The following is a 325625-nucleotide window of genomic DNA, read 5'->3' on the forward strand; positions in this document are numbered from 1 at the left end:
ATAGACTTCGGTCTTGCCACTGCCGGTGACGCCGGCCAGCAGGAACGCGTGGAAACTGTCGAAACCGGCGCGAATCGCCTCATACGCGGCGCGTTGCTCGGGGTTGAGCGGCAACTCCGGCTGGGCCAGCCAATGTTCGTGGCGCGGGTCCGGGGCGTGCTTGCGGATTTCCACCTGCACCAGGCCTTTGGCCAGCAGCAGGTCGAGGCTGTCTTTGCTCAGCATCAGCTTGCTTAATAGCTGGTGGGCCACGCCGTGGGGATGCTGCGCCAAGGTGGCCAGGGCCTCACGCTGGCGCGGGGCGCGAGCGATGCGCGGGTCTTCGAGGCGTGCGCCGGGCGCCATCGACCAGAAACGCTCCTGACGCGCTTCGGCCAGTTCGCCCTGGCGCAGCAGCACCGGCAGCGCCCAGCTCAAGGTATCGCCCAGGCTGTGTTGGTAATACTGCGCGGTCCACAGGCACAGCTTGAACAGCGCGGGCGGCAGCGGCGGTGTGGCGTCGAGCAGGGCAATAGCCGGCTTGAGCTTTTCGGCAGGCACTTCGCTGTGGTCGGTAACTTCCACCAGAATGCCGATCATTTCCCTGCGCCCGAACGGCACGCGCACGCGCATGCCTGGCTGCAACTGCGCACGCGACACGCCGGGCGGGGCCCGGTAATCGAACAGGCGGCGCAGGGGCGAGGGCAGGGCTAGGCGCAAAATGGCGTCGGGCACGCGAGGAGTCTCATCTATTAAGGCAGCGGTGGCGCAGGGGCGGGAGCCTAGCAGACCGGGGTTGTCACGTCTCCAGTACTGGAACCGGATCTCCAGGACGGCTCAGCCTTCTGTGGGAGCTGGCTTGCCTGCGAAAGCGCTGGTGCAGTAACAAATGCAGTGACTGACACACCGCCTTCGCGGGTAAGCCCGGCTCCCACATTGACGGCGCAGTGCCAGGAATTTCTGATGAAAGGGAGTTTTCGGCCATCACCGTCGCTTGCGCGATTAAAAAGGTCTGGTAGAATCCGCGGCCTAATTACGTGCGGTATTCGACAATAGTGTCGAGTGGCGGCACGCTAGCCTGAGGAAGTGCCATGAAAGCCGATATCCATCCAGCGTACGAAACCATCGTAGTTACCTGCAGCTGCGGCAACAAGTTCGAAACTCGTTCGAACCTGTGCAAGCCACTGGGTACTGACGTATGCAACGAGTGCCACCCGTTCTACACCGGTAAGCAGAAAACTCTGGACACCGGCGGCCGCGTACAGCGCTTCGCAGATCGCTTTGGTGCTTTCGGCAAGAAGCCTGCTACTCCAGCAGAGTAAGGTTCAAGAGCCTTATGGGCTTTTACCCGCTGTTGAAAAAGGCGTCCCTTGTGGGCGCCTTTTTTGTGCCTGGGATTTGGTTGGCGACCGCCCAGGCCCAAGCATTCTGCCCCGCCCCGGCGGCCATCGCCCGGGTCGAGGTGCAGCGTGTGGTGGATGGCGACACGGTGCGGCTCAAGGATGGTCGCAGCGTACGCATGATCGGCCTCAACGCGCCGGAAACCGGCAAGAAGGGCCGCCCTGATGAGCCATTTGCCGTCGCCGCGCGCCAGCGTCTGCAGGCGTTGGTCAAGGCCAGTGATGGGCGCGTCGGCCTGGTGCCGGGGCGCGAAGGCAAAGACCATTATGGGCGCACCCTGGCTCACCTCTACGGCGCCAATGGCGAGAACCTGGAGGCGCAACTGCTGGCCGAGGGCCTGGGGTACCAAGTGGGCGTCGCGCCGAATGTCGACCTGGTGGCCTGCCAGCAGGCAGCCGAAAACAGCGCCCGCCAGGCACGACTCGGCCTGTGGCGCCAATCGACGGTGCAAAACGTGGCCAATCTCAAGCGCTCCGGGTTTGCCCTGGTGGCTGGTCGGGTCAGCAAGGTTGAGCGCAATCGCGGCGGAATCTGGATTGAACTGCAGGGTTCACTGTTATTACGCATTGCGCCCGAGTTGATCAGCCAATTCGATACGGCCATGCTCAATGGTCTGCAAGGCCGCACCCTGGAGGCGCGTGGCTGGGTGCAGGATCGCGCCCGCCGTGGCAGCCTGAAAAAAGGCCAAGCACGCTGGCTGTTGCCAATAACCGACCCTGGCATGCTGAAATCGGCGCTTTGAATAAAAAATTGTAGACATTTTTTATTTCGATTGTGAACAGTTGAGCCCTTGTATCCCGTGGCTCTTGGCCAAAAGTCGTAGCCCAGGGCCCTTGACACCTGTGACTGCCCAGTCTTGTAGGGACTTTACGACACGCGTATCCTCGGCGGTCCGTCGACCAACAGTAAAAGCGGAATGCCGATATGTCTGATTTGAAAACTGCCGCTCTCGAATACCATGCCAATCCTCGTCCAGGAAAGCTGAGTGTAGAGCTCACCAAAGCCACTGCCACAGCCCGCGACCTGTCGCTGGCCTACAGCCCTGGTGTTGCCGAACCCGTACGTGAAATCGCCCGTGACCCAGAGCTGGCGTACAAGTACACCGGCAAAGGCAACCTGGTTGCAGTGATTTCCGATGGCACCGCGATTCTTGGCCTGGGTAACCTCGGCCCATTGGCTTCCAAGCCAGTCATGGAAGGTAAGGGCGTGCTGTTCAAGCGCTTTGCCGGCATCGACGTTTTCGACATCGAAGTCGATTCCGAAAGCCCGCAGGCGTTCATCGACACCGTCAAGCGCATTTCCATCACGTTCGGTGGCATCAACCTGGAAGACATCAAGGCACCTGAGTGCTTCGAGATTGAAAAGGCCCTGATCGAGCAGTGCGACATTCCGGTATTCCACGATGACCAGCACGGCACCGCGATCGTTACCGCAGCCGGCATGATCAACGCCCTGGAAATCGCTGGCAAAACCCTGGGCGAGGCGAAAATCGTCTGCCTGGGCGCCGGTGCCGCAGCCATTTCCTGCATGAAGCTGATCATCAGCATGGGCGCCAAGCTGGAAAACATCTACATGGTCGACAGCAAGGGCGTGATCCAGTCCGAGCGTACCGACCTGAACCAGTACAAGGCGATGTTCGCCCACCCGTCCTCCAAGCGCACCCTGGCTGACGCCCTCGACGGTGCCGACGTGTTCGTTGGTCTGTCCGGCCCGAACCTGCTGAGCGCTGAAGGCCTCAAATCCATGGCGCCGAACCCTATCGTGTTCGCCTGCTCCAACCCGGATCCGGAAATCGCTCCTGAGCTGGCCCACGCCACCCGCAGCGACGTGATCATGGCCACCGGCCGTTCGGACTACCCGAACCAGGTCAACAACGTATTGGGCTTCCCGTTCATCTTCCGTGGTGCCCTGGACGTTCGCGCCAAGCGCATCAACGAAGAAATGAAAGTGGCTGCTGCCAACGCCCTGCGTGAGCTGGCCAAGCTGCCGGTACCTCAGGACGTGTGCGACGCCTACGGTGGCGCCAAGCTGGAATTCGGTCGTGAGTACATCATTCCCAAACCAATGGACAAGCGCCTGATCACCCTGATCTCCGATGCCGTGGCCAAGGCCGCGATCGAGACTGGTGTGGCTACCCTGCCGTATCCAAAGAACTACCCGCTGCAGAGCGTGGATGATGTGTTCAACGGCTAAGCCGTTATAGCGCACCCACAAAAAAGCCCCGGCTGAGTGATCAGTCGGGGCTTTTTTGTGGGTAGCGAGCGCCTATGGCTGATCGTTCCCACGCTCTGCGTGGGAATGCCCACCTGGACGCTCCGCGTCGGCTTTTAAGGTCGTGACGCAGAGCGTCACAGGATGCATTCCCACGCGGAGCGTGGGAACGATCGGCCGATCAGCGTGATCAGGTCAGAACAAATCGATCGGCGCGCCTTCATCCGCCGGCAGCGGGCTGCCCGGCACCACACCGTTGCCCAGTTCGTTGACCGACGGCGGCGTGTCTTCGCTCTTGAACAGTTCGAAGTAGGCATTCGGCGTGCTCGGCGAAGCCGCACGGCCACTGATCGGGTCGATGCGCAGGCTGAGGATGCCTTCGGGCTCCGGTTGGGTGTGCAGCGGCTTGTCCTTGAGGGCTGCGCCCATGTAGCTCATCCAGATCGGCAGGGCGACAGTGCCACCGAATTCGCGGCGGCCCAGGCTTTCCGGTTGGTCATAGCCGGTCCACACGGTGGTCACGTAGTCGCCGTTGTAACCGGAGAACCAGGCGTCCTTGGATTCGTTGGTAGTACCGGTCTTGCCGGCGATATCCGCACGGCCCAGGGCCAGTGCGCGGCGGCCGGTGCCCTTCTTGATCACGTCTTGCAGGATGCTGTTGAGGATATAAGTGGTACGGCCATCCACGATGCGCTCGGCAACTGCTGGCGCTTGCGGTTCAGCGGGTGCGCCGGCGTTTGCGGCCGCTGGCGTGCCTGGCGTCGGCTCGATGGTGATACCGCCGTTGCTCGGTGCTGCGAGCCCGTCGGTGGCGGCCACGCCATTGACCACATCGCCGGGTACCCGTGGCGGGTTGGCGGTGAACAGGGTGTCGCCATTGCGGCTTTCGATCTTATCGATCAGGTACGGCGCGATCTTGTAGCCGCCGTTGGCAAAGGTGCTCCAGCCGGTGGCGATTTCCATTGGCGTGAGGGTTGCGGTACCCAGGGCCAGGGACAGGTTCGGCGGCAGGTCAGACTTGGCGAAGCCAAAGCGCGTCATGTAGTCGATGGTCTTGCCTACGCCCATCGCCTGCAGCAGGCGGATCGACACCAGGTTGCGCGACTTGTACAACGCCTCGCGGATGCGGATCGGGCCGAGGAAGGTGTTGGTGTCGTTCTTCGGGCGCCAGACCTTGTCCAGGTATTCATCGACAAACACGATTGGTGCGTCGTTGACCAGGCTGGCGGCGGTGTAGCCGTTGTCCAGCGCGGCACTGTAGACAAACGGCTTGAAGCTGGAGCCTGGCTGGCGCTTGGCCTGGGTGGCGCGGTTGTAGTTGCTCTGCTCGAAGGCAAAACCGCCGACCAGCGCGCGGATTGCACCGTTCTGCGGGTCCAGGGACACCAGAGCGCCCTGGGCGAGCGGCACCTGGCTGAATTTGAGGCTGTCATCCTTCTGGCGTTGCACGCGGATCAAATCGCCCACCTGGGCCACGTCGGAGGGCTGCTTGGGCATCGGGCCCATGCTGTTGGTGTTCAGGAACGGGCGTGCCCACTTCATGCTGTCCCAGGCTACATGGGCTTCGCCAGAGCGGGTCAGCACTTGGATACCGTCTTTCGATACCTGGGTAACGATGGCCGGGTCCAGGCCGCTGATCGAACGCTGTTTGCCCAATTCGGTGGTCCAGGCACTCAGGGTCTTGCCCGGCAGGCGCGACTCGGGGCCGCGGTAGCCGTGACGCTGGTCATAAGTGATCAGGCCTTCATGTACCGAATGGTTGGCGATTTCCTGCAAATTGCTCGGCACCGTCGTGGTCACGCGGAAACCTTCGGTGTAGGCCTCGCTGCCATAACGGCCGACCATCTCGGCGCGGGCCATTTCAGCGATATAGGGTGCATTCACTTCCGGCGTCGGCACGTGATAGCTGGCATTCAGCGGTTCGGCCACGGCGCTTTCATAAGCGGCCTGGTCGATCTTGCCCAGCTTGTACATGCGGCCCAGGATCCAGTCGCGGCGTTCTTTACTGCGCGCCGGGTTGGCCAGCGGGTTGAAGCGCGACGGCGCCTTGGGCAGGCCAGCAATCATTGCCATTTGCGCCAGGCTGGCGTCACGAATTGACTTGCCGTAGTAGACCTGCGACGCGGCCTCAATGCCGTAGGCGCGGTTGCCCAGGTAAATCTTGTTGACGTACAGCTCGAGGATTTCATCCTTGGTCAGCTGGCGTTCGATCTGCAGCGCCAGCAGGATTTCGGTGGCCTTGCGGGAAAAGCTGCGCTCGCTGGTAAGGAAGAAGTTCTTCGCCACCTGCATGGTGATGGTGCTGCCGCCGGATTGAATGTGTCCGCTTTTTACCAATTGCGTGGCTGCGCGCACCAGGCTGCTGGGATCTACGCCGTAGTGGTTGGCGAAATTATCGTCTTCGGCGGACAGCAATGCGCTGATGAAATTGGGCGGAATGTCGGCAAAACGGATCGGTGTGCGGCGCATTTCGCCGAACTCCGCGATCAGTTTTTCATCGCTGCTGTAGACCCGCAAAGGAATCTGCAACTGGATACTTCTGAGGGCCTCTACGGAGGGCAAACCCGGACTAAGGTAGAGGTAGGCCCCGCTGAATACGAGCAGCAGCCCGCAGACGATGGCGACAATGGAGTACCCGAAAAACTTCAGCAGACGAATCAAGGCTTTTGGATTTCCAGAGAAAAGAAAGAGTTACGCGTCGGGGCATGCATGGCAAACGATGGATCGACCCGGGCAGCAGATAAAAAGCGGGAAAAAACGCTGGGCATTAAAGCATTTTTCGGCTTGGGGCGTCATTCGCGAGCCTTGAACAAGCCGACCGAATGCAAGGTGCCTGGCAGCAATCAGGCAAGATGACAGCCGGTATGACAGGGAAAGTTTTGGGGAGTTTTATGGGAAAGGGATATTTCAGGCGAAAAGTCGACACGGTGTTGGGGGTCGATATCGATGACAGCGGTATCAAGTTGATCGAACTGGGCCGTTCATCCGGCGGTTTCAGCGTCCAGGGCTACGTCACGCAAGTTTTGCCGCCCCACGCGGTGGTCGATGGCACCCTGCTGGACCTTGAAACCGTGGGGCGGGTGCTGCAACAGGCGCGGTCGAGATTGGGGTCGTCGGCCCGATACGCTGCCGTGGCGGTTGCAGGCCCGTCGGTGATTACCCGGCTGATTGACATGGACGCCGGCCTCAGCGACGAGGAAATGGCCTGGAAGATCCAGATGGAAGCCGACCAGTTCATCCCTTATCCATTGGATGAAGTGGCCATCGACTTTCAGGTTCAAGGGCCATCGGCTCAAGGCCCGCAATGGGTAGAGGTGATGCTGGCGGCGTGCCTGCGCGAGCAGGTCGAAGCGCGCGAGGCGGTTTTGGCCCTGGCGGGGCTGGTGCCGCGAGTGGTCGATGTAGAAGGGTTTGCATTGCAGCGCGCTTGCCTTCAGGATTTTGCCAGCTTCACGCCGGGTCATAGAGTCGATGGTGCACAATGGGCCTTGGATGCCCAAGGGATGGGAGTGGCTTGCGGGCTGGCCCTGAGGAGTTTCGCTGGATGACACGAATCAATCTTTTGCCTTGGCGCCAGGCCCTGGCGCAGCGCAGGCGCAAATACCTGTTGGTGCTATTGCTGGCGTTTGCCTGCGTGGCGCTCGCGGCATTGTGGTTGGCTGATCAAGTGATCGACCAGGCGATAGACCGGCAGGTAAGCCGCAACAGCCGCCTGGAAGAGCACATCGCCACCCAGGACTCGCGCATCAAGACCATCGACGATCTTCAGGAGCGAAGCCAGCAACTGGCCGAACGCATGAAGGTGGTGCAGGACCTGCATGATGCCCGCTCTTCCGGGGCTCGATTGTTCGAGCAATTGGCTCGTGCGGTGCCTGAAGGTGTCCATCTGCATGAGGTGGTCGCAAACGGCGACACCATCAGCATTCGCGGCACAGCTGAAAGCAACCAGGATATCGCCCGTTTGATGCAGCAGCTCAAGCCAGCCCAGGGCTCCAGTTCGACCCGCCTGCAGCGCGTGCAGGCCGAAGGTGCGCGCGGTGAAAGTGAATTCCAGCTGATGGTGCGCCAGGGGGAATCCAGCGAGGCGCAACCATGAGCCTGCCCAGGCTCGATTTTTCCATGCTCTCTGACAACGCTGCTAAATGGTCCCTGCCGGGCAAGGTGCTGCTCGGCTGTGCGCTGGCCGGCGTGGTGCTGGCGATAGGTGAAGTTTCGCATGGGGGGCCGCAGCGGGAGCGATTGCACGGGCTTGAGGCGCGGGAGCAGGCGCTGCAGCAGCAACTCACAGAAAAGACCGGCTTGGCCGCCAGCCTTGAACTGCGCACCCAGCAGGTGCGGAGCATGGAAGACAATGTTGCCAGCCTTCTCGGGCAATTGCCCGGCGAGCCCGAGGTGCCAGCCGTGCTGGAAGACCTCGCCCGGCTGGCGGCTGCCCATGGGGTGTGGGTTGAAGGCATCAGTGTGCTGGATGAAATACCTCGGCAGCTTTATATCGAACAACCCATGCAGATAAGCGCCTCCGGGGCTTACCACGACCTGGCGACGTTTGTCGGTGCCTTGGGTGGGTTGCCTCGGGTAGTTACCGTGCAGGACGTTACGCTTGGGCATCAGGGCGCCTTGCTGCGTCTGAACATGCTCGCCAAGACCTATCGTGGCACCCTGCAAAACGGCAAGGCCCGTCAGGTACTCGATCCCGGGCCGCCATTTGTCTACGCCCCGTCGTCCCTGCGCGACCCGTTCAAGCCGCCTGCCTTGCAAGCAGTCCATGTGCCTGGCCGGCCCGCTCTTGCACCGGATTTCACCCGGCCACGGGGGCTGTTGGAGGGTATGCGCCTGGAACAGTTCGAAATGGTCGGCACGCTGTCCAGGGGTATGCAGGCTTTCGCCTTGCTGCGCGCTGGAGCCAGGGTGTATCGACTGGCGGTGGGTGATTACCTGGGGCCGGATCATGGCCAGGTCACGGCCATCCAGGACGCGGCTGTCGAGCTGGTGGAGCTGTTTCCCGATGGACAGGGCGCTTGGTTGCAACGCCCGCGAACCCTCGTGCTGAACGTCAACTCATAACGGAATCAAACAATGAAAAGGACCTTCTCGTCCTTCGGTGTGGCGCTATGGATAGCGTTCACGGCACCGATGGCTGCTGCTGTGCCCAATCGCCTGGACCTGATCCAACTGCCGCCGCCCGACAGTGCCTCGTCGGTCAGCTATACAGGCGCCAAACTGACTCTGAACTTCCAGGAAATCGACCTGCGCGCGGTATTGCAGCAAATCGCCGATGTCGCCGGGCTCAACCTGGTGACCAGCGATGAGGTGCAGGGCTCGATCACCTTGCGGCTCAAGGATGTGCCCTGGGACCAGGCGCTGGACCTGGTGCTGCAAACCAAGGGCTTGGACAAGCGGGTCAAGGCGGGCGTGCTGCTGGTGGCGCCCGCCGATGAATTGGCCGCTCGCGAGCTGTTGATGCTGGAGTCGCGCAAGCAGATGGCCGAACTGGCGCCCTTGCGGCGGGAGCTGCTGCAGGTCAATTACGCCAAGGCCGCCGACCTGGCCAAGCTGTTTCAGTCGGTGACCGGCTTTGAGGGCGCCACCGATGAGCGCGGTTCGGTGGCGGTGGATGACCGCACCAACAACATCATTGCCTACCAGACTGGCGAGCGGCTCGAAGAACTGCGGCGCATCGTGGCGCAGTTGGATATCCCGGTACGCCAGGTCATGATCGAGGCGCGAATTGTGGAGGCCAATGTCGACTACGACAAAAGCCTGGGTGTGCGCTGGGGTGGGCGGCTCACACGCGGCCACGGCGGCGTTGGGGGTATTGCCAAGCCGCAGGCAGACGGCGCCGAGCCGCCGCAAAACCCGCCCAGTTCACCCTTTGTCGACTTGGGGGCGCTGGCCGGAACCTCGGGCCTGGGGATCGCCTATATCACCGACAACCTGTTGCTGGACCTTGAGCTGACTGCCATGGAGAAAACCGGCAACGGTGAGATCGTCTCGCAGCCCAAGGTCGTCACGTCCGACAAAGAGACTGCACGCATCCTCAAGGGCACCGAGATTCCTTACCAGGAATCCACCTCCCAGGGCGCCACCTCGGTGTCGTTCAAAGAGGCTTCGCTGTCGCTTGAAGTCACGCCGCAAATCACCCCCGACGACCATGTGATCATGGCGGTCAAGGTCACCAAGGATGAGCCCGACTACCTGAACCGCCTCAATGACGTGCCGCCGATCAAGAAAAACGAGGTCAATGCCAAGGTTCTGGTCAGGGATGGCGAGACCATCGTCATTGGCGGGGTTTTCTCCAACACCCAAAGCAAAGTGGTAGATAAAGTGCCATTTTTGGGCGATGTGCCGTATCTTGGCCGCCTTTTCCGGCGCGATGTGCTGGCGGAGAAAAAATCCGAGCTGCTGGTATTCCTGACTCCGCGTATCATGAATAACCAGGCGATTGCTGTGAGTCGTTGATTCTGTGCGAAATTTGATTCTTGTAGGGCCGATGGGGGCTGGAAAAAGCACCATCGGCCGTTTGCTGGCCAAAGAGCTGCGCCTGCCATTCAAAGATTCCGACAAGGAAATTGAATTGCGCACGGGTGCCAATATCCCATGGATCTTCGATAAAGAAGGCGAGCTGGGCTTTCGTGACCGCGAGCAGGCGATGATTGCCGAGCTGTGCGGCTGCGATGGCGTGGTATTGGCGACCGGCGGTGGCGCTGTCATGCGCGATGAAAACCGTCGGGCGCTGCATGCCGGTGGTCGGGTGGTGTATTTGCACGCGTCCGTCGAGCAGCAGGTGGGCCGTACCGCCCGTGATCGCAATCGCCCGTTGCTGCGCACCGCCGACCCGGCCAAAACCCTGCGGGACCTGCTGGCGCTGCGCGATCCGCTGTATCGGGAAATCGCCGATCTGGTGGTAGAAACCGATGAGCGGCCACCTCGGATGGTCGTACTCGACATCCTTGAGCGCCTGCAACGGTTGCCACCCCGTTAAAGCCTGGCCCGAAATGCGCTATTCTCGGCGGCGCGCCATCACCTTGTAAGGTATGGCGTAGAGCCACCAAGCGGTGTCGAGATATCGACAGTGCCGGTCGTCACTCCATCTTCAACGCGGGGACACATGCAGACACTTAAGGTCGATCTAGGCGAGCGCAGCTACCCGATCCACATTGGCGCAGGTCTGTTGGACCAGCCCGAACTGCTTGCGCCGCATATTGCCGGCCGGCAGGTGGCGATCATCTCCAACGAAACGGTTGCGCCGCTGTATCTTGAGCGTTTGAGCCGCAGCCTGGCGGCGTACTCGGTGATCTCCGTGGTGTTGCCTGACGGCGAAGTCCACAAAAACTGGGAAACCCTGCAACTGATCTTTGATGGCCTGCTGACCGCGCGCCATGACCGTCGAACCACCGTGGTCGCCCTGGGCGGCGGTGTGATTGGCGATATGGCCGGTTTTGCTGCGGCCTGCTACCAGCGCGGCGTGGACTTTATCCAGGTGCCGACCACCTTGCTGTCCCAGGTCGACTCGTCGGTGGGCGGCAAGACCGGTATCAACCACCCGCTGGGCAAGAACATGGTCGGCGCGTTCTATCAGCCCCAAGCTGTGCTGATCGATACCGCTACCCTCAACACCTTGCCGCCGCGCGAGTTGTCGGCGGGCCTGGCGGAAGTCATCAAGTACGGGCTGATCTGCGATGAGCCGTTCCTGACCTGGCTGGAAGAGCACATGGACGCCTTGCGCGGCCTCGACCAGATGGCGCTCACCGAAGCGATTTCCCGCTCCTGCGCGGCCAAGGCGCTGGTGGTCAATGCCGACGAGCGCGAGTCCGGCGTGCGGGCCACGCTGAACCTGGGCCACACCTTCGGCCATGCGATCGAAACGCACATGGGCTATGGTGTGTGGTTGCATGGGGAAGCCGTAGCGGCTGGCACGGTGATGGCATTGGAGATGTCGCAGCGCCTGGGCTGGATCAGCGCCCAAGAGCGTGATCGCGGTATCCGCCTGTTCCAGCGCGCCGGTTTGCCGGTTGTTCCGCCTGCGGAGATGACCGAGGCGGATTTCCTTGAACATATGGCGATAGACAAGAAAGTGATCGACGGTCGACTTCGACTGGTACTGCTGCGCCACATGGGCGAAGCCGTGGTGACCGACGATTATCCAAAAGAGATTCTACAGGCCACGCTGGGAGCGGATTACCGCGCCCTGGCCCAGCTCAAAGGTTAATAAGACCCGATGACTAGTTTGCATGCCGACGAGGCGTTCCTCGGCCATTACCACTTGAGCCACGACCCCTTTGCTCCACGGGTGCCGGGTTTCAAATTCTTCCCCGCCCAGCGCAAACCGGTGCTTGGGCAGTTGCATCACCTCGCGCGCTACAGCCAGTTGCTGCTGGTGGTCACCGGCCCTCTGGGCAGCGGCAAGACCTTGCTGCGCCAGGCGCTGGTGGCCAGCACCAACAAACAATCGGTGCAGAGTGTGGTGGTATCGGCCCGCGGTGCCGGTGATGCGGCCGGCGTACTGCGCCAGGTGGCGCAGGCGTTGGACGTCTCCAATGCCGAGCCGAACGCGATTCTCAAGCAAGTGGTGCAGTTGGGCCTGACCGGCCAGGAAGTCTACCTGCTGGTAGACGATGCCGAGCAGCTCGACGAGTCCGCCCTCGAAGCGCTGCTGGCGCTGGCGGCGGGTACGCCGGAAGGTCGCCCGCATGTGTTCCTGTTCGGTGAGTCGTCGCTGATCGCCGATCTGGAGCAGATCAGTGGTGAGCAGGAGCTGTTCCACGTCATCGAGTTGCAGCCGTACGAAGAGGAAGAAACCCGCGAATACCTGGCACAGCGCCTTGAAGGCGCCGGGGCGGGTATCGAACTTTTCACCGCTGCGCAGATCTCTGATATTCACGAAAGCTCCGATGGCTGGCCTGGAAACATCAACCAGGTTGCCCGCGATGCCATGATCGAAGCCATGATTGCCAGCCGCTCTGCGGTCAAGCGTCCAAAGATGGGGTTCACTATGCCTAAGAAGCACGTATTGGCTATTTCCGCCGTTGTTGTGGTCGCTGTTGCCGCCGCCTGGTTGATCCCGGGCCGTAACAAAGCACCGACAACCACCGGCGCGCCAACCGAACAGGCGCAGTTGCCACTGGGCAAGCCCACGCCAAACGTCGAATTTGCCAACTCCGGCCAACCGACCAACCTGCCGATGGTCGGCCAACCTGTGATGCGCGGCCCGCTGGCCGAAGAAGCTGGCGGCATCTCCGAAGGCGACGACGGTGTGCCGGTGGAAGGCTCCAGCGCTACGCCGCCGACCGTGACCACCACCGCACCACCTGCAGGCGTACCGGCCGGTGTGCCAGCGACGCCGGTTGCTCCGGTCGCCAAGCCAGCTCCGACTCCGGCGCCGACCGTTGCCACCGCCAAGCCTGCTCCGGTGACCAAGCCTGTTGCACCGGCGCCAGCCGCCAAACCAGCCCCGGCTGCCAAGCCTGCGGAAAAACCAGCCGCCACCGTTGCCAAGGCCGGCGCTGCTGGCAGCAGCTGGTACAGCAGCCAGCCTACCGGCAACTTTGTGGTACAGATCCTCGGCACCAGCTCCGAAGCCAACGCTCAGGCGTTCGTCAAAGAGCAGGGCGGCCAGTACCGTTATTTCAAGAAAGTGCTCAACGGCAAGCCTCTCTACGTGATCACCTACGGCAGCTTCCCAAGCCGCGCCGCAGCCGATTCTGCCATCAAAGCCTTGCCAGCGAAGGTTCAGGCTGGTAAACCTTGGCCTCGCACTGTTGCCAGCGTTCAACAAGAACTGGCAGCAACTCGCTGAAGATCCGGCGGCCTTACCCAGGCCGCCCTCCCGGCACCTCAAAAAAATCCGCAAGTGCGTGCAGTCTCCCGAGACCGCGCGCTTTGTGGTGTCTGCGTCACAGTGGCTTTTGAGTCGTAGCGGTCAGAATTAAAAAAGTTTTGACTAGCACAGCATATCGCTTTAAACCTTTCATAAATGCGACATAGATTTGCGACATTTCGTCGCTAAATTTGTGAGCGTCTGTGTCGGTGTGTACAATGACCTCCCTTTTGCCCCCGCTAAGCCGGCGTACGTTCGGCGTGGAAGGTAACCGGTTGAATTGAAAAGAAATTTGCCTCGGTAAAAGAGGCAGCCTGGTGAGAAAGTGTCTATGAAAGCAGGTCTGTACCAACCCGATGAATTCAAGGATAACTGCGGTTTCGGCCTGATAGCCCACATGCAGGGCGAGCCCAGTCATACCCTTTTGCAAACGGCCATCGAGGCCCTGACCTGCATGACCCACCGCGGTGGGATCAACGCCGACGGCAAGACCGGTGACGGCTGTGGCTTGCTGATTCAAAAGCCCGACCAGTTCCTGCGCGCTGTCGCTAAAGAGCAATTTGCGGTTGAACTGCCCAAGCAGTACGCCGTGGGTATGGTGTTTTTCAACCAGGACCCGGTAAAAGCCGAAGCCGCTCGCGAGAACATGAACCGCGAGATCGCCGCCGCCGGCCTGCAGATCGTCGGCTGGCGCAAAGTGCCCATCGACACCAGCGTGCTCGGCCGCCTGGCCCTGGAGCGCCTGCCGCAGATCGAACAAGTGTTCATCGCAGGCGATGGCCTGAGCGACCAGGACATGGCGATCAAGCTGTTCACGTCCCGTCGTCGTTCGTCGGTGCTCAACGCCGCCGACACCGACCACTACATCTGCAGCTTTTCCCACAAGACCATCATTTATAAAGGCCTGATGATGCCGGCGGACCTCACCGCCTTCTATCCAGACCTGAGCGATGAGCGCCTGCAAACCGCGATCTGCGTGTTCCACCAGCGCTTCTCCACCAACACCTTGCCGAAATGGCCGCTGGCCCAGCCATTCCGCTTCCTCGCCCACAACGGCGAGATCAATACCATCACCGGCAACCGCAACTGGGCCCAGGCCCGGCGCACCAAGTTCGCCAACGACTTGATGGACCTCGAAGAGCTCGGCCCGCTGGTCAACCGCGTGGGTTCCGACTCCTCCAGCATGGACAACATGCTTGAGCTGATGGTTACCGGCGGCATCGACCTGTTCCGTGGCGTGCGCATGATCATTCCGCCTGCGTGGCAGAACGTCGAGACTATGGACCCGGACCTGCGTGCGTTCTACGAGTACAACTCGATGCACATGGAGCCGTGGGACGGCCCGGCCGGCGTGGTCATGACCGACGGCCGCTATGCGGTGTGCCTGCTCGACCGTAACGGCCTGCGCCCGGCGCGTTGGGTGACCACCACCAACGGTTTCATCACCCTCGCCTCGGAAATCGGCGTGTGGGACTACAAGCCGGAAGACGTGATCGCCAAAGGCCGTGTCGGCCCTGGCCAGATCCTGGCCGTGGACACCGAAACCGGGCAGATCCTCGACACCGACGCCATCGACAACCGTTTGAAGTCGCGTCACCCGTACAAGCAATGGCTGCGCAAGAACGCCCTGCGCATCCAGGCGACCATGGAAGACAACGACCACGGTTCGGCTTTCTATGACGTCGACCAGCTCAAGCAATACATGAAGATGTACCAGGTCACGTTCGAGGAGCGCGACCAGGTGCTGCGCCCCCTCGGTGAGCAAGGCTACGAAGCCGTCGGCTCCATGGGCGACGACACGCCAATGGCCGTGCTGTCCCAGCGCGTGCGCACGCCGTACGACTATTTCCGCCAGCAGTTCGCCCAGGTGACCAACCCACCGATCGACCCGCTGCGTGAAGCCATCGTGATGTCCCTGGAAGTGTGCCTCGGCGCCGAGCGCAACATCTTCCAGGAATCGCCTGAGCATGCCTCCCGCGTGATCCTCAGCTCGCCGGTCATTTCCCCGGCCAAGTGGCGTTCGCTGATGACCCTGGAGCGTCCAGGCTTCGACCGCCAGATCATCGACCTGAACTACGACGAGAGCCTGGGCCTTGAAGCCGCGGTGCGTAACGTTGCTGACCAGGCTGAAGAAGCTGTGCGTGCCGGTCGTACCCAGATCGTACTCACCGACCGCCACATCGCGCCGGGCAAGTTGCCGATCCATGCGTCCCTGGCGACCGGTGCGGTGCACCACCGCCTGACCGAAAAAGGCCTGCGCTGCGACTCCAACATCCTCGTGGAAACCGCCACCGCCCGCGACCCGCATCACTTTGCGGTGCTGATCGGTTTCGGCGCTTCGGCGGTGTATCCGTTCCTGGCGTACGAAGTGTTGGGTGACCTGATCCGTACCGGTGAAGTGCTGGGCGACCTCTACGAGGTGTTCAAGAACTACCGCAAGGGCATCACCAAGGGCCTGCTGAAGATCCTGTCGAAGATGGGCATCTCCACCGTCACCTCGTACCGCGGCGCGCAGTTGTTCGAAGCCATCGGCTTGTCCGAAGAAGTCTGCGAGCTGAGTTTCCGTGGCGTGCCGAGCCGCATCAAGGGCGCGCGTTTCGTCGACATCGAAGCCGAACAGAAAGCCCTGGCCGCCGAAGCCTGGAGCGCGCGCAAGCCAATTCAGCAAGGTGGCCTGCTCAAGTTCGTGCACGGTGGTGAATACCACGCCTACAACCCGGACGTGGTCAACACCCTGCAAGCCGCTGTGCAGCAGGGCGACTACGCCAAGTTCAAGGAATACACGAGCCTGGTGGATAACCGCCCGGTGTCGATGATCCGCGACCTGTTCAAGGTGAAGACCCTGGACACGCCGATGGACATCAGCCAGGTCGAGCCGCTGGAGTCGATCCTCAAGCGCTTTGACTCCGCTGGTATTTCCCTGGGTGCCTTGTCGCCGGAAGCTCACGAAGCCCTCGCCGAAGCCATGAACCGCCTGGGGGCGCGTTCCAACTCCGGCGAAGGCGGTGAAGACCCGGCGCGCTACGGCACGCTCAAAAGCTCGAAGATCAAGCAGGTGGCCACCGGCCGTTTCGGCGTGACCCCGGAATACCTGGTGAATGCCGAGGTGCTGCAGATCAAGGTGGCCCAAGGCGCCAAGCCGGGTGAGGGTGGTCAACTGCCAGGCGGCAAGGTCAACGGCCTGATCGCCAAGCTGCGTTACGCCGTACCGGGCGTGACCCTTATTTCGCCACCGCCGCACCACGACATCTACTCGATTGAAGACTTGTCGCAGCTGATCTTCGACCTCAAACAAGTCAACCCCCAGGCCCTGGTCTCGGTGAAACTGGTGGCAGAAGCCGGCGTCGGCACCATTGCCGCCGGTGTGGCCAAGGCCTATGCCGACCTGATCACCATCTCCGGCTACGATGGCGGCACCGGCGCTTCGCCGCTGACCTCGATCAAGTACGCTGGCGCACCCTGGGAACTCGGCCTGGCCGAAACCCACCAGACCCTGCGCGGCAACGATCTGCGCGGCAAGGTGCGAGTACAGACCGACGGCGGCCTGAAAACCGGCCTCGATGTGATCAAGGCCGCGATCCTCGGCGCCGAAAGCTTCGGCTTCGGCACTGCGCCCATGATCGCCCTGGGCTGCAAATACCTGCGTATCTGCCACCTGAACAACTGCGCTACCGGCGTAGCGACTCAGAACGAAAAACTGCGCAAGGATCACTACATCGGCACCGTCGACATGGTGGTGAATTTCTTCACCTACGTCGCCGAAGAAACCCGTGAGTGGCTGGCCAAGCTGGGCGTACGTTCGCTGGAAGAGCTGATCGGTCGCACTGACCTGTTGGACATCCTCGAAGGCCAGACCGCCAAGCAACAACATCTGGACCTCACGCCGCTGTTGGGCAGCGATCACATCCCGGCAGACAAGCCACAATTCTGCCAGGTGGACCGCAACCCACCGTTCGACAAAGGCCTGCTGGCCGAGAAAATGGTCGAAATGGCCGGCTCCTCGATCAACGACGCCAGCGGTGGCGAATTCGCGCTGGATATCTGCAACTGCGACCGTTCCATCGGCGCACGCATCTCCGGCGAAATCGCGCGCAAGCACGGCAACCAGGGCATGGCGAAAGCGCCGATTACCTTCCGCTTCAAGGGCACTGCGGGCCAGAGCTTCGGCGTGTGGAACGCCGGCGGCCTGCACATGTACCTGGAAGGCGACGCCAACGACTACGTGGGCAAGGGCATGACTGGCGGCAAACTGGTCATCGTTCCGCCGGCTGGCAGCGTGTACAAGACCCAGGACAGTGCCATCATCGGCAACACCTGCCTGTACGGCGCCACCGGTGGCAAGCTGTTTGCCGCAGGTACTGCTGGCGAGCGTTTCGCTGTGCGTAACTCCGGTGCCCACACCGTGGTGGAAGGCACTGGCGATCACTGCTGCGAGTACATGACCGGAGGCTTTGTCGCGGTACTGGGCAAGACCGGTTACAACTTCGGTTCGGGCATGACCGGCGGTTTCGCCTACGTGCTCGACCAGGACAACACCTTCGTCGACAAGGTCAACCACGAGTTGGTCGAGATCCAGCGCATCAGCGGCGAAGCCATGGAATCCTACCGGAACCACTTGCAGCACGTGCTGGACGAGTACGTCGAGGAAACCGGCAGCGAATGGGGTCGTAACCTCGCTGAAAACCTCGATGATTACCTGCGTCGTTTCTGGCTGGTCAAGCCCAAGGCGGCCAACCTGAAATCGTTGCTTTCCAGCATCCGTGCCAACCCGCAGTGATATGCGCCTGAACAGTTTGATGAGGTTTTAACATGGCTGAACGTCTGAATAACGACTTCCAGTTCATCGATGTCGGGCGCAAAGATCCGAAGAAGAAACTGTTGCGTCAACGCAAGAAAGAGTTCGTGGAAATCTACGAACCCTTCAAACCCCAGCACTCGGCCGACCAGGCCCACCGCTGCCTGGGGTGCGGTAACCCGTATTGCGAATGGAAGTGCCCGGTGCACAACTTCATTCCCAACTGGCTCAAACTGGTGGCCGAAGGCAACATCCTCGCCGCCGCCGAGCTGTCGCACCAGACCAACACCCTGCCGGAAGTCTGCGGCCGGGTGTGCCCGCAAGACCGTTTGTGTGAAGGGGCCTGTACCCTCAACGACGGCTTCGGCGCGGTAACCATCGGCTCGGTGGAGAAGTACATCACCGACACCGCGTTCGCCATGGGCTGGCGCCCGGACATGTCCAAGGTCAAGCCGACCGGCAAGCGCGTCGCGATCATCGGCGCGGGCCCGGCGGGCCTTGGGTGTGCCGACGTGCTGGTGCGTGGCGGCGTGACCCCGGTGGTGTTCGACAAGAACCCGGAAATCGGTGGCTTGCTGACCTTCGGTATTCCTGAGTTCAAGCTGGAAAAAACCGTACTGAGCCACCGTCGTGAAGTGTTCACCGGCATGGGTATCGAGTTCCGCCTCAATACCGAAATCGGCAAAGACATCACCATGGAGCAACTGCTCGCCGAATACGATGCGGTGTTCATGGGCATGGGCACCTACACCTACATGAAGGGCGGCTTTGCCGGTGAGGACTTGCCGGGCGTGTATGACGCGCTCGACTTCCTGATCGCCAACGTCAACCGCAACCTGGGCTTTGAAAAGTCGCCGGAAGACTTCGTCGACATGAAGGGCAAGAAGGTCGTGGTGCTGGGCGGTGGCGACACCGCGATGGACTGCAACCGCACCTCGATCCGCCAGGGCGCCAAGTCGGTGACCTGTGCTTATCGCCGTGACGAAGCCAACATGCCCGGCTCGCGCAAAGAGGTGAAGAACGCCAAGGAAGAAGGCGTGAAATTCCTCTACAACCGCCAGCCGATCGCTATTGTCGGTGAAGACCGTGTGGAAGGTGTGAAGGTGGTCGAGACCCGTCTCGGCGAACCGGATGCCCGTGGGCGTCGCAGCCCCGAGCCGATCCCGGGTTCCGAAGAGATCATCCCGGCCGACGCCGTGGTCATCGCCTTCGGCTTCCGCCCAAGCCCGGCGCCGTGGTTTGAGCAGTTCGAAATCCAGACCGACAGCCAGGGCCGCGTTGTAGCCCCGGAACAAGGCCAGTACAAGCACCAGACCAGCAACCCGAAAATCTTCGCCGGTGGCGACATGGTGCGCGGGTCTGACCTGGTGGTCACCGCGATCTTCGAAGGCCGTAACGCCGCCGAAGGCATCCTGGACTACCTGCAAGTCTGATGATCGTTCCCACGCTCCGCGTGGGAATGCCGCCAGGGACGCTCCGCGTCCCGAACAGCATGACGCGGAGCGTCACAGGAGGCGTTACCACGCGGAGCGTGGGAACGATCCTGCGGCGGCATTGCCGCGACAAATTGACCCGATAGACAAAAGGCACGGTGCATTCCGTGCCTTTTGCGTCGCGCTCTGAGAAAATGCCCGCACTTTTTTTGCGGATGCCGACATGACTGCCCTCAAGAACGACCGTTTCCTTCGTGCCCTGCTCAAGCAACCCGTAGACGTCACCCCGGTGTGGATGATGCGTCAAGCTGGTCGCTACCTGCCGGAATACCGCGCCAGTCGCGCCAATGCGGGCGATTTCATGAGCCTGTGCATGAACCCGGAGTTCGCCTGCGAAGTCACGATGCAGCCGCTGGACCGCTACCCACAACTGGATGCGGCCATCCTCTTCTCCGATATCCTCACCATCCCCGACGCCATGGGCCAAGGCCTGTACTTCGAAACCGGCGAAGGCCCGCGCTTCAAGAAAGTCGTCAGCACCCTGGCCGATATCGAAGCCCTGCCGATCCCTGATCCACACAAAGACCTGGGCTACGTGATGGACGCTGTCAGCACCATCCGCCGCGAGCTCAACGGCCGCGTGCCGCTGATCGGCTTTTCTGGCAGCCCATGGACCCTGGCCACCTACATGGTCGAAGGCGGCTCGTCGAAAGACTTCCGCAAGACCAAGGCCATGCTCTACGACAACCCGCAAGCCATGCACCTGTTGCTGGACAAGCTGGCGCAGTCGGTCACCTCCTACCTCAACGGCCAGATCATGGCGGGCGCCCAAGCGGTACAGATTTTCGACACCTGGGGCGGCAACCTGTCGGCGGCGGCGTACCAGGAATTCTCCCTGGCCTACATGCGCAAGATCGTCAGCGGCCTGATCCGTGAACACGAAGGCCGCAAGGTGCCGGTGATCATGTTCACCAAGGGCGGCGGCCTGTGGCTGGAAAGCATCGCCGACGCGGGCGCCGATGCACTGGGCCTGGACTGGACCTGTGACCTCGGCGAAGCGCGCCGTCGCGTCGGCAACCAGGTGGCCCTGCAAGGCAACATGGACCCGACCGTGCTGTACGCCAAGCCAGAAGCGATCCGCGCCGAAGTAGGGCGCATCCTGGCTAGCTACGGCAAAGGCAGTGGCCACGTGTTCAACCTTGGCCATGGCATCACCCCGGAAGTGAACCCGGAGCACGCGGGTGCGTTCTTGCGCGCAGTGCACGAACTGTCGGCGCAGTACCACGAGTAAAACGCAAAACAAACTGTGGGAGCTGGCTTGCCTGCGATGGCGGCGGCGAATTCAACACCGCCATCGCAGGCAAGCCAGCTCCCACATAAAGCCAATCGCGTCAGGTCTGCATATTCCCCAGTGGCGGCAACTTCGCCAGCTTCAACGCCACCAGCAACGCACCGATCAGTAGCGCGATAATGAATCCGCCAATCCCGTTCCACCCGGCAAAATGCCAGAAGAACCCTCCCGCCGTCCCGGCAATGCTCGACCCCACGTAGTAGCAGAACAAGTAGAGCGACGACGCCTGCCCCTTGGCTTTCACCGCACGGCGGCCGATCCAGCTGCTGGCGACCGAGTGGGCGCCGAAAAAGCCGAAGGTGAAGATCAGCATGCCCGGCACCACCAACCACAGCGGGGTGAACAGTGTCAGCGCCATGCCGGCGAGCATCAGCACGATGGTGCCCCACAGCACTCGGCGGCGGCCGAGGCGGTCGGCCAGGGAGCCGATCTTGGCCGAGCTGTAGATGCCCGACAGGTACACCACTGATAACAGGCCAACCACCGCCTGGCTCAGCTCATAGGGTGAGGCCAGCAGGCGATAGCCGATGTAGTTGAACATCGTCACGAAGGCGCCCATCAGCAGGAAGGCTTCAAGGAACAGCCACGGCAGGCCGGCGTCCTTGAAGTGCATGACGAAGCCGTCCACCAGGCTGCGCGGCTTGAGGCTGCTGGCGCGGAAGTTGCGCGATTCGGGGAGGATCTTCCAGAACACCGTGGCAGCGATCAACGCCAGGGCGCCGATGATCAGCATTGCGGTGTGCCAGCTGACAAAATCGATCAACACGCCGATGATCAGGCGCCCGCTCATGCCGCCAATCGCGTTGCCGCCGATGTATAGGCCCATGGCCAGGCCGATGTGCTGCGGGTGGATCTCTTCGCTGAGGTAGGTCATGGCCACGGCGGCCAGGCCGCTCAAGGACAGGCCCACCAGTGCGCGCATCAACAGGATGCCCTCCCAGCTCGGCATCAAGCCGCTGGCGATGGTGGCCAGCGCCGCACAGAACAACGCGGCAACCATCACCGGCTTGCGCCCCAGCCTGTCGGATATCGGCCCGGTGATCAGCAGGCCGCAGGCGAGCATCGCGGTGGCGACGGACAGAATCAGGCTGCTTTGCGCCGCATTGATGGAAAATTCATGGGACAGCGCCGGCATCATCGGCTGCACGCAATACAACAAGGCAAACGTGGCGAAGCCGCCGGAGAACAGCGCCAGCACCGTGCGCATGAACATCGGCGTGCCTTTTTCGATGTACGCGTCATTAAGCTGCGCCACCACCTCATCGAGGGCTGAGGGCGGGGTGTGTTGGGCAAGTGGAGCAACAGCAGGATTCACGGGGGACCTCGGGGAGGAAAGTCTGCCAGGACTGACAATGCAAAAAAGAATATAGCTGGCTAATGATTCTTTCCAATATATTGTTCGACCTGTTTGATAGTTTTTACGACCTAATGAGGCTTGCATGGAATTCCGCCATTTGCGCTACTTCATCGCCGTTGCCGAAGAACTGCACTTCGGCCGCGCCGCGCAGGTGCTGGGCATCTCGCAGCCACCCCTGAGCCAGCAGATCCAGGCGCTGGAACACGAGCTGGGCGCACGCTTGTTCGAGCGCACCAATCGTCGGGTCGAGCTGAGCGAGGCAGGGCGCTTGTTCTTGCAAGAGGCACGCTTGGTACTGGCCCAGGTCGACAAGGCGGCAGATGTGGCGCGGCGTGCGCAGTTGGGCGAGCTGGGTGAGTTGAAGATCGGCTTCACCTCGTCTGCGCCGTTCAACGCGAGCATTCCCCGGGCGATCTTTGCCTTCCGCCAGGCATTCCCGGCGGTGCATCTGAACTTGCAAGAAATGAGTAGCACCCAAGTGGCCGAGTCGCTGGTGGATGAGTCGATTCAGGTGGGGCTGATGCGGCCTTTGCCCTTGCCCGACTCACTGAGCGTGGTCGAGTTGATGCGCGAACCCTTGGTAGCGGTACTGAGCGCCGGCCACCCGTTGGCCCAAGGCAGCGAGCGCGGCTTGCACCTGGAGCAATTGGCCGAGGAGCCTTTTGTGTTCTTCCCGCGCAGTTACGGCAGCGGCTTGTACGCGCAGTTGCTCAACCTGGCCCGCGACGCCGGGTTCAGCCCGCACTTTGCCCAGGAAGCAGGGGAAGCAATGACCATCATCGGCCTGGTGGCGGCGGGGTTGGGGGTGTCGGTGTTGCCGGCGTCTTACCAGCGCATCCGCATTGACGGCGTGGTCTATCGCACCTTGCTCGACCCGCAGGCGGTGACGGCGGTGTGGCTGGTGCAGCGTAAGGGCGCGCAAACGCCGATGGCGAAAGGGTTTGTGGAGTTGTTGACGCGTAAGGCCGCTCAATAACCTGTGGCGAGGGAGCAAGCTCCCTCGCCACAGGGGGTCAGTTTTGGGGCGAAGTATTTGCTTCATTCACGCTGTAAGTACGCAGCCCCGCCAGAATATCCCGATCCAGCATGCTCACCCAACGGTTGTAGTTGCGATGGATCTTGCCGTCCTTGTAGCCCAGGTCGCGGCTGTCGCGGTAGGTGATGGCGTAGCTGTTGCGGGTGTAGCGGATGTCGATGGCGGCGTAGAACTGGCCGCGCACGGTGATCTCGGCCTGCACCAGTTGTGGGCTCAGGCGTTGTACCGTCCACTCGCGTTTTTGCAGAGCGGCGACGATCACTTGCTTCATTTTTTCTTCGCTGACCTGGCTTGTGGCCGGTAACTCGTGCTGGGTGTTGAGCACCGGTTTGCTGGTGCAGCCAGCCGTGGTCAGCAGGGCCAGGGTGATCAGGGTAGCGCGTAGCAGGGAAGACATTCCGTTTTCTCCAGTCGATTAAAAAGTCAGGCCCAGCGGCGGAAGATCAACGAGGTGTTGACGCCGCCGAAGGCAAAGTTGTTGTTCATCACGTAGTCGTTGTGCATCTGGCGAAAGCCACCTTGCAGGTAGTCCAGCTCGCCGCATTGCGGGTCGACCGCGTCCAGGTTGAAGGTGTGCACGTACTGGTCGCGGTTCATCATCTCGATGCTGAACCACGACTCCAACGCCCCGCACGCACCCAGGGTGTGCCCCAGGAAACTTTTCTGCGAACTGATCGGCATGCGGCTGCCAAACAGGCTGCTGGTGGCCAGGGTTTCGGCGATGTCGCCCTGATCGGTGGCCGTGCCGTGGCCGTTCACGTAGCCGATGGCGGACGGTTCAAGACCTGCGTCTTCCAGGGCCAGCTCCATGGCGCGGCGCATGGTTTTCTGTTCCGGGCGGGTGGTGTGCTGGCCGTCGGCGTTGCTGCCGAAGCCGACCAGCTCCGCATGAATATGCGCGCCTCGCGCGAGTGCGTGCTCCAACTCTTCGAGCACCAACATGCCGCCACCTTCACCGATCACCAGGCCGTCGCGGCCGCTGTCGTAGGGGCGCGGGCTGGTTTGCGGCGCATCGTTTTTCAGGCTGGTGGCGTACAACGCATCGAACACCATGGCTTCGGTGGGGCACAGTTCTTCCGCGCCGCCTGCGAGCATCAACGGCAGACGCCCGAACTTGATCGCCTCATAGGCGTAGCCAATGCCCTGGCTGCCGCTGGTGCAGGCGCTGGAGGTAGGAATCAGCCGGCCCGTGAGGCCAAAGAAGATGCTGATATTTGCCGCCGTGGTGTGCGGCATCATGCGCACATAGGAGTTGGCATTGAGCCCCTCGGCCACCGAGTTGAGCAGCATATTACCGAACGCCTTGATCTCATCGGTGCTGCCGGTGGACGAACCACAGGCCACGCCCATGCGCCCGTCCTTGATCGACTCGTCACCGAGCAAGCCGGCGTCCTGCAAGGCCTGCTCTGCTGCCCACACCGCCAGGCGCGAGACGCGGCCCATGCTGCGCAGCTGCTTGCGCGTCCAGTGCGCGGGCACGACGAAATCGTCGATAGGGCCGGCCAGACGCGTGTTCAACTCGGTGAAACGGTCCCACTCATCCATGCGCCGGATGCCGCTGCGGTTGGCGCGAAAGTTCGCGGCGATGGTGTCCCAGTCGCTGCCCAGGGAGGTCACGCCGGCCATGCCGGTGACGACAACGCGCTTCATCAGCACAGGCCCCCGTTCACGGCCAGCACCTGGCGCGTGATATAGCTGGCTTCGGCGGACATCAGGAAATTCACTGCGCCAGCGACTTCTTCCGGCGTGCCCATGCGTTGGGCCGGGATCATTTTCATCAGTTCTTCTACCGGTACGTTTTCATCCAGCATCGCGGTGTCGATCAGGCCCGGCGCCACGCAGTTGACGGTGATCTTGCGCTTGCCCAATTCGATGGCCAGCGCCTTGGCTGCGCCGATCAAGCCGGCTTTGGAGGCGCTGTAGTTGACCTGGCCGCGGTTGCCGATCAAGCCGGACACCGAGGTGATGCACACGATACGCCCGGCGGCGCGGCGCCGGATCATCGGCATCATCACCGGGTGCAGCACGTTGTAGAAACCATCCAGGTTGGTGCGCATCACCACATCCCAATCGTCTTCCGACAGGGCAGGAAAGGCGCCGTCGCGGGTCAGGCCGGCATTGAGCACCACACCGTAATAGGCGCCATGCTGCTCCACATCGGCCTCAAGGATCTCGTTGCACGCAGCGCGATCCGCCACGTCGAACTGCAGCACCCGTGCCTTGCGCCCCAGGGCTTGGACCTCGAGCTGTACCGCGTCGGCTTCGGCACGGCCGCTGCGGCAATGCAGCACGATGTCATGGCCGGCCTGGGCCAGGCGCAGGGCAATGGCGCGGCCGATGCCACGGCTGGAGCCGGTGACCAGTACGGATTCAGTCATGGCGTTTCGTCCTTCGATTCAGCTAAATAGTTGGCCGCCTGGGGCGGTCGAAATACGTTCAAGCGCGCGCTGGCCTGGATGCCGTCGCCGGTGAGGTGGCATTCGAACACACCCATGCCGTTGTCGTCTTCCAGGGAGCGCCGGCCGTGGATGTTCAGTTCGGCGCCGGCCGCAAAGTGCTCCACGTTGCACTCGAACTTACGTGTGCCCAACAGGAAGCCCAGCTCCACGGCCTTGCCTTGCTGGCGTGCATGGCAACCGGCATAGGCGGCGACGCTTTGCGCCATCAGCTCGATGCCGACCCAGGCCGGCAAGCTGCCGTCTGCACGATTGAACAGGCCGCCGGGCTTGACGGTGACGCGGGTGTGAATCTGCTCTTCATCGAACGACAGCACCTGGTCGATCAGGATCATGTCGCCCGCGTGGGGCAGCAGTTCGGCGAGTGGCCAATCGATCATGGGGCCTCTGCGATTATCAGGCTGACATTGTTACCGCCGAAGGCAAACGAGTTGCTCATCAGGCAGGGTTTTTTCAAGGTGTCGCCACTGCGCACCCATTGCAACGCGGGCATAGCCGGGTCGGGGTGGCCGTCCCATACATGCGGTGGCAGCAGGCGATGGGTCAGGCTCAGCCAGCAGAACGCGGCTTCCAGGGCCCCGGCCGCGCCGAGGGTGTGGCCGGTCATGGGCTTGGTCGACGAGCAGGCGACGCCGCCGGGAAACAGGCTGGCGACTGCCAGGCTTTCCATGGCGTCGTTATGTTGGGTCGCGGTGCCGTGCAGGTTCAGGTAGCCGATCTGCTCGGGCGAAAGTTTTGCACTGGCCAGGGCCTTGCGCATGGCCAGCAACGCGCCCTTGCCGTCGGGCTCGGGCGCGGAGATATGGTGCGCGTCGCAACTGGCACCGCTGCCCAGCAGGGCAACCGGTGCCGGCTCGCGGCTCATCAGGAACAGCACCGCCGCTTCACCGATATTGATGCCGTTGCGGTTCACCGAGAACGGATTACAGCGCTCGGCAGACACGGCTTCCAGCGCGGTAAACCCGTTCAGCGTCAGCTTGCACAGGCTGTCCACACCGCCGCAGATCACCGCATCGCACACCCCCAGGTCCAACAGGCGCTGGGCACTCATCAATGCACGGGCGCTGGAGGTGCAGGCGGTGGAAATCACATAGGCCGGGCCGCTCACGTTCAACCAGTCGGCGAGGAAGTTGGCCGGGGCGCTGAGTTCCTGTTGCTGGTAATCGTAGTCAGCGGGGAACTGCGTGTTTTGCAGGTAATGGGCAATGCCACGGCTGGCTTCGTCAATGCCCGAGGTGCTGGTGCCGAGCACAACCCCGACCCGGCCAGGGCCGTAGGTCTGGATGGCCTGACGAATCTCATCCTTGATCTGCAGCGCCGCTTCCAGCAGCAACTGGTTATTGCGGCTGCTTTGCTCGGCCAGCTCTGGGGGCAGGCTTGCCAGCTCGCCCTGTACGGCGGCCACCGGCACTACGCGCTCCGGCACCCAGCCGCTTTCGGCGCGCATGCCTGAGCAATCGCCGGCGAACAGGTTACGGCTGACCTCGGCCTGGCCACGGCCAAGGGCACAGATCACGCCAAGGGCATTGAGGTAGGCGGTCATCGGCTCACACCCAGCGGGGTGATGCGGTAACTCAGCGGCTGGCCGGCCATGTTCACGCTGAACACCTCGGAAGACTGATAGATGATTTGCCAGTGGCCCGGCAGCGTGCGCGTCAGGTCCATCGCCTGAGCGTGCGGATACAACACGGGCACATCACCAGCCGGGGTCAGGGCAAACAGCAGCGCGGCAAACAACTCCCGTGCCTGGGGATTGGGCGGCAGCAACCCGTCGGCCTGCCACTGCCCATCAAGCAGTTTTTGCCGGGCCTGGGGAATGCCCAGCGGGTCCATCATCGACCAGCGAATCGCGCGGCCTTCGCGCTGGATCACCAGCAGCCAGTCCTGGCTCTGGCCGTCCGCCAGGCGCTGCACATGCAATTGCATCGGCAAGGCCAGGGCCGGGATTTTTTCCGGCAACGGTGCCTGGCTGGCGCAGGCGCCGAGCAGCAGCAGGCAACTTATCAACAGCAGGCGCATCATGGGGCCGCATTCTCCACAGGTTTACGCGCTACGCAGTTGACCAGGGTTTCCTCGCGCTGGCCCACGGGTGGTGCCTTGCGCAGGCCCCAGCGTTCCAGCAGGCCGAAGTCACTGGAACGGCTCCACCACAAGTAAGGGTACGAAATGTTCTGTGCAGCGAACTCAAAGCCCTGCTCGCGCAGCATCTCCAAGTACTCTTCGGCGCTCTTTTGCACATGCATCGGGTGGCGGAACAGCCAGCGAATCACCCAGGTGTCGATGTAGGCTTCGGTGGATTCGGCAAACAGCAGATAGCCGCCCGGCTTGAGCACCCGATAGAACTCCTTGAGTGCGCGATGTTGTTCCACCAGATGATGGAAGGTCTGGTGGCAGAACAGGATATCGACGCTGGCATCCGGCACGTTGAGGGTCGCGCAGTCGCTGCCGATCAGTTCGACGTCCAGCCCCAGGCGCGCAGCTTCTTCGCGGCTCAGTGCCAGGCTGTGGGGGTCGGCATCCAGGCCGATCAGGCGCGAAGGTGCGAACACCTGATGCAGCAACTGGAAGGATTTGCCCTGGCCGCAACCAGCATCCAACAACACCGGCGCCACCGGTAGCGGCTCGCTGAACAGGCTGCGCAGGTCATTGATCGCCACGCGCAACACGTGATGCTGCCAGGTATGGCTGCGCAGGAACCAGAAACCGAACTTGGTTTCTTCGACGTAGTTTTGACTCAGGTAGTTTTTTTCAACGCCAGGGCTGCTCATACCGCTTCACTCGCACAAATATCCGACAACATCCGCAAGCGCCGCTTCGGCTCGCTGACAAACGGGTTGCGTTCATCCCAGGCGTAACCGGCCAGGATTGAGCTGATCATGCGGCGAATCTCCGGTGAACTGCCAGGATGGAAAATCACGTCCTGGAACGTGCCCGCATACCAGCCTTCGACGTAGCAACGGAAGGTATCGACACCGCGCTTGAGCGGCTCGGCAAACTCGGTTTGCCAGTCCACCGTTTCGCCGCTCAATTGGCGGTGCAGCACACCCGCGGCCATGCTCGCCGAACGCATGGCAATGGTCACGCCGGAAGAGAACACCGGGTCGAGGAATTCCGCCGCGTTGCCCAGCAGCGCAAAACCTGGGCCGTGCAGGGTTTTGACGTTGGCCGCGTAGCCGCCGATCGTGCGCGCCGGGGTGTCCCACACGGCATTTTGCAACACGCCGGACAGGCTTGGGGTTTGCTCGATAAAGCCATGCAGGCAGGCGTCGAGGTCGCTGCCCGCACCCTCGAAATGCTCCTTGGCCGCGACCACGCCTACCGAACAACGGCCGTTACTGAACGGGATGGTCCAGAACCAGATGTCGCGCTGGGTCGGGTGAGTGGTCACCAGGATTTTGCTGCGGTCAAAGCCTGGGTGTTCGATACGGTCTTCGACGTGGGTGAACACGGCCTGGCGCAACGGGAAATTCGACGGTGCTTCCAGGTCCAGCAGGCGTGGCAACACACGGCCATAGCCGCTGGCATCGAGCACGAACCTGGCCTTGAGGTGGTACTCACTGCCATTCTGGCGGCGCACATGCAAATACCGGCTCTCGGCAGAAAAATCCACGCCGACAATGGTTTGGCCATAGCGGATTTCCACGCCTTGCAGCGCCGCCTGGTCGGCCAGCAATTTGTCGAACTCGCCGCGCTGCACCTGGAAGGTGGTGGGCTTGCCGTTGCTGAAGGTGTCGCTGAAATCAAAGGCACTGTAGCGCTCGCCCCAAGCGAATGCGGCGCCGGTTTTTACCTGGAAGCCTGCCGCTTGCACAGCGTCGAGCATGCCGGCTTCTTCGATAAAGTCGATGCAGTGCGACAGCAGGCTTTCGCCAATCGAGAAGCGCGGGAAATGCTCGCGCTCGATGATCAATACATCATGCCCTTTGCGCTTTAACAGCGCGGCCGCGATGGCACCGGAAGGCCCGGCACCGATCACCACCACCTGGCGACGTTCCATTTCAACTGTGGGCACGAGGGCTCCTTGCCGCATGGGCGCTAATCACATTCATAAGGCGTGTTTCTGCCTGCCGGCCCAGGGCGCCAGCATAAAGCTGAACGCCAGGCCCAGGCTGACCGACAAGCCGAAATTGCTCACGGCCGGTGTACTGGAGACCGCCAGCAGGCCGAACGACAACCAGGTCGTCAGCGCCGCCAGCAGTGTTCCCAACAGGCTGACGGCAGGGCCGCCGATCTGCTCGCGCATCAAAATCGCATAGTCAACGCTGATGGCCGTGACCAGCAACAGGCCAAACAGACTGAACAGGGTCAGTGGCTGGCCCAGCCAACCGAGGCTGGCCAGGCTGCACAACGCGGCCAGCAGCGGCAGGGCGACGATACGCAAGGCGCCGCCAACGCCGAAGGGCGCAATCAGCAATAGCACGATCAGCACGCAAGACAGCAACTTCAATTCGGCAGCGCTGATCTGCGTGTCGGCAAACACCCGGTTCAAGTCACCCAGGCGATCCACCAGCTGCACGCCGGGCAAGTCCAGCGCCTGCACCCGTAGCAACGCCGGGTTGTTCAAGCCTTGCAGGCTGACCATGGCCGCCACGCCGCCGTTCACCGGGCCGAGCCACAGCGTCCGCCAGGGCTCGGCCAGCGGGCCTCGCAGTGCGGCGTCGATGTCTGCGGTGGGCAGCGCCTGCAACTGCGCCACTTCGGCTTGCAGGGCAGTGAGGGGCACGCCGAGGTCCAGTAGCGGTTGCCAGTATGGCGCCAGGTTGCTCAGCGCCTCGCGCAGCTGTTGTTGTTCGTCGGGGAGGCTGACCAGTTGATTGAGCGCCAGGTAGCCTTGGAGCTTGTCCATCTGCACCAATTGATCCAAGCGTTTGCCCAGGGCGGCCTGGCGTTCCAGCAACTGCTGCTGATTGTCCGCGCGCACCAGGAAAAACTGGCTGGTGGGCTGGAACCCGGTGATGCGCGCCACGGCCTGAGCTTCGTGCAGCAACTGCGGCGGCGCGCCGATCCATTGGCGGATATCGTTTTTCGTGTTCAGTTGCCACAGGCCCGCCGCGCAGAACAGCAGCACCCACACCAGCAGTACCGAACTGGGCACGCGTTTGAGCAGGGCCGTACGCATCTGCCACAGGCCTTGTGCAACACGCAGCGGCCATTGCGCCGGGCGCAGTTCCACGCCCTTGAGCAGCGCGGGCAACAGGCACACGGCGCACAGATAGGCACCGACCAGGCCGGCAGCCGAGAACACCGCAATCTGGGTCAGCGCCGGGAATGGCGTCCAGGCCAGCGCCAGGTAGCCGATAGCGCTGGTGGCCAGGCTCAGGCTCAGCCCTGGCAGGGTCAGGCGCAACGCCGGCCAACTGCGCCACGGTTGCAGGCTCCAGCTTTTGGACAGGTAATGCAGCGGGTAATCCACCGCCACGCCGATCAGGCTGGAACCCAGCACCAGAGTCATCACATGCATATGCCCAAACAACGCCACGCACGCCACCGCGCCAAACAGCATGCCCACCAGCACCGGCACGAACGCCAGCAACACCCGCCAGCGCCGGAACGCCAGCAACAGCAATAACAGAATGCCCAAGGTGGCGCCGCCGCCGACCCAGGTCATTTCCCGAGTGGCCTGTTGTTGCCCGTTGGCCGCATAGAGCAAACCGCTGGCAGCGAGCAGTTGCGCGCCGTGTGCGCCGGCTTGCTCGCGGCTGGCCTTCAGCAAGTCCGCCACTTGCAGTGGCAGTTTCATATCGAAGGCGTTGCCGGTAGTGCGCGCCCGCAGCAGCACCCAGCTTTTGCCGTCAGCATCGGCGATCAAGGCACCGCTGCCGATATCCATTTGCACCGCACCGTGTTGCGGTTGGCTGTTCTGGATGCGCCCTGTCAGGCCGAGCCAATCGTCCTGGCTGGGCACCAGGCTGAAACCTGTGAAGGGGTCGAACAGCGATTGCACGCGTTGCTGGATGAACGCCTCAGGCTGTTGGATCAGTTGCTCGCGGTCTTTGGCTGAGAGCATCGACAAGCGCCCGCGCAGCAGTTGTTCGCGCAACGCTGGCAAGTCGGCTTGCAGGTTCCACTGCACCTTTTCAAACAGGCCGCTGGCCTGCCAGCGCTCACCCAGTTGCTGCGCCACGGCCACCGCTTGCTGACGGTCGGCATGCCCCACCAGTACCAGCATTTCGCGGTTGAGCGGCTCTTGCATGCGTTGTTCGGCTTGCAGCTCCAGGGCGTCTGGCGTGCTGCCGGGCACCAGCTCCATCAGGTTGGCCGACAACGGCGCGCCATCACGCCACTGCCAGCCGGCCAGGGCCAGCACGGCCACCAGCAGGGTCAGGAACAGGCGCGGCAGCAGGCGTTCACTGGGCAAAGTCGTGTTGCTCCGCATCGCTCAACGGCTGGTCGGCGGTACTGTCCTGCATGCGCAGCAGCGTGCTGTCGCCTTGGGTTTCCAGCAGTTCAATGCTGTGCACCAGCGCGCCGCCGTCGATAGTGATCTGGGTGAACACTTGCTTGAGCAGCAGCGAGCGTGGGGTCAGCGTGAGCTTCCACTGTTGGGCCTCACCTTGCAGTAGCAGGTCGAAGTCGCGTTGCAGGCCACTGCTGTCACCCTGCAGTACCGCCAGGAACAAACGATTCTGTTCGGCGCCGGCACTCTTGTTTGGCAGCAGTTGCCAGCCATTGGCGTCGCGGCGGGCAATGCCTTGAGCTGTAATGCGGTAGTCCTGTTGCAGCGGGGTTTTCAACAGCCACAGCAGGCCGTGATCCTTGGCGAGCACGAAGGTGCCTTTGCTCACTAGCGGCTGGGGCAGGGCGCGCAGGTGTTTTTCCTGGGTGAAGTGGCCGTGGATCACGGAGGGTTTGGCAAGCTGATCGCTCAACTGCTGAAGGTCGAAGGCATTCGCCAAGTTGGGAATGCATAACAACAGGATGAGCAGGAACCCTGTGGGAGCGGGCTTACCCGCGAAGGACGTTAACGATAACGCGGGTTGCCTGACACTCAGCAGGGCTCTCAGGATCTTCGCGGGCAAGCCCGCTCCCACAGGGGTCAGCATTTCAGGGCCTTTTCTACGGCGTCGGTAAATATCTTGGGCGAGGCCAGCTGCATCTCGCGGCTGGCGATGTCCACCGCTACTTGCACGGTGCTGGCGCGGGTCAAGCGCTCGCCGCTGGCCCGGTCGGTAATCAGGTAGTTCACCTTCAAGCGGTTCTCCCATTCCACCAGGCTTGCGCGCACGTTGATCGTTTGACCGAAGGTCGCGCCGCGCACATAGCGTAGCTGCATGTCGATCACCGGCCACGCGTAGCCGGCTTCGAGCATCGCCGTGTAGTTATGGCCGATCTTGTCCAGCAACGCACAGCGCGCCACTTCCAGGTACTTCACGTAATGCCCGTGCCACACCACGTTCATGGTGTCGATGTCGAAAAACGGCACGAGGATTTCAGTGTCGCTGTGCAACACGCCCGGGCTACGCATGCAGCCTCCAGTGTTGCGCGGCGATGCGTTGCAGGCACAGGCGCAGTTCGCCTTCCAGGGCGCGGTCTTCGATGACCGGCGCAAAGTCTTGGGCCAGCTCTGCATGCATCGCGGCCAGCGCCGGCGGCAGTGGCCGGGCATCCCCGGCCTGGGCGCGCAGCCACACGCCCTGGTTGGCGGCGAGCAGGGTCGCGGCGGCGACCTGTTCGGTCAACTCCAGCACGCGGATCGCATCGCGGGCAGCGATGGTGCCCATGCTCACCTTGTCCTGGTTGTGGCACTCGGTAGAGCGTGAGAACACGCTGGCCGGCATGGTGTTTTTCAGTGCTTCGGCGGTCCAGGCGCTGGTGCCGATCTGCACGGCCTTGAAGCCATGGTTGATCATTGCACGATCAGCCGGGGCGCCCGACAGGTTGCTCGGCAGGCCATGGTTGTAGCGCACATCCACCAACAGTGCGAGCTGGCGGTCGAGCAGGTCGGCAACGTTGGCGACCAGGGTCTTGAGGCTGTCCATGGCGAAGGCGATATGCCCGCCGTAGAAGTGCCCGCCATGCAGCACGCGTTCTTCTTCGGCGTCGATGATCGGGTTGTCGTTGGCGCTGTTCAGTTCGATCTCGATGAACGAGCGCAGCCAGTTCAGGCTGTCCGCCAATACGCCGAGCACGTGGGGCGCGCAGCGCAACGAATAACGGTCTTGCAGGCGATGCAGGGGGGCGGTGGGCGCGTCGATGGCCAGATCCTTGCGCAGCCACGCGGCGACTTGCATCTGCCCAGGGTGTGGTTTGGCGGCGAACAGGCGCTCGTCGAAGTGTTCGGGGTTGCCTTGCAGGGCCACCACATTGAGCGCGGTGATGCGCGTGGCCAGTTGCAACAGGTAGTCGGCGCGGGCAAAGGCCAGGCAGGCCAGGCCAGTCATCACGGCGGTGCCGTTCATCAGTGCCAGGGCTTCCTTGGGCCGCAGTACCAGCGGCTCCCAGCCCAGTTCACGGTGTACGTCGGCTGCCGGGCGGCGTTCGCCGCGGAACAGCACTTCACGTTCGCCAGACAAGGTCGCGGCCACGTAGGACAGCGGCGTCAGATCACCGCTGGCGCCCACCGAGCCTTCTTCCGGGATCAGTGGCAATACATCGTTTTCGAGGAAGGCATGCAGGCGTTCCAGCAGCTCCACGCGAACACCCGACACGCCATGGCACAGCGACTGCAAACGCGCCGCCAACACGGCGCGGGTGGCTTGGGCGTCGAGCAACTTGCCCAGGCCGCAACCGTGAAAGGTGTACAGGTGACGCGGCAACGCTTCGACGTGCTCCAGCGGCACTGCCACCACACAGGAGTCGCCGTAGCCGGTGGTCACGCCGTAGATCACGCCCTCCTTGTCCAGCAGCGAGTCGAGGAACTGCGCGCCCTTGGCGATGCGCTGGCGGTACGCGGCATCGTCCTGCAGACGAGTGGGCACCTGGCGGTTGGCCAGGGCCAGCACGTCTTCGATGCGCAGGGGGCGTTCACCAAAGGTGATGGGCTCAAGAGGCGTGGTCATCGGTCTTCCAGAAAGGGTAAAAGTTGAACCATTGTTGGGGCGCTTGCAGGCAGAACTGGCCCAGGCGTGCGGCGTAGCGGGCGGTCCACAGGGCGATAACCTGCTCGCGGGTGCTGCGCTTCCATTCGATCAAATCGGCAAAGGGCTCGATGGTCAGGCGATAGCGACCCTGGTGCTTGAGGCACATCAGCAGATTGACCGGGCACTTGAGTAAGCCCGCCAGCAGCCATGGGCCTTGGGGGAATGCCGCCGTATGGCCGAGGAAGTCCACGCGCACCGTGCGCCCGCCGTGCAGCGGGATACGGTCGCCGGCAATCGCCAGCCACTCGCCATCGTCCAGGCGCTGGCTGAGCAGCAGCATAGTGGCCGGGTCCAGTTCGCTGACCTGGATCAGGCGTAAATGGGTCGCGCCAGCCTCGCCCAGCAGGCGGTTGAAACGCTCGGCGTGCTTGGTGTGCACCAGTACATTCATGGTGACCTGCTCACCAATCTCCGCCAGGGCGCGGCACACTTCCAGGTTGCCCAGGTGCGCACCCACCAGCATCTGCCCGCGCTCGCCGCGCAGTTGGCTGCGCAACTGCGCCGGGTCATTGATCTCGATTTGCTCCAGGCGCAGCTTGCCGTTCCACACGTCGAGCTTGTCCAGCAGCGAATCGGCAAAAGCCATGAACTGGGCAAAGACGGTGCGGTGGCTCGGCAGCAGGTCGTCGCGCCCGCTCCACTGCGCCAGGCGCTGCTGGTATTGCCAGGCGCTGTGGCGTGCGGTGCGGCCGAACAGGAAGAAGTAAAACACGATGCTGTAGAGCAACGGGCTCAACAGGCGACGGCCGAGGACTTTTACCGCGACCGCGGTGAACTTCATCAGCCAGAAGCTGCCGCGTTCTTCGCGGTCGGCCCAGTGCTTGGTGCTGTCGTTCATGCTTGCCACCGTCGCCACAGGATCATCGGCGCGCGCACGAGCATGCCGAAGAACAACCGCGTGTGCATGGCGCTGATGCGCAGGTTGTCGCGCAACAAGCGAAAGTGCGACAGGCCGTCGGCGGGGTAGTGCACCTGGGTGGGCAGCCAGCGCATGGGCTGGTTGCGCCAGGTCAGGCGCACCAGGATGTCCGAGTCGAAATCCATGTGCGTGCCGATGTAGGCCGAGTCCATCAGCGCCAGGGTCGGCGCCAGCGGGTACACGCGAAAGCCGCACATCGAGTCGCGAATCTCAAACGACAGGGTGTTGATCCACACCCACACGTGGGTCAGGTAACGTGCGTACAGGCGACCCTTGGGCACGCTGTCGTCGTATTCGGGGTAGCCGCAGATGACGGCGTCGGGGTGCTGGCGTGAGGTGTGGATAAAGGTCTCGACTTCGCGCAGGTCGTGCTGGCCATCGGCGTCCACTTGCAGGGCGTGGGTGTAGCCCAGGCGCGCTGCCTCGCGGAAACCGGCCATCACGGCGCCGCCCTTGCCCTGGTTGCTGGGCAGGGTCAGCAGGGTGACGTTGTCCAGCCTCGCCAACTGCGCCAGCACGGCTGCGCACGCGGCGCTGCTGCCATCGTCGACCAAGAGGCAGGGCAGGCCGCTTTTCAGCACACTGTGGACCACGGCTGGCACGGCGGCTTCGTGGTTGTACACCGGGATTAAAGCGCAGGGGTTATGCATGATGGGGGGCACCCGATACACCGGGCCGCCTGCATCGCAGGCAAGCCAGCTCCCACATTGGACTTGCTGTGCTCATGAGATTGTTGGCCGACACCGATCCAGTGTGGGAGCGGGCTTGCCCGCGATTGAGCACGAAGTGCTCACCCGGCTTATGCATGCGCGGCCTCCAGCACTATGCGCCCGCTTGAGCACGCCGCAACCCCATTGCGATAGGCGAAGTACAGCTTGCTACGCTCCCGATCAAAGCGCAGGTGCAGTTCGATGTGATCGCCCGGGCGCACCAGTTGCTGGAACTTGAGCACTTCCATGCCGGCGAACCGGGTTGGCAGGTCGAGCAATTGCTGGCCCAGGTTGAACGCCCATTCCACCTGCACCACCCCCGGCAAAACCGGGGTGACCGGGAAGTGCCCGCTGAAATACGCCAAGTCCGGTGGGATGCTCAGTTGCAAGGTCCATTCACCTTCGGTTTCGACTTGCGCCAACACCTCAGGCCCCTTGGGGCGAGGCTCCAGTAACAAGGCTTCGATATTGGCCTGGGGCAGCTTGCCCTGGCTGTTCAGCGGCAATTGGCGCAGCACACGCCAGCGGCGCGGCAAGGCCAGGGCTTCGCAATGTTGGCTCAAGTGCTGGCGCAGAGTTTGGGTGAGGGTGCGGCGCCCCTGGTTGCGCAGCGCATGCAGCCCCGCCTCGCTGAGCACCACCACGGCGCCCAGGGACGCGCGGTTTTCCTGCACCACGCCCAGGCGGGTGTCGGCGACCCATTCATGGGCGATCAGCGCCTGTTCCAGCATCGGCAGGGAGATGCGTTTTTCTTCCAGCTTGACGATACGGTCCAGGCGGCCCAGCAGTTCAAACCGGCCATCGGCATGGATGCGTGCGGCGTCGGCGGTTTGTTCGATATGCCCTGCGGGCAGGTATGGCGATGCGATGCGCAGTGCTCCTTCAGCATCCTGGCTCAGTTGCACATCGGCAAACGGCTGCCAGGGCTGCGCGCCCTGGCGCCAGGCGATGCCGCCGGTTTCCGAGCTGCCGAGGATTTCTGTCGGCCATTGCTGCAAGCGGTCATAGAGGCTGCCGGCCGCATCAATCGGCAGCGCGCCACCGGAGGAAAATACCCGTGCAACCTGGCTCAGTGCCGGCCAGTCAAGGTTGTCGCCCATGCGCTTGAGCAGCGCCGGGCTGGCAACCCAGGCAAATTGCGGGTGCTCACGGCTGGCGCGCTGCATGTCTTCGGGGAACGCCAGTTGCTTGCGCACGAAAGTGCGACCGGCGCACAGCGGCCACAACACGCGAAACAGCAAACCGTAGATGTGTTGGGTGGCGACGCTGCCGATGATGCACGCGCCTTTGAGGTCTGCGCCCCACAGCGCTTCCAAGGCCTCTACTTCATTGGCCAGCTGGCGCAGGGACTTGTCGATGCGCTTGGGCTCGCCGCTGGAGCCGGAGGTGCACAGGCTCAGTTGGCAGCTGTCCAGGTCGAGGGCGGCGGCGCTCAAGGGCGCTTGATACAGCGCGTCCAGGTCGCTGGCGTCCACCAGCCAGGCATCCACGGCAGCGGCCCAGCGTTGGCGGGTCTGGGGTTGCAGGTCGGCGGGCAGCAGCACGCTCGCACCGGCCCGCCAGGCGGCCAGCAGCGCAATCGCCAGCAGCCCGGCGTCTTCCAGGTGCACGGCCAGGCGCCGGATGCCCTGGGCCTGCAAGCCTGCGGCGAGGCTCAAGGAGCGCTCGCACAGTTGCGCGTGATTCATGGCGGGCTCGGTAGTCACCCCACGATCCCGCAGTGGCTCAAGCAGCAAATGCTCAAGTTTCAACCCTTTCATACGCGGCCTCGAACCCTTTGTCGTACCAGCCATTCCACGGCAAACAACAGCCCCATCAACCCGTAGGCGATCAGGCCGTTGTACAACGTCCACCAGCTCAGCGGCGCCCACAGGGTGAGCGCGGCGGCGAGCAGGCCATTACAGAGAAAAAACACACTCCACACCAGGGTGACCCGGCGGGTATACACCACCGCGTGGGGCGGCAGGTGCGGGTCGGTCATGCGCGCCAGGCGCTCGACCATCGGCGGGCCGTATTTCAGGCTCAGGCCGAACAGCGCCAGCATGAACCCGCTGACCAGGCTCGGGTACCAGCGCAGCCACTGCGGGTTATCGAACCAGGCCAGCGCCAGGCAAAACACGATCACCACCACCGCCATCCAACGGCTGCCCGGGCGCTGCGCAGCGGTGAGCGCGCGCAACAGCCACAGGCTGCCCAGCAATAAGCCGAACTGCCAGGGTGCAAAGTGCTCGGTGCCGTAATACACCGCGAAGGGGTACAGCAGCCCCGCCAATAACAGGCCAAGGCCGATCAGCCGGCTCATGCGGCGGGCTGGACCAGACGGTACACCGCCTCTACCACGTCGTTCACCGTGCGTACCGCCTTGAACTCTTCGGCGGCGATTTTCTTGCCGGTCTGGCGCTTGATGTGGTCGATCAGGTCCACGGCGTCGATGCTGTCGATTTCCAGGTCCTGGTACAGGTTGGCGTCGAGGGTGACGCGTTCCGGGGGCAGTTCAAACAGTTCCACCAAGGCGTCGCGCAGGGTGTTGAAGATATCGTCACGAGTTTGCATGGTACGGTCTCAAGCTGCCTGTCGGGCCGTGACGAATGCCGCAAGGCTGGCCACGTTGGTGAAGTGATTGCGGGTGTCCTTGGCGTCGGCATCGATTTTGATGCCGTATTTTTTCTGAATCGCCAGGCCCAATTCCAGGGCGTCGACCGAATCCAGGCCCAGGCCTTCGCCAAACAGCGTCTGCTCGCTGCCAATGTCGTCGACGCTGATGTCTTCCAGGCCCAGGGCCTCGATGATCAGCGTCTTTATGTCGTGCTCAAGGCGGTGTTGGTCGCTCATCTTCGGCGAGCTCCTTAATGAAATAGTGATGCAGGTGATCGTTGAGCTTGCGTGAAGCCTGGGGCGCGGCGCCGAGCGCGGCGAACGCCTGTGGTTCTATATCGGCCCCCACGCGCAAACTGAAGTGAAATCGACGGTGGGGAATGCGATACCAGGGTTCGGCCTTGGTCAGGGTGGTGGGGCTGACCTTGATCACCACTGGCGTGATGATTGTCGCACCGCGCAGCGCAATGGCCGCGCCGCCGCGATGAAAGGCCGGCGCCGCGCCGGGCGTGGTGCGGGTGCCTTCGGGAAAGATGATCAGCGTCTGGCCGGCGCGCAGGGCGTCGGCTGCGGCATCGAGCATGTCGGCGCTGCCGTCGTTGCTGATGTAGCCGGCATCGCGCACCGGGCTGCGGGTGAACGGGTTTTGGAACAGACTCTGCTTGACCACGCAGTTGGTCTGGCGCATCAGGCCGATCAGGAACACCACGTCGATCAGCGACGGGTGGTTGGCGACGATCATCTGGCCAGGGCGGCCAAGCTTTTCGGCACCCTCGACGCTGTACGTGAGAATGCCCAGGCCCTTCATCAAGCGAATAAAAAACCAGAACAGGCAACTGATGGTGTGGCGTGCACGCCGTTGGTGCTGGCTGGCGTCGCCCGGCAGGCAACTGAGCAGTGGAAACACCAGCAAGCGCAGGCACAGGCCGCCGATGCCAAACAGGCAAAAGCTGAGGGCCGTGGCGAACAGGCGCCAGTAATAGGCCTGCCGTGGCTTGTGGGTCAGGGCTTGCGTTGCCAGTTCCATACTCGGTTCTTCCAGGCATGTTGGCAGGCGCCCTGATCGGTCAGCAGGGTGCGCAGCAGGTTCAGGGCGTGGGGCCACTGGGTTTGAGTGAGTTGGACAGTGCCGGTGGTGAGTTCCAGTTGCCACTCGTCGCCCGGCGTGAGCAACAGGCCGAGGGCGTAGGGGAAGGGTACATCCGTGATCCAGCTGGCATAGGCTTGGGGCGGTTGTTCTTCGGTGATCACCAGCAACACGGCGGGTGCGCCTTCGTTGAGCAACGCGGCGGCTTCGAGCAGGCCGTGTTCGAGGCCATCGCCGGCGGCGGCGAGGGCGGTCATCTCGCTGGTTTCATTACGCAGGATCGACCACAGGCCGATCACCGCGTTATGCACCGACAGGCTGAACTGAGTGGGCGACAGCGGCTGCTCGTTGGCCAGGTCGCTGAGGATGTCCAGGGTGCGCGGGGTTTCGCCGTGGCGGGAAATGAACACCAGCGGCAGGTCTTCAAGGCCCTCGGCCAGCGGCCAGCTGACGCTGAACGCCATGCGCGCCAGCCGGCTCAAGCGGCGGCGCTGCATAGCTGGCAAAAATGACACATCGGGGGACGCTTCGCTGGCAGGCAGCAACACCGGGTCCCGGCACCAGGCGTGCCAGTCGTCCGCACTCTCAAGGCCAGGAGCCCAGGCGCGCCATTGGGCGATGTTGAAGTTGATCACTGAGAAGTTATCCCGCCCCTGCGGGCTTCCATGTGCGGCCAATGGCCCCGGATTCCGGGACAGGGAGCAATGGCCGAATGGCGCGCATTATCCCGGTGCCGTGGAGTTCTAGCAAATAGTGGTGAAAATTTGTTCACTATTGATCACAAATTAAGTTGGAAGAACTTACAGATTCTTGGTCATGGCTGATCGAGTGTGGAATAGGCGCACTCCTATTTGTTTGTTAGCCAGATGCGGCGCCCTGATGAACGAGGTAGCTAATGGGCGCTTTTGCGCTCTACACTCGGGCATTCATTGATACACGGAGGTTTTTCCATGCGGCGCGTGGTGTTCAATCAAAAAGGCGGTGTGGGCAAGTCCAGCATCGCCTGCAACCTGGCGGCGGTCAGCGCCAGCGAAGGTTATCGAACCCTGTTGGTGGACCTCGATGCACAGGCCAACTCCACTCAGTACCTCACCGGGCTGACGGGTGACGACATCCCTATGGGGATCGCGGATTTTTTCAAGCAAACTTTGTCTACGGGGCCGTTTTCGAAGAAGAACAGGGTGGATATCTACGAAACGCCCTTCGACAACCTGCATGTGATCACCGCCACCCCGGAACTGGCTGACCTGCAGCCCAAGCTTGAGGCCAAGCACAAGATCAACAAGCTGCGAAAGCTGCTGGATGAGTTGAGCGAGGATTACGACCGGATTTACCTGGATACGCCGCCAGCGCTGAATTTTTATGCGGTTTCGGCGCTGATTGCCGCTGATCGTGTGCTTATTCCATTCGATTGCGACAGCTTTTCGCGCCAGGCGTTGTATGGCCTGCTAGCAGAGATCGAAGAACTGAAGGACGACCATAACGAAGGCCTGGAAGTGGAAGGCATTGTGGTCAACCAATTTCAGGCTCGTGCGAGTTTGCCGCAGCAGATTCTCGATGAGTTGATTGCCGAAGGGCTGCCGGTACTGCCGGTGTACCTTGCAAGCTCTGTGCGTATGCGTGAGTCGCACCAGGAGAGCAAGCCGCTGATTCATCTGGACCCTCGGCATAAGCTGACGCAGCAGTTTGTGGAGCTGCATAACTTGCTGGAAAATGCCTGACCCCACAGGCAACATCGAACACTGTGGGAGCCGGGCTTGCCCGCGATGAGGGCGGCACATTGAGTCAATGTGTCGCCTGGAACACCGTTATCGCAGGCAAGCCAGCTCCCACAGTTTGGATTGCATTTCGGCAGGTGAGTTGGATTTGTCCCACAGGGTCTGTAGGAAGGGTCTGGCAATTGGGCTTGTGCCTTGTAACCTTGCCTACAGCTACGCCAGAATCCGCCGGCTTGTGCGTCTGGATGGGCGTCTCTAAGGTTTGCCGGTCGCTGAATGTTCAGTGATCGGGTTTAGTAGCCCGTGGTGAGACGTACGGCAAATCGTCGATCAGGATCTTCCTGGATTCGATGGTGGCTGTACGGAGGGCGCTTTCGAGCGCGCCGGTTGCGTCTCCCCGGTCTACTAACCTGCGTACAGCTGCCACCCTCCGTTTAGTAGCGGGCTGGTTGCGGCTCCCCAACCCGGAGACGATCCATGGCTAACCTCTATACCGTTTCACCCAACCTCCCCACCGAAACCCTCGTGCTCAACAGCTACGAAACCTTCTCTTCGGTGCGCACCTTGCTACTCAACCTGTCCAACGACCTCACCGGCGAACACCGCGACGTAGCGCTGGCAATCCACCAGTTAAGCGAATTGGGCGTCATGCTGGTCAGCCAGATGATGGACCGCGAAGCCCCGCTGACCTGAAGCTGAAATGCATTCAATGTGGGAGCTGGCTTGCCTGCGATGGCATCACCTCGGTGTACCAGGCAGACCGAGTCGCCTGCATCGCAGGCAAGCCAGCTCCCACATTGACCGAGTTGTTTGAGGGGGGCTGTTTACACCCCCTGGCTACGCAACCAGCTCATCAACTGCGGCAACGGGAATGCCCCACTCTGGCGCGCCACTTCGCGGCCGTTCTTGAACAGAATCAAACTGGGAATCGAGCGAATCCCCAACTGCGCCGACAGGTGCTGGTTAGCTTCACTGTCCAGCTTCGCCAGCCGGCACTTGCCTTCCAACTGCCCGGCGGCCTGTTCGAATACCGGCGCAAACGACTTGCACGGCCCGCACCAGTCGGCCCACACATCGACCAAAAGCGGCAGGTCGCCCTTGATCTGGCTGGCATAGTCACCCTGTTTCAAATCAAAGGGTTTGCTCAGCAACACCGGCTGCTTGCAACGCCCACACTTGGGCGCGTCACCCAGGCGTTCGCCGGGGATGCGGTTGAGGCCGTTGCAATGTGGGCAGGGGATTACAAGAGGTGCGGACATCGGAGACTCCTGGGTTTGGCCAGTTGGGTATTTGGTGTCGAGACAGAGGTTTATCAAGGATATAGATACTTATCCGCTCACATTTTCGTTCTCGCCAGCGTGAGCGGTGTGGCTAGGCTTTTTGTTGTGCGCCACCGGTCTGTTTGCGGCTATAGCAAATTGCGATAGCTCGAATTCAGGTTTAACCTCCATAGCAAGATGCGATAAGGACGTTGCATGCGAGTCATCAGTGAAAGCAGGATCTGGGAAGCAAAAGGAAAATGGCCGCGCTCTGCAACGGCTCTGGATCAGTGGTATCGCGTGATCAAGCGCAACGCCCCCAAGGACTTTGCCGCAATGAAAGCCATGTTTCCCGCCACCGACAAGGTAGGTGAATTTCATGTATTTGATATTGGCGGTAACAAGCTGAGGTTGATTGCGTCGGTGCAGTATCGAATGCAGCGCGTTTACATCAAACACCTGCTTGACCACCGTGATTATGAGAAAAACAAATGGAAGGAAAAAATCAGATGAGCGCACTTATGCGAGTGGCGGCAGAGCACTGGCAGTTCGTTTCGCCTGTGCTGCGCAAGCCGGAAAACGACGCAGACTACGACGCACTGGTGTGCGGCTTGGACGAGCTATTGAGTCTGGTGGGTGAAGACGAGGACAGCCCACTGATGAGCCTGGTCGACATTCTGAGCGACTGGATCGAAGCTTATGATCGTGAGCATCGCCCAATGCCAGTCGCCAGCGGGGTCGATGTGCTGCGCTACATGATGCGTGAGCACAACCTCACCCAGAGCGACCTCCCGGGCGTTGGGGCGCAATCAGTCGTCTCAGAGATATTGAGCGGAAAGCGCCAGCTCAACGTGCGCCAGATTCGTTGGCTGGCCGAGCGTTTCGGGGTGTCGGTGGAGACCTTTATCTAAGGGGTCACGACGAACAACTAATCTCCAAATGCTTGCCCCAATCCGGCGGCCGCTGCGCGTACTGCTCCATCCCCGCTTGCTCCTCAAACGGCCTAGTCAGCACTTCATGTAGCCTTCGCACTTCGCTGTAGTCGCCTGATTCGGCGGCGGCGATGGCGTTTTGGGCCAGGTAGTTGCGCAGGATGTACAGCGGGTTGACCGCGTGCATGCGCTCACGGCGCTGTTCCTGGGTGTAATCCCCGTCCCGCGCAACGCGGGCCTTGTATTGTTCGGCCCAGGCGTCGAACCCGGCCAGGTCGACAAAGTCATCACGCAGTCGCGTCACGGCCAGCGCCGCGGATTCATCGCCCAGGCGTCGGAAGAACAATGTGTAGTCCACGCCGCTGTTCTGCATCAGCTTGAGCAAGCGCTCCACCAACCGCTGGTCGTCGTCTTCAGCGATGGTCAGGCCCAGGCGGCGGCGCATCAGGTCCAGGTAGTGTGCCTGGTACAGCGGCAGGTACAGGCCGAGGGCTTCTTTCAGTGCGTCAACGCTGATGAACGGCGTGAGCGCCTGGGCCAAGGCGCTGAGGTTCCACTGCCCGATCGGCACCTGGTTGCTGAAGGAATAGCGCCCTTCATGGTCGGAATGGTTGCAGATGAAGTGCGCGTCAAAATCATCCAGAAACGCGAAGGGCCCGAAGTCGAAGGTAATGCCCAGGATCGACATGTTGTCGGTGTTCATCACGCCGTGGCAAAAACCATAAGCCTGCCATTTGGCGATCATTTCGGCGTTGCGCTCGACGATTTCACGGAACATCGCCAGGTAAGGTTCGGGCTGCTCGCGGCACTCGGGGTAATGCAGGTTCAGCACGTGTTCGGCCAGTTCGGCCTGCTGCTCGGGTTTCTTGGTGTAGTAGAAGTATTCGAAGTGCCCGAAGCGGATGTGGCTGTGGGCCAGGCGCAAAACCATTGCGCCGCGTTCCTGTTTCTCGCGCCATACCGGCGTGCTGGAGCCGATCACGCACAGGGCGCGGCTGGTGGGGATGCCCAGCGCATGCAGGGCTTCGGAGGCGAGGAATTCACGAATCGAAGAGCGCAACACCGCCCGCCCGTCGCCCATGCGCGAGTAAGGCGTCATCCCGGCGCCCTTGAGGTGTAAATCCCAATGCTCGCCGGCCTCGTTATAGACCTCGCCCAGCAGCAACCCGCGGCCATCGCCCAGTTGCGGCGTGTAGCCGCCGAACTGATGCCCGGAATACACCATCGCACGCGGCTCTGCCTCGGCCCACAGCTTGTGGCCGCCGAACAGCTCGGCAAACACCGGCGTTTGGGCCACGGCCGGGTCGAGGTCAAGCAGGGCCATGGCCGCCTTGCTCGCGACGACCAGGCGCGGCTCGTCGAGGGGCTCGGGCAATACGTGGGTCGAGAATGCGTCGCCCAGGCGTGCGAAGCGGTTGTCGAAGGTCAGTTCGTCGAGGGCTTTCACCGGCCATCTCCAGCAGAATGTCCGAGCATTCTGCTGGGGATAGGGCATTTAGTCGAGTTTGCTGGGTGGCGGCTCCGGCGCATCCGCCACTTTGCCTGCCGGAGGCTCCGGGGCGTCGGGCTTGTCGAGCGGCTCGGCAATGGTCTTGCGCTCGTCTTCGGCCGGCACCAATTTGTATTCCTGGCCGTGAAGGTTCTTCAGGTAGATCTCCATCTGCCGGAACGAGATGTTGATGTGCTGTTTCTTGAACTCACGATTGATGTAGCGGTTGACCTCGTCCAGCACCGGGTTACGGTCGCCCAGATCGCGAACATGCATGCGCAGTTCGTGGTCGAGGGTGCTTTCGCCGAAGTTGAGGAAGTACACGTGGGGTTCCGGCTCTTTGAGTACCCGTGGGTTTTCTCGCGCCGCCTTGAGTAGCAATTCCTTCACCAGGTCCAGGTCGGAGCCGTAGTCCACGCCCAGTTTCAGGGTGACGCGGGTGATGGTGTCGGTCAGCGACCAGTTGATCAGTTGCCCGGTGATGAAGGTTTTGTTGGGGACGATGATGTCCTTGTTATCGAAGTCGGTGATGGTGGTGGCGCGAATGCGGATCTTGCTCACCGTACCCGACAGGTTGCCGATGGTGATGGTGTCGCCAATGCGCACCGGGCGTTCGAACAAAATCATGATGCCGGAGATGAAGTTGGCGAAGATCTCCTGCATGCCGAAACCCAGGCCCACCGACAGCGCGGCAACCAGCCATTGCAGCTTGTCCCAGCTCACGCCGAGGGTGGAGAGCGTGGTGACAAAGCCCACGCCGGCAATGATGTAGGACAGCAAGGTAGTGGTGGCGTAGGCGCTGCCTTGGGCCAGGTCGAGCTTGGACAGCACCAGGACTTCGAGCAGGCCGGGCAAGTTGCGCGCCAGGGCGAAGGTGATGCCGATGATGATCGACGCGCCCAGCAGGTCGCCGATGCTGATGGGCACCATGCTGATATTCGTACCCGTGCCGCTGGTGTATTCGTACAGGGTGACGTTGTCCAGGTAGGAAAATACCGAGATCAGGTCCGACCACACCCAGTACAGCGCCGCGATAAAGCCGCCGAGCAGGGCCAGGCGGATCAGGCGCATGGACTGTTCGTTGACCTGCTCGATGTCCAGGGTCGGCTCTTCGATCACCGCTTCGCCGTCACCGGCCTCCTTGGCAGCCTGGCGTTTGGCCAGGGCGCGGGCGTAGGCCAGGCGCCGTGCGGCAACACCCAGGCCGCGTACAAAGGTGGCTTCGATCACCAGCCAGAACATCAGTAGGTACAGGGTGTTGATCAGCCGGTCGCTGAGTTTCAGTGCGGTGTAGTAATAGCCAAAGCACACGGCAATAAACAGCGCGATGGGCAAGGCGGTGAACACCACCCCGATAGCTTTGCGAAACAGCGAGGCCTTTTCGTGGGTTGGGCTGTTGAGCAGCAGGCGGCCCAGCAGCCAGGCCATCAGCCCGTAGCAGGTCAGTACCACGGCGATACCCAGCACGTCGTCGGCCAGCGCCGCCGGTTGGTGTTCGGCAATCGCGACCACGGCCACCAACGCCAGTACCACTAGGCCAAGTTTGCGTATCCAGCCTTGCAGGAATTCGACCTGGGGCCTTTCCCAGCGAAAGTGCAACTCCGCCACGCCGCCCGGGGCGAGGATGCGGTAGGCGGTGTAGAACACCAGCCAGGCCTGGGCGATCTGCAGCAAGGCCGCGCCCAGGTTGGCGTTTTGCCCGCGGGCGTCGATCTGCAACGCATAGCCGCACAGCGCCAGGCCCAGGGCCACGGGCATCGCCAGCAGGATGTTGATCAGGATGGCCTGCGGCGTATGCCACTGGCTGTCGCGCTTGAAGTGGCCGATGTCCTGGTGAACCTTTTTCAGGCGCACATACAGCGCATTGCGTCGCCACAGCAGCGCGCCGATCAGCAACAGCAACGGCAGGAACAGCAGCGGGCGTTGGGTCAGGCCGTCATACAGCTCGCTGACGCTGGACGCCCAGGGCAGGGTAGTGACCTGTTTGCTCAAGTGCGCCGGTACGGTTTCCAGCCATTCGGTGTCCAGCGGCTTGTTGCTGGGGATCCAGAACATTTGCTCGTCGAGCGTGGCGCGCAGGGTGCTGGCGGTGCTGAGCAGTTGTTTCTGGTTCAGTTGCAGGGTGATGGATTCGTTGAGCAGTGCGCTCAGTTCGCGGCTCAGGCGTTCCAGCAGGTCGCTGCGGGTGATCGCCACTTCCAGCAGGGTGCGGCGCAGTTGCGGGGTGACTTCATCTGGCGGCTGGTTGGCCAGCAGGTTGTCCACATAGGCGCTGGGAGAGGTGATCAGCTCACGCTGTTGGTTGACCTCGAACTGGTACAGGCGAATGTTGGCGATGTCGTCGGCCAGGTCTTTGTCCACGGTCAGACGCGGCAGGGCCTGCTTTTGTTTATAGAGAATCTTGGACAGCAGCAGGCTGCCCTTGAGCACGTTGATTTGCTCGTCCAGGGCCGAATCGCTTTGGGTCACGGTGTCCAGTTGCTGCTTGGTCTGCAGGTTTTTCTGGGTCAGGTCGTTGAGGCGGTCGGTGCTTTTGAGCAGGTAGTCGGACAGCTTGAGATTGTCTGCGCTTTCCTTGGCCAGGATGCTACTGCCGCCGGCTTTCTGCGCTTCGATGGACTGTTGGGTCACCGTCTGCTGGGACTGGGCCAGGCGTTTCTGGTTGATCAGGGTTTGCAGGTCCTGGATTTCTTGCTCCAGGCGTGCGGTTTTTTCCTGGATCAGGTCGTGCTGGCTGTTGCCCAGGTCTTGCAGCTGGCTGTTGCCGGCCAATTCCTGGCGGCGCAGGGGAATCAAGGCATTCAGGGCCGCCAGTTCGGCGTTGAGCTGGTTGCGCTGGTCGCTGCTGAGGGGCTTGCCGTTGTCTTTGCCGAGCTTGAGCGTCGCGTTGATTTGCTGGATGCGCGTCTGGCTGCTGCTGATTTCGGTCTGGGCGCGCTCGGGGCGGGTCTGGGCGGCGATGGTCAGGCTGTTGGCGTCGGCCAGCTCTTTTTGCAGGTCGCCTTGCTGGGTGCTGCGTTGCACCAATAACTGCTCAAGCTGCGGCACCGGCAGGCTGGCGTAGCGTTGGGCCACTGGGATAATTTTGGTGGCCTTGAGGCGCGCCAGCTCACGCTGGTTCTCATTGGTCTGGCGCGGGGCCTCCTCCAGCTGGCGCTTGAGGTCGGCCAGGCGCTGCTCGTAATCTTGCTGATTGCCCAGGTAGGTCAGGGTCTGTTGCAGGGTCGCCTGCAGCGCCTTCATGTCGGCGTCAGGCAGCTTGCGGTCGGGCAGTTTATCCAGGCTTTGCTGGACGGCTTCGGCGCTGGGCGGGTCGGCGGCGTATACGCTGCCAACACAAAGGGTCAGGCCCAGCAGGGCAGTGGCGAGAAAAGTACGCAGGGTTGGCATAGAGACCGGTCTTGCAAAGTGAAGAATCGGGGCGTCGTTGTCCCGCAGTTTAGAGGAAGAGTCCGGGGCCCGGGCGACTTCCTTCGGGGAATCTGACGCCGACTTTGCCAATCTTGTTCCCGTCCATGACGGCGACGGTCCAGATGGTGTTGTTCCATTCCACCTGGTCGCCGACTACCGGTGCACCGCCAACCTTTTGGGTAATGAAGCGGCTCAATGGCATGTCCGGGTCGATACCCTCAAGCTTGAGCCCGTACAAGGCGGAAACCGCGCCCAGCTGGGCGTCGCCTTCGAGTACGAAGTCGCCGAAGAAGCGCAAATCGAGGCCCCGTTGCGGTGCCTGGCTGAACAGTTTGCCCAGAGCCGGCAGGTTGTGTTCGTGGCCGATCACACAGAGCAGATCACCGACTTCCAGCACCGTACTACCCGACGGATGGAGCAGTTGCTGGCCACGAAACAGCGCGGCGATGCGGGTGCCTTCGGGCATTTTCAGCTCGCGCAGGGCCGCGCCGATGCACCATTTTTCCGCGCCCAGGCGGTAGACGAAGAGCTCCCACTCGCTGGTGACGTGCACTTCGAGGGCCGCCCGGGAGATCGGCGCCGGGTCTGGCGGTACGGTGACTTTGAGCAGCTTGGCCACCCACGGCAGGCTGGTGCCCTGCACCAACAACGAGACCAGCACGATAAAGAACGCCAGGTTGAAGTACAGCTGCGCATGGGGCAGGCCGGCCATCAGCGGGAACACCGCGAGGATGATCGGTACCGCGCCGCGCAGGCCGACCCAGGCGATGAAGGCCTTTTCGCGCCCGTGGAACGCCTTGAATGGCAGCAGGCCAACCATCACCGACAGTGGCCGGGCAAACAGGATCATCCACAGCGCCAGGCCCAGGGCGGGCACGGCGATGGGCAGCAGGTCATGGGGCGTGACCAGCAGGCCCAGCACCAAGAACATACCGATCTGCGCCAGCCAGGCCATGCCGTCGAGCATATGCAAAATGCCATGGCGGCTGCGCACCGGGCGGTTGCCGATCACCAGCCCGCACAGGTACACGGCGAGGAAGCCGCTGCCGTGCAGGGCGTTGGTCAGGGCGAATACGAACAGGCCACCGGCGATCACCAGGATCGGGTACAGGCCGTTGGCCAGGTTGATGCGGTTGACCAGTTGCAGCATCAGCCAGCCACCGCCCAGGCCTACCAGGCCGCCGATGCCGAATTCGCGGATCAGGTGGGTGAGCAGGCTCCAGTGCAGGCCGGTCTGGCCGCTGGCGAGCATGTCGATCAGGGTGACGGTGAGGAACACCGCCATCGGGTCGTTGCTGCCGGATTCGATTTCCAGGCTGGCGCTGACCCGCTCGTTGAGGCCCTTGCCGCCCAGCAGCGAGAACACCGCCGCGGCGTCCGTGGAGCCGACGATGGCGCCGATCAGCAAGCCTTGAATGATATTGAGGTTAAACAGCCAGGCCGCGGCCATGCCCGTGAGGCCGGTGGTAATCAACACACCCACCGTGGCCAGGGACAACGCCGGCCACAGCGCCACGCGGAAACTCGCCACCCGGGTGCGCAAACCGCCGTCGAGCAGGATCACGGCGAGGGCGAGGTTGCCCACCAGATAGGCGGTGGGGTAGTTATCGAAAATGATGCCACCGCCATCGACCCCGGCGGTCATGCCCACGGCCAGGATAATCACCAGGATGGGGATGCCCAGGCGTGAAGAAAGCGAACTCACCAGAATGCTCGCAGTCACCAGCAACGCGCCGATCAAGAACAGGCTGTTGATGGTCGTCGCATTCAAAGGCAGTACTCCAGGGCAGGGGGGGCAGGACGCAAACTGACCATGCAGTCTGCGTGCCAGGGATTCTAACCTGTTGAATTGCTGCGCTGTCAAAAAGCTTTTGTGGCTGCACATCGCTCAAATGTGGGAGCTGGCTTGCCTGCGATTGCGGTGTGCCAGGCGCCATGGGCGTTAGCTGACAGATTGCTATCGCAGGCAAGCCAGCTCCCACAAGGTATGCGGTGTGAGCAAAGGCTTATTTCAGAGGCGGAACCTTCCGACCATCCCATTCAAATCCACCGCTAACCGCGACAACTCACCGCTCGCCGCGCTGGTCTGGCTGGCACCGGTGGCCGATTGCACCGACAAGTCACGGATATTCACCAGGTTGCGGTCCACTTCCCGCGCCACCTGGGCCTGTTCTTCCGCCGCGCTGGCGATCACCAGGTTGCGCTCGTTGATCTCCACAATCGCCGTGTTGATGGTGTCCAGCGACAGGCCCGCGCCGCGGGCGATATTCAGTGTCGATTCGGCGCGCTCGGTGCTGTTGCGCATCGAGTCCACCGCGTGTTCGGTGCCTGTCTGGATGCTGCCGATCATGCGCTCGATTTCGCTGGTGGACTGCTGGGTGCGATGGGCCAACGCGCGCACTTCATCGGCCACCACGGCGAAACCACGTCCGGCTTCCCCGGCTCGGGCTGCTTCGATCGCCGCGTTCAGGGCCAGCAGGTTGGTCTGGTCGGCCAGGCCACGGATCACGTCCAGCACTTTGCCGATATCCCGCGACTCATTGGCCAGGTCGCCAATCAGGGACGCGGTGGCCTGCACGTCGGTACTCATGCGTTCGATGGCGCTGACGGTTTCCTGCACCAGGTCACGGCCGTCACCGGCAGAGGTGGTGGCGTTGCGCGAGGCTTCGGAGGTGCTCACTGCGTTGCGTGCGACTTCTTCCACCGCACTGGTCATCTCGTTGACGGCAGTGGCGGCCTGTTCGATTTCATTGTTTTGCTGGGTCAGGCCACGGGCGCTTTCGTCGGTGACCGCATTGAGCTCTTCAGCGGCAGACGCCAACTGGGTGGCGGAGCCGGCGATACGTTGCAGGGTGTCGCGCAGTTTGTGCTGCATCTTGGCCATGGCCGCCAGCAGGCGCCCGGCCTCATCGTTGCCGTCCACGGTGATCGGGCGCGTCAGGTTGCCTTCGGCCACTTCTTCCGCGGCTTCGAGCGCCTGGGCGATAGGCAGGGTGATACTGCGCGTCAGCAACCAGGCGAACAGCAAGGTCAGCGCCGTGGCAACCACCAGCAGGCCCACGACTAGGTCAAAGGCCATGTCGTATTGGTCTTTGGCGCGCTGGTTGGTGGCGTTGGCGTCGTTGTTATTGATGTCCAGCAAGCGGGTCAACACGGCGTTGACCTGCTCGGAGTTGTCCAGCAACTCGGTGTTGAGCAGGCTGCGCAGCTCGTTGACCTGATTGGCGCGAGACAGGCTCTTCATGCGCTCTTCAATCTGACGGTACTGGCCCAACAGGCGCACGTACTCGTTGTAGGCGTTGCGCTCTTCGGTGCTGGAGATCAGTTTTTCATAGATGCCCTGGGCTGTACGAATCTGCTGATTGCGCAGTTCAAAGGCTTCCAGGGTCTTTTGCTGTACGTCCGGCTCGCGGTTGGTCAGCAAGCGGTACGACAGCACGCGCAGGCGCAGGGTCAGTTGGGTGAATTCATCCAGGGCGCGAATGCTGGGCACGCTGGCCGAGGTGATGTCTTCGGTGGCCGCACGAATTTTGCTCATCTGGTTCAGCGCGAACACACCGAGCAACAACATCAAGGCGCCAATAAACGCGAAGCCGAGGAAGGCCCTCGGGGCGATATTCATATTACGAAGAGACATGCTGGAGTCCTGGGGGAGGCGCTATCCATGCGGCCATGAGACGAGGTGTGCCCGCCTTATCGGCCCTGCGACTAAAGTCTTAAGGGGGCGCGCGCTTTTGTCGCATCGGACCAGGGGTTGGGTGAGTTCAGGAACCAGATCGGGTAAATGCAGTCACTAAGGCTCGAAAGTGCGGCCCGGCCTTGCAACATCGGGCTGCGCGGCCAGGGATAACCCTGGCATCCGAGGTGAATTTTCTTTATCGTCACCGCCCTTTTTAAACGCCCGAGAAATCAAAATGTTAGAAGCATCCCTCAGCCAATTGGAACAACTGGTCAGCGACCTCGTACAGCAGAATCAAGAACTGCTGGGCAGCAACGAATCCCTCAAGGCCGAGCTGGCCCGCGCCAAAGACGAAAACGACAGCCTGCAACTGAACCTGATGGAACAGGAAGAAAAGCACGGCGCCACCGCCGCCCGCATCCAGGCGCTGGTTGAGCGTGTGAGTGCAGGGCCTGTCAGCGCATGAGTGAGGGCATAAAGGTCGTTTCGATTCTCGGAGAGGATTACTCGATCAAGGCACCGGCCGGCGAAGATCAGACCCTGATGCATGCCGTGACTATGCTCAAGGCCTCCCTGGCCGTTACCAAGAAAAAGTACCCGACCCTGATCGGTGACAAGCTATTGGTATTGGCCGCGCTGAACCTGTGCGCCGAGCAGATTGAAATGCAACAGGCTCACCAGCAGGAACTCGACCGTTACCAAGAGCAAGTCAGCGCCACGGTCGATGTGATCTCCAAGGTGATCGGTCAGCCCTGAGGGCTAGAACCACTCGTCTTGCATGCCCAGGCACGTATCGTCGCGTGCTTCCAGAATCGCCAGTTCATGATGGCAGCTCGGTACTTCCCAGGTCAGGAAGTACCGGGCGGCCTGGAGCTTGCCCTTATAAAAGGCCGCGTCAGCCGCTTCCCCCTTGGCCAGCCCTTCTTCGGCGCGGATCGCCTGTTCCAGCCAGCGCCAGCCAATCACCGTGTGCCCGAACACTTTCAAGTACAGCGCCGAGTTCGCCAGGCTGCTGTTGACCTTGCCTTGGGCGAGATCGGTCAGCAGGCCAATCGTGACGCTTTGCAGCCGGTTTACCAGTTGCTCCAGAGGCTCTCGCAGTGCCGTGAGTGAAGGGTGCTTTTGCGCCCGGGCTCCGGTTTCGGCGATCAGGCGAATCAACTGCTTTAAACCGGCGCCGCCGTTCTGCGCCAATTTGCGCCCGAGCAGGTCCAGGGACTGGATGCCGTGGGTGCCCTCATGGATGGGGTTCAGGCGGTTGTCGCGGTAGTACTGTTCCACCGGGTATTCGCGGGTGTAGCCGTGGCCGCCAAGAATCTGGATCGCCAGCTCGTTGGCCTTGAGGCAGAACTCCGACGGCCAGGATTTGACGATGGGGGTGAGCAGGTCGAGCAGTTCGTGGGCGTGCTTGCGCTCGGTGTCGGTGGCCAGGGTGGTGGTGTCGTCGAACAGCCGGGCTGCGTAGAGGCCCAGGTCAAAGGCGCCTTCTACATAGGCTTTCTGGGTCAGCAACATGCGCTTGATGTCGGCGTGCTGGATGATCGCCACCGGTGCGGTGCTCGGGTCTTTGCTATCAGGCAGGCGCCCCTGGGGCCGTTCGCGGGCGTAGTCCAGAGAGTAAAGGTAGCCGGCGTAACCGAGCATCACCGCGCCCATACCCACGCCGATGCGTGCCTCGTTCATCATCTGGAACATGCAGCTCAAGCCCTGGTGCGGTTTGCCCACCAGGTAGCCGACACAGTTGCCGTTATCGCCGAAGTTTAGTGCTGTGGACGTGGTGCCGCGCCAGCCCATCTTGTGGAACAGCCCCGCCAGTAGCACATCGTTGCGAGCGCCCAGGCTGCCGTCATCGTTGACCAGGAACTTGGGCACGATAAACAGCGAAATGCCCTTCACGCCTGCGGGAGCGTCCGGCAACTTGGCCAGCACCATGTGCACGATGTTTTCCGACAGCGAATGGTCGCCACCGGAGATAAAGATTTTGTTGCCCTTGAGCCGATAACTGCCGCCAGCCGCAGGTTCCGCACGGGTCCGAATGTCCGACAGGGAAGAACCGGCATGGGGCTCGGTCAGGGCCATGGTGCCGAAGAAGCGCCCGTCGATCATCGGCTGCAGGAAGCGCTGTTTCTGCTCCTCGGTGCCGAAGCTCTCAATGAGGTTGGCGGCACCCATGGTCAGGAACGGGTAGGACGTCGACGCGGCGTTGGCCGCTTGGAAATGCGCGAAACAGGCCTGGGACAACAGCGTCGGCAGTTGCATGCCACCTGCTTCAAAGCTGCGTGCTGCGTTGAGGAAGCCGGCTTCAAGGAAGGCGTCCACGGCGGGTTTGACCTCCGGGATCAGGATCGCCTGGCCGTTCTCATAGCGCGGTTCGTTTTCGTCGTTCTTGCGGTTGTGAGGGGCGAAGTACTTTTCTGCGATGTTGCGCGCCGTGCTGATCGCGGCATCGAAGGTTTCGCGGTTGTGTTCGGCAAACCGCTCGCGCTGGGTCAGGCCCTCGGCATCGAGGACTTCATACAGCTCGAAAGCCAGATTGCGGGAACTGAGCAGCGTCTCGGACATGGCGGCGTACCTTTGAAGGAATTGGCCTGAGTCTAAGTGCGCGAATGGAGGATGGGTAGCAAGATTGATCTAAGTGATAGAAGGGCAGAACGCTGGCGCAACGTGGAGCGCTATCAGTGTGGGAGCTGGCTTGCCTGCGATGAGGCCGTACCAGTTCGAGATCGTTCCCATGCTCTGCGTGGGAACGCCTCTTTTGACGCTCCGCGTCACGCTTCTGGACGCAGAGCGTCCTTAAGCTGCATTCCCACGCGGAGCGTGGGAATGATCAGCCGCGTTGTGTCAGTTAGCCGATGGTCATCAGGCTGGCGTTACCACCCGCTGCAGCGGTGTTAACGCTCAACGCACGCTCGATCACCAGACGCTCCAGCGCAATCGCCGTTTCGCCTTGCGACATACCATGTACCCCAACAATCGCCCCACCGCGCTGCGCCACTTGCTGGCACACCGCACGCAGTTGGTCGGAATCACCGTGATGCAGCACGGCGTCAAACACGACGTCGTCCTTGGTCCAGTCGGCCACGCGCTTGATCTTCGCCTGAATCTCTTTCGGCAGGCGTGGGAACAAGGCCTTGGTCAGCTCGGTTTCCGGCCATACCGCCGAACCACCGACGGCCAATACCGCAGCCAGTTGGGTCAGCAGGTCGCCTTCCACTTCGGCCAGGCACAGTACGTGCTCGCGCGGCAGGATGGCGTAGCTGTTGCGCTCGCCGGTCGGGCCGGCCAGTTGGCGGGTGATACCGCTTTGCGACTGGGCGGCGAACTGCGTGCACAGGGCGCTCAGTTCACTGAACTTATTGCTGTCGGCCCAGGTTTTCAGGGCGGTCAGCGATTGGCTCATGGCATCACGCAGGCGCACGTCCGGCGCGGCCAACTTGTCGCCTCGTACGAAGGATTGCTCGATTGCATCGGTAGGACGAGTCGACAGCAAACGGTACAGGTACAGCGGGCCTCCGGCTTTCGGGCCAGTACCCGACAGGCCTTCGCCGCCGAACGGTTGCACGCCGACCACGGCACCCACAATGTTGCGGTTGACGTAGACGTTACCGGCGTTGACGTTGTCGATCACCTTGGCGATGGTTTCGTCGATGCGGGTGTGCACGCCCAGGGTCAGGCCATAGCCGGAAGCGTTGATCTGGCCGATGAGCTGGTCGATCTCTTTACGCTTGTAGCGCACCACGTGCAGTACCGGGCCGAAGATCTCGCGTTGCAGTTCGTCGAAGCTTTCCAGCTCGATCAGGGTCGGCATCACGAAGGTGCCGCGCTTGATCTCTTCACCGTCGGCAATCGCCACTTGGTAAACGTTGCGGCCTTTGTCGCGCATGGCCTGGATGTGTTTCTCGATACCGGCCTTGGCTTCGGCGTCGATCACCGGGCCGATGTCGACCGACAGGCGTTCCGGGTTACCCAGGCGGCATTCAGCCATGGCGCCCTTGAGCATTTCGACTACACGGTCTGCCGAATCTTCCTGCAGGCACAGTACGCGCAGGGCCGAGCAACGTTGACCGGCGCTGTCGAAGGCCGACGACACGACGTCGATCACCACTTGTTCGGTCAGCGCCGAGGAGTCCACGATCATCGCGTTCTGGCCACCGGTTTCGGCGATCAGTGGAATCGGGCGACCCTGGGCATCCAGGCGACCGGCGACATTGCGTTGCAGCAGGCGCGCCACTTCGGTGGAGCCGGTGAACATCACACCTTTGACGCGATCATCACCCACCAGGCGGGCACCGACGCTTTCGCCCTGGCCTGGCAGCAATTGCAGCACACCTTCCGGAATGCCAGCTTCAAGCAGGATGCGTACGGCTTGGGCAGCCACCAGCGGCGTCTGCTCGGCAGGCTTGGCCAGCACCGGGTTACCGGCAGCCAGTGCAGCAGCCACCTGGCCGCTGAAGATGGCGAGTGGGAAGTTCCATGGGCTGATGCACACCACCGGGCCCAATGGGCGGTGGGCGTCATTGGTAAAGTCGTTGCGCGCCTGCACCGCGTAGTAACGCAGGAAGTCCACGGCTTCACGCACTTCGGCGATGGCGTTGGCGAAGGTCTTGCCGGCTTCACGGGCCAGTAAGCCCATCAGCGGCTGGATCTCGCCTTCCATCAGATCGGCGGCGCGTTCCAGAATGGCGGCGCGTTCGGCGGGCGGGGTGGCCTGCCAGATCGGCGCGGCGCTGATGGCGCACTGGATGGCGTTGTCGACGTCTTCGACGGTGGCTTCCTGTACCTGGCCGACCACGTCACGCAGGTCGGAAGGGTTCAGCACCGGTTGTGCCGCTTCATTGCTGGCGGCGCAACCGAGCATCGGCGCGGCCTTCCAGTTGTTGTGAGCGGTGGCCAGCAGGGCGCAGGACAGCGAGGCCAGGCGATGTTCGTTGGCCAGGTCGATACCGGCCGAGTTGGCGCGGTCGCTGCCGTATAGGTCACGCGGCAACGGAATGCGCGGGTGCGGCAGGCCGAAACCGCCTTCCTGGGTTGCCATTTGCTCGATGCTGGCTACCGGGTCGGCTACCAATTCCTGGATCGAGATGGCCTGGTCAGCGATACGGTTGACGAACGAGGTGTTGGCGCCGTTTTCCAGCAGGCGGCGTACCAGATAAGCCAACAGTGTTTCGTGGGTACCGACCGGCGCGTACACACGGCACGGACGGTTCAGCTTGCCTTCGGAAACCTTGCCTACAACCTGTTCGTACAGCGGTTCACCCATGCCGTGCAGGCACTGGAACTCGTACTGGCCGGGGTAATAGTTCTGACCGGCGATGTGGTAGATAGCCGACAGGGTGTGGGCGTTGTGTGTGGCGAACTGCGGGTAGATGACTTCCGGCACCGACAGCAGTTTGCGTGCGCAGGCAATGTAGGAAACGTCGGTGTACACCTTGCGGGTGTAGACCGGGTAGCCTTCCAGGCCTTCGACCTGGGCGCGCTTGATTTCGCTGTCCCAGTACGCGCCCTTTACCAGGCGGATCATCAGGCGATGGCGGCTGCGGCGGGCCAGGTCGATGACGTAGTCGATCACATACGGGCAACGCTTCTGGTACGCCTGGATCACAAAGCCGATGCCGTTCCAGCCGGTCAGTTGCGGCTCGAAGCACAGGCGCTCGAGCAGGTCCAGGGACAGCTCCAGGCGGTCGGCTTCTTCGGCGTCGATGTTCAGGCCGATGTCGTACTGCTTGGCCAGCAAGGTCAGCGACAGCAGGCGCGGGTACAGCTCGTCCATCACACGCTCGTACTGCGCACGGCTGTAGCGTGGGTGCAGGGCGGAGAGTTTGATGGAGATGCCCGGGCCTTCATAGATCCCACGGCCATGGGAGGCTTTGCCGATGGAATGAATGGCTTGTTCGTACGAGGCCAGGTACTTCTGGGCGTCGTGTTCGGTGAGCGCGGCTTCACCGAGCATGTCGTAGGAATAGCGGAAGCCCTTGGCTTCGAATTTGCTCGCATTGGCCAGGGCTTCGGCGATGGTTTCGCCGGTGACGAACTGCTCGCCCATCAGGCGCATGGCCATGTCGACGCCCTTGCGGATCATCGGCTCGCCGCTCTTGCCGATGATGCGGCTTAAGGACGAGGTCAGGCCTGCTTCGTTGTGGGTCGATACCAGCTTGCCAGTCAGCAGCAGGCCCCAGGTAGCGGCGTTGACGAACAGCGATGGGCTGTTGCCCAGGTGTGGCTGCCAGTTGCCGGTGCTGATCTTGTCGCGGATCAGCGCATCGCGGGTGCCTTTGTCCGGGATACGCAGCAGCGCTTCGGCCAGGCACATCAGCGCCACGCCTTCCTGGGACGACAGGGAGAATTCTTGCAGCAGGCCCTGAACAATACCGGCACGGCCGCCGGCACTCTTCTGATTGCGCAGTTTTTCGGCAATGCTCGCGGCCAGCTTGTTGGTGGCTTCGGCCATCGGTGCCGGCAGGCGCGCCTGTTCGATCAGCATCGGCACCACTTCCGGCTCGGGGCGGCGGTAAGCGGCGGTGATTGCGGCACGCAATACCGATTGCGGCAGGATGCTCTCGGCGAACTCAAGGAAGCACTGGTGGGCGTGGTCGGCCTGGACCTCGCCGGCATCATCGGCCTCCTTGCTGCTCAAGCCATTGAGCTCGGACAGGGTTGCACCACCCTCGAGTTTCTCCAGGTAATTGAAAATCGCCTGCTTGATCAGCCAGTGCGGCGTGCGATCAATGGAGGTCGCGGCGGCCTTCAGGCGTTCGCGGGTCGGGTCGTCGAGTTTGACCCCAAGGGTGGTCGTTGCCATTTTTTTATCCTCATGGGTGCCACTACCGAGTGGCATCTGCTGGCGGCAAGATTAGCTTTGCCCATCTCGAGGTGCAACCGGGTGCAACCCTTTTGTTGGTTAAATGTTCGACGCTTGATCGGAAAAAAATAAACACACGACGGAATCCGCTCCGCGCTGGTGCATTTGCTTCTGAGATCGGCTGTTCTTGCTCCGAAAGGGAGCAAAAAAAGCGCGTTTGTCCTAAAACATACTTGGGTGCAACTTAATCGGCAGAAACTGGTTGCACCTTATTTGCTTTGTTGAATAGCATTCGCGCACCAAGGTGCAACCAACCCTCAGGGTGGGTTCATCGGCTGGCGGCTTTCCTGGGGAAACGCCAGTCATAAATGCGCGGCATGCAGGTTCGTCTATCCGGTTATCCACGGGTGGCCGTCCCCATGACCGTCGCTACATAAAAACAAAGCCAGGGCGTCACTCCTATGAGCGTTAGTAATCCAACCCTGATCACGTTCGTGATCTACATCGCAGCAATGGTGCTGATCGGTCTGATGGCCTATCGCTCCACCAACAACCTTTCCGATTACATCCTGGGCGGCCGCAGCCTCGGTAGCGTGGTGACAGCTCTGTCTGCCGGTGCTTCCGACATGAGCGGCTGGCTGTTGATGGGCTTGCCTGGCGCGATCTACATGTCCGGTCTGTCGGAAAGCTGGATTGCCATCGGCCTGATCGTCGGTGCTTACCTCAACTGGTTGTTCGTGGCCGGCCGCCTGCGCGTGCAGACCGAACACAACGGCGACGCCCTGACCCTGCCGGATTACTTCTCCAGCCGCTTCGAAGATAAAAGCGGCCTGCTGCGGATCATCTCCGCCGTGGTGATCCTGGTGTTCTTCACCATCTACTGTGCTTCCGGCATCGTTGCCGGCGCCCGCCTGTTCGAAAGCACCTTCGGCATGTCCTACGAGACCGCGCTGTGGGCCGGTGCTGCGGCGACCATTGCCTACACCTTCATCGGTGGTTTCCTGGCAGTCAGCTGGACCGACACCGTACAAGCCACGCTGATGATCTTCGCGCTGATCCTCACGCCGATCATCGTGCTGCTGGCCACCGGCGGGGTAGACACCACCTTCCTGGCCATTGAAGCCAAGGACCCGACCAGCTTCGACATGCTGAAAAACACCACCTTCATCGGCATCATCTCGCTGATGGGCTGGGGTCTGGGCTACTTCGGCCAGCCGCACATCCTCGCGCGTTTCATGGCGGCGGACTCGGTGAAGTCGATCGCCAAGGCGCGTCGTATTTCCATGGCCTGGATGATCCTGTGCCTGGCCGGCACCGTGGCGGTGGGCTTCTTCGGTATCGCTTACTTCTCGGCGCACCCGGAAGTGGCAGGCCCGGTAACTGAAAACCCAGAACGCGTGTTTATCGAGCTGGCCAAAATCCTGTTCAACCCATGGGTTGCCGGTGTGTTGCTGTCGGCCATTCTGGCTGCTGTGATGAGTACCCTGAGCTGCCAATTGCTGGTGTGCTCCAGCGCCCTGACCGAAGACTTCTACAAGGCGTTCCTGCGCAAGGGCGCGTCCCAGCGTGAACTGGTATGGGTCGGTCGCCTGATGGTGCTGGTCGTGGCCTTGATCGCCATCGCCATGGCCGCCAACCCGGAAAACCGCGTACTGGGCCTGGTCAGCTACGCCTGGGCCGGTTTCGGTGCAGCCTTCGGCCCTGTGGTACTGATCTCGGTAATCTGGAAACACATGACCCGCAACGGCGCACTGGCCGGCATCCTGGTCGGCGCGATCACCGTAATCGTGTGGAAGCACTTCGAATTGCTGGGCCTGTACGAAATCATCCCAGGCTTCATCTTCGCCAGCCTGGCGATCTACTTCGTGAGCAAGATGGGCGCACCGACGGTGGGTATGGTCGAGCGTTTTGATGCTGCGGAAAAAGATTACAACCTGAACAAGTAATTCGTTGGGCGCTCAGCGCTTAGAGGATGAACAAAAGGCCCGCGTACTATGATCGCGGGCCTTTTTTACTTTACTGGATCAATAAAGGAGATGGCGACCATCCCTGACAAGCCGAGCGTGCAGAGAAGGAACGTTAGATGGAGCAGAAGCTTTGTTTGACGTGGAAAGGCCCGCGCCTGCTCCAGGTCAGCGACGCCTCGCCAAGCATTAAATCGGGGTAGCGCAATGACGCAATATACTGCGCAAAGCCTCGCTATCCTTTCCCTTGGTGAATTTCTCAAATAACTGCTGTGGACGGCGACCAGTCGACATTTGTCCAGGAGTGCTTCCATGGTCTCGAGTTTTCGGTAGCACAAAAAGAACATAAGTATGTTTGAGATGATTGCTGCAGATATTGAGCTAATGGCGACCAATATGATTGGAGGCCAATTCATGAACGCCTCAATACTCATACAAAAACTCACCTACCTTTTCGCCAGCCGTGCCGCCAAAATGCCCTCCTGCTGCGCCGCCGAGGCCCCCGGCAACTAACATACAGGCTAGAGCCCCTGGGCCAGTACTAGGAGCTAATAAAAAAATACACAGTGCTGTCCCGCCAAAACCACCCGCTAAGCCTCCACTAACTCCTGCGCTCAGTTTTCCCAGCTCTACATATCTGGCTTTCCTGCACTGCTCCTCTCTCCCGGTAGAACACGCCTCTTTTATCTCCAGTGCCGTCACCGTCGTACTCAATGCTATCCCCAACGGCGTCCCGTTTTTAAGAAGCTTCGCCGTCTTCGAAATCCGTGCGATGGTCTCTTGATACCGGCTTATGTCCCCCGTATGCAAATAGCTTCTGGTCGAGACACCTAGCATTTTCTTGATCGAGCCTTCATTGCGCAGCCCCGTGCCATAACGCGCAAAACCACGCAGTTGAGCGTCCAGCCTTGCAAACAGTGTTCGGCGTCGTGCGAGAAACTCCTCTCTGGCGGCACCACCGCCCCGGCGTAGTGACTGTTTGTGCAGGGCATCAATTTCTTCCAGGGTTTTTGCAATGTCTTGCAAATGCTTGCTCCAGGCATCACCTGCCGTGCCTATACCCAGCGAGGCATACCCCAGCAGCGTTTGCAGCAAATCATAGTTATGCAGTGCAAAGGCATCCCCGCCTTCGGCCATCACGCTATGGCGAATATCCCAGGCGGCTCGCATTAAGCGTGACTCTTCCAGGGTACAGGCTGCGGTGGTGTCGTCGCCGATAATGACGAGTTGCCCCGGTAGCACCACCACATTGCGAATGTGCGTGTTGAGCGCGTCGAACTTGGCTTCGGCGTGTTTGCCTAAGCGTGATTTGGCCTTGAGTTCCACGGAGGTTTGTTGCTGGTCATTGATGAAGGCGTAAGGCTGGGTCATTACACATTCCCCAGCAGTGACTGGCTCCAAGCGTGGCGATTACCTGCCATGAACACATTCCTTTTGAATGAACATGGCTGCGCAATTTAAACAGGTGATGGGACGGTGTCGTGGTTATGGGGGGGGGTTCGGGGTGGCGTTTTCACGTTTGGGAAACAGGCTACTGGGCTGCCGTAATATTCTGTCAGACGTGTGTTTTTTTACCGTAATGGGGCTTCAGCACGCGGCTACCCCCATCAAATGAAGGCGGCGGTAGGACCTTACTGATTTACCCGGTATGAGCCCAGGCCGGCCGTAAGCTGGTGCAGAATCGACCGCCCACCCTTCGCAGAGAAACACCGGATGTTCGCTCCTGCCAACCAACCTGCATTTACTTTGGCCCTGGACGGGGCGCCCAGTGACTTCAAGGTGTTCGCGTTCAGCGGCACCGAGGCCATCAGCCAGCCCTATCGTTTTGAACTTGAGCTGGTCAGCGAGCAGCCGGATGTCGATCTGGAGGCCTTGCTGCATCGGCAGGTGTACTTGGGCTTCGACGATCAGGGGCATGGCGTTCATGGCCTGGTGTATCGGGTTGCCCAGGGCGACTCGGGGCGGCGCTTGACGCGTTATCAGCTCAGTCTTGCGCCGCATCTGGCGTACCTGGCGCACAGCAGCCATCAGCGTATTTTTCAGCATAAGACGGTGCCGCAGATTGTTGCTCAGGTGTTGGCCGGGCAGGGGATTCACAGTGATCGCTTTGAGTTCCGGTTGAGCGGTGATTACCCGGAGCGTGAATATTGCGTGCAGTTCGGCGAGAGCGACCTGGCGTTCATTCAGCGCCTGTGTGCCGAACTGGGGATTCACTATCACTTCCAGCATTCCCCCGAAGGGCATCTGCTGGTGTTTGGCGATGACCAGACGGTGTTTGCCCAGATGGATCAGCCCACGCCTTACCGGCCAGGTTCGGGAATGGTGGCCGATACCCCCGCGATCAAGCGCTTCACCTTGCAATTGGCGACCCGGACCACGGCGCTGAACCTGCGCGATTACGACTTTCGAAAACCCCATGTCGAGTTGGAGGGCACGGCTGCCGACGAGTCATTGCCCAAGCTTGAAGCGCAGCACTACCCTGGCAACTTTTCCGACCGAGCCCAGGGCAGATGCCTAGCCCAGCGTGGCCTGGAGCGGCACCGCAGCGACTATCGCAGCGCCCATGGCCAGGGCGATGAGCCGGCGTTGGCCAGTGGCCGGTTTTTGCAGTTGCGTGAGCACCCCCGCGAGGACTGGAATGACTTGTGGCTGGTGACGCAGGTGCGCCATGAAGGCAAGCAGCCCCAGGTGCTGGAGGAGGCGGTCACCGAGGAGGACGGAGGGGAACTGCGCCAGGGCTATCGCAACGCATTTGTCGCCGCGCCATGGGATGCGGTGTTTCGTCCGCCCTTGCCGGAGCAGCCGCGCCCGACGGTATCGGGGTATCAAAGCGCGGTGGTCACCGGCCCGGTTGACAGTGAGGTCCACTGTGACGAGTACGGCCGGGTCAAGGTGCAACTGGCCTGGGATCGTGTCGGTGAGCACAACGACCATTCCAGCTGCTGGCTGCGGGTGGCCAGTGGTTGGGCCCATGACCGTTATGGTGTGGTGCTGATCCCCAGGGTCGGCATGGAAGTGCTGGTGGGGTTCGTCAATGGCGATATGGACATGCCGCTGGTAGTGGGGTGCCTGCCCAACACCGCCACGCCAGTGCCCCTCGACCTGCCGGCGGACAAGACCCGTAGCATCTGGCGTAGCCAGAGCAGCCCTGGCGGTGGCGGCTACAACGAACTGCGTATTGAGGACCGCAAGGGCGCCGAGGAAATCTACCTGCGCGCCCAGCGGGACTGGACCCAGCATGTGCTGCATGACCAACAGGTACAGGTCGATAACCAGCGTCGCGTGCAGGTGGGCGGCGAGTCGCGCCATGAGTTGCAGGGCCAGGAGCAGCGCATCACCCACGGCAACCGTTTGACCGAGCTCAAGCAGGATGACCATCTGGTGGTCGGCGGTTCCCAGCACATGCGGGCCGGGCAGACCATTGCGCTGGGCGCCGGGCAAAGCATCCTCATTGATGCGGGTGCCAGCGTGACGATCCAGGCGGGCGGGCAGTCGATCACGTTGTCAGCGGGCGGGATATTCAGCAGTGTGCCGATCCAGCTCGGCAGCGCGCCGGCCCCGATGCCGGCGCCGTTGATGCCTGGATTGAACGAGACTTTATTGGCGGTGGTGCCCGCGCCGTTAAGCCGTGCGCAAGTGGTCAGCCTCAAACGCAGCGCGCCGTTCTGTGAAGAATGCGAGCGCTGCAAGAACGGCCAGTGTGACATCGGCGCCCCTGTACGGAGTGCGTCCTGATGCCCGCGCCCTTGACGCCCATTGCCTGGCTGGCGCACTACCCGTTGCAGCCAGATGAACAGCTGTACGCCGTGCTGGGCAATGCCAGCGACGCCAAGCCGCTTGCCGCCTGGCAAGCCACGGCCGCTGCAAAGATGCCGCGACCGATCTGGGCGGGCACGGCCTACGCTGACTGGGATGAGGTCATGCCCTGCGTGGGCATCGTTGAGCCGGGCAGTGCCTTTCTCGATTGGATAGCCACCACCCAAGCGACGGATTGGGGCTGGCTGGCGGTCTCATCCAGCCCGCTGGAGGTGGTGATCGAGCATTTGCAGGGCTTGACCCAGGTGTACCTGCCGGAAAACCAGCCGGTGTTTTTGCGTTTCTGGGACGGCGCGCACCTTTTGCCGATGTTGCAGTCATTAGGCGACGAGGCGGCGCGCGTGTTGCCGGTGTTTCAGCGCTACCTGGTCAACGGCCAGCCGCTGTCCGTGGCGACCGGGTCAGTCGCTGCGGCCCCAGCCAGCCCCTGGTGGCAAGTTCCGGCGTCCTTGCTGACGCACATGGCCCAGCAGTCACCGCAGGTGCTTGTCGACAACCTGCTGCAATGGCTCCAGGAGCAGCGTCCTGACCTCTACACCGCGTTTACCCCAGCCACCTTGCAGCACAAGGTCGCCTACTTCACACGCAGGCCGCAAATCAGCCATGGCGCATTGGCTGATTACCTTGCCTCGCAACTCAGTTAAGCCCCTGGTGATAGCGTGACATCCGTGCCGCCTGCCGTGCGGCCCTGCACCTTTGCGTCGGTAGAAGGTAAACTTCGCCCCCTGCGCAGGAGCAACCATGAATTATCGTCACGCCTTTCACGCCGGCAACCATGCCGATGTCTTCAAACACCTGACCTTGACCCGCCTCATCGCCCTGATGTCGCGCAAGGAGCAGCCGTTCGCCTACCTCGACACTCACGCCGGCATTGGCTTGTACGACCTGCGGGGCGACCAGGCCAACCGCACCGGTGAATACCTGGAAGGCATCGCCCGCCTGTGGGGCGCAAGCGACCTGCCGCCGCTCACCGCCGACTACATGCGCGTGCTGCACGAGATGAACCCGGATGGCCAGTTGCGCTACTACCCCGGCTCGCCGGAACTGGCGCGCCGCCTCACGCGGCCCCAGGACCGCGTGCTGCTCAATGAGAAGCACCCGGAAGATGGCGTGCTGCTCAAGGACAACATGAAGGGTGATCGCCGCGTCAAAGTGCACCTGGGCGAAGGCTGGCATGTGCCACGGGCCTTGCTGCCGGTGCCGGAAAAGCGCGCGCTGATGCTGATCGACCCGCCGTTTGAAAAACTCGACGAAATGCAGCGTTGCGCGGCGTCCCTCAAGGAGGCGGTAAGCCGTATGCGCCAGACGGTGGCGGCGATCTGGTACCCGGTGAAAGACCAGCGCATGTTGCGCCGTTTCTACCAGGACCTGGCCGGCACTGGCGCGCCGAAGCTGCTGCGTGTGGAGTTACTGGTGCATCCGCTGGACACGCCCAATACCCTCACCGGCTCGGGCCTGGCGATTGCCAACCCGCCGTGGGGCTTGGAGGAGGAACTGCGTGAGTTGTTGCCGTGGCTGTCCAAGCAACTGGGCCAGACCCAGGGTGGCTGGCAGATGGATTGGCTCATCGCCGAATAACCGCCTTTCCGGCCAAACACAAACCAATGTGGGGGGCTTGCCCCCCGATAGCGGAGTATCAGCCATTACATCCGTAACTGACACTCCGCTATCGGGGCATAGGTATCTACACAATTTCGGGTACGACGCTGGACCTGTGGCGAGGGAGCTTGCTCGAGTGGCGGCCTGACGGCCGACGCATCTCTACCTGACACCCCAAGATCTAAATGTGGGAGCTGGCTTGCCTGCGAAGACGGCCTGACGGTCGACACAGTTGGATCGTGTACATATCCATTCCTGCGGTAACGGCCACTTAGGGTTCCGCCCTGACGGCGGCTCACTTTGCAAAAGCCGGGATGCCGGCCCAGGCCAAAGTAAGCAAAACGCTCCTGCCCCACCACTCGGCACCTCGCTCAGGCTCGGTGTGCCCGTAATCCGCCAGTGATTTGGGGGGCCGCCGCCCCGCGCCATCCATGGCGCGGGGCGGCTAAACCGGCATCCCTGCCGGTTTACCCCCCCAAATCACTGTCGAATTACGGCCAGCGTGGTTTAACGGGGCGCTTGAGATCAAAAGCAGATCAAGATCAAGAGCGGCTCGCTTCGCATCGTGGTTACCGTCGGCTAAGACAACCTACAAAATTGTGTAGATACCTATGGCTATCGGGGGCAAGCCCCCTCCCACATTTGGTTTTATGTTGACCTTAGATCGGGCAGGTCACGCCCGTACCGCCGATCCCGCAGTAACCCTGTGGATTCTTCGCCAGGTACTGCTGGTGATACGCCTCGGCGAAGTACACCGTCGGGGCCTCTTCGATTTCCGTGGTGATCTCACCCAGGCCGGCCTTGCTGAGCTCTTGTTGATAAGCCTGGGCACTGGCCTTGGCCGCCGCCAGTTGCTCAGGTGTGGTGGCGTAGATCACCGAACGGTACTGGCTGCCGATGTCGTTGCCCTGGCGCATGCCCTGGGTCGGGTTGTGCAGTTCCCAGAACATCTTCAGCAAGTCTTCGTATTTCACCTTGGCCTGGTCATACACCACCAGCACCACCTCGCTGTGGCCGGTGAGGCCAGAGCAGACTTCTTCATAAGTGGGGTTGGGCGTAAAGCCGCCGGCGTAGCCGACCACGGTGCTGACCACGCCGTCGCGCTGCCAGAACTTGCGTTCCGCGCCCCAGAAACAGCCCAGGCCGAAGATCGCAAAGCCGACGTCATCCAGGAACGGGCCCAGCAGTGGGTTGCCGTTGACGAAGTGCGTTTCGGGCAACTTCATCGGGGTTTCACGACCAGGCAGAGCTTGTTCTTGAGTAGGCAGCACGTTTTTGTTCACCAGAATTTCCGAGCGCAAGACCATGATCAGTCCTCTCGTCAGGTTGAGTAACAGTAAATTGTCAGACAGCCAGTGTGCCCGAGTGTTACAGCGCTGTCAGGCGATTGGCCCGCGCGGGTAGCGTTTAAGCCTGTGCAGCAGCTCGGCACCCGGGATCGGGCGGTCGAACAGATAGCCCTGGCCCACGTCGCAACGGTGCCGGCGCAGGAACGCCAACTGCTCAGCGGTCTCGATGCCTTCGGCCACCACCTTGAGCTTGAGGTTGTGGGCCATGGCGATCACCGCTGAGGTGATTTCCATGTCGTCCTGGTTGTCCGGGATTTCATGGATAAAGCTGCGATCAATCTTAATGATGTCGATGGGGAATTTTTTCAAGTAGCTCAGCGACGAGTAACCGGTGCCGAAGTCGTCCATCGCCAGGGTCAGGCCGAAGCTCTTGAGCTGGTCCAGTTGCAGGCGCGTGTCTTCGGTGGCTTCCAGCAGCAAGCCTTCGGTCAGCTCCAGCTCCAGCAGGTTGGCCGGCAGCTGTTCCTCCTTGAGGATGGTCGCAATCGACGCCACCAGGTCCGGGTCGGAGAATTGCTTGGGCGACAGGTTGATGGCCACCTGCAAGTTGCCTAGGCCTGCGGCGGTCAATTGCCGGCTCATGCGGCAAGCCTGGCGCGCGATCCATTTGCCGATGGGGATAATCAGCCCGGTTTCTTCGGCCACGCTGATGAACTGGTCGGGGCGGATCATGCCCTTTTCCGGATGGTTCCAGCGCAACAGCGCTTCCATGCCCAGCAAGCGGCCGCTGCGCAGGCACAGCTTGGGCTGGTAGAACACGTCCAGTTCGTTCTGGGTCAGGGCACGGCGCAGGTTATTTTCCACGAACAGCTTGTAGCTGGCTTCGGCATTCAGCGCTTCGGTGAACACTTGCACCTGGTGCTTGCCGTTGGCCTTGGCCTTGTGCAGGGCCAGGCCGGCGTTGCGCATCAGGGTTTGCGGGTCGCGGCCATGCAGCGGCGCGCAGGCCAGGCCCACGGAGCCGGTGACGCTGATCAGCTGGTTGTCGACGAACATCGGCTTGTCGAGGGTGGCCAGCAACTGGCTGGCCACCTGCTGGCCGGTCTCAAGGTCGGCGTCGTCCAACAGCACCGCGAATTCGTTACTGGCAAAACGCGCCAGGCTGCCGCCGCTGCTCAAGCTGTTGCGCAGGCGGCGCGCCAGGCTGATCAGCAACTTGTCGCCAGTCTGGTGGCCGAGGCTGTCGTTGATGCGCTTGAAGTTGTCGATGTCCACCAACAGCAGGCTGATCGGGCTGTCGCTGTCGCGGGCAAAGCGTTCGTCGAGGTTGCGAATGAACGCCGGTCGGTTGCCCAGGTTGGTCAGGTTGTCGGTGTAGGCCAGGCGTTCGATGCGCTGCTGCGCCAGCTTGGTCTGGGTAATGTCTTCGTAGATGCCGATGTAGTGGGTCAACTCGCGGTTGTCGCCATACACTTTGGAAATCGACAACTGGCCCCAGTAGGGTTCCAGGTTCTTGCGGCGGCTCTTGAACTCGCCTTGCCAGCTGTTGCTTTTGGCCAGGGCCGAGGGTGCGTCGAACAGCAACTCGCTGAGGTTTTCCAGGGCCGGCAGTTGGGCCAGGCGATGGCCGTGGACTTCTTCGGCGCTGTACTGGGTAATCGCGGTGAAGCTGGGGTTGACGTACTCCACCACGCCATCGCAATTGACCAGCAAGAACGCGTTGGCGCTTTGCTCTACCGCGCGCTGGAACAGGTGCAAGGCGCTGGTGGCGGTGCGGCGGTTGTGGTTGTTGATGACCTGGGCGAACTGGTCTGCCAGCTCGCCAGCGAACGCGATCTCATCGGACTGCCACGCGCGCGGGCTGCCGCCTTGTTCCAGGCACAGCACGCCGACGACCTGGCCATCGACACGGATGCTGGCATCGAGCATCGCGTGGACGTCCTTGGCGCGCAGGCTTTCGGCCATTTCCCGGGTACGTGGGTCGCGCAGCGCATGGGTGGCATCGATGGCGCGGCTCGAGTGCAGGGCTTCCAGGTAATCCGGGAAGCCACTGGCGTCGATGGCTTCGGGCAGGTGGTGTTGTTGATCGGCACGGTGGTAGGCCGAGATCGGTACCAGGTGATGGCCTTCGAGGTTCCAGATGCTGGCGCAGTCGATCTGGTAGATGTCGCAGGCGCTGCGCGTGATCAGCTCAGCGGCTTCTTGCAGGGAGTTGGGCGTGGTGTAGCGTTGGCGCGCCAGCAGCAGGATCAACTCCTGCTGGGCACGCACCCGCTCCAGGTGCTGCAACTGTTCCTGCTGCGCTCGCTGGTTGAGCTCCAGGGCGATTTGCAGGCGGCTGTTCTGGTTTTCCAGGTCGACGGTTGGGGCGGGCGTGCTGATCTCGCTGAACAGCCCCTCAACCACCATCAGGTAGCCGCGCACCAGGTGGCGGTTGTGTTGTTTGTAGGCTTCGCCCATCTCCAAAACGCTTAGCGGGCCGTCATGGGTGTGCAGGGTGTAGCGCACCAGATAATGGGGGCTCTGGGCCAGTTGTTGCTGGATCGCATCGTGCAACTGATAGCGCGCCTGGGGTTCCATCAGGCTGGCGTAGGGCGTGCCGATCAAGGCGCAGAGTTCAACCGCTGGCAGGCCAAACTGACGCTCGCAATTGGGGTCGAGGTAGAGCAGCGCCCAGCTTGCCTCATTAAGCCGCTCGAAACGCAGCATACCGAGGCGCGAAGGCACCGGTAATTGCGTCACTACCTCGGCCGCCATACGGGCGACATCGGGTTGGCTTTTCATGGGGAAACTCGCTTGGAAAAATGCGCACTGCGCTGGGCTCACGCCCTCTTGACTGTCGACTGCGGCAAGGTTGCATCATGCAGCACGCAGTGACAAGAGAGGATGAAGGCTAAGTGCTATAAGCCTGTTATCGGCCGCGCGAGGGTTTTCTGTAATTGGGGTGATCGATGGTTCACGCCTGTCCTCTGTAGGAGCGAGGGGGACGCCTAGTTCTTGCTCGCGAAAAACGCCAGGGCACCGCGTTTATCCAGAAGGTCCGCGTCATCGTTGACGATCTTCGCGAGCAAGCTCGCTCCTACAAAAAAAACAGGCAAAAAAAGCCCCGCCAAGTGGCGGGGTTGAGGTACGAGCGTGGCGCTCGGAAATCGGTGTGGCAAGGGCCTTCCCGGTAACAGGAAGGCCCTGTGACTTACAGCAGGATGGTGCGGATGTCGTTCAGCAACTGGCTCAGGCGCTGGGTGAAGCGCGCAGCCGCGGCGCCGTTGATCACGCGGTGATCGTAGGACAGCGACAGTGGCAGCATCAGCTTGGGTTGGAACGCTTTACCGTCCCACACAGGCTGGATGGTGGCCTTGGACACACCCAGGATCGCCACTTCCGGCGCGTTGACGATTGGCGTGAAGCCAGTGCCGCCAATGTGGCCGAGGCTGGAGATGGTGAAGCAGGCGCCCTGCATGTCGTCCGGGGTGAGCTTCTTGTCGCGGGCCTTGGCAGCCAGCGCAGCCGCTTCGCCAGCCAGTTGCAGCAGGCTCTTCTGGTCGACGTTCTTGATGACCGGTACCAGCAGGCCATCCGGGGTGTCGACCGCAAAGCCGATATGCACGTACTTCTTGCGAATGATCGCCTTGCCGCTTGGCGCCAGCGAGCTGTTGAAGTCCGGCAGTTCCTTGAGCAGGTGTGCACAGGCCTTGAGCAGCAGTGGCAGCACGGTCAGCTTCACGCCGGCCTTCTCGGCCACGGCTTTCTGCGCAACGCGGAACGCTTCCAGGTCGGTGATATCGGCCTGGTCGAACTGGGTCACGTGCGGGATGTTCAGCCAGCTGGCGTGCAGGCCTGCCGCGCCGATTTGCATCAGGCGGGTCATCGGCACTTCTTCGATTTCGCCGAAACGGCTGAAATCCACGGTACGGATCGGCGGAATGCCCGAACCACCGGTAGCGCCGCCGGCAGCCGGAGCTTCCTTGGCTTTTTGCATCATGGCTTTGACGTAAGCCTGCACGTCTTCCTTCAGCACACGGCCGTGAGGGCCGCTGGCTGCAACAGCGCTCAGCTCGACGCCGAATTCACGGGCCAGCTGACGCACGGCTGGGCCGGCGTGAACCTTGGCACCGCTTGGCGCAGGTGCGGCAGCCGCAGGGGCTGGCGCAGCTTCGGCTTTTGCGGCCGGCGCAGGAGCAGCAGCGGCAGGTGCCGCTTCAGCCTTGGCAGCCGGAGCAGCAGCCGGTGCTGGTGCGGCGGCTGGCGCAGCACCTTGTACTTTGAGCTTGAGGATGAAGTCACCGGTGCCGACTTCGTCTTCGAGCTTGACCGCAATGCTTTCCACCACGCCGGCAGCCGGCGATGGGATCTCCATGGAGGCCTTGTCGGACTCCAGGGTGATCAGCGACTGGTCGGCTTCGACGGTATCGCCGACCTTGACCAGCAGCTCGATGATCTTGGCCTTGCCCGACGAGCCGATGTCCGGGACGTGAATGTCCTGGACGGTCGCGGCGGCAGGTGCAGCGGCCGGGGCTGGAGCAGCCTCGGCAGCGGCAGGCTTTTCAGCGGCTGGTGCAGGTGCAGCAGCGGCCGGAGCCGCGGCCGCAGGGGCTGCATCGGCAGCGCCTTCGATTTCCAGCTCCAGCAGTTCGTCGCCTTCTTTCAGGCGGTCGCCCAGCTTCACTTTCAGGCTCTTGACCACGCCGGCCTTGGGAGCAGGGATTTCCATGCTCGCCTTGTCCGACTCCAGGGTCAGGATGCTCTGGTCGGCTTCGACGGTGTCGCCGACCTTCACAAACAGCTCGATTACTTCACCTTCACCGCTGCCGATGTCAGGTACGCGAATGAGTTCGCTCACAAAAAATCTCCTCAGCAGTCCAGTGGGTTGCGTTTTTCCGGGTTGATCCCGAACTTGACGATGGCGTCAGCCACCACCTTGGGTTCGATCTCACCACGGTCAGCCAAGGCTTCCAGGGCTGCCAACACCACGAAGTGACGGTCGACTTCGAAGAAGTGACGCAGCTTCTTGCGGCTGTCACTGCGGCCGAAACCATCGGTGCCCAGGACTTTGAATTCCTTGGACGGGACCCACTGGCGAATTTGTTCAGCAAACAGTTTCATGTAGTCGGTAGAGGCGATGACTGGGCCCTTACGGCCGGCCAGGCACTCTTCGACGTAGCTCTTGGCTGGCTTCTGGCCAGGGTGCAGACGGTTGCTGCGCTCCACGGCCAGGCCATCACGGCGCAGTTCGTTGAAGCTGGTGACGCTCCATACGTCGGCACCGACGTTGAACTCGTCACGCAGGATCTTCGCCGCTTCACGCACTTCGCGCAGGATGGTGCCAGAGCCCATCAGCTGTACGTGGTGCGCCGCTTCCTTGGTGTCTTCTTCGAGCAGGTACATGCCCTTGATGATGCCTTCTTCCACGCCGGCCGGCATGGCTGGCTGCTGGTAGGACTCGTTCATCACGGTGATGTAGTAGAAAACGTCCTGCTGCTCTTCGGTCATCTTCTTCATGCCGTCCTGGATGATCACCGCCAGCTCATAGCCGTAGGTTGGATCAAAGGTGCGGCAGTTCGGGATGGTGGCAGCCAGGATGTGGCTGTGACCGTCTTCGTGTTGCAGGCCTTCGCCGTTCAGCGTGGTACGGCCGGCGGTACCGCCGATCAGGAAACCACGGGTGCGGCTGTCGCCAGCGGCCCAGGCCAGGTCGCCGATACGCTGGAAGCCGAACATCGAGTAGAAGATGTAGAACGGCAGCATTGGCTGGTTATGGCTGGAGTACGAAGTACCGGCAGCGATGAAGGAGCTCATGGCGCCCGCTTCGTTGATGCCTTCTTCGAGGATCTGGCCCTTCTTGTCTTCCTTGTAGAACATCACCTGGTCTTTATCGACTGGCTCGTAGAGCTGGCCGACGGAGGAGTAGATGCCCAACTGACGGAACATGCCTTCCATACCGAAGGTACGGGCTTCGTCCGGGATGATCGGGACGATGCGCGGGCCGATGTCCTTGTCCTTGACCAGCTGCGCCAGAATACGCACGAAGGCCATGGTGGTGGAGATTTCACGGTCGCCCGAGCCGTCAAGGATAGCCTTGAGGGTGCTCAGGTCTGGCGTCGGTACGCTGAAGCTGTTGGCGCGGCGCTGTGGCACGAAACCGCCCAGTGCACTGCGACGCTCGCTCAGGTAGCGGGCTTCGGCGCTGTTTGGCTCTGGCTTGAAGAACGGCAGGTTCTCCAGCTCTTCGTCCTTGACCGGAATGTCGAAGCGGTCGCGGAACAACTTCAGGCTGTCGACATCGACTTTCTTGGTGTTGTGCGCGGTGTTCTTCGCTTCGCCGGCACCGGTGCCATAACCCTTGATGGTCTTGGCCAGGATGACGGTGGGTTGTTCTTTGTGGTTGACCGCTTCGTGGTACGCCGCGTAGACCTTGTACGGGTCGTGGCCGCCACGGTTGAGCTTCCAGATCTCGTCGTCGGACAGGTCGGCAACCATCGCCTTGAGTTCAGGCGTGTTGAAGAAGTGCTCACGGACGAACGCGCCGTCTTTGGCTTTGTAGTTCTGGTACTCGCCGTCGATGACTTCGTCCATGCGACGTTGCAGGATACCGTCGACGTCCTTGGCCAGCAGTGGGTCCCAGAAGCGGCCCCAGATGACTTTGGTCACGTTCCACTGAGCACCGCGGAACACGCCTTCGAGTTCCTGGATGATCTTGCCGTTGCCGCGAACCGGGCCGTCGAGGCGCTGCAGGTTGCAGTTGATGACGAAGATCAGGTTGTCGAGCTTCTCGCGGCCGGCCAGGGAAATGGCGCCCAGGGATTCCGGCTCGTCGCACTCGCCGTCGCCCAGGAAGCACCAGACTTTCTGCTTGCCTTCAGGGATGAAGCCACGGGCTTCCAGGTACTTCATGAAGCGTGCCTGGTAGATCGCCTGGATCGGGCCCAGACCCATGGAAACGGTCGGGAACTGCCAGAAATCAGGCATCAGCCAAGGGTGCGGGTAGGACGACAGGCCCTGACCGTCGACTTCCTGGCGGAAGTTGTTCATTTGTTCTTCGCTGATGCGACCTTCCATGAACGCACGGGCGTAGACGCCTGGCGAGGTGTGGCCCTGGAAGTAGATCAGGTCGCCGCCGTGTTCGTCGGTCGGGGCCTGGAAGAAGTAGTTGAAGCCGATGTCATACAGGGTTGCGCTGGAAGCGAAGCTGGAGATGTGACCGCCCAGGTCCGAATCTTTCAAGTTCGTGCGCATTACCATCGCCATGGCGTTCCAACGTACCAGCGAGCGAATGCGGCGTTCCATGAACAGGTCGCCAGGCATGCGTGCTTCGTGGGTAACGGGGATGGTGTTGCGGTATGGCGTAGTGATGGCGTAAGGCAGTTGCGAGCCGCTGCGGGTCGCGAGTTCGCCCATACGGGTCATCAGGTAGTGAGCACGGTCTTCGCCTTCTTTGTCGAGAACCGATTCCAGGGCGTCCAGCCATTCCTGGGTTTCGACGGGATCGAGGTCTTGCATGGCTTGCTCCAGGGCGGAAAGGCTACCAGAATCGGTTGCCTGAAGTTTGCGACTGGCCTTGTGGGCAGACGACATAAATTCTTGGATGGCCGAAGGTTGCTTCGGCGTCCTGTAGTTTTACTACAAATCGTCGGCCATTTCAGCCTTTCGAATGTATATACGAGTAGTAAAACTACACAAGACTGAGCGTATGGCTCGGTCTTGCTGGTGAGCATAATCGTTATTGTTGGTCTATTGCGAACAAGAAAAGGTGAAACTTTGATGTTGCCTGCCAAGATTAATTTAATTTCAGCTATTTCTAACCTTTGTTCGACAGTCCTTCACCGAGCATGGCTCTTGCCTTCACAGCTACACGCCATTTACACGCCGATCAAGGATAGACCATGAGCCTTCCAACGCTGGCCGAACTGCCGGCCATTCTGTTGCCTTACGCCAACCGGGCCGAGCAGTCATTTCGTGACGCAGTGGCCGCGCTGGATGGCGATCATGGCCTTTCTGCGTGGATGCCGCAACGGTGGGCCGACTTCGCCCGCGTGTGCGCCGCCAGTGATTTCGTCATTGAACAGAGTGTTCGTGACCCTTTGATGTTGCTTGAGCTAGCGGCCTGGGGCGAGCTGGACCGCGGCTTTGCGCCCGGCGAGCTGTGCAGCCAGATAGCCGGCGCCGTGCAACAGGCCGAAACAGAAGATGAGCTGGGCCGTGTGCTGCGCCGCCAACGCACGCGCCAGCAGGTGCGCATCATCTGGCGCGACCTCACACGCCAGGCCGATTTGGTGCAAACCTGTCGCGACCTGTCCGACATGGCCGACGCCTGCATCGACCAGGCCTATCAATGGCTGTACCAGCGCCACTGCGCCCAATTCGGCACGCCGACCGGCGCACGCAGCGGCGAGGCGCAGCACATGGTCATCCTCGGCATGGGCAAGCTCGGTGCGGTGGAGCTGAACCTGTCGTCGGATATCGATTTGATCTTCGCTTATCCAGAAGGCGGTGAAACGATGGGCGTGAAGCGCGCCCTGGATAATCAGGAGTTCTTTATCCGCCTGGGTCAAAAGCTGATCAAGGCCCTGGACCCGATGACCGTCGACGGTTTTGTCTTCCGCGTCGATATGCGCCTGCGTCCCTACGGTTCGGCCGGCGCCTTGGTGCTCAGCTTCAACGCGCTGGAGCAGTACTACCAGGATCAGGGCCGGGACTGGGAGCGCTACGCCATGATCAAGGCGCGGGTGGTGGCCGGCGACCAGGTGGCTGGCGCGCAACTGCTCGACATGCTGCGCCCGTTTGTCTATCGCCGTTATCTGGACTTTTCGGCCATTGAAGCGCTGCGCACCATGAAGCAATTGATCCAGCAGGAAGTGCGGCGCAAGGGCATGGCCGACAATATCAAGCTGGGCGCGGGCGGCATTCGTGAGGTGGAATTTATCGCCCAGGCATTCCAGCTGATCCATGGCGGCCGCGACCTCAGCCTGCAGCAACGCCCGCTGTTGAACGTGCTGGGCACCCTGGAAGGCCAGGGTTATTTGCCTGCGGCGGTGATCAGCGAGCTGCGCAGCGGTTACGAGTTTTTGCGTTACACCGAACATGCGATCCAGGCGATTGCCGACCGCCAGACGCAAATGCTGCCGGACAGCCCCGAAGACCAGGCGCGCATTGCCTTTATGCTGGGCTTCAGTGACTGGGCGGCGTTCCACGAGCGCCTGATGTACTGGCGCGGCCGTGTGGACTGGCACTTTCGCCAAGTGATTGCCGACCCTGATGAAGAAGAGGGTGAAGAAAGCGAATTGGTGGTCGGTGGTGAATGGTTGCCGCTGTGGGAGGAATCCCAGGATGACGACGCCGCGTGTCGCCAATTGAGTGAAGGCGGTTTCACCGATGCCCCCAAGGCCCTCAAGGCCTTGGCCAGCCTGCGCGCCAGCCCGCAGTTGCGCGCCATGCAGCGCCTTGGGCGCGAGCGCCTGGATGCGTTTATCCCGCGCCTGCTGGCCCAGGCCGTCGAACATGCCAACCCGGACCTGGTGCTGGAACGCGTGTTGCCGCTGGTGGAAGCCGTGGCCCGGCGTTCGGCCTACCTGGTGCTGCTCACCGAGAACCCCGACGCCCTGCGTCGCCTGTTGACCTTGTGCGCAGCCAGCCCGTGGATCGCCGAACAGATCACCCGTTTCCCGCTGTTGCTGGATGAATTGCTCAACGAAGGCCGCTTGTTCAAGCCGCCGCTGGCGCCGGAACTGGCTGCGGAGTTGCGCGAGCGCCTCACGCGTATTCCCGAAGATGACCTTGAGCAACAGATGGAAGCCTTGCGCCATTTCAAACTGGCGCACCGCCTGCGGGTGGCTGCCTCGGAAATCGCCGGCAGCCTGCCGTTGATGAAGGTCAGCGACTACCTCACCTGGCTGGCCGAAGCCATTCTTGAACAAGTGCTGGCCCTGGCCTGGCGCCAGACCGTCGCCCGTCACGGCTCGCCGCAGCGCCTGGACGGCACCCTGTGCGATCCTGGCTTCATCATTGTCGGTTATGGGAAAGTCGGCGGCATCGAACTGGGGCATGGTTCGGACCTGGACTTGGTGTTTATCCATGACGGCGACCCCCAGGCCGAGACGGACGGTGCCAAGCCGATCGATGGCGCGCAGTTCTTTACGCGCCTGGGCCAGCGCATCATTCACCTGCTGACCACCCAGACCAACTCCGGCCAGCTGTATGAAGTGGACATGCGCCTGCGACCTTCCGGCGCCTCCGGCTTGCTGGTGAGTTCCCTGGGGGCGTTTGACCGCTATCAACAAAATGAAGCCTGGACCTGGGAACATCAGGCCCTGATCCGTGCGCGGGTGCTGGTAGGCAGCCAGGATGTGGGCCAGGCGTTCGAGCAGGTACGGGCCAACGTGTTGGGGCGTGAACGGGACTTGGAGAAGCTGCGCCAGGAGGTGAGCGAGATGCGTGCCAAGATGCGTGACAACCTGGGCACCAAGGCCACGACGGCCGGCAGGGGCGCCAATGCCTTCGAGGCCACGGCGGTGTTCGACCTCAAGCAGGACGCCGGAGGTATCGTCGATATTGAATTTATGGTGCAATACGCGGCTTTGGCGTGGTCTGCGCAACATCCATCGTTGCTGCGCTACACCGACAATATCCGCATTTTGGAGGGCCTGGAGCAGGTCGGGCTGATGCCCGCCGCCGATGCCCATTTGCTGCGTGAGGTGTACAAGGCCTACCGCTCCGCCGCGCACCGCCAGGCTTTGCAGAACGAGGCCGGCACGGTCTCGGGGGACCAGTTCGCCGACGAGCGGCGACAGGTGATGCGAATCTGGCAAGCGCTGGGCTTAAATTGAAACTCGACTGATTGGCGACGCCAATTTTTATATGGGATGCGGATTAATGTGGGAGCCGGGCTTGCCCGCGATGCAGGCGCCTCGGTTTATCAGTGATACCGAGGTGATGCAATCGCAGGCAAGCCAGCTCCCACATAAAGATGCTCCCTGGCGCACCGCGATCTACAGTCATTATCGAGGCGGGGAGGCATAAGCCTCCCCGCATCGTTTGTGGAAACTACATGAATATTCTGATCGTTGGGCCCAGTTGGGTCGGTGACATGGTGATGGCACAGACACTGTTTCAGTGCCTGCGCCTGCGCTATCCAGACTGCCAGATCGACGTGCTCGCCCCTGAGTGGAGCCGGCCGATCCTTGAGCGTATGCCCCAGGTGCGCAAGGCCTTGAGCTTCCCGCTCGGCCACGGCGCCCTGGAGCTGGCGACCCGCCGCCGCATCGGCAAATCCATGGCCGGCCAGTACGACCAGGCGATCCTGCTGCCTAACTCGCTGAAGTCGGCGCTGGTGCCGTATTTTGCCGGTATCCCCAAGCGCACCGGCTGGCGCGGCGAGTTTCGCTATGTGCTGCTCAATGACGTACGCACCCTGGATAAAGGCCGCTACCCGTTGATGATCGAACGCTTTATGGCTTTGGCCTACGAGCCGGGCGCTGAACTGCCCAAGCCGTACCCGCGCCCCAGCTTGCAGATCGACCCGGTGACCCGCGACGCGGCGCTGGCCAAGTTTGGCCTGACCCTGGATCGGCCCGTATTGGCTCTGTGCCCTGGCGCCGAGTTTGGCGAGTCCAAGCGCTGGCCGTCGGAGCATTACGCCAGAGTTGCCGAGACGAAGATCCGCGAAGGCTGGCAGGTGTGGTTGTTCGGTTCCAAGAACGATCATTCGGTGGGTGAAGACATCCGCCAGCGCCTGATCCCCGGTCTGCGTGAAGAGGCGGTGAACCTCAGTGGCGACACGTCTCTGGCCGAGGCCATCGACCTGTTGTCGTGCGCCGACTCGGTGGTGTCCAACGACTCCGGCCTGATGCATGTGGCGGCGGCGCTGAACCGTCCGCTGGTGGCGGTGTACGGCTCCACATCCCCAGGCTTCACTCCGCCGTTGGCCGACAAGGTCGAAGTGGTGCGCCTGGGCCTGGATTGCAGCCCGTGCTTTGAGCGTACCTGCCGCTTCGGCCACTACAACTGCCTGCGCCAGTTGCTGCCCCAGCCGGTCACCGATGCCTTGCAGCGGTTGCAGGGCGACGTGGTCGAGGTTCGCTGAGTTGCGGGTTCTGGTAATCAAGACCTCATCCCTGGGCGACGTGATCCATGCCTTGCCGGCGCTCACCGACGCCGCGCGGGCGATCCCCGGCATTCGGTTCGATTGGGTGGTGGAAGAAGGCTTTGCCGAAATCCCCACCTGGCATCCGGCGGTCGACAAGGTGATCCCGGTGGCGATCCGCCGCTGGCGCAAAAACCTTTGGCAAACCGTCAAGAGTGGCGAATGGCGGCGCTTCAAGCAGGCGGTGCAGTCGACCAAATATGACTTGGTGATCGACGCCCAGGGCTTGCTCAAAAGCGCCTGGCTGACCCGCTATGTGCGGGCGCCCATCGCCGGCTTCGACAAAGATTCTGCGCGAGAACCTCTGGCTGCGCGCTTTTATTCCCGGCGCCTGGCCGTGGCCCGTGGGCAGCATGCGGTAGAACGCTTGCGCCAGCTGTTCGCCGTGGCGCTGGGCTACGACCTGCCTCAACGCCTGGGCGACTACGGCCTGAGCGTCGAAAAACTGCTCGGCCTGCCGCCGAAAAAACCGTTCGTATTGCTGCTGCACGGTACCACCTGGGACACCAAGCACTGGCCCGAAGCCTATTGGCGCGAGCTGGCCGAACGCATGGGCCGCCTGGGCGTGGACGTGAAACTGCCGTGGGGCAACGCCGCCGAAAAGGCGCGGGCCGAACGCTTGGCCCTGGGCCTGCCCAACGCTGAAGTGTTGCCCAAGCTCAATCTGGCGGGCGTGGCCCGTATATTGGCGAGCGCCCGTGCCTGCGTGGCCGTCGACACCGGCCTCGGCCACTTGGCGGCGGCATTGGACGTGCCGACCATTTCCCTGTTCGGCCCCACCAACCCAGGCCTTACCGGCGCCTATGGCAAAGGCCAGATCCATTTGGCCAGCGACTGGCCGTGTGCGCCTTGCCTGCAAAAACAGTGCACGTATCAACCCACTGCCGACGACCTGCGGCGGTTCGACATCGCGCGCGAGTCACCCCTGTGCTTCACGCGCCTGAATCCTGAGCGTGTCGCAAGCCGGCTGAGCACGTTGTTACTGGCCGAGGAGCAGCACTGATGCAACTGGCTTTTGTTCTGTACAAGTACTTCCCTTTCGGTGGCCTGCAACGCGACTTCATGCGCATCGCCCTGGAGTGTCAGCAGCGCGGCCACAGCATTCGGGTGTACACCCTGATCTGGGAAGGCGATATCCCGCCAGGCTTTGAAGTGCTGGTGGCGCCGGTCAAGGCCTTGGTCAACCACCGCCGCAACGAAAAGCTCTACGCCTGGATTCAGGCCGACCTGGCCAAGCGCCCGGTAGACCGCGTGGTGGGCTTCAACAAGATGCCGGGGCTGGACCTGTACTTTGCCGCCGACGGTGTGTTCGAGGACAAGGCCCAGACCCTGCGCAACCCGATGTATCGCTGGTTCGGGCGCTACAAGCACTTTGCCGAATACGAGCGCGCCGTGTTCGATAAGAACGCCAAGACGCAGATCATGGTGTTGTCCGAGCATCAGCAGCAGTTGTTCACCCAGTACTACGGCACCCAGGCTGAGCGTTTTCACCTGTTGCCACCGGGTATCGCCCGCGACCGCCGCGCGCCGCCGAACGCCGCCGAGATCCGTGCCGAGTTCCGCGCTGAATTTCGCTTGGCTGAAGATGATTTGCTGTTGGTGCAGATCGGTTCGGGGTTCAAGACCAAGGGCGTCGACCGCAGCCTCAAGGCGCTGGCCGCACTGCCTTCGCGCCTGAAGAAACGCACCCGGCTATTTGTAATCGGCCAGGACGACCCCAAAGTATTCCAATTGCAGAGCGCAGCGCTGGGCCTGGGCGACCAGGTGCAGTTCTTCAAGGGCCGCAATGATATTCCGCGCTTCCTGCTGGGGGCCGACCTGTTGATTCACCCCGCGTACAACGAGGCGGCCGGCATGGTGCTGGTCGAAGCGGTGGTCGCCGGCCTCCCGGTACTGGTGAGCCAGGTGTGCGGCTATGCGTTCTACATCGACAAGGCCCAGAGCGGCCGGGTGTTGGACGAGCCGTTCGAGCAAACCCAGCTCAACCAGTATCTGGTCGATATGCTCGACGACCCACAAGCGCGTGCGACCTGGAGTCGCAATGGTCTGGCCTTCGCTGAGACGGCCGACCTCTTTAGCATGCCGCAGTACGCTGCGGACCTGATTCTGGCGGAGCCAAACCGATGAAGTTGATTCTAGCCGAACCCTTCAAGACCCTCTGGGACGGGCGCGATGCGTTCGCCGAGGTCGAGAAGCTGGAAGGCCAGGTGTTCCGCGAGCTGGCCGCTCGCCGTACGTTACGTACGGTGGTCGAGGGCCAGCCTTATTTTGTGAAGATTCACCGTGGGATCGGCTGGGGCGAGATCCTCAAGAACCTGGTCACCGCCAAATTGCCAGTATTGGGCGCGGGCCAGGAGTGGGTGGCGATCCAGCGTTTGCAGGCGCTTGGCGTGCCGACCATGACCGCCGTGGCGTTCGGTGAAAAAGGCAGCAACCCGGCCGACCAGCATTCGTTCATCATCACCCAGGAACTGACCCCCATCATCAGCCTGGAAGACCTGACCCTGGACTGGGTCAAGCAACCGCCCGTGCCGGCCATCAAGCATGCCTTGACCCTTGAGCTGGCGCGTACCGTGGGCGCGATGCACCGTGGCGGCGTCAACCACCGTGATTGCTACCTGTGCCATTTCCTGCTGCACACCGACCGGCCCATCAGCGTCGACAACCTCAAGCTGTCGGTGATCGATCTGCACCGCGCCCAGGTGCGAGCGACGATCCCTGTGCGCTGGCGCAATAAAGACCTGGCCGGCCTGTATTACTCCGCGCTGGAGATCGGCTTGACCCAGCGCGACAAGCTGCGTTTTCTCAAGGCTTACTTCCAGCAGCCGCTGCGCCAGATCCTGTCGGAGCAAACCGCGCTGTTGTCTGCGCTGGAACGCATGGCAGCAAAGCTGTATGCGCGTAAACAACGATACGGGGATGCGATCTGATGGCGGGTTGGAATCTGGAACCTGCCTACGCCGCCCTGGCGGATGACTTTGGAAGCCTGGACGCGGTGTTCGCCCTGCAAGGCGAGCGGCTGACCCGCGACCCGTTGTCTGAAGTGATCCGGGTGGAGCGTGGCGGGGTCAATTATTACGTCAAACGCTACGTAGGTGCCGGCAAGGGCCTGCGTCGTTACCTGGGCCGGCCACGGGTGAAATCCGAATGGCAGAACCTCAAGCGTTTCGCCAAGTGGGGCATCCCCACCGCCGACGTGGTGGCCTGGGGCCTGGACCGCAAGGGCCTGGCCTATAACCGAGGTGCCATGATCACCCGTGAACTGCCCAAAACCGAAGATCTGTCGGTGCTGGCCGAGCGTCACGATGAGCGCCTCAAAGATCCCCGGTGGGTCGATGGCATCAGCCGCCAGCTCGCCGAATACACGCGCACCATGCACGATCACCGCTTCACCCATAACGACTTGAAGTGGCGCAACCTGCTGGTGGACGACCAGCGCACCCTGTACCTGATCGATTGCCCCAACGGCGATTTCTGGCGCGGCTTCTGGCTCAAGTACCGCATCACCAAAGACCTGGCCTGCCTGGACAAAGTCGCCAAGTATCACTTGTCGGCCACCCAGCGCCTGCGCTTCTACCTGCAATATCGCCAGCGCGCGCACTTGACCGCGTCGGACAAACAGCGAATTCGCCATGTGGTGAAGTTTTTCGAGGGACGCGAATGAGTGACTTCCTGGCGGCCGAAGACCGCGCTCTGCTTGAGCGCAACGGTCTGGCGACCTTCGACGCGTTGTGGGCCAAGCAACTGGATGCGGTGGACGAGCCGAACACCAGCGGCGACGGTTGGAGCAGCGTGTATCGCCTGGAGCTTGAGGGGCAGGGTTACTACCTCAAACGCCAGAGCAATTACCTCACGCGCACCTTGCACCGCCCGTTTGGCGAGCCGAGTTTTGCCCGCGAGTTTCGTAACATCAGCCTGTATCGAAAGCTCGGCATCCCGGCCCTGCAAGCGGCGTTCTTCGGTGAGCGCAAGGTCAAGGGCGAGCGCCGGGCGATGCTGCTCACCCGTGCGCTGGATGGCTGGAATGACCTGGACTCGTTGCTGGAGCAGTGGCCGCAATTGAGCGCGGCCCAGCACAGTGCGATCCTGTCGGCGTGCGGCAAGCTGGCGCGTCATCTGCACAGCGTCGGGCAGGTGCATGGCTGTTTTTACCCCAAGCATATTTTCCTGCAGCCTGCCGGTGAGGGTTACGCCGCGCAGTTGATCGACCTGGAGAAAACCCGCCCGCTGTTGTTTGGCTGGCGTGACCGGGTCAAGGACCTGGAACCGCTGCTGCGCCGCGCGCCGCAATGGTCGGATGCGCAGGTGCGCCAACTGCTGGCGGCGTACCTTGAGCAGCCCGAGGACAGTGCCTTGGTCGCCACTTGGCACCAGCGCCTGACCGCACGCCGCAGCCACAAGGAGAACCGCTGATGCGCTTATCCGAGCTGAAAACAGCTGGGCGTACCCCCAGCCTGCCGCTGACCCTCGACCTGGCGGATGCCGCCGGCCCTGGGCAATTGCAATTGCTGAGCCTGCTGCGGGTGTTGCCGGGGCAGCGCTACGTGGGGGCCGCCGTGTGGCGGGGTCGCCCGGTGTTGGCCAAGTTGTTGGTGGGCAGCAAGGCGGCGCGGCATTTTCAGCGTGAGCTCACAGGTGTACGCCTGTTGGCTGAGCAGGGCCTGACCACGCCGTTGCTGCTGGCCGATGGTTTGCAGGACGGCGAGGGTGGCTGGCTGCTGTTTGAATTTATCGAGGGCGCTCAAAGCCTGTCCGACGCTTGGCTCGCCGTCGAAAACCTGCCGCCGTTGGCGGACGAACAAACTGCCGTGCTCGCCGAAGCGCTGGGCGCGATTGCCCAGATGCATGCCAAGGGCCTGTGGCAGGAAGACCTGCATCTGGACAACCTGCTGCGCAAAGACGGCAAGCTGTACTTGATCGATGGCGCCGGCATTCGTGTCGAAGAGGCGGGCAAGCCGCTGTCACGCAATCGCGTGCTGGAAAACCTCGGTGTGTTCTTCGCCCAACTGCCCAAGAGCCTTGAGCCGTTTAACGAAGAGTTGCTGGTGTATTACCTGCTGGCCAACGGCGAACACGCCTTGCCAATGCAAGCCCTGGAAAAGCAGGTGCGTAAAGTCAGCGCTTGGCGTTTGAGAGACTACCTGGACAAGACCGGCCGCGAATGCACGCTGTTCAGTGTGGTGCGTGGCGCTTTTGGCCTGCGTGCGATCCGCCGCGAAGAAGAAGCCGCCATGGTGCCGGTGCTGGAGCAGGCCGATGCGTTGCTCGACCAGGGTCACCTGTACAAGACCGGTGGCGCGGCGAGCGTGGCCAAGGTTGACGTGGCCGGCCGACCGCTGGTGATCAAACGCTACAACATCAAGGGCTTTGCCCATTGGCTCAAGCGCTTCTGGCGCCCGAGCCGCGCCTGGCACTCCTGGCGCGAAGGCAACCGCCTGGCCTTCCTGGATTTTGCCACACCCAAGCCGCTGGCGGTACTGGAGAAACGGTTTCTGTGGTTGCGCAGCCGTGCTTACCTGGTCACCGAATACCTGCCTGGGCCAGACATCATCGAGCGCTTTGCGCCGTATGTGGAGAGCGGCGAGGCGCCGGAGAGCGAGTTGCAGGCACTGGACCAGTTGTTCGCCGAGTTGATCCGCGAGCGCATCAGCCATGGGGATTTCAAAGGCCATAACCTGTTCTGGAGCGACGGGCGCTGGGCGATGATCGACCTGGATGCCATGTGTCAGCACGGCTCGCTGTCCAGCTTCGCCCCTGCGTATGCCAAAGACCGTGCGCGATTTATGCGTAACTGGCCGCAGGGCAGTGCGCTGTACCAGGTGATTGACCAGCGCTTGCCCAAAGAGGCGGGTGTCGGCAGTTAAATCTATCGCGGGCAAGCCCGCTCCCACACTTGATCTGTGAACGCGGTCAAAATGTGGGAGCGGGCTTGCCTGCGATGGCGCCCGTCCAGGCGCTGCATTCAGAACTGGTACTGCGCCCCAGCCCCCGCATACCACGACCGCCCCGGCGCGGCTTCGTAATAGCGACCATTGCCGTCGCCCACAATTACCGACCCCACATACTGGCGATCCAGCAGGTTATCCAGGCGCAGGGTCTGGTGAAAGGTCCAGTGCTCTACCTTTTGCTCAAACCGCGCGCGCCAGTTGAAGACGCTGTAGGCCGGTGCGGCGCGTTGTTGGTTGGTGTCTTCTACGTAGACCTTGCTGCGGTACATGCCTTCGATGGCGGTGCTGACCCAGTCCCGTGGTTTCCAGTTCAGTTCGGCGAACAGAGTGGTTTGTGGCACGCCGGGGAGGTAGTTGCCTTTGTCGATGGTTTTCCCGTTATTGACGAAGTCGCTGTCGTATTGAGCTTGCAGGCGGGTATAGGCGAGGCTGGTGCTCCAGTGGTCGCTCAGTTGGCTTTCAACGCCCAGTTCGAAGCCGCGGCGCAATGTGCGACCGGCGTTCTGGTAGCTGGTACGGCCACCGATGGATTGCTGCACCACCAGTTCGTCCTCGGTGGTGATCTGGAAAACGGCGGCGTTGATCCGCGTGTTGTTCAGTTGCGCTTTCACACCCATTTCATATTGGGTACTTTCAGACGGCCTCAAGCCGAAGTTGAAGCCCTCGGTGTTGCCCGGCGCATAGGCCAGCTCGGCCTGGGTCGGGGTTTCAAAGCCTTTGCCTGCGCTGATGTAGCCATGCAGGTCGGGGGTGAACGCATACATCACGCTCATTGAAGGTGTGTTTTTCTGGTAGGTCTTGTTGCCGCTGGCGTCGCCATTGCTGAGGAACTGGTCGTCAACGTCCATCTGCATCGTGCTGTGGCGTACGCCGGCTTGCAGGGTCCAGCGGTCGAGGGCCCAGTTGGCTTGGATATACGGGTCGAGGCTGCGAGCCGTGTCGATTTCGTCGCGGCGTAGTTGGCCTTTCACGCCGAGGGTGTTGCCGCTGTAGTTCTGATAGCCATGGCGGCTGTCTTCGCTTTGGTCGAAGTCCAGGCCGGTGATGATCATCAGCTCGCCAGGCGCGCTTTCGATGGGCTGCATCCAGCGTACGCTGCCGCCGTAGAACTTACGGTCAAATTGCACCACGCCACCGCCGCGTTCGTTGGCGGGCGTGCCCTTGGGGATCGACAGGTACTGAATCACACTACGGCGCCCGGTATAAGCATTGACCTGCAAGGTCGCGCTACCGAAATACCGCTCGTAATTCATCCCCAATTGCTGATGATCGATACTTTTGCGCGTGTTGTAGTTCAGCGTATTGGCGCTCACCGAACGCGGGTCGGCCTTGTATGCCGCCCATGTCTGCCCCAGCGGATCCTGCGTACCGTTCTGCTCCAGGCTGCTATAGATCAGCGCCAGCTTGCTGTCGTCATCGGGCTCGAAATTGAGCTTGGCGAAAGTCTGGTCACGGCGCGCGCTGCTGTGATCGCGGTAGCCATTGGTGTCCATGCGCGAGGCGTCGAGCACAAACCCGGCGCCGTTTGCCGCACCCTCGGCGCTGAGGTGGTTCTTGTTCAGCCCGTCGCTGCCCACCAGGGTTTCGGCGCCGATACGCGGCGGGCCTTCGCCGTCGCGGGAGAACATCTGGATCACGCCGCCGGCGTTGCTGCCATACAGCGTCGCCGCCGGGCCGCGCAGCACTTCGATGCGTTCGGCGGTATCGAGGTTGAAGGTGGCGGCCTGGCCCTGGCCATCCGGGGTACTGGCGGGGATGCCGTCGGCGATCAGCTTGATGCCGCGCACGCCGAATGCTGAACGGGCGCCGAAGCCTCGGGAAGAAATTTGCAGGTCCTGCGCATAGTTCTGGCGGTTTTGCACCACCAGGCCGGGTACGCGGGACAGGGCTTCGGAGGCGTTGATGCCGAGTTGGCCGTCGTTGATCTGTTCGCGGTTGATGCCGTCCACTGAATACGGCAGGTCGAACGTCGGGCTGGCGCTGCGCGAGCCGGTGACCACGCTGGGGTCCAGGATCAGGGGGCGCATTGTCGGCCTGGGCGGTGTTACACAGGCCCAGCAGTAAGGCAAGGCAGGTTGGAGCAGAAGGAGTCATGAAAGGGCCGGTTGGTAGCGCGCAAATGAGGGGCGCAGGCGAAAATGTTACAAGTTTAACGACTCGTCCTCTGATTTGCCGAAATCCTTACCGCTGGGCGCAATGGGATGCTTCCTACGCCTAGCGTCGACTGCGTAAGCCTGAAGCCTTGGTTCTGTGGTGTTAGGTTCTCGGTCTTTTTAACAAACAAGAAGAATCAACTATGCGGACTCCTATTCTGAGGTTGCTGGTATTGCTGGGAATATCGTTGCTCATGGGCGGCTGCGGCACTACGACCACGGTGCTGCGTGGCGATGACGTCACTGTTCTGGACCTCAAGAGGAAGAATACCTACTGCAACTCTGTTCCGCGTGTTTATAGCGGCGTGGTTTATGACTTGTGTGTCTTGCATGGGCCGCCGAACTCTGCAAGTGATCTCTCGTTGAATGGTATTCCCTGGGTCATTCTTGATGTGCCCGTCTCTGCTGTCCTGGACACGCTCGTGCTGCCCTACACGATCTACCGCCAAAGCGCGGACGGCAGCATCGAGCTGCGCTAACAGCTTCCTACCGCTTTTAAGCTATAATCCCGCCCTTTAGCTGTTTCCCGCCCCGGCGGGAAACACACTTTTTTCAGGCGCGATGCGCCTGCATGCAGACTAAAAGAGGCTAGACCCTAGTGGCATTGACGATTCTTGGCCTGTCCGGCGCCCTTAGCCATGATCCTTCCGCAGCCCTGTATATCGACGGCAAGCTGATTGCGGCCGCCGAAGAAGAGCGCTTCGTACGCGACAAACATGCAAAGAACCGCATGCCCTACGAGTCGGCGAAGTTCTGCCTGGAACAGGCCGGCATCAAGCCTTCGGACGTTGACGTAGTGGCGATCCCGTTCGCCCCGATCAGCCTGTTCGGCGAGGCGCGCTGGCACTACGCCAAGCGTTACTGGTACGCCCCGGACCGCGCCCTCGACGCGATCCTGATGGGCAACCGTCGCTACAAGCGCTATCGCAACAAGATCGTCTGGTGCCTGGAGCAACTGGGCTTCGATCCGAAGAAAATCAAGATCGAACCGGTGGAACACCACCTGGCTCACGCATCCAGCGCCTACCACTGCTCGGGCTTCCAGGAAAAAACCGCGATCCTGGGCATTGACGGCAAGGGCGAGTACGCCACTACCTTCTTTGGCTACGGCGAAAACGGCAAGATCCACAAGATCAAGGAATTCTACGATCCGGACTCCCTCGGCGGCCTGTACGGCGCAATCACCGAGTTCCTCGGTTTCGAGATGCTCGACGGTGAGTTCAAGGTCATGGGCATGGCGCCGTACGGCGATGCCAGCAAATACGACTTCTCGCGCCTGGCCTCCTTTGAAAACGGCGAGCTGGTGATCAACACCGACTACGCCAACGTCATCGGCCTGCGCCGCTACAAAGAGAAGGGCAAGGGTTTCTACTTCTCGCCAAAACTGATCGAGTGGCTGGGCCCCAAGCGCGAAGGCGACATCGCCGACGAGCCGTATATCCACTACGCGGCCAGCATGCAGGCGCTGTTCGAGAAACTGGCCTTGCAGATGATCGACCATTACCTGGGCGACATTCTCAAGGACACCGGCAAGCTCGCCTTCGCTGGCGGCTGTGCGCTGAACGTCAAGCTGAACCAGAAAATCATTGCCCGTGACGACGTCAAAGAACTGTTCGTGCAACCGGCCTCCGGCGATGCCGGTACCGCTGTTGGCGCGGCTGCCTATGTGTCCCACGCTCGTGGCGTACCGGTTGAGAAGATGGAGCACGTCTACCTCGGCCCGTCCTACAGCAACGAAGACGTGATTGCCGCGTGCGCCAAGCACGAGAGCAAGCCGAACTGGCGCAAGATCGAGAACATGCCTAAGCGCATTGCCAAGATCATGGTCGACGGCAACCCGGTGGCCTGGTTCCAGGGCCGCATGGAGTTTGGCCCGCGTGCGTTGGGCGGTCGTTCGATCATTGGTTGCCCAAGTGCGACCGGCGTGGCGGATCGCATCAACCACCAGATCAAGTTCCGCGAGCGTTGGAGGCCTTTCTGCCCGTCGATGCTCGACACCGTGGCCCCGCAGATGATCAAGGTCGATCACCCGGCGCCGTTCATGACCTTCACCTTTGAAGTGTCGGAAGAATGGAAGACCCGTGTGCCGGAAGTAGTCCATGAAGATGGCACCTCCCGCGCCCAGGTGCTCAAGCGTGAATACAACCCGCGCTACTACGACATGATGAAAGAGCTGGAAGTGCTGACCGGCAACGGCGTGTCCCTGAACACCTCGCTCAACCGTCGTGGCGAAGCGATGATCTGCTCGCCGACCGACGCGCTGAACATGTTCTTCGGTTCGGACCTGCAGTACCTGATCATGGAAGACATCCTCGTGGTCAAGGACGGCGTAGACCCTTATGACGCCGTGGTTTAAATGCTGAACCGCTTCCAGGGCTGGCGTGAACGTGGCTGGGCGCCTGTCGAGGCCGAGGTTTACGCCCAGGCCTGGCAGCGTTATGGCGGCAGCGTGGCGACCCATCCCCAGGTGATCGAACGGCTGGCCGGCCTGGCGCAGATACCCGTGCGCTACCTGGGCTGGGAACAAGGTGGTGAACTCAAGGGGGCAATTGCCACCTGGGGACGCGACCTGGCGCTGTCCAAGGACGTGCTCAAGCGCAGCGGCAAGAAAGGCCTGTTTGACCTGGGCAACGCCGAGATCATTCTGCCGATTGCTGCCGATGCGCAGGTACCGTTGCGGCATCGTGCGCGCTACCTGTCGACTTTGAACGAGGGGCGCGTGAGCACCCTCAAACCCCAGGCCGAGCAGTTGGCCATGGCGCGTACTCCCGAAGACCTGTCGAAGAAGTTTCGCTACAACCAGCGGCGTGAACTGCGCCTGTTGGAAGAGGCGGGCGGCGTGGTACGGGCGGTCAGTGAGTTCTCGAGCGTAGAGCTGGCGGCGATTTATTGCGATCTGTTCCAGCGCCGTTGGGGCTTCCCGGCGGCGGGCGCGGCGCGTCTGGCCGAGGTGCTGGAGTTGCTCAAGGAATTCCTGTTCGGCTCGGTGCTGTTTCTGAACGACGCGCCGATTGCAGTGCAATTGGTGTATCAGGTGCAGTCCAACGAGTGGTTCAGCGCCGAGTATGTCAACGGCGGCGTGGACCCTGAAACCCGTGCATTCAGCCCCGGCAGCGTGCTGAGCTTTCTCAATACCCAAAGTGCCTGGGAACAGGCGCGGGCGGCGAACAAGTCACTGCGCTTTTCCTTCGGGCGTTCCGACCGTGAATACAAGGAGCGCTGGTGCAACCCGGTGCCGGTGTTCAGTGTATGAGCCGTAAACAGCAACTGCTCAAGCGCCATCGGCGTAACAAGCGTATTGCGCTATTGATCGGCGTGCTGGTGTTGGTCGCCACCGGCGTACTGGTGGCCTGGTGGTTGCCGCTGATCCTTGCGGTGCTGCTGTGGGCCGCCCATGAAGCCTGGTTTGCCGATCACCTGTTTTACTCGCCCAAAGACAGCTATGAGTATGCCTTCCCGGCCGGCAGCGAACAGCCCGGCTTGCACCTGGAGGCGGGCCGGCTGCTGCTGGATGCGCCGTTGGCGGCGGATGAAACCCTGATCGTCGGCGTTGAGTTGAAAAGTACCTGGCTGGGGCGTTTCTTCGACCCTGCGGTGGACCTGTTGGGCCTGGCAAGCCCGGACCGGCAAGCCTTCGAGCGCGGCGTCGCTGGGCGGCGTTATCTGAACCTGACCGGCGCCGCCGAAGCCTTGGCCGCGGGCAAGCTCAAATTGCGCGGGCGTTTTTGCCGGATCAAGGGCCAGCCGACGCTGTGGCGCTTTCGCCAGCCGGACTATCGCCAGCAACGTGTGATGGTGATCGCGCCCCATGCCGACGATGCCGAACTGGCTGCGTTCAGCCTTTACAGCCAGGCGACTGAAAGTTGGATCGTCACGCTGACGGCCGGTGAAATCGAGGCCGAGCATTATCAGCATATGGGCTTGCCCAAGGCTGAAGCTGCGCGCCTCAAGGGCCGTTTGCGGGCCTGGGACAGCGTCGCGGTGCCGCGCTGGGCGGGCGTACCCGAGGCGCAGTGCGTGCAGTTGGGCTACTTCTGCATGCAGTTGCAAGCCATGCAAGCCGCGCCGGATCAGCCGCAAGCCTCCCGCGAAGCGGATTTGGCCGATACGCGGCTGTTTCGCCAGTTCAATGGTTTTGCCCTGCCTGGCGATGCTGATGGCGCGCCGACCTGGCATAACCTGATCGCCGACCTGCGGGCGCTGCTGCTCAAGGCGCGGCCCCAGGTCATCGTGTTGCCCACGCCGTTGCTGGACCCCCACGCCGACCATATCTGCGCCCATGCGGCAGTGTTGGAAGCCTTGCAGGGCCTGGCGTGGCAGCCCGACACATTGCTCGGCTACGCCAATCACCTGCATGATAACGACCGTTGGCCCATGGGCGATTCCGGCGCTGGCGTGGCGTTGCCGCCGCGTTTCGATAGTGCTGTGGAGTTGGTGCCGTGCAGTTTCGCCCTCGCCTTGAGCCAGCAGCAGGACAAGGCCATGGCCCTGGGCATGATGCACGACCTGCAGCCGTCAGCGCCGTTCAAGCGTCGAGTGCGTAGGTGGTTGCAGCAACTGCTGGCGGGCCGTAGGCCGTCGCCCTATGGCGAGAACGAATTCTTTCGCAAGGCCGTGCGCCGTCACGAGCTGTTGTGGGTCCTGAAGCAGGACTGAGAGCCGATTGAAGGCAGGCCGGTATGCGCCTGTCGCCCTTTTTACCGGGCTGCGTGCCCGTAGCCAGATCGCTGCATGGAGAGTTATGAAGCCTCGTTTCAAGGTTTTGCAGTTACAGCCGGACTACAACGTCAAGACCCATGACTTCGCCGACTTGGGTGAGCAAATCGTCAAATCCCTGCCGGCTGAGCGCTTTGAGGTGACCTCCGGATTTCTCAGCGGGCGCCCGCTGCCTGGCCAGCCCCTGAGCGTGGCCGAACACTCCCACTATTTCGAGCTGCCAGAGAAGTCCCTCAAGGGCATTCGCTTTGGCGCCATGTGGCAGATCTACAAATACTGCCGCGAGCAGAAGTTCGACGTGGTCATCTGTAACCGCTTCAAGTCGGTGAACATGATGTTGTCGCTCAACCGCTGGTTGAAGATCCCGCTGTGCATCGGCATCTCCCACGGCTTTGGCGAGTACGCCCGTGGTTACCGTCGGCGTCAGACCCAACGCTGGGTCAGCCCGGCGTGGCGCTTTGTCGGTGTGTCCGAAGCGGTCAAGGACTACCTGGTAGACCTCAACTGCGGGTTCACCCGTGAGAACACCACCTACGTCACCAACGCTATCGACATTCCCCAGGCAGAGGCTTTGCAGTTGTCCCGTGAGGACGCGCGCAAGGCCCTGGGCCTGCCCATGGATGCGCGGATGGTCGGCGCCCTGGGGCGCCTGGTACCGATCAAAGGTCATACCCATCTGCTGCAAGCCTTCGCCACGCTCAAGGACAAATACCCTGAGGCGCAGGTTGGGATTATTGGTTCTGGCCGTGCCGAAGCCGACCTGCGTGCCGACATCGAGCGCCTGGGCCTGACCGGCCGTGCGCACTTGCTGGGCTTTCGCGAAGACGGCATGAAGTACGTGCGCGGCTTCGATATCTGGACCATGCCGTCGCTGTTCGAAGGCCTGGGCCTGGCCTTGCTGGAAGGCATGAGCGGCCATCTGCCAGTGATTGCCTCCAACGGCCCGGCGATGCTGCCGCTGGTGCAGGGCGCGGGCGGCTTGTCCCACGACCCGGGCAACGTCGAACAACTGGCTGCGGCCCTGGACACTTACCTGGCCTTGAGCGATGAACAATTACGTGCCAAGGGTGAAGAGGTGTTCCGCTATCTGGAGGCCAACCACACCCTCGACGAGTTCAAGCACAAGTACCTGACCCTGATTGAAACCGGTTTGCGTGAAGTAGGTAGAGCATGAATCAGCCACAACCCCTGGTCTCGGTGATCATCGCTTCCTACAACCATGGCCAGTACATCGAGCAAAGCATTCTTAGCGTGCTGGGGCAGACCTACCCCAATATCGAGCTGTTGGTGGTCGACGACGGCTCCAGGGATGACAGCGTCGAACGTATCCAGCGCTTGCAGGCCGAGCACGGCTTTGATTTTCAGGTGCAGCAGAACCAAGGGCTCAGCGCTACCTTGAACGGTGCGATTGCTCGCGCCAAGGGCAGCCTGATTGCGCCGTTCGGCTCGGATGACATCATGTTGCCGGACCGCATCGCCACCCAGGTGGCGTATATGGACGGCAAGCCGAAGGTGGGCATGTGTGCTGGCAATATCGAGCTGATCGACGGGGACGGCAACCTGCATCCAGAAAAGAAACAACGTCGCGACGTGCCATTTCGCCGTCTGGATTTCGACGACCTGTTCCTGGACCGCAAGCCGTTTCCACCGGCGCCGACCATGCTGATACGTCGCGAAGTGCTGGAGGAGGTCGGTGGTTTCGACCCACAGATTCCCCTGGAAGACTTGCTGATCCAACTGAAGATCACGGCGGCGGGCTATACCATCGACGCCCTTGACGTGGTGATGGCCAAGTATCGCCAGCACGCTAACAACACGTACAAGAACCACCGCTACATGATCCAGAACATCCTCAAGACCTACGCGAAGTTCAGCGAGCACCCGGCCTATGACGCGGTTCGCTACAACTTCCTGAACTCGATGTTCCTCAAGACCGCCGACCGCGACCGCCCGTTGGCGCGGGAGATTCTCAAGCAGATCCCGTTGAAGTTCTGGGGGCGCAAGACCTTGCGGGGGCTGGTGCGGTTGTATCTGGCACCGCTCAAAAACTGAACCGCCACCGCACCCTGTAGGAGCGAGCTTGCTCGCGAAGAACGTCAACGATAACGCGTGCTGCCTGAATAAACGCGGTGCCGGTGAGTTTTTCGCGAGCAAGCTCGCTCCTACAGAGGGGGTTTACAGGCTCTGGACCTGTTCGCGGATTTTCGCCGTGGCGGCTGGGCTTGCCACCGAGGCGTAACCTTTGACCAGTTGTTCGAAGTGCGTTTCGAACAGCCAGCTGCGGTCCTGGGGATAACGCTGCATGTGGCGCAGGTTACGTTGGCGCAATGCGTAACGCAGTGAAGACGGGTAGATACGCAGGTCGGCCACGTCGATCAGGGCGAATTCACCATCGTCCATCAACAACACGTTACCCAGATGCAGCGAGCGGAAGTACACGCCGCGCTCGTGCAGTTGCGCCATGAACCGGCCAAAGCGCTCCACCAGTGATTCACGCAGGCTGCTGTCCAGGCTTTGCAGCGCTTGGCGCAACGTCAGGCCGGGCAGAGGTGTGTAGGCCACCGCGCTGCTGGCATCGCTCAAGCGATAGAGCCCGAGGATTTGTGGCGTTGGAATGCCCAGGGTACGCAGTTGCTCGCTGTTGCTGGCAAAACGCTCGGAGTACGGGTTGAAACTGCCGGAGGTGTACCAGCGGCGTGGGCGGAACAGTTTGAGGAAACTGCCGTCCTCCAGGCGCAGGACTTTGGGCCCCAGGCCATCGGCTTCAATCACGTGGGCGTTGCTGCACAGCTGTTCAAACGCGGCGGGCTTGAGGTTCTGCACCTTCATGCGCAACAGGCTGCGGTGGCGTTGGGCGAGGCTCAGGCCAGTGATAATTGCCAGGGGAATCCACAGCAGGAACCAATGTTCCTTGGGCCGTGACAGGATCCCTCCGCCTTCGGTCAGGCCTGCTCCGATGCCATAGGCCAGCAGGGACGATGCCAGGATGAACAGCGGCTGGGCGCGCTCCTTCAAACCTTTGTATAGGCCCCAGCCGAGCATGAAGGCCCATGGGATGAAACCGATGATGCCGACGTAATACAGTACGCCGAGGGCAAAGCTGTGGGGTTCGCGCAGTTGATAACCGTCTGCCAAGGTCAGGAACAACTCGGAGTCGTAACTATGGCCGATCCACGGATGCTCGGCGATAAGCTGCAAAGACATGCTCCATAGTTCCAGGCGGAACGAGCTGCCACGCATAATGATTGATTCAGGGTAGAACAGGATCAGCCCGGCAACGCCCAACGCAGTGCCGGCGAGTAGTAGAATCGAGCGACGATTGCGGCTGACAAAGCTCATCCACAAGATAGCCAGCACCAACGCCACCAGCGGCGTGCGTGAGCCGGTCGCCAGCACCGCAGCGGTCATGATTGCCAGTGCCGGGACGCTGAACCACAGTACGTTGAGGCGCTGAGTGGTCATGCAGACGTATAGCCAGTACACCGTGAAAAAGCCAAACAGGTGCGAGCTGAGCAGCGGGTTGTCGAGGGCGCCCAGCCCGCCGATCATGCGCATGCCAGGTTGATAGCCTTTGGCGAACGCCACAAGGTTACCCAGGCTCACCACCAGCGCAATCACCGCAGCGCTGAAGAAGATCGGCTTGAACAATTCGTTGCGGTAATGAAGCAGTAATCCGCAGCCGCCAAACAGCATGAAGGTATTCAACGGCCGCTTGAACAGGTCGGTATCGGAACTGGGTTCAGGGCTCCAGAGCAGGCTGGTCAGAGCCCAGGCGGAGAACGCCAGGAACGCGATCGCCAGGGGCTCGCGCAGCAGGTCCTTGAACTCCCGAGGGCGCATGCACAACAGAAACAAGGTCGGTACGCTGAACAGGATGTAGACAATGCGGTGCAGTACATTGCGATTGCCGACAAAGAACAGTGCACTCAGGAGCAGCAGCAAGCCAACAGGCAAAATCCATAGGACCAGGAAGTCGAAAACGCGATTTGAGCCATAGGTAAGGCGCTTGGAGTGCATACAGTAAAGCCATTCCAGAAAGAGAAAGCCGACCATCTTAAGCTAGTGGCTAAGTAATGTCGCCGGTAGGATCCAACCGGGCCGCGGCTTACGCCGGGTGCAAGTACAACAGAGAAGCTGTGCTAAAGTCAGCCTCCTTTTTCAAAACGCCGCGTGATATGACCGACTCCAGTCCGAGCGCAAGCCCTTCGAGCTTGAAAATATACTTCCGCCTGCTCAGTTACGTTAAGCCCTATATGGGCTTGTTCGCGTTGAGTATCCTTGGATTTCTGATTTTCGCGTCGACCCAACCGATGCTGGGTTACATCCTCAAGTACTTTGTCGATGGTCTCTCCAATCCGGAAGCTGTGCTGTTCCCGACCGTGCCCTTTTTGCGCGACCTGCAATTGCTGCAGGCGGTGCCGCTGCTGATCATCCTGATCGCGGCCTGGCAAGGCCTGGGCTCGTTCCTGGGCAACTACCTGTTGGCCAAGGTCTCCCTGGGCCTGGTCCACGATTTGCGGGTGCAGTTGTTTAACAACCTGCTGACGCTGCCCAACCGCTACTTCGATAACCACAACTCCGGGCATCTGATTTCCCGCATCACCTTCAACGTGACCATGGTCACGGGTGCCGCGACCGATGCCATCAAGGTGGTGATTCGCGAAGGCATGACGGTGATCTTCCTGTTCGCCTCTTTGCTGTACATGAACTGGCGCCTCACGTTGGTGATGATCGCGATCCTGCCGTTGATTGCTGTGATGGTCAGTACCGCCAGCAAGAAATTCCGCAAGCAGAGCAAGAAGATCCAGGTGGCCATGGGCGACGTGACCCACGTGGCCTCGGAGACCATCCAGGGCTACCGCGTGGTGCGCAGCTTCGGCGGCGAAGTCTACGAACAAAAGCGCTTTTTCAAGGCCAGCCAGAGCAACACCAACAAGCAACTGCGCATGACCCGCACCGGGGCGATCTACACCCCGGCGCTGCAATTGGTGATCTACTCCGCCATGGCCGTGCTGATGTTCCTGGTGCTGTACCTGCGTGGCGACGCCTCGGCGGGCGACATGGTGGCCTACATCACCCTGGCCGGCTTGTTGCCTAAGCCAATTCGTCAACTCTCGGAGGTCAGCTCGACCATCCAGAAAGGTGTGGCGGGCGCCGAAAGCATCTTCGAGCAGTTGGACGAAGACGTTGAGGTCGACCACGGCACTGTTGAACGTGACAAGGTCAGCGGTCGCCTGGAAGTGCGTCACCTGAACTTCACCTACCCTGGTACCGATCGCCATGTGCTCAAGGACATCAGCTTTACCGCCGAGCCTGGGCAGATGATTGCGCTGGTGGGGCGTTCGGGCAGTGGCAAGTCGACCCTGGCCAGCCTGATCCCGCGTTTCTACCACCATGAAAGTGGTGAGATCCTGCTCGATGGCATCGAGATCGAGGACTACAAGCTGCTCAACCTGCGTAAGCACATTGCCCAGGTTACCCAGCATGTCACTCTGTTCAGCGATACCGTGACCAACAACATCGCCTACGGCGACCTGGCCGGTGCGCCTCGTGCCGACGTTGAAGCGGCGGCGGCGGATGCCAATGCCAAGGACTTCATCGATCAGTTGCCCAAGGGCTTTGATACTCAGGTGGGCGAGAACGGTGTGTTGTTGTCCGGTGGCCAGCGTCAGCGCTTGGCGATTGCCCGTGCGTTGCTCAAGAATGCGCCATTGCTGATCCTCGACGAGGCCACCTCGGCCCTCGATACCGAGTCCGAGCGGCATATTCAGGCGGCACTCGATAAGGTCATGCAAGGCCGCACGACTCTGGTGATCGCACACCGCCTGTCCACCATCGAGAAGGCTGACCTGATTCTGGTGATGGACGACGGGCGGATTGTCGAGCGTGGTACCCACGGCGAGTTGTTGGCGCAGAACGGTTACTACGCCCGCCTGCATGCCATGGGCCTGGATGCACCGGTGCAGGCGGATATCACCTGATCCACCCGGCATCACGGGGTAAATGAAATGTAGGAGCGAGCTTGCTCGCTCCTACAGAGAGCAAATCCCCTCCCACATTTGCCCTGCGGTGGTCGCAAGCCATCGCAAACCCTGTGCTAATATCGCGCCCCTGTTCATTTTGTATGTGGGTTGCTCCATGAAGTTGTCCATGCCGCGATTCAATCAAGCCGCTGTCTTGGTGGTCGGCGATGTCATGCTCGACCGTTACTGGCATGGTGGTACCTCACGGATTTCCCCTGAGGCTCCGGTACCGGTCGTCAAGGTCGAGCAAATCGAAGACCGCCCAGGTGGCGCTGCCAACGTCGCGCTCAATATTGCCGCGCTCGGCGCCCCGGCTTCCCTGGTAGGGGTGACCGGCGACGACGAAGCGGCCGAAAGTCTAGCCAACAGCCTGCAGGGTGCCGGTGTGCGTGCGTTGTTCCAGCGCATCGCCCATCAGCCAACGATCGTCAAGCTGCGGGTCATGAGCCGTCACCAGCAGTTGCTGCGTATCGATTTCGAAGAACCCTTCGCCACCGACGCCCTGGCCCTTGGCGACCAGGTCGACGCGCTGCTCGACGGTATCAAGGTGCTGGTGTTGTCCGACTACGGCAAAGGCGCCTTGCAGAATCACCAGGTGTTGATCCAGGCCGCCAAGGCCCGCAACATTCCGGTGCTCGCCGATCCCAAGGGCAAGGACTTCTCGGTCTACCGAGGCGCCAGCCTGCTCACGCCAAACCTCAGCGAGTTCGAGACCATCGTCGGCGGGTGTGCCGATGAGCACGAGCTGGTGAGCAAGGGCGCGGCGCTGATGGCCGATCTCGACTTGGGCGCCTTGCTGGTGACCCGTGGCGAGCACGGCATGACCCTGCTGCGTCCGGGCCACCCGGCCATGCACCTGCCGGCGCGTGCGCGTGAAGTGTTTGACGTCACCGGCGCCGGTGACACGGTGATTTCTACCCTGGCAGCCTCCATTGCCGCCGGTGAGGAGCTGCCCCATGCCGTGGCCCTGGCCAACCTGGCGGCGGGCATTGTGGTAGGCAAGCTGGGTACTGCCGCCATCAGCGCACCGGAATTGCGCCGCGCCATCCAGCGTTCCGAAGGCTCGGAGCGCGGGGTGCTGGGCCTGGAGCAATTGCTGCTGGCGATTGACGATGCCCGCGCCCACAACGAAAGCATTGTGTTCACCAACGGCTGTTTTGACATCCTGCACGCCGGGCACGTGACGTATCTGGAACAGGCAAGCGCTCAAGGTGACCGCCTGATCGTTGCGGTCAACGATGACGCTTCGGTCAGCCGCTTGAAAGGCCCTGGCCGTCCGATCAACAGCGTTGACCGGCGCATGGCGGTACTTGCGGGTCTGGGCGCGGTGGACTGGGTGATCAGCTTTTCCGAAGGCACCCCGGAAAACCTGCTGGCCCAGGTCAAGCCCGACGTGTTGGTCAAGGGCGGTGACTACAGTGTCGACCAAGTGGTGGGTGCGGACATCGTCAGCGCCTACGGTGGCACGGTCAAAGTGCTGGGGCTGGTTGAAAACAGCTCGACCACCGCGATTGTCGAGAAGATCCGCAACAACGAGTGATACCCCGTGGGGCGAGCCTGCTCGCCCCTAGCTTTTCTTCGGCACGATCTTGCGCAGCATCTGCCGCGCCTTGCCGGTCAAGCGCTTGAGTTTTGAGTCCTTTTCCGGCTCTGCCAGGCCCTGCTGCCTGAGCCAGTCCTTCCAGCGAATGCGCTCATCGCGCACCAGCCAGCCCTCTTGCTGGGCAAAACTTTCCGCCAGATACAGGCCGCGCGTGCTGGCCGGATACAGCTGGTCTTTCTTGACCGTGTACAACTCTGCCAGTGGCTCGCCATCTTTGAGCGGCATCAAGTACAGGTCCGGACGCTGGCGATCCAGGCGCGCCACCAACTGGTCACCCTCCAAACGCTCATCCACATGAAACAAACTGAGGGACTTGGCTTCCTTCGGCACTTCCAGGCGCAGGTCATAAATCAATTGCAGCGAGGCGGTCGGCAGGTGCACGTAGGCCCGTGGGCGCTCGATCAGTTGCATGGTGGCGCAGCGCACCGGGCGCGCGGCGCCGGACAGCGGGCTGAGACGAAACGGCAGGGCCTCGCGGTAATGCAGGGCAGCGGAGTAGGGCGCCGGCAGCCAAGTGTCGTTGAAGCGCCCGCCCAGCCAGCCTTCGGGGGTTTCGAGCAGGCACTCCTCGGCGATTTCCTGGATGGCGGTATGCAGTGGCAGGTTCAGTTCATGGGCCGGGACGTAGCCGGAGATCAGCTTGAGCACCACGTCGCCACGGTCCTGGCGGCGTTGGCGCACCAGCACCCAGTAGTCCTTGTTTTGCCAATGCAGGGTCAGGCGCACCGAGACGCCGAGGTTCGCCAGTTCCAGGGCGAAGCGTTCGGCATCTGGCACCTCGACCGGCTTGCGCCGTTGCAGGGTCTGGGCGAAGTTGAGCGGCATGCCGACGCTCTGGTAGCTCAGGCCTTCGGGGGTGGCTTCGACGTGCAGCGGCAGTGTCTTGAAGTTGCTGGGGTTCTTTCTTATGAGCGTACGCGGCATGTCGGCTCCTTCTTGCGACGGGGGTCGGCCGCGTGGGCGGCATCAGAGTTGACGAATGACCCGAGCAGCAGTTGCTACGTTATGGGCCAGGTGCAGCGGATTAATGGTCCCGACAATAGCACTGGCGACGCCCGTTTGCGCGAACAACAAGGTGAAACTGGCCTGAATTGGATCCATTCCCGGTTCCAGGCATACATGGCCGCTGGCCAGGGCCTTTTTCACCAGGATGCCCTTGCCGTGGGCGGCGGCATAGTCGATCACGGCCTTCTCAGCCTGTTCGTTGAGGTTGTAGGTGACCATCGCGCAGTCGCCCTGTTCCAGCGCTTTCACGCCGCCCTCGACGGTTTTGCCGGAGAAGCCGAAACCGCGGATCTTGCCGTCTTTCTTCAACTGCGCCAGGGTCTGGTAAACCTCGCAATCGTTGAGGATATGCAAGTCGTTGCCGTCCGAGTGCACCAGCACCAGGTCGATAAAATCAGTTTCAAGTCGTTTCAGGCTGCGTTCGATCGACATTCGCGTATGGGCCGCGCTGAAATCGTGATGGGACACGCCATTGGCAAACTCTTCGCCAACCTTGCTGACGATGACCCAGTCCTTGCGCTGGTCACGCAGCAGCGGCCCCAGCCGCTCTTCGCTCATGCCATAGGCCGGCGCGGTGTCGATCAGGTTGATGCCCAGCTCGCGGGCCTGGCGCAACAGCATGCGGGCCTCGTCGTCGCCAGGGATCTGAAAGCCGTTGGGGTATTTCACCCCTTGGTCGCGGCCCAACTTGACGGTGCCCAGGCCCAGGGGCGACACCAGCATGCCGGTGCTGCCCAGCGGGCGATACAGGTCGTGCAGGGTTGGCAGGCTCATGGCAACAGTTGCTCCCAGGCTGGTTGGCCGATTGCCGGTTTTGGCAACTCGGGCAGGGCGGCGCTGGCGCTTGGCTGGATGCCATCGCGCTCCAGGGCTTGGAGTACGCGGTCGGCGAAGTCCGGCGCCAGCGCCAGTTTGGTTGGCCAGCCGACCAGCAAGCGGCCGTCTTCGGCGAGGAAGGCGTTGTCGGGACGGCTCAGCCCCGATTGCAGCGGCTCGGCGCGATCCACCCGCAGGGTGGCCCACTGGGTCTGGCTCATGTCGATCCAGGGCAGCAGTTGCGCCAGCTCTTTCTGCGCGGTGGCGATCTGTTGTTCAGGCGTACGCGCCACGCCGTCAGCCTCGGCGATATCGCCGCCCATGTACCACACCCAGTTGCCGTCGGCGGCCGGGTGGGTGGTCACGGTGATCCGTGGCTTGGTGCCGCCGCCCAGGCAATGGGCGTACAGCGGCTTGAGGCCAGGGCCTTTGGCGATGATCATGTGCAGCGGGCGTTTTTGCATGGCCGGCTGGCTATGGCCCAGGGCTGCGAGCACATCCGCCGTGCCGCCGCCAGCGCTCAAGACGATGCGCTGGGCGCGGATCTCACGGCCATCGACTTTCAAGCCCACCAGGGTGTCACCGTCCAGCAACGGTTCGATGTGCTGACCGGCGAGCAGACCGTCGCCAGCCAATTGCGCCAGGCGGTTGATCAGGCTGGGCACGTCCACCACCAGCTCGGCCAGGCGATAGACCTTGCCTTTGAAGCGAGGGTTCTGCAGCGCCAGGGGCAGTTCGTCGCCCTTGACCTGATCGACGCGGCCACGCACGGCCTTGCTGGCGAAAAAGCTGGTGAGGTTGCCGGCAATCGTGCCGGGCGACCACAAGTAATGCGCCTGGGACAGCACGCGCACGCCGGACAGGTCCAGTTCGCCGTTGCCGGCCAGGGCTTCACGCCAGCGGCGCGGCATATCGGCAATGGCTTCGGAGGCGCCGGTGAGGGCGCCATGCAGGGCGTATTTCGCACCGCCGTGAATGATGCCCTGGGACTTCAGGCTTTGCCCGCCGCCCAGGGTGGCGCTTTCCACCAGTACCGTGGAAAACCCCTGGCCGCGCAGGCGCGCATTGAGCCATAGGCCGGCAACCCCGGCGCCGACAATCAGAACGTCGGTGGAAATAACGGATGGCATCGGCGACCTCAGTGTTCAAGACAAGAGGCGCAGTATACAGGCTGTTGAGTGGCGGTCAGTGCCCGGCGGTTTTCGAGAACAGCTGAATCACCACCACGCCTAGCACAATCAGGCCCATCCCCAGCATCGCCGGCACATCCAGCTTCTGCCCGTAGATGAACAGCGCCGCGATGCTGACCATCACGATGCCCATCCCGGCCCATACCGCGTACGCCACGCCGACCGGCACGGTGCGCACCACCAGGGTCAGCATCCAGAACGCCACGCCGTAACCGACGATCACCAGCAACAACGGAATAGGGGTGCTCCAGCCTTTGATGGCTTTCATGGAAACGGTGGCGATCACTTCCGAGCAGATGGCGATGGCCAAGTAATAGTAGGCGGCATTCATGGGGCAATCCTCGAGGTGATGCGCATTTGATAAGGTCGGCATTCTAGAGGTTCGCCAGATGGGGTAAAGTCATTACCTATCTAGAATTGAGATGGGTTGAGCCATGAGCGTGCAATGGGATCTGGAGCAGATGCGCCTGTTTGTCAGCGTCGCCGAGCAGCTTTCGTTTTCTGCCGTGGCCCGGGGGCAGCGAAAGGCGCAATCGGCGGTCAGCAATGGCATTGCCCTGCTGGAGGCTGACTTGGGCGTTGTGCTGTTCGAACGTAGCAGCGGCCGGCAACCGCGCCTGACCGAGGCCGGCAGTGTGTTGCTGGAGGAAGCGCGTGAGGTGCTGCGCCAGTGTGAGCGCCTCACGGGCCGGGCCTTATCGTTGACCCGCGGCGAGGAAGCCTGCCTGCGCCTGGCCCAGGATGAGGCGATGTTGTTCCAGCCTGTGCTCGACAGCCTGGAGGCGCTGGCCGTGCACTACCCGCTGCTGGAGGTGCAGTTGTCCAGCGCAGCCCAGGGCGATGTGGCGCGCAAGCTGGTGGAGCGCAAGGCGGACCTGGGGCTGCTGTTCTATCACGACCAGATTCCCGAAGCCCTGGAGCGACGGGTGGTGGGCAGTGTAGAAATGGTCACGGTGTGCGGAGTCAATCACCCGTTGGCCAAGGAGCAGTACGTGACGTGCCAACACCTGGCCCAGTTTCGGCAGTTGCTGATGTCGACCCAGACCAGCGTCTACCCCGGCAGCGAGGCGGCCAGCCCCCTGGTGTGGCGCGCCGACAGCTTCTACGTATTGGCCGAATGGCTGATGAGTGGCCTAGGCTGGGCCTGGCTGCCTCGGCATATCGTGCAATACCCGACCTACCAGCAACAGATGGTCGAATTGGCCAGCGAATGGACCCCGCCCGCCCTGGTGGTGGAACTGGTGTGGCGCCGCGACGAGCACCTTGGGCCCGCCGCGCGCTTCTTGGCCAAACGTTTTGCCGAGTGCTTGCAGGCGATCGACTGAAAAAGCCGATAAACTCCGCCGCCATGAATAGAACTCTCTACAGCTGTCTGTTTTACCTGGCGCTGCCGTTGGTGGCTTTACGCTTGTGGTTGCGTGCGCGCAAAGCGCCGGCCTATGCCAAGCGGGTGGGCGAGCGGTTTTCCTATGGCTTGCCGGTGATGCGGCCCGGCGGAATCTGGGTGCACGCGGTGTCGGTGGGCGAAAGCATTGCCGCCGCCCCGATGATTCGCGGGTTGATGGCGCGTTATCCACAGTTGCCGATCACCGTCACCTGCATGACGCCCACCGGTTCCGAGCGTATCCAGGCACTATTTGCCAATGAGCCGCGCATCCAGCACTGCTATTTGCCGTACGACTTGCCCTGTGCCGCCAAGCGTTTTCTCGACCGCGTGCAGCCCACGCTGGCGGTGATCATGGAAACCGAGCTGTGGCCCAACCATATCCATGCCTGCGCCCAGCGCGGTATCCCGGTGGCGCTGGCCAATGCGCGGTTGTCGGCGCGCTCGGCCAAGGGGTACGCGCGATTTGCCAAGCTGACGGCGCCGATGCTGGCAGACATGAGCCTGTTCGCCGTACAGACCGAGACCGAGGCCGAACGTTTCCGCAGCCTGGGCGCACGCCCTGAAACCGTGGAAGTGACCGGCTCGATCAAGTTCGACCTGAGCATCGACCCTCAGTTGACGGCCCGCGCCGCCGCCCTGCGTGAACAATGGGGCGCCAGCGAGCGTCCGGTCTGGATCGCCGCGAGTACCCACGAAGGTGAAGACGACGTGGTGCTGGCAGCTCATCGCCAGTTGCTGGCGAACTATCCCAATGCACTGCTGATTCTGGTGCCCCGTCATCAGGAGCGCTTTGGCCCCACGTTTGAGCGCTGTGTGCAGCAAGGGTTTGCCACCGTGCGTCGCTCCAGTGGTGAGCCGGTCACCGAGCAAACCTCGGTGCTGCTTGGCGACACCATGGGCGAATTGCTGTTTCTTTACGCCCTGGCCGACAGCGCATTCGTCGGCGGCAGCCTGGTGCCGACCGGCGGGCACAACCCGCTGGAACCGGCCGCGCTGGGTAAACCGGTGATCATGGGCCCGCATGTCTTCAACTTCCTCGACATCACCGCGATGATGCGCGACGCCGGGGCTTTGCGGGAGGTGGACGATGCCGATGGGCTGGCCGAAGCGGTGCGACAGTTGTTTGAGTTGCCCCAGGACGCACGCAAGATGGCGCAGGCGGGGCTCAAGGTGATGCAGGCCAACCAGGGCGCGTTAAAGCGTTTACTGGATGGCTTGGACAGACTGATCAAACACTGACAACACCAACCCAATGTGGGAGCTGGCTTGCCTGCGATAGCATCACCTCGGCGTACCTGATGTACCGAGGTGTCTGCATCGCAGGCAAGCCAGCTCCCACATCGGATTGGCGGTGCGCTTAATAGCCGGGGCGGGCCTTGAGCTGTTCGGCAGCGGCTTTGGCCAGGTCCGGCGGCAGGAAGTCCTTGTCCGGGTTGTAGTCGGCCTTGAGATAGCGCGCCAGATCCTGCAAGTCCCCTGGGTTGAGCGTGCCCGCCGCCTGCTTCAAGCGCAGGTTGTCGAGGATGTAATCGTAGCGGCTGTTGTTGTAGTTGCGCACCGACGCGTACAGCTGGCGCTGTGAGTCCAGCACGTCGACGATGTTGCGCGTACCCACCTGATAGCCGATTTCCGTGGCTTCCACCGCGCTCTGGTTGGAGATGATCGACTGGCGACGCGCTTGCACCTGCTCCACATCGGTGTTGACTGCACGGTGCAGGTTGCGGGTGTTTTCCACTACTTGGCGGCGCAGGCCCTCGCGTTGCTGCTCGGTCTGGTCGAGGCGCGAATAGGATTCGCGCACTTGCGAACTGGTGAGGCCGCCGCTGTAGATCGGGATGTTCAAGCGCAGGCCGACGGTGCGTTGCGACACATCGCCGCCGTACGGGATAGGCAACTGATTCGGGTTGCTGAAGCCCAGGGCGTCGTTGTCGCCTTTTTCGTATTGCGCAACCGCGTCGAGGGTCGGCAAGTGGCCGGCCTTGCGCTGCCGAAGGGTTTCTTCGGCGGCAGTTACCGCGTAATTGCTGGCGAGCAGGTTGAGGTTCTGGCGCCCGGCGGTTTCGACCCAGGCCTTGGCGTCGTTCGGCGCCGGCGGCAGCACCGGCAGCGTGTGGACGATGCCCTGGATCGAGTTGTACTGGCGGTTGGTCAGGGTGATCAGCGCTTCGAAGGCGTCGTCCACCTGGCGCTGGGCCAGGATGCGATTGGCTCGGGCAGTGTCGTAGCTGGCCTGGGATTGCAGCACATCGGTCTTGTCCGACAGGCCCACATCGAAGCGTTCGTTGGACTGGTCGAGCTGACGCTTGAAGGCGTTTTCTTCGGCCTTGGTCGACGCCAGGTTGTCCTGGGCACGCAGCACGGCGAAATAGCTTTCGGCGCTTTGCAAAATCAGGTTCTGCTCCGAGGCCGACAGTTGCAGCGAGGCTTGCTCGTTGACCGCGTGGGCGGCTTGCAGCTGGAACCAGCGGTCGGCGCGGAACAGTGGCTGGCTCAAGGTGGCCCGCCAGGAGTGGGCGTCACGGTTGGCCGTGGCGGCCGGCTGGTCGATCTGGGTGCGCACGTTGTTGCTATCGGCGCCGGCGGACAGGTTCGGCAGCAAGCCCGCGCGGGCCTGGGGCACCACTTCTTTTTGCGCGCCGTACTGGGCACGGGCAGCGGCCAGGTCGGCGTTGTTGTTCGCCGCTTCCTGATAGACGCTGACCAGGTCGGTGTTGGCGGACAAGGGCGCTTCAGCTGCCCAGACCAGTCCGTTGGTCGCACAAGACACGGCAACAGCCAGTGAGAGTTTGCGCAGCATGAGGCGATCCCTAGTATGAATATTACGGTGATAATTCAGCGCCCAAGGCTAAGGCTGGCCATGCCTGGCGTCAAGCCTTGAGGCCGTGCCCGAGTGTAGTGGCGGGGCCTGCGCACAACAATCCCACGATCACGCCATTCATCACGCTGAATAAACCGCTATTGGCAATTTGCCCACGCCATGGTCTAGACTGGCCGCGTTCTTGTCGGGGTGCCTTGTTGGAAGGCTGAGATCGGTAAATACCGGATCCCGTTGAACCTGATCAGGTTAGCGCCTGCGTAGGGAACAAGATTTCTCGTCACCCGGCGAGTCCTCTTGTGCTTCGTCCGGGATGTTGTTCGACAATCGAACAGCCCTCGTGCGCCAAGCACAGCACTGGTTCCAGTGCGTCCGTCCGTCACAGGTTCGCTCCGACAAAAATCCACCGCCTGGATAAGTTGGAGAGCCTGTGATGAGTACAAAACTAAAAAATACCGTGCACCTGAGTGAATCGGCCAAGGTCGACTCCGGCTCCGTGCAGCCGTTTACCCGCTCGCAAAAAATCTACGTGCAGGGCTCCCGCCCGGATATTCGCGTGCCGATGCGTGAAATCAGCCTGGACGTGACCCCCACCGATTTCGGCGGTGAAATCAACGCGCCGGTTACCGTCTACGATACCTCCGGCCCCTACACCGACCCGAATGTGATTATCGACGTGCGCAAAGGCCTGGCCGACGTGCGCTCGCCGTGGATCGAAGTACGCGACGACACCGAGCGCCTGCCCGGTCTCACCTCGCACTTCGGCCAGCAGCGCTTGAGCGATGCCGAGCTGACCGCCCTGCGTTTTGCCCATGTCAAGAACCCGCGCCGCGCCAGGGCCGGTGCCAACGTCACGCAGATGCATTACGCGCGCAAAGGCATCATCACGGCCGAGATGGAATATGTCGCCATCCGCGAAAACATGAAGCTTGAAGAAGCCCGTGCCAGTGGCTTGCTGGATCAGCAGCACGCCGGCCACAGCTTCGGCGCCAGCGTGCCGAAAATCATCACGCCTGAATTCGTACGCGAAGAAATCGCCCGGGGCCGCGCGATCATCCCGGCCAACATCAACCACACCGAGCTGGAACCGATGATCATCGGCCGTAACTTCCTGGTGAAGATCAACGGCAACATCGGCAACAGCGCCCTGGGTTCGTCCATCGAAGAGGAAGTGGCGAAGCTCACCTGGGGCATTCGCTGGGGCTCGGACACGGTGATGGACCTGTCCACCGGCAAGCACATCCACGAAACCCGCGAGTGGATCATCCGCAACTCGCCAGTGCCAATCGGTACTGTGCCGATCTACCAGGCCCTGGAAAAAGTCGGTGGCGCAGCCGAAGACCTGACCTGGGAGCTGTTCCGCGACACCTTGATCGAACAGGCCGAGCAGGGCGTCGACTACTTCACCATCCACGCTGGGGTATTGCTGCGGTATGTGCCGCTGACTGCCAAGCGCGTGACCGGCATCGTCTCCCGTGGGGGTTCGATCATGGCCAAGTGGTGCCTGGCCCACCACAAAGAGAATTTCACCTACACGCATTTCGACGAAATCTGCGAAATCATGAAGGCCTATGACGTCAGCTTCTCCCTTGGCGATGGCTTGCGCCCGGGTTCGATTGCCGACGCCAACGACGCCGCGCAGTTCGGCGAACTGGAAACCCTGGGCGAACTGACCAAAACCGCCTGGAAGCACGACGTGCAAACCATGATCGAAGGCCCCGGCCATGTGCCGATGCAGTTGATCAAGGAGAACATGGACAAGCAACTGGAGTGCTGCGACGAGGCGCCGTTCTACACCCTAGGCCCGCTGACCACCGACATTGCGCCCGGCTATGATCACATCACTTCGGGTATCGGCGCGGCGATGATCGGCTGGTTCGGTTGTGCCATGCTCTGCTACGTCACGCCCAAGGAGCACCTGGGCTTGCCGAACAAGGATGACGTGAAGACCGGGATCATTACCTACAAGATCGCGGCCCACGCGGCCGACCTTGCCAAAGGCCACCCCGGCGCGCAGATTCGCGATAACGCCTTGAGCAAGGCGCGCTTCGAGTTCCGCTGGGAAGACCAGTTCAACCTCGGCCTGGACCCGGATACCGCACGTTCATATCACGATGAAACCTTGCCGAAGGATTCGGCCAAGGTCGCGCATTTCTGCTCGATGTGCGGGCCTAAGTTCTGTTCGATGAAAATCACCCAGGAAGTGCGTGAGTACGCGGCCAACCAGCGCATCGATGCGGTGGATGTGGATGTGGCCAAGGGCTTGGCCGAGCAGGCTGAGCGGTTCAAGCAGGAAGGTAGCCAGCTCTACAAGAAGGTCTGATCCCTAGGCGGCGGTGTCTGCACCGCCGTCATCGCGGGCAAGCCCGGCTCCCACAGTTGGCCGAGTGGTACACAGATTTTGTGTTCACAAACGGTCCCCTGTGGGAGTCGGGCTTGCCCGCGATAACGATCCGACAAACACCCAATCTCCCTCTGCAATAACACCCTTGAACCGTCAACCGATCAACGGCGTGCCGGCACCAGTTCAGGCTTGATCACACCGGTGAGGCGCGTATAGGGCAGGGTGATTTCGATCAGCCCCTGTGCGTAAGGGGCGATGGTGCTGACGTTGTACTTGAGCACCACGCCGCCGCTGGTCAGGGCCACGTTCGGGGTTTTCTGAAACGGCCAGCTCTTCACGAATTCTGGGTCGCGGTCCATCTTGGTGCTGATCAACCAGCTGTTGTGGGCAACTTTAGCGGTATTCCAGAAGGCTTGCTCCTGGCCGGGCAACAGCATGTCGGCCAGGGTCAGTTCCTTATGCAGAATCCGTGAATAGTTGATAAACCCGCGGCCTGGCTCGCCGTGGGCGACACCTGTGTCCAGGTAGCTGGACACTTCAACGATCACCAGTCCGTCATGCTGGTCACGTACCTTGGCTTGCAAGTACATGCCGTGGCGGTCTGGCGACTCACGCAGGAAGGTGTTTCGATAGGCGTTCAGGCTCGCCGGCACGCTGGCGCCAGGCGTGGTGCGGGTCATTTGCAGCAGGCGCTGTTCCACCAGGCTGTCCAGTTGTGGCTCGGCAGGGAAATGCACGGTGTCGATGTTCACCAGCGGGCAGGCCGGGCTGTCGCAGCCGGGCTTGATCTGCTCCGACTTGTCGGTGGTAACGTCCAGCGGCTTGAGATAGGCGGGTTGGAACAGGCTCTGGCAAGCACCCAGGGTCAAAGCAATACAGGCCACGGAGGCGATTCTTAAAAGCGACATGTGTGTCCTTCGTAAATCGATGGAAAGCGAAAAGAGTAGCGCTTGGACTGCCAACGTGGCCGCCAGTTCGCCACTAAACTGATTGCAGTGAGTTTGACGTTCGCCGCCTCTCCCGGCAACCGCAAAGGGGCTGCATCAACGGGCGTCGGCGCGTTAGGATGGCGCCCATTGCACGAGCTTAACGAGGGACACCATGACCGACATCGCGAAGTCGACACCGAACAAGATCGAGATTGTTCAGCGTGACAATGCCTATAAAGGCTTCTACAAGCTCGATCGCGTGCAACTGCGCCATGAAAAATTCGACGGCGGCATGAGCCGGGTGATCAACCGCGAAGTGTTCGTGCGTCATGACGCCGTGTGCGTGCTGCCCTACGACCCGCAGCGCGATGAGGTGGTGCTGATCGAACAGTTCCGCGTCGGCGCCATGGGCCGTGCCGATAACCCCTGGCTGGTGGAGATGGTCGCCGGCCTGATTGACAAGGATGAGCAACCCGAGGAGGTTGCACACCGCGAGGCCGAAGAGGAAGCTGGGCTGACATTCTCCGCGCTGTGGCCGATCACCAAGTATTTCCCGTCGCCTGGCGGCAGTACCGAATTTGTCCACCTGTACCTGGGCCGTTGCGACAGCTCGGGCGCGGGTGGGGTCCATGGATTGGAAGAAGAAGCAGAAGATATCCGCGTCACCGCCTGGGCCTTCGAAGATGCCTTGCAGGCGGTGCGCGACGGCAAGATTTCCAACGCAGCCAGCATTATCGCCCTGCAATGGCTTGCGCTTAATCGCGCGGAAGTGAGGGGGTTATGGCAGTAAAGGCACGGGAACGTTATCGAGTTGACCTGATCGGGCTGCAAGCGGCCTGCGAGGCCAACTATGCGCGGCTGATGCGCCTGCTCCCGGACATGCGCCACGCCCCCCAGGCGCGGCGCATTGCTGTCACCCACGGCGACCAGATGCTCGGCGTGCTGACCCTGGAAGTCATTCTCACCTGCCCCTACACCACCACCCTGCGGGTACGCCAGGAGCACAGCCTGCCGTGGTTGCCGGTGCCGCAATTGGAAGTGCAGGTGTACCACGACGCGCGTATGGCCGAAGTGATCAGCGCCGAACATGCGCGACGCTTTCGCAGCATCTATCCTTACCCGAACGTGTTCATGCACCAGCCCGATGAGAAAGCACAGCTCAATGTGTTCCTCGGCGAATGGCTCAGCCACTGCCTGGCCTTGGGCCATGAGTTTGAAGTGGTGCGGTAGATGTGAACTGCGTCTGTTTCCTTGGGTTTCCTCTTTGTGTCCTGCCCCAGCATAATCGCGCCAATTATCCATTCCTGTAGTTGCCAGGGAGAGCGCCTTGCCGAGTGTATCCGCCGTGAATCCTGATGCCGTGTTGCTGGTGCAGTTGTCCGACAGCCATCTGTTTGCTGACGCTGACGCCACGCTGCTGGGCATGAACACCCGTGAAAGCCTGCAGCGGGTAGTCGAGCTGGTGCGCGCGCAACAGCCGGCCATCGACCTGATACTGGCGACCGGCGACCTGTCCCAGGATGGCACGCTGGCGTCCTACCAGCAGTTTCGCGATTTGACCGCGTCCCTTGGCGCTCCGGCGCGCTGGATTCCTGGCAACCACGACGAACCGCAGGTCATGGCCCAGGCTGCCATGCACAGTGATTTGCTCGAACCGGTGGTGGATATCGGCAACTGGCGTATCACTCTGTTGGATTCGGCGGTACCAGGGTCGGTGCCGGGCTACCTGCAAGACGCGCAACTGCAACTGCTGGCGCAGGCCTTGAGCGAGGCGCCGGGCCGCCATCACCTGGTGTGTTTCCACCACCATCCGGTGCCCATCGGCTGTGCGTGGATGGAACCGATCGGCCTGCGCAACCCCGAAGCGCTGTTTGCCGTGCTTGAGCGCTTTCCGCAGACCAAGGCATTGCTGTGGGGGCATGTGCATCAGGAGATCGACAGCGAGCGCAACGGTGTGCGACTGCTGGCTTCGCCGTCCACCTGTATCCAGTTCGCGCCGGGAAGTGAGGATTTCCAGGTCAGCGAGCAAGCGCCGGGGTATCGATGGTTGCGCTTGCATGGCGACGGACGCTTGGAAACGGGGGTGGAACGGGTCAAAGGCTTCGCTTTTACGGTCGATTACGGCAGCAACGGCTATTAAGGCCTGCAAACACTGATCAAAAGGTGGGAGCTGGCTTGCCTGCGATGACGGTGTACCTGGCGCTGACTCGTTGACTCAATCGCCGCCATCGCAGGCGAGCCAGCTCCCACATTGGGTCCGCTTCTGCCTGCATTCCCTGTAAACTGCGCCTCTTTGGCCTCAGCACGGAGAGCCCGGCATGTCCGCTTCGATCCTGTATATCCACGGTTTCAACAGTGCGCCGGCTTCCAACAAGGCCAGCCAGTTGACCACTGTGATGGATGCCCTTGGCCTGTCCGACCAGCTGCGTGTGCCGGCGCTGCATCACCACCCTCGTCAGGCAATTCTTCAATTGGAGCAAGCGATTGCGCAACTGGGCCGGCCACTGCTGGTCGGCAGCTCACTCGGCGGCTACTATGCAACCCATCTTGCCGAACGCCATGGCCTCAAGGCGCTGCTGGTCAACCCGGCGGTCAGCCCCCATCGGATGTTCGACGGTTACCTGGGCACCCAGAAGAACCTCTACACCGATGAGACCTGGGAATTGACACAGGACCACGTCACGGCGCTGGCCGAGCTGGAAGTACCGGGTCCCCAGGATGCCGCGCGTTATCAGGTGTGGTTGCAGGCCGGGGACGAAACCCTGGATTATCGCCTGGCCCAACAGTATTACCGGGCCTGCGCCTTGCGCATCCAGGCCGGTGGCGACCATGGTTACCAGGGGTTCGCCGAGCAATTGCCGGCACTGTTGTGCTTTGCCGGTATTGGCGCAGATCAGTTTCAATCCTTCGATTTTTCGTCACTGTAGAAAATCGCAGGTCACTTTTTAATCGAACGACTCACGACGAGACCCCATGGCCACTCCCAGCGCTAGCTCTTATAACGCCGACGCCATCGAAGTCCTCTCGGGCCTCGACCCGGTGCGCAAACGCCCCGGCATGTATACCGACACCAGTCGGCCGAACCACCTTGCCCAGGAAGTCATCGACAACAGCGTCGACGAAGCCTTGGCCGGGCACGCCAAGTCGGTGCAAGTCATCCTTCACGCCGACCATTCCCTGGAAGTGTCCGACGACGGTCGTGGCATGCCGGTGGACATTCACCCCGAAGAGGGTGTGCCGGGCGTCGAGCTGATCCTCACCAAGCTGCACGCCGGCGGCAAGTTCTCCAACAAGAACTACCAGTTCTCCGGCGGTTTGCACGGCGTGGGTATTTCGGTGGTCAACGCCCTGTCCACCCTGGTGCGGGTCAAGGTCAAGCGCGACGGTAACGAGTACCAGATGACCTTCGCCGATGGCTACAAGGCCACCGACCTGGAAGTGATCGGCACCGTGGGCAAGCGCAACACCGGCACCAGTGTGTACTTTGCGCCGGACCCCAAGTATTTCGATTCGCCAAAATTCTCCATCAGCCGCCTCAAGCACGTGCTCAAGGCCAAGGCTGTGCTGTGCCCGGGGCTGCTGGTCAGCTTTGAAGACAAAGGTACCGGCGAGAAGGTCGAGTGGCATTACGAAGACGGCCTGCGCTCTTACCTGGAAGATTCGGTCAGCGACTTCGAACGCCTGCCCAACGAGCCGTTCTGCGGCAGCCTGTCGGGTAATAAAGAAGCGGTGGACTGGGCGCTGCTGTGGTTGCCCGAAGGTGGCGACAGCGTGCAGGAAAGCTACGTCAACCTGATCCCCACGGCCCAGGGCGGCACCCACGTCAACGGTTTGCGCCAAGGCTTGCTGGATGCCATGCGTGAATTCTGCGAATACCGCAGCCTGTTGCCGCGCGGCGTCAAACTGGCGCCGGAAGACGTGTGGGAGCGCATCGCGTTCGTGCTGTCGATGAAGATGCAGGAACCGCAATTTTCCGGCCAGACCAAAGAGCGCCTGTCGTCCCGCGAGGCGGCGGCGTTTGTCTCTGGCGTGGTCAAGGACGCCTTCAGCCTGTGGCTCAACGAGCATCCGGAACTGGGCCTGGCCCTGGCGGAGCTGGCGATCAACAACGCCGGCCGGCGCTTGAAAGCCAGCAAGAAGGTCGAGCGCAAGCGCATCACCCAGGGCCCGGCACTGCCGGGCAAACTGGCCGATTGCGCCGGGCAAGACCCGATGCGTTCCGAGCTGTTCCTGGTGGAAGGTGACTCCGCCGGCGGTTCCGCCAAGCAAGCGCGGGACAAGGAGTTCCAGGCGATCCTGCCGTTGCGCGGCAAGATCCTCAACACCTGGGAAGTCGATGGCAGCGAAGTGCTGGCCAGCCAGGAAGTGCATAACATCGCGGTCGCCATCGGCGTCGATCCGGGCGCGGCAGACATGAGCCAGTTGCGCTACGGCAAGATCTGTATCCTCGCCGACGCCGACTCTGACGGCCTGCACATTGCTACCTTGCTGTGCGCGTTGTTCGTCCAGCATTTCCGCCCGTTGGTGGATGCCGGTCACGTCTACGTCGCCATGCCGCCGCTGTACCGCATCGACCTGGGCAAGGAAATTTTCTACGCCCTGGACGAAGCCGAGCGCGATGGCATCCTTGACCGCCTGGTGGCCGAGAAGAAACGCGGCAAGCCACAGGTCACGCGATTCAAGGGCCTGGGTGAAATGAACCCGCCGCAACTGCGCGAAACCACCATGGACCCGAACACCCGGCGCCTGGTGCAGTTGACCCTGGAAGACTTCGCCGCCACCTCGGAAATGATGGACATGCTGCTGGCGAAGAAACGCGCCGGCGACCGCAAGACCTGGCTTGAATCCAAAGGCAACCTGGCCGAGGTACTGGGCTGATGCGCACAGGCGTCGCCCTGGCGATCCTGATGTTGAGCGGGCTGGCGGTCACCCAGGTGGCTGCCGCGCCCATGGCAGAGCTCAAGCTGGTCTCGGAACACCCGGTGGACGGCATGCGCGGCGGGAACCTGTCGGGCCTGGCGTTATGTGACAACGAGCTGTGGACGGTTTCGGACCGCGATGATGACCAGATCTACCGCCTGGATACCCGTGCGCCGGCCTGGAGCGCGCAAGCGCTGAAGATCGACGTGCCGCCCGTGCCCGAGTCCGGCCTGCCTTGGGGCTTGCGTTCGCGCACCAAGGCCGCTTCGTTTATACGCGGCGGTGACCTGGACTTTGAAGGCATCAGCTGTGATGCCGCAGGCAACCGCTACATTGTCAGCGAAGCCCATGCCGCGGTGTTGCAGGTGCCGGCGGCGGGCGCGCCCGAGTGGTTGAAAATCGCGCCGGGCATGGTGCGTGAAGCCAGGGCCAGTGGCATGTTGCTGCACTTTAATGCCTTGTTCGAAGGCCTGGCGGTGAACCCTGAAGGCAATCAGATCTGGCTGGCTGCCGAGCGCGAACGCCGTGGCCTGGTCTCGATCAAGCGTGGGCAGAGCGTATGGGATTGCGATGGTCGTTGTGTATTGTTGAGCGAGGCCGGCCAGGAAGTGCAGCCGGCGCAGTTCCCCAACGCCAAGGCCGTGTCCAAGGACTTTGCCGACTTGTCGCTGTTCAACGGCAAGCTGTTTACCCTGGAGCGCAATGCGTTCCAGATCTGCCGGCGCGACCCGCTCACGGCCAAGGTTGAGCAGTGCTGGTCGTTTGCCGACGAAGCCCTGACGCCGCAGCGACGTTACCCCCAGTCGTATGGCCTGGCTGAAGCCCTGTTGGTGGATGCCGACGGTGCCTGGGTCGGGATCGACAACAATTTCGGCCCGCGTGCCGATGGTGAAAAACGTCCGATGGTCTATCGTTTCGCCGCCCCGGACGGCGGCTGGAGTGCCCAGCCATGAATCGAGATTTTTTTGAATTGAATCAGCGCAGCGGCAGTTCCGCTGCGCCTTACCCCATGATGAGGCCCGCATGAGTGACATCCTCGCAGACAGTTTAGATGGCGTAGAACGCCGGTCGCTGGCTGAATTCACCGAAAATGCCTACCTCAACTACTCCATGTACGTGATCATGGACCGTGCCTTGCCGCATATCGGCGACGGCCTGAAGCCCGTGCAACGGCGCATTATCTACGCCATGAGTGAGTTGGGCCTGGACGCTGATTCCAAGCACAAGAAATCGGCGCGTACTGTCGGTGACGTGCTGGGTAAATTCCACCCCCACGGCGATTCGGCGTGCTATGAAGCCATGGTGCTGATGGCCCAGCCGTTCAGCTACCGCTATACCCTGGTGGACGGCCAGGGTAACTGGGGTGCACCGGATGACCCCAAATCCTTCGCCGCCATGCGTTACACCGAGGCGCGGCTGTCGCGTTATTCCGAAGTGCTGCTCAGCGAGCTGGGCCAGGGCACGGCCGACTGGGGCCCGAACTTTGACGGCACCCTCGACGAACCTCTGGTTTTGCCGGCGCGTTTGCCGAATATCCTGCTCAATGGCACCACCGGTATTGCGGTCGGCATGGCCACCGACGTGCCGCCGCACAACCTGCGCGAAGTCGCCACCGCCTGCGTGCGCTTGCTGGATGAGCCCAAGGCTACGGTCGAGCAGCTGTGCGAGCATATCCAGGGCCCGGATTACCCGACCGAAGCAGAAATCATCACGCCGCGCGCCGACCTGCTGAAGATGTACGAAACCGGCAAGGGCTCGGTGCGTATGCGCGCCGTGTACCACATCGAAGACGGTGACATTATTGTGACCGCGCTGCCGCACCAGGTATCGGGTGCCAAGGTGCTGGAGCAAATCGCCGCGTTGATGCAGGCCAAGCCGTCGAAGTTGCCGCAAGTGACCGACCTGCGTGACGAGTCCGACCACGAGAACCCGTGCCGCATCGTGATCATCCCGACCAACAGCCGGGTGGATCATGAAGTGCTGATGCAGCACTTGTTTGCCAGCACCGACCTAGAGTCCAGCTACCGTGTCAACGTCAACATCATTGGCCTGGACGGCAAGCCGCAGTTGAAGAACCTGCGCAATCTGCTGGTGGAATGGCTGGAATTCCGCGTGCAGACCGTGCGTCGCCGCCTGCAATTTCGCCTCGACAAGGTCGAGCGCCGTCTGCACCTGTTGGACGGTTTGCTGATTGCCTACCTCAACCTGGATGAAGTGATTCATATCATCCGTACCGCCGAGCACCCGAAGGCCGAGCTGATCGCGCGTTTCGAGCTGAGCGAAATCCAGGCGGACTACATCCTCGACACCCGCTTGCGCCAGTTGGCACGTCTGGAAGAAATGAAGCTGCGCGACGAGCAGGATGCGCTGCTCAAGGAACAAGCCAAGCTGCAAGCCCTGCTGGGCAGCGAAGCCAAGCTCAAGAAGCTGGTGCGCAGCGAACTGATCAAAGACGCAGAAACCTATGGCGATGACCGTCGCTCGCCTATCGTCGAGCGCGCTGAAGCCAAGGCGCTGACCGAAACCGAGCTGTTGCCCAACGAGAAAATTACCGTCGTTTTGTCGGAAAAGGGTTGGGTTCGCTCCGCCAAAGGGCATGATATTGACGCCACCGGCCTTTCGTACAAAGCCGGTGATGGCTTCAAGACCGCTGCCGCGGGGCGCTCTAATCAGTTTGCGGTGTTTATCGATTCGACCGGGCGCAGTTATTCGGTGCCGGCCCACACCCTGCCGTCTGCACGGGGGCAGGGCGAGCCGTTGACCGGGCGCCTTACGCCGCCACCGGGGGCGAATTTCGAGTGCGTGCTGTTGCCGGATGACGATTCGCTGTATGTCATCGCCTCCGACGCCGGTTACGGCTTCGTGGTCAAGGGCGAAGACCTGCAGGCAAAAAACAAGGCGGGCAAGGCGCTGTTGAGCCTGCCGAACAACGCCAAGGTGATTCTGCCAAGGCCGGTGGAGGACCGTGAAAGCAACTGGCTGGCGTCGGTGACCACCGAAGGGCGCTTGCTGGTGTTCAAGATCAGCGACTTGCCGCAGCTGGGCAAGGGTAAAGGCAACAAGATTATCGGGATTCCCGGTGACCGGGTGGCCAGTCGCGAAGAGTATGTGACTGACATCGCCGTCATCCCGGAAGGCTCTACCCTGGTGCTCCAGGCTGGCAAGCGCACGTTGTCATTGCGCCCTGACGACCTAGAACACTACAAGGGTGAGCGTGGCCGGCGGGGTAACAAACTGCCACGAGGTTTCCAGCGAGTGGATGCCTTGCTGGTCGAAACGCCGGTTTAATCGGTACTAGAGGCCTCGATCTACGATTTAACGCGTAGATCGATGCTTTCGCGCTGGAGTCATGGCGCATATTCACGGATGATATGGCCTTTCCAGCGCCGGCGTGGCCGAGCGTGTTCAGGTTATTTTTAGTATTACATTGTGGTTCGCCTTGTGGCAGCCACTTGGATGGGATGATGACTGCTCCACGCCTTCCTCTATTTTTGATGCTCGCTGGCCTTTTGGGGTTGGCGGGTTGCAGCACACACCAACCCGTGTCGCTGTACCAGCTGGACAGCGGAAGTCCGGCTCAGCCAGCCCAAACCGCTGGCATGGCAGTATTGCTGGGGCCGGTGGTCGTTGCCGATTACCTGCAACGCGAAACCCTGCTTCAACGTCAGAACGACGGCAGCCTGCAAGGTTCCACAGATGGTCGTTGGGCCGGTAGCCTGTCGTCGGATATCAACCAGTTGATGTTGCGTCAGGTCGCCGGCCAGCTGGACAGCCAGCGTGTGGTCCTGGCACCGGGGCCCTCCGGGTTCACCCCGGATGTACAGGTGTTGCTGACCATTACGCGGCTGGATTCCGGCAAGTCGCAACCGGCGATCCTGGATGCGCAGTGGCGCCTGATCGACCGTCGCGGGCAGGTGCGGGACAACCGCATTGTGCACCTGCAGGAAGAACACGCCGGCACCACCGCGTCCCAGGTCCAGGCCCAGGGTGTGCTGTTGCAGCACCTGGCGCAGCAGTTGTCGGTGGCACTCAAGCCATTGGCCAACCAGCCACCAATTGCCGAAGTGCAACCGCGTAAACAGGCCCCGGCCCAGGCCAAGCCTGCGGCCCCGGAAAAACCGAAGATGCCGATGGCCACGCCGATTCGTACGGACTTGGAAGTGTTCAGGTTCTGATCTGAATCGCGCACAAACAAAAGGCCCGCTGAATAAGCGGGCCTTTTTATTGGGCTGCTCTGTAGGAGCGAGCTTGCTCGCGAAAAGCGTCAACGATAACGCGTGCTTTCTGAATAAACGCGGCGTCTGTGAGTTTTCGCGAGCAAGCTCGCTCCTACAAAAGGCCTTAGCCTCAGGGCTTACGGGTCTCGTGCATCCGCGCCAGTTGGCGCTCCAGCATCGACGGATACGGCTCCATCAATCGCTCCACACAGCTGGCCCCCTCAGGGCTGGCAATCGGGCGGATACGCGCGCGTTGGCGGATCAGTGTGTCTTCGCTGATCTTGCGCTCCACCAACAGCAGGTTGCGGCTGTGCTGGGACAGGGCCAGGGCATCCTGGGCGATTTCAGTGAGCAGCAGGTCGATCTGGCTCATGCCAAACAAGTCGTCACCCACGGTTAGGCCCAGCTGCAGTTGCAGGGTAATGCCGCTGTCGGCCACTTCGATCTGCAGGGCGTGGCCCAGGGCGCGCAACAGCTCGCCGCAGCAGATGGCATTGGTCAGGTAGTCTTCGCCGCTGTCTTCGCTGTGGAACAGCATCAACGTGCTGCCATCGTTCAGGGTATGCAGTTCGCTCTGGTAGAGCGAAGCGGCCTGGTCGAGGCAGTCGCGGTAGCGTTCGAGCAGTTCGGTCAGGCGGGCACGGGGCAGGCGGCGCAGTTGCTCCTGGGCACCCAGTTGCACGGCAAGTACGGCACTGTGCTGCGGCTCGGCGTTCTTGACCACAACCGGTTTCGGTGCGGCAAGCGGTGCTACTGCCGAGGTGTCGCGCAGGTCGGCGAACGGGTCTTCGTCGTCCAGCTCGTCTTCCTCGGCCTTGATCACATGGCGCGGTGCAGGCTTGAGGCCGGCCACCGGGGCGCTGTCATCGAAGCCTGGGTCGCGCAGGTCGCGCACTTCAAACTCAGGCTCGTCGTTGTAGTCCTCGGTGTCGTCGTACTCAGGCTCGGGCTCGACTTCAGGCGCTTTCGGCTCCGGGGCAAAGCTGGCGTGGAGCTGGCGCGCGAGGTCGCCGATTTCATCCTGGCGATCGGTAGCCGGGGTGTGTTCGTCGATATCCCGCAGCCAGATGCGCAGTTGCATCAACGGCGTGGAAATATGCCGACCCAGGCGCAGGCTCAAGGCCAGGGCCAAAGCCAGCAGGATCGCGCTCAGGATGCCCATGCTTTGCAGGCTGATGGTCATCGGCTGCTGGAACTGTTGCATATCAAGGCTGATACGCAGTTGGCCGGCCTTCACGTCCTGGAACGTAATATTGCTCTGGTACAGGCCTTCGGCCTCACCGAGCAGGCCGTTTTTCGGGCGCTGCCCGGCCTCGGCCATGATCCGGTTGTCCACGCTATAGATAGCGGCGTGGGCCACCAGCGGGTTCTTGGTCAGGTTGTTGAGCAACACGTTGAGGCTGAGGATGTCGTTGGACACCAGCAACTCAGTCGCCGAAGTGGCGGTCTGGGTTGTCAGGCTTGCGCCCAGGGCATCAGCCTGCTCGTGCATGGCCTGCTTGAACTGCAAACCCATCACGCAGGCGTAGATCACCAGGGCCAGAGCGACCAGGATCACGTTATGGCTGGCGATGCGCAATGCAATCGGTACACGGCGATGGCGCAGTGCCCGGAAGATCAGCAGGAAGAAGTTATCGGTTTTTACTGGCGTGGGCCGGTTCACTTGCGCTCGGCTCTTGGTCCGTGAAGTTGACGCGCAGTATAGCGACAGGCCCATGGCCGGCAAAGCGCTGGCTGTGCCCGATGGTCACTGAAAGTGGGTAGAATGCGGTTTTTTTCCAGCCTGGGGGTGCGCTTTGCGCGAAATTGTCCTGATCAACATCACGGGTGAAGACCGACCGGGTCTCACCGCAGCCATTACCGGCGTCCTGGCCCAGGGTGGTGTGAACATTCTCGACATCGGCCAGGCGGTGATCCACGACACCTTGTCGTTCGGCATCCTGGTGGAAATCCCCAGCACCGAACAGGCCTCCTCGGTACTCAAGGACATCCTGTTTACGGCGTATAAGCTCGATCAACAGGTGCGTTTCACCCCGGTGTCCGAAGCTGACTACCAGCACTGGGTCGAAGGTCAGGGCAAAAAGCGCCATATTGTCACGCTGTTGACCCGCAAGGTAACGGCTGAGCAGCTGCAGCGCGTCAGTTCCATTACCGCGCAGTACGGATTGAATATCGACCATATCGACCGTCTGTCGGGTCGCATGCCATTGGACACTCCGGCCGACAAAGGCAAGGGCTGCATCGAGTTCTCCGTACGCGGCGAACCGGCTGACGCGCAAGCGCTGCGCGCCGACTTCCTGAGCGTGGCCCAGGAGCTGAATGTCGATATCGCTTTCCAGGAAGACTCCCTGTTCCGTCGCAACCGCCGTCTGGCGGTGTTCGACATGGACTCCACCTTGATCGAAGCCGAAGTCATCGACGAGTTGGCCAAAGCGGCCGGTGTGGGCGAGCAAGTTTCTGAGATTACTGAGCGCGCGATGGCCGGCGAGCTGGATTTCCGTGCCAGCTTCAAGGAGCGTCTGGCGCTGCTCAAGGGCCTGGACGTGGGCGTGCTGGATTCGATCGGCGCGTCGCTGCGCCTGACTGAAGGCGCAGAAACCCTGTTCGCCGAACTCAAGCGCCTGGGCTACAAGACCGCCATCCTGTCCGGCGGCTTCACTTACTTCGCCAAGCAGTTGCAGGCCAAGCTGGGCATTGACTATGTATTCGCCAACGAGCTGGAAGTGGTGGATGGCAAAGTGACTGGCGTGGCGGTGGAGCCGATCGTCGACGCGCAACGCAAGGCCGACCTGCTCAAGGAATTGGCCCACAAGGAAGGCTTGCGTCTGGAGCAGACCATCGCGGTCGGCGACGGCGCCAATGACCTACCGATGCTGGCGATTGCCGGGTTGGGCGTGGCGTTCCGTGCCAAGCCGTTGGTCAAGCAATCGGCCAAGCAGGCGATTTCGACCTTGGGGTTGGATGGCGTGCTGTACCTGCTGGGCTTGCGTGACCGCGACGGTCAGCTATAAGCCGATCTCACTGTCACTGATCGTTCCCACGCTCCGCGTGGGAACGCCTCCAGTGACGCTCTGCGTCACGCTTTGGGCGCAGAGCGCCTCGGGCTGCATTCCCACGCGGAGCGTGGGAACGATCAACTGCAATATCAGGCTTTTGGCAGTGCGATACCCTGGCCCATCTGCACCGGCGTACCCGCTGCCAGCTCCTCAGCCCACTTCACCTGGTCCGGCCCGAACAGCACGATGGCGGTCGATCCCAGTTTGAAACGACCCAGTTCCGCACCTTTTTCCAGATGAATCGGCGCGCGGGCGGCTTCGTCGTAGCGAAAGGTTTTCAGCTCGCGCTTGGGCGGCGTCACCAAGCCTGCCCACACGGTTTCAATCGAAGCAACGATCATCGCACCCACCAACACCACGGCCATCGGGCCGCGTTCGGTGTCGAACAAGCAGACAGCACGCTCGTTACGGGCGAACAACTCCGGCACGTTTTCGGCGGTGGTCTGGTTGACCGAGAAAATCCGCCCTGGCACATACACCATCTCGCGCAGGGTACCGGCCAGTGGCATGTGCACCCGGTGATAGTCTTTTGGCGACAGGTAAATAGTCGCGAACTCGCCGCCCATGAACGGCGCAGCCATTGCCGCATCGCCACCGAGCAGTTCCAGCACGCTGAAGCTGTGGCCCTTGGCCTGGAAGATACGGCCATGTTCGATCGGGCCTAGCTGGCTGACCGCGCCGTCGGCAGGGCTCAGGACTGCGCCTGGGGTTGGATCCAACGGGCGGGCGCCGTCTTTCAGCGCGCGGGTGAAGAAGGCGTTGAAGTGCTCGTAGGCGCTCAGGTCTTCCACCAGGGCCTGGGACATGTCCACCTGGTAGCGCTTGGCGAACCAGGCAGTGAAGGCGTTCTTGAACCAGCGCACGCGGCACTCGGCGATACAGCCGGCCAGGCGCGACAGCAAGTGGTGCGGCAGCAAGTACTGGCTGAGGATAAACAACTGCTTTTTCATAACTGTCCTTAAACCTTAAATCTCAACGGGGGTGTCGGGGTGATTGCCCCATTCGCCCCAGGAACCGGCATAACCTTTGACTCGCGGATAACCGAGCGCCTTGGCCACCAGGTAGGTGAAGCCAGAGCGGTGGTGAGTCTGGCAGTGGGTGATGATTTCTTTGTCTTTGGTCAGCCCGAGGTCTTCGAGGATCTGCGGCATGTCACGGCGAATACGCAGGTTGCGCGCCTTGTCCATGCCGGCGGTCCATTCGAAGTTCACCGCACCGGGAATGTGGCCGCCCTTGGCTGCGAGCACTTTCTCGCCGGAATACTCCAGCGGGCCACGAGCGTCCCAGATCCCCAGGTCGGCCGCACCGAGACGGCTTTGCAGGTACTCACGGGTGGCGGTAGGGCCGTCGTGCAGCGTGAGGCTGACCGGGCCGCCGGCTGCCGGGGGCACATCGGTGGAAAGCGGGTGCCCTTCCTCCAGCCATGCCAGCAGGCCGCCGTCGAGGTAGTGATATTTCTGGTGGCCGATCACGTCGAGCATCCAGATAAAGCGCCCGGCCCAACCGCCGCCTTCGTCGTCATAGATCACATAGGTGGCGTCCGGGGTGTGGCCCAGTTCGCCGAACAGTTTTTCCAGGTCGGCCTTGCTCGGCAGCAGCCCGGGTGCGGGTGGCTGGCCCAGTTGGGTGCGCTTGGGGTCAACGAAATGCGCGCCGGGGATATGCCCTTCGGCGTAGCGGGCGGCACTGGTGAGGTCCACCAATATCAAGTGCTTGGAATCGAGGCGACTCAACAGGTCGGCGGATTCGATCACCAGCGGCAAGCCAGAGAAGTCAGGCATGTGAGGTCTCCTGGGCACAAATGTTGGCGATAAAGGCCGGTGATTGTAGCGCAAGCATCAGCCGCTGCGGTTGGTAAAGCTGTGCAGGGCTTTCTCGATGCATTGGGCGGTTTTGCCGAACGCCTGCACGGTGGTTTCCGAGAACGGCCCGCCGCCTTGGTCCGCCACGATCAGCATGACCACGCGGCCGTTGCAGCTCAGTGAGCGCAACAGCAGGTGCTCGCCGATAAACAAGCGACGCAGGATCGGTGGCAGCAAGGCGGAAAACTGCGCATGGTTGTCGGGGTTCAGGCGTACCTGGGCGGACTTTTCCAGCAGGCGTTGCAGCAACGTGCTGTTGACCACATCCAGGCTCAGGTGAACTGCGTCCTTGGGCAGGCCGTCGGCCTGGTGCACGCGCAAGGTGCTCAAGGCGCGATCGGCCATGAATATCAGTACCCGCTGCATGCCACTGGCAACCAGAGCTTCCTTGGCGCAAGTGGTCAAGTGCATAGCGTTGGCAAAGCGGCTCGGCTCCACCAGCAACTCGGTGCATCGCGTGCGCCACACGGCCAAGGCTTCGGCAGTCGGAGGCGGTGCAGGCAACAAGCCGCGATGGACCTTCTGCACATGCCACGGCCAGATCAGCGACAGCGCCGGGTGCCAGAGGTCGGGCATCAAGGTGGTACGAGCGCTGGTCACCGCTTGCTGGTGGGCTTGCTGTTGCACATCGCTCAATGGCGCTTGCAGGTACAGCGCCGTCAGGTATTGCCAGCGCTCGGTATGCGGGCAGGTCCAGGACTCCTGGGCCGACATCGCCAGGCCATTGGCCAGCAACACGGTGTTGGCCGGCTGGTTCAGCCAGCGCCGCAGGTTGGGCTCGGCATCGAGCAATTGCTGGTGGCGCAGGGCATCGTCTTGGCGGGCAATGTGCAGCGCCTTGACCAGCAGGCGTTGCTCGGCCAACAGCAACTTGTAGCCCTGTGAAACCCAGATCGGCAGGTGCCAGGCTTCGGTCAAGCCCAGGCACAGGTCAAGCAAACGCACGCCGAACAGCTGTTGCTCGACCTGACGCGCCGATTGGCCTTTATGGATCACCCGCAACTCCCACTCCTCCAGAAGCTTGGGGTAGGCGACGGCCATCGGCCACAGTGGCGACAAAAACAGCAGGCTGCCCCAGTGGATGTCCTGCCACAACCGCGCCAGGCGACTGCCGAACAAACCGTTGGCTTGCTGAGATGCGTGCTGGCTGATCAGCAGCAGTTGACGCAAGGCCACGGGGATTTCCCGGGCGGGTACCGAAGGCAGGCGCGCCAGCAGCTCCTCGGCACGTTTGAGGCCAAGACGGTTAAGCGCGACTTCAAGGTTTTCCGCAGGTTCGGCCAGGCTACCATGGGCTTGGCTGTTGGCTTCGCGCATCACGCTCAGCACGAGGGCCGGGCTGTCTTGCATCAGCTCCGCAATATCTCGCAATGAACTGCGGCTATCGCGAATAGCTTTGCACACGCGCTCATGACTGGCCTGGGGCACGGGCAGCAGCACGTCGTCCAGGCACTTGATCCAAGCGGCGAGGGTAGTGGGGCGGTTCGTTGGGACTGTCGTTTCAATTGCCATGATTGGGGCGCGATCATCACTTGCGTTCAACACGCCCGGAACGGGCCGAATTGGCTTTTCGCCTTAACGGGCTATAGTCTGGCGCAGTTTTGCCGATAAGTAGAACAAGAGTTTTCTGCTGCACCCAATATGTCCATGAACCCGACGGCGCAAGTACCCCTCTCCTATGGCTAAAATTATCGGCATCATTGTCGTCATCGCAAGTGTGCTCGGAGGGTACGTCCTCTCCCACGGTAAAATCGCCGCACTGATCCAGCCTTTTGAGGTGCTGATTATCGGCGGTGCCGCGTTCGGCGCATTTTTGCAGGCCAACCCAGGCTATATGACCATGCACGTGGTCAAGAAGTCCCTGGGCATGTTCAGCTCGCGCTTCTCCCACACGTTTTATCTGGAAGTGCTGGGGCTGATCTACGAGATCCTCAACAAGAGCCGCCGCGAAGGCATGATGGCGATCGAAGGCGATATCGAAGACGCCGCGGCCAGCCCGATTTTTGCCAAGTACCCGGCCGTGCTCAAAGACGAGCGCATGACCGCGTATATCTGTGATTACCTGCGCATCATGTCCTCCGGCAACATGGCGCCCCACGAGCTGGAAGGCCTGTTCGACATGGAGCTGTTCAGCCTCAAGGAAGAGCTGGAGCATCCGTCCCACGCCGTGACCGGCATCGCCGACGGCATGCCCGGTTTCGGTATTGTCGCGGCGGTACTGGGTATCGTGGTGACCATGGCGTCCCTGGGCGAGGGCGATCAGGCGGCCATCGGCATGCACGTAGGTGCGGCGCTGGTGGGGACCTTCTTCGGTATTCTTGCCGCCTACGGTTTCTTCGGCCCGCTCGCCACTTCCCTGGCCCACGATGCCAAGGAAGAGATCAACCTCTACGAAGCGATCAAGGCGTGCCTGGTGGCATCGGCGTCGGGCATGCCGCCGTCGCTGGCCGTGGAGTTTGGGCGCAAGGTGCTGTACCCGAAACATCGCCCGAGTTTCTCCGAGCTGGAACAAGCGGTTCGCGGTCGCTAAGCCATGGAAAACAACCAGCCGATCATCATCAAGCGCGTCAAGCGCTTCGCTGCGGGGCACCATGGCGGTGCCTGGAAAATCGCCTTCGCCGACTTTGCCACGGCGATGATGGCGTTCTTCCTGGTGCTGTGGCTGATGTCCACCGCTACGCCAGAACAGAAGATCGCCATCGCCGGCTACTTCAAAGACCCGATTGGCTTTTCGGAAAGCGGCACTCCGTTTGTCATTGACCTGGGCGGCTCGCCGGAACTGGCGCCCGAGCGCACCATCAACCCGGAAGTGCAAACGGAGTCGCCCCAGGAAAAAATTCCGATTGAGCGCGACACTGTCGAGTCCATGGCCGAACAGGTCGAACAGGAGCGTCTGGAACTGTTGCTGCAGGAATTGCAGAACAAGGTTGAAGAAAACCCACAGTTGCTGAAGTTCAAGGACCAGATTTCTTTCGAGATCACCCCCGAGGGGCTGCGCATCCAGATTACCGATGCGGCCAACCGGCCGATGTTCGACTCTGGCAGTGCGCGCTTGAAGCCGTACTTTGAAGACATCCTGCTGGCCATGGCTGACACCATCAAGGCGGTGCCGAACAAGATCAGCATCAGCGGGCATACCGACGCCAAGCCCTACGCGGGCCAGGGCGATTTCGGCAACTGGGAACTCTCGGCCAACCGCGCCAATGCCGCCCGGCGTGCGCTGGTAGCCGGCAGCTACCCGGACCCGCAAGTGGCGCGCGTGGTGGGCTTTGCCTCCTCGCAGCTGTTTGATCCCAAAGACCCGTTCAACCCGGTCAACCGCCGCATTGATATCGTGGTGCTGACCAAAAAAGCCCAGCGTGCGATTGAAGGCGATCAACCACCGCCACCGGCACCGACCCAGGGCGACGGTGCGCCAGGCGAAGTGCCGGCCGACCCCAACGCCCTGCCGCCGGAGCAGGAGCCGCTGCCGGCTCATGAGCTGCGCCAGAAGCTGAACCTGTTTGATGATGGGGGTATCAAGGACCCTACGGCGCCTGCCCCGGGGTCATAATTGATCTATGCGCTGGTAACGAAAACGCCCCGATCATTCGGGGCGTTTTCGTGTGTGTTCAAAGTGGGAGGTACGCTTTGACACCACTGACTACGCCTCGCATGTCGTCGGCGCACAGGCGCGGGACGAAGTACTCCCGACCTTTGGTGCGAGTCTTTCTATGCAACTTGTCGAGGCGCTCAAAGCTGACGGTATAAATCATGTCGCACTTCACCCATAGCTCTTTATAACCATCGGACTGAAGTGGATTGGTGCGTAGCAAATGGTGCCAGTCGTATTGGGTCGCTGGTGCAGTAGAGGAGATTGGCACCACGGTGCAGAGCTTGCGATTGTGGGTCGCGGTAGGCGATATCACGACAACCTTGCGGATCTTCAGCATTTCCGGTGCAACAAAACCTCGGGTGAAGTCACACAGCAAAACGTCGCCTTGTTTGGGGTGATAGTAGAGAGCCAAATGTTAATTCCCCACAAAAAGCAAAGCCGCCCGAAGGCGGCTTCATTCGACACGCAGCGGAGCTTGCTTCGCCCCTTCTGCGCCGCTGGATCAACCCCGAAAAGGATCCAGACTCCTGCCAGCTTTCGCTGGTGACGGAGCAATTATGAGCATCAGGAAATCCGAATACAAGCTGGCTTGTGCGTATCAGCCACCCAGTTGATCCGGATTCTTGATGCCCGCTCCTGTTAAATCAATGGGCTAGGGCGTTCAGCACCCTGGTTTATGTGTATCAAGAAATTGACCGTCAATAACTGCTCTCGGGCAAGCTCGCAATAATCGACCGATAGCTGTTCATCCGCTGCTGCTGCACGCGCCCATCTTCCAGTGCCTTGAGCAACGCACAACCCGGCTCGCGATCGTGTTTGCAGTCGCGGAAGCGGCAGGTGCCGATCAGGTCGTTGAATTCGATGAAGCCGGCCTCCACATCGCTGCGGCTGACGTGGCCCAGGCCGAACTCACGAATACCCGGCGAGTCGATCAACTCGCCGCCGCCCGGGAAGTGGAACAACCGCGCGGTGGTGGTGGTGTGGGTGCCCTGGCCGGACAGTTCAGACAGCGGGCCCACGCGGGTTTCGACTTCCGGCAACAGGCTGTTGACCAGCGACGACTTGCCCACGCCTGACTGGCCGACGAACACGCTGATCCGCCCGTCCAACTGCTGTTGCAGCTGTTCCATGCCGTTGCCGTGGTGAGCCGACACTTCCAGCACCGGGTAGCCCAGGGTGCGGTAGACCGCCAGCAACGCATTGAGCGCCGGGGCGTTCTGCTCGTCGATCAGGTCGAATTTGTTCAGCAGCAGCAACGGACGGATACCAGCATGCTCAGCCGCGACCAGGTAGCGGTCGATCAGGTTGGCATGGGGCTCGGGCAGCGGCGCGAACACGATCACGATCATGTCGACGTTGGCCGCCACCGGCTTGAGCTGCCCACGGCTGTCGGGGCGACGCAGTTCGGTGCTGCGCGGCAACTGGGCGACGATGACGCCGATGCCCTGGTTGCCGGCACGCCACACCACCTTGTCGCCGGTGACCAGCGCAGGCAGGTTGGCGCGCAAGTGGCAACGGAACACCTGGCCTGCGAGTTCGCCTTCGAGCGCCTCGACTTCGACCTGCACACCAAAGTGCGCGATCACCAGGCCCGTTTGTTCGGGGCCCAGGTCGCCGCCCTCGAGCGCTTCCACGGCGGAGGATTCACGTTTGGCGGCGCGGGCGGCGCGTTCACCTTGAATCTTTTCGATGCGCCAGTTTTGGCGACGGTTGAGCTGGCGTTTGGCCATTGGTGTTCCGTGTCGATAATGCAAAAGTTGGGTAAAACGGTCGCGAGTCTAGCACGCCCCCGCCTGCTAAACTGCCCGGCTACGCCAAGGTGCCAAGAGAATCAAGCCATGCAAAACCCACAGAACCTGATTTGGATCGATCTGGAAATGACCGGTCTGAACCCCGACACCGACGTCATCATCGAGATGGCGACGATTGTCACCGACAGCAACCTCAACACCTTGGCCGAAGGTCCGGTGATCGCCATCCACCACAGCGACGCTGTGCTCGCCACCATGGACGAGTGGAACACCCGCACCCACGGTAACTCCGGGCTGACCCAGCGCGTGCGCGACAGCCGCATCAGCATGGCCGAAGCCGAAGCCCAAACCATCGCCTTCCTGGAAAAGTGGGTGCCCAAAGGCAAATCGCCGATCTGCGGCAACAGCATCTGCCAGGACCGTCGCTTCCTTTATACACACATGAAGGGGCTGGAAAGTTACTTCCACTACCGCAACCTCGACGTGTCGACCTTGAAAGAACTGGCTGCGCGCTGGGCGCCGGAAGTCAAAGACAGCTTCCATAAAGGCAGCACGCACTTGGCGCTGGATGATATTCGCGAGTCGATTGCCGAGTTGCAGCATTACCGCAAGCATTTCATCAAGGCTTGATTCTGCGGCGCCTCCACAGGCGACGCGGTCTTTAGCCAAACGCCCCCTTTTGGTGCCCTCGGCAAATGATTAGACTGCCGGCCTCTCTGTCAGGATCGCCATCATGTTGCTGATGCTCTACCTCGTCGCCATCACCGCCGAAGCCATGACTGGCGCCCTGTCCGCGGGGCGGCGTGGCATGGACTGGTTTGGCGTGGTGCTGATCGCTTGCGTGACGGCCCTGGGCGGCGGTTCGGTGCGTGATGTGTTGCTCGGCCACTACCCGCTGACCTGGGTCAAACACCCGGAATACCTGGTGCTGACCTCCGTTGCCGCGTTGGTGACGATCTTTATCGCGCCCTTGATGCGCCGCCTGCGCTCGCTGTTTTTGGCGCTGGACGCCTTGGGGTTAGTGGCGTTTACCCTGATTGGCTGCATGACCGCCCTGGAAATGGGCCACGGCATGTTGGTGGCGTCCGTCAGCGGGGTCATCACCGGCGTATTCGGCGGCATCCTGCGGGACATCTTCTGTAACGACATTCCGCTGATCTTCCGCCGCGAGCTGTATGCCAGCGTGTCTTTCCTGGCAGCGTGGTTCTACTTGTTGTGCCTATACCTGGAGCTGCCCAGCGAGCAAGCGATTCTGCTGACGTTGTTCAGTGGCTTCCTGCTGCGCCTGCTGGCGATCCGTTTTCACTGGGAAATGCCCAAGTTCGTCTACAACGACGACGTCCACTAGCGCGCAGCGTGTTGCTCCAGCGCCCACTCCACGTGTTCGCGCACCAACTCCGAGGGGTAGTCCCGTCGCGCCTTCAAGGCTTCCAGCACTGGAATGCTGGAGGGCGCATTGCCCAGGCCCACCGCCAGATTGCGTAACCAGCGCTCATAACCGGCACGGCGCAGGGGCGAGCCCTCGGTGCTGCTGAGGAATTTATCCTCGTCCCACATAAACAATTCGGCCAGTTCAGCGTTATCCAGATTGTGCCGTGGCTTGAAATCGCTTTCGGCGGTGGGTCGGGCGAAACGATTCCACGGGCAAACGATCTGACAGTCATCGCAGCCAAACACCCGGTTGCCGATCAGTGGGCGCAAGTCCTCGGGGATGGCGCTTTTGAGTTCGATGGTCAGATAGGAAATGCAGCGGCGCGCGTCCAGCACGTAAGGGCCGACGAAGGCGTTGGTCGGGCAGATGTCCAGGCACGCTGTACAACGGCCACAGTGTTCGGTGGCGTGGGGTGGGTCCACCGGCAGGGGCAAATCGACAAACAGTTCGCTCAAGAAGAAGTAACTGCCGGCCTTGCGGTTGAGAATCAGGGTGTTTTTACCGATCCAGCCCAGGCCCGCTTGTTCAGCGATGGCTTTTTCCAGGACGGGCGCGCTGTCGACGAAAGCGCGAAAGCCAAACGGCCCGATCTGCGCCTGGATACGGTCGGCCAGTTGCTGCACGCGCTTGCGGATCAGCTTGTGGTAATCGCGGCCCAGGGCGTAGCGCGAGATGTAGGCTTTTTCTGGTTGGGCCAGCAATTGCGCCATGTGGGTATCGCCGGGCAGGTAGTCCATGCGCAGTGACACCACGCGCAAGGTACCGGGCACCAGCTCGTCGGGGTGGGAGCGTTTGCTGCCGTGGGCGCCCATGTATTCCATCTCGCCGTGGTAACCCGCGTCGAGCCAGCGTTGCAGGTGCTGTTCATGCTCAGCCAGGTCAAGGCCGCTGATGCCCACTTGTTGAAAGCCCAGCTCGCGACCCCAGTCTTTGATCGATTGGGCGAGGGCGGGCAGATCGGAGGTAATAGCAGGCATGAGACACGGGAAACCACAGGTTAGATGCGTATAATTCTGCCAGACATCGGAGCTTGAAGACGCATGCCTCAGACAAAACACCCAATTACCGACGTTCAGCTGTTGTTGCCTGGCCATTTGCCGCAACTGGCTGCGCGTTCCCCGGACGCCCATAAGGGCCAGTTCGGCCACCTGCTGGTCATCGGTGGTGACTGTGGCTTTGGCGGCGCGGCGCTGCTGAGCAGCGAAAGTGCCCTGCGCAGCGGCGCCGGCATGGTCTCGCTGGCGACGCGGCCGGAACATGTGCCGGCCGCTCTGGCTCGGCTGCCGGAGGTCATGGCCGTCGGCGTGAGCTCGGCCAACCAGTTGATGGGCCTGCTGGAAAAAATCTCGGTGATCGTCATTGGCCCAGGCCTGGGCGATGCCGCCTGGGGCAAAAGCCTCTTGTCGGTCGCGGCCAATGCCAACCTGCCGCAGGTATGGGATGCCGATGCGCTCAATCAGCTGGCCACTGGCAGCGTGGAGCTGCCGGCCCACTGTGTGATTACCCCTCATCCGGGCGAAGCTGCGCGTTTGTTGGGGCTATCGACAGCCGAGGTTCAGGCAGATCGCCTTAAGGTGGCGCGCGCGTTGAGCCAGAAATTCAATGCTGTGGCTATCCTCAAGGGTGCTGGCAGTTTGATTGCCAGCCCGGATGGGCGCGTGTCGCGGTGTGATCAAGGCCATCCGGCGATGGCAACAGCGGGGCTCGGCGATGTGCTGGCCGGCCTGGTCGGCGCACTATTGGCTCAGGCTATGCCCGCGTACGAAGCGAGCTGCCTGGCCGTGTGGTTGCACGCGACCGCCGGAGACCGCCAGGGCAGTTTTGGTCGCGGCTTGGCTGCCAGCGACCTGATCCCCGCCATTCGTCAATTGCTGGAGGAGCAGTCGCCGTGCCTGAAGTAATTCTTTTCCTGGCAAATGAAGAGGCCATGGTCGTGTTGGGTCAGCGTATTTCGCAGGTCACGCAAGGGGCCGGGTTGATCTTTCTCGAGGGCGACCTGGGCGCAGGTAAAACCACACTGTCCCGTGGGATTATTCGTGGCCTTGGCCATACCGGCGCGGTAAAAAGCCCGACCTTCACGTTGGTCGAGCCCTACGAGATCGGCGACGTGCGAGCCTTCCACTTCGACCTCTATCGCCTGGTCGATCCGGAAGAGCTGGAGTTCATGGGCATCCGTGATTACTTCGACGATGATGCGCTGTGCCTGATCGAGTGGCCAAATAAAGGCACAGGCTTTTTGCCAAAGCCGGACCTGACCATTACCATTACGCCGCATGAGCACGGACGTCAGCTGAAGTTGTTGCCCCAGAGCCCACGCGCTGAGTCGTGGTGTGCTGCTCTGGCATTGGAATTCAAATAATTGGTGGGGTTAGGTATGCGCTTTCGCGCGTTGGTTGCTGTCGTGGGGGTGTTGCTTGCGGCAATGACTGTCAATGCTCTGGCTGCTTCACAGGTGAAAAGTGTTCGCCTGTGGCGAGCGCCGGATAATACGCGACTGGTGTTCGACCTGTCTGGCCCGGTCCAGCACAGCGTCTTTACCTTGACGGCGCCTGATCGCCTGGTGATCGACATCAACGGTGCCAGCCTGGCCGCGCCGCTGAAAGTCTCCACCGCCAACACGCCCATTACCGCCATGCGCTCGGCCCAGCGTACGCCGACCGACCTGCGTGTGGTCATCGACCTGAAAAAGGCCGTGACCCCCAAAAGCTTCTCCCTGGCCCCCAACGCCCAGTACGGCAACCGCCTGGTGGTCGACCTGTTCGACAACCCCGCCGACGCCGCACCGCCGCCTGCGCCAACGCCGAGCGTGGCGACGGTGCCTGCGGTGCCGGTCAACCCTTCGCAACCCCAGGTCAAGCTGCCACCACCGCCGCCTGCCCCTGCAGGCAAGCGCGACATCATCGTGGTGATCGACGCCGGCCATGGTGGCGAAGACCCTGGGGCTTCCGGCTCCCGCGGCCAGCATGAGAAAGACGTGGTGCTCGCCATCGCCCGTGAACTGCAGCGCCAGGTCAACGGCATGAAAGGCTACCGCGCCGAGCTGACCCGTACCGGTGACTACTTCATTCCGTTGCGTGGCCGTACCGAAATTGCCCGTAAGAAGGGCGCTGACCTGTTCGTGTCCATTCACGCCGACGCCGCGCCTTCAACCGCTGCCTTTGGCGCCTCGGTATTTGCCCTGTCGGATCGCGGCGCTACCTCCGAGACCGCACGCTGGCTGGCCGACAGTGAAAACCGCTCCGACTTGATCGGCGGGGCCGGCAACGTGTCCCTTGATGACAAGGACAAGATGCTCGCAGGCGTACTGCTCGACCTGTCGATGACCGCCTCGTTGACCTCCAGCCTCAACGTGGGCCAGAAAGTCCTGAGCAATATCGGCCGTGTGACCTCGCTGCACAAACAGCGCGTGGAACAAGCCGGGTTCATGGTGTTGAAATCGCCGGATATCCCGTCGATCCTGGTGGAAACCGGGTTTATCTCCAACGCCAACGAAGCGTCGAAACTGGCCAGCGCCAGCCACCAGCAAGCGTTGGCGCGCTCGATCAGCGCCGGTGTGCGCCAGTTCTTCCAGCAGAACCCGCCGCCGGGCACTTATATCGCCTGGCTGCGCGACTCCGGCAAAATCGCCCAGGGCCCGCGTGACCATCGTGTGCAGCCCGGTGATACCGTTGCCATGCTGGCGGTACGTTTCCAGGTCACGCCTGCAGCCTTGCGCAGCGCCAATAACCTGAAAACCGATGAGTTGAAGATCGGCCAGGTGTTGACCATCCCCGGCACTTCATTGGCGGCGCAGTGATGAGCGAATCCACCTTGAACAGCGGCTCGCGCATTGAATTGCTCAGCCCGCGCCTTGCCAACCAGATCGCCGCGGGTGAGGTGGTTGAGCGCCCGGCGTCGGTGATCAAGGAGTTGCTGGAAAACAGCATCGACTCCGGTGCCAAACGCATCGATGTCGATGTGGAGCAGGGCGGCGTCAAGCTGCTGCGGGTACGTGACGATGGCAGCGGTATCTCTTCGGATGACCTGCCCCTGGCCCTGGCTCGTCACGCCACCAGCAAGATCCGCGACCTGGAAGACCTGGAGCGGGTCATGAGCCTGGGCTTTCGTGGTGAGGCCCTGGCCTCCATCAGCTCCGTGGCCCGCCTGACCCTGACCTCCCGCACCCGCAGCGCCGAGCAAGCCTGGCAAGTGGAAACCGAAGGCCGCGACATGGCGCCTCGGGTCCAGCCGGCGGCCCATCCGGTGGGCACCTCGGTGGAAGTGCGCGACCTGTTCTTCAATACCCCGGCGCGGCGCAAGTTCCTCAAGGCCGAGAAAACCGAATTCGATCACCTGCAAGAAGTCATCAAACGCCTGGCGTTGGCGCGTTTCGATGTGGCCTTTCACCTGCGCCACAATGGCAAGACCATCCTTAGCCTGCACGAAGCCAACGACGACGCCGCCCGTGCTCGGCGGGTGGCGGCGGTGTGTGGCAGCGGCTTCCTGGAGCAGGCGCTGCCGATTGAGATCGAGCGCAATGGCCTGAGGCTGTGGGGCTGGGTCGGGTTGCCGACGTTCTCCCGCAGCCAGGCCGACTTGCAGTATTTCTTTGTGAACGGCCGGGCAGTACGCGACAAACTGGTGGCCCACGCGGTACGCCAGGCTTATCGCGATGTGCTGTTCAACGGGCGCCACCCCACCTTTGTGCTGTTCTTTGAGGTTGACCCTTCGGTGGTCGACGTCAACGTGCACCCGACCAAACACGAGGTGCGCTTCCGTGACGGGCGCATGGTGCATGACTTCCTCTATGGCACGCTGCACCGCGCCCTGGGCGACGTGCGTCCGGATGATCAGTTGTCCGCGCCGATTGTCACAGCGGTGGTACGGCCAAGCGGTCCGGAAGCCGGCGAGTTCGGCCCCCAGGGTGAGATGAGCCTGGCGGCCAACCTGCTGCAATCGCCACAGGCGCAGCCAGCCTACACGGCGCCAAATTCGGGTGCCGGTGCGGGTTATCAGTATCAGTACACGCCGCGCCCGCAATCGACGGTGCCGGTGGCCGAAGCCCAGGCGGCGTACCGTGAGTTTTTTGCGCCGCTGCCGGGTGCCGAGCCGGGTGCTGCTGTGGCGTTGCCCGAAGGCGGTGGTGATATTCCGCCGCTGGGCTATGCGCTGGCGCAGCTCAAAGGCATTTATATCCTTGCCGAAAACGCCCATGGCCTGGTGCTGGTGGACATGCACGCCGCCCATGAGCGGATCATGTACGAGCGCCTGAAGATCGCCATGGCCAGCGAAGGCCTCAGCGGCCAGCCGCTGCTGGTGCCTGAATCCCTGGCGGTGAGCCAGCGTGAAGCCGACTGCGCAGAAGAACATCACAGCGTGTTCCAGAAACTGGGCTTCGAGCTGCAACGCCTGGGCCCGGAAACCCTGGCGATCCGCCAGATTCCCGCGCTGCTCAAGCAGGCCGAGGCCAACCGCCTGGTGGCCGACGTGCTGGCAGACCTGATGGAATACGGCACCAGCGACCGTATCCAGGCGCATATCAACGAATTGCTTGGCACCATGGCCTGCCACGGCGCCATTCGCGCCAATCGCCGCCTGGCACTGCCGGAAATGAATGGCCTGCTGCGCGACATGGAAAACACCGAGCGCAGTGGCCAATGCAACCATGGCCGACCGACCTGGACCCAGATGGGCCTGGACGATCTGGACAAACTGTTCTTGCGCGGCCGTTGATGAGCGCCTTGCCCCCCGCCATCTTCCTGATGGGCCCCACGGCCGCCGGCAAGACCGACCTGGCCATCGAGCTGACCAAGGTGCTGCCTTGCGAGCTGATCAGTGTCGACTCTGCCCTGGTTTACCGGGACATGGATATCGGCACCGCCAAGCCGTCGAAAGCGCTATTGGCCCAATATCCGCACCAGTTGATCGACATCATCGACCCGGCGCAGAGCTATTCGGCGGCGGATTTTCGCACCGACGCCCTGGCAGCCATGGCCGAGATCACCGCGCGCGGCAATATCCCGCTGCTGGTGGGGGGCACCATGCTCTATTACAAGGCGTTGCAGGAAGGCCTGGCCGATATGCCGCCTGCCGATGCCCAGGTGCGCGCCGAACTGGAAGAAGAGGCTGCGCGCCTTGGCTGGCAAGCCCTGCACGACCAGTTGGCGGCGGTAGACCCGGTGTCTGCGGCACGTATTCACCCCAATGACCCCCAGCGGCTCACCCGCGCGCTGGAAGTCTGGCGTGTCAGTGGCCAGACCATGACTGAACATCGGCTGAAACAAAGTGCGCAAAGTGCTGACGCAGGCGCATCTGGACAGTCACAATTGCCCTATACTGTGGCGAATCTGGCCATTGCTCCGGCAAACCGCCAGGTGTTGCATGAACGAATTGCACAAAGATTCACATTAATGTTGGAACAGGGGTTTGTGGACGAGGTCGTAGCATTGCGTTCAAGAGGTGACCTGCATGCAGGGCTGCCTTCGATACGTGCTGTAGGCTACCGCCAAGTCTGGGATCATCTGGATGGCAAGCTGACGTCAGCCGAAATGCAGGAGCGCGGCATTATTGCCACGCGGCAATTGGCGAAGCGCCAGTTCACCTGGCTGCGCAGCTGGAGCGATTTGCACTGGTTGGATAGCCTGGACAGCGACAATCTGTCACGCGCCTTGAAATACTTGGGAACGGTCTCCATATTGAGCTGAGTCCTTGCAATTGCCGTCTATCCTTGGGGGTGTGACGGCCATAAGCTATCTATTTTCCGATTTTTTATTATTGATCCTTAAAGGAGTGCGGCACATGTCAAAAGGGCATTCGCTACAAGACCCTTACTTGAATACTTTACGTAAAGAGAAAGTTGGGGTTTCCATCTATCTGGTCAACGGCATCAAACTGCAAGGTACGATCGAGTCGTTCGACCAATTCGTTATCCTGCTGAAAAACACCGTCAGCCAGATGGTTTACAAGCACGCTATCTCGACAGTCGTTCCAGTTCGTCCAATCCGTCTGCCTAGCGCAGCAGGTGATGAACAGGGTGACGCTGAGCCAGGTAACGCCTGATAGGAGTCTCCTTTGTTCTTTGAGCGCCACGGTGGTGGTGAGCGAGTAATCCTCGTTCACTTGGATGGACAGGACCCTGAGGCGCGCGAAGATCCGCAGGAGTTTCAGGAGTTGGCAAATTCGGCCGGCGCCGAGACCGTTGCGTTTTTTAACGTACCGCGTCATCGGCCAACCGCCAAATACCTGATTGGCAGCGGCAAGGTCGAGGAACTGCGCGACCTGGTTCATGCCGAAGAAGCCGATCTGGTGATCTTCAATCACACCCTCACGCCCAGTCAGGAACGTAACCTCGAACGTGTTTTCGAGTGTCGCGTGATCGACCGTACCGGCCTGATTCTCGATATTTTCGCCCAGCGCGCCCGCACCCATGAAGGCAAGCTCCAGGTTGAACTGGCCCAGCTTGACCACATGAGCACGCGCCTGGTTCGTGGCTGGACTCACCTTGAGCGTCAGGGTGGCGGTATCGGCATGCGTGGCCCGGGTGAAACCCAGTTGGAAACCGACCGGCGTCTGCTGCGGGTTCGCCTGCGCCAGATCAAGGGCCGCCTGGAAAAAGTACGCAGCCAGCGTGAACAGTCGCGACGTGGCCGCTCCCGTGCGGATATCCCTACGGTGTCGTTGGTGGGCTACACCAACGCCGGCAAATCCACGCTGTTCAATAACGTGACTAAATCGGACGTGTACGCGGCAGACCAACTGTTCGCCACCCTCGACCCAACCCTGCGGCGTCTGGACATCGACGACCTGGGGCCGATTGTGCTGGCCGATACCGTGGGTTTCATTCGTCACCTGCCCCACAAGCTGGTGGAGGCATTTCGGTCTACGCTCGAAGAGTCGAGCAATTCCGACCTGCTCTTGCACGTGATCGATGCGGCCGAACCGGATCGCATGTTGCAGATTGAACAGGTGATGGTGGTACTGGGCGAGATTGGTGCCCAGGACTTGCCGATCCTCGAGGTCTATAACAAACTCGATTTGCTTGAAGGCGTTGAGCCACAGATCCAGCGCGACGAGAATGGCAAGCCCCAGCGGGTCTGGCTGTCGGCGCGAGATGGCAGCGGTCTGGAGCTGTTGGAACAAGCCATTGCCGAATTGCTCGGCAGCGATTTGTTCGTCGGCACCTTGCGCTTGCCGCAGCGTTTTGCTCGACTGCGTGCACAGTTTTTCGAGCTGGGCGCGGTACAGAAAGAAGAGCACGACGAAGAAGGTGTCAGCTTGCTGGCTGTTCGATTGCCACGCTCGGAACTCAATCGGCTGGTCAGTCGAGAGGGTGTTGTACCGGCAGAGTTCATCGAACAACACACTTTGCAATAAAAGCCTGAGAAAGCGGTTGTGCCGCAGTAGCAGGCATTCTGTAGCATTGGTCGGCGCGCCGTGGGTGCGTCTTTGCTTTATCAGATGGAGAGCGCTATGGCTTGGAATGAGCCGGGTGGCAACTCGAATAATCAGGATCCTTGGGGTGGTAAGCGCCGCAATAATGGCGACCGCAAGGGGCCACCGGATCTCGACGAGGCCTTCCGAAAGCTGCAGGAAAGCCTGAATGGGTTGTTCGGTGGTGGGAAAAAACGTGGTGGTGACGACGGCGGTCGCACAAGCAAGGGCGGTGGCTATGGCCTGCTGGGCCTGGGTCTTGTCGTGCTGGCGGCCGTATGGCTCTACAGCGCCGTGTACGTGGTAGACGAGCAGGAGCAAGCCGTGGTGCTGCGCTTCGGCAAGTACTACGAGACTGTCGGCCCGGGCCTGAATATCTATTTCCCGCCGATCGACAAGAAGTACATGGAGAACGTGACGCGTGAGCGTGCGTACACCAAGCAGGGCCAGATGCTGACCGAAGACGAGAACATCGTCGAAGTGCCGCTGACCGTGCAGTACAAGATCAGCAACCTGCAAGACTTCGTGCTGAACGTTGATCAGCCGGAAATCAGCCTGCAACACGCAACCGAAAGTGCCCTGCGCCACGTGGTGGGCTCCACCGCCATGGACCAGGTGCTCACCGAAGGTCGTGAGTTGATGGCCAGTGAAATCAAGGAGCGTCTGCAACGCTTCCTCGACACTTACCGTACCGGTATCACCGTTACCCAGGTGAACGTACAAAGCGCAGCGGCACCGCGTGAAGTGCAGGAAGCCTTTGACGACGTGATCCGTGCCCGTGAAGACGAGCAGCGTTCGCGCAACCAGGCTGAAACCTATGCCAACGGCGTTGTGCCGGAAGCCCGTGGTCAGGCCCAGCGCATCCTTGAAGATGCCAACGGTTACCGTGACGAAGTGGTTTCCCGCGCCAAGGGTGAGGCAGATCGTTTCACCAAGCTGGTCGCCGAGTACCGCAAGGCACCTGAAGTGACCCGCGAGCGTCTGTACCTGGACACCATGCAGGAAGTCTTCAGCAACACCAGCAAGGTTCTCGTGACCGGCAGCAAAGGTGGGCAGAACAACCTGCTGTACCTGCCGCTGGACAAGATGATCGAAGGTGGTCGTAGCGGCGCCAGTGCACCGTCCACCGGTTCGAATGCCGCTGCCAACGAAGCGAGCGCCCGTGCGGCCGCTGACTTGCTGCAACAGCAAACACGTACCAGGGAGAGCCGTTGATGAGCAATAAATCGCTGACCGCCCTGATTGTGGGCGTCGTCGTGGTCATCGCTGCCTGGAACTGCTTCTACATCGTCGCTCAGACCGAGCGTGCGGTGCTGCTGCAATTCGGTCGCGTGGTCCAGGCGGATGTCCAGCCGGGCCTGCATGTGAAAGTCCCCTACGTCAACCAGGTGCGCAAGTTCGACGCCCGCCTGATGACCCTGGATGCACCGACACAGCGCTTCCTGACCCTGGAAAAGAAAGCCGTGATGGTTGACGCCTACGCCAAGTGGCGCGTCAAGGATGCCGAGCGCTTCTACACCGCGACTTCCGGCCTCAAGCAGATTGCCGACGAGCGTTTGTCCCGTCGTCTGGAATCGGGCCTGCGTGACCAGTTTGGTAAACGCACCCTGCACGAGGTGGTATCCGGTGAACGTGATGCGCTGATGGCAGATATCACTCGCTCGCTGAACACCATGGCGGAAAAAGAGCTGGGTATTGAAGTGGTCGACGTTCGCGTCAAGGCCATTGACCTGCCCAAGGAAGTGAACCGCAGCGTGTTCGAGCGTATGAGCACCGAGCGTGAGCGTGAAGCGCGTGAGCACCGCGCTAAGGGTAACGAGTTGGCTGAAGGTATCCGTGCCGATGCCGACCGTCAGCGTCGTGTACTGCTGGCAGAAGCCTACCGCGAGTCTGAAGAGGCGCGTGGTGATGGCGATGCTCAAGCCGCGGCGATCTACGCCAAGGCCTACGGCCAGGACCAGGAGTTCTACGCGTTCTACCGTAGCCTGCGCGCCTACCGTGAAAGCTTCGCGAACAAAACCGACGTACTGGTGCTGGACCCAAGCAGCGACTTCTTCCGCTACCTGGAAAAGTCCAAGTAACCAGCCCGTGATTCTGTAAGGCGCACTCCGTCGGGCGGCTAAAATGCCTGGCGGGGTGATCCTTTCAGAAAACGGGTGTATGATGCGGCAGCCGGGAAATTCCCGGCTTTTTTGCGTCTGCATGTTTGATTCGGCAGGCGTGACAGGTTTTTCGAGGAAAGTGCCCGACGAGGCCGTTTGCAGGCCGTTCGTCACGTCGCTCTTGCGCGTGGTTTATGCAAGAGCCGGGTATTTTCTGCTTCACTCAAGGCTCGGCCGAGGGCTGGCCGCCCGGATCAAAGGGGAATGGCGTAATGGCAACGGTAGACCGCTGGCTGCTGCCAGATGGCATCGAAGAAGTACTGCCACCAGAAGCTGCGCGCATTGAAGTAGCGCGTCGTCAGGTGTTGGATCTGTTCCAGAGCTGGGGTTACGAGTTTGTCGTGACTCCCCATATCGAGTACCTGGAATCCCTGCTGACTGGCGCGGGCCAGGACCTGGATCTGCGCACCTTCAAGGTCATCGACCCGCAATCGGGCCGGCAAATGGGGTTCCGTGCCGACATCACGCCGCAAGTGGCGCGCATCGATGCGCACACCCTGCGTCGCGAAGGCCCGAGCCGCCTGTGCTACGCCGGCAGCGTACTGCATGCCCAGCCACGTGCGTTGTCGTCTTCCCGTAGCCCGATCCAGTTGGGCGCCGAGTTGTACGGTGACGCCAGCCCGAGCAGCGATGTTGAAGTGATCAGCCTGATGTTGGCCATGCTGCAACTGGCGGATGTGCCGGATGTGCACATGGACCTGGGCCACGTCGGTATCTACCGTGGCCTGGCGCGCGCCGCCGGGTTGTCCGGTGAAGTGGAGCAACAGTTGTTCGATGCCCTGCAGCGCAAGGCGATCGATGAAGTGATCGCCCTCACCGAGGGTGTGCCTGCTGAGCTGGCTGGTATGCTGCGCGCGCTCGTAGACCTGTGCGGCGGCCGTGAAGTGCTGGTGGCTGCGCGTGAGCGACTGGCCAATGCGCCGGCGCCGGTATTGGCGGCGCTGGATGATGTGCTGGCGATTGCCGAGCGCTTGTCGGCACGGTTCCCGGAGCTGCCGCTGTATTTTGATCTGGGTGAATTGCGCGGCTATCACTACCACACCGGTGTGGTGTTCGCGGTGTTCGTTCCGGGTGTTGGCCAGGCCATCGCCCAAGGTGGTCGCTATGACGATATCGGCGCCGACTTCGGTCGTGCGCGTCCGGCCACTGGTTTTTCCACCGATTTGAAAACCCTGGTGACCCTGGGGCGTGCTGAGGTCGAGCTGCCGTCTGGTGGCATCTGGATGCCCGACAGTACGGACGCAGCGCTCTGGCAGCAGGTTTGCCAGTTACGCCGTGAGGGTCAGCGTGTAGTCCAGGCCTTGCCTGGGCAGCCATTGGCCGCCGCCCGTGAAGCGGACTGCGACCGGCAATTGATTCAGCAGAACGGGCTTTGGCAAGTATCGCCACTGGCTTCTTGAGTTTTCCTGCCGGCCATCGCCGGCACCAAGTTTGCGCGAATGAGGACAAGTGTTATGGGTAAGAATGTCGTAGTCCTGGGCACCCAATGGGGTGATGAGGGCAAAGGCAAGATCGTTGATCTGCTGACCGAACATGCTGCCGCCGTAGTGCGCTACCAAGGTGGCCACAATGCTGGCCACACCCTGGTCATCGATGGCGAAAAAACCGTCTTGCACCTGATCCCGTCGGGTGTCCTGCGCGAAGGCGTGCAGTGCCTGATCGGCAATGGCGTGGTGGTCGCACCTGACGCCCTGCTGCGCGAGATCACCAAGCTGGAAGAGAAAGGCGTACCGGTGCGCGAGCGCCTGCGTATCAGCCCGTCCTGCCCGCTGATCCTGTCCTTCCACGTTGCGCTGGACCAGGCCCGTGAAAAGGCGCGTGGCGAGCTGAAGATCGGCACCACCGGTCGCGGCATCGGCCCGGCCTACGAAGACAAGGTCGCACGTCGTGGCCTGCGTGTGGGCGACCTGCTCAACATGCCGCGCTTTGAAGACAAACTGCGTGAACTGGTGGATTACCACAACTTCATGCTGGTGGGTTACTACAAAGAGCCGGCCATCGAGTTTGAAAAGACCCTGGCCGAGTGCAAGGAATACGCTGAGCTGCTCAAGCCGCTGATGCTCGACGTGACGGCCGAGCTGCACGACCTGCGTCGCGCTGGCAAGGACATCATGTTCGAAGGTGCCCAGGGTTCGTTGCTGGACATCGACCACGGTACCTACCCGTACGTGACCAGCTCCAACACCACCGCTGGCGGCGTTGCGACCGGTTCTGGCGTTGGCCCGATGTTCCTGGATTACATCCTGGGCATCACCAAGGCCTACACCACTCGCGTAGGTTCGGGCCCGTTCCCGACTGAGCTGTTCGACGACGTCGGTGCGCACCTGGCCAAGCAAGGTCACGAATTCGGCGCCACCACTGGCCGTGCTCGTCGTTGCGGCTGGTTCGATGCCGTTATCCTGCGTCGCGCTATCGATGTGAACAGCATCTCGGGCATCTGCCTGACCAAGCTGGACGTACTCGACGGCCTGGAAACCATCAACATCTGCACCGGCTACAAAGATGCTGAAGGTAACGACGTTGCTCCGACCGACGCTGACAGCTACGTGGGCCTGCAGCCTGTGTACGAAGAAGTGCCGGGCTGGACTGAATCGACCGTGGGCGCCAAGACCCTGGAAGAGCTGCCAGCCAACGCTCGTGCTTACATCAAGCGCGTCGAAGCGCTGATTGGCGCACCGATCGACATTATTTCGACGGGCCCGGACCGCAACGAGACCATCGTTCTGCGTCACCCGTTCGCGTAATAAGCTGTTGATGTAACAGGCAAAGGGCTCCTTAGGGAGCCCTTTGTCGTTTCTGCCTGGCAAGCGGCACGACCCTTGCTGTGTTTCCCTCTTTCGAGGTGCTATCAAATTAGTGGCACCCGTGGTGGAGGGATTTCCAGTGTCTGCCGTTCTCTCGTTGTTACAAAGCCGTCTATTGCGGCCGGTGTTCGTTACCCTTGGTATCGCTCTTTTGGTGCAAGTGCTGGTGGCCGTCGCGCTGACGCGGAGCACGGTGACGGCGCTGGAAGCCGATTTGGGCAATCGCCTGGGCATTGATAGCCAGAAGTTGTCTGGCGAACTGGCCCAGGCCGGTAAGGAAGTTACGTCCAGCCTGGACAGCCTGTCCGCCAGCACGCGCCAGCGCCTGACAGCCGGGCTTTCCACGCGCTTGCAGGAAGAGCAAAAGCAATTGCGTGCGACGTTGGAAAAAGACCTGCAGGACTCTGCCAATGACATGGCGCAGCTGCTGGCCTCGGTCGCGCCCCGCGCCATGTGGGACAGCGATGTACCTACGCTGTCGGAGTTCGCGCGCAGGGCCCAGCGCAACCCCAATGTGCTGTTCGTGGTGTATGACGACGCCGCAGGCGAGCACCTGACCCGATACCTGAACCGCGAAAACCCGATCAACCAGGCCCTGCTGGCAAAGGGCGCAGGGGAGCGTGCCCTGGATAAGGTGCTGGACGCGGCCAAGACAGACCCGTCCGTGTATTACGTCGAAGCCTCTATCAGCCCCAACGGTGTGGAGATCGGCAAGGTGCGCATGGGCGTGTCGACCGCGACGGTTGAAGCCGATCTGCAAGCCTTGGATAAGCGCTTTGCCGCGTTGATCGCCAGCGGTGACCAACTGGTGGGCGATAGCCTCAAGGGCGCCGCAGCTGACAGTGCCAGCGCCATGGGCGCCCGGCTGCAATCGGCGCAAGCCACTGCCACGCAAATGACGGCGAACACCGCGGCCGCCGTGCAAGAAGCGGCGGGCACCCTGCGCTGGCGCATCGGCATGGGCCTGGCACTGGTGGGGCTTGGCGTATTGCTGCTGATCGCTATCGTGCTGGGCCGGCGCGTGGTCAATCGCCTGAAGCTGCTGATTGCCGCGATGGATGACCTGGCGGCAGGTGAGGGTGACCTCACCAAGCGCGTGCAGATCAACAGCAAGGACGAAATCGGCGATATGGCCTCGGCGGTCAATCGCTTTGTGGATAAGTTGCAGCCCATCGTGCGGGAGGCGGGCGACGTGGCCCAGCGTACCGGCGTGGAAATCGGCGCCATGACGCTGCGCAATGCCGGCGCCGATGCGGCGGCGGGTTTGCAGCGTGATGAAGTGGCCGAGAGTTTGCGCGCCTTGTCGCAAATGGCCGACGAGGCCCAGGCCGAGAGCCACGCCATGCAGGCGGCCTTGCAGCAAGTGGTGGATATTCGCCAGGCCACGGATGAAAACTCACGGACTTCAGCCGAAGTCGGCAGCTTGATCGAGGCGTTGGCAGGGCAGGTGCAGGCCGGCTCCCAGGTGATCGAACGGCTGGCGCAGCAAAGCGAACAGATCGAAGTGGTGTTGACCGTGATCCACGGCATCGCCGAGCAAACCAACCTGCTTGCCCTCAACGCGGCCATCGAGGCGGCACGGGCTGGCGAGACTGGGCGCGGCTTTGCGGTGGTGGCCGATGAAGTGCGTGCGCTGGCCAGCAAGACTCAAAGCTCTACGGGCGATATCCAGGCGCATATCGTCGCGTTGCAGCAGGGCGCGCGTGAGGCCGTGGAAACCATCGGCAAGGCGGGGCGTCAGGCCAATGAGGGCTTGCTGGTGCTGCGCGACAGCGTGCGTTTGCAGCAGACGGTACAGGCTTCGGTGGAGCAGGTGCATGCGGCGATTGGCCTGGCGACGCGTGCGGCCGAGCATCAAGCCCAGGGCGCGCATGCGGTGCGTGGGCGCGTCGAGGTAATCCACGCCCAGGCCGAACGTGCGGCGCAGGCGGTGGTGGAGACGACGGCCAGTGGCAAGGTGCTGGATGGGTTGGCGGCGCAGTTGAAGGCGAGTTTGGGGCAGTTCAGGGCTTGAGGTTGTCTGGACCGGCCTCATCGCAGGCAAGCCAGCTCCCACATTCAACTGCATTCCAACGTTGGAACTCGGTCACTGTGGGAGCTGGCTTGCCTGCGATAGCTGTTTCAGCGACTCAGATACATCCGAGTCGTGAGCAGATACACCGGCAACCCCGACACCAGAATTAACAACGCCGCATACGGCGCCGCCGCCGCAAATTCCACATTCGAGGTATGCGCCCAGACGGCCGTTGCCAAGGTATTCAACCCGGTCGGACTGAGCAGCAGCGTGGCCGTCAGTTCCTTCATCGCATCCAGGAACACCAACGCAAACGCCGCACCCAATGCCGGGAATATGATCGGCAGGGTGACTCTGCAAAACGCACTGAACGACGATGCGCCTAATGTGCGCGCAGCCTCTTCCAATTGCGGCGCCGCTTTGTTCAGCGCTGTACGAATCGGCGCCTGTGCCAACGGCAAAAACAGCAGCGCATAAGCAATCAGCAATAACGCCGAGGTCTGGTACAGCGCCGGCACGTAATGCAGGGCGAAATACACCAGGGTCAGCGCAATCACCAGGCCGGGCAGGGCATGCAGTAAGTACGGTAAACGTTCGGCCCAGATCGCCAGTTGCCCTTTGTAGCGCACCACCAGCAACCCAACCGGCACTGCCAGTACCAGGCACAGTGCGGCGCCGCCCAGGGAGAGCGCCAGGGATGACAGCAGCGCCTCACCGATCTCGGCCATCGGAAACGCTGCCGACGAACCGACTGCCAGCCAATACCCGAGCATGCCCAATGGGATACCACTGCCGATGATCGCCAGCGCCAGGCAATACACCTGGCCCAATGGCGCCCACTTGCCCAGCCGAACCTGCTCGGCGTGTCGCGCCGCGCCCTGGCCGATGCGCACGTGCCGGCCTTTGCCGCGTACGCGCAGCTCCAGCCACAGCAGCGTCAGGCACATCACCAGCAGCACTGCCGAGAGCATCGCCGCATTGGCATTGCTGAATTCCAGTTCGAACTGCTGATAGATCGCAGTGGTGAAGGTCTGCAAGCCGATGATCGACAGCGCGCCGAACTCAACCAGCATGTGCAGTGCGATCAATAGTGAGCCAGCCAGCAGCGATGGCCACAGCAGCGGGAGTGTGATGCGAAAGAACACGCCCCAGCGGTTGAGCCCCAGCGTGCGGGCCGACTCTTCCAGGGAAGGGTCAAGATTGCGCAGCGTTGCCGCCACCGGTAGAAACACCAGCGGGTATTTGGACAGGCTCATCACCAGGATCGCGCCGCCGAGCCCCTCAAACTGGGCGCTCAACGACACCCAGGTAAAACTGCTGACGAACGCCGGCACCGCAAACGGCAGGCACAGGATCACGCCCCAGATGCGTCGTCCTGGCAGGTTACTGCGTTCCAGCAGCCAGGCCAGGGACAGGCCGATCACGCCGCAGGCCAGAGTCACGCCGACCATCAGCGCCAGGGTGTTGCGCAGCAGCCCGAACACATAAGGCCGCCACAGTAGATGCACCGCCTCCGTCCAGCCCGCCTGCCAGGCTTTGAGCCCTACATAGGCGAGCGGCAACAGGCTCAGGCCAACCAGCAACAGCACGGGCAGCAGCAGCCAGATCGACGGGCGTTTGCGACGGGGGGTGAACCCCGCGACGGAAAGCGATGGGTTCATCAGTTCAGGCCAACGTCACGTTCCAGTTCCAGGGCTTCTTCGGCGTTGCCCAGGTCTGCGGGGGTGACCTTTGGTGGCTGCAACTCGCTAAATGGCTTGAGGCCGCGGTTCGATTCCATGCCCTTGCGCAGCGGGTACTCGGCCGACGTGTTGGTGATCACGCGCTGGCCTTCTTCGCTGGCCATGAATGCCAGCAGTTGCTGGGCTTCTTTGGGATGCTTGCTGGATTTGAGTGCGGCAGCGGAGGACACGGTGATCAGGCCGCCCGCATCACCATCGGTGAAGTAGTGCAGCTGGGAGTCCAGATTGGTTTTTTCCTTTTTCAGGGCAAACCAGTAGTAGTTGTTCACCAGTACGGTGGCCACTTCGCCGTTTTCCACGGCCTTGAGGGCGACCATATTGTTGCTGTACACCTTGCCGAAGGCGCGCAGGCCGGTCAGCCATTCTTCCGCGGCTTCGCGACCGTGCAGCTTGATGATCGCCACGGCTTGTTCCTGGAACGCGCCGCTGGTGGGCACGAAACCGACCTTGCCTTGCCATTCGGGGCCGGCGAAATCCAGTACCGACTTGGGCAAGTCTTTTTCCGCAATCAATTTGGGGTTGAAGGCTACGACGCGGGTGCGTGCGGTCACGCCCATCCAATCGCCGTTTTTGCCCACGTAATCCTTGGGCAGCACATCGAGGGTGCTGGCATCGATTTTTGCCAACAGGCCTTGCTCGCCGAGTTTATTCAGAGGCGGTGATTCTTCGGTGTAGATGACGTCGGCAGGGGAGCGCTCACCTTCTTCGACGACCTGGCTGGCCAGCTGGTTGCTGCTGCCTTTGCGCACGTTGACGTGGATGCCGGTCTTGGCTTCGAAGGCCTTGGCGAGTTCATCGCCGACTTCTTTGTGTTGGCCGTTGTACAGGGTCAGGGAGACCTTGTCGGCAGAATGGGCCGCGGGCGAGAGCAGGGTCAGGCTGAGTAGGGTGAGGGTCAGGCCGCGCAGAAGGGATGTCTTGAGTCGGTTGTCACGGATCATCATCCGAAGGGTTCCTCGCTTATATGCAACAAATCATTGCAAGGATAAACGATAAATCTTCTCAAGTGCGGATGAGGGGGAAATCATCGGGGATGTTTTCAAACCCCGGAAACGAAAAAACCCGCTTTCGCGGGTTTGATCTGAATTTGGTGCCCAGGAGAAGACTCGAACTTCCACGACCTTGCGATCACCAGCACCTGAAGCTGGCGTGTCTACCAATTTCACCACCTGGGCATTATCTAACAACGTTGCCGCTGTTGATGGGGCGAACTATACGGCGGGGCTTTTGATCTGTAAACCCCTGATTCGAAAAATATAAATCAATTTTTCCGTTAAAAATCAAAGGCCTGAAACGAAAAAACCCGCTTTCGCGGGTTTGATCTGAATTTGGTGCCCAGGAGAAGACTCGAACTTCCACGACCTTGCGATCACCAGCACCTGAAGCTGGCGTGTCTACCAATTTCACCACCTGGGCAGCATCAACAACGTTGCCGTCGTCGATGGCGCGCACTATACGGAGCGATATTTGAGCTGTAAACCCCTGCCATGAAAAAAGCCTGGAAAATTTCGCCAGTGGTCGTGCAAGGTGCGCGCCGGGGGTCGCAAAGAGCTTTTAAACGCTTGTTGATACCTGAAATTTCCCGTTTCAATACGCGTATGCCAAACTAACCCGCATATAGACAAGGTGAAAACTCTCTAATGGCCGATTGGCAGTCCCTCGATCCCGAGGCCGCTCGTGAAGCGGAAAAATATGAAAACCCTATTCCTAGCCGCGAACTGATCCTGGCGCACCTCGCCGATCGTGGTTCGCCTGCTAGCCGCGAGCAGCTGGTTGAAGAATTCGGTCTGACCACCGAAGACCAGCTCGAAGCCCTGCGCCGCCGTCTGCGTGCGATGGAGCGCGATGCTCAATTGATCTACACCCGTCGTGGCACTTACGCGCCGGTCGACAAGCTGGACCTGATCCTGGGTCGCATTGCCGGCCACCGTGATGGCTTCGGCTTCCTGATCCCGGACGACGGCAGCGACGACCTGTTCATGAGCCCGGCGCAAATGCGCCTGGTGTTCGATGGCGACCGTGCCCTGGCGCGGGTTTCTGGCCTGGACCGCCGTGGCCGCCGCGAAGGCGTGATCGTCGAAGTGGTGTCCCGTGCCCACGAATCTATCGTCGGCCGTTACTTCGAAGAAGGCGGCATCGGCTTCGTGGTGCCGGATAACCCGAAGGTGCAGCAGGAAGTGCTGATTACCCCGGGCCGTAATGGCGCGGCCAAGGTCGGCCAGTTCGTCGAGGTGAAAATCACCCACTGGCCTACTGCGCGCTTCCAACCCCAGGGCGATATCGTTGAAGTGGTCGGCAACTACATGGCGCCGGGCATGGAAATCGACGTGGCCTTGCGCACCTACGATATTCCTCACGTCTGGCCTGAGGCTGTGCTCAAAGAAGCGGCCAAGCTCAAGCCGGAAGTCGAAGAGAAAGACAAAGAAAAACGCATCGACCTGCGCCATCTGCCGTTCGTCACCATTGACGGCGAAGATGCCCGCGACTTCGACGATGCGGTCTACTGCGAAGCCAAGCCTGGCAAGCTGCGCCTGTTCTCCGGCGGCTGGAAGCTGTACGTGGCGATTGCCGACGTTTCCAGCTACGTGAAAATCGGTTCGGCCCTGGATAACGAAGCCCAGGTACGCGGCAACTCCGTGTACTTCCCTGAGCGCGTGATCCCGATGCTGCCCGAGCAGCTGTCCAACGGCCTGTGCTCCCTGAACCCGAAAGTCGACCGTTTGGCCATGGTGTGCGAGATGACCATCTCCAAAACCGGCGAAATGACCGACTACCAGTTCTACGAAGCAGTGATCCACTCCCAGGCACGCCTGACCTACAACAAGGTCAGCACCATCCTGGAAACGCCGAAGACCAGCGAGGCCAAGGCCCTGCGTACCGAGTACGCCGGCGTGGTGCCGCACCTCAAGCAGCTGTACTCGCTGTACAAGGTGTTGCTGGGTGCCCGTCATACCCGCGGCGCGATCGACTTTGAAACCCAGGAAACCCGCATTGTCTTCGGCTCCGAGCGCAAGATTGCGGCGATCACCCCGACCACCCGCAACGACGCGCACAAGCTGATCGAGGAGTGCATGCTGGCGGCCAACGTGGCCACTGCCGAGTTCCTCAAGAAGCACGAAATTCCTGCGTTGTACCGTGTGCACGACGGCCCGCCGCCGGAGCGCCTGGAAAAACTGCGCGCCTTCCTCGGCGAACTCGGCCTGTCCCTGCACAAAGGCAAGGACGGCCCGACGCCGAAGGATTACCAGGCCCTGCTGGCCAGCATCAAGGACCGTCCGGATTACCACGTGATCCAGACCGTGATGCTGCGCTCGCTGAGCCAGGCGGTGTACAGCGCCGATAACCAGGGCCACTTCGGCCTGAATTACGAGGCGTACACCCACTTCACTTCGCCGATTCGCCGTTACCCGGACTTGCTCACGCACCGGGCGATCCGCAGTGTGATCCATTCCAAGCAGAACACCCCGCACGTCAAGCGCGCCGGTGCCATGACCATTCCGAAAGCACGGATCTATCCGTACGACGAAGCGGCCCTGGAACAGCTGGGCGAGCAGTGCTCCATGAGCGAGCGCCGCGCTGACGAAGCCACCCGCGACGTGGTGAACTGGCTCAAGTGCGAGTTCATGAAGGATCGTGTGGGCGAGTCGTTCCCGGGTGTGATCACCGCCGTGACCGGTTTTGGCCTGTTCGTCGAGCTGACCGACATCTATGTCGAGGGCTTGGTGCACGTCACCGCTTTGCCGGGTGACTACTACCACTTCGACCCTGTGCATCACCGCCTGGCGGGCGAGCGCACCGGTCGCAGCTTCCGCTTGGGCGATACCGTTGAAGTACAGGTCATGCGCGTTGATCTGGACGAGCGCAAGATCGACTTCGGCATGCCTGACAAACCGGCTGAGCCAGCGGGTCGTAAAAAGCGTGGTGAAACCACAGCGCCTGCGTCCAAAGGCAAAACGGCCGCGGCGAAAACCACGGCCGAGCCAGCACCTGCCAAGGCCGGTCGTCGTTCTTCCGCCAAGGACAAGGCCCCTGAAGCCTACCGCCCAAGCGACGCCGCGGCGAAAAACGCCGAGCTGCGCAAGAGCCGCGAGTTGAAGCAGCAGTTGCTCAACGAAGCCAAAAGCGGTGGTAAAGCGGCGTCTGGGGGAAAGTCCCAAGGGGCGGAAAAACCGTCGAGCAAGCCAAGTAAACACCGTAAAGGCCCGCCAAAAGCGGGTTCGGCTCCCGCAAAAAGCGGCGGGTCGCGCAAACCTAAGGCCAAGTCATGAGTCTGGAAAAAATCTACGGCGTGCACGCCGTAGAAGCACTGCTGCGTCACCACCCCAAGCGCGTCAAACAGGTGTGGTTGGCCGAAGGTCGCAGCGAGCCGCGCGTACAGGCGCTGGTCGAGTTGGCCACCCAAAACAAGGTTGCCATCGGCCAGGCCGAACGTCGTGAAATGGACGTGTGGGTCGAAGGCGTTCACCAAGGCGTGGTGGCCGACGTCAGCCCGAGCCAGGTGTGGGGCGAGGCGATGCTCGACGAGTTGCTCGACCGTACCGAAGGCGCGCCGTTGCTCTTGGTGCTGGACGGCGTAACCGACCCGCACAACCTCGGCGCTTGCCTGCGCTCGGCGGATGCTGCCGGTGCGCTGGCCGTGATCGTGCCCAAGGACAAGTCCGCGACCCTGACGCCGGTGGTGCGTAAGGTCGCCTGCGGCGCGGCGGAAGTGATTCCGCTGGTGGCCGTGACCAACTTGGCGCGTACCCTGGAGAAGCTCCAGCAGCGCGGCCTGTGGGTCGTGGGCACGGCGGGGGAGGCGGAGGTCAGCATCTATGACCAGGACCTCACCGGCCCGACCATCCTGATCATGGGTGCCGAAGGCAAAGGCATGCGTCGCCTGACCCGTGAGCATTGCGATTACCTGGTGCACCTGCCGATGGCCGGTAGCGTCAGCAGCCTGAACGTGTCGGTGGCGACGGGTGTATGCCTGTTCGAGGCCCAGCGTCAGCGTGGTGCGAAAGCCAAGGCCAAGCCTAAGAAATGATCAAAATGTGGGAGCGGGCTTGCCCGCGATGACGGCGTGTCAGCTGGCAGAGATGTTGCCGGTGTCATGGTCATCGCAGGCAAGCCAGCTCCCACATTGGTTTTGTGGTGTTTATTTAAGATTGTTCAAATAATCACCAATCACCTTGCGCCCGTTCTCCCCCTTCTCTACAATTGCGCCCCTTGCCTTCCTGGCAGGCACCGATGTGCCTCCCCTGCGGCAAGATCCATAAGTGTCATTCACTCCTTGTCTGACCGTTTTTGAGCGGCAGGCTACAACCCGTAAGGAGCATTCATGCGTCATTACGAAATCATCTTTTTGGTCCACCCGGATCAAAGCGAGCAAGTCGGCGGCATGGTTGAGCGTTACACCAAGCTGATCGAAGAAGACGGCGGCAAAATCCACCGTCTGGAAGATTGGGGCCGTCGTCAACTGGCCTACGCAATCAACAATGTTCACAAGGCTCACTACGTGATGCTGAACGTTGAGTGCACTGGCAAGGCCCTGGCCGAGCTGGAAGACAACTTCCGTTACAACGATGCAGTGATCCGTAACCTGGTCATCCGTCGCGAAGAAGCCGTTACCGGCCAATCCGAGATGCTCAAGGCTGAAGAAAACCGCAGTGAGCGCCGTGAGCGTCGCGACCGTCCTGAAGAAGGCGCTGATGATAGCGTTGAAGACAGCGACAACAGCGATAACGCTGACGAGTAATCCACGGACCTTATTAAGGAGCCTATCAAATGGCACGTTTCTTCCGTCGTCGTAAATTCTGCCGTTTCACCGCTGAAGACGTGAAAGAGATCGATTACAAAGATCTCAACACTCTGAAAGCCTACGTATCCGAGACCGGCAAAATCGTTCCAAGCCGTATCACCGGTACCAAAGCACGTTATCAGCGTCAGCTGGCCACCGCTATCAAGCGCGCCCGCTTCCTGGCCCTGCTGGCCTACACCGACAGCCACGGCCGCTGAGACCGGGCAGTCGACAAGTAGTAAGGGATTGAATGCATGCGCGCCTTAGCTGAGTTCATCATGCGCGGTCGCGTGCAGGCCACTCTGGTAGTGGCTGGATGTGCGGCATTGCCGTTGCTTTATTGGTTGGGTGCTGCCGCAGGTTGCCTTGTGCTGCTGCGGCGCGGTTTGAAGGACGCCCTTGGCGTTCTTGCCCTGGGTTTGTTGCCGGCCTTGATCTGGTGGCTGCAAATGGGTGATCCACGGGTACTTCTGGTACTGCTGGGGTCATCGAGCCTTGCGTTGGTTTTGCGCGCAAGTGAGTCCTGGGTCCGTACGCTGCTGGTCAGCGTGGCATTGGGGTTGGTGTACTCAGTGATGCTTGGCGCGGCTTTCCGCCCGCAAATCGAGGCGCTGGCGCAGGAGATCGTCAAGATCCTGCCGTTGGCCCTCGGGGATCTCTACCAGCAGTTGTCGGTAGATGAGCGAGCGCGGTTTGCGTCACTGATTGCTCCGGTCCTGACCGGCCTGATTGCGGCTTTGTTGCAGGTCGTCAGCGTGCTGAGCCTGATTCTTGGGCGTTATTGGCAGGCGTTGTTGTACAACCCGGGTGGTTTTGGTCGCGAGTTTCGCAGTATCAGAATCCCAGCGGGGCCGGCGATGTTGCTGCTGGCGTGCATGGTTGTCGGGCCGAACTTCGGCCCACAGATGGCCTTGCTGGCGCCGATTTGCAGCGTACCGCTGGTGTTTGCCGGGCTGGCCCTGATTCATGGGCTTGCTGCGCAAAAGCGCCTGGCCAGGTTTTGGCTGGTGGGGTTGTACGTCACGCTGGTGCTGTTCATGCAACTGATCTATCCGTTACTCGTGGTCTTGGCCATTGTTGACAGCCTGATTGATTTTCGCGGTCGTCTGGCGTCGAAAGACGCCGATAACGCGAACGGTGAAGGTTAAAAGTTAGAGGATTTTCACATGCAACTGATCCTTCTGGAAAAAGTCGCCAACCTGGGCAACCTGGGCGACAAAGTGAACGTTAAGGCCGGCTACGGTCGTAACTACCTGCTGCCATACGGCAAAGCCACCGCTGCAACCGCTGCCAACCTGGCTGCGTTTGAAGAGCGTCGTGCTGAGCTGGAAAAAGCCGCAGCAGACAAAAAAGCGTCGGCCGAAACTCGCGCTGCCCAACTGGCTGAGCTGGAAGTGACTATCACTGCCACCGCTGGTGACGAAGGCAAGCTGTTCGGTTCGATCGGCACCCACGACATCGCTGATGCACTGACCGCCTCCGGCGTTGAAGTGCAGAAGAGCGAAGTTCGTCTGCCGAACGGCACCATCCGCAACGTAGGCGAATTCGACGTAGCCGTGCACCTGCACGCCGAAGTTGAAGCCACCGTACGCGTTGTCGTGGTAGCAGCTTAAGTCGCACCTAACTGACTGGCACCTCGCGTGCCAGGCGGTTAACATCGGGCACGATCCTGTTTACAGGTCGTGCCTTTTGTTTTTCTACACACCCCAAATTCCAAGTGGCCATGAACGAAATCTCCGCTCCTGAGCAATACGATCTACAAACCGCTGCCCTGAAGGTGCCACCGCATTCCATCGAGGCCGAACAGGCCGTGCTCGGTGGCTTGATGCTGGACAACAACGCCTGGGAACGCGTGCTGGATCAAGTCTCGGACGGTGATTTCTATCGCCATGACCACCGCCTGATCTTCCGCGCCATTGCCAAGCTGGCCGACCAGAACTCACCGATCGACGTGGTCACCCTGGCCGAGCAGTTGGACAAGGAAGGCCAGACCTCCCAAGTCGGCGGCCTGGGCTACCTCGGCGAGCTGGCAAAAAACACGCCGTCCGTCGCCAACATCAAGGCCTATGCCCAGATCGTCCGCGAGCGGGCCACGTTGCGCCAGTTGATCGGCATCAGCACCGAAATCGCCGACAGCGCCTTCAACCCCGAAGGCCGCACTGCCGCCGAGATCCTTGACGAAGCCGAGCGCCAGATCTTCCAGATCGCCGAGGCCCGGCCGAAAACCGGCGGCCCGGTCAGCGTCAACGACCTGCTGACCAAAGCCATCGACCGTATCGACACCCTGTTCAACACCGATGCGGCGATTACCGGTATTTCCACCGGTTACACCGACCTCGACGAAAAGACCAGCGGCCTGCAGCCGTCCGACTTGATCATCGTCGCCGGTCGTCCGTCCATGGGTAAGACCACCTTCGCGATGAACCTGGTGGAAAACGCCGTGTTGCGCAGCGACAAGGCGGTGCTGGTGTACTCCCTCGAGATGCCAGGCGAATCGTTGATCATGCGTATGCTCTCGTCGCTGGGGCGTATCGACCAGACCAAGGTGCGTTCCGGCCAGCTTGAAGACGACGACTGGCCGCGCCTGACCTCGGCGGTCAACCTGCTCAACGACCGCAAGCTGTTCATCGATGACACTGCCGGTATCAGCCCGTCCGAAATGCGCGCACGTACCCGTCGCCTGGTGCGTGAGCATGGCGACATCGCCCTGATCATGATCGACTACCTGCAGTTGATGCAGATCCCGGGTTCCAGCGGCGACAACCGTACCAACGAGATTTCTGAAATCTCCCGTTCCCTGAAGGCGCTGGCCAAGGAATTCAACTGTCCGGTGGTGGCGCTGTCTCAGCTCAACCGTTCCCTGGAACAACGTCCCAACAAGCGTCCGGTGAACTCCGACTTGCGGGAATCCGGAGCGATCGAGCAGGACGCCGACGTGATCATGTTCGTGTACCGCGACGAGGTGTACCACCCCGAGACGGAACACAAAGGCATTGCCGAAATCATCATCGGCAAGCAACGGAACGGCCCGATCGGGTTTATCCGGTTGGCGTTCATCGGCAAGTACACGCGTTTCGAGAACCTGGCGCCGGGCAGCTACAACTTCGACGACGACGAGTAGTTTCAAGCACCTGTAAGGGCTTCATCGCAGGCAAGCCAGCTCCCACCTTTGGGATGCATTCCCTTGTGGGAGCTGGCTTGCCTGCGATGGCGTCACCACAATTCCGACTACTGTCGTCGGAATTGGTCAAATTTTGTGCTATATTCCGCGCCCGCGATTTTTCATCTCCACACCGGTCACCGTCATGCAAACAGCCAAGCCGTTATTTGACTATCCCAAGTACTGGGCCGAATGTTTCGGTCCTGCGCCATTCCTGCCGATGAGCAGGGAGGAGATGGATCAGCTTGGCTGGGATTCGTGCGACATCATCATCGTCACCGGTGATGCCTATGTTGACCACCCCTCGTTCGGCATGGCGATCATCGGCCGGCTGCTGGAGTCCCAGGGCTTTCGCGTCGGGATCATCGCGCAACCGAACTGGCAGTCCAAAGACGACTTCATGAAGCTCGGCGAGCCGAACCTGTTCTTCGGCGTCGCGGCCGGCAACATGGACTCGATGATCAACCGCTACACCGCCGACAAGAAAATCCGCTCCGACGACGCCTACACCCCTGGCGGCATGGCCGGCAAACGCCCGGACCGTGCGAGCCTGGTGTACAGCCAGCGTTGCAAGGAAGCCTACAAGAACGTGCCGATCGTACTCGGCGGCATCGAAGCTTCCCTGCGCCGCATCGCCCACTACGACTACTGGCAAGACCGCGTGCGCAACTCGATCCTGATCGACGCCACCGCCGATATCCTGCTGTACGGTAACGCCGAGCGGGCCATCGTCGAGGTTGCCCAGCGCCTGTCGTGGGGCCACAAGATCGAAGATATCACCGATGTGCGCGGCACCGCGTTCATCCGCCGTGACACGCCGGCGGGCTGGTACGAAGTGGATTCCACGCGCATCGACCGTCCGGGCAAGATCGACAAGATCATCAACCCGTACGTGAATACCCAGGACACCCAGGCCTGCGCCATCGAGCAAGAAAAAGGCCCGGTGGATGACCCGGAAGAAGCCAAGGTTGTGCAGATCCTGGCCAGCCCGCGCATGACCCGTGACAAAACCGTGATCCGCCTGCCGTCGGTGGAAAAAGTCCGCGGTGACGCGGTGCTCTATGCCCACGCGAACCGCGTGTTGCACCTGGAAACCAACCCAGGCAACGCCCGCGCTCTGGTGCAGAAGCACGGTGAAGTGGACGTGTGGTTCAACCCGCCGCCCATTCCCATGACCACCGAAGAAATGGACTACGTGTTCGGCATGCCCTACGCCCGCGTACCGCACCCAGCGTATGGCAAGGAGAAGATCCCGGCCTACGACATGATCCGTTTCTCGGTGAACATCATGCGTGGCTGCTTCGGCGGCTGCACCTTCTGCTCGATCACCGAGCACGAAGGCCGCATCATCCAGAACCGTTCCGAAGAGTCGATCATTCGCGAGATCGAAGAGATCCGCGACAAAGTGCCGGGCTTCACCGGCGTGATCTCCGACCTCGGCGGCCCGACGGCGAACATGTACCGCATCGCCTGCAAGAGCCCGGAGATCGAATCCGCGTGCCGCAAGCCATCATGCGTGTTCCCTGGCATCTGCCCGAACCTGAACACCGACCACTCGTCGTTGATCCAGCTGTACCGCAGTGCCCGTGCGTTGCCGGGTGTGAAGAAGATCCTGATCGCTTCCGGCCTGCGCTACGACCTGGCCGTCGAATCGCCGGAGTACGTCAAAGAGCTGGTCACCCACCACGTCGGTGGCTACCTCAAGATCGCCCCGGAACATACCGAGGAAGGTCCGCTCAACCAGATGATGAAGCCGGGCATTGGCAGCTATGACAAGTTCAAGCGCATGTTCGAGAAGTACACCAAGGAAGCGGGCAAGGAGCAGTACCTGATCCCGTACTTCATCGCCGCCCACCCGGGCACCACCGATGAAGACATGATGAACCTGGCCCTGTGGCTCAAGGGCAATGGCTTTCGCGCCGACCAGGTGCAGGCGTTCTACCCGTCGCCTATGGCCACCGCCACCGCGATGTATCACTCGGGCAAGAACCCGCTGCGCAAGGTCACCTACAAGAGCGACGCGGTAACCATCGTCAAGAGCGAGGAGCAGCGCCGCCTGCACAAGGCGTTCCTGCGTTACCACGACCCGAAGGGCTGGCCGATGCTGCGTGAAGCATTGACCCGCATGGGCCGTGCCGACCTGATCGGGTCGGGCAAGGACCAGTTGATCCCGCTGCACCAGCCGTCCACCGACAGCTACCAGAGCGCCCGGCGCAAGAACTCGACGCCGGCGGGCAGCCATAAGGTCGCCAAGGAAACCACCACCAAGATCCTCACCCAGCATACCGGCCTGCCACCCCGTGGCAGCGACGGCAGCAACCCGTGGGACAAGCGCGAGCAAGCCAAGGCTGCGGCCCAGGCGCGCAACAAGCAGGCGGCCAAAGAGCGCAGCGATGCGGCCAAGGGCAAGGGCGGCAAGCCTACGCGCAAGCCGGTTGTGCCGCGTTGATCGACGCCTGAAATGCAAAACGCCAGCCTCGTGCTGGCGTTTTGCTTTCTGGTCGGTGCTGAGTCTGTTTGGTAAGGTGGCGCCCATTAGATTGCTATCGCAGGCAAGCCAGCTCCCACACTTGGAATGCATTCCCCTGTGGGAGCTGGCTTGCCTGCGATGAGGCCGGTCTGGGCACTCTCAATTTCAAGGAAGAACACTTATGGGCAACCCCTTGCTCAACATTGGCATGGACTCCAATCGCTCCCAATTCATGGCGCGCCAGCGCATTGAAAGCCAGATCAACCTGCCACGGCTGTTCGCCGTCATCGACGCCGACCCCAGCATCGTCGGTGCTGGTGTGGTGTACATCGACGCCGACTTCAACGTAATCACCCTGCGCGAATTCAAGCCCATCTGCAGCATCAAGCCCAAGCGCGTCATTTTGCGCGAGGCGCAGAAGTACATCTCGCCGGCGCAGTTTGTCGAGCAGGTGAAGACCGACCCCCGTGAAGGGCGCCTCCAGAAGGAAGCCTTTGATATGGGCCTTTCCTGTGGCGCAGCGGTGATCGGCTGGATCGTGGTGTTCAGTGGCAGCGTCGCCGTACCCTTCACCGCCGGCGCCAGTGCTTTTGTGGTGGGCATTGGCGTCACGGCCGCGCTGGCCAGCAGTGCTCAGTGCGGATTTGGCGTGGCCCGTACCTATAACGAGATCCTTGACCCGGATGCCAACGACCGCATGGACGACGCCCAGTGGTATGGCGCGGTGTCACCAATTCTCGATGCCGCGTCGCTGGTGGGTATTGGAACGGGCGCCTTCACCACATTAAGGCTGCTCAAGGCCAAAAAAGCCGCTGCGTTGGGCAAGAGCTGGTATGAGTTGCTCAAGGGCTTGAATCGCCAGGAGCGCAAGAAATTGACCCAGGAATTGCTCAGCCTCAAAGACCCGAGCCTGACCCCCAAGTTGCTCAAGTTGCAGCAGCGCGCCGGCACGTTGCCCAAGCGCTACAGCTCCACGGAAATCCGTCATGCCACGCTCACCCAGCTCAAGGACGCCTTGGGCGGCATGTTGGGTATCTGGGGCAGCTATCGGACCGGTCACGTCGGCTCGGCGTCGACGCTTGCCATTGGCCTGTATGAGGAACTGACAGAATGAAGGGGTTTCCCGATAGGCGTAGTTTCCTTGCGCGTTATTTTCCGGTGTTCATGGGCACCATCTTCATGGCGATTTTTTCCGGTTCAGTCGCCGTGTCCACCGCGGGCGTGACCTATTTGCGCGGGGTTGAGCCGGCGCTCAAAACCGATTACTCCGGGGCTGCAATCCTGGTGCTGGTGGCGGTGCTGGTGTTTGGCAATGTGATGATCGCACGCGGGTATCCCTGGGCAACCCGGCTGGTGGCGGGTTACCTGGTGTGTTGCCTGCTGTTTGTGTTGCCGATGATTCAATACGGCCTCAATACCCTGGTGTACGGCTCGGCGGTGTTGTTTCCGCTGCTGGGTTTGTTGCTGCTCAACAGCAAGCGCCATCGTGAAATGCGCCAGCGATTACTCGAAATACGTCACCTGCGTCGGGCGGCGATTGCGCAACGCAAGGCCCGTTGATTAGGTAGGTTTATTGGCGGTAGGTGGCCTGTTTGTTAGGGTGGCGCCCATCAGATTGCTATCGCAGGCAAGCCAGCTCCCACAGGGGAATGCATTTCAAGTGTGGGAGCTGGCTTGCCTGCGATGAGGCCGGTCTGGGCACTTTCAATGTCAAGGAAGAACACTTATGGGCAACTCCTTGTTCAACATCGGCATGGATTCCAACCGCTCTCAATTTATGGCGCGCCAGCGCATCGAGAGCCTGATCAACCTGCCACGGCTGTTCGCCGCCATCGATGCCGACCCCGCCATTGTCGGTGCAGGTGTTGTGTATATCGATGCCGATTTCAACGTTGTCACCCTGCGCGAATTTCAGCCCATCTGCAGCATCGCACCCAAGCGTTTGATCCTGCGTGAGGCGCAGAAGTACATCGCGCCAACGCAATTCGCTCAGCAGGTGCAAGACAATCCGCGTGAGTCCCGCTTGGTGGGCGAAGCGGTCAATACCACGCTATCGTGTGCCGGCGCGGTCATCGGTTGGATTGTGGTGCTCAGTGGTTCCGTCGCAGTTCCGTTTTCGGCGGGGGCCAGTTCGGTGGTCGTGGCGCTCGGCTATACGGCCGCGGCAGCCAGTTCTGTGCAGTGCTTTGCCAGCGGCTATCGCACCGTCAATGAGATCCGCAACCCCGCGCGAAATGATCAGCTCGACAGTGAGGAATGGTACCAATACACCATGATTGCCCTGGACGCGGCGTCGTTGGTTGGGGTGGGCTCATCGGCATTGGCAACGGTCAAGCTGGTGCGGTTGAATAAGGCCTCTACCGGGAAAAGTGTGAGAGAGGTGCTCAGGGGCCTGAATCGACAGGAGCGCGCCAAGTTGACCAAAGAGCTGCTGAGCATCAACGACCCACGCTTGACGTCCAAGATGATCAAGTTAAAGCAGTTGTCGGGCGAGTTGCCTAAGCGGTTCACGCCCACCGAGGTCAAGCATGCAACGGTCACGCAGATCAAGGACGCGTTGGGCGCAGCCATCGGTTTTACCGGTAGTGCGGTGTCAGGGAACGTGCGCACAATTGCCATAGGGCTGTATGAGGAGGCCGAGCAATGAACGAGCTGCCTAGCATTCGCAGTTTTCTGTCGACGTATTTCCCCGTCTTTGTGGGGGCGATATTTGTCTGCATTTTCACCCTCGTGTTTGCGGTTCCGGTGTTCTTCGATAGCTATATGCCAAGCCTGTCCATGGCAGATAACGCCAAGTACTCCTTCCTGGTGGGTATCGCACTCACGCTAGTCATTGTGCACTGCAATTTCATGATTGCACGCGGGCGTCCCCAATGGATGTGGCCGCTAGTGTTGCTGTTGGGGGGATGCTTTCTGGGTGTATTGCCAACACTCAATGATCAACCGAACGGGGTGGTATATGCCTTGAGCCTGGTGTTTCCATTACTTGGGCTGTTGCTGTTCAACAGCAAACGTCACCGTGAAATGCGCCAGAAACTGGTTGAAGTCCGCTGCCTGCGCCAGGCCATGATTGCCCAACACAAACACCATTGATTGGGTAGATTCACCACCTGCCCTCAGCCCGGCGCTACAAATGTGTGCAGCGCATGCACCATAGCCACAACGTTGGCGCCGTTTTGGTGCTGTACTGCACCGGGCCCGACGTTTTAGTGCAATGACTGCTGCTGTGGCATAAGTCTTGCGCGCGTTGTGCTTATGCCCTGGCTCGCAGGAGGCCGCCGTGTCGATTCATGTCGCGTTGCACCACGTTACGCATTACCGCTACGACCGTGCTGTTGAACTCGGCCCACAGATCGTTCGGCTACGCCCGGCGGCCCATAGCCGTACGCGGATTTTGTCCTACGCGCTGAAAGTGCTGCCGGAGCAGCATTTCATCAACTGGCAGCAAGACCCTCAGGGTAATTACCTGGCGCGCCTGGTATTCCCGGAAAAGACCGATGAGTTGCGCATTGAGGTCGACCTCGTCGCCGAAATGGCGGTATTCAACCCGTTCGATTTTTTCCTCGAACCCTACGCCGAAAAAATCCCCTTCAGCTACGCCGCCGATGAGCAGCGCGAGCTGGCGCCATACTTGGAAACCTTGCCGCTGACGCCAAAGTTTGCCGCCTATTTGGCCGGCATCGACCGCACGCCGCTGCCCGCTGTGGATTTCCTGGTAGGCCTCAATCAGCGCCTGGCCGCCGATATTGGGTACCTGATTCGCATGGAACCGGGCGTGCAAACCCCGGAATTCACGCTGGAAAATGCGTCCGGCTCCTGCCGCGACTCGGCCTGGTTACTGGTGCAATTGCTGCGCAACCTCGGGTTGGCGGCGCGATTTGTCTCCGGTTACCTGATCCAGCTCACCGCCGACGTCAAAGCCCTCGACGGCCCGTCCGGTACCGAGGTGGATTTCACCGACCTGCACGCCTGGTGTGAAGTGTATTTGCCCGGCGCTGGCTGGATTGGCCTGGATGCCACGTCCGGGTTGTTTGCCGGTGAAGGGCACATCCCTTTGGCCTGCAGTCCCGATCCATCGTCCGCCGCGCCGATCAGTGGGTTGGTGGAGCCGTGCGAGTGCGAATTCACCCACGAGATGTCGGTGGAGCGCATTTGGGAAGCGCCACGGGTGACCAAGCCCTATACCGAAGAACAATGGCTGGCGATCCAGGCCCTGGGCCGGCAGATTGATGGCGACCTGCTCAAGGACGACGTACGCCTGACCATGGGCGGCGAGCCAACCTTCGTCTCTATCGACGACCCCGACGGTGCCGAGTGGAACACCGCAGCCCTGGGCCCGGACAAACGTCGCCTGTCGGCCGAGCTGTTCCAGCGCCTGCGCCAGCACTATGCGCCCAAGGGCCTGGTGCATTTCGGCCAAGGCAAGTGGTACCCCGGCGAGCAACTGCCGCGCTGGTCGCTCAATTGCTACTGGCGCCGCGACGGCGTGCCGATCTGGCACAACAGTGCGCTGATTGCCGATGAGCAAGAGGACTATGGCGCCGATGGGGTGATGGCCGGGCGTTTCCTGGCCAGCGTCGCCGAGCGCCTCAAACTACCGGCGCGCTTTGTGTTCCCGGCGTTCGAAGACAATTTCTACTACCTATGGCGCGAAGGGGCGCTGCCCCAGAACGTCACTGCCCAGGACCCGCGCCTGAGCGACGACCTGGAGCGTGAGCGCCTGCGCAAAGTGTTCAGCCAGGGCCTGGATAAAGTCATCGGCCAGGTGCTGCCGCTGGCACGCACGGCGGCCAATGACCGCTGGCAGAGTGGGCGTTGGTACCTTCGCGACAACCATTGCCGCCTGGTGCCGGGGGATTCGCCGCTGGGCTATCGCCTGCCGCTCGCTTCGCAGCCCTGGGTGACGGCGGCGGAGTATCCGTTTGTGCATCCGACCGACCCTAACCAGGATCAGCCGGATCTGCCGACCAGCGCCCAGTTGCAAAACCATGGCGAGCCCGCGCCGGTTGATGAGCGTGTGCCCAAGATTGACGAATCCGCCGACTGGTTGACCCGTACCGCGCTGTGCGCCGAAGCACGGGAAGGGCGCCTGTACCTGTTTATGCCGCCGCTGGAGCGCGTCGAGGATTACCTGGAGTTGGTGACTGCCATTGAGGCCACCGCCGAAGAGCTGCATTGCCCGGTACTGCTGGAAGGCTACGAGCCGCCAGCGGATACGCGCCTGAGCAATTTCCGAGTGACGCCAGACCCTGGTGTCATCGAGGTCAACGTACAGCCGTCCGCCACCTGGGACGAGTTGGTAGAACGCACCGAATTCCTCTACGAAGAGGCCCGGCAAACCCGCCTGACCACCGAGAAGTTCATGATCGACGGGCGCCATACCGGCACCGGTGGCGGTAACCACTTCGTGCTGGGCGGTGCGACGCCCAAGGATTCGCCCTTCCTGCGCCGGCCGGACCTGCTACGCAGCCTGATCAGCTACTGGCACAACCACCCGTCGTTGTCCTATTTGTTCTCCGGCCTGTTTATCGGCCCCACCTCCCAGGCGCCCCGGGTAGATGAGGCGCGCAACGATGCGCTGTATGAACTGGAGATCGCCTTTGCGCAGATGCCGGAGCCAGGCGAGGAGTGCCCGCCGTGGCTGGTGGACCGCCTGTTGCGCAACCTGCTGATCGACGTGACGGGTAATACCCATCGCGCCGAATTCTGTATCGACAAACTTTACTCACCGGACGGCGCCACTGGCCGCCTGGGGCTGCTGGAACTGCGCGCCTTTGAAATGCCGCCCCATGCGCGCATGAGCCTGACCCAGCAGTTGTTGCTGCGGGCGCTGGTCGCGCGGTTCTGGCGCGAGCCCTATGCGCCGCCGAAGCTGGCGCGCTGGGGCACTGAACTGCATGACCGTTTCCTGTTGCCGCACTTTATCGAGCAGGACTTTGCCGACGTGATCGTCGAGCTGAACGCGGCCGGCTACCCACTGCGGGCCGAATGGTTCGCGGCGCATCTGGAGTTTCGTTTCCCCAAGGTGGGCGACTACGCCGTCAGCGGTATCGAACTGGAACTGCGCCAGGCCTTGGAGCCTTGGCATGTGCTGGGCGAGGAGGGGGCGGTGGGTGGCACGGTGCGCTATGTGGATTCGTCCCTGGAGCGCCTGCAAGTGAAGTTGAGCGGGTTGCCACCGCAACGCTACCTGCTGACCTGCAATGGCGTGCCGGTGCCGCTGCAAGCGACCGGCCGCGTCGGCGAGTTCGTGGCGGGCGTGCGTTACCGCGCCTGGCAGCCGGCCAACTGCCTGCAACCGACCATCCCCGTGCATGCGCCGCTGGTATTTGACCTGCTCGACACCTGGATGCAGCGTTCGTTGGGCGGCTGCCAATACCATGTGGCGCACCCGGGCGGGCGCAATTACGACAGCCTGCCGGTGAATGCCAATGAGGCGGAGAGCCGGCGCATGGCGCGGTTTTTCCGCTTGGGGCATAGCCCGGGCAAGCTGCCAGTGCCGACTGTAACGGTAAACGATGAATTGCCAATGACGCTGGATTTGCGGCGTTTCAAAAAAAATAAGGAATGAACATGATTTAAGTGTGGGAGCTGGCTTGCCTGCGATAGCGGTGGTTTAGTCGATAATTCTGGTGACTGATACACCGCTATCGCAGGCAAGCCAGCTCCCACATTGGATAGCAGTGAATTTGAGTTAACCTGACTTCCCTTGCCTCTGCCGAGCGTTCCATGTCCGACTTGCTCGACCGTTACCCGCTGACCGCGGGCACCTATCACGAACTGCTGGATGCCAGCGGCGCCGTGCGTGCCCATTGGCGACGCTTGTTCGATCACCTGCAACGCAGCACGCCCGCACAACTGGCCCAGCGCCAGGCGTTGCTGACGCGCCAGATCCAGGAAAACGGCGTGACTTACAACGTCTACGCCGACCCCAAGGGTGCCGATCGCCCCTGGGAGCTGGACCTGTTGCCCCATGTGCTGGCCGCCGAGGAATGGCAGCAACTGTCGGCCGGCATCGCCCAGCGTGCGCGCCTGCTCAATGCGGTGCTGGCCGACCTGTATGGCCCGCAGCGCCTGATCAAGGAAGGCTTGCTGCCGGCCGAACTGGTGTTCGGGCATAACAATTTTCTGTGGCCGTGCCAGGGTATCCAGCCGCCCGACGGTGCGTTCCTGCATCTGTACGCGGTCGACCTGGCGCGCACCCCGGATGGCCGCTGGTGGGTCACCGCCGACCGCACCCAAGCCCCGTCGGGCGCCGGCTACGCCCTGGAAAACCGCACCATCGTGTCCCGCGCCTTCCCGGACCTGTACCGGGATATGCAGGTGCAGCACCTCACCGGGTTCTTTCGCACGTTGCAGGAAACCCTGGCGCGCCAGGCCCCTGGCGATGACCAGCCGCCACTGATCGTGTTGCTCACGCCGGGGCGTTTCAACGAAAGCTATTTCGAACACCTGTACCTGGCGCGCCAGCTCGGCTACCCCTTGGTCGAGGGCGGCGACCTCACCGTGCGCGACAGCACCGTGTTCCTGAAAACCCTCAGCGGCCTGCGCCGGGTACACGCGATCATGCGTCGCCTTGATGATGATTTCTGCGACCCGCTGGAGCTGCGCACCGACTCGGCGCTCGGCGTGCCGGGCCTGCTCGACGCCGTGCGCCAAGGCAATGTGCTGGTGGCCAATGCCTTGGGCAGTGGTGTGCTGGAATCCCCAGGGTTACTGGGCTTTCTGCCCAAGATCAACGAATTTTTATTCGGTGAAGCCTTGATCCTGCCGTCGATTGCCACCTGGTGGTGCGGCGAAGCGCCGGTGCTTGCCGAAGCCCTGGAGAAGCTGCCGGAGCTGTTGATCAAGCCGGCATTCCCCTCGCAAAGTTTCGCGCCAGTGTTTGGTCGCGACCTTGATGATGAACAGCGTCAGGCCCTGGCCGAACGTATGCGTGCGCGGCCCTATGCCTATGTCGCCCAAGAGTTGGCGCAACTGTCTCAGGCGCCGGTCTGGCACACCGTGGATGACCACCTGCAACACCGCGCCATCGGCATGCGTGTCTACGCCGTGGCCAGTGATGACGGTTATCGGGTGCTGCCCGGCGGCCTGACCCGCGTGGCGGCCGACGCTGATGCCGAAGTGGTGTCGATGCAGCGCGGCGGGGCGAGCAAGGACACCTGGGTGCTCGGCGAACGCGCGCCGGGTGGCGAGCAGTGGCGCGCCCAACGCACCATTGGCGCCTATGACCTGGTGCGCCGCGATCCCTATCTGCCCTCGCGCGTGGTGGAAAACCTGTTCTGGTTCGGTCGTTACTGCGAGCGCTGCGACGACAGTGCGCGCTGGCTGCGTATCGTACTGGCGCGGTATGTCGATGGCGATGATCCGCTGGCGCTGCAGGCCGCCGTCGAACTCGGCGAAAGCCTGCGCCTGTTGCCGGAGGAGGGCGAGTTGCCGGAGCGTCTGCTCGCGGCCTTGCTGGGTGATGACTGGCCTTCAAGCCTGCGCGCCAATTTGCAGCGCTTGCAGTGGGCGGCGTCCCAGGTGCGCGGTAAGTTGTCCCGGGAAAACTGGCAGGCCCTGGTGGAGTTGCAACGCGAAGCCATTGAGCTGGAAAGCGACGCTGCGGACTTTGGCGAGCTGCTCGACTTTCTCAACCGCTTAGTGATGTCCCTGGCGGCGCTGTCGGGGTTTGCCCTGGACGACATGACCCGCGATGAAGGCTGGCGCTTCTTGATGATGGGCCGGCGTATCGAGCGTCTGCAATTTCTGAGCAGCAGCCTTGCGGCGTTCCTGCGCGGCGTGGCGGTATTCGATCAGGCCGGGCTGGAATGGTTGCTGGAGCTGGGCAACAGCAGCATCACCTACCGCTCGCGCTACCTGGCAGTGCCGCAGTTGATCCCGGTGCTCGACCTGCTGCTGCTCGACGAGCAGAACCCCCATGCGGTGCTGTTCCAGCTCAAGTTGGTGAGCCGCACCCTGCGCCGTCTCAATGATGATTTTGGCGTGCCCCGTGAAACCGGGCTGGCGCCTTTGGTCGAGCGCCTGGCGCGCTTTGACCTGGGCTGCCTGGAGAACGGCCTGTTTGGCGAAACCAGCGTGCGTGCCGCCGTGGACGGCCTGGCCGACTTGCTGCAAGCGGTGGCCGATGAAAGCGGGCAAGTGTCGGATCGCCTGGCGTTGCGCCATTTTGCCCACGTCGATGATGTCAGTCAGCAAACGGTGTCGGTGTAATGAGCGCGCGCTACCAGATTTTCCACGATACCCATTACCACTACGACAGCCCGGTGTCCCTGGCCCAGCAACTGGCGCACCTCTGGCCAAGGCCGTGCGCCTGGCAGAAGTGCACCTGGCAGCAGTTGGATATCAGCCCGGAACCCACCTCGCGCCGCGATGAGCTGGACGTGTTCGGCAACCCGATCACTCGCTTGGCGTTCGAACGGCCCCATGATGAATTGCTGGTGAACGCCGGGCTCACCGTGGAAGTACTGGCGCGGCCCGCTCTGGACTTCCAGCGCTCGCCGCCCTGGGACCACACCCGTGACAGCCTGACCTACAGCAGCCAGCCCCTGAGCGCCGAGCTGATCGAAGCCTGCCGCTATCGCTTCGAGTCGCCCTATGTGCATCTGAAGAAAACCTTCGTCGAGTTCTCCGAAAGCTGCTTCCCGCCCGGCGAGCCTTTACTGCTGGGCACGCAGGCATTGATGGAGAAGATCTTCAGCGAATTTACCTTCGATGCCGAAGCCACCCAGGTCGCCACACCGCTGGTGGAAGTGCTGGAGCGCCGTCGCGGCGTGTGCCAGGACTTCGCTCACCTGATGCTTGCCTGCCTGCGTTCCCGTGGCCTGGCGGCGCGCTATATCAGCGGCTACCTGCTCACCCAGCCACCGCCCGGCCAACCACGGCTGATTGGCGCGGATGCGTCCCATGCGTGGGTCTCGGTGTTTTGCCCGGTATCAGGCTGGGTGGATTTTGACCCGACCAACAATGTGCAGCCGGCGCTGGAGCACATCACCCTGGCCTGGGGCCGGGATTTCTCTGATGTGTCGCCGTTGCGGGGGGTGATTCTGGGGGGAGGCAGCCACGACCCGGAGGTGCGGGTGACGGTGATGCCGCTGGAATGAAAAACGATCATTCCCACGCTCTGCGTGGGAATGCCTGCTGTGACGCTCTGCGTCACCCTTGCGCTGGCTTCAAGCCTGGTGCGGGACGCGGAGCGTCCGGGGCTGCATTCCCACGCGGAGCGTGGGAACGATCATTCAGCTGGGTCTTTCGGGGTTTCGGTCTCGTCAGTTGCCGCTTCACCTTCGGCATCCGGGTTCAGCGCACCGGCTTCTTCGTCTGCAGCGGCTTTCTTGCGTTGCAGCTTTTCCTCTTTCTTCTGTTCCTTGGCCAAGTCTCTCTGACGTTTGGCGAAGGAGTAATTAGGTTTGGCCATGGGCGATCCTCTAGGGTCGAAGGTGAGGGTGGGCGGCGCGCAGCTGCCTCGGGTCGTCATGGTAGCAGCTTCAGGGTGCCCTTTGCTTTCACTTACCGCAGGCGTAGGCAGCCAGAAGCCCGTTGAACAGGTGATGAAGGTGCATAGCATGAACTCCCGTGAGTGATGGGCCGATCATAATCAGGGTGAGGCAGTTTGGCTGGTTGATTGTGTTGATGAAGCTGATAGCCTAAAGTTGTATACAATCTTTTGATTCAGATCATAAGAACTCAAGCCTGATTGAGGCACCTTTACCGCAATCCGCGTTTTTAAAACCCTGCCTTGGAGATTCACATGTTTGCCAAACTCGTTGCTGTTTCCCTGCTGACTCTGGCGAGCGGCCAGTTGCTTGCTGCAGAGTGCAAGGTCACTGTCGACTCCACTGACCAGATGTCTTTCAACACCAAAGAAATCACCATCGACAAGAGCTGCAAGCAGTTCACCGTCGAGCTGACGCACTCGGGTAACCTGCCCAAGAACGTGATGGGCCATAACTGGGTGCTGACCACCGAAGCCAATATGCAACCGGTGGCAACCGACGGCATGGCCGCGGGGATCGACAAGGATTACCTGAAAGCCGGTGATGAGCGCATCATCGCCCACACCAAGATCATCGGTGCTGGCGAGAAAGACTCGGTGACCTTCGACGTCTCCAAGCTGAAAGCTGATGAGAAGTACAGCTTCTTCTGCTCGTTCCCAGGCCACATCTCGATGATGAAAGGTGCTGTGGTTCTGAAGTAAGACCGCGTTATCGTTCATCGCAGGCAAGCCAGCTCCCACATTCGACCGCATTCCCATGTTGGAATCCGGTCAAGTGTGGGAGCTGGCTTGCCTGCGATGGCGATGTGACAATCAATGCAAAACGATCAGGTTCACCTCAAGGTGCAAACGGCATCACCCGCTTGTGCTCAGTCTTGCGATAGGTATCGCAGATAATCTTGAACGCCTCTTCACGCACCGGCTCACCCTGCAGGAACGCATCGATCTCGGCATAGGTCACCCCATGTGACGCTTCGTCCGGCTTGCCCGGCGACAGGTCTTCCAGGTCAGCGGTCGGCACCTTCTCCACCAGCGATTCCGGCGCGCCAAAGTGACGGGCGATGGCCCGCACCTGATGCTTCACCAGCCCGCTCAACGGCGCCAGGTCACAGGCCCCGTCACCGAACTTGGTGAAAAAGCCCATCACCGCTTCTGCCGCATGGTCGGTGCCGATCACCAGGCCGCCCGCCGCGCCGGCGATGGTGTACTGGGCCACCATGCGCATGCGCGCCTTGGTATTGCCCAGCACGAAGTCACGGGACGCCGCGGCCTTGCCTTCAAAGGCGGCCACTTCATTGGCCAGGGCTTTTACTGCCGGGCCGATGTTCACGGTGTGGCGTTCGTCCGGCTCGATAAAGTCCACGCAAGCCTGGGCGTCGTGTTCGTCGAACTGGGTTTCGTAGGGCAGGCGCACGGCGATAAAACGGTACGCCTCATCACCGGTGCTGGCGCGCAGTTCCTGCATCGCACGTTGGGCCAAGAGGCCTGCGGTCAGGGAATCGACACCGCCACTGATGCCGAGCACCAGGGTCTTGAGCCCGGAATTGCGCAGGCAGTCCTGGATAAAGGCCACGCGCCGGGCAACTTCGGCTTCGAGTGCGGCCTGGTCTTTGAACGGGGCTTGCACCTTGAGCTGTTGCGCAATCTCACGCTGTACGGCTTGCATGATTCACTCCTTGCTGGATAGGGCAGGTACTTTGAAAACGTGACGCAAATAGGCGACAAAATTCGGGTCGGTGCAATGGGTCTTGCCCGCTTCATCGGAGATCTTCGCGACGGGCTGGCCATTGCAGGCGGTCATTTTAAGCACGATGCTCATCGGTTCCACCCCTGGAATATCACAGGTCAGGTTGGTGCCGATGCCAAAGCTCACATTAATGCGACCACGCAATGCGCGGAATATTTCCAACGCCTTGGGCAATGTCAGACTGTCGGAGAACACCAGGGTCTTGCTCATCGGTTCGATGCCCAGCTTGTGGTAGTGAGCGATGGCTTTTTCCGCCCACTGGATTGGATCGCCGGAGTCATGGCGCAGGCCGTCGAACAGCTTGGCGAAGTACAAGTCGAAGTCGCCCAGGAACGCGTCGGTGGTGATGCAATCGGTGAGGGCGATACCCAGCAGGCCCCGGTACTCGCGCACCCAGCAATCAAGCGCGGCGATCTGACTGTCGATCAGGCGCGGGCCGAGTTGCTGGTGGGCCATGATCCATTCATGGGCCATGGTGCCCAGCGGCTTCATATCGAATTCGCGCGCCAAGTGCACGTTGCTGGTGCCGACAAAGCGCCCAGGGAAATCGTGCTTGAGCACGCTGACCACTTCCTCTTGCACCCGGTAGGAAAAGCGCCGGCGCGTGCCGAAATCCGCCACTTGCAGCTCCGACAGCTCGTCGCTGCTGGCATTGGCGGTCAGCCAGTCGAACTTGCGATACAGCTGCTCGCGGGCCTGTTCAAGGATCACGGTCTGGTAGCGGTAGCGGTTACGCACCTCGCTGACGATGGCCAGCATCGGCACTTCAAACAGGATCACATGCAGCCACGGTCCGCGCAGGCGGATAAACAACTCGCCGTTCTCGATACCGGTTTGCACATACCGCAGGTTGAAGCGAAACAGCCCGAGAAAGCGCAGAAAATCCGGCTTCATAAAGCTGATGCGTTCCAGGAACCCCAGTTGATCGGGGCTCAGGCTCAGCTCGGCGAGGCGCTCGATCTGGTAACGGATCTCCGCCAGGTAAGGACGCAGGTCTTCACTGTTACGGCAACGAAACTCCCATTCAACTTCCACGTTCGGGTAGTTGTGCAGCACCGCCTGCATCATGGTCAGCTTGTAGAAGTCGGTGTCGAGCAGGTTCTGCACGATGCGATCGGCAAACACACTCTCGCTCATAACGGGAATCTCCAGACGGGTCGGCGATGGAGGCCGGCCTTTACGCGCAATTGAGGAAGGGGGTTAGTGGCGCATAGACCTGTGGGGGATTGCCAGTGATTTTTTCAGTAAGGCCACTGGCGCCATCGCAGGCAAGCCAGCTCCCACCTTTGAAATGCGTTCCAAACGGTGGGAGCTGGCTTGCCTGCGATGGCGATTCTCCAGGCGCTAAAGCACCTGCTCCATCATCCACTTCACAAATTCGCGCACCTTGGGCACCTCCGCCGAATGCTCAGGATACGCCAGGTAATAAGCATCCTGGCTGGGCATCCCATGCTGCCAGGGAATCACCAGCTTGCCCTCGGCCAATTCCTCCTCCACCAGAAAGCGCGGCAACAGCGCCACGCCGCACCCCACCTGCGCCGCACGGATGCACATGTAGAACGTGTCGAACCGCGGCCCGTGGTAACTGTGCTCGGTATGAAAGCCCTGGCTGGCGAACCAGTCATGCCAGCCCTGAGGCCGCGAGGCGTTTTGCAGCAGCACCAGCTCGCTCAGTTGCGTGGGGTCGGTGAAGGGCTCGGCGGGGAGGCTGTCGGGCGAACACACCGGTACCAGCTCTTCACTGAACAGCTTCAGGCTCTCGGTGCCGGGACGTGCGCCCTGGCCGAAATAGAACGCCATGTCGGCCTTGCCTTGCAGCAATTCGTCCGGGGCCTGTTCATTGCACAGGTCCAAGTGGATCTGCGGGTGGCGCAAACGCCATCCCTTGAGGCGCGGCACCAGCCAGCGTGCGCCGAAGGTGTAGGGCGTGGACACACGCAGCACTTCGGTTTCGCCGCCGTAGGAGCGCAGGTAGTGGGTGGACATTTCCACCTGGGTGAGGATCTTGCGCACTTCCACCAGGTACAGGTCGCCCGCCGGGGTCATCTGCAAGCGCCGGCGCACGCGGCGAAACAGCAGGTGTTGCAACAGTTCTTCCAACTGAGCCACCTGTTTGCTCACCGCGCTTTGGGTGAGGTTCAGTTCCTCGGCGGCGCGGGTGAAGCTCAGGTGGCGGGTGGCCGCTTCGAAACACTGCAGGGCGGTGATCGAGGGCAAATGTCTTTTGTTCAGCACGGCATGCCTCTTTTTATTCTTTGCATGAATAAAGGGAATGATATCTCGCCTAATCGTCGTTTGTTGGCAAGTCTTGGGCCAGCTACAAATAGGGCCAGGATCGCCGTGCGTATTGCGGCGCGAATTTTTGTATGCAGATTTGAAGGAGTGACCCATGGTTGCCGCATTGCTTGATCGTCTCGGGGTAAACCCGGCGCTGTACCAGGCCGGGAAACAACCCGTGCATTCACCGATTGATGGCAGCCGTATCGGCAGTGTCCATTGGGAAGGCGCCGCCGAGGTGGAGCAACAGGTCAGTCGCGCCGAGCATGCATTCGAGGCCTGGCGCAAGGTGCCGGCACCGCGACGTGGCGAGCTGGTGCGCCAGTTCGGCGACGTATTGCGCGAATACAAGGCCGACCTGGGTGAACTCGTTTCCTGGGAGGCCGGCAAAATCACCCAGGAAGGCTTGGGTGAAGTGCAGGAAATGATCGACATCTGCGACTTCGCCGTGGGCCTGTCGCGTCAGCTGTACGGCTTGACCATCGCCTCCGAGCGCCCAGGCCACCATATGCGCGAAACCTGGCACCCGCTGGGCGTGGTCGGCGTGATCAGCGCCTTCAACTTCCCGGTGGCCGTGTGGGCGTGGAACACTGCGCTGGCCTTGGTGTGCGGCAACGCGGTGATCTGGAAACCGTCGGAAAAGACCCCGCTCACCGCACTGGCCTGCCAGGCCTTGTTCGAGCGCGTACTGAAAAAATTCGACGGTGCCCCTGAGTATCTCAGCCAAGTGATCATTGGCGGCCGCGACGCCGGCGCTGCGCTGGTGGATGACCCGCGCGTCGCCCTGATCAGCGCCACCGGCAGCACGCGCATGGGCCGTGAAGTGGCACCCAAAGTCGCCGCGCGTTTCGCCCGCAGCATTCTTGAGCTGGGCGGCAACAACGCGATGATCCTCGGCCCAAGCGCCGACCTGGACATGGCCGTACGCGCCATCCTGTTCAGCGCAGTGGGCACCGCCGGCCAACGCTGCACCACCCTGCGCCGGCTGATCGCCCATGAGTCGGTCAAGGAAGAAATCGTCACCCGCCTCAAGGCCGCCTATTCCAAGGTGCGCATCGGCCACCCGCTGGAAGGCAACCTGATCGGCCCGCTGATCGACAAGCACAGCTTCGACAACATGCAGGACGCCCTTGAGCAAGCCTTGAGCGAAGGCGGCAAGGTGTTCGGCGGCAAGCGCCAACTGCAAGACACATTCCCCAACGCCTATTACGTATCGCCGGCCATCGTGGAAATGCCCGAGCAAAGCGACGTGGTGTGCAGCGAAACCTTCGCGCCGATTCTTTACGTGGTCGGCTACACCGACTTCGCCGAAGCCCTGCGCCTGAACAACGCCGTGCCGCAAGGCTTGTCGTCCTGCATCTTCACCACCGACGTGCGTGAGGCCGAGCAGTTCATGTCGGCGGTGGGCAGCGACTGTGGCATCGCCAACGTCAACATCGGCCCGAGCGGCGCGGAGATCGGTGGCGCGTTCGGGGGTGAAAAAGAGACCGGCGGCGGGCGTGAATCGGGCTCGGATGCGTGGCGCGGGTATATGCGCAGGCAGACCAATACTGTGAACTACTCGCTGGAACTGCCGTTGGCCCAAGGCATCACGTTCGACTGACCAGACTGATCGTTCCCACGCTCTGCGTGGGAACGCATTCTGTGACGCTCCGCGTCACGACAATGCGGACGCGGAGCGTCCAAGGCTACATTCCCACGCAGAGCGTGGGAACGAGCGGTGGTGAATTCATCCCGGAGTCTGGCAATGGCACTGCGCGAAACATGTTTATGGGAACACCTCACCCCAGGCCGCCCGAACCGAGCCGCGCTCAAGGGCGCGGTCAAGGTGGATGTGTGCGTGATCGGCGCCGGCATCACCGGTTTGTCGGCGGCCATTCATTTGCTGGAACAGGGTAAAAGCGTCGCCGTACTGGAGGCCCATCGCACCGGCCACGGCGGTTCGGGGCGCAACGTCGGGCTGGTCAATGCCGGCCTGTGGATTCCACCGGACGAGATCGAGGCCGGTTTCGGTACGGCGGTGGGCAGCCAGCTCAACCGCATGTTGGGTGCGGCGCCGTCCCTGGTGTTCAGCCTGATCGACAAGTACAACATCGACTGCCAATTGCGCCGTGAAGGCACCTTGCACATGGCGCACAACGCCCGTGGCGAGGCGGACTTGCGCAGCCGTGAGCAGCAGTGGAAACGCCGTGGCGCGCCGGTTGAGTTACTCACCGGCCAGGCCTGCGAGCACGCCACCGGTACCCGCAAAATCGCCGCCGCATTGCTGGATCGGCGCGCCGGCACCTTGAACCCCATGGCCTATACCACGGGGTTGGCGAATGCCGCCGTGGGGCTGGGCGGGCAATTGTTCGATCATTCGCCGGTCACCCAGCTTGAGCGCCAAGGCGCCGATTGGTCGGTACAGACTGCCGAGGGCGCGGTGCAGGCCGCGCAGGTGGTGATCGCCTCCAATGCTTACACCGAGGGCGAATGGACCGAGCTGCGGCGTAACTTCTTCCCCGGCTATTACTACCAGGTGGCCTCGGCGCCGCTGACCGATGACGCGGCCAAGCAAATCCTCCCCGGCGGCCAAGGCTCATGGGACACCCGCCAGGTCCTGAGCAGTATTCGCCGCGATGCCGATGGCCGCCTGTTGCTCGGCAGCCTGGGCAATGGCAACCAGAAACCGGCATGGTTTCTCAAAGCGTGGGCCGATCGGGTGCAGCAACACTACTTCCCGTACCTCAAACCGGTGCAATGGGAATACACCTGGACCGGCTGCATCGCGTTCACCCCTGACCACTTGATGCGCCTGTTCGAACCGGCCCCTGGCCTGGTGGCGGTTACCGGTTATAACGGGCGCGGGGTGACCACCGGCAGCGTGGTGGGCAAGGCGTTTGCCGACTACCTGTGTCACCAGGATCCCCAAGCCTTGCCGATCCCCTTTGCCCGCATGCAGCCCCTGGCCGCCGTGGGCCTGCGCAGTTGCCTGTATGAAGCCGGTTTCTCGCTCTATCACGCCGGACAATGCCTGAGGATCGTGATCTGATCAGCGAAATACCCCTCAGAAGCCTGCATTTTCTTAGCAGGCTACCCATCTGTATTGGTGCAAGTCGTAGCAATCACGCACTGTAAATGTGCAGTTCCGTTACGCACGTTGTTACAGCTGTAGGAACTGTCGTTTATGCCTGTGGTTGCAGGTGCGACCTGCCAGGGTTGTACTTTTTTGCAGTGTTGGTTGCACCTGTAGACGCTAGACGGTTGCACGTCCTGGCAAAAGGCGTCGAAACGCCTGTAATAACAATGACACCGTGTCTTTTTGAAGAATAAAAACGTAATGGCACGCGGCTTGCTCTGAGCTTTCGGTGAAAAGTTTGAATGCAAGTTGTCGTGCCAAAAATCAAAAATATCGGAGCACCACTCATGTCCCAGACGTTTTACAAGAAAGGTTTTCTGGCCCTCGCCGTTGCTGCGGCGCTGGGTGTTTCTACGTTTGTTCAAGCTGATGTGAAAATTGGTGTGGCGGGCCCGATGACGGGTGCCAACGCCGCTTTCGGTGAGCAGTACATGAAGGGTGCCCAGGCGGCAGCCGACGTTATCAACAAGGCCGGCGGCATCAACGGCGAGCAGATCAAGCTGGTGGCGGGCGATGACGCCTGTGAACCCAAGCAGGCCGTGGCCGTGGCCAACCGCCTGGCCGACCAGGACAAAGTGATCGGTGTGGTCGGGCACTTCTGCTCATCCAACACCATCCCGGCGTCGGAGGTTTACGACGAAGCAGGCATCATCGCCATCACCCCAGGCTCCACCAACCCACAAGTGACCGAACGCGGCCTGGGCGCCATGTTCCGTATGTGCGGGCGTGACGACCAACAAGGCATCGTCGCCGGCGACTACATCGTCGACGTGCTCAAAGGCAAGAAAGTCGCGGTGATCAATGACAAGGACACCTACGGCAAAGGCCTGGCCGACGCCACCGCAGCCCAACTGACCAAGCGCGGCGTCAAGCCGGTGCTGGAAGAGGGCCTGACCCGTGGCGAGAAAGACTTCAGCGCCCTGGTCACCAAAATCCGTTCCCTGGGCGCCGACGTCGTGTACTTCGGCGGCCTGCATCCGGAAGCCGGCCCATTGGTACGCCAGATCCGTGAAGCGGGCCTCAAAGACGTCAAGTTCATGTCCGATGACGGCGTGGTCACCGACGAACTGGTGTCCACCGCAGGTGGTGCGCAGTACGTCGATGGCGTGTACATGACCTTCGGCGCCGACCCGCGCCTGCTGCCAGACAGCAAGACCGTGGTGGAAGAGTTCCGCAAGAACGGCACCGAGCCTGAAGGCTACACTCTGTACGCCTACGCCTCGATCCAGGCCCTGGCCGCCGGTTTCAACGGTGCCAAGTCCAACAAGGGCGAGGATGCTGCCAAGTGGTTGAAGGCTAACCCGGTTAAAACCGTCATGGGCGAAAAAGCCTGGGATGCCAAGGGCGATCTGAAAGTCTCTGACTACGTGGTTTACCAGTGGGACAAAGACGGCAAATACCATCAGTTGGAAAAGCAGAAGTAATAACGCGGCGGCTTGAACACCTCGATCTCTGTGGGAGCCGGGCTTGCCCGCGATGACGGCCTCAATACCAACACCTGTGTTGAATGTGAAACCGCTATCGCAGGCAAGCCAGCTCCCACAGAGGGCCAGGTTGCCTGCTCTATTGCAACAAACCTGTCTTTTCCTCCAGAAGCGCCGCACACCCCCAGGTGTGCAGGTGCTCACCGCGTGAGATTGCGTTATGGATGGTATTTTCCTGCAGCAACTGGTCAACGGCCTGACCCTAGGGTCGGTCTATGGCCTGATCGCCATCGGCTACACAATGGTCTATGGCATCATTGGCATGATCAACTTCGCCCACGGCGAGGTTTATATGATTTCCGCTTACCTCGCGGCGATCAGTCTGGCACTGCTGGCTTACTTCGGCATCGAATCCTTCCCGCTGCTCATTCTCGGTACCTTGATCTTCACCGTGGTCGTCACTGGCGTGTACGGTTGGGTGATTGAGCGTGTCGCCTACAAACCGTTGCGTAACTCCACCCGACTGGCTCCGCTGATCAGCGCCATCGGTATCTCGCTGATCCTGCAGAACTACGCGCAGATCGCCCAGGGCGCCAAGCAACAAGGCATTCCCACCCTGCTGGCCGGCGCCTGGCGCGTCGATATCGGCACCGGGTTTGTGCAACTGACCTACACCAAAGTGTTCATCCTGGTCGCCGCTTTTGCCGGCATGGCCTTGCTCACCTACATCATCAAATACACCAAGCTGGGCCGCATGTGCCGCGCTACCCAGCAAGACCGCAAGATGGCCTCGATCCTGGGCATCAACACCGACCGCGTGATCTCCTACGTGTTTGTCATCGGTGCCGCCATGGCCGCCCTGGCCGGCGTGCTCATCACCCTCAACTACGGCACTTTCGACTTCTATGCCGGCTTCATCATCGGCATCAAGGCGTTTACCGCAGCGGTACTCGGCGGCATCGGTTCCCTGCCTGGGGCGATGCTCGGCGGGATCATCCTCGGTATCTCCGAGTCGCTGTTCTCGGGGTTGATCAACTCTGACTACAAAGACGTGTTCAGTTTCTCCCTGCTGGTGGTGATTCTGATTTTCCGTCCCCAGGGCCTGCTTGGTCGCCCACTTGTGGCGAAGGTGTAAACATGTCTGCTGCCAAATCCATTGATATCAAGAAAAGCGTGGTCGATACGGTGCTCGCGGGGCTGATTTCGCTGATCGTGTTCGGCCCGATTGTCGGCGTGGTGCTCGACGGCTACAGCTTCAACCTGGAACCTGCGCGGGTTGCCGTGCTGGTCGCCATCGTCATGGCCGGGCGCTTTGCCTTGAGCCTGTTCCTGCAAACCCCCAAGGGCGTGAAGATCCTTCAAGGGTTCGAAAGCAGCGGCTCCGGCGTGCACGTGCTGCCACCGGACTACAAGTCGCGGCTGCGCTGGATCATCCCGGCGTTGATCGTGATCGCCATCGTGTTCCCGATCTTTGCCAACAAATACCTGCTCACCGTGGTGATCCTGGGGCTTATCTACGTGTTGCTCGGCCTGGGCCTGAACATCGTGGTGGGCCTGGCGGGCCTACTCGACCTGGGTTACGTGGCGTTCTATGCCATCGGTGCCTACGGCCTGGCGCTGGGTTATCAATACCTGGGCCTGGGCTTCTGGACCGTGCTGCCACTGGCGGCCATCGCGGCGGCGCTGGCGGGGTGCATACTCGGCTTCCCGGTGCTGCGAATGCACGGTGACTACCTGGCCATCGTGACCCTGGGTTTTGGCGAAATTATTCGCCTGGTGCTCAACAACTGGCTGTCGTTCACCGGTGGCCCGAACGGTATGCCCGTGCCGTCACCGACCTTCCTGGGCCTGGAGTTCGGCAAGCGTGCGAAGGATGGCGGCATTCCGTTTCACGAGTTTTTCGGCATCGATTACAACCCCAACATCAAGTTCATGTTCATCTACATCGTGCTGTTTCTGGTGGTGCTGGCCGTGCTGTACATCAAGCATCGCCTCACGCGTATGCCGGTCGGTCGCGCTTGGGAAGCCTTGCGTGAAGATGAAATCGCCTGTCGTTCCATGGGCCTGAACCATGTGCTGGTCAAACTCTCAGCCTTCACCATCGGCGCGTCCACCGCCGGTTTGGCCGGGGTGTTTTTTGCCAGCTACCAGGGCTTCGTCAACCCGTCGTCGTTTACCTTCTTCGAGTCGGCGTTGATCCTCGCCATCGTGGTGTTGGGCGGCATGGGCTCGACGGTCGGCGTGGTGATCGCCGCGTTTGTGCTGACCGTGGCGCCTGAATTACTGCGCAGCTTCTCTGAATACCGTGTGCTGCTGTTTGGCGTGTTGATGGTGGTGATGATGATCTGGAGGCCGCGTGGCTTGATTCGCATCAGCCGTACCGGTGTGACGCCACGCAAGGGGGTAGCGCCATGAGCAAAGAAGTCGTCCTCTCCGTGGAGCACCTGATGATGCACTTTGGGGGCATCAAGGCCCTCAGTGATGTGAGCCTGCAGGTCAAACGCAACTCGATCTTCGCCCTGATCGGCCCCAACGGCGCCGGCAAGACCACGGTGTTCAACTGCCTCACTGGCTTCTACAAAGCCAGCGGCGGCAAGATCGAGCTCAACGTGCGGGGCAAGCAAACCAACGTCATACAGTTGCTGGGGGAGCGCTTTGAGGCCACTGACTTTGTCTCGCCGAAAAGCTTCCTCAGTCGCGTGTACTACAAGATGTTCGGCGGCACCCACCTGGTGAACCGCGCCGGCCTTGCGCGCACCTTCCAGAACATTCGCCTGTTCAAGGAAATGTCGGTGCTGGAAAACCTGCTGGTGGCCCAACACATGTGGGTCAACCGCAACATGCTTGCCGGCATCCTCAATACCAAAGGCTACCGCAAGGCCGAAAGCGATGCGCTGGATTGCGCGTTCTACTGGCTGGAAGTGGTCGACCTGGTGGACTGCGCCAACCGCCTGGCCGGCGAGCTCTCCTACGGCCAGCAGCGCCGCCTGGAGATCGCCCGCGCCATGTGCACGCGGCCGCAGATCATCTGCCTGGACGAACCGGCAGCGGGCCTCAACCCTCAGGAAACCGAAGCCCTCAGCGCGATGATTCGCCTGCTGCGCGACGAACACGACCTGACGGTGGTGCTGATCGAACACGACATGGGCATGGTGATGAGTATTTCCGACCACATTGTGGTGCTGGACCACGGCAACGTGATCGCCGAAGGCGGCCCGGATGCGATCCGCAACGACCCCAAAGTGATCGCCGCCTACCTGGGCGCGGATGAAGAGGAACTGGTATGAGTGCACCTATCCTCGAAATGAAGGACCTGGACGTGTTCTACGGCCCGATCCAGGCTCTGAAAAAAGTCTCGCTGCACATCAACGAAGGCGAAACCGTCAGCCTGATCGGCTCCAATGGCGCGGGTAAATCAACGTTGCTGATGTCGATCTTCGGTCAGCCTCGGGCCGAGTCTGGGCAGATCCTCTACAACGGCGTCGACATTACTCACAAGTCGTCCCACTACATCGCCTCCAACGGCATTGCGCAGTCGCCGGAAGGGCGGCGGGTTTTCCCCGACATGACCGTCGAGGAAAACCTGCTGATGGGCACCATCCCTATTGGCGACAAGTTCGCCAGTGAAGACATGCAGCGCATGTTCGAGCTGTTCCCCAGGCTCAAGGAGCGGCGCAACCAGCGGGCGATGACCATGTCCGGTGGTGAGCAGCAAATGCTCGCCATCGCCCGTGCGCTGATGAGCCGGCCCAAGCTGTTGTTGCTCGATGAGCCAAGCCTGGGGTTGGCACCGATTGTGGTGAAGCAGATCTTCTCCACCCTGCGCGAGCTGGCGTCCACCGGTATGACCATCTTCCTGGTGGAACAGAACGCCAACCATGCGCTGCGCCTGTCGGACCGCGCGTATGTGATGGTCAATGGTGAGATTCGCCTGACCGGCACAGGCAAGGAGTTGCTGGTAAACGAGGATGTGCGTAACGCCTACCTGGGCGGTCACTAACCTAAGATCCAGGCGCATCAACCCTGTGGGAACCGGGCCTTATGTGGGAGCCGGGCTTGCCCGCGATAGCATCACCTCGGTTTAGCTGACATACCGAGGTGGCCGCATCGCAGGCAAGCCAGCTCCCACCCAAAGCCGGTTCCCACATTTGTTTTTGCGATGTCCACAAGCGCTCAACCAAATTGTGGAAAACAAATCCAGCCCACCTCAAAAGCGCGACATATAGCCGCCGCAAATCCCTGTTTTGTCACAGTTTTGACTTGTCCCCATCCACTGTGGAACCGGCTGTGGGTAACGTGGGAGTAGCTGGCTGGAAGCCTTTAACGACGTGGCTTGCAGCGTGCTGGTTGTTTTTTGATCAGCGTGTTTTTCACCAGCGCACCAGGGGTTTGTCAACCTGTTTAAAGACACAGGTATATGAACTAAATAAGTCATTGCAGCCTGTGGATAAGTCTGTGACTAAACTCTGGAAAGACGCGCGCAGGGGCCGGAATGACTGGCCTGGAGCCATCGTTGTGTTTTTCTGCATTTGTCGGCAGCTACATAGGTGCTCGCTCAGGTCAAGCAAAAAACTTTCTAAAACCGCCTGCAACCCTTGTGCACAGCGGCTTTGAGCCTTTTGCACTTGCCCCCAAAGACTGTGGGCGCAGTTGTGGATAACCTGCGCGCATATGGCTACAAGCCACGGTTTATAAGGATTTGATCGAATTGATCAAAAAATGATCAGCCAAGCAGGCGTGTGTATGCACAGCGGTTGCCGCAAAGGCGGCGTACGGGCATTCTGCTGGCTGTTTTTTTCCCGATGCCCGTAAGGAGAACACCATGTCCGACACGCTGTTTATCACTGGCGCCACTTCAGGTTTCGGCGAAGCCTGTGCCCGTCGTTTTGCCGAGGCCGGCTGGAAACTGGTGCTCACCGGTCGTCGTGCCGAGCGCTTGAATGCCTTGGTCGAAGAGCTTTCCAAGCAGACCGAAGTGCATGGCCTGGTGGTGGATGTGCGCGACCGCAAAGGCATGGAGGAGGCCATCGCCAACTTGCCGCCGTCGTTCGCCACGCTGCGTGGCCTGATCAACAACGCAGGTCTCGCCGTGGGCACTGACCCTGCACCCAAGTGCGACCTCGACGACTGGGAAACCATGGTCGATACCAACATCAAGGGCCTGCTGACCACCACCAACCTGCTGTTGCCGCGGCTGATTGCCCATGGCCGAGGCGCCGGGATTATCAACCTGGGCTCCATCGCTGGTAACTACCCGTACCCGGGCAGCCATGTGTATGGCGGTTCCAAGGCGTTCGTGAAGCAGTTCTCGCTGAACCTGCGCTGCGACCTGCAAGGCACGGGCGTACGGGTGACCAACATCGAGCCGGGCCTGTGTGAGAGCGAGTTCTCCCTGGTGCGCTTTGGCGGTGACCAGGCGCGTTATGACGCCACCTATGCCGGGGCCGAGCCGATCCAGCCGCAGGATATTGCCGATACGATTTTCTGGGTGATGAACACCCCGGCGCACGTGAACATCAACCGCCTGGAGCTGATGCCGGTGAGCCAGACCTGGGCTGGTTTTGCGATTGAGCGTGGGGCCAAGGGCTAAGCCGATCGTTTGATCGTTCCCACGCTCCGCGTGGGAATGCCGCTGGGGGCGCTCTGCGCCCCGCTTTCTGCTGGTGACGCAGAGCGTCACGCGATGCATTCCCACGCGGAGCGTGGGAACGATCAGTGGCGTCAAATCGGCCAAAATGCGGCATAAGGTACACTGCCCGCCTGAAAACCCCACCGCACCCAGCGGTTTAAAGGTTTTGACAGGAGGCAATGTGAGTAACCGAGGTGAGCAGGCACTGCTCAAACAATCGACCATCCTGATGTTCGCAGTCGCGATCGCCGGGATTGTCACGGGTGTAATATCCGGCGCCCAATCCATTCTGTTCGACGGCTTTTTCTCGCTGATCGCCACCGCCATCAAGGTGTTGATGCTGATCACGGCCAAGCTGATTGCCAAGAAAAGCAACGAGCGCTTCCAGTTCGGCTATTGGCACCTGGAGCCGATGGTGCTGTTGATAGAAGGCAGTTTCCTGCTGTTGATCGCCATCTACGCGTTCCTCAATGGCGTGTTCGGCATTATCAATGGCGGGCGCGAAATCGAGTTGGGGCTGGTGATCATTTATGCGGCGGTGTTTACCGTCGTGGAGTTCGCGTACTTCTTCTATGTGCGCTACCGCAATCGCACACTCAAGTCGTCATTGATCCAGTTCGACAACATCAGCTGGCTGGTGGACGCGATGCTGTCGGTGGGTTTGCTGATCAGCTTCCTGGCCGCGCTGTTGCTAAAGTCCCAGGGCTATGGCGAGTGGGCGGTCTACGTCGACCCGTTGATCCTGATCCTGCTGGCCCTGAGCATGCTGGCGCCGGCATTCAAGATTTTGCGCCCAGCGTTGCGCGAAGTATTGGGCATCGCGCCGGATCATTTGGACGACAAGGTCCGCGAAGTGATGGACGCGGCGCAGGCCAAGCATGGTTTCGGCGACTACGTGTCCTATGTGCAGAAGCACGGGCGCGCGCGGTTTATCGAGATTCATGTGGTGCTGCCGGCGGATTACCCGGTGGATAACGTCGCCACCCTTGATGGGCTGCGTGAAGAGATATCCACAGGGCTGGGGGCGGCGGATGCGGCGCGGTGGTTGACGATCAGTTTTACAGGCGACCGCAAGTGGATTGCCTAAAGTCTGTTAGACCGAGGTGAGGCTATCGCAGGCAAGCCAGCTCCCACAGTTGATAGTGTTCGCACATTAAAATGTGGGAGCTGGCTTGCCTGCGATGGGGCCTTGCAGGTCAGCCCAGATGCTGGACCAAGCCCTGATAGCAAGTCGCCAAATGATAAGGCGTAGTCGAAGGCATATCCCGCCGGCTCACCTTACCCTCGGCATCCAGGCATTCATGCCAACCCTTTGCATGCAAAAAGCGCTGTTGCAACGCCTGCAACTGACGCAACAGCACCGCTTCGCTGCCTGGCCGCAAGGTCAGTGCCCGCAGGTACTCGGCCTGCGCCCAGATCCGTTGGGTACCGTCGCGCACCGTGCCATCCAGCGCGAGCATGCCGCTGACCGCGCCGCTTAACTTATCCACACCCTTGTGCTCGGCATAGGCAAATGCCCGTGTCAGCGAGCCATGCAGCGCGGTGCCGCGCAGCACAGCTGAAGATTCGAGCAAAAAGAACCATTCGAACTGGTGCCCCGGCTCAAACCAGTTATCCACAGCGCCCAAAGGTTTTTCCATCATCACGCCGTGCTCGCGGTCGATGAAGCGTTGCTGCATGGCCGTCGCCAGTGCCAGCAGGGCCGCTTGTACCTGGGCGTCCTCACGTACCGCGAGGGTGGCCAGGAAACCTTCGGCCAGGTGCATCAACGGGTTTTGCAAGGGGCCTGCGTTGAGTGAGGCCCAGTTGCGCTCCAGTACTGCCTCGTACAACCCGTCGCCGGTGGCAAAGCGTTGAGCGACGACTTCCAGGGCGGCGTTGAGCACCGACTCTACCAGCGGCTCACGCACCTTGGCCCAGTAATGGGCGCAGGCAAAAATAATGAAGGCGTGGGTGTAGAGGTCTTTGCGCTCGTCCAGCGGTTGGCCGGCAGGGTCGATGCTGTAGAACCAGCCACCGTGTTCGGCATCATGGAAGTGCCGTTGCAGGGAGCGAAACAGCGCCGCTGCACGTTCTTCGGCGAACGCCGCGCCGGGCTCGCCGATCAGGCTGGCGAACAGGTACAACTGCCGGGCGCAGGCCATGGCGCGATAGCGCTGGGGGGGAAGTGGCTGGTGATCGGCATCCAGGGCCTCAAAGGGCAATGCCAGGTCGGCATTCCAGCCCGGGCCTTGCCAGAGCGGCACGATCAGGTCATGGAAGTGCGTGAGCACAGGCGTCAGGGAAGAGGGGGAAGCGATGGGCATTGGCTGGCGTCGTCACGGCAGGGGTGTAGGCGCGCATGGTAGCAGGCTGATCGTTCCCACGCTCTGCGTGGGAATGCATTTTATGACGCTCTGCGTCATGCTTTGGGACGCAGAGCGTCCTAGGCTGCATTCCCACGCGGAGCGTGGGAACGATCTTTTCCTCAGCCCGCCAGCAACCAAACCCCAGTCGCCGCCGAAGCCGCCCCGGCCACTCGCACCAGTGGCGCTGCAGCCGCCGGCAAAAAGCGCACCACCGCATAACCCGCAGCGTGCAACACGGCGGTCGCCCCTACAAACCCAGCCGCATACGCCCAAGGGCTGGTCATATCCGGCAGTTCCAGGCCATGGGCCACGCCGTGAAACAGTGCAAACAAGGCCGTGGCGCCTACCGCCACGAACAGCGGTGGCCGCACCGCCAATGCTACCGCCAGGCCCAAAGCCAGCACCGATGCAGCAATCCCGCTTTCCAGCGCGGGCAGTTGCAGCCCTTCAAAACCCAGCACGCCGCCGATCAGCATGGTGCCGACAAAGGTGCACGGCAGCGCCCAGCGCGCGGCGCCTTTTTGCTGGGCCGCCCAGAGGCCCACTGCAACCATGGCCAGTAAGTGATCGAGGCCGCCCAGGGGGTGGCTGATACCGGCTACCAGGCCATTGTCGCCATGGCCTGGATGGGCGAAGGCCAGGGCCGGGGCGAGCAGCAGCGCTGCGGCGGCGAAAAGTCTGTTGAGTCTCATGGACAGGTTCCTTATGGGTTGATCAGGCGGCGGTCAGCAGGCCCTGGCGTTCGATGAAGGCGACGATGTCGTCCAGGCCGACCCCGGTTTTCTGGTTGCTGAACACAAAGGGTTTGCCGTTGCGCATGCGCTGGGTGTCGCTGTTCATTAGCTCCAGCGAGGCACCCACCAGCGGGGCCAGGTCGATCTTGTTGATCACCAGCAGGTCGGATTTGCAAATACCGGGCCCGCCTTTGCGCGGCAGCTTGTCGCCCGCAGATACATCGATCACATAGATGGTCAGGTCCGACAGTTCCGGGCTGAAGGTGGCGGACAGGTTGTCGCCGCCGGACTCCACCAGAATCAGGTCCAGGCCGGGAAAACGGCGGTTGAGTTGGTCCACGGCCTCCAAGTTGATCGAGGCATCTTCGCGAATCGCCGTGTGCGGGCAGCCACCGGTTTCCACGCCGATGATGCGCTCCGGCGCCAGGGCCTGGTTGCGCACCAGGAAGTCGGCGTCTTCGCGGGTGTAGATGTCGTTGGTGACCACCGCCAGGTTATAGCGATCGCGCAGCGCCAGGCACAGGGCCAGGGTCAGGGCGGTCTTGCCCGAGCCTACCGGGCCGCCGATACCGACGCGCAGGGGTTGTGTGTTCATGGGCTTCTCCACAATCAGGAACGGAACAGGCGGCTGTACTGGCGCTCATGGGCCATGCACGCCAGGGACAGGCCAAAAGCGGCGCTGCCCAAATGGTTAGGGTTAATGCGTTCGGCATCCTGCTGGGCTTGTTGCAGCAGCGGCAGCAGTTCGCTGGTCAGGCGCTGGGCGGCTTGCTGGCCCAGTGGCAGGGTTTTCATCAGCACCGCCAATTGGTTTTCCAGCCAGCTCCATAGCCAGGCGGCAAGGGCATCGCCAGGGCTGATGTGCCAGGCGCGCGCGGCCAAGGCCCAGCCAAGGGCCAGGTGCGGTTCGTCGCGTTGAGCGAGAAAGTCACGGGCGCTGTCGTCCAGTTCCGGCAAGCCGTTGAGCAGTTGTTGCAAGGAGTAGCCCATCTGGCGGCTCTCCTGATACAGCTCGCGGGTCTCACGGCTGGCGCGGTGCTCGTCGCACAACTGCGCCAGTTGGGCCCAGTCCTGCTCAGCGGCGGCGCGGCAATGGGCGAGCAACAGCGGCGCTTCGAAACGCGCCAGGTTGAGCAGCAACTGGTCACTGATCCAGCGTCGGGCGCTCGCGGCATCCTGTACGCGGCCGTTGTCCACCGCCATTTCCAGGCCCTGGGAATAGCTGTAGCCGCCAATCGGCAATTGCGGACTGGCCAGGCGTAGCAGCGCCCAGGCTGGGTTCATAGACGCACGCCGAACTGATGCAGCTTGGGCGCGTAGTTGAAGTCTTCATCGCCATGGCGTGAGTGATGATGGCCACCGCCATAGGCGCCGTGCTCGGGTTGAAACGGCGCTTCTATGGTCTGCGCATCGGCGCCTAACTGTTCAAGCATGGCCTTGAGCACGTAGTCATCGAGCAGGCGCAGCCAGCCGTCACCGACTTGCAGGGCCACATGGCGGTTGCCCAGGTGATAAGCGGCGCGGGTCAGCTCAAAGGCATTGCGGCAGGTGACGTGCAGCAGTTGTTCAGGTCGGGCACACACCCGTACGACGCGTCCGTCTTCTGCCTGTAGGAATTCGCCATCGTGCAAGGGCGGCTGGCCCCGCTCCAAAAACAGGCCGACGTCTTCACCGTCGGCACTGAAACAGCGCAGACGGCTTTTGCTGCGGGCTTCGAAGTTGAGCAGCAACTCGGCGGCCCAGAGGGCTTGGGGGGCGATTCGGCGGTGTATCACCAGCATCAGAGAGCTTCCAGCTGTGAGCGATGAAAGACCTAGAGCAAGGGGCTTGCCAATCATGGAATTGAGTAGGAATTCCCTGTAGTCAGGCAGGCATGCTGCTCAATAGGGCGTCGGATAATTCGGTGCGTGTATCAATTTGGTGCGTGTCGATGTTTATAGCACCGGCGAAGGGCGTTTTGCGTTGATGGTGGCGCTCAGCTTGATGAAATTTCTTTCATCTTTTTCTCAGTAGGCGGTTTTTAGGATTTGTCCTACGAATCATGAGGATTTGGAGTTCATGAGATTACTTGAGGGTTCTTTAGGCTATGCGCCCTGTTTAATGCCACCGCGACGTTTATCATGCTTCGATCAATTTTCTGTATATGCCTGGTCAGCCTTACCTTCTTTATTTCATCGGCATCGGCCAACTTTCAGCCCCGCGCCACCTTCGGTTCGTCGCTGCAAAGCCTCAAGCCGGCCTCCATCGACGACGTGATCGACCGCGCCCATGAGTTGCTGGGCACGCCCTACAAGTGGGGCGGCACTTCTGCAGAGCAGGGCTTTGATTGCAGCAGCTTCCTGGTGTACCTGTTCAAGACCCAGGCCAATATCCAGATACCGCGCACCACCACGGCCATGCACCGCTCATCGGCGGCGACCATCAAGCGCAATGCGTTGAAGCCTGGGGATGCGGTGTTTTTCAAAGGCAACGGGCGCGGCCAGGTCAGCCATGTCGGCCTTTATATCGGCCAAGGCAAATTCATCCATTCGCCGCGCACCGGCAAAACCATTCGTATCGATTCATTGAGCAATAGCTACTGGAACAAGCACTACACCACTGCCAAACGATTCCACACGGCGGGTTGATTGCTTTATTCGGTGCTGCCCAGCCCTTGCCAATGCTTGAGGCCGATAAAGATAAAGCGCAGTTGTTGGGTGATCTTCGCCTGGGGCGTGAGGTGGGCCGGCAAGGCGTGGGCCGGTGGGTCGATGATATCGGGCAGGGTGGCGAACACGCTCTTGACGATCAGGTCGGCCATCACATGCAAACCTTCCGCATCCAGGTGCTGCAACTTGGGCATCAACGTCAGGTCGGCGGCCAAATCGCGGGTGATGTCTTCGCGCAGGGCGGCAATGGCTTGGCGCACGGCCAGACAGCCGCCGTACTGTTCGCGGGCCAGAAACAAAAATTGCGAACGGTTGGCCGAGACCACATCGAGAAAGATGCGCACCGAGGCATCGATGATGCCGCCCATCACGAATTCGTTGTGGCGCACCAGGCGGATCGTGGCGCGAAAGGTCTGGCCGACCTCGCTGACCAATACCAGCCCAAGTTGGTCCATGTCGGCGAAATGGCGATAGAAACCGGTGGGTACGATACCCGCGGTCTTGGCCACTTCGCGCAGGCTCAGGCTGCCAAACCCACGGCCACACTCCATCAGATGGCGGGCTGCGTCCATCAGGGCGAGGCGGGTCTGTTGCTTTTGTTCGGCGCGGGGCAGCATGAGCGGATGAGCTTTGTCGGCAAGTACAGCGACGCACTCTAGCAAAAGCGCTTTGCCGGCGTCGAACTTGGCAGGGGCGGGGCGTGACGCGGTCTATATAAAAGCAAAAGCCCGATCGGCAGATCGGGCTTTTTTCTGGGCCACCACAGGCTTAGCTCTGTGCTTGATGCAGTTCTTGCAGACGGTCGGCACCGCCTTCAGCAACGCCTTCGGTGTAGGCGCGTTTGTTGGCTTGTTCGGCACCGCCTTCGACCAAACCTTTCTCTTGCAGACGGTTGTAGCCATTTTCAGCTACGGCGCCTTTGGCGTAGTCACGGTTTTCGTCTTCTTGCGAACCGCTGCGAGCCACGGTTTGGCTGGTTTGCACGGCTTGAGCTTTGTTCTGTGGGGTGGCCTGTTCGGCGGCTGGCAGGGCAAAAGCGCTGGAAGCCAGGACAGATAACAGAACGGTAGCGAGTAATTGGCGTTTCATGATGGTTGCTCCTAGGGAGGGCGATAAAGTGGGTACAGGGCTAATGTTACCCTTGATAAGTCGATATAAAAGTTCATAAACACAATGGTAATAATCAACAGAATTGATTGTTCTCGCCGGAGGCTCTAGATCGAGCCTCTCAAGCCCGCGGGTTTGCACCGATGTGGGTATTTTCGACACGAACCTGGGTAACAATGGTGCGTCGCCGATGGGGAAAATGGTCTGGTTGATCAAGAAAATCGCTTTTTTCGGCTAAATCCGCCGTTGCGTTAAACCCCCCGGCACTTTGCCAGTCGTAGTCCTATAAGCTGTTTAAAAGGCTGTTGCCCAGCCAGTCGTATTCAGGAGTCCTGTGCAATGACGCGCACTCGTAAAATCGTCGCTTGGAGCTGCGCCAGCTTCGTTCTGTTAATGGCCATCGTGGTACTGGTGTTGGTGTTCTTCGACTGGAACCGCATCAAGCCGCCCCTCAACGCCAAGGTTTCCGAAGAACTGCATCGTCCGTTCGCCATTAACGGCAACCTCGCGGTGGTGTGGCAGCGTGAGCCCGATGAAGGTGGCTGGCGCGCCTGGGTGCCGTGGCCCCATGTGATTGCCGAAGACCTGACCCTGGGTAACCCTGATTGGTCGAAACAACCGCAGATGGTCACGCTCAAGAAGGTTGAGCTGCGCATTTCGCCCCTGGCCTTGCTGGTGCAGCGTGTGGTGATCCCGCGCATCGACCTCACCGAACCGAGTGCCCAGTTGCAGCGCCTGGCGGATGGCCGCGCTAACTGGACCTTCAAGTTCGACCCCAAGGACCCCGACGCCGAACCGTCCAACTGGGTGGTGGACATTGGCGCCATCGGCTTCGACAAAGGCCATGTGACCCTCGACGATCAAAGCCTCAAGACCCAGCTGGATGTGATCATCGACCCCCTGGGCAAGCCGATCCCCTTTGGCGAAATCGTCGGCGACGCCGATGCCAAGAAGGCCCTGGAAAAAGGCTCGGCGCCTCAGGACTATGCGTTCGGCCTCAAGGTCAAAGGCCAGTACCACGGGCAGAAGCTGGCGGGTACAGGCAAGATCGGTGGCTTGCTGGCCTTGCAGGACGCGGCCAAGCCGTTCCCGCTGCAAGCCCAGGTCAAGATCGCGGACACCAGCATCGCTCTGGCCGGCACCCTGACCGACCCGCTGAACCTCGGCGCCCTGGACCTGCGTCTGAAACTGTCGGGCAGCAGCCTGGGTAACCTGTACCCGCTGACCGGCGTGACCCTGCCGGACTCGCCGGCCTATTCCACCGACGGCCATCTGATCGCCAAACTGCATGAAGCCAGCGGCGCCTCCTTCCGCTACGAGAACTTCAACGGCAAGATCGGCAACAGCGACATCCACGGCGACCTGGCCTATGTCGCCAGCCAGCCACGGCCCAAGCTCAGCGGCGCGCTGGTGTCCAACCAGTTGCTGATGGATGACTTGGCGCCTTTGATCGGCGCGGACTCCAACGCCAAGCAAAAAGCCCGTGGCGGTGAAAGCAAACAGCCGGCGACCAAAGTGCTGCCGGTTGAAGAGTTCCGCACCGAGCGTTGGCGCGATATGGATGCCGACGTCGAGTTCACCGGCAAACGCATCGTCCACAGTGCCGACTTGCCTTTCACCGACCTCTACACGCACTTGGTGCTCAACGACGGCCAACTGAGCCTCGAACCCCTGCGTTTCGGCGTGGCCGGTGGCAAGCTCGATGCGCAGATTCGCTTGAACGGCCGCACCACCCCGATGGAAGGCCGCGCCAAACTCACGGCGCGTAACTTCAAGCTCAAGCAGTTGTTCCCCACCTTCGAGCCGATGAAAACCAGCTTTGGTGAACTCAACGGCGATGCCGATATTGCCGGGCGCGGTAACTCGGTGGCGGCACTGTTGGGCACGTCCAACGGTGACCTGAAGATGCTCATCAACGATGGCGCGATCAGCCGAAGTCTGATGGAAATCGCCGGGCTCAACGTGGGCAACTACGTGGTGGGCCGTCTGTTCGGCGACGAGGAAGTGAAGATCAACTGCGCGGCGGCGGACTTCGGCATCAAGACGGGCCTGGCGACCACACGGTTGTTTGTGTTCGATACCGAGAACGCGATCATCTACATCGACGGCACCGCGAATATGGCCACCGAGCAACTGGACCTGACCATCACGCCGGAATCCAAGGGTTTTCGCCTGTTCTCCCTGCGTTCACCGCTTTACGTCAATGGACCTTTCATCAAGCCCAATGCTGGCGTGAAAGCCATTCCGTTGGCGCTACGTGGTGCAGGCATGGTCGCCCTGGGCGTGATCGCCGGGCCGGCCGCCGGCTTGCTCGCCTTGGTGGCCCCAAGCGGTGGCGAGCCCAATGAGTGCGCACCGTTGCTGCAACAGATGAAGGAAGGCAAGGCGCCCAAGACCGTGAAGTAATTGTGGGAGCGGGCTTGCCCGCGATAGCGGGGTATCAGTCAATGATTTATCAACTGATCCAACGCTATCGCGAGCAAGCCCGCTCCCACAGGGGGATGTTGCGGTGTTAGTTATTACAGATCCTGCAGAATATCCGCCATATCGTCCGCGTGTTCTTCTTCCTGAGCCAGGATGTCTTCGAAGATGCGACGGGTAGTCGGGTCTTTGTCACCGATGTACTGGATGATCTCGCGGTAGCTGTCTACCGCGATCCGCTCGGCCACCAGGTCTTCGTAGACCATTTCCTTCAAGGTGTTGCCCGCCACGTATTGCGCATGGGAGTTCTTCGACAGCAGGTCGGGGTTGAATTCCGGCTCGCCGCCCAGCTGCACGATGCGCTCGGCCAGTTTGTCGGCGTGCTCGGCTTCCTGGGTCGCATGTTCCAGGAACTCATCGGCAGCCACGCTGGCCTTGAGGCCGTTGGCCATGAAGTAGTGACGCTTGTAGCGCAGCACGCAGACCAGTTCGGTGGCCAGCGACTCGTTGAGCAGGCGGATGATTTCTTCGCGGTCGGCGTCGTAGCCTTCGGTCACGGCGCCGTTTTCGACGTTCTGGCGGGCGCGGCTGCGCAGGGTCGCAACGTCAGTCAGTTGTGCTTGAGTCATTTCAATCTCCTGGGGCTAATCCGGTTGTACGCCACGCTCTGCCGGCGTGATCGCTATTGGTTGTGAGTCCCGGGCCAGGCGAAAAGTTTTATCGGATTTAACAGGATGTGTCCTGAGGGCGTCTGACCGGTGTGGTCCAGCGCTCCGACAGAATTACGCCACCCAGGGTCAGCAAGCCACCCACCAGGTGATACAGCGCCAGCTCTTCCTTGAGCACCAGCGCGGCAATCAGCGCGGTAATCAAGGGCAGCAGGTTGAAAAACAGCGTGGTACGGCTTGGCCCCAGGGTCTTGACCGAGTGCATCCACGCCAACGGCGCCAACATCGACGCCAGCAGGCAGGCGTACAGCACCAGCGGAATATTCGCCCAGCCCAAACCGGCCTTGGCCGAGAACAGATACAGCGGCAGCAGCACCACCACCGCGACCAGCACCTGCAAATACAGCAGCACCAACGGCGGCAGGCGCAGTTGCCATTTTTTCAGCAGGGTGCTGTAGACCGCATAAGCCAACGTTGCCACCAGCATCATGCCGTCGCCCAGGTTGACCCCATGTTGCAGCAACGCGCCCAAGCTGCCGGCCGACACCACCACTACCACGCCTGCGAACGACAACATCGCGCCGGTCAACGCACCGAAGGTCAGGCGTTGGCCAAGGCTGATGATCGCAGCGGTCAGCGCCATCAACGGCATCAGCGACAGGATGATGCCCATATTGGTGGCGCTGGTCAGCGTCGCGGCGTAATAGGCCAGGCTTTGATACACCGCCATGCCCAGCACGCCGAGGATAAAGATCTTGCCCAGGTTGGGACGGATCTGCGGCCAGTGGGCGACCACCGGTTTGAGCATGAACGGCGTGAACAGCAACGCAGCGAACAACCAGCGGTAAAAGCCGATTTCAGCCGGGAAGATCGAGCCCACGGCCAATTTGTTGACCACGGTGTTGCCGGCCCAGATAAAGATAGCCAGCAGCGGATAAGCGTATTGCATTGAAAAGAAACCCAGTGTGTTGACGAGGCAGGATTATCCTCTGTCTGGATCGAAGCCTATACTGCGATCCAGACAACTGAGCGTTGAATCCAGACAACATGTCCCGACACACCGTACGCCTGCCCGATTTCGCCCGCCTGCCAAGCCCTGTGTACTTTCGGTATTCCGATTTTGCCCCGGACACCGAATGCACCCCGCACCAGCACACCTGGGGCTCGCTGGATTACTCGGCCAGCGGTGTGATGCGCATGGAAGTGGCGGGCAATCGCTTCATGTCGCCACCGCAATACGCCGTGTGGGTGCCGCCGCTTACCGAGCACAGCTCCTACAATGCCGAGGCGATTGTCTACCACTCTGTGGGCCTGGCGCCGCAGCTGTGCGAGCAGTTGCCGCAGCAGCCTTGCACGTTGGCGATCAGCGATATTCTCAAGGCCATCCTCAAGGATTTCGCCCTGCGCGATGTCAATGCACCGCGCACCGATGTTGACATCCGCCTGGCCCAAGTGCTGGTGGACCAGCTCCGGCAGGCGCCGGTCCACGACTGCTTCCTGCCCTACGCCCGCCACCCTGGGTTGCTTGGGGTCTTGGAGGGCATGCAGGCCGAGCCGGGAGACAACCGCCCGCTGGCGCAATGGGCCGAGCAGGTGCATGTGAGCGAGCGCACCCTGGCGCGCCAGTTTGTGCGCGAGCTGGGCATGAGCTTCGGCGAATGGCGCCAGCGCTTGCGCTACCTGGCGGCCATCGAAGCGCTGGACAGCGACCGCAGCGTGCAACACGTGGCGTTTGATCTGGGCTACAGCACCGCCTCAGCGTTTATCGCCATGTTCCAACGCCACGCCGGCTGCACGCCGGAGCAATACCGGCGGGCGAATATTCGTGGCCGGTGAAGTTGTAACAGGTTTTGACTACACTGCGCTGTAGGCCGTGCCCGTCGGCACGGTAACAGGGAGAAAACTCCATGAAGATGCTGCGTATTCCGTTGTTGATGATGGGCCTGCTGATGTGTGCCCAGGGTTTTGCCGCCACTGCCCAGCAAAACAAAATGACCACCTGCAATGCCGAGGCCACCACCAAGACGCTCAAGGGCGATGACCGTAAGGCCTTCATGAAGACCTGCCTGTCGGCACCTGCCGCCAACGACGCCAAGACCCTGACCCCGCAGCAGCAGAAGATGAAAGACTGCAATGCGTCGGCGAAAACCCAAGCCTTGGCCGGTGATGCGCGCAAAACCTTCATGAGCACTTGCCTGAAGAAATAATAGCCCCGGGCCATAGAAGGCTGCGACACTCGCACACAGCCCCTTTGTAGGAGCGAGCAAGCTCGCTCCTACAACATCCTTCAACGCCGTTTGTTTTGAGGCTGTATGCCAACGTTTTCTCAGCGTCATGTGTTGTTGCTGTCCAGCTACATCATCATTTTCGGCGGGTTGCTGCTGGTACTGCCGCTGAAATTGCTGCCCAGCCTGCTGGCCGGCCTGTTGGTCTATGAGCTGGTCAACATGCTCACCCCTCAACTGCAACGCCTGATCGAAGGCCGGCGCGCGCGCTGGCTGGCGGTGGCCTTGCTGGGCACCCTGATCGTCAGCGTGCTGGCCTTGATTTTCGCCGGCGCCATCAGCTTCCTGCTCCACGAAGCGGAAAACCCCGGGGCGTCCCTGGATAAATTCATGGGGGTGGTCGACCGCGCGCGCGGGCAATTGCCGCCGTCCATCGACGCTTACCTGCCCGCCAGCGCCGCGGAGTTTCGCGTGGCTATTGGCGATTGGCTAAGCAAACACCTGAGCGAGCTGCAACTGGTCGGCAAAGACGCCGCCCACATGTTCGTCACCTTGCTGATCGGCATGGTGCTCGGTGCGATCATCGCCTTGCAGCGTGTGCCCGACTTGACTAAGCGCAAGCCCTTGGCCGCCGCGCTGTTCGACCGCCTGCACCTGCTGGTCCAGGCGTTTCGCAATATCGTCTTTGCCCAGATCAAGATCGCCGCGCTGAACACGGCCTTCACCGCGGTGTTCCTGGCGGTGGTGCTTCCGCTGTGTGGCATCCACCTGCCGTTGACCAAGACTCTGATCGTGCTGACCTTCCTGCTTGGCCTGCTGCCGGTGATCGGCAACCTGATCTCCAACACGTTGATCACCATCGTGGCGCTGTCACTGTCGATCTGGGTGGCGGTGGCGGCGCTGGGGTATTTGATCGTGATCCACAAGGTCGAGTACTTCCTCAACGCGCGTATCGTTGGCGGGCAGATCAGTGCCAAGTCGTGGGAGTTGCTGTTGGCGATGCTGGTGTTTGAGGCGGCGTTCGGCTTGCCGGGGGTGGTGGCGGGGCCGATTTACTATGCTTATCTGAAGAGCGAGCTGAAGCTCGGGGGGATGGTTTAGGCCTTGTGTCGCCTGGGCTGACGCCATCGCGGGCAAGCCCGCTCCCACATTGAAATGCGATCACCTGTGGGAGCTGGCTTGCCTGCGATGACGGCCTCACAGCCGGCCCCTATCTATCTGACGCCCCGCGATCAAAACTGTGGGAGCGGGCTTGCTCGCGAAGGCGGCCTGACAGTCGACACAGTTGGACCGAGTACATATCCATTTCTGCGGTAACGGCCACTTAGGGTTCCGCCCTGCGGCTCACTTTGCAAAAGCGGCAAAGTAAGCAAAACGCTCTTGCCCCACCACTCGGCACCTCGCTTAGGCTCGGTGTGCCCGTAATCCGCCAGTGATTTGGGGGGCCGCCGCCACGCGCCATCCATGGCGCGGGGCGGCTAAACCGGCATCCCTGCCGGTTTACCCCCCAAATCACTGTCGAATTCCGGCCAGCGTGGTTTAACGGGGCGCCTGAGATCAAAATCAAAAGCAGATCAAAAGCAGATCAAGAGCGGCTCGCTTCGCATCGTGGTTACCGTCAAGTGGGCGCGCCACGGTTTCAGCTGAAACTCAGCTGCCGTAGCGCTTGCTCGCCTCAATCGCCAAACCACTGCCAATACTGCCAAAGATATTGCCTTCCACATGCCGCGCATTCGGCAGCATTGCCGAGATGCTGTGACGTAGCGCCGGTATGCCGCTGGAGCCGCCGGTGAAGAACACCGTGTCCACTTGCGCCACGCTCACCGAGGCGTCGTTGAGCAACTGCGTGACGCTGCCGCGTACGCGTTCCAGCAGATTGTCGATGGACGACTCGAACAGCGCGCGGCTCAGGTCTACGCTCAGGCCGGCTTCGATGCGGTCCAGCGGCACGTGGCGGCTGTCTGCCTGGGTGAGCTGGATCTTGGTCTCTTCCACTTCCATGGCCAGCCAGTGCCCGGCGCGCTGTTCGATCAGCTTGAACAGGCGGTCGATGCCGCCGGTGTCTTCGATGTCGTAGCGCATGCTGCCCAGGGCCAGCTGGGATTTTTGTGAGTACACCGAGTTGATGGTATGCCAGGTGGCCAGGTTCATGTGGTGGCTGGTAGGCATGTAGGCGCCGCTTTTCATGCGGCTGCCGTAGCCGAACAGCGGCATCATGCCGGCTAGCGAGAGCTGTTTGTCGAAGTCGGTACCGCCGATGTGCACGCCGCCGGTGGCGAGGATGTCGCTCTGGCGGTTGTCGTTGTGACGACGCTCCGGCGACAGGCGCACCAGGGAGAAGTCGGAGGTACCACCGCCGATGTCGACGATCAGCACCAGCTCTTCTCTGGTGATGGTGGACTCGTAGTCGAAGGCAGCAGCAATCGGTTCGTACTGGAAGGAGATGTCCTTGAAGCCGATCTTGCGCGCCACGTCCACCAGGGTGTTTTCCGCTTCCTGGTCGGCCATCGGGTCGTCATCGACGAAGAACACCGGGCGGCCCAGCACCACTTCTTCGAACTCACGGCCGGCGTTGGCTTCGGCGCGGCTCTTGAGTTGGCCGATAAACAGGGCCAGCAGGTCGGTGAAGGGCATGGCAGTGCCGAGCACGCTGGTGTCGTGCTTGATCAGCTTGGAACCCAGCAGGCTCTTGAGCGAGCGCATCAGGCGGCCTTCGTAGTTCTCCAAGTATTCGTGCAGCGCCAGGCGACCGTACACCGGGCGGCGCTCCTCGAAGTTGAAAAAGACCACTGACGGCAATGTGATCTTGTCGTCCTCCAGCGCGATCAGCGTCTCCTCGCCGGGGCGGATCCAGCCGACGGTGGAGTTGGACGTGCCGAAGTCGATGCCGCAGGCACGGGCTGGGGATGCGTTTTTCATGTCTCACAGGTTCCGGGCAAAAAACGGCCGCGCAGTGTATGCCACTGGCGCGCGGATGCGTAGACCGGTGATCCGTAAATCCACCGGCATTCGTGTTACATAGCTACGTCTTGAGCCTGCCGGGGTTTGGCTAGGCTGCGGTTTTACCGCTCACGGATGAACCGCTATGCCTGATGCAACCTTCACCGCCGACCTGCGCGGCGTGCACTACGACTTCCTCAAACAACGCGTGCCAAGCTGGTTCCTGGAGGGCACGACCCAGCGCCAGGAAGAGCTGGGCCAGCACGAGATGGACATTCCTTCCTGGTACCTGGCCGCGACTCACCAGGACAAAACCGCCCTGGCCGCGCAGCACACACGTTTTCGCGAAACCCTCAATTCAATCGAAGCGCATCTCGGCCAGATCGACGACATCCTCGCGTTCGCCGAGCAGCCGCTCAAGGACGCACTCAAAAAGCAGTTCAACCTGGAGCTGGATGTACGCAATGTGTTCTTCGTGCGCAAATATGCCTACAAAGGTGCTCGCGATGATTTTTATGGCGCCTTCGTGTTTGACCAGCAAAACGATCCCTCCCTGACCCACACCTACCGAGGTGTCTCCCTGCTGGAAGCGGCCCTGGCCAATTTCGAGGCCGATGAAGAACAGCCATCGCCGTGCAACGATTGCCAACTCATTACCCGCTGGAACCCCGACAACCCCCATATCATCGCGACATTCGCGGCCGTCAGCGCCCACGCCGTGGCGATCAAGCCCCATGAGTTTGCCAAGCTGTGCCGCTCCCTGGACCTCGGCGCCCAGTATCACAAGCACATCAAGGAGGTGGTCGAACCCGACGCCGCCCAGGAGCGCGAGGCGCTGGAGCAAGTGCTTGAGGAGCATCAACGCCAGCAACTGGCGCTGAGCATCGAGATTGCCCGGTTGCAGTTAAACGGCGCGTTGAGTGCCGATGCCTATCAGATGCTCAAACAGGTGGTAGCCGGTTCCGGCACGCCGAAGCTTGCGGGTAAGCCGGTTACCTATGCCGCCCTCAAGGTACTGGACAGCGTGCTGGTGGGGCCGCTGCTGATCGGGCCAGACCGTGCACATTCGGACCGTACCGAGCGCCTGGTGGTGTACATACCCGGCGACCCGCAACAGCCGGTCAAGGAGTACGCCTCCAGTGGCGAGTTCATGGTCGACCTGCGCATGCGCTTGCACAGCGCGTCGTATCGACGCTTTTTCAGCCGCTTTGTACCGGTGCGCGAGCAAGGCGGATTTTTCGCTCGTTTCAACCGGTTGTACCAGCCCGCCGACAATGACAACGGCGGGACGGATTATCCGCTGCGTAAGGCGTTGGTGCATTTGCCCATGGACGAGTTCCTCCTCAGCGGTGATCTCTGGCAGCGCAGTCGCCAGGCGCATATCCGCAAGATCTTGAGTGATGCGCGGGCCGTGGCCGTACCCACCGAGGACGAGGACCGCAAGGCGCGGCTGGAGCGCCTGGAAAGTTTTTTCGATGCCGCTGTCAGCGTGTTCAACCTGGCGGCCTTCGTGGTGCCAGGGCTGGGGCCTATCATGCTGGCCGTGGGCGCGTCGCAGATGTGCTACGAGGTGTTTGAAGGGATAGAAGCCTATGGGCAAGGCGAGCCACGGCAAATGTGGGCGCATTTTGCGTCGGTGGCGTTGAACGTGGCGTTTATTGCCACCGGCGCCAAGGTGTTGCCCGCCATCAAATGGCAAAGCGCGGTGGACCACCTCAAGCCTGTGACGATGCCGTCCGGCAAGCAGGTGCTGTGGAACCCTGACCTCGCGCCCTACGCGTCGCCGGTCAAACCGGCGCCCGAGGCCAAGGCCAACGCGCTGGGCCTGTATAACCACGACGGTCAACAGTTGCTGGCATTCGAGGATGCGCATTATCAGGTCAGGCAAGACCCTCACACCGGCGATTACCGCATTCAGCACCCGACGCGGCTCGACGCTTATGCACCGGAGCTGGAGCACAACCACAACGGCGTTTGGACCCACGAGCTGGAAGAACCGCTGACTTGGGACGAATCAACCCTGCTCAAACGCTTGGGGCTTGCCGAGCAGGCCGACCCGCTGCGTATCAGCGGCGTCGACACCGACGTGTTGCGCCAGGCCGCGGTCCATCACGAGCCACTGCCGTTGCTGCTGGAAGACACGCTCAAGCGCTTCCAATTGCACCAACAGCTCACCACCTTTGTCGAGCAGATAAAAAGCAGCGACCCATTGGTGTACTCGAAAGCCGAACCGGCGCTGCAATTTGACCTGCTTCAGCGCCGTGGCCTGCTGCCCGACAACGTGGCGCTGAAAGTTATCGGCCCTCAGGGCGAGGTGCTCTGGGAGGCAGCTGATGCACCGGCGTCGGCCAGCAAGCGCGTCATGGTGGTGACCGAAAGCGCCATGGCCCAGGGCCGTTTGCTCCGGGAGTTGCTGTACACCTTGCAGGGTGTCGACCCGCTGCTCAAAGAGTTTCCAGGTAGCCCCGAGGAATCGCTGGAGGTGCGCGCGGGCAAGCTGCGCCATTATCTCGGCGATGCCGTTGACACCCTCAAGGGGCCGTTGCTGGAACAACGCTACCAAGTGCTGAACCCTACGACCGATGCCGATGTACAACGTTTGCTGGATACCTATCCTGCCTTGCCCACAGCGGTCGCCGAGCGTGTGTTGCAAGGGGCGACGACAGATCAACTGCAGGCCTTTCGCAACACGCGCCGCTTGCCCGAGCCCCTGGCCACGCAAGCCCGATGGTGTGCCCAGGAAACCCGGGTGGCCCGTGCCTATGAAGGGTTGCACCTGGACACCCTGACGCACCTCGACAGCCAGCGCCTGGCCTTGCGCACCCTGGAAACCCTGCCGGGCTGGCACCGCGGCTCGCGCATCGAGCTGCGTCAGTATTCGGCTGAAGGCACGGTGCTGGATGCCATCGGCTCCCCTGACTTTCCGCATAAACGCACGCTGGTATTGCTGGAACGCGGCGACTTCCAAGCCTCCATGCCCGGCGATTTTTACAGCGCTATATGGGAACAATTGCCGCTCGATGAACGCCAGCGCCTGGGTCTGAGCAGTGCCGCTGAACTGAAGCAGACGATTCAACGCAGCCCGTTACCGCGTGAACCGTTGCGCACGGTGCTGGAGGAGAACCCGTTGCGTAAGCCTGACTATGACCCGATGGCCAGGCTGTTGGGCGGCGCGCCTGGGGTGCGACAGTTGTTAAGGACGGCAGGGAGTGTGCTTCGCTCCCCGGCGGAGCGGGTACGGCGGTTGTTTCCAACCTTCAGCGACGAACAGGTCACAGCGTTCATTGAGTCGCTGGGCACAGACGTGCGGGGCGAGTTGGCCAGCCGTGAGTTGGAGTACCGAACTCTGAAAAAAACCTTGAAGGTCTGGGCACAAGCAAAGGGGCCGCGGGCCTTGGCCCCTTACAGCGAGGAGTGGCGTGTGAGCGAAGAGATCAAACGCTGCTGGCGCCGTGAGACCGGGAACCAACTGCACATTCGCCTGCCGAGGGACAGTCTCTATTGGGTGGATTTGCCCGGCATAAAAGGGGGCTTCGACCATGTCCGGGAGTTGGTGTTGTCGAATGTCAAATGGGGTGGGCATTCCAGTGCGTTGTTCCTCGAAAACTTTACCGAGTTGAACAGCCTGAGCATCACGGGGGCCGAAATGACCGAGCTGCCTGCGGTGATTGGCGACATGAAACAGCTCACGTCGCTGAAGCTGCACGCCAACGGCCTGCAGTTGACCGAACGCAGCGCGGGACTGTTAAGCGATCTCAATGCGCTGCAAGTGCTCGACCTGTCGAGTAACCCATTGGGGGTGACGCCAGACTTCAGTGGCATGCCCCATTTAAGAGAGCTGAATCTATTCTGGACGCGAATCGAGCGGTGGCCGTCGGGGTTGAGAGAGCAGGCCGGGCTGGAGCGCCTCGACCTGCGCCAGAACCGTCTGCAACAGGTACCGCAGGACAACCTGGTGCCGCCCGCGGATCAATTGGAAGCCGTGGCACGGATCAACAATGTCACCTTGCTTGAGGATAATCGCTTCCCGCCCGATTACTGGAAAACCTTCGATAAGTACTGGCAGGACCTGGCCCAGTCTCGACCCGACCTGTTGCAAGGGGCGCTTGAGGGCGCTTTCGACAGTAAAAATCCGCGCATCGAGAAGGTGGTGTACATGTACCCTGAGTACTCCGTGCAGAAGGCCAGGGCGCTTATCTGGTCCTGGGGTGAAGGGGCTGAGGCGCAGCTGAACCGCCTCTGGCAAGAGCATTCTGTGCTGCTCCGGCAGTTGAACGGATGGCTGTTTTCAGGCGGTGGTGAGCGCCAGCGCTATGTGCGTGTCGGCGAGCGTGCCAATGACGCAGGGTCTTTGCGTGACCGCCACCATGCCTGGGAGCGTATCTTGCGGTGCTGGAGGCAAGACACACCGCAACAGCTCACCAATGATGGCGAACCTTTCGGGCTTGAGTTGAACCTCAGTGATCTGAACCTGCCGAGCCTGCCTGACCTGGATGCGGATTTCAGCCATGTGGGTTCGCTCAAACTGAGCAATATGAACCTGCGAACCTCGCCGGAAGGGTTCCTCGCGCGTTTTCGCGGCGTGCGCTGGCTCGACTTGTCGAACAACCAGTTGCGTGAGTTACCGCCGGCGGTTGGGCAGATGCATGGCTTGACCCGCTTGTCCCTGCAAAACAACCGGATCCGCCTGACTGCCGATTCCGCGGCGATACTTTCCTCACGCATCACACTCAAGGCTCTGGTGCTCAATTCAAACCCTCTGAGCAGGGCGCCGGACTTCAGCCAAATGACCAATCTGCACTCGTTGGGCATGGGGGCCACCGGCCTCGATACGTGGCCTACCGGGTTGGACGAGCTCCCCCTGTTGGACATGGTGTACCTGCGAGGCAACAATATTTCCACCTTGCCCGATGCGCTGGTCGCACCGTCGGATGAGCAACTGGAACAGACACTGCGGGTCACCCGGGTCACCGACCTGGGCCTGAACCCGCTGTCCGCCGATACGCGTCAACGCATCAACGCCTACGGCGACCGGCTCACCGCCACAGAACGAGCAGCCAATCGATTGGTCGCCAGCGTGACGAGTGCGGTGGATGGCCCGGTGGAGCTGCATGGCGCGGATGCTCCGTTTCGGCGCTGGTCCACGGGCTTTTCCACTGAGCAATTGGCGCAGCGCCGGCTCCAGTGGTCCACCCTGCGTGCATTACCCGGTTCGGACGGCTTCTTTGAAGTGCTCCGGGACCTGGAAATAGCGCCCGCCGGTCTTGAGGACTTGCAGCGCCGCATCTGGGAGGTGATCGATGGCATCACGCAAAACAGCAATGAGTCCGAGCAGTTGCGCAAGGAGATGTTCGAGTGGGCGGGGCGGGCGGCCTGCTGTGACCGGGCGGCATTGACCTTCAGCAACCTGGAGATCCTGCTGATGACCCACAACGCCAAGGCGCTCGCTTTGGATTCGACCCAGGGTGCGGCCCTGCTGAAGCTGTCCAAGGGGCTGTTCCGTCTCGATGAGCTGGAAAAGATCGCCCTGGAGGATATCGACCAGCGCAGAGCCGCGATCACCGCACGCGAGGGCTTGACCCCCACCCAACGTGAGAGGGCCTTGAGGGCCGTGGAAGAGGTTGAGGTGCGCATGGCGTATCGCCATGAGCTCAAGGATCGCCTTGAATTGCCCGGTCAACCACAGCACGCCCGGTTTGCCCATTTCGGCAATGTGACCCAGGAAATGCTCGATGCGGCCTACCTACGGGTGCTCAGCCTGGATAACTCCGCCCAGGAGTTGCAAGCCATGCTCGCCAGAGACTTCTGGAAAGACTATGTGGCGAATAAATACCGTGCGCAGTTTGAAGCACAGAACGACCCCCATCACGATCAAATGGAAGCCTTGCAGCGCGATTTCGAGGCCGGGACACTGCCTCGCGCCAGCTACGACACCAAGGTCAAGGCATTGCAGGCGCAGTTCGAGATCGAAGAAGCGCAATTGATCGAACGCTTGAGTCGCGATGAAGTGGCGCAGGCGCTGGTTCCGACGGCAAGCCTTGAAGTCTTGGTAGAAAGCGCCGGCCCCGGGCTGCAACTGTCTCAGGCGCAAGCGATCGACTTTAATGGCAAGCGCTACTTCGTGGCGAGCATGCCCGATGCGGGCGATGGCGAGCACTACGTGTTATGGGTACAAGCGGCGGATAACCCCTTGCGTTTGACCAGCAGCGCAATCGTCGCCAAGCCTGATGTCAATGGAGTGTGGCGACGTAGAGGCCTGGCGGGCGGGATGGTGCAGCCGGGGTCCGACGATGAGTTTGTCGATGCTTCGGAATCCATGCCGGTGAAGCCCTATACCACGGCCGAACTCAGTTACATGCGCCGGGAAGTGCACTTCACGGCCAACCCTAATCCGGTCGGCAGTTACATCCGCGCCAACAATGGCAAGTACCCCCTCAGGGATTACCAGGGCAGGCCGATCCGTATCCGCTCCCTGGAAAGGCAAGTGACCTTGGACTCCGGCACCCAATACACCTCCGCGCAGGTCAAACCCTACATTCAGTTTGAAGGGTATGAGCACGTCGGCGCACGCTATGAAGCGCAACTGCAACTGCGCACATTCACGGCACAGGATGTGAAAGTGCCGGGCGAAAAGGCGTTGATCGGCCAGTCCATGGTGGTGGCCAACCGGCGTATTGCCAAAGGGGAAATCGTCGGTGTATACGGCGGTACCGTATTGCCGTCGGGTATCTTCGGCGAGGGCGGCCAGACCTACACCATGAAGGTGGGCAGCCAGAGGGTTGCCCAGGGCAATAGTCTGGTGGAGCTGCCGATCCATTTGTCGGGGGACAATATTCTGTCGCGGATAAACACCCACTTTGAGTACGACGACAACGGCAAGCCGCTGCGCCAGGCGCCAGGTGGCTATAACGTCGAGACGGTGGGGTTTGATGTCGAGGCCGATATGTGGCTGGGCGTGGGGCCAGGGGCGCAGGTAAAGCGCAAACCCTTCATCCTCAACGCTCTTTTCGCCACAGAAGCTATCGCCGCGGGCACCGAACTGCGCATGGACTACCAGTACACCGAGGGGATGATAAAAAAGCAGTTCGCCTGATCCTACCCGCATCGGTAATCGGTCCGTCGTCGTAAATAGCGCTATCCCATCTTGAAAGGCGGCGTTTTGCCCCAATCTTGTGGGCATATCCAGGCGGTACACAGCCATTGCATGACGTCTGTGTGCCGCCGCTTAACTTATGACGCGCCCTGACATCAATTCCCAGGCTGCCAGCCATGGCGTGCCGTGTGGCGGGCTGCGCGATATCGATAACGGATGGTGATGCCCCCATGGATTTCAAAGACTACTACAAGATTCTCGGTGTCGAGCCGACGGCTGACGACAAGGAGATCAAGTCGGCTTATCGCAAGCTGGCGCGTAAATATCACCCGGACGTCAGCAAGGAAAAGGATGCCGAATCCAAGTTCAAGGATGCGTCCGAGGCCTATGAAGCGCTGAAAAGTGCCGACAAACGCGCCGAATACGATGAACTGCGCAAATACGGCCAGCATGGCCAGCCGTTCCAGGGGCCACCGGGTTGGCAGAGCCGTGGAGGCTTTGGTGGCGGCCAGGACGCGGGCGATTTTTCGGACTTTTTCAGTTCGATCTTCGGTTCGCGCGGCGATGCCTTCGGTGGCGGCCAGCGCCGTCCTACCGGGCGCAAGGGCCAGGATGTGGAGATGCAGCTCATGGTTTCCCTGGAGGAAACCCTGTCCACCGAGTCCAAGCAGATCAGCTTCCAGGTGCCACAGTACGATGCTTCCGGTCGGCATGTGAGCAACACCACCAAAAGCCTGAACGTGAAGATCCCGGCCGGTGTGGCCGATGGCGAGCGCATTCGGCTCAAGGCCCAGGGCGCGCCGGGCATTGGTGGCGGGGCCAATGGTGATTTGTACCTGATCATCAAGTTCGCACCCCACCCCAAGTTCGAGGTGGACGGCGAAAACCTGATCATCAACCTGCCGCTGGCACCCTGGGAACTGGCGCTGGGCACGGAAGTGGCCGTGCCGACTCTCACCGGCAAGATCAACCTCAAGGTGCCTGCCGGCAGCCAGAACGGCCAGCGCATGCGCGCCAAGGGCCATGGCTTGCTGAACAAGGCCGGGCAACGCGGCTATCTGTTCATCCAGCTCAAGGCGGTGATGCCCAAGGCGGCGGATGATGAGGTCAAAGCGCTGTGGGAGGCCTTGGCACAAAAGGCCGCGTTCAATCCGCGCGAGCAGTTCTGAACGGGTCATTGATTTAGTTAGCGCCAGGCGCAAAACCGGCGTGCCTAGGATGACAACCTCTTCCAAGAAAAAGGTTGTCATCCTATGCCGGACTTTCAGGTCACCGACCCCGCCACTCCGCTTCCCGGTGAGCAGGGCCAACATTACGAGCTGATCAAACAGGCGATTCCCACTTGCCTGGTCAACAGTTCGCCCTCCCGCCGCAAGGCCCTCAAAGATACGCCGCCGGCCATTCCCCGCTGGTATGACGCCGCTTCCCAAGCCCGTAAAGATCAGCTCAAAGTGCTGCTGGATGCCCGTTGCGATTCGCTCAACGAGCTGGAGAAAACCTTCAGTCACATACGCTCGGAGCAAGCGTTTGCCCAACCCTTGCTGGAAGCCAAGCTAAAGGCTATCGGCCATGAGCTGGACGTCAATCAAACCTGGTTGCGCCTGTATGTACCGGTCGAAGATGCCTTTGGCGTAAAAACCGGTGGCTTCAGGGTCAAAACGTTCTCCCTGCTGCACGCTGCCCTCGGCAACTTTGAGCAACGGGAGACTCGAGAGGGCTATTTCAACAGCGCCTCAGGTTTCATTACCCAACCGGACGTGCGCGATCATTTCGAGCGCCACACCACGACCCTGAAGATTCATGCGTTCACCCAGCTGTGCCGAGACCTGGACCTGGGCAAGCAGTACCAGGCTCACCTCAAGGCACAGTTGAAACCTGACGACGCCAAATCCCAAGCCGAACTGCGCGAACGTTACGTCCGGCATCAGAAAGCCGCCTTCAAGGCGGCGGCGTACCTGGCGTTGCTCAAAGGCGACATTGGCGACAGCGACCACGCGCTGCTGATGCGGGTGGCGGCCGGGGAAAAACATATTCTCAGCGACGGTAAGCCCATCGGGTATCGCAGCCTGAGCCTGATGAACCTGCATGTGCACGATTGCCTGGTCATCGACACTTGCGCCAAGCCTGGCTACACCTGCTGGGTCATCGTCTATATTCCCGATGACCCCGACCATCCCATCAAGCGTTATGAAAGCTTCAATGACTTTCGCAATGATTTGACCGAGCGCCTGAGCGCGAAAACCACCCAGCAAGCTGACCGCTCCCAAGGCTGGAAGGCTACGCCGAACCAGCATTTTTTTGCCCGGTTCGTTGCCGACAAAGACCGCGCCTACTACTACAAACGACTGACCGAACTGGTGCTGGACGCACCTCCCCAGCCGTTTGGTGCACAGGCCTTGCGATCGGAGTGGGGGCGCTTGCTGACTTCTCCGTCCTTTGCCACGCCTTCGGCACTGGGCGAACCCCAGCCCTACGTGCGCGTGCATGCCACTGCCCCTGAATTCAACATTCGCGCCCACACCCTGACGGACCTATGGCAAGTTGCAGACCTGTGGACCTATCGCCTGGGCAGCCTGCGTACGCGGCTGTTCGAGAACGCCCGGCATCGTGCGGTGAGCACCGCCGATGTCGATGAGGCCTCGCGTTCACTGCGCGCTGCGCATTACCTGAGTATCGGCCTGTTCGGCCTGAACCTGGTGGCCATGGCGGTGCCGCCGCTGGGTGTGGTGATGGCCGTGGCGATGGCCGGGCAAATGCTCTACGAAGTCATCGAAGGTGTCATCGAGCTGAGCGAAGGCGACCGTGAAGCGGGCTGGGCGCACATTACCGATGTGGTGGAAAACCTGGCGACGCTGGCCGCACAGGCGGCGGTGTTTCATTTTACCGTCTCGCCGTTTATCGAGCAGCTCAAGGCTGTCACCTTGCCCAGTGGCAAGACCCGGCTGTGGAATCCCGACCTGTCGGCCTACGAGCACTCCTCTTCGTTACCAGCGGTGGCGGCGGATGAGCAGGGCCTGCACCGGCACAACGGCCAAACCGTGCTGCCATTGGAGGGTAAACGCTATGCCGTGCAACAAGACCCGCTGACCGAGCAATACCGCATCCTCCATCCCACACGCGCCGAGGCCTATCAACCGATATTGAAGAGCAACAGCGCTGGCCTGTGGAACCATGAAGTGGAACGCCCGCACACCTGGGAAGGCGCTACGTTGATGCGGCGATTGGGCCCGGTGACGGACGGCTTCAGCGATGCCGAGTTGGAGCAGGCGCGCAGCGTGGCGGCTGTGAGTGAGGACGTGCTGCGCCGCGTGCATGTGGAAGGCGAGCCGGTACCGGCGATCCTGCTCGACACCCTGCGCCAGTTCAGGGCGTATCGCGATGCGGTGAACGTCGCCGAGGGCATTCGCCAGGGCTCGCTCAGCAGCGCACTGTGCAGCTATGCCGCATCCCTGGCGGTGGAGTTGCCGGGATGGCCAGCGAGCAAGGCGATCGAGGCATTTGCCGGCACCGAGTTGAGCGGGCCGTCGATCAAATACGGTAATCAGCAGGCCGCGGCGGCGGACACCGTGCAGGTCCACCGCGCCGATTTGATGAGTGGCCAGTTGCCCATACGCATTATCGAAGCGCTCAGCGAACCTCAGCGCGATGCTCTGGTGGGCAGTTACACCGCCCGCACACCCGAGGCGAGAACCGAGGCCCTGAGATTGAAACTCGAACAAAGGGCCATCGAGGTGCGCGAGCGGTTGATGAAGAGTATCTACGTCGAGCAGCAGCCACCCTCCGACACCGCGATTATGCTGATCCAGCGCGACTTCAGTGGCGTGCCGACGATTTTGGCGCGCGAAGTGCTGGTGGACGCGACGCCGAGCGAGCGCGACACGATGAACCGCGCCAAGCGCATTCCCCTGCGCCTCGCTGAAAAGGCGCGCCGGGCGCAGCAGCAAATGCGCCTGACCCTCGCGTATGAAGGCTTGTACCTCGACGCGTTGGCCGGCCCAGACACCGAAACCCTGGCCCTCAACACACTGGCGGCGCTTCCCGGCTGGTCGGACAATCTGCGTCTGGAAGTTCGCGAAGGCCGGCTTGAAGGCCCTCTGCGCGCCAGCTTTGGCCCTCTGGAGGCGAGCAATCGCAAGGTGCTGGTGCGCGTGGAGGATGGGCGCTACCAAGCCTTTGATGAGCGCGGCCAGCACCTGCATGGGCTCAATGGTTTCTATGGTGCTTTGCAGCATGCGTTGACCGATGCCCATCGCAACGCGATTGGCGTGCCCCACGTCGGCCAGGGTGAGCAATTGAAGGGGTTGATCAAGCAGCATGCAATAGGCCGAGTACCGTTGCGCAAAGCCTTGGGCATGTCGCCGGAAAAACTGGCGTTTTTTCGACCGCCGAGCGTGTTGCCGGGTGAGCGTCGCGGCTATCCATTGAGCGGGCGGGGTGGCACTGATTGGGAGAGGATCACACGGGAACGGATTCGCAGCCTGTACCCGGAGATCACCCGGGACGAAATGCTCGCCATGATCAACGAGCGCGGCGCGCTGGATCTGAGCTGGCTGCGCGCGCTGGAGCAAGAGCACAAGACCCTGCAATCCACCTTGCATAAATGGCTGAGCACACAACCCGAGGGCATGGAGGCGTTTGGTGAACAGCATCGCAAGATGCTAAGGGCCAGGCGCAAGATTTATGCAGCGCTGGATGACGCCTGGCGAAAGGTTGGCCCACGGCACTACGACAGAAGTGGGCGGCTCTTGGGGCAGAAAATCGAATGGTTGGAAGAGGACCTGGCGCAGCAGTTACGGACCTTGCCCGCGCTGACCGCAGACTTCGACCATGTCAGTTACCTGGGCATTGTCGGAACCGCAGGCTCGGAGCTGGCGGATGCGGACGTGCAGCCATTGCTCGCGAACTTTCGCGGGCTGCGTCGATTGGGGATCGAGGCTGCTCAACTGACACGCCTGCCGTCCGCCATCGAACACATGCCGCATCTGCAGCGCTTGCATTTGGGCGGCAACGATATTGTCCTGACGCCTGAAGACGTCCTGCGCTTGAAAGATCGGGTGCATCTCAAGGAGTTGTTTTTGGACATGAACCCACTCGGCTTGCCACCCGATGTCGGGCGCATGCCGCGCTTACAGACCTTGCTGCTTAATGACACAAGCCTGGAGGAGTGGCCTGCCAGTGTGTTCCGTGTGCCCAGGCCGGAAAATTTCATTCTGGATATGCGGCAGAACCCAATAGCGCGGATTCCCGAGTTCGCGCCGGGCTCGGATAAGGCACTGATTGTGGCGAAAACCTTCCTCACCCGTGAAGAGCTGACGCCTGAGCTGCTTGCTCAATTCAAGCGGTACATCGAGGCCGCTGGCCGCGATCCGGATCGCCAGTTGCCCAAGAGAGGGGCGCTGGACAGCCAGCAGTGGAAAACCGGTTATTCGGCGCAGGAGTGGCCCTCCAGGCAAGTGTTGTGGGACATGTTGGAAGAGTCGTTTGGCTCCGAGGGTTTTTTCAATCTTCTTCGTGCCGTCAGGCGTTCGGGGGATGCGACAGCCGCTAGCGGTGTGTGGTTGCCAGAGCTGACAGCGAAGGTCTGGCGCATGCTCGAGGCCATGGGCGAGGATGCCCAGTTGCGCGAGCAACTGTTCCTGATGGCCAGGGACCCCGCAGCCTGCGTGGACGCCGGAGCCCAGATGTTCAATGCGATGGGCGTTGCCGTGCTGCATTGGTCGGCGTACTTCAGCGAGGATGTGGCCTCCGTGCGCAAGGCTGTCTTCAACCTGGCCAGGGGCAAGTGGCGGCTCGATGAGTTGGGCCGTATCGCCCATGAGCGCGTGTCCCAACTGCAGGCCGACGGCGTCAAGTTTCCGGAGTACGACGCGCAAGGCGCACGCGTCGATCATTACGATGCCCACGGCAATGTGATCGCCGATATCGACGAAGTCGAGATCTACCTGGCGTACACAACGCCACTGGCAACCCGCCTGGACCTGCCCTGGCAATCGCGGAGCATGATGTTCCGCGAGGATTATGTGACGGCGCCCATGGTCGAGACGGCATTCAACCGCGTACAACTGCTGGACCAAGGCGAACTGCTGCGTGGCAACCTGCTGGAGCAGCCGATGTGGACTGACTTCCTGCAGCGTGCGCATCAAACTGATTACGCGCCGATTGCCGAAAAATTCGACGCCCTGATCGACTATGAGGCCGCGCAGGCACAATGGGCCGCCGCTGCCCACCTCCCCGAGAGAGCGAGGCAGGCCCTGCGTCAAACCATCAGCCAGACGGCCCGGCGCCTGGGCCGATCGGCTTCGGAAAGTGAACCGGGGCAACTGATGCCCCAGCAAGACTACGATGACACCTTTGGCCGCATCAATGCCGAGCTGATCACCTTGAACCAGACACTGACCGATCAAGCGATCAGCGCCATCCTCTAGAACAGGAAGTACCGCTGGGCCATCGGCAACACCTCGGCCGGTTCGCACCACAGCAACTGACCGTCAGCCTTGACCTGATAGGTTTGCGGGTCAACCTCGATATCCGGCAGGTAATCGTTGTGGATCAGGTCGGTTTTCTGCACATCGCGGCAACCCTTGACCACCGCGATCTGCTTCTTCAGGCCCAGGGCCTCGGGCAGTCCGGCCGCCTGCGCGGCCTGGCTGATAAACGTCAGGCTGGTGGCGTGCAGGGAGCTGCCGAAGCTGGCGAACATGGGGCGGTAATGCACCGGCTGCGGCGTCGGGATCGAGGCGTTGGCGTCGCCCATCAGGCTCGAAGCAATGGCGCCGCCCTTGAGGATCAGCGTGGGCTTGATGCCGAAAAAAGCCGGGCGCCACAGCACCAGGTCGGCCCATTTGCCGACTTCGATGGAGCCGACGATATGGCTGATGCCGTGGGTGATCGCCGGGTTGATGGTGTATTTGGCGATGTAGCGCTTGGCGCGGAAATTGTCGTTGCCGGGGCCGTCGCCGGGCAGCGGGCCACGCTGTTTTTTCATCTTGTCGGCGGTCTGCCAGGTGCGTGTGATCACCTCGCCGACGCGGCCCATAGCCTGGCTGTCGGAACTGATCATCGAGAACGCGCCGAGGTCGTGCAGGATGTCTTCGGCGGCGATGGTTTCGCGGCGGATGCGGCTTTCGGCGAAGGCCACGTCTTCGGCAATGCTCGGGTCCAGATGGTGACACACCATCAACATGTCCAGGTGTTCGTCGATGGTGTTACGCGTGAACGGCCGCGTCGGGTTGGTGGAGCTGGGCAGCACATTGGGGAAACCGCAGGCCTTGATGATGTCCGGCGCATGCCCGCCACCGGCACCTTCGGTGTGGTAGGTGTGGATGGTGCGGCCCTTGAGCGCGGCGAGGGTGGTTTCGACAAAGCCCGACTCATTGAGGGTGTCGCTGTGGATCGCCACCTGCACGTCATATTGGTCAGCGACGCTCAGGCAGTTGTCGATGCTGGCGGGCGTGGTGCCCCAGTCTTCGTGCAGCTTCAAGCCGATCGCACCGGCCTTGACCTGCTCGATCAGCGGCTCGGGCAAACTGGCGTTGCCCTTGCCGGTAAAGCCAATGTTCATCGGGAACGAATCGCTGGCCTGCAGCATCCGCGCAAGGTGCCACGGGCCGGAGGTGCAGGTGGTGGCATTGGTGCCGGTGGCCGGCCCCGTGCCGCCGCCGATCATGGTGGTGACGCCGCTGGTCAGGGCCTCTTCGATCTGCTGTGGGCAAATGAAATGCACGTGGGAGTCGATGCCGCCGGCGGTGAGGATCATGCCTTCCCCGGCGATCACTTCGGTGCTGGCGCCGATGGCCATGGTCACGCCGGGCTGGATGTCCGGGTTACCGGCTTTGCCAATCGCGTGGATGCGGCCATTCTTCAAGCCAACGTCTGCCTTGACGATGCCCCAGTGGTCGATGATCAATGCGTTGGTGATCAGCGTGTCGACCACTTCATGGGCGAGCAATTGGCTCTGGCCCTGGCCGTCGCGGATTACCTTGCCGCCGCCGAATTTGACCTCTTCGCCGTAGATGGTGAAGTCCTGCTCGACTTCGACGAACAACTCGGTGTCGGCCAGGCGCACCTTGTCTCCGACGGTGGGGCCGTACATGTCGGCGTAGGCTTGGCGGGTGATTTTCATGTGTGTGCCCTGAACAATAGGTGTTGAATGTGAAATCGCTATCGCAGGCAAGCCAGCTCCCACAGGGGAATGCATTCCAACTGTGGGCGCTGGCTTGCCTGCGATGAGGCCCTAAAGGTCGCCCATGACCCGCCCTGCAAACCCAAATACCCGCCTTGCACCACTCAACTCCACCAACTCCACCTCCCGACGCTGCCCCGGCTCAAACCGCACCGCCGTGCCCGCCGGAATATTAAGGCGCATGCCACGGCTGGCCGCTCGGTCGAATTCCAGCGCGTCATTGGTCTCGAAAAAATGGTAATGCGAGCCCACCTGAATCGGCCGGTCGCCGCTGTTGGCTACGCCGAGGGTGAGGGTGCGGCGGCCGACATTCAGTTCGATCTCGCCAGGCTGGATCTGATATTCACCAGGAATCATGCAGGTTGCCCCAGGGTCTTGAAGTAGATGGCGGTCGGGCTGTAGCGCCCGTCCGGGCTTTGGCAATAGTCGGGCAGCTCACCGATCTTGGTGTAGCGCAGCGACTGGTAAAAGGCTTCGGCGCCGGAGCCGGCCTCGGTGTCCAGGTACAACAGGCCACGCTTGTGCTGGCGCGCGGCGAGTTCCAGGGTATTCATCAATTGCTGGCCCAGGCCATGGCGACGGGCGCTGCTGTGCACCAGCAACTTCTGCACCTCGGCGCGGTTCAGGCCGTTGGCTTTCTGGCACAGCGCCAATTGCACGCTGGCGATCACCTGCTCGTCGCGCACCACCACCCACAGCAGCAGGCTGCTGTCCTCGACACCGGCTTGCACGCTGCTCAGGTAGTCCCGGGCCTGGGCCTCATCGAAGTCGGCCATGAAGCCCACCGAAGCGCCATGCTGCACCGCGTCCAGCAAGAGCTCGATCAAGCCCCGGCGGTAATGGGCAAAGCTTTCCGCATTGACTCGACGCAGTTGTGCAGCGCTCATCGATGTCACTCCTTGGGCGGTTGTGCGCCCGGGTTCAAGGTCAGTTGCATAAAGGTCAGGTCGAGCCAGCGGCCAAACTTGATACCCACCTGGGGCATTTGCCCGGTGGTGATAAAACCCAGGCGTTCGTGCAGGCGGATCGAGGCCAGGTTGCCGCTTTCGATGGCCGCGACCATCACATGTTTGCCACAGGTGCGGGCGCGCTCGATCAACGCCGCCATCAGCCCTGGACCGAGGCCTTTGCCGCGCTGGTCGTTGCGCACATATACCGAGTGCTCGACGCTGTAGCGAAAGCCTTCGAAGGGGCGCCAGTCGCCGAACGAGGCGTAGCCGGTGACCTCGTCATTTTCCACGGCTACCAGGATCGGATAGCCCTGGGCCTGGCGCGCACTGAACCAGGCCTGGCGGTTAGCCAAGTCCACCGGTTGCTCGTTCCAGATCGCCGTGGTGTTCAACACCGCATCGTTGTAGATGGCGCGAATCGCCGGCAGGTCGTGTTCGGTTGCATCACGAATCATGGCCGCGCCTCAGGCAATGGGCTGGTGGACGGTGACCAGCTTGGTGCCGTCGGGGAATGTAGCTTCCACCTGGATATCCGGGATCATTTCCGGGATGCCTTCCATCACTTGTTCGCGGCTGAGCAGGGTGGTGCCGTAGTGCATCAGGTCGGCCACGGTGCGGCCATCGCGGGCGCCTTCCATCAGGGCGGCGGAGATATAGGCGATGGTCTCCGGGTAGTTGAGCTTCACCCCGCGCGCCAGGCGCCGCTCGGCGACCAGGCCTGCGGTGAAGATCAGCAGTTTGTCTTTTTCCCGTGGGGTCAGGTCCATGGTTCAGGGTCCTTCATAAAATTCATTCCTAAATGCAAAGAAGATCCCATGTGAAGCTGATTTATGTGGGAGCTGGCTTGCCTGCGATACAGGCGACTCGGTGTATCTGATGTACCGAGGTGATGCCATCGCAGGCAAGCTAGCTCCCACAGGGGGCAGGTTCCACAGTTTGATCTTCATGTGCTCCAGATTCGTGGTGATACGGCTTCGCGTCCAAGCATGGCGGGGCGCAATAGCCGCCATAAATCAATCAACCACCCCCGCGCCAGCAGCGCTTCACTGGCCAAACAACGCGCCACCAGTAAGCCAGGCAATTGGGTCAAATCCCCGCGCACCGCGTGGGGCAGTGAGCGGCATTGCTCAAGCAGTTCAGGGTCGATCTCGCCGGTCACCAGCAACGTGGCAAACACCGGCTGCCCATCCAGCCCGATAGGCGAATCCAACAACCCATCGGCGCCCACAATGCGCTGGCGCTCGTGCCAGAGCAACTGGCCGTCGCGGCGAATGTCCAGGTGCGATTGAAAGTGGCCCAGGTCGAACCGTTCGCCACTGGCCGGGCGGCCCAGGGCGACCACATCCCAGTAGAACAACCGCGCATCGCCCAGCAGCTCGATTCGCGTGGTGAGTTCGGCCTGGGCGGCGCTGAACACGATGGTTTCCTGGGGCAGCCATTCCAGGGTCGCGCCGGCTTCCACGGTCAGTTCCAGTTGTTGAAACGCCGGGCCGCTGGCGCGGTACCACTTGGCGGCGCCGGGGCTGGTCAGTTGGGCCCAGGCACCCGTGCCGACATGGGCGCTGATGTCCAGGCGATCGCCACCGGCAATCCCGCCGGGTGGGTGCACGATGATGTGCTGGCACACCTCGGGGCCTTCGGCGTACAGGTGCTTTTGCACCCGTAGCGGGCCCAGGTGGCGGCGCAGCACCGGGCGCGTGGTGGTGTCGACACGCGCGTAGCCTAGTTCCAGCGCGGCGTGCCAGCTGGGCGTGAACAGGGCAGGGGTAACGGGCAGGTTCATGGCGTGTGCTTATCGTTAGGAGGCTACAGATTAGATGGTTACCAGCCCACGCACACCCTCGCTTTCCATATTTTCACCACGGCCCTGCTGCACGATTTCGCCACGGGACATCACCAGGTACTGGTCAGCCAGTTCAGCGGCAAAGTCATAGAACTGCTCCACCAACAGGATCGCCATATCGCCTCGCTCCGCGAGCTTCTTGATCACCGCGCCGATTTCCTTGATCACCGACGGCTGGATGCCTTCGGTGGGCTCATCGAGGATCAACAAGCGCGGGCGGCTGGCCAGGGCGCGGCCAATCGCCAACTGTTGCTGCTGCCCGCCGGACAAGTCACCGCCGCGCCGATGCTTCATTTGCAGCAACACCGGGAACAGATCGTAGATGAAGGCCGGCACTTCCTTGGCTTCGGAACCGGGGAAGCGCGACAGGCCCATCAGCAGGTTTTCTTCCACGGTCAGCCGCCCGAATATCTCCCGGCCCTGGGGCACGTAGGCGATGCCGGCATGCACACGCTGGTGCGGCTTGAAGCCGGTGATGGCCTTGCCTTCCCAGTTCACTGCACCTTCCTTGGCCGGCAACAGGCCCATCAGGCACTTGAGCAGGGTGGTCTTGCCCACGCCGTTACGCCCGAGCAGGCAGGTGACTTCGCCGATCTTCACGTCGAAGGACAGCCCGCGCAGAATATGGCTACCGCCGTAATACTGGTGCAGCTTGGCGACTTGCAGCATTCTCAAAACCTCCTCAATGTGATCGTTCCCACGCTCTGCGTGGGAATGCATACCGTGACGCTCTGCGTCACCGTTGCGCAGCGGGACGCGGAGCGTCCAGCGTGGCATTCCCACGCGGAGCGTGGGAACGATCAGCCGTTCGTGTCAGCGTTAGCGGCCGAGGTAAACCTCGATCACCCGCTCGTTTTCCTGCACCTGTTCCAGCGACCCTTCGGCCAGCACGCTGCCCTGGTGCAACACGGTCACGTGGTCGGCAATCGAGCCGACAAACCCCATGTCGTGTTCCACCACCATCAACGAGTGCTTGCCGGCCAGGCGCTTGAACAGTTCGGCGGTGAACTCGGTCTCGGCGTCGGTCATGCCTGCCACCGGTTCATCGAGCAGCAACAGTTGCGGGTCTTGCATCAGCAGCATGCCGATTTCCAGGAACTGCTTCTGGCCGTGGGACAGCAAACCGGCGGGGCGATGCACGGAGGCGGTGAGGCGGATGGTGTCGAGCACTTCCTCGATGCGGTCTGTCTGTTCGCCACTCAGGCGCGCCCGCAGGCTGGCCCACACCGACTTGTCGGTCTTCTGCGCCAGCTCCAGGTTTTCGAACACGCTCAAGGCTTCGAACACCGTGGGCTTCTGGAACTTGCGCCCGACGCCGGCCTGGGCGATCTGCACTTCGCTCATGCGGGTCAGGTCCAGGGTTTCGCCAAACCAGGCCTTGCCGTGGCTGGGCCGGGTCTTGCCGGTGATCACGTCCATCAGCGTGGTCTTGCCCGCGCCGTTGGGGCCGATGATGCAGCGCAATTCGCCGACGCCGATGTACAGGTTCAGGTCGTTGAGGGCCTTGAAACCGTCGAAGCTGACGCTGATATCTTCCAGGGTCAGAATGGTGCCGTGGCGGGTGTTGAGCCCTTTGCCCGCGACCTGGCCGATGCCAATCGCATCGCGGCCGCTGCCTGCGTCGAAAATAGGTTCAAGCATGACGTTCCTCATTTCTTCAGCAGGCCGATAACGCCCTTGGGCAGGTACAGGGTGACGATGATGAACAGCGCCCCCAGGAAGAACAGCCAGTACTCGGGGAAGGCCACGGTGAACCAGCTCTTCATGCCATTGACCACACCGGCGCCGAGCAGCGGCCCGATCAAGGTGCCCCGCCCGCCCAGCGCTACCCACACGGCGGCTTCGATGGAGTTGGTCGGTGACATTTCGCTGGGGTTGATGATGCCCACCTGCGGCACATACAGCGCGCCGGCAAGGCCGCACAACACCGCGCTCAATACCCACACGAACAGCTTGAAACCGCGTGGGTCGTAACCGCAGAACATCAGGCGGTTCTCGGCATCGCGCAGGGCGGTGAGCACACGCCCGAACTTGCTCTTCGCCAGGCGCCAGCCGATGTAGAGGCTGGCCACCAGCAACAGCACCGTGGCGATAAACAACACCGCCCGCGTGCCCGGTTCAGTGATGCCAAAACCTAAGATGCTGCGGAAGTTGGTAAAGCCGTTGTTGCCGCCGAACCCGGTCTCGTTGCGAAAGAACAACAGCATCCCGGCGAATGTCAGGGCCTGGGTCATGATCGAGAAATACACACCCTTGATCCGCGAGCGGAAGGCGAAGAAACCGAACACCAAGGCCAGCACACCGGGGGCCAGTACCACCAGGCACAACGCCCACAGGAAATGGTCGGTGCCGGCCCAGTACCAGGGCAATTCGGTCCAGGACAAGAAGGTCATGAACGCCGGCAACTCATCCCCGGACGCCTGGCGCATCAAGTACATGCCCATGGCGTAGCCGCCCAGGGCGAAGAACAAACCGTGGCCCAGGGACAACATCCCGGCGTAACCCCACACCAGGTCCAGCGCCAGGGCGACGATGGCGTAGCAGAGAATCTTGCCCACCAGGGTCAAGGTGTAGGCCGACACATGCAGCGGGTTGTCCGCAGACAATAGCGAACACAGGGGCAACGCCAGCAGCAGGAGCAGGATGACGGCACCTACCGCCATCGTGACTTTGGGGCCGGCCTTTTGCGTGGCCGTAAGCATTAATGGCTGGTTCATCAGTCGATCACCCGTCCTTTCAGTGCGAAGAGTCCTTGCGGGCGTTTCTGGATAAACAGAATGATCAGCGCGAGGATCAGGATTTTGCCGAGCACGGCGCCGATCTGGGGTTCGAGGATCTTGTTGGCGATCCCCAGGCCAAAGGCGGCCATGACACTGCCGGCCAGCTGGCCCACGCCGCCGAGCACCACCACCAGGAACGAGTCGATGATGTAGCTCTGGCCCAGGTCCGGGCCGACGTTGCCGATCTGGCTCAGCGCCACGCCGCCAAGGCCCGCGATGCCGGAACCGAGGCCAAAGGCGAGCATGTCCACGCGCCCGGTGGGCACGCCGCAGCAGGCCGCCATGTTGCGGTTCTGGGTGACGGCGCGCACGTTCAGGCCCAGGCGCGTCTTGTTCAGCAGCAGCCAGGTGAGCACCACCACGAACAGCGCGAAGGCAATGATGACGATGCGGTTGTACGGCAGCACCAGGTTGGGCAGCACCTGGATGCCGCCGGACAGCCAGGCCGGGTTAGACACTTCGACGTTCTGCGCGCCGAACACCAGGCGCACCAGCTGGATCAGCATCAGGCTGATGCCCCAGGTGGCGAGCAGGGTTTCCAGTGGGCGGCCATACAAGTGACGGATGACTGTGCGTTCCAGGGCCATGCCGATGGCCGCAGTGACAAAGAACGCCACCGGCAACGCGATCAATGGGTAGAACTCGATGGCCTGGGGCACATAGCGCTGCATCATCAACTGCACCACATAGGTGGAGTAGGCGCCGAGCATCAGCATCTCGCCGTGGGCCATGTTGATCACGCCGAGCAGGCCGAAGGTGATCGCCAGGCCCAGGGCCGCCAGCAGCAGAATCGAGCCCAGGGACATGCCGCTGAACGCCTGGCCGAGGATTTCACCCATCATCAGTTTGCGTTTGACCTGGGCCAGGCTGGTTTCAGCGGCGGTGTGCACGGCGGCATCGGCTTCCACGCCTGGCGCCAGCAACGCTTCAAGGCGCGTGCGGGCCAGCGGGTCGCCGGTGCTGCCGAGCAAGCGCACGGCCGCCAGGCGCACCACCGGGTCGGGATCGACCAGTTGCAGGTTGGCCAGGGCCAGGCTGAGGGCGCTGTGCACCTGTTCATCCGTCTCGGCGGCGACCTGCTGGTCGAGGAATTTCAGTTGTGCAGGCACCGCGCTTTTTTGCAGGGTGCGCGCTGCGTCCAGGCGCACCTTGGGGTCGGCGGCGAGCAGTTGCAGGCTGGCTTGCACGTTATTGATCAAGCCGCGCAGGCGGTTGTTCAGACGCACGGTCTTGGTTTCGCCGTTGAGCGTGAGTTGGCCTTGCTCAAGGGCATCGACCAACTCGATACGCGCAGGGTCGGGGTTGGCGGCCCAGTCCTGCAGGAGTTTGGCTTGCTGCACCGGGTTGGCGGCAAGGAAGTCTTCGGCGTCGCTGGCGTGTGCGCCCAAGGGCAGCAACAGCAGCAGGGCGAGGATGAGGCGGTGGAGGGCAGTGGGCATATAAAAATGTCCTGGTCATGCGGGGACAGTGTGGGAGCAGGCTGTGTGGGAGCCAGCTCCCACAGTGACCATGTCCCACATTCGAGCTGTGGGGGCGTTAGTTGCTCTTCACGGCATAGTCCGGTTTTTTGTCATTGCCCGGAATGTAAGGGCTCCACGGCTGTGCACGAATCGGCGCTTCGGTCTGCCACACCACCGAGAACTGCCCGTCGGCCTGGATCTCACCGATCATCACCGGCTTGTGCAGGTGGTGGTTGGTCTTGTCCATGGTCAGGGTGAAGCCCGACGGCGCGGCGAAGGTCTGGCCGCCCAGGGCTTCACGCACTTTGTCGACATCGGTGGACTTGGCTTTTTCCGCCGCCTGCGCCCACATATGGATGCCCACATAGGTGGCTTCCATTGGGTCGTTGGTCACGGCTTTGTCGGCGCCCGGCAGGTTGTGTTTCTTGGCATAGGCTTTCCAGTCGGCCACGAACTTCTGGTTCACCGGGTTCTCCACCGACTGGAAGTAGTTCCAGGCCGCGAGGTTGCCCACCAACGGCTTGGTGTCGATGCCACGCAGTTCTTCTTCACCCACCGAGAACGCCACCACCGGTACCTCAGTGGCTTTCAGGCCCTGGTTGGCCAGTTCTTTGTAGAAGGGCACATTGGAGTCGCCATTGACGGTGGAGACCACAGCCGTCTTGCCACCGGCGGAGAACTTCTTGATGTTGGCGACGATGGTCTGGTAATCGGCGTGGCCGAACGGGGTGTACACCTCTTCGATGTCTTTATCCGCCACGCCTTTGGAATGCAGGAACGAGCGCAGGATCTTGTTGGTGGTGCGCGGGTACACGTAGTCGGTGCCGAGCAGGAAGAAGCGCTTGGCGCTGCCGCCTTCTTCGCTCATCAGGTATTCCACCGCCGGGATCGCCTGCTGGTTCGGCGCCGCACCGGTATAGAACACGTTCGGCGACATCTCTTCGCCTTCGTACTGCACCGGGTAGAACAGCAAGCCGTTGAGTTCTTCAAACACCGGCAATACCGATTTACGCGACACCGAGGTCCAGCAGCCGAACACCACGGCCACCTTGTCCTGGGTCAGCAGCTGCCGGCCTTTCTCGGCGAACAGCGGCCAGTTGGACGCCGGGTCCACCACCACCGGTTCGAGCATCTTGCCGTTCACCCCGCCTTTGGCGTTGATCTCGTCGATGGTCATCAGCGCCATGTCTTTGAGCGAGGTTTCGGAGATCGCCATGGTCCCGGACAACGAGTGCAGGATGCCGACCTTGATGGTCTCGGCGGCCTGGACGGTCCAGGTCAAACCCATGGCAGCAATGGATGCCGACAAAGTGAAAGCCTTGATCAAGCTGCGACGCTTCATGGTGCGATCTCCGTAAAACAATAGTTGTTATGGGGCAGATACACAGCGCTTTGCAAAGGCTGTGCCTGCGACCTGCCGCAACGGTTTTAACGGGGATTCAGGGCCAGGCAGCGGCGGTTATGCACCAGCCTGGCGCTGCAAGAGAGGACGCAGGCGTGACGCGCCTCAAAAAAGGGCGCCGGAGCAATATGCAGCGCAAGCTTGGCGCGCGGGTATCCCACGATGGTCACTTCTTTCGACTATCCAGGTGCTTTCATGGACGATTCTTCTGCGCGTGACAAACGCGCGGCACTGCCTCGCGGCCACGCCAAACTGGGGCAGCTCAGCCCCGCCTTTATCAGCACTGACGATGCCGCGCGTTATATTCACGAGCAAATCGGTAGCCAGCGTGAGGTGGAGTACGCCAGTGTCATTCTGCGGCGCCTGAGCGATAACCTGTACGTTGCCAGCGAACCGCGCGCGGGCAAGCCCACCACGTTCGACTGGAATCTGTTGCTGGACCGCGAACATACGGCCGGCGAGTTCGTGAACCCCGAGGGCTACCAGATTGTGGCGAGCCTGCACTCTCACCCCAGTTCTCTGGACTTTGTAAAACGTACTTACCTCAAGTGGACGCTGCAGCAGATGCAGGCGTTCATGAGTTTTTATTCCACGCCGGACATTTACTTCAATCACCAGGACCGTGCGCGTTTTACCCAGGCTTATCTCTCGGGGCCAGATGGCGCGCTGTTGCGCTACACACCCAGCAACTCCGCCGCCGAGACCGGGTTTGTGCACTGGCTGGACACCAATGGGCCATGGTCCTCGCCCCATGCCCATGACGGCACGCTGGAAGGCATCTACAAAAAGCTGGCTGCGGTGGGCCGGTTGACCTTTGTGCAATCCAGCGCTGCCTGGGGCAGTTCGACAGGGGATGTTCCCGCCGACTGGCAACCCTATCAGCCCTTCAGTGCGCCAGCGATGCCATTGCCCTGCGGGCCAGTGTTTATCAGCGCTGAGCAGGCGTTGTCGTATGCCTGGTCGCGCATTCAGCGCGCTCCCACCGCCCGGCAGCGGGTGCTGTTGCTCAAGCATGATCTGCAAGAGTTGTTTGTCGCGGCGCAGCCGGAACTCACCAGTACCGTCAGCGATCAGTTGCCCCTGTTGCCGACAGGGCTTCACCTGCTGGGTATCTACTTTCACTCCCGGCCCTTGCCCGGCCAATACCCTGACCTGGATACCTGGCTGTATAAGAACTTTGTCAGCCCGTTGGAGCTGGCCACGCATATCGCGCAATTTCGGCAGTATGCGCTGGGGGCCCAATCTACCCTGGGCGTGTCGTTGTACATCCGCATGCGCGACGAGGCGATCCTGCGCTATCGGTTTTCAGGCTCGGCGGCGGAGACTGCGTTGTTTACCCGCTCGAGCACGGGGGAAGTGGGTGACAACGGCACGCAGGCGGCCTTGCAAGCCGGTACGTTGTTGACCCGGGCGTTCGTCTTGCGGGTGGCGGCAGCGGGGGAATTGACCGTCGAGAAAACCAGTGCCCTGTGGGACCGTGCCGGCGTGGTCGACGCACAGTGGAAACCCTATTCCCTGGTGGCCCTGCCCAGCTTGAGCCGTGGCTTTCTCAGCGCCGATGATGCGGCCCGTCATGCCCACGAACGCATCGGCGCACGGCGTGATCGCGAGTATGGCGGGACGATCCTGCAACGCGCAGATGGTCGTTATGTGGCGACCGAGCCTGTGGCGACTGGGCCCTGGCCGTTCGCCTTTGCGGGGCTGTACCCGAAGGACCGGCAAGGCGCGCCGATCATTCTGCACGCCGGGTGCCGGTTGCAGGGGCTTTACGGCTCGCGCATCGCCCTGTCACTGGCCGACCCCGCCGAGGCGTTGACGCTCAAGTGGACGCGTCAGGATGCCGAGCTCAACGGGCAGATGTTCCGTGACCAGGACGTACACCCGATTTTGCAGGCCGGGGTAACCGCTTATCTGTCCGGCGCCGAGGACTGCCTGATCGCCTACCAGCCAGGGCACACGACAGCCGAGTGGGTGTTGCATTGGCAAGCCGAAGCCATCAGCGGTATCAGCCAGATAGCCAAGAACCTGGCCAATGGCACGATGAAACCCGCCGATGTGGTGCGCAAACTGGCCGAGGCCGGCACCTTGCGGGTGGTGATCGGCAATGCGTTGTGGGGGCCGAGTGGGTCCATCGAACTGGATTGGGGCCCGTACGTGCGCAGTATTGCCTGGCAGCGTCCCGAGCAGCCGAGCCATGGCGCGCTGTTTGAGAGCGCCGACGCGGCGGCCTTGGATGCGCTCGCTCGAGTACCTTACAACCCGGAGCAACACCGCTATTTTTTCTGTTTTATCCTTAAACACACGTCGCGCAATGACTACGTGGCCAGCGAGTGTGTGCCGATCACCCTGCAATCACCGATGCTGACGCTTGCCAGCCTGTACGCGAGTACCGGCCCTGATACTTATCAGCTGCCCGAGGGGTTTGAGTGTGAGGCGCTTTATTACACCAACCAATGGGCCGGCAATGGTGCCACGGCCTGGCTGGAGCGCTGCTTTATGTTGCCTGCGCACCTGGACATCGCCGTGTCCCAGGCACGCTTGATCACACGCGGGTCCGCTCTGGGCGCGGCGGTCTATATCGCGACACCCCAGGGGGCTTTGCTGTGCTATCGCTCGTCATCGCCCAAGTCCTTGTTTGACTCGCAAAGCGAGGGCGACAGCCTGGAGACGATCGAGGCCAAGTTGAAGGGCGGCACCCTTGAACCGCTGAAGTTTATTCGCAAGGTCGCCGAGGCGGGCGAGCTGCGTGTGGTGATGCAGAGTCCTTGTTGGGACCGCACTGGCGCGGTCAGCAGGTTATGGAACCCGTATGCGAACCTGTCACGCCGTCGCTTGAGCCCGGTCTTTGTGTCGATGGACGACGCTGCCCGCTACGTGCGACGGCGTGTTGCGGTGACGCAATTGCAGGCGTACGGCGGGCTTATCCTGCGTCGCGATGACGGCGGGTTCGTAGCCTCCGAGCCTTTGGTGATTGCCGATGAAGTCTTCGATCTCAAATGGATTTTCCCCGATGAGCTGGTGACGCGGGGGGACTACCCCATACGTACCACGGTGGTAGCCAGCTATCACTCGAGGCCCGCGTCCCAATGGCCGTTTTTGCTGACGGCGGCCGAAGCCTCTGTGTACAGCAATACGTTTTCCACCCGCTTGCTGGCTCATGCCTTGGCGGCTGGTGAGAAGCGCCTGTATCACTACCTGCTGGGGCCTGACGGTTCGCTGACCTGCCTATGGCCCGAGCCGCGGGGCAAGTACCCGCAAATTACCGAGCAACAACTGGTCACCCACCCCAAAAGCCGTCATGACTGGCTGACCGCGCCACTGGAACGCCAGATACGGGCAGGGGAACTGGCGCCGTCGGAGTACGTCAACCGTATTGCCCGCAGTTTTACCCTGAGTGTGGTGCAGGGCAGTGCGATGTGGGGGGAGCCGGGCGTCGTGTCCGGGTGGAGCGCTTTTGCGACGCCCGCCAAAAGTGACGGCCAGTATGCCCAGGCGCGCCATGAGCCCGCGTACAGCCCGATGTTCATCCAGGCCGACGATGCCGTGCGGCATGTCCACGGGCAGATGGCGCAGCGCTCGCAATTGATGTTCGGGTACGTCCTCAAGTCGATGGATAACGGTGGCTACGTGGCGACGTTGCCGGTGAGTGACGGCGGTTCGAAGCTGGCTCGCCGCCGGGTGTTCAGCAGTGCGGGCTATCCGTATCGCTACGGCTTGGCGGGCATGTATATCTGTGTGCCCGAACAGGCAGATTTTTACCCAGCGGGAGGTGTGCGCACGGGAGATGATGTCTACCGAGGGTTGTTCTCGCCCACCGAACTGCTCGGTGCGTTTCATCAGGTGCAAGCCACGACAGCTCGTTCGGTGCTGCCGATGTATTTTTCTTGTGCTGACGGCGCCTTGCTCAAGTTTGTCGCGCGCGATACGCGGGGTATCTCATACAGCGATGCGGTCAATCTGCGCCTGCGCTTGTTGAGCCCGACAGACTATATCCAACGTGTCGCGGCGGCGGGGGATCTGCGGGTGTTGCAGTCCAGTGCAAGCTGGCTGGGGGCGGGGGTAGTCGGGGCCCACTGGCAGCCGGGCCGCTCGCGTGCGGTCATTCCTGCGGGTGAGCGCCAGCTGGGATTGGGACCGTTGCACGCTCATCGCGATGATGCCGCGTGGTTCTCCCAGGCGTATGTCGGCGGCTACACGGACCAGCAGTACCTGAGTGCTCTGTTGACGGACCCTATGGGCAGCAGCCATCTTCCCGTATTGCCAATGCTGGACGACGGTTTTCCTTCCTCGCACGCTGAAGGTTTGTTTGATAGCCGCGGGTTGCCGGGCAAATACCGGATCACGGCAGCCCATCTGCTGTTCCACGCAGGCCTTGATCAGCCGGCGGATGTGGCGCAGAACGCTTTTCGTACTCACTTCGTGTCGTGGCGCGAGTTGGCGTATTACGTTCACGAGTTGAAGCGAAAGGGCTTGCCGATCGTCACGTTCTATCTGTCTGCACGGGATGGCGCACTACTCGCCTATGCCCCGCACTGGAGCACTGAGGAATACAACCTGCTTGCCACGCCCGACAAATGGTCGGCCCAGACAGGCTATACCGCGCAGGCTCCGACGCCTTCGCACTTCATCTCCGCACTCGCGCGAATCGGCCAGCTTCGCGTGGTGCGCAGCGGGGATTTCTGGACCGTGCGTGGGGTCCTGGGGGCTCAGTTGAAACTGTCGATCAGTCGTCCCCCCAAGGATGAATTGTGAACACCACTGCCTGCGTCAGGCGGAGCCTGAAGTGGGCTCTCTGTGGCCAAGAACACGCGACAGCACCAGGCGATCCAATGCCCACACGGCGATCAAGGAAGCCCCCACCAACGGGAAGATAATCGCCAGCCCGAGCATGATCGCCATCGCGGTTTTCCATTTGGGCAGGTCGTGGCGTAGCGGCGGTACACCCAGCCCACCCTGGGGCCGACGCTTCCACCAGATCACCACGCCGCTGACCGCGCTGAGCAGAATCATCAGGCAGATCACCAGCACGATCAGTTGGTTGACCCAGCCGAACATCTTGCCTTCGTGCAGCATCACACCCGTCTCGGTGGCGCGTGCGACCAGGTTGTAATGATCCCAACGCACATCGGCCAGGACCTTGCCAGTGTACTGGTCCACGTGCAGGGTGGCGTCGTTGCGCGGGTCGTCGGCGAACACCGCGACGGTGAACACACCGGTGGCGGTGGTGGGGAAGGTGATGCTGTAGCCGGGCTCGACCTTGCGCGCGTTGGCCAGGTCGACCACCTGTTGCAGGCGCACCGTGGGTGCGGCCGGGCCTGCGTGCATTGCGCCGTGATTCATGTGTTCGGCGTGGTCGCCTGACATCGGCATCGGCGTGTTTTCCAAGGCCCAGGGCACGGTTTGCTGGGTGGCCGTGTTGAGCACACGGGCCTGCTGGTCGGACTGCGGCACGTTGTTCCACATCGCTGCCGGGAAGGTGTTCCACAGGTCGGCGTATTGCTTGCCCCAGAAACCGGTCCAGGTCATACCGCTGAGCAGCATCACCAGCAGGAACGCCGCGCCCCAGAAACCGGCGACAGCGTGCAGGTCGCGCCAGAACAAGCGGCCACGGCTACCCAGGCGCGGCCACAACACCCCGGCCGAGGACTTGCCCCGCGGCCACCATAGGTACAGGCCGGACACCACCAGCATCACGCCCCAGCCAGCGGCGAGTTCAATCAGGCGGTCGCCGACGGTGCCGATCATCAGCTCGCCGTGCAGGACACGGGCGATGGCTTGCAGGTTGTTTTTTGCATCCTGCTCACCGAGGACGGTGCCGCGATACGGGTCGATGAACACTGTCACTTCGTGGGCACCGTTGCGCATCACGAATTGCGCGCTGCGAGTGGCGTCGGCAGGGGGCAGGTATTTACTGATCGCGGCGTGAGGGTAGGCGGCCTGGGCGCGCTGCAGTTGCTCGTCGGCGCTCAGCGCATGTTCGGCGGCGGGCACGGTGAGCAGGTGGCCGTACATCAGCGGGTCGAGCTGGGGTTTGAACAGGTAGATGATGCCGGTGAGGGCCAGCAGCAGCATGAAGGGGGCGACGAAGAGGCCGGCGTAGAAATGCCAGCGCCAGGCCAGGTTGTAGAAGGAGATCTTTTGCGTGGTCATCGGGTGCTCCGCACAAGGCTTTTGATTTTTCTTGGTCTGTTACATCGTCATCGCAGGCAAGCCAGCTCCCACAGGGGCCTGTAATCCATCTGTGGGAGCTGGCTTGCCTGCGATGCTTTTAGAAGCTCATGTCCACCTTGGTCCAGAGCGTACGCCCCGGCTCCTTGATGGCCTGCGGGTCGTTCGCCGGGTAACCGAAGCCTGCGTTACCGGCCAGGTTCAAGTGCTCGGCATAAGCCTTGCCGAACAAATTGTCGACCCCGGTGCTGACCTTGAAGTTCTTGTTGATGCGGTATGCCGCATTCAACGAGAACACGCCAAAGCCGCCACTTTTGTCGTAGTCCTTGCCAACCACGTTGCCCTTGTTCGAGTCGATGCGGTTTTGTGCAGCAACTAGCCGCCACAAGGCGCCGGCGCTCCAGTCGTCTTCGCTGTAAGTCAGGCCCAGGCGCGTGTCCAGTGGTGGCATTTGTGGCAGGGCCTTGCCGTCGCTGCTGTTCTTGCCCCAGGCATAGGCGAGGCTGGCGTCGGCTTTCCAGTGTTGGCTCAGCTTGTACGCCGCGCCCACTTCGCCGCCCATGATGCGTGCGTCCACATTGCGCGCCTGGGAGGTGATGCCCATCATGCCGGGCCTGTAGTCGAACAGGATGAAGTCGCGCACCTGGCCGACATAGCCCGAGGCCCAGGCTTCCAGGTCGGCGCTCTTGTACTGGGCGCCGAAGTCGAGCTGGGTGGTTTTCTCCGGTTTCACGCTGTCGAAGGCATTCACCGAGCCGCCCGCGCCGGTGTTGGGGGAAAACAGTTCCCAGTAATCCGGGAAACGTTGCGCGTGGCCCAGGCCGGCATACAGCGTGGTGGGGGTGTCCGCCAGGTCGTGCTCATAACGCACAAAGCCCGAGGGCAATGTATCGGCGCGGGTGTCGCCGGCAGTCGGGTTCGGGCGCGACATCATTCCCGAGCCGGTGCGTTGACGAAAATCCTTCGCCGAGGCGCGGTCCAGGCGTGCGCCGGTGATCAGGCGATCGTTGTCGGCGGCGTACCAGGTCAATTCGCCGAACACGCCGTAGTTGTGGAAATTGGCGTCCTTGTTGCGCGGCAAATCCTTGTAGGTGTCGATGCCCATACTGCTGCGCGCACGGTGTTCATTGGTCTGCGCATCCAGGCCGCTGATCAATTGCACATCCGCCCAGCGCCAGGTCGCCTTGATGCGTGCGCCAAGGGTGCGGCGGTCGACGTTAGACGCCATGGGCCCCGCCATCATGCCGGTGCCCGAAGGGACGCGCAGGCTGTAGTTGTCCATCACATGGTCGGCGTAGTTGTAGTAGACCTGGGCTTCGACCTTATCCAACACCTCGCCGAGATTGGATTTCTCGAAACGCAGCCCCAGGCTTTCGCGCAGGAACTGCGAGCCGTCCATGCCACGCCCGGCGTAGCGCGCCTCGCCGTCGCCACGCCCGGCGGTGAGTTCCAGCAGGGTGTCGGCGTCGGGCGTGAAGCCCACGGCCACGTCACCGTTCCACTTGTCATAGCGCGAGGCGACGGTGTCGTTGTTGCCGTCCTTGTAATCGTCGGCATGGGCCTGGTTGCCGATAAAGCGCATGTAGCCCAATGGGCCGCCAGCAGCGGCATCGATGACCTTGTCGAAACGCCCGTTGGAGCCGGCCAATACGCTGGCGTTGACCCGCGTGCCCAACTCGCCGAACTGCTCCGGCTCACGCTCGAACAGGATGGTGCCGGCAGACGCGCCTGGGCCCCATAGCACGGTTTGCGGGCCTTTGATTACGGTGAGCTTGTCGTAGGTTTCCGGCGAGATGTACGAGGTGGGGGCATCCATCCGCCCAGGGCACGCGCCGAGCATCATGCCGCCGTTGGTGAGGATATTCAGGCGCGAGCCGAACATGCCGCGCAGCACCGGGTCGCCATTGGTGCCGCCGTTGCGCACCAGGGCGAAGCCGGGGATGGTCTTGAGGTAGTCGCCGCCATCGCTGGCGGGCACCGGTTGGCGCGGGTCTTTGGGGTTGGTGACCACGGTCAGCGGTGAGCTGGGGGCGATAGCGGTGATGACCGTGGGGCTCAGCTCATGCTCGCCGGCGTGAGCGTGGGCAGCCAATAGTGCGCCGCATAACGCGGTGAGCAGGGCAGTACTTCCCAAACGGGTGTCAGCAGAAAACCTGGACATGACAAATTCCATCAATCAATCGTAAACAACACGGCCAGCAGCCTACGGCTGTCTGTCTAAAGTCGGCCGGGGTGAAGTAACGCGGTGAAGGGCTTACGAAGCGATGGGCGGCGCACGGCTACGGGCGCCGGGGAAGATGCTCTGCCGGGCATGGCCCAGGCGCGTGGCGGGGGTGAGGGCGTTGGCGGGCGGCGGGGTGCCGAGGGTTACGTAGGAGACGCTGCCGGGCAGGGCCGGGCAACTGAACAGCAGGTCGCAATAGCCGCACTTGGCCCAGAGTGCGTGGTGTTCGGCGGGGGCTTGGGTGTGATGGGGTTCGCCGTGGTCGCTCGGCATCTCCATGGGCATTTCCATGGACATACCGGCGTGATGATCCATCGGCATCGCCTGGGAAATCAGCGGACCGATAAAGATCATCAGCATGGCGAACAGGCTGATCCAACTGCCGCGCTTCACGCGGTAGTGGGGAGACAACCTGGCGCGAGGGGCGCCCATCGAGGTTGGCTTACTGGGCGTGCATATGCTCGTGGCCGGCCATCGGTGGCGCTTTGTGCACCGACACTTGCACCTGGACCTTGCCAGCTTTCTCGAAGGTCAGGGTCAGTGGGAATTGCTTGCCATCGGCCAGCAGGCTGCGGTCTTTGAGGCCCAGCAGCATGACGTGGTAAGCCATCGGCGCGAAGGTCAGCTCACCCTTGGCCGGTACGGCGACGCTGGGCACTTGTTGCATCTTCATCAGATCGCCTTGCATCACATGCTCATGCAACTCGGCTTTCTCTGCGACGCTGGTTTCAACGCCGAGCAGGCGATCCGGGGTAGCCCCGGTGTTATGAATCACAAAGTACGCCGCGACGGTGGGCGCATTCGGCGGCAATTCCTGGGACCAGGGATTGCTGACCTCCAAGTCGCCGGCCTTGTAGTCCTCGGCATTGGCAGCACTGAACACCGGCAGCAGCAACGCAGCCAGAAGCAGGGAAGATTTAAGCATGGCAGTTCTCCAGAACGGTTCTAAACGCAGTTCACTTGCGAAGAAAATCAGACCGTTGGAGAGGCGCGGGGGTTAAGGCTTGGCCATTGCTGGCGCGGGGTGGGATTGCGCAATAAGCGCGGCGGCAGGCTCTGCACCGCCTCGAAGCGTGTCACATACAACTGCGGCACATGCCCCGGCAACGCCACCAACGGCGCCGAACCCGAGCAACACCAGCAATGCTGCATAGCCGAGTGATCGTCCGGCGGTGCCGGGATTTCCAGCTTGCCCAGGGCAATCGCCTTAAGGCTGGCGCCATTGGACGAACAGAACCCGCCCCACATCAGACGCTTGATCGGGTCATCGGTCTGCTGCATCGCACTGGCCAACGGCATGGCAAACGCATTGAACAGCACTGCAAGGCAGGCGATCCAGGCAATTGCAAAGCGTTGACGGGCCATGGCGGATAATCCGTAGGGTTAAACGATCAGGCGGGTATTTAGCCTGATCGAGGGGGATAAGTAAAAAGGGCGGGTGTGGTTTGGTGTCGCAGTGGTGGGTTTGAGGATAGACGAGAACGGCCGCTTGCCAATTTTGTAGAAGGGACGCAGCGCACCAGGCGACGCTGAACACTGTGGGAGCTGGCTTGCCTGCGATAGCATCACCTCGTTCCAACTGGAAGACCGAGTCGCCTGCATCGCAGGCAAGCCAGCTCCCACCTGCCCAGCCCCCCGCTCAATCGTTTGCGCGTTCATTGATGTGCGCTTGGTAAGAGGGTGGTCAACGCGGTCAATCGCGGCCCATATCAACCAAAGTGAACGCTAAACCACATACGGTTTTATCGGATAAATATTGCACGGCTATCCTTGCGTTTGAGTGGGTTTCCAAGCTGAGTCGATAGGAATCCCATCCACCTGTAGCTCCAATCGGTAACGGTAATTTCACTGGCCCTTTGGACTCGTGTGGCATTCCAAGCGTTTTTCGGATGCTGTCTTGGTTCATTGAGAGGGTGAGGGGTACAGGCAGTTCACCGGAATACTTGGGCTCGCCTTGTGCCAGTGAAATCAGGCAAAAAACGATTCGCTCCAATCTCATGGTTTCGGCCCAAAACCAAAGCTCAACGCCTGGCTCTGGTTTATGAATGAAATGGGAGTTTTGACCGTTTTCAAATAATGGCTTTATTGACCCGGCACGAAGTAAGCCCTCGGCAACAAAATCATCGTAGGTGCGTCCCAAGCGTTTTACCAAGCGATCAATGTTTACTGCTTCCATCCTAGTACCACCCCTGGTTTTCGTTGACCTTATGCATTCGGGTGCGTGCCATCTCGAGATCAGTCTCAGCGAAGCCGTGATCCAGGAGGTATGGCTTGATAGCATCAAAATTGTTGTCTGCCGCCTGACGAAGATCGTCGGCATCTAACGTCTGCTTTTTCTCCGTGTTTCGCTAACCGTAAGTCTCACTAAACTTTTGATGGATGTAAGACGGAATAGCAATGCTCGCAGCATTATTTAACGCTTCCTTGAGCTGCTTCTCTGTAAAGCTTATTGCATAGCGTTCGAGATGACGTCTTATCGCTGCCTGCGAGGGTATGTGATCCACGTGCAACCCGTTGCGCAGTCGTCCACTGAACGCACCGTAAATATCAACTTCCAACGGCCTGACCGCCGGCTTGGCAAACACCAAATACAACGGCGCCACACCCGAATCAGCCGGAAACGAAATGATCGTATCCTGCCAGGTGATGTTTTCTGCATCCCGCCCTGGATAGTGACTGATCGCCGAATCTTGCCCCACCGCAATCGGATGAACAAACATGTTATCCAAGCGTTCCGGTGTTCCGGGATACGGGCTCGGCACGCTGACAACCGGGCCGAGGTTCGGCGTCCATGTGATGCTGATGCCATCCAGCACCGCGACCATCGCGCTGTGATCCTCATTCCACCGGGCTTGCGCAACGGGTACGCGGTCGGCGCCACTGCCAGGTTGGGTATGTAGGCCGTAAGCACGCAGTTCACCGGACTCATCCTGGCGAAACTGAAAACGCACTCGCGTGCTGGCCAAACGCATCCCTTCCAACTGCTCCGGGGTGTACAGCGTTGAGTCACCGATATCCCGTGGCCAGAAGGCCAGCAGCACGAGGTTGAGGGCGGAACCGGCGCCGGCCAACCCTCGTACGGCCCAGGCACCGAGGTCGCTGCCGAGTGTGCCGGCTACCCTGCCGACGGCGCCCGTGGTACCGGTTGAGGCCATAAGGGCAGTGGTGCCGAAGTTTTTGGCGTTTTCCGGGGCGGTGCCCGCAGCTGTAGAACCGGCCGGTACCGAAACGCAGGATTTGGCAAAAACGCAGGTATCAGCGGCACGATTCGACGCAACGGGCGCGGCATAATTCGCAGGGGGCGAGGCGGATGCAGTCGGCCTCATTACAATCGGGGTGACACGTTGAGGTTGGGGACCGAACTCCTGAGATTTGGAACTCTGATTGGCAATCAACTCCGGCGGCGGATCGCATTTGCAGATGCACAGATCACCCTCCAGTGCCGCTTGTTTGCCGTTCCACTCTTCGTGCAAATGAGGGCCGGTAAGCGCGATGAAGCCTTCAGTGCCGCATGCCGGACAAGCGACCCGGTCACCCTCCCTCGAGATCATTTCGCCGTTGAAACTGGTGCCCTCACAACCGCTGGTTACCTTGCCACCCACCGTGGTGGTTGAACCGGTGGTGATGTTGTAGCGCCTCACATCTGACTCTCCACGCGATAACCAGCCTTTAGAAGACCAGGAATACCCTCGCCGTCCGCGTACTCCACCACCTGAGCCAGGTTTTGCAGGCTGCTCGTCACGGTGTCGCCGTTGTCGGTAGCGCTGCCGACAATGGCGATGGGCAGACCTTTGTAGGTGGCTGCGAAACCTGCTCCCGAGACAATTTCGCTCTCTTTGCCATCGGGGTAGCGCACTCGGTCGCCGACGCATGCGATGCGCAAGTCATGGATCTCTAGGCTGGTGCTTGCAGTGATAATTTCTCCGCCCATACGCGTTCTCGAGCCGAGTGTCGCGTAGTCGTAGATGGCTTTGATTGGGCGAGTTGATGGTTGGATTTCGGTAGCGGTGTCTTTCATGTTTCGTCCTTTTTATTATCCGCACAGGAGGGCCCAAACACAGTCGTGGCACTGACTTATGCAAAGGGAATGGCGCGCAAATGGCGCAAGAAAGATGGTGCTGGCAGGCGCAAAGCCAAACAACTGTCCGTTCGGCTAGGTATTGGGAAAAACAGAAACGTCTTACACGGCTTTGAGGTTGCCCCTAGGACACTCCATATCTAGTCTCCTTACACCGCTGCAAACGAAGCGGTCGGGCGTCGCGGCCCGGATTGATTAAGCTCCCCTTGCGTTAAGGAGCTTCACAATGAACAAAAACACCCTCAATACCCCCATCCGGCTATTTACCGTGGCCGATGGAATCAGCACTGAAGATCTGTTGGTCAACCTCAGCGAAACACTCGCCTCGGCCAATGCGCTGAGTTGCGACCTGGCCTTTGACCTGGAAGGCCCTAAACGAGAGGAGTTGCTGGGTGTTGCACAGTTGATCGAGCTGGCGCAGTTGCTGGCTGATCGGATGCACAGTGGTGTCGGGCTGGGGACCGCCGCAAGCCGCTAGCAACACAGTACAAATGTGGGAGGGGGCTTGCTCCCGATAGCAGTGTGTCAGTTGCTGATTTGCTGGCTGCGCTACTGCAATCGGGAGCGAGCTCCCTCCCACATGAGATTGTGGCGTTTAAAGAATGCTGATTGCCTGTAGCACCGCTGACGTTGCTGTGCATTCATGCTGGTTGATATTGCAAATTATGCGGCGGGTACGCCGTGGACCTGCATATCGACACCCAGGGCTTTTCTAATCACGGCAAAAATCGCCGCAAGGTTATCCATGCTGGGGTTGCCGCTGGCCGAAAGCATTCGGTGCAGGCTTTTGCTAGGTTTGGCGGTTTGTTTGGCAAGGCCTTCAAAGCCTACTGTGGCGTTGACTAAATCACGCAGGATCACGCGAGATATTTCCGGCTCGCCATTGAGAAATAGCGTAGCGGCCTCGTCGAGAAGCGCCTGGGCGAATGCAGGGTCTCGCTGGGCACGTTCAGCGATGGTGTGTTTGTAGCTACGGGTAAGCGCCATGCTGGTCACCTCTTTTGTTTCAATTTCTTGTCACGCTGATACTCATTAATCAGCGACTTTACGACCTTGATATCGCGCTTTTGACTGGACTTATCACCACCACCGAACAGGATGATTAATCGATGTCCTTCTCGTATCAAATAGATTCGCAAGCCGGGTTCCCAGTCGATACGGTATTCGCCTAGCCCATCGAACCACTTGATGTTGCTGGTGTTGCCTGTTTCAAGCCGAACTAAAGCGGTTGAAACTCGAGTTGCCGCTGGGACACTCAAGGATGAAAACCACTCATCGAACGGACTGGAATCGTTGTCGCGTTGGTATTCTTCGATCTCAATCATTAGCCATCTTGAAGGTAACAAATAGGTTACTAATCAAGCAGGCGAGCGATCCTGACTCATCGAGTGAAGTTTGCCAACGCGCTGAGTGTTTCTTCAGACGACAGGAATTCCCTGTCTACTTGAGCCAACACCGGCCGCTTCAACACCAACACCGGCACCCCCTGCTCACGCGCCACTTCCAGCTTCGGCTCGGTGGCGGTGCTGCCGCTGTTCTTGCTGATCAGCACATCAATTCGCCGTTCTTCGAATAACGCCCGCTCGTCCTCGATGAGGAACGGCCCGCGTGCGCCGATCACTTCACAGCGCTTGTTGCCCGGATACACATCCAGCGCGCGCAAGGTCCAGAACTGCTCGGCGGGGATTTCGTCGAGGTGCTGCAAGGGTTCGCGACCCAAGGTGAACAGCGGGCGCTTGAAGGGTTTGAGCGCTTCGACCAGTTCGGCCCAGTCGGCGACCTCTCGCCAGTCATCCCCCGGCTGCGGCTGCCAGGCCGGGCGTCGCAATGCCCAGCAAGGTACGCCGCATGCCCTTGCAGCCTCGGCCGCGTTGCGGCTGATCTGCGCCGCATACGGGTGCGTAGCATCAAGGATCAGGCTGATGCGTTCGGCACGTACAAACTGCGCCAGGCCTTCACTACCGCCGTAGCCGCCGACCCGCACCTGGCAGGTGAGGTCGGTGGGTACGCGGCCCACGCCGGCCAGGCTGTAGACGTGTTCAGGCCCCAAGGTGCGGGCGATGGCCAGCGCTTCCGTGACGCCGCCCAGCAGCAGAATTCTTTTCATAGCGGCTTGATCACTTCCAGCAACGTGATCGGCAGCGCCTGGCGCCAGGTATCGAACTCGCCCAAGGGCTGCGCCTGGGCCACATGGATGCGGGTCAGTTCGCCGCCATGCTCGGCACGCCAGTTCATCAAGGTCATTTCGCTTTGCAGGGTCACGGCATTGGCAACCAGGCGGCCACCGGGGCGCAGGTGTTGCCAGCAGGTGTCGAGCACGCCGTCGCGGGTGACGCCGCCGCCGATGAAGATGGCGTCTGGTGTTTCCAGGCCGCTTAACGCCTCCGGCGCCTTGCCGCGAATCAGTTGCAGACCGGGCACCCCGAGGGCGTCGCGGTTGTGTTCGATCAGGCCTTGGCGGCCGGTGTTGGCTTCAATCGCCAAGGCGCGACAGCTGGGATGGGTGCGCATCCATTCAATACCGATGGAGCCGCTGCCCGCGCCCACGTCCCATAACAGTTCGCCCGGCATGGGGGCGAGGCGGGCGAGGGTCATGGCGCGCACATCGCGCTTGGTCAGTTGGCCGTCGTGTTGGAAGGCCGAGTCCGGCAAGCCGGCAAGACGCGACAGACGTGGTGCGTCGGCATCTGCCAGGCAGTCGATGGCGACCAGGTTCAAATCGGCAACCGCAGCCTGCTCCCACGCATGCGCGTGCCCGTCGATACGCCGCTCATCCGGGCCGCCCAGGTGTTCAAACACACGGATGCGGCTGGAGCCAAAACCACGTTCGACCAACAACGCGGCGATCAAGGCGGGGCTGCTGCCGTCATTGCTCAATACCAACAAGCGCACGCCACTGGCCAGGTGCGCGTTGATTGCCGCCAATGGCCGCGCCACTACCGACAATGTCACCACCTCCTGCAACGGCCAGCCCAAGCGCGCCGCCGCCAGGGATACCGACGAGGGCGCGGGCAAAATCGTCAACTCCTCAGCCGCCACTTGCCGGGCCAGGCTGGCGCCGACGCCATAGAACATCGGGTCGCCACTGGCCAACACGCACACCGGCGTACCTCGGCGCGACAACACCGGCTCCATGGAAAACGGGCTCGGCCACAGTTGGCGCTCGCCACCAATACACAGCGGCAGCAGGTCCAACTGGCGCTGAGCACCTATAATCCGCGTGGCGCGCAACAGGGCATGCCGGGCATTCCTGCCCAGGCCTTTGAAGCCGTCTTCACCGATGCCTACAACCGTCAGCCAGGGCGACATATCAATTCCTTGAACGACATCCGACGGGCAGGCTTTTCATGCCGCCGGACAAAGCAGGCATAATACCGCGCCTTTACCCGTCAACCGGTAGCCCCGTGAACTCAACGCCTGCTGTGAATACCTTGCGCCCCTCGGCTTGTCCGGGGTTGCTGCGTATTGTCCAGGCGTTGGACGGCGGCATTTGCCGGGTCAAATTGGCGGGCGGCGCGATCACTGCCGCCCAGGCCCACGCCGTGGCAGAGGCGGCCCAAGCGTATGCGGGCGGGGTGATCGAGGCGACCAACCGCGCCAACCTGCAGATTCGCGGCATCGGCGCCGAGCAGAAAGCGTTGATCGCCCGGCTGCTGGCGGCGGGCCTGGGCCCCAGCAACGCAGGCGGTGACGATGTGCGCAACCTGATGCTCAGCCCCAGCGCCGGCATCGACCCGCAGATGCTGTTCGACACCCGCCCGCTGGCCGCGCAGATTCTCGCCACCCTGGAGAACCATCCGAGTTTCCATCAACTGTCGGCCAAGTTCGCGGTGCAACTCGACGGCGGCGAAGACCTGGCGATGCTCGAGCATCACCACGACCTGTGGTTGTCGGCATTCGTACGCCATGGCGAAACCCTGCTCGCGTTCGGCCTGGCGGGTTGTCCGGGCCTGGATGCGCCCGTGGCGGCCGTGCCATTGCATCAGGGGCATGGGTTGGTGGTGGCCGTGCTCCAAGCGTTTCTGGACCTCGCCACCCCAGAGCAAACGCGCATGCGCCATTTGCCTGTGGATAACGTGCTGAGCCATTTGCGGGTGCCGTTGCTGCCCGTCGACGGCTTCACACGCCCGCCCAGCGACGCGTCGCTGCAGGTGGGCACTTATCCACAAGTGCAAAAGAATCAGTTCTACGTTGCCGCCCTCGCGCCCTTGGGCCGCCTGGACCCAACGATGCTCAAGGGCGCCGCACAACTGGCCAGTGACTATGGGGACGGCTCCTTGCGCTTCACCCCTTGGCAAGGCGTGCTGGTGCCCAACGTCGAAAAGCCTCACGCCGTGACCGAGCGCCTGGCGCAACTGGGCTTTATCTGCTCCCTCGGCCACCCGCTGGCGCGCATGATTGCCTGCACCGGCTCCAGCGGCTGCGCAAAAGGCCTGGCCGACACCAAGGCCGACGCCGTGCAACTGGCCGCTCTGCAATCGAGCGTTGAGGTGCATCTGTCCGGCTGCCCGCGCTCCTGCGCTGCCGCGCACACCGCGCCCGTCACCTTGCTGGCGGTGAGCCCCGGCCACTACGACCTCTATTTTCGCGACGCAGCCCACCCGGGTTTCGGTCGGCTGCACGCGCGCACTCTTTCCATTGAAGCGGCGGGCGCCCTGTTACGCGCTCGCCCACGGAGCAACACCGATGATTGATTACATCCGCGACGGTCAGGAGATCTATCGCAACTCCTTCGCCATTATTCGCGCGGAAGCCAACCTGGACCGCATCCCGGCCGACCTGGAAAAACTCGCGGTGCGGGTGATCCATGCGTGCGGCATGGTGGAGGCCATCGACGGTCTGCAGTTTTCCGAAGGTGCGGGCAAGGCCGGGCGCGATGCGCTGGCCGCTGGTGCGCCGATCCTGTGTGATGCGCGGATGGTCTCCGAGGGCGTGACCCGTGCGCGTCTGCCGGCCAATAACGAGGTGATCTGCACCTTGCGTGATGACAGCGTGCCCGAGCTGGCGCGCGAGTTGGGCAATACCCGCTCTGCCGCTGCACTGGAACTGTGGCGCCCGCATTTGGAAGGCAGTGTGGTGGTGATCGGCAATGCGCCGACCGCGTTGTTCTATCTGTTGGAAATGCTCGATGCCGGCGCGCCGAAACCGGCGTTGATCCTGGGTTTCCCGGTGGGCTTTGTCGGCGCCGCCGAATCCAAGGCGATGCTCGCCGCTGACAGCCGTGGGGTGCCGTTCGTGATCATGCAAGGCCGCCTGGGCGGCAGCGCCATGGCTGCCGCCGCCGTCAATGCCCTGGCCACGGAGGTCGAATAATGCAGGTGCGCGGACGTTTGATCGGCCTGGGCGTCGGCCCCGGTGACCCCGAACTGATTACCCTCAAAGCCCTGCGCCTGCTGCGTGAATCGCCGGTGGTGGCGTACTTCGTGGCCAAGGGCAAGAAGGGCAACGCCTTCGGCATCATCGAGGACCACCTGGTGCCGCAACAGACCCTGATGCCGCTGGTGTACCCGGTGACCACCGAAGTGCTGCCCGCGCCGCTGTCCTACGAGCAGGTGATCAGCGACTTCTACGACAACGCCAGCCTCGACGTGGCCGCGCACCTGGACGCAGGCCGCGATGTGGCGGTGATCTGCGAAGGGGACCCGTTCTTCTACGGTTCCTACATGTACCTGCATGACCGCCTGGCCGAGCGCTACGACGCCGAGGTGATTCCAGGCGTGTGTTCGATGCTCGGTGGCGCCTCGGTACTCGGTGCGCCGTTGGTGTATCGCAACCAGAGCTTGTCGGTGCTCTCCGGCGTATTGCCCCATGAGGACCTCAAGCGCCGCCTGGCGGATGCCGATGCCGCCGTGATCATGAAGCTGGGGCGCAACTTCCCGAAGGTGCGCCAAGTGTTGGAAGAGTTGGGCCTGGCCGAGCGGGCGTTGTATGTGGAGCGTGCGACCATGGCCAACCAGAAGATCGTGCCGCTGGACCAGGTGGAGCCGATGTCTTCGCCGTATTTCTCACTGATCATCGTGCCCGGTGAACGGTGGCAAGGTTGATGACCCCGGCGATTGTGATTCTGGGCCAGGGCAGCCTGGCGACTGCGCGCAAGCTCCAGCAGGTTTATCCCGGCGCGTTGATCCATGGCCTGGCCACACGGGTTGAAGGTGCAGACCGCACCTACAGCGAATTCGGCGCGACCTTGCGTCAGCTCTATCAGCAGGGCACGCCACTGATTGCCCTGTGCGCCGCGGGTATTGTTATCCGCACCCTGGCGCCGTTGCTGTTGGAAAAGGGCGAGGAACCCGCCGTGCTGGCGGTGGCCGAAGACGGCAGCGCCGTGGTGCCGTTGCTCGGTGGCCTGGGTGGCGTGAACCTGATGGCGCGCGACATTGCAGCGGCACTCGGTGTGTCCGCCGCCATCACTACCAGCGGCGAGCTGCGTTTTGGCACCTGCCTGCTCAACCCGCCGGCGGGCTATCAATTGGCCGATATCGAGTTGGGCAAACGCTTTGTCTCCGACCTTCTGGCCGGCGAAAGCGTGCGTATCGAAGGCACGGCGCCATGGCTGGAGGACGCTAACCTGCCTCAGGACCAACAAGCGCGCCTGGCGATTCATGTAGGCAGTGCCGAACGCACACCGGCAGCCAACGAGTTGCTGATTTACCCGCAGAATGTCTACGTCATCTGCCGGTCGGGTGCGCAGTTGGCCGAGCGTGTGCGCACGGCGCTGCAAGAGGCGGGTGTGGCCGTGCAATCCCTGGCCTGCCTGCTGGCCAGCGACTTGCAGATGGCTGACGCGTCGTTGCATGAAGCTGCGTCGGCCTTGGGCGTACCGCTGCGTTTTGCTGCGCTGACACCCGTTGCGGATATCAGCATTACCGTGGCCGAGCAGCCCTTGGACCTGTCACAGGTGGGGCGCCCGCGCGGGCGTCTGGCGGTGATCGGCCTGGGCCCCGGCGCCGCTGAACTGATGGTGCCGGCGGTGAAGGCGGAACTGGCGCGTTGCACCGATGTGCTGGGGTATGAAACCTACGTGCGCATGGCCGGGCCGTTCCGGGACGATCAAGTGCAACACTGCACTGACAACCGCGAAGAAATGCAGCGCGCTCGCCATGCTTTCGAGTTGGCCGCGCAGGGCCGCTCGGTGGTGGTGGTGTCGTCCGGCGACCCTGGCGTATTCGCCATGGCTGCGGCAGTGATCGAAGCGCTGCACGAGTCCAGCGAGCCGGCCTGGCATAAGGTCGACCTGGAAATCCTGCCGGGGGTTTCCGCTTCGCTGGCCACCGCTGCCCAGGCGGGCGCGCCGCTGGGGCATGACTTCTGTGTGATGTCGCTGTCGGATAACCTCAAGCCCTGGTCGATCATCGAAAAACGCCTGGACCTGGCTTCCCAGGCCGACCTGGCCTTGGCGTTCTACAACCCGATCTCGCGGTCGCGGCCTTGGCAACTGGGGCGCGCCCTGGAGATCGTCGCGCTGCATCGCACGCCACAGACGCCGGTGGTGCTGGGCCGTGACATCGGCCGCCCAGGCCAGACGCTGCGCGTCACCACCTTGGGGCAACTGACCCCCGAACAGGTGGACATGCGCACCATGGTGCTGATCGGTTCATCCACCACCTGTGTGTTCCCTCGCGCCGGTGGCGGCGAGTGGGTGTACACGCCACGTTGGTATGGCGACAAACCCAACTCCTGAAAACAGCCCCGTTGGCTGCCGGAAAGCTCCGAATAACCCAGGGATTGCTCTGGTGTTGTTCGGGGCTTTTTCTTTTTTCTGCGATGAAAACCAGAAGCCTGCCGCTCGCACCTTGTTATTGCTGGGCGCTGGTTTTGGGCGGGGCAGGCCAAGGGATGTTTGTCGCATGGAAACCCCGCTGCTCCCTGGACTAGTGTGGAAGCAAGCCCCATGTGGGGTGTTTGTGGAGAACAGAAAATGGAGCGACGTCACAGAAGGATCAACAGCAAAAAAAGGCGCAAGTTGATTGCCGCCTACAAGTTACCGGGCGCACCTGCCAGGCAGGCCACGGCAGTGTTGGATAGCGAGGATGATTGCAATGCGGCCGTGGTGAACAACGGCGTGATTTCGTTTGCCGAAGGCTTGTCGGCGTTGAACCGGGAATACGTGCGCAAAAGCTATCTGCTGGCCAGCAGTTATGTGAGCGATGTGCTGAAGGTCCAGCGGGGCAGCGAGGCGTGGTACGAGGAATTTATCAAGGTCATGGTCAGCCTGGGGTGGCTGCCGCTGCGCAGTCGCTTTGAGCGAGTCTCGCGAGCGGGCAAGGGCCTGACGGTGCAACTGGCGGCGCTGAATATCATCGCCTCGATGCTGACGTCGACCGCGCTGTCCGGGCCGTTGCTCAGCGCATTGCCAAAACTGGCCGCCGATGCGCTGGACGCATTGAAGCGTCAGCCAGCGTCTTTCGAGCTGTTCAAGCGCAATTGCGCGGTGCGTGAGGGCGGCGATTTCGGCCTGGCCTCCTGCGCTGAAACAGACGGCGAGTTGATCATGGTGCTGGTGACCTACAGCACCCATGGTGTGGATAAACAGGTGGGCCTGCCGTTCCTGGAGTGGGACAGCTCCTCGTTCGAGGCCTTCAGCGGGCAGACTTGCCTGGTGCTCAATACCTCGATGGTCAACGAGAAAACCATCCAACTGATGCGCGAAAGCGCCGGTGACAAAGTCGAAATGGCGATCGCCAAATACCGGATCTAGGGCACCAGGTAGCCGCGTACCCCGGTAAAAATGATTTGTGCGGCCAGGGCGCAGACGAACAGGCCCATCAACCGGCTGACAATCTGCAAGCCCTGGTCGCCGAGAATGCGTTCGATACGGTTGGACAGGTACAGCACCACGCCCACCGTCAGGCTGGCCAGGGCAATACTGAGGATGGCGGTGAGCTTGTCATCCCAGTGCGGTTGGCTGACCCCCATCACCAGCAAGGCGCCGATGGTGCCGGGGCCGACGGTGAGGGGGATGGTCAGCGGCACGATGGTCACGTCCTGCTGCACATTGTCGGTCTGCACCGCCGACTTGCCCTGGGCCATGCCCAGGGCGGAGATAAACAACACGCTGCCGGCGCCGATGCGGAACGCGTCGACGGTAATGCCGAACACACTGAAAATCACCCGGCCAAACAGGTAGAGCAGCACGCTTGATACCAGGGTGGCCAGTGCGACTTTCCACGCCAGGCGCCGACGCTCCTTGCTGGAATAGCCACGGGTCAGGCTGATAAAGCAGGACAGCACAAAGAACGGGCTGTAGAGCACCAGCATCTTCAGGTACACGCTGAATAACACATGGAGCATGGGGGTGGCTCGCGGGCGGGGGAAGTGGGGAGGAGTCTATCTGACAGCGATCCAAATGTGGGAGCTGGCTTGCCTGCGAAGGCATCGACTCGGTGTGCCTGAATCACCGAGTTGACTGGATCGCAGGCAAGCCAGCTCCCACAGGGGATGGTATTCAGGTCAGGATGGGGCGTGTTCCGGGCGCTGTTGGCGCTGCGCCACCCAGTAGTCCACTAGCTCGCGCAACTGCGACAGCTCCACCGGCTTGGCCATATGCCCGTCCATGCCCGCCTGGCGTGCGCGTTCTTTGTGTTCCGAGAGAATGTGCGCCGTGAGCGCCACCACCGGCGTACGCACGCGTTGGTGGCTCACTTCCCACGCCCGCAGTTGCTGCGTGGCCGAGAAACCATCGAGGATCGGCATCTCGCAGTCCATCAAGACCAGGTCATAGCGCTGGGCTTTCATCGCTTGCAACGCTTCTTCGCCGTTGCTGGCGGTGTCTGGGTTGAGGTTGAGCTTGCCGAGCATGCCGCGAATCACTTTGGTGGAAATGCTGTTGTCTTCGGCCACCAGGATGCGGAAATCGCTGGGCACGGTGATGGCGGCCGGTGCGCTGGGGGCCGGGCGTGCCACGAGGGCACCTTTGCTGCGCTGGGTCAGTTCATCGGCCAGGGTGGTCTTGAGGGTATAGCCCGCCACCGGTTTGGCGAGGATGCGCTTGATCCCGCAGTTGCGCGCAATGATCTTGCTCGGTGCGTTACTGATGCCGGTGAGCATGATCAGCAGGATGTCGTGGTTAAGGCTCGGGTCTTCCTTGATCTTCGCCGCCAGTTGCATGCCGGTCATGCCGGGCATGTTCTGGTCCAGCAGCACCACGTCAAAGTAATCACGCAGGTGCGCCTTGGTACGTAACAGCGCCAGGGCCTCCTTGCCCGAAGGCGCGGCGCTGACGTTCAGGCCCCAGGCCGTGCATTGCTGCACCAGCACTTTGCGGCAGGTGTCGTTGTCGTCCACCACCAGCACACGGGCGTCCTTGAGCGGGCCGTCGAGGTCGCTGGTCGGGTGCTCCAGGCGTTCCGGGTCCAGCGGCAGGGTCAGCCACAGGGTGCTGCCCTGGTGACTGCCGCTCTTGACGCCGAACTCGCCGTTCATCAACAGGATCAACTGGCGGGCGATGACCAGGCCCAGGTGGCCGCTCAAGCGCGTCGCCGACAGGAAGTTCTTGCTGTGCAGTTCGCTGTGCAGCAGGGCGTCGCGTTCGGCAGCTTCCATGGGTACGCCACTGTCTTGCACGGCAATGCGCAGGCGCGGCTTGGTGCTGCGCTCATCCAGGGCGACAACGATCAGCACTTCGCCTTCATCGGTTTTGTGCAGGGCGTTTTCCAGAAGGCTCAGTAAAGCCTGGCGCAGTCGCGTCGGGTCACCGCTGATCACCCGTGGCACCTGGGGCTGGATGAAGCTGATCAGCTCGACATTCTGTTGCTCGGCCTTGGCGCGGAAGATACTCATGCAGTCGTCGATCAAGGCATTGAGATCGAACTGCACATCATCGAGTTCGATCTGGCCGGATTCGAGCTTGGAAATGTCGAGAATCTCGTTGATCAGCGTGAGCAACTCATTACCGGCGCTGTGGATGGTCTGCACATAGTCGCGTTGCTTCACCGACAACGGCGTGCCCAGCAGCAACTCGGTCATGCCCAGCACGCCGTTCATGGGGGTGCGGATTTCGTGGCTGATCTTCGCCAGGAACTCGGCCTTGGCGGCGATTTCGGCGTTGCTGGCCGCCAGGTCGCGGCTGAGGCTGAAGCGGGTTTCGACAATGGCGCGCTGGCGCTCGCCGAGGGCCAGGCTCATCAGTAGGCCGCTGAGGCAGATAAAGCTCAGCAGGGTGACGATCAGGCCTTGTGGCGCCACCAGGGTGAGGCCGAGCAGGGCGGGCAGGATGATCAGCGTGCCGATGTTGAACACCACCATGGCCGCCACGAACAGGCGCGCCGGGCGGTAACCTTTTTGCCAGTGATAGGCCGAGACAAACAGCATGCTCAGGCCTGCCAGCGCGACCAGGGCATAGGTGATGATGTTCAACGGCAAAGTGTTGACGAACAACAGCAGCAGGCCGCACAGGACGATCAGCAGGATGTCGGCCATCAGCACTTTGTTCAGCGGGTGCGGGCCCAGGGGCATGAAGAAGCGGTAGGCAAACATCAGCCCGCAGGGTGCGGTCAGCAACAGGGCCAGGTAGGCGCCAGGGGTCTGGATCGCGTGCCAGTTCGGCAGCCACGGCCCCACCAGGTTGAGTAGCAGCGCCAGGCTAAGCATCAACAGGAACTCGCACGCGGCCAGCCACAGGCTACTGCGCGAGCGGTGGTAGGCGAAGCGCGTGAGGTTGTGCAGGATCAGCATCGACAGCACGCCGAACAGCAGGCCGTAGATCAGCGTCTGGTTCTGGTTGGCCGCGGCCAGCACTGCAGGTTCCAGGGTGATGTAAGGGCGCAGTTCGTGTTCCGAGACCAGCCGCAGGTACACCTCCAGAGGCTGTTGGCTCTGGGGCATCGGTAACATGAAGTCACTGCTGGGCAGCGGGCGCTCAGCCTGGGGTTGGCGAGTGCCGGTGATTTGTTGCTCCACCAGGGTGTCGCCGTCCAGCACGTACAGGCTGAGGCTGGACAGGTCCGGGGCGAACACCCGCAGCACTTGTTCGTGCTTGCCGGGCTGCAACCTGAAACGCACCCACAACGCACCGTCCGGCTGCGCGGCAGTGATGCGGTTCAGTTCGATGGGGCTGAATTGATTGGTATAGCGGGCGGAACGGATGTCGCTCAGTTGCAGGTCGGCCTGTTCATCAAGCAATACCGCCCAGCCACTGCCTTGCGCGGCGGCCTGGGCCGGTAGCAAGCAGAGCAAAGTCAGCAGACTGATTGTGAAACCTATGGCGATCCTGAGCCAGCGCACGGCGAAATCCCTTCGGTAGTTGGATGCACGGGTTAACTATGCGCGGGGCGACAGGGTACGGCAAGGGCCAAAGGCCCTTACCTAACCGAACGGATAGCTACTGCAAGTGTAGCTGCTCAGTTGTTCTCGCCGCGTTCGCGGGCAATGGCACGGTGGCCAATGTCGGTGCGGTAGAAGCAGCCCTTCCAGTCGATTTTCGCCGCCAGTTTGTACGCCTGTTGTTGCGCGGCATCGACACTGGCACCCATCGCGGTGGCGCACAATACGCGGCCACCGGCGGTTACAACTTTGCCGTCCTTGAGCGCGGTGCCCGCATGGAACACCTTGCCTTCCAGCGCAGCGGCAGCGTCGAGGCCTTCGATCGCATCGCCCTTGGCGTAGTCGGCAGGGTAGCCACCGGCCGCCAGTACGATGCCAACGCTCGGGCGTGGGTCCCATTGTGCTTCGACCTTGTCCAGGGCCTGGGCGAGGGCGGCTTCTACCAGCAGCACCAGGCTCGATTGCAGACGCAGCATCACCGGTTGGGTTTCCGGATCGCCGAAACGGCAGTTGAACTCGATGACTTTGGGGTTACCGGCTTTGTCGATCATCAGGCCGGCGTAGAGGAAACCGGTGTACACGTTGCCTTCATCGGCCATGCCACGCACGGTTGGCCAGATCACCAGGTCCATGACGCGCTGGTGCACGTCGGCGGTCACCACCGGCGCCGGGGAGTAGGCACCCATGCCGCCGGTGTTCGGGCCGCTGTCGCCGTTGCCGACGCGCTTGTGGTCCTGGCTGGTGGCCATCGGCAATACGTTCTTGCCGTCGACCATCACGATAAAGCTGGCTTCTTCGCCGTCGAGGAATTCCTCGATGACCACGCGCGAACCGGCGTCACCAAAAGCATTGCCGGCGAGCATGTCGCGCACGGCGTCTTCGGCTTCCTGCAGGGTCATGGCGACAATCACGCCTTTACCGGCAGCCAGGCCATCGGCCTTGATCACGATTGGTGCGCCTTTTTCACGCAGGTAAGCCAGGGCCGGCTCGATCTCGGTGAAGTTCTGGTAATCGGCCGTCGGGATCTTGTGGCGAGCCAGGAAGTCCTTGGTGAAGGCTTTCGAACCTTCCAGCTGGGCGGCGCCAGCGGTAGGGCCGAAGCAATCCAGGCCACGGCTGCGGAACAGATCGACGACGCCAGCCACCAGCGGCACTTCCGGGCCGACGATGGTCAGGGAAACATTCTTCTCGGCAAAATCTGCCAATTGCTCCAGGGCCAGCACGTCGATGGCGACGTTTTCGCACTTGGCTTCGATGGCGGTACCGGCGTTGCCGGGGGCCACGAAGACTTTCTGCACGCGTGGGTCCTGGGCTACTTTCCAGGCCAGGGCGTGTTCACGGCCACCGCTGCCAATGATCAAAACATTCATTTCAAAAACCTCGTTAGGATGATCGTTCCCACGCTCTGCGTGGGAATGCCTCTACGGACGCTCTGCGTCCGAGGGACGCGGAGCGTCCCTGGCTGCGTTCCCACGCGGAGCGTGGGAACGATCAATCAGTGGCGGAAGTGGCGCATGCCGGTGAAGACCATCGCAATGCCCGCTTCATCAGCGGCGGCGATGACTTCTGCATCACGCATCGAGCCGCCCGGTTGGATCACGGCGGTCACGCCTGCTTTCGCGGCGTTGTCCAGGCCGTCACGGAACGGGAAGAACGCATCGGATGCCATCACCGAACCCACCACCTGCAAACCGGCGTGTTCTGCCTTGATCGCTGCGATACGTGCCGAGTTCACACGGCTCATCTGGCCAGCGCCGACACCGATGGTCTGGCGGTTCTTGGCGTAGACGATGGCGTTGGACTTGACGTACTTGGCCACTTTCCAGGCGAAGATCAGGTCGTTGATCTCTTGCTCGGTCGGCGCGCGCTTGGTCACGACTTTCAAGTCGTCGCTGCCGATCATGCCGATGTCGCGGCTCTGTACCAGCAGGCCGCCATTGACGCGCTTGTAGTCCCAGGCGGCGGCGCGGTCTGCCGACCACTCGCCACAGGCCAGCAGGCGCACGTTGGCTTTAGCAGCGACGATGGCGCGGGCTTCTTCGCTGACGCTTGGGGCGATGATCACTTCGACGAACTGACGCTCGACGATGGCCTTGGCGGTCTCGGCATCCAGCTCGCGGTTGAAGGCGATGATGCCGCCGAATGCTGATTCAGTGTCGGTGGCGTAGGCCAGTTCGTACGCCTGGCGGATACCGCCTTCAGCGTCCGGGCTGACGGCCACGCCGCACGGGTTGGCGTGCTTGACGATCACGCAGGCCGGCTTGACGAAGCTCTTCACACATTCCAGCGCAGCGTCGGTATCGGCCACGTTGTTGTAGGAGAGTTCCTTGCCCTGCAGTTGAGTAGCGGTGGCGATGCCCACTTCGGCCGGCTTGGCTTCCACGTAGAATGCCGCGCTCTGGTGCGGGTTCTCGCCGTAGCGCATTTCCTGGGCCTTGATGAACTGGCTGTTGAAGGTGCGCGGGAACTGGCTGCGGCCTTCGGTGCTCAAGGTTGGCGCCGCCTGGTTCACGGTGCCCATGTAGTTGGCGATCATGCCGTCGTAGGCGGCGGTGTGTTCGAACGCCTTGAGCATCAGGTCAAAGCGCTGGGCGTAGGTCAGGCCACCGGCCTTGAGGTTTTCCAGGACGCTGGCGTAGTCGCTGGCGTTGACCACGATGGCCACGTCCTTATGGTTCTTGGCTGCCGAGCGCACCATGGTTGGGCCGCCGATATCGATGTTTTCGATGGCGGTCGGCAGGTCGCAACCTGGCTTGTTGATGGTGGCTTCGAATGGGTACAGGTTAACGGCCACCAGGTCGATCGGCTTGATACCGTGCTCGGTCATGATGGCGTCGTCGATACCGCGACGGCCGAGGATACCGCCGTGGATTTTCGGGTGCAGGGTCTTGACGCGACCGTCCATCATTTCTGCGAAACCGGTGTAGTCCGCGACTTCTACTGCGGCCACGCCGTTGTCCTGCAGCAGTTTGAAGGTCCCGCCCGTGGAGAGGATTTCCACACCCAGGGCTTCCAGCTCCCGGGCAAATTCGAGGATCCCGGTCTTGTCGGAAACACTGATCAAGGCACGGCGGATCGGCAGGCGGGTGGTCTGGTCGGTCATCTCAATTTCCATCAAAAGCAAAGGAAGTCAGCAAAAAAGGCGACCGGTTTTACGCGGGCGCCTTTCTGGTTTGATTGAATGCTTACAGCAAATCGTACTGCTTGAGCTTTTTGCGCAAGGTGCCACGGTTGAGGCCCAGCAGCTCACTGGCTTTGGTCTGGTTGCCCTTGACGTAGTTCATCACGCTTTCGAGCAAGGGCGCCTCGACTTCGGAGAGCACCAGGTTGTACACATCCGTGACGGAAGCGCCCTCAAGGTGGGCGAAATAATTGTGCAGCGCCTTCTCGACACTCCCGCGAAGGGTCTGGCCTTCTTCGCTCGGCGTGTTGAGGTGCTGTTTCAAATTGACGTTGTCGCTCACGGGTGTTGTTCCACTCACTAAAGTCTCGGTCATCATCGTCATGCGGCCACCCCTTCTCCATCCCCTGTTCCCAGGCTCTTGTCGCGTCCGGCGAAGAACTCACGAACGGTGGCGACCTGTGCCTGCGTTTCATCCAAACGATTGAACTGAGCGCGGAATTCCTTGGCGCCCGGCAAGGTGGCGAGATACCAGCCGACATGCTTGCGAGCAATGCGTACTCCCATCACGTCCCCATAGAAGGCGTGCAGGGCGGCCAGATGCTCTAGCAGAATACGTTCCACCTCGACCAACTCTGGTGCCGGCAAGACTTCACCGGTACGCAGGAAATGCTCGATTTCACGAAAAATCCACGGCCGCCCCTGGGCGGCCCGGCCAATCAACAAGCCATCGGCGCCGGTCGCGTGCAGCACGCGCCGGGCTTTCTCGGCACTGTCGATGTCGCCATTGGCAAAGACCGGCATCGACACGGCCTGCTTGATCGCGGCAATGGTGTCGTACTCGGCTTCACCGGTATAAAGGTCGGCACGGGTGCGGCCATGCACCGCCAGCGCTGCAATACCTGCCTGTTCAGCGATCTTCGCCACTGTCAGGCCATTCTTGTTGTCCCGGTCCCAACCGGTCCGAATCTTCAGGGTCACCGGCACATCCACTGCGCCGACAACGGCCTGCAGGATCTCGGCGACCAATTGCTCATCTTTCAACAGTGCGGAACCGGCGGCCTTGTTGCAGACCTTTTTGGCCGGGCAGCCCATGTTGATATCGATGATCTGTGCACCCAGCTCCACATTGGCCCGGGCTGCATCCGCCAGCATCTGCGCATCGCCACCGGCGATCTGCACCGAGCGTGGCTCGGGATCACCTTCGTGGATCATGCGCATCCGCGACTTGCGGGTGTTCCACAAACTCATGTCGCTGGTAACCATTTCAGAGACTACTAGACCCGCGCCCAAACGCTTGCACAGCTGACGAAAGGGCTGGTCGGTGACACCCGCCATCGGGGCGAGGATCAAGCCGTTTTGCAATGTGTATGGGCCGATGCGTACCGCCGACATAGGACTTCCCTGTTGTGGGGCCGGATCATTAGAGTTCGAAAAAGGGTTGGCATGATACCCGCTCTCGATGACGGGTTAAAGGCTGAATTGGATAAAATCTGAACAGTTACTTCTTTATCGCCATCGGTTTGGTCGACGGCGGCCAAGTCAATAATCCGCCGTCAAACCTCGGTGGGCACGCCGTTTCACTCGGGCGAATGGAAGCTCAGGCTGTAATTCACGGCTTTGTTGCCGGGGTCCAGGATGTCCAGGGAGATGTGGATCGGCGTCTGCGAGGGCATTTCGCTGACGCCGGCCAACTCGCCGCTCAGGTATTCGGCGGGCTTGAAGCGACGACTGGCAATCAGGCCGCCGTTCAGGTCCGCAAAGCGTAGCTCCAGCAGCGGGAAGGGCTGGGAGAAGGTCGCGCGGTTATAGAGGATGGCATCCACCACCAGCGCCCCGGCGAACTCGGGATGGCTGCGCACCACCAGGTTGCTGCTCTTGATATGGGTAATGTCGACCCGCGATGGCACGGTGCATCCCAGTTTCGGGCACAGCGCCTGGAACCACGGGCGGTAGGCATCCTGGCGGGCCAGGTCGTCGAATTGGTAGGCGATGTACTGGCCGGCCAGGCCTGCGGCAGCGAGCACTACCAGCACTATCCAGACCAGGCGGCGGCCCCAGCCTGACGGGCGCTTCTGTGCATACAGGTGCAGAGGGTCGTCTTCCAGGTCCTGGAGCAGCTCGTCGTGTGCGCCGGCCTCCGTTCTTGCGCGCTTGCGTCGCGCGAACGCGCGGTCTTCGGGTTCCGGCTCGTCGAGGGTGGGGGTCAGCGGCGGGTCGAGGTCGTCATCCACGGCGGTGGCGTGCAGAGCCGGTTCGTCATCGAGGTCGTCGGTGTGGGCCGACATGGACGGTTCGGTGCGCTGTTTGGACGCAGGAGCCTTGGCCGGCTCGGGCTCTTCTTCAGGTGCCTGGGTGCGCTCTTCGGGTGGCTCACTGAACAGGCTGGCCGCCCATTTTTCTTCCTCGGCCTTGACCGTATCGCGGCTGGCGCTGAAGGACTCTTCCTTTTGCCGACGGTCGGCACCTGGCTGGCGACGTTCTGCGCCCACGGCCTGGGTGTGCTGGATCTCGCGACGTTCCAGCCTGGCCAGTTCCTTGTCCAGGTTATCCAGGTCCAGCTCTTCGGCCGTCCACTGCTTCTGGCTGATGGCCCGCGGTGGCTCGGGAGGCGTTTCGACAGTCGGCTCGGTGGCCGGCTCGGCGGTGGTCGGCACTTCAGGCTCCGGCGCAGACGCCTGGGCCCGTTGCTCCAGCAACTGGCGAGCGGCGTTGAACACTTGCAGGCACGAGCCGCAACGCACCACGCCGCGGGCCACGCTCAATTGAGCGTGGTTGACGCGAAAGCGCGATTGGCAATGTGGGCACTGGGTGACGAAACTGTCGGTCATGCGGCCATCCGATTCAGGCAAGCGCTCATTCTAGCGCCGACGACCGCTGATGCGTACCCAGCCATCACGGTTGGCGATCGGGTCCAGCTCGAAGTTCTTGGCGTAGGCCGCCGCCACGTCTTCACCTTGCTCGGCCAGGATGCCCGACAGCGCCAGGCGCCCGCCCGGCTTGACCAGGCTCGACAGTTGCGGCGCCAGCGACACCAGTGGCCCGGCGAGAATATTGGCCACCAGTACGTCGGCCTGAACCTGGGGCAGGTCTTCAGGCAGGTAGAGTGGGAATTTGCCTTCGGCAATGTTATTGCGCCCGGCGTTATCGCGGGAGGCTTCCAGGGCCTGCACGTCGATATCGGTGCCCACGGCCTCCTTGGCGCCCAGCAGCAGGGCGGCGATTGCCAAAATCCCCGAGCCGCAGCCGAAGTCCAAAACGTTGCTGTCGGTCAGGTCCTGGCCGTCCAGCCATTCCAGGCACAAGGCGGTGGTCGGGTGGGTGCCGGTGCCGAACGCCAGGCCCGGGTCCAGCAGCAGGTTGACGGCGTCTGGCTCTGGAGCGGCGTGCCAGCTTGGCACGATCCACAGGCGCTGGCCGAAACGCATGGGCTGGAAGTTATCCATCCAGCTGCGTTCCCAGTCCTGGTCTTCGATGACTTCGCTGTGATGCTCGGGCAGCGGGCCGCCGGTGAGCAGTTCCATATGGGCCAGCACGGCGGCGGCGTCGGTGCCGTCTTCGAACAGGGCCAGCAAGTGGGTGTGGGACCACAGCGGCGTGGTATTGAGTTCCGGTTCGAAGATCGGCTGGTCTTCGGCGTCCATGAAGGTCACCGACACGGCGCCCACTTCGAGGAACGCGTCTTCGTAGGTTTCGGCTTGTTCTGGGCTGATGGCGAGACGGACTTGCAGCCAAGGCATGGCGGGCACCTTTGAATAAAATGAGTGTGCGGCGGGCTGGCCGCGAAAGCGCGCAAGTTTACGCGAGAGCAAGCCAGAAGACGACTGCGCCGACGATCGTTCCCACGCTCGGCGTGGGAATGCCGCCTCGGACGCTCCGCGTCCCGTTGTTAAGGCGTGGCGCGGAGCGCCACAAGAGGCGTTCCCACGCGGAGCGTGGGAACGATCAGGGGTCGGTGGCCCACAAACAACAAAACCGCCCGAAGGCGGCTTTGTTGGGTGGAGCACTTACTGGTTGGCCAGCTTGTGTTCCAGGTAGTGAATGTTCACACCACCTTCGCAGAAGCCTTCATCACGTACCAGGTCCCGGTGCAGTGGGATGTTGGTCTTGATGCCGTCGACCACGATTTCGTCCAGGGCGTTGCGCATACGGGCCATGGCCTCGTCGCGGGTCGCGCCCCAGGTGATCAGCTTGCCGATCAGTGAGTCGTAGTTGGACGGAACCTTGTAGCCGCTGTACAGGTGCGAATCCACACGTACGCCGTTGCCGCCTGGCGCGTGGAAATGCTTGACCAGGCCAGGGCTTGGGATAAAGGTTTTCGGGTCTTCGGCGTTGATGCGGCACTCCAGGGAGTGGCCGTGCATCTTCACGTCGTCCTGGGTGAAGGACAGCACGTTGCCAGCGGCGATGCTCAGCATCTCCTTGACGATGTCGATACCGGTGACCATCTCCGATACCGGGTGCTCTACCTGCACGCGAGTGTTCATCTCGATGAAGTAGAAGCGGCCGTTCTCGTAGAGGAACTCGAAAGTACCGGCGCCACGGTAGTTGATGTCGATGCACGCCTTGACGCAGCGTGCCAGGACTTCCTGGCGGGCTTTCTCGTCCAGGCCCGGTGCCGGGGCTTCTTCCAATACCTTCTGGTGACGACGTTGCAGCGAGCAATCGCGGTCGCCCAGGTGGATGGCGTGGCCCTGGCCGTCGGACAGTACCTGGACTTCCACGTGACGTGGGTTGGTCAGGTACTTCTCCAGGTAGACCATCGGGTTGCCGAACCAGGCGCCCGCTTCGGAGCGGGTCTGCTTGGCGGCTTCGATCAGCTCTTCTTCCTTGTGCACCACGCGCATGCCGCGACCACCACCGCCACCGGCGGCCTTGATGATCACCGGGTAGCCGACTTCGCGACCAATGCGCAGAGCGGTTTCCTCGTCTTCAGGCAGTGGGCCGTCGGAGCCTGGAACGGTTGGCACGCCGGCCGCGATCATGGCGTCCTTGGCCGAGACCTTGTCGCCCATCAGGCGAATGGTTTCGGCTTTGGGGCCGATGAAGGCAAACCCGGATTTTTCCACTTGTTCGGCAAAATCGGCGTTTTCCGCGAGGAAGCCGTAGCCTGGGTGGATGCCATCAGCGCCGGTCACTTCTGCCGCGGCGATGATGTTCGAGACTTTCAGGTACGAGTTCGTGGCCAGTGGCGGGCCGATGCAAATGCTTTCGTCCGCCAGCTTCACGTGCATCAATTCGGTATCGGCCGTCGAGTAAACAGCGACGGTCTTGATGCCCTCTTCCTTACAGGCGCGCAGGATACGCAGCGCGATCTCGCCGCGGTTAGCGATCAGGACTTTTTGCAGTTTCTTCGCAGGTTTCAACATCGAAGGCGCTCCGCGGTTCAAACGATGGTGAACAGCGGCTGGTCGTACTCAACCGGCTGACCGTTTTCTACCAGGATGGATTCAATGACGCCGGCTTTTTCCGCGGTGATGTGGTTCATCATTTTCATCGCTTCAACGATGCAGATGGTGTCGCCCACTTTCACGGTCTTGCCCACTTCAACGAAGGCTGGCGAGGTCGGTGCCGGGGTGCGGTAGAAAGTACCGACCATTGGCGACTTGACCACGAAGCCATTCAGCGCAGGCGCGGCTGGGGCGGCAGGTGCAGCGGCGGCAGCAGGCGCGGGAGCCGGAGCAGCAGCGGCTGGAGCCGGTGCTTGCATCTGTGGCGCGTAGAACTGTTGGGCCGGGGTCTTGCTGTGACGGCTGATCCGTACGGACTCTTCGCCTTCCTTGATTTCCAGCTCGTCGATACCGGATTCTTCCAGCAGTTCGATCAGTTTCTTAACTTTACGGATATCCATGAATCATCAACTCCCAAGGGTCGGTCAGGGGCGTTTAGCCTGTTCTTCAATGTGTTCCAGGGCGGCCTCCAGGGCCAGTCGGTAACCGCTGGCGCCAAGGCCGCAGATCACTCCTACCGCTACGTCGGAGAAGTAAGAGTGATGGCGGAAAGCTTCGCGTTTGTGCACGTTCGATAAATGCACTTCGATGAATGGGATGCTCACCGCCAGCAACGCGTCACGTAATGCAACGCTTGTATGCGTAAAAGCGGCGGGATTGATCAGAATAAAGTCCACGCCTTCGCCGCGCGCGGCATGGATGCGATCAATCAATTCATACTCGGCATTGCTTTGCAGGTAGAGCAAATGGTGGCCGGCTTCACGGGCCCTTTTTTCCAGGTCGAGGTTGATCTGGTCGAGGGTCACTGCCCCGTAGACGCCCGGTTCACGGGTGCCGAGCAGGTTCAGGTTGGGTCCGTGAAGAACCAGTAAGGTCGCCATTGGCTGTTCCTTGTTATTGGTGTGGGTGCGTCAGAACCCGGCGACTATGCCGCAAAGCCTTTGTGACTGTCCAGTTCTATGCAGTAGCCGGCACGATTAGCGAGGATTGCGCAAAATTTGTGACTGGGAGCCGGCATTTGGTCAGTGTGGGAGCTGATCGTGCCCACGCTCCGCGTGGGCACGCATCCAGTGATGCTCTGCGTCACGGCTTTAAAGCGGGACGCGGAGCGTCTGGGGCGACATTCCCACGCGGAGCGTGGAAACGATCAGCCAGCTCCCACATTGGAACGGGTCAGACGCGGAAGGCTTGCACGGCGGTAGTAAGCTGCCCGCCCAGCACCAGCAGGTGTTCGCCCTGGCTGCGACCCTGGCCAATACGCAGCAAATTATCCTCACCCAATTGATGAATCCGCTCACTGTTGTCGCGTATCTCGCTCACGGCGCCACTCTGTTGCGCGGTCACATCGGCAATGCGTACGGCGGTATCCGAGATGGTCTGGATCGCCCCGACGATCTCATCCAGCGCGCCATCCGCCGCCTGGGCTTGCTGGGCGGTGGCTTCGGCGTGTTCGACTTGGGCGCGCATGCCTTCTACCGACTGGTGCGCGGCGGTTTGCAGGCCGGCGATCAGGCCCTGGATTTCGGCGGTGGCGCCGGCGGTACGCTGTGCCAGGGAGCGCACCTCGTCGGCCACCACGGCGAAACCACGCCCTGCCTCACCGGCGCGGGCGGCTTCGATGGCGGCGTTGAGGGCCAGCAGGTTGGTCTGGTCGGCAATCGAGCGAATCACCGTGAGCACGCCGCCGATGGTGGCGGACTCTTGCGCGAGTTTTTCGATCATTTGCGCATTTTGCTGCACTTCACCCACCAAGGCATGCAACCCGGTGAGGCTCAGGCCGATCACGCGCTGCCCTTGCTCCACGGCTTGGCCCGCACTGCGGCTGGCTCCGGCTGCCTGGCTGGCATCCCCGGCAACTTGCTGGATGGTGGCTTCCAGCTCGCCCAGGGAATCACGGATTTGCGCGGTGTCGCCGGCCTGGCGTTCGGCGCTGTCGTGCAGGCCGCTGCTCAGTTCGGCCAGGGCGCGGCTGCTGCCCGCCACTTCTTCGGCATTGCCACGGATGGTGCCGACCAGGTCCACCAGGTAGGCGCGCAGGCGGTTAAGGGAGGCCTCGATATCGTGCAGCTCGCGGTTGGTCTTGCCTAAGTCAATCGGTTGGCTGAAGTCGCCTTCGGCCCAGGTCGACAAGGCCGGCGCCAGGTTGGTCAACACGCGCGCCAGGCGGCGTTGCAGGGTGTCGATCAGCAATGCGATCAGCAGGATCAGGCCAATCATCACACCCTGCATCACGCGTACTTCACCCTGAATCTTCGCGTGTTGCGCGCGCACCACGGGTTCGAGGCCGGCGATGGCGTGTTGCACGTTGGTGATTTTCAGATGGGTGCTGGCGGCGAGATCGGCGCGTTGCTGGATCTGTTCACGGGTGCGTTGCAGCTCGGCGGGGTAGCGGGTCAGCAGGCTGTTGAGTTCGCGCTTGAGGTCGACGCCAGTGTCCTGGGCTTCGGTTTTTTCGGTGTTTTCCAGGCCCATCAGCGCGGAAAAATCGTCGGTGTTGGATTCTGCGCTGGCCTTTATTCCCAATAAGGGCAGTTGCCCGAGCAGGTCGGCCTGGGTTCTCAGGTTGGTCACTTCGCGCTCGACATCCGCAGCCAACTCGGCGCGCCCGCTGCTGACCAGCTTGTCGCGGGCCAGAGACAGCTTGCCCAGGTGCTGTGAGGCGGCGAGCAATGGCGGCATATAGCGCGCAGCCTCCGCAGAATTGACGCCGCTGGCGTACTGGGTCAGTTGTTCCAGGTTCGCGCCCAGTTCTCGTTCGGCTTGCAGCAACAGGGCTTGCGGGTCGCCAGCCAATTTACCGGCGGCCAACAGGTCGGTCTTGCTGAAGGTCTCCAACTCCGCGAGGCTGGGCCGCAGGCTTTGCGCCAATTCGGGCGGCAGTTCGCCCAGTTGCAGCTGCAGGCTTTCCAGGCTCTGGGTGGCACTGCTCAGGCGCAGGGCATCGCCGCTGGCCAAGTAGTCCTCGATGTTACGAGCAGCCTGGTTTTGAAAGATCTGGGACAAGCCGAGGTAGCGCTCCATCAACAAGTACGGGCGCTCCAGCGCCCGTTGCGACCACCATAGTGTCGCCCCGAGGGCCAGGCACACAGCCACCAGCAGAAGGGTATTGAGATTGGTCAGCAGCTTCAGGCGCATGCGGGGTTTCAACCGACGGCAAGAGATAAGCGCCTGAATTTATTGCGTTTGTATTACAGCGTTATGACCGAATCGGTGGATTCTGGTGAAAAGATGGCACTTTGCTTTGATGTGCGAGCGGCTTGCACTCGATTGCGTCCGGCGTCCTTGGCGCGGTACAGCGCTTCGTCAGCCTGGGCGGCCATCATTAAGCTGTCGGAACCGTCGCACAGCTCCACCAGGCCGGCGCTGAAGGTGCACCACAAATCCTGCGGTTGGGCGGGGTAGTGGATTTCTGCAAAGCGCCGACGAATGTCGTCCAGCACCTTGCAGGCCGATTCCAGGTCGGTGTCGGGCATCACGATGGCGAACTCTTCACCGCCGTAGCGGCCGATGTAATCGGTCTTGCGCAAACGCTGCTTGAGAAACAGTGCCAGGCTCTTGATCACCCGGTCGCCCATAGGGTGGCCGTGGCTGTCATTGACGCGCTTGAAGTGGTCGATATCGAGCATGGCAAAGCTAAGAGGCTTGTTCTCGCGGCGGGCGCGGAAGCTGCAATCTTCGAGCAGTTGCAGGATATGTGTGTGGTTGTAAAGCCCGGTCAGGCTGTCGCGCACCATCCGTGCCTTCAGGTTGCGTGCACGCGACGCACGGTTGCGCACGGTGGTGATCAGGTGACGCGGCTTGATCGGTTTGGTGAGGAAATCGTCACCGCCCTCGCTCATCGCATCCAGCTGCTTATCCAGGTCGTCTTCAGCCGACAGGTAGATGATGGGCACGCTGACGTAGCGGTCGTTGTGGCGAATCACCTTGGCCAGTTCGGTGCCGGTACAGGCAGGCATGTACATGTCGAGGATGATCAGGTCGGGCTGGAAATCCGCCAGCTCGGCCATGGCCTGGATCGGTTCGATCAAGGTGCGGGTGACAATGCCGGCACTGTTGAGCAGGCGTTCGGTGTGCAGCGCCTGGGCCCGCGAATCGTCGATGATCAGCACTTTGTACGGTTCGTACTGGGCCGCGCAGGTCAGCACTTCGATCTTTTCCAGCAGGCTTGAGGCTTCCAAGGTGCCGGTCAGAAACTCTTCGCCACCGGCGCGCACGGCGGCCAGGCGCGTCGGGGTGTCGGTTTCGTGCAGGCTGAAAAACAACAGCGGCAGCTTGTGCTCCAGGCCTTCTTGGGCTTCTGCGGCGAGCTTCAGGCCCAGCCCCGTGCCGCAGAAGTCCACGTCCATCACGATCGCCGACGGCAATCGCTCGGTCATGGCCGCGCGAAAGGCGGCGACGCTGTCCAGAGCGTGGGCGCTCATGCCAAAGAATTCGAGCTGCTTGGCCAGGCGCTCGGCGCGGTCATGGTCGGCGAGCATCACGTAGATCGGCTTGCGCATCGGCGGCAGGAAGGTTTGCTCAAGCTGATCGCCCTGGCGCAGGCCGGTGCGGGACAGGCGTTGCATCAAACGGTTGAGCTCGGTGATCAGTTGGCTGCTCAGGCGGCCACGGTTCTCATCCACTGCTTGCAGGGATTCACTGATATGCCGTGCCAGTTGCGTGTGTTCGGGCTGTTCGAAGCGTTCGGCGAAGCGCTGCAGGCGCAGGTTGGCTTCGCTGAGTTCGGAAAAGTCGGCGTTCGACCACTCGCTGCGCTGCAGGCGCTGCCAGATCTCAAGAATTTGACGTGCCTGATGAATTACCCGCTGGGCAAAGTGCTGCTTGAGACGCTCGCGGCTGGGGTCTTCTGACTCGGTCATATCCTGACTACTGTGAGGGTGCATGCTGAGGTCGACTGATGGCGCTATGCTAGCACCTCTTTTCTGATAGATGAGTGTCATACGTCAATTAAGTCTGCATGCCTGAGATTCAGTTATTGACCGGCTGGTCGCCCAGCGTGAAAGGTGTGCATCCTTTATAGTCCAAGCGGCCCGGTGCGCCACTTTCGTGTAAAAGCCCCGCACCGACGGGCACGATGGGGTAGGGTTGTGGTCGGAGTGTCTGAACGCACCCGGACAATTGACGTGCATGAACTCAAGTGATTGAAAGGATATCGCCATGCTGGACTGGAAAAACCGTGAAGGCAGTGCCAAAGGCCCCGCCCCTGAGCCCAAGTCGGCCAACCGCAGCTATTTTCGCAACTTGCTGATGAGCCGGGCTTTGCTCAGCATCATCGGCCTGTACCTGCTGGTCACCGGTGGCCTGGGTTGGTACTGGAGCCAGGAGCCGGCGCTGTTTCCGGTGCAGCAAAATGCCCAGCTTGCCGCCGAGAAGGAAGGCAAGCAGATGGTGGTCGGCTATACCACCGTCGAAACCCTCAAGACCGTGGTCGGCACCTTGCTGAACAAACCGGGCGGTTATATTTCCAACGACCGTTTCCCGCCGGGCTTGTGGATGGACAACATGCCAAGCTGGGAATACGGCGTGCTGGTGCAGGTGCGTGACCTCACTCGTGCCCTGCGTAAAGACTTTGCTCGCTCCCAGTCGCAGTCGGCTGAAGACGCTGACTTGGCCAAGGCCGAGCCGCGCTTCAACTTCGATAACAAGAGCTGGGTGCTGCCTTCCAGTGAGTCGGAATACCAGGAAGGCATCAATTCCCTGAGCCGCTACGAAGCGCGCCTGTCTGACCCGAACCAGCGCGGCGCGCTGTTTTATGCGCGTGCCGACAACCTCAACAACTGGCTGGGCGATGTGGCCACCCGTTTGGGTTCGCTGTCCCAGCGCCTGTCGGCCAGTGTGGGCCGGGTCAAGCTGAACACTGCGCTGAAAACTGAGGCGCTGGCGCCGGGTGAAGTGCCCCAGGTCGATGAAGAAGTGGTGGAGACCCCATGGATGCAGATCGACAACGTGTTCTACGAAGCGCGCGGCCAGGCGTGGGCCCTGTCCCATCTGTTGCGTGCCATCGAAGTCGATTTTGCCGACGTACTGGCCAAGAAAAACGCCACCGTCAGCGTGCGCCAGATCATTCGTGAGCTGGAGGCCTCGCAGGAACCGGTATGGAGTCCTATGATTCTTAACGGCAGTGGCTTCGGTGTACTGGCGAACCATTCGCTGGTGATGGCCAACTACATTTCCCGGGCAAACGCTGCAGTGATCGACTTGCGTCAGCTCCTCAACCAGGGTTGATGATGGACGCTACTCAAAAGGAGGCCGCACACCGAGCGGCTTCCGATGCTGAACTGATCTGCTGGGTCGACGAGCAGGACCACCTGCTCGGCCACCTGGTCAGGTCTGACCTGCGCCAGCGCGGCTTGATCGGCCGTTGCACCTTTATCTTCCTGTTCAATTCCAGAGGCGAGCTGTGTGTGCACCGGCGCACGCTGAGCAAGGCGTTGTATCCAGGATATTGGGATACGGCGGCGGGTGGGATGGTGGCCAAAGGTGAGAGTTATGCCGTTTCGGCAGCCCGCGAGCTGGAAGAGGAGTTGGGCGTCAGCGGTGTGCCCTTGACCGAACATGACCATTTCTATTTTGAGGATGGCGACAGTCGGCTTTGGTGCAAATCCTACTCCGCCCTCTGGGACGGCCCCCTGCGCCTGCAGCCCGAGGAGGTCATGGAAGCGCGGTTTTTAAGCATCGAAATCATCCAGCAGGAGGCCGAACAAAAGCCCTACTGCCCGGACGCCCAGGAAGGGTTGCGGCGCTATCTGGCCTCGCGTCGCTAAAGTTGCAAAAAATGGCGCCATTTGGCTCTTAGCAAGTCGGCTTTTTGCCGTTACACTGCGCGCCTTTTCACCCGAACCACATTAGCGGTTCGGTAGCGCTGCCCCTGCCTGAGTGGGGCTTCGCGGTCGGTCACCGCCTTGTGTGGCGCCGATCAGTCTTCATCCTCCCAAGAGGATTGCCGGTGGCCAAAAAAGCCGCATCCTTCGCCGCCCTTGGTGGCCTGGTATTTTCCACCGACGCAGGTCGACACTGCCCGGACTGTCGTCAGCCCGTGGATTCGTGCACCTGCAAACAGACCCTGATCCCCGAAGGCGACGGTATTGCCCGCGTGCGTCGCGAGAGCAAAGGCCGTGGCGGCAAGACGGTGACCACCATCACCGGCGTGCCCCTGGCTGAAGAGGCCCTGAAGGAACTGGCCACCTCGCTGAAAAAGCGCTGTGGCACCGGTGGCGCGTTGAAAGACGGGGTCATCGAGATCCAGGGCGATCACGTCGAGTTGCTGTTGGCCGAGCTGATCAAGCTCGGGTACAAGGCCAAGAAGTCCGGCGGCTGAAAGCCTCTTCCCAACCTGTGGCTAAACTCTGTCCTGCCAGTGGGGTCTACTTCCCTTGCAGGCAAATCGTCATTTTCATTCTTTAGACTGCGCCAGCCTCGAACGAGAGGTGGCGCCTTCGCCTTCATTTATAGGGGACTTCGATGTCCGTACGACGCACACGCAAAGACGATGGCAGCCAATGGACAGTTGCGGACAGCCGCAGTGTTTACGGGATTCGCCATTGGGGGGCCGGGTATTTCGCGATCAATGAAGCCGGTCGCGTAGAAGTTCGTCCGAACGGCCCGAACAGCACGCCCGTCGACTTGTACGAGCAAGTCGACGAGTTGCGCAAAAGCGGCCTGTCGTTGCCGCTGCTGGTGCGCTTCCCCGATATCCTGCAAGACCGCGTGCGCCAATTGACTGGTGCCTTCGATGCCAACATCGAGCGCCTGGAATACCAGAGCAAGTACACCGCGCTGTACCCGATCAAGGTGAACCAGCAGGAAGCGGTGATCGAGAACATCATTGCCACCCAGAACGTCTCCATCGGCCTGGAAGCCGGCTCCAAGCCTGAGCTGCTGGCCGTGTTGGCCTTGGCGCCGAAGGGCGGCACCATCGTCTGCAACGGTTATAAAGATCGTGAGTTCATCCGCCTGGCGCTGATGGGCCAGAAGCTCGGCCACAACGTGTTCATCGTGATCGAGAAAGAGTCTGAGGTAGGGCTGGTGATCGAAGAGGCGGCGAGCCTCAAGGTCAAGCCGCAGGTGGGCCTGCGTGTGCGCCTGTCGTCCCTGGCATCGAGCAAGTGGGCAGACACCGGTGGCGAGAAATCCAAATTCGGTCTGTCGGCGGCGCAGTTGCTGTCGGTGGTCGAGCGCTTCCGCGCGGCCGGCCTGGACCAGGGCATCCGCTTGCTGCACTTTCACATGGGCTCGCAAATCGCCAACCTGGCTGACTACCAGCACGGGTTCAAGGAAGCCATTCGTTACTACGGCGAACTGCGCAACCTCGGCCTGCCGGTGGACCACATCGACGTCGGCGGTGGCCTGGGCGTGGACTACGACGGTACCCACTCGCGCAACGCCAGTTCGATCAACTACGACATGGACGACTACGCCGGCGTGGTGGTGGGCATGCTCAAGGAATTCTGCGACGCGCAGAGCCTGCCGCACCCGAACATCTTCTCCGAAAGCGGCCGCTCCCTGACCGCTCACCACGCCATGCTGGTGGTGCAGGTGACTGACGTCGAGAAGCACAACGACGAAATCCCGACCATCGAAAACAAGGAAAGCCTGCCCGAAACCGTGCAATGGCTGGTGGACCTGCTCGGCCCGACCGACATCGAGATGGTCACCGAAACCTACTGGCGCGCCACCCACTACATGAGCGACGTGGCGGCCCAGTACGCCGACGGCAAGCTGACCCTGGCGGAAAAAGCCCTGGCCGAACAGTGCTACTTCGCGGTGTGCCGTCGCCTGCACAACTCGTTGAAAGCCCGCCAGCGTTCGCACCGCCAGGTGCTGGACGAACTCAACGACAAGCTGGCCGACAAGTACATCTGCAACTTCTCGGTGTTCCAGAGCTTGCCGGATACCTGGGCCATCGGCCAGGTGCTGCCTATCCTGCCGCTGCACCGCCTCGACGAAGAGCCGCTGCGCCGCGCCGTGCTGCAAGACCTGACCTGCGACTCCGACGGCAAGATCAAGCAATACGTCGACGAGCAGAGCATCGAAACCAGCCTGCCGGTGCACGGCTTGAACGAAGGCGAGGACTACCTGCTGGGGATCTTCCTGGTCGGCGCGTATCAGGAAATCCTGGGTGACATGCACAACCTGTTCGGTGATACCGACTCGGTGAACATCTACCAGCGTGAAGACGGTTCGGTGTACAGCGCCGGGATCGAGACCCACGACACCATCGAAGACATGCTGCGCTATGTGCACTTGTCGCCGGAGGAGTTGATGACGCATTACCGTGACAAGTGCGCCAGTGCGAAGATCTCGGCCTCGGAGCGCACCCAGTTCCTGGATGCGTTGCGCCTGGGCCTGACGCGTTCTTCGTACCTGTCCTCGTAATAAAAATGTGGGAGCGGGCTTGCCCGCGATGGCGGAGTGTCAGGCAACCGTTAGGGGGCTGACCCACCGCCATCGCAGGCAAGCCAGCTCCCACATTTGGGTCTGCGTTCCTTCAGTTCCCGCCCAGCCACAGTCCTTGCCGATTCAGGCGCCAGGCTATCGCCCAGAGCGTCAGGCTGCGCACCGCCATGAACAGCAGGAAGGTGAACCACAACCCGTGGTTGCCCAGCCCCTGCAACGCCCAGGCAATCGGCAGTACCAGCAGCACCGTCAGCAACATCCCATTGCGCATCTCCCGCGCGCGCGTTGCACCGATAAACAAGCCATCAAGTAGATAACTCCACACTGCAATCAACGGCAATACCGCGAGGTAGGGCAGATAGATGTCGGCGGTTTCGCGCACGCTGGGGATATCGGTTTGCATGGCGATGAACAGATGGCCGCCAAAGGTGAACAGCAGGGCGAAACCCACGCTGGCGATCAGTGACCAACCGCAGGCCACCACCAATGAGCGACGCAACGCCTGTCGGTCGCGGGCGCCGATGGCGTGGCCGCACAGGGCTTCGACCGCGTGGGCCAAGCCATCCAATGCATGAGCCGTCAGTAACAGGCCGTTAAGCAGCAGCGCATTGGCTGCCACGGTGGCATCTCCCAACCGTGCGCCTTGCACCGTGATCATGAAAAACACCGACTGCAGTGCCAGGCTGCGGATGAAGATGTCGCGGTTGACCGCCAGTAACGGGCGCCAGCTTTGCCACCGTTTCAAGGCGGCCCAAGCAATATGCCCGGGGTAGGCACGTAGGGCTTTTTGCGTAAGCGCCAGGCCGAGTAGGGCGCCGGTCCACTCGGCGATTACCGAGGCGCGGGCGGAGCCGACCACACCCCAGTCCAGTCCGAGGACGAACCATAGGTTAAGCGCGATGTTGACCAGGTTGGTGGTCAGCAAAATCGCCAATGGCGCTCGGGCGTTCTGGGTGCCGAGGAACCAGCCGACCAGTGCATAGCTGGCGAGGGCGGCGGGCAGGCCGAACAGGCGGGTGTGGAAAAACTCGCGGGTCAGTTGGTTCAGTTCGGGCGAGGGCTGCATCCATTCCAGGGCCAGGTGGCTCAATGGAATGCCCACGGTGCCCAGCAGCATCGCCAGGCCCAGCGCCAGCAACAAGCCTTGCAACAGAATCTGCCGCAACGCCGCCCCGTCGTTGCGCCCGGCGGCTTGGGCGGCGAAGCCGGTGGAGCCCATGCGCAGGAAGCCCATGGCCCAGGCGAGGAAGGTATACAGGCTGGCACCGACAGCCACGGCGCCCAGTTGGTGGGCGTGGGGCAGGTGGCCGATGACCATGCTGTCCACCAGGGCCACCAACGGCACCGAGATATTCGACAGGATCATCGGCGCGGCCAGGGCCCAGACGCGGCGATGGGTGGGGCGGTGGCGCCAGTCGGTCAATAAGGTGGACATGCAGTCTCCTTCGGGGGAGCGGCATTGTACCCGGCCAATGTGGGAGCTGGCTTGCCTGCGAAGGCGGACTCCCAGCCGACGCCTATTTACTTGACACCCTTCGATCCTACTGTGGGAACGGGCTTGCTCGCGAAGGCGGCCTGGCAGGCGACACAGTTGGATTGGGTATATATCCATTGCTGCGGTAACGGCTACTTAGGGTTCCGCCCTGACGGCGGCTCACTTTCGAAAAGCGCGAAAGTAAGCAAAGCGCTCTTGCCCCACCACTCGGCACCTCGCTTGGGCTCGGTGTGCCCGTAATCCGCCAGTGATTTGGGGGGCCGCCGCCACGCGCCATCCATGGCGCGGGGCGGCTAAACCGGCATCCCTGCCGGTTTACCCCCCAAATCCCTGTCGAATTCCGGCCAGCGTGGTTTGACGGGGCGCTTAAGATCAAGATCAAAAGCAGATCAAGAGCAGATCAAGAGCGGCTCGCTTCGCATCGTGGTTACCGTCGGGTGCTACAGGCTGCAAAGTTGTGTGGATAGACAAGCCAGTTGCTCCCACATGTTGATCTTGATCGCCAATGGTTGTGGGATTTGGCTCGGCTTCATGCCTACCTAGAACCAACCGCCCCTCCGTCGGTCAATGTGACCGGCACCGCAGCGGCTTGGTCGGCGCTGATATATAGTTCACCCCTCGGTTCCCTCTGACTATGAGTGCCCCATGCTTAACAAAGGACTGTTCCTGGCCTGCGCGCTGGCCCTGCTGAGCGCTTGCGATTCTTCCGATAAACCCGCTGCACCGCCTGCGCCCCCTGTGGCGGCAGCGCCGAAGCCGGTGAAAGCTGCGGTGGACGTGGCAGCGTTGAAGCAACGCTATGCCGGGCGCGAGCTGAGCGTGGTGGACGTGTCCGAGGTGCAGTTGGACGGGGCCAGCACCTTGTCGGTGAGCTTTTCCATCCCCTTGGACCCCGATCAGAAATTCGCCGACAAGCTGCACTTGGTAGACAGCAAGTCCGGCAAGGTCGATGGCGCCTGGGAACTGTCCGATAACCTGATGGAATTGCGCCTGCGCCACCTTGAGCCGCAGCGCAAACTGGTGCTGACCGTGGACGCCGGGGTGAAGGCGGTCAACGGCAACACCCTCGCCGCCGAATACAGCGCCCGCCTGGAAACCCGCGACCTGCAAGCCACCGTCGGCTTCGCCAGCCGTGGCACCCTGTTGCCGACGCGCCTGGCCGAGGGCCTGCCGGTGATCGCGTTGAATGTCGACAAGGTCGACGTGGAATTCTTTCGGATCAAACCCGAATCCCTGCCGTCGTTCCTGGCGCAGTGGGGGCGTAATACCAGCCTGCAAAGCTATGAGTCCCGTGAACTGCTGCCAATGGCCGAACTGGTGTACGGCGGGCGTTTCGACCTGAACCCGGCGCGCAATACCCGCGAAACCCTGTTGCTACCGATTGCCGGCCTCAAGCAGTTGCAGCAGCCGGGCGTGTATCTGGCGGTGATGCGCGCTTCGGGCACCTACAACTATTCGCAACCGGCCACCCTGTTCACCTTGAGTGATATCGGCCTATCCGTGCACCGCTATGCCAATCGCCTGGATGTGTTTACCCAGGCCCTGGAAGGCGGCAAGGCACTGAACGGCGTCGAACTGGAAATCCTCGATGCCGAAGGCCGCGTGCTCGGCCAGGGCAAGACCGAAGACGGTGGCCACGCCGAGTTGCCGCTGCCGAAAAAAGCCCAGGTGTTACTGGCCAAGCAGGGCGAGCAAACCAGCCTGCTGCGCCTGGACAGCGCCGCGCTGGACCTGGCCGAGTTCGATATCGGCGGGCAACCGTCCCACCCATTGCAATTTTTTGTGTTCGGCCCACGTGACCTGTATCGCCCCGGCGAAACTGTGTTGCTCAACGCACTGTTGCGTGACAAGGATGGCAAGGCGGTGAAGCCTCAGCCAGTGAGCGTCGAAGTGCGGCGCCCGGATGAACAGGTAAGTCGCAAGTTCGTGTGGGAGGCCGACGCGTCGGGCCTGTATCAATACCCGTTGCAACTGGCTGGCGAAGCGCCGACCGGGCGTTGGCAGTTGGTGTTCGACCTCGGTGACGGCAAACCGCAACTCTATGAATTCCTCGTCGAAGACTTCCTGCCCGAGCGCCTGGCGCTGGAACTCAAGGGCAGTGACACGGCGTTGAGCCCGGCGGATAACCCGGTCATCCAGGTCAACGGCCGTTACCTCTACGGCGCGCCCGCATCCGGTAACCGCGTCAGTGGCCAGGTGTATGTGCGCCCGCTGCGTGAGGCGGTCAAATCCCTGCCGGGCTACCAGTTCGGTTCCGTCACCGAAGAAGAGTTGAGCCAGGATTTCGAACTGGACGAAAGCGTACTCGACGCCAATGGCGAGCAAGCGCTGACCCTGGAAAGCAAGTGGGCCGAGGCCAAGTCGCCGCTGCAATTGATCGTGCAAGCCAGCCTGCAGGAGTCCGGCGGGCGGCCGATCACCCGGCGCCTGGTGCAGCCTATCTGGCCGGCCGAGCAATTGCCGGGCCTGCGCGGGTTGTTTGACGGCAAGGAAACCAACGGCGATGGCCCGGTGGAATTCGAAGTGCTGGTGGCCAACCAGGACGGTCAGAAACTGGCCGCACAAGACCTCAAGGTGCGCCTGGTGCGTGAGCGCCGCGACTACTACTGGAACTACTCGGAGAATGACGGCTGGAGCTACCACTTCAACGAGAAATTCCTCAACCTCGATGAGCAGAGCCTGAACATCAAGGCGGGCGACACCGCCAAGGTCAGCTTCCAGGTGGAGTGGGGCCCTTACCGCGTGGAGGTCGAAGACCCGCAGACCGGGCTGGTCAGCAGCCTGCGCTTCTGGGCCGGCTACCAGGCCCAGGACAACACCGAAGGCGGCGCCGTGCGCCCCGACCAGGTCAAGCTAGCCTTGGACAAACCCGCCTATGGCGATGGCGACACCGCCAACGTCACCGTCACGCCACCGGCTGCCGGTAAAGGCTACCTGTTGGTGGAGTCTGCCGAAGGGCCGCTGTGGTGGCAGGAAATCGACGTGCCGGCCGAAGGCAAAAGCTTTGCGGTGAAGCTCGACCCGAAATGGTCGCGCCATGATCTGTATGTGAGCGCCCTGGTCATTCGCCCCGGCGAGCGCAAAGCCAACATCACGCCTAAACGCGCCGTGGGCTTGCTGCACCTGCCACTGGATCGCACCCAGCGCAAACTCGGCCTGACCCTCACCGCGCCAGAAAAAATGCGCCCCAAACAACCACTGACGGTGAAGATCGCCGCCAAAAACGCCGATGGCAGTGTGCCTCAACAGGTGCACGTACTGCTGGCGGCGGTGGACGTGGGCATCCTCAATATCACCGAATACCCAACGCCCGATCCCTACGCCAGCCTGTTCGGCCGCAAAGCCTATGGGGTCGACCAGTTCGACATCTATGGGCAACTGATCGAAGCCGGCCAGGGCCGTCTGGCCAGCCTGGCATTTGGTGGCGACGCGGCGTTGGCCAAAGGCGGCAAGCGTCCGGACACCAGCGTAACCATCGTCGCCCTGCAAAGCGCCCCGGTGACCTTGAACGAGAAAGGCGAGGGCGAAGTCAGCGTCAATATCCCCGACTTCAACGGCGAACTGCGCCTGATGGCCCAAGCCTGGAGCGAGGATCGCTACGGTATGGCCGAAGGCAAGACCGTGATTGCTGCCCCGCTGATTGCCGAATTGTCGGCACCGCGCTTTCTGGCGGGAGGCGACCAGACCACCTTGGCCCTGGACCTCTCCAACCTGTCGGGCAAGGCCCAGAAGCTCGATGTGCAATTGACCGCGCAAGGTCAGTTGCAGTTGGTCAACAGCGGCGCGCAGTCGGTTGAACTCAAGCAAGGCCAGCGCACCACGTTGCGTATTCCGGTACAAGCCTGGGGCGGGCTCGGCCAGGGCAAGGTCACGGTCACCGTCAACGGCCTGGACTTGCCGGGTGAAAACCTGCCGCCGTTCAGCCGCGAATGGACCTTGGGCGTACGCCCGGCGTACCCGGCCTTGCTCAAGCATTACCGTGCCGTGCTCAAGGATCAGCCGTGGAGCTTGCCGTCGGGTGCACTGGATCAATTCGATGCATCGGGACGTGAGGCGTTGTTGAGCCTGTCGAGCCGGCCGCCGTTGAACCTGGGCGCGCAGATCAGTGCACTCAAGGCGTACCCCTACGGTTGCCTGGAGCAAACCGCCAGTGGCTTGTACCCATCGCTGTACGCCGACGACGCGCTGCTCAAGCGCCTGAGCATCAAGGGCGAGCCGGATGCCGAGCGCAAGCGCAAGATCGAGTTGGGCATCGAGCGCCTGTTGGGCATGCAGCGCTACAACGGCAGCTTCGGTTTGTGGGGCGCCGATGGCGAGGAAGAATATTGGCTGACTGCCTATGTCACTGACTTCCTGCTGCGCGCCCGCGACCAGGGTTTTGCCGTCCCGCCTGAAGCCTTGAAGAAGGCCAGCGAGCGCCTGTTGCGGTATGTGCAGGAACGTAACCTGATCGAGGTGGATTACAGCGACAACGCTGAACACACCCGGTTTGCCGTGCAGGCGTATGCCGGCATGGTGTTGGCGCGCAGTCAGCAGGCGCCGTTGGGTGCGTTGCGCAGTCTTTTCGAACGGCGCAGCGATGCACGCTCCGGCTTGCCGCTGGTGCAGTTGGCCATTGCCCTGCAGAAAATGGGTGACCAGCCACGCGCGGATCAGGCGTTGGTGGCCGGCTTGGCGGCGCAGCGCAATGCCAATGAGTGGCTGGCCGACTACGGCAGCCCGTTGCGCGACCAGGCGATGATCCTGGCGTTGCTGGAGGAGAACGACTTGGCCAAGGGCCAGCGCGAGGAGCGTTTGTTCACCCTGTCTGACCAATTGGCCGCCAGCCCGTACCTGTCGACCCAGGAGCGTAATTCGCTGTTCCTGGCCGGGCGCCTCGGGTTCGCCAAGCCGGAAACGAACTGGCAAGTGTCGCTCACCGGCAGCGGCGGTGTGCGTGAGTTGAACAACCAGCAATCGACGTTGCAATTGGACGGCGCACTGCTCTCCAGCGACCTGGCCTTGAGCAATCAGGGTGAAGCGCCGGTGTACCAACAATTGACGGTTTCGGGTTATCCACAAGTGCCGCCAGCGGCCGGTGGCAACAACCTGAGTATCCGCCGCGAATACCTGGGCATGAACGGCCAGCCGTTGAACCTGCGTAACCTCAACAGCGGTGATCTGGTACTGGTGCACTTGGCGGTCAGCGCCAAGCAACGCGTACCGGATGCTCTGGTGGTTGACCTGTTGCCTGCCGGCCTGGAACTGGAAAACCAGAACCTGGCCCAAAGCGCGGCGAGCCTTGAGAACGCCAGCAGCCAAGTGAAAGAGTGGCGTGAGTCGATGCAGAATGCCTCGCTCAAGCACCAGGAGTTCAGGGACGATCGCTATGTGGCAGCGATGAATCTGGATGGCTATGGCACCACGCACTTGCTGTACCTGGCGCGTGCGGTGACACCGGGAACTTACCGCGTGCCGCCGCCGCAGGTGGAGTCGATGTATCGGCCGAACTGGCAGGCAGTGGGTGAGACGCCAGTGGATATGGTGATCAAGGGCCGCTGAAAGCCACTGTAGGAGCGAGCTTGCTCGCGAAAAACGTCAACGATAACGCGGGTTTCCTGGATTAACGCGGCGTCTGTGAGTTTTTCGCGAGCAAGCTCGCTCCTACAGAGGAGAATCGAGTGGTTGTAATGTCAGTGTACGACCCAGCTCAGCAACCACAGCCCCAGCATCAGCCAGATGATCCCGACGATAATCGAGGCCCGCATAAAGGCGCGTACCGCCGAGTAAAGGAACAGCAGGCCGACGATCAGGGTGATGATGCTGATGATCGACGTGTCCATGCCCAAGGTGCGTGACAAACCGTCGATAAAGTTGCCGCCGGCGTGGGTCAAGGCCCCGAACAAACCGCTGAGGCCGTCGACGATAAAGCGGATGACGGAGCCGAGCGCCTGGCCCAACCATTCGAAAAAGCTTTCTACCTGCATGTGCGTGTCCTGATGAGAAGGTGGGCGTAACTGTGCCTTTGGTTGTCGATAACGCAGGCGAGTTCCCTGCAAGCATAGAGGTTTGCCCGTTTGAGTTTTAGTTTAATCACCTGCGGATGTACTCAGTCCAATGTGGGAGCGGGCTTGCTCGCGAAGGCGGCGTGCCGGTGACATCTCTGCCAACTGACCCACCGCGTTCGCGAGCAAGCCCGCTCCCACAGTTATTGCGCTGGGCGTTGGGTTGTGTGGCGTTGGTAATACTGCTGCTGTGGGGCGCCGATCGCATTTGGCCCTTACCCCTGCCCCAGGACGACCTGGCCCGGGTGGTGCTGGCCGAAGATGGCACACCCCTGTGGCGATTTGCCGATGCCAATGGCGTATGGCGCTATCCGGTACACACTAGCGAAGTTTCGCCTTATTACCTCGACGCGCTGCTCACCTATGAAGACCGTTGGTTCTACCAGCACCCCGGCGTAAACCCGTTGGCGCTGGTGCGTGCGACCTGGCAAAACCTGAGCGGCGCGCGCGTGGTCTCCGGCGGCAGCACCTTGTCGATGCAAGTGGCGCGCCTGCTCGACCCGCACTCACGCACCCTGCACGGCAAGTTGCGCCAGCTGTGGCGTACCGCGCAGTTGGAGTGGCACCTGTCCAAGGACGAAATCCTCAACCTGTACCTGAACCGCGCGCCTTTCGGCGGCACGCTGCAGGGCGTGGCGGCGGCGAGTTGGGCCTACCTGGGCAAGTCGCCGTCACAGCTGACCCACGCCGAAGCCGCGTTGCTCGCGGTGTTGCCGCAGGCGCCGAGCCGTTTGCGCCCGGACCGTCATCCGCAGCGCGCCCAGGAGGCCCGCGACAAAGTGCTGCGCCGCTTGGCCGAGTTTCAGGTATGGCCGCAATCGGCGGTTGATGAAGCGCTGGAAGAGCCCCTGTTGCTCGCCCCACGTCTGGAGCCAAGCCTGGCGCCCTTGCTGGCACGCCGCCTGAACCGCCCCGACAGCCCGCCGCTGATCCGCACCACCCTGGATGCCACTCTGCAACGTCGTCTCGAAGACCTGCTGCTGGGCTGGCGCGCGCGCCTGCCGGAGCACACCTCGGCGGCCATCCTGGTGGTGGAAGAAGAAAGCATGGCGGTACGTGCCTACCTGGGGTCGGTGGATATCAACGACACCAAGCGCTTTGGCCATGTGGACATGATCAGCGCGCTGCGCTCGCCCGGTTCCACCTTGAAACCTTTTCTCTACGGCATGGCGTTGGATGACGGCCTGATCCACTCCGAATCGCTGTTACAGGACGTGCCTCGACGTTATGGCGATTACCGCCCAGGCAACTTTTCCATGGGCTTTACCGGGGCGGTGCCGGCGAGCACGGCGTTGTCCAGCTCGTTGAACCTGCCGGCGGTGCAATTGCTGGAAGCCTACGGGCCCAAGCGCTTTGCCGCACAGATGCGCATCGGTGGCATGCCGTTGGCGTTGCCGGCGTTGGCCGAGCCGAACCTGGCGCTGATCCTCGGCGGCGCGGGCAGTCGCCTGGAAGATCTGGTGAGCGGCTACAGCGCCCTGGCCCGCGATGGCAAGAGCGCCACCCTGCGGTTACAGCCGGACGATACGCTCAGGGAGCGGCCGTTGCTGTCGCCCGGCGCCGCATGGATTGTGCGGCGCATCCTCAGCGGCCAGGCGCGGCCCGACCGCGACCCGCGTGCCGAGCTTGTCCAACGCCCGGTGCTGGCGTGGAAAACCGGTACCAGCTATGGCTTCCGTGATGCCTGGGCGATTGGCGTGGGCCCGCGTTATCTGATCGGCGTCTGGATCGGCCGGCCCGATGGCACGCCGGTACCGGGGCAGTTCGGCCTGGCGTCGGCAGCGCCGTTGATGTTGCAGGTGCATGACGTGCTGACCAACCGCGACAGCCAGCGCGGCATCAGTGCGCCGGTCAAACCGGTGCCGGCCAATATCGGCGTGGCGGCGATCTGTTGGCCGCTGGGCCAGCCCATGAACCGCAGCGACCCCAACTGCCGCCGCCAGCGTTTTGCCTGGACCCTGGACAACACCACGCCGCCGACCTTGCAGGCATTGGATCAACCCTTGAGCGTGGGCTTGATGGAAAGTATCTGGGTTAACGCCAAAGGCTTGCGGGTCGATGCCCGTTGCCCTGGCGCAACCCCCCAAAACATCGCCCTGTGGCCGGCGCCGTTGGAGCCCTGGTTGCCAAGAATTGAACGCCGTGAAGCACGTATCCCGGCGGCTGACCCGGACTGCCCGCCACCGGCGCTGGCCGCGTCATCGCCGTTGTCCATCGTGGGGGTACGCGAGGGCGATCAATTGCGTCTGCCCGCTGCCAGTCAACAAGCCTTGCGCCTGAAAATCTCCGCTCTGGGCGGCAGTGGTCGGCGTTGGTGGTTTCTCAACGGCGCGCCGTTGGGCGACAGCGCCAATCAGGACAGCATCAATGCCAGTTTTGAACGGCTGGGCCGCTATCAGCTCAGTGTATTGGATGAAGCCGGTCAAACCGCCAGGCTCGAATTCAGCGTTGTCGACTGATCGCTGATCGTTCCCACGCTCTGTGTGGGAACGCCGCCTGGGACGCTCCGCGTCCCGACATCCACGCAGGCGACGCGAAGCGTGGGAATGATCGGGTAAGCTATACCCATTCAGGAGCCCCCGCATGAACCTCGAACACCTCACCGAACGCCTGCACCGCATCCGCGATACCAATGACTGGAAGCAGTTTCACAGCCCGAAAAACCTGGCCATGGCTGCCAGCGTGGAAATGGCCGAGCTGGTGGAAATCTTCCAATGGCTCACCGAAGACCAATCCCGCCAACTGCCCGCCGATAAACTCGCCCATGCGGGCCAGGAGGTCGGTGATATCGTTCTGTACCTGCTGTTGCTGTGCAGTGAGCTGGGCCTGGATATGAACGAAGTGGTGCGCGCCAAACTGGCCGATAGCGAACGGCGGTTTGCCCATGAGTGATCGTCATTTCGACCAGTTGGCCACGCGCTTTGCCGAAAAGATCTACGGCGGCGCCAAGGGCGCGATTCGCTTGGCGGTGCTCCAGGCCGACCTGGTAGAAGCCTTGCCGCAACGCCCATTGCGCGTGCTGGATATCGGTGCTGGCCTGGGGCATATGTCGCTGTGGCTGGCCGAGCAGGGCCACGAGGTGACCCTGGCCGAACCCGCCGCGCCGATGCTTGAAGGTGCGCGCCAGCGCTTCGCTGACGCGGGCCAAAGCGCGACCTTTATTCATGCACCGTGGCAGGACTTGCTCGGCCAGCTCACCGAGCCTTACGATCTGGTGCTGTGCCATGCCGTGCTGGAGTGGTTGGCCGAGCCCCACGCCATCCTGCCAGTGCTGCACCAACTGACGCTGCCGGGTGGCTGGTTGTCCCTGGCGTTCTACAACCGTGATGCGTTGATCTATCGCAACCTGCTCAAAGGCCACTTTCGCAAAATGCGCAAGAACGACATGGCCGGCGAAAAGCAGAGCCTGACGCCGCAACAACCCCTGGACCCACGGGAATTGGCGGCGCAACTTGAAGGGTTGTGGCAGGTCGAAAGCCAAAGTGGCGTACGGGTGTTCCACGACTATATGCCGGTGGAATTCCAGGCGCGCGCCAACCTGCAGGACTTGTTGGAGATGGAACTCGCTCACCGTCGTCACCCAAGCTTTGCCGGGCTTGGGCGATATTTGCACTGGATCTGCCGCCCGGTTTAAGCGGCCAGCGTGGGAGGTCGACATGCGTCGTCTCGGTTTAATTCTGTTGTCTCTAGGCCTTGGGGCGTGCTCGAGCCCCAACCCTTACGTGGCCAGTTCGGCGCCGATGCCGCCGGCGCCCGCCCAGGCGGCCACCACCTTTGATGCCAGCGCCTACCCTGCGCCGGTACGCGACTACGGCGCCTACCGCAGTTGGGGCTGGCTCAACGGCCAGTTGCCGGCGGGCACGGCCTGGGCCGATTCGGCGCAGATTGCCGAGGCGGTCAGCGGCGCTCTCGACCAGCGCGGCTTGCGCCCCTTGCATGACAAGCGCGCGCCCGACCTGCTGGTGAGCGCCGATGTACGCCTGGAAAAACGCCTGCGCCAGGTCCAGGACGATTATGGTTACGGATACGGCGGCTATAACCGTTATGGCAACGGCTATGGCATGTACAACAGCGTGCCGGTGGTGCGTACCTATGAAGTGACAGTGGCCGTGGCGCGTATCAGCCTGTTCGATGCGCGCACCCGCCAGCCGGTGTGGAGCACCAGCGCCGAAACCACCAGCCAGGGCAGCCTGAGCGAACGTGCCGATAGCTTGCGCAAGGCGATGCAGAAGGCAATGGCTGCCTATCCGCCCAGTTAGCAGCTATTCTCATTACAGGCCCACGTTGTTTTTGGAGAACACCATGCTTCGTCGCATCGCTGCACTTGCTGTTGTCATGTTGCTGGGCGGTTGCCAGAGCAACCAGGTCAACCATGATTTCGACGCCAGCCGAGACTTCGGCGCTTACCGCAATTGGGCCTGGAAAGACCCGGCGTTGCAGTACCGTCCCGATGACCCGCGGATCAAGAGCGACCTCACCGAGCAGCGCATCCGCCAGGCCGTGGGCGAACAGCTGGATCAACGCGGTTTGCGTCCTGCGGCGGCGGGCACCAAGGCTGACTTGAATGTACAGGCCTACCTGATCGTCGAAGACCGCCAGCAGCAAGTCACCACCAACTATGGCGGTGCCTGGGGCGGCCCGTGGAATGGTTACTGGGGCGCGCCGATGTACAACGAAACGCGCAACATCACCTACAAAGTGGCGACCATCCAGCTCGACCTGCTCGACGGCAAGGACGGCAAGCTGGTGTGGCGCGGCAGCGACGAACAAATGATGGCCAGCACGCCCAACCCCGAGGACCGTAACAAGGCCATCCGCAGCACCGTAACCAAGATCCTTTCCAACTACCCGCCGCGCTGATCACCCCCTGTCACTCCTGTGGGAGCGGGCTTGCTCGCGAAAGCGGTGTGTCAGTCACTGCTTCAGTGACTGACACACCGCTTTCGCAGGCAAGCCAGCTCCCACATTTGATCTTCAGTGTTTTGAGCATAGCGTTCGCTTAGCTGAGTTGTATTAGGGTGCCGACATTCAGGGCATCTCCGCCAGTCGCCAATGTGGCGAGTTGCCAGCAACCTGCCGAAGCCTTGTCTACACTCCAGTGCAACGGAGAGTTAGCGCAGGAGTGCTTCGATGTCTCCCCGATTCGGCTCCAGGCAGCGTGGTGCAATTGGCTTGATGGCGGCAGGCACCTTGGCCTTGGCTCTGGTGTTTACGTTGCTGGCGGTCGACAGCGGGCGCTTGTACCTGGAAAAGCGCAAGTTGCAGTCCGTTGCCGACACCTCGGCGTTGGAGGCGGCAGGTCTGGGTGGCCAGTGCGGTACCAACACCACGGCCAGCGCCTATGCCACGCAAAATGCGGCGCGCAACGGTTTTGTGGTCGGTAATGGCAACACCCTGGCGGTGACGTGCGGCACCCTGGCGACCAATGCCCTCAACACCCGCGTATTTAGCGCCGATGCCACCAAGAGCGACGCGATCCGCGTGGTGGCCTCGCGCACCGTCCTGACCAGCATCGCCAATGGCCTGTGGAACCTGTTCAGCGGCGCGCCGATCACCCCGCAAATCAACTTGAGCGCCACGGCCGTCGCGGCGACACCGCCGCCCGTGGCGCAGCTGTCGATCCGCAGCAGCCTGGCCAGCGTCGATTCAGGCAAATCCCCACTGCTCAACCTGGTCATCGGCAACCTGCTCGGCGGCAACCTGTCGCTCACGGCGGCGGGTTGGAACGGCTTGCTGCAGACCAACGTCAACCTGCTCAGTTACCTGGACCAACTGGCGATCAACCTGAACGTGAAGGCCGGTGACTACGATGCCTTGCTCAGTACCGCAGTCTCCGCGACTCAACTGATTGACGCTGCGGTGAAGGTCTTGCAGAAAAACGGCGCGGCAGCCACGGCGGTCATCAATGATGTGATTTCGATTCAAGCCATTGCGCCGAACAGCAAGCTGTTAACCGTGGGCGACCTGATCGACATCGCCACAGGCACGCCGACGGCGGCGCTGAACAGCAATGTGCAGTTGTTTCAACTGCTGGAAGCGGTGGCGCAGTTGTCCAGTAGTAAGAATGCGGTGAGTGCGGCGGCGCAACTGAACATTCCATTGGTAGGCAACGTTTCGATCCAGACTAAAGTAATTGAGCCGCCGCAGTTGTCGGCGATTGGCAATCCGTTGCTGGCCAAGGAGGGTTTGAAAAAAAGCCCGCCGACCGATCAGATTTTTGTACGTACTGCGCAAATGCGGACTTTAGTGTCTGTTCAACTGCCCGTGCTGAACGGTATCAATGGATTGACGTCTGCGGTCTCCGCCATAACGACGCCGGTGACCGGTGTCGTGAATAACTTGCTGCATTTGAATTTGGTGAGCCTGCTGGATCCACTCTTGTGCCTGATTGTGAAGCCTTGTGACCATACGGATGTTCAGCTGTTGAGCGGCCTGGATATCAACATCGAGGTGGCGAGCGCGAAGAGCTATGTCACGGATTTCAATTGTGCGAGCAATGCGGCGAAATCGCTGACCGTGCAGGTAGAGACTGCGCTTGCAGATGTATCGGTAGGGAAAGTGGATCCGGTACAGGCATTCTCCTCAGCAGTGGAAGCTGATGTGAAGCCAGTAGCACTGGTTGATATCGGTGTGCAGACTTGCAAGGGAATATTCGGCTGTGGGCCACGTAAGGCTGGTGTAGGTGGGAGCTTATCTTTATCGGTTGTTCACGCAAAGGTTGGCGGGGGGGAGCAAGCTCTAGTGTTTTCTCCGGTCAATGATATGAATCTGGTACCCACTTATAAGTCTGTTCCTCCCTCGACAGAAGTGGTCAAAGGATTGGTCAATACCTTAGGGGCTATTCAAGTGAATTATGTTCCCCCAACCGGGAGTTCTCCGAGTGGAATCCTGCCGGTGGTCTCGGGTTTACTCACCACTATCACCAATACGCTGGTCACTGCGATCAAAAGCGTATTGTCGCCAATACTAGACCCGATTGTGGATGGCGTGCTCAGCGCCTTGGGCATCAACCTGGGCAATGCCGAAGTCGGTGCCAACCTTACCTGCCATATGGGCCGGGCTTATCTGGTGATTTAGCTGACCTCCCGAGTTCAAAATGTGGGAGCTGGCTTGCCTGCGATGACGGCCTGCCAGCCGACGCCTATCTACCTGACACCCCGCGATCCTACTGTGCGGGCTTGCTCGCGAAGGCGGCCTGGCAGGCGACACAGTTGGATTGTGTACATATCCTGTGCCCGTAATCCGCCAGTGATTTGGGGGGGCGCTTAAGATCAAGATCAAAAGCAGATCAAGAGCAGATCAAGAGCAGCTCGCTTCGCATCGTGGTTAGCGTTGAATTAGTTCTGCGCGATGGGGAGTTCGATGCAGAATTTCGCGCCGGCCTCGCTGTTGGTAACGCTCAGGCGTCCGCCCATGTTTTCCACAATCCCATAGCTCACCGAGAGGCCCAGCCCGGTGCCCACGCCTATCGGTTTGGTGGTAAAGAACGGCTCGAAAATCCGCTCCAGCAAGCGCGGGTCTATCCCGCCGGCGTTGTCTTCGACCCAGATGCGTACATGGCGGCTGTCGTGCTCGCTGTGCAGGGCAATCCAGGGGCGCAGGGCGGGGTCTTTTTCTCGCTGGCTGAGCAGGGCGTCGCGGGCGTTGACCATCAGGTTGATCAGTACTTGTTCTAGTTGGTCGACATAGCCTTTGACCTGTACCGAGAAGTCGGTAGGGCTGATGCGCACGTCCACGCCTTTGCCGCGCAGGCCTTCGCTGAGCAGGGAGAGGGTGCCCTCCAGTGCCTGCGCGGGGTCGAAGGGTTGCTGCTCGATTTCCGAGCGGCGGCCGAAGACGCGCATGTGGTCGACCACTCGTGCGGCGCGTTGTACCTGGGCGTCGATACGTTGCAGTTTTTCCGTGAGGTAGTCGATTTGCACATCGCCATTGCCCAGGCGCTTGAGCACATTGGCGATGGCCATGCGCATCACGTTCAGCGGCTGGTTGATCTCATGGGCCAGGCCGGTGGCCATTTCGCCGAGGGTGGCCATTTTTGCGCTTTGGGTCAGTTGTTGCTGGGAGCGGCGCACTTCGGTGTTGTCGCGGCCCACGGCTTGCACTTCGATCAGGGCGCCTTGTTCATCGAAGACGCCGCGGTCCGACCACACCCACCAGGCATGTTCGCGCCCCGGCAGTTGCAGGCTGATTTCCGCGGTGCTCACCGGGAATTCCGGGGTCAGTTGCTGGATGCGCTGCACAAAGGCGGCGCGTTGTTCATCCGACAGCCACTGGCCCAGGTTGATGCCTGGCAATTGCTCGGGCCGGCATTCCAGGTAATTGGCCAGCGGCGTGTTGCCGAAGGTGAGGATCAGGTCGGGGCGGTAGCGGCAGATCATCGCGGGTGAGTCTTCCACCAGGATGCGGTAGCGCTCCTCGCTCTGGCGCACCTGCTCGGCGGCCAGGGTCGCCTCGGTGACGTCCAGCCACAGGCCTACGGCTTCCACCGGCAGGCCGAGGTCGTCGCGCAGCAGCTTGGCTTCGTCGAGCAGCCAATGGTAGTTGCCTTGTTTGTCGCGCAGGCGGTAGCGGCTGCGCACGTTGCCTTCGCGCAGCAGTTGGCGGGTGCGTTCGAAGTAGTGTTCACGGTCGTCGGGGTGGATCAGCGCTGCCAGGGTGTCGTGGTTGCAATCGGCCAAGGTCCAGCCCAGCAGCGGCAACAGGCTGGCGCTGAAAAACGCCGGGTGCAGCGCGCCGTTGACGTAGCGCTGCACGTAGATGACGGCCGGTGAGCTGGCGATCAGGTTGTCCAGGCGCGCATGGGCGGCGGCGGCTTGCAGTTGCTGGTTCTGGATGTCGCTGATGTCGAGCATGAAGCCGATCCAGCGTCGTTCATTGCCGGCGCCCAGTACTTGGCCCTGTATGCGGTACCACAGGGGCGACTGTTCAGCGTCGGTGCGTTGCAAGCGCACGCTGGTAAGCAGTGGCTTGCCCAGGGCTTGCAGGTCTTGCAGGCGGCTGTTGAGGGCCTGGCGGTCGGCGGGGTGGATGAGTTCGAGCCAAGTGCCGAGGGGCTGGCGGGTGGGGCCTTCGTCCAGGCTCAGGTTGCGCAATAGTTGCGGCGCCAGCTGGATCTCCTGGGTAGCGGGCAACAGTTCCCACCAGCCAGTGCCGAGCAGGCCTTGCAGGGCTTCTACCCGTTCCAGTTGCTGGTGGTGACGCTGTTCGCGCAGGCGGCCCAGCAGCGGCGCGGCGAGTGCTGCGCACAGGTTCAGCCAGTCACGCTCGCCGGTGTGGTATGCCTGGCCGTTATAGAAACCACACAGCAGCCACGCGGCGGCGCCATGGCTGTCGCGGTACGGCACCAGGAAACCGTCGGCATTGCCAAATACACTGTGCAAGCGCGGGTTGTCGCTGCGGCCCTGGGCAACGTCCAGGCTCAGTGGCGTGTTGCCGTTGATGCTGTCCAGGCTGGTGCCCAGGTGCTGCCCGGTTTGCCATAAGGCCGGGGCGTCGTGGGCGGTGTATTGGCTGTAGATGCGCCAGCCCTGGTCATCTTCGTCGAGCAGTGCCATGGCGACGCAGGGGATGCGCCAGCGCTGGGCCACGCTGCGCAGGTGTTCGCTGAACACCTGAGGCAAGCGGTTGAGGCTGCACACGCGCAGCTGTTCGCTCATCAGGGCGGCGAGTTGGTGGTTCTGTTCGCGTTGCTGCACCCGTGCCCGGTCAGCCAGCAGGTCAGTGATGTCCAGCAGGTGCAGGGCCCAGGCGTCGCCCTCTGGCTCGATCCAGCCGCGGGTATGCAGGACCTGGCCGGCGGCGCCCTGGAAGTCCAGATCCAGGCCGTGTCGTTGCCACTCCTGCGGTGTGCCCTCGACACTCAGCGCGCTGTCGGCACACAGCAAGGCCTGCAAGGGTGGGTTGGGCACGTTGGCAAGATGCTGGGCAAGCAAAGGCCTCAAGGCGCCCGTGATGCTCAGCACCCGGCCCAGGTTGTCCAGTTGCACTTGCAGGCCCGGCGCGGGCGTCGTTGGCGCGTCCAGAGCCAGGGCGCTGGTAAGCCCGCGCAGGCGTGCGAACAATTTATCCCCTGTCGTCAAAACTGAAGGCTCGAGGTGGCGGTGAGGTTGGTGGGCAGGTTGGGTACGGTACCCACCCCAGGCAACACCAGGGCCGGCAAGACCGCTTTGATATTGGCCGAGGGGTAGGTGATCTTCACTGTCAGCAAATTATTGGTGTAGGTGGCGGTGATATAGCCGGGCAAGAACTTCAATGAGCCGGGGATCCAGTTCAACTGGGCCTGGGCTGCATCCTTGGCGCGTTGCACAACCAGGGCCGAATAGCCGGCGGTGCTGGGGTCCAGGGACACACTGCGGCGTACCCCTTCGGCGGCCGCTTGGTGAAATGACTGCATCAACAGCAGCGGCAAGCTGTAGCTGAGCATGCCGTAGAACACCGCAAAGAAAATCACGAAGACCAAGGCAAACTCGATCGCCGCAGCACCTTTTTGCTTTCTCGGGAGGCTCGATTTCATGACTGCGTCTACCCTGAGGCGATTACTTGATATCAGCATAGAATCATTCAGCCAAAAGGGATGTTTTTTACGTGATCCAGACGCTAGTGATTGTGCTGTGGTTGGGCGTATGTGCCGTGCAGGATATTCGCCAGCGCCAAATTGCCAATACGCTGACCCTGGGCGTCGGGCTGTTGGCGTTGATCTACCTGCTGTGGGCGGGGTCGACGTGGCTGGGCGCGCCCCGCAGCGAGGGCGGCCTGGCCCTGGCTTTGGCGCTGGTGCTGACCTTGCCGGGCTATGCGTTGGGCCGCTTTGGCGCAGGGGATGTGAAGTTGCTCGCCGCCCTGGGGCTGGCCTCCAATATCGAGTACCTGCTGGGGTCGCTGATCGGTGCGGGCATCGCTATGGTGGCCTGGACACTTATGCATCAAGGGCTTAGCTCAAACCGCGTTAAGCGGGCAGGGCCCGCGTCAACAAAACAGCCTTTTGCGCCCTTCGTTTTGACAGGTTTTGCCGGCAGCTGGTTTTGGATCCATCAGTCGCGCGAGTTGATTAATGCTATGTACATAGTCGGAAAGTACGTCTACGTTTAATCAGGAGTTGTGTAGGAATTTTCGTCAGAAAGGATAGGTCATCATTTGGCTTGCCAGGCATGGAGTAGCGCGTGAACAAGCTTACGTCCGCAGTAAAAGTGCTCGTAGTCGACGATCAACCCTTAATCGTAGAGGAGCTCTGTGAATTTCTTGAAAGCAGCGGGTACCGTTGTGTCCCGTGTGAGTCCAGTGAGCAAGCTGTCCAGCGTTTCAAGGAAGACCTTCAGATCGGTTTAGTGCTGTGTGACCTGCATATGCCGGACATGGACGGCATCGAGCTGGTGCAGGCGCTGCAACGGATCGCCGGCAAGCATCGCGCGTTCGAAGCGATCATGCTTACCGGTCGCGCCGACAAGCAGGATGTGATCAAGGCCCTGCGTGCAGGTATCGCCGATTACTACCAGAAGCCGATCAACCTCGATGAATTGCTCGAGGGCCTCAAGCGCCAGGAAGCGGCATTGGAGGAGCGGCAGAAAGACCTGCAGTTGGGCACGCTCAACCAGAAGTTGCAGTACCTGTCCGAATCCATCAACGACTTGTATATGGACTTGGACAAGGTGCGCCGCAACCCGACGCCCCAGGACCATGACGGGGACCCATCGGCCGATGAAGCCGGGCCGGTGGAGATCCCGGCGATCTTCAATCAACTGTCACCGCGCCAATTGGATGTGGCCCGCCTGGTGGGCAAGGGTCAGACCAACTATCAGATTGCCTGTGAGCTGGGGATCACCGAGAACACGGTCAAGCTGTATGTGTCCCAGGTATTGCGCCTGACCCATATGCACAACCGCACGCAGTTGGCGCTGGCGTTGTCACCGAACAACTCGGCGATGCGCCAGCGGGTGACGGCGCACTAGCACCGCCCTACTGTAGGAGCGAGCTTGCTCGCGAAAAACACCTAGACAACGCGGTTACCCAAGATGCACGCGTTATCGTTGACGTTTTTCGCGAGCAAGCTCGCTCCTACAGGGAGGGGTTATTTGCTGCCCTGCGCAGTGCCGCCTACTTTCTGATCAAAAAACTCCGGAATCGGGTGCTTGTTGCTGTCCAGCCAGCGCTTGAGCGCCTGCTCGCGTTCTGCCGGCGTGGTTTTTTGCGGATTGGCCGAGGCGGCGCGCCCGCTCAGTTGCAGCGCCATCCAGTTTTCCGTTTCTGCCTGCCGGGGTGAAGAAGGCCCTGCTTCGATGGCCGAAGCGAGGAGCGGCAGGGCCAGGCAGGCAAGGCCGGCGAGGTGGTGGAATTTCATTATCGACTCCCTATTTCACAGAGGCCGGCAGCGTGTCGCTGACCGCCGCCACCTGATCTTTGACTGGACGCTGCGGTGCCGTGCCAGCGTCCTTGAGGTGTTGCGCCCGCGCCTGGGCCTGGGTCACCTGCTCGGGGCTCAAGCCGAGTTGGCCGACCACTTTCGCGGCTTGCTCCCAGTTGTCTTGGTAGATCAGCAAAGTCACCAGGTTCACCGCCGCCAGTTGATCGCTCTGCTTGAGCTCGATGGCGGTCATGAATTCAAAGCGTGCGTCTTCCAGGCGCCGTTGGTCGAGGTACACCACGCCCAGGTCATTGCGGATTTTTTCGTCGGTGGGCGCCAGCCGTGCCGCACGTTGCAGGTGAGCCATGGCCTGGCCGTTGTCGCCCTTGGCCGACGCAAGTTGCCCCAGGCCGTGCTCACCGTCGGCGGCCAGGCAGGTGCCCAGCAGGCTGCGGTACAACGGCTCGGCGTCTGGGCGGCCCAGCAAGCGATAGGCGCGGGCTTGGCGTTGACGAACCTGGGGCAGGGCGCTGGGCAGGTTCTGCAGGTTGGCGAGGCTGGCGTGCAGTTTGCCTTCGTTGGCCATGTCATCGGCCAGGTTCAACGACAGCTCCTGGTCGGCGCTGGGCTTGGGGCAACTGCCCGGTGCCAGCAACCCGGCCCACGGAACCTGGCCATTGCTGGCACAACCGCCCAGCATCAGCAGGCTCAAGGCGACGATCAGTGGTTTCATGGCAGGCTCCTCAAAAGTTATTCAAGGCTCGGGAGATGGCGATCATCGCCGGCCCCCCGAGCACGATCAGCAAGGCGGGAAACAGGAACACCATCATCACCACGGACATCTTCGCGGACATCTTCGAGATGTATTCCTGCAGGCGGGTCAGGCGGCGGTCGTCGAGCAACTGCTTGAGGGCCAGCAAGGATTTCATCGCGCCGCCGCCCTGGTGGATCAACTGCTGAAGGATGATGCAGGTGTCGGTGAATTCATCCACGGCCAGCAGGCGTGCGGTCTTGCCCAACTCTTCGGACAGCTCCAGGCCGGAGTCGACCCTTACCAGGATCAGGCGCAGTTCATGGGTCAGGTCGGTGAGCAAGCGCTGGGCTTCGGTGCTCAACACCCGCAGCGATTGTTCAACTGCCATGCCGGATTCGAACAGGATGCGCAGTAACGGAATGAACGTGGAAATTTCCCGCGCGATACGCTCCTGGCGGTATTTCGCGCTGAGGGCCAGGATGCGCTTGGGCAGCAGGTAACCGATGCCCAGGGCAATTGCCGGGGCAATCCAGGGCGAGCCGGCGTGAGGAAACAGCAGTTGCTGGCCGAGCAGGGTCAAGCCCAGCAGCAAGATGGGCACGCCGATCTGGAAGGCGGCGAACATGGAGCGCTGGTTGGCTTTGCGCCAGCCGACGCGGTTGAGCAGGGTCTGGGTTTCGTTGTCCAGGCTGACCGAGCGCTGGGCCACGGCGCTGGCGCCCAATTGGCGCATCAGGCTGCCGAGTTTGTCCTCGCGGGTCAGTTGGCCTTGCAGGCGTTGGCTGACCAGGCGTTGACGGCGCCGTTGCTCCAGCAGGTTGCCGACGATCAAGGCGACGGCGGCGAGCGACAACAGGATGCAGATCAGGATGGCCATCTCAAATACTCCGCAACATGCGCCACATGACGAAGGTGCCCGTGATGTCGAGCGCCGCCGCGGCCAGCAGCAGGTAGCGCCCGGTTCCGTCATTCCACATGCTCATCAGGTAGCCCGGGTTGACCATCAAAAAGTAGCCGACCATGGCGATGGGCAAGCCTGCCAAGACGTACGCGGTCATGCGCGTTTCGCCCGTCATGGCCTTGAGTTGGCGTGCACCCTGTTCGCGCTCGCGGATCATCTTGATCAGGTTTTCCAGCAGCTCGCTGGCGTTGCCGCCGTAGCGGTGGTTGACCTTCAGGCCCAGGGCAAACAGGCGGAACTCATCGCGCTCGTAAAACTCGGCAAAGTCGCTGACCGACTCCGGCAGGCTCACGCCCATTTGCACGTTACGCTGGATGCGGCTCATGGCCTGTTTGAGCGGCGCTTCGGTGCTGTCGATCGCACCCAGCACGGCGTCTGCCAGGGTGCGCCCGGACTTGAGGCTGCGCACGCTGTGGTCCAGTAGTTGGGGTAATTGTTCGATCATGCGCTGCACTCGCCGTTGGTAGCGCCAGGCGATAAACACACGCAGCAGCAGCGGCGGCATGATCAGCATCACCAACAGGCCCAGCCCGCCGGCCAGCAAGTAACCCAGCAACATGCCCACCGCCCAGCTACTCAGCCACAACCCCAGGCGATCGGTGGGCTTGCCCAGGCCGGCGCGCTGGAACATGCGCTCCAGCGCGACCCAGCTGCCGTTCGGCTCCTGGGCTACCGGCTGGCCATCGGAGAGGCGCTCCAACACCCGATCGGTACCGGCCTGGCGCAGCCCTCGCTGGAACAGCCAGACGGACAGGCTGATCAGCAGGATACAAATGAGCAGCAAGACAAGTCCGGTCATGAGCCCTCTCTACAACGGCAATGCCGATTCACGCCGCAGCTTGTCGCCGGCCGGGTTGAGCGCTTCGCGCAGGAAGCCAAAACCGGTACGGCGGTCGAGGCGGAACAGGGTGTTGGTGACATACACGTCGTCGCGCACGCCCACCACTTCCACCACCTCGCTGACGCAACGGCGCCCATCGGGCAGGCGCGTCAGTTGAATCACCACATCCAGTGCAGCGCAGATCATCTGCCGCAGGGTTTTCTCCGCCACCACACGGCCGGTCAGGCCCACCAGGGTTTCCAGGCGCAGCAGCGCGTCCTGGGCATTGTTGGCGTGCACGGTGCTCATGGAACCGTCATGGCCGGTGTTCATGGCGGTCATCACGTCGAGCACTTCGACGCCACGGATCTCGCCAAGGATGATGCGGTCCGGGCGCATCCGCAGGGCGTTGCGGATCAGGTCGCTGGCCTTGACCTCGCCATGCCCCTCGGCATTGGGCGGGCGGGTTTCCAGGCGCACCACATGGGGGTGGCCCAGTTGCAACTCGGCCACGTCTTCGATGGTGACCAGGCGTTCGTGGGGGTTGATCAATTGGCTGAGGATATTGAGCAGCGTGGTCTTGCCGGTGCCGGTGCCGCCACTGATGAGGATATTGCAGCGTTTGCCCACCGCCTCCTGGAAGAACTCGAAGATGTTGTGGTCGATGGTTTGCATCGCCACTAGGTCGCTGCTCTTGAGCATGTCCTTGCGAAACTTACGGATCGACAGGCAGGGGCCGTCCAAGGCAATTGGCGGGATGATCGCATTGACCCGGCTGCCATCGGGCAAGCGCGCATCGACCATCGGCGACGACTCATCCAGGCGCCTTCCGAGGGGCGCGAGAATGCGCTGCATTACACGTTCTACATGGTGCGCATCGATAAAACGCAGGTCGCTCTGGTGGAGCACCCCGTCACGCTCGATAAACACCCGGTGCGGGCCGTTGACCAGGATCTCGGTGATCGACACATCGCGCAGCAGCACTTCCAGCGGGCCGAAGCCGGTCAGCTCATCGACGATTTCCTCAGCCAGACGCTCCATCTCATAACGCGAGATCGCCAGGTGCATGCGCGTGATGTACTCGGCCACTTTGTCGATGACAAATTGCGCCAGGGATTGGCGCGAGCCTTCCAGCAGGTTCTGGCCGGATTCTTCGATGGCATCGATGATGTAACGATGCAGCACCAGTTTCAGGCCATCGTGGTCGTTGTGCGCGGCTGCCCCACGGGCCGGGGCGCCGAAGAGTTTTTCGCTGTTCATCGACTCGTCCCCAGCAGGCGTTCGAACCAGCGTGTCGAAGGTTTATCCAAGCCTTCGGTGCGTTTGGCCAGGCGTTCGCCCAGGTGGCGCAGGGCTTGGGTCAAAGCTTCGCGTGGGGCCAGGGTGAACAGGCTTTGCCCCTGGTTTTTGGCGTTCAGGCGCACTTCGGGGCTCAGGGGCAGCACGGCGATGCACTCCAGGCCGAAGCTTTTTTCCAGGGCTTCGGTGTCGGGGGCACAGCCTTTGATGTAGCGATCGACGAGCAGCTTGGCATGGTCGAGCTTCATGCCTTTTTCGCGCCACAGGTTCAGCACCGCCAGGTTACGCCGACAGTCGAGCACGCCCTGGTCGGTGCACCACAGCAACTTGTCGCAGTGGCTGACAAAGGTGCGCAGGGCTTCGCTGTCCGCTTGCCCGGTGAGGTTGACCACGATGTGCTGGAAGTGCTGGCGCAAGGCGCTGAGCAACATGTACAGCTCGGCGGCGCTGGTTATTTCCAGGGGCTCATCGCTGGCGGCGTAGGCGAGGATGCGCAGGCCATCGTCGGTGCTGGTGAACGCGCTGTTGATCAGGGTGGCGTCCAGGCGGCGCAGGTGGCGCAAGGCGTCGCCGAAATTGAAGGTGCTGTCCAGGCCCAGCAGCGCCAGGCTGTCGCCCCTGGGCAGGCCGAGGTCGAGCATCAGCGTCTGCTGGCCACTCTTTTGCACCACCATCGCCAGGTGGCTCGCCAGCAGGGCGCCATCGGTGTTGCCCTGGGCGCCGTAGAGCACGGTGAGGCCGCCGAGATGGGCGTTCGGCGCCGTGGGCGGCAAGCGCTTGCTCAGGCGTCGCACCAGCCCGGCCACTTCGCTGGAGCGCGAGCCATAGGCGACAAAATCCCGGGCGCCGGCACGCATGGCATTCAAGACAAGCTGGTTGTCCATGCCGTCGCCCAAGGCCACTACTGCCAACATCGGCTTGGCTTCCAGGGCGCCTTCGATCAAGGCACTCTGGGCCACCAGGTGTTCACGGTCCAGGCCTACGAACACCAGGTTGGCGAAGGTCACGTCCACCAGTGCCAGCAATTCATCGAGGCTGCCGCCGCCCACGCTGATCACTTGGCCAAGGGGCGCCAGCGCGCCCTGGAGCCATTCCAGGTCGGTGCTGTTGCGGGTGATTGCCAGGAAGGTCTGGCTCAGGCTATCGCTCATTGGGAAAGTCCACTGCGACGGTCGAAGTTGCCGTTTTCCAGGAAGAACAGGCGGAACCAATTCGGGTCGTAGGTGCGCAGTTTCTCGCCGGGCAGCGACGGCAACTGCGCATTGGCGGCCAGTGGCTGTACCAGATGCGGCGTGACGATCATCAGCAGTTCTTTTTCTTCGCTGTTTATAGTGGAGTCGCGGAAGAAAGCACCAATGATCGGGATGTCGCCCAGGCCTGGCAGCTTGGCGATCGTGGAGCGGTTGGTGCTGCTGATCAGGCCGCTGATCACGAAGCTTTCACCGTCGGCTAACGACACGCTGGTGTCGGTGCGCCTGACGGTCAGGGCAGGCACCTGGATGCCCTCAATCCGGATCGCGTTGTTGTAGTCCAGCTCGCTGACTTCCGGGGCGACCTTCAAGGCGATGCGGTTGTGGTCGATGACCGTGGGCGTGAGGGTCAGGCGAATGCCGAATTCCTTGTACTCGATGGTGATGGTATCGCTGCCGGCACTGGGCACCGGAATCGGCACTTCGCCGCCGGCCAGGAAGGTTGCGCTCTGGCCGCTCATGGCTACCAGGCTCGGGCGTGCGAGGGTGTAGGCGAAGCCACTGCTTTCCAGGGCGTTGATCAGCGCCTTGACCCGGCCACCGCCAAACCCGATGTTGAAGCTGTCAGCGCTCACCGGCAATTTGAAGATGCCCTCTGAAGGGGACAGCAAGCTTGGGCTGCCGAGGAAGAAATTGTTGCCCATGCCCAGGATCTTGGTGCTGGCTTCCTTGAGCTTGGTGCGGCTGACCTCGACGAAGCGAATATCGGTCTGCACCTGGCTGGGCAGCGTCGGGTCTTCGGAGGGCGACAGCGATTGGCTGGTCAGCGCCGAGGTGGCCTTGCCTTTGACGAACACCATGCTCTGGCGCGGGGTGGTCGAGCAGCCTGTCCACACCATCAGGCTGGTGGCACCGCTGCCGACACCGGTGAGCAGAAAGTGGCGGTCGCCGTTGACCCGCACGTCGGCGATTTTTGGGTCGCCGATGGCCAGGCGCGTAATCGCTACCGGCGATTGCAGCTCGGTTTGCAAGCCTTCGCCCACCTCGATCACGGCGGGCAACTGGCCCAGGGCGTTACAGCTGCCCGATGCGCCCATCGCCATGCCCAGGGGCAGGCACGGCAGCATCAAGGCCAAGGCCAATTGAGCGTAGCGTTGGCTCATTCAAGGCATCCTTGTTCAATCAGGGGGTAGGTTGTGCCGCCGCCGCGCCGCGAATCACTTCGACGCCCCGACGCTGGCCGGTGTCGGCCACCGCGGGGGTGATTTTTTTCGGCGGGCCGCTGAGGGCCAATTGGGTGAACTGGTAGAGGTCGCGGTTGGCGCTTTGCACCTTGTCTGGCGTGTCGCTTTCGCCGGCCCAGTAGCGGCTGAGCAATTGTTCGTCGGCACTGCGCACGGCCAAGCGCAGCGTACCGGCTTGGGAGGCGAGCATCAGTCGGCTCAGCAAGGGTTCGGGCACCGCCAGCACCACACTGCGCGCGGCGGTGCGGCGTTGCGCCGCCTGAGCGCGTTCTTCGGCGGTGGCGGGTGGCGGCACGGCCGGGGTGCCGTCGTTGGCCAAGCCCAGTTGGTCGCCGACGCTGAGCAGGCGAATCGCCGGGATGACCACCTGCGCCGACTGCTCGGCATTGGCATTGTCCTGGCGCAAGAACAGCAAGACGTCCACGTAATCGCCTGGGCTCAACTGGCCACCGGCACCGATGACCTCATCGACGGCGACGGCCAGCGCCCGTTCGTTTGTACGAATCATGCGGGCCAGCGGGCCGCCGGCGGTGAAGCTCTCATCATTGAGCCAGGTGCCGGCACCCAGGGCCCGCAAGGGCGTACGGCCGATGGCCTGGTCGACGCTGGTCAGGCTGCCAGCCGGCACGGTGCGCAGTTTTTCCACGGCGACATCGGCAGCGGTGAGGGGCACAAAAGGCGCCACCGCGTGCACCAGCACGACGACGGGCTGGCGGTTCTGGTCTTCCACGACCGCAACGGTTTTTTCAACGGAAATGACAGGTTCTGGCGAGGGCGCTACGGCGGGTGCCGGTGGACGACTCAGCACCAGGCCCCAATACCCTGCAAACAGGGCTCCGATAAGCAGCAAGCCAGCCAGGACCATGCTGATGCGACTGTTCATGACGGCGCTCCCTATCCTGTTGCACTGCTTTTATTCCCGTTTATCCAAACGAGTTAAATTCGCAACTGGGCTGTGATGAACAACTAACGATTTGGCTATTTGAAGGTAGCCCAGCTAGGACAAATTGCCATTACTGAATGAAAAATTTATCTGCGCGGTTAAAGCGAGGGCTGTAAATAACGGATTTGTGGGGCTGGCGCGGCGACTAATACTTTATGATTAATTCGTTCTTACAGTTGTGAGTGTTAAATTTGTTGACAATGCTCTAGTGGCACACGGCAATCATTGTGCGGGCCAGCTGTATCGGCGCTTTGTGGCGCATGAAGGAGATCTCATATGATCCTTGACCTGTTCTTGAAATTTTACATTCACGCTCAGTTATTCCTGCGCCGTAGAGACGGGGCGTCGGCCATTGAATATGTGATTATTGTGGCGATAGTTGCGTTGGTAATAGTGGGTGTTGGCAGTGGGCTTGGCGAGAAAATCGAAGGTGTCTTTGAAAAGGTTTCCGAGGCGCTGACGACTTAGCTGCTAGTGTTTTTGTTTGCTCTGCTAGTGATCTCCTTTGTCAGGTACCGCCCATGACCCACCTTTCGTCATCCCGCCAACAAATCCTATTGGTGGATGACGAGGAGGATGCGCTGGTCGAGTTGGCCGAATCCCTCGAAAACGAGGGATTCGTGTGTTTCACCGCGACCTCCGTCACCTTCGCTTTGCAAGAATTGACACTTAACCCCGATATCGCCCTGGTCATCACCGATCTGCGCATGCCTGAGGAAAGCGGTATCTCCTTGATCAAGCGCCTGCGCGAACATACATCACGCTCACATTTGCCTGTGATCGTGATGTCTGGCCATGCAGAAATGGATGATGTCAGCGATATGCTGCGTTTGCAGGTGCTGGACTTGTTTCGCAAGCCGATCTACCTGGCGCGCTTGCTCGATACGCTCAATAGCCTGTTTCCCCTCTCTACACCTGGTCGGTAACGGACCGGCACCGCTTATTAAATGTGGGAGCTGGCTTGCCTGCGATAGCGGTGGTTCAGTTAAAGATTCATTGACTGACACACCGCCTTCGCGAGCAAGCCCGCTCCCACATAAGCTCCCTCGCCACAGCTTCACAGTTGATAACTGAAACTCAGCGTATACCGCGGCCTGCGGTTGAAGCTGTCCAGGGCGATATCCGACATGGGCTTGGCTGCCTCCAGCGCGATGTTGTAGTACTTCTTGTCGCCAAAGCGTAGACCCACCGCCGCCGAGGACATGTCGTTGGCCTTGACTGGCAGGTCGTTGAACCAGGATTTGGCGCGGTCGACTACGACGTAGGGTTGCAGGATCTTCACCCAGTTGCCGGTGCGGTTGAAGCTGTAGTTGACCTCGTACGCCACCCCCCAGCCTTTGTCGCCCGAGCCTTGGTCGTCCGGGTAGCCACGGCCGAAATTCTGCCCGCCGAAGGTCACGCGTTCGCTGTCGGGCAGGGTGTTGTCGCTCCAGTACAGCGCACCGGAGAGCACGCCTTGCCAGTTGTCGAAGAACTTGTCGCTTTGCACGCCGGAAAGGCGCAGGCGGAAGAAGTCGAGGTCGGGTTTGGCCACGCCCAGGTCACTGCGGGCCTTGGCGCCCAGACCGTCGATGCCCTGGTACAGGCCACCACTGATGATGCGCAGGCGTTGCGCGTCGGCTTTGCGCCAATCGCCTTCGAAGGCCAGGGCGCGCAGGTTGGATTCGATGTCGAAACGCAGCGGGTAGCCCACCAGTTTATAGCGCGTGGTCTGGTCGACCGCGTACAGGCGCGTGCCCAGGGTGAGCGACTCGGTGGGGGAGGCGATGAACGGATGGCTCAGGCCAATGGAGTAGCGGTCGATGGACTGGTGCGGCTTGAGTTCGAAACCGCCATCCAGTTGCACGCTGCTGTTGGGGTCGGCGCGATAGCGTTCGGCGGCGAGCGCCAGTTGGGTGCCCTCGGCGTTGATGAACTGGTTGTAGTCCACACGGTAGTAGTGTTCTTTGTCCTCGCCGGGTGGGAACAGGCCGCTGACGCTGAGCTGCTCGCCCATGGACGTCTGGGAATTGCTGGTGGCGCTCAGCAACGCTTGCGTGCCGCCACGGCTTTTTTGCACCAGGCTCATGCTGGTGGTGAAAGGTTTGCGGCTGGCCTGGATCTGCATGTGCGTGGCGCCATCAGTGGTGCCCGGTGGCGGTACTTGCGCCTGTACGCTGAGGCCGGGGATGCGGCTCATCAGCGTGGTGTAGCGCTCGAAAGTCTTGCGGGTCAGCGGGCGCTCAGCCAGGAGCTTCTGCGCGAGTTTATCGACGTAGGCCGACACCGAACCGATGTCGCCGGTTTGTTGATAGTCCTTGATGTAGCCCTCCACCAGTACCACGCGGACCAGGCCGTTTTCGAAATTCTGTTGCGGCAGGAACGCGTAGGACAGCAGGTAGCCATCCTCCTGGTAACGGCGGGTGATCCCACGGGTCGCTTCAATCAGTTGGGCGAGGTTGGTTTCTCGTCCAATCAACGGCGCATACACCTGTGCCGTCTCGGCGAGCGGGTAGACCGTTCCGCCTTCGATCTGCAACTTTCGAATAGTGACCTTGGTGTCCATCAACAGCGGTTGGCCGGCAGTCGGCGGCGCTTCAGGTACCTGGGTTTTCGACGTGGGTGGTCGGTAGGCATCAGCGGGCAGGTTGGGCACCGGCAGGGTGCGGACAGTGTCGTTGCTGTTAAGAAAGCTGGGAAGGGTCTCGGCCTGGGCGTAGGCACTGAGGGTGAGCAATAACAACGGCGTCAACACGCGCATAGTACACTCCATGGTCAACTGCAGCAGCGCTTCGGGCCCGCCGGGTTCTGGGACTCGGTTCGGGAGGGCGGCGATTGATAAAACGTGTCGCCGCCCATAAAAAAGACGAGAGACTTATTAAAGGTCTCTCGTCTCAACCAAGCGTAGGCGCTGTAGGGGAGGCCGTCTAATCGGCCAGGTGCATTTCTATTTGCCGGTCAGTCCGTTCAACAAACCGCCCAGACCGCCGGTGGCCGTGGTGCCGCCCGTGGTTGTCGCAGTGCCTGTTGCTGTGGTGGTAGTGCCGATATTCAGGCCACCGAGCAAACCTCCGCTGGTGCCGCCAGTGGTGCCGCCGGTTACCAGGCCACCCACCGAGGCGACGGTGCCGCCGACTGCTGTGACGGTGGTGCCTACCGCGTTGGTGATCGGGTTGGCATTGGCTGCTGTCAGGTTGGTGCCCAAGCTGCTGACTGCGCCGCCGACTTGAGTCACCAGGCCATCGACCGGGGTACCGATACCGGTGGTGGTACCTACGTTCTGCGTCAGCGTAGTGACGCCGGTGGTCACAGGGTTCAAGGCTGCGCCGACAGCGGTGGATACAGTGGCGAGCGGTGCGGTGGCGCCAGTGTTGGCGACACCCGTGCCACCGAGAACGGTACCCACCGATGCAATGGTGCCGCCCAATGCGCCGCCGGTTACACCGGCTGCACTGACCGTGCCGTTGGTGCTGCCGGCATTCAAACCGGTGCCTACGTTGGCTACCACGCCGCCGATCAGCTCGGGTAGGCCGGCAGCTGCGGTACCGCCGGTTGGCGCGACATAACCGCCGGACGTATCGAGCGCACCACCGACGCCAGTCAGCACGCCGCCAACGACATTGGTCACAGGATTGCTTGCACCACCCGCGGTAGTGACTTGAGTGCCCAGGCTCGCGACGGTGGTGCCAACTTTATCCAGCACACCACTGACTGGCGTGCCCAGGCCGGTTGCCGTGCCGAGGTTGCCGGTGGTGTTTTCCACCAGCGACACTACAGGCACCAACACTTGGCCGCCCAGGGTGTTGGTCAATGAACCCAGCGGGCCGGTGGTGCTGGCTGTGCTGAGGGTATCGCCGAGCATGGTCACGGCGGTACCGACTTTATCCACGACGCCACCTACTGCCGTGCCTACACCGCCTGTGAGGCCGCCCACGACAGGGACACCGCCGAGGGTTGTCGACAACGATTGGCCGGTAGTCGACAGGCCGTCGCCCAAGTCAGCGACGCCGCCGCCGACACCAGCAACCGTAATGCCCAGCGAGTTGCTGTTAGTCCCCAAAGAACCCAAGCCTGCTGTGACGCCGGTGCCGACGGTGGTGACCGCGGTGCCGACCGAGGTGACCAGGCCGCCTGCTGTGGTGCCGACGATTGGAACAGGGGTCAGGGCGCCTCCGAGATCACCCACTGCTGCGCCTACATTGCCTACGGTGGTGCCGAGGGTGCCGGCGATCTGCCCAGTGATCAGCGGGGTAGTGGTCGAACCTGTTCCGCCACCAGTCCCGCCAGTGCCACCGCCGGTTCCGCCCGTGCCGCCGCCGGTCCCGCCCGTGCCACCGCCGGTCCCGCCCGTGCCGCCGCCGGTCCCGCCCGTGCCACCGCCGGTCCCGCCAGTGCCACCGCCGGTTCCGCCCGTGCCACCGCCAGTGCCGCCGTCCGTTCCGCCAGTGCCACCGTCAGTGCCGCCAGTGCCGCCACCAGTCCCGCCTGTGCCGCCGTCAGTGCCACCAGTGCCACCGCCGGTTCCGCCCGTGCCGCCGTCAGTGCCGCCAGTGCCACCACCAGTCCCACCCGTGCCGCCGCCCGTACCGCCATCACCGCTCCCGGCACCTGCACCCGCATCCGGCGATGACGCCGCCACGCTGGATTTATGCCCGCCACCACCGCTGCTGCAGCCGCCCAGGCTCATTGCCAGAACGAGGGCCAGCGCGGTACTTGCTTTCCAAAACACTACTTGAGTTTTCATGATTGAGTTCCTTGCACCTGGTACAACCTTGGTTGTTTCAAACCCTCGTTATTTCTTTGGATAACGATAGGTTTGTCCGTGTGGCTATCTCAGGCCAAGGCACTCTTTCACGCAATGCTCAACTTGGTATTAACGATTTATATACACCCGGCCACAGTCGGCTTAATGACTAATACCAAAGGTGTAATGGATGGATGTTGCAGGATATTTAGATGATTAAAATCAAAGTGTTGTAAATAAAGGCGGACCTCGTAAGGTCCGCTATAACTTAGGGTGTATATATACAATTAATCAGAGTTTCTCACGCAATCGGCTGCCACTTCCCCAGCATATGTTGTATATCCCCAGCGCCTTTGAGTTCCAACGCCCCGCTGGAACCGGCCACGCTGCTCATCAATATCACTTCACTGGGCAGTCGCACCGGCTTCATGAACTCGACGTCGATTTCAATATTCGCGGCCGGCAGCTGTTCTGCCAGCGCCGCGAGGGTGTGCGCCTTGTTCCACAACCCGTGGGCGATGGCCTGGGGAAAACCGAACAGTTTGGCAGTAGGCGCACTGAGGTGGATGGGGTTGTAGTCACCGGACACTCGGGCGTAGCGGCGGCCTATGTCAGTGGGCGCTTTCCAGCGCGTCAGTTCGGTGAGCGTGCCCTGAGTCTGCAATCCGCTGTCCGCAGCTTCGCCTTCAAGCTTCACGCCCCGACATAACATCTGGCTTTCGGCTTCCCACAGGAGCCCAAGGGCATCCTCTACAACGGTGACGATGTCAAAGGTGGCCCCCTTGGGATGGGGGCTGAGATTGCGTGCGTAAACGCCGACACTCACGTCACCCACTCCACCTAGAGGCCGATGAATACGGATGCGATTGCGCAGGTGGATCAACCCCAGCAGTGGAAACGGAAACGTCTTGTCCGTCAGCAATTGCAGTTGCAGGCCGAACGCGAGGATATGCGGATAAGTCGCCGGCAGCATCGGGCTGTCAGCAAAACCGCACACCTTGCGGTACGCCGCAACGGCGCCGGGATTGACATTCATCCGGCAGCGCAACCCACGTTCGGGCAATGTGCTGCCGGTGATCTTGCGCTTGAGCGCCGCACGCCAGTACAGCGGCAGTAGAGACGGGGTGCTGTCCAACGTTTGCCATTGCATGCTCACGCTCCCAGAAGACTTTGCCCACACACCCGCAGCGCCTGGCCGCTGACCGCACCGGAACCCGGTTGGCTCAGCCAGGCGACGGCTTCGGCCACATCCTGAGGCAAGCCACCTTGGCCCAGGGAGCTCATGCGGCGCCCGGCCTCGCGCAGGGCGAAGGGGATATGCGCGGTCATTTGGGTTTCGATAAAGCCGGGCGCAACGGCGTTGATGCTGATCCCACGTTCCTTCAACAGCGGCGCCCAGGCTTGAGCCAGGCCGATCAGCCCGGCCTTGCTCGCGGCATAGTTGGTTTGCCCACGATTGCCGGCGATGCCACTGATGGAGGCCAGCAACACTACCCGTGCGTTGTTTTGCAGGGTGCCGCTGTCGAGCAGGGCCTTGGTCAGCAGTTGCGGTGCCTTGAGGTTGACCGCCAGCACTGCGTCCCAGTATTCGGGCGTCATGTTGGCCAGGGTTTTGTCGCGGGTGATGCCGGCGTTGTGCACCAGGATGTCGAGCCCGTCTGGCAGGTGTTCAGCCAGTTGGCGGGCGGCGTCTTCGGCGCAGATATCCAGCACCACCGTGCGCGCATTCAGGCGTGCGGCCAGGGCTTCGAGGTCAGCCTTGGCCTGGGGCACATCGAGCAGAATGACCTCGGCGCCGTCGCGGGCCAGGGTTTCGGCGATGGAGGCACCGATGCCTCGAGCGGCGCCGGTAACCAATGCCTTGCGCCCGGCCAGCGGGCGCGTCCAGTCTTGCACCGGGGTATCGCAAGCTGCCAGGCGAATGACCTGGCCCGAGATGTAAGCGCTCTTGGGCGAGAGGAAAAACCGCAGCGCGCCTTCCAACTGGTCTTCAGCGCCGTCGCCCACGTAGAGCAACTGCAGCACGCCACCGCTGCGCAGCTCCTTGGCCAGGGAACGGCTGAACCCTTCCAGGGCGCGCTGGGCGCTGGCGGCGAACGGATCGCTGAGGCTTTCCGGCGCCCGGCCAAGGATCACCAAGTGGGCACTGTGGTCGAGGTTTTTAAGCAGTGGTTGGAAGAATTCGCGCAGCTGCTTGAGCTGGTCGGCTTGCTGCAAACTGCTGGCGTCGAACACCACCGCCTTGAGCTTGGGGCCGTGCCCTGGAATCCACGCGGGCGCTGTCGAGGCTTCGGCGCCGTAGCTGTAGACGGCGTCGGTGAGTCGGTTGGCAAACGCCAGCACCTGGGTCGCCAGTGCGCCACCGCCCAGCAGCAGTGCGCCTTCGACCGGGCGCAGGCGTCCGGCTTGCCAGCGTTCCAGGCGTACCGGTGACGGCAGGCCAATGGCGGCGACCAGGCGATGGCCGAGGCTTGAGTTGGCGAAGTCGATATAACGGTCAGACATGGAACGCTCTCCGAAGGCTGGGGTTCAAAGGTTGACCACCCTGGGGTGGCAGTCGTTCGATTGAGCCTAGGCTAGGCTTGATGATTCCACCCACTACCACAAGGGAGCTTTCCATGACTCAATTGCGCCGTGTAGCGATCATTGGCGGTAACCGCATTCCTTTCGCCCGTTCCAATGGCCCCTACGCCACGGCGAGTAACCAGGCGATGCTGACCGCCGCGCTGGAGGGCCTGATCGAGCGCTACAACCTGCACGGCCTGCGCATGGGCGAGGTGGCCGCCGGCGCGGTGCTCAAGCATTCCCGTGATTTCAACCTGACGCGTGAATGCGTGCTCGGCTCGCGCCTGTCACCGCAAACCCCTGCGTACGACATCCAGCAAGCCTGCGGCACGGGGCTTGAGGCGGCGCTGCTGGTGGCCAATAAAATTGCCCTGGGCCAGATCGAATGCGGCATTGCCGGCGGGGTGGACACCACCTCGGACGCGCCGATTGGTGTGGATGAAGGGCTGCGCAAGTTGCTGCTCAAAGCCAACCGCAGTAAATCCATGGCGGACAAATTAAAGGTTCTGTTACAACTTCGTCCCCAGCACCTCAAGCCGGAGCTGCCGCGCAACGGCGAACCGCGCACGGGTTTGTCCATGGGCCAGCACTGCGAGCTGATGGCCCAGACTTGGCAGATCCCCCGCGCCGAGCAGGACCAACTGGCGTTGGAGAGCCATCAGAAGATGGCGGCGGCCTACGCCGAAGGCTGGCACAACGATTTGCTTACGCCCTTTCTCGGCCTCACCCGCGACAACAACCTGCGCCCCGACCTGACCCTGGAAAAACTCGCCAGCCTCAAGCCGGCCTTCGAGCGCAGCGAAAAGGGCACGCTCACCGCGGGCAACTCCACACCGCTGACCGATGGTGCCTCTCTGGTGCTGCTGGGCAGCGAGGCGTGGGCCAAGGAGCGTGGGCTACCAATCCTGGCTTACCTGCGTGATGGCGAAGCAGCGGCGGTGGATTTTGTCCACGGCGCCGAGGGCCTGTTGATGGCGCCGGTTTATGCGGTGCCACGCTTGCTGGCGCGCAACGGCCTCACCTTGCAGGACTTTGATTACTATGAAATCCACGAAGCCTTCGCCGCCCAAGTGCTGTGCACGCTCAAGGCTTGGGAAGACGCCGACTATTGCAAGACCCGCCTGTGCCTGGACGCACCGCTGGGGTCGATCGACCGCAGCCGGCTCAACGTCAAGGGCAGTTCCCTGGCGGCGGGCCATCCGTTTGCCGCCACCGGTGGGCGGATCGTCGCCAACTTGGCTAAATTGTTGGATGCGGCGGGCAAGGGCCGTGGGCTGATTTCCATTTGTGCCGCCGGTGGTCAAGGCGTGACGGCGATAATCGAACGCTGATTGCCGATAAAATTGGCCCATTGAATGCATTCCCAAGGGGTCAGAGGTCAGTAGCCTCTCCCCCCGGCGAGCCGATTGCCGTATAACGAGTTCCACACGCGTGTTTGGTAATACAGGACCCACAATAAAAGCTGATGAAGACTCCTAAACGCATTGAACCCCTGATCGAAGACGGTCTGGTCGACGAAGTGCTGCGCCCTCTGATGAGTGGTAAAGAAGCAGCTGTTTATGTGGTGCGCTGCGGCAATGAATTGCGTTGCGCCAAGGTTTACAAGGAGGCGAATAAACGAAGTTTTCGTCAGGCATCCGAATACCAGGAAGGCCGTAAGGTCCGTAACAGCCGCCAGGCGCGAGCCATGGCCAAGGGCTCCAAGTTCGGCAAGAAAGAAACCGAAGATGCCTGGCAGAACGCTGAAGTGGCGGCGCTGTTCCGCCTGGCCGGTGCGGGCGTTCGCGTGCCCAAGCCGTACGACTTTCTTGAAGGCGTGCTGTTGATGGAACTGGTGGCCGACGAATACGGCGATGCGGCGCCGCGTCTGAATGACGTCGTGCTGGACCCGGACCAGGCGCGCGAATACCACGCCTTCCTGATCTCCCAGATCGTGCTGATGCTGTGCACCGGCCTGGTGCACGGTGACCTGTCCGAGTTCAACGTACTGCTCACGCCTACGGGCCCGGTGATCATCGACCTGCCCCAGGCGGTGGATGCGGCGGGCAACAACCACGCCTTCAACATGCTGGAGCGCGACGTCGGCAACATGGCTTCCTACTTCGGGCGTTTTGCCCCGGAGTTGAAGAAGACCAAGTACGCCAAGGAAATGTGGGCGCTGTATGAAGCCGGCACCTTGCACCCGGCCAGTGTGTTGACCGGTGAGTTCGACGAACCGGAAGAACTGGCGGATGTGGGCGGTGTGATCCGCGAAATCGAAGCGGCGCGGCTGGACGAAGAGCGTCGCCAGGCGATTCGCGCAGCGGATGATGCGCCACCGAGCAAAGTACCGGACGAGCCACCGCCACCGCCTTGGATGCAGTAACTTACAACGGCGCTGATCGTTCCCACGCTCTGCGTGGGAATGCATCCCTGGACGCTCTGCGTCCTAAAGCGTGACGCGGAGCGTCGAAAGCGGCATTCCCACGCGGAGCGTGGGAACGATCATTGTGCTGTCTGTCAGGCGCAGCAGTTACCCGCTGCTAATTCCTTGAGGATCGGGCAATCGGGCCGATGATCGCCCTGGCAGTGCTCCATCAGGTCCTGCAAGGTATCGCGCAGTTGCCCCAGCTCGCGAATCTTGTGATTGAGCTCGTCGATGTGCTGGCGCGCCAAGGCTTTTACGTCGGCGCTGGCTCGCTGGCGGTCTTCCCACAGGGTCAGCAACTTGCCGACTTCTTCCAGTGAAAACCCCAGGTCCCGCGAGCGCTTGATGAACGTCAGGGTGTGCAGGTCATCGTGGCCGTACACGCGGTAGCCGCTGTCGGTGCGGTGGGCGGTTTTCAGCAGGCCAATGGATTCGTAGTAGCGAATCATCTTCGCGCTTAGCCCGCTGGTGCGGGCGGCTTGGCCGATGTTCATGGGCGTTGATCCTCCAAGTCCTTGGGTTTCCAGGTTTTCAACAACAGGGCGTTACTCACCACGCTGACGCTGGATAAGGCCATGGCGGCGCCAGCCAGTACCGGGTTGAGCAGGCCGAAGGCGGCCAGGGGAATGCCGATCAAGTTATACACAAAGGCCCAGAACAGATTCTGTCGAATTTTCGCGTAGGTCTTGCGGCTGATCTCCAGGGCGGCCGGCACCAGGCGCGGGTCGCCACGCATCAAGGTAATGCCGGCGGCGTGCATGGCTACGTCGGTGCCGCCGCCCATGGCGATGCCGATATCGGCAGCGGCCAGGGCGGGCGCATCGTTGATACCGTCGCCGACCATGGCCACCACGCCGGTTTTTTTCAGCTCGGCCACGGCAGCGGCTTTATAGGCAGGCAGTACTTCGGCATGCACATCGTCGATGCCCAAGGCCTCGGCCACCACCCGTGCGCTGCCGTGGTTATCGCCGGTGATCAAGTGGCTGCTGATGTGCTGCGCCTTGAGTTGCTGCACGGCCTGCAACGCGCCGGGCTTGAGCGTGTCGCCAAAGGCAAACAGCCCCAGCACGCGGGGTTGCGCGCCTTGCTCGATCAGCCAGGACAAGGTGCGGCCTTCGGCTTCCCATTCCTTGGCACGCGGGCCTAAATCGCCTGCGTCCAGGCCGGTCTCTTCCAGCAAGCGGCGATTGCCCAGCGCCAATGGACGACCGTCGAGCGTACCTGCAATGCCGCGCCCGGTCAGGGATTGGCTGGCGCTCACATCGGCCACGTCCAAGCCTCGTTCGCGGCAAGCATCCAGCACTGCCTTGGCCAGTGGGTGCTCACTGCCGCGTTGCAAGGCGCCGGCCTGTTGCAACAACAGGGCTTCGTTGCCATCCACGGCCGCCAAGTGGGCAATGTTGGGCGCGCCGGAGGTGAGGGTGCCGGTTTTGTCGAACACCACGGCGCTCACGGCATGGGCGCGCTCCAGGGCTTCGGCGTCCTTGATCAGGATGCCGTGGCGTGCGGCGACGCCGGTGCCAGCCATGATCGCGGTCGGCGTGGCCAGGCCCAAGGCACAAGGGCAGGCGATCACCAATACGGCGACCGCATTGATGATGGCGGTTTCCAGGGAGGCACTGTACAGCCACCAGCCCACCACGGTGATCAGCGCCAATACCAGCACGGCCGGCACGAACACCTGGCTGACTTTATCCACCAGTTTCTGGATCGGCGCCTTGGCGGCCTGGGCGTCTTCGACCAGGCGGATGATGCGCGCCAGCACGCTTTCCGCGCCCAAGGCCAGGGTGCGCACCAGCAAACGGCCTTCACCGTTGATGGCGCCACCGGTGACCGCGTCGCCGGGCTGTTTCGGCACTGGCAGGCTTTCGCCGCTGATCAGCGCCTCATCGGCATGGCTCTGGCCTTCTACCACCTCACCGTCCACCGGGAAGCGTTCGCCGGGTTTGACCAGCACCAGGTCACCGTGCTTCAAGGCACTGATGGCGACGTCTTCTTCGCGGCCGTCCTGCACGCGGATCGCCCGTTCCGGACGCAAGGCTTCAAGGGCGCGGATGGCGCTGGCGGTCTGGCGCTTGGCGCGGCTTTCCAGGTATTTGCCCAGCAGCACCAGGGCGATCACCACCGCCGAGGCTTCGAAGTACAGGTGCGGCGTCACGCCTGGGGCGGCGGTGAGCCATTCATAGATACTCAGGCCGTAGCCGGCGCTGGTGCCGATCGCCACCAGCAGGTCCATATTGCCGGCGCCGGCGCGCACGGCTTTCCAGGCGGCGACATAGAAGCGCGCACCCAGGATGAATTGCACTGGCGTGGCCAGGGCAAACTGTATCCAGGCGGGGAGCATCCAGTGCAGGCCGAAGGGTTCTACCAGCATCGGCAGCACCAAGGGCAACGCCAGCAGAATGCCCGCCACCAGCGACCAGCGCTCGCGGCGCAGACGCCGGGCCTGATCGGCGTCGGTGGCGGTTTCGCTTTGGGGCAGGGTGGCGGTGTAGCCGGCCTTGTCGACGGCGGCGATCAGCACGCTGGGGTCCATCTGGCCCTGTACTTCGATGTGCGCGCGTTCATTGGCCAGGTTGACGCTGACACGTTGCACGCCCGGCACCTTGCCCAGCGCGCGCTCGACCCGCCCGGCACAGCTGGCACAGGTCATGCCGCCGATGGGCAGGTCAAAGGTGGTGGATCCATTCATGGGGCAGTCCTCCAAGAGAAGTTGCCACTAGGATCAACCTTAACCTGTGGGGAAGGTCAAGCCCGATCGTTCCCACGCTCTGCGATCGTCCCCACGCTCTGCGTGGGAATGCAGCCCGTGACGCTCCGCGTCACCCTGGCGTTGAAGTAGTGCCTTGTACCCGGAACGCGGAGCGTCCGATGAGGCGTTCCCACGCAGAGCGTGGGAACGATCGTGGGGTTACTCAGTATTCCAATGCCGCAGCTTTGAGGTACATGCCGTCCGGGCCCAGGGCAATGCGCAATTTGCGTACATCACCGGCTTTCAAAGTGATGTTCTGCGCGGCAGGTGCGAGCATGCCCGGCTGACAGCCTGGCGCTTGGCCCGGCAAAAGCTTCAGGCGCAGCGACGTATCGCCGGGGGGAAGATTGAATGAAGTGGCCTGTTCCTGGAACAGACGCCCGGCGAGTTGGTCCTGGATATACAGGCCGATCTCGCAGTAGGTCGGCACTTCCAGGCGTTCGCGGGAAATAATCAGCACTGCATAATCTTCAGCAGCGAGGGCCTGGGGCGCAGCGGCAGGCAAGCTCATCAGGCCGGCAAGGGCAAAAAACAACCAGCGCATGGCGAATGCTCCGTGGTTCACAGCTAGGAAGGTTGAAGCTTGGCCGACGTCGCCGCCGAATACCAGCCCGGCAGAAATACTGAGAACTTGACCTTGCCATCATGGCAAGCTCGACACTGGGCTCAACCTCATCAAAGGAGTCATGTCATGCAAATATTCAGCGTTGAAGGAATGACCTGCGGCCATTGTGTTAAAGCGGTGACCCAGGCGGTACAGAGCCAGGATCCGGCGGCGAGTGTGGAAGTCGATTTGAAGGCCAAAGAAGTGCGGGTGGCAAGCGGTCTGTCCTCGGACAAAGTGATCGACCTGATTACCGAGGAAGGCTACAGCGCCAAGCTGGCGTGATTTTTCTGATCGTTAGCCACCTAACGTAATGTTCATGGCACCCAAGCGCGGCTAGACTGTTGAGCTGCCGACTCACTTGGGTGTCTGATGAACCTTCGCATAATCCTGATTCTGGGCGCCTTGAGCGCCTTCGCGCCGTTGGCGATCGATTTTTACCTGCCGGGCTTTCCGGCAATGGCCACGGCCTTCGCCACTGACGAAAAACATATCCAGCTGACCCTGGCCGTGTATTTCGCCGGCCTGGCCATTGGTCAATTGATCTACGGGCCGTTGGCCGACCGCTTTGGCCGGCGTGTGCCGCTGCTCAGCGGCGTCACCCTGTTTACCCTCGCGTCTTTCGCTTGTGCGTATGCGCCGTCCCTGGAATGGCTGATTGGCGCGCGCTTCGTGCAGGCCCTTGGCGGGTGTGCGGGCATGGTGATTTCCCGGGCGGTGGTCAGTGACAAATGCGATGCCGTGGGCTCGGCCAAGGTGTATTCGCAACTGATGCTGGTGACCGGCCTGGCCCCGATCCTGGCGCCATTGGCCGGTGGCCTGATGGTCGGCGTGTGGGGCTGGCAGTCGATTTTCCTGGCGTTGTCGTTGTTCAGCGTGATGGCGGCCATCGCGGTGGCGGTCGGGTTGCCGGAAACCTTCCCTGCCGATCAGCCGCGCCAGCCGTTGTCGGGCTCGTTGCGCCGCTACGGCTCGCTACTGTCAGACCGGGTGTACCTGGGTTATGCCTTGACCGGCGGCATCTCGATTGCCGGGATGTTTGCCTACATCGCCGGCTCCCCCTTCGTGTTTATCAAGCTCTATGGCGTGCCGGCCGAGCATTACGGCTGGTTGTTCGGCTCCAACGCCGCGGGCTTTATCCTGGTGGCGCAACTGAACGCACGCTTGCTGGCCAAGCGCGGCCCGGCGTTTTTGCTGTCGCGCACTGTGTGGGTGTACGTGGCGGCGGCGTTGACGCTGTTGGGGATTGCCGCGTTGCGTACCGAGGCGCTATGGCCGTTGTTGGTGCCGCTGTTTATCTGTATCGCCAGCCTGGGCTGTATTTTGCCGAATACCTCGGCCTGTGCCATGAGCGGGCAGGGCGCTCGGGCCGGCAGCGCGTCGGCGTTGCTCGGTTGCATTCAGTTCGGTGTGGCGGCAGGCGCGGCGTCGTTGGTCGGCGTGTTGCACGACGGCACGGCGATGCCGATGGCCATGGTCATCAGCCTATGCGGTGTGCTGGCGGTGACCATTGCCATGGCGACTCAGCGCCTGCAACGGGCAAGGGCCGTACAGGCGCAGGTCTGAAGTTGGTCTCAGCCAGCGGAACGTTGCTGGTTGAGAGGGAAGCGATGGGGCGCCTGGATCCGGGCTTGCAGCGTGTCGGCAAAAGCGCGGGCCTCGGCCTCACTGCGAAAGTTGATGGCCTCGCCGTCGAGACGAACTTGCCATTGGCTGCCTGGGGATTTTGCTAACGCTTTTATCAGGATTTTCATTGCTGACTTCCTCACGTAAAAGAATCGTGGCAAAGGCGGCCAATATAAACCTGAACGGGCTCATAAAGATGACAAGGATCAACTCTCGGACTAATGGTGTAGTCCATTACCTACGTAGATAACGGACGACGCTGACAGCCGTTTTTTCAGAACCCTTCCAGCACGATCTTGCCCTTGGCCTTGCCGCTTTCCAGCAGGGCGTGGGCGCGGCGCAGGTTCGCCGCATTGATCACGCCGAAGTGCTCGCCTACCGTGGTTTTCAGGATGCCGGCGTCGATCAGTTCGGCCACGCGGTTGAGCAGGTTGTGCTGCTCGATCATGTCTGGCGTCTCGAACATCGAACGGGTGTACATGAACTCCCAGTGCAGCGACAGGCTCTTGCGCTTGAGCTTGCTCACATCCAGGGCCTTGGGATCGTCGATCAACGCCAGCTTGCCTTGGGGTTGCAGCGCTTCGACCAGTTGGTCCAGGTGATGCTCGGTCTGGGTCAGGCTGGCAACGTGGGTGACATGCCCGTGCCCGGCCTGTTTCAACGCTTCGCTCAGCGGCTGGCTGTGGTCGATCACCAGGTGTGCGCCCAGGGCCTTGGCCCATGCCTGGGTCTCGGGGCGTGAGGCGGTGCCGATGACCTTCAGCGCCGTGAGCTGGTTAGCCAGTTGAGTCAGGATCGACCCCACACCACCGGCAGCGCCGACGATCAGCAGGCTCTGGCCTTGATCGTCTTTGCCTTCAGCCACCTGCAAACGTTCGAACAACAGCTCCCACGCGGTGATGGCGGTCAGCGGCAATGCGGCCGCTTCGGCAAACCCCAGGCTCTTGGGCATATGGCCGACGATGCGTTCATCCACGGTGTGCAGTTCGCTGTTGCCGCCTGGGCGTACCAGGGAACCGGCGTAGTACACCTTGTCGCCGGCCTTGAACAACGTCACGTCACTGCCGACCGCCTTGACCACACCCGCCACGTCCCAACCCAGCACTTTGGCGGCGCCATTTTCCGGGGCGACGTTCTGGCGCACTTTGGTGTCCACCGGGTTGACCGAGATGGCTTTGACTTCCACCAACAGGTCACGGGGGCCGGCCTCGGGGGCTGGTAGTTCGATGTCTTGCAGGGATTTTGGATCGTTGATCGGCAGTGAGGCGTAGTAGGCGATGGCTTTCATGATGACTCCAAGTGAATACGGTCAAGGTAGGAGCGAGCTTGCTCGCGAAAAGCGTTAACGATGACGCGGTGTTTCTGGTTTAACGCGTCGGTCTTTAGGTTTTCGCGAGCAAGCTCGTTCCTACAGAAAAAAGGCGGGATCAGGCGAGAAATTTCAGGCGCTTGAGTTCGAAGTGTTCGATCACATCGGCGGCCTTGGCGCGAAAGCTCTGGATATGCGCGCTCTGGTCGTGGTCGGCCAGCGCCGCGTCATCGCTCCAGCGCTCGAGCATGTAGAAGGTCTCGGGGTGTTGCAGGTCCTGGTGCAGGTCGTACTGCTCGCAACCGGCTTCCAGGCGGGTCGGTTCCAGCAGGCCGCGCAGCAGGGTTTCCAGGGTGGCGTGCTGGCCGGGTTTGGCGATCAGCGTGGCGATGACATTAAAAGCGGTGGACATAGTCGACTCCTGGCACGGGCTAACGGGATGGGCAGATGATTGGCTATTTCCCACGCCGATAAAAGCGGCTAAAACAGCAGGCTGTTTCAACCAAATATTGATAATGGACAGGAATGCATGCTGCGTTTTGATGATTTACAGTTGTTTGTGCGGGCGGCGGACTTGGGCAGCCTGTCGGCCGCGGCGCGGGTCATGGACCTGTCGCCGGCGGTGGCCAGCGCCGCGCTCAAGCGGATCGAACAGCAACTGGGTACGCGCTTGCTGGCACGTTCCACCCGCAGCCTGCGCCTGACGGCCGAAGGCGAGGGCTTCCTGGAGTATGCGCGGGCGTCACTGAGCGCGCTGGATGAAGGGCGGCGCCTATTGGCCAGTGGCCAGGATCACGTCAGTGGTGTGCTGCAATTGTCCGCACCCTCGGATTTTGGTCGCAACCAACTGTTGCCGTGGCTGGATGCGTTCCAGCAGGAGCATCCGCAACTGAACGTGCGCCTGTTGCTTGGTGATCGCATCGCCGACCTGTTCCGCCAGCCCGTGGACATTGCCCTGCGCTACGGCGAACCCGAAGACTCCAGCCTGATTGCGCTGCCCATCGCCCCGGACAATATTCGCGTGCTCTGCGCTGCGCCCAGTTACCTCGCCCGGCATGGCGAGCCGCGGCATCTGGAACAATTGGCCCAGCACAATTGCCTGCTGTACATGCTCGGCAGCCGCGTCCACGACCACTGGGGTTTTTACGATGGCAAGCGCCACGTAAGCCTGACGGTCAGCGGCGATCGCTTCAGCGATGACGCTGATGTGGTGCGCCGCTGGGCGGTGGCGGGCATGGGCATCGCCTACAAGTCGTGGCTGGATGTGAGCACCGATGTGTTGGCCGGGCGCTTGCGTTTGATCCTGCCGGAACTGCAGGGCGAGCGCACCCCGCTCAACTTGCTGTGCGCCCACCGTGCGCAATTGAGTAAACCCATCAATCTGCTGCGGGACATGCTCGTGTCCCGTTGTGCGACATTGACCGCGCAGCGACCGGGGTGAATGGGTTCTCGGCAATAGCCTGCGCCACGCTCGGAAGTTTCACTCATATCCTGTCCTGATCTGCATTGTCAGACGCCGCGGAGCCTATGGCCTGCGCACCTATACTTGGGCGTCAACCGCAGCAGAAAAAATGGTTTAACAGGGAGTGAATACATGGGAGCAGCACCTTGCATCAGTCAGATCGCCAGCTTGCTCGCCGAGCCTAAACGCACGGCCATGCTCTGGGCCTTGATGGACGGTTCGGCGAAGTCTTCAGAAGAACTGGCGGCTCTGGCCGAGTTGTCGCCAGCGTCAGCCAATGCGCATTTGGCGCGGCTGACCGGCAGCGGCCTGTTGCGGATCGAAGCGCGGCGGGGCCAGCGCCTGTTTCGGGTAGCGGCCGCCGATGTCAGTGCCGCCATCGATGCGTTGGCCAGCACCACCATGGCCAGCGCGGCCCGCAGCACTCCGGATGTGTTGCCGCCGGCGCTGCGGGCACCGCCGTTGCTGCGCCGCGCCCGCTGGTGCCACGGCCACCTCGGCGGCGAGCTGGCGGCGCAGCTGTATCAACGGATGCTGGAGGCCGGATGGATCGAGCGCCATGAGCCGCGTACCGAAGTGACGCCCAAGGGTGTGCAGGCGTTGGCGGAACTGGGCATTTTCACTCAGGCACTGGCAACGCCGCTGGCCTGCGACTGCTTCGACTGGAGCCAGCAACAACCCCACCTGGGCGGTGCGTTGGGGGCGGGCTTGATGCAGCTGTTTTTGCAGGCGAACTGGATCAGCGTGATCAACGAATCTCGGGCCTTGTCTGTCACTGATGTAGGGCTTGAGCACATAACCCGCATCGCCAAACTGTAGGAGCGAGCGTGCTCGCGAAAAACGTGAGTGCGCCGTTTTATGCAGATGCCCCGCGTTATCGTTAACGATCTTCGCGAGCGAGCTCGCTCCTACAGGAGTTGGCGTCGTTCTCAGGTGTTGTCAGGTCGCATCCAGCAATAGCCGGCGCAAACGATGTCGCACACTCGTAAGGGGGATTTTTCATACGAGGGGTGCAGCATGGGTAGGCAGGGTTATAGCGCGGCGGAACGCCTGGAACGGTTGCCCATCAGCGGTTACCACCGAATCATTTTCATCATCATCGCCCTGGCGTTTTTTTTCGACTCCATGGACCTGGCGATGATGACCTTCCTGTTGGGCTCGATCAAAACCGAGTTTGGCCTGAGCACGGCCCAGGCCGGGTTGCTGGCCAGTTCGAGTTTTTTCGGCATGGTAGTGGGCGCTTCGCTGTCCGGGATGCTTGCTGATCGCTTTGGGCGTAAACCGGTGTTCCAGTGGAGCATCGTACTCTGGGGCCTGGCGAGCTACCTGTGTTCCACGGCGCAGACAGTGGACACGCTGACGTTGTTTCGGATTTTGCTGGGCATTGGCATGGGCATGGAGTTTCCCATTGCCCAGTCGATGCTGTCGGAGCTGATACCGGCCAAGCGACGTGGACGTTACATCGCCTTGATGGATGGTTTCTGGCCATTGGGTTTTGTGGCGGCGGGCGTGTTGTCTTACTTCTTGTTGCCGGTGATTGGCTGGCGCGACATCTTCCTGGTGTTGGCGATACCGGCGGTGTTTGTGCTGGCCATCCGTTTCTTTATCCCGGAGTCGCCGCGTTGGCTGGAACAGGCGGGGCGCCATGAGGCGGCGGACAAGGTCTTGCTGGGCATCGAGCAGAAAGTGCGCGATTCCCTGGGCCGCGCCGACTTGCCGGAGCCGATTGCCCTGCCACGGATCGAGAGTGCGCCGGGGACGTTTTTCTCCGCGTTCCAGCAACTGTGGTCGGCGCAGTACCGCCAACGCACGATGATGATCTGGAGTGTGTGGTTCTTCGCCCTGCTTGGGTTCTACGGGCTGACGTCGTGGTTGAGTGCGTTGTTGCAGCAATCGGGTTTTGCCGTGACCCAGTCGGTGTATTACACGGTGATCATTTCCCTGGGCGGGATCCCAGGCTTTTTGATGGCCGCGTGGTTGGTCGAACGCTGGGGGCGCAAGCCCGTGTGTGTAGTCACCTTATTGGGCGGCGGGGTGATGGCGTTTCTTTATGGGCAGAGCGCAGTGTTTGGCGGCAACGTGGGCCTGCTGATTACTTCGGGATTATTGATGCAGTTCTTCCTGTTTGGCATGTGGGCGGTGCTGTACACCTACACGCCGGAGTTGTATCCCACCTCGGCACGTGCGACCGGCTCGGGGTTTGCGTCGGCGATTGGGCGGGTTGGCTCGTTGCTGGGGCCGTTGGTGACCGGGTTGGTGTTCCCGATAACCGGGCAGGGCGGGGTATTTGCCTTGGGCGCGCTGTGCTTTGCGGTGGCGGCGCTGGTGGTGTGGCTGTTTGGGATGGAGACCAAGGGCAAGACCCTGGAAGAACTCACACAGGCTTGAAGCTGATGGGGTCAATGTGGGAGCCGGGCTTGCCCGCGATAGCGGTAGGTCAGGTAATAAGAGGCTGGCTGATACACCGCTATCGCAGGCAAGCCAGCTCCCACAGTTTGAGTCCAGGTCTATTCAGTTATGGCTTCACGAGCCGCGCATCCAGGCTGTTCTGTGCCAGGCGTTTGGCCTGGTCCTGGGTCATGCCCAGGCTGGTGTGCAGCGCATGGAAGTTCTCGGTGACGTAACCGCCGAAGTACGCCGGGTCATCCGAGTTCACTGTAACCTTCACGCCACGTTCGAGCATGTCGAGGATGTTGTGCTGGGCCATGTCGTCGAACACGCAGAGCTTGGTGTTGGACAGCGGGCACACGGTCAACGGGATCTGCTCGTCGATGATGCGCTGCATCAAGCGCTCATCTTCGATGGCGCGCACGCCATGGTCGATGCGCTGGATTTTCAGCAGGTCGATGGCTTCCCAGATGTACTCGGGCGGGCCTTCTTCACCGGCGTGGGCCACGGTCAAAAAGCCTTCGTGACGGGCACGGTCGAACACGCGCTGGAACTTGCTCGGTGGGTGGCCCATTTCCGAACTGTCCAGGCCCACGGCCACGAACGCGTCACGGAACGGCAGCGCCTGGTCGAGGGTTTTCTGCGCTTCGTCTTCGCTCAGGTGGCGCAGGAAACTGAGGATCAAACCGCTGGTGATGCCCAGTTGCTGCTCGCCGTCTTTGAGTGCAGCGGCGATGCCGTTGAGCACCACTTCGAACGGCACGCCACGGTCGGTGTGGGTTTGCGGGTCGAAGAAGGGTTCGGTGTGGATCACGTTCTGGGCTTTGCAGCGCAGCAGGTAGGCCCAGGTCAGGTCGTAGAAGTCCTGGGATGTGCGCAGTACATCGGCGCCCTTGTAATACAGGTCGAGAAACTCTTGCAGGTTGTTGAAGGCGTAGGCCTTGCGCAGGGTTTCGACGTCGTTCCATGGCAGCGCAATCTTGTTGCGCTCGGCCAGGGCGAACAGCAGCTCAGGCTCCAGCGAGCCTTCCAGGTGCAGGTGCAATTCAGCCTTGGGCAGGGCGTTGAGCCAATCGTACATTTTTAAAATCTCATCAGGTGCAATGGCGGCATTCTACAGGCCATGGCTGAAATAATCGGCAAAACCTGACCAGCAGGAGAGTATTTCTGTCACTCACGCAAGGGCGGCCTGAACTAAGGTGTAACGAAACGTTAGCGGCTCGGCGCAGTCTGTACCCCATCAAAGACTGATTTGTTGTACGAAAAGGCCCGGAATGCTCACATCCCTCAAGCAAGAAAAATTCATGCTGCTGGCGCTGATTGCCGCCATCGCCGCCTACCCGCTGGAACACTGGATGCTCCACAGCGGCCAACTGGTTGCGCTGCTGGCCGGCTTTGCGCTGATCGCGTTTATCGTGATGGCATCGATGCGCGTGGCCCATCACGCCGAGCAGTTGGCGGAAAAAGTCGGCGACCCCTACGGCACCATGATCCTGACCCTCGCCGCCGTATTGGTGGAAGTGGTGATCCTGGCGATCATGATGAGCAACGAGCCATCCCCCACTTTGGTGCGCGACACCATTTACTCGGCGGTGATGCTGGATATCAACGGCATCCTCGGCCTGGCTGCGCTGATGGGCGGTATCAAGCATGGCGAACAGTCCTACAACGATGACTCGGCGCGCACCTACAGCGTGATGATCCTTACCGCCATGGGTGTGTCGATGGTGGTGCCGGAATTTATCCCCGAAGCCGACTGGAAAATTTACTCGGCCTTCACCATTGGCGCGATGGTGGTGCTTTACACCTTGTTTTTGCGCATGCAGGTGGGGCCGCACAGTTATTTCTTCAGCTACAGCTACCCGGAAAAACGCCGCAAGAAACAGCCCGAAGACGAGCACGCGCCGTCTGTCAGCCTGACGTTTTCCATTGCGACCCTGGTGTTTGGGGTGATCGTGATTGGCGCGTTGGCCGAGGTGATGTCCAAGACCCTCGACCTGGGCCTGGAAGGCACAGGCGCACCGCCGGTGATTACCGCGATTGTGGTGGCGGCTATTTCGGCCGCGCCGGAAATCCTCACGGCACTGCGCGCCGCGTTGGCCAACCGCATGCAGTCGGTGGTCAACATCGCGCTGGGGGCTTCGTTGTCTACGGTGATTCTGACGGTGCCGGTGATGGAAGCCATGGCGCTCTATACCGGGCAGCCGTTCCAGATGGCGATGACGCCGGTGCAAACGGTGATGGTGTTTATCACCCTGATCGTCAGCGCGATCAACCTCAACGATGGTGAAACCAATGCGATAGAAGGGATGACGCATTTTGTGTTGTTTGCGACTTTTATCATGCTGTCGCTGTTGGGGCTTTAACCCGATTTGAAAGGTGCCGCAGTTCCAAGGTGGGAGCGGGCTTGCTCGCTCCCACATTTTTGATTGGTGCCTGGCTTAGGTTCCCGCGATCAACTGGCGCGCTGCCTGGCTGTGATCGGCGATCAAGCCCTTGAGGTCCAGGCCTTCGACTTGGCCGTCGATCACCCGCCACTTGCCACCAATCATCACCCGGTCTGCCCGATCCGCGCCGCACAGCAGCAGCGCGGAAATGGGGTCATGGCTGCCGGAGAAGCGCAGTTCATCGAGCTTGAACAGTGCCAGATCCGCCTGTTTGCCGACGGCCAACTCGCCAATGTCCGTGCGCCCCAGCAACTGTGCCGAGCCCTTGGTGGCCCAGCCCAATACGCCTTCGGGGGTGATCTTTTCCGCGCCATAACGCAGGCGCTGAATGTACAGGGCCTGACGCGCTTCAAGGATCATGTTCGAAGCGTCGTTGGAGGCCGAGCCGTCCACACCCAAGCCGATGGGGGCGCCGGCGGCAAGCAGGTCCAGGGTAGGGCAGATGCCGGAGGCCAGGCGCATATTCGAGCTTGGGCAATGGCAGATGCCGGTGCCGGCGGCGCCCAGGCGCTCGATTTCGTCCGGGTTGAAGTGAATGCCGTGGGCCAGCCAGGTGCGGGGGCCAAGCCAGCCGACGCTGTCGAGGTAATCCACGGTACGCAGCCCGAAGCGTTGCAGGCAGAAATCTTCCTCATCGAGGGTTTCCGCCAAGTGGGTGTGCAGGCGCACGTCCAACTGGTTGGCCAGCTCGGCACTGGCTTGCATGATTTCGGGGGTGACGGAAAACGGCGAGCACGGCGCCAGGGCGATCTGGATCTGCGCGCCGTCACCGCGCTGGTGATATTCGCGGATCAGGCGCTGGCTGTCGTCGAGGATCACTTGGCCTTGCTGCACGGTTTGCTGCGGCGGCAGGCCGCCATCGGCTTCGCCCAGGCTCATGGAACCGCGGGTGAGCATGGCGCGCATGCCCAGTTCGCGCACGGTCTCGACCTGCACATCAATGGCGTTTTCCAAACCATCGGGGAACAGGTAGTGGTGATCGGCCGCCGTGGTGCAGCCCGAGAGCAGCAGTTCAGCCAAGGCGACTTTGCTGGCCAGGGCGAGTTTTTCCGGCGTGAGCCGCGCCCATACCGGGTACAGGGTTTTCAGCCAGGGAAACAGCGGCTGGTTGACCACCGGGCCCCAGGCGCGGGTCAGGGTTTGATAGAAGTGGTGGTGTGTATTGATCAGCCCAGGCAGCACCACATGCTCGCGGGCATCGAACACCTGCGCGCAGGGTTGTGCAGGCGCTTGCCCTTGGGCCAGCACTTCGGTGATGACACCGTCTTGCAGCACCAGGCCGCCACGGGCATCGAGGCCATTGGCAGTGAAAATCGCGAGGGGGTTTTTTAACCAGATACGGGTCGCAGGCATTGGCCGGCTCCTCTGAATGATGGGTTCAGGTTTGCCAGCTCAGTGTTGCCCTGTCTGCTGATCCAGGGTCGCCGGGAAGGGCGAGGTGGGCAGTTTACCTCTGTGGGAGCGAGCTTGCTCGCGAAAATCGTCAACGATGACGCGGGCAGTCTGGTTTAACGCGTTGCCTGGGCGTTCTTCGCGAGCAAGCTCGCTCCTACAGTTTGGGGATTACCAGGCGATGGTGTCGCCTTTGTAGTCGACGAAGTGGTGGCCGCCTTTGCCGGTGTAGGCATTTACCTGGTCCACCAGGCCGCGCACGCTGGTCTCGACGTCGATGTGGGCGTTTTCGCCGCCCATGTCGGTCTTCACCCAGCCCGGATGCAGCGACAGCACCGTCGGCTTGGGCTCGCCCAGTTGCGTGATAAAGCTATTGGTCATCGAATTGAGCGCGGCTTTGCTGGCCTTGTACAGCGCCAGGTCCGAGCCGTCGGGAATGGTCACGCTGCCCAGTACCGAACTCATGAAGGCCAGCACGCCGGTGTCTTTGCGGATCTGCCCGACAAAACGCTGGGCCAGGTTGATCGGCGCCACGGCGTTGGTGAAGAACAACTGGCCGACTTCCGCCAGGGTCGCGTGGCCGGGTTCCTGGTTGGCCGGGCCCTTGACGCCGGCGTTGACGAACAGCAGGTCGAAGGTACGATCTTTCAGGCGTTGGGCCAGGGCGATCACGGCTTGCTGATCGTCCATATCCAACTTCTCGATCTGCACCGGCCCCACGGCTTTCAGGGCATCGGCCTTGTTCGGGTCGCGCACGGTCGCGGTCACGTCCCAGCCGTCCTGGAGCAGTTGCTTGACCAGGCCAAGGCCCAGCCCGCGCGAGGCGCCGATGATCAGTGCGGTTTTTGGCGTAGACATGAAAGGCTTCCTTTGAAATCGCGGTTCAGGGAGTTCAGCGCATAACAGTAGCAGTTTCAGCGTTCGAGCAGGATGCGCCCACGGCTCAGGTCGGCGAGCTGGGTTTGCAGGGTGTCGATGTGCGCCTCCCCCAGGGCGAGCTGCAGCTCTACGCCGTTGGCGGTGAAGGTTTCTTCCACCACAAGCCCGCCGAGTTCAGCGACACGCAGCTTCACCAGGTTCAGTTCAGAGAACCCGCAGGCGCAACGCAGGGGGACGCGGCTGATCAGCTCGATGCGTTCGGCATTCTGCAGGCATTTATTGGCCCCGCCGCCATAGGCCCGGGCCAATCCACCCGTGCCCAGTTGAATGCCGCCGTACCAGCGGATCACCAAGACGGTCACCTGATCAAAGCCCTGGGCCTCGATGGCCGCAAGAATCGGGCGCCCGGCGGTGCCTCCGGGTTCGCCGTCATCGCTGCTGCGGTATTGATCGCCCAGCTTCCAGGCCCAGCAGTTGTGCGTGGCGTTGAGGTCGCTGTGCTGCTCGAAAAACGCCTGGGCGTCTTGCGGGCTGGTAATCGGCGCCGCCAAGGTGATAAAGCGACTTTTGCGTATTTCTTCACGAAACTCGCAAAAGCCGGTGAGCGTAAAAGACATAAATTGCTTCGTTTATAGGGCTGGCTTGATGCCGCAGCCTTTGAGAATGATATGGATCAGGTTGGTGCCAGCATCTTCCATGTCCTGCTTGGTCAGCTTGGTGCGACCGGTAACACGGCAGATCTGGGTGGCGAAGTCAGCGTAGTGCTGGGTGCTGCCCCACAGCAGGAAGATCAGGTGCACGGGGTCGACGGGGTCCATTTTGCCAGCGTCGATCCAGGCCTGGAACACCGCGGCACGGCCACTGAACCAGGCCCGATAGTCCTGGCCGAAATATTCAGTGAGGCATTGGCCGCCGCTGATGATCTCCATGGCGAAGATCCGCGAGGCCTGGGGCTGGCGGCGCGAGAATTCCATCTTGGTGCGGATGTAACGAGCGAGCGCCACGGCCGGGTCATCTTCGGCGGTCAGCGCGTTGAAGGTGCTGTCCCACAGTTCGAGGATATTGCTCAGCACCGCGACGTACAGGCCCAGCTTGTTGGTGAAATAGTAGTGCAAGTTGGCCTTGGGCAGCCCGGCACTGGCAGCGATGGTGTTCATGCTGGTGCCTTTGTAGCCATGACGCGCGAATTCATCTTCAGCAGCCTGGAGAATCGCTTGTTCGTTCTTTTGCCGAATGCGGCTGGCGGGTTTACCGGCGTGGTTGCTGTGGGCAGGAACTTCGAGGCTCATGGAGGTTTCCGTGCTGATCGATAGAGACGACGTGTGCACAGATAACCCACCCTCAAGCCTCAGACAAGTCCTGATGCAATAAAACCGTCAAAGCGGTTCCAGGCTGTCGCGTTCCGGGTTGTGGTTTGCGGCGGCGGTACTTGCCTTGGCCTCCGGCAGTAACAGGCACAACACAATGGCGGTGATGCCGCCGCTGGTGATGGCGGAGTCGAACAGGTTCTGCACCAGAGTCGGCATCAGGTGCAGCAGGTTGGGTTGCGCGGCGATACCCAGGCCAACGCCGAACGAGGTGGCGATGATCAGCATGCTGCGTCGGTCCAGCGGCGCCTGGGCGAGGATGCGCACGCCTGCCGCGGCCACGCTGCCGAACATCACGAGGGTGGCGCCGCCCAGTACCGGCTTGGGGATCTGCTGCAGTACAGCGCCGATCAGCGGAAACAGGCCCAGACAGAACAGCAACACGCCGATGTATAAACCGACATAACGGCTGGCCACGCCGGTGAGTTGGATCACGCCATTGTTCTGGGCAAACGTGGTGTTGGGGAAGGCGCTGAAAGTGGCGGCGATCATGCAGCTCACCCCATCGCCGAGCACGCCGCCCTTGAGCCGGCTTATATAAGAAGGGCCGCTGATGGGCTGGCGGGCAATCATGCAATTGGCGGTGAGATCGCCGACGGTTTCGATGCTGCTGATCAGATAAATCAACGCAATCGGCAGGAAGGCGCTCCAGTCGAAGTTGAAACCAAAGCGGAATGGTGTAGGCAGGCTGACCAATGGCAAGTCAGGCAACGCCTGGGGAATCAGTTTGCCGCTGAACCACGCCGCCAGGCTGCCCAGGGCCAGGCCGATGATGATGGCCGACAAACGTACCCAGGGCGTGTTCGAGCGGTTGAGCAGGATGATCGTCAGTACCACGAACAGGCCCAGCGCCAGGTTGGCGGGGGCGCCGAAGTCCGGTGCATTGAAACCGCCGCCGAGGTCGGTGATGCCCACTTTGATCAGGCTGATGCCGATCAGCGTAATCACAATGCCGGTCACCAGCGGTGTGATCACGCGGCGCAGCTGGCCGATAAAGCGGCTCAATACGATCTGCACTGCCGCGCCGAAGAAGCACACGCCGAAGATCATCGCCAGAATGTCTTCCGGGCTGCCACCGCGTTGCTTGACCAGAAAGCCTGCTGACAACACCGCGCCGAGAAACGCAAAGCTGGTGCCTTGCAGGCAGATCATACCGGCACCGATGCCAAACGGCCTGCGTGCCTGGATAAAGGTGCCTACGCCGGAAACCATCAACGCCATGCTGATCAGGTAGGGCAGGTGAGCGGTGAGGCCGAGGGTGGAGCCAATAATCAGCGGCGGCGTAATGATGCCGACGAACGCCGCCAGTACATGTTGCAGCGCCGCGAGGAGAGCGGGCAGTGGTTTCGGCCGGTCGTTGAGGCCGTAGATCAGGTCGCTGGGGCTGGAGGATTCTGGAGGCATGGCGGGTTAACTCAAGGCGGACGGTTCAAGGTCCTTGAGCCCTTGCAAAAAGCTGTCCAGGTGCTCAGCTTTTTGTGTAGCGCCCGATTTAGCGGGTGGCGGCCAGGCTTTCGAGGAAACTTTCCAGCACCAAATGAGGGCGACGGCCCTTGCGCGTGACCGATGCCAGGCTCAAATCGTAAAAACGTGTAGCCGGTTTTAGCGCACGCAGTCGGCCTTGTTGTACCCACAGGCTGGCGTAATGATCGGGCAAGTAGCCGATATAGCGCCCGGTGAGAATCAGGAACGCCATGCCTTCACGGTCTGAGGCGCTGGCGGTGCAGTTGAGCGCCTGGTAATGGGCCTGGATCTCCGCGGGCAAGCGGAAGGTGGGGGCGATGGCGTCCTGGCTGTCAATGCGTTCGTCGTCGAGTTGCTTGTTGTCGGCGTAAAACAGCGGGTGGCCGACCGCGCAATAGAGCAAGGAGCGTTCGCTGTACAGCGGCTGGTATTCCAGGCCCGACAGTGCGCTGGCCTGGGGCACCACACCGACGTGCAGGCGACCGTCGAGTACGCCTTGCTCCACTTCATTGGGGGCGATCATGCGGATCTGGATCTGCACGTCCGGGCCGCGTTCCTTCAGCTGCGCCAATGCGTGGGTGATGCGCATATGGGGCAGGGTCACCAGGTTGTCGGTGAGGCCAATGATCAACTCTCCGCGCAAATGTTGGTGCAGGCCGTTGACTTCGGTGCGAAAACTTTCCAGGGCACTCAGCAGTTGCAGGGCAGATTGATAAACCTCGCGGCCTTCTTCTGTCAGAGAGAACCCGGCGCGGCCGCGTTGGCAGAGCCTCAGCCCGAGCCGTTGTTCAAGGTCGCTCATCTGCTGGCTGATGGCCGAGCGCCCGATGCCAAGGACGGTTTCCGCTGCCGAGAAGCCGCCGCACTCCACCACGCTGCGAAAGATGCGCAGCAGGCGAATATCGAAGTCACTGACTTGTGCCAAAGGGTCGGGACGACGGCTGCTCATAGTTTAGTGAAGTCCTGACTGAAGGTTAGAAGAGTTGGATTTCACCGACTTTATCCCCGTGGCAATTTAGCTGCAACAACGCTTTTTCAATCCCGACGCTGCCTTTTGCCCTGCGAGGTTTTGCTGATGAACATGCCCGAAAACGCCCCATCGTCCCTGGCCAGCCAATTGAAGCTGGATGCGCACTGGATGCCTTACACCGCCAACCGCAACTTCCAGCGTGATCCTCGCCTGATCGTGGCCGCTGAAGGTAGCTGGTTGACCGATGACAAGGGGCGCAAGGTCTATGATTCGTTGTCGGGCCTGTGGACCTGTGGCGCCGGGCATACGCGCAAGGAAATCCAGGAAGCGGTCGCCAAGCAATTGGGCACCTTGGACTACTCCCCAGGCTTTCAGTACGGTCATCCGTTGTCCTTCCAGTTGGCGGAAAAGATCACCGACCTGACCCCAGGCAACCTCAATCATGTGTTCTTTACCGATTCGGGCTCTGAATGCGCCGATACAGCGGTGAAAATGGTGCGGGCCTACTGGCGCCTGAAAGGCCAGGCCACCAAGACCAAGATGATTGGTCGCGCCCGGGGTTACCACGGCGTGAACATCGCCGGTACCAGCCTGGGCGGTGTGAACGGTAACCGTAAGCTGTTTGGCCAGGCGATGATGGATGTTGACCATCTGCCTCACACCTTGCTGGCCAGCAATGCCTTCTCCCGGGGTATGCCGGAGCAGGGTGGTATTGCCTTGGCCGATGAGTTGCTCAAGCTGATCGAGCTGCATGACGCGTCGAACATCGCCGCCGTGTTTGTCGAGCCGATGGCCGGTTCCGCTGGCGTATTGGTGCCACCTCAGGGTTATCTCAAGCGCCTGCGCGAAATTTGCGACCAGCACAATATCCTGTTGGTGTTTGACGAAGTGATCACCGGCTTTGGCCGCACCGGCTCGATGTTCGGTGCCGACAGCTTCGGCGTGACCCCGGACCTGATGTGCATCGCCAAGCAAGTCACCAACGGCGCTATCCCGATGGGCGCGGTGATTGCCAGCAGCGAGATCTACCAGACCTTCATGAACCAGGCGACGCCGGAATACGCCGTGGAATTCCCCCACGGCTACACCTACTCGGCGCACCCGGTGGCTTGCGCGGCGGGATTGGCGGCATTGGACCTGTTGCAGAAAGAAAACCTGGTGCAGAGCGTGGCTGAAGTCGCGCCGCACTTTGAGAATGCGCTGCACGGTTTGAAAGGCAGCAAGAATGTGATCGACATTCGCAACTACGGCCTGGCCGGTGCGATCCAGATTGCCCCGCGCGATGGGGATGCCATCGTGCGCCCATTCGAGGCCGGCATGGCGTTGTGGAAGGCCGGTTTCTATGTGCGTTTTGGCGGTGACACCCTGCAGTTCGGCCCAACCTTCAACAGCAAGCCGCAGGACCTGGACCGTCTGTTTGACGCGGTCGGCGAAGTGCTGAACAAGATCGACTGATTTCTCCTTCTATATAGAACAATTTTTCAGGAGCCCTGCATGAGCCTTATCCAGCATTTGATCAACGGTGAACTGGTCAACGACAGCGGTCGTAGTGCCGACGTCTATAACCCGTCTACCGGCCAGGTGATTCACCAGGTGCCGTTGGCCAGTCGTGAAACCATTCAACAGGCGATTGATTCGGCCAAGGCTGCGTTTCCGGCCTGGCGCAATACGCCGCCAGCCAAGCGTGCCCAAGTGATGTTCCGTTTCAAGCAATTGCTGGAGCAGAACGAAGCACGGATCTCGCAGTTGATCAGCGAAGAACATGGCAAGACCTTGGAAGACGCAGCGGGTGAGCTCAAGCGTGGGATCGAGAACGTGGAATACGCGTGCTCGGCACCGGAGATTCTCAAGGGTGAATACAGCCGCAACGTAGGGCCGAACATCGATGCGTGGTCGGACTTCCAGCCGTTGGGCGTGGTGGCGGGTATCACCCCGTTCAACTTCCCGGCGATGGTGCCGTTGTGGATGTACCCGCTGGCGATCGTCTGCGGTAACTGTTTCATCCTTAAACCTTCAGAGCGCGACCCGAGTTCGACGTTGTTGATCGCGCAGCTGTTGCAGGAAGCCGGGCTGCCTAAAGGCGTGCTCAGTGTGGTGCATGGCGACAAGGGCGCGGTGGATGCGCTGATCGAAGCGCCGGAAGTCAAAGCCTTGAGTTTTGTAGGCTCTACGCCGATTGCCGAGTACATCTATTCCGAAGCGACCAAACGTGGCAAGCGTGTGCAGGCGCTGGGCGGGGCGAAGAATCACGCGGTGCTGATGCCGGATGCAGACCTGGATAACGCGGTGAGTGCCCTGATGGGCGCAGCTTATGGTTCCTGCGGTGAGCGTTGCATGGCGATCTCGGTGGCGGTGTGCGTGGGCGATCAGGTGGCGGATGCGTTGATCGCCAAGCTGGTGCCGCAGGTCAAGGCGTTGAAGATTGGTGCGGGCACTTCTTGCGGGCTGGATATGGGCCCGTTGGTGACGGGGCAGGCGCGGGATAAAGTCAGTGGTTATATAGAAGACGGTGTGTCGGCGGGTGCCGAGTTGGTGGTTGATGGCCGTGGCTTGAGTGTTGCCGGGCATGAGCAAGGATTCTTCCTTGGCGGTAGCTTGTTTGACCGCGTCACCCCGCAGATGCGTATCTATAAAGAAGAGATCTTTGGGCCGGTGCTATGCGTAGTGCGGGTGGATAGCCTGGAAGCGGCGATGCAGCTGATCAACGAGCATGAATACGGCAACGGTACTTGCATCTTCACCCGTGACGGTGAAGCGGCGCGTCTGTTCTGTGATGAGATTGAAGTCGGCATGGTGGGCGTTAACGTGCCGCTGCCAGTGCCGGTTGCGTATCACAGCTTTGGCGGGTGGAAACGTTCGCTGTTTGGCGATTTGCATGCCTATGGTCCGGACGGGGTGCGTTTCTATACCCGTCGCAAGGCGATCACCCAGCGTTGGCCGCAACGGGCCAGCCATGAAGCGTCGCAATTCGCCTTTCCTAGTCTGTAAGGCTCGGTAGGTAGAAGGCCGGCCCCTTGGGGCCGGCCTTTGCGTCATTGGGGCTTTTTTGACCTATATGACAGAAATGTGAAAAAGAAGGTTGACGGCAGATTCTGGAAGCCTATAATTCGCCCCACTTCCGGCGCAGTCGAAACGGAAAACTCCTTGGTAAACAATGAGTTACGCGGTTCTCGACAGCAAGTTGCTTCAGTTCATCGAAGCCAAAAGGAAGTTGAAAAAGAGGTGTTGACAGCAGCGTGTAACGCTGTAGAATTCGCCTCCCGCTTACGAGAGATCGCAAGCGCAAGTGGTTGAAGTTGTTGAAGAAATCTTCGAAAACTTCTGAAAATAACCACTTGACAGCAAATGAGGCTGCTGTAGAATGCGCGCCT

Annotated in this window: 263 protein-coding genes, 2 tRNA genes, 3 pseudogenes and 1 riboswitch (1 of these 269 running past the window's edge); of the genes and pseudogenes, 133 read left to right on the forward strand and 135 right to left on the reverse strand. The window is 61.5% G+C overall.

The features are described 5' to 3' along the window. Nucleotides 1-714, reverse strand: the beginning of a protein-coding gene (locus tag TX24_RS01455) for a primosomal protein N' (RefSeq protein ID WP_057709579.1). Its footprint begins 1506 nt before the window's first position; only the first 714 of its 2220 coding nucleotides appear in the window; it begins with the start codon at nt 712-714; its stop codon lies beyond the left edge, outside the window. Nucleotides 715-1070: 356 nt separating this feature from the next. On the opposite strand from TX24_RS01455, the gene rpmE reads away from it, so the two are divergent. The 3 genes from rpmE (at nt 1071) to TX24_RS01470 (ending at nt 3573) form a co-directional block, all read left to right on the forward strand. Continuing rightward, complete coding sequence (rpmE, locus tag TX24_RS01460) at nt 1071-1301, forward strand: 50S ribosomal protein L31 (RefSeq protein ID WP_003187904.1); 231 nt, start codon at nt 1071-1073, stop codon at nt 1299-1301. 14 nt (nt 1302-1315) lie between these two features. Continuing rightward, a complete protein-coding gene (locus TX24_RS01465) occupies nt 1316-2122 on the forward strand; it encodes a thermonuclease family protein (RefSeq protein ID WP_057709580.1) in 807 nt (268 codons plus the stop codon). A 182-nt stretch (nt 2123-2304) separates the two neighbouring features. Then, nucleotides 2305-3573 carry a malic enzyme-like NAD(P)-binding protein gene (locus TX24_RS01470; protein WP_003187906.1) on the forward strand — a complete coding sequence of 423 codons (1269 nt, stop codon included), beginning with the start codon at nt 2305-2307 and terminating at the stop codon, nt 3571-3573. A 213-nt stretch (nt 3574-3786) separates the two neighbouring features. Here the strand turns inward: TX24_RS01470 and TX24_RS01475 are convergent, their stop codons facing one another. Next, a complete protein-coding gene (locus tag TX24_RS01475) occupies nt 3787-6249 on the reverse strand; it encodes a penicillin-binding protein 1A (RefSeq protein ID WP_410174405.1) in 2463 nt (820 codons plus the stop codon). A 233-nt stretch (nt 6250-6482) separates the two neighbouring features. On the opposite strand from TX24_RS01475, the gene pilM reads away from it, so the two are divergent. The 10 genes and pseudogenes from pilM to hemE all read left to right on the forward strand — a co-directional run bounded on the left by pilM (nt 6483) and on the right by hemE (nt 20927). Further along, entirely contained in the window at nt 6483-7139 is a 657-nt protein-coding gene (pilM, locus tag TX24_RS01480) for a type IV pilus assembly protein PilM (protein ID WP_057709661.1), read from the forward strand. Beyond that, on the forward strand, nt 7136-7687 hold the full coding sequence (locus TX24_RS01485) for a PilN domain-containing protein (protein ID WP_003187909.1): 552 nt from the start codon (nt 7136-7138) through the stop codon (nt 7685-7687). Before pilM ends, TX24_RS01485 begins: the two co-directional genes overlap by 4 nt. After that, nucleotides 7684-8655, forward strand: a complete 972-nt coding sequence (locus tag TX24_RS01490) for a pilus assembly protein PilP (RefSeq protein ID WP_034134709.1) — start codon at nt 7684-7686, stop codon at nt 8653-8655. Before TX24_RS01485 ends, TX24_RS01490 begins: the two co-directional genes overlap by 4 nt. Before the next feature lie 141 nt (nt 8656-8796). Next, nucleotides 8797-10050 (forward strand): annotated as a pseudogene (locus tag TX24_RS01495) (type IV pilus secretin PilQ); the annotation flags it as partial. 4 nt (nt 10051-10054) lie between these two features. Further along, complete coding sequence (aroK, locus tag TX24_RS01500; RefSeq protein WP_003187914.1) at nt 10055-10573, forward strand: shikimate kinase AroK; 519 nt, start codon at nt 10055-10057, stop codon at nt 10571-10573. A gap of 126 nt (nt 10574-10699) precedes the next feature. Beyond that, nucleotides 10700-11800 carry a 3-dehydroquinate synthase gene (gene aroB / locus TX24_RS01505; protein ID WP_057709581.1) on the forward strand — a complete coding sequence of 367 codons (1101 nt, stop codon included), beginning with the start codon at nt 10700-10702 and terminating at the stop codon, nt 11798-11800. 9 nt (nt 11801-11809) lie between these two features. Next, entirely contained in the window at nt 11810-13387 is a 1578-nt protein-coding gene (locus TX24_RS01510; RefSeq protein ID WP_057709582.1) for an SPOR domain-containing protein, read from the forward strand. Between the two features lie 352 nt (nt 13388-13739). After that, nucleotides 13740-18185, forward strand: a complete 4446-nt coding sequence (gltB, locus tag TX24_RS01515; RefSeq protein ID WP_057709583.1) for a glutamate synthase large subunit — start codon at nt 13740-13742, stop codon at nt 18183-18185. A 32-nt stretch (nt 18186-18217) separates the two neighbouring features. Then, entirely contained in the window at nt 18218-19636 is a 1419-nt protein-coding gene (locus TX24_RS01520) for an FAD-dependent oxidoreductase (RefSeq protein ID WP_003187920.1), read from the forward strand. A 223-nt stretch (nt 19637-19859) separates the two neighbouring features. Next, nucleotides 19860-20927 (forward strand): uroporphyrinogen decarboxylase, encoded by a 1068-nt coding sequence (gene hemE / locus TX24_RS01525; RefSeq protein WP_003187922.1) that lies wholly within the window; start codon nt 19860-19862, stop codon nt 20925-20927. A 100-nt stretch (nt 20928-21027) separates the two neighbouring features. Here the strand turns inward: hemE and TX24_RS01530 are convergent, their stop codons facing one another. Further along, the gene (locus TX24_RS01530; RefSeq protein WP_420865794.1) at nt 21028-22245 is read right to left on the reverse strand and encodes an MFS transporter; all 1218 of its coding nucleotides are present in this window, start codon (nt 22243-22245) and stop codon (nt 21028-21030) included. Between the two features lie 181 nt (nt 22246-22426). Between TX24_RS01530 and TX24_RS01535 the strand changes: the two genes are divergently transcribed. After that, on the forward strand, nt 22427-23320 hold the full coding sequence (locus tag TX24_RS01535) for a LysR family transcriptional regulator (RefSeq protein ID WP_034134713.1): 894 nt from the start codon (nt 22427-22429) through the stop codon (nt 23318-23320). 37 nt (nt 23321-23357) lie between these two features. Here TX24_RS01535 and TX24_RS01540 read toward each other — a convergent pair whose 3' ends face one another. From TX24_RS01540 to TX24_RS01635, 20 genes are all read right to left on the reverse strand, one after another. Then, nucleotides 23358-23777, reverse strand: a complete 420-nt coding sequence (locus tag TX24_RS01540; RefSeq protein ID WP_003187927.1) for a hypothetical protein — start codon at nt 23775-23777, stop codon at nt 23358-23360. Nucleotides 23778-23803: 26 nt separating this feature from the next. Continuing rightward, a complete protein-coding gene (locus tag TX24_RS01545) occupies nt 23804-25030 on the reverse strand; it encodes a beta-ketoacyl-ACP synthase (protein WP_003187928.1) in 1227 nt (408 codons plus the stop codon). Beyond that, nucleotides 25030-25758: a 3-oxoacyl-ACP reductase FabG gene (gene fabG, locus TX24_RS01550; RefSeq protein ID WP_057709584.1), complete on the reverse strand. Its 729-nt coding sequence runs from the start codon at nt 25756-25758 to the stop codon at nt 25030-25032. The genes TX24_RS01545 and fabG overlap by 1 nt, the downstream gene beginning before the upstream one ends. Next, nucleotides 25755-26216: a hotdog family protein gene (locus TX24_RS01555; RefSeq protein ID WP_057709585.1), complete on the reverse strand. Its 462-nt coding sequence runs from the start codon at nt 26214-26216 to the stop codon at nt 25755-25757. The genes fabG and TX24_RS01555 overlap by 4 nt, the downstream gene beginning before the upstream one ends. Beyond that, complete coding sequence (locus TX24_RS01560; protein WP_057709586.1) at nt 26213-27379, reverse strand: beta-ketoacyl-[acyl-carrier-protein] synthase family protein; 1167 nt, start codon at nt 27377-27379, stop codon at nt 26213-26215. The genes TX24_RS01555 and TX24_RS01560 overlap by 4 nt, the downstream gene beginning before the upstream one ends. Continuing rightward, nucleotides 27376-27858, reverse strand: a complete 483-nt coding sequence (locus TX24_RS01565) for a hypothetical protein (protein WP_003187933.1) — start codon at nt 27856-27858, stop codon at nt 27376-27378. Before TX24_RS01565 ends, TX24_RS01560 begins: the two co-directional genes overlap by 4 nt. Further along, nucleotides 27855-28604, reverse strand: a complete 750-nt coding sequence (locus tag TX24_RS01570; RefSeq protein ID WP_034134715.1) for a class I SAM-dependent methyltransferase — start codon at nt 28602-28604, stop codon at nt 27855-27857. Before TX24_RS01570 ends, TX24_RS01565 begins: the two co-directional genes overlap by 4 nt. Then, nucleotides 28601-29848 (reverse strand): NAD(P)/FAD-dependent oxidoreductase, encoded by a 1248-nt coding sequence (locus TX24_RS01575; RefSeq protein ID WP_057709587.1) that lies wholly within the window; start codon nt 29846-29848, stop codon nt 28601-28603. Before TX24_RS01575 ends, TX24_RS01570 begins: the two co-directional genes overlap by 4 nt. A gap of 33 nt (nt 29849-29881) precedes the next feature. Next, entirely contained in the window at nt 29882-32212 is a 2331-nt protein-coding gene (locus tag TX24_RS01580) for an MMPL family transporter (protein WP_057709588.1), read from the reverse strand. Then, complete coding sequence (locus tag TX24_RS01585) at nt 32184-32879, reverse strand: outer membrane lipoprotein carrier protein LolA (protein ID WP_082628730.1); 696 nt, start codon at nt 32877-32879, stop codon at nt 32184-32186. Before TX24_RS01585 ends, TX24_RS01580 begins: the two co-directional genes overlap by 29 nt. Next, on the reverse strand, nt 32873-33301 hold the full coding sequence (locus TX24_RS01590) for an acyl-CoA thioesterase (protein WP_057709589.1): 429 nt from the start codon (nt 33299-33301) through the stop codon (nt 32873-32875). Before TX24_RS01590 ends, TX24_RS01585 begins: the two co-directional genes overlap by 7 nt. Continuing rightward, nucleotides 33294-34835 (reverse strand): HAL/PAL/TAL family ammonia-lyase, encoded by a 1542-nt coding sequence (locus TX24_RS01595; protein ID WP_057709590.1) that lies wholly within the window; start codon nt 34833-34835, stop codon nt 33294-33296. The genes TX24_RS01590 and TX24_RS01595 overlap by 8 nt, the downstream gene beginning before the upstream one ends. Next, nucleotides 34819-35754: an LpxL/LpxP family acyltransferase gene (locus TX24_RS01600; RefSeq protein ID WP_003187943.1), complete on the reverse strand. Its 936-nt coding sequence runs from the start codon at nt 35752-35754 to the stop codon at nt 34819-34821. The genes TX24_RS01595 and TX24_RS01600 overlap by 17 nt, the downstream gene beginning before the upstream one ends. Continuing rightward, a complete protein-coding gene (locus tag TX24_RS01605) occupies nt 35751-36485 on the reverse strand; it encodes a glycosyltransferase family 2 protein (protein WP_057709591.1) in 735 nt (244 codons plus the stop codon). Before TX24_RS01605 ends, TX24_RS01600 begins: the two co-directional genes overlap by 4 nt. Before the next feature lie 149 nt (nt 36486-36634). Continuing rightward, the gene (locus tag TX24_RS01610) at nt 36635-38305 is read right to left on the reverse strand and encodes an ApeI family dehydratase (protein WP_057709592.1); all 1671 of its coding nucleotides are present in this window, start codon (nt 38303-38305) and stop codon (nt 36635-36637) included. Next, nucleotides 38302-38847, reverse strand: a complete 546-nt coding sequence (locus TX24_RS01615; protein ID WP_003187947.1) for a COG4648 family protein — start codon at nt 38845-38847, stop codon at nt 38302-38304. The genes TX24_RS01610 and TX24_RS01615 overlap by 4 nt, the downstream gene beginning before the upstream one ends. Then, the gene (locus tag TX24_RS01620; RefSeq protein WP_003187949.1) at nt 38844-39098 is read right to left on the reverse strand and encodes an acyl carrier protein; all 255 of its coding nucleotides are present in this window, start codon (nt 39096-39098) and stop codon (nt 38844-38846) included. Before TX24_RS01620 ends, TX24_RS01615 begins: the two co-directional genes overlap by 4 nt. Nucleotides 39099-39107: 9 nt before the next feature. Beyond that, nucleotides 39108-39377 (reverse strand): phosphopantetheine-binding protein, encoded by a 270-nt coding sequence (locus TX24_RS01625; RefSeq protein WP_014716603.1) that lies wholly within the window; start codon nt 39375-39377, stop codon nt 39108-39110. Further along, nucleotides 39355-40167, reverse strand: a complete 813-nt coding sequence (locus tag TX24_RS01630; protein WP_032904076.1) for a lysophospholipid acyltransferase family protein — start codon at nt 40165-40167, stop codon at nt 39355-39357. The genes TX24_RS01625 and TX24_RS01630 overlap by 23 nt, the downstream gene beginning before the upstream one ends. Next, the gene (locus TX24_RS01635) at nt 40143-40862 is read right to left on the reverse strand and encodes a beta-ketoacyl synthase chain length factor (RefSeq protein WP_057709593.1); all 720 of its coding nucleotides are present in this window, start codon (nt 40860-40862) and stop codon (nt 40143-40145) included. Before TX24_RS01635 ends, TX24_RS01630 begins: the two co-directional genes overlap by 25 nt. A 315-nt stretch (nt 40863-41177) precedes the next feature. On the opposite strand from TX24_RS01635, the gene TX24_RS01640 reads away from it, so the two are divergent. Then, nucleotides 41178-41948, forward strand: coding sequence for a ParA family protein (locus TX24_RS01640; RefSeq protein ID WP_003187956.1), 771 nt, complete (start codon nt 41178-41180; stop codon nt 41946-41948). A 474-nt stretch (nt 41949-42422) separates the two neighbouring features. Further along, entirely contained in the window at nt 42423-42638 is a 216-nt protein-coding gene (locus TX24_RS01645) for a DUF6124 family protein (RefSeq protein ID WP_047712416.1), read from the forward strand. Between the two features lie 131 nt (nt 42639-42769). Here the strand turns inward: TX24_RS01645 and trxC are convergent, their stop codons facing one another. Continuing rightward, on the reverse strand, nt 42770-43204 hold the full coding sequence (gene trxC, locus TX24_RS01650; protein WP_057709594.1) for a thioredoxin TrxC: 435 nt from the start codon (nt 43202-43204) through the stop codon (nt 42770-42772). A gap of 216 nt (nt 43205-43420) precedes the next feature. On the opposite strand from trxC, the gene TX24_RS01655 reads away from it, so the two are divergent. Next, nucleotides 43421-43717: a type II toxin-antitoxin system HigB family toxin gene (locus TX24_RS01655; RefSeq protein ID WP_003187960.1), complete on the forward strand. Its 297-nt coding sequence runs from the start codon at nt 43421-43423 to the stop codon at nt 43715-43717. Continuing rightward, a complete protein-coding gene (locus tag TX24_RS01660) occupies nt 43714-44115 on the forward strand; it encodes a helix-turn-helix domain-containing protein (RefSeq protein WP_003187963.1) in 402 nt (133 codons plus the stop codon). Before TX24_RS01655 ends, TX24_RS01660 begins: the two co-directional genes overlap by 4 nt. A 4-nt stretch (nt 44116-44119) precedes the next feature. Here TX24_RS01660 and selO read toward each other — a convergent pair whose 3' ends face one another. From selO to TX24_RS32865, 5 genes and pseudogenes are all read right to left on the reverse strand, one after another. Then, on the reverse strand, nt 44120-45583 hold the full coding sequence (gene selO, locus TX24_RS01665) for a protein adenylyltransferase SelO (protein ID WP_057709595.1): 1464 nt from the start codon (nt 45581-45583) through the stop codon (nt 44120-44122). 48 nt (nt 45584-45631) lie between these two features. Next, the gene (gene mscK, locus TX24_RS01670; protein WP_003187966.1) at nt 45632-49015 is read right to left on the reverse strand and encodes a mechanosensitive channel MscK; all 3384 of its coding nucleotides are present in this window, start codon (nt 49013-49015) and stop codon (nt 45632-45634) included. 49 nt (nt 49016-49064) lie between these two features. Then, nucleotides 49065-50807: a potassium/proton antiporter gene (locus tag TX24_RS01675; protein ID WP_003187967.1), complete on the reverse strand. Its 1743-nt coding sequence runs from the start codon at nt 50805-50807 to the stop codon at nt 49065-49067. Between the two features lie 240 nt (nt 50808-51047). Next, nucleotides 51048-51920, reverse strand: a complete 873-nt coding sequence (locus tag TX24_RS32860; RefSeq protein WP_370694794.1) for a methyl-accepting chemotaxis protein — start codon at nt 51918-51920, stop codon at nt 51048-51050. Further along, nucleotides 51903-52673, reverse strand: a pseudogene (locus tag TX24_RS32865) (MCP four helix bundle domain-containing protein); the annotation flags it as partial. The pseudogene TX24_RS32865 and the gene TX24_RS32860, both read right to left, overlap by 18 nt. Nucleotides 52674-52950: 277 nt before the next feature. Between TX24_RS32865 and TX24_RS01685 the strand changes: the two are divergent. Then, nucleotides 52951-53181: a hypothetical protein gene (locus TX24_RS01685; protein ID WP_003187970.1), complete on the forward strand. Its 231-nt coding sequence runs from the start codon at nt 52951-52953 to the stop codon at nt 53179-53181. After that, a complete protein-coding gene (locus TX24_RS01690) occupies nt 53178-53471 on the forward strand; it encodes a cell division protein ZapA (protein ID WP_003187971.1) in 294 nt (97 codons plus the stop codon). Before TX24_RS01685 ends, TX24_RS01690 begins: the two co-directional genes overlap by 4 nt. 3 nt (nt 53472-53474) lie before the next feature. On the opposite strand, the gene TX24_RS01695 is transcribed toward TX24_RS01690, so the two are convergent. Continuing rightward, nucleotides 53475-55277 (reverse strand): acyl-CoA dehydrogenase, encoded by a 1803-nt coding sequence (locus TX24_RS01695; RefSeq protein ID WP_057709596.1) that lies wholly within the window; start codon nt 55275-55277, stop codon nt 53475-53477. Between the two features lie 283 nt (nt 55278-55560). Beyond that, nucleotides 55561-59514, reverse strand: coding sequence for a trifunctional transcriptional regulator/proline dehydrogenase/L-glutamate gamma-semialdehyde dehydrogenase (putA, locus tag TX24_RS01700; RefSeq protein WP_057709597.1), 3954 nt, complete (start codon nt 59512-59514; stop codon nt 55561-55563). Between the two features lie 461 nt (nt 59515-59975). On the opposite strand from putA, the gene putP reads away from it, so the two are divergent. After that, complete coding sequence (putP, locus tag TX24_RS01705; RefSeq protein WP_003187974.1) at nt 59976-61460, forward strand: sodium/proline symporter PutP; 1485 nt, start codon at nt 59976-59978, stop codon at nt 61458-61460. A 441-nt stretch (nt 61461-61901) separates the two neighbouring features. On the opposite strand, the gene TX24_RS01715 is transcribed toward putP, so the two are convergent. Continuing rightward, complete coding sequence (locus tag TX24_RS01715; RefSeq protein WP_003187975.1) at nt 61902-62849, reverse strand: hypothetical protein; 948 nt, start codon at nt 62847-62849, stop codon at nt 61902-61904. A 342-nt stretch (nt 62850-63191) separates the two neighbouring features. On the opposite strand from TX24_RS01715, the gene TX24_RS01720 reads away from it, so the two are divergent. The 3 genes from TX24_RS01720 to TX24_RS01730 all read left to right on the forward strand — a co-directional run bounded on the left by TX24_RS01720 (nt 63192) and on the right by TX24_RS01730 (nt 66872). Next, complete coding sequence (locus TX24_RS01720) at nt 63192-65213, forward strand: type VI secretion system Vgr family protein (protein ID WP_057709598.1); 2022 nt, start codon at nt 63192-63194, stop codon at nt 65211-65213. Further along, complete coding sequence (locus TX24_RS01725) at nt 65213-65938, forward strand: DUF4123 domain-containing protein (protein WP_034134733.1); 726 nt, start codon at nt 65213-65215, stop codon at nt 65936-65938. Before TX24_RS01720 ends, TX24_RS01725 begins: the two co-directional genes overlap by 1 nt. A gap of 97 nt (nt 65939-66035) precedes the next feature. Then, on the forward strand, nt 66036-66872 hold the full coding sequence (locus TX24_RS01730; protein WP_057709599.1) for a 23S rRNA (adenine(2030)-N(6))-methyltransferase RlmJ: 837 nt from the start codon (nt 66036-66038) through the stop codon (nt 66870-66872). 680 nt (nt 66873-67552) lie between these two features. Here TX24_RS01730 and msrA read toward each other — a convergent pair. From msrA to aceE, 4 genes are all read right to left on the reverse strand, one after another. Further along, nucleotides 67553-68200 (reverse strand): peptide-methionine (S)-S-oxide reductase MsrA, encoded by a 648-nt coding sequence (gene msrA / locus TX24_RS01735; protein WP_034134734.1) that lies wholly within the window; start codon nt 68198-68200, stop codon nt 67553-67555. Nucleotides 68201-68272: 72 nt separating this feature from the next. Continuing rightward, on the reverse strand, nt 68273-70966 hold the full coding sequence (locus TX24_RS01740) for a putative bifunctional diguanylate cyclase/phosphodiesterase (RefSeq protein ID WP_003187982.1): 2694 nt from the start codon (nt 70964-70966) through the stop codon (nt 68273-68275). A gap of 409 nt (nt 70967-71375) precedes the next feature. Continuing rightward, on the reverse strand, nt 71376-73022 hold the full coding sequence (gene aceF / locus TX24_RS01745; RefSeq protein ID WP_034134735.1) for a dihydrolipoyllysine-residue acetyltransferase: 1647 nt from the start codon (nt 73020-73022) through the stop codon (nt 71376-71378). An 11-nt stretch (nt 73023-73033) separates the two neighbouring features. Then, nucleotides 73034-75679, reverse strand: a complete 2646-nt coding sequence (gene aceE / locus TX24_RS01750; RefSeq protein ID WP_003187985.1) for a pyruvate dehydrogenase (acetyl-transferring), homodimeric type — start codon at nt 75677-75679, stop codon at nt 73034-73036. A gap of 383 nt (nt 75680-76062) precedes the next feature. On the opposite strand from aceE, the gene glnE reads away from it, so the two are divergent. The 8 genes from glnE to TX24_RS01790 all read left to right on the forward strand — a co-directional run bounded on the left by glnE (nt 76063) and on the right by TX24_RS01790 (nt 86182). Continuing rightward, a complete protein-coding gene (gene glnE / locus TX24_RS01755) occupies nt 76063-79002 on the forward strand; it encodes a bifunctional [glutamate--ammonia ligase]-adenylyl-L-tyrosine phosphorylase/[glutamate--ammonia-ligase] adenylyltransferase (protein ID WP_057709600.1) in 2940 nt (979 codons plus the stop codon). A 221-nt stretch (nt 79003-79223) separates the two neighbouring features. Continuing rightward, nucleotides 79224-80258, forward strand: coding sequence for a lipopolysaccharide heptosyltransferase II (gene waaF, locus TX24_RS01760; RefSeq protein ID WP_057709601.1), 1035 nt, complete (start codon nt 79224-79226; stop codon nt 80256-80258). A gap of 1 nt (nt 80259) precedes the next feature. Continuing rightward, nucleotides 80260-81321 (forward strand): lipopolysaccharide heptosyltransferase I, encoded by a 1062-nt coding sequence (waaC, locus tag TX24_RS01765; RefSeq protein ID WP_032893895.1) that lies wholly within the window; start codon nt 80260-80262, stop codon nt 81319-81321. After that, nucleotides 81321-82445, forward strand: coding sequence for a glycosyltransferase family 4 protein (locus tag TX24_RS01770; protein WP_003187990.1), 1125 nt, complete (start codon nt 81321-81323; stop codon nt 82443-82445). The genes waaC and TX24_RS01770 overlap by 1 nt, the downstream gene beginning before the upstream one ends. Continuing rightward, nucleotides 82442-83248, forward strand: coding sequence for a lipopolysaccharide core heptose(I) kinase RfaP (gene rfaP, locus TX24_RS01775; protein ID WP_057709602.1), 807 nt, complete (start codon nt 82442-82444; stop codon nt 83246-83248). Before TX24_RS01770 ends, rfaP begins: the two co-directional genes overlap by 4 nt. Beyond that, on the forward strand, nt 83248-83982 hold the full coding sequence (locus TX24_RS01780) for a lipopolysaccharide kinase InaA family protein (RefSeq protein WP_003187993.1): 735 nt from the start codon (nt 83248-83250) through the stop codon (nt 83980-83982). The genes rfaP and TX24_RS01780 overlap by 1 nt, the downstream gene beginning before the upstream one ends. After that, nucleotides 83979-84731: a lipopolysaccharide kinase InaA family protein gene (locus TX24_RS01785; RefSeq protein ID WP_003187994.1), complete on the forward strand. Its 753-nt coding sequence runs from the start codon at nt 83979-83981 to the stop codon at nt 84729-84731. The genes TX24_RS01780 and TX24_RS01785 overlap by 4 nt, the downstream gene beginning before the upstream one ends. Then, nucleotides 84731-86182: a lipopolysaccharide kinase InaA family protein gene (locus tag TX24_RS01790; RefSeq protein WP_057709603.1), complete on the forward strand. Its 1452-nt coding sequence runs from the start codon at nt 84731-84733 to the stop codon at nt 86180-86182. Before TX24_RS01785 ends, TX24_RS01790 begins: the two co-directional genes overlap by 1 nt. A gap of 98 nt (nt 86183-86280) precedes the next feature. Here the strand turns inward: TX24_RS01790 and TX24_RS01795 are convergent, their stop codons facing one another. Then, a complete protein-coding gene (locus TX24_RS01795; protein ID WP_244175809.1) occupies nt 86281-88293 on the reverse strand; it encodes a TonB-dependent receptor family protein in 2013 nt (670 codons plus the stop codon). A 269-nt stretch (nt 88294-88562) separates the two neighbouring features. Here TX24_RS01795 and TX24_RS01800 point away from each other — a divergent pair, with 269 nt between their 5' ends. From TX24_RS01800 to TX24_RS01825, 6 genes are all read left to right on the forward strand, one after another. After that, nucleotides 88563-88898: a YceK/YidQ family lipoprotein gene (locus TX24_RS01800; protein ID WP_032900370.1), complete on the forward strand. Its 336-nt coding sequence runs from the start codon at nt 88563-88565 to the stop codon at nt 88896-88898. Between the two features lie 119 nt (nt 88899-89017). Continuing rightward, a complete protein-coding gene (locus TX24_RS01805) occupies nt 89018-90775 on the forward strand; it encodes a carbamoyltransferase family protein (protein ID WP_003187998.1) in 1758 nt (585 codons plus the stop codon). After that, nucleotides 90776-91672, forward strand: coding sequence for a GNAT family N-acetyltransferase (locus tag TX24_RS01810; RefSeq protein WP_057709605.1), 897 nt, complete (start codon nt 90776-90778; stop codon nt 91670-91672). It abuts the gene before it with no gap. Next, on the forward strand, nt 91669-93075 hold the full coding sequence (locus TX24_RS01815) for a PIG-L family deacetylase (RefSeq protein WP_003188002.1): 1407 nt from the start codon (nt 91669-91671) through the stop codon (nt 93073-93075). Before TX24_RS01810 ends, TX24_RS01815 begins: the two co-directional genes overlap by 4 nt. A gap of 85 nt (nt 93076-93160) precedes the next feature. Further along, nucleotides 93161-94309 (forward strand): glycosyltransferase family 4 protein, encoded by a 1149-nt coding sequence (locus TX24_RS01820; protein WP_003188003.1) that lies wholly within the window; start codon nt 93161-93163, stop codon nt 94307-94309. Continuing rightward, nucleotides 94306-95187 carry a glycosyltransferase gene (locus tag TX24_RS01825; RefSeq protein WP_003188004.1) on the forward strand — a complete coding sequence of 294 codons (882 nt, stop codon included), beginning with the start codon at nt 94306-94308 and terminating at the stop codon, nt 95185-95187. The genes TX24_RS01820 and TX24_RS01825 overlap by 4 nt, the downstream gene beginning before the upstream one ends. A 123-nt stretch (nt 95188-95310) precedes the next feature. Here TX24_RS01825 and TX24_RS01830 read toward each other — a convergent pair whose 3' ends face one another. Continuing rightward, entirely contained in the window at nt 95311-97152 is a 1842-nt protein-coding gene (locus TX24_RS01830; protein ID WP_057709606.1) for a bifunctional O-antigen ligase/aminoglycoside phosphotransferase family protein, read from the reverse strand. Between the two features lie 158 nt (nt 97153-97310). On the opposite strand from TX24_RS01830, the gene msbA reads away from it, so the two are divergent. Both msbA and hldE read left to right on the forward strand, forming a co-directional pair. Then, complete coding sequence (gene msbA / locus TX24_RS01835; protein WP_034134743.1) at nt 97311-99116, forward strand: lipid A export permease/ATP-binding protein MsbA; 1806 nt, start codon at nt 97311-97313, stop codon at nt 99114-99116. A 157-nt stretch (nt 99117-99273) separates the two neighbouring features. Continuing rightward, nucleotides 99274-100698, forward strand: coding sequence for a bifunctional D-glycero-beta-D-manno-heptose-7-phosphate kinase/D-glycero-beta-D-manno-heptose 1-phosphate adenylyltransferase HldE (gene hldE, locus TX24_RS01840; protein WP_032893882.1), 1425 nt, complete (start codon nt 99274-99276; stop codon nt 100696-100698). A gap of 27 nt (nt 100699-100725) precedes the next feature. Here the strand turns inward: hldE and TX24_RS01845 are convergent, their stop codons facing one another. From TX24_RS01845 to TX24_RS01860, 4 genes are read right to left on the reverse strand one after another with little or no spacing between them, the layout of a single operon-like run. Then, nucleotides 100726-101685 (reverse strand): hypothetical protein, encoded by a 960-nt coding sequence (locus TX24_RS01845; RefSeq protein ID WP_003188010.1) that lies wholly within the window; start codon nt 101683-101685, stop codon nt 100726-100728. Between the two features lie 42 nt (nt 101686-101727). Continuing rightward, nucleotides 101728-102540 carry an aldo/keto reductase gene (locus TX24_RS01850; RefSeq protein ID WP_003188011.1) on the reverse strand — a complete coding sequence of 271 codons (813 nt, stop codon included), beginning with the start codon at nt 102538-102540 and terminating at the stop codon, nt 101728-101730. Further along, nucleotides 102537-103712, reverse strand: coding sequence for an NAD(P)/FAD-dependent oxidoreductase (locus TX24_RS01855; protein ID WP_057709607.1), 1176 nt, complete (start codon nt 103710-103712; stop codon nt 102537-102539). The genes TX24_RS01850 and TX24_RS01855 overlap by 4 nt, the downstream gene beginning before the upstream one ends. Nucleotides 103713-103767: 55 nt before the next feature. Beyond that, nucleotides 103768-104103, reverse strand: a complete 336-nt coding sequence (locus tag TX24_RS01860; protein WP_003188013.1) for a DMT family transporter — start codon at nt 104101-104103, stop codon at nt 103768-103770. A 103-nt stretch (nt 104104-104206) separates the two neighbouring features. Here TX24_RS01860 and TX24_RS01865 point away from each other — a divergent pair, with 103 nt between their 5' ends. Further along, complete coding sequence (locus TX24_RS01865; RefSeq protein WP_034134745.1) at nt 104207-105097, forward strand: LysR family transcriptional regulator; 891 nt, start codon at nt 104207-104209, stop codon at nt 105095-105097. Between the two features lie 23 nt (nt 105098-105120). Continuing rightward, a complete protein-coding gene (gene waaA / locus TX24_RS01870; protein ID WP_057709608.1) occupies nt 105121-106398 on the forward strand; it encodes a lipid IV(A) 3-deoxy-D-manno-octulosonic acid transferase in 1278 nt (425 codons plus the stop codon). A gap of 118 nt (nt 106399-106516) precedes the next feature. On the opposite strand, the gene TX24_RS01875 is transcribed toward waaA, so the two are convergent. Beyond that, nucleotides 106517-107956: a TolC family outer membrane protein gene (locus TX24_RS01875; protein WP_003188016.1), complete on the reverse strand. Its 1440-nt coding sequence runs from the start codon at nt 107954-107956 to the stop codon at nt 106517-106519. A 196-nt stretch (nt 107957-108152) separates the two neighbouring features. After that, a riboswitch (TPP riboswitch) is annotated at nt 108153-108258 on the forward strand. A 149-nt stretch (nt 108259-108407) separates the two neighbouring features. Between TX24_RS01875 and thiC the strand changes: the two genes are divergently transcribed. After that, nucleotides 108408-110297 (forward strand): phosphomethylpyrimidine synthase ThiC, encoded by a 1890-nt coding sequence (thiC, locus tag TX24_RS01880; RefSeq protein ID WP_034134747.1) that lies wholly within the window; start codon nt 108408-108410, stop codon nt 110295-110297. Between the two features lie 182 nt (nt 110298-110479). Here thiC and TX24_RS01885 read toward each other — a convergent pair whose 3' ends face one another. Further along, nucleotides 110480-111226: an RsiV family protein gene (locus tag TX24_RS01885; protein WP_003188019.1), complete on the reverse strand. Its 747-nt coding sequence runs from the start codon at nt 111224-111226 to the stop codon at nt 110480-110482. A gap of 193 nt (nt 111227-111419) precedes the next feature. Between TX24_RS01885 and TX24_RS01890 the strand changes: the two genes are divergently transcribed. From TX24_RS01890 to TX24_RS01925, 8 genes are all read left to right on the forward strand, one after another. Then, the gene (locus TX24_RS01890; protein ID WP_003188021.1) at nt 111420-112037 is read left to right on the forward strand and encodes an NUDIX domain-containing protein; all 618 of its coding nucleotides are present in this window, start codon (nt 111420-111422) and stop codon (nt 112035-112037) included. Further along, nucleotides 112028-112477 (forward strand): DUF1249 domain-containing protein, encoded by a 450-nt coding sequence (locus TX24_RS01895; RefSeq protein ID WP_003188022.1) that lies wholly within the window; start codon nt 112028-112030, stop codon nt 112475-112477. Before TX24_RS01890 ends, TX24_RS01895 begins: the two co-directional genes overlap by 10 nt. A gap of 97 nt (nt 112478-112574) precedes the next feature. Then, nucleotides 112575-113387 carry a 3',5'-cyclic-AMP phosphodiesterase gene (cpdA, locus tag TX24_RS01900; protein WP_003188024.1) on the forward strand — a complete coding sequence of 271 codons (813 nt, stop codon included), beginning with the start codon at nt 112575-112577 and terminating at the stop codon, nt 113385-113387. A 178-nt stretch (nt 113388-113565) separates the two neighbouring features. After that, a complete protein-coding gene (locus TX24_RS01905) occupies nt 113566-114174 on the forward strand; it encodes a YqiA/YcfP family alpha/beta fold hydrolase (protein ID WP_057709609.1) in 609 nt (202 codons plus the stop codon). A 46-nt stretch (nt 114175-114220) separates the two neighbouring features. After that, the gene (gene parE, locus TX24_RS01910; protein WP_003188026.1) at nt 114221-116125 is read left to right on the forward strand and encodes a DNA topoisomerase IV subunit B; all 1905 of its coding nucleotides are present in this window, start codon (nt 114221-114223) and stop codon (nt 116123-116125) included. Continuing rightward, the gene (locus TX24_RS01915) at nt 116125-117120 is read left to right on the forward strand and encodes an esterase-like activity of phytase family protein (protein WP_057709610.1); all 996 of its coding nucleotides are present in this window, start codon (nt 116125-116127) and stop codon (nt 117118-117120) included. Before parE ends, TX24_RS01915 begins: the two co-directional genes overlap by 1 nt. 70 nt (nt 117121-117190) lie before the next feature. Then, a complete protein-coding gene (gene parC, locus TX24_RS01920; protein WP_034134750.1) occupies nt 117191-119455 on the forward strand; it encodes a DNA topoisomerase IV subunit A in 2265 nt (754 codons plus the stop codon). Between the two features lie 173 nt (nt 119456-119628). After that, nucleotides 119629-120342, forward strand: a complete 714-nt coding sequence (locus TX24_RS01925) for a PqiC family protein (RefSeq protein WP_003188031.1) — start codon at nt 119629-119631, stop codon at nt 120340-120342. A gap of 172 nt (nt 120343-120514) precedes the next feature. On the opposite strand, the gene TX24_RS01930 is transcribed toward TX24_RS01925, so the two are convergent. Continuing rightward, the gene (locus TX24_RS01930) at nt 120515-122047 is read right to left on the reverse strand and encodes a HAMP domain-containing protein (RefSeq protein WP_003188033.1); all 1533 of its coding nucleotides are present in this window, start codon (nt 122045-122047) and stop codon (nt 120515-120517) included. A 133-nt stretch (nt 122048-122180) separates the two neighbouring features. On the opposite strand from TX24_RS01930, the gene serB reads away from it, so the two are divergent. Further along, nucleotides 122181-123395 (forward strand): phosphoserine phosphatase SerB, encoded by a 1215-nt coding sequence (serB, locus tag TX24_RS01935; RefSeq protein ID WP_003188034.1) that lies wholly within the window; start codon nt 122181-122183, stop codon nt 123393-123395. Nucleotides 123396-123529: 134 nt separating this feature from the next. On the opposite strand, the gene asd is transcribed toward serB, so the two are convergent. The 3 genes from asd to TX24_RS01950 are packed head-to-tail and all read right to left on the reverse strand — an operon-like array spanning nt 123530 to nt 126814. Next, nucleotides 123530-124390 carry an archaetidylserine decarboxylase gene (asd, locus tag TX24_RS01940; RefSeq protein ID WP_003188035.1) on the reverse strand — a complete coding sequence of 287 codons (861 nt, stop codon included), beginning with the start codon at nt 124388-124390 and terminating at the stop codon, nt 123530-123532. Nucleotides 124391-124405: 15 nt separating this feature from the next. Further along, the gene (locus TX24_RS01945) at nt 124406-125221 is read right to left on the reverse strand and encodes a rhodanese-like domain-containing protein (RefSeq protein WP_057709611.1); all 816 of its coding nucleotides are present in this window, start codon (nt 125219-125221) and stop codon (nt 124406-124408) included. A gap of 57 nt (nt 125222-125278) precedes the next feature. Then, nucleotides 125279-126814, reverse strand: a complete 1536-nt coding sequence (locus tag TX24_RS01950) for an HDOD domain-containing protein (RefSeq protein ID WP_057709612.1) — start codon at nt 126812-126814, stop codon at nt 125279-125281. A 166-nt stretch (nt 126815-126980) separates the two neighbouring features. Here TX24_RS01950 and motA point away from each other — a divergent pair, with 166 nt between their 5' ends. Then, a complete protein-coding gene (gene motA, locus TX24_RS01955) occupies nt 126981-127832 on the forward strand; it encodes a flagellar motor stator protein MotA (RefSeq protein ID WP_003188041.1) in 852 nt (283 codons plus the stop codon). 3 nt (nt 127833-127835) lie between these two features. Then, entirely contained in the window at nt 127836-128855 is a 1020-nt protein-coding gene (motB, locus tag TX24_RS01960; protein WP_003188042.1) for a flagellar motor protein MotB, read from the forward strand. A gap of 58 nt (nt 128856-128913) precedes the next feature. Here motB and TX24_RS01965 read toward each other — a convergent pair whose 3' ends face one another. Both TX24_RS01965 and rsgA read right to left on the reverse strand, forming a co-directional pair. After that, a complete protein-coding gene (locus TX24_RS01965) occupies nt 128914-129309 on the reverse strand; it encodes a type II toxin-antitoxin system PemK/MazF family toxin (protein WP_032900374.1) in 396 nt (131 codons plus the stop codon). A 286-nt stretch (nt 129310-129595) separates the two neighbouring features. Next, on the reverse strand, nt 129596-130627 hold the full coding sequence (gene rsgA / locus TX24_RS01970; protein WP_003188044.1) for a small ribosomal subunit biogenesis GTPase RsgA: 1032 nt from the start codon (nt 130625-130627) through the stop codon (nt 129596-129598). A 108-nt stretch (nt 130628-130735) separates the two neighbouring features. On the opposite strand from rsgA, the gene orn reads away from it, so the two are divergent. Next, the gene (gene orn / locus TX24_RS01975) at nt 130736-131278 is read left to right on the forward strand and encodes an oligoribonuclease (RefSeq protein WP_003188046.1); all 543 of its coding nucleotides are present in this window, start codon (nt 130736-130738) and stop codon (nt 131276-131278) included. A 100-nt stretch (nt 131279-131378) separates the two neighbouring features. Then, on the forward strand, nt 131379-131996 hold the full coding sequence (locus TX24_RS01980) for a trimeric intracellular cation channel family protein (protein ID WP_169856984.1): 618 nt from the start codon (nt 131379-131381) through the stop codon (nt 131994-131996). Here TX24_RS01980 and queG read toward each other — a convergent pair. Continuing rightward, nucleotides 131993-133057 (reverse strand): tRNA epoxyqueuosine(34) reductase QueG, encoded by a 1065-nt coding sequence (queG, locus tag TX24_RS01985; RefSeq protein ID WP_057709613.1) that lies wholly within the window; start codon nt 133055-133057, stop codon nt 131993-131995. The genes TX24_RS01980 and queG overlap by 4 nt on opposite strands. Nucleotides 133058-133120: 63 nt before the next feature. On the opposite strand from queG, the gene TX24_RS01990 reads away from it, so the two are divergent. From TX24_RS01990 to TX24_RS02045, 12 genes are all read left to right on the forward strand, one after another. Then, on the forward strand, nt 133121-133981 hold the full coding sequence (locus TX24_RS01990) for an NAD(P)H-hydrate dehydratase (RefSeq protein ID WP_057709614.1): 861 nt from the start codon (nt 133121-133123) through the stop codon (nt 133979-133981). Beyond that, a complete protein-coding gene (gene tsaE, locus TX24_RS01995; RefSeq protein WP_003188052.1) occupies nt 133969-134439 on the forward strand; it encodes a tRNA (adenosine(37)-N6)-threonylcarbamoyltransferase complex ATPase subunit type 1 TsaE in 471 nt (156 codons plus the stop codon). The genes TX24_RS01990 and tsaE overlap by 13 nt, the downstream gene beginning before the upstream one ends. 15 nt (nt 134440-134454) lie before the next feature. Further along, entirely contained in the window at nt 134455-135876 is a 1422-nt protein-coding gene (locus tag TX24_RS02000) for an N-acetylmuramoyl-L-alanine amidase (RefSeq protein WP_003188054.1), read from the forward strand. Further along, nucleotides 135876-137792 (forward strand): DNA mismatch repair endonuclease MutL, encoded by a 1917-nt coding sequence (mutL, locus tag TX24_RS02005; protein ID WP_032893843.1) that lies wholly within the window; start codon nt 135876-135878, stop codon nt 137790-137792. The genes TX24_RS02000 and mutL overlap by 1 nt, the downstream gene beginning before the upstream one ends. After that, nucleotides 137792-138763, forward strand: coding sequence for a tRNA (adenosine(37)-N6)-dimethylallyltransferase MiaA (gene miaA, locus TX24_RS02010; protein WP_003188057.1), 972 nt, complete (start codon nt 137792-137794; stop codon nt 138761-138763). The genes mutL and miaA overlap by 1 nt, the downstream gene beginning before the upstream one ends. A gap of 94 nt (nt 138764-138857) precedes the next feature. Next, a complete protein-coding gene (hfq, locus tag TX24_RS02015) occupies nt 138858-139118 on the forward strand; it encodes an RNA chaperone Hfq (protein ID WP_003188059.1) in 261 nt (86 codons plus the stop codon). Between the two features lie 12 nt (nt 139119-139130). After that, nucleotides 139131-140432 (forward strand): ribosome rescue GTPase HflX, encoded by a 1302-nt coding sequence (gene hflX, locus TX24_RS02020; protein WP_003188061.1) that lies wholly within the window; start codon nt 139131-139133, stop codon nt 140430-140432. Nucleotides 140433-140528: 96 nt separating this feature from the next. Beyond that, nucleotides 140529-141704, forward strand: coding sequence for an FtsH protease activity modulator HflK (gene hflK / locus TX24_RS02025; RefSeq protein ID WP_003188062.1), 1176 nt, complete (start codon nt 140529-140531; stop codon nt 141702-141704). Beyond that, nucleotides 141704-142570: a protease modulator HflC gene (gene hflC, locus TX24_RS02030; protein WP_003188064.1), complete on the forward strand. Its 867-nt coding sequence runs from the start codon at nt 141704-141706 to the stop codon at nt 142568-142570. The genes hflK and hflC overlap by 1 nt, the downstream gene beginning before the upstream one ends. 293 nt (nt 142571-142863) lie before the next feature. After that, on the forward strand, nt 142864-144051 hold the full coding sequence (locus TX24_RS02035; protein ID WP_003188066.1) for an ATP phosphoribosyltransferase regulatory subunit: 1188 nt from the start codon (nt 142864-142866) through the stop codon (nt 144049-144051). Nucleotides 144052-144105: 54 nt separating this feature from the next. Then, complete coding sequence (locus TX24_RS02040) at nt 144106-145395, forward strand: adenylosuccinate synthase (RefSeq protein ID WP_003188067.1); 1290 nt, start codon at nt 144106-144108, stop codon at nt 145393-145395. 139 nt (nt 145396-145534) lie between these two features. Beyond that, on the forward strand, nt 145535-147469 hold the full coding sequence (locus TX24_RS02045; RefSeq protein WP_034134756.1) for a methyl-accepting chemotaxis protein: 1935 nt from the start codon (nt 145535-145537) through the stop codon (nt 147467-147469). A gap of 107 nt (nt 147470-147576) precedes the next feature. Here the strand turns inward: TX24_RS02045 and TX24_RS02050 are convergent, their stop codons facing one another. The 4 genes from TX24_RS02050 to TX24_RS02065 all read right to left on the reverse strand — a co-directional run bounded on the left by TX24_RS02050 (nt 147577) and on the right by TX24_RS02065 (nt 150627). Continuing rightward, entirely contained in the window at nt 147577-149130 is a 1554-nt protein-coding gene (locus TX24_RS02050; RefSeq protein WP_034134757.1) for an ABC transporter permease, read from the reverse strand. Then, nucleotides 149130-150155 carry an extracellular solute-binding protein gene (locus TX24_RS02055; protein WP_003188071.1) on the reverse strand — a complete coding sequence of 342 codons (1026 nt, stop codon included), beginning with the start codon at nt 150153-150155 and terminating at the stop codon, nt 149130-149132. Before TX24_RS02055 ends, TX24_RS02050 begins: the two co-directional genes overlap by 1 nt. A gap of 144 nt (nt 150156-150299) precedes the next feature. Then, nucleotides 150300-150386, reverse strand: a tRNA-Leu gene (locus tag TX24_RS02060). 154 nt (nt 150387-150540) lie between these two features. Next, a tRNA-Leu gene (locus TX24_RS02065) sits at nt 150541-150627 on the reverse strand. 224 nt (nt 150628-150851) lie between these two features. Between TX24_RS02065 and rnr the strand changes: the two genes are divergently transcribed. From rnr to TX24_RS02140, 15 genes are all read left to right on the forward strand, one after another. Then, a complete protein-coding gene (rnr, locus tag TX24_RS02070; RefSeq protein WP_003188072.1) occupies nt 150852-153479 on the forward strand; it encodes a ribonuclease R in 2628 nt (875 codons plus the stop codon). Continuing rightward, on the forward strand, nt 153476-154237 hold the full coding sequence (rlmB, locus tag TX24_RS02075) for a 23S rRNA (guanosine(2251)-2'-O)-methyltransferase RlmB (protein ID WP_003188074.1): 762 nt from the start codon (nt 153476-153478) through the stop codon (nt 154235-154237). The genes rnr and rlmB overlap by 4 nt, the downstream gene beginning before the upstream one ends. A 294-nt stretch (nt 154238-154531) precedes the next feature. Further along, nucleotides 154532-154948: a 30S ribosomal protein S6 gene (gene rpsF / locus TX24_RS02080; RefSeq protein ID WP_034134759.1), complete on the forward strand. Its 417-nt coding sequence runs from the start codon at nt 154532-154534 to the stop codon at nt 154946-154948. A 29-nt stretch (nt 154949-154977) separates the two neighbouring features. After that, nucleotides 154978-155208, forward strand: coding sequence for a 30S ribosomal protein S18 (gene rpsR, locus TX24_RS02085; protein WP_002551829.1), 231 nt, complete (start codon nt 154978-154980; stop codon nt 155206-155208). A 36-nt stretch (nt 155209-155244) separates the two neighbouring features. Next, nucleotides 155245-156138, forward strand: coding sequence for a YybS family protein (locus TX24_RS02090; RefSeq protein WP_003188077.1), 894 nt, complete (start codon nt 155245-155247; stop codon nt 156136-156138). Nucleotides 156139-156156: 18 nt separating this feature from the next. Then, nucleotides 156157-156603, forward strand: a complete 447-nt coding sequence (gene rplI, locus TX24_RS02095; RefSeq protein ID WP_003171376.1) for a 50S ribosomal protein L9 — start codon at nt 156157-156159, stop codon at nt 156601-156603. A gap of 110 nt (nt 156604-156713) precedes the next feature. Continuing rightward, complete coding sequence (gene dnaB, locus TX24_RS02100; protein WP_003188079.1) at nt 156714-158111, forward strand: replicative DNA helicase; 1398 nt, start codon at nt 156714-156716, stop codon at nt 158109-158111. Nucleotides 158112-158295: 184 nt separating this feature from the next. Continuing rightward, nucleotides 158296-160599 (forward strand): YgiQ family radical SAM protein, encoded by a 2304-nt coding sequence (locus TX24_RS02105; protein WP_003188080.1) that lies wholly within the window; start codon nt 158296-158298, stop codon nt 160597-160599. Between the two features lie 202 nt (nt 160600-160801). Next, complete coding sequence (locus tag TX24_RS02110; protein ID WP_014716676.1) at nt 160802-161734, forward strand: Ssp4 family T6SS effector; 933 nt, start codon at nt 160802-160804, stop codon at nt 161732-161734. After that, complete coding sequence (locus TX24_RS02115; protein WP_003188083.1) at nt 161731-162180, forward strand: hypothetical protein; 450 nt, start codon at nt 161731-161733, stop codon at nt 162178-162180. The genes TX24_RS02110 and TX24_RS02115 overlap by 4 nt, the downstream gene beginning before the upstream one ends. Before the next feature lie 166 nt (nt 162181-162346). Continuing rightward, nucleotides 162347-163267, forward strand: coding sequence for an Ssp4 family T6SS effector (locus TX24_RS02120; protein ID WP_003188084.1), 921 nt, complete (start codon nt 162347-162349; stop codon nt 163265-163267). Beyond that, a complete protein-coding gene (locus tag TX24_RS02125; RefSeq protein ID WP_034134761.1) occupies nt 163264-163713 on the forward strand; it encodes a hypothetical protein in 450 nt (149 codons plus the stop codon). The genes TX24_RS02120 and TX24_RS02125 overlap by 4 nt, the downstream gene beginning before the upstream one ends. Nucleotides 163714-163900: 187 nt before the next feature. Continuing rightward, nucleotides 163901-167191, forward strand: coding sequence for a transglutaminase family protein (locus TX24_RS02130; protein WP_057709615.1), 3291 nt, complete (start codon nt 163901-163903; stop codon nt 167189-167191). Between the two features lie 158 nt (nt 167192-167349). Continuing rightward, a complete protein-coding gene (locus tag TX24_RS02135) occupies nt 167350-169836 on the forward strand; it encodes a circularly permuted type 2 ATP-grasp protein (protein ID WP_003188088.1) in 2487 nt (828 codons plus the stop codon). Then, nucleotides 169836-170726: a transglutaminase family protein gene (locus TX24_RS02140; protein ID WP_003188089.1), complete on the forward strand. Its 891-nt coding sequence runs from the start codon at nt 169836-169838 to the stop codon at nt 170724-170726. Before TX24_RS02135 ends, TX24_RS02140 begins: the two co-directional genes overlap by 1 nt. A 131-nt stretch (nt 170727-170857) precedes the next feature. Here TX24_RS02140 and TX24_RS02145 read toward each other — a convergent pair whose 3' ends face one another. Beyond that, nucleotides 170858-171040, reverse strand: coding sequence for a hypothetical protein (locus TX24_RS02145; RefSeq protein ID WP_005784271.1), 183 nt, complete (start codon nt 171038-171040; stop codon nt 170858-170860). A 333-nt stretch (nt 171041-171373) separates the two neighbouring features. On the opposite strand from TX24_RS02145, the gene azu reads away from it, so the two are divergent. Next, complete coding sequence (azu, locus tag TX24_RS02150) at nt 171374-171820, forward strand: azurin (protein ID WP_003188091.1); 447 nt, start codon at nt 171374-171376, stop codon at nt 171818-171820. 136 nt (nt 171821-171956) lie between these two features. Here the strand turns inward: azu and nadE are convergent, their stop codons facing one another. The 3 genes from nadE to TX24_RS02165 form a co-directional block, all read right to left on the reverse strand. Continuing rightward, nucleotides 171957-172784, reverse strand: a complete 828-nt coding sequence (gene nadE / locus TX24_RS02155; protein WP_034134766.1) for an ammonia-dependent NAD(+) synthetase — start codon at nt 172782-172784, stop codon at nt 171957-171959. A 3-nt stretch (nt 172785-172787) separates the two neighbouring features. Beyond that, a complete protein-coding gene (gene pncB, locus TX24_RS02160; protein ID WP_003188094.1) occupies nt 172788-174002 on the reverse strand; it encodes a nicotinate phosphoribosyltransferase in 1215 nt (404 codons plus the stop codon). Nucleotides 174003-174209: 207 nt separating this feature from the next. Continuing rightward, the gene (locus tag TX24_RS02165) at nt 174210-175100 is read right to left on the reverse strand and encodes a LysR family transcriptional regulator (RefSeq protein WP_003188095.1); all 891 of its coding nucleotides are present in this window, start codon (nt 175098-175100) and stop codon (nt 174210-174212) included. 154 nt (nt 175101-175254) lie between these two features. Here TX24_RS02165 and amaB point away from each other — a divergent pair, with 154 nt between their 5' ends. From amaB to TX24_RS02210, 9 genes are all read left to right on the forward strand, one after another. After that, nucleotides 175255-176745, forward strand: coding sequence for an L-piperidine-6-carboxylate dehydrogenase (amaB, locus tag TX24_RS02170; protein ID WP_003188096.1), 1491 nt, complete (start codon nt 175255-175257; stop codon nt 176743-176745). Nucleotides 176746-176889: 144 nt separating this feature from the next. Beyond that, nucleotides 176890-178173, forward strand: a complete 1284-nt coding sequence (gene amaA, locus TX24_RS02175; RefSeq protein ID WP_057709616.1) for an L-pipecolate oxidase — start codon at nt 176890-176892, stop codon at nt 178171-178173. Nucleotides 178174-178547: 374 nt separating this feature from the next. Then, nucleotides 178548-179684 carry a branched-chain amino acid ABC transporter substrate-binding protein gene (locus tag TX24_RS02180; protein WP_003188098.1) on the forward strand — a complete coding sequence of 379 codons (1137 nt, stop codon included), beginning with the start codon at nt 178548-178550 and terminating at the stop codon, nt 179682-179684. A 220-nt stretch (nt 179685-179904) separates the two neighbouring features. Beyond that, complete coding sequence (locus TX24_RS02185) at nt 179905-180819, forward strand: ABC transporter permease subunit (protein ID WP_003188099.1); 915 nt, start codon at nt 179905-179907, stop codon at nt 180817-180819. Nucleotides 180820-180821: 2 nt separating this feature from the next. After that, nucleotides 180822-182099 carry a high-affinity branched-chain amino acid ABC transporter permease LivM gene (gene livM / locus TX24_RS02190; protein WP_003188100.1) on the forward strand — a complete coding sequence of 426 codons (1278 nt, stop codon included), beginning with the start codon at nt 180822-180824 and terminating at the stop codon, nt 182097-182099. Beyond that, nucleotides 182096-182971, forward strand: coding sequence for an ABC transporter ATP-binding protein (locus tag TX24_RS02195; RefSeq protein WP_003188102.1), 876 nt, complete (start codon nt 182096-182098; stop codon nt 182969-182971). The genes livM and TX24_RS02195 overlap by 4 nt, the downstream gene beginning before the upstream one ends. Next, nucleotides 182968-183684, forward strand: coding sequence for an ABC transporter ATP-binding protein (locus TX24_RS02200; RefSeq protein WP_003188103.1), 717 nt, complete (start codon nt 182968-182970; stop codon nt 183682-183684). Before TX24_RS02195 ends, TX24_RS02200 begins: the two co-directional genes overlap by 4 nt. A gap of 822 nt (nt 183685-184506) precedes the next feature. Continuing rightward, nucleotides 184507-185274: an SDR family oxidoreductase gene (locus tag TX24_RS02205; RefSeq protein ID WP_003188104.1), complete on the forward strand. Its 768-nt coding sequence runs from the start codon at nt 184507-184509 to the stop codon at nt 185272-185274. 220 nt (nt 185275-185494) lie between these two features. Then, a complete protein-coding gene (locus TX24_RS02210) occupies nt 185495-186400 on the forward strand; it encodes a cation diffusion facilitator family transporter (protein WP_057709617.1) in 906 nt (301 codons plus the stop codon). A gap of 109 nt (nt 186401-186509) precedes the next feature. On the opposite strand, the gene TX24_RS02215 is transcribed toward TX24_RS02210, so the two are convergent. From TX24_RS02215 to ureE, 5 genes are all read right to left on the reverse strand, one after another. Beyond that, nucleotides 186510-187619 carry an AGE family epimerase/isomerase gene (locus TX24_RS02215; protein ID WP_003188106.1) on the reverse strand — a complete coding sequence of 370 codons (1110 nt, stop codon included), beginning with the start codon at nt 187617-187619 and terminating at the stop codon, nt 186510-186512. A gap of 161 nt (nt 187620-187780) precedes the next feature. Further along, nucleotides 187781-188353 (reverse strand): HupE/UreJ family protein, encoded by a 573-nt coding sequence (locus TX24_RS02220; protein ID WP_003188108.1) that lies wholly within the window; start codon nt 188351-188353, stop codon nt 187781-187783. A 22-nt stretch (nt 188354-188375) separates the two neighbouring features. Next, a complete protein-coding gene (gene ureG, locus TX24_RS02225) occupies nt 188376-188990 on the reverse strand; it encodes an urease accessory protein UreG (protein ID WP_003188109.1) in 615 nt (204 codons plus the stop codon). Nucleotides 188991-189004: 14 nt separating this feature from the next. Further along, nucleotides 189005-189679: an urease accessory protein UreF gene (locus TX24_RS02230; RefSeq protein WP_003188110.1), complete on the reverse strand. Its 675-nt coding sequence runs from the start codon at nt 189677-189679 to the stop codon at nt 189005-189007. Continuing rightward, a complete protein-coding gene (gene ureE, locus TX24_RS02235) occupies nt 189676-190176 on the reverse strand; it encodes an urease accessory protein UreE (protein WP_003188112.1) in 501 nt (166 codons plus the stop codon). Before ureE ends, TX24_RS02230 begins: the two co-directional genes overlap by 4 nt. A 339-nt stretch (nt 190177-190515) precedes the next feature. Here ureE and TX24_RS02240 point away from each other — a divergent pair, with 339 nt between their 5' ends. Further along, entirely contained in the window at nt 190516-191022 is a 507-nt protein-coding gene (locus TX24_RS02240) for a C40 family peptidase (protein WP_003188113.1), read from the forward strand. Between the two features lie 5 nt (nt 191023-191027). Here TX24_RS02240 and TX24_RS02245 read toward each other — a convergent pair whose 3' ends face one another. Together TX24_RS02245 and TX24_RS02250 are read right to left on the reverse strand one after the other, a co-directional pair. Continuing rightward, a complete protein-coding gene (locus TX24_RS02245) occupies nt 191028-191660 on the reverse strand; it encodes a TetR family transcriptional regulator (RefSeq protein ID WP_003188114.1) in 633 nt (210 codons plus the stop codon). Nucleotides 191661-191811: 151 nt separating this feature from the next. Continuing rightward, nucleotides 191812-192132, reverse strand: coding sequence for a hypothetical protein (locus TX24_RS02250; protein WP_003188116.1), 321 nt, complete (start codon nt 192130-192132; stop codon nt 191812-191814). Nucleotides 192133-192489: 357 nt separating this feature from the next. On the opposite strand from TX24_RS02250, the gene TX24_RS02255 reads away from it, so the two are divergent. Beyond that, a complete protein-coding gene (locus tag TX24_RS02255; RefSeq protein WP_034134771.1) occupies nt 192490-194556 on the forward strand; it encodes an AsmA family protein in 2067 nt (688 codons plus the stop codon). 113 nt (nt 194557-194669) lie between these two features. Here TX24_RS02255 and TX24_RS02260 read toward each other — a convergent pair whose 3' ends face one another. Together TX24_RS02260 and TX24_RS02265 are read right to left on the reverse strand one after the other, a co-directional pair. Continuing rightward, a complete protein-coding gene (locus tag TX24_RS02260; RefSeq protein ID WP_003188119.1) occupies nt 194670-195200 on the reverse strand; it encodes a ferritin-like domain-containing protein in 531 nt (176 codons plus the stop codon). A gap of 97 nt (nt 195201-195297) precedes the next feature. After that, nucleotides 195298-196188, reverse strand: coding sequence for a DMT family transporter (locus tag TX24_RS02265; RefSeq protein ID WP_057709618.1), 891 nt, complete (start codon nt 196186-196188; stop codon nt 195298-195300). A gap of 98 nt (nt 196189-196286) precedes the next feature. On the opposite strand from TX24_RS02265, the gene TX24_RS02270 reads away from it, so the two are divergent. The 3 genes from TX24_RS02270 to TX24_RS02280 all read left to right on the forward strand — a co-directional run bounded on the left by TX24_RS02270 (nt 196287) and on the right by TX24_RS02280 (nt 198565). Next, nucleotides 196287-197075 (forward strand): AraC family transcriptional regulator, encoded by a 789-nt coding sequence (locus tag TX24_RS02270; protein WP_057709619.1) that lies wholly within the window; start codon nt 196287-196289, stop codon nt 197073-197075. Between the two features lie 71 nt (nt 197076-197146). Next, a complete protein-coding gene (locus tag TX24_RS02275; RefSeq protein ID WP_003188123.1) occupies nt 197147-197446 on the forward strand; it encodes a PsiF family protein in 300 nt (99 codons plus the stop codon). A 105-nt stretch (nt 197447-197551) separates the two neighbouring features. After that, nucleotides 197552-198565 (forward strand): AI-2E family transporter, encoded by a 1014-nt coding sequence (locus TX24_RS02280; protein WP_003188124.1) that lies wholly within the window; start codon nt 197552-197554, stop codon nt 198563-198565. A 549-nt stretch (nt 198566-199114) separates the two neighbouring features. On the opposite strand, the gene TX24_RS02285 is transcribed toward TX24_RS02280, so the two are convergent. Continuing rightward, nucleotides 199115-200383, reverse strand: coding sequence for an Hsp70 family protein (locus tag TX24_RS02285; protein ID WP_057709620.1), 1269 nt, complete (start codon nt 200381-200383; stop codon nt 199115-199117). Nucleotides 200384-200549: 166 nt separating this feature from the next. Here TX24_RS02285 and TX24_RS02290 point away from each other — a divergent pair, with 166 nt between their 5' ends. From TX24_RS02290 to TX24_RS02300, 3 genes are all read left to right on the forward strand, one after another. Then, nucleotides 200550-207497 (forward strand): NEL-type E3 ubiquitin ligase domain-containing protein, encoded by a 6948-nt coding sequence (locus tag TX24_RS02290; protein ID WP_057709621.1) that lies wholly within the window; start codon nt 200550-200552, stop codon nt 207495-207497. Between the two features lie 230 nt (nt 207498-207727). After that, nucleotides 207728-208666 (forward strand): DnaJ C-terminal domain-containing protein, encoded by a 939-nt coding sequence (locus TX24_RS02295; protein WP_003188131.1) that lies wholly within the window; start codon nt 207728-207730, stop codon nt 208664-208666. An 84-nt stretch (nt 208667-208750) separates the two neighbouring features. Further along, nucleotides 208751-213922 carry a dermonecrotic toxin domain-containing protein gene (locus tag TX24_RS02300; RefSeq protein ID WP_057709622.1) on the forward strand — a complete coding sequence of 1724 codons (5172 nt, stop codon included), beginning with the start codon at nt 208751-208753 and terminating at the stop codon, nt 213920-213922. Here the strand turns inward: TX24_RS02300 and ureC are convergent. From ureC to urtA, 11 genes are all read right to left on the reverse strand, one after another. Beyond that, a complete protein-coding gene (gene ureC / locus TX24_RS02305; protein ID WP_003188133.1) occupies nt 213919-215619 on the reverse strand; it encodes an urease subunit alpha in 1701 nt (566 codons plus the stop codon). The two genes, TX24_RS02300 and ureC, sit on opposite strands and share 4 nt — an antisense overlap. Before the next feature lie 111 nt (nt 215620-215730). Next, nucleotides 215731-216036: an urease subunit beta gene (locus TX24_RS32260; RefSeq protein ID WP_034134776.1), complete on the reverse strand. Its 306-nt coding sequence runs from the start codon at nt 216034-216036 to the stop codon at nt 215731-215733. Beyond that, entirely contained in the window at nt 216033-216566 is a 534-nt protein-coding gene (locus TX24_RS02315; RefSeq protein ID WP_003188137.1) for a GNAT family N-acetyltransferase, read from the reverse strand. The genes TX24_RS32260 and TX24_RS02315 overlap by 4 nt, the downstream gene beginning before the upstream one ends. A 5-nt stretch (nt 216567-216571) precedes the next feature. Beyond that, nucleotides 216572-217084 carry a GNAT family N-acetyltransferase gene (locus TX24_RS02320; RefSeq protein ID WP_003188138.1) on the reverse strand — a complete coding sequence of 171 codons (513 nt, stop codon included), beginning with the start codon at nt 217082-217084 and terminating at the stop codon, nt 216572-216574. A 9-nt stretch (nt 217085-217093) separates the two neighbouring features. Then, nucleotides 217094-217396: an urease subunit gamma gene (gene ureA, locus TX24_RS02325; protein ID WP_003171437.1), complete on the reverse strand. Its 303-nt coding sequence runs from the start codon at nt 217394-217396 to the stop codon at nt 217094-217096. A 176-nt stretch (nt 217397-217572) separates the two neighbouring features. Continuing rightward, nucleotides 217573-218412 (reverse strand): urease accessory protein UreD, encoded by an 840-nt coding sequence (locus TX24_RS02330; protein WP_034134778.1) that lies wholly within the window; start codon nt 218410-218412, stop codon nt 217573-217575. A 30-nt stretch (nt 218413-218442) separates the two neighbouring features. After that, nucleotides 218443-219141: an urea ABC transporter ATP-binding subunit UrtE gene (gene urtE, locus TX24_RS02335; RefSeq protein WP_057709623.1), complete on the reverse strand. Its 699-nt coding sequence runs from the start codon at nt 219139-219141 to the stop codon at nt 218443-218445. Between the two features lie 150 nt (nt 219142-219291). Then, nucleotides 219292-220125, reverse strand: coding sequence for an urea ABC transporter ATP-binding protein UrtD (gene urtD / locus TX24_RS02340; RefSeq protein WP_167348415.1), 834 nt, complete (start codon nt 220123-220125; stop codon nt 219292-219294). Then, nucleotides 220122-221135: an urea ABC transporter permease subunit UrtC gene (gene urtC, locus TX24_RS02345; protein ID WP_373874274.1), complete on the reverse strand. Its 1014-nt coding sequence runs from the start codon at nt 221133-221135 to the stop codon at nt 220122-220124. The genes urtD and urtC overlap by 4 nt, the downstream gene beginning before the upstream one ends. Nucleotides 221136-221188: 53 nt before the next feature. Next, nucleotides 221189-222691 carry an urea ABC transporter permease subunit UrtB gene (gene urtB, locus TX24_RS02350; protein WP_003188148.1) on the reverse strand — a complete coding sequence of 501 codons (1503 nt, stop codon included), beginning with the start codon at nt 222689-222691 and terminating at the stop codon, nt 221189-221191. 97 nt (nt 222692-222788) lie between these two features. Continuing rightward, nucleotides 222789-224054, reverse strand: coding sequence for an urea ABC transporter substrate-binding protein (urtA, locus tag TX24_RS02355; protein WP_003188149.1), 1266 nt, complete (start codon nt 224052-224054; stop codon nt 222789-222791). 255 nt (nt 224055-224309) lie between these two features. Here urtA and TX24_RS02360 point away from each other — a divergent pair, with 255 nt between their 5' ends. Then, nucleotides 224310-228866, forward strand: coding sequence for a DUF4329 domain-containing protein (locus tag TX24_RS02360; protein ID WP_057709625.1), 4557 nt, complete (start codon nt 224310-224312; stop codon nt 228864-228866). A 15-nt stretch (nt 228867-228881) separates the two neighbouring features. On the opposite strand, the gene TX24_RS02365 is transcribed toward TX24_RS02360, so the two are convergent. The 8 genes from TX24_RS02365 to TX24_RS30230 all read right to left on the reverse strand — a co-directional run bounded on the left by TX24_RS02365 (nt 228882) and on the right by TX24_RS30230 (nt 236524). Next, on the reverse strand, nt 228882-230264 hold the full coding sequence (locus TX24_RS02365) for a PepSY-associated TM helix domain-containing protein (protein WP_057709626.1): 1383 nt from the start codon (nt 230262-230264) through the stop codon (nt 228882-228884). Between the two features lie 118 nt (nt 230265-230382). Continuing rightward, on the reverse strand, nt 230383-232443 hold the full coding sequence (locus TX24_RS02370) for a TonB-dependent copper receptor (RefSeq protein ID WP_057709627.1): 2061 nt from the start codon (nt 232441-232443) through the stop codon (nt 230383-230385). A 93-nt stretch (nt 232444-232536) separates the two neighbouring features. Further along, nucleotides 232537-232938 (reverse strand): DUF2946 domain-containing protein, encoded by a 402-nt coding sequence (locus TX24_RS02375; RefSeq protein WP_032900381.1) that lies wholly within the window; start codon nt 232936-232938, stop codon nt 232537-232539. 10 nt (nt 232939-232948) lie between these two features. Beyond that, nucleotides 232949-233431, reverse strand: coding sequence for a copper chaperone PCu(A)C (locus TX24_RS02380; RefSeq protein ID WP_057702642.1), 483 nt, complete (start codon nt 233429-233431; stop codon nt 232949-232951). Between the two features lie 47 nt (nt 233432-233478). Continuing rightward, on the reverse strand, nt 233479-233871 hold the full coding sequence (locus TX24_RS02385) for a DUF2946 domain-containing protein (protein ID WP_003188156.1): 393 nt from the start codon (nt 233869-233871) through the stop codon (nt 233479-233481). Between the two features lie 328 nt (nt 233872-234199). Then, nucleotides 234200-234682, reverse strand: coding sequence for a DUF6392 family protein (locus tag TX24_RS30225; RefSeq protein ID WP_082628734.1), 483 nt, complete (start codon nt 234680-234682; stop codon nt 234200-234202). Between the two features lie 172 nt (nt 234683-234854). Beyond that, the gene (locus TX24_RS02390; RefSeq protein ID WP_244175810.1) at nt 234855-236147 is read right to left on the reverse strand and encodes an S-type pyocin domain-containing protein; all 1293 of its coding nucleotides are present in this window, start codon (nt 236145-236147) and stop codon (nt 234855-234857) included. Beyond that, nucleotides 236144-236524 (reverse strand): PAAR domain-containing protein, encoded by a 381-nt coding sequence (locus TX24_RS30230; RefSeq protein WP_003190958.1) that lies wholly within the window; start codon nt 236522-236524, stop codon nt 236144-236146. Before TX24_RS30230 ends, TX24_RS02390 begins: the two co-directional genes overlap by 4 nt. A 286-nt stretch (nt 236525-236810) precedes the next feature. Here TX24_RS30230 and TX24_RS02400 point away from each other — a divergent pair, with 286 nt between their 5' ends. Further along, nucleotides 236811-237062: a DUF6124 family protein gene (locus tag TX24_RS02400; protein ID WP_057709628.1), complete on the forward strand. Its 252-nt coding sequence runs from the start codon at nt 236811-236813 to the stop codon at nt 237060-237062. 185 nt (nt 237063-237247) lie between these two features. On the opposite strand, the gene TX24_RS02405 is transcribed toward TX24_RS02400, so the two are convergent. The 4 genes from TX24_RS02405 to TX24_RS02420 are packed head-to-tail and all read right to left on the reverse strand — an operon-like array spanning nt 237248 to nt 239893. Further along, nucleotides 237248-237571: a helix-turn-helix domain-containing transcriptional regulator gene (locus tag TX24_RS02405; RefSeq protein ID WP_014716718.1), complete on the reverse strand. Its 324-nt coding sequence runs from the start codon at nt 237569-237571 to the stop codon at nt 237248-237250. 5 nt (nt 237572-237576) lie between these two features. Then, on the reverse strand, nt 237577-237909 hold the full coding sequence (locus TX24_RS02410) for a type II toxin-antitoxin system RelE/ParE family toxin (protein WP_057709629.1): 333 nt from the start codon (nt 237907-237909) through the stop codon (nt 237577-237579). 56 nt (nt 237910-237965) lie between these two features. Next, nucleotides 237966-238691, reverse strand: coding sequence for a cobalt-precorrin-6A reductase (locus tag TX24_RS02415; protein WP_057709630.1), 726 nt, complete (start codon nt 238689-238691; stop codon nt 237966-237968). Beyond that, nucleotides 238688-239893 carry a bifunctional cobalt-precorrin-7 (C(5))-methyltransferase/cobalt-precorrin-6B (C(15))-methyltransferase gene (locus tag TX24_RS02420; RefSeq protein ID WP_057709631.1) on the reverse strand — a complete coding sequence of 402 codons (1206 nt, stop codon included), beginning with the start codon at nt 239891-239893 and terminating at the stop codon, nt 238688-238690. The genes TX24_RS02415 and TX24_RS02420 overlap by 4 nt, the downstream gene beginning before the upstream one ends. A 38-nt stretch (nt 239894-239931) precedes the next feature. Between TX24_RS02420 and cobG the strand changes: the two genes are divergently transcribed. The 5 genes from cobG to TX24_RS02445 all read left to right on the forward strand — a co-directional run bounded on the left by cobG (nt 239932) and on the right by TX24_RS02445 (nt 245282). Continuing rightward, nucleotides 239932-241278, forward strand: a complete 1347-nt coding sequence (gene cobG / locus TX24_RS02425; protein WP_034134788.1) for a precorrin-3B synthase — start codon at nt 239932-239934, stop codon at nt 241276-241278. Then, a complete protein-coding gene (locus TX24_RS02430) occupies nt 241271-241897 on the forward strand; it encodes a precorrin-8X methylmutase (RefSeq protein WP_034134789.1) in 627 nt (208 codons plus the stop codon). The genes cobG and TX24_RS02430 overlap by 8 nt, the downstream gene beginning before the upstream one ends. Continuing rightward, nucleotides 241897-242628 carry a precorrin-2 C(20)-methyltransferase gene (locus TX24_RS02435; RefSeq protein WP_032893769.1) on the forward strand — a complete coding sequence of 244 codons (732 nt, stop codon included), beginning with the start codon at nt 241897-241899 and terminating at the stop codon, nt 242626-242628. Before TX24_RS02430 ends, TX24_RS02435 begins: the two co-directional genes overlap by 1 nt. Next, the gene (gene cobJ, locus TX24_RS02440; protein ID WP_057709632.1) at nt 242628-244265 is read left to right on the forward strand and encodes a precorrin-3B C(17)-methyltransferase; all 1638 of its coding nucleotides are present in this window, start codon (nt 242628-242630) and stop codon (nt 244263-244265) included. The genes TX24_RS02435 and cobJ overlap by 1 nt, the downstream gene beginning before the upstream one ends. Before the next feature lie 237 nt (nt 244266-244502). Continuing rightward, nucleotides 244503-245282, forward strand: coding sequence for a hypothetical protein (locus tag TX24_RS02445; protein WP_034134791.1), 780 nt, complete (start codon nt 244503-244505; stop codon nt 245280-245282). Here the strand turns inward: TX24_RS02445 and TX24_RS02450 are convergent. The 13 genes and pseudogenes from TX24_RS02450 to TX24_RS02510 form a co-directional block, all read right to left on the reverse strand. Next, nucleotides 245279-245875, reverse strand: a complete 597-nt coding sequence (locus TX24_RS02450) for a MarC family protein (protein WP_003171467.1) — start codon at nt 245873-245875, stop codon at nt 245279-245281. The genes TX24_RS02445 and TX24_RS02450 overlap by 4 nt on opposite strands. A gap of 159 nt (nt 245876-246034) precedes the next feature. Further along, nucleotides 246035-248806, reverse strand: coding sequence for a hybrid sensor histidine kinase/response regulator (locus tag TX24_RS02455; protein WP_003188166.1), 2772 nt, complete (start codon nt 248804-248806; stop codon nt 246035-246037). A gap of 116 nt (nt 248807-248922) precedes the next feature. Then, nucleotides 248923-250215, reverse strand: a complete 1293-nt coding sequence (gene purD / locus TX24_RS02460) for a phosphoribosylamine--glycine ligase (protein WP_057709633.1) — start codon at nt 250213-250215, stop codon at nt 248923-248925. Between the two features lie 125 nt (nt 250216-250340). After that, on the reverse strand, nt 250341-251948 hold the full coding sequence (purH, locus tag TX24_RS02465; protein WP_003188169.1) for a bifunctional phosphoribosylaminoimidazolecarboxamide formyltransferase/IMP cyclohydrolase: 1608 nt from the start codon (nt 251946-251948) through the stop codon (nt 250341-250343). 82 nt (nt 251949-252030) lie between these two features. Continuing rightward, nucleotides 252031-252351 carry a DNA-binding transcriptional regulator Fis gene (gene fis / locus TX24_RS02470; RefSeq protein WP_002555375.1) on the reverse strand — a complete coding sequence of 107 codons (321 nt, stop codon included), beginning with the start codon at nt 252349-252351 and terminating at the stop codon, nt 252031-252033. Beyond that, nucleotides 252348-253361: a tRNA dihydrouridine synthase DusB gene (gene dusB, locus TX24_RS02475; protein ID WP_003188182.1), complete on the reverse strand. Its 1014-nt coding sequence runs from the start codon at nt 253359-253361 to the stop codon at nt 252348-252350. Before dusB ends, fis begins: the two co-directional genes overlap by 4 nt. 185 nt (nt 253362-253546) lie before the next feature. Beyond that, the gene (locus TX24_RS02480; RefSeq protein ID WP_057709634.1) at nt 253547-254797 is read right to left on the reverse strand and encodes a DUF3426 domain-containing protein; all 1251 of its coding nucleotides are present in this window, start codon (nt 254795-254797) and stop codon (nt 253547-253549) included. 30 nt (nt 254798-254827) lie between these two features. Further along, nucleotides 254828-255706 carry a 50S ribosomal protein L11 methyltransferase gene (gene prmA, locus TX24_RS02485; protein WP_057709635.1) on the reverse strand — a complete coding sequence of 293 codons (879 nt, stop codon included), beginning with the start codon at nt 255704-255706 and terminating at the stop codon, nt 254828-254830. A 267-nt stretch (nt 255707-255973) separates the two neighbouring features. Beyond that, nucleotides 255974-257335: an acetyl-CoA carboxylase biotin carboxylase subunit gene (gene accC / locus TX24_RS02490; RefSeq protein ID WP_056782803.1), complete on the reverse strand. Its 1362-nt coding sequence runs from the start codon at nt 257333-257335 to the stop codon at nt 255974-255976. Nucleotides 257336-257352: 17 nt separating this feature from the next. Then, nucleotides 257353-257817 carry an acetyl-CoA carboxylase biotin carboxyl carrier protein gene (accB, locus tag TX24_RS02495; protein ID WP_057709636.1) on the reverse strand — a complete coding sequence of 155 codons (465 nt, stop codon included), beginning with the start codon at nt 257815-257817 and terminating at the stop codon, nt 257353-257355. Nucleotides 257818-257841: 24 nt separating this feature from the next. Continuing rightward, nucleotides 257842-258297 carry a type II 3-dehydroquinate dehydratase gene (gene aroQ / locus TX24_RS02500; RefSeq protein WP_003188192.1) on the reverse strand — a complete coding sequence of 152 codons (456 nt, stop codon included), beginning with the start codon at nt 258295-258297 and terminating at the stop codon, nt 257842-257844. Between the two features lie 292 nt (nt 258298-258589). Then, a pseudogene (locus tag TX24_RS32870) lies at nt 258590-259105 on the reverse strand (methyl-accepting chemotaxis protein); the annotation flags it as partial. Between the two features lie 1499 nt (nt 259106-260604). Beyond that, on the reverse strand, nt 260605-262275 hold the full coding sequence (locus TX24_RS02510; RefSeq protein ID WP_057709638.1) for a response regulator: 1671 nt from the start codon (nt 262273-262275) through the stop codon (nt 260605-260607). 298 nt (nt 262276-262573) lie between these two features. Between TX24_RS02510 and TX24_RS02515 the strand changes: the two genes are divergently transcribed. From TX24_RS02515 to speA, 4 genes are all read left to right on the forward strand, one after another. Beyond that, nucleotides 262574-263641, forward strand: a complete 1068-nt coding sequence (locus TX24_RS02515) for a DUF2333 family protein (protein WP_003188197.1) — start codon at nt 262574-262576, stop codon at nt 263639-263641. A gap of 2 nt (nt 263642-263643) precedes the next feature. Then, nucleotides 263644-264180 carry an NUDIX hydrolase gene (locus tag TX24_RS02520; protein ID WP_034134796.1) on the forward strand — a complete coding sequence of 179 codons (537 nt, stop codon included), beginning with the start codon at nt 263644-263646 and terminating at the stop codon, nt 264178-264180. Between the two features lie 182 nt (nt 264181-264362). After that, entirely contained in the window at nt 264363-264734 is a 372-nt protein-coding gene (locus TX24_RS02525; protein ID WP_003188201.1) for a translation initiation factor Sui1, read from the forward strand. A gap of 143 nt (nt 264735-264877) precedes the next feature. Then, entirely contained in the window at nt 264878-266791 is a 1914-nt protein-coding gene (speA, locus tag TX24_RS02530) for an arginine decarboxylase (protein ID WP_003188203.1), read from the forward strand. Between the two features lie 112 nt (nt 266792-266903). Here speA and TX24_RS02535 read toward each other — a convergent pair whose 3' ends face one another. After that, nucleotides 266904-268247 carry an MATE family efflux transporter gene (locus TX24_RS02535; protein WP_057709639.1) on the reverse strand — a complete coding sequence of 448 codons (1344 nt, stop codon included), beginning with the start codon at nt 268245-268247 and terminating at the stop codon, nt 266904-266906. A gap of 705 nt (nt 268248-268952) precedes the next feature. On the opposite strand from TX24_RS02535, the gene TX24_RS02540 reads away from it, so the two are divergent. Beyond that, nucleotides 268953-273848 carry an alpha-2-macroglobulin family protein gene (locus TX24_RS02540; protein WP_057709640.1) on the forward strand — a complete coding sequence of 1632 codons (4896 nt, stop codon included), beginning with the start codon at nt 268953-268955 and terminating at the stop codon, nt 273846-273848. Nucleotides 273849-273979: 131 nt separating this feature from the next. Here TX24_RS02540 and TX24_RS02545 read toward each other — a convergent pair whose 3' ends face one another. After that, nucleotides 273980-274273 carry a hypothetical protein gene (locus TX24_RS02545; protein ID WP_003188208.1) on the reverse strand — a complete coding sequence of 98 codons (294 nt, stop codon included), beginning with the start codon at nt 274271-274273 and terminating at the stop codon, nt 273980-273982. A gap of 224 nt (nt 274274-274497) precedes the next feature. On the opposite strand from TX24_RS02545, the gene pbpC reads away from it, so the two are divergent. The 6 genes from pbpC to TX24_RS02575 all read left to right on the forward strand — a co-directional run bounded on the left by pbpC (nt 274498) and on the right by TX24_RS02575 (nt 281428). Further along, nucleotides 274498-276810 carry a peptidoglycan glycosyltransferase PbpC gene (gene pbpC, locus TX24_RS02550; protein WP_082628735.1) on the forward strand — a complete coding sequence of 771 codons (2313 nt, stop codon included), beginning with the start codon at nt 274498-274500 and terminating at the stop codon, nt 276808-276810. 124 nt (nt 276811-276934) lie between these two features. Beyond that, the gene (locus tag TX24_RS02555) at nt 276935-277243 is read left to right on the forward strand and encodes a MazG-like family protein (protein WP_003188211.1); all 309 of its coding nucleotides are present in this window, start codon (nt 276935-276937) and stop codon (nt 277241-277243) included. Then, entirely contained in the window at nt 277236-277985 is a 750-nt protein-coding gene (locus TX24_RS02560) for a methyltransferase (RefSeq protein WP_003188212.1), read from the forward strand. The genes TX24_RS02555 and TX24_RS02560 overlap by 8 nt, the downstream gene beginning before the upstream one ends. Nucleotides 277986-278007: 22 nt before the next feature. Next, nucleotides 278008-278610: a DUF4136 domain-containing protein gene (locus tag TX24_RS02565; protein ID WP_003188213.1), complete on the forward strand. Its 603-nt coding sequence runs from the start codon at nt 278008-278010 to the stop codon at nt 278608-278610. Between the two features lie 43 nt (nt 278611-278653). Further along, the gene (locus TX24_RS02570) at nt 278654-279211 is read left to right on the forward strand and encodes a DUF4136 domain-containing protein (protein ID WP_003188214.1); all 558 of its coding nucleotides are present in this window, start codon (nt 278654-278656) and stop codon (nt 279209-279211) included. 270 nt (nt 279212-279481) lie between these two features. Continuing rightward, nucleotides 279482-281428 (forward strand): pilus assembly protein TadG-related protein, encoded by a 1947-nt coding sequence (locus tag TX24_RS02575; RefSeq protein WP_057709641.1) that lies wholly within the window; start codon nt 279482-279484, stop codon nt 281426-281428. Between the two features lie 260 nt (nt 281429-281688). Here the strand turns inward: TX24_RS02575 and TX24_RS02580 are convergent, their stop codons facing one another. Further along, a complete protein-coding gene (locus tag TX24_RS02580) occupies nt 281689-284430 on the reverse strand; it encodes a PAS domain-containing sensor histidine kinase (protein ID WP_057709642.1) in 2742 nt (913 codons plus the stop codon). Beyond that, a complete protein-coding gene (locus TX24_RS02585) occupies nt 284427-284864 on the reverse strand; it encodes a TadE/TadG family type IV pilus assembly protein (RefSeq protein WP_003188217.1) in 438 nt (145 codons plus the stop codon). Before TX24_RS02585 ends, TX24_RS02580 begins: the two co-directional genes overlap by 4 nt. A 71-nt stretch (nt 284865-284935) precedes the next feature. Between TX24_RS02585 and TX24_RS02590 the strand changes: the two genes are divergently transcribed. Beyond that, the gene (locus tag TX24_RS02590) at nt 284936-285439 is read left to right on the forward strand and encodes a prepilin peptidase (RefSeq protein WP_003188219.1); all 504 of its coding nucleotides are present in this window, start codon (nt 284936-284938) and stop codon (nt 285437-285439) included. A 71-nt stretch (nt 285440-285510) separates the two neighbouring features. After that, nucleotides 285511-286296, forward strand: a complete 786-nt coding sequence (locus TX24_RS02595; protein ID WP_003188220.1) for a response regulator transcription factor — start codon at nt 285511-285513, stop codon at nt 286294-286296. 119 nt (nt 286297-286415) lie between these two features. Here TX24_RS02595 and TX24_RS02600 read toward each other — a convergent pair whose 3' ends face one another. The 8 genes from TX24_RS02600 to cpaB are packed head-to-tail and all read right to left on the reverse strand — an operon-like array spanning nt 286416 to nt 293839. After that, complete coding sequence (locus tag TX24_RS02600; protein WP_003188221.1) at nt 286416-286685, reverse strand: DUF3613 domain-containing protein; 270 nt, start codon at nt 286683-286685, stop codon at nt 286416-286418. A 10-nt stretch (nt 286686-286695) separates the two neighbouring features. After that, entirely contained in the window at nt 286696-287421 is a 726-nt protein-coding gene (locus TX24_RS02605; RefSeq protein ID WP_057709643.1) for a tetratricopeptide repeat protein, read from the reverse strand. A 10-nt stretch (nt 287422-287431) separates the two neighbouring features. Further along, the gene (locus tag TX24_RS02610; protein WP_057709644.1) at nt 287432-288319 is read right to left on the reverse strand and encodes a type II secretion system F family protein; all 888 of its coding nucleotides are present in this window, start codon (nt 288317-288319) and stop codon (nt 287432-287434) included. 1 nt (nt 288320) lies between these two features. Next, nucleotides 288321-289202 (reverse strand): type II secretion system F family protein, encoded by an 882-nt coding sequence (locus TX24_RS02615; protein WP_003188226.1) that lies wholly within the window; start codon nt 289200-289202, stop codon nt 288321-288323. Nucleotides 289203-289211: 9 nt separating this feature from the next. After that, nucleotides 289212-290483: a TadA family conjugal transfer-associated ATPase gene (locus TX24_RS02620; protein WP_003188227.1), complete on the reverse strand. Its 1272-nt coding sequence runs from the start codon at nt 290481-290483 to the stop codon at nt 289212-289214. Continuing rightward, the gene (locus TX24_RS02625; protein WP_034134625.1) at nt 290480-291673 is read right to left on the reverse strand and encodes a CpaE/TadZ family protein; all 1194 of its coding nucleotides are present in this window, start codon (nt 291671-291673) and stop codon (nt 290480-290482) included. Before TX24_RS02625 ends, TX24_RS02620 begins: the two co-directional genes overlap by 4 nt. Next, complete coding sequence (locus tag TX24_RS02630; protein ID WP_057709645.1) at nt 291670-292875, reverse strand: type II and III secretion system protein family protein; 1206 nt, start codon at nt 292873-292875, stop codon at nt 291670-291672. The genes TX24_RS02625 and TX24_RS02630 overlap by 4 nt, the downstream gene beginning before the upstream one ends. Nucleotides 292876-292894: 19 nt before the next feature. Then, nucleotides 292895-293839 (reverse strand): Flp pilus assembly protein CpaB, encoded by a 945-nt coding sequence (gene cpaB / locus TX24_RS02635; RefSeq protein WP_057709646.1) that lies wholly within the window; start codon nt 293837-293839, stop codon nt 292895-292897. 336 nt (nt 293840-294175) lie between these two features. Here cpaB and TX24_RS02640 point away from each other — a divergent pair, with 336 nt between their 5' ends. Together TX24_RS02640 and TX24_RS02645 are read left to right on the forward strand one after the other, a co-directional pair. After that, the gene (locus TX24_RS02640; RefSeq protein WP_057709647.1) at nt 294176-294367 is read left to right on the forward strand and encodes a Flp family type IVb pilin; all 192 of its coding nucleotides are present in this window, start codon (nt 294176-294178) and stop codon (nt 294365-294367) included. Between the two features lie 53 nt (nt 294368-294420). Continuing rightward, nucleotides 294421-294825, forward strand: coding sequence for a response regulator (locus tag TX24_RS02645; protein WP_057709648.1), 405 nt, complete (start codon nt 294421-294423; stop codon nt 294823-294825). A gap of 131 nt (nt 294826-294956) precedes the next feature. Here TX24_RS02645 and TX24_RS02650 read toward each other — a convergent pair whose 3' ends face one another. From TX24_RS02650 to TX24_RS02665, 4 genes are all read right to left on the reverse strand, one after another. Continuing rightward, nucleotides 294957-296639 (reverse strand): ShlB/FhaC/HecB family hemolysin secretion/activation protein, encoded by a 1683-nt coding sequence (locus TX24_RS02650; protein WP_057709649.1) that lies wholly within the window; start codon nt 296637-296639, stop codon nt 294957-294959. 186 nt (nt 296640-296825) lie between these two features. Then, nucleotides 296826-298622, reverse strand: a complete 1797-nt coding sequence (locus TX24_RS02655; protein WP_057709650.1) for a collagen-like triple helix repeat-containing protein — start codon at nt 298620-298622, stop codon at nt 296826-296828. 301 nt (nt 298623-298923) lie between these two features. Further along, nucleotides 298924-299772 carry a MaoC family dehydratase gene (locus TX24_RS02660; protein WP_057709651.1) on the reverse strand — a complete coding sequence of 283 codons (849 nt, stop codon included), beginning with the start codon at nt 299770-299772 and terminating at the stop codon, nt 298924-298926. A 2-nt stretch (nt 299773-299774) separates the two neighbouring features. Beyond that, entirely contained in the window at nt 299775-301127 is a 1353-nt protein-coding gene (locus TX24_RS02665; RefSeq protein WP_057709652.1) for a 3-oxoacyl-ACP reductase, read from the reverse strand. 113 nt (nt 301128-301240) lie between these two features. Between TX24_RS02665 and TX24_RS02670 the strand changes: the two genes are divergently transcribed. Together TX24_RS02670 and TX24_RS02675 are read left to right on the forward strand one after the other, a co-directional pair. Beyond that, a complete protein-coding gene (locus tag TX24_RS02670; protein ID WP_057709653.1) occupies nt 301241-302518 on the forward strand; it encodes an acetyl-CoA C-acetyltransferase in 1278 nt (425 codons plus the stop codon). A 134-nt stretch (nt 302519-302652) separates the two neighbouring features. Next, the gene (locus TX24_RS02675; protein ID WP_003188241.1) at nt 302653-303552 is read left to right on the forward strand and encodes a PA4780 family RIO1-like protein kinase; all 900 of its coding nucleotides are present in this window, start codon (nt 302653-302655) and stop codon (nt 303550-303552) included. 134 nt (nt 303553-303686) lie between these two features. Here the strand turns inward: TX24_RS02675 and cueR are convergent, their stop codons facing one another. From cueR to TX24_RS02690, 3 genes are all read right to left on the reverse strand, one after another. Next, a complete protein-coding gene (gene cueR / locus TX24_RS02680; RefSeq protein ID WP_003188242.1) occupies nt 303687-304088 on the reverse strand; it encodes a Cu(I)-responsive transcriptional regulator in 402 nt (133 codons plus the stop codon). Then, complete coding sequence (locus TX24_RS02685) at nt 304085-306286, reverse strand: heavy metal translocating P-type ATPase (protein WP_057709654.1); 2202 nt, start codon at nt 306284-306286, stop codon at nt 304085-304087. Before TX24_RS02685 ends, cueR begins: the two co-directional genes overlap by 4 nt. A 223-nt stretch (nt 306287-306509) precedes the next feature. Next, the gene (locus TX24_RS02690; RefSeq protein WP_003188246.1) at nt 306510-306890 is read right to left on the reverse strand and encodes a hypothetical protein; all 381 of its coding nucleotides are present in this window, start codon (nt 306888-306890) and stop codon (nt 306510-306512) included. A 147-nt stretch (nt 306891-307037) separates the two neighbouring features. On the opposite strand from TX24_RS02690, the gene TX24_RS02695 reads away from it, so the two are divergent. Next, nucleotides 307038-307235, forward strand: coding sequence for a heavy-metal-associated domain-containing protein (locus tag TX24_RS02695; protein ID WP_003188247.1), 198 nt, complete (start codon nt 307038-307040; stop codon nt 307233-307235). An 87-nt stretch (nt 307236-307322) separates the two neighbouring features. Beyond that, nucleotides 307323-308516 carry a multidrug effflux MFS transporter gene (locus TX24_RS02700; RefSeq protein ID WP_003188248.1) on the forward strand — a complete coding sequence of 398 codons (1194 nt, stop codon included), beginning with the start codon at nt 307323-307325 and terminating at the stop codon, nt 308514-308516. Between the two features lie 8 nt (nt 308517-308524). On the opposite strand, the gene TX24_RS02705 is transcribed toward TX24_RS02700, so the two are convergent. The 3 genes from TX24_RS02705 to TX24_RS02715 form a co-directional block, all read right to left on the reverse strand. Further along, a complete protein-coding gene (locus TX24_RS02705; RefSeq protein ID WP_003188250.1) occupies nt 308525-308704 on the reverse strand; it encodes a hypothetical protein in 180 nt (59 codons plus the stop codon). Between the two features lie 146 nt (nt 308705-308850). Then, complete coding sequence (locus TX24_RS02710; protein WP_003188251.1) at nt 308851-309864, reverse strand: zinc-binding alcohol dehydrogenase family protein; 1014 nt, start codon at nt 309862-309864, stop codon at nt 308851-308853. 139 nt (nt 309865-310003) lie between these two features. Next, nucleotides 310004-310297 (reverse strand): putative quinol monooxygenase, encoded by a 294-nt coding sequence (locus tag TX24_RS02715; RefSeq protein WP_003188253.1) that lies wholly within the window; start codon nt 310295-310297, stop codon nt 310004-310006. Nucleotides 310298-310414: 117 nt separating this feature from the next. Here TX24_RS02715 and TX24_RS02720 point away from each other — a divergent pair, with 117 nt between their 5' ends. The 3 genes from TX24_RS02720 to TX24_RS02730 all read left to right on the forward strand — a co-directional run bounded on the left by TX24_RS02720 (nt 310415) and on the right by TX24_RS02730 (nt 313735). After that, on the forward strand, nt 310415-311326 hold the full coding sequence (locus TX24_RS02720) for a LysR family transcriptional regulator (RefSeq protein WP_003188255.1): 912 nt from the start codon (nt 310415-310417) through the stop codon (nt 311324-311326). Nucleotides 311327-311479: 153 nt separating this feature from the next. Then, complete coding sequence (locus tag TX24_RS02725; protein ID WP_034134632.1) at nt 311480-312166, forward strand: ArsR/SmtB family transcription factor; 687 nt, start codon at nt 311480-311482, stop codon at nt 312164-312166. Between the two features lie 198 nt (nt 312167-312364). Next, a complete protein-coding gene (locus TX24_RS02730) occupies nt 312365-313735 on the forward strand; it encodes an MFS transporter (RefSeq protein ID WP_057709655.1) in 1371 nt (456 codons plus the stop codon). Nucleotides 313736-313862: 127 nt separating this feature from the next. Here TX24_RS02730 and TX24_RS02735 read toward each other — a convergent pair whose 3' ends face one another. Further along, the gene (locus TX24_RS02735; protein ID WP_014716772.1) at nt 313863-314816 is read right to left on the reverse strand and encodes an adenosine deaminase; all 954 of its coding nucleotides are present in this window, start codon (nt 314814-314816) and stop codon (nt 313863-313865) included. 193 nt (nt 314817-315009) lie between these two features. Between TX24_RS02735 and TX24_RS02740 the strand changes: the two genes are divergently transcribed. Next, nucleotides 315010-316101 carry a calcium:cation antiporter gene (locus tag TX24_RS02740; protein ID WP_003188263.1) on the forward strand — a complete coding sequence of 364 codons (1092 nt, stop codon included), beginning with the start codon at nt 315010-315012 and terminating at the stop codon, nt 316099-316101. A gap of 75 nt (nt 316102-316176) precedes the next feature. Here the strand turns inward: TX24_RS02740 and TX24_RS02745 are convergent, their stop codons facing one another. From TX24_RS02745 to TX24_RS02770, 6 genes are all read right to left on the reverse strand, one after another. Further along, on the reverse strand, nt 316177-317535 hold the full coding sequence (locus TX24_RS02745) for an 8-oxoguanine deaminase (protein ID WP_057709656.1): 1359 nt from the start codon (nt 317533-317535) through the stop codon (nt 316177-316179). Between the two features lie 210 nt (nt 317536-317745). Further along, nucleotides 317746-318432 carry an SDR family oxidoreductase gene (locus tag TX24_RS02750; protein ID WP_003188266.1) on the reverse strand — a complete coding sequence of 229 codons (687 nt, stop codon included), beginning with the start codon at nt 318430-318432 and terminating at the stop codon, nt 317746-317748. Between the two features lie 56 nt (nt 318433-318488). Continuing rightward, nucleotides 318489-319070 (reverse strand): IMPACT family protein, encoded by a 582-nt coding sequence (locus TX24_RS02755; RefSeq protein WP_003188267.1) that lies wholly within the window; start codon nt 319068-319070, stop codon nt 318489-318491. A 12-nt stretch (nt 319071-319082) separates the two neighbouring features. Beyond that, complete coding sequence (locus tag TX24_RS02760) at nt 319083-319742, reverse strand: TetR/AcrR family transcriptional regulator (protein WP_003188268.1); 660 nt, start codon at nt 319740-319742, stop codon at nt 319083-319085. A gap of 87 nt (nt 319743-319829) precedes the next feature. Then, nucleotides 319830-321224: a uracil-xanthine permease family protein gene (locus tag TX24_RS02765; RefSeq protein ID WP_003188269.1), complete on the reverse strand. Its 1395-nt coding sequence runs from the start codon at nt 321222-321224 to the stop codon at nt 319830-319832. A gap of 88 nt (nt 321225-321312) precedes the next feature. Next, nucleotides 321313-322233: a LysR family transcriptional regulator gene (locus tag TX24_RS02770; protein WP_003188270.1), complete on the reverse strand. Its 921-nt coding sequence runs from the start codon at nt 322231-322233 to the stop codon at nt 321313-321315. A 126-nt stretch (nt 322234-322359) separates the two neighbouring features. Between TX24_RS02770 and aptA the strand changes: the two genes are divergently transcribed. Then, nucleotides 322360-323709: an omega-aminotransferase AptA gene (gene aptA, locus TX24_RS02775; RefSeq protein ID WP_003188272.1), complete on the forward strand. Its 1350-nt coding sequence runs from the start codon at nt 322360-322362 to the stop codon at nt 323707-323709. Between the two features lie 39 nt (nt 323710-323748). Continuing rightward, nucleotides 323749-325242 (forward strand): CoA-acylating methylmalonate-semialdehyde dehydrogenase, encoded by a 1494-nt coding sequence (locus tag TX24_RS02780; RefSeq protein ID WP_003188273.1) that lies wholly within the window; start codon nt 323749-323751, stop codon nt 325240-325242. 112 nt (nt 325243-325354) lie between these two features. Here TX24_RS02780 and TX24_RS32265 read toward each other — a convergent pair. Beyond that, nucleotides 325355-325625, reverse strand: a 271-nt coding sequence (locus TX24_RS32265) for a hypothetical protein (protein WP_208604730.1), incomplete at its 5' end; no start/stop codon positions are given.

This window comes from Pseudomonas lactis (genome assembly GCF_001439845.1).
In the GTDB taxonomy this organism is placed as follows: Bacteria; Pseudomonadota; Gammaproteobacteria; order Pseudomonadales; family Pseudomonadaceae; genus Aquipseudomonas; species Aquipseudomonas lactis.

What these genes read in the sequence shown, in the direction of transcription:
- TX24_RS32260 (WP_034134776.1), bottom strand. Translation starts at nt 216,036, where the DNA reads ATGATTCCTGGTGAATATCAGATCCAGCCTGGCGAGATCGAACTGAAT.
- TX24_RS01845 (WP_003188010.1), bottom strand. Translation starts at nt 101,685, where the DNA reads ATGCCGCGTACGCTCATAAGAAAGAACCCCAGCAACTTCAAGACACTG.
- TX24_RS02265 (WP_057709618.1), bottom strand. Translation starts at nt 196,188, where the DNA reads ATGCAATACGCTTATCCGCTGCTGGCTATCTTTATCTGGGCCGGCAAC.
- pncB (WP_003188094.1), bottom strand. Translation starts at nt 174,002, where the DNA reads ATGAGCGAGAGTGTGTTTGCCGATCGCATCGTGCAGAACCTGCTCGAC.
- TX24_RS02385 (WP_003188156.1), bottom strand. Translation starts at nt 233,871, where the DNA reads ATGGCCCGTCAACGCTTTGCAATTGCCTGGATCGCCTGCCTTGCAGTG.
- parE (WP_003188026.1), top strand. Translation starts at nt 114,221, where the DNA reads ATGGCCACTCCCAGCGCTAGCTCTTATAACGCCGACGCCATCGAAGTC.
- hldE (WP_032893882.1), top strand. Translation starts at nt 99,274, where the DNA reads ATGAAGTTGTCCATGCCGCGATTCAATCAAGCCGCTGTCTTGGTGGTC.
- TX24_RS01815 (WP_003188002.1), top strand. Translation starts at nt 91,669, where the DNA reads ATGAGCCGTAAACAGCAACTGCTCAAGCGCCATCGGCGTAACAAGCGT.
- TX24_RS01785 (WP_003187994.1), top strand. Translation starts at nt 83,979, where the DNA reads ATGAGTGACTTCCTGGCGGCCGAAGACCGCGCTCTGCTTGAGCGCAAC.
- TX24_RS02540 (WP_057709640.1), top strand. Translation starts at nt 268,953, where the DNA reads ATGCTTAACAAAGGACTGTTCCTGGCCTGCGCGCTGGCCCTGCTGAGC.
- TX24_RS02255 (WP_034134771.1), top strand. Translation starts at nt 192,490, where the DNA reads ATGACGCGCACTCGTAAAATCGTCGCTTGGAGCTGCGCCAGCTTCGTT.
- TX24_RS02375 (WP_032900381.1), bottom strand. Translation starts at nt 232,938, where the DNA reads ATGGGCGCCCCTCGCGCCAGGTTGTCTCCCCACTACCGCGTGAAGCGC.
- parC (WP_034134750.1), top strand. Translation starts at nt 117,191, where the DNA reads ATGAGTGACATCCTCGCAGACAGTTTAGATGGCGTAGAACGCCGGTCG.
- TX24_RS01490 (WP_034134709.1), top strand. Translation starts at nt 7,684, where the DNA reads ATGAGCCTGCCCAGGCTCGATTTTTCCATGCTCTCTGACAACGCTGCT.
- TX24_RS02725 (WP_034134632.1), top strand. Translation starts at nt 311,480, where the DNA reads ATGGGAGCAGCACCTTGCATCAGTCAGATCGCCAGCTTGCTCGCCGAG.
- TX24_RS02740 (WP_003188263.1), top strand. Translation starts at nt 315,010, where the DNA reads ATGCTCACATCCCTCAAGCAAGAAAAATTCATGCTGCTGGCGCTGATT.
- TX24_RS02420 (WP_057709631.1), bottom strand. Translation starts at nt 239,893, where the DNA reads ATGTCGCCCTGGCTGACGGTTGTAGGCATCGGTGAAGACGGCTTCAAA.
- mscK (WP_003187966.1), bottom strand. Translation starts at nt 49,015, where the DNA reads ATGCCAACCCTGCGTACTTTTCTCGCCACTGCCCTGCTGGGCCTGACC.
- rpsR (WP_002551829.1), top strand. Translation starts at nt 154,978, where the DNA reads ATGGCACGTTTCTTCCGTCGTCGTAAATTCTGCCGTTTCACCGCTGAA.
- TX24_RS02400 (WP_057709628.1), top strand. Translation starts at nt 236,811, where the DNA reads ATGAACAAAAACACCCTCAATACCCCCATCCGGCTATTTACCGTGGCC.
- TX24_RS02120 (WP_003188084.1), top strand. Translation starts at nt 162,347, where the DNA reads ATGGGCAACTCCTTGTTCAACATCGGCATGGATTCCAACCGCTCTCAA.
- cobJ (WP_057709632.1), top strand. Translation starts at nt 242,628, where the DNA reads ATGACCCCGGCGATTGTGATTCTGGGCCAGGGCAGCCTGGCGACTGCG.
- TX24_RS02260 (WP_003188119.1), bottom strand. Translation starts at nt 195,200, where the DNA reads ATGACTCAAGCACAACTGACTGACGTTGCGACCCTGCGCAGCCGCGCC.
- amaA (WP_057709616.1), top strand. Translation starts at nt 176,890, where the DNA reads ATGGCACTGCGCGAAACATGTTTATGGGAACACCTCACCCCAGGCCGC.
- TX24_RS02320 (WP_003188138.1), bottom strand. Translation starts at nt 217,084, where the DNA reads ATGATTCGTGATGCAACCGAACACGACCTGCCGGCGATTCGCGCCATC.
- hfq (WP_003188059.1), top strand. Translation starts at nt 138,858, where the DNA reads ATGTCAAAAGGGCATTCGCTACAAGACCCTTACTTGAATACTTTACGT.
- TX24_RS01950 (WP_057709612.1), bottom strand. Translation starts at nt 126,814, where the DNA reads ATGGCAATTGAAACGACAGTCCCAACGAACCGCCCCACTACCCTCGCC.
- putA (WP_057709597.1), bottom strand. Translation starts at nt 59,514, where the DNA reads ATGGCAACGACCACCCTTGGGGTCAAACTCGACGACCCGACCCGCGAA.
- TX24_RS32860 (WP_370694794.1), bottom strand. Translation starts at nt 51,920, where the DNA reads ATGGCCAAGATGCAGCACAAACTGCGCGACACCCTGCAACGTATCGCC.
- TX24_RS02250 (WP_003188116.1), bottom strand. Translation starts at nt 192,132, where the DNA reads ATGAAACGCCAATTACTCGCTACCGTTCTGTTATCTGTCCTGGCTTCC.
- TX24_RS02730 (WP_057709655.1), top strand. Translation starts at nt 312,365, where the DNA reads ATGGGTAGGCAGGGTTATAGCGCGGCGGAACGCCTGGAACGGTTGCCC.
- hemE (WP_003187922.1), top strand. Translation starts at nt 19,860, where the DNA reads ATGACTGCCCTCAAGAACGACCGTTTCCTTCGTGCCCTGCTCAAGCAA.
- accB (WP_057709636.1), bottom strand. Translation starts at nt 257,817, where the DNA reads ATGGATATCCGTAAAGTTAAGAAACTGATCGAACTGCTGGAAGAATCC.
- TX24_RS02605 (WP_057709643.1), bottom strand. Translation starts at nt 287,421, where the DNA reads ATGAAACCACTGATCGTCGCCTTGAGCCTGCTGATGCTGGGCGGTTGT.
- TX24_RS01810 (WP_057709605.1), top strand. Translation starts at nt 90,776, where the DNA reads ATGCTGAACCGCTTCCAGGGCTGGCGTGAACGTGGCTGGGCGCCTGTC.
- TX24_RS02765 (WP_003188269.1), bottom strand. Translation starts at nt 321,224, where the DNA reads ATGCCTCCAGAATCCTCCAGCCCCAGCGACCTGATCTACGGCCTCAAC.
- TX24_RS02295 (WP_003188131.1), top strand. Translation starts at nt 207,728, where the DNA reads ATGGATTTCAAAGACTACTACAAGATTCTCGGTGTCGAGCCGACGGCT.
- TX24_RS02450 (WP_003171467.1), bottom strand. Translation starts at nt 245,875, where the DNA reads ATGCTCCATGTGTTATTCAGCGTGTACCTGAAGATGCTGGTGCTCTAC.
- TX24_RS02275 (WP_003188123.1), top strand. Translation starts at nt 197,147, where the DNA reads ATGAAGATGCTGCGTATTCCGTTGTTGATGATGGGCCTGCTGATGTGT.
- TX24_RS02285 (WP_057709620.1), bottom strand. Translation starts at nt 200,383, where the DNA reads ATGAAAAACGCATCCCCAGCCCGTGCCTGCGGCATCGACTTCGGCACG.
- TX24_RS02370 (WP_057709627.1), bottom strand. Translation starts at nt 232,443, where the DNA reads ATGTCCAGGTTTTCTGCTGACACCCGTTTGGGAAGTACTGCCCTGCTC.
- aroQ (WP_003188192.1), bottom strand. Translation starts at nt 258,297, where the DNA reads ATGGCGACCTTACTGGTTCTTCACGGACCCAACCTGAACCTGCTCGGC.
- fis (WP_002555375.1), bottom strand. Translation starts at nt 252,351, where the DNA reads ATGACGATGATGACCGAGACTTTAGTGAGTGGAACAACACCCGTGAGC.
- TX24_RS30230 (WP_003190958.1), bottom strand. Translation starts at nt 236,524, where the DNA reads ATGAAAGACACCGCTACCGAAATCCAACCATCAACTCGCCCAATCAAA.
- TX24_RS02230 (WP_003188110.1), bottom strand. Translation starts at nt 189,679, where the DNA reads ATGAACCCAGCCTGGGCGCTGCTACGCCTGGCCAGTCCGCAATTGCCG.
- trxC (WP_057709594.1), bottom strand. Translation starts at nt 43,204, where the DNA reads ATGTCCGCACCTCTTGTAATCCCCTGCCCACATTGCAACGGCCTCAAC.
- TX24_RS02200 (WP_003188103.1), top strand. Translation starts at nt 182,968, where the DNA reads ATGAGTGCACCTATCCTCGAAATGAAGGACCTGGACGTGTTCTACGGC.
- accC (WP_056782803.1), bottom strand. Translation starts at nt 257,335, where the DNA reads ATGTTGAAACCTGCGAAGAAACTGCAAAAAGTCCTGATCGCTAACCGC.
- TX24_RS02205 (WP_003188104.1), top strand. Translation starts at nt 184,507, where the DNA reads ATGTCCGACACGCTGTTTATCACTGGCGCCACTTCAGGTTTCGGCGAA.
- TX24_RS02405 (WP_014716718.1), bottom strand. Translation starts at nt 237,571, where the DNA reads ATGGCGCTTACCCGTAGCTACAAACACACCATCGCTGAACGTGCCCAG.
- TX24_RS02300 (WP_057709622.1), top strand. Translation starts at nt 208,751, where the DNA reads ATGCCGGACTTTCAGGTCACCGACCCCGCCACTCCGCTTCCCGGTGAG.
- TX24_RS01660 (WP_003187963.1), top strand. Translation starts at nt 43,714, where the DNA reads ATGAGCGCACTTATGCGAGTGGCGGCAGAGCACTGGCAGTTCGTTTCG.
- rfaP (WP_057709602.1), top strand. Translation starts at nt 82,442, where the DNA reads ATGAAGTTGATTCTAGCCGAACCCTTCAAGACCCTCTGGGACGGGCGC.
- TX24_RS01640 (WP_003187956.1), top strand. Translation starts at nt 41,178, where the DNA reads ATGCGGCGCGTGGTGTTCAATCAAAAAGGCGGTGTGGGCAAGTCCAGC.
- rlmB (WP_003188074.1), top strand. Translation starts at nt 153,476, where the DNA reads ATGAGTCTGGAAAAAATCTACGGCGTGCACGCCGTAGAAGCACTGCTG.
- miaA (WP_003188057.1), top strand. Translation starts at nt 137,792, where the DNA reads ATGAGCGCCTTGCCCCCCGCCATCTTCCTGATGGGCCCCACGGCCGCC.
- TX24_RS01780 (WP_003187993.1), top strand. Translation starts at nt 83,248, where the DNA reads ATGGCGGGTTGGAATCTGGAACCTGCCTACGCCGCCCTGGCGGATGAC.
- TX24_RS02690 (WP_003188246.1), bottom strand. Translation starts at nt 306,890, where the DNA reads ATGCGCTGGTTGTTTTTTGCCCTTGCCGGCCTGATGAGCTTGCCTGCC.
- TX24_RS02780 (WP_003188273.1), top strand. Translation starts at nt 323,749, where the DNA reads ATGAGCCTTATCCAGCATTTGATCAACGGTGAACTGGTCAACGACAGC.
- TX24_RS02515 (WP_003188197.1), top strand. Translation starts at nt 262,574, where the DNA reads ATGCTGGACTGGAAAAACCGTGAAGGCAGTGCCAAAGGCCCCGCCCCT.
- TX24_RS01915 (WP_057709610.1), top strand. Translation starts at nt 116,125, where the DNA reads ATGCGCACAGGCGTCGCCCTGGCGATCCTGATGTTGAGCGGGCTGGCG.
- TX24_RS01465 (WP_057709580.1), top strand. Translation starts at nt 1,316, where the DNA reads ATGGGCTTTTACCCGCTGTTGAAAAAGGCGTCCCTTGTGGGCGCCTTT.
- TX24_RS02115 (WP_003188083.1), top strand. Translation starts at nt 161,731, where the DNA reads ATGAAGGGGTTTCCCGATAGGCGTAGTTTCCTTGCGCGTTATTTTCCG.
- livM (WP_003188100.1), top strand. Translation starts at nt 180,822, where the DNA reads ATGTCTGCTGCCAAATCCATTGATATCAAGAAAAGCGTGGTCGATACG.
- purH (WP_003188169.1), bottom strand. Translation starts at nt 251,948, where the DNA reads ATGACCGACCAGACCACCCGCCTGCCGATCCGCCGTGCCTTGATCAGT.
- TX24_RS01905 (WP_057709609.1), top strand. Translation starts at nt 113,566, where the DNA reads ATGTCCGCTTCGATCCTGTATATCCACGGTTTCAACAGTGCGCCGGCT.
- cpaB (WP_057709646.1), bottom strand. Translation starts at nt 293,839, where the DNA reads ATGAACAGTCGCATCAGCATGGTCCTGGCTGGCTTGCTGCTTATCGGA.
- TX24_RS02215 (WP_003188106.1), bottom strand. Translation starts at nt 187,619, where the DNA reads ATGCCCATCGCTTCCCCCTCTTCCCTGACGCCTGTGCTCACGCACTTC.
- waaA (WP_057709608.1), top strand. Translation starts at nt 105,121, where the DNA reads ATGAATAGAACTCTCTACAGCTGTCTGTTTTACCTGGCGCTGCCGTTG.
- TX24_RS02745 (WP_057709656.1), bottom strand. Translation starts at nt 317,535, where the DNA reads ATGCCTGCGACCCGTATCTGGTTAAAAAACCCCCTCGCGATTTTCACT.
- TX24_RS02050 (WP_034134757.1), bottom strand. Translation starts at nt 149,130, where the DNA reads ATGAACCCATCGCTTTCCGTCGCGGGGTTCACCCCCCGTCGCAAACGC.
- gltB (WP_057709583.1), top strand. Translation starts at nt 13,740, where the DNA reads ATGAAAGCAGGTCTGTACCAACCCGATGAATTCAAGGATAACTGCGGT.
- motA (WP_003188041.1), top strand. Translation starts at nt 126,981, where the DNA reads ATGGCTAAAATTATCGGCATCATTGTCGTCATCGCAAGTGTGCTCGGA.
- TX24_RS30225 (WP_082628734.1), bottom strand. Translation starts at nt 234,682, where the DNA reads ATGGAAGCAGTAAACATTGATCGCTTGGTAAAACGCTTGGGACGCACC.
- ureA (WP_003171437.1), bottom strand. Translation starts at nt 217,396, where the DNA reads ATGGACCTGACCCCACGGGAAAAAGACAAACTGCTGATCTTCACCGCA.
- TX24_RS01720 (WP_057709598.1), top strand. Translation starts at nt 63,192, where the DNA reads ATGTTCGCTCCTGCCAACCAACCTGCATTTACTTTGGCCCTGGACGGG.
- TX24_RS02770 (WP_003188270.1), bottom strand. Translation starts at nt 322,233, where the DNA reads ATGAGCAGCCGTCGTCCCGACCCTTTGGCACAAGTCAGTGACTTCGAT.
- rnr (WP_003188072.1), top strand. Translation starts at nt 150,852, where the DNA reads ATGGCCGATTGGCAGTCCCTCGATCCCGAGGCCGCTCGTGAAGCGGAA.
- dnaB (WP_003188079.1), top strand. Translation starts at nt 156,714, where the DNA reads ATGAACGAAATCTCCGCTCCTGAGCAATACGATCTACAAACCGCTGCC.
- TX24_RS02665 (WP_057709652.1), bottom strand. Translation starts at nt 301,127, where the DNA reads ATGTCTGACCGTTATATCGACTTCGCCAACTCAAGCCTCGGCCATCGC.
- TX24_RS02640 (WP_057709647.1), top strand. Translation starts at nt 294,176, where the DNA reads ATGATCCTTGACCTGTTCTTGAAATTTTACATTCACGCTCAGTTATTC.
- glnE (WP_057709600.1), top strand. Translation starts at nt 76,063, where the DNA reads ATGAGCCTTCCAACGCTGGCCGAACTGCCGGCCATTCTGTTGCCTTAC.
- TX24_RS02720 (WP_003188255.1), top strand. Translation starts at nt 310,415, where the DNA reads ATGCTGCGTTTTGATGATTTACAGTTGTTTGTGCGGGCGGCGGACTTG.
- TX24_RS01685 (WP_003187970.1), top strand. Translation starts at nt 52,951, where the DNA reads ATGTTAGAAGCATCCCTCAGCCAATTGGAACAACTGGTCAGCGACCTC.
- TX24_RS02270 (WP_057709619.1), top strand. Translation starts at nt 196,287, where the DNA reads ATGTCCCGACACACCGTACGCCTGCCCGATTTCGCCCGCCTGCCAAGC.
- TX24_RS01645 (WP_047712416.1), top strand. Translation starts at nt 42,423, where the DNA reads ATGGCTAACCTCTATACCGTTTCACCCAACCTCCCCACCGAAACCCTC.
- TX24_RS02380 (WP_057702642.1), bottom strand. Translation starts at nt 233,431, where the DNA reads ATGCTTAAATCTTCCCTGCTTCTGGCTGCGTTGCTGCTGCCGGTGTTC.
- rpmE (WP_003187904.1), top strand. Translation starts at nt 1,071, where the DNA reads ATGAAAGCCGATATCCATCCAGCGTACGAAACCATCGTAGTTACCTGC.
- nadE (WP_034134766.1), bottom strand. Translation starts at nt 172,784, where the DNA reads ATGCAAGCCGTACAGCGTGAGATTGCGCAACAGCTCAAGGTGCAAGCC.
- TX24_RS02315 (WP_003188137.1), bottom strand. Translation starts at nt 216,566, where the DNA reads ATGAGCGCTGCACAACTGCGTCGAGTCAATGCGGAAAGCTTTGCCCAT.
- TX24_RS01770 (WP_003187990.1), top strand. Translation starts at nt 81,321, where the DNA reads ATGCAACTGGCTTTTGTTCTGTACAAGTACTTCCCTTTCGGTGGCCTG.
- urtD (WP_167348415.1), bottom strand. Translation starts at nt 220,125, where the DNA reads ATGAGGAACGTCATGCTTGAACCTATTTTCGACGCAGGCAGCGGCCGC.
- TX24_RS01715 (WP_003187975.1), bottom strand. Translation starts at nt 62,849, where the DNA reads ATGACCCAGCCTTACGCCTTCATCAATGACCAGCAACAAACCTCCGTG.
- hflK (WP_003188062.1), top strand. Translation starts at nt 140,529, where the DNA reads ATGGCTTGGAATGAGCCGGGTGGCAACTCGAATAATCAGGATCCTTGG.
- TX24_RS01540 (WP_003187927.1), bottom strand. Translation starts at nt 23,777, where the DNA reads ATGTCTTCCCTGCTACGCGCTACCCTGATCACCCTGGCCCTGCTGACC.
- TX24_RS02565 (WP_003188213.1), top strand. Translation starts at nt 278,008, where the DNA reads ATGCGTCGTCTCGGTTTAATTCTGTTGTCTCTAGGCCTTGGGGCGTGC.
- TX24_RS02140 (WP_003188089.1), top strand. Translation starts at nt 169,836, where the DNA reads ATGAGCGCGCGCTACCAGATTTTCCACGATACCCATTACCACTACGAC.
- TX24_RS02410 (WP_057709629.1), bottom strand. Translation starts at nt 237,909, where the DNA reads ATGATTGAGATCGAAGAATACCAACGCGACAACGATTCCAGTCCGTTC.
- TX24_RS02710 (WP_003188251.1), bottom strand. Translation starts at nt 309,864, where the DNA reads ATGAAAGCCATCGCCTACTACGCCTCACTGCCGATCAACGATCCAAAA.
- TX24_RS01895 (WP_003188022.1), top strand. Translation starts at nt 112,028, where the DNA reads ATGGCAGTAAAGGCACGGGAACGTTATCGAGTTGACCTGATCGGGCTG.
- TX24_RS01580 (WP_057709588.1), bottom strand. Translation starts at nt 32,212, where the DNA reads ATGCGGAGCAACACGACTTTGCCCAGTGAACGCCTGCTGCCGCGCCTG.
- TX24_RS02615 (WP_003188226.1), bottom strand. Translation starts at nt 289,202, where the DNA reads ATGACCGGACTTGTCTTGCTGCTCATTTGTATCCTGCTGATCAGCCTG.
- TX24_RS02245 (WP_003188114.1), bottom strand. Translation starts at nt 191,660, where the DNA reads ATGCTGCCCCGCGCCGAACAAAAGCAACAGACCCGCCTCGCCCTGATG.
- aroB (WP_057709581.1), top strand. Translation starts at nt 10,700, where the DNA reads ATGCAGACACTTAAGGTCGATCTAGGCGAGCGCAGCTACCCGATCCAC.
- TX24_RS02000 (WP_003188054.1), top strand. Translation starts at nt 134,455, where the DNA reads ATGCGCTTTCGCGCGTTGGTTGCTGTCGTGGGGGTGTTGCTTGCGGCA.
- speA (WP_003188203.1), top strand. Translation starts at nt 264,878, where the DNA reads ATGTCCGTACGACGCACACGCAAAGACGATGGCAGCCAATGGACAGTT.
- TX24_RS01890 (WP_003188021.1), top strand. Translation starts at nt 111,420, where the DNA reads ATGACCGACATCGCGAAGTCGACACCGAACAAGATCGAGATTGTTCAG.
- TX24_RS02585 (WP_003188217.1), bottom strand. Translation starts at nt 284,864, where the DNA reads ATGAAATCGAGCCTCCCGAGAAAGCAAAAAGGTGCTGCGGCGATCGAG.
- TX24_RS02090 (WP_003188077.1), top strand. Translation starts at nt 155,245, where the DNA reads ATGCGCGCCTTAGCTGAGTTCATCATGCGCGGTCGCGTGCAGGCCACT.
- TX24_RS02675 (WP_003188241.1), top strand. Translation starts at nt 302,653, where the DNA reads ATGAAGACTCCTAAACGCATTGAACCCCTGATCGAAGACGGTCTGGTC.
- TX24_RS02535 (WP_057709639.1), bottom strand. Translation starts at nt 268,247, where the DNA reads ATGTCCACCTTATTGACCGACTGGCGCCACCGCCCCACCCATCGCCGC.
- TX24_RS01990 (WP_057709614.1), top strand. Translation starts at nt 133,121, where the DNA reads ATGCCTCAGACAAAACACCCAATTACCGACGTTCAGCTGTTGTTGCCT.
- TX24_RS01790 (WP_057709603.1), top strand. Translation starts at nt 84,731, where the DNA reads ATGCGCTTATCCGAGCTGAAAACAGCTGGGCGTACCCCCAGCCTGCCG.
- purD (WP_057709633.1), bottom strand. Translation starts at nt 250,215, where the DNA reads ATGAATGTTTTGATCATTGGCAGCGGTGGCCGTGAACACGCCCTGGCC.
- ureG (WP_003188109.1), bottom strand. Translation starts at nt 188,990, where the DNA reads ATGAACACACAACCCCTGCGCGTCGGTATCGGCGGCCCGGTAGGCTCG.
- TX24_RS01560 (WP_057709586.1), bottom strand. Translation starts at nt 27,379, where the DNA reads ATGACCGCCTACCTCAATGCCCTTGGCGTGATCTGTGCCCTTGGCCGT.
- TX24_RS02705 (WP_003188250.1), bottom strand. Translation starts at nt 308,704, where the DNA reads ATGAAAATCCTGATAAAAGCGTTAGCAAAATCCCCAGGCAGCCAATGG.
- aceE (WP_003187985.1), bottom strand. Translation starts at nt 75,679, where the DNA reads ATGCAAGACCTCGATCCCGTCGAAACCCAGGAATGGCTGGACGCCCTG.
- TX24_RS02600 (WP_003188221.1), bottom strand. Translation starts at nt 286,685, where the DNA reads ATGAAATTCCACCACCTCGCCGGCCTTGCCTGCCTGGCCCTGCCGCTC.
- azu (WP_003188091.1), top strand. Translation starts at nt 171,374, where the DNA reads ATGTTTGCCAAACTCGTTGCTGTTTCCCTGCTGACTCTGGCGAGCGGC.
- TX24_RS01565 (WP_003187933.1), bottom strand. Translation starts at nt 27,858, where the DNA reads ATGATGCGCCTGCTGTTGATAAGTTGCCTGCTGCTGCTCGGCGCCTGC.
- TX24_RS02240 (WP_003188113.1), top strand. Translation starts at nt 190,516, where the DNA reads ATGCTTCGATCAATTTTCTGTATATGCCTGGTCAGCCTTACCTTCTTT.
- TX24_RS01690 (WP_003187971.1), top strand. Translation starts at nt 53,178, where the DNA reads ATGAGTGAGGGCATAAAGGTCGTTTCGATTCTCGGAGAGGATTACTCG.
- TX24_RS02575 (WP_057709641.1), top strand. Translation starts at nt 279,482, where the DNA reads ATGTCTCCCCGATTCGGCTCCAGGCAGCGTGGTGCAATTGGCTTGATG.
- TX24_RS02645 (WP_057709648.1), top strand. Translation starts at nt 294,421, where the DNA reads ATGACCCACCTTTCGTCATCCCGCCAACAAATCCTATTGGTGGATGAC.
- TX24_RS02520 (WP_034134796.1), top strand. Translation starts at nt 263,644, where the DNA reads ATGGACGCTACTCAAAAGGAGGCCGCACACCGAGCGGCTTCCGATGCT.
- urtB (WP_003188148.1), bottom strand. Translation starts at nt 222,691, where the DNA reads ATGCCCACTGCCCTCCACCGCCTCATCCTCGCCCTGCTGCTGTTGCTG.
- amaB (WP_003188096.1), top strand. Translation starts at nt 175,255, where the DNA reads ATGGTTGCCGCATTGCTTGATCGTCTCGGGGTAAACCCGGCGCTGTAC.
- TX24_RS02625 (WP_034134625.1), bottom strand. Translation starts at nt 291,673, where the DNA reads ATGAGCGATAGCCTGAGCCAGACCTTCCTGGCAATCACCCGCAACAGC.
- ureE (WP_003188112.1), bottom strand. Translation starts at nt 190,176, where the DNA reads ATGCTGGTGATACACCGCCGAATCGCCCCCCAAGCCCTCTGGGCCGCC.
- TX24_RS01510 (WP_057709582.1), top strand. Translation starts at nt 11,810, where the DNA reads ATGACTAGTTTGCATGCCGACGAGGCGTTCCTCGGCCATTACCACTTG.
- putP (WP_003187974.1), top strand. Translation starts at nt 59,976, where the DNA reads ATGAGCGTTAGTAATCCAACCCTGATCACGTTCGTGATCTACATCGCA.
- hflC (WP_003188064.1), top strand. Translation starts at nt 141,704, where the DNA reads ATGAGCAATAAATCGCTGACCGCCCTGATTGTGGGCGTCGTCGTGGTC.
- TX24_RS02290 (WP_057709621.1), top strand. Translation starts at nt 200,550, where the DNA reads ATGCCTGATGCAACCTTCACCGCCGACCTGCGCGGCGTGCACTACGAC.
- TX24_RS02760 (WP_003188268.1), bottom strand. Translation starts at nt 319,742, where the DNA reads ATGAGCCTCGAAGTTCCTGCCCACAGCAACCACGCCGGTAAACCCGCC.
- TX24_RS01850 (WP_003188011.1), bottom strand. Translation starts at nt 102,540, where the DNA reads ATGAGCCTGCCAACCCTGCACGACCTGTATCGCCCGCTGGGCAGCACC.
- TX24_RS01855 (WP_057709607.1), bottom strand. Translation starts at nt 103,712, where the DNA reads ATGCCATCCGTTATTTCCACCGACGTTCTGATTGTCGGCGCCGGGGTT.
- TX24_RS01825 (WP_003188004.1), top strand. Translation starts at nt 94,306, where the DNA reads ATGAATCAGCCACAACCCCTGGTCTCGGTGATCATCGCTTCCTACAAC.
- TX24_RS02555 (WP_003188211.1), top strand. Translation starts at nt 276,935, where the DNA reads ATGAACCTCGAACACCTCACCGAACGCCTGCACCGCATCCGCGATACC.
- TX24_RS02135 (WP_003188088.1), top strand. Translation starts at nt 167,350, where the DNA reads ATGTCCGACTTGCTCGACCGTTACCCGCTGACCGCGGGCACCTATCAC.
- thiC (WP_034134747.1), top strand. Translation starts at nt 108,408, where the DNA reads ATGAGTACAAAACTAAAAAATACCGTGCACCTGAGTGAATCGGCCAAG.
- TX24_RS01830 (WP_057709606.1), bottom strand. Translation starts at nt 97,152, where the DNA reads ATGCACTCCAAGCGCCTTACCTATGGCTCAAATCGCGTTTTCGACTTC.
- rsgA (WP_003188044.1), bottom strand. Translation starts at nt 130,627, where the DNA reads ATGGCCAAACGCCAGCTCAACCGTCGCCAAAACTGGCGCATCGAAAAG.
- TX24_RS01860 (WP_003188013.1), bottom strand. Translation starts at nt 104,103, where the DNA reads ATGAATGCCGCCTACTATTACTTGGCCATCGCCATCTGCTCGGAAGTG.
- TX24_RS01600 (WP_003187943.1), bottom strand. Translation starts at nt 35,754, where the DNA reads ATGAACGACAGCACCAAGCACTGGGCCGACCGCGAAGAACGCGGCAGC.
- urtC (WP_373874274.1), bottom strand. Translation starts at nt 221,135, where the DNA reads ATGGCGGTAGGTGCCGTCATCCTGCTCCTGCTGCTGGCGTTGCCCCTG.
- TX24_RS02685 (WP_057709654.1), bottom strand. Translation starts at nt 306,286, where the DNA reads ATGAATGGATCCACCACCTTTGACCTGCCCATCGGCGGCATGACCTGT.
- TX24_RS01655 (WP_003187960.1), top strand. Translation starts at nt 43,421, where the DNA reads ATGCGAGTCATCAGTGAAAGCAGGATCTGGGAAGCAAAAGGAAAATGG.
- TX24_RS02660 (WP_057709651.1), bottom strand. Translation starts at nt 299,772, where the DNA reads ATGCAATGGCAAACGTTGGACAGCACCCCGTCTCTACTGCCGCTGTAC.
- TX24_RS01740 (WP_003187982.1), bottom strand. Translation starts at nt 70,966, where the DNA reads ATGAAAAGCCAACCCGATGTCGCCCGTATGGCGGCCGAGGTAGTGACG.
- TX24_RS01585 (WP_082628730.1), bottom strand. Translation starts at nt 32,879, where the DNA reads ATGCTGACCCCTGTGGGAGCGGGCTTGCCCGCGAAGATCCTGAGAGCC.
- TX24_RS01610 (WP_057709592.1), bottom strand. Translation starts at nt 38,305, where the DNA reads ATGAAAGGGTTGAAACTTGAGCATTTGCTGCTTGAGCCACTGCGGGAT.
- TX24_RS01795 (WP_244175809.1), bottom strand. Translation starts at nt 88,293, where the DNA reads ATGCGCCCCCTGATCCTGGACCCCAGCGTGGTCACCGGCTCGCGCAGC.
- TX24_RS01630 (WP_032904076.1), bottom strand. Translation starts at nt 40,167, where the DNA reads ATGGAACTGGCAACGCAAGCCCTGACCCACAAGCCACGGCAGGCCTAT.
- TX24_RS02145 (WP_005784271.1), bottom strand. Translation starts at nt 171,040, where the DNA reads ATGGCCAAACCTAATTACTCCTTCGCCAAACGTCAGAGAGACTTGGCC.
- TX24_RS02195 (WP_003188102.1), top strand. Translation starts at nt 182,096, where the DNA reads ATGAGCAAAGAAGTCGTCCTCTCCGTGGAGCACCTGATGATGCACTTT.
- TX24_RS02330 (WP_034134778.1), bottom strand. Translation starts at nt 218,412, where the DNA reads ATGAACCTGCCCGTTACCCCTGCCCTGTTCACGCCCAGCTGGCACGCC.
- TX24_RS02560 (WP_003188212.1), top strand. Translation starts at nt 277,236, where the DNA reads ATGAGTGATCGTCATTTCGACCAGTTGGCCACGCGCTTTGCCGAAAAG.
- TX24_RS02055 (WP_003188071.1), bottom strand. Translation starts at nt 150,155, where the DNA reads ATGATGATCCGTGACAACCGACTCAAGACATCCCTTCTGCGCGGCCTG.
- TX24_RS02610 (WP_057709644.1), bottom strand. Translation starts at nt 288,319, where the DNA reads ATGGCCATCCTGATCTGCATCCTGTTGTCGCTCGCCGCCGTCGCCTTG.
- TX24_RS02670 (WP_057709653.1), top strand. Translation starts at nt 301,241, where the DNA reads ATGACTCAATTGCGCCGTGTAGCGATCATTGGCGGTAACCGCATTCCT.
- dusB (WP_003188182.1), bottom strand. Translation starts at nt 253,361, where the DNA reads ATGTCGGCGGTACGCATCGGCCCATACACATTGCAAAACGGCTTGATC.
- TX24_RS01520 (WP_003187920.1), top strand. Translation starts at nt 18,218, where the DNA reads ATGGCTGAACGTCTGAATAACGACTTCCAGTTCATCGATGTCGGGCGC.
- TX24_RS01545 (WP_003187928.1), bottom strand. Translation starts at nt 25,030, where the DNA reads ATGAAGCGCGTTGTCGTCACCGGCATGGCCGGCGTGACCTCCCTGGGC.
- TX24_RS02110 (WP_014716676.1), top strand. Translation starts at nt 160,802, where the DNA reads ATGGGCAACCCCTTGCTCAACATTGGCATGGACTCCAATCGCTCCCAA.
- TX24_RS02480 (WP_057709634.1), bottom strand. Translation starts at nt 254,797, where the DNA reads ATGACCGACAGTTTCGTCACCCAGTGCCCACATTGCCAATCGCGCTTT.
- TX24_RS02445 (WP_034134791.1), top strand. Translation starts at nt 244,503, where the DNA reads ATGGAGCGACGTCACAGAAGGATCAACAGCAAAAAAAGGCGCAAGTTG.
- msbA (WP_034134743.1), top strand. Translation starts at nt 97,311, where the DNA reads ATGACCGACTCCAGTCCGAGCGCAAGCCCTTCGAGCTTGAAAATATAC.
- TX24_RS02185 (WP_003188099.1), top strand. Translation starts at nt 179,905, where the DNA reads ATGGATGGTATTTTCCTGCAGCAACTGGTCAACGGCCTGACCCTAGGG.
- TX24_RS01725 (WP_034134733.1), top strand. Translation starts at nt 65,213, where the DNA reads ATGCCCGCGCCCTTGACGCCCATTGCCTGGCTGGCGCACTACCCGTTG.
- TX24_RS02570 (WP_003188214.1), top strand. Translation starts at nt 278,654, where the DNA reads ATGCTTCGTCGCATCGCTGCACTTGCTGTTGTCATGTTGCTGGGCGGT.
- TX24_RS01820 (WP_003188003.1), top strand. Translation starts at nt 93,161, where the DNA reads ATGAAGCCTCGTTTCAAGGTTTTGCAGTTACAGCCGGACTACAACGTC.
- TX24_RS02735 (WP_014716772.1), bottom strand. Translation starts at nt 314,816, where the DNA reads ATGTACGATTGGCTCAACGCCCTGCCCAAGGCTGAATTGCACCTGCAC.
- TX24_RS01800 (WP_032900370.1), top strand. Translation starts at nt 88,563, where the DNA reads ATGCGGACTCCTATTCTGAGGTTGCTGGTATTGCTGGGAATATCGTTG.
- TX24_RS02435 (WP_032893769.1), top strand. Translation starts at nt 241,897, where the DNA reads ATGCAGGTGCGCGGACGTTTGATCGGCCTGGGCGTCGGCCCCGGTGAC.
- TX24_RS02415 (WP_057709630.1), bottom strand. Translation starts at nt 238,691, where the DNA reads ATGAAAAGAATTCTGCTGCTGGGCGGCGTCACGGAAGCGCTGGCCATC.
- TX24_RS01875 (WP_003188016.1), bottom strand. Translation starts at nt 107,956, where the DNA reads ATGCTGCGCAAACTCTCACTGGCTGTTGCCGTGTCTTGTGCGACCAAC.
- TX24_RS02620 (WP_003188227.1), bottom strand. Translation starts at nt 290,483, where the DNA reads ATGAACAGCGAAAAACTCTTCGGCGCCCCGGCCCGTGGGGCAGCCGCG.
- TX24_RS02715 (WP_003188253.1), bottom strand. Translation starts at nt 310,297, where the DNA reads ATGTCCACCGCTTTTAATGTCATCGCCACGCTGATCGCCAAACCCGGC.
- orn (WP_003188046.1), top strand. Translation starts at nt 130,736, where the DNA reads ATGCAAAACCCACAGAACCTGATTTGGATCGATCTGGAAATGACCGGT.
- TX24_RS01620 (WP_003187949.1), bottom strand. Translation starts at nt 39,098, where the DNA reads ATGCAAACTCGTGACGATATCTTCAACACCCTGCGCGACGCCTTGGTG.
- TX24_RS01730 (WP_057709599.1), top strand. Translation starts at nt 66,036, where the DNA reads ATGAATTATCGTCACGCCTTTCACGCCGGCAACCATGCCGATGTCTTC.
- TX24_RS01590 (WP_057709589.1), bottom strand. Translation starts at nt 33,301, where the DNA reads ATGCGTAGCCCGGGCGTGTTGCACAGCGACACTGAAATCCTCGTGCCG.
- rpsF (WP_034134759.1), top strand. Translation starts at nt 154,532, where the DNA reads ATGCGTCATTACGAAATCATCTTTTTGGTCCACCCGGATCAAAGCGAG.
- TX24_RS02430 (WP_034134789.1), top strand. Translation starts at nt 241,271, where the DNA reads ATGATTGATTACATCCGCGACGGTCAGGAGATCTATCGCAACTCCTTC.
- queG (WP_057709613.1), bottom strand. Translation starts at nt 133,057, where the DNA reads ATGCCTGCTATTACCTCCGATCTGCCCGCCCTCGCCCAATCGATCAAA.
- TX24_RS02220 (WP_003188108.1), bottom strand. Translation starts at nt 188,353, where the DNA reads ATGAGACTCAACAGACTTTTCGCCGCCGCAGCGCTGCTGCTCGCCCCG.
- prmA (WP_057709635.1), bottom strand. Translation starts at nt 255,706, where the DNA reads ATGCCTTGGCTGCAAGTCCGTCTCGCCATCAGCCCAGAACAAGCCGAA.
- TX24_RS01595 (WP_057709590.1), bottom strand. Translation starts at nt 34,835, where the DNA reads ATGACCACGCCTCTTGAGCCCATCACCTTTGGTGAACGCCCCCTGCGC.
- TX24_RS01605 (WP_057709591.1), bottom strand. Translation starts at nt 36,485, where the DNA reads ATGCATAACCCCTGCGCTTTAATCCCGGTGTACAACCACGAAGCCGCC.
- TX24_RS01625 (WP_014716603.1), bottom strand. Translation starts at nt 39,377, where the DNA reads ATGAGCGACCAACACCGCCTTGAGCACGACATAAAGACGCTGATCATC.
- TX24_RS02655 (WP_057709650.1), bottom strand. Translation starts at nt 298,622, where the DNA reads ATGAAAACTCAAGTAGTGTTTTGGAAAGCAAGTACCGCGCTGGCCCTC.
- TX24_RS02360 (WP_057709625.1), top strand. Translation starts at nt 224,310, where the DNA reads ATGGACGATTCTTCTGCGCGTGACAAACGCGCGGCACTGCCTCGCGGC.
- TX24_RS01615 (WP_003187947.1), bottom strand. Translation starts at nt 38,847, where the DNA reads ATGAGCCGGCTGATCGGCCTTGGCCTGTTATTGGCGGGGCTGCTGTAC.
- urtE (WP_057709623.1), bottom strand. Translation starts at nt 219,141, where the DNA reads ATGCTGCAAGTCGCCAAGCTGCACCAGTATTACGGCGGTAGCCATATT.
- TX24_RS02700 (WP_003188248.1), top strand. Translation starts at nt 307,323, where the DNA reads ATGAACCTTCGCATAATCCTGATTCTGGGCGCCTTGAGCGCCTTCGCG.
- TX24_RS01470 (WP_003187906.1), top strand. Translation starts at nt 2,305, where the DNA reads ATGTCTGATTTGAAAACTGCCGCTCTCGAATACCATGCCAATCCTCGT.
- aptA (WP_003188272.1), top strand. Translation starts at nt 322,360, where the DNA reads ATGAACATGCCCGAAAACGCCCCATCGTCCCTGGCCAGCCAATTGAAG.
- TX24_RS02125 (WP_034134761.1), top strand. Translation starts at nt 163,264, where the DNA reads ATGAACGAGCTGCCTAGCATTCGCAGTTTTCTGTCGACGTATTTCCCC.
- TX24_RS01925 (WP_003188031.1), top strand. Translation starts at nt 119,629, where the DNA reads ATGATGACTGCTCCACGCCTTCCTCTATTTTTGATGCTCGCTGGCCTT.
- TX24_RS01485 (WP_003187909.1), top strand. Translation starts at nt 7,136, where the DNA reads ATGACACGAATCAATCTTTTGCCTTGGCGCCAGGCCCTGGCGCAGCGC.
- TX24_RS01885 (WP_003188019.1), bottom strand. Translation starts at nt 111,226, where the DNA reads ATGTCGCTTTTAAGAATCGCCTCCGTGGCCTGTATTGCTTTGACCCTG.
- TX24_RS02105 (WP_003188080.1), top strand. Translation starts at nt 158,296, where the DNA reads ATGCAAACAGCCAAGCCGTTATTTGACTATCCCAAGTACTGGGCCGAA.
- cobG (WP_034134788.1), top strand. Translation starts at nt 239,932, where the DNA reads ATGCCGCCGGACAAAGCAGGCATAATACCGCGCCTTTACCCGTCAACC.
- TX24_RS01555 (WP_057709585.1), bottom strand. Translation starts at nt 26,216, where the DNA reads ATGATCGATTGGCCACTCGCCGAACTGCTGCCCCACGCGGGCGACATG.
- TX24_RS01570 (WP_034134715.1), bottom strand. Translation starts at nt 28,604, where the DNA reads ATGAGCAGCCCTGGCGTTGAAAAAAACTACCTGAGTCAAAACTACGTC.
- cueR (WP_003188242.1), bottom strand. Translation starts at nt 304,088, where the DNA reads ATGAACATCGGCCAAGCCGCCCGCACCAGCGGGCTAAGCGCGAAGATG.
- mutL (WP_032893843.1), top strand. Translation starts at nt 135,876, where the DNA reads ATGAGCGAATCCACCTTGAACAGCGGCTCGCGCATTGAATTGCTCAGC.
- msrA (WP_034134734.1), bottom strand. Translation starts at nt 68,200, where the DNA reads ATGGTCTTGCGCTCGGAAATTCTGGTGAACAAAAACGTGCTGCCTACT.
- TX24_RS02545 (WP_003188208.1), bottom strand. Translation starts at nt 274,273, where the DNA reads ATGCAGGTAGAAAGCTTTTTCGAATGGTTGGGCCAGGCGCTCGGCTCC.
- TX24_RS02035 (WP_003188066.1), top strand. Translation starts at nt 142,864, where the DNA reads ATGGCAACGGTAGACCGCTGGCTGCTGCCAGATGGCATCGAAGAAGTA.
- TX24_RS01535 (WP_034134713.1), top strand. Translation starts at nt 22,427, where the DNA reads ATGGAATTCCGCCATTTGCGCTACTTCATCGCCGTTGCCGAAGAACTG.
- TX24_RS01945 (WP_057709611.1), bottom strand. Translation starts at nt 125,221, where the DNA reads ATGCCTGACTTCTCTGGCTTGCCGCTGGTGATCGAATCCGCCGACCTG.
- TX24_RS02180 (WP_003188098.1), top strand. Translation starts at nt 178,548, where the DNA reads ATGTCCCAGACGTTTTACAAGAAAGGTTTTCTGGCCCTCGCCGTTGCT.
- TX24_RS02040 (WP_003188067.1), top strand. Translation starts at nt 144,106, where the DNA reads ATGGGTAAGAATGTCGTAGTCCTGGGCACCCAATGGGGTGATGAGGGC.
- TX24_RS02755 (WP_003188267.1), bottom strand. Translation starts at nt 319,070, where the DNA reads ATGTCTTTTACGCTCACCGGCTTTTGCGAGTTTCGTGAAGAAATACGC.
- urtA (WP_003188149.1), bottom strand. Translation starts at nt 224,054, where the DNA reads ATGAAGCGTCGCAGCTTGATCAAGGCTTTCACTTTGTCGGCATCCATT.
- TX24_RS01865 (WP_034134745.1), top strand. Translation starts at nt 104,207, where the DNA reads ATGAGCGTGCAATGGGATCTGGAGCAGATGCGCCTGTTTGTCAGCGTC.
- TX24_RS01695 (WP_057709596.1), bottom strand. Translation starts at nt 55,277, where the DNA reads ATGTCCGAGACGCTGCTCAGTTCCCGCAATCTGGCTTTCGAGCTGTAT.
- TX24_RS02750 (WP_003188266.1), bottom strand. Translation starts at nt 318,432, where the DNA reads ATGTCTACGCCAAAAACCGCACTGATCATCGGCGCCTCGCGCGGGCTG.
- TX24_RS02630 (WP_057709645.1), bottom strand. Translation starts at nt 292,875, where the DNA reads ATGAGCCAACGCTACGCTCAATTGGCCTTGGCCTTGATGCTGCCGTGC.
- TX24_RS02695 (WP_003188247.1), top strand. Translation starts at nt 307,038, where the DNA reads ATGCAAATATTCAGCGTTGAAGGAATGACCTGCGGCCATTGTGTTAAA.
- ureC (WP_003188133.1), bottom strand. Translation starts at nt 215,619, where the DNA reads ATGAAAATCACCCGCCAAGCCTACGCCGACATGTACGGCCCCACCGTC.
- TX24_RS02510 (WP_057709638.1), bottom strand. Translation starts at nt 262,275, where the DNA reads ATGACCGAGTCAGAAGACCCCAGCCGCGAGCGTCTCAAGCAGCACTTT.
- TX24_RS02280 (WP_003188124.1), top strand. Translation starts at nt 197,552, where the DNA reads ATGCCAACGTTTTCTCAGCGTCATGTGTTGTTGCTGTCCAGCTACATC.
- fabG (WP_057709584.1), bottom strand. Translation starts at nt 25,758, where the DNA reads ATGACTGAATCCGTACTGGTCACCGGCTCCAGCCGTGGCATCGGCCGC.
- rplI (WP_003171376.1), top strand. Translation starts at nt 156,157, where the DNA reads ATGCAACTGATCCTTCTGGAAAAAGTCGCCAACCTGGGCAACCTGGGC.
- TX24_RS02365 (WP_057709626.1), bottom strand. Translation starts at nt 230,264, where the DNA reads ATGACCACGCAAAAGATCTCCTTCTACAACCTGGCCTGGCGCTGGCAT.
- motB (WP_003188042.1), top strand. Translation starts at nt 127,836, where the DNA reads ATGGAAAACAACCAGCCGATCATCATCAAGCGCGTCAAGCGCTTCGCT.
- TX24_RS02650 (WP_057709649.1), bottom strand. Translation starts at nt 296,639, where the DNA reads ATGCGCGTGTTGACGCCGTTGTTATTGCTCACCCTCAGTGCCTACGCC.
- pilM (WP_057709661.1), top strand. Translation starts at nt 6,483, where the DNA reads ATGGGAAAGGGATATTTCAGGCGAAAAGTCGACACGGTGTTGGGGGTC.
- asd (WP_003188035.1), bottom strand. Translation starts at nt 124,390, where the DNA reads ATGAAAAAGCAGTTGTTTATCCTCAGCCAGTACTTGCTGCCGCACCAC.
- waaF (WP_057709601.1), top strand. Translation starts at nt 79,224, where the DNA reads ATGAATATTCTGATCGTTGGGCCCAGTTGGGTCGGTGACATGGTGATG.